Annotated in this window: 384 protein-coding genes, 5 tRNA genes and 1 riboswitch (1 of these 390 running past the window's edge); of the genes, 182 read left to right on the forward strand and 207 right to left on the reverse strand. The window is 58.2% G+C overall.

The genetic code is table 11. The features are described from left to right. From BCF46_RS06475 to BCF46_RS06485, 3 genes are all read right to left on the reverse strand, one after another. Window positions 1-235: the 5' portion of an ATP-binding cassette domain-containing protein gene (locus BCF46_RS06475; RefSeq protein ID WP_121022899.1), read on the reverse strand. The gene continues 542 nt to the left of window position 1, outside the view; the window shows 235 of its 777 coding nt (coding positions 1-235); the start codon lies at window positions 233-235; its stop codon lies off the left edge, out of view. Further along, window positions 235-1,296: an ABC transporter permease gene (locus tag BCF46_RS06480; RefSeq protein WP_121022900.1), complete on the reverse strand. Its 1,062-nt coding sequence runs from the start codon at window positions 1,294-1,296 to the stop codon at window positions 235-237. The genes BCF46_RS06475 and BCF46_RS06480 overlap by 1 nt, the downstream gene beginning before the upstream one ends. An 82-nt stretch (window positions 1,297-1,378) precedes the next feature. Beyond that, window positions 1,379-2,398, reverse strand: coding sequence for a sugar ABC transporter substrate-binding protein (locus BCF46_RS06485; protein WP_121022901.1), 1,020 nt, complete (start codon window positions 2,396-2,398; stop codon window positions 1,379-1,381). A 174-nt stretch (window positions 2,399-2,572) separates the two neighbouring features. Here BCF46_RS06485 and BCF46_RS06490 point away from each other — a divergent pair, with 174 nt between their 5' ends. From BCF46_RS06490 to BCF46_RS06505, 4 genes are all read left to right on the forward strand, one after another. Continuing rightward, window positions 2,573-3,766, forward strand: coding sequence for an ROK family transcriptional regulator (locus BCF46_RS06490; protein WP_121022902.1), 1,194 nt, complete (start codon window positions 2,573-2,575; stop codon window positions 3,764-3,766). Between the two features lie 91 nt (window positions 3,767-3,857). After that, window positions 3,858-4,625 carry a LamB/YcsF family protein gene (locus tag BCF46_RS06495; RefSeq protein WP_121022903.1) on the forward strand — a complete coding sequence of 256 codons (768 nt, stop codon included), beginning with the start codon at window positions 3,858-3,860 and terminating at the stop codon, window positions 4,623-4,625. Next, the gene (locus BCF46_RS06500; RefSeq protein ID WP_121022904.1) at window positions 4,622-5,284 is read left to right on the forward strand and encodes a 5-oxoprolinase subunit B family protein; all 663 of its coding nucleotides are present in this window, start codon (window positions 4,622-4,624) and stop codon (window positions 5,282-5,284) included. The genes BCF46_RS06495 and BCF46_RS06500 overlap by 4 nt, the downstream gene beginning before the upstream one ends. Continuing rightward, window positions 5,281-6,294, forward strand: coding sequence for a 5-oxoprolinase subunit C family protein (locus tag BCF46_RS06505; protein ID WP_121022905.1), 1,014 nt, complete (start codon window positions 5,281-5,283; stop codon window positions 6,292-6,294). The genes BCF46_RS06500 and BCF46_RS06505 overlap by 4 nt, the downstream gene beginning before the upstream one ends. 58 nt (window positions 6,295-6,352) lie before the next feature. Here BCF46_RS06505 and BCF46_RS06510 read toward each other — a convergent pair whose 3' ends face one another. From BCF46_RS06510 to BCF46_RS19745, 17 genes are all read right to left on the reverse strand, one after another. Continuing rightward, a complete protein-coding gene (locus BCF46_RS06510) occupies window positions 6,353-7,840 on the reverse strand; it encodes an inorganic phosphate transporter (RefSeq protein ID WP_121022906.1) in 1,488 nt (495 codons plus the stop codon). Between the two features lie 93 nt (window positions 7,841-7,933). Beyond that, window positions 7,934-8,392: an NUDIX hydrolase gene (locus tag BCF46_RS06515; RefSeq protein WP_121022907.1), complete on the reverse strand. Its 459-nt coding sequence runs from the start codon at window positions 8,390-8,392 to the stop codon at window positions 7,934-7,936. 154 nt (window positions 8,393-8,546) lie between these two features. Next, window positions 8,547-8,621 (reverse strand) — tRNA-Phe (locus BCF46_RS06520). A 113-nt stretch (window positions 8,622-8,734) separates the two neighbouring features. Further along, a complete protein-coding gene (locus BCF46_RS06525; RefSeq protein ID WP_121022908.1) occupies window positions 8,735-8,953 on the reverse strand; it encodes a DNA gyrase inhibitor YacG in 219 nt (72 codons plus the stop codon). Further along, window positions 8,950-9,978, reverse strand: coding sequence for a ribonuclease E/G (locus BCF46_RS06530; RefSeq protein ID WP_121022909.1), 1,029 nt, complete (start codon window positions 9,976-9,978; stop codon window positions 8,950-8,952). The genes BCF46_RS06525 and BCF46_RS06530 overlap by 4 nt, the downstream gene beginning before the upstream one ends. Further along, a complete protein-coding gene (locus BCF46_RS06535) occupies window positions 9,975-10,544 on the reverse strand; it encodes a Maf family protein (RefSeq protein WP_121023282.1) in 570 nt (189 codons plus the stop codon). Before BCF46_RS06535 ends, BCF46_RS06530 begins: the two co-directional genes overlap by 4 nt. A gap of 23 nt (window positions 10,545-10,567) precedes the next feature. After that, entirely contained in the window at window positions 10,568-10,786 is a 219-nt protein-coding gene (infA, locus tag BCF46_RS06540) for a translation initiation factor IF-1 (protein WP_008186030.1), read from the reverse strand. 179 nt (window positions 10,787-10,965) lie between these two features. Then, a complete protein-coding gene (locus BCF46_RS06545; RefSeq protein WP_170157876.1) occupies window positions 10,966-12,831 on the reverse strand; it encodes a GtrA family protein in 1,866 nt (621 codons plus the stop codon). After that, window positions 12,831-13,568 (reverse strand): class I SAM-dependent methyltransferase, encoded by a 738-nt coding sequence (locus BCF46_RS06550; RefSeq protein ID WP_121022911.1) that lies wholly within the window; start codon window positions 13,566-13,568, stop codon window positions 12,831-12,833. Before BCF46_RS06550 ends, BCF46_RS06545 begins: the two co-directional genes overlap by 1 nt. Further along, the gene (locus tag BCF46_RS06555) at window positions 13,561-14,571 is read right to left on the reverse strand and encodes a glycosyltransferase family 2 protein (protein ID WP_121022912.1); all 1,011 of its coding nucleotides are present in this window, start codon (window positions 14,569-14,571) and stop codon (window positions 13,561-13,563) included. Before BCF46_RS06555 ends, BCF46_RS06550 begins: the two co-directional genes overlap by 8 nt. Before the next feature lie 136 nt (window positions 14,572-14,707). After that, window positions 14,708-15,166 (reverse strand): arsenate-mycothiol transferase ArsC, encoded by a 459-nt coding sequence (locus tag BCF46_RS06560; protein ID WP_121022913.1) that lies wholly within the window; start codon window positions 15,164-15,166, stop codon window positions 14,708-14,710. Window positions 15,167-15,170: 4 nt separating this feature from the next. Continuing rightward, window positions 15,171-15,641 (reverse strand): UPF0262 family protein, encoded by a 471-nt coding sequence (locus BCF46_RS06565; protein ID WP_121022914.1) that lies wholly within the window; start codon window positions 15,639-15,641, stop codon window positions 15,171-15,173. Then, window positions 15,638-16,942, reverse strand: a complete 1,305-nt coding sequence (hisD, locus tag BCF46_RS06570) for a histidinol dehydrogenase (RefSeq protein WP_121022915.1) — start codon at window positions 16,940-16,942, stop codon at window positions 15,638-15,640. Before hisD ends, BCF46_RS06565 begins: the two co-directional genes overlap by 4 nt. Window positions 16,943-16,973: 31 nt before the next feature. Next, window positions 16,974-17,468 (reverse strand): GNAT family N-acetyltransferase, encoded by a 495-nt coding sequence (locus BCF46_RS06575; RefSeq protein WP_170157877.1) that lies wholly within the window; start codon window positions 17,466-17,468, stop codon window positions 16,974-16,976. After that, a complete protein-coding gene (locus tag BCF46_RS06580) occupies window positions 17,465-17,944 on the reverse strand; it encodes a DUF2948 family protein (protein WP_121022917.1) in 480 nt (159 codons plus the stop codon). Before BCF46_RS06580 ends, BCF46_RS06575 begins: the two co-directional genes overlap by 4 nt. Continuing rightward, complete coding sequence (murA, locus tag BCF46_RS06585; RefSeq protein WP_121022918.1) at window positions 17,941-19,206, reverse strand: UDP-N-acetylglucosamine 1-carboxyvinyltransferase; 1,266 nt, start codon at window positions 19,204-19,206, stop codon at window positions 17,941-17,943. Before murA ends, BCF46_RS06580 begins: the two co-directional genes overlap by 4 nt. A gap of 3 nt (window positions 19,207-19,209) precedes the next feature. Beyond that, window positions 19,210-19,380 (reverse strand): hypothetical protein, encoded by a 171-nt coding sequence (locus tag BCF46_RS19745; protein WP_170157878.1) that lies wholly within the window; start codon window positions 19,378-19,380, stop codon window positions 19,210-19,212. A 95-nt stretch (window positions 19,381-19,475) separates the two neighbouring features. Between BCF46_RS19745 and BCF46_RS06590 the strand changes: the two genes are divergently transcribed. Further along, window positions 19,476-19,550 (forward strand) — tRNA-Thr (locus BCF46_RS06590). A 112-nt stretch (window positions 19,551-19,662) separates the two neighbouring features. After that, complete coding sequence (hemN, locus tag BCF46_RS06595; RefSeq protein WP_121022919.1) at window positions 19,663-21,018, forward strand: oxygen-independent coproporphyrinogen III oxidase; 1,356 nt, start codon at window positions 19,663-19,665, stop codon at window positions 21,016-21,018. Here the strand turns inward: hemN and BCF46_RS06600 are convergent. The 8 genes from BCF46_RS06600 to BCF46_RS06635 are packed head-to-tail and all read right to left on the reverse strand — an operon-like array spanning window position 21,015 to window position 27,803. Then, window positions 21,015-21,683 (reverse strand): NnrU family protein, encoded by a 669-nt coding sequence (locus tag BCF46_RS06600; RefSeq protein WP_121022920.1) that lies wholly within the window; start codon window positions 21,681-21,683, stop codon window positions 21,015-21,017. The two genes, hemN and BCF46_RS06600, sit on opposite strands and share 4 nt — an antisense overlap. Before the next feature lie 3 nt (window positions 21,684-21,686). Continuing rightward, complete coding sequence (locus BCF46_RS06605) at window positions 21,687-22,877, reverse strand: NnrS family protein (protein ID WP_121022921.1); 1,191 nt, start codon at window positions 22,875-22,877, stop codon at window positions 21,687-21,689. A 10-nt stretch (window positions 22,878-22,887) separates the two neighbouring features. After that, window positions 22,888-23,127, reverse strand: coding sequence for an NnrT protein (locus BCF46_RS06610; protein WP_121022922.1), 240 nt, complete (start codon window positions 23,125-23,127; stop codon window positions 22,888-22,890). Continuing rightward, window positions 23,124-23,297, reverse strand: coding sequence for a protein NnrT (locus BCF46_RS06615; protein WP_121022923.1), 174 nt, complete (start codon window positions 23,295-23,297; stop codon window positions 23,124-23,126). The genes BCF46_RS06610 and BCF46_RS06615 overlap by 4 nt, the downstream gene beginning before the upstream one ends. Window position 23,298: 1 nt before the next feature. Beyond that, window positions 23,299-25,185, reverse strand: coding sequence for a nitric oxide reductase activation protein NorD (locus BCF46_RS06620; RefSeq protein ID WP_121022924.1), 1,887 nt, complete (start codon window positions 25,183-25,185; stop codon window positions 23,299-23,301). 5 nt (window positions 25,186-25,190) lie between these two features. Further along, window positions 25,191-25,985 (reverse strand): CbbQ/NirQ/NorQ/GpvN family protein, encoded by a 795-nt coding sequence (locus BCF46_RS06625; RefSeq protein WP_121022925.1) that lies wholly within the window; start codon window positions 25,983-25,985, stop codon window positions 25,191-25,193. Between the two features lie 3 nt (window positions 25,986-25,988). Then, a complete protein-coding gene (locus BCF46_RS06630; RefSeq protein ID WP_121022926.1) occupies window positions 25,989-27,338 on the reverse strand; it encodes a cbb3-type cytochrome c oxidase subunit I in 1,350 nt (449 codons plus the stop codon). A 12-nt stretch (window positions 27,339-27,350) separates the two neighbouring features. Next, window positions 27,351-27,803, reverse strand: coding sequence for a c-type cytochrome (locus tag BCF46_RS06635; RefSeq protein WP_121022927.1), 453 nt, complete (start codon window positions 27,801-27,803; stop codon window positions 27,351-27,353). A gap of 121 nt (window positions 27,804-27,924) precedes the next feature. Here BCF46_RS06635 and BCF46_RS06640 point away from each other — a divergent pair, with 121 nt between their 5' ends. Continuing rightward, the gene (locus tag BCF46_RS06640) at window positions 27,925-28,146 is read left to right on the forward strand and encodes a DUF1858 domain-containing protein (protein ID WP_121022928.1); all 222 of its coding nucleotides are present in this window, start codon (window positions 27,925-27,927) and stop codon (window positions 28,144-28,146) included. A 31-nt stretch (window positions 28,147-28,177) separates the two neighbouring features. Here the strand turns inward: BCF46_RS06640 and BCF46_RS06645 are convergent, their stop codons facing one another. Continuing rightward, on the reverse strand, window positions 28,178-28,894 hold the full coding sequence (locus BCF46_RS06645; protein ID WP_121023283.1) for a Crp/Fnr family transcriptional regulator: 717 nt from the start codon (window positions 28,892-28,894) through the stop codon (window positions 28,178-28,180). 157 nt (window positions 28,895-29,051) lie between these two features. Between BCF46_RS06645 and BCF46_RS06650 the strand changes: the two genes are divergently transcribed. The 3 genes from BCF46_RS06650 (at window position 29,052) to BCF46_RS06660 (ending at window position 31,531) form a co-directional block, all read left to right on the forward strand. Continuing rightward, window positions 29,052-29,483: a pseudoazurin gene (locus BCF46_RS06650; RefSeq protein ID WP_121022929.1), complete on the forward strand. Its 432-nt coding sequence runs from the start codon at window positions 29,052-29,054 to the stop codon at window positions 29,481-29,483. Between the two features lie 69 nt (window positions 29,484-29,552). Further along, window positions 29,553-30,770, forward strand: a complete 1,218-nt coding sequence (nirK, locus tag BCF46_RS06655; RefSeq protein WP_121022930.1) for a copper-containing nitrite reductase — start codon at window positions 29,553-29,555, stop codon at window positions 30,768-30,770. 17 nt (window positions 30,771-30,787) lie between these two features. After that, window positions 30,788-31,531 (forward strand): formylglycine-generating enzyme family protein, encoded by a 744-nt coding sequence (locus tag BCF46_RS06660; RefSeq protein ID WP_121022931.1) that lies wholly within the window; start codon window positions 30,788-30,790, stop codon window positions 31,529-31,531. A 5-nt stretch (window positions 31,532-31,536) separates the two neighbouring features. Here the strand turns inward: BCF46_RS06660 and BCF46_RS06665 are convergent, their stop codons facing one another. The 3 genes from BCF46_RS06665 to BCF46_RS06675 all read right to left on the reverse strand — a co-directional run bounded on the left by BCF46_RS06665 (window position 31,537) and on the right by BCF46_RS06675 (window position 35,219). Next, a complete protein-coding gene (locus BCF46_RS06665) occupies window positions 31,537-32,559 on the reverse strand; it encodes an OmpA family protein (RefSeq protein ID WP_245989882.1) in 1,023 nt (340 codons plus the stop codon). Between the two features lie 63 nt (window positions 32,560-32,622). Continuing rightward, entirely contained in the window at window positions 32,623-33,084 is a 462-nt protein-coding gene (locus tag BCF46_RS06670; protein WP_121022933.1) for a hypothetical protein, read from the reverse strand. Between the two features lie 254 nt (window positions 33,085-33,338). Then, window positions 33,339-35,219, reverse strand: coding sequence for an acyl-CoA synthetase (locus BCF46_RS06675; protein ID WP_121022934.1), 1,881 nt, complete (start codon window positions 35,217-35,219; stop codon window positions 33,339-33,341). Between the two features lie 224 nt (window positions 35,220-35,443). Here BCF46_RS06675 and BCF46_RS06680 point away from each other — a divergent pair, with 224 nt between their 5' ends. Both BCF46_RS06680 and BCF46_RS06685 read left to right on the forward strand, forming a co-directional pair. Further along, window positions 35,444-36,376, forward strand: a complete 933-nt coding sequence (locus tag BCF46_RS06680; RefSeq protein WP_121022935.1) for a LysR family transcriptional regulator — start codon at window positions 35,444-35,446, stop codon at window positions 36,374-36,376. 162 nt (window positions 36,377-36,538) lie between these two features. Continuing rightward, window positions 36,539-37,399 carry a DUF481 domain-containing protein gene (locus BCF46_RS06685; RefSeq protein WP_121022936.1) on the forward strand — a complete coding sequence of 287 codons (861 nt, stop codon included), beginning with the start codon at window positions 36,539-36,541 and terminating at the stop codon, window positions 37,397-37,399. 111 nt (window positions 37,400-37,510) lie between these two features. Here the strand turns inward: BCF46_RS06685 and lysM are convergent, their stop codons facing one another. The 3 genes from lysM to BCF46_RS06700 all read right to left on the reverse strand — a co-directional run bounded on the left by lysM (window position 37,511) and on the right by BCF46_RS06700 (window position 41,279). Beyond that, window positions 37,511-37,936, reverse strand: a complete 426-nt coding sequence (gene lysM, locus BCF46_RS06690; protein ID WP_121022937.1) for a peptidoglycan-binding protein LysM — start codon at window positions 37,934-37,936, stop codon at window positions 37,511-37,513. Window positions 37,937-38,366: 430 nt separating this feature from the next. After that, window positions 38,367-40,154: an ABC transporter transmembrane domain-containing protein gene (locus BCF46_RS06695; RefSeq protein WP_121022938.1), complete on the reverse strand. Its 1,788-nt coding sequence runs from the start codon at window positions 40,152-40,154 to the stop codon at window positions 38,367-38,369. An 84-nt stretch (window positions 40,155-40,238) separates the two neighbouring features. Next, a complete protein-coding gene (locus tag BCF46_RS06700) occupies window positions 40,239-41,279 on the reverse strand; it encodes a GlxA family transcriptional regulator (protein ID WP_121022939.1) in 1,041 nt (346 codons plus the stop codon). A 137-nt stretch (window positions 41,280-41,416) separates the two neighbouring features. Here BCF46_RS06700 and BCF46_RS06705 point away from each other — a divergent pair, with 137 nt between their 5' ends. Then, window positions 41,417-43,018, forward strand: coding sequence for a thiamine pyrophosphate-binding protein (locus BCF46_RS06705; protein ID WP_121022940.1), 1,602 nt, complete (start codon window positions 41,417-41,419; stop codon window positions 43,016-43,018). On the opposite strand, the gene BCF46_RS06710 is transcribed toward BCF46_RS06705, so the two are convergent. Beyond that, entirely contained in the window at window positions 43,015-43,842 is an 828-nt protein-coding gene (locus BCF46_RS06710; protein WP_121022941.1) for a nitroreductase family protein, read from the reverse strand. The genes BCF46_RS06705 and BCF46_RS06710 overlap by 4 nt on opposite strands. Beyond that, entirely contained in the window at window positions 43,835-44,449 is a 615-nt protein-coding gene (locus tag BCF46_RS06715; protein ID WP_121022942.1) for a glutathione S-transferase family protein, read from the reverse strand. Before BCF46_RS06715 ends, BCF46_RS06710 begins: the two co-directional genes overlap by 8 nt. 189 nt (window positions 44,450-44,638) lie before the next feature. Here BCF46_RS06715 and BCF46_RS06720 point away from each other — a divergent pair, with 189 nt between their 5' ends. From BCF46_RS06720 to BCF46_RS06750, 7 genes are read left to right on the forward strand one after another with little or no spacing between them, the layout of a single operon-like run. Then, window positions 44,639-45,343 carry a succinate dehydrogenase/fumarate reductase iron-sulfur subunit gene (locus BCF46_RS06720; protein ID WP_121022943.1) on the forward strand — a complete coding sequence of 235 codons (705 nt, stop codon included), beginning with the start codon at window positions 44,639-44,641 and terminating at the stop codon, window positions 45,341-45,343. Continuing rightward, entirely contained in the window at window positions 45,340-45,669 is a 330-nt protein-coding gene (locus BCF46_RS06725) for a succinate dehydrogenase (RefSeq protein ID WP_121022944.1), read from the forward strand. The genes BCF46_RS06720 and BCF46_RS06725 overlap by 4 nt, the downstream gene beginning before the upstream one ends. Continuing rightward, window positions 45,666-46,007, forward strand: coding sequence for a succinate dehydrogenase, cytochrome b556 subunit (gene sdhC / locus BCF46_RS06730; RefSeq protein WP_121022945.1), 342 nt, complete (start codon window positions 45,666-45,668; stop codon window positions 46,005-46,007). Before BCF46_RS06725 ends, sdhC (BCF46_RS06730) begins: the two co-directional genes overlap by 4 nt. Next, window positions 46,007-47,761 (forward strand): L-aspartate oxidase, encoded by a 1,755-nt coding sequence (locus BCF46_RS06735; protein ID WP_121022946.1) that lies wholly within the window; start codon window positions 46,007-46,009, stop codon window positions 47,759-47,761. Before sdhC (BCF46_RS06730) ends, BCF46_RS06735 begins: the two co-directional genes overlap by 1 nt. After that, window positions 47,758-48,717: a fumarate hydratase gene (locus tag BCF46_RS06740; protein WP_121022947.1), complete on the forward strand. Its 960-nt coding sequence runs from the start codon at window positions 47,758-47,760 to the stop codon at window positions 48,715-48,717. Before BCF46_RS06735 ends, BCF46_RS06740 begins: the two co-directional genes overlap by 4 nt. Beyond that, window positions 48,714-49,844: a CaiB/BaiF CoA transferase family protein gene (locus tag BCF46_RS06745; RefSeq protein WP_170157879.1), complete on the forward strand. Its 1,131-nt coding sequence runs from the start codon at window positions 48,714-48,716 to the stop codon at window positions 49,842-49,844. Before BCF46_RS06740 ends, BCF46_RS06745 begins: the two co-directional genes overlap by 4 nt. After that, window positions 49,841-50,506: a fumarate hydratase C-terminal domain-containing protein gene (locus BCF46_RS06750; RefSeq protein WP_121022949.1), complete on the forward strand. Its 666-nt coding sequence runs from the start codon at window positions 49,841-49,843 to the stop codon at window positions 50,504-50,506. The genes BCF46_RS06745 and BCF46_RS06750 overlap by 4 nt, the downstream gene beginning before the upstream one ends. Here the strand turns inward: BCF46_RS06750 and BCF46_RS06755 are convergent. Genes BCF46_RS06755 through BCF46_RS06765 form a run of 3 tightly spaced genes read right to left on the reverse strand, consistent with a single transcriptional unit; the run spans window position 50,503 to window position 53,278 of the window. Then, on the reverse strand, window positions 50,503-51,636 hold the full coding sequence (locus BCF46_RS06755) for a mandelate racemase/muconate lactonizing enzyme family protein (RefSeq protein ID WP_121022950.1): 1,134 nt from the start codon (window positions 51,634-51,636) through the stop codon (window positions 50,503-50,505). The genes BCF46_RS06750 and BCF46_RS06755 overlap by 4 nt on opposite strands. Beyond that, on the reverse strand, window positions 51,637-52,380 hold the full coding sequence (locus BCF46_RS06760; RefSeq protein WP_121022951.1) for a sulfite exporter TauE/SafE family protein: 744 nt from the start codon (window positions 52,378-52,380) through the stop codon (window positions 51,637-51,639). It lies immediately after the preceding gene. 4 nt (window positions 52,381-52,384) lie between these two features. Continuing rightward, window positions 52,385-53,278, reverse strand: a complete 894-nt coding sequence (locus BCF46_RS06765) for a LysR family transcriptional regulator (RefSeq protein ID WP_342768416.1) — start codon at window positions 53,276-53,278, stop codon at window positions 52,385-52,387. A gap of 175 nt (window positions 53,279-53,453) precedes the next feature. On the opposite strand from BCF46_RS06765, the gene BCF46_RS06770 reads away from it, so the two are divergent. From BCF46_RS06770 to BCF46_RS06780, 3 genes are all read left to right on the forward strand, one after another. Further along, the gene (locus tag BCF46_RS06770) at window positions 53,454-54,431 is read left to right on the forward strand and encodes a Bug family tripartite tricarboxylate transporter substrate binding protein (RefSeq protein WP_121022953.1); all 978 of its coding nucleotides are present in this window, start codon (window positions 53,454-53,456) and stop codon (window positions 54,429-54,431) included. 70 nt (window positions 54,432-54,501) lie between these two features. Beyond that, a complete protein-coding gene (locus BCF46_RS06775; RefSeq protein ID WP_121022954.1) occupies window positions 54,502-54,984 on the forward strand; it encodes a tripartite tricarboxylate transporter TctB family protein in 483 nt (160 codons plus the stop codon). Next, window positions 54,981-56,480, forward strand: coding sequence for a tripartite tricarboxylate transporter permease (locus BCF46_RS06780; protein WP_121022955.1), 1,500 nt, complete (start codon window positions 54,981-54,983; stop codon window positions 56,478-56,480). Before BCF46_RS06775 ends, BCF46_RS06780 begins: the two co-directional genes overlap by 4 nt. Here the strand turns inward: BCF46_RS06780 and BCF46_RS06785 are convergent. Further along, window positions 56,477-57,340: a LysR family transcriptional regulator gene (locus BCF46_RS06785; RefSeq protein ID WP_121022956.1), complete on the reverse strand. Its 864-nt coding sequence runs from the start codon at window positions 57,338-57,340 to the stop codon at window positions 56,477-56,479. The two genes, BCF46_RS06780 and BCF46_RS06785, sit on opposite strands and share 4 nt — an antisense overlap. 75 nt (window positions 57,341-57,415) lie before the next feature. On the opposite strand from BCF46_RS06785, the gene acdA reads away from it, so the two are divergent. Beyond that, a complete protein-coding gene (acdA, locus tag BCF46_RS06790; protein WP_121022957.1) occupies window positions 57,416-58,612 on the forward strand; it encodes a 3-sulfinopropanoyl-CoA desulfinase in 1,197 nt (398 codons plus the stop codon). Here the strand turns inward: acdA and xylB are convergent. Further along, the gene (xylB, locus tag BCF46_RS06795) at window positions 58,606-60,051 is read right to left on the reverse strand and encodes a xylulokinase (RefSeq protein ID WP_121023284.1); all 1,446 of its coding nucleotides are present in this window, start codon (window positions 60,049-60,051) and stop codon (window positions 58,606-58,608) included. The genes acdA and xylB overlap by 7 nt on opposite strands. Window positions 60,052-60,205: 154 nt before the next feature. Next, window positions 60,206-60,280 (reverse strand) — tRNA-Gly (locus BCF46_RS06800). A 325-nt stretch (window positions 60,281-60,605) separates the two neighbouring features. Here BCF46_RS06800 and BCF46_RS06805 point away from each other — a divergent pair. Continuing rightward, window positions 60,606-60,860, forward strand: a complete 255-nt coding sequence (locus BCF46_RS06805) for a hypothetical protein (protein WP_121022958.1) — start codon at window positions 60,606-60,608, stop codon at window positions 60,858-60,860. Window positions 60,861-60,871: 11 nt separating this feature from the next. Here the strand turns inward: BCF46_RS06805 and BCF46_RS06810 are convergent, their stop codons facing one another. Then, window positions 60,872-62,320 carry a caspase family protein gene (locus BCF46_RS06810; protein WP_170157880.1) on the reverse strand — a complete coding sequence of 483 codons (1,449 nt, stop codon included), beginning with the start codon at window positions 62,318-62,320 and terminating at the stop codon, window positions 60,872-60,874. A gap of 335 nt (window positions 62,321-62,655) precedes the next feature. Between BCF46_RS06810 and BCF46_RS06815 the strand changes: the two genes are divergently transcribed. Then, window positions 62,656-63,660, forward strand: coding sequence for a nuclear transport factor 2 family protein (locus BCF46_RS06815; protein WP_121022960.1), 1,005 nt, complete (start codon window positions 62,656-62,658; stop codon window positions 63,658-63,660). Between the two features lie 106 nt (window positions 63,661-63,766). Here BCF46_RS06815 and BCF46_RS06820 read toward each other — a convergent pair whose 3' ends face one another. The 4 genes from BCF46_RS06820 to BCF46_RS06835 are packed head-to-tail and all read right to left on the reverse strand — an operon-like array spanning window position 63,767 to window position 68,942. Continuing rightward, window positions 63,767-65,461: a dipeptide ABC transporter ATP-binding protein gene (locus BCF46_RS06820; RefSeq protein ID WP_121022961.1), complete on the reverse strand. Its 1,695-nt coding sequence runs from the start codon at window positions 65,459-65,461 to the stop codon at window positions 63,767-63,769. Then, complete coding sequence (locus BCF46_RS06825; protein ID WP_121022962.1) at window positions 65,461-66,366, reverse strand: ABC transporter permease; 906 nt, start codon at window positions 66,364-66,366, stop codon at window positions 65,461-65,463. Before BCF46_RS06825 ends, BCF46_RS06820 begins: the two co-directional genes overlap by 1 nt. Next, window positions 66,366-67,340 carry an ABC transporter permease gene (locus BCF46_RS06830; protein ID WP_121022963.1) on the reverse strand — a complete coding sequence of 325 codons (975 nt, stop codon included), beginning with the start codon at window positions 67,338-67,340 and terminating at the stop codon, window positions 66,366-66,368. Before BCF46_RS06830 ends, BCF46_RS06825 begins: the two co-directional genes overlap by 1 nt. A gap of 24 nt (window positions 67,341-67,364) precedes the next feature. Then, window positions 67,365-68,942 carry an ABC transporter substrate-binding protein gene (locus tag BCF46_RS06835; protein WP_121022964.1) on the reverse strand — a complete coding sequence of 526 codons (1,578 nt, stop codon included), beginning with the start codon at window positions 68,940-68,942 and terminating at the stop codon, window positions 67,365-67,367. Window positions 68,943-69,263: 321 nt separating this feature from the next. Between BCF46_RS06835 and BCF46_RS06840 the strand changes: the two genes are divergently transcribed. Genes BCF46_RS06840 through BCF46_RS06855 form a run of 4 tightly spaced genes read left to right on the forward strand, consistent with a single transcriptional unit; the run spans window position 69,264 to window position 72,466 of the window. Continuing rightward, a complete protein-coding gene (locus tag BCF46_RS06840; RefSeq protein WP_121022965.1) occupies window positions 69,264-70,070 on the forward strand; it encodes a transporter substrate-binding domain-containing protein in 807 nt (268 codons plus the stop codon). 59 nt (window positions 70,071-70,129) lie between these two features. Next, window positions 70,130-70,873, forward strand: coding sequence for an amino acid ABC transporter permease (locus BCF46_RS06845; protein WP_121022966.1), 744 nt, complete (start codon window positions 70,130-70,132; stop codon window positions 70,871-70,873). Further along, complete coding sequence (locus tag BCF46_RS06850) at window positions 70,874-71,710, forward strand: amino acid ABC transporter permease (protein WP_121022967.1); 837 nt, start codon at window positions 70,874-70,876, stop codon at window positions 71,708-71,710. 9 nt (window positions 71,711-71,719) lie between these two features. Further along, a complete protein-coding gene (locus BCF46_RS06855; RefSeq protein WP_121022968.1) occupies window positions 71,720-72,466 on the forward strand; it encodes an amino acid ABC transporter ATP-binding protein in 747 nt (248 codons plus the stop codon). Window positions 72,467-72,503: 37 nt separating this feature from the next. Here BCF46_RS06855 and BCF46_RS06860 read toward each other — a convergent pair whose 3' ends face one another. Continuing rightward, a complete protein-coding gene (locus tag BCF46_RS06860; RefSeq protein ID WP_121022969.1) occupies window positions 72,504-73,643 on the reverse strand; it encodes a hypothetical protein in 1,140 nt (379 codons plus the stop codon). 791 nt (window positions 73,644-74,434) lie between these two features. Here BCF46_RS06860 and BCF46_RS06865 point away from each other — a divergent pair. Further along, window positions 74,435-78,274, forward strand: a complete 3,840-nt coding sequence (locus BCF46_RS06865; RefSeq protein WP_211332787.1) for a hypothetical protein — start codon at window positions 74,435-74,437, stop codon at window positions 78,272-78,274. Between the two features lie 14 nt (window positions 78,275-78,288). Further along, window positions 78,289-82,986 (forward strand): hypothetical protein, encoded by a 4,698-nt coding sequence (locus BCF46_RS06870; protein ID WP_121022970.1) that lies wholly within the window; start codon window positions 78,289-78,291, stop codon window positions 82,984-82,986. 34 nt (window positions 82,987-83,020) lie between these two features. Here the strand turns inward: BCF46_RS06870 and BCF46_RS06875 are convergent, their stop codons facing one another. The 13 genes from BCF46_RS06875 to BCF46_RS06935 all read right to left on the reverse strand — a co-directional run bounded on the left by BCF46_RS06875 (window position 83,021) and on the right by BCF46_RS06935 (window position 97,294). Next, window positions 83,021-84,046, reverse strand: coding sequence for a Gfo/Idh/MocA family protein (locus BCF46_RS06875; RefSeq protein WP_121022971.1), 1,026 nt, complete (start codon window positions 84,044-84,046; stop codon window positions 83,021-83,023). Continuing rightward, a complete protein-coding gene (locus BCF46_RS06880) occupies window positions 84,039-85,028 on the reverse strand; it encodes a Gfo/Idh/MocA family protein (RefSeq protein ID WP_121022972.1) in 990 nt (329 codons plus the stop codon). The genes BCF46_RS06875 and BCF46_RS06880 overlap by 8 nt, the downstream gene beginning before the upstream one ends. Next, entirely contained in the window at window positions 85,021-86,037 is a 1,017-nt protein-coding gene (locus BCF46_RS06885) for a Gfo/Idh/MocA family protein (protein WP_121022973.1), read from the reverse strand. The genes BCF46_RS06880 and BCF46_RS06885 overlap by 8 nt, the downstream gene beginning before the upstream one ends. A 338-nt stretch (window positions 86,038-86,375) precedes the next feature. Continuing rightward, entirely contained in the window at window positions 86,376-87,290 is a 915-nt protein-coding gene (locus BCF46_RS06890; protein ID WP_121022974.1) for a DMT family transporter, read from the reverse strand. A 3-nt stretch (window positions 87,291-87,293) separates the two neighbouring features. After that, window positions 87,294-88,175, reverse strand: a complete 882-nt coding sequence (locus tag BCF46_RS06895) for an NAD(P)-dependent oxidoreductase (RefSeq protein WP_121022975.1) — start codon at window positions 88,173-88,175, stop codon at window positions 87,294-87,296. Continuing rightward, window positions 88,172-89,281, reverse strand: a complete 1,110-nt coding sequence (locus tag BCF46_RS06900) for an NAD(P)/FAD-dependent oxidoreductase (protein ID WP_121022976.1) — start codon at window positions 89,279-89,281, stop codon at window positions 88,172-88,174. The genes BCF46_RS06895 and BCF46_RS06900 overlap by 4 nt, the downstream gene beginning before the upstream one ends. Next, window positions 89,278-90,162, reverse strand: coding sequence for a phytanoyl-CoA dioxygenase family protein (locus BCF46_RS06905; protein ID WP_121022977.1), 885 nt, complete (start codon window positions 90,160-90,162; stop codon window positions 89,278-89,280). Before BCF46_RS06905 ends, BCF46_RS06900 begins: the two co-directional genes overlap by 4 nt. A gap of 71 nt (window positions 90,163-90,233) precedes the next feature. Next, on the reverse strand, window positions 90,234-91,244 hold the full coding sequence (locus BCF46_RS06910; RefSeq protein WP_121022978.1) for a Gfo/Idh/MocA family protein: 1,011 nt from the start codon (window positions 91,242-91,244) through the stop codon (window positions 90,234-90,236). Continuing rightward, window positions 91,220-92,722: a UxaA family hydrolase gene (locus tag BCF46_RS06915; protein ID WP_121022979.1), complete on the reverse strand. Its 1,503-nt coding sequence runs from the start codon at window positions 92,720-92,722 to the stop codon at window positions 91,220-91,222. The genes BCF46_RS06910 and BCF46_RS06915 overlap by 25 nt, the downstream gene beginning before the upstream one ends. 11 nt (window positions 92,723-92,733) lie before the next feature. Beyond that, entirely contained in the window at window positions 92,734-93,663 is a 930-nt protein-coding gene (locus tag BCF46_RS06920; RefSeq protein WP_121022980.1) for a phytanoyl-CoA dioxygenase family protein, read from the reverse strand. Between the two features lie 9 nt (window positions 93,664-93,672). After that, entirely contained in the window at window positions 93,673-95,304 is a 1,632-nt protein-coding gene (locus BCF46_RS06925; protein WP_121022981.1) for a TRAP transporter large permease, read from the reverse strand. Next, complete coding sequence (locus BCF46_RS06930; protein ID WP_245989883.1) at window positions 95,304-96,134, reverse strand: TRAP transporter small permease subunit; 831 nt, start codon at window positions 96,132-96,134, stop codon at window positions 95,304-95,306. The genes BCF46_RS06925 and BCF46_RS06930 overlap by 1 nt, the downstream gene beginning before the upstream one ends. Before the next feature lie 137 nt (window positions 96,135-96,271). Next, on the reverse strand, window positions 96,272-97,294 hold the full coding sequence (locus BCF46_RS06935) for a TRAP transporter substrate-binding protein (protein WP_121022982.1): 1,023 nt from the start codon (window positions 97,292-97,294) through the stop codon (window positions 96,272-96,274). A 254-nt stretch (window positions 97,295-97,548) separates the two neighbouring features. Between BCF46_RS06935 and BCF46_RS06940 the strand changes: the two genes are divergently transcribed. Continuing rightward, window positions 97,549-98,208: a GntR family transcriptional regulator gene (locus BCF46_RS06940; protein ID WP_121022983.1), complete on the forward strand. Its 660-nt coding sequence runs from the start codon at window positions 97,549-97,551 to the stop codon at window positions 98,206-98,208. Window positions 98,209-98,220: 12 nt separating this feature from the next. On the opposite strand, the gene denD is transcribed toward BCF46_RS06940, so the two are convergent. Both denD and BCF46_RS06950 read right to left on the reverse strand, forming a co-directional pair. Continuing rightward, a complete protein-coding gene (gene denD / locus BCF46_RS06945) occupies window positions 98,221-99,192 on the reverse strand; it encodes a D-erythronate dehydrogenase (protein WP_121022984.1) in 972 nt (323 codons plus the stop codon). After that, window positions 99,189-100,073: an NAD(P)-dependent oxidoreductase gene (locus BCF46_RS06950; RefSeq protein WP_121022985.1), complete on the reverse strand. Its 885-nt coding sequence runs from the start codon at window positions 100,071-100,073 to the stop codon at window positions 99,189-99,191. The genes denD and BCF46_RS06950 overlap by 4 nt, the downstream gene beginning before the upstream one ends. 169 nt (window positions 100,074-100,242) lie before the next feature. Here BCF46_RS06950 and BCF46_RS06955 point away from each other — a divergent pair, with 169 nt between their 5' ends. The 5 genes from BCF46_RS06955 to BCF46_RS06975 all read left to right on the forward strand — a co-directional run bounded on the left by BCF46_RS06955 (window position 100,243) and on the right by BCF46_RS06975 (window position 105,545). Continuing rightward, window positions 100,243-100,992, forward strand: coding sequence for an SDR family oxidoreductase (locus BCF46_RS06955; protein WP_121022986.1), 750 nt, complete (start codon window positions 100,243-100,245; stop codon window positions 100,990-100,992). A gap of 83 nt (window positions 100,993-101,075) precedes the next feature. Continuing rightward, complete coding sequence (locus tag BCF46_RS06960; protein ID WP_121022987.1) at window positions 101,076-102,863, forward strand: IlvD/Edd family dehydratase; 1,788 nt, start codon at window positions 101,076-101,078, stop codon at window positions 102,861-102,863. Window positions 102,864-102,874: 11 nt separating this feature from the next. Next, complete coding sequence (locus BCF46_RS06965) at window positions 102,875-103,723, forward strand: fumarylacetoacetate hydrolase family protein (RefSeq protein ID WP_121022988.1); 849 nt, start codon at window positions 102,875-102,877, stop codon at window positions 103,721-103,723. Further along, window positions 103,720-104,676 (forward strand): 2-hydroxyacid dehydrogenase, encoded by a 957-nt coding sequence (locus BCF46_RS06970; RefSeq protein ID WP_121022989.1) that lies wholly within the window; start codon window positions 103,720-103,722, stop codon window positions 104,674-104,676. The genes BCF46_RS06965 and BCF46_RS06970 overlap by 4 nt, the downstream gene beginning before the upstream one ends. A 443-nt stretch (window positions 104,677-105,119) precedes the next feature. Then, window positions 105,120-105,545: a cupredoxin domain-containing protein gene (locus BCF46_RS06975; RefSeq protein ID WP_147435969.1), complete on the forward strand. Its 426-nt coding sequence runs from the start codon at window positions 105,120-105,122 to the stop codon at window positions 105,543-105,545. A gap of 169 nt (window positions 105,546-105,714) precedes the next feature. Here BCF46_RS06975 and BCF46_RS06980 read toward each other — a convergent pair whose 3' ends face one another. After that, complete coding sequence (locus tag BCF46_RS06980; protein ID WP_121022991.1) at window positions 105,715-107,289, reverse strand: bifunctional metallophosphatase/5'-nucleotidase; 1,575 nt, start codon at window positions 107,287-107,289, stop codon at window positions 105,715-105,717. 144 nt (window positions 107,290-107,433) lie between these two features. Here BCF46_RS06980 and BCF46_RS06985 point away from each other — a divergent pair, with 144 nt between their 5' ends. Beyond that, complete coding sequence (locus BCF46_RS06985; protein ID WP_121022992.1) at window positions 107,434-107,769, forward strand: DUF952 domain-containing protein; 336 nt, start codon at window positions 107,434-107,436, stop codon at window positions 107,767-107,769. After that, window positions 107,766-108,824 (forward strand): quinone-dependent dihydroorotate dehydrogenase, encoded by a 1,059-nt coding sequence (locus BCF46_RS06990; RefSeq protein ID WP_121022993.1) that lies wholly within the window; start codon window positions 107,766-107,768, stop codon window positions 108,822-108,824. Before BCF46_RS06985 ends, BCF46_RS06990 begins: the two co-directional genes overlap by 4 nt. Here BCF46_RS06990 and BCF46_RS06995 read toward each other — a convergent pair. From BCF46_RS06995 to BCF46_RS07005, 3 genes are read right to left on the reverse strand one after another with little or no spacing between them, the layout of a single operon-like run. After that, window positions 108,821-110,128: an MATE family efflux transporter gene (locus BCF46_RS06995; RefSeq protein ID WP_121022994.1), complete on the reverse strand. Its 1,308-nt coding sequence runs from the start codon at window positions 110,126-110,128 to the stop codon at window positions 108,821-108,823. The genes BCF46_RS06990 and BCF46_RS06995 overlap by 4 nt on opposite strands. Next, entirely contained in the window at window positions 110,121-110,612 is a 492-nt protein-coding gene (locus BCF46_RS07000; RefSeq protein ID WP_121022995.1) for a PaaI family thioesterase, read from the reverse strand. The genes BCF46_RS06995 and BCF46_RS07000 overlap by 8 nt, the downstream gene beginning before the upstream one ends. Window positions 110,613-110,615: 3 nt before the next feature. Continuing rightward, window positions 110,616-111,053 (reverse strand): PaaI family thioesterase, encoded by a 438-nt coding sequence (locus tag BCF46_RS07005; RefSeq protein WP_121022996.1) that lies wholly within the window; start codon window positions 111,051-111,053, stop codon window positions 110,616-110,618. A 150-nt stretch (window positions 111,054-111,203) separates the two neighbouring features. Here BCF46_RS07005 and BCF46_RS07010 point away from each other — a divergent pair, with 150 nt between their 5' ends. From BCF46_RS07010 to BCF46_RS07055, 10 genes are all read left to right on the forward strand, one after another. Next, window positions 111,204-111,575, forward strand: a complete 372-nt coding sequence (locus BCF46_RS07010) for a MerR family transcriptional regulator (protein WP_121022997.1) — start codon at window positions 111,204-111,206, stop codon at window positions 111,573-111,575. 309 nt (window positions 111,576-111,884) lie between these two features. Further along, window positions 111,885-112,286, forward strand: a complete 402-nt coding sequence (locus BCF46_RS07015; protein ID WP_121022998.1) for a MerR family transcriptional regulator — start codon at window positions 111,885-111,887, stop codon at window positions 112,284-112,286. Between the two features lie 31 nt (window positions 112,287-112,317). After that, window positions 112,318-114,096: an acyl-CoA dehydrogenase C-terminal domain-containing protein gene (locus BCF46_RS07020; RefSeq protein ID WP_121022999.1), complete on the forward strand. Its 1,779-nt coding sequence runs from the start codon at window positions 112,318-112,320 to the stop codon at window positions 114,094-114,096. A 47-nt stretch (window positions 114,097-114,143) separates the two neighbouring features. Next, window positions 114,144-114,356: a hypothetical protein gene (locus tag BCF46_RS07025; protein WP_073143546.1), complete on the forward strand. Its 213-nt coding sequence runs from the start codon at window positions 114,144-114,146 to the stop codon at window positions 114,354-114,356. Between the two features lie 84 nt (window positions 114,357-114,440). Continuing rightward, window positions 114,441-115,067, forward strand: coding sequence for a glutathione S-transferase family protein (locus BCF46_RS07030; protein WP_121023000.1), 627 nt, complete (start codon window positions 114,441-114,443; stop codon window positions 115,065-115,067). A gap of 73 nt (window positions 115,068-115,140) precedes the next feature. Next, complete coding sequence (gene yidD / locus BCF46_RS07035; protein ID WP_121023001.1) at window positions 115,141-115,626, forward strand: membrane protein insertion efficiency factor YidD; 486 nt, start codon at window positions 115,141-115,143, stop codon at window positions 115,624-115,626. Between the two features lie 9 nt (window positions 115,627-115,635). Beyond that, a complete protein-coding gene (locus BCF46_RS07040) occupies window positions 115,636-115,977 on the forward strand; it encodes a hypothetical protein (RefSeq protein ID WP_121023002.1) in 342 nt (113 codons plus the stop codon). Further along, window positions 115,970-117,181: an acetyl-CoA C-acetyltransferase gene (locus BCF46_RS07045; RefSeq protein WP_121023003.1), complete on the forward strand. Its 1,212-nt coding sequence runs from the start codon at window positions 115,970-115,972 to the stop codon at window positions 117,179-117,181. The genes BCF46_RS07040 and BCF46_RS07045 overlap by 8 nt, the downstream gene beginning before the upstream one ends. An 11-nt stretch (window positions 117,182-117,192) precedes the next feature. Next, complete coding sequence (locus tag BCF46_RS07050) at window positions 117,193-119,382, forward strand: 3-hydroxyacyl-CoA dehydrogenase NAD-binding domain-containing protein (RefSeq protein WP_121023004.1); 2,190 nt, start codon at window positions 117,193-117,195, stop codon at window positions 119,380-119,382. Window positions 119,383-119,454: 72 nt separating this feature from the next. Continuing rightward, entirely contained in the window at window positions 119,455-119,811 is a 357-nt protein-coding gene (locus tag BCF46_RS07055; RefSeq protein ID WP_121023005.1) for a hypothetical protein, read from the forward strand. A 7-nt stretch (window positions 119,812-119,818) separates the two neighbouring features. On the opposite strand, the gene BCF46_RS07060 is transcribed toward BCF46_RS07055, so the two are convergent. The 3 genes from BCF46_RS07060 to BCF46_RS07070 form a co-directional block, all read right to left on the reverse strand. Then, window positions 119,819-120,433, reverse strand: a complete 615-nt coding sequence (locus BCF46_RS07060; protein WP_121023006.1) for a Hint domain-containing protein — start codon at window positions 120,431-120,433, stop codon at window positions 119,819-119,821. A gap of 114 nt (window positions 120,434-120,547) precedes the next feature. After that, window positions 120,548-121,192, reverse strand: a complete 645-nt coding sequence (locus tag BCF46_RS07065; RefSeq protein ID WP_121023007.1) for a sulfotransferase family 2 domain-containing protein — start codon at window positions 121,190-121,192, stop codon at window positions 120,548-120,550. Next, window positions 121,189-122,115, reverse strand: coding sequence for a DMT family transporter (locus BCF46_RS07070; RefSeq protein WP_121023008.1), 927 nt, complete (start codon window positions 122,113-122,115; stop codon window positions 121,189-121,191). The genes BCF46_RS07065 and BCF46_RS07070 overlap by 4 nt, the downstream gene beginning before the upstream one ends. Before the next feature lie 95 nt (window positions 122,116-122,210). Here BCF46_RS07070 and BCF46_RS07075 point away from each other — a divergent pair, with 95 nt between their 5' ends. After that, the gene (locus tag BCF46_RS07075; RefSeq protein ID WP_121023009.1) at window positions 122,211-123,836 is read left to right on the forward strand and encodes an AMP-binding protein; all 1,626 of its coding nucleotides are present in this window, start codon (window positions 122,211-122,213) and stop codon (window positions 123,834-123,836) included. 73 nt (window positions 123,837-123,909) lie between these two features. Here BCF46_RS07075 and BCF46_RS07080 read toward each other — a convergent pair whose 3' ends face one another. Beyond that, a complete protein-coding gene (locus BCF46_RS07080; protein ID WP_121023010.1) occupies window positions 123,910-124,764 on the reverse strand; it encodes a DUF6544 family protein in 855 nt (284 codons plus the stop codon). 163 nt (window positions 124,765-124,927) lie between these two features. Between BCF46_RS07080 and BCF46_RS07085 the strand changes: the two genes are divergently transcribed. Then, window positions 124,928-125,944, forward strand: coding sequence for a hypothetical protein (locus BCF46_RS07085; protein ID WP_121023011.1), 1,017 nt, complete (start codon window positions 124,928-124,930; stop codon window positions 125,942-125,944). 13 nt (window positions 125,945-125,957) lie between these two features. Here BCF46_RS07085 and BCF46_RS07090 read toward each other — a convergent pair whose 3' ends face one another. The 6 genes from BCF46_RS07090 to BCF46_RS07115 form a co-directional block, all read right to left on the reverse strand. After that, window positions 125,958-126,824, reverse strand: coding sequence for a hypothetical protein (locus BCF46_RS07090; RefSeq protein WP_121023012.1), 867 nt, complete (start codon window positions 126,822-126,824; stop codon window positions 125,958-125,960). A 68-nt stretch (window positions 126,825-126,892) separates the two neighbouring features. Next, entirely contained in the window at window positions 126,893-127,531 is a 639-nt protein-coding gene (gene upp, locus BCF46_RS07095; RefSeq protein WP_121023013.1) for a uracil phosphoribosyltransferase, read from the reverse strand. After that, a complete protein-coding gene (locus BCF46_RS07100) occupies window positions 127,528-128,499 on the reverse strand; it encodes an adenosine deaminase (RefSeq protein ID WP_121023014.1) in 972 nt (323 codons plus the stop codon). Before BCF46_RS07100 ends, upp begins: the two co-directional genes overlap by 4 nt. Continuing rightward, window positions 128,496-129,635: a phosphopentomutase gene (locus BCF46_RS07105; RefSeq protein ID WP_121023015.1), complete on the reverse strand. Its 1,140-nt coding sequence runs from the start codon at window positions 129,633-129,635 to the stop codon at window positions 128,496-128,498. The genes BCF46_RS07100 and BCF46_RS07105 overlap by 4 nt, the downstream gene beginning before the upstream one ends. Further along, window positions 129,632-130,945 carry a thymidine phosphorylase gene (locus BCF46_RS07110; RefSeq protein ID WP_121023016.1) on the reverse strand — a complete coding sequence of 438 codons (1,314 nt, stop codon included), beginning with the start codon at window positions 130,943-130,945 and terminating at the stop codon, window positions 129,632-129,634. Before BCF46_RS07110 ends, BCF46_RS07105 begins: the two co-directional genes overlap by 4 nt. A 2-nt stretch (window positions 130,946-130,947) precedes the next feature. After that, window positions 130,948-131,337, reverse strand: a complete 390-nt coding sequence (locus tag BCF46_RS07115; RefSeq protein WP_121023017.1) for a cytidine deaminase — start codon at window positions 131,335-131,337, stop codon at window positions 130,948-130,950. Between the two features lie 208 nt (window positions 131,338-131,545). On the opposite strand from BCF46_RS07115, the gene BCF46_RS19620 reads away from it, so the two are divergent. Further along, window positions 131,546-131,842, forward strand: coding sequence for a hypothetical protein (locus tag BCF46_RS19620; protein ID WP_170157881.1), 297 nt, complete (start codon window positions 131,546-131,548; stop codon window positions 131,840-131,842). Between the two features lie 34 nt (window positions 131,843-131,876). Here the strand turns inward: BCF46_RS19620 and prpE are convergent, their stop codons facing one another. From prpE to BCF46_RS07130, 3 genes are all read right to left on the reverse strand, one after another. Then, window positions 131,877-133,772 carry a propionate-CoA ligase PrpE gene (prpE, locus tag BCF46_RS07120; protein ID WP_121023018.1) on the reverse strand — a complete coding sequence of 632 codons (1,896 nt, stop codon included), beginning with the start codon at window positions 133,770-133,772 and terminating at the stop codon, window positions 131,877-131,879. A gap of 81 nt (window positions 133,773-133,853) precedes the next feature. After that, complete coding sequence (locus tag BCF46_RS07125; protein WP_121023019.1) at window positions 133,854-134,606, reverse strand: DUF533 domain-containing protein; 753 nt, start codon at window positions 134,604-134,606, stop codon at window positions 133,854-133,856. A 92-nt stretch (window positions 134,607-134,698) separates the two neighbouring features. Further along, complete coding sequence (locus BCF46_RS07130) at window positions 134,699-135,961, reverse strand: cation:proton antiporter (RefSeq protein WP_121023020.1); 1,263 nt, start codon at window positions 135,959-135,961, stop codon at window positions 134,699-134,701. Window positions 135,962-136,156: 195 nt separating this feature from the next. Here BCF46_RS07130 and BCF46_RS07135 point away from each other — a divergent pair, with 195 nt between their 5' ends. Further along, entirely contained in the window at window positions 136,157-137,044 is an 888-nt protein-coding gene (locus BCF46_RS07135) for a DMT family transporter (RefSeq protein ID WP_121023021.1), read from the forward strand. Here the strand turns inward: BCF46_RS07135 and BCF46_RS07140 are convergent. From BCF46_RS07140 to BCF46_RS07150, 3 genes are read right to left on the reverse strand one after another with little or no spacing between them, the layout of a single operon-like run. After that, on the reverse strand, window positions 137,041-138,456 hold the full coding sequence (locus tag BCF46_RS07140) for a protein adenylyltransferase SelO (protein WP_425454413.1): 1,416 nt from the start codon (window positions 138,454-138,456) through the stop codon (window positions 137,041-137,043). The two genes, BCF46_RS07135 and BCF46_RS07140, sit on opposite strands and share 4 nt — an antisense overlap. Continuing rightward, window positions 138,453-139,397, reverse strand: coding sequence for a nucleoside hydrolase (locus BCF46_RS07145; protein WP_121023022.1), 945 nt, complete (start codon window positions 139,395-139,397; stop codon window positions 138,453-138,455). Before BCF46_RS07145 ends, BCF46_RS07140 begins: the two co-directional genes overlap by 4 nt. Next, window positions 139,394-140,701, reverse strand: coding sequence for an HlyC/CorC family transporter (locus BCF46_RS07150; RefSeq protein WP_121023023.1), 1,308 nt, complete (start codon window positions 140,699-140,701; stop codon window positions 139,394-139,396). The genes BCF46_RS07145 and BCF46_RS07150 overlap by 4 nt, the downstream gene beginning before the upstream one ends. A 79-nt stretch (window positions 140,702-140,780) precedes the next feature. On the opposite strand from BCF46_RS07150, the gene BCF46_RS07155 reads away from it, so the two are divergent. Beyond that, on the forward strand, window positions 140,781-141,584 hold the full coding sequence (locus BCF46_RS07155) for a metallophosphoesterase family protein (RefSeq protein WP_121023024.1): 804 nt from the start codon (window positions 140,781-140,783) through the stop codon (window positions 141,582-141,584). Window position 141,585: 1 nt separating this feature from the next. Here the strand turns inward: BCF46_RS07155 and BCF46_RS07160 are convergent, their stop codons facing one another. The 3 genes from BCF46_RS07160 to BCF46_RS20075 all read right to left on the reverse strand — a co-directional run bounded on the left by BCF46_RS07160 (window position 141,586) and on the right by BCF46_RS20075 (window position 144,222). After that, window positions 141,586-142,524: a site-specific tyrosine recombinase XerD gene (locus tag BCF46_RS07160; RefSeq protein ID WP_425454414.1), complete on the reverse strand. Its 939-nt coding sequence runs from the start codon at window positions 142,522-142,524 to the stop codon at window positions 141,586-141,588. After that, the gene (locus BCF46_RS07165) at window positions 142,521-143,777 is read right to left on the reverse strand and encodes a hypothetical protein (RefSeq protein ID WP_121023026.1); all 1,257 of its coding nucleotides are present in this window, start codon (window positions 143,775-143,777) and stop codon (window positions 142,521-142,523) included. Before BCF46_RS07165 ends, BCF46_RS07160 begins: the two co-directional genes overlap by 4 nt. A 310-nt stretch (window positions 143,778-144,087) precedes the next feature. Further along, on the reverse strand, window positions 144,088-144,222 hold the full coding sequence (locus BCF46_RS20075; protein WP_281272088.1) for a hypothetical protein: 135 nt from the start codon (window positions 144,220-144,222) through the stop codon (window positions 144,088-144,090). 126 nt (window positions 144,223-144,348) lie between these two features. Here BCF46_RS20075 and BCF46_RS07170 point away from each other — a divergent pair, with 126 nt between their 5' ends. Both BCF46_RS07170 and aroB read left to right on the forward strand, forming a co-directional pair. Then, entirely contained in the window at window positions 144,349-144,906 is a 558-nt protein-coding gene (locus tag BCF46_RS07170) for a shikimate kinase (RefSeq protein ID WP_121023027.1), read from the forward strand. Next, a complete protein-coding gene (aroB, locus tag BCF46_RS07175; protein WP_121023028.1) occupies window positions 144,903-146,018 on the forward strand; it encodes a 3-dehydroquinate synthase in 1,116 nt (371 codons plus the stop codon). The genes BCF46_RS07170 and aroB overlap by 4 nt, the downstream gene beginning before the upstream one ends. Before the next feature lie 3 nt (window positions 146,019-146,021). Here the strand turns inward: aroB and BCF46_RS07180 are convergent, their stop codons facing one another. Then, window positions 146,022-146,633: a lytic transglycosylase domain-containing protein gene (locus BCF46_RS07180; RefSeq protein WP_121023029.1), complete on the reverse strand. Its 612-nt coding sequence runs from the start codon at window positions 146,631-146,633 to the stop codon at window positions 146,022-146,024. 171 nt (window positions 146,634-146,804) lie between these two features. Here BCF46_RS07180 and ssb point away from each other — a divergent pair, with 171 nt between their 5' ends. Next, entirely contained in the window at window positions 146,805-147,317 is a 513-nt protein-coding gene (gene ssb, locus BCF46_RS07185; protein ID WP_121023030.1) for a single-stranded DNA-binding protein, read from the forward strand. Between the two features lie 70 nt (window positions 147,318-147,387). On the opposite strand, the gene BCF46_RS07190 is transcribed toward ssb, so the two are convergent. After that, the gene (locus tag BCF46_RS07190; RefSeq protein WP_147435972.1) at window positions 147,388-147,630 is read right to left on the reverse strand and encodes a methionine synthase; all 243 of its coding nucleotides are present in this window, start codon (window positions 147,628-147,630) and stop codon (window positions 147,388-147,390) included. A 6-nt stretch (window positions 147,631-147,636) separates the two neighbouring features. Next, window positions 147,637-148,959 carry a DEAD/DEAH box helicase gene (locus BCF46_RS07195; protein WP_121023032.1) on the reverse strand — a complete coding sequence of 441 codons (1,323 nt, stop codon included), beginning with the start codon at window positions 148,957-148,959 and terminating at the stop codon, window positions 147,637-147,639. A gap of 297 nt (window positions 148,960-149,256) precedes the next feature. Between BCF46_RS07195 and BCF46_RS07200 the strand changes: the two genes are divergently transcribed. Both BCF46_RS07200 and eno read left to right on the forward strand, forming a co-directional pair. Next, window positions 149,257-149,664 carry a Fur family transcriptional regulator gene (locus BCF46_RS07200; protein WP_121023288.1) on the forward strand — a complete coding sequence of 136 codons (408 nt, stop codon included), beginning with the start codon at window positions 149,257-149,259 and terminating at the stop codon, window positions 149,662-149,664. Window positions 149,665-149,803: 139 nt separating this feature from the next. Then, window positions 149,804-151,081, forward strand: a complete 1,278-nt coding sequence (eno, locus tag BCF46_RS07205; protein ID WP_121023033.1) for a phosphopyruvate hydratase — start codon at window positions 149,804-149,806, stop codon at window positions 151,079-151,081. 199 nt (window positions 151,082-151,280) lie between these two features. Here eno and BCF46_RS07210 read toward each other — a convergent pair whose 3' ends face one another. Then, the gene (locus BCF46_RS07210) at window positions 151,281-151,904 is read right to left on the reverse strand and encodes a hypothetical protein (protein ID WP_121023289.1); all 624 of its coding nucleotides are present in this window, start codon (window positions 151,902-151,904) and stop codon (window positions 151,281-151,283) included. A 148-nt stretch (window positions 151,905-152,052) separates the two neighbouring features. Between BCF46_RS07210 and BCF46_RS07215 the strand changes: the two genes are divergently transcribed. Next, window positions 152,053-152,478, forward strand: coding sequence for a cupin domain-containing protein (locus BCF46_RS07215; RefSeq protein ID WP_121023034.1), 426 nt, complete (start codon window positions 152,053-152,055; stop codon window positions 152,476-152,478). On the opposite strand, the gene BCF46_RS07220 is transcribed toward BCF46_RS07215, so the two are convergent. After that, window positions 152,465-153,541: an anhydro-N-acetylmuramic acid kinase gene (locus tag BCF46_RS07220; protein ID WP_245989913.1), complete on the reverse strand. Its 1,077-nt coding sequence runs from the start codon at window positions 153,539-153,541 to the stop codon at window positions 152,465-152,467. The genes BCF46_RS07215 and BCF46_RS07220 overlap by 14 nt on opposite strands. A gap of 103 nt (window positions 153,542-153,644) precedes the next feature. On the opposite strand from BCF46_RS07220, the gene tyrS reads away from it, so the two are divergent. Beyond that, window positions 153,645-154,895, forward strand: a complete 1,251-nt coding sequence (gene tyrS, locus BCF46_RS07225) for a tyrosine--tRNA ligase (RefSeq protein ID WP_121023036.1) — start codon at window positions 153,645-153,647, stop codon at window positions 154,893-154,895. 69 nt (window positions 154,896-154,964) lie between these two features. Here the strand turns inward: tyrS and BCF46_RS07230 are convergent, their stop codons facing one another. Next, window positions 154,965-157,259, reverse strand: a complete 2,295-nt coding sequence (locus BCF46_RS07230; protein WP_121023037.1) for an NADP-dependent malic enzyme — start codon at window positions 157,257-157,259, stop codon at window positions 154,965-154,967. Between the two features lie 137 nt (window positions 157,260-157,396). On the opposite strand from BCF46_RS07230, the gene BCF46_RS07235 reads away from it, so the two are divergent. Beyond that, window positions 157,397-158,473, forward strand: coding sequence for a cupin domain-containing protein (locus BCF46_RS07235; protein ID WP_121023038.1), 1,077 nt, complete (start codon window positions 157,397-157,399; stop codon window positions 158,471-158,473). On the opposite strand, the gene BCF46_RS19750 is transcribed toward BCF46_RS07235, so the two are convergent. Both BCF46_RS19750 and BCF46_RS07240 read right to left on the reverse strand, forming a co-directional pair. Then, entirely contained in the window at window positions 158,474-158,644 is a 171-nt protein-coding gene (locus tag BCF46_RS19750; protein WP_170157882.1) for a hypothetical protein, read from the reverse strand. A gap of 65 nt (window positions 158,645-158,709) precedes the next feature. After that, window positions 158,710-159,477, reverse strand: coding sequence for an NAD kinase (locus tag BCF46_RS07240; protein WP_121023039.1), 768 nt, complete (start codon window positions 159,475-159,477; stop codon window positions 158,710-158,712). A 184-nt stretch (window positions 159,478-159,661) separates the two neighbouring features. Here BCF46_RS07240 and glyA point away from each other — a divergent pair, with 184 nt between their 5' ends. After that, window positions 159,662-160,957, forward strand: coding sequence for a serine hydroxymethyltransferase (gene glyA, locus BCF46_RS07245; protein ID WP_121023040.1), 1,296 nt, complete (start codon window positions 159,662-159,664; stop codon window positions 160,955-160,957). Between the two features lie 194 nt (window positions 160,958-161,151). Here glyA and BCF46_RS07250 read toward each other — a convergent pair whose 3' ends face one another. After that, the gene (locus tag BCF46_RS07250; RefSeq protein ID WP_170157883.1) at window positions 161,152-161,715 is read right to left on the reverse strand and encodes a VPLPA-CTERM sorting domain-containing protein; all 564 of its coding nucleotides are present in this window, start codon (window positions 161,713-161,715) and stop codon (window positions 161,152-161,154) included. Between the two features lie 280 nt (window positions 161,716-161,995). Next, on the reverse strand, window positions 161,996-162,634 hold the full coding sequence (locus BCF46_RS07255) for a TetR/AcrR family transcriptional regulator (RefSeq protein ID WP_121023042.1): 639 nt from the start codon (window positions 162,632-162,634) through the stop codon (window positions 161,996-161,998). 109 nt (window positions 162,635-162,743) lie between these two features. Here BCF46_RS07255 and BCF46_RS07260 point away from each other — a divergent pair, with 109 nt between their 5' ends. The 5 genes from BCF46_RS07260 (at window position 162,744) to BCF46_RS07280 (ending at window position 167,379) form a co-directional block, all read left to right on the forward strand. Continuing rightward, complete coding sequence (locus tag BCF46_RS07260) at window positions 162,744-163,043, forward strand: hypothetical protein (RefSeq protein ID WP_147435973.1); 300 nt, start codon at window positions 162,744-162,746, stop codon at window positions 163,041-163,043. A 72-nt stretch (window positions 163,044-163,115) separates the two neighbouring features. Continuing rightward, window positions 163,116-164,399 (forward strand): homoserine dehydrogenase, encoded by a 1,284-nt coding sequence (locus BCF46_RS07265; protein WP_121023044.1) that lies wholly within the window; start codon window positions 163,116-163,118, stop codon window positions 164,397-164,399. Window positions 164,400-164,478: 79 nt separating this feature from the next. Next, on the forward strand, window positions 164,479-165,447 hold the full coding sequence (gene glpX, locus BCF46_RS07270) for a class II fructose-bisphosphatase (RefSeq protein ID WP_121023290.1): 969 nt from the start codon (window positions 164,479-164,481) through the stop codon (window positions 165,445-165,447). Further along, window positions 165,447-167,201 (forward strand): single-stranded-DNA-specific exonuclease RecJ, encoded by a 1,755-nt coding sequence (gene recJ, locus BCF46_RS07275; protein ID WP_121023045.1) that lies wholly within the window; start codon window positions 165,447-165,449, stop codon window positions 167,199-167,201. The genes glpX and recJ overlap by 1 nt, the downstream gene beginning before the upstream one ends. A gap of 103 nt (window positions 167,202-167,304) precedes the next feature. Further along, window positions 167,305-167,379: transfer RNA gene (locus BCF46_RS07280), tRNA-Glu, on the forward strand. 54 nt (window positions 167,380-167,433) lie between these two features. Here BCF46_RS07280 and BCF46_RS07285 read toward each other — a convergent pair. From BCF46_RS07285 to BCF46_RS07300, 4 genes are all read right to left on the reverse strand, one after another. Continuing rightward, window positions 167,434-168,543: a diguanylate cyclase gene (locus BCF46_RS07285; RefSeq protein WP_121023046.1), complete on the reverse strand. Its 1,110-nt coding sequence runs from the start codon at window positions 168,541-168,543 to the stop codon at window positions 167,434-167,436. Beyond that, window positions 168,540-169,142 (reverse strand): heme NO-binding domain-containing protein, encoded by a 603-nt coding sequence (locus tag BCF46_RS07290; RefSeq protein ID WP_121023047.1) that lies wholly within the window; start codon window positions 169,140-169,142, stop codon window positions 168,540-168,542. The genes BCF46_RS07285 and BCF46_RS07290 overlap by 4 nt, the downstream gene beginning before the upstream one ends. A 242-nt stretch (window positions 169,143-169,384) precedes the next feature. Next, complete coding sequence (locus tag BCF46_RS07295) at window positions 169,385-170,941, reverse strand: trimethylamine methyltransferase family protein (protein ID WP_121023048.1); 1,557 nt, start codon at window positions 170,939-170,941, stop codon at window positions 169,385-169,387. 100 nt (window positions 170,942-171,041) lie between these two features. Further along, window positions 171,042-171,740: an HAD family hydrolase gene (locus BCF46_RS07300; protein WP_121023049.1), complete on the reverse strand. Its 699-nt coding sequence runs from the start codon at window positions 171,738-171,740 to the stop codon at window positions 171,042-171,044. A gap of 114 nt (window positions 171,741-171,854) precedes the next feature. On the opposite strand from BCF46_RS07300, the gene BCF46_RS07305 reads away from it, so the two are divergent. After that, entirely contained in the window at window positions 171,855-175,037 is a 3,183-nt protein-coding gene (locus BCF46_RS07305) for a reductive dehalogenase (protein ID WP_121023050.1), read from the forward strand. Then, window positions 175,034-175,579, forward strand: a complete 546-nt coding sequence (locus tag BCF46_RS07310) for an SRPBCC family protein (RefSeq protein WP_121023051.1) — start codon at window positions 175,034-175,036, stop codon at window positions 175,577-175,579. The genes BCF46_RS07305 and BCF46_RS07310 overlap by 4 nt, the downstream gene beginning before the upstream one ends. Here the strand turns inward: BCF46_RS07310 and BCF46_RS07315 are convergent. From BCF46_RS07315 to BCF46_RS07325, 3 genes are read right to left on the reverse strand one after another with little or no spacing between them, the layout of a single operon-like run. After that, window positions 175,560-176,348 (reverse strand): metal ABC transporter permease, encoded by a 789-nt coding sequence (locus tag BCF46_RS07315; protein ID WP_121023052.1) that lies wholly within the window; start codon window positions 176,346-176,348, stop codon window positions 175,560-175,562. The genes BCF46_RS07310 and BCF46_RS07315 overlap by 20 nt on opposite strands. Continuing rightward, on the reverse strand, window positions 176,348-177,100 hold the full coding sequence (locus BCF46_RS07320) for an ATP-binding cassette domain-containing protein (RefSeq protein WP_121023053.1): 753 nt from the start codon (window positions 177,098-177,100) through the stop codon (window positions 176,348-176,350). The genes BCF46_RS07315 and BCF46_RS07320 overlap by 1 nt, the downstream gene beginning before the upstream one ends. Further along, window positions 177,097-177,576 (reverse strand): transcriptional repressor, encoded by a 480-nt coding sequence (locus BCF46_RS07325; protein WP_121023054.1) that lies wholly within the window; start codon window positions 177,574-177,576, stop codon window positions 177,097-177,099. The genes BCF46_RS07320 and BCF46_RS07325 overlap by 4 nt, the downstream gene beginning before the upstream one ends. Before the next feature lie 86 nt (window positions 177,577-177,662). Between BCF46_RS07325 and BCF46_RS07330 the strand changes: the two genes are divergently transcribed. The 5 genes from BCF46_RS07330 to BCF46_RS07350 all read left to right on the forward strand — a co-directional run bounded on the left by BCF46_RS07330 (window position 177,663) and on the right by BCF46_RS07350 (window position 184,367). Then, window positions 177,663-178,583 carry a zinc ABC transporter substrate-binding protein gene (locus tag BCF46_RS07330; protein ID WP_121023055.1) on the forward strand — a complete coding sequence of 307 codons (921 nt, stop codon included), beginning with the start codon at window positions 177,663-177,665 and terminating at the stop codon, window positions 178,581-178,583. A gap of 9 nt (window positions 178,584-178,592) precedes the next feature. Then, window positions 178,593-179,525 (forward strand): LysR family transcriptional regulator, encoded by a 933-nt coding sequence (locus BCF46_RS07335; RefSeq protein WP_121023056.1) that lies wholly within the window; start codon window positions 178,593-178,595, stop codon window positions 179,523-179,525. Between the two features lie 82 nt (window positions 179,526-179,607). Continuing rightward, on the forward strand, window positions 179,608-181,692 hold the full coding sequence (locus BCF46_RS07340; protein WP_121023057.1) for a hydantoinase/oxoprolinase family protein: 2,085 nt from the start codon (window positions 179,608-179,610) through the stop codon (window positions 181,690-181,692). A gap of 5 nt (window positions 181,693-181,697) precedes the next feature. Beyond that, window positions 181,698-183,407, forward strand: a complete 1,710-nt coding sequence (locus BCF46_RS07345) for a hydantoinase B/oxoprolinase family protein (RefSeq protein WP_121023058.1) — start codon at window positions 181,698-181,700, stop codon at window positions 183,405-183,407. 123 nt (window positions 183,408-183,530) lie between these two features. Then, window positions 183,531-184,367 carry a 3-oxoadipate:acetyl-CoA acetyltransferase gene (locus BCF46_RS07350; protein WP_121023059.1) on the forward strand — a complete coding sequence of 279 codons (837 nt, stop codon included), beginning with the start codon at window positions 183,531-183,533 and terminating at the stop codon, window positions 184,365-184,367. A 26-nt stretch (window positions 184,368-184,393) separates the two neighbouring features. Here BCF46_RS07350 and BCF46_RS07355 read toward each other — a convergent pair whose 3' ends face one another. Further along, window positions 184,394-185,161 (reverse strand): SDR family NAD(P)-dependent oxidoreductase, encoded by a 768-nt coding sequence (locus tag BCF46_RS07355; protein WP_121023060.1) that lies wholly within the window; start codon window positions 185,159-185,161, stop codon window positions 184,394-184,396. Window positions 185,162-185,325: 164 nt separating this feature from the next. On the opposite strand from BCF46_RS07355, the gene BCF46_RS07360 reads away from it, so the two are divergent. Both BCF46_RS07360 and BCF46_RS07365 read left to right on the forward strand, forming a co-directional pair. Beyond that, complete coding sequence (locus BCF46_RS07360) at window positions 185,326-186,489, forward strand: acyl-CoA dehydrogenase family protein (RefSeq protein ID WP_121023061.1); 1,164 nt, start codon at window positions 185,326-185,328, stop codon at window positions 186,487-186,489. Continuing rightward, on the forward strand, window positions 186,489-187,595 hold the full coding sequence (locus BCF46_RS07365) for a CaiB/BaiF CoA transferase family protein (protein WP_121023062.1): 1,107 nt from the start codon (window positions 186,489-186,491) through the stop codon (window positions 187,593-187,595). Before BCF46_RS07360 ends, BCF46_RS07365 begins: the two co-directional genes overlap by 1 nt. Window positions 187,596-187,621: 26 nt before the next feature. On the opposite strand, the gene BCF46_RS07370 is transcribed toward BCF46_RS07365, so the two are convergent. Continuing rightward, window positions 187,622-189,895: an adenosylcobalamin-dependent ribonucleoside-diphosphate reductase gene (locus tag BCF46_RS07370; protein WP_121023063.1), complete on the reverse strand. Its 2,274-nt coding sequence runs from the start codon at window positions 189,893-189,895 to the stop codon at window positions 187,622-187,624. Window positions 189,896-189,958: 63 nt separating this feature from the next. On the opposite strand from BCF46_RS07370, the gene BCF46_RS07375 reads away from it, so the two are divergent. Next, window positions 189,959-190,381 carry a DUF1489 family protein gene (locus tag BCF46_RS07375; RefSeq protein ID WP_121023064.1) on the forward strand — a complete coding sequence of 141 codons (423 nt, stop codon included), beginning with the start codon at window positions 189,959-189,961 and terminating at the stop codon, window positions 190,379-190,381. On the opposite strand, the gene hisG is transcribed toward BCF46_RS07375, so the two are convergent. From hisG to hisS, 3 genes are read right to left on the reverse strand one after another with little or no spacing between them, the layout of a single operon-like run. Then, a complete protein-coding gene (hisG, locus tag BCF46_RS07380) occupies window positions 190,358-191,056 on the reverse strand; it encodes an ATP phosphoribosyltransferase (RefSeq protein WP_121023065.1) in 699 nt (232 codons plus the stop codon). The two genes, BCF46_RS07375 and hisG, sit on opposite strands and share 24 nt — an antisense overlap. Continuing rightward, window positions 191,053-192,084 carry an ATP phosphoribosyltransferase regulatory subunit gene (locus BCF46_RS07385; protein ID WP_121023066.1) on the reverse strand — a complete coding sequence of 344 codons (1,032 nt, stop codon included), beginning with the start codon at window positions 192,082-192,084 and terminating at the stop codon, window positions 191,053-191,055. The genes hisG and BCF46_RS07385 overlap by 4 nt, the downstream gene beginning before the upstream one ends. A gap of 1 nt (window position 192,085) precedes the next feature. Beyond that, entirely contained in the window at window positions 192,086-193,573 is a 1,488-nt protein-coding gene (gene hisS, locus BCF46_RS07390) for a histidine--tRNA ligase (RefSeq protein ID WP_121023067.1), read from the reverse strand. A gap of 102 nt (window positions 193,574-193,675) precedes the next feature. On the opposite strand from hisS, the gene BCF46_RS07395 reads away from it, so the two are divergent. After that, on the forward strand, window positions 193,676-193,879 hold the full coding sequence (locus BCF46_RS07395; protein ID WP_121023068.1) for a SlyX family protein: 204 nt from the start codon (window positions 193,676-193,678) through the stop codon (window positions 193,877-193,879). Between the two features lie 6 nt (window positions 193,880-193,885). Here the strand turns inward: BCF46_RS07395 and dnaE are convergent, their stop codons facing one another. After that, window positions 193,886-197,383 carry a DNA polymerase III subunit alpha gene (gene dnaE / locus BCF46_RS07400; RefSeq protein ID WP_121023069.1) on the reverse strand — a complete coding sequence of 1,166 codons (3,498 nt, stop codon included), beginning with the start codon at window positions 197,381-197,383 and terminating at the stop codon, window positions 193,886-193,888. A 131-nt stretch (window positions 197,384-197,514) separates the two neighbouring features. On the opposite strand from dnaE, the gene BCF46_RS07405 reads away from it, so the two are divergent. The 10 genes from BCF46_RS07405 to BCF46_RS07450 all read left to right on the forward strand — a co-directional run bounded on the left by BCF46_RS07405 (window position 197,515) and on the right by BCF46_RS07450 (window position 207,865). Then, window positions 197,515-197,832, forward strand: coding sequence for a hypothetical protein (locus BCF46_RS07405; protein ID WP_121023070.1), 318 nt, complete (start codon window positions 197,515-197,517; stop codon window positions 197,830-197,832). An 80-nt stretch (window positions 197,833-197,912) separates the two neighbouring features. Continuing rightward, on the forward strand, window positions 197,913-198,215 hold the full coding sequence (locus tag BCF46_RS07410) for an ArsR/SmtB family transcription factor (RefSeq protein WP_121023071.1): 303 nt from the start codon (window positions 197,913-197,915) through the stop codon (window positions 198,213-198,215). Window positions 198,216-198,341: 126 nt separating this feature from the next. Beyond that, window positions 198,342-199,697 (forward strand): xanthine dehydrogenase small subunit, encoded by a 1,356-nt coding sequence (locus BCF46_RS07415; RefSeq protein WP_121023072.1) that lies wholly within the window; start codon window positions 198,342-198,344, stop codon window positions 199,695-199,697. After that, window positions 199,694-201,973 carry a xanthine dehydrogenase molybdopterin binding subunit gene (gene xdhB, locus BCF46_RS07420; RefSeq protein WP_121023073.1) on the forward strand — a complete coding sequence of 760 codons (2,280 nt, stop codon included), beginning with the start codon at window positions 199,694-199,696 and terminating at the stop codon, window positions 201,971-201,973. The genes BCF46_RS07415 and xdhB overlap by 4 nt, the downstream gene beginning before the upstream one ends. After that, window positions 201,970-202,899 (forward strand): xanthine dehydrogenase accessory protein XdhC, encoded by a 930-nt coding sequence (gene xdhC / locus BCF46_RS07425; RefSeq protein ID WP_121023074.1) that lies wholly within the window; start codon window positions 201,970-201,972, stop codon window positions 202,897-202,899. Before xdhB ends, xdhC begins: the two co-directional genes overlap by 4 nt. Beyond that, a complete protein-coding gene (locus BCF46_RS07430; protein ID WP_121023075.1) occupies window positions 202,899-204,446 on the forward strand; it encodes an ABC transporter ATP-binding protein in 1,548 nt (515 codons plus the stop codon). The genes xdhC and BCF46_RS07430 overlap by 1 nt, the downstream gene beginning before the upstream one ends. Next, entirely contained in the window at window positions 204,443-205,528 is a 1,086-nt protein-coding gene (locus BCF46_RS07435) for an ABC transporter permease (protein WP_121023076.1), read from the forward strand. The genes BCF46_RS07430 and BCF46_RS07435 overlap by 4 nt, the downstream gene beginning before the upstream one ends. Continuing rightward, window positions 205,528-205,818, forward strand: coding sequence for a hypothetical protein (locus tag BCF46_RS07440; RefSeq protein ID WP_121023077.1), 291 nt, complete (start codon window positions 205,528-205,530; stop codon window positions 205,816-205,818). The genes BCF46_RS07435 and BCF46_RS07440 overlap by 1 nt, the downstream gene beginning before the upstream one ends. Further along, on the forward strand, window positions 205,809-206,753 hold the full coding sequence (locus tag BCF46_RS07445) for an ABC transporter permease (protein ID WP_121023078.1): 945 nt from the start codon (window positions 205,809-205,811) through the stop codon (window positions 206,751-206,753). The genes BCF46_RS07440 and BCF46_RS07445 overlap by 10 nt, the downstream gene beginning before the upstream one ends. Window positions 206,754-206,791: 38 nt before the next feature. Continuing rightward, complete coding sequence (locus BCF46_RS07450) at window positions 206,792-207,865, forward strand: BMP family ABC transporter substrate-binding protein (RefSeq protein ID WP_121023079.1); 1,074 nt, start codon at window positions 206,792-206,794, stop codon at window positions 207,863-207,865. 59 nt (window positions 207,866-207,924) lie between these two features. On the opposite strand, the gene BCF46_RS07455 is transcribed toward BCF46_RS07450, so the two are convergent. Both BCF46_RS07455 and BCF46_RS07460 read right to left on the reverse strand, forming a co-directional pair. Next, complete coding sequence (locus BCF46_RS07455; protein ID WP_121023080.1) at window positions 207,925-208,194, reverse strand: cytochrome C oxidase subunit IV family protein; 270 nt, start codon at window positions 208,192-208,194, stop codon at window positions 207,925-207,927. Between the two features lie 2 nt (window positions 208,195-208,196). After that, on the reverse strand, window positions 208,197-208,754 hold the full coding sequence (locus tag BCF46_RS07460; RefSeq protein WP_245989884.1) for a cytochrome c oxidase subunit 3: 558 nt from the start codon (window positions 208,752-208,754) through the stop codon (window positions 208,197-208,199). Between the two features lie 127 nt (window positions 208,755-208,881). On the opposite strand from BCF46_RS07460, the gene BCF46_RS07465 reads away from it, so the two are divergent. The 4 genes from BCF46_RS07465 (at window position 208,882) to BCF46_RS07480 (ending at window position 212,098) form a co-directional block, all read left to right on the forward strand. After that, on the forward strand, window positions 208,882-209,817 hold the full coding sequence (locus tag BCF46_RS07465; protein ID WP_121023081.1) for an aldo/keto reductase: 936 nt from the start codon (window positions 208,882-208,884) through the stop codon (window positions 209,815-209,817). Next, window positions 209,814-210,890 carry an NAD(P)/FAD-dependent oxidoreductase gene (locus tag BCF46_RS07470; protein ID WP_121023082.1) on the forward strand — a complete coding sequence of 359 codons (1,077 nt, stop codon included), beginning with the start codon at window positions 209,814-209,816 and terminating at the stop codon, window positions 210,888-210,890. The genes BCF46_RS07465 and BCF46_RS07470 overlap by 4 nt, the downstream gene beginning before the upstream one ends. Before the next feature lie 35 nt (window positions 210,891-210,925). Continuing rightward, entirely contained in the window at window positions 210,926-211,240 is a 315-nt protein-coding gene (locus tag BCF46_RS07475; RefSeq protein WP_245989887.1) for a hypothetical protein, read from the forward strand. Between the two features lie 99 nt (window positions 211,241-211,339). After that, on the forward strand, window positions 211,340-212,098 hold the full coding sequence (locus BCF46_RS07480; protein ID WP_121023084.1) for a hypothetical protein: 759 nt from the start codon (window positions 211,340-211,342) through the stop codon (window positions 212,096-212,098). A 3-nt stretch (window positions 212,099-212,101) separates the two neighbouring features. On the opposite strand, the gene BCF46_RS07485 is transcribed toward BCF46_RS07480, so the two are convergent. Then, entirely contained in the window at window positions 212,102-214,588 is a 2,487-nt protein-coding gene (locus BCF46_RS07485) for a GcvT family protein (RefSeq protein ID WP_121023085.1), read from the reverse strand. A 177-nt stretch (window positions 214,589-214,765) separates the two neighbouring features. Between BCF46_RS07485 and BCF46_RS07490 the strand changes: the two genes are divergently transcribed. Continuing rightward, on the forward strand, window positions 214,766-215,557 hold the full coding sequence (locus BCF46_RS07490; RefSeq protein ID WP_121023086.1) for a lytic murein transglycosylase: 792 nt from the start codon (window positions 214,766-214,768) through the stop codon (window positions 215,555-215,557). Window positions 215,558-215,617: 60 nt separating this feature from the next. On the opposite strand, the gene BCF46_RS07495 is transcribed toward BCF46_RS07490, so the two are convergent. The 3 genes from BCF46_RS07495 to BCF46_RS07505 form a co-directional block, all read right to left on the reverse strand. Then, window positions 215,618-216,127, reverse strand: coding sequence for a pyridoxamine 5'-phosphate oxidase family protein (locus BCF46_RS07495; protein ID WP_121023087.1), 510 nt, complete (start codon window positions 216,125-216,127; stop codon window positions 215,618-215,620). Window positions 216,128-216,129: 2 nt separating this feature from the next. Then, the gene (locus BCF46_RS07500) at window positions 216,130-216,324 is read right to left on the reverse strand and encodes a CsbD family protein (protein ID WP_121023088.1); all 195 of its coding nucleotides are present in this window, start codon (window positions 216,322-216,324) and stop codon (window positions 216,130-216,132) included. A 105-nt stretch (window positions 216,325-216,429) separates the two neighbouring features. Continuing rightward, entirely contained in the window at window positions 216,430-217,416 is a 987-nt protein-coding gene (locus BCF46_RS07505) for a 2-hydroxyacid dehydrogenase (RefSeq protein WP_121023089.1), read from the reverse strand. Between the two features lie 115 nt (window positions 217,417-217,531). On the opposite strand from BCF46_RS07505, the gene BCF46_RS07510 reads away from it, so the two are divergent. The 3 genes from BCF46_RS07510 (at window position 217,532) to BCF46_RS07520 (ending at window position 219,691) form a co-directional block, all read left to right on the forward strand. After that, window positions 217,532-218,032, forward strand: coding sequence for an SH3 domain-containing protein (locus BCF46_RS07510; protein WP_121023090.1), 501 nt, complete (start codon window positions 217,532-217,534; stop codon window positions 218,030-218,032). Window positions 218,033-218,134: 102 nt separating this feature from the next. Next, window positions 218,135-218,482: a YciI family protein gene (locus BCF46_RS07515; RefSeq protein ID WP_121023091.1), complete on the forward strand. Its 348-nt coding sequence runs from the start codon at window positions 218,135-218,137 to the stop codon at window positions 218,480-218,482. A gap of 3 nt (window positions 218,483-218,485) precedes the next feature. Then, on the forward strand, window positions 218,486-219,691 hold the full coding sequence (locus BCF46_RS07520) for an RNA polymerase sigma factor (protein ID WP_121023092.1): 1,206 nt from the start codon (window positions 218,486-218,488) through the stop codon (window positions 219,689-219,691). Here BCF46_RS07520 and BCF46_RS07525 read toward each other — a convergent pair. From BCF46_RS07525 to BCF46_RS07540, 4 genes are read right to left on the reverse strand one after another with little or no spacing between them, the layout of a single operon-like run. Continuing rightward, window positions 219,688-220,515: an inositol monophosphatase family protein gene (locus BCF46_RS07525; protein ID WP_121023093.1), complete on the reverse strand. Its 828-nt coding sequence runs from the start codon at window positions 220,513-220,515 to the stop codon at window positions 219,688-219,690. The two genes, BCF46_RS07520 and BCF46_RS07525, sit on opposite strands and share 4 nt — an antisense overlap. After that, window positions 220,512-222,539 (reverse strand): M3 family metallopeptidase, encoded by a 2,028-nt coding sequence (locus tag BCF46_RS07530; protein WP_121023094.1) that lies wholly within the window; start codon window positions 222,537-222,539, stop codon window positions 220,512-220,514. The genes BCF46_RS07525 and BCF46_RS07530 overlap by 4 nt, the downstream gene beginning before the upstream one ends. Window positions 222,540-222,586: 47 nt before the next feature. After that, a complete protein-coding gene (locus BCF46_RS07535; RefSeq protein ID WP_425454415.1) occupies window positions 222,587-223,384 on the reverse strand; it encodes an amino acid ABC transporter permease in 798 nt (265 codons plus the stop codon). Between the two features lie 7 nt (window positions 223,385-223,391). Continuing rightward, window positions 223,392-224,180, reverse strand: a complete 789-nt coding sequence (locus BCF46_RS07540; RefSeq protein WP_121023095.1) for a transporter substrate-binding domain-containing protein — start codon at window positions 224,178-224,180, stop codon at window positions 223,392-223,394. A gap of 123 nt (window positions 224,181-224,303) precedes the next feature. On the opposite strand from BCF46_RS07540, the gene BCF46_RS07545 reads away from it, so the two are divergent. Further along, window positions 224,304-225,464: an iron-containing alcohol dehydrogenase gene (locus BCF46_RS07545; RefSeq protein WP_121023096.1), complete on the forward strand. Its 1,161-nt coding sequence runs from the start codon at window positions 224,304-224,306 to the stop codon at window positions 225,462-225,464. An 11-nt stretch (window positions 225,465-225,475) separates the two neighbouring features. Here the strand turns inward: BCF46_RS07545 and BCF46_RS07550 are convergent, their stop codons facing one another. Continuing rightward, window positions 225,476-225,739 (reverse strand): accessory factor UbiK family protein, encoded by a 264-nt coding sequence (locus BCF46_RS07550; RefSeq protein ID WP_121023097.1) that lies wholly within the window; start codon window positions 225,737-225,739, stop codon window positions 225,476-225,478. A gap of 92 nt (window positions 225,740-225,831) precedes the next feature. Here BCF46_RS07550 and lgt point away from each other — a divergent pair, with 92 nt between their 5' ends. The 4 genes from lgt to BCF46_RS07570 all read left to right on the forward strand — a co-directional run bounded on the left by lgt (window position 225,832) and on the right by BCF46_RS07570 (window position 229,065). Then, window positions 225,832-226,716, forward strand: coding sequence for a prolipoprotein diacylglyceryl transferase (gene lgt, locus BCF46_RS07555; protein WP_121023293.1), 885 nt, complete (start codon window positions 225,832-225,834; stop codon window positions 226,714-226,716). Further along, complete coding sequence (locus tag BCF46_RS07560) at window positions 226,713-227,777, forward strand: class I SAM-dependent methyltransferase (RefSeq protein ID WP_121023098.1); 1,065 nt, start codon at window positions 226,713-226,715, stop codon at window positions 227,775-227,777. Before lgt ends, BCF46_RS07560 begins: the two co-directional genes overlap by 4 nt. Then, window positions 227,774-228,526 carry a peptidoglycan editing factor PgeF gene (gene pgeF / locus BCF46_RS07565; RefSeq protein ID WP_121023099.1) on the forward strand — a complete coding sequence of 251 codons (753 nt, stop codon included), beginning with the start codon at window positions 227,774-227,776 and terminating at the stop codon, window positions 228,524-228,526. The genes BCF46_RS07560 and pgeF overlap by 4 nt, the downstream gene beginning before the upstream one ends. Before the next feature lie 203 nt (window positions 228,527-228,729). Further along, complete coding sequence (locus BCF46_RS07570; protein ID WP_170157884.1) at window positions 228,730-229,065, forward strand: hypothetical protein; 336 nt, start codon at window positions 228,730-228,732, stop codon at window positions 229,063-229,065. 95 nt (window positions 229,066-229,160) lie between these two features. On the opposite strand, the gene BCF46_RS07575 is transcribed toward BCF46_RS07570, so the two are convergent. After that, entirely contained in the window at window positions 229,161-230,837 is a 1,677-nt protein-coding gene (locus tag BCF46_RS07575; RefSeq protein ID WP_121023101.1) for a tetratricopeptide repeat-containing sulfotransferase family protein, read from the reverse strand. A gap of 431 nt (window positions 230,838-231,268) precedes the next feature. On the opposite strand from BCF46_RS07575, the gene BCF46_RS07580 reads away from it, so the two are divergent. Beyond that, complete coding sequence (locus BCF46_RS07580; protein ID WP_121023102.1) at window positions 231,269-232,057, forward strand: Hint domain-containing protein; 789 nt, start codon at window positions 231,269-231,271, stop codon at window positions 232,055-232,057. On the opposite strand, the gene BCF46_RS07585 is transcribed toward BCF46_RS07580, so the two are convergent. Continuing rightward, a complete protein-coding gene (locus tag BCF46_RS07585; protein ID WP_121023103.1) occupies window positions 232,054-232,554 on the reverse strand; it encodes an Lrp/AsnC family transcriptional regulator in 501 nt (166 codons plus the stop codon). The genes BCF46_RS07580 and BCF46_RS07585 overlap by 4 nt on opposite strands. A gap of 171 nt (window positions 232,555-232,725) precedes the next feature. Here BCF46_RS07585 and trxB point away from each other — a divergent pair, with 171 nt between their 5' ends. Next, a complete protein-coding gene (gene trxB / locus BCF46_RS07590) occupies window positions 232,726-233,667 on the forward strand; it encodes a thioredoxin-disulfide reductase (RefSeq protein ID WP_121023104.1) in 942 nt (313 codons plus the stop codon). 132 nt (window positions 233,668-233,799) lie between these two features. Beyond that, window positions 233,800-235,512, forward strand: a complete 1,713-nt coding sequence (locus BCF46_RS07595; protein ID WP_121023105.1) for a bifunctional sulfate adenylyltransferase/adenylylsulfate kinase — start codon at window positions 233,800-233,802, stop codon at window positions 235,510-235,512. Between the two features lie 73 nt (window positions 235,513-235,585). Here the strand turns inward: BCF46_RS07595 and BCF46_RS07600 are convergent, their stop codons facing one another. Then, window positions 235,586-235,816 carry a DUF1150 family protein gene (locus tag BCF46_RS07600; RefSeq protein WP_121023106.1) on the reverse strand — a complete coding sequence of 77 codons (231 nt, stop codon included), beginning with the start codon at window positions 235,814-235,816 and terminating at the stop codon, window positions 235,586-235,588. 5 nt (window positions 235,817-235,821) lie between these two features. Continuing rightward, window positions 235,822-236,232, reverse strand: a complete 411-nt coding sequence (locus tag BCF46_RS07605) for an Hsp20 family protein (RefSeq protein WP_121023107.1) — start codon at window positions 236,230-236,232, stop codon at window positions 235,822-235,824. Window positions 236,233-236,422: 190 nt separating this feature from the next. Between BCF46_RS07605 and BCF46_RS07610 the strand changes: the two genes are divergently transcribed. From BCF46_RS07610 to BCF46_RS07620, 3 genes are read left to right on the forward strand one after another with little or no spacing between them, the layout of a single operon-like run. Beyond that, window positions 236,423-236,623: a YdcH family protein gene (locus BCF46_RS07610; RefSeq protein WP_090214336.1), complete on the forward strand. Its 201-nt coding sequence runs from the start codon at window positions 236,423-236,425 to the stop codon at window positions 236,621-236,623. Window positions 236,624-236,680: 57 nt separating this feature from the next. Beyond that, window positions 236,681-237,175, forward strand: a complete 495-nt coding sequence (purE, locus tag BCF46_RS07615; RefSeq protein ID WP_121023108.1) for a 5-(carboxyamino)imidazole ribonucleotide mutase — start codon at window positions 236,681-236,683, stop codon at window positions 237,173-237,175. Continuing rightward, complete coding sequence (locus BCF46_RS07620; RefSeq protein WP_121023109.1) at window positions 237,168-238,241, forward strand: 5-(carboxyamino)imidazole ribonucleotide synthase; 1,074 nt, start codon at window positions 237,168-237,170, stop codon at window positions 238,239-238,241. The genes purE and BCF46_RS07620 overlap by 8 nt, the downstream gene beginning before the upstream one ends. Here the strand turns inward: BCF46_RS07620 and BCF46_RS07625 are convergent. Beyond that, window positions 238,238-239,089 (reverse strand): alpha/beta fold hydrolase, encoded by an 852-nt coding sequence (locus BCF46_RS07625; protein WP_121023294.1) that lies wholly within the window; start codon window positions 239,087-239,089, stop codon window positions 238,238-238,240. The two genes, BCF46_RS07620 and BCF46_RS07625, sit on opposite strands and share 4 nt — an antisense overlap. Before the next feature lie 207 nt (window positions 239,090-239,296). Here BCF46_RS07625 and topA point away from each other — a divergent pair, with 207 nt between their 5' ends. From topA to BCF46_RS07640, 4 genes are read left to right on the forward strand one after another with little or no spacing between them, the layout of a single operon-like run. Beyond that, entirely contained in the window at window positions 239,297-241,897 is a 2,601-nt protein-coding gene (gene topA / locus BCF46_RS07630; protein WP_121023110.1) for a type I DNA topoisomerase, read from the forward strand. Next, the gene (locus BCF46_RS19755) at window positions 241,894-242,058 is read left to right on the forward strand and encodes a hypothetical protein (protein WP_170157885.1); all 165 of its coding nucleotides are present in this window, start codon (window positions 241,894-241,896) and stop codon (window positions 242,056-242,058) included. Before topA ends, BCF46_RS19755 begins: the two co-directional genes overlap by 4 nt. A 27-nt stretch (window positions 242,059-242,085) precedes the next feature. Further along, window positions 242,086-242,664, forward strand: coding sequence for a nitroreductase family protein (locus BCF46_RS07635; protein WP_121023111.1), 579 nt, complete (start codon window positions 242,086-242,088; stop codon window positions 242,662-242,664). Continuing rightward, complete coding sequence (locus tag BCF46_RS07640) at window positions 242,661-243,347, forward strand: EI24 domain-containing protein (protein WP_073143275.1); 687 nt, start codon at window positions 242,661-242,663, stop codon at window positions 243,345-243,347. Before BCF46_RS07635 ends, BCF46_RS07640 begins: the two co-directional genes overlap by 4 nt. A 7-nt stretch (window positions 243,348-243,354) precedes the next feature. Here the strand turns inward: BCF46_RS07640 and BCF46_RS07645 are convergent, their stop codons facing one another. Next, entirely contained in the window at window positions 243,355-243,630 is a 276-nt protein-coding gene (locus tag BCF46_RS07645; RefSeq protein ID WP_121023112.1) for a DUF1467 family protein, read from the reverse strand. Then, window positions 243,630-244,034 (reverse strand): methylmalonyl-CoA epimerase, encoded by a 405-nt coding sequence (mce, locus tag BCF46_RS07650; protein ID WP_073143270.1) that lies wholly within the window; start codon window positions 244,032-244,034, stop codon window positions 243,630-243,632. Before mce ends, BCF46_RS07645 begins: the two co-directional genes overlap by 1 nt. A gap of 171 nt (window positions 244,035-244,205) precedes the next feature. Between mce and BCF46_RS07655 the strand changes: the two genes are divergently transcribed. Beyond that, a complete protein-coding gene (locus tag BCF46_RS07655) occupies window positions 244,206-244,928 on the forward strand; it encodes a response regulator (RefSeq protein WP_121023113.1) in 723 nt (240 codons plus the stop codon). Here BCF46_RS07655 and BCF46_RS07660 read toward each other — a convergent pair. Continuing rightward, on the reverse strand, window positions 244,925-245,638 hold the full coding sequence (locus BCF46_RS07660) for a GNAT family N-acetyltransferase (RefSeq protein ID WP_121023114.1): 714 nt from the start codon (window positions 245,636-245,638) through the stop codon (window positions 244,925-244,927). The genes BCF46_RS07655 and BCF46_RS07660 overlap by 4 nt on opposite strands. A 211-nt stretch (window positions 245,639-245,849) precedes the next feature. On the opposite strand from BCF46_RS07660, the gene BCF46_RS07665 reads away from it, so the two are divergent. Continuing rightward, window positions 245,850-246,038, forward strand: coding sequence for a pilus assembly protein (locus tag BCF46_RS07665; RefSeq protein ID WP_121023115.1), 189 nt, complete (start codon window positions 245,850-245,852; stop codon window positions 246,036-246,038). Between the two features lie 7 nt (window positions 246,039-246,045). Here the strand turns inward: BCF46_RS07665 and BCF46_RS07670 are convergent, their stop codons facing one another. From BCF46_RS07670 to aspS, 3 genes are all read right to left on the reverse strand, one after another. Further along, window positions 246,046-247,275 carry a DUF1501 domain-containing protein gene (locus BCF46_RS07670; protein WP_121023116.1) on the reverse strand — a complete coding sequence of 410 codons (1,230 nt, stop codon included), beginning with the start codon at window positions 247,273-247,275 and terminating at the stop codon, window positions 246,046-246,048. 3 nt (window positions 247,276-247,278) lie between these two features. Further along, window positions 247,279-248,655 (reverse strand): DUF1800 domain-containing protein, encoded by a 1,377-nt coding sequence (locus BCF46_RS07675; RefSeq protein ID WP_121023117.1) that lies wholly within the window; start codon window positions 248,653-248,655, stop codon window positions 247,279-247,281. Window positions 248,656-248,757: 102 nt separating this feature from the next. Then, the gene (gene aspS / locus BCF46_RS07680; protein WP_121023118.1) at window positions 248,758-250,533 is read right to left on the reverse strand and encodes an aspartate--tRNA ligase; all 1,776 of its coding nucleotides are present in this window, start codon (window positions 250,531-250,533) and stop codon (window positions 248,758-248,760) included. A gap of 187 nt (window positions 250,534-250,720) precedes the next feature. Between aspS and BCF46_RS07685 the strand changes: the two genes are divergently transcribed. From BCF46_RS07685 to BCF46_RS07705, 5 genes are all read left to right on the forward strand, one after another. Next, the gene (locus BCF46_RS07685; RefSeq protein ID WP_121023119.1) at window positions 250,721-251,974 is read left to right on the forward strand and encodes an SAM-dependent methyltransferase; all 1,254 of its coding nucleotides are present in this window, start codon (window positions 250,721-250,723) and stop codon (window positions 251,972-251,974) included. Between the two features lie 196 nt (window positions 251,975-252,170). Beyond that, window positions 252,171-255,482, forward strand: a complete 3,312-nt coding sequence (gene carB, locus BCF46_RS07690) for a carbamoyl-phosphate synthase large subunit (protein ID WP_121023120.1) — start codon at window positions 252,171-252,173, stop codon at window positions 255,480-255,482. A gap of 33 nt (window positions 255,483-255,515) precedes the next feature. Beyond that, the gene (locus tag BCF46_RS07695) at window positions 255,516-256,643 is read left to right on the forward strand and encodes an ImmA/IrrE family metallo-endopeptidase (protein WP_121023121.1); all 1,128 of its coding nucleotides are present in this window, start codon (window positions 255,516-255,518) and stop codon (window positions 256,641-256,643) included. After that, the gene (locus BCF46_RS07700) at window positions 256,643-257,104 is read left to right on the forward strand and encodes a DUF4411 family protein (RefSeq protein WP_121023122.1); all 462 of its coding nucleotides are present in this window, start codon (window positions 256,643-256,645) and stop codon (window positions 257,102-257,104) included. The genes BCF46_RS07695 and BCF46_RS07700 overlap by 1 nt, the downstream gene beginning before the upstream one ends. A gap of 32 nt (window positions 257,105-257,136) precedes the next feature. Further along, complete coding sequence (locus BCF46_RS07705; protein ID WP_121023123.1) at window positions 257,137-257,418, forward strand: hypothetical protein; 282 nt, start codon at window positions 257,137-257,139, stop codon at window positions 257,416-257,418. Between the two features lie 79 nt (window positions 257,419-257,497). On the opposite strand, the gene BCF46_RS07710 is transcribed toward BCF46_RS07705, so the two are convergent. Then, complete coding sequence (locus tag BCF46_RS07710) at window positions 257,498-257,950, reverse strand: hypothetical protein (RefSeq protein WP_121023124.1); 453 nt, start codon at window positions 257,948-257,950, stop codon at window positions 257,498-257,500. A gap of 261 nt (window positions 257,951-258,211) precedes the next feature. Here BCF46_RS07710 and BCF46_RS07715 point away from each other — a divergent pair, with 261 nt between their 5' ends. Continuing rightward, window positions 258,212-258,793: a thymidine kinase gene (locus tag BCF46_RS07715; protein ID WP_121023125.1), complete on the forward strand. Its 582-nt coding sequence runs from the start codon at window positions 258,212-258,214 to the stop codon at window positions 258,791-258,793. On the opposite strand, the gene BCF46_RS07720 is transcribed toward BCF46_RS07715, so the two are convergent. The 9 genes from BCF46_RS07720 to BCF46_RS07760 all read right to left on the reverse strand — a co-directional run bounded on the left by BCF46_RS07720 (window position 258,790) and on the right by BCF46_RS07760 (window position 266,043). After that, on the reverse strand, window positions 258,790-259,734 hold the full coding sequence (locus BCF46_RS07720; protein WP_121023126.1) for a 2-hydroxyacid dehydrogenase: 945 nt from the start codon (window positions 259,732-259,734) through the stop codon (window positions 258,790-258,792). The genes BCF46_RS07715 and BCF46_RS07720 overlap by 4 nt on opposite strands. Beyond that, entirely contained in the window at window positions 259,734-260,072 is a 339-nt protein-coding gene (locus BCF46_RS07725; protein WP_121023127.1) for a tRNA-binding protein, read from the reverse strand. Before BCF46_RS07725 ends, BCF46_RS07720 begins: the two co-directional genes overlap by 1 nt. Before the next feature lie 3 nt (window positions 260,073-260,075). After that, window positions 260,076-260,888: a pyrroline-5-carboxylate reductase gene (proC, locus tag BCF46_RS07730; RefSeq protein ID WP_121023128.1), complete on the reverse strand. Its 813-nt coding sequence runs from the start codon at window positions 260,886-260,888 to the stop codon at window positions 260,076-260,078. Between the two features lie 30 nt (window positions 260,889-260,918). Beyond that, a complete protein-coding gene (locus BCF46_RS07735) occupies window positions 260,919-261,422 on the reverse strand; it encodes a type III secretion system chaperone family protein (protein ID WP_121023129.1) in 504 nt (167 codons plus the stop codon). Window positions 261,423-261,604: 182 nt separating this feature from the next. Beyond that, a complete protein-coding gene (locus BCF46_RS07740) occupies window positions 261,605-262,642 on the reverse strand; it encodes a HesA/MoeB/ThiF family protein (RefSeq protein ID WP_121023130.1) in 1,038 nt (345 codons plus the stop codon). A 1-nt stretch (window position 262,643) separates the two neighbouring features. Continuing rightward, window positions 262,644-263,111: a dUTP diphosphatase gene (gene dut / locus BCF46_RS07745; RefSeq protein ID WP_121023131.1), complete on the reverse strand. Its 468-nt coding sequence runs from the start codon at window positions 263,109-263,111 to the stop codon at window positions 262,644-262,646. Continuing rightward, window positions 263,108-264,304, reverse strand: coding sequence for a bifunctional phosphopantothenoylcysteine decarboxylase/phosphopantothenate--cysteine ligase CoaBC (gene coaBC / locus BCF46_RS07750; RefSeq protein WP_121023132.1), 1,197 nt, complete (start codon window positions 264,302-264,304; stop codon window positions 263,108-263,110). Before coaBC ends, dut begins: the two co-directional genes overlap by 4 nt. A gap of 55 nt (window positions 264,305-264,359) precedes the next feature. Continuing rightward, window positions 264,360-265,154, reverse strand: coding sequence for a ChaN family lipoprotein (locus BCF46_RS07755; protein WP_245989892.1), 795 nt, complete (start codon window positions 265,152-265,154; stop codon window positions 264,360-264,362). 4 nt (window positions 265,155-265,158) lie between these two features. Further along, window positions 265,159-266,043 carry an RNA polymerase factor sigma-32 gene (locus BCF46_RS07760; protein ID WP_121023134.1) on the reverse strand — a complete coding sequence of 295 codons (885 nt, stop codon included), beginning with the start codon at window positions 266,041-266,043 and terminating at the stop codon, window positions 265,159-265,161. A 104-nt stretch (window positions 266,044-266,147) separates the two neighbouring features. On the opposite strand from BCF46_RS07760, the gene cobU reads away from it, so the two are divergent. The 4 genes from cobU (at window position 266,148) to BCF46_RS07780 (ending at window position 269,583) form a co-directional block, all read left to right on the forward strand. After that, on the forward strand, window positions 266,148-266,696 hold the full coding sequence (gene cobU / locus BCF46_RS07765) for a bifunctional adenosylcobinamide kinase/adenosylcobinamide-phosphate guanylyltransferase (RefSeq protein ID WP_121023135.1): 549 nt from the start codon (window positions 266,148-266,150) through the stop codon (window positions 266,694-266,696). Then, window positions 266,693-267,274, forward strand: a complete 582-nt coding sequence (locus BCF46_RS07770; RefSeq protein WP_121023136.1) for a histidine phosphatase family protein — start codon at window positions 266,693-266,695, stop codon at window positions 267,272-267,274. The genes cobU and BCF46_RS07770 overlap by 4 nt, the downstream gene beginning before the upstream one ends. A 61-nt stretch (window positions 267,275-267,335) precedes the next feature. Continuing rightward, window positions 267,336-268,016, forward strand: coding sequence for a glutathione S-transferase (locus BCF46_RS07775; protein WP_121023137.1), 681 nt, complete (start codon window positions 267,336-267,338; stop codon window positions 268,014-268,016). Window positions 268,017-268,080: 64 nt separating this feature from the next. Beyond that, window positions 268,081-269,583: a YifB family Mg chelatase-like AAA ATPase gene (locus tag BCF46_RS07780; protein ID WP_121023138.1), complete on the forward strand. Its 1,503-nt coding sequence runs from the start codon at window positions 268,081-268,083 to the stop codon at window positions 269,581-269,583. On the opposite strand, the gene gshB is transcribed toward BCF46_RS07780, so the two are convergent. The 3 genes from gshB to rsmI all read right to left on the reverse strand — a co-directional run bounded on the left by gshB (window position 269,584) and on the right by rsmI (window position 271,874). Further along, the gene (gene gshB, locus BCF46_RS07785; RefSeq protein ID WP_121023139.1) at window positions 269,584-270,525 is read right to left on the reverse strand and encodes a glutathione synthase; all 942 of its coding nucleotides are present in this window, start codon (window positions 270,523-270,525) and stop codon (window positions 269,584-269,586) included. It abuts the gene before it with no gap. A gap of 114 nt (window positions 270,526-270,639) precedes the next feature. After that, window positions 270,640-271,005 carry a YraN family protein gene (locus BCF46_RS07790; protein ID WP_121023140.1) on the reverse strand — a complete coding sequence of 122 codons (366 nt, stop codon included), beginning with the start codon at window positions 271,003-271,005 and terminating at the stop codon, window positions 270,640-270,642. Between the two features lie 2 nt (window positions 271,006-271,007). Beyond that, window positions 271,008-271,874, reverse strand: a complete 867-nt coding sequence (rsmI, locus tag BCF46_RS07795; RefSeq protein ID WP_121023141.1) for a 16S rRNA (cytidine(1402)-2'-O)-methyltransferase — start codon at window positions 271,872-271,874, stop codon at window positions 271,008-271,010. A gap of 112 nt (window positions 271,875-271,986) precedes the next feature. On the opposite strand from rsmI, the gene BCF46_RS07800 reads away from it, so the two are divergent. From BCF46_RS07800 to murJ, 3 genes are read left to right on the forward strand one after another with little or no spacing between them, the layout of a single operon-like run. Further along, on the forward strand, window positions 271,987-273,165 hold the full coding sequence (locus BCF46_RS07800) for an ABC transporter substrate-binding protein (RefSeq protein WP_121023142.1): 1,179 nt from the start codon (window positions 271,987-271,989) through the stop codon (window positions 273,163-273,165). A gap of 16 nt (window positions 273,166-273,181) precedes the next feature. Then, complete coding sequence (locus BCF46_RS07805) at window positions 273,182-275,944, forward strand: [protein-PII] uridylyltransferase (protein WP_121023143.1); 2,763 nt, start codon at window positions 273,182-273,184, stop codon at window positions 275,942-275,944. Then, window positions 275,941-277,482 carry a murein biosynthesis integral membrane protein MurJ gene (murJ, locus tag BCF46_RS07810; protein ID WP_121023144.1) on the forward strand — a complete coding sequence of 514 codons (1,542 nt, stop codon included), beginning with the start codon at window positions 275,941-275,943 and terminating at the stop codon, window positions 277,480-277,482. Before BCF46_RS07805 ends, murJ begins: the two co-directional genes overlap by 4 nt. Here the strand turns inward: murJ and BCF46_RS07815 are convergent. After that, window positions 277,479-278,168 (reverse strand): rhomboid family intramembrane serine protease, encoded by a 690-nt coding sequence (locus BCF46_RS07815; RefSeq protein WP_121023145.1) that lies wholly within the window; start codon window positions 278,166-278,168, stop codon window positions 277,479-277,481. The genes murJ and BCF46_RS07815 overlap by 4 nt on opposite strands. A gap of 78 nt (window positions 278,169-278,246) precedes the next feature. Between BCF46_RS07815 and trpS the strand changes: the two genes are divergently transcribed. The 14 genes from trpS to BCF46_RS07885 all read left to right on the forward strand — a co-directional run bounded on the left by trpS (window position 278,247) and on the right by BCF46_RS07885 (window position 290,055). Continuing rightward, on the forward strand, window positions 278,247-279,266 hold the full coding sequence (gene trpS / locus BCF46_RS07820) for a tryptophan--tRNA ligase (protein ID WP_121023146.1): 1,020 nt from the start codon (window positions 278,247-278,249) through the stop codon (window positions 279,264-279,266). Between the two features lie 215 nt (window positions 279,267-279,481). Beyond that, entirely contained in the window at window positions 279,482-279,970 is a 489-nt protein-coding gene (locus BCF46_RS07825) for a VOC family protein (protein WP_121023147.1), read from the forward strand. Window positions 279,971-280,012: 42 nt separating this feature from the next. Further along, window positions 280,013-280,873, forward strand: a complete 861-nt coding sequence (locus BCF46_RS07830) for a branched-chain amino acid aminotransferase (protein ID WP_121023148.1) — start codon at window positions 280,013-280,015, stop codon at window positions 280,871-280,873. A gap of 66 nt (window positions 280,874-280,939) precedes the next feature. Further along, entirely contained in the window at window positions 280,940-281,395 is a 456-nt protein-coding gene (locus BCF46_RS07835; RefSeq protein ID WP_121023149.1) for a universal stress protein, read from the forward strand. A 92-nt stretch (window positions 281,396-281,487) separates the two neighbouring features. Next, window positions 281,488-282,051, forward strand: a complete 564-nt coding sequence (locus BCF46_RS07840; protein ID WP_121023150.1) for a NifU family protein — start codon at window positions 281,488-281,490, stop codon at window positions 282,049-282,051. A gap of 9 nt (window positions 282,052-282,060) precedes the next feature. Then, window positions 282,061-282,723, forward strand: coding sequence for a tRNA (adenosine(37)-N6)-threonylcarbamoyltransferase complex dimerization subunit type 1 TsaB (gene tsaB / locus BCF46_RS07845; protein WP_121023151.1), 663 nt, complete (start codon window positions 282,061-282,063; stop codon window positions 282,721-282,723). Further along, complete coding sequence (locus BCF46_RS07850) at window positions 282,720-283,133, forward strand: GNAT family N-acetyltransferase (protein ID WP_121023152.1); 414 nt, start codon at window positions 282,720-282,722, stop codon at window positions 283,131-283,133. The genes tsaB and BCF46_RS07850 overlap by 4 nt, the downstream gene beginning before the upstream one ends. A 179-nt stretch (window positions 283,134-283,312) precedes the next feature. Further along, on the forward strand, window positions 283,313-284,308 hold the full coding sequence (locus BCF46_RS07855) for a BMP family lipoprotein (protein WP_121023153.1): 996 nt from the start codon (window positions 283,313-283,315) through the stop codon (window positions 284,306-284,308). A gap of 17 nt (window positions 284,309-284,325) precedes the next feature. Further along, complete coding sequence (locus BCF46_RS07860) at window positions 284,326-284,679, forward strand: nuclear transport factor 2 family protein (protein ID WP_121023154.1); 354 nt, start codon at window positions 284,326-284,328, stop codon at window positions 284,677-284,679. Further along, entirely contained in the window at window positions 284,676-286,208 is a 1,533-nt protein-coding gene (locus BCF46_RS07865; RefSeq protein WP_211332788.1) for an ABC transporter ATP-binding protein, read from the forward strand. Before BCF46_RS07860 ends, BCF46_RS07865 begins: the two co-directional genes overlap by 4 nt. A 1-nt stretch (window position 286,209) precedes the next feature. Continuing rightward, the gene (locus BCF46_RS07870) at window positions 286,210-287,304 is read left to right on the forward strand and encodes an ABC transporter permease (RefSeq protein ID WP_121023155.1); all 1,095 of its coding nucleotides are present in this window, start codon (window positions 286,210-286,212) and stop codon (window positions 287,302-287,304) included. Window positions 287,305-287,307: 3 nt separating this feature from the next. Continuing rightward, window positions 287,308-288,273 (forward strand): ABC transporter permease, encoded by a 966-nt coding sequence (locus BCF46_RS07875; RefSeq protein WP_121023156.1) that lies wholly within the window; start codon window positions 287,308-287,310, stop codon window positions 288,271-288,273. Window positions 288,274-288,385: 112 nt separating this feature from the next. Beyond that, a complete protein-coding gene (locus BCF46_RS07880) occupies window positions 288,386-289,303 on the forward strand; it encodes a sulfite exporter TauE/SafE family protein (RefSeq protein ID WP_121023157.1) in 918 nt (305 codons plus the stop codon). After that, window positions 289,300-290,055, forward strand: a complete 756-nt coding sequence (locus BCF46_RS07885; protein WP_211332789.1) for a TIGR02186 family protein — start codon at window positions 289,300-289,302, stop codon at window positions 290,053-290,055. The genes BCF46_RS07880 and BCF46_RS07885 overlap by 4 nt, the downstream gene beginning before the upstream one ends. A gap of 6 nt (window positions 290,056-290,061) precedes the next feature. Here the strand turns inward: BCF46_RS07885 and BCF46_RS07890 are convergent, their stop codons facing one another. From BCF46_RS07890 to BCF46_RS07920, 7 genes are all read right to left on the reverse strand, one after another. Beyond that, on the reverse strand, window positions 290,062-291,600 hold the full coding sequence (locus BCF46_RS07890; RefSeq protein WP_211332790.1) for an ATP-dependent DNA helicase: 1,539 nt from the start codon (window positions 291,598-291,600) through the stop codon (window positions 290,062-290,064). A gap of 42 nt (window positions 291,601-291,642) precedes the next feature. Continuing rightward, window positions 291,643-292,275 (reverse strand): acyl-homoserine-lactone synthase, encoded by a 633-nt coding sequence (locus BCF46_RS07895; RefSeq protein ID WP_121023158.1) that lies wholly within the window; start codon window positions 292,273-292,275, stop codon window positions 291,643-291,645. Between the two features lie 97 nt (window positions 292,276-292,372). Further along, complete coding sequence (locus BCF46_RS07900; protein ID WP_245989895.1) at window positions 292,373-293,065, reverse strand: helix-turn-helix transcriptional regulator; 693 nt, start codon at window positions 293,063-293,065, stop codon at window positions 292,373-292,375. Beyond that, entirely contained in the window at window positions 293,031-293,243 is a 213-nt protein-coding gene (locus BCF46_RS07905) for a hypothetical protein (protein ID WP_147435975.1), read from the reverse strand. Before BCF46_RS07905 ends, BCF46_RS07900 begins: the two co-directional genes overlap by 35 nt. A 209-nt stretch (window positions 293,244-293,452) precedes the next feature. Next, window positions 293,453-294,745, reverse strand: coding sequence for a crotonyl-CoA carboxylase/reductase (ccrA, locus tag BCF46_RS07910; RefSeq protein WP_121023161.1), 1,293 nt, complete (start codon window positions 294,743-294,745; stop codon window positions 293,453-293,455). Between the two features lie 120 nt (window positions 294,746-294,865). Further along, window positions 294,866-296,248 (reverse strand): 1-acyl-sn-glycerol-3-phosphate acyltransferase, encoded by a 1,383-nt coding sequence (locus tag BCF46_RS07915; RefSeq protein WP_121023162.1) that lies wholly within the window; start codon window positions 296,246-296,248, stop codon window positions 294,866-294,868. Window positions 296,249-296,258: 10 nt separating this feature from the next. Next, window positions 296,259-297,056, reverse strand: coding sequence for a bestrophin-like domain (locus tag BCF46_RS07920; protein WP_121023163.1), 798 nt, complete (start codon window positions 297,054-297,056; stop codon window positions 296,259-296,261). A gap of 199 nt (window positions 297,057-297,255) precedes the next feature. Here BCF46_RS07920 and BCF46_RS07925 point away from each other — a divergent pair, with 199 nt between their 5' ends. From BCF46_RS07925 to BCF46_RS07950, 6 genes are all read left to right on the forward strand, one after another. Next, window positions 297,256-299,235 carry a protein meaA gene (locus BCF46_RS07925; RefSeq protein ID WP_121023298.1) on the forward strand — a complete coding sequence of 660 codons (1,980 nt, stop codon included), beginning with the start codon at window positions 297,256-297,258 and terminating at the stop codon, window positions 299,233-299,235. A 73-nt stretch (window positions 299,236-299,308) separates the two neighbouring features. Further along, a complete protein-coding gene (locus BCF46_RS07930) occupies window positions 299,309-300,355 on the forward strand; it encodes a fatty acid desaturase family protein (RefSeq protein ID WP_121023164.1) in 1,047 nt (348 codons plus the stop codon). 44 nt (window positions 300,356-300,399) lie between these two features. Then, window positions 300,400-301,104: a purine-nucleoside phosphorylase gene (gene deoD / locus BCF46_RS07935; protein WP_121023165.1), complete on the forward strand. Its 705-nt coding sequence runs from the start codon at window positions 300,400-300,402 to the stop codon at window positions 301,102-301,104. Next, a complete protein-coding gene (locus tag BCF46_RS07940) occupies window positions 301,101-302,087 on the forward strand; it encodes an aldo/keto reductase (RefSeq protein WP_121023166.1) in 987 nt (328 codons plus the stop codon). The genes deoD and BCF46_RS07940 overlap by 4 nt, the downstream gene beginning before the upstream one ends. A 62-nt stretch (window positions 302,088-302,149) precedes the next feature. Further along, on the forward strand, window positions 302,150-303,265 hold the full coding sequence (locus BCF46_RS07945; RefSeq protein ID WP_121023167.1) for an acyltransferase family protein: 1,116 nt from the start codon (window positions 302,150-302,152) through the stop codon (window positions 303,263-303,265). A 144-nt stretch (window positions 303,266-303,409) separates the two neighbouring features. Continuing rightward, window positions 303,410-304,168 (forward strand): DUF1194 domain-containing protein, encoded by a 759-nt coding sequence (locus BCF46_RS07950; RefSeq protein WP_121023168.1) that lies wholly within the window; start codon window positions 303,410-303,412, stop codon window positions 304,166-304,168. 69 nt (window positions 304,169-304,237) lie between these two features. Here BCF46_RS07950 and BCF46_RS07955 read toward each other — a convergent pair whose 3' ends face one another. From BCF46_RS07955 to BCF46_RS08020, 15 genes are all read right to left on the reverse strand, one after another. Next, window positions 304,238-305,017: a succinate dehydrogenase iron-sulfur subunit gene (locus BCF46_RS07955; protein WP_121023169.1), complete on the reverse strand. Its 780-nt coding sequence runs from the start codon at window positions 305,015-305,017 to the stop codon at window positions 304,238-304,240. A 1-nt stretch (window position 305,018) separates the two neighbouring features. Beyond that, window positions 305,019-305,444, reverse strand: coding sequence for a hypothetical protein (locus BCF46_RS07960; protein WP_245989897.1), 426 nt, complete (start codon window positions 305,442-305,444; stop codon window positions 305,019-305,021). Between the two features lie 19 nt (window positions 305,445-305,463). Continuing rightward, entirely contained in the window at window positions 305,464-305,787 is a 324-nt protein-coding gene (locus BCF46_RS07965; protein WP_121023170.1) for a succinate dehydrogenase, read from the reverse strand. Next, a complete protein-coding gene (locus tag BCF46_RS19760; RefSeq protein ID WP_170157886.1) occupies window positions 305,784-306,374 on the reverse strand; it encodes an FkbM family methyltransferase in 591 nt (196 codons plus the stop codon). Before BCF46_RS19760 ends, BCF46_RS07965 begins: the two co-directional genes overlap by 4 nt. Before the next feature lie 107 nt (window positions 306,375-306,481). Then, window positions 306,482-306,778 (reverse strand): hypothetical protein, encoded by a 297-nt coding sequence (locus BCF46_RS19765; protein WP_170157887.1) that lies wholly within the window; start codon window positions 306,776-306,778, stop codon window positions 306,482-306,484. After that, on the reverse strand, window positions 306,775-307,068 hold the full coding sequence (locus tag BCF46_RS07975; RefSeq protein ID WP_121023172.1) for a hypothetical protein: 294 nt from the start codon (window positions 307,066-307,068) through the stop codon (window positions 306,775-306,777). Before BCF46_RS07975 ends, BCF46_RS19765 begins: the two co-directional genes overlap by 4 nt. Further along, entirely contained in the window at window positions 307,068-308,873 is a 1,806-nt protein-coding gene (gene sdhA, locus BCF46_RS07980) for a succinate dehydrogenase flavoprotein subunit (RefSeq protein ID WP_121023173.1), read from the reverse strand. The genes BCF46_RS07975 and sdhA overlap by 1 nt, the downstream gene beginning before the upstream one ends. 18 nt (window positions 308,874-308,891) lie before the next feature. Next, window positions 308,892-309,263 (reverse strand): succinate dehydrogenase, hydrophobic membrane anchor protein, encoded by a 372-nt coding sequence (gene sdhD, locus BCF46_RS07985; protein WP_121023174.1) that lies wholly within the window; start codon window positions 309,261-309,263, stop codon window positions 308,892-308,894. Window positions 309,264-309,273: 10 nt separating this feature from the next. Continuing rightward, window positions 309,274-309,657 (reverse strand): succinate dehydrogenase, cytochrome b556 subunit, encoded by a 384-nt coding sequence (gene sdhC / locus BCF46_RS07990; protein ID WP_121023175.1) that lies wholly within the window; start codon window positions 309,655-309,657, stop codon window positions 309,274-309,276. Window positions 309,658-309,827: 170 nt separating this feature from the next. Continuing rightward, entirely contained in the window at window positions 309,828-310,472 is a 645-nt protein-coding gene (locus tag BCF46_RS07995) for a DUF1194 domain-containing protein (protein ID WP_245989905.1), read from the reverse strand. 82 nt (window positions 310,473-310,554) lie between these two features. Further along, window positions 310,555-311,586 (reverse strand): MaoC family dehydratase, encoded by a 1,032-nt coding sequence (locus BCF46_RS08000; RefSeq protein WP_121023176.1) that lies wholly within the window; start codon window positions 311,584-311,586, stop codon window positions 310,555-310,557. After that, complete coding sequence (locus tag BCF46_RS08005; protein ID WP_121023177.1) at window positions 311,586-311,789, reverse strand: DUF1737 domain-containing protein; 204 nt, start codon at window positions 311,787-311,789, stop codon at window positions 311,586-311,588. The genes BCF46_RS08000 and BCF46_RS08005 overlap by 1 nt, the downstream gene beginning before the upstream one ends. Beyond that, a complete protein-coding gene (locus BCF46_RS08010; RefSeq protein WP_121023178.1) occupies window positions 311,789-312,361 on the reverse strand; it encodes an NnrU family protein in 573 nt (190 codons plus the stop codon). The genes BCF46_RS08005 and BCF46_RS08010 overlap by 1 nt, the downstream gene beginning before the upstream one ends. Beyond that, window positions 312,358-313,209: an HpcH/HpaI aldolase/citrate lyase family protein gene (locus BCF46_RS08015; protein WP_211332791.1), complete on the reverse strand. Its 852-nt coding sequence runs from the start codon at window positions 313,207-313,209 to the stop codon at window positions 312,358-312,360. Before BCF46_RS08015 ends, BCF46_RS08010 begins: the two co-directional genes overlap by 4 nt. 97 nt (window positions 313,210-313,306) lie before the next feature. Then, window positions 313,307-314,059, reverse strand: coding sequence for a sulfite exporter TauE/SafE family protein (locus BCF46_RS08020; RefSeq protein ID WP_121023180.1), 753 nt, complete (start codon window positions 314,057-314,059; stop codon window positions 313,307-313,309). Between the two features lie 165 nt (window positions 314,060-314,224). Here BCF46_RS08020 and mdh point away from each other — a divergent pair, with 165 nt between their 5' ends. Beyond that, window positions 314,225-315,187 carry a malate dehydrogenase gene (gene mdh, locus BCF46_RS08025; protein ID WP_121023181.1) on the forward strand — a complete coding sequence of 321 codons (963 nt, stop codon included), beginning with the start codon at window positions 314,225-314,227 and terminating at the stop codon, window positions 315,185-315,187. Between the two features lie 127 nt (window positions 315,188-315,314). Here the strand turns inward: mdh and BCF46_RS08030 are convergent, their stop codons facing one another. The 3 genes from BCF46_RS08030 to BCF46_RS08040 form a co-directional block, all read right to left on the reverse strand. Beyond that, window positions 315,315-315,689 (reverse strand): YbaN family protein, encoded by a 375-nt coding sequence (locus BCF46_RS08030; RefSeq protein ID WP_245989907.1) that lies wholly within the window; start codon window positions 315,687-315,689, stop codon window positions 315,315-315,317. Window positions 315,690-315,907: 218 nt separating this feature from the next. After that, window positions 315,908-316,483, reverse strand: coding sequence for an SRPBCC family protein (locus BCF46_RS08035; protein ID WP_121023182.1), 576 nt, complete (start codon window positions 316,481-316,483; stop codon window positions 315,908-315,910). Between the two features lie 56 nt (window positions 316,484-316,539). Further along, window positions 316,540-317,448 (reverse strand): aldo/keto reductase, encoded by a 909-nt coding sequence (locus tag BCF46_RS08040; RefSeq protein ID WP_121023183.1) that lies wholly within the window; start codon window positions 317,446-317,448, stop codon window positions 316,540-316,542. 159 nt (window positions 317,449-317,607) lie between these two features. Between BCF46_RS08040 and BCF46_RS08045 the strand changes: the two genes are divergently transcribed. Further along, window positions 317,608-318,480 (forward strand): AraC family transcriptional regulator, encoded by an 873-nt coding sequence (locus tag BCF46_RS08045; RefSeq protein WP_121023184.1) that lies wholly within the window; start codon window positions 317,608-317,610, stop codon window positions 318,478-318,480. Window positions 318,481-318,789: 309 nt separating this feature from the next. Here BCF46_RS08045 and BCF46_RS08050 read toward each other — a convergent pair whose 3' ends face one another. After that, window positions 318,790-319,056 carry a hypothetical protein gene (locus tag BCF46_RS08050; RefSeq protein ID WP_121023185.1) on the reverse strand — a complete coding sequence of 89 codons (267 nt, stop codon included), beginning with the start codon at window positions 319,054-319,056 and terminating at the stop codon, window positions 318,790-318,792. A gap of 146 nt (window positions 319,057-319,202) precedes the next feature. Further along, window positions 319,203-320,096 (reverse strand): sulfotransferase domain-containing protein, encoded by an 894-nt coding sequence (locus tag BCF46_RS08055; protein WP_121023186.1) that lies wholly within the window; start codon window positions 320,094-320,096, stop codon window positions 319,203-319,205. 126 nt (window positions 320,097-320,222) lie between these two features. Here BCF46_RS08055 and BCF46_RS08060 point away from each other — a divergent pair, with 126 nt between their 5' ends. Then, the gene (locus BCF46_RS08060; RefSeq protein WP_121023187.1) at window positions 320,223-321,125 is read left to right on the forward strand and encodes a LysR family transcriptional regulator; all 903 of its coding nucleotides are present in this window, start codon (window positions 320,223-320,225) and stop codon (window positions 321,123-321,125) included. Window positions 321,126-321,256: 131 nt separating this feature from the next. On the opposite strand, the gene BCF46_RS08065 is transcribed toward BCF46_RS08060, so the two are convergent. From BCF46_RS08065 to BCF46_RS19770, 3 genes are all read right to left on the reverse strand, one after another. Beyond that, entirely contained in the window at window positions 321,257-322,393 is a 1,137-nt protein-coding gene (locus tag BCF46_RS08065; protein WP_121023188.1) for a glycosyltransferase family 2 protein, read from the reverse strand. A gap of 42 nt (window positions 322,394-322,435) precedes the next feature. Next, the gene (locus tag BCF46_RS08070; RefSeq protein ID WP_121023189.1) at window positions 322,436-323,083 is read right to left on the reverse strand and encodes a VPLPA-CTERM sorting domain-containing protein; all 648 of its coding nucleotides are present in this window, start codon (window positions 323,081-323,083) and stop codon (window positions 322,436-322,438) included. A 109-nt stretch (window positions 323,084-323,192) separates the two neighbouring features. After that, window positions 323,193-323,423 (reverse strand): hypothetical protein, encoded by a 231-nt coding sequence (locus BCF46_RS19770; RefSeq protein ID WP_121023190.1) that lies wholly within the window; start codon window positions 323,421-323,423, stop codon window positions 323,193-323,195. On the opposite strand from BCF46_RS19770, the gene sucC reads away from it, so the two are divergent. The 8 genes from sucC to lpdA all read left to right on the forward strand — a co-directional run bounded on the left by sucC (window position 323,416) and on the right by lpdA (window position 333,647). After that, the gene (gene sucC, locus BCF46_RS08080) at window positions 323,416-324,609 is read left to right on the forward strand and encodes an ADP-forming succinate--CoA ligase subunit beta (protein ID WP_121023191.1); all 1,194 of its coding nucleotides are present in this window, start codon (window positions 323,416-323,418) and stop codon (window positions 324,607-324,609) included. The genes BCF46_RS19770 and sucC overlap by 8 nt on opposite strands. Before the next feature lie 85 nt (window positions 324,610-324,694). Then, window positions 324,695-325,579, forward strand: a complete 885-nt coding sequence (gene sucD / locus BCF46_RS08085) for a succinate--CoA ligase subunit alpha (protein ID WP_073143094.1) — start codon at window positions 324,695-324,697, stop codon at window positions 325,577-325,579. After that, entirely contained in the window at window positions 325,576-326,211 is a 636-nt protein-coding gene (locus BCF46_RS08090; RefSeq protein WP_121023192.1) for a hypothetical protein, read from the forward strand. Before sucD ends, BCF46_RS08090 begins: the two co-directional genes overlap by 4 nt. 432 nt (window positions 326,212-326,643) lie before the next feature. Beyond that, window positions 326,644-329,601 (forward strand): 2-oxoglutarate dehydrogenase E1 component, encoded by a 2,958-nt coding sequence (locus tag BCF46_RS08100; RefSeq protein WP_121023194.1) that lies wholly within the window; start codon window positions 326,644-326,646, stop codon window positions 329,599-329,601. After that, the gene (gene odhB, locus BCF46_RS08105) at window positions 329,598-331,118 is read left to right on the forward strand and encodes a 2-oxoglutarate dehydrogenase complex dihydrolipoyllysine-residue succinyltransferase (protein ID WP_121023195.1); all 1,521 of its coding nucleotides are present in this window, start codon (window positions 329,598-329,600) and stop codon (window positions 331,116-331,118) included. Before BCF46_RS08100 ends, odhB begins: the two co-directional genes overlap by 4 nt. Before the next feature lie 103 nt (window positions 331,119-331,221). Continuing rightward, window positions 331,222-331,662: a hypothetical protein gene (locus BCF46_RS08110; protein WP_121023196.1), complete on the forward strand. Its 441-nt coding sequence runs from the start codon at window positions 331,222-331,224 to the stop codon at window positions 331,660-331,662. 122 nt (window positions 331,663-331,784) lie between these two features. Then, window positions 331,785-332,174: an MAPEG family protein gene (locus BCF46_RS08115; RefSeq protein ID WP_121023197.1), complete on the forward strand. Its 390-nt coding sequence runs from the start codon at window positions 331,785-331,787 to the stop codon at window positions 332,172-332,174. Window positions 332,175-332,258: 84 nt separating this feature from the next. Next, entirely contained in the window at window positions 332,259-333,647 is a 1,389-nt protein-coding gene (gene lpdA, locus BCF46_RS08120) for a dihydrolipoyl dehydrogenase (RefSeq protein WP_121023198.1), read from the forward strand. Window positions 333,648-333,731: 84 nt separating this feature from the next. Here lpdA and BCF46_RS08125 read toward each other — a convergent pair whose 3' ends face one another. Genes BCF46_RS08125 through BCF46_RS08150 form a run of 6 tightly spaced genes read right to left on the reverse strand, consistent with a single transcriptional unit; the run spans window position 333,732 to window position 339,031 of the window. After that, window positions 333,732-334,382 carry a GntR family transcriptional regulator gene (locus tag BCF46_RS08125; protein ID WP_121023199.1) on the reverse strand — a complete coding sequence of 217 codons (651 nt, stop codon included), beginning with the start codon at window positions 334,380-334,382 and terminating at the stop codon, window positions 333,732-333,734. Window positions 334,383-334,422: 40 nt separating this feature from the next. Further along, on the reverse strand, window positions 334,423-334,722 hold the full coding sequence (locus BCF46_RS08130; protein ID WP_121023200.1) for a DUF4387 family protein: 300 nt from the start codon (window positions 334,720-334,722) through the stop codon (window positions 334,423-334,425). Next, window positions 334,719-336,068 carry an acyclic terpene utilization AtuA family protein gene (locus BCF46_RS08135; protein ID WP_121023201.1) on the reverse strand — a complete coding sequence of 450 codons (1,350 nt, stop codon included), beginning with the start codon at window positions 336,066-336,068 and terminating at the stop codon, window positions 334,719-334,721. The genes BCF46_RS08130 and BCF46_RS08135 overlap by 4 nt, the downstream gene beginning before the upstream one ends. Continuing rightward, the gene (locus tag BCF46_RS08140; protein ID WP_121023202.1) at window positions 336,068-337,573 is read right to left on the reverse strand and encodes a tripartite tricarboxylate transporter permease; all 1,506 of its coding nucleotides are present in this window, start codon (window positions 337,571-337,573) and stop codon (window positions 336,068-336,070) included. The genes BCF46_RS08135 and BCF46_RS08140 overlap by 1 nt, the downstream gene beginning before the upstream one ends. Before the next feature lies 1 nt (window position 337,574). Next, complete coding sequence (locus tag BCF46_RS08145) at window positions 337,575-338,063, reverse strand: tripartite tricarboxylate transporter TctB family protein (protein ID WP_121023203.1); 489 nt, start codon at window positions 338,061-338,063, stop codon at window positions 337,575-337,577. Then, a complete protein-coding gene (locus BCF46_RS08150) occupies window positions 338,063-339,031 on the reverse strand; it encodes a Bug family tripartite tricarboxylate transporter substrate binding protein (RefSeq protein WP_121023204.1) in 969 nt (322 codons plus the stop codon). Before BCF46_RS08150 ends, BCF46_RS08145 begins: the two co-directional genes overlap by 1 nt. A 102-nt stretch (window positions 339,032-339,133) precedes the next feature. On the opposite strand from BCF46_RS08150, the gene BCF46_RS08155 reads away from it, so the two are divergent. From BCF46_RS08155 to BCF46_RS08165, 3 genes are read left to right on the forward strand one after another with little or no spacing between them, the layout of a single operon-like run. Then, complete coding sequence (locus BCF46_RS08155; RefSeq protein ID WP_121023302.1) at window positions 339,134-339,799, forward strand: response regulator transcription factor; 666 nt, start codon at window positions 339,134-339,136, stop codon at window positions 339,797-339,799. Continuing rightward, window positions 339,796-341,169 (forward strand): sensor histidine kinase, encoded by a 1,374-nt coding sequence (locus tag BCF46_RS08160; protein WP_121023205.1) that lies wholly within the window; start codon window positions 339,796-339,798, stop codon window positions 341,167-341,169. The genes BCF46_RS08155 and BCF46_RS08160 overlap by 4 nt, the downstream gene beginning before the upstream one ends. Beyond that, on the forward strand, window positions 341,139-342,185 hold the full coding sequence (locus tag BCF46_RS08165; protein ID WP_121023206.1) for an ABC transporter substrate-binding protein: 1,047 nt from the start codon (window positions 341,139-341,141) through the stop codon (window positions 342,183-342,185). Before BCF46_RS08160 ends, BCF46_RS08165 begins: the two co-directional genes overlap by 31 nt. On the opposite strand, the gene BCF46_RS08170 is transcribed toward BCF46_RS08165, so the two are convergent. After that, the gene (locus BCF46_RS08170; protein ID WP_121023207.1) at window positions 342,182-342,964 is read right to left on the reverse strand and encodes an aspartate dehydrogenase; all 783 of its coding nucleotides are present in this window, start codon (window positions 342,962-342,964) and stop codon (window positions 342,182-342,184) included. The two genes, BCF46_RS08165 and BCF46_RS08170, sit on opposite strands and share 4 nt — an antisense overlap. Before the next feature lie 127 nt (window positions 342,965-343,091). Here BCF46_RS08170 and BCF46_RS08175 point away from each other — a divergent pair, with 127 nt between their 5' ends. Next, window positions 343,092-345,212 carry a xanthine dehydrogenase family protein molybdopterin-binding subunit gene (locus BCF46_RS08175; RefSeq protein WP_121023208.1) on the forward strand — a complete coding sequence of 707 codons (2,121 nt, stop codon included), beginning with the start codon at window positions 343,092-343,094 and terminating at the stop codon, window positions 345,210-345,212. Continuing rightward, window positions 345,209-346,162 (forward strand): dihydrodipicolinate synthase family protein, encoded by a 954-nt coding sequence (locus tag BCF46_RS08180; protein WP_121023209.1) that lies wholly within the window; start codon window positions 345,209-345,211, stop codon window positions 346,160-346,162. Before BCF46_RS08175 ends, BCF46_RS08180 begins: the two co-directional genes overlap by 4 nt. A gap of 314 nt (window positions 346,163-346,476) precedes the next feature. Here BCF46_RS08180 and BCF46_RS08185 read toward each other — a convergent pair. Both BCF46_RS08185 and BCF46_RS08190 read right to left on the reverse strand, forming a co-directional pair. Then, a tRNA-Ala gene (locus BCF46_RS08185) sits at window positions 346,477-346,552 on the reverse strand. Between the two features lie 84 nt (window positions 346,553-346,636). Next, complete coding sequence (locus tag BCF46_RS08190) at window positions 346,637-346,972, reverse strand: TIGR02300 family protein (protein ID WP_121023210.1); 336 nt, start codon at window positions 346,970-346,972, stop codon at window positions 346,637-346,639. A 177-nt stretch (window positions 346,973-347,149) separates the two neighbouring features. Here BCF46_RS08190 and BCF46_RS08195 point away from each other — a divergent pair, with 177 nt between their 5' ends. Next, window positions 347,150-347,836, forward strand: coding sequence for a M48 family metallopeptidase (locus tag BCF46_RS08195; RefSeq protein ID WP_121023211.1), 687 nt, complete (start codon window positions 347,150-347,152; stop codon window positions 347,834-347,836). Between the two features lie 155 nt (window positions 347,837-347,991). On the opposite strand, the gene BCF46_RS08200 is transcribed toward BCF46_RS08195, so the two are convergent. The 3 genes from BCF46_RS08200 to BCF46_RS08210 are packed head-to-tail and all read right to left on the reverse strand — an operon-like array spanning window position 347,992 to window position 352,881. Then, on the reverse strand, window positions 347,992-350,124 hold the full coding sequence (locus BCF46_RS08200) for a S8/S53 family peptidase (protein WP_147435976.1): 2,133 nt from the start codon (window positions 350,122-350,124) through the stop codon (window positions 347,992-347,994). After that, entirely contained in the window at window positions 350,125-351,249 is a 1,125-nt protein-coding gene (locus tag BCF46_RS08205; protein ID WP_121023213.1) for a phosphatase PAP2 family protein, read from the reverse strand. Window positions 351,250-351,264: 15 nt separating this feature from the next. Further along, window positions 351,265-352,881 (reverse strand): hypothetical protein, encoded by a 1,617-nt coding sequence (locus BCF46_RS08210; protein WP_170157888.1) that lies wholly within the window; start codon window positions 352,879-352,881, stop codon window positions 351,265-351,267. 170 nt (window positions 352,882-353,051) lie between these two features. On the opposite strand from BCF46_RS08210, the gene BCF46_RS08215 reads away from it, so the two are divergent. Beyond that, window positions 353,052-353,237: a hypothetical protein gene (locus tag BCF46_RS08215; protein WP_211332792.1), complete on the forward strand. Its 186-nt coding sequence runs from the start codon at window positions 353,052-353,054 to the stop codon at window positions 353,235-353,237. A gap of 479 nt (window positions 353,238-353,716) precedes the next feature. On the opposite strand, the gene BCF46_RS08220 is transcribed toward BCF46_RS08215, so the two are convergent. From BCF46_RS08220 to BCF46_RS08230, 3 genes are read right to left on the reverse strand one after another with little or no spacing between them, the layout of a single operon-like run. Next, the gene (locus tag BCF46_RS08220) at window positions 353,717-354,049 is read right to left on the reverse strand and encodes a carboxymuconolactone decarboxylase family protein (RefSeq protein WP_121023216.1); all 333 of its coding nucleotides are present in this window, start codon (window positions 354,047-354,049) and stop codon (window positions 353,717-353,719) included. A 5-nt stretch (window positions 354,050-354,054) separates the two neighbouring features. Beyond that, window positions 354,055-354,813: an amino acid ABC transporter permease gene (locus tag BCF46_RS08225; RefSeq protein WP_121023217.1), complete on the reverse strand. Its 759-nt coding sequence runs from the start codon at window positions 354,811-354,813 to the stop codon at window positions 354,055-354,057. 1 nt (window position 354,814) lies between these two features. Continuing rightward, window positions 354,815-355,555: an amino acid ABC transporter ATP-binding protein gene (locus BCF46_RS08230; protein WP_121023218.1), complete on the reverse strand. Its 741-nt coding sequence runs from the start codon at window positions 355,553-355,555 to the stop codon at window positions 354,815-354,817. Window positions 355,556-355,692: 137 nt separating this feature from the next. On the opposite strand from BCF46_RS08230, the gene BCF46_RS08235 reads away from it, so the two are divergent. Further along, entirely contained in the window at window positions 355,693-356,463 is a 771-nt protein-coding gene (locus tag BCF46_RS08235) for a transporter substrate-binding domain-containing protein (protein ID WP_121023303.1), read from the forward strand. 52 nt (window positions 356,464-356,515) lie between these two features. Here BCF46_RS08235 and BCF46_RS08240 read toward each other — a convergent pair whose 3' ends face one another. From BCF46_RS08240 to BCF46_RS08265, 6 genes are all read right to left on the reverse strand, one after another. After that, the gene (locus BCF46_RS08240) at window positions 356,516-357,553 is read right to left on the reverse strand and encodes a flavin monoamine oxidase family protein (RefSeq protein WP_121023219.1); all 1,038 of its coding nucleotides are present in this window, start codon (window positions 357,551-357,553) and stop codon (window positions 356,516-356,518) included. After that, window positions 357,543-358,187, reverse strand: coding sequence for a phosphoglycolate phosphatase (gph, locus tag BCF46_RS08245; protein ID WP_121023220.1), 645 nt, complete (start codon window positions 358,185-358,187; stop codon window positions 357,543-357,545). The genes BCF46_RS08240 and gph overlap by 11 nt, the downstream gene beginning before the upstream one ends. Continuing rightward, the gene (locus BCF46_RS08250) at window positions 358,184-359,215 is read right to left on the reverse strand and encodes an L-idonate 5-dehydrogenase (protein WP_121023221.1); all 1,032 of its coding nucleotides are present in this window, start codon (window positions 359,213-359,215) and stop codon (window positions 358,184-358,186) included. The genes gph and BCF46_RS08250 overlap by 4 nt, the downstream gene beginning before the upstream one ends. A gap of 65 nt (window positions 359,216-359,280) precedes the next feature. Further along, entirely contained in the window at window positions 359,281-360,657 is a 1,377-nt protein-coding gene (locus BCF46_RS08255; RefSeq protein ID WP_121023222.1) for a TRAP transporter large permease, read from the reverse strand. Between the two features lie 3 nt (window positions 360,658-360,660). Then, entirely contained in the window at window positions 360,661-361,338 is a 678-nt protein-coding gene (locus tag BCF46_RS08260) for a TRAP transporter small permease (RefSeq protein ID WP_121023304.1), read from the reverse strand. Window positions 361,339-361,416: 78 nt separating this feature from the next. After that, entirely contained in the window at window positions 361,417-362,421 is a 1,005-nt protein-coding gene (locus BCF46_RS08265) for a DctP family TRAP transporter solute-binding subunit (RefSeq protein ID WP_121023223.1), read from the reverse strand. Between the two features lie 243 nt (window positions 362,422-362,664). Here BCF46_RS08265 and BCF46_RS08270 point away from each other — a divergent pair, with 243 nt between their 5' ends. The 3 genes from BCF46_RS08270 to BCF46_RS08280 all read left to right on the forward strand — a co-directional run bounded on the left by BCF46_RS08270 (window position 362,665) and on the right by BCF46_RS08280 (window position 366,568). After that, window positions 362,665-364,419 (forward strand): ATP-binding protein, encoded by a 1,755-nt coding sequence (locus BCF46_RS08270; RefSeq protein WP_121023224.1) that lies wholly within the window; start codon window positions 362,665-362,667, stop codon window positions 364,417-364,419. Continuing rightward, on the forward strand, window positions 364,416-365,654 hold the full coding sequence (locus tag BCF46_RS08275) for a sigma-54-dependent transcriptional regulator (protein ID WP_121023225.1): 1,239 nt from the start codon (window positions 364,416-364,418) through the stop codon (window positions 365,652-365,654). Before BCF46_RS08270 ends, BCF46_RS08275 begins: the two co-directional genes overlap by 4 nt. 107 nt (window positions 365,655-365,761) lie before the next feature. Further along, complete coding sequence (locus BCF46_RS08280; RefSeq protein ID WP_121023226.1) at window positions 365,762-366,568, forward strand: ABC transporter substrate-binding protein; 807 nt, start codon at window positions 365,762-365,764, stop codon at window positions 366,566-366,568. A 46-nt stretch (window positions 366,569-366,614) separates the two neighbouring features. Here the strand turns inward: BCF46_RS08280 and BCF46_RS08285 are convergent, their stop codons facing one another. The 7 genes from BCF46_RS08285 to gcvT all read right to left on the reverse strand — a co-directional run bounded on the left by BCF46_RS08285 (window position 366,615) and on the right by gcvT (window position 375,469). Continuing rightward, entirely contained in the window at window positions 366,615-367,163 is a 549-nt protein-coding gene (locus tag BCF46_RS08285; protein WP_121023227.1) for an NADPH-dependent FMN reductase, read from the reverse strand. A gap of 115 nt (window positions 367,164-367,278) precedes the next feature. Next, complete coding sequence (gene kduD / locus BCF46_RS08290) at window positions 367,279-368,010, reverse strand: 2-dehydro-3-deoxy-D-gluconate 5-dehydrogenase KduD (RefSeq protein ID WP_121023228.1); 732 nt, start codon at window positions 368,008-368,010, stop codon at window positions 367,279-367,281. Next, entirely contained in the window at window positions 368,007-368,831 is an 825-nt protein-coding gene (gene kduI / locus BCF46_RS08295; RefSeq protein ID WP_121023229.1) for a 5-dehydro-4-deoxy-D-glucuronate isomerase, read from the reverse strand. The genes kduD and kduI overlap by 4 nt, the downstream gene beginning before the upstream one ends. A gap of 149 nt (window positions 368,832-368,980) precedes the next feature. Further along, window positions 368,981-371,026 carry an NADH:flavin oxidoreductase gene (locus tag BCF46_RS08300; RefSeq protein ID WP_121023230.1) on the reverse strand — a complete coding sequence of 682 codons (2,046 nt, stop codon included), beginning with the start codon at window positions 371,024-371,026 and terminating at the stop codon, window positions 368,981-368,983. Window positions 371,027-371,116: 90 nt separating this feature from the next. Beyond that, a complete protein-coding gene (gcvP, locus tag BCF46_RS08305; RefSeq protein WP_121023231.1) occupies window positions 371,117-373,963 on the reverse strand; it encodes an aminomethyl-transferring glycine dehydrogenase in 2,847 nt (948 codons plus the stop codon). A gap of 13 nt (window positions 373,964-373,976) precedes the next feature. Next, window positions 373,977-374,336 (reverse strand): glycine cleavage system protein GcvH, encoded by a 360-nt coding sequence (gene gcvH / locus BCF46_RS08310; protein ID WP_121023232.1) that lies wholly within the window; start codon window positions 374,334-374,336, stop codon window positions 373,977-373,979. Window positions 374,337-374,353: 17 nt separating this feature from the next. Further along, the gene (gene gcvT, locus BCF46_RS08315) at window positions 374,354-375,469 is read right to left on the reverse strand and encodes a glycine cleavage system aminomethyltransferase GcvT (RefSeq protein ID WP_121023233.1); all 1,116 of its coding nucleotides are present in this window, start codon (window positions 375,467-375,469) and stop codon (window positions 374,354-374,356) included. 157 nt (window positions 375,470-375,626) lie between these two features. After that, window positions 375,627-375,713, reverse strand: a riboswitch (glycine riboswitch). 397 nt (window positions 375,714-376,110) lie between these two features. Between gcvT and BCF46_RS08320 the strand changes: the two genes are divergently transcribed. From BCF46_RS08320 to BCF46_RS08355, 8 genes are all read left to right on the forward strand, one after another. After that, entirely contained in the window at window positions 376,111-377,478 is a 1,368-nt protein-coding gene (locus BCF46_RS08320) for a nucleotide sugar dehydrogenase (protein ID WP_245989908.1), read from the forward strand. A 30-nt stretch (window positions 377,479-377,508) separates the two neighbouring features. Beyond that, a complete protein-coding gene (locus BCF46_RS08325; RefSeq protein ID WP_147435978.1) occupies window positions 377,509-379,533 on the forward strand; it encodes a hypothetical protein in 2,025 nt (674 codons plus the stop codon). 3 nt (window positions 379,534-379,536) lie between these two features. Beyond that, window positions 379,537-381,486: a glycosyltransferase gene (locus BCF46_RS08330; protein WP_121023235.1), complete on the forward strand. Its 1,950-nt coding sequence runs from the start codon at window positions 379,537-379,539 to the stop codon at window positions 381,484-381,486. Then, complete coding sequence (locus BCF46_RS08335) at window positions 381,487-382,500, forward strand: SDR family NAD(P)-dependent oxidoreductase (RefSeq protein ID WP_121023236.1); 1,014 nt, start codon at window positions 381,487-381,489, stop codon at window positions 382,498-382,500. Window positions 382,501-382,560: 60 nt separating this feature from the next. Beyond that, a complete protein-coding gene (locus BCF46_RS08340; RefSeq protein ID WP_170157889.1) occupies window positions 382,561-383,298 on the forward strand; it encodes an ABC transporter permease in 738 nt (245 codons plus the stop codon). Continuing rightward, window positions 383,295-383,987 (forward strand): ATP-binding cassette domain-containing protein, encoded by a 693-nt coding sequence (locus BCF46_RS08345; protein ID WP_170157890.1) that lies wholly within the window; start codon window positions 383,295-383,297, stop codon window positions 383,985-383,987. The genes BCF46_RS08340 and BCF46_RS08345 overlap by 4 nt, the downstream gene beginning before the upstream one ends. Beyond that, complete coding sequence (locus BCF46_RS08350) at window positions 383,980-385,317, forward strand: KpsE/RkpR family capsule polysaccharide export protein (RefSeq protein ID WP_121023239.1); 1,338 nt, start codon at window positions 383,980-383,982, stop codon at window positions 385,315-385,317. The genes BCF46_RS08345 and BCF46_RS08350 overlap by 8 nt, the downstream gene beginning before the upstream one ends. A gap of 335 nt (window positions 385,318-385,652) precedes the next feature. Next, entirely contained in the window at window positions 385,653-387,776 is a 2,124-nt protein-coding gene (locus BCF46_RS08355; RefSeq protein WP_121023240.1) for a beta strand repeat-containing protein, read from the forward strand. Window positions 387,777-387,843: 67 nt separating this feature from the next. On the opposite strand, the gene BCF46_RS08360 is transcribed toward BCF46_RS08355, so the two are convergent. The 3 genes from BCF46_RS08360 to BCF46_RS08370 are packed head-to-tail and all read right to left on the reverse strand — an operon-like array spanning window position 387,844 to window position 391,667. Next, window positions 387,844-389,412 (reverse strand): ATP-binding protein, encoded by a 1,569-nt coding sequence (locus BCF46_RS08360; RefSeq protein WP_121023241.1) that lies wholly within the window; start codon window positions 389,410-389,412, stop codon window positions 387,844-387,846. After that, the gene (locus BCF46_RS08365) at window positions 389,400-390,083 is read right to left on the reverse strand and encodes a response regulator transcription factor (RefSeq protein ID WP_121023242.1); all 684 of its coding nucleotides are present in this window, start codon (window positions 390,081-390,083) and stop codon (window positions 389,400-389,402) included. Before BCF46_RS08365 ends, BCF46_RS08360 begins: the two co-directional genes overlap by 13 nt. Before the next feature lie 12 nt (window positions 390,084-390,095). Beyond that, the gene (locus BCF46_RS08370) at window positions 390,096-391,667 is read right to left on the reverse strand and encodes a DUF4153 domain-containing protein (RefSeq protein WP_121023243.1); all 1,572 of its coding nucleotides are present in this window, start codon (window positions 391,665-391,667) and stop codon (window positions 390,096-390,098) included. Between the two features lie 422 nt (window positions 391,668-392,089). Between BCF46_RS08370 and BCF46_RS08375 the strand changes: the two genes are divergently transcribed. From BCF46_RS08375 to BCF46_RS08390, 4 genes are read left to right on the forward strand one after another with little or no spacing between them, the layout of a single operon-like run. After that, window positions 392,090-394,108, forward strand: coding sequence for a zinc metalloprotease (locus BCF46_RS08375; RefSeq protein ID WP_147435979.1), 2,019 nt, complete (start codon window positions 392,090-392,092; stop codon window positions 394,106-394,108). Window positions 394,109-394,147: 39 nt separating this feature from the next. Beyond that, window positions 394,148-394,903 (forward strand): SapC family protein, encoded by a 756-nt coding sequence (locus tag BCF46_RS08380; RefSeq protein ID WP_121023245.1) that lies wholly within the window; start codon window positions 394,148-394,150, stop codon window positions 394,901-394,903. 2 nt (window positions 394,904-394,905) lie between these two features. Further along, a complete protein-coding gene (locus BCF46_RS08385; protein ID WP_121023246.1) occupies window positions 394,906-395,691 on the forward strand; it encodes an efflux RND transporter periplasmic adaptor subunit in 786 nt (261 codons plus the stop codon). A gap of 3 nt (window positions 395,692-395,694) precedes the next feature. Next, window positions 395,695-396,105 (forward strand): hypothetical protein, encoded by a 411-nt coding sequence (locus tag BCF46_RS08390; protein ID WP_121023247.1) that lies wholly within the window; start codon window positions 395,695-395,697, stop codon window positions 396,103-396,105. The last annotated feature ends 56 nt before the right edge of the window (window positions 396,106-396,161 follow it).

The following is a 396,161-nucleotide window of genomic DNA, read 5'->3' on the forward strand; positions in this document are numbered from 1 at the left end:
CCTCACGGGCTTGGATCGGCGAGGTGAAGTGGATTTTCTTGCCTTCAAGAAAAACCTCGCCTTCATCCGGTATAACTGCACCAGAGACTGCTTTGATCAGCGAGGACTTACCCGCCCCGTTGTCACCAATCACCGCCAGAATTTCACCCGGCATCAGGTCGAAGTCACAGTGGTCCAGAGCAGTTACTTTGCCGTAGCGTTTAACAAGCCCGCGTCCTTTGAGAATAGGTTCCATTATACCGATACCTTTCTGATCCACTGGTCAACTGCAACGGCGCCGATAATCAGCGCGCCAATCAACAAGTAAGTCCATTGCGCGTCCGCACCCAGCAGACGCAGGCCAAGGGTGAATACACCCACGATAAGCGCGCCAAAAAGCATACCCAAAATGGAGCCGCGCCCACCAAACAGCGAGATGCCGCCAATCACCACGGCCGTGATGCTTTCGATATTGGCCAACTGGCCCGAGGTTGGCGAGACGGAGCCGATCCGCCCGATCAACGCCCAGCCCGCAAACGCGCAGATCAGGCCGGAGAGCATATAGACGGAAATCAATGTGCCTTTGACGTTAACCCCTGACAGTTCTGCCGCTTCGGGATCATCGCCAACAGCGTAGACGTGCCGTCCCCAAGCCGTTTGCTTCAGGACATAGGCCAGCACCACAACAAGCATCACCATGAAGATGACGCCGATTGTGAAATTGGCCCCACCGCGCCCGGCCTCGTCTGCACCAATGGTGAATTTTTCGCCAAACACTTGAAGCAAGGGAGCCTCTGTGGAGATCACCTGACTACGAATAGTCTCGTTCGCGGAGTAAAGGAAATTGGTCGCCAAAGCGATCTGCCACATACCCAGCGTCACAATGAACGGTGGCAGTTTCATTACGGCGATCAGCCAGCCATTCAAAAAGCCAACGAATGTGCCGCAGAGCAGGCCACACACGATGGCTATCTCGACCGGAATTCCATAACGGAATGTAAACTGCCCCATGACGACCGAACTGAGCACCATGATTGCCCCCACGCTCAGGTCGATGCCGGCAGTTAGGATAACGAGGCTTTGCGCCGCACCCACGATCCCCACAATGGCGGTCTGCTGAAGGATCAACGTCAACGCAAAGGGAGAGAAGAATTTGGAGCCAAGAAGCAGCCCGAAGACAAGGACTGACATCAGCAGTACAATCAGCGGGACCAGCGCCGGGTTCACATGCAACCAATGCTGGATCGTGCCAAGTGCACCGCGATCAGGCACCTCGAATTTGGCTACTCCGTCATTCGTGTTTTCAGCGCTCGACATGGACACCCTCCCACAGTTGGCTTGTGATTAAGTTTAAGGGGCGGACCAGGCCGCCCCTTAAATGTTGGTCTATCTTAGAGGATTAACCCCAGCAGAGGTTAGTACCTTCTGTTGTGTCGATGCTTTCGACACCTTCGGCAGGTTCGTCCGTGACCAAAGCCACGCCAGTGTCAAAGAAATCTTTGCCTGGAGTTACTGCTGGTTTGGTGCCGTCTTTGGCCCAAGCAGCAATTGCTTCGATACCTTTGGACGCCATCAGCAGCGGGTATTGCTGCGATGTCGCACCGATTACACCGTCTTTAATGTTCTCGATACCAGGGCAGCCGCCATCTACAGACACGATCAGCACGTCGCCCTCACGACCGATAGATTTCAGCGCTTCATAAGCACCGGCAGCGGCTGGCTCGTTAATGGTGTAGACCACGTTGATTTCCGGATCTTTGGCCAGAAGGTTTTCCATCGCCTTGCGACCACCCTCTTCGTTACCCGCGGTGATGTCGTTGCCAACGATACGTGGATCAGTTTCGTCGCCCCATTTGTTCGGATCGCCCAAATCAATGCCAAATCCTTGCAGGAAGCCTTGGTCGCGCAGAACGCCAACGGTTGGTTGGGATACGGCAAGATCAAGCATTGCGATCTTGGCGTTCGCAGCATCTGCACCAAGTTTGGCCGCTGCCCATTTGCCGATCAACTCACCAGCAAGGAAGTTGTCTGTCGCGAAGGTAGCGTCCGCAGCGTCAATAGGAGACAGCGGAGTATCGAGAGCAATCACTACAAGGCCAGCATCACGCGCTTGCTGAACAGATGACACGATAGATGATGTGTCGGAAGCAGTTAGCAGGATGCCTTTGGCACCGTCTGCGATACAGGTTTCGATCGCTGCGACTTGTGTTTCGTGGTCACCGTCAACCTTGCCAGCGAAAGACTTCAGCGTCATGCCAAGCTCTGCCGCTTTGGCCTCAGCGCCTTCCTTCATCTTGACGAAGAACGGGTTGGTGTCGGTTTTCGTGATCAGGCAAGCCGTGATCGCGTGGCCATCTGCAAATGCAGCACCGGACAGGGCTGTCAGCGCGACAGCTGAGGTTGCGAGTAATTTCTTCATGAAGTCCTCCCAGACATGTTGTGGTCCGCAATGCGGATCAGAACCCCGCCCTACCGGCGGAACTGGCGCTAAGAAACGCGATTCGTGACGTGGGGTCAATAAATAAATAAACTTGATTTATTAATTCGACATGCCATTGTTTCCGTTAGAGGTGCTGCGTATAGGATCGCACGTATGGATGGATCGAAAGTCAGATCACTCAGTGGCGGCGCAAACCAAAGTGGTTTGCGTAATCATAATGAACGCCTGCTGCTTTCCATGTTGCAGCGTGGTGGCGCGATGCCCGGAAGCGACCTCGCACGCATTGCGGGCCTATCCCCACAGACTGTTTCAGTCATTTTGCGCAAACTGGAGAACGATGGACTCCTGACACGTGGCGCTCCCGTCCGCGGAAAGGTTGGCAAGCCCTCGGTACCTATGACGCTAAACCCCGACGGGGTCTTTTCGCTCGGCGTCAGCATTGGCAGGCGCAGCGCCAAGATTGTACTAATGGACTTCACAGGTGTTATTCGCGCCGAAGTCGCCACCACATTTCCTTACCCCCTGCCCGCCCAAATCTTCGCGTTCATGAAAGACGGGTTCGCAGAGCTAACCGCCAAACTTCCGCTCGCACAGCAGCAGCGACTTTGCGGCATTGGGGTCGCCGCACCGTTTGAGCTATGGAACTGGCACGAGATGGTCGGCGCTACCGCTGAGGAGTTTGCCTTGTGGAAAGGCATCAACTTTCAAGACGAGGTTGCCGAATTTAGTGACCTTCCAGTGCATGTGGTCAACGACGCCACCGCCGCTTGCCGCGCGGAACATGTTTTTGGGCGTGGTAAGGAATTTCGAGACTATGCATACTTCTTCGTCGCCGCATTTGTCGGGGGCGGAATCGTGCTTAACCACTCTGTCTATGAGGGTCACCAACACAACGCCGGCGCTTTGGGCTCCTTGCGCAGTGTTGGACCAAACGGGGAAAGTCGTCAGTTAATTGACATCGCATCCATCCACTTGCTTGAAGCACGCCTTTCAGAGGTAGGGCTGGACCCCAGCGGATTATGGAACAGCGACGACTGGAGCCCCTATGCCCGCTATGTTGAACCCTGGATTCGCCAAACCGCCCAGGAGCTTGCCAAGGCCGCCCTGTCAACATGTGCGGTTATCGACTTTGAGGCGATCCTGATCGACGGCGGCCTCCCTCTGGACGTCAAAGAGACGTTGGTTGCACGGACGCGTCGCTACCTTTTGAACCAAGACACGCGTGGGCTCATTCCACCGCAGGTCGAAACTGGCAAGATTGGCCGACAGGCACGCGAAATCGGGGCCGCCTGTAGTCCAATTTTCTCGCAATTTCTGCTGAATACCAACGCGGGATTAGCGCTGTAACCTCTGCTGTTTCCTGAATTAGGTAGCCCCTTACATCGCGCGTCAAACTCTCTATTCTGACAGTGACTTTGTACGATCCAAGGATGACTTCATGTCACGCAGAATCGACCTCAATTCCGATCTGGGCGAGAGCTTTGGCCCATGGAACATGGGCGACGACGCGGCAATGTTGTCGATCGTCTCCAGCGCCAATATTGCCTGCGGCGGTCATGCGAGTGATCCTGAAACCATGTACCAAACCTTGCGTCTCGCCCATGAAAACGGCGTGAGGGTGGGGGCGCATCCCGGCTACAATGACCGTGAGGGGTTTGGGCGAAGGATCATCCCCATGCTTCCTGTAGAGATTGGTCGGATGGTTGCCGCCCAGATCGGTGCATTGCAAGCCATGTCAGCCATGGCGGGGACCAAGGTCAGATACGTGAAGCCCCACGGCGCGCTTGGAAATTTGGCAGCAGCGGATCGAGATGTTGCCAATGCCATCATCGCGGCAGTCCAAAAAATTGATCCACAGCTGTCGATTCTAGCCATTTCCGGAATGCAGTTGGAGCAGGCGGCGCGCGTTGCCGGTATGCAAGTCTACTCGGAAGTTTTTGCCGATCGTGGCTATCTGTCGAACGGGCAATTGGTGCCACGTGGGCAGGAGGGCGCGATGATCCACGACCCATGCGAAGCCGCCGAGCGGTTACTCGCGTTTCTGGAGACAGGTTTGATGCCGGTTATTGATGGTGACCCGATCAAGTTAGACGCACAGTCCATTTGCGTACACGGCGACAGTCCCGATGCGGTTGCAATGGCGCACGCAATTCGCGAGCGCCTGACCGCCGCGGGCATATTGATTTCCGGCTTCGCGCAAGAATGAGTGTCCCGAGCTTCAAAGCGGTCGCAGACCATGCATTGCTGGTTGAGTACGCCACCGAGATTAGCGACGAGGTGAACCGAACCGTCATCGCGTTGGATCACGCCATCGCAGAAGCTCAGATCAACGGAGTGCAGGAGGTTGTCCCCGCGCTGGTCAATCTGCTCGCTCTATTCGATCCTACGCAAACCACCCACCGAGAGGTGGAAGCTGCCATCCGCGCGTTGCTTCCCGTTGTTCCGGCGGACGATGCGAAAGCCGACCATCACGTTCTCGACATATGCTATGACGAAGGCATGTCCCCCGACCTCGAAGCCGTCGCAAAGGCCCGCGGCATGAGCCAAGAAGCAATCATCAAAGCCCACGTTTCTGCGCGTTACCGTGTCGGCATGTACGGTTTTGCACCAGGTTATGCGTATTTGTCCGGAGTGCCAGACGCCATCCAAGTGCCGCGAAAGACCACGCCCGTCCGCGACATTCCGGCAGGTAGTGTAATGATCGCAGGACCTCAATGTCTTGCTACCACCATCATCATGCCAACCGGGTGGTCAATCATCGGCCATACGCCCGCGAAAATCATGACCGGAGATCCAGCACGGCCCTTCTTGTTTGACGTTGGTGATACGGTCTCGTTCAACCGTATCCGCCGCGAGGCATTATGAGTAGCGCGCAACTTCGTGTCGTCCATGCGGGGCCTTTGGTCACCATCCAAGACGCCGGGCGTTTCGGGCACATGCGTTTCGGCGTTTCGGCTTCCGGCCCCATGGATCGCAGCAGCTTTGCCATCGCGAATGCCGCCCTCGGACTGACGGAGGCGAAGACCGGCATAGAAGTCTCACTTGGTGGACTGGTATTGGAGTGCCGGCAAGGAGCGGTAAGCTTCGCGGTTGCCGGTGGTGGGTTCTCTGTAGATTGCGCTGGCGTTAAGTCGTCATCTTGGACGGTGCAGACCCTCTTTGAAGGTCAGAAACTGATCATCAGGGGGGGCGCATGGGGGAGTTGGACTTACCTCGTTTTTTCGGGCCGCCAGATTGCCAGAACTTGGCTAGGGTCTACTGCGACACAATCCATGTCAGGCTTCGGGGGCGGCGCGTTGCGCTCGGGCCAAGATATCGAAATTGAAGATGCACACGTCCGCGATGACCGCATTGGAGACATCCCCTGCCCCGCTTTTGCCCAACCCGATGGCACGGCGCACGTGGTTGTCGGCCCGCAGGATCAACATTTTCTGCCTATCTCGGTCGAGGCATTTTTGAGCACGCCCTACAAGCTCACTGACGCCTTCGACCGAATGGGCGTGCGTTTGAGTGGCCCGAAGCTAGAGCTGAGCGAAGCGCTCTCAATCCCATCAGAACCAATCTTGCGCGGCTCGGTACAGGTTTCGGGGGATGGCGTTCCGACAGTTTTGCTTGCGGACCACCAAACCACTGGGGGCTATCCAAAAATCGCGACTGTCATTTCATCTGATCTTGACCGATTGTCACAAATGCGCGCGCAGGACCGTATCAAGTTTACTGCAGTAACTGCTGAACAGGCCGTAGAAATAGTACGCTCCGAGGCAGACGCAAGGCGCACCTACATCAATGAACTCGCCAAGCCCCGACCAAGCTTGAACGAGCGGCTGCTGCGTGAAAACCTAATTGGCGGCGTGGTAAGTGGAAACGACGACTAGCCACAAAAAAGGGCGCGGAGCCATCGCCTCGCGCCCAATCATTGCCGTTGGTCGTTGATCAGACCATGATCGTGTAGATCCCCAAGAATATAATGGCGGAAAGGATCGCCGCTGCGGGCACCGTAATGATCCAAGCCGCGATAATGGTCATGAAGTGGGATCGGCGGACAAGTTTGCGACGGCGGCGTTCTTCGGTCGCCATGACAGGACGATCCGGCATAGCCATCCGCGCTTTCTTGATCCGGCGTTCCGCATCCCATTCGCGGAAGAAGCCCACGCCGAACACGCCGCCAACCGCGATATGTGTCGAACTAACCGGAAGGCCCAGCCAACTGGCCACGATCACAGTAATCGCCGCCGACAACGCCACGCAATAAGCGCGCATCGGGTTCAGCTTGGTGATCTGGCTGCCTACCATCTTGATCAGCTTGGGACCGAATAAAAACAGACCAAAGGAGATACCGAATGCGCCGATAACCATGACCCAGATCGGAATGCTGACTGCATGGGTGAAGTCACCTGATTCCGACGCCTGCACGATTGCCGCCAATGGGCCAACTGCGTTGGCTACATCGTTCGCGCCATGTGCGAAGCTCAGCAGTGCCGCAGAGACCACTAACGGGATGCCAAACAGAACCTTCAGAGACTTGTTGCGGTTCTCCAGACCCTCGGATTGTTTGCGGATCGTGGGAATCATGATGGCCCAAGTAACAACGCCAATTGCAGCCCCGATCATCAATGCGGTGGGCATGTCGATCTTGATGATTTTTTTCAGACCCTTGAGCGCCAAATACGCAGCGAACGCACCCGCCATAATACCGACCAAAACTGGTACCCACTTGCGCGCCGCGGCAATTTTATCATCCTGATAAATGATGCGGGATTTGATTAGCCAAAGGAACCCCGCTGCCACAAGCCCGCCCAGAACCGGCGAGATCACCCAACTGGCCGCGATTGCACCCATGGTTGACCAACTCACTGCAGCAAGCCCCGCCGAGGCGATGCCTGCGCCCATCACGCCGCCAACGACAGAGTGTGTGGTCGAGACGGGCGCGCCGACCCATGTGGCAAGGTTCACCCAAAGTGCCGCCGATAGCAGTGCGGCAAGCATCGCCCACATAAAGGTTTGCGCGTCGCCCATGCTCTCGGGCGCAATGATGCCTTTGGCGATGGTTGAAACCACGTCGCCACCAGCGATAAGCGCACCGGCACTCTCAAAAACTACGGCGATTGCGATGGCACCGCCCATAGTCAACGCATTTGCGCCGACAGCCGGCCCCATATTGTTGGCTACATCATTGGCGCCGATATTCAGCGCCATATAAGCCCCGAAACACGCAGCGATTATCACGATAAGCGAGTTGTTAGCTTGACCAAAGATCATTGCCGCCGCCAAGCCAGCCAAAACGATGAACACAAGCGCAATACTTGGGCCGACAATAGGCCGCGACACGTAGCTGGTCGCCATCTCTAAGTTGGAGTAACGCGCTAGGTCACGATCCAGCGTTTCTAGGTGGCGTGGATCGCCTTGTGGTTGTTCAGACATGAATCGTTCCCCAGATTTGTCGGGGGAGTAATCTCTTAAGTCAGTGCCGAAATCAACCGCCCGAATGCGCGCATGACGGAACTGCTAAAATAGTCACAAAGCACGAAATATAGACTTGAGTTCATGTTCACGCACGAGACCGGCTGCGTCGGACGGGCTGACCCATTTGCGGCGGCGTTCCCGAGACTCCGGAAAGTCCTCTTTCAGGTTCTCAACCTCGAAGGAATATACCAGCGTTTCGACAGCAACTGGCAGGCCACTGCTCAGGGTTTTGTCATATGTATAGGTTCCGATAGATTTAGCGGCCATTTGTCCTTCGGAAACTCCGGCCTCTTCCCACGCTTCTTGTCTGGCAGACTCGGGGGAGCTTAAACCGCGAATGGGCCACCCTTTGGGGATAATCCAACGACCGGTATCACGGCTGGTCACGAGCAGCACCTGACGATCATCGCCCTCGTCGCGGTAGCATAATGCTGCGACCTGCAATCGCTTTGGACGTTGCAACATCGGGGACAGAAAACTGTCCCAGACCCCGCGAAATAGTTTGATCATCAGTGAAACCGCTCAAGTTATTTTTATTGTTGTTGCAGCCAACATATTGACTCGAAGCGAAAATTGCAAATCTGGGCCGCTCAGAGAGCCTTGGAGGTCGACAGATTTGTCGACCAGCCATGGTCTGCAACTACTGATACACGGGGGGCAAAAGTGGTGCCCAGGGGCGGATTTGAACCACCGACACGAGGATTTTCAATCCACTGCTCTACCCCTGAGCTACCCGGGCACCGGGTGTTCGCATAGGGTGTTTACCTGCGAACGTGGGCCTATTTAGGCTAGTGATTTGGTGCTGTCCATAGCGTAGTTCACGAAAAGTACAAACTCCGGCGCATCAGGCCGTTAGTGAGGCTTCGAGCCATCACCGGCTGGGCCACCTGAAGCGATCTCACCCAGTTTTTTCTCCAGCTCTTCCATCAACTCTTCATCATCGACCGGGTCTTCGCTGGGAAGCGCATAAGCACCCGTCATCCAGCGACCCAGATCAATATCAGCGCAGCGCTTCGAGCAAAACGGGCGGAATTTCTCGACTGTTTCTTTGGAACAAATGGGACAGCTCATTGGGCCAGTCCTTTCGGTATCGGCAGACGTTCGCGTTTGCGCTGCAACTCGTAATGCCCCAGCGGCGTCCAGCCAACCAACGAGGTTTCAATGGGGTCACTACGGAACGCACTGCGCAAGGCGGTTTCAAATTGCTTGCGGTCTTTTTTCGCCATAGGCGCCAGATCAAGGGTGATCTGCCCCCCCAACCCGCGCAGCCGCAACATCCGCGGCAAAGCCTTCGCCACGGCTAAATTGGCCTTCAAACCTGCAGCCGGTGAAAAATCGCCGCCCGTGTTCACGTCCACGGCGACCAGTGCGCGGGTCGGCTCTATGAACATGGATGCTTGGCCAAGTGGCACCTCTTCACGGTGAAGCAACGCCAAGTCGTCCAGCACGCCATGGGCCTCGAAGCCCTCCACGGTCTCATCCGAATGCGGCCAGTCACGCCATGCCAGATCATGCGGCCCCTGTGCGTCGACGAGAAGTTCGGGTTCACCCTCGATATCCGCCAAAACCGCATCCGCAAGATCTAGCAGGCTGTCGGCTTCCTCGGCGATATCATCGGCATCAAGACCAACCGCGCCCGTGCGCAGAATAACCCCATGCCCTGCCTCAGGTGCCCGCGAGCGGTGCAAAGCCTCCAAAAGCGTCTCGCGCAATTCTTCGTCGCGGACTTGGCGTGAGACGTTCAACCCTTTCGCACCCGGTGTCACGATCACGCTGCGACCTTTGAAAATCAGCCGGTCGGTGACTGGCACCGCCTTGTGAGGCTCGGCGTAGGAGGTCACTTGCACAAGCATTGTTGTGCCGGGCTTCAAGCCCTGCGCGCCGCGAAACAAAGCGGTCTGTCCGTCGGGCAAGGTCATCATCATGCCGCCCTGCCCTTTAAGCGGGCGGTCGGCCACAGCGCGGTAAATCGCACCCGGTGCAGGTGGAGCATCCTCATCCGGCGCGATCAGCAGATCATCCAGAACGCCGTCCACCATGCGTGCGGCGGCTTCACGGCCAGCCAGCTCGCCTAAGACAATCAAAGCCCCCTTCATCGCGCGGCCTCATATCCTGCGGTTTTCAACAATTGCGCGGCTTCGGCCACGGGAAGCCCCATGACCCCTGTGTACGAGCCTTGTATCCACGGGATGAACGCACCAGCGGGGCCTTGGATGGCGTAACCCCCTGCCTTTCCCTGCCAATCATCAGTGGCAAGATAGGCGTTCAACTCTTCATCCGAGAGGTTCTTCATTTTGACCGCGGTGACCACGTCAGCTGTCCAAATCCGGTCGCCACGTTTCACCGCCATTGCGGTAATCACGCGATGTCTGCGCCCTGACAGCGACAGCAGAAACTGCGCGGCCTCGCCCGCATCGGCGGGTTTGCCCAAGATACGGCGGCCCAACGCGACTGTCGTGTCCGCGCATAAGGCCACCTCGTTATCCGCAAGCACCAAAGCCTCTGCCTTGCTGCGCGCAATCCGCCGGCAATAGTCGCGCGGCTTCTCGGCGGGCAGCGGGTCTTCGTCTATATCAGGGGGGCGAATGTCGTCCGGGGTGATCCCCAGAGTCGCCAAAAGCTCCAGCCGCCTTGGCGAGCCGGAGCCGAGCACGAGCCTCAACCCGGCTTCCCGGGTCAGAGCGGTCACTTGAAGCGGTAGTTGATCCGACCCTTGGTCAGATCATAGGGGGTCATCTCGACCTGCACCTTGTCGCCTGCCAGAACGCGGATGCGGTTCTTGCGCATCTTGCCTGCCGTATGCGCGATGATCGTATGGCCGTTTTCCAGCTCGACCAGGAACGTCGCGTTAGGCAGGAGTTCCTTCACGACGCCGGGGAATTCGAGCAGTTCTTCCTTGGCCATGTTCACTCCGTTGTTATGCCCACCAAACTGCGGGCGTGGCACTAAATGCGCCGGGACTTGAGGGTTTTCAAGGGTTAACTGGGCCTGCGCAGGGCGACATGACGGTTTTGTGGGTGTTTTGACGCCAGAGATAGGGTTTCAGGTCAGTTCTGACGATCGCCTGTGCCTACAACGCCAACTTACGGGGATTTTTTCCGGTAAATCTCGAATCCGCTTTTGACGTCAATCAGCTCGTACTGCTGAAAGTGCGGCAAGAACCTCGGATCTTCACTAAAGAACTCAACATAGGAGAAATCGGGGTCGTCGATATAGAATGGGTTCTTGTCGACGAGCAACAAGTCGGCCGCCCCGCCCACAAAATCGGTCACCACGTCCGCGCGCGTTTGAGCCAAGACACCCTCAACTGCTAAACAATCCGCAGGCTTGGATTTGCACGCGGTACTTTGGAGCCGGTTCAGTGCGCCGGGGATCAACCACAATGCGGGGTAACGGCTTGTCCACTCACCACCGGAATCCAGAACCAACGGGAAGCTAGGCCAAAGGCTGGAGGAGAACACCGCAAGGCGACGCTCGGCCCCGGCGCTTTCGAGATAGGGCTGAAACAACGTTGTGGCTGGACTGCGGTACAAGCCTATCCGAGCACTGTTCACGCAAATCAGTCCGAGACAGGCCAACGCCAAAACGCGGACTACAACTGAGCTAGCCGGTCGCGACAAAACCCAAAAGCTTGCGATGGCAATAAGGGAAAAAGCAGGTGTGATTTGATAGCCGTAACCTGTCCATTGGGCAATGTAGATGATCAGACAGGCAGCGGTTGCAGCAAAGACGACATCGAACCCGCGGGGCGCACTATCTCGGACAGCAGCTAAAGCCAAAAGCGCAAAGGCGACAATCAACGCCGGTGAGGCAGTTTCAATCACGCTCCGCATTGAAAACCCATAGGCACCATAAACCTTGGCCGCCATCGGAACGATGACATCCAAATACTCCGGGTGCCACAGCTTAACCAACACAACATAGCCAAGTCCCATGGTAAGCAAAACAAGGTTGGATACCGAAGTCATCGGCCGTACTGAACGCGTTCGCGCACAAAGCGCCACGGTGTTTGCGATGGGGATCAGCATGAAATGCGGCTTCAGGCATAAACCAATACCTGCAAATACCGCTCGCGCCGCCTCACCCGAACGCGTCGAGTTTACAACGCTGCCACTCAAGGCCAGACCAAAAACATAAGGCAATAGCACGATTACCAACGTGTGTTCCCGCTGCGCAAAGTCCTGCACAAACGGGACCGTCAAGGCAAAGCAAGCGCCCGCCAGTAACCCGAGTTTGTGACGCTGCGTCATCTCATCCGTTCGGTGCAATAGCTCCCAAACCCACAACAGGCTTAGCGTAAGCACACCGCAGGTTAATAGGATTTGCGCCCGAATATCTGCCACGCCCAAGCTATCTGCCACCCATATGGCTGGGGCCGTCAGGTAGAAGTTCAACGGTGGATTCACTTCAACCAGATCAACGTACAGGCGCGCGCCTTCCAACCATTTTCGGGTGGCGACCAAATACCAAGCGGTGTCGTGGTTGATAAGTCGGCCCTGTAACACCGCGAAGCACAATAACCCGAACCCCATCGCTGCAAACACACCGTGCCAGTATCCTGACTTGCGCGGCACGACCTCAGCAAAGGTCCACATTTTCGAGACGACATAGGTTAATACGGGAACACATATCCCGACAGCGATCATGGCAACTGCAAAGGGCGCACCTAAGCTGGTGTGGACGAGATGCGTAATCCCAGCGCTCGACGCCAGCCCAGCCAATGAGACAAAAAGGAACCGCTGTGCGTGGATGTCGTGATTGCCCACGACCTGAAAGGTGAACCTTGCATGGCCTGCGTAAGACAACCCGAAAGCCGTGCAAAAACCCAATAGGTTGGCCAATTGAGCGGGCATATCAAGAAGCGACTGAGCTGCTATCGCCGCCAGCAAATGGGCCAGTGTCGCCAGAACTCCTACGCTGAGGAAACGGTGGACTCGCGCGGTGATCACTAGGCAGGCTTTCGTTTCCGCAAGATTGCCATAACCGACAGTCCTGCGGGCATACGCACGCGCCCCAGTAAATGCCGCTCGCTGGAAAAGACATTGTAGAGCGCACGGTTCAATCCCGGCGCCGGCATGGTGTCATCGGGCGCTTCGCTACCAACCAACTTTTTGAGCGCACGCATCCCTACCGCCACGGGCAGCAGAAAACTATTAAAGTAGCCGCATTGCACGACCTCGAGGCCAGCGTCCTTTGCTGTTCTGCTTAGGCTAGCTTTGCAATAGCGGCGGAAATGGTGGTGAGAGACATCATGCTTGGACCATAGCCACTGGAAAGCTGGCACCGTGACGAAGATCACCCCGTCATCGGTGAGATGATCGCCAAGCGCGCGCAGTGAGCCGCAATCATCCTCGACATGTTCCAACACATCAAAAAGCCCTACAAGATCATAGCGCTTGCCCTCGAAAGGGATACCTGTTGGCAACGCTCCAAATGGGATTGTGACGCCAGACTTGGCCTCAGCAGTTGCGCGGGCGTCGTCGTCAAACTCGAACGCATCCACCTCGCCAAATTCAGACAACATTTGCAAATTGCCACCTGTGCCGCACCCAGCCTCAAGAATGGCGGCGTGCTCTGGCAACGGAATGATCCGCTGCATGGCGGACCGAATGATGTCCCGTCGTGCCTTGAACCACCAATGCTCTGCCTCTTGTTCGTTCATGCGGGCGTAAACTGATCTATCCATTGTGTGCTGTGTCCTCAAAATCACTAGTCGAGCGGACCACGTATATGGGCCGTCCCCGGACCTCCGCGTAAATTCGACCGATATACTCACCAAGGATGCCGACGGCGAACAGGTTCAAGCCGCCAAACATCAAGATCAGGATCACGGTCGACGCATAGCCGGGCGTGTCGGCGCCGAATACCACTGTGTAGAAAAAGACGAACGCCGCGTAGATAAACGACGCGATGGACAGAAGGAAACCGACATAGCTCCAGACCCGCAACGGCATTGTTGAAGCGGATAAGATGCCATCCAAAGCAAAATTCCATAGCTTCCAATATGTCCAAGTTGTTTCCCCGGCGCGCCGGTTGGGACGCTCGAACGTCACCTCTTGCGCATCGAAACCGACCCAGCTGAAAAGGGCTTTGTTAAATCGGGCGCGCTCGCCCATTTGGCGCAGAACATCCACTACCTGGCGATCCAGAAGGCGATAATCGCCGACATTCATTGGGATCTTTTGCTCCGCTAATAGATTGAAAATCTTATAGAAAGAGTTAGCAGTTAGTCGTTTTAACCACGTGTCATGACTTCGATCAATGCGGCGCGCGTTGACGACCTTGGCTCCGCCTTGCCACTTCTCCACCATCTCAGGGATCAATTCGGGCGGGTCTTGTAGGTCAACGTCCATCGGGATCGCTGCATCGCCATGGGCGTGCTCCAACCCTGCGCACAAAGCAGCGTCTTTGCCAAAATTTCGTGAGAGGTTGACCAATCTTACCCGAGGGTCCGCCGCTTGCGCCAGCTCTACAGCAGGCTCGGTCGCATCGGAACTGCCGTCATTGATAAACAAAACCTCATAGTCGATCTCTGGGCAACTTGTTCCCATGACCTTGGCGATCGTTGCGGTGAATGGGGCAATGCTGTCCTGTTCGTTGTAAACGGGAACGATCAGCGACACCAATAGTCGCTTGGTCTGCGCCACGCGGCCCTCTTTTACTTGTTTGGGAAATTTCTCGTACCCCATAGTCAAACCTCAGCCCTTGTGCTGCGCACGCACAGCGCAACATTTCACCTAGAGCTGATTATCATCACCTAGTTTGGTGCAATTGAGTTTGATAGTGGGTATTTTTGCGGCAACGGAAACAGTCCAAGCGGCAAGATCAGCTCGCAGTTGGCGCGCCAAAGCGGCCCAAAATCCGCTCTTTGATCTGTTCCCGTGCCATCCTGTAGGAGTTCAGTTTTTCCTCGCGCCCTTCGCCCAGACCTGTTGGGTCCAGAATTGGCCAATATTCAACATCCAGATGGTAAACGCGTGTCAATTCAAGGGCTTGCCGCTGCGATGCCGGGCTTAGCGCAACGATCAAGTCAAACCCCGACAGGTCATCGCCCCATTCCTGCATTTCCTCGAAAGACCTTGTCCGATGACGGGACAGCTCAACCCCCATTTCTTTGCAAACAGCAACAGTGAAGCCATCGATGTCGAGATCATTCTTTACGCCCGCAGACTGAACATAAATGTCTGTACCGTAGAATTCTTTCATCAACCCTTCAGCCATAGGCGAGCGCACGGCGTTGTGGTCGCAGCAGAACAGAACCGACTGTGGTTGGTCCGCCCCCATCCCCTCAGCCCCCGAAATGCAGAACGCAAATGAGGGTAAACAGGCGGCGGGCCGTATCGCTGTCGACTTCCGCCTTGCCCTCCAAGCGCTCTTCTAAAACGCGCGCACCTTCGTTGTGGATACCACGTCTCGCCATGTCGATGGTCTCGATCTGGCTGGGCGGTAGCTTCTTCACAGCGTCGAAATAGCTTTCGCAAATTTGGAAATAGTCCTTAACAACCTGCCGAAATGGCCCCAATGATAGATGAAACTCAGCCGCCTTGTTGCCGCCATCCGTGTGCAGGTCAAAGACCAAACGGCGTTCGCGAATGGACAGGTCTAGTTTATACGGCCCATCTGGCGCGCCGTCTTGCGGCAGCTCAAACGTGTTGTCCTCAATCAGGTCAAAAATAGCGACTTTGCGTTCCTGCTCGATCTCTGGAGTTGGGATCGGCAGACCGCTGTCGTCAATGGTGACTTCGCATAGTTTACTCATTCTTCATTCAACCTATTCAATCGCGCCCGAACCGACAATCCATGCGCTTCCAACCCTTCAGCCTTTGCCAGTGTCTCGGCAGCAGGGCCGATGGCTTTCAGCGCTTCGGGGGTCATTCGCGCAAGTGTCGTGCGTTTCACAAAATCCATCACCGACAGCCCGGACGAGAACCGCGCCGAGCGTGCCGTGGGCAGTACGTGGTTCGGTCCGCCAATGTAGTCACCAATCGCTTCTGGAGTGTACGCGCCAATGAAGATTGCGCCAGCGTGGCGCACACGCGCTGCTAATTCGTTTGCATTTTCACAAGCAATTTCAAGATGTTCTGGTGCAATTCTATCAGACAACATTAACGCTTCATCCATATCTTTCACGACAATCACTGCACCAAAGTCACGCCAGCTTGGCCCCGCAATCGAGCGGCGCTCCAGCGTTTCCAAGCGGATTTCAACTGACTTTGTAACCGCTGCTCCAAACGCTGCATCGTCGGTAATCAAAAGGCTCTGCGCGCTTTCGTCATGCTCCGCTTGCGACAGTAAATCCACCGCGACCCAATCAGGGTCATTGTCTTTGTCCGCGATGACCAATATCTCGGACGGCCCTGCTATCATATCTATGCCAACGCGCCCAAACACGCGGCGCTTGGCGGCAGCAACGAAGGCATTTCCCGGTCCGGTTATCTTGTCGACCGCTGCGATGGTTTCCGTTCCATAAGCCAGCGCAGCAATCGCCTGCGCGCCGCCAATTCGGTAAACAGTTTCGACGCCCGACAGACGGGCGGCCAGCAGCACCAACGGGTTGGCGACACCGTCAGGTGTGGGCGCGCAAATCACCAGCCGCTCCACCCCCGCGACTTGCGCGGGTATGGCGTTCATCAGCACAGAAGAGGGGTAGCTTGCCAACCCGCCCGGCACGTATAGCCCCGCGGCCTCAACGGGGGTCCAGCGCCAGCCAAGCATCTCGCCATGGGGGCCGTCCCACGCTTCGTCTTGGGGTAGTTGGCGGTCGTGATAGGCGCGGATGCGCTCGGCGGCCAGCGCTAGTGCTGCGCGCTCTTCAGCCGGAACTTTCGCGATTTCCGCGTCCATTTCCTCGCGCGAAAACGCCAGCGTCTCGGGTGTCAAATCCATCCGGTCAAATTTGGAGGTTAACTCGATCACCGCCGCGTCACCGCGTGATTGCACATCGGCAATTATCCCTGCAACGACAGCGTCCACATCGGGGCTGTCTTCACGCTTCATCGTCAGAAGCCGGGCAAATTGAGTGTCGAAGTCAGCGTCAGCGCTGTTGAGAAACATAGGCATGCCGCCTCCATACCGCGCAGGCGCGGAAGGCTCAACGATCCAAAGCGCGTACCATCAATAAATCGTCGCACTCTTCACCGTCGATGATCACGGATCGTGGAATTCGGCCCACTTGTTCGAAGCCGTTGCGGATGTAGAACCGCTGGGCGCGCGGGTTTTTTGCCCAGACGTAGAGCTCCAGTTGCAGCACACCCATCTGTCTGGCCTTCTCCGCCAGCGCATCCATCAGCGCTTGCGCTGCACCCTGCCCCTGACTGGCGGTGCTCACATAGAACGGCCCGATCATCGCGCGATGCCGTGCCGAGGCAAAGCCGTTCTGCGCCAGCCCCGCAAGGCCGATCAACGTCTCGCCCGCAAAGGCGCCCATTATCTTGCCGCTATCAAGAACCCGCGCAACCTCATCCGGACTCGTATCCCGAACCTCATCGAGCGACCTCAGAAACGCGGTCGGGTAGTTGGTAACCCCTTCAATGTGCAGCGCTTGAAACGCCTCTGCATCCGCACTGGTGAGCGTCCGGACTTTCACTCCGGGTGCTTCGGGGCCTTGCGGGAAGGGGCGATGTAGGGGCGCGTGACGTCTTGCAGCGTGATGTTCACGCATTCCGCTTCCAGTGCAATTGCGCCGTCGCCTGCGAGTGTCAGCTCGAAGCGCCCTGCCCCATCCTCACCCGCTTTCCACGTGATGGACAACAACGACAACACCATTTCGGGGTCGGACCGGTCCAAGCCGCTAGACGACACCTTGGTCACGTCGTCAAATGCCAGCACCGCACGAACACGTTCGAAATCCCGCCCGCGCCGCTCGGCGGCAGGCAAATCTTCCCAACGGAAGCGGTTCAACAACAACGCAAAGCGACGTTGCGCGGGTTTCCACGCCATCTCGCTCACCGGAAATACCGCGTCCTGCGCAAGCGACGAGATCACCGTGACGTCATCAGCATCCTCTGCCGTCAGACGAAGGGAGCGCGCGGCGCCGTCCTCGAAACTCGCGTCCTGGCTCATTCAGGCACCCGTTTGATCAATGCGCCGACGCCACCCAACTTCTGTTCAATCCGCTCATATCCGCGGTCAAGGTGGTAAACACGGCCGACGGTCGTCTCTCCTTCGGCGGCGAGGCCCGCCAGAATGAGGGAAACCGAAGCTCGGAGGTCGGTCGCCATCACCGGCGCACCGTTCATTTTCTGAACGCCCGTCACCGTGGCATGGCCACCCTGAACGTCGATTTTAGCGCCCATCCGGATCAGTTCCGGCGCGTGCATAAAGCGGTTCTCGAAGATCGTCTCGTGCAGTTTCGACGTGCCGTCGGCAAGGCACAGCGCCGCCATCATCTGCGCTTGCAGGTCGGTCGGGAAGCCCGGGAACGGCTCTGTCTCGACATCGACGGGCTTCAGCCGGTCGCCATTGTGGGACACTTTCAAACCACGCTCGGTTTCGATGATCACAACGCCCGTTGCTTCCAGCTTGTTGCAAAACGCATCCACCAGATCACGACGGCCGCCGATCAATTCGACCTCGCCCCCCGCAATGGCAGGCGCGATCATGAACGTGCCCAACTCAATGCGGTCGGCGATCACTTCGTGGGTCGCGCCGTGCAGCCGGTCGACGCCTTCAATGGTAATCTCGGACGTACCAGCACCGGAAATCTTCGCCCCCATAGCGCTCAGGCATTTGCACAAATCAACAGTATCCGGCTCGCGCGCCGCGTTCTTGATGACGGTCGTGCCTTTCGCCAGTGTCGCGGCGGTGATCGCGTTCTCGGTCCCGCCCACCGTGACGAACGGGAATTCGATCACTGCGCCCGTCAAACCGTTCGGGGCGGAGCAATGCACGTAGCCTTCGTCCAGCGTAATCGTGGCCCCCAGCTTTTCCAGCGCCATCAGGTGTAAATCCACCTTGCGCGCGCCAATGGCGCAACCGCCGGGCAGCGACACCGTTGCCTCGCCTTCGCGGGCAACCAGCGGCCCCAGCACATTGAACGACGCGCGCAGCTTGCGCACCATTTCGTATTCAGCTTTGCGGTTGGTGATTTCTCCGGCAGACAACACCATGACGTTGCCCCCGTTCAGCAGCGCCACTTCGCACCCAAGGGATTCCAGCAGTTCCGACAATGTCCCGATATCGGAGAGGCGCGGCACATTGGTCAGCGTCAGCGGCTCGTCACTCAAAAGCGCGGCAGTCATCAGTTTCAGGCAAGTATTCTTTGCTCCGGAGATCGTAATCTCCCCCTTCAGCGGACCATTGCCCGTGACGACGATCTTATCCATGGTTTACTGCCCTTTTGTCTCGTTATCGCCCGTATTTCCGGGGGTTTTTCTGGCGCGCGCCTGCTGCTTACGACGTCCCATATTCGCCTTCAATGCCGCCTTCAACCGCGCCTCGCGTATTTGTGCGTGATGCTGGGGTTTGGGGGTGTCTTTGTGGGATGTCCGGTCACTCATGAAACCGTCTTAACCCAGGGCGCTCAAAGGGTCCAGATTAGGGTTGCGCCGAGAAGAGTTTCACCCTAATACCCCGCCCACACGCAAGTGTAGATGCTGTGGTAGCTCAGTGGCAGAGCACACCCTTGGTAAGGGTGAGGTCGAGAGTTCAATCCTCTCTCACAGCACCATCTCCCCAATTCCTACTTTCAGTGCCCTCAGATGACCGCGGGTGCGCAAACTTTTCTACAAAGTTTGATATCGCGCAAAAACAACCGCGTCGATTTCCGTCATTGCAGGGTCATGGAACATATAGACACCCTCAAGGCTCACGGCCTCTTCGATGCGCGCGTGCCGCGCTACACTTCGTATCCGACGGCTGCGGTCTTCACCACGGATGTGCGCGATGATTTCCAAGCGCAATCGCTTGGCTCCCTTGATCCCGATGTGCCGGTCTCTGTCTATCTCCACATCCCGTTTTGCGAGCGGCTCTGCTGGTTTTGCGCCTGCCACACACAAGGCACCGTGACCCTCAGCCCTGTCGAAAGCTATGTCGGGACGCTGGAAGCCGAGCTGGAGTTGCTGCGCGCAACCTTGCCCAAGGGCATACGCATGGGGCGGCTGCACTGGGGTGGCGGGACGCCCACCATTTTGCCACCGCACCTGATCCACCGCTTGGCCAAGGCCGTGCGCGATGTCTTCCCACCTGCTGAGGACTTTGAATTCTCGGTCGAGATTGATCCGACCATGGTGGACCGCGCCAAGATCGACGCGCTGGCCGCCGAAGGGATGACCCGCGCCTCTATTGGCATTCAGGATTTCGACCCGCTGGTCCAAGCCGCCATCGGACGCGAGCAACCGTTCGAGGTTACCCGCGCCTGTGTCGAAGATTTGCGTGCGGCGGGGATCACCTCGCTCAACACAGATCTGGTCTACGGCCTTCCGCACCAAACCGAGGCGCGCATTTCCGACACCATCGACAAGGTCCTGACCTTCGCGCCGGACCGCGTGGCGCTGTTCGGCTATGCCCATGTTCCTTGGGTGTCGAAGCGGCAAAAGCTCATCGACGAGGACGCGTTGCCCGACGATCTGGCCCGCTATCATCTGGCGCAACTCGCCGCGGAGCGGTTCGAGGCCGCAGGACTTCCCGCCGTCGGCATCGACCACTTCGCCCGCCCCGGTGACGAGCTGGACACCGCGCGCCGCACAGGCCGTTTGCGTCGCAACTTCCAAGGCTACACCGCCGATACCTGCCAGACGCTGATCGGGCTTGGCGCGTCGTCCATATCGCGGTTCCCTAACGGCTATATCCAGAACGCCCCCGCTACGGCGGCCTATATCCAGCGCATCACGGCAGGCCAGCTAGCGGGCTCACGCGGATACGAGATGAATTTCGACGACCAGATCCGCGCCCGTGCAATCGAGCGCGTGATGTGTGATTTCAGGTTGGACATTGCGGACCTGCAAGAAGAGTTCCGCGCACAGGCGGCGAATATAGCATCGCTTTTACCGCAGGTCGCCGCCAAGTTTGACGGGCTGGTATCGCTGCAAAACCAATGTCTCGAGATCAAGTCCGAGGGCCGCGCGCTGACCCGCATTATCGCAAGTTGCTTTGATGCGCATGTTCCAGAAGGGGTGCGCTACTCCCGCGCGTCCTAGAGCGCGGACACGCCGATCACCACAGGATGCAGCCACAATAGTGTCGCGAAAGCCGCGACGCCAGCGGCGAGGCGCATCACCAGTTCCAGCCAAGAGCGCGGGCGGTAGAACCGCGGAGCCGTGCGGGTCGCATCGCGCAACGCCTGCCACCGATCCACGCCCATGACGCGCTGTTTGCGCCTGTCGATCAACAGGCGTCCGATGACGGCAAAGCCTCCAAGCGTGCCAAACAGGATCACATGGGCAAGGTCACCGTTTGGCAGCAAATGCAGCCCCGCCCAAAGGGCCAGCGCCAGCAAAACCGGATGGCGGGACCATCTGACAACGCCCGCCCTGGCCGGATCAAAATCGTCGTTCCGCGCCCCGCCAAAAGAAAACGGGTTAGGCCGCCCAAGCGACAACGCTAGGAGCAAACACACCGCCAGCATGCCCAGATGAACCGCGTTGCGATGCCACGGCATTTGGGGCCACAACACTTCGAACGGCGCCTGCCCTGCGGCCCAGACCAGCAAGGCCAGCATGGCAATGGACAGCGCTGAATAGGCCATCCCGAACCCCGCCGCGCCAATCCGCCCGACGATCCGCGACTTCACAGCGGGGCGCACGGGGATTGAATGGGTCACGAAGAAAGCCACAAAAACAGCTGCAAAGGCAGACCAACTCATGGCTCAGGCACCGTCTTTGCGGCGCAGCAACAGCGGCCCGTAGGCCACGGCGAAGCCGCCAAAGGCAACGATCCACAGCAAGCCCGAGATATGATAGAACACCGGCTCCCCTCCGGCGAACACTCGCGCGGCGACAGACCCGAACAGCGCCAGGTAGATAACCAGCGTCCCACCGCCCGCATGCAAATTTTGCCCCGTATGCCCCAGCGTCGCACGGGTCATCACCGCCAAGGTCATGGCCCCAATCGCGCCCGCCATCCACAGATGCTGCGCCGATTGCGTCAGCTCAAGGTCAGGCAGCACAATCGCCAGCCCGATGACAATCGCGCCCAGCGGAATGAAGGCATAAGCGACGTGTAGCACCCAGACCAAGGCCTCGCCGCCTGTGTGATGCCCTTTCCAGCGCACCACCCGCACCAGATGCAACGCACCCAACACCAGAAGCGCCAAACCAGTAACGCTGCTTTCCGGACGCAAAACCCATAGGAGCAATCCCGCGATACTGGCCAGCAAGACCCCTTTGTCGAACACCTGCATCGGCGGGGTCGGGCGTGCGTCTTTGCCCTCTCGGGCCAACCAGTTGCGAGTGAAGGACGGCACGATACGCCCGCCGATCACAGCAATCATCATCACCCCTGTGCCAACGCCCAGCCTCAGCCCGACGCCCTGCGCGGCAACTTCGCCTTGCGCGGCTTCGATGTGAAACAGCAGGTTCGCCAAGGTAAAGACCGCGAGCAGGCCCAGCACCATCAGGTTACGCCAGTTCTTTCCGGCGACAATCTCGCGCAGGATCACCGCGCCAAGGATAACGGGGAATGCCAGATCAATCGCAGGGGCGACGCCAGACGGTAGCAACTCCGAGAACAACACCGCCACACGTCCCGCCAGCCATATCCCGAACATCGCCGCCAGCGGCCAGCCAACCAAGGGCAGGCGTCCGGTCCAGTTCGGAACCGCCGTCAGCAGGAAGCCCGCCAGAACAGCGCTCAGATAGCCGAACAGGAACGCATGCGCGTGCCATGAGACGGAATCGAACCGTGTCGGTAGTGTCACCGCGCCCGATAGCGCCGGTATCCAGAGCAGCATCGCAAAACAGGCCCAAACCGCCCCGAACAAAAAGAACGGGCGGAAGCCGAAGCTGAACAGCGCCGGCCCTTGCCACGCGCGCATCTGCTCTGCGGATGAAGTTGCCATGCCGTGTTCCTTAGTCTGCGCTGCGGGCGTCTGCCGTATCCATAAGATTGCGGATGTGGCGGGCGAAATACCATGTGGCGGGAATGCCAATCACACAACCAATCGAGATTGACCAGAAGGCCGTCAGAACAGGCCCGCCGATCCAGCTGAAGATCAGGGAGGCGAAAAACACGTTCACCGCCATGGCCCCTGCCCCGAACGGGTAAAGGACCACCGCGATACGCGCAACGGACCAGCCCCGATCCGTCATTTGCGAGAGACCAGTCTATGCACCAGATACAGCGCCGCGATTAAGCCCAAACTGCCCATGGCGAACCAGAACTCTGCCGTGGCAGATTGCGCCTGAGGCATCGGGCGGTCAAATGAGCTGGCCCAAACGGGCATGGCCAACAGAGAAAAGAGAGGGGCAAGGATACGCATGTCAAACCTCCTGCGTGAGTGTGCGGTAAATGTCGGGCAAGGCCCGCGTAAGACGTTCAGGGTTGGGCAATAGCGCAAAGCCGCCGCGCCCGAAGATGCGTGCGAACCAGTCCTGCCCGTCCTCGTCGATGATGACGCCGAACAGGTTCTGCCCCGCGCGACGGGCTTCCTTGACGGCCATATGGCTGTCTTCGATACCATGCTGGCCTTCGTAGTGGTCAAGGTCGTTCGGCTTGCCATCGGTCAGTACGATCAGCAGTTTACGCGCGCTCGGCTCCTCGGCCAATTGCGCGCTGACATGGCGGATGGCCGCCCCCAGACGCGTATAGTGGCCGGGTTTCAACGCACCGATATTGTTGGTCACCTCGGCGTTCATCGGGGTATCGAACCCTTTGCAACGGGTCAGGAAAACACGGTCGCGGCGCAGGGAGGAAAAGCCCCAAACGCCCAGCCGGTCCCCCGCCGCGTCGATGCCAGCGGCCAGCGACGCCATGGCCTCACGGGCAACCTCGATCACCGAGGTGTCGCCAATCGCGGCTTCAGTCGAGCGCGACGTGTCGATAAGAAACGCCACGGACAGGTCGCGTTCAACCTGCCGCGCGCTTTGCCATATCCGGTCGGACCCGCGCCCTGTGGCCATCAGGTCCGCGCGTGCGGTTAGCAACGCGTCAAGGTCCAGCTCTGTGCCATCCACCTGACGCGGCTGCAGAATGCGGCGCGGGCGCAAGGCTTCGAACTGGCGGCGCACCTCGCGGATGCGGCGTTCGTTGGGACGGTAGCTGAAGGCCGGATCGGGCTGCGCAGGCGCATCCAACACGCGGCAATGACCGTCCATATAGCTGCGGCTGCGGTGGTTCCATTCGGGGTATGTGTGTTTCCCCGCCAGCGCCTCGTGATCTGCGTCAGACGGCGACAGGTCCAGATGCAACCGCAAGCGCGTTGCGGCCTTGCGGTCATGCTTCGACAGGACGATCTCGTCCTGATCGTCCGCCGCCTTTTGGGCGTTCTCGTCGTCATCATCATCCACGCTGCGGTTGATGTTCATCGACTCGACCCATGACAGGATCGACTCGAACCGGTGAATGATGAAGCTGTCTTTGCGGTTTTGCTGCTCCTGATCCTTGCGGCTCCCCAGTTTGCGAGTCGTCGTCGCGGCGTTGGGCGGCGGGGCGGCGGGGTCGGCGTGTTCCTCGCCCGCAGCAGCCCCCGAGCCGGCGGGCGCATAGCGCAGCCAGATCGGGACCGGCGCGAACGGCATGTAGCCGCGCGGTGTGTCGTGGGTCACCATGACAGGCGTCCCGCCGCAGAGCTGGTCGCGCAAGGCAGTCTCGATAACGCCTTCTTGTGCCGGACGCATCACGTCAGGTCGGTTGGCGGCGCAAAACCGCGCCATTTCCGTGTAGGCGGCGCACAAGCCGGGACATTTGGCATAGGCGCGGTCGGCGGCCTCTGCGTTGGCCCGTATCTGGGCGCAATCCAGCGCGGCCCCCTCGCCCGTCAAATCAAGCTCCGACACATCGGTCACGGCGGCCAGTGCAGTGAGCCAGAAATAGGCGGCGCGATTCAGTCGAGCCTCTGGAAACGCCGCGATCACAGGCGGCAGGGACAGCCGCTCTCCATCAAATCCCGCGACCCATTGGCGGTCGCGTTCGGCCCCCAGCTTGCGGCGCAGCGGCCGGCGGTGACGGGCAAGCGTCGCGGGCGCTTCACCCAGTTCGACACCCGCGTTGCCACCCAACGCGCGAAACAATACCGCAAGGCTGGGCCGGACCGAGGCGAGCGTGACGCCCGCCTCGGGATACATAACGTCAGCCCCGATCCCGCTGGCCATGTCATGCCACAGGTTGCCCACCGTTTCTTCGGGTTCCATGAGATCGAGGAGTTTCATCGCAATTATCCGTAGATGGTAGAGATCAGGTCGCGCAGCGCCTGACCAACGTCCGGCTCGTCGCTGAGCGGTTCGATAATCGCTGCCTCAAGAGCCTGATCAACCCCCATACCGCCCGCCATAAGCGTCGCCGCATAGATCAACAGACGGGTCGAGACACCCTCCTCCAAATCCATGCCCGATAGCGCACGGATGTGACCTGCAAGCCGGACCAGCGGCGCGACACGCCCCGCCTCCAACCCGCTTTCCTGCGAAACGACTGCAATCTCGATCTCGGGGGTCGGAAAGTCGAACGATACCGACAGGAACCGTTGCCGCGTAGACGGTTTCAGCCGCTTGAGCACGTTTTGATAGCCGGGGTTGTAAGATGCGACCAGCATGAAGCCCTTGGGGGCCACCAGCTCCTCGCCCGTCCGGTCGATCATCAGCGTGCGCCGTGTGTCGGTCAAAGGGTGCAGCACCACGGTGACGTCCTTGCGGGCCTCCACGACCTCGTCGAGATAGCAGATGCCGCCTTCACGCACCGCGCGGGTCAGCGGGCCGTCGACCCAGACGGTTTCGCCGCCTTTCAGCAGGTAGCGCCCGATCAGGTCGGCGGCGGACAAATCGTCATGGCACGCCACCGTGTAAAGCGGCTTGCCCAGCTTGGCTGCCATGTGCTCGACAAAGCGGGTTTTGCCGCAGCCGGTCGGCCCCTTCAAAAGAAGGGGCAAACCATTTTCATAAGCCGTCTCGAACAGGTCACACTCGCGAGCGGTCGCCTGATAGAACGGCAGTTGCGGGGTTGCTTGCATGTTCATCGCCTACTCTCCTGCAACGGGGTTCGCCGCGCCGGGTGTGATAACCTCGCTCTTACGGACAACTAACACGGAGTAGATGAACAGGATGGCACCAACAACAACCGCTATCCCTGCGCCAAAACGCATCAGATAGAAGATTGACAGCGCGTCCTGCACGTCCATGTAGTAGTCGCCCACCACCCGCTGCATGTGGGTCTGGATGGTGCCCGCAAAGGTTAGCACGAAGGTCATGAACGCCATGCCGCCCGTCATCAGCCAGAACGAAACCATATTTAGCACTTGGTTATACGGTTCGCGGTTGCGCAGCATCGGCATTGCGTAGGTAAACACCGCCAGGTTCAAGGCCACATAGGCACCATAGAACGACAGGTGACCATGTGCTGCGGTGATCTGCGTGCCGTGGGAGTAGAAGTTCACGCCATGCAAAGTGTGCAGGAAGCCCCAGACACCAGCGCCGAAGAAGGCCACGGTGCTGGACCCCAGCGACCAAAGCAGGGCCGCTTTGTTGGGGTGGTTCTTGCGCCCCTTCCAGACCATGACGAAGGCAAAGGTCATCATCAGGAAGAACGGAACTACCTCGAAGGTCGAGAAGATCGAACCAACCCACTGCCAGTATCCCGGAAGACCGATCCAGTAGAAGTGGTGACCTGTGCCAAGGATACCGGAAAATAGGGCGGTAGCCACGATAACATAGAGCCATTTCTCCACGACCTCACGGTCCACACCTGTCAGCTTCAGAAGCAGGAAGGCGAGGATTGCGGCCATGACCAGTTCCCACGTGGCTTCCACCCAGAGGTGAACCACGAACCACCAGTACATCTTGTCCAAGGACAGGTTGTCGGGGTTGATAAAGGCGAACACCCACAGAAGCGATAGCAGCCACAGGCCCATCAACAGCACGTTGGTGATGGCGGTTTTCTTACCCGCCAGCACCGTCATCGAGATGTTGAACAGGAAGATCAGCGCCGCGACGAGGATGCCGAACTTGACCCAGAGCGGTTGCTCCAGAAATTCGCGCCCGCCGTGGATACCCACGAGGTAGGAGCCGACCGCGCCCAGCGTGCCGATCATCAGGATCGCCAGTTGGATATAGGCCAGTTTGGTCGAGTAGATTTCTCGCTCCGACTCTTCCGGCACAAGGAAATAGGCTGCGCCGAAGAAGCCCAGCAGCAGCCAGACGATAAGCGCGTTGGTGTGGATCATGCGGATGATGTTGAACGGCAACAGCTCCGACAGGAAGTTGGGCGAGACGTAAATCCAGCCCGCGAGAAGGCCGCCGATAACCTGTATTCCGAACAGCGCCATGGCACAGACGAAATAGGCTAATGCGACTTTTTGAGATTGATATTTCATGATGTTGTCTCCTTAACCCGCGTCATTGGGCGGCCAGCCCTGCGTGTCGGTCTGATCTGCCCAGCGAAGGAACTCGGCCAAGCCGCGCATCTCTTCCTCGGTGATCTCGAAATATGGCATCTGGCGTCTGCCTTCGATGCCCGACGGTTGGGAACTCATCCAACCTTCCAGCGTCTCGTAAGCTGCTTCCGGGTCGTCTTGCACGTCCCAGCGGGTCATGACGTTACCAAGCTCGGGTGCGAAATAGGCACCTTCGCCATGCAACGTATGGCAGTTAATGCAGGAGTGCCGTTCCCACACGTGTTTGCCAAGAACCACTTCTTCGCTCAGTGGCATTCCGGCGGTTGATACTTGCACCACGTATTTGTGGCTGTGAACGGACATCGCAACAAAAACGACTACGAAGAACAATGAGCCTCCGTAGAAGATGTTGCGCGCCCGCGACTTGGTCAGGAATTCAGCCATTCTCGGGCCTCCTCTAGGTTCGGGATGATCAGGGCTTAACGCGCGCCGCGAACATCGAGTTTGCGCCAGCACAACGTTCCACGCGGAAAGGCCCGTAAAGTTGAGGAGGAAAGGACATGCGATGCCGAATAAGACGTTTGACGACCCGGATCTAACGCTTAAGGATTTGATGGCCAGATGGCCGCAAACGATCGAGGTCTTTATGCGTCACCGCATGGTATGTGTGGGATGTTTGATAAACCCGTTTCACGCGGTCATAGATGCCTGCGATGAATACCACATGGATTACGACGCATTCATCGAAGAATTACGAATCGCAATCGATTCAGGGGCAACATCGTAAACACGATAAACGGCGCAACGCGCGCCCTTTCCTAGAGCTGGCTCAAGATAACCAGCGCGTGAGGATCACACACCTTGATCCGCTTGCGTTGGCTTTCCACAAGCCCCTGTTTTTCCCACGCACTCAAAAGGCGGCTGACCGTATGCAGCGTTGTTCCGGTCAGTTCCGAAAAGTCCTGTCGTGTAATCGGGAAGTCGATCTCTATCCCGTCCGCTACTTTTCTGCCGGTTTGGCTAATTAACCTGAGCAGGGCATTGGCGACCCTCTGCTCTACATGCTGCGTTGCAAGCTCCATTATCCGCGTGTTCATCTCACCCACGCGCTGACCAACGATCTTATAGGTCTCGGTCGAGAAGCCTTCATAGTCAGTCACGAAGACATCCCACAAACGCATAGGCCAGCTGAGTGCGATGGATTCCGTCGCCGTTATTGCGGTGGCAGGATAGGTGTCGTGCCCCAACGCACGCGCCATACCAAAGAGCTGACCCGATGGGATATGAAGGGCAGTGACGCGTTCGCCAGTCGGCGAGATACGCACCACCCGAATGTAGCCGTCTAGAAGCAGGTAGAACCGCTCGGCAGGCGCACCTTCGTCGAACACGGCGACGCCCTCATCGAACCTCCGAGATACGGCTTGATCCAGAATTGCACGAATCTCACCTCTCTCCAGCTTGGAAAACGGCGGCAGGTGCGTCAGCAGGCTTTCGTCAAGCCGCGGCAGTGTTTTCTTGGGCGCAGAATCTGGCATGACGCCGTTCATGCCACAGCCTTCGCACGGCTACCACTCATATCAACCATTTTGTCGCAGGGTTACTCAAGCGGAAGTTTGCGCAAGCACAACTTCTGCACTGCAGAAACGGTTCACTATTAGGTCAAGCAATCACGCAGATCGAAAGGACAAGACAATGATCCGCAAACTGGCAACTGGCCTCGCACTCGCCGCTCTGATGGGGGGCGCTGCGCTTGCCGAAACCTTTGAAATTCAGATGCTGAACAAGGGTGCTGACGGCGCGCGGATGGTGTTTGAGCCTGCGTTCGTACAGGCGGCCCCCGGCGACACAATAAAGTTCATAGCTTCAAGCAAAGGCCACAATGCAGAGACCGCCAAAGGCATGTTCCCTGAGGGTGCCGAAGGATTCAAGGGCAAAGTCAACGAAGAACTTGAAATCACGCTGGAGACCGAAGGCGTCTACGCGGTGATCTGCAAACCCCACTACGCCATGGGCATGGTTATGACCATTGCCGTCGGCGATGTGGACGCACCCGAAGGCTTCCTAGAAGGCCGCGTTCCGAAAAAAGCTAAGAAGCGCTTTGAGACGCAACTCGGCAATCTGTGATCACCACCGATACCCGCGGCTAGGTCGGTACGGCTCTACCCGCAAAACCAGAACCCCATGGAGGGAAACATGACCAAATTTATCAACCCAGGCCTCAAGAAGACAAGCCGTCGCAATGTTCTGCGCGGATCGGTACTTGCTGGTGCCGCCGCACTGACAGGCGGGGCTGCAATAGCTGCGCGGCGTGGCCCACAGATGACCAAAGCCAACGAAACCTCGGCCAAGCTTTACAAGGCCGCCGCTGAAGTCAAAGTGAAAAGCACCGCAAGTGTGGCCGATCTTTCCGGCTACACCCGCGTCAAACAAGAATTGGTCGCCCCTCCTTTTGCGCCAGAACATGAACAAGTCGCTAAAGGTGGCCCAAAAATCGTTGAGATCACGATGGACACCACAGAACGTCTGATGGTCGTGGACGAAGATACCGGCGCTGAAGTCTGGGCACTGACCTATAACGGCTCGGTCCCTGGCCCGCTGATCATCGTACACGAAGGCGATATGGTCGAGCTGACCCTGCGCAATCCCGAAGACAGCCAAATGGAGCACAACATTGACTTCCACGCGTCCACTGGCGCGCTTGGCGGCGGCGGTCTGACCCACGTCTTCCCAGGCGAAGAAACAGTGCTGCGCTGGAAAGCCACGAAGCCCGGTTGCTTTACCTATCACTGCGCGCCGGGCGGGGCGATGATCCCCTACCACGTAACCCATGGCATGAACGGCGCCGTGATGGTGCTGCCGCGCGATGGCCTGAAAGACAAAGACGGCAATGCGCTTAAATACGACAAAATCGCCTATATCGGGGAGCAGGATTACTACCTGCCAAAAGACGAAGACGGCGAATTCAAGACCTATGAACTTGCTGGTGACGACTATGCCGACAGCCTCGATGCTATGCGGACACTGACACCCACGCACAGTGTTTTCAACGGCGCTGTTGGGGCGCTAACCGGAGAGAATGCGCTGAAGTTCAAAGTCGGCGAGACGGTCCTGATGATCCACAATCAGGCGAACCGGGACTCACGACCTCACCTGATTGGGGGGCACGGCAACTTTGTTTGGGAAACGTCCTTCAGCGACGCACCAATGACTGGTCTCGAGACTTGGTTTGTCAGAGGCGGCACCGCGATGGCTTCGATGTACACGTTCGAGCAACCCGGCGTGTATGCCTACGTGAACCACAACTTGATCGAGGCCGCCTTGCTGGGTGCCACTGCTCACTTCGTGGTGGAAGGCGACTGGAACAATGACCTGATGGAACAGGTTGTCGCCCCTCGACCCTTTGCAACCTGAGATCAGGAGTAAACGAAATGGCCATCGCTACCAAAAAATTGCATCTGCCCGCGTCGCTAAGACCGGCCCTTGCAGTGGTGGCGGTGGCCTTGATCGGGGCCGCGCTCATTCCTCGCGGCCCCGATCCCACTCTTCCGATGCCTGTCATGGCCAAAACACCGATTGTCATGCCTGACGGCAACACCTTCTATGCGCAACAATTCGAAGTCACCGTGGCGGAATGGAACGCATGTTTCGACGCCGGAAGCTGCGCTATCCAGTTGCGCGTGCGCAAGGGTTTCGACGCTTCAAATACACCCGCCACCGGACTAAGCTACGTGGACGTGAACCAGTACCTGACATGGATTAACGAGGGTACGGCGCATGAATTTCGCCTACCGACAGTTGACGAATGGAACCACATGGCGCACTCGGTTCTCCCTGAAGAGCCGGACCCGATTTTCACCGACCCATCCCTGACTTGGGCTGCCAGCTACCTGACCGAAGGCAACGCCCCGCGCGGGCTCAAAACCCAAGGAAGCTTCAGCACAAGCCCAGAGGGCGTCGCAGATCTTGATGGCAGTGTCTGGGAATGGACGCAGGAGTGCTACGCAGGTGCTGCCGACGGCCTAAGCGCTGACCGGTGCCCCGCGTTCTTTGTCGCAGGCGAGCACGTCGCAGCCATGTCCTACCTAATCCGCGATCCGGCCCGTGGTGGATGCGCAGTTGGCACCCCGCCTGCGCATCTTGGTATGCGGTTGGTCTCTGACTATCCTGCCTGACGCCCCTACTCCGCTGCGACCGGAGCAAACTCAATGCGACGGTTTTTCTGACGCCCTTCGGCAGTTGTATTCGGGGCAATTGGCTTGGTTTCACCGTAGCCCAATGACTGTACTCGTGACGCGGTAATACCCTTCGCCGCAAGGAAGGCGACCACCGAGGCAGCCCGCCGCTCGGACAGCGATTGATTTGCGCGGGCGGACCCGTAGCTATCTGTGTGACCGATGACTTGAACCTTCAGGTCAGGGCACCGACTAACAATATCAACAACATTGGCCAGCAACGGTACGCTTTCATTGCTCAATTGCGCCGAGGACGTTGCAAAATAGATGTTCCCCGTTCGCGACAGAATCTCAAAGCGACCGACGCAGGCCTCCTTGCTAAAGTCACCCTCTGGCTCCAAAGCCGCAGATGCGACGGGCACGGGCTCTGACGTTGGTGCTGGCGCAGAACTATCTAACGCTGCAAACACGATGTCAAAATTGACCGATGTGGAAGGTATGATTGTAACGCCAGCCGCCTCTTCCAGTTTTTTTAGACCACCCATCAAATCAAATGCCGCCAGATCAATGCTGATCGGCTCATAAGTTGCAACGGACACTCTCGTGTCATCCAGCAGGGTCAGCGCAAGCTGCGCTTCGATGGATTTTGTCACGCCGTGCAAATCAAGTGTGACCGGCAGGGTGATGACTTTGCGGCGCTCAGCACGCAATTCGTCAACCAAACGGGGCGACAATCGCGCTTTGACGATAGCTTCTGGATATTTGAACGACTCGAAGAACAAAAACCTCATTCGGACGTTACGCAGGTCAACCTTGGTATCAACGCTGTCCAGCGCTATGCGAATTTCCGCGGAGCCGTTGCCGTCGATTGCGCCTGTCAGGGTGGCAAAGCTAGATTGCTCAACCTTGGTCTGGTTTTTGATTGATTGAAATCCAATACGAGAATTCTCGGCATCCAACTGCCACCCTGCCCCGAACGGGCCGTCTGATTGCGCCAATGCTGGGGCGCACAACAAGCTCATTATCATGAAGGCAATATGGACGGGTCTTAGGCAATTGATGGTCATCGCAGGCTCCAATCATCGTAAAAATTATAGGCATCCACCTTCGGCCCAAGCTCGTAGTGCTTCTTTAAAAGGCCGGCCCAGTGGATGTTGAATGTTCAAACGGTGGACGTTTTCATCTTTGGTGTAATGCGTGGCTTGCGTACAAAGCGTAGCTTGTGTCCATTCATGGCACGTACTGCAGGTCTTATTTTTCCAGTATTCCTCTGGCAGTCCTTCAATTGGTGGAAAGACCGGCGAAGTCTTTAAGAGCGTGCTAAGACTGTAGCGCTCTAGAGTTTCCCCGAAACCCGAAAGCGGCTCGATGAAGGTGACCGCTCCGGACGCTGGTGCGTCACCGGTATCTGTTTGGGTGATTAGGGCTGCCAATATCACCAAGGCATCTAGATCAAATGGACTTCCCGGGAAATCCTCGCGAAACTGGGCAATCAACGCAGCATCGCCGGAATCCTTGATAACGTTCCAGCGATCCGCAGCCTCATCAGCCATGGCCGGAAAGCTCATGATAAGGGCGCAAACCAACGCGCAGCCCCATAGGGTAGTGAGACGAAAACGAGTGGGCATATCCGGCAGTCACTCCTGTAAAGAACTTAAGGCTAACGCACTCTGGGGCCAAACGGGCAACTATTCTACAAGATTTTAAAAAGCCTACCGGAACTCGCAACAGATTGCGCAGTTTTTTACGCCCGCCCAGAGGCATACTCTGGACGGGCATATTGTTTAGATCTGGGTTCTAGCGAGCGCTAATCCACCCACTCCCATGGACGGGTGAAGCTGCCAAGCACGTGATTAACGGCATCTTTTGTCACGTCTCCACGTTTGGCGACCTTCGCCACCAACCCGCGCTTCTTGTCTTCGGCAACTGAGACAACTTCGGCTGCAACGTCGGCCTTTTTGAGAGCTTGGTTATAGATCCGCGTGATCGCCATCTTGCGAAGCTCCGGCTTGAATATCTTGCCGACCGCGGTCTTTGGCAGTTCGTCCATCAACTCAATATATCTCGGATGCGCCGCGCGCTCATGAACCTTCTCTTTGGCAAAAGCCATCAATTCGTCGATGGTAGCCGTGCCGCCGTCGACAAGCTCCACATAAACGCATGGAATTTCGCCAGCATGGGCGTCGGGTTGCCCGATTGCCCCTGCGAAGCCGACATCGGGATGTCCGGCCAAGGCTTCTTCGATCTCGGCAGGGTCGATGTTGTGGCCACCACGAATGATCAAATCCTTGGCGCGGCCTGTGATCCACAAATAGCCGTCTGCATCCAGACGCCCCAAGTCACCGGTGCGCAGATACTTGTCGTCATAATACAGGTCCACGTTTTTGTCGGCCTCGGTATAGGTGTGGCCTTCGTAAACGCCGGGGTTGTGCAAGCAAATCTCGCCGATCTCGTCCACGTCACAGACCGATCCGTCGGCGACGCGGCGGATGGTGACATCTGTATACGGGAACGGAATACCGATCGAGCCGACCTTCTTCTCGCCCGACGGCGGGTTGATCGACACAAGGCAGGTCGCTTCGGTCAGCCCGTAGCCTTCAACGATGGTCACGCCGCAGGCTTTCTCGAACCGGTTATACAGCTCAACCGGCAGCGGGGACGAGCCGGAAAACGCGATATTCAGGCTGGAGATATCCGCATCAACAGGACGCTGCATCAACGCGGAAATCGCGGTCGGCACGGTGATCATGAAGGTCACTTTGTACCGCTCGATCAGCTTCCAGAAATTGTCGAACACCCCATCGCCGCGATAGCCTTGCGGGGTCGGGAAGATCACATGCGCGCCGGACGCGATCACCGACATCAGCACCACATGCGATGCGAACACGTGGAACAAGGGCAGCGGGCACATCAGCACGTCTTCTTCGGTGAACAGAAGCTTGCGCCCCAGCCAGCCGTTATAGACGACGCCGGAATACTTGTGCTGCGCCACTTTCGGCATGCCTGTCGTCCCGCCGGTGTGGAAGTAGAAGGCCACACGGTCGCCTGCGCTGTCTTCAAAAGCAAGCGAAGTGGGTTGCTTGTTCAGCTCGGCGCAAAAGTCGAGCACCTTGGCATGGTGAACTGCATGAACTTTTGGCCGGATAAACGGCACGATGAATTTCTTCAGGCCCGTCAGATAGCGCAGCAGGTCGATTTCCAGCACATGCTTCACATTCGGTGCATGTCCGACCGCTTCGGCGACTTTCTGGGCAAGGTCCGTTTTCGGGAACGCCTTCAGCGTTACTACGACCTTGGCGCCGGTTTCGCGCAGGATGGCGCTAATTTGTTCAGGTTCCAGCAGTGGGTTGATCGGATTCACGATCCCCGCGATGGAGCCACCCAGCAGCGTATATGCGGTCTCCGACGCGTTGGGCAACACATAGGCCACCACGTCATCCTCGCCGACGCCCAAGGAGCGGAACAGGTTGGCCGCCTGACAACATTTGCCGTGCAGCTCGTCCCATGTGAGCGTTTCGTTTTTGTCCGTTGGCCCCGATGTCAGCTGATAGGAGAACGCGTTGCGCTTTCCGAACTTGTCCTTCGTAGTGGTCAGGAACTGATACATCGTGCGTGGCAGGTTACGATCTTCCCAAGCACTTTCCGCTTGAATCGCGTCCCGATCCGCCTTGGTGGCGAAGTTTCCCATATTTTCCTCCCTTAGCGGCTCGTTATCGCGCCGTTCTTGTATTGAGCTTAAACGTAAAGGGAATAAGGCGTCGCGCAAGCCTAACGCGGCGAAACCGTGCATTTTTTGCCCCTAGTCTCTTCAGCACCTTCCAAGCGCGAGCGTTGAAGCGACGCAATCTACATTTTGCAGACCAAGGTTTAGCACCCTATAACATGAGATCATCTTATAGTTGGAGCGTATCAATGGACCTCACCTTAATCCGATCCTTTTTGGAGGTCGCAGCCACTGGTTCCTTCGTTGCCGCCTCGGAGCGGCTGTTCGTGACACAATCGGCGGTTTCATTGCGCATCCAGCGGCTTGAGGATTCGCTGGGCCGCCCGCTCTTTACGCGATCCAAGGCAGGCGCGGAGCTAACGCAAGCTGGCATAGAGTTCGAACGCTATGCGACGTCTCTTCTGCGTGTATGGGAAGAGGCCCGCCAGCAGGTGGCGATTCCAGAAGGGTTCACGCGCCGCTTGTTTATCGGCGCACAGTACTCGCTATGGCCACGCTTGGGATTTCGTTGGATCGACGCCCTACGCAACGCAATGCCCGACCTCAACATTCGTGCGGAATTGGGCTTGCCTGATCGAATGACCCGTGCGCTTTCTGAGGGCAGCATTCAGGCGGCGCTGCTGTATACTCCGCAATTGCGCCCGGGCCTTGTCGCCAGCAAAATCACTGAAGAAAAGCTGGTGTTGGTGGCGGGGTACCCGAACCCTACCCTAGATTTGGCCGACCGTTATGTCTTTGTCGATTGGGGCCCTGAATTCCTGCATGCCCACGCCGCCGCCCTACCGCATCTGACAAATACTGGGCTGACACTCGCACTTGGGGCGCTGTCAGCGGAATTCATCAAGCGGCGCGGACTAGCTGCTTACCAACCGGCCCGCTACGTCAAACGCGATCTGGATGCAGGAAATCTATGGTTGGTGCCTGACGCACCAAGCTTTCCCTATCCGGTCTACGCCGTCTGGCGCGAGGATGTGGAAGAAGGATTACGCGCGGAAGCAACCACCGCGCTAGAAGCGGTACTGGAAGAACTTTCCGGTGAGCATGACGAAGTTATGGAGGCATTGGATCATCTGTCCGACCACCACATAGACCACATGCCAACAGGGCTGGATGAAACGTAGATGCGAAGCAACTAGATTCATAACCAATACTCGTTTCATCTATGATTATTTTGAATTTTCCTTATCCGTAGCTATTCCCTATCTCCCTCCTCAGCAGAGATGCTCCCGATCCAAGGCTATGTTGCCAAAGGACGGGTCACCTTCTCAGGATAGGATTGATCCATGAACAACACACTGAAACTGGCTTCCGTCTCGTTGGTTGCCCTCATGCTGGCCGCGCCTGTCGTGGCACAAGGCACTTTGGTCGGAACCAAGGCATTGGACGACCGCATCGACGACATCACCGATGACGTCAACGAAGACATCGCACGCGGCACCGACGCGGAACGCTTTGGTGAAAACGGCGTAGCACAAGGCTTTCGCGGCTCTGTCGCGCTGACTGCATCCGGCACGTCCGGCAACACCGACACTGGTGAGCTTTCTGGCGCAGGCCGTTTGTCCTATGGCATCGGTGACTGGAACCACTCCGCAGGCTTCGCGATTGAATACGGCGAAGCAAACGGCCTGAAAAACGAAGAGAAGTTCTTCGCGACCTATGAAGCGAGCCGTTACTTTACACCCAAATTCTATGTATTTGGAATCGGCCGCTATGAATATGACGGCTTCTCGGCTCCTGTTGTGGCCGGTGGTGCTCCTGTAGCGGGTAACGCAACTGATGCGTTCATCGGTTTTGGTCCCGGTTACCGTGTCCTCAACTCCGAGCAGCAAGCTTGGCGCGTTCAAGCAGGCCCCGGGGTTCGCTACACGAAAGACTTCGCCGGCGTGACGGAAACCGAAGTGGGCTTCATCGCGTCATCTCGTTACTACCTCAAGCTGACCGACACCATGTCGCTGACCAATGACACCGACGTTCTCGGCTCATCCGCGAACACCGTGGTGTCCAACGACCTTGGCGTGAACTTCAAGATGACGGACGCACTGTCGACCCGGGTTTCCTACCGGACCGACTATAACTCCGACCCGGCAGTCGGTCGTAAATCGACTGACAACACTCTGGGCTTGTCGCTCGTACTGGGTTTCTAGAACCGCGCGTATGGTTCCCTCGGCGGTTTGTGCACCTCACCGACCGAGGGCGTCCAAACGGAAAGGGACGGCCAATGGCCGTCCCTTTTTTCATGTCTCGCTTGGCTGATATTACCCTTGAGGAATCCGGAGAACTTGACCTGGGTAAATCTTGTCCGGATGGGTCAGCATCGGCTTGTTGGCCTCGAAGATTTCCTCGTAGCGCGCGCCGTTACCCAATGCCTTGGCAGAGATGCCCCAAAGGGTATCGCCCTTCTTGACAGTGTGGAACACTGGGTCGCCGCCGGCCACCTCGTCTTCAACCTCGGCCACGCCTTCGACGTTGCCCACCGCCAGAATGATTTTTTCCTTAATCTCTTGGCTCACTGCGTCGCCGGTCACTTTAACCTTGTCGCCCTCCACCGAGATGTCCAACCCGGACGCGTCCAGTCCCAGATCGGCGATTTCTTTTTGCAGAGTCGCTGCATCCGGCTCAGCCGCTTCAGCGGCCCCGAACAGCGATTTACCAGCGTCTTTTACAAAGCTCCAAAGCCCCATGTCGTATCTCCCTTTTGTGACATAATAGGTTGGCAAAGACGATGAGCCGCCCGGAGCCATTTGGCAAGCCACCAGTTGCGGGGAATTATTCTGCGACAGGCGCTATTTGCCTACGAGTAGCTATCCGTGAGTAAACCGTGAAATGCCTATTTGGGGCGGGACTCCCGAGGTGATCTCGTTAATCTTCTTTATCAATAAGTTAACGAACAGAAGAGATTAGAGATGAAAAAAGTTGTTTTCATAGTCGTGACGATGCTCGCCTCGGCCACTGCACACGCTGACCAAATAGCCACGCCCACAGGTGTCAGTGGTTCCGAAATTGTGAGCCATGGTGGCGGTTGCCGTAAGGACTCACCACGAGGACAGTGCTGTCACGCGGGCTCAAAGCCCTATCACTGCCACTAACCGATCACTACGGGATAGCGTCGATTTACTCCGCCGCGATCCCAGCCGTGAATTGGAGCTTTGCCAAACGGGCGTACAGCCCTTCCTGCGCGACCAAAGTGTCATGAGTACCGGTGGCAACGATGCGACCATCCTCGAACACCACGATCCGGTCGGCTTTCTTAACCGTCGCCAGACGGTGTGCCACAACCAGCGTCGTGCGATCGCGGCTCAAACGCTCAACCGCTTGCTGCACCAAGGCTTCGCTCTCCGCGTCCAGCGCCGAGGTGGCCTCGTCCAGCAAAAGGATCGGCGCGTCCCGCAATATGGCGCGGGCAATGGCAATACGCTGCTTTTGCCCGCCCGACAGCATCACGCCCCGCTCGCCCACATATGAATCATAGCCGTCCGGTAGCCTGCTCAGGAAGTCATGCGCGGCGGCGGCCTTAGCGGCCTCTTCCACCTCGGCGTCCGTTGCGTCGGGGCGGCCAAAGCGGATGTTCTCGCGGGCGGACGCAGCGAAGATCACCGGATCTTGAGGCACCAGCGCGATATGGCGGCGGAAATCTTCGCGCGCCATGTCCCGCAGGTCGCGCCCGTCCAGCCGGATCGTACCGCTTGTCGGGTCATAAAAGCGCAACAGCAACTGGATAATGGTGGTCTTGCCCGCGCCCGATGGTCCGACAAGGGCAATGGTCTCGCCAGGTGCGACGTCCAGTGACACGCCATCCAATGCGGCAATGTCGGGCCGCGCAGGGTAGCGGAAGGTGACGTTCTCGAACTGCACCGCGCCGGTCAGGTGGTCCACGGCGGCAGGGGCCTGCGGGTCTTTCACCGTGTCTTCAGCAGACAGCAATTCGACCAAGCGCTCGGTCGCTCCGGCGGCGCGTTGAAGCTCGCTCCAGATTTCGGACAGGGCGGCCACGCCGCCTGCCACCATGATCGCGTAGATCAGGAACTGCACCAGTTCACCGGCCGTCATAATGCCCTCGCGCACGTCGCGCGCGCCGATCCACAGCACACCAACGACGCCAGTGAACACGAGGAAGATCACGATCACCGTCATCACGGCACGGGTGCCGATCCGCTTGCGCGCCGCCTCGAACGCCGCTTCGGTGAAGCCTGCGAACTTGACGCGTGACGGGGCCTCGTTGGTGAAGGCCTGCACGGTTTGCACCGATAAAAGCGCCTCGGACGCGTTGCCGGATGACGCGGCAATCTGGTCCTGGTTTTCGCGCGACAACACGCGCAGACGGCGACCCAGCACGATGATCGGGACGATCACCGCAGGCACGATAAGCAGAACAAGTGACGTCAGCTTGGCGGATGTCAGTAGCATCAACACCAAACCGCCGATTAAGATCAACAGGTTACGCAGCGCAATCGATACGGACGAGCCGATAACCGACAAGATCAGCGTCGTGTCCGTGGTAATCCGTGACAGTACCTCGCCGGTCATCACGCGCTCGAAAAACTCCGGCCCCATGCCGATGGTCTTGTCAAATACGGCGCGGCGGATGTCGGCCACCACACGCTCGCCCAATCGGGTCACCAGATAGTAGCGAAATCCGGTCCCGACCGCGAGTAGCGCTGCAACAGCCAAGGCCGCGCCGAAGTATTGGTCCAGCAGTGCTGCCTCGTCGGTGCCGAAACCGTCGACCACGCGGCGCACAGCCATTGGCAAGACCAACGACACGCAAGCCGTAAGGGTAAGGGCCATGGCGGCAGCGATCATCAGGGGCAGATACGGTTTCATGAAGGGCCACAAGGCCCCCAGCGCGCCAATCCGCTTGGACTTTTCGCGCTCCGCTTCGCTGCCAAGTGCCTTTGCCATGATGCCTCCGTTTATCGTCGGCATGGCTTACCGGAGGGGCGCGGGGGCCGCAAGCGCCCAGAGGCCGCACCTCCTACAAGGCTTTCAGCCTCGGGCGTTCGTATCTGGTTTTGGTTCTTCGTCAAACGCCAGCAGGGTGATCTTGCGTCGCGCCCGCATCTTGGACGGCGTCATGCCGTATTCATCCTTCACGGCCTTGGACAGCGTGTTGACCGAGCCGAAGCCCGTCGCCACTGCAATATCTACCATAGGCATCAGGGTTTCCTCGATCATCGTCCGCGCCCGTTTGGCCCGCAGCTTTTTGTAGAACCTCGCGGGGCTGTCATTGAACACCTTGCGAAACACTCGCTCCAGATGGCGGGTCGACAAGCCGACCTGCGCGGTCAGCTCCGCCATGGGCATGGGCTCGGCAATGGTATCCTCCATCAGCCGGATCGCTTGCGTCACATGGATGTCGAACAGACCCTCATTGTCGGCAATATCTTTGGGTTGCTCCGCATCGCTTTTGCGGATCGTGTGCAACAGCAGCCGGTTGCCAAGCTCCGCCACATGCGGGGCCTGTAGCTGCGACGCGATCAGGCCGATGACAAGTTCCGCCGTCGCCCCGACCCCCGCGGCTGTGATGATGCCGTCGCTGTTTTCGGAAAACCGCGTGGTCAGGTTCGGGTGGTAGCCGCTTTCTTCCAACGCGGCGATGTCGCGCCAATGGGTCGTTACCCCGCCCGCGGGCTGGGTGGTGGATTTGATATAGACCGTGGCCGCATCCGACAACAAAACCACCAGCCGCGCCTGACGCTGCATGGCCCGCGCCCGCGCCAGCCAAGCGGGCTTGTCGTCCTGACGCCCGCCCACGACGATCATCACGTCGGAAAAGCCGTAATTCACAATCGCGGGTTCCGCCCGCACCATCATGCCAGACGCCCCCTTCACCAGCCCCGGCGCGTCCGAAACATAGCGCCACGAGAACCAGTCTTCCGCCAGCGTGTCGTTGGCCTGCGCCAGCGTGTGGGTGATCGCTGACAGCTCCAACTCGGAAAATCCTGCCGTCACGTACAGCTCGAACATGCGTCGCGCGGAGGTCCCCGCGGCGTTCGGTGCCGGATCTGTGGGCAGGTGGCCTCCCATGGCGTCCTTCTTCTAACAGGTTGGAAACTATGTAGGACGTTTCGCGCCTTATCGGCAACCGCGCTCAAGCTGGCGCTGGACGGCGGGGCGCAGTTGGGGTCAGATGGCGGTCGCAGAGACAACAAGGAACCGGTAGAATGAGAGGCGCAGATCTTTTAGTGCAAACGCTGGCAGCCGCAGGCGTCACCCGCATCTTTTCGCTGTCGGGCAACCAGATCATGCCGGTCTATGACGCCTGCTTTGACGCTGGCATCGAGATCATCCACACCCGCCATGAGGCCGCCGCCGTGTTCATGGCCGAAGCCTATGCCCAACTCACTGGCACCGTCGGCGTCGCCATGGTCACCGCTGGCGCAGGGGCCGCAAACGCTTTAGGGCCACTGTTCACAGCGTCCGAGTCGGAAACCCCTGTACTGCTGCTCACCGGCGACTCGCCCCTTGGCCAAGACGGCAGGGGCGCGTTTCAGGAACTCGACCAAGTGCCGATGACCACCCCCGTCACCAAGCTGTCCTTCCGCCCGACCCGTGCGACCGATTTCGGCATCGACACCGCCTGCGCGTTGCGTGCAGCGCTGTCGGGCAGGTCCGGCCCCGTGCATATGGCCCTGCCCTTTGATCTGGTCGACGCGGACGCAACGGGCGGCGTGATCCCTACTGCGCTCGGAAAAGAACCGATGCCCCTGTCCGATGCCGACCTCCAAACCCTCACGCAGGCCATCTCCAAGGCCCAGCGCCCGCTGATCCTGTGCGGCCCCGCGATGAACGACGCCCGCAACCCCGGCAAACTCGCCGCGTTGCAGGACGCCCTCGGCGCGCCCGTGATCGCCATGGAAAGCCCGCGCGGGCTGAAAGACCCGGCGTTGGGTGATGTCGGCATAGCCTTGGCGCAGGCCGATTTGATCGTCACCTTGGGCAAGCGCATCGACTTTACCCTCGGGTTCGGTGGCACAAATGTCGTCGATGCAGCCTGCGACTGGATCGTCGTCCAACCCTGCGCGACCGAGCGCGACCGCGCCCACCGAAACCTCGGCACTCGCCTTCAAGCCTGCTTCGCAGCCGACCCGCGCGACAGTATCGACGCGCTTGTCGGCGCGGGCCAAGGCGGCCACGACACATGGCGCAAAGAGGTCGCAAACCACATCGCCGCCCGCAGCTTCAGCGAGCGCGACACCGTGCTGTCCGGCAAAATCACACCCGCCCAGCTCTGCGCCGCCGTGCAGCGGCAACTCGACAAGGCCGAGCACTCGATCATGATCTGCGACGGCGGCGAGTTCGGCCAATGGGCGCAAGCCGCCACGAATGCCGACCTGCGGGTGACCAACGGCATCTCCGGTGCCATTGGTGGCGGGCTGTGCTACGGGGTCGGTGCCAAATGCGCCCACCCCAACGCCACTGTTTTCGCCCTGATGGGCGACGGCACGGTCGGCTTTCACTTCGCCGAGTTCGAGACCGCCGTCCGCGCGGGCCTCCCCTACGTCGTCGTCATCGGCAATGACGAGCGCTGGAACGCAGAGCACCAAATCCAGCTGCGCGACTACGGCCCCGACCGCCTGATCGGCTGCCAACTCAGCGGCGCTCGCTACGACGAGGCGGCGATAGGCTTGGGCGCGCATGGCGAACACGTCACGGACGTGGCCGAGCTCGACGCCGCCCTCGACCGCGCGGTGCAAAGCGGCAAACCCGCCTGCGTCAATGTCCAGATCGAGGGCCTGCCCGCCCCCAGCGGGGCCGCGCATTAGTCAAGTGTGAAGCCTTTGGCCTTGATGAAAGCGCCAAAATCCGCCCGCTCCGGCAGGCTGTATTGCCGCGCCTTATCCATCGACCACGTGTAAGCGTCACTGGTGCCATAACGCTCCGCACTACGCTGCGTACGGTAGGGCTGCACCTGCGCGCGATGGGCATCGTACGCTGCTACATCCGTCGCAACATCCTCGCTGAACCGGTCCACATGCACTGTCGCCCGTAACGGCAATCTCGGGCTGATCTGCCCCTTACCTGAGGGATACCCCAACGCCAAAGCCGCCACCGGAAACACATGCTCCGGCAAGCCCAACAACTCGCTCGCCTCCTGCGCATGGTTGCGGATGGTGCTGATCGGGCAGCAGCCCAGCCCCGCCGCCTCCGCCGCGATCACAAAGCTCGCCAAGGCAATCCCCGCATCCACGCTGGCATTGAAAAACGCGTCCAGATGGTCGTTGGCGAACGCGAGCCCCTGCATCTTGTGCACCTGCCGCTGGCGGCGGTTGTTGGCGCAAATGACCACCAAAGACGGCACCTCCGCAATCCACGCCTGCGGCGAGACCAACTCCACTAACCGCTCTTTCAACGCCGCATCCTCGACGATCACGATGTCGCGCTGTTGCAGGTCGCTTTTCGATGGCGACGACAGGGCCACAGCACTGAGCGCCCTGAGCACCTCCAACGGAACCGGCTCGGGCAGAAACGCCCGACACGACGCCCGCCCCGCGATGCCTTGTAACACAGGGTTGTCCTGCAATTCCTCTGGCACTTCAGGGGCATCCATGAACCGCGCGGCCAGAGCGTCGGACAGCCCGTTAGTCATGGTGCTTCAAAACCGCCTGCACCGCTGGTCGCGCTTCCATTCTTGCGCGATGCGCCAAAATCTTCGGAAACGCGCTGTCATCCACGCCATCGCCCTTCAGCCACCGCGCCACCAAGAACAGATACGGATCACAAACCGTATATTGCTCGCCCATCACCCACGGCCCTTGCAGATAGCGCGCCTCGATCAGAGCCGCACACTCCGTCATGTTCTGCGTCACCTTTGCCCGCATCGCCTCCTGCGAGGCCGCATCATCCGACCACCGCGCCCCACGGTGCTTATGCGCGTGGGCCACATGTACCGTCGCCGCCAGATACAGGTTGAACTCTTGCGCCTGAGCGAAGCCGAACGGCGTGTCGGGGATCAACTTAGCTGCCCCGAACACCTGCCCGATATAGGCCAGCAGCGCAGGGGTTTCGGTCAACACGCCGTCCGGCGTGACCAGCGCGGGCACGCGGCCCTTGGGGTTAATCGCCAGATACCCCGGCTGCAAATGGTCCTTGTTAGCGAACTCCAGCAGGTGCAAATCGTACCCTGCCCCCGCCTCTTCCAATGCGATATGGACCGGCAAAGCCGCGGTCCCCTTGGCGTAATACAGCGTCAACATTGGCGTCCCTTCCCCAAATTATCACCCGACAATAGCGTCAGGGCCGCATTTGGAAAGGTGTATGGGTTGTAATTATAACTTACAGAATGGGTAAGTCTTTATTCCTTTATGTTAGTAAAACCTGCACCTATATTCTGAGACGCGTCGGTCAATCCAAGGGGGAGCAACGCTTTGCCAAAAGAGCAGCAGATGTCCGTATCCGTCTGGCGCGGCGGGGCCACAGGCGCATTCCAGTCCTTCGACGTGAAGATGGAGGACAACCAGACCGTCCTCGACGTCGTCGCATGGATCCAGCAATACGCCGACCCGACGCTCAGCTACCGCTATGCGTGCCGTGTAGGCATGTGCGGCTCTTGCGCGATGATGGTGAACGGTGTGCCGCGCTGGACTTGCCGCACCCACGTGAACAAGGTGCTGAAAGACGGCCACATGGAAATTGGCCCTTTGCGCAACCTGCCGGTGATCAAGGACTTGGCCACCGACATGGACCCGTTTTTCGACAAATGGATCGCTGCCGAAGGCCTGCACCACCCGACCCAGACCCGCGACGACCCGATCGAGACCATCGACCCCGCAAACGCAGCCCGCGTCGAGATCAACGCAGGCATCGAGTGCATCAACTGCTCCGTCTGCTACGCCGCCTGTGACACGGTCGCGGGCAATCCCGACTACCTCGGCCCAGCCGCCCTGCAACGGGCGTGGAGCGTTTATAATGACAGCAAAGACGCCAACAAGCAGGCGATCCTTGACGCCGTCTCCGGCGTGGGCGGCTGCCACAACTGCCACAGTCAGGGCAGTTGTGCCGTGCATTGCCCCAACGATCTGAACCCAATGAACGCCATCGCGGGGCTGAAGCGCGAGACCGCCCGCAACTTCTTCAAGAGGCGCACATGACGCTCCGGCTCTACATGGCGCAACGCATCACGGCGCTGGTCATGGCGCCGCTGGTGTTGATGCATATCGCGGTGATGATCTACGCGATACAAGGCGGGCTGTCGTCGGCGGAAATCCTTGGCCGCACCCAAGGCAGCATCCTGTGGTTCGCGTTCTACGGCACCTTCGTTGTCGCCGTGTCGATCCACGCGGCCATCGGGTTGCGCACTGTGCTGTCCGAATGGGCGGGCCTACGCGGCACCGCATTGAACGCGGTCGCATGGGCCATCCTTGCCCTGCTCCTGATCCTCGGGATGCAGGCCGTCTACGGGGTCACCGCGACATGAGACACGGCCACCGCACCCACACGCTTTGGATCGCGTACCTTTTGCACCGCATCTCCGGCGTGGCGCTGGCCTTGTTCCTGCCCGCCCATTTCTGGGTGCTGTCCTACGCGCTCAACGCGCCGCAAAAGCTGGACGGGTTCCTGCACTGGGCGGAAACACCCATCGTCAAACTCGCCGAATTCGGCCTCGTCTTCCTGCTCTCCGTCCACATGCTCGGGGGCCTGCGCCTTATGGCGCTGGAGTTCCTGCCATGGACCTCCGGTCAAAAAACCGCTGCCGCAAGCGCCGTAGCCGCCTCGACATTCCTTGCGGGCATTTTCCTTCTGAGGGCCATCTGATGCAGATCGAGAGACACGACACCGACATCCTGATCCTCGGCACTGGCGGGGCTGGCATGTTCGCTGCACTCCATGCGCAACAAAGTGCACCGGCTGGCACCAAGATCACCATCGCCGTCAAAGGCCTGATCGGCAAATGCGGCTGCACGCGCATGGTTCAAGGCGGCTACAACGTCGCCCTTGGCGGCGGCGACACGGTCGAACGGCATTTCATGGACACCATCCAAGGCGGCAAATGGCTGCCCAACCAAGACATGGCTTGGAAGCTGTGCGAGCAGGCCGTGGTGCGTATCCGCGAGCTGGAAAACGAAATCGGCTGCTTTTTCGACCGCAACCCGGATGGCTCCCTTCACCAAAAGGCCTTCGCGGGCCAGACCGCTGACCGCACGGTGCACAAGGGCGACCTCACGGGCATTGAGATCATCAACCGCCTGATGGAGCAGGTCCTGTCCCGCCCCGTCGAAAAGCTGCAAGAACACCGCGCCATCGGGCTGATCCCGACCAAGGACGGTATCGCTTTGGCGGGTGTTCTGATGATCGACATGCGCACCGGAAAATTCCGCTTCGTGCGCGCCAAAACCGTACTGATGGGCACCGGCGGCGGGCCGACCATGTATAAGTATCATACGCCTTCCGGCGACAAGACGATGGACGGGCTGGCAATGGCCCTGCGTGTGGGTCTGCCCCTGCGCGACATGGAAATGGTGCAGTTTCACCCGACCGGATTGTTGGCGGGTGATCACACCAAGATGACCGGAACCGTGCTGGAAGAAGGCCTGCGCGGCGCAGGCGGGCAGCTGCTCAACGGCGCGGAAAACCGCTTCATGTTCGACTACGACGCCAAGGGCGAGCGCGCCACCCGCGACGTGGTCAGCCGTGGCATCTTCGCCGAGATGCGCAAGTCCAACACCACCGAAAACGGCGGTGTCTATATCTCAATGTCCCACCTCGGCCCCGACAATGTCCGCGCCAAATTCCCCGGAATGGTCAAGCGCTGCGCCGATAGCGGCTTTGATTTGGCCGCAGGCAAGGTGGAGGTGGTCCCAACCGCGCATTACTTCATGGGCGGCGTCGTGGTCGACCCCGACACCCGCACCGCTCTGGAGGGCCTCTATGTGGCCGGCGAGGACGCGGGCGGTGCCCACGGTTCCAACCGCTTGGGCGGCAATGGCGTGGCAAACTCCACCGTCTATGGCGGCGTCGCGGGCGACGTGATGGGCATGGATATTCGCAACATGGGCGCGTTGCGCGATCCCGACGAGGCCGTTCTGGATGCCGAAATCGCCCGCGCCCTCCGTCCGCTGCAAAACAAGATCGCCCCGATCCAGCCCTTACGTGACAAGCTGCAAGAGGCCATGTGGGAAGACGTGGGCGTGATGCGTACCGAAACGGGGATGGAGCGCGGCCTGACCCGCATCGCCGATATTCAGGCGGAACTGCTGGAGGCTGGCGTCGCAGGTGACAACCTCGCCTTCAACCTGACATGGCATGATTGGCTGAACCTCGCCTCGCTGTGCGAAGTCTCCGAGGTCATCACCAAGGCAGGCCTCGCCCGCGAAAACTCCCGAGGCGCTCATTTCCGCGAGGACTTCCCCGAGAGCGGCTCCATGGAAAGCAGCTATTTCACCGTCGCCCGCCAAACAGGCGACACCCTCGACGTCACCCGCGAGGACGTCCAGTTCACCATCGTCAAACCGGGCGAAACCATCCTGCCCGAAGGCGAACCCGTCTCATTAGTGGAGGCCGCAGAATGATCCCCATCGACATCATCCAGAAAACCGCCGAGACCTTGATGGACAAAGCGGCCATCGAAATCCCGCAGGACTATCTCGACGGACTGCAAGCCGCCGCTGACGTCGAGGATGGCGACCTGTCCTCCTTCGTGTTGCAGGCCATGCTGGAAAACTACGAGGCGGCCAAGGAAGACCGCCGCGCCATGTGTGGCGACACCGGCACCCCGCGTTGGTACGTCAAAATGGGCAACGAGACGCAGATCGAAGGCGGCCCCATCGCGCTGGAAGCTGCCCTGCGCCGCGCAACGGCAAACGCCACCAACGGCGTGCCTCTGCGCCCCAACCGGGTGCATCCTTTGTGGCGCACCGACCACGACAACAACGTGGGCATCGGCGCGCCGGAGATCGAGTATGGCTACGAGCCGGGGGGCGAATGGATCGACCTGATTACCGTGCACAAGGGCGGGTTGTTCGGCACCGACTACCGGATGCTGTTCCCGTCCGATGGGATCGAGGGGATCAAGCGGTTCTACCTCGACAGCCTCGTTGCGTTCGGCAAACGCGGCCTCGCCTGCCAGCCTGCCATCATCGGCATCGGGCTTGGTGGCTGCAAGGACACGTGCATGGTCTTGGGCAAACGCGCCGCCTGCCTGCGCACGGTGGGCTCGGAAAATTCCGACCCGAAAATCGCAGCACTTGAGCGGGAATTCAAGGAGATCGGCAACTCTATCGGCATGGGTGCCATGGGCTTCGTCGGCAAATCCATGGTCGTCGATTGCAACATCGAAGTGGGCTACTGCCACACTGGCGGCATGCAAATGTCCGTCCACGCCTTCTGCCTGTCCTCGCGCCGCGCGGTGGCGCGGGTGTTCGCGGATGGGCGGGTGGAATACCGCACCGACCCCAACTGGTTCACCGACTACCAACGCCGCGAAACCGTCGAATGGGACGCCCCCGCGATGGAGGCGGCGGAATGACCCAGCCCCTGTCGGGCATAAGAATTCTCGACCTCACCCATGTGCTGGCGGGACCGTACGCCACGGGCCAACTGGCGCTGATGGGGGCCGAGGTGATCCGCATAGAACGCCCCGGCGGCGACGACTTCGTGCGCGGCCATGGAGGCACGCAAGCGATGCGCGACGCGGGGCTTGGCGCATCGTTCCTAAGCCAGAACTCCGGCAAGAAATCCGTGGTGCTGGACCTGAAAAGCAAAGCCGGACTGGACGCCGCTTTGTCCTTGGTGGCCGAGGCAGACATACTGGTGCAGAACTTCCGCCCCGGCGTGGCGAACCGCCTTGGCCTAGGCTTTGACGCCACCACCATGCGCAAGCCCGACCTGATCTATGCCAGCCTGTCGGGCTACGGCCCCGACGGCCCGCTCGCCTCCCGCCCCGCTTATGACCACATTCTGCAAGGCGTCAGCGGTTTAATGGCGATGACAGGAAGCCCTGAAAGCGGCCCCCTGCGCGTCGGCATCCCGATTGTGGATTACGTCGCGGGGCAGTCCCTTGTCGCCGCCATTCTCGCGGCTCTTCTGCAACGCGCCAGACAACCGCTGAAGCCGCAGGAGTTGCATGTCTCGATGCTCGACGCGATGACCAATCTGATGGGCGCTTACGCGGTAAACCACCAGACCACTGGCGCGTTGCGAGGCCTCGACGGCAACCGCGCGTTCTCGGACTCGCCCTTCTCCGGTCGGTTCGATTGCGCCGAAGGCCAGCTTGTCATCACCGCCAACACCCCTGCGCAAACCAACCGGTTGTGCCTCGCTCTTGGTCACCCCGAACTGGCGCAGGCCGATGCCGAGACGGTCGCGAATACCCTCGCGGAGATTTTCGCCACCCACCCCGCCAGCCACTGGGACACCGTGCTGGCGGAGGCCGATGTCCCCGCCGGCCCCGTCCTTACTTTGGGCGAAGCACTCGCGCATCCGCAGATGCAAAACTCCCCCTGCTGGCACGACCTGCCGGTGCCGGAACTGGACCAAACCGTCCGCGTCCCCGGACTGAGTTTTCGCGCCCCATGGGCACCCAAAACACTCGATCCCGCGCCCACATTCGGGCGCGATACGGATGAAATCACATCACCGGAGGCCGCCCAATGAGCCCGCGTAAAATCCGCCTGAGCACCACGCCCACGCAAGGGGCCCTCGATGATCTGCAACTTGGCGACATCGTCTATCTGGACGGGTTGATGTATACCGCCCGCGAAGGCGTCTACAAGCGCGCGCTGGAGGAAAAAGCCAACATTCCCATGGAATTGCCCCGAGATTCAGCCGCCAACTTCCATTGCTCCCCCGCCGCGCGGATCAACCCTGACGGCTCGTTCGAGATGGGGGCCGTCACCGCCACCGCCTCCTTCCGCTTCGCCAAATGGCTGCCGGAATGGATGGAGAAATCCGGCGCGAAACTTATCATCGGCAAGGGCGGCATGACGTCGAAGGACTACAAGTCCTTCTTCGTCCCCAACGGCGCGATTTATCTGTCCACCGTTGGCTACGGCACCGGCGCGTTGCTGGGCCGCGGGGTCGAGAAAGTGGAGGCCGTTCACTGGAACGAGGAACTGGGCCTCGCCCAAGCTATGTGGGTCATCAAGTGCAACAATATGGGGCCGTTCATTGTGGCCTCTGACAAAAACGGCGACTGCCTGTTCGAGCGTGAAAACGCCAAAATCGCCGAGAACCTGCACCGCGTCTATGAAGGCACCCGTCCCGCGACGCTCAAGCGATACGGCGAGACCGACGACCGCAGCGACGAGGTGATCTAGGCGCGCACTTCCAGCGCCAGCGTCTGGAAGCGCGCCAGCTCCTCCGGCACCTTTTCGACGCCCAACCCCGGCGTGTCCGTGATGGCGAACGCACCGCTCTCCACCAGCGCCCCGTCAAACGCGTCACGCAGAGGGTTGGGATTCACATCGACCTCCAAAAGCCCGTCGCCACCGATGGCCGCCAGCAAATGCCCCGACGCGATCAGCCCGATACCGCCACCAAGGAAGTGCGGGCAGTAGCGCAGGCCCGCGTCACGGGTCTTGCGGGCCACGGCGGCACAGCCGCTCAACCCGCCCCATTTGACGATATCTGGCTGTATCACCGACAGATGCCGCGCGGTGATCGCCGTGTCGAAATCCGTGTGGCCGGTGATGTTTTCGCCGCCTGCCAGCGGGGTCTTGAAAGTGTCCGCCAAAGTCGCCCAGTCCTCTACGGGAAGGTCCGCACGGATAGGCTCTTCCAGCCAACCCAGCCCAACGGCGTCGATCCGGCCTGCAAAAGCCAACGCGTCCGCCACCGACCACGCCTGATTGACGTCGGCCATGAGCGCTTCGCCACCCTGCAAACTGCCAGACAGGTCGCGCAACTGGTCCATGTCACCCGCGCCGAAACCGATCTTCACCTTGAACGCATCATGTCCCGCCGCACGGGCTTGGGCGATAAGTTCCGGTGCAGCACTTATGGCGATGCCGCTGGCGTAGGTCGGGACCCAGTTCGCTGCGTCCGCATTCAGGAACCGCGCCACCGACACCCCCGCCGCGCGGGCGAACATATCGTGCAGCGCAATATCCAGCCCCGCGATGACTTGCCGGAATGGCCCCCATTCGCCCGATTGCAATGCGCGGATGTGGGTCTGCGCGGTCAGGCGCTCGAACAAATCGCCCGCCTGCGCCACTTCCGCCCCCACCACCAAATCGCAAATGTCGCGCACCAATAGCTGCGCGCGATGCTCGGCGGCGGCGGCAGGCCAGTTGGCGAATATCTCGCCCCAGCCGAAGCAGCCGTCCTGATCGGTCAGCTTCACGAATACCGCCGGACGGTCCCGCATGACGCCGAACGACGTGGCCACCGGCACCTTCACCGGCACGCGGTAGCAAAACACCTCGACCCGTTCGATCACATGCGCCATCTAAAACACCTCCCGCGCCAACAAGATCAGCCCCGAGACCAGCATCATAGCGATCAGCAAACGGCGGAACTGGTCGTCGGTCAGCCGTTTGAACACGGATATCCCGATTTGCGCGAAGATCATCGTCACCGGCAGGGCCACCGCAATGTAGGTCAGCGTTTGCGTCGTGTAGGCCCCTTTGAAGGCGAATACCAAGGCGGTCACCCCTAGCACTACGACGTTGAAGGGTTGCAGGACCGCTCGCGTCTCGGATTTGGGCCACGGACGCATGGCGCACCACATGGTTGGCAAAGCCCCCGACAGGGAGGCCGCCCCGCCCAGAATGCCGCCTGCGAAGCCGATCAAACCGTCGACCACGGGCGTCGGGCGTTCCAGCTTTGGCAGGGAAGAGCGCAGCGTGAAAAATCCACCATAAAGGATCAGAAACCCCGCGATGATCAGCTTCAGCATGACCGGCTCCAGCACGGACAGGGCCGCCACGCCCAAAGGCACACCGACCAGTGCGGGCAGCAGAAAACGCGCCAGCCTGCGCGGCTGGTCAAGGATCGAACGGCGCACCAGCCACACCCCTTGCAGGCCGGAGATGACCGACATGATCACCACGACCGACACCGCCTGCGCGGGGGGCATGATCTGCAACCAAAACCCCAAGGCGAACAGCGCCGTGCCGAACCCCGCCAGCCCGTTGATAAAGCCGCCGGATGCCGCCCCAAGGGCGAGGATGACGAAGAAATCCAAAGTCATGGCCCTATCCCGCCCCTTGCGGAAACGGATCGAACCGGCCCACCGCAACCGCGTTTAACAACTCTGCCTCAACCTCTTGCAGCACGCGCAATTTCACCGTGTTGGCCAGCGACATCAGTCCCAATTCCCGCACCGGCGCGTCATCACCCAACGGGATGTGTTTCAACGGCAGCGGGTTCGGCGGCTCCACGCTCCGGCGCGGCACAATCGAGACGCCCAGATCGGCATGCACCATGCTGGAGATGATCTCTAGGTTTTCCAGCTCCATCGTGTCCTTCACCGTGATGTTCTTTTCTTGTAGCCAGTTGTCGATGAAGTCGCTCAGCAACGCCTTGCGGGTGAAGCGGATGTAGGGATGTGTGGCCAGTATCTCGAACGGATCCTTCGAGGTGACATTCAGTGAGGTCAACAGCTCCATCGGCTCCTGACTGATCGGCGCCCAGCGCATATTATGCGGGACCACATGCGGCTTGGTGATCACGGCGGCGTCCAGGACTCCGCGTTCCAGATCAATCAACAGCTCTTTGGTCTGGCCCGGCGTGACGCCAATATGAAGATCGGGAAAGCGCGCCTTGATCGAGGTGATGGCGAAAGGGATCAGGCTGGTCAGCCCCGTCGGCACGCTGCCCAGCGACAGGTTGCCCCGCAACCCGTCATCGCCCAGAACCGAGGGCAGCAGGTTATCATAGGCGGCCACAATCTCGCGGGCGCGTGTGACGATGGCGCGCCCGACCGGTGTCAGCTCCGGCGTGCGGCGCGTGCGATCAAACAGGGTGACGCCCCACCCCGCCTCCAGCGCTTTCATCTGTTGGCTGACGGCGGCATGGGTGACGAACACCGCTTCGCCAGCCGCGCTGAAGGTGCCGTTTTCCTCGACGGCAATTAACGTGCGGAGCATTCGGATGGACATGGATGACGGGCTTTATGTTAGCTTGGCTTTCGGTAATTGTAATCAATTGCCGCTTTATACAAGAATGACTTACCAATAACATTTGTCAAGGATCGACGCTGCCCCTAGCATGTCGATAACATAGGCTGCACACTCATCAGCCAGAAGTTTTTGGGAGGAAACTATGAAATTTGCGAAATTCAGCGCTGTCAGCGCAATGGTAATCGGCCTTGCCACGGCCGCATCCGCCGCGGACTACCCTGAGCGGCCAATCAATATGGTCATTCCTTACGGCGCAGGCGGGGCCACCGATATCTCGGCGCGCACGATTGCGGAGCCTTTGGGCAAAGCCGTCGGCCAGTCGCTGATCATGGCGAACGTCACCGGTGCTGGCGGCGCGACAGGTTCCGTCGCGGTCAAGAACGCCAAGTCGGACGGCTACACCATGCTGTTCGCCCGTGTTGGCTCGCACTCGGTCAACCCGGCGATGAAGGCGACCCTGCCTTATACACTGGACGATTTCCGCTTCGTGACGGTCTACGAAATCAACCCGTTTGCCTGCGCAGTCGAGGCCAATTCCGACATCAATTCTATGGATGACCTGATCGCCAAGGTGGCCGAAGGTGGCGTCAGCTACTCCTCCTCCGGCGTGGGGTCCGGCCTGCACTTGGCGGGCGCTATGGTGCTGGACGAGTTTGGCGTCGAAGACCCGCTCAACGCGGCGACACACATCCCGCAAAAAGGCGGTGGCGCGGCTGTCACAGCGGTGTTGAACGGTACGGCCACCTTCTTGTGCACCAACTCCTCGGCCCTCGCCAGCTTCGTGGCCAACGGCCAGATGAAGCCGTTGATGGTCACCACCAAAGAACCCGTGGTCGGCTTCGACGCGCCAACAGCGGCTGATCTGGGCAAGCCTGCGCTGCACCAGCTTGTCGGCTGGACCGGTATCGCGGGCCCGGCAGATATCTCGGACGAGGTCGCCGGAAAATGGGGCGAGTGGATGGCCGCCGCCGCGGGTGACGAGGAATTCGTCAGCTCGATGGAAGCCCGTGGCTCGATCATCGACGTGATGAGCCCTGAGGACGCCAATGCGTTCATTCAGGAGCAATACACCACATTCCGCGCGCTGGTCGACAAACTGGGTATGCGGATCGAAGGCTAAGGCCTAACGTATGAACGGCGCGCGGGGCTGATGCTCTGTGCGCCGTTTCTTTATTCAGCGAGGCCCGGACATGCAAAACCTCCACCGGCAAACGCTCATCGGATTGTTCGCGGTCGTCGCGGGCCTGTTCCTGATGATCGTGGCGATACCGAACTGGGTGTCCTCGCCCAGCAATGTGCGCAACATCATCCTGTCGCCGGTGTTCTGGCCCTATACCTTGTCCGCCCTCACCATCGTTATCGGTTTGGGGCTGACGATTACGGGGCATTTCTCGTCCGAAGACATGTCCCAAGAGAAAGCCGAAATCCCCGGCGGATATGGCCGCCTAGTCATCATGGCCGTGGTCATGGTGATCTACATGTTCGGCCTGCCGCGCCTTGGTATGGTCTGGACCTCCATGCTGGCCTTCGTCGCCACCGCGTTTCTGGTCCGCACCTCGCATCCCAAAACCGCCGTGATTTGCGCGCTGTGTGTGCCGCTGATCCTCTACGGGTTCTTCGCCCATGTCGCCAGCGTCGCCATCCCGCAAGGTAATTTCGTGAGACTGCCATGAGCCTGATGGACAGCATCCTTGCCGGCCTGTCGCTGGTCGGCAATTTCGAGGCATTCTTTGCCCTGTTCGCAGGTGTCGCCATCGGCACCATCGCAGGCGCAATTCCGGGCATGTCGGCCACCATGGCCGTGGCCCTGACCCTGCCATTCACATTTTCCATGCAGCCGATCATCGCGATCCTGCTGCTGTTGGGCGTCTACAAAGGCGGCATCTTCGGCGGCTCCATTCCCGCGATCCTGATCAAGACACCCGGAACACCCGCTTCCAGCGCCACGGTGCTGGACGGCTACCCGCTGGCCGAAAAAGGTCAGGCGGGCAAGGCGCTTGGCATGGCGCTGTGGGCGTCCTGCACCGCCGATCTGATCTCCAACCTCGCGCTGATCCTTTTCGCGGGCTGGCTCGCCTCCTTCGCGCTGAACTTCGGCCCGCCAGAGTTCTTCACCCTGATCCTGTTCTCGCTGACCATCATCGCCGGTGTGTCCGGTGCCAGCCTTTTGCGCGGCGCGCTCTCAGCAATGCTGGGGCTGTTGCTGGCAACCGTTGGCCTTGATCTGGTCTACGGCACCAACCGCTTCACCTTCGGCGATCCCAGCATGATGGGCGGTCTCAACTTCATCGCGGTCCTGATCGGGCTGTTCGCTATCCCGGAGGTGCTGGCCATGGTCTGGGACCCCAAGCCGCACAAGGGTCAGACCCGCAGTCTGGGCGACAACAAGGTCACGTTCGGGGAATACAAGCGTTGCTTCAAATCCATCGTGCGCGGCAGCTTTATCGGGGTGTTCCTCGGCTCCATCCCCGGCATCGGCGCGGCCCCTTCGGCCTTCCTGTCCTATAGCGAGGCGCGGCGCAAATCGCCCAACCGCGACAATTTCGGCAAGGGCGAGCTGGAAGGTGTCGCCGCCTCCGAGGCGGGCAATAACGGCGTCGCAGGCGCGACCTTGATCCCGCTTCTGGCGCTTGGCGTGCCGGGCGACGTGATCACCGCTATCATCATCGGCGCGTTCATGGTGCACGGGCTGCAACCCGGACCGATGATGTTCATCCTCAACGTGGATATCATATACGGGCTGTTCATCGGCCTGATCGTCAGCTCTGTCTTTCTGTTCTTCATCGGCTCCGTCGCCATTCGCGGCTTCAAATACGTGGCCGACATCCCGCGCGGGGTTCTCTTTCCCGGCGTGCTGGTGCTGTGCGTGTATGGCGTGTTCGCGGTGAACAACAACATCTTCGATGTGGGCGTGATGTTCGTCATGGGCTGGGTCGGCTTCGTGATGCTGCGCAACGACATTCCTGCCGCCCCGTTCCTGATCGCCTTCATCCTCGGACCACTGCTGGAGGACAACTTCCGCCAAGCCATGCTGATGTCCGGCAGCTCCCCCACGATCCTGTTCCGCGGCCCGATCACGTGGTTCTTCTGGGGCCTGACGGTGCTGACCGTCATCGCCATCATCCGCGCAGGCATCCGCGCCACACGCACCTTGAAACGGCGGGCCTAGGCGGCAGACCTTACAAGCGACAGCAATCGGGGCCGCCAGCGCTGTGCCTGACTGTCGTCGCGGGTCAGCATGACCAGATCGCGCGTCAGGCCTTCGAGCGCGTCTTCAACCACATGCACCCGCGCATCGGCATAGCGGCGAATGTCGGGCAGTGGCAAAACGGTGTAGCCGACGCCTTCCTTCACGCATTCCATGCAGGCTTCGATGCTGTCCAGAACCAGCGTATTTTTCGGCGACACCCCTGCCCCCAATGAGGCCGCGATCAGTTTGCCAATACCGGTGCTAGGCCGGAAATGGATGAACGGCATGTCCTGCGACAGATGTTCCACGCGCATATGCGACCGGCCCACAGGCACCGCCAAGCCCATCGGCTCGGACGCGATCAGGTCAGCATGCAGCCCCTGCGCCGCCCCTTCCACCCGCGTGACAATGGCGGCGTCCAACTGGCCTTGCACGACTTGCTCCGTCAACACCTCCGACAGGTTGGAACGGTAGCGGAACGTCGCCCGCGGTTCCCGCTCCCCGGCCAGTGTCACGAATTTCGGCAGGATGCGGGCGCTGGCGGACTGGATGAAGCCCAGCTTGAATGCCCCGCTCAACCCCGCACCCGCAGTGCTGAGATCATGCAAGGCGTCAACGGCACTGATGACCCCCTTCGCCTGTTCCGCCACCTGCCGTCCCAAGGGCGTCAGCCGTGGCGGGCGGAAACTGCGGTCGAACAGCTCCGCGTCCAGCTCGGCTTCCAGCGCTTTCATCTGCATGCTCAGCGCGGACAGCGTCATATTCTGCAACTGCGCCGCCTCGCTGAAGGACTGCACCTGCAAAATTCTGACAAGGGTTTCGAGGGCGCGGGTTTGCATTAATTCAACCTAACTGAACTTACACTTCATTCTTATTCGATTGTTCTGGAGAAGAATAGCCCGCACACTCGCGTTATGAAACATGCATCCTCCTCCGATTCCTATCGTGCCATCGCGCAGGATCTAGCCGCCAAATTCGCGCCGCGCGCCGCGAAGTGGGATCAGGAGCGGATCTATTGCTGGGATAACATCACCGATCTGACCAATGCGGGCCTGATGGGCATGTCCCTGCCCACGCGGTATGGCGGCCAAGGCGCGTCATGGCTGGACACTGTGATCGTTGTCGAAGAACTGGCGAAGGCTTGCACCCTGACCGCCCGTATCGTGGTCGAGGCAAATATGGGCGGGATCAGCGCGATCATGGCCTACGGGACCGAGGCGCAAAAGGAATTCGTCGCGCCTTACGTGCTTGCAGGCGACAAGCCCGCCATCTGCATCAGCGAGCCGGACGCAGGTAGTGCCGCCACCCAGATGACCACCACCGCGCAGCGCGTTGATGGGGGTTATGTGCTGAACGGCACCAAGCACTGGATCACCGGCGGCGGGGTGTCGAAGCTGCATCTGGTCTTTGCCCGCGTGCTGGACGAAGCAGGCGAGGAGCAGGGCATCGGTGGCTTCATCCTGTGCCAAGACCCTGACAACGGGATGGACCACACCGGCTTCACCGTCGTGTCGCGCGAACGCACCATGGGGCTGTGCGGCATGCCGGAAACCACGCTTGCGTTCAAAGACGTGTTCATCAAGGACGCCCATGTGTTGCGCCCGCCGTCGGGTTTCAAACGCGGTTTTGCCGACCTGATGAACGCATATAACAGCCAGCGCGTGGGCGCGGGCACCATCGCCATGGGCGTCGCGGCGGGGGCTTTGGAACACGCCAAGCGCTACCTGCTGGAGCGCGAGCAGTTCGGTCGCCCGCTGGCGGAGTTCCAAGGGCTGCAATGGATGCTGGCGGATATGGACACGTCCGTCCACGCGTCGCGGTTGATGCTGCACGAGGCGGCGCAATCGCGTGGCCCGAACGGGTCGAGCTTTCCCGACATCGCCATGGCCGCGCGGGCCAAACTGTTCGCTTCCGAGGCGGCGATCAAGGTGGTCAACGACGCGTTGCAAATGTTCGGCGCACGGGGCTACGGCAGCGAGGAGCCGCTGGAGCGGATGTATCGCGACGTGCGCATGTTCACCATCGGCGGCGGCACTGCACAGATCCTGCGCACGCAGGTGGCGGGCAGCATCTTGGGCATCCGCACGCCGCAAACGCGCGGCGGTTACTGAGCCTTTTTGATAACCGGATAGGCGGCGCGAAACTTCTCGTAGGCCGCGTCATACTCCGTCTGCAACGCACGGTCCGGCTGGATCACTTCGCTGATTTCCGGCGTGGTCATGATCTGGTCCAGCGGCATCCCTGTCGCCGCCATCCCCAATCGTGCGGCCCCCAGCGCCGCCCCGAACTCGCCGCCCGCTGGCAGCGCCAACGGCACGCCCAGCACGGTCGCGATCAGGTGCAACCAATAGCGCGAGCCGGTGCCGCCGCCGATGGCGATCAGTTGTTCCAGATTAGCCCCCGTGGATTTCAACGCCTCGAAACTGTCACGCAGCCCGAACGCCACGCCTTCCAGCACCGCGCGGGTCATGTCATCGCGCGTGGTTCCTGCGGACAGCCCTGTAAAGCTGCCGCGAATGTTGGCGTCGTTATGCGGCGTGCGCTCGCCGGACAGATACGGCAGGAAGCGCACGGAACCGGGCCTTTGCAAGTCCTCACCCAAACCCGCCGTCAACTCTTTTGGAGAAGTTCCGGTGATCCGCGCCAGCCAGTTCAGGCTGTCGGTGGCCGACAACATCACCCCCATCTGATACCAACGATCCGGCACAGCATGGCAGAACGTATGCAACGCGGTGTCCGGCGCGGAGCGGTAGCCGGCCCGCGCGGCGAGCACCACGCCGGAGGTGCCAAGGGATACAAACCCCTGCCCCTCGTCCATCGCCCCGATCCCGCAAGCGGCAGCGGCGTTGTCGCCCGCGCCGCCCGCAATGGTCACGTCCGACACGCCCCATTTCGCTGAAAGATCGCCGCGCAGCAGTCCTGCCGCCTCCGACCCTTCGACAAGCCTTGGCATCTGGTCGCGGCGCATGTGGCCGACCTTCAGCAGGTGATCCGACCAGTCGCGTTTGCCCACATCCAGCCACGCGGTGCCCGCGCTGTCTGACATGTCGGCCACGTAGTCTCCGGTCAGGTAGTAGTTGAGGTAGGCCGCGGGCAGCAGCACGCGGGCGGTCTTGGCGAAGACCTCCGGCTCACGGATGCGGACCCAGTCGAGCTTAGGGGCGGTAAAGCCCGGAAAGACGATATTGCCCGACAACTCGCGCACCTTGCCGGTGCCATCCAGCCGCGCGGCCTCCGCCGACGCGCGAGTGTCGTTCCACAAGATGCACGGGCGCAGCACGGAGCCCGCATCGTCCAGCAAGGTCGCGCCATGCATATGCCCCGCCACGCCAATGCCTTTAAGGTTCGCAAATTCCGGGTGCGCTGCGCGCATGTCCTCTACAGCGCCTTCAAGGGCTCTGACCCAGTCGGCGGGATCCTGTTCGGACCAGCCGGATTGCGGATGGGACACGTCGTAGTGACGCTCGGTCGCTCCGATGACATGCCCGTCCGCATCGACAAGCAAAGCACGCAGGCCGGATGTCCCTAGGTCAATTCCAAGAAACGTCATGTCGTCACCTTTCATATGCCCATTGCAGGCATCGCTTAGACGTCTTTTGTAGATGATCCTTGAAATCATTCAACGACTGAAAAAACAGCGCAATAGCCCCGATTGGGTGTCGATAGTTCAACAAAATAAGTACTTGCGTCACGTTCGGGAGGTTTGGAGCGGGCGGCGGGAATCGAACCCGCATCTTCAGTTTGGAAAACTGAGGTCTTAACCATTACACAACGCCCGCACTCAACACTCGAAATAGGCGATAGCGAATGGATGGTCAAGAAGCCACCCGTGCGCTGTTCGAAGTTTTGGGCAGGAGGCAGAAGAGCAAATCACCGACTTCGACCAGCCTCGCTACGGCCTATAGACATAATCCGCGTTGACACATCTCGGGGGCATGGGAGTTCGGCATATATCCGCTGCCCACAAGCAGCCGCCCGCTCAAAATTTTGGCGATGAAAATCTTCCTATCGGCAAGGCAATTTTGCCCTTTTAACAAGCAGAAGACGACAAAATTTTAACATATTTTGCCACCATAAATCTGCCTCTACTAGGAGATCGCCATTATGGTTACGAAGACTGAAGCAATTTCTGCATTAACAAATGAACTGTCTGTCAGCTCGTATTCCGGCCAGGCCTTCGAGAACAACATCGACACCATCGAGTTTGGAAGCTTCGAGTATCTGTCAACGCCATCCGATGCATTGGCATACGCCACAGCATCGGGCAACGGTGTCTTATTTGATTTTGGCAATGACGATACCTTACTGGTGCAAAACGTCACGAAGGTCCAATTGACTAACGATATCGACATCATGTGATCTGAGGCAACTTAGTTGCAGCGCTGAGCATACACCGAGCAAAATTTACAGCCTCGGGTTTTGCGCCAAAACTCGCCGCTGTCGCCAATTCTACATTGTGAGGTTGCACACTGCTTATTGGCCTCACAGAACTGCGACTGTTTAGCTGCTGGCTTTGAAGGCGACTTGGGTTTCGCGGCAGTCGGCTTGGGTGCAGCAACCTTGGGTCGCGCAACAGCTTTGGTTCTGGTTGGTGTCGCATTTTTGCGCGATGCGCGGGCGGTCTGTTTGGAGCGCCAAGTCGTCAAGTCAGCATCTGTTACTTGGTCTCGCAACGCGGACAGCACGGCCCGAGTGGCCTGCCCTGTTACCGGCAGTTTCTTGGCCTTTTCGTAATCGCGGATTGCGGCTTCGGTGCGCCGGCCAGCAATGCCATCTGCTGGCCCCAATGCGTGTCCAAGTGCCGACAGGCGTTCTTGTAGTTCGACCATTTCACTGCGGGTAAACCCATCTTCAATATCTGGTTCTGAAACGGTGTTGTCACGAGCGACCTTGGCGGGAGGGTCCCGCAGTTGCGGTACAGTCCCACCTGCCTGTTTGATCCGTGCGCGGGCCAGTTCAGCAAAGAACCCGTCGGGGTATATCTCCAGATAAGTTTGCAAATCCGATGTCTGAAAACTATCTGAAATGGACTTCCAAAAGACGATTTCGCCGGCACTTGCATTTGGAACGTCTTCTATAGCGCGGTCGGTCACAATAAATTCAGGCGCAACGGGTGAAAGGCTGCGGGTGTCGTTCAGGAAAATCTGTTCCGCCGGCAAAGCCCCGTATACGGCTGGCTCTTGTAGACCACCGGTTAACTGAAGGACATCCTCGCGGACCTTACGCATCATCAAGCCAACTTCGAGATTGGGCTGGCCTAGAGCCGCGACAAGGGCGTTGGCGTAGGGGCTGTTTCGACCCGTTCCGTCGGCAGCAGTCGTGCCTTCCTTTGCCGCAAAGGCGACAAGCGTATTTTTTGTTGGTTCGACGGATGATAATCCGTGGCCAATTGACCGACTTGCGGTGCTCCTGCTCATAGACGCGGCAAATGGATTATTGCGACAAGCATCAACGATGACCATGCTCAGTTGCTTTGCGCCGCTGGCAGAAAATATCATAGTTTCAAGCTTCACAGCTTCGAAATTGACGTCCGAGTCTGTTTCCAGCACAGCATCCACCGGAAGGAGATAATTCTGGCGATCAATCTCGATGCCGTGGCCCGCGAAGTAAACGAGGGCAATCTCGGCTCTGCTGGCGCGGCGCCGGAAATCACGCAGCGTATTGAGCATTGATCCTTGTGTTTGATCAGTATGAAGCAATACCTCAAACCCCACCGCGGTGAGCGCGGCTGCCAAGTCTGCCGAGTCATTGGGAGGGTTTTTAAGTTCTGCTACATTTTCATAAGCCCCGTTTCCAATGACCAGTGCAACGCGTTCCACCCCGCTCTCCTGCGCTTGGAGCGGGGACATCAATAGCAGTGTCGAAGTAGCGATCAGAAGCACCCGGGCGAACAAGTTCCAAATGTTGGCAGGCGACGTCGCTTCCAATCTCAGGGCTAAACTGTTCATCATCCGCTTGTAACATGTCGACCCTTACGTAAACAACCACCTGCACTTGAGGATTCGACCTCACAAGCCCCCTGCAGTTTCCCGTGCTTTGTGCAGTCCCATGAATATCCTTGCTAACCGTTGGTTTTTTATAGACACGTCTTGGCAAGTTGCTTTTGCAAGCGTATGCAGAAATGATGTAGACAGCTACTACTACGGGTAAAATTATGAATAACTTCCAAAGCGAGAAGGCTGCTGTGCTAGCATATCACGCTGCGATCGACGGTGACCAAGACGGTTTATCTGCGGCCCTAACGCGCCATACAAGCGATGATTACCAATGGCGCGGTTATCACCCATTTGGTGAACTCAGCGGAGCAGATGCGGTCGCCAGCACCTTCTGGAAGCCTCTGCGCAAAGCCTTAATGTCTATGCAACGACGCGAGGATGTTTTCTTTGCAGGCGCAAACCACGTTGATGGAAAGCAAGGAGTTTGGGTCGTTTCCATGGGGCACCTGATGGGGCTTTTCGATGCGCCGTGGCTGGGGATCAGGCCCACCGGAAAAATGGCGTTCTTACGCTATTGCGAATTCAATCGCGTCGAAGACGGGAAAGTGGCCGAGACTGCGATGTATTTCGATATCCCTCACTTGATGGTGCAAGCGGGCCAGAACCCCTTCCCTCCGCAGACTGCGGCGCATCTGGTGCAACCCGGACCGATGACACATGACGGGTTGCTTCGCGACCAGCAGCCCGCTGAAGATGGTCAGGCGACCATCGATCTTATTCACCGAATGATCAACGACATAGGGCAATGGAACAGCGGCCTGCCCCTTGTCGACGAAATACGCCAAACTTGGGCGGAGGATATGATCTGGTGGGGGCCAGAAGGCATCGGCGCGACCTACACTATTGAGCGGTACGCCAAGCAGCACTCCGCACCTTTTCGGGCAAGCTTCGCTGACCGGTCCAAAACAAACCACATCGCACGGGTGGCAGAAGGAAATTACGGTGGCTTCTTTGGGTGGCCCAATTTCTCTGCACGCCCCACCGGTGGATTTATGGGAATGCCGGCAACTGGAGTTTCCGGTGAGTTCCGTGTGATCGACATATATCGCCGGTCTGGTGACAAGCTCGCAGAGAACTGGATTTTCATTGATCTGCTGCATTTTTGGAAATGCCAAGGTGTAGATATTTTAGCGCGCATACAGGAAAATGTTTGTGATAGCTGATCCTGTTTTGCGGATCAGCCGTCAAAACACAAAATGGGTGATACTTTAGCTTCCTAAGTTCTTGTGTTTGTCATCGCCGCAACCGGGCAATCTGACCGAACCGCAATCACAGTGACCAATCGTGAGGCATGACTGGCGTCAGTGAGAGCAATTTCTTGGTGTAGTCTGCCTCTGGGGTTTCGAAGACTTGTTCCGACGCGCCCTTTTCCTGAATTCTTCCATTTCGCAAAACAACGATATCATCGGCCATTTGCCGTACAACCGACAGGTTGTGGCTAATAAACAGGACAGTCAGCCCAAACGCCGCTTGCAGATCCTTTAGCAGGTTCAAAAGCTGGGCTTGAATTGAAACATCAAGAGCAGATGTCGGCTCGTCGCAGATCAAAATCGTGGGGCGTGCCAGTAACGCGCGCGCGACAGCTATCCGCTGGCGCTGGCCGCCCGAAAACTGATGCGGGTACTTATCGATAGCATCAGGGTCCATACCAACGAGGCTCAGCATATCAATGCACAAGTCGCGCCGTTCGTCGCTGTCATTGACCAGACCGTAAAGCCACAGCGGCTCCGCGAGGATAGTGCCGATGCGGTGGCGTGAGTTAAGCGACGAGAACGGATCCTGAAACACCATCTGGATCAACTGTCGTGATGGGTGGTGGCGTGACCGGGTCTTCCCCCCTGGAAGAGGCGAGCCACCCAAGGTCATTCCGCCGCTGGAAGGCGTGATCAGCCCTGTCAGCGTTTTGGCGAGCGTCGATTTCCCTGAACCGCTCTCCCCGACGATGCCCATGACTGAGCCCGGCTGAACGTCGAAACTGATGTCATCAAGCGCAACAAATGGCTTGGGTTTGTGCCAGATTGACGTGCGGGTGCCGGGGAATTCTACGGTGATGTTTTGCAACGAGAGGCCAACCGCCTGTTGTCGAACGCCTTCCAGCAGCCACGCCTCCGCGGCATCACCTTTGCCCGGACCTGACGCCGCCAGCCCGTCGTCTTCTTCGGGCACGCGAAAGCGGGTGATTTTGCGGTCCAAGGGAGGCACCGCATCCATCAATTGTTTGGTATAGGCATGTTTAGGGTGCCCCAAGACCTGCGCAGTTGCACCGCTTTCGATCAGCTTGCCGTATCGCATTACGGTAACTGTGTCGGCAATTTGCGCGATTACACCAATGTCATGAGTGATCAGGATAAAACCAACCTTGCGTATATCTGCCAGTCGCCTGATCAGATCCAATACCTGTGATTGCACCGCCACATCCAGCGCGGTGGTAGGCTCGTCTGCGATGATCAGCTCGGGGTTCGTACATAGAGCCAAAGCGATCACGACGCGTTGGCGCATGCCACCCGAAAACTGATGTGGGTAGGCTTGCATGCGCGATGCAGCATCTTCGATCCCCATTTCTTCCAGCAGATCAATAGCGCGCTTCTTTGCGTCGTTTGACGGAATATCTTCATGCGCCAAAATCGTCTCAACCAGCTGATCCTCAATTTTCATCAAAGGATTGAGGCTGGTTTGCGGGTCTTGAAAAATCATAGAAATACGCTTGCCGCGCAGCGCATGTGCCTCAAAGCGGTCAAGGGCGCGCAGGTCGGTGTCACCCAGCATTAAGTCACCGTTGGCAATATAGCCCGGCTGTTGCAGCAGCCCAATGATTGCAGCCCCCACGGTGGACTTCCCCGCGCCACTTTCACCTACCAAGCCGTGGATTTCTCCGGGCGCAATACTCAGCGACATATCCTCGACCGCCGTCACATCGCCAAAGCGCGACGGGAATTTAACGGTGAGGTGTTCGACCCGCAACATCAACGCAACCTCGGGTTGAAGACATCGCGCAGGAAGTCACCAAGGACGTTGATCGACACCACGAGCGCCACGAGGAACAGCGTCGGAATCCACAATATCCACCATTCCCCCGACAGCAGAAACTGCATGCCGATCCGGATCAGCGTGCCCAAGGATGGACTATCCGCCGGCAGCCCTATCCCAAGGAAAGACAGCGTGGCTTCCAGTAAAATTGCGGAGGCCAAATCAACTGTCATGATCACCAATAGTGGCCCAAGGATGTTGGGCAAGATATGCACGAACATCACCCGCAACGGGTGTTGGCCTTGCATGACGGCGGCTTGTACGTATTCCTTGTTCATCTGCACAAATGTTGACGCACGCGCGGTGCGGGCAAAATTCACCCAAAGCGACAGTGCAATCGCAACTATCAATACCGTAACGCGCAGATTTTGCTGCATGTCAGGCGGCAAAATCCCTCGCGCGATGCCATCAATAAGAAGTGCAGTCAGAATTGCGGGTAAGGCGAGCTGGATATCGGCAATACGCATGATCACAGCATCAAACCTGCCACCAAAATATCCGGCAACGAGACCCAATCCTACCCCTAGAAATGTAGCGATCGTCATGGCCGAAATGCCAATGATCAACGACAGGCGCGCGCCATAAAGGATCGACGAGATCATGTCCCGCCCTTGATCATCTGTCCCTAGTAGAAACTTCTCGTTTCCAAACTCCTCCCACACGGGCGGCAGTAGCCCGTCCATCAAAGAGAACGACGCCAAATCATATGGGTTCACCAACGCGATCCACGGCGCAAATACCGCCCCTAGAATGATCGCGACCGCCACGATAGCTGCTAGCATGACAAAAGGAGAACGGGTGAATAGCCAAAGCCCCTCGTGCCGCTTTATGAATGCCAGCATTACGAAACGTCCCTTATGCGTAGCCGCGGATCAATGGCGACGTAAAGAAGGTCCACAATAAGGTTCACGACGACGAAAAAGAACGCGATCACTACCAGATAAACGCCCATAACGGGGATATCGACAAACCGGATCGATTCCAGAAACAGCAGCCCCATTCCGGGCCACTGAAAGACGCTTTCCGTGACGATGGAAAAGGCGATCACGCCGCCAAATTGTAGCCCGATGATCGTAATCACAGGCACCATAGTGTTCGCAAGCGCGTGCCTAAAATACAGTCGACGCATAGGTACGCCGCGTGCCGTGGCAAAGCGGATATAATCCGACCGCATCACTTCCATCATCTCCGCACGCACCAGCCGCATGGTCAGCGTCAACTGATACACGCCCAACGTAAACGCAGGCAGGATCAGTGCACGCCAACCGTCGACCGTTAGAAAGGATGTCTCCCAACCGCCCAATTTCACGGTGCCGCCGCGCCCAAAGGTGGGCAGCCAGCCTAGCTGCACGCCAAAGAAGAAAATCAACATGATACCAATGACAAATGTAGGGATAGAAACGCCTACCAATGTCGCCATCAAGATCGCTTGTGTTGCGAACCCACGCGGGCGAAGCGCGGTATAGACACCCGCTGGAATACCCACGAAGAGCGAGATCAAAAGCGCTACCACGCCAAGCTCCAGCGTTGCCGGAATACGCGTGGCAATCATTTCGGCCACGGGTTGGCGTGTGCGGTAAGAGAAGCCGAAATCGCCCTTCAACATGTCGCCGGTGAAGCGTGCGAATTGCAGGGCGAAGGAGTCGTTTAGACCCAATTCCTCGCGCAGACGTTCTTGATCTGCCACCGACGTCTCAACGCCCGTCATCTGCGTAATAGGGTCGCCTACAAAGCGGAACAAGGAGAAGGCCAGAAAGGCAACGGCCAGCATAACAAAGACCGACTGAACCAGCCGCTTTGCGATGAAATATGCCACTGCCTTTCTACTTTTCTTTTGCCCCTAGTTCACAGTGACCCAGCGAAGCATGAAGAAGTTATCTGCCCGTTGTGTCAGGTCGATATTGTCCTTTGCAGCCCAGATAAGCGGTTGGGTGTAGAGCGGAATATAAGCCACCTCATCCTGAGTGATGGACACAACCTCATCGACCAAAGCTTGGCGCGCCTCAGGATCAATCTCTTGTTGGATCATCGGCAATAGTTCATCCACACGCGCGTTGGAGTAGTTGCCGAAATTCCATGACCCCAACTTCCGCTCGTCATCCTGACTGTGCATCAAGAAGCGGATCGGATGCTCCATGTCAAAGGTGCCCGGCGACCAACCAAGCAAGTACATGTCAAAATCATCTTCGCGCAATTGTGGCCAGTAGTCGCGAACGGGACCGGTCGACAGCTCTGCCTTGAGACCCACAGCGGCGAACATCGACGCTGCAGCACGGCACAGCGCCTCATCGTTGATGTAGCGGTCGTTGGTGCATTTCAGCCCGAAGCTGAAGCCATCGGGGTATCCAGCCTCGGCCAGTAGCGCCTTGGCTTTGGCCGGATCAAATTCCGGTCGGTCCGAATTGGCTTCCGAATACCCGGAGATGCCAGCGGGAACCAACTGGCTCGCCGCTTCGATTTTGCCGCGAAACAGAACCCGATCAATGGACGCCATATCAATTGCATGGGCCGCCGCCAGACGGACACGCGGGTCGGTGAACGGGTTCACGTCGGTGACGTCTGAAGAGTACAGCAGCTTGTCATGCTCATGTCCGAAGCCGAACATGATGACGCGGGTCTCCTCGCCTTCGAGCACCTTAAAGCCGTCACGGCTCTCGACTTGGGCCACGTCTTGCAACGGGATCGGCTGGATGAAGTCGATTTCACCCGACAAAAGTGCGGCCAGACCGGTGGCCGCGTTGCCGATTGGGGTGAACGTCGCCTCGGTCACGTTATGGGCTGCCTCATCCCACCATCCGGCATGCGGTGCCAGCACGGTTTTCACGCCCGGATCTCGGGTGGCCACGGTAAACGGGCCGGTGCCGTTAACATTCAGCGTAGCGAAGTTCTCCGCATCACGAGCGGGCAAAGCAGCATCGTTAGATGTCGCCCAGTCTTTGTCGAGGATCATGAAGTTCGCGATTGAAGACGGGAATAAAGGGTTTGGCGCAGAGGTCACAAAATCAATGGTAAACTCATCAACGACACGGACTTGGGTCACAGGAGCAAACCACGAGCGCACGTCCGCTGCCTCGTTAGAGGCGCGCTCATACGAGAACATCACATCCTCGGCGGTAAACGCCGAGCCATCTTGAAAGGTTACACCTTGGCGCAAGTTAAACCGCCAACCGTTTTCCCCGCCGAGTGGCTCCCAAGATGTGGCCAGCGATGGCTCAATCGACATATCCCGGCCTCGGCGCACGAGGCCCTCATAGATGTTGTTCAAGAACGATAGTACCGGCGCCGAGTTAACCGCATGAGGGTCCATCGTTTGCGGATCGGTGGTGGAGGCCCACTTGAAGGCTTCGGCTTGCGCACTCAGCGCGGTCAGCGACAATGCCCCGCCAAGCAATAGTGATTTCCCTATGGTACTTCTCATAACGCTCTCCTGAATGATAATAGCGCGCAAGCCTGCGCTTTATCTACAATACGTCAAGGACGATTAGGATTCTGACGATAAGTTGAAGTGATCAAATTCTGAAATTTGGCCACGGCTCTGCCAGTTAACAGACGCGGCCTCGGTGATCGAAACACCGCGCAAAGCTAGGCTGTCATGACATCGGACGTGATTAGCCCGCGATTTGGCGCTGTGCCTTCATGCTGATTGAACAAACTGAAGGAACCCGTAGACTAACCTTCATACGGAGAGTTCAACTCGCCGCGAAAATTGCACAACAGCAATGCTACAAGGGAGAAAACTATGACACTCAAAACGATCAAGATGCTGGCGACAGTGGTTGTCGCCTCGACAATTGGACTGGCCTCCGCATCGGCCGACGTCCTCGATACGATCAAGGAGCGCGGCAAACTGATTGTCGGCGTCAAAGCCGACTATAAACCCTACGGCTTCTTGGACACGTCCGGAGCCGTTATCGGCATCGAGCCTGACCTTGCCTCAGATGTCGCCGCCAAGCTTGGAGTGGAGGTTGAGTTCGTACCTGTGGTCAGCTCAAACCGGATGCAATTTCTGGAGCAGGGCAAAATTGACCTGATGATTGCCACGATGACCGACAAGCCGGACCGTCGCGATGTCGTTTTGATCCCCGACCCTAACTACTACTCCTCCGGAACCAATATTCTATCGCTGAAAAGCCTTGGTCTGAAAGAATGGGAAGACCTCCGTGGCAAACCGGTCTGCGGCATTCAGGGCGCATTTTACAATAAAGCAACGTCGCAAAACTACGGCGCTGAAATCGTGGCCTTCAAAGGCACTGCCGAAGCCTATTCCGCGTTGAAAGCAGGCAACTGCGCGGCGTTCGTTTACGATGACAGCGCAATTGTTGCGAAAACCAATGATCCGGAATGGGCAGACTACGAAATGCCGTTGCCAACAATTGACGACGCGCCATGGGGGCTGGCCGTCCAGCTGGGTGAAGGCAATTTCGCCGCGTTGATGAGCGAGATGATCGTCGACTGGCACAAGTCCGGGCGCATCCTTGAGTTGGAAACAAAATGGGGTGTCGCTAATACGCCGTTCGCCAAAGCAATGAATGAAAAGTATAAGTAAGCGATCTGATTGGCGGGGCTTTTGCCCCGCCGTCTACATGATCATCGGAGCATCCTTGAATGGAATTTTTCTTTGACTGGTTCCGCGTTCTCAATCAGGAGACGGGGGTCAATCTGCCTTTTCTCTATGACAGCTACGACCGCAACCGGATATTCAATGGCTTTCTGACGACGATCTGGCTGTCGCTTGTCTGCCTGTTTTTTTCGGTCATCATCGGAGTGATTGGTGCTTGGTTACAGGCGTCTTCGTTCAAAATAACCCGGCGCATCGTCAACGGTTACATCCAGCTGTTTCGCAATACGCCGCCGCTGGTACAGCTATATTTTTTCTATTTCGCCATCGGAACAATGCTACCCCGTGTGGAGAATGACTGGGGTGGTCAATCGCCACTTCTGGGCAGCTTTGCCTGGGCGGCCATATCCTTGTCGTTCTTTGCAGGCGCGTTCAACGTCGAAATCTTCCGCTCAGGTATTGAAGCCGTACCGAAATCCACCGTCGAGGCCGCCGAGGCCTTGGGCTTTTCAAAACTCCAGATTTACAAAGACATTACGCTCCCGCTGGCCTTCCGTGTGGTTCTGCCTGCGCTCAACAACAATTTGGTCAATTTGGTCAAGACAACCACGCTGGCCTACGCCATCGCCGTGCCTGAATTGCTGTACGAGGCCAATCAGATTTGGTCGGATAATGTGAATGTCACCGAAATGATGATCTTCCTGTTACTTGCCTATTTCGTACTTGTCGGCGTCCTCGTAGGCGGCATGAACCGCTGGGAACGGTCGATGAAAATTCCGGGGTATGGCTAAATGACGTTCAAGACTGACCTTCCGGTTATGATGCCGGTCAAACCCCATGAGCCGGAGCCGTTTTTGCGTCTCAAGTTGTGGCATGTTGTGCCGATTGCGTTGCTGTGCATCGTCGGCACTACCCTGGCATTTGCAGCGGACGGGGACGCGAAGCAATCGCCGCTCGCCGTTTTGATGAACTGGGCACCGCTGTTGTTACGTGGGTTCATCTTTAACTTGGTGATCTCGGTCAGTGCGATGGCCTTGGGCACCGCTGTCGGCGCCTTACTTGGCTTGGGGCAAATCTCTCCGAACCGTATCATGAGCGGGGGCTCTTGGTTTGTGACGCAATTCTTTCGCAACGCACCGTGGCTTGTCTTGCTCTTTTTTGCGATGTTCTTACTCCCGTTTGAGCTGTCGATTTTAGGTCTGAAAATACCCTTTCCTGATTGGTTCAAAGCCATCCTTGGGTTGTCTTTGCCCGTGATGGCCAACGTGTCAGAGATCGTTCGTGGCGCGGTTAAATCATTGCCAAGCGGTCAGTGGGAAGCCGCAGAAAGTCTCGCCTACACCCGCCGCCAGACGCTTTGGCTCATCATCTTGCCGCAATGCGTCAAACGGATGTTGCCACCTTGGATGAACTTGTACTCCATCCTGACAATGGCGACTGTTCTCGCTTCCATAGTTGGGGTCTCTGAAGTCATGACGTTGACAGGTCGCGCCTTGTCAGCCGAAGGGGGGCGTCCTGAACTGTTGGCACCATTCTATGGCTTCGTGTTGTTGCTGTTCTTCGTCTATTGCTATCCGATCGCGCGGTACACTGTGCGGCTGGAAAAGAAATTCGCCGTGATCAACTAAGGAAATGATATGAGTTGGACCCCTGCCGATCCGATGGTGTCTATCAAGGATGTGCACAAGTCTTTTGGTGACCTGAAAGTCCTGAACGGTGTGTCTCTTGATGTGATGAAGGGCGATGTGATCTGCATAATTGGCCCCTCGGGGTCAGGCAAATCTACCCTTATTCGCTGTGTAAACGCATTGAACGACATTCAGCAAGGTTCGATCCTTGTCGAGGGTCAGGAGGTTAATGATCCCGCCCTCGACAAGCTGGAACTGCGCAAGAAGGTCGGGATGGTGTTTCAGCAATACAATCTATTTCCACACAAGACTGCTTTGCAAAACGTCATGATGGCCCCGGTCAGAGTTCTAAAGCGAGATAAGGTTGAGGCAGAAAAGCAAGCGCGGGACTTGTTGGCCAAGGTTCGCCTGCAAGGAAAAGAAGACGCGTTCCCCGGAGAATTGTCCGGTGGACAACAACAACGTGTCGCCATCGCACGCTCTCTTGCGATGCAACCAGATGTGATCCTGTTCGACGAAGTCACTGCGGCGCTGGATCCCGAAACCGTCGGCGAAGTTTTGCAGACGATCAAAGACCTCGCAGAAGACGGCATGACCTGCATCCTTGTCACACACGAGATGGGCTTTGCCCGCGAAGTGGCCGACCACATTTATTTCACCGACCGAGGCGTCATCGTAGAGCACGGCCCGCCCGCTATCTTCTTTGACAACGCTACAGATCCAAGAACCAAGGAATTCCTGAGCCAAATTTTGTAGCGCGGCAGCTTGGTGTCATCGCTGTTCCATCGCAGCTTTACTGAAACGTTTCAGGGAAAAAGAACGTCTGGGCCGGGACGCTCAATCCTGGTTGGCCGCTGGGGGTGTCGGCTGCAAGAACGATACCGGCGTCCGCGTCAGTTGAGAACCAGAAATGGAGATCCCAAAGGCGTGGATGCCAAACAGCTGGGAGCACCGACACGGGGTTATCAACTTGGGGTGCAGGATCCGGCTGATAGGGCGGGCTTCCGGGGATTTGGGCCGGTGTGTTCGGCCCGCCGGGCAATGCGATAGGCGTTTGCCCCGGCACGCTCTCGTTTGGTGCTGTGCGGTGAAACCCGCCGTCTCGCAGATGATAGCCTGCTTCGTGCAAAAACCAGTTCTCCGACGGGATACACCCCATTCGTGGACGGCGTTGGGCATTGATGTGAAGCGCGCCATATGCGGCACCAATCAACGTGTAAGGCTCATCGGAGGTCGCGTCGGTGATATCGACCACATCATTTGATTGCGGCGAATATAGCAGCAAGGCAGGTACACCCGGCTGGATATTATTGTAGCGGGCGTCATGAACTTTCAACGCGGTCTGAGCAACAGTCGCCGTGTGTGAATAGGGAACCCCCTGCCCTTCCAACGAAACCGGCCCCAAATGCGCAGGAGAAAGCGCGTAAGCGGGATGGATGTTTTGGCCGCTTTGTTGCCGTAGCAACGTCATGGTCTGAAACACTTGGGCCAACGTCGCCTCGATTGACGCGTCCGAGCAAGCCACGATGCGCCTGTGCGGCTCGCGCGTGTTTGGGACAGAATAGGCAGTACGGGTCTCATCACTACCTTGCTTGCGATACTTTACGCCCCAGACATAGAACAGTGAATCTGCTTTCCAGAAAGTCGGTGCCTCCGTTACCAAAGCCCGCCAAGCCCCAGCTTGTGATCCGGCTTCAACCTGCTCTGCCTCAACGCGATTGGCAGCCGTCATATCGGGCCAATAATGTCGCGCGTAGCTTACCCAGACCTCCTCGATGATAAAGTCGTCATCCACGACAAGTGTCGCGTTAAAATACTGCGTATTGTCTTCCCAATTCTGTGTTTCGTCAGCAACAAGAACGGGGGCAGAACACCCTGAGACAAAAATAACCACAGCACAGATTAAAAAGTGAAAAACTTGGAACTTTGACATGAATTGGCTCCTCAAATATTCAAGTAGCATATCACGTTTGGCGCTCCGCGTTTCAGAGTTCTCAAAAACGTCAATCTTCAAAATAATGGCGCCGCAGCTCACCAAATTCTGGAGAAGACTCGACCGAAAGGATCATTTAATCTCGCTGTCGCTTCATAGATTTAGCGCAAGGCCAAGACTTTGCTTGCTAATCCAAGGCATCAGCGGAAAATGGCTTACCTAGCGTAAACCATTAGCTGGAATCGGCTCACCCGTGTATTCTAATCCCTATATTAAAAACAATTTTATGGGTGCTTGCTATGGCAATAAGACCCACCTTCCGCTCGCTTTCCGGGCTGTCTATTGGTTCAGAATTACCGATCCGTGCCGTCACGTCGACAGGTGCAATAATTGCAGCAGCGGAAGCAAATTTTGGCGACCTTTTCAAATTCCCATTTAAACCAGACGTGATCAAAAATATTTTCGAACCTTCACGACTGGGCGACTCCGTGTTGCGCGTGGATGATCTTTTGGCGATCCGAATAGAGTTACGGAATTGCGATATTAATCCCGGACCGCCGCCGGTAATTCGCAAGAATGCCCGCGGTGCCGGTCGGTTAATTTTACACTTTCCTCCGCAAGCAATTACCGAAGAAACATTTTTTGAAAGGCCACCGCCGGGGATAAGTGACCCTAAAGAGGGGGATCCGGACCATCCTGCTCATAGGGGGGAAGACAAACCCGAACCGGGAAGCGGGGATGATAATCTGCGCGAACCCCCAATCCGAGCCCGGATTGCCGATGAATCGCGCTTGGTCTTCGACGTACCTGCAGACCTCGATATTGAGTACTCTCTGAAAGGCGTTCTAACGGCGGTTCAGGATTTGAAACCCGTGGTCGCGGCCAATGCCAAGGCGAATGTGAAGCCTGGAAAATTCATCAAAGTCAAAGATTTGCTGAATGTCGCGGCACTAAATGCGATGTCGATAAAATCCAGAGCGGCCTTGTCATCGCATGTTGCTTCGTCTGTGCGGCTGGCCGCTCAAGGCAACCGGATGTCCACGATCCGAATGCGTCAGTCGACCAGCAATACCAAAGCGCTAAACCGCATTACTGACCGATCCATATTGGATGCCGGGATCAGCATTCGAACAGGGCCAAAGCCGCGCAACCCGTCGCAAACACAAACAGCAATTGAAATCCCGTGGCGGCTGATCCTGTCACCTCATACCGGCGCGCGCTGGCGGCACGCGACCGATCCGGCGCACTCCACGGCCACCAATCACACGGAACTGTGGCATACCCGCATGGTCACACCCCATAGCGACGGCACCGAAGTTATGCCCCCCTATGAGGACCCCAATCGCACGGTACGGGCGATCTGGGCAAAGAGCGGAAGCGGCTTGGAGCAGGCCAATCCGGTAATGACGAGCGATATGCCGGGCAGTTCCGACGACTTGCCAGCGCCAAATACGGTGCCGTTCCGCCAACCGCTCGATGATTTTGACCGCTTCCAGATCGCGCATCTGTCGTCAAATTTCTCGGTGAGCAATTACAAACCGGAGCCGATCGACACGAAGACCCTGATGCTATCGTCTCTGGGGGGGTGGTTGGACAGCCGCGGCTCATGGGATCCACTTGGCATCTCGGTGGAGGAATGGGTGCATCGCGCGTCCATGGCTCGCGACCACTACGTCAAAGTAGTCTATCGCGGCTTTCTGGCACCGTTCGGTCATCGCGTTTCATTGGTCAAAGTGTCCGAACGAAAATTCCACAAAGACACCGACGGCAAATCGCCCGATCTAAGCCAACACGCCTATATCCGTCAGCGGTTCTTTATCGTGATCCGCGAACATCGCCGCGCGTTTGACGATGATGCGTTTCAGGCCACCAGCAGCGTTGATGGAAGCGTCAACTACGCGCGGCAATTCCCATTTGCCGAAGTCGAGATACTGACCGACAAAACGCCTGACCTAGACCTGCCAAGCGATACTGAGATTAACGGCAAAGGACAGCTGTTTTTCTGGCCACATGTCGGCGATCAGCCGTTCATGTTCCAATGCGCCGCAACCGATCTGGACGGGCGGAGAGTCCAGTTCGAGCTGCCGATGATCTTTATGGACAACTCAATGGCCTGTCCGCGTACATTAAGCGGTGACAAGTTGATACCCGCTTGGGATTTGGCGCAAAACAACGCCGCCGATGCGGCCACCGAATACAACGCCAATGGCGCGTTCAATTCGGTTGATTTCGGGTTTCAGAAGCTGTCGATGGCGACCACGTCCAAGCCCGGCGACACTGCAGTCGACGCCAAGGAAGTTATCTTTAACGTCGAGGCGCCAGAACGTCCAAGCCCGGGAAGTGATGCGACCAATAACCCGACGCTGCGCAGTTATAGCGCCGATCTGACCCGACCACTTTTCGTCCCCAAGCTGTTTCAGGTAGAGGCCAAACTCGGGCCTGTCGCTCACCTCACTGGGTCGGCAAAGACCAACAAGTTACAATGGAACGGTCAGTACCTTCGTGTCGGGTTTAACACCGATATGGGCGCACCAGAAAACGACCGCAATATTGGCGAGGTGTTTGCGGATATCATTCAGACCGGCAGCACGATGGGAAAAATGGATTTCTCCTCTCAGGGGGACAAGTCCGGCGGGTTCATGCAACCGAACTTACGCCCGCTGGCATTGTCGCGGATGGCAGGGCCGGTCATGTCCGACGTCACCGAATTTGCCAAAGGCAAGCTTGAGGAAGGGGCGGGTTTCCCGACCTCACCCAGCGATCTGCCTTTGCCACTGCTGTTTGGCTGTATCCCGCTTGGTGATTTGATCGAAGCTGTGAGCAACATTGCCGGTGACGGCGAAAAAGTTCCGAAATTTGTGTCAGAAGCAGGTACGCAGGTCGAGACGTTCGTATCTACGCTGCTGCGCTTGTTTACCTTGGCGATTGACCTGCCCAAGGCCCCGCTCAGCACTGCGCAAGGTGCGCTGGAGCAGGTATTTGCGACGGTCGAGGACCTGGTTCAACAGGCTGGCGTCGTTGCCGATACCGCGCAGGATCTGATCGACCGGCTGAACGAGCTGAAAGCGCTGGTGCAATCGATCAAAGCCAAGATCGAAGCCGCCGCCAATGTGGATGTCGGGTCCATCGACACATCACCTGATTTCGCCGCCGCATTGGCCGAAATACCGGCTATTCAGACCAAGATCACTGAAGTCATCAACGTCCTTAATGGCCCCCTAGGCCAGCAGCTTCCAGCCAATATCCGCCAGCAAGTCATTGCCCTGCTGAACGGGTTGAAAACACTTTTGGAAGCCGTGACAGACAGTGTGACGGTGTTCAATACCGGCAAGGACGTTTTTGCCAAACTTGATGCCATTGTCGGCGATCCCGCGGTCTTGGCTGAACTGTTCGAAAATCCGGGCGATTTTGGCCAGAAACTGACGGAACTGGAAGCCACAATCGGGCCCTTCCGCACCGCCATAGGTGACTTCGATTTGTTGCCCGACGGCGTGCGCGCGCCAATTGTATCCGCACTTGCGGACTTTGAGGACGTGCTGGATATCGCCGCAGATTTAGCAAAGCTGTTGGAAATGCTGACCGGTGACGAGCTGACGATCCGGTTCGATTGGAATCCGGATATCGCCAGCTGGCCCAGTTCTGACCCGTTATTCCGTGCGAATGACAAGAAGGGACTTGTTGTTGCAGTCGAAGGCAAGGTCAAGAAAAACGGATCATCCAGCCCGCAAATCTCGGTCACCTGTTCGCTGCGCTCGTTTGATCTGGTCCTGATTGCGCCTGCGTCATTTATCGAGCTGAATTTTGACAAGATCAGCTTTTCCATCGACAGCAAAGCCAAGATGGATGTTGATGTCATGCTCAATGACATCAAGTTCGTCGGCCCGCTTAGTTTCGTCGAATCCCTGCGCGATTTGATCCCGCTGGATGGGTTCTCGGATCCGCCATATCTCGACATCACCACCGAAGGCATCCACGCCGGATTCGACGTGTCGTTGCCAACAATTGCAGTGGGTGTTCTGAACATTTCCAACCTCAGCCTTGGGGCCGGATTCACGGTGCCGTTCATTGGCCAGCCGCTATCGGTGTCGTTCAATTTCTGCACCCGTGAACAGCCGTTCTGCCTGACTGTCTACATGTTCGGTGGTGGCGGTTTCTTTGGCATCACCATTGACCCGCACGGCGTGCAAATACTCGAAGCAGCGCTGGAATTTGGCGCGTCACTGTCGGTTGATTTTGGCGTTGCGTCAGGCGGCGTGGAAGTCATGGCGGGAATTTATTTCCGCATGGAACAGGACGAGGCCAGCCTAACCGGATATTTCCGCTTGGGGGGGCACGTTTCGGTTCTGGGGCTGATCTCAGCGTCGATCGAATTGTATCTGGAGCTGGAATACGAGTTTTCTTCCGGCAAATGTACAGGCCGCGCATCGCTGACCATTGAAGTGTCGGTTCTGTTCTTCTCCGGTTCTGTGACCATCGAATGTGAAAAGAAATTCGCAGGATCGAATGGCGATCCAAGCTTGCGCCAGATGATGGGGCTGAATTCCGAAATACCACTTGAGGACGAGTTGGCTGCGATCAACAGCCCCGATGTGGATTACGCGTGGCGCGACTACGTCGAGGCCTTCGGCTAACGAAAGGACGGACAATGACAAAACAACTTCTGGTCTGGACCGTCCTACCTTACGGACGTGTGACCGAGGGCGATCATCGCGGCAAATGGCGCGTGTCGATTGTGGTTTCACCACGACTGACACCGGAAGCGGCGGACGAACAACAGCTGGGTGCATTTGGCGAATGGCTGTCGTGGCCAGACACGTTGACACAAGCAAGTTTCGGGTTGCGCGTCGGAGCGCGGACAGGCGCGCTAACGGTAATTTCCAAGCCTGATCCAAATATCTGGTCACGCTTTTTCACGGATCAAACGCCAGTCGCGGGTTTCGTCTACAAGGACATGAGCAAGGTTAATCTGCATTCCTATGCGGTCCGTAACGTGCTTGCCTTCGCGCGGACGAACTATGCCAATCTGGCGGTGCAGTCCGGCGATGAACATCCCAAACTGTTGCCGTGGAAAGAGGCCGATACCGGCCTGCGCGGAATGCTGAGCGATATTGGCACCGCAACAGACAAATTTACAGTGAGCGACCGCGAAATCGAAGTCATGCGCCCGGGCTTTTCACGGTTTCACGATGACGAGCGCAGGCTCAGTATCGAACGCAGCGTCTTTGGTGATAAATCGGTCTATGAAATGGATGTGGTGGCCCCCGGGGTCGAACGCGACGGGGTAGCGCCTAGCACCGTCGCGCGCGCGCCGCTGCGGGCGATGCCGCCGGATTGGAACGATCCGGCAGGTGGCGGTCCAGATGCTGCGTTGATGGGCCAGTTCAACTCCGAAGACGAGTATACCTTTTATCAGGCGGACCGGTTTTACCGGCGCAAACAGGCCAGCAAGGCCGAAAAGAAAAAGCTGCGCCCTGATTTCAAAGACATCCGACCATCACCTAAAGCACCGGACTATGATTTCCACCGCATTGTTGCGTCCTTGGGCGACTATGGCGCGTTGATGCGGCAACTGGGATTGGTGATCGATTGCGTGATCGAAGACGACGCCCTGATCGAGGATATGATTGCCCCGGGCAGTGGCAATGGTGTTGGTCAGATGCAATTGCAAATCAAGTGGCGTGGCGCCGCCCCTGGGGATGACGCGACCCCGCGCACGGCTTGGTACGCAGAGCAAGATCGCTTCGTTCCGCAGCCGCGCACAATGGAGCATGCCGCAGGCATGTTGCGGCTGGAAGAAAGCGATGATGGCTGGCATTTGGCCAAGCAAAAAGACGGCGGCGGGCTGTTTGATATGTATCAGGTGGACCCTGATGGCGCGGCACTTAAAACGGTGAATTACACGCTCACGGCGCAAAACCTTGTCGGAAAAAGCCTGTCGCTTATGCAAGAACATGGCGAGGTAACCTACACCACGCCCGACCGCCAACCTGTCGCGGCACTACGCAGCTGTGGCATAGGGGTCTCGCAACACGGGCGGGCGCAGGAACTTGCAAAGCTCGCGGCGGCCGCGGATCTAAAAAATACTGAAATCGTCAACGGAAATGCCGAAAATGTCGTGCTGTTTGCCGAAGATATTCATCGCGGCTATCGCGTCGATATCGCGGATGTTCCGGACCAGATACAGCCCGGAAAATGGCAAACGCTTTGCGCGCGCGACGGGGATTACCGGCTGATTGAAACCGATGAAGCGCTCAAATTTGAAGCGGATGAAGGGTATGTTTCGGGGTCTTCACTGGCTGGCGATCCAGACGACGCCGATACGCACTACATGCATGAAAGCCTGTTTCGCTGGAACGGTTGGAGCCTTGTGGCCCCCCGCCCCGGCAAGACGATCAAGTCTGAAACCAACGAGGACAATAACCTTCAGGCAGAGGGTCCGGCAGATGTTACCGACACGGCAGAAAACGGCAACGGGCTGGCGGTTACATTTCGAGCCGTCAAAGGCTCCCTGCCACGGCTTCGCTTCGGACACTTTTTTCGCGTAAGGGCGCGGATTGTCGATCTGGCCGGGAACTCTCTGGCGCTGGATGATGCATCTATCGAGCCGCTTGAGCACGCCAGTGAGCCCGTCGGCTATTGGCGGTTTGAGCCGGTTGACCCACCAGCCGTGTTGCAACGCGAACGCCTCAGCGAAGGCGAACAGCTGGAGCGCATGGTGATCCGCTCGAACTTCAAACTTAAATCTGCCGACTATCTGCAAACACCGGACTTTGTCGCGGCGTCAAACGAAGACGCATCTCAGGACTTTGCCTACACAGAGGTCAACGAGCGGCATTTCGTTCCCCCCAAATCGTCTCAGCAGCAATGTGAAACCCACGGTCTTTTTGACCCGTTCTTTGGCGGTGATTGGGCTGACGCCAAGAAAGCCTATGAAATTGCGGCGCGTGAGGCCGGATCTTTGTATGACCATGTTCCCGGATCACAGATCAAACTGATCACGCCGACAGCGGTCAAAGATGCCGCGACAACGAGCATAGTGCCACCAGAACTGCCAAGTGAGACCAACCCGGTCGGCGACCGAATGGTTGGCGGGCAATATATTATCCACGCCGAAGCACATGTCGCTACGCCCTACCTGCCCGACGGGGCGGCTGGTGGGGTCGCTATTCGCGCCGTTCGAGGACACAAATTGCCCGGTGCTTTGCCGGGGATGATTTTAGGCGATCACTGCCGCGTGGTTGAACTGGACGATGAGCTTGTTCTGATGGTGCGCCATGGCGATGAATGGCCGCACAGCAAGGGTTTCCGGCTGATTTTGGCTGAGCGCGATGAGACCAATATCGACCTGCCTTGCAATGTGTCCTTCGACGATGGTGGTGAACCGGAATGGGACGAAGGTCGCCGCGAATTGACGCTGTTCCTTCCAAAGGGCCAGATTTTGCACTTGCGCTATGCCAGTTTTGTGCACCCCGAATTTGCCCATCATTTCGGAATTCCGCGCTGGAGCAACTCGGCGATGGCGGCGGATGCGGTGATGAAGTCATCAACCGTCGGCGCCCATTGGATGATCACGCCTTACCGCGGATTGACACTAGTGCATGCGACCCAGCAACCGGTCTGTTTGCCGAACATGACCAAGATGACTCCGCAGCGGGGAAAAGGCGACCAGAACGTGCGGTTAAGTTGCCGAGAAGTCGAGTTGCATGGCCCTTCAACCGGCAAGTTCGAGGTCGAAGCCACTTGGCGCGAATGGGTCGACGATATCAACAGTGACCGTCCAGAACGCGTCGAGTTCAAAGGGCAGCTTGGTGAGGTCCGGCTTGCCGATAACCACATCAACCGTTTCCCACTATCGACTGCGGTGGACGACCAATTGGCCGACCCCGAAGCCGTGCGTGGCGACATCCATGAACTGGGCGACACCCGGTTCCGGCTGATCGAATACCGTATCCGCGCAACAACGCGGTTTCGCGAATATCTGCCACCGGCCATGTATGACAAAACCGAACTAATATCGAGATTGGGTCCGGTCGCCATAGGCGAAAAATTTGCGCTACCCGCCGAGGATGATCCGGGCGCGCCGGTGTTGCGTGACGCAAACGGCTCGCGAAAGCAGTCGCTGGTCAAATCATCCGCAGCCCCGCGTGAACCGCGACTGCTGTATGTCCTGCCGACATTCCGGTGGACCCGCAACAACACCAGCACCAAACATGATGCCACGCGGGTCGGAAACGGGCTGCGCATCTGGCTTGACCGACCTTGGTTCTCGTCCGGTGACGGCGAGTTACTGGGAATTATACTCCATAAAGAAGGTGGCAATCTCGCCAATATCCCCGAAGACATGGAACAACTCGTGACCCAGTGGGGCACCGACCCGTTATGGGAAACAGCCACGCCCAAAAAGTCCATTCGGGAAAGCGATTTCGGTGCGAGTGTCGTCTCGGAAGACGTCAAGTTGCAAGAAAAACCCGACGCCCCAAAAGTGCGGATTGTGGGGCATCGCGTCCATTGGGATGACGACCGAAAGCTCTGGTATTGCGATGTCGAGTTGAACCCCGGGGCTACTTATATGCCGTTCGTGCGGCTGGCACTTGTCCGCTATCAACCCAACTCCATCGGGGGAACCAAAATCTCCAAGGTCGTGCTGGCAGAATTCGCGCAAGTCCTACCACGCAGACGCATCGTCGCGACCCCCAAAAACGCTACGCTAAAAGTGGCGTTGCATGGCCCCAATCCGATACGCGGACCGATCGAATTTACCCGAGACTCGTCGTTTCAGAACGTATCCTTCGTCAATGGCCCCTTCGAGACGGGGCGCAATCGGGTCGAGATCGTACTGCAACAGCGTGATGACGGGATCGACAGTGATCTGGGGTGGAAGGACGTCAAAGTCCTGCACCAGCATGTGGTCGGTGAAGACCCTGACGATGATGATGGGCCAACGATCAGACCCGTCGCGCGCGACCCCGGGCGGGTTGTATTGCGTCGCAGCGGCGGGAGTATCCGTTTGCCCAACATGGTCAACCGCGGCAATACCCCGACATTGCGCACCACGTCCAACCTGACGCGCGCGGGAGCCGCAGCGGTAAACTCGCTGGTCAAACGCGGCACCGGACTGACGGTGGGGGATATCGGTGCGTTGGATCCGTTTGTTACCGATCCATCTTTCTGGGACGCCGATGTCAAAATTCCATCAGGCAGCGGTGCACGACGCATCGTCGTGCGAGAGTTCGAGCGATACTATTCGGACAACACCGCATCGGAACAGGTCGGGACCACGACCTTCCCACGCCGGATCATTGAGGAACGGCTGGTGTTTGCAGATACGGTAACGATTGACTGAGGTTGAAGATCTGCGCTGATATCATGCCAAGCGCTTACGGCTGCCAGCCTTCATACAGAGCGTGGGTGCGTAACAGCGGCAACTGCTCTGGCCTGCCGGTCCGTTCCGAAGCATATAGGGCGGTTACAAGTTCCACCGACGCACGGCCCTGCGCGAGGGTGACTGCATCTTCCCCTGTGGCAATGGCTTGCAAAAATCCCTGAAATCCCATGCGTGGCGCGGTAACTTCAGCCAGCGCTGACGTAATCGCTTCCGCTGAACTTGCGCGCGGCGTGATCGTCCATTCTGAAGCGGCAGGTGCGTAGGGCGACAGCCCGCTTTCGGCAGTGAACCCCTCGAACATCAACCGGATGCGCGAAGTGTCATCCCCTGCCCCTAGCGTGGCCGACGACGTAACCAACGCGCCGCTTTGCATTGTGAAGGTAATCGCCGCGCAATCTTCGGTTTCAATGTCGTTCACCCGCGTCGCTAGCTGCGCGCTGACCTGTGCCAAGGGACCAAGCAGCAGGCAGATCAGATCGTGAGCATGAATGGCATGACCAAGGATCACGCCGCCCTGCTCCCCTGCCCAAGTACCGCGCCACGGGGCCGCGTAGTAGTCTGCATCACGCCGCCAATGTGTCTCAACCGAAGCAGCGAAAGCCTCGCCTGCCAGACCGCTCCGGATCAAGTGCAGAACCTGCGCGACACCCACGCCAAAGCGGTATTGGAACACAGGATATACCGCGCGACCCGTCTTGGCAGCCACCTTTTCCAGCTTGTCGACGTCTGCAAGCGAGGTGGCGACTGGCTTTTCGCAGATCACGTCCTTGCCCGCCTCCATTGCGGCGATGGCTGTGGAGACATGCAAATGCGGTGGCAAACAAACGTCAATGATATCCACGTTGGAAGACAGGACTTTGGCCAAATCGGTTTCAACTGGAATACCGCCCGCGATGTCTTCCGCCCGCACGCGGTCCAGATCACAGATAGCGGCGACTTCAAAATGTTCAGGCAAAGCGCGGTAAGCACTTAGATGTTCGCGGCCAATGCCTGCGCCGATGATCGCGACTTTACGCATCCGCCATCTCTTGTGCGCGCAGCGCCAACTCCATCACCTTGAAAGCGTGCGATTGCGGCATCGCGGTTTCAGAACGGTCGCGAATGTCGACCACCAGCCGGGCGAAATAGGGTAACCCCGCGTCGCGCGCGTCTATCTTTTCGCAGCGCGTACCAGTGGTCAGAAGTAAGTGATCGGTGCCGTCCGCTCCGCCCACATCCACATATTTGCGCAACTCAATAGTGCCTTCAGTACCGAGGATGGTAAGCCGCCCGTCGCCCCAAGTTGGCAACGCATCAGGGGTGAACCAGTCAACACGAATATAGCCGTGACCTTCTGGCGCGCGCAGGGCGATCTCCCCGAAATCCTGAAAGTCACCACCGATGGAGATCGCAGTGGCCAACGTCACCTCTGCGTCTGAGGCCCCTGTAAAATATAAAAACTGATCGATCTGATGCGATGCAATATCTGTCAGAATTCCGCCATTACGGGCAGGATCGAAGAACCAGTCGGGGCGCGTGGGGCGATTTAAACGGTGAGGGCCGAGGCCCACGGTTTGCACCACACGACCAATCGCGCCCGCCTGCACCAATTCGGCGGCGCGGGTAACGCAGGGCACTTCGAACCGCTCGGAGAAGTCGACCGACCAGATACGACCGGTACGGGCAACACAGTCTTTGACTGCATCAAGTTGAGCCAGTGTCGTGCAGCCCGGTTTATCGCTCATCACGTCTATTCCTGCATCCATCGCGCGGATCGCCAACGCGGCCCGGTCGCAAGGAATGGCCGAGATAATCACCATGTCCGGCTTGGCCTCTAGCACCGCATCAACAGTAGGAAACCTTGGCACATCGGGAAAGCGTTTGACGAAGCCGTCCAGTGGCTCCGGCGTTCCCTCCGTCCACCAACCGACACACTCCGCGCCTTGATCCTGCATATTGCCAAGCATCCCGTAGGCATGGCGGTGGTCGATGCCAAGGACGGCAATTCTCAGGTTAGACATTTGGGACTTTCATTCTTTTGCCCTCCAGGGATGATTCCATTAACGCTTCGATAAGTGCATGTGTCTTGAGCGCGGCACGGCCCGTGACGAGTGGGGGGCGCCCCGTCTCAATTGCTTGCACAAAATCATCCAGCACGCCTTGGTGCCACGCGTGAGTAAACGCCATAGGATCCGCACCACCGCCGGTTGCCGCGTTTGCGCCATGGGTCTCCGTGCGTCCATCTTGCCAGTGGATGTGCAGTTCCCCAGATTTCAACCGCGCGGAGGCGTTGGTGCAATGCAGGGTTATGCTTTCCGCCCCACCGGGGAAACTGGCGGTGGTGGCAGTCAGTGTACCGACCGCGCCATTCGCAAAATCAAGCCCAGCGGCAACCGTATCCTCGGCCTCCATCCGGTGCAGCTTGGTGGTGCGCGCCATAGCCTGCACTTGTGTCACGGGGCCGGTTAGTGACAGGGCCAGATCAAGCGTGTGGATCGCCTGCGTGATCAACACGCCACCGCCGTCTTGTGCAATCGTGCCGCGTCCAGGAGTGTCGTAATACCCTTGGTCGCGCCACCACGGGACATTGATTTCGGCAAGCGCCAACTGCCCCAAGGTACCGTCAGCAATAAACTCAGCCAGCTTTCGCGATGCCTCCCGCATGCGGTGCTGGAAGACGATGCCTAGCGGCAGGCTCGCCCCTTCACAGTGCTCCACGATGGCGGTGGCCGCGGCAAGGCTACGCTCTACAGGTTTTTCCATCAGGATCGGTTTACCCGCCTGCACCAAAGCGTTGATAATCTCGGTGCGAGCATTTGGCGGCGTGGCGACAATGGCGAAGTCCAGATCGGGATCGGCGCAAGCTTCGGCCAAACTGACCGCGCTTATGCCATGCTCTTCGGCATAGGCGACGGCGCGCTCCGGCCTGCGCGCGCAAACGGCGGTCAAGCGCGCGTGCGAGGACGCCTCCAGCGCCAGACGATGTGTGTCCGACACCATGCCCACCCCGAACAATACGGCGTTTTTCATGCGATCCTCCCAGTCAGGTGGACCGTGCGCCAATCGTCGGGGAGGGTCAACGCCACAAGCCCCCGGGCTGGTGTGAAACCATCGAGGGTGGGCAAAAATGCTCTATTCGGAAGTAGTAAGGGTGGCGGCGCCGCCGAAGCGTGGTGTGCCCCCGGACAGGGTTTTACCCCCGCATCCCGTCCGGCTTTTGGCCGGATACGTATCGCGCGATTTGATCGGGTGCCCCGCTGCCCATGCTGGTCGCGACCGGCTGGCGGGATCCTGATTAACCACTCTTGTGACGTCGAGAGGTGTTCTACGCCCCAGCCGTTGAGGCCGCGTTAACCAAGCGTGCGGTGCTACACGCCGGGCGGCGTGCGCAGAATCGCGCGCTTGCGCGTGCGCACCCAGATCAGCAGGCCGGAGCCGATAATGATCGCCGCCCCGATCAGCGTCGCCGCGTCAGGGATGTGGCCCCAGATCAGGTAGCTGGAAATCGACAAGAACAGCAGGAAGAAATACGCGTAAGGCATCAGCGTGTTGGCCGTAGCAAAGCGATGTGCACGGGTCAGCAGCTCGTGACCTGCCCAGCCGAAAACGCCCAGCAGGACCAACAACACCCAGTCTAGCGCGGTGGTCGGATTGGTCCATGTCCAGATCGCCGTGGGCAACAAGACCACCGTGCCGAACAGCCCCATGTAGAACTGCATGATCTCGGTCGAGACCACCCCCGACAGCTTGCGGGTCAGGGTCGAATAGAGCGCCATCGCCACGGCGTTGTGGAATGATAATAGCATCGCCCAATGGAACTCCGCCCCGAAAGGCCGCATCACCACCAACACACCGACAAAGCCCAGAAGGATGCCGAAGATGCGCCATGGCCCCGCCCGTTCGCCCAGCAACGGCCAACCCAGCAGGCACACCAATATCGGCGAGGTGAACATGATCGACGCGGTCACCGTCAGCGGCAGATAAATCAGGGCAATGAAGTTGAGGGCAGTCGACGAGGTCAGCAGATAGGCCCGCAATAGCACCAACCCGAGCCGGTCTGTCTTGAACCGCTCCGCGTCCATGCCGCCGCGTGCCACCAGCCATGTGGAGATGACGAAATGCCCGACATAGCGCATGAAGGCCAGCTGCAACGCGGGCAGCCCCGCCAGCACCAACCACTTCACCGAGGTGTCGATCATCGAGAAAAACAGCCACGCCGCCAGCATCATCCCGATGCCAAGGGTTGCGCGATCTTCCAGCGCTGGAACGGCGACGCGGCTCATGTATTACGGCTTCAGCTTGGCGGCGTAGAAGTCCACCATCTGGGAGACCATATCGTCTCCACGGCCCTCGTCGCGGGCGGTCTGCAACGCGCTCAAGGTGCTCTTCGACATGATCGAATTCACCCCTGCGTCATCCGCCATCTTGGCATAATACCCCACATCCTTGGCCGCGTTCTTGATCGCGAAGGCCAGCTGGTTCGGGTCACCATCCACGCCGTAGCCCTTGACGAAATCCATCATGCCGGACTGCAACGGCCCCGCGCTCATTACGTCATAAAGCGCCTTGCGGTCCACGCCCTGCACATCCGCCATAGCGAACGCCTCGGCCATGGCATTGGCCACGGTCATGCCGAAGAAGTTGTTGATCAGCTTGATCGTGTGGCCCGAGCCAAGCGCGCCCAGATGGAAGACGTTCTCGCCCAGATCGTCCAGCACGGGTTTGACCTTGTCGAACGCCGCCTTGTCGCCGGCGCACATGATATTGAGCAACCCGTCCTTGGCATGCGACGGCGTGCGGCCCAGGGGCGCGTCCAGATAGGCACCACCTGCGGCCGCGACCTCCACGCCCAAGGCTTTGGTCGAGGCGGGCAGCGAGGTGCCGAAATCAAGCACCACCGCACCGGGTTTCAGCCCCGCGATCACACCGTCCGCCCCGTGCATCCGGCCCTCGACCTGATCCGACGTGCCCATGCACAGCATCACGATATCGCAGGCTTCCGCCACCTCCCGCGCGGTGCTCGCCTCGGTCGCACCACGGGCCATGGCCTGATCCACATAAGTGCGGTCGCGGTTGCCCAAGACGACCAGATCATGGCCCTTGTCCTGCAAACGACCGACCATAGCGCCGCCCATAAGGCCAAGCCCGATAAATCCAATTTTACTCATGCTGTCTCTCCTGTCTTTTCCAGTATTAGTGCCGCGCCAAGGCGGCCAATTTCGTCACTACATTTCGCCCCTGCCCCATTGCCGCCCGTGCACAGAGCAATCCGGTCGGACAGGCGAGCTATCTCCGGCAGGCGGTCCTTGGTCCAAGACGTGACGCAGGCTTCCATGCTTACCGCGCGAATATCCAGATCGGGCATCAGCTCGCGGATCATTCCGTGCAGGTGGTCGCGGACCTTCGCGTTGCCGCCCGAGCGGAACCACTCTCCGATGGCCTGCTGGCCGACCAGAGGCACATCTTCCGGATCGCCCCCCAGTTTGATGTAGAGCTTCCCGTCAGGGTAACGGATCGGCGGCAGTAAATACGGATCTTCCGGCGTGTCATAAACCAGCGTCGGCATGGTGTTCAACCGTGCGGCCTCCGCCTCGCTCACCTCGAAGAACGCGACTGTACGCGTGTAGACCTCCAGCTTTGGCGGGCGCGCCAGAACCGTATCGGTGTTGTAGCCAGCGGCGACCAGAACTTGGTCGAAGCGGTGGCGGCCTTCGTCGGTGGTCACCTTCACATGATCGCCGCGCTCGTCCAGTCCCTCTACCGTTTTCTCCACTAACGTCGCGCCAAAAGAGTGTGCCGCCTTGGTCTGGGCCGCGACCAGATTGCGCGGGCTGACATGGCCCGCCCGCGTTGGTTCATGGTAGCCGGTGAAATGTTCGGGAAAGCGAAAGAACGGGAACCGTTGCGCCAGCTCTTGGTGGTCCATCGCGTCGCAAGGCACGTCATGCTTCAGCCGCCCCACGTCCACACGAGCCATGAACGCCTTGCCCCCCGCCATCACCGCGCCAGTTTCGGTGTAAAACTGGATGCCGCTTTGCCGCTCAATCTCGGCATACCGGTCAATCGCCGCTGTCGAGACTCCGACCCAGTATTCATCCAGCGCATTTTTGCGTGTGATCCGCCCCTCGTCGTAATGCGAGCCGAACACGCCTGCGTGGCTGCGCTTGTCGCGCGGCTCGGGCGGACCAATCAGGGTCACGTCCTGCCCCGCCATCGCCAGATGCCGCGCTGCCGCCGCACCCCAAAGCCCCCGACCGATGACGGCTATGCTCACTTGGCCACCTCGAAGGACCGTGCGCCAAGGCGCTTCTGGATTTCGTAAATGGTGAAATTGTCGGTGGGCAGCGGCGCAGGAATACGCGCGCCGATGCTTTGCACTCGCGGCTCCAGCGTTGGATCACCGCACAGCATCCGGTCGTTGTAGTCCTTGATGTCGCTCCAGCGGGTCAGCGAGCCCATGATCGGGAACGCATCCGCCGCCATCATTTCATAAAACAGCAACCGGCGGTCGCGGGTCGACTGGTTGAGCGCCGAGCCATGCACGATCCGCCCGTGATGGATCGACACCGAGCCGGCTGGTCCCTTCAACTCCACCGCGTCCTTCATGTCGAAACCGCAGGCCGCAAGGTCCATGGCTCCTGCAAATACCCCGTCGACATGGTGGTCATAGATTGGATGTTTGTGCGAGCCGGGGAACACCATCAGCGGGCCGTTCTCACTTTCCATGTCGTCAAGGATCACCGCGATGGCCAGCACGTCGTCATTGGTATGCGGATAAAACGCGAAGTCCTGGTGCCACTCCACCGCCGCGCCGAAGCCTGCGGATTTCATGTTCAGCTTGGTCGTGTGCAACCGCAGGTCCGGCCCCACCAGATCACGCGCAGGGGCAAGGATCAGGTCGGAATACATCAGGTCGCGCATCACCTTGTTATGGGTATGCGGCAGTTTGATACGCCGCACGCGCGGGGTTTCCGGCGTGTGGCTGTCTTCCAGATCGATCTCGTCGGTACTCTCGGTCAGGCTCTTGGCCTGCTCCTGATACTTGGCAATCTCGGCGCGCAGGCTAGCCAGCACATCTTCGGGGATGCGCTTTTCCAGAATGAGATAGCCGTTCTCGTCATAGAAGTCTTTTTGTGTTTGCGTCAGCGTTTCCATAGTCAATTGTCCTCCAGTTTACGCCCCATGACGGGATTGCGCGGGTGGGTGGGCCGAGGCCGCAGGCGAGGTCAGCCGCCCGTGCTCGGGGCCACCGCCGCCTCAATCTTCAACGTCGTCTCCAAAGTTTTTCGCCCCTCACGGGCAGATAACAGCGGCGCGACTTCGCCCGCGCAGACCCGCGCAAAATGCTCCAACTGCGCTACCAGTGGCACGTTGAGAGCGACGGCATGCTCCTCGCGGTGTGGGCGTTGAGACCAGTCTGCCGCCCCCGACCAGACGGTCAGCGACGGAAAAGCCACAGCCCCTTCGGTGCCGCAAATGCGCAGGTAGTCCTCGCCCGTGGTGGCGATGTTCGGGTTCTCACCCGTCCCCGCCTCAAAGCTGTAGGGCGACGCGGTGGTGTCGGCAAAACTGATGCTCGTCGCCAACCCGCCGTCGAACCCCAGCAGCGCCACGCCGCTTTCCACTCGTGCAGCACCTCGCTGTGCGTTGGAGCCGAGGCCCTGCACAGAAGCGACCTCGCCGAACAGGTGCCGCAGCAGATCGACCTCATGCACCAGATTTATCAGAACGGGTGAGCCGTCCGGCCCTGCCCGCCATGGCACCTCGAAATAGGGATCAGGCTTTTTCAGCGCCCAGATCATCGACGCCAGAACTGGCGTCCCGATAGCGCCATTGTCCAGTAACTCTTTCAGCTTTGCCACCGCCGCGTGGTGGCGGCGGTGATGGCCCACAAGCGTCTGCACGCCTGCCCGCTCGGCTGCTGCAATGATCCGGTCAGCAGCCTCCAACGAGTGGGCCACGGGCTTCTCGATCAGCATGTGCCAGCCGCGCACCGCCGCAGCCTCGGCGTGGTCTGCGTGCAGATGCGAGGGCGTGGCGATCAGGATCGCGTCGGCCTCTACATCTACTGCGTCGATGCTATCGAAATGCGGCACATGGGTCTGCGTCAGTTGCGGGTCAATGACGCCAACCACGTCGACCTGTGGCATCTCCAGCGCATGCGCCAGATGCCGCGCGCCGATCAGACCTATGCCCGCAACCAGCAGCCGCACTACATCACCGCGCCGATTTGCCATGGGACGAATTCGAAATCGCCCAAACCCTGCGCCTCGGACTTGGAGACCTCACCGGACGCCACGCGCAGGATCAGATCGTAAATCTCGCGGCCCTTTTCTTCCAACGACACACCCGCTGTCAGCATGTCGCCTGCGTTCACGTCCATGTCGTCGGTCATGCGGGTATACATCTCGGTGTTGGTGGACACTTTGATGGTCGGGCTGGGCTTCGACCCGAAGGCCGAGCCGCGCCCCGTGGTGAACACCACCACCTGACAGCCGCCCGCGATCTGGCCGGTGACGGAGGCCGGATCGTAGCCGGGGCTGTCCATGAAGGTGAAGCCCTTGGCGGTCACGGGCTCCGCGTATTTATAGACGCCCGTCAGCGGCGAGGTGCCGCCCTTGGCTGCGGCCCCCAGCGACTTCTCCAAGATCGTGGTCAACCCGCCCTTCTTGTTGCCGGGCGACGGGTTGTTGTCCATCGAGCCGCGATTGCGCTCGGTATAATCCTTCCACCACTCGATCATGCCGATGAGTTTTTGGCCCACTTCGGACGACACCGCGCGACGGGTGAGCAGGTGTTCGGCACCGTAAATCTCGGGCGTTTCGGCCAGCACGCCCGTGCCGCCTTGGGCGGCGAGCAGGTCGCAAGCGTAGCCCAAAGCCGGGTTGGCCGTGACACCGGACCACGCGTCAGAGCCGCCACATTGCAGGGCGACTTTCAACTCGGACACCGGACATTCGCTGCGGGTCGCCTGATTGGCGATCGGTAGCATGGCCTCGACCTTTTTGATGCCCAGATCAATGGTCTTTTGCAGGCCCGCCACGCCTTGGATGTTCATCACCTGAAAGGACTCGTCCTGTTTCAGGCCATACGCGTCCAGCAGCCAGTCGATCTGGTTCATCTCGCAGCCCAAGCCCACCATCAGCACGCCCGCGTGGTTCGGGTGCTTGGCATAACCCCACATGACGCGCTGCAAAGCCTCGAACCCGTCGCCGTCCCCCGCCATGCCGCAGCCGGTGCCGTGGACGAAGGCGCAGACGCCGTCGACATTGGGGAAGTCTTTCAGGCGTTCCGGAGTGAAGTGGTCCGAGATACGCCGTGCGGCCGTCGCGGAGCAGTTTACCGAGGTGACGATGGCGATGTAATTGCGCGTGCCCACCGAACCGTTCTCGCGGCGGTAGCCCATGAAAGCGTCACCTGTGGCAGGGGTAACGGGGCGCATGTCGGTGCCGAATTCGTAGTCCTGCGCGGTCGGCACGAAGTCGCAGTTTTGCGTGTGGACGTGATCTCCCGCCGCGATATCGGTCGAGGCCACACCGATCATCTGCGCGTATTTGCGGATCTGCTCACCCTTCCCGATGGCGCGGGTGGCGATCTTGTGGCCGGAGGGGATCAGTCCGGTGGTGGCGACGTCTTCAATGGACGTCCCCGCTTCCAAGGCACGGGTGGCGGTGACGACATTGTCGTCTGCATCTAGGCGAATGGTGTCTTTCATGGGGTCTACTTTCAGGCGCAATAAGGCGCGTCGGAGGTCCAGCGGTGAATGTCGATATGAGGCTCGGCGGCGAGGCGTGCGCGGGCGTCTTGCCACATGCTGCGCCATGCTTTCCAGTCGTGCAACTCGGAATCCGGCTTGGCGCTAGATCGGGCTACGAAGTCTGGGAAATGGCTGCGGCCCGTAGGCTGGCCGGTTTTGTTGAAGCGCAGGTCGAACGACCAGCGGATGCCTTGCGAGATGTTCGGCAGGGACGCGTGCGGGACCAGCGGGTGGAACAAAACCGCACCACCAGACGGAACAGGTAAAGGCACCGCGCCGTCCTCATCAATGAACGCGTCCGCGATGGCGGTTTGCTTTTTCGGGCAATGGGGCAGGATGTCTTGCGGGCCGTTGAAGGGCTGCACCTTCAGGCAGCCGTTCTCGATGGTGGCGTCAGTGACGGCGAGCCAAACGGTGACCATGTCAGTCTCGTCCGCTTCCTCCAATGCCACTGCGCGGTCTTGATGCCAGTCGGTGGAGGTGATGTGCGCGCGCGCCTCGTCCGCATTCAACTCGGTCGCAGGGGGCTTGATGCGCACATGCTGGATGGGGTTGGAGGTGATCTCTGGCCCGATCAGATCCTCGACCATGTCCAGCAAGCGCGGATGCGTGACCATCTCGAACACGGCGGGGCCGAAATGCATCGGCGTGTCGGCAGCAATGCGGTCGCCCGGCAGGGAGATATCCATGGGTTGGAACCAGTCACGCCCCGCGCGGTAGGCGGTGACGAGCTTGTCTTCGAAGCTGTGCGCCTCAGGCAAACCCCACTTCGCATAGAGCCTATCCAGCAGGTCCGCATATTCCTCGCGCACCCGCTGGAGTGTCTCTTGCGGCACCACGTCAGGGACGACCAGATAGCCGTCTCGATTAAACGCAGCTATCTGGTCGGTGTTGAGCATTATGCCCTCCTACGGAAGCAGGAGCGAGACGATGGGCGGATAGATCAGCAGCACCGACAGCGCACACAGCTGGATACAGATGAACGGCAAGAAGCCTTTGAAAATATCCGTCAGCGAGATATGCGCAGGCGCCACCGACTTGAGGTAGAACGCGGCAGGACCAAAGGGCGGCGATAGGAAGCTGACCTGCATGTTCATACAGAACACCACCCCGAACCAGATTGCCACGTGGCGCGGGTTTAGTTCGCCGAACATGCCGATTTCCTCGATCGGCAAGCGCTGTACGATGGGCAGAAACACCGGAATGATCAGCAACACGATGCCCACCCAATCCATGAACGCGCCCATGAACAGGAGGATCAGCATCATAGCCAGAATGATCCCCATGGTCGGCAAATCAGAGCCAACAATGAAATCGGCCACGTATGTCGGGCCACCAGCGATGGTGTAGGCACCGGCCAAAGCCGCCGCCCCGATGGTCACCCAAATGATCGTGCCGGTAGATTTGAGCGTGCGCATCAGCGAATCCCAAACCAGATCGCTGGAGGCTTCGCCGCGCAAGACCGCGATGACGAACACAGCGAAGGCGCCCATACCAGCAGCCTCGGTGATGCCGGTGATGCCGCCGTAGATGGACCCCAGAACAACGCCGATGACGACGATGGGCGGCACAAGGCCCTTGCCCATGTCCCAGCCGATTTTGGTGCGCTCGCGACCGAAGGCAAAGAAGATCAGCAGCAGCGCAATCGCGACCAATCCGGCGAACCAAGGCACATAGTCGGCAGTGCCCCAGAAGATCGGATCAACACCGTCACCTTTGTCGACGTTCTCACCCGTCATGGTGAAGAACAAGGCCCGGAAGAACAGCACCACGGAGAAGCCTGCAACCAGCACCGACATGAACGCCCCAAACAGAGCCAGCTTTGCCAAGCCGCGTGGCTCGCCCTCTACCGGGTCGGGCAGCGGTGCATCTTCCGGGCGCAACTGTGTGCGCACGATGATGTAGATGATGATGAAAGAGGCCAGCATGAAGCCCGGAAGGAAGGACGCGGTAAACAGCGCCTTGATCGAAGTCTCGGTGATCAGGCCGTAGATAATCAACACGATAGATGGCGGGATCATCGTACCAAGGCTGCCGGACGCACAGATCGTGCCGATGGCAAGGTTCTGATTATACCCCAGCCGCAGCATTTGCGGCAGCGCGATGAGCCCGAGAAGAACAACCTCGCCACCGATGATGCCGGACATGGCGGCCATGATAACGGCCATGATCGAGGTCACGATGGCGATGCCGCCACGGGTACGGCTCAACCAGACGTTAAGCGAGGAATACATATCTTTAGCAATGCCGGAGCGTTCCAGCAGAGACGCCATGAAGATAAATAGCGGAATTGATATGAGCACATAGTCCGTTAAGAGCCCGTATATTTTCTGCGCCAGAATATTGAGCGGCCCTGACCCCGGCCTGCCGGTCAGTATCCCGTCCCCGAAGGTCCAAGGAGCGGAAAGAAGTGCAGGCTCGAATTTCATGACAAGTACCAGCACCGCCAAAATGGCCGAGGCCATGCCCAGCGGCATACCGATCGCCAGCAGCACCAGCAGGCCCATCATCAAGACGAGCGAGATTGTTCCAATATCCATTATTCTGCCCCTACAGCTTTTTTCAGCCGTTCGATTTCATCTTCGTCAATATCATCCGCAGCAGTGTGCTTGACGGGCTCGGCGTTCCAATCAGAGATCAGATTGACCACTGACTGAACAGCGACCAGCGCCACGACAATCAGCACCATGGGTTTGACCGTAGCCGGGATGGGTGGGTTGAAAGCGGAGCCGAACAATTCCCAGCGCGCGAATTTCGCAAATGCCTCGCCGTAGCCCCCGTAGCACAAGAAGAAGGCGAACAACACGATCAGCGAGGTCGAAATGATATCGCAGACCCGCTGAATGGGCCGAGGGAACATGTCGTAGAGGATAAATATCCGAATATGGCTACGTTGCTGCATGGCATAGAGACCCGCGCACAGAAAGACGAAGCAGGCCAACCAAAGTGACAGCTCGTTGGCCCACAGTGTCCCGGCGCTCAGCACGTAGCGCACGAATACCTCGTAGAGCATGACCGACGTTAGCAAGACGATCAGCAGCATGGTAACGCGGCCGATGAAGACCGACAGGCGATCCAGCGGTCCCCATGCCTCAAATTCCATTGCGGCGCGGCGCACTGTCATCACACCCCAAATGGCCGTGAGCGGAATGCCGATAAAAGCCAGAATATCGATGATGTCGATATATTGCCCCATGACAACGGGCATGCCCGGCGCAACATCGGTGCGTTCAAAATGGGCCGCAAGCTGATCGCCGTGACCGCCCCAATCAAGGATGAAGGCTGGCATGTGCCAAGTCACCCATCCTGTGCATAGAATAAATGCCAAAGGCGCAAGCCACTCGACAAGCGTGCCAGATTTCTGATCCACGGAAGTCCTCCCCCAAAACAATCAGACGCTATCGCGCCGATCTGCCCTGTCCCTGTTATATCTTAAACGGACAATTTCAGTGTCATTAAGACCTAATGAGAAGGGCGGCCGCCTTGGACCGCCCTTCCTTTTAGATCTTACTTAACCAGACCCAATTGAGTGAGGTACTCAATGTGCGACGCAACCAGAGCTTCTGCTTCTGGAGTGTCGGCGAATTCAGGCCATGTCGCTTGTGCGGCATTGCGGAACTCTTGCAGGTCTTCTGGAGCCCACTGGGACAAGGTCACGCCCTGCTCACGCAGCTGCGACGCAGCTTCGGCGTTTTTCTTCTCGAAGGTCAGCGCGGTACGCAGCGCCAGCGCTTCCATGCCAACTTTCATGATGCGCTGGTGCGCAGCTGGCATTGCGTCGAAGACAGCCTTGTTACACGCAAGGTGGTCGGACGGCATCGAGTGGAAGCCAGGGAAGTTGGCGTATTTAACGATGTCATAGAGACCCAGGCCAACATTGTTGGCCAGACCCGACGCATCCGCGCCGTCGATGATACCGGTTTCAAGCGCTGTAAAGATTTCGGTGAAATCCATCACGATCGGCTTGGCGCCCAGCTTTTCGAAGATTTTGGTTTCCATGCCGGGGGGGGAGCGGAACTTCCAGTCTTTGAAGTCAGCCACTTTTTCGATTGGCTTGCCGGATGCGAAAGATTCCTGGCCGTAGATCCACCAGCCGATCAGCTCCATATCGTATTTGTTGTACAAGGGCGCTGCAGCATCAAGACCGCCACCGTAGTACAACCAGCTTAGCTGCTGGTAAGGCGTGTCGTAGCCGCCCATGATGTCGCCCACAAACTGGAATGCGGAGTTTTTACCGGTCTGGTAGCCACCACCGGTCATGTCGCAGTCGATGATACCCGACGCCGCGGCGTCAAATGTCTCAACCGACTTCACCACGGAAGACGAGTAGAACATCTCCACCTCGATGCCGCCGCCGGACATGGTTTGAATATCGTCGATATACTGTGCAGCCAGCTTGCCGGAAACGGTTTCTGGTGCGTAGTGAGTTTGGATGCGCAGCTTGCTGACGGCGTGGCCATCGGCCAGTACACCGGTAGCAAGGAGTGCTACGGCCGCGACTGAGCTCGCGGCGGTTTTCATAAACTTCATAGTGTCCTCCCAGACGAATTTTATTGTTTTCGCAGATCGGGTCCCGTGGAGGTCGCCCCCAGCTTGACCCTGCGTCCGGAGACCCTAGCAACCGAATCTGGCGCTGCCAACAAAAATTCTATTTTTTCGTGAATCTTGATATTTTGATGCAATTTCAAAATTTTGTATGCTAACTAGTCCGATAACACATATTGTGCTCCGGCTGGACGCGACCCACGACCGCGACAGATCGGACTCCATGGAGGAGACCATCGATGGCAAAAATCACAACCGCGACTAAGTTGGACACGCCTGCGATCTATGACGACCTTCACAGAAAACTGGTTACCGCGCAATTCAATCACGGCGAAAAGCTGAAGTCTGAGGAATTGCGCCAGATCTACGGCTGCTCGGCGAACACAATCCGGGAGGTTTTGTTCCGCCTGTCGACCGCCGGTCTGGTGGCCTTCGAAGAGCAACGTGGGTTTCGCGCACGTCGCACTTCCCGCGAACGCCAGCACGACCTGACCCAGTTCCGAATCTTGCTAGAGCAGGAGGGTGCAAGTCTGTCGATGCAACATGGTGACATCGAGTGGGAGGCGCGCTTGTCGGCCGCTCACCACAAACTGAGCCATATCGAGGGCGAGGTCCGACGGAGCGGCACGGTCCAACACGTTCTGCCCCTATGGTCCAACGCAGAATGGGAATTCCACGACACGCTGATTTCGGCCTGCAGATCGCCCTTGCTGCGCGAAACCTACAAAATGATCTACGATCAATTCCGCCAGCAACTTGTGTCGCGTGAAAGCAATTATGGCTACTTCGTCGACAACGTCGAGGAGCATCGCGCCATCCTTGAGGCCGCGCTGGCTCGCGACGAAGCTCTGTGCCGCCAACACATCCACGACCACCTTGCGCGCAACATGATCAGCTAGGGCTGGCCGCGCCTAGGTTGGTCGTTTCAGCTCGTCATCGAGATAGACCTGGATGATCTCCTTGAAGCTGCCCTCCGCCTTGAAGCCCAAGGCAAGCGCGCGCTCCGGCGCGAAATTGCGAGGCCAGCCTTCGACGATCTTCTGGATCACCGGATCGGGCTGATGCTTGATCAGTTTCACTACGTCGTTGCCAACAAGGTCGCGCAACGCCTCGATCTGCTCGGCCACCGTGCAGCTGACGCCCGGCAGGTTCAGGGCGCGGCGGTTTTGCAGACGGTCGGTATCCAGCGTTGCGGCATGGGTCAGGAACCCCGTGGCGGAGCGCGGGCTGGCGTGCCAATGGCGTGTGGTGTCGGCCACCGGCAGAATGGCCTCCTGCCCGTTCAACGGCTCACGGATGATGCCCGAGAAGAAGGACGACGCGGCGGCGTTGGGCTTGCCCGGCCGCACACAGATGGTGGGAAGGCGGATGGAGATGCCGTCGATGAAGCCCTTGCGGGAAAAGTCGGAAATCAGCATCTCGCAGATCGCCTTCTGCGCGCCGTAGCTGGTTTGCGGCGCGGACAGGAATTCGTCGCTGATCTTGTCGGGATACGGCCCGCCGAACACCGCGATGGACGAGGTGAAGACGACACGCGGGCGGTAGCTCGGGTCCGCCTCATGCTCCGCACGCAGCGCTTCTAGCAGCGCCCATGTGGGGTGCATGTTGATGGCCCAGCCTTTGGCGAAATCGGCCTCTGCCTCCCCCGACACAATCGAGGCGAGGTGGAATATTACATCCGGCTTGGTCTTGGCCAGAGTTTCGGGCGTGCCTGCATCAGCGATGGAGCCTTTGATCTGCGTGGCACCAGTGATTTCAGTCGACGGAAAGGCGATGTCATGCAGGGTGATGTCGACCTGTTCGCCGTTCAAGCCATTTGCCGCAATGTGGCGGGCCAGTTTCTGGCCGACCATACCGCCGCCACCGAGGATGAGGGCCCTCATGCTGCCACCTCGTTGCGCTGTAACAGTTCAAGATAAAGGCCGGAGTGATCCTTGTCGGCGCCATCCATGTTCTCGACGAAATCAGCAAACCGGTCGCGGGTCATCTGGGCTGTGGGGAGGCTCAGGCCCAACTGGCCGCTTTCGTTGAGCAGGTTGTCGAGGTCTTTAAGCTGGAATTTGGACAGGCCGCCGGGGACGAAATTGCCTTCCGTCATCCGCTCGCCATGCTGTTGCAGGATGGTGCTGTCGGCGAAACCGCCTTTCAGCGCGGCGCGCACGGCGGCGGGATCAGCGCCGCCTTTTTGGACCAGCAACATCGCCTCGGCGACGGCGGCGATGGTGACAGCAACGATCGCCTGATTGGCGAGCTTGGACAGCTGGCCAGAGCCAGTGGGTCCGACATGAACGGGGCGGCCCATTGCGTTGAGGACCGGCGCGGCGCGGGTGAAGGCGTCCGCATCACCGCCCGCCATGATCGCCAGCGTGCCTGCTTCCGCGCCTTTGGTGCCGCCGGAGACGGGCGCGTCGAGATGCTGGAACCCCAAATCGGCCAGATGTGCGGCCTGCGCGCGCGCCTCCTCGGGTTTGGTGGAGGACATGTCGATCCAGAGCGCGCCCGGCTTCATCGCAGCGGTCACGGTGGCGTCGGTGACGAGACTGCCGACCGCAATCCCGTCCGATAGCATGGTGATGACGACATCCGCACCGGCCACCGCGTCGACCACCGTATCGTGCACGGTAGCCCCCGCCTCTGCGAGCGGCTCCGCCTTGTTGCGGGAGCGGTTCCAGACGGCCAGCGGGAAGCCCGCTTTTGCGATATTGCGCGCCATGGGAGCACCCATCAGTCCGGTGCCAAGTAGCGCGATTTCGTGGTCTTGCATTGAGTTCCCCGTTCAGGCTTTGGATGGCTGTTTGCGGTAACACTAAGCCAAGGCTTCGCGCGTGAAAAGCATTGAAGCGGGCTAGAATTAATTCTAGGCATTGGCGAGTCGTGCCGCCCGCCTGCTCTGGGCGCTGCATCACAACCTATCATTTCAGAAGGGATGTTCCGTGTCACATCAAAGACTTACCGGAAAGCGGGCAATTATAACGGCCGCAGCGCAAGGTATCGGTCGCGCCTCGGCTTTGGCCATGGCCGATGAAGGTGCGAAAGTTTTTGCCACCGATGTGAACGCTGAAGCATTAGCCGATTTGACCCACGAGAACATCGAGACCTTTGTGATGGATGTGCGGGATACGGCCTCGGTGAAGGAGGGAATCAAGCTTGCGCAGCCGGACGTGTTGTTCAACTGCGCCGGCGTAGTTCATAACGGCTCGATCCTCGAATGCTCGGATGCGGATTGGGACTTTGCGTTTGATTTGAACGTCCGCTCGATGTTTCGCACGATACAGGCCTGCCTACCGGGCATGTTGGAGCGCGGGAGCGGCTCGATCATCAATATGTCGTCGGCCCTGTCCTCCATCATCGGAGCGCCGAACCGCTTTGTTTACGGCACAACCAAAGCAGCCGTCATCGGCATGACCAAATCCGTGGCAGTTGAGTATATCAAACAAGGCGTTCGCTGTAATTGCATCTGTCCGGGCACGGTGGAAAGCCCCAGTTGGCACGACCGCGTGACCGCCTTGGGAGAGAAACTTGGCAGCTATGACGCGGCGATGGAGCAATTTGTATCGCGCCAGCCCATGGGACGCGTGGCGACGGCAGAGGAAATTGCCGCCTTGGTGGTTTATCTGGCGAGCGATGAGAGCGGGTTCACGACAGGCCAGCCGCATATCATTGACGGCGGTTGGTCGGGCTGACGTCGGAGTTTGAGTATTTTTGACCAAATGGAAACAAGGGTGCTGCTCGGGGCGGCGCTCGTTAACCTTAACGGGATGTGAAGATGACCGAGAAACCGAAGCTGAGATCGCAACAATGGTTCAACAACCCTGACAATCAGGAAATGACCGCTTTGTATTTGGAGCGGTATCTGAACTACGGGCTGACCCGCGAGGAGCTGCAATCGGGCAAGCCGATCATCGGGATTGCGCAGACGGGGTCTGATTTGAGCCCGTGTAACAGGCACCATATCGAGCTGACCAAGCGAGTGCGCGACGGGATTATTTCCGCGGGCGGGACCGTGATTGAAATCCCCGTGCATCCCATTCAGGAAACCGGCAAACGGCCCACCGCGATGCTGGACCGGAACCTGGCGTATCTGTCCTTGGTGGAGACGTTGTTCGGCTACCCGATCGACGGCGTGGTGCTGAATATCGGCTGTGACAAGACCACACCCGCGCTGCTGATGGCGGCTGCGACGGTGAACATTCCGGCGATTGCCTTGAGCGTGGGGCCGATGCTGAACGGCTGGTTCAACGGCGAGCGCACGGGCTCCGGCACCATCGTATGGAAGGCCCGCGAGATGCAGGCGGCGGGCGAGATCGACGATGATGGGTTTATGGATCTGGTGGCGTCCTCGACGCCGTCGGTTGGCTATTGCAACACCATGGGGACGGCCACGACGATGAACTCCTTGGCGGAGGCATTGGGAATGCAATTGCCGGGCTCTGCCGCGATCCCTGCACCCTACCGCGAGCGGGGGCAGATCAGCTACCACACCGGTCAGCGCATCGTGGAAATGGTGCATGAGGACTTAAGGCCATCTGACATCATGACGCGTCAAGCGTTTGAAAACGCTATTGTTATCAACTCGGCCATTGGCGGGTCGACCAATGCGCCGATCCACTTGAACGGGGTTGCGAAACACTTAGGCATTGAGCTAACCAATGATGACTGGCAAGGGATAGGCCATAAGGTGCCTTTGCTGGTGAACCTGCAACCGGCGGGCAAGTATTTGGGTGAGGATTACCACCGTGCGGGCGGCGTGCCCGCGGTGATTGGCGAACTGCTGAAGGCGGGGCTGCTGCCCTACCCTGACGCGGTGACTGCCAACGGCAAAACCATGGCAGAGAATTGCGGTGATGTGCTGACCGGCAATGATGACGTGATCTATTCGATTGATGCGCCGATGTTGAAGGACGCAGGCTTTATCAACTTGAAAGGCAACTTGTTCGATTCAGCTATCATGAAGACCAGCGTAATTTCCGAGGAATTCCGCACGCGGTATTTGTCTGACCCTGATGATCCTGACGCCTTCGAAGGCCGCGCGATTGTGTTCGACGGGCCGGAGGACTTCCACCACAAGATCGACGACGAGAGCCTTGCGATTGACGAGCATTGCATCCTGATCATGCGCGGCGCGGGACCGAAAGGGTATCCGGGTGGCGCGGAGGTGGTGAATATGCGCCCGCCTTCCTACCTGCTGAAGAAGGGCATTCACGCCCTGCCCTGCGTCGGTGACGGGCGGCAATCTGGAACGTCCGGGTCTCCGTCAATCTTGAACGCCTCGCCGGAGGCTGCTGATGGCGGCGGGCTGGCGTTGGTGCAGACCGGAGATCGGGTGCGGATCGACTTGCTGAAATGCACCGCCGACATGCTGGTTGACGACGCTGAACTCAAGGCGCGCGCTGAGAAACTGGTGAACGGCTCTATCGAGGTGCCGGACAGCCAGACCCCTTGGCAGGAGATTTTCCGCGCCATGGTGCGTCCGTTCTCGGAAGGGATGACGTTGGAAGGTGCGACGAAATACCAAGACATTGCGCGCAAATACATGCCGCGTGACAACCACTAGGGAGATTTGAGATGAAACTTGTACGCTACGGAGACGTGGGCGCAGAGAAGCCCGGGATGATTGACGCGGACGGCGTGCTGCGGGACCTGAGCGCGCATGTGAAGGATATTGACGGCGCGCATTTGGGGGATGCCGTCTTGACCACGTTAAAAGGCGTGGACGCGACCTCTCTGCCTGCGGTTGACGGATCGCCGCGTATTGGCGCCTGCGTCGGCAGCATCGGCAAGTTCCTGTGTATCGGTTTAAACTACTCGGATCACGCGGCGGAAACAGGCGCGGCTATTCCAGAGCATCCGATCCTGTTCTTCAAGGCGAACTCCGCGGTTGTGGGGCCTTATGATGATGTGATGATGCCGCGTGGCTCTACCCATACGGACTGGGAAGTCGAACTGGGCGTGGTGATCGGCAAGGAGTGCAAATACGTCTCCGAAGCCGACGCACTGGACTATGTGGCGGGCTATTGCGTGATTAACGACGTGTCCGAGCGACATTTCCAGACGCAGCTGACGGGTCAGTGGACCAAGGGCAAATCCTGCGACACATTCGGACCGACCGGCCCGTGGCTGGTGACCAAGGACGAGGTCGGCGACGTGCAGAACCTTGCCATGTCTCTGGACGTGAATGGCAAACGCATGCAGACCGGCAACACCAACACCATGATCTTCACCGTGGCACAGATCATCGAGCATTTGTCGGGGCTGATGACCCTGCATCCGGGTGATGTGATCACCACCGGCACTCCTCCGGGTGTGGGGATGGGGATCAAGCCAGAGCCGGTCTACCTGAAAAAGGGTGACGTGATGGAGCTGGCGATTGAGGGGCTCGGCACACAGCGCCAGACTGTTGGGCAGGACGCATGAGCAATCCTGGTCTGTTGAAAATTGGCGGTGCGACGGAAGAGATGATGTCGCGCCTGACGCCTGAATTCACCATCCACGAGCTTTCCGAGATTTCGGATTTGGATACTTGGGCAAGTGAATACGGCGCCTCGGTCGAGGCGGTGATGACAAACGGCCATGACGGGGTTCCACCTGCGGTTATGGCGGCGTTGCCGAACCTCAAGGCGGTGTCCGGTTATGGCGTCGGCTATGACGCGGTGGACACCGATGCCTGCGTGGCGCGGGGCATCAAAGTCTCGCACACGCCGAATGTGCTGAATGGTGAGGTGGCGAATACCACCCTGCTGCTGCTGCTCGCGGGTCTGCGCAACTTCCGTCACGACGAGGCATGGGCGCGGTCGGGGGATTGGGAAGCCAAGGGCAACGCGCCTTTGGCCAACTCACCCGATGGCAAGACTATCGGGATTTTGGGGCTCGGCCGCATTGGTCAGGAGATTGCCGACCGCTTGTCGGTGTTCAACCCGACCATCGTGTATCACACACGGTCCAAGAAAGACGTGCCGTACAAGTATTACGGCGATCTGGTGGAGATGGCGAAAGCTTGCGACGTGTTGGTCTGCATCACGCCGGGCGGACCTTCTACGAATAAGATCGTGAACAAAGATGTGCTGGAGGCTTTGGGTCCGAAGGGCATGTTGATCAACGTCTCGCGCGGCTCCGTCGTGGATGAGGACGCGTTGATTGCGGCTTTGGACAGCGGCAAGCTGGGACTGGCTGGCTTGGACGTGTTCGAGCGGGAACCGCATATTCCTGACGCGTTGAAAGCGTCGGAGCGCACGGTGTTGTTGCCGCATGTCGGCTCTGCCACGCATGAGACGCGCGCGGCCATGGGGGCGTTGACGGTGGAGAACTTGCTGCAATGGAAAGCAGACGGCTCATTGAAGACGCCAGTGCCGGAATGCGCACATCTATGAAAATCGCTGCGGTTTAGGCACGGCTCTGTAATGTGCCACTGGACGAGGTTTTGGTCGGTCATAACGCGGCTGCCACCGGTGTACCGTCGGCAGTTGGGGGAATTCTGCACGCCGTAGATGAGTTAAATCTGCGGCGCCGGTGCCAAGCTGATCTATCCGCGGCCTGACACATCAAAGGGAGCCGATGAAATATGCGGCCGGGATCAATTGGCAGGTTTTGAGCAAGACTGAATCCCAGCAAGTGAAGCCGTGTAGGGATTGTGTCCGCACCTCGAAGCAGCCGCTAACAACCCAGCAATCAAAGCCTTTGTCCCTGAATTGGCAACGTGCTGTTTCCAAATCAGGGTTCTAATGCCCCAGAATTGCCCAAATCCTTCGCCATTAACTATTCCCAGATATTTGGCGTGTAATCCGCCACTCAGTAACCCGTGAGGACTTGAAAGATGCGTAAATTTGTAATGACCTGCGCCGCATGTGCAGTTGCCTTGACTGCCGGTGTCGCCGGAGCCACCGGAGTAGAAGAAGACGAAACTCTTGGTGTTAACGACCCGCTGACCGAGCGTCGCGTCGACATCAAAGGTGGTGTTTTCTTTCCTCCGATGATTTTGGCAAGCGCTGGCGAGACGATCTACATTCGCAATGAAGAAGAAACAACGCACGACGTCACTGCCATTGACGACAGCTGGACAACCGGCCCAATCCAACCTGGTGAAGTGGTTGAAGTGGTTGTCGGTGCCGACATGGTCCACTGCTTCAAATCGTCTTACAACGACGAATACAAAGGTGCCTTCGGCTCCGTTGAGACTGGCGCTGCTCCTGACTGCTTCGAGCTGTCCGGCGCTGGCGACGGCGAGGCAAATGTGCAGTAAACGCACACAGACCTAGTTTTGCGAAGGCCCTGCTGGAAACGGCGGGGCTTTTTGCTGTTTGGTAGTGGAGTGATGGGATATTTGGTCCGATTGGACCCCGTCGCTTCTAGATCACGGCAGACAAATTGGTGGGCCGCGCGCTACTTCACGCACGGCCCATGTGGTTTGATTACTTCTTAACGATACGCCCGTCTGTATAGGCTTTCACCGGGCCGTTCCCAGCCATGTATTCAGCCAGAACGTCAGCCACATCGGGTCCAAAGTCGTATGCGTTTTCAGCGTCGGTGAACATTTTAAAGCCGTCACCCCCGCCGCGCACGAAGTTGTTGGAGACCAGTTTGTAGGTCGCCGCAGGATCAATCGCGACCCAAGCGTCACCATCCTTGACCGCAACATCCTGAATTCGGCCCTCGTTTGGTGCAACTGACGCATCCCAGCTGAATTGCAGCCCCGCCACTTGTGGGAAGCGGCCTTTGACCTCTTCCACCTGACTCACGCCATTCTCAAGTGCGTCGATGACCGTTTGGCCGGAAACCTCAAATGTCGACAGCGTGTTCTGGAACGGAAGTACGGTAAGCACCTCGCCCATGGTCACTTCACCTGCGTCGATCGAGGAACGGATACCGCCAGAGTTGGCAATTGCGATGGTCACACCTTGATCCTTCACACGATCCAGCATGGCATCTGCGATCAGGTTGCCCATCGAGCATTCCTCGACACGACACACGTCGCGGTCGCCAACAAGCGTATCGGCAGCCTCGGCAACGACCTTGTTGCGGATCTCATCCAGCGGCGCGGCCAATTCACCGATGCGCGACACGATTGCCGCATCTTCGACGACCTGGCCGTCAATCAAGATCGGCTCGCCTTTGGCTTCGGTGATTTTGCCGTCATCATCGAAGGAGACGTTCAACTCGCCCAAGAATTTTCCGTAAGCGTAAGCCTGCACAATGGCTGTGTCGTTCACCATCACAGGATAGACATCCACCGCACGCTCCTGCGTGTTGGACAGCAGCGTGTTGGAGTGGCCGCCGACGATGACGTCAACGCCGGTGGTGTTTGCTGCGACCAGCTTGTCGACAACGAAGCCGGAGTGGCTGAGTACGATGATCTTGTTCACGCCCTCCGCGGTCAGCTTGTCGACCTCACCCTGCACCGCTTCGGATGGGTCGGTGAAGATGATATTCTTGCCGGGAGACGCCAGATCGGGCGTGTCCTGCGGTGTCAGGCCAATCAGGCCGATTTTCTCGCCGCCACGCTCGATGGTGGTGGATTTCATCAGCTTGTCGGCCAGCGCAGGCTCTCCCGAGACGTCCGCGTTGGACATCAGAACCGGGAAGCCCACCGAATCCATGAAGCCGGCCAGCACTTCGGGGCCGTCGTCGAATTCGTGGTTGCCGACGGTCATACCGTCATATTCGAGGCCGTTCATCATCTCGGCCGCAACCTTGCCTTTATAGTAGGTATAAAACAGCGTGCCTTGGAACTGGTCGCCGCCATCCACAAGGATGGAATTGTTGGAGCGCGACCGCGCGTCCTTCACGGCATTGACCAGACGGGCCCAGCCGCCGAAGCACTTGCCTTCGGTATTGTCCTCGGCAGAGCAGCCTGAATCGTATTTGCTGATCGGCTCGAACCGCGCGTGGAAATCGTTGGTGTGCAGGATGGTCAGCGAGTAGTCGGCTGCAGCAATCCCTGAGGTCAGGGTCAGGGCCGCAGCGCTGGTGAGAAGGGTCTTAAGCATTTGTATGGTCCCCCAATTGGATATCTGCCGATAGAGTGGCGCTATTAATTGCCGGAGTCAAAGCCCCGTCGCGAGTTGGCGTAACGTCACCTTGTGACAGGTCTATGACTTGACCAAAACTTGGGCAGCGGGCATGTGAACCGCATGCTTATTTACAAGATCATGACCGCCGACGCGTGGTCCGAGTTTCAGGCCAAAGGCCGCTTTACCGGCGCGCCGATTGACCTGACGGACGGCTACATCCATTTCTCCACCGCCCAACAGGCGCAAGAGACCGCCGCGAAGCATTTTGCAGGGCAGACGGATTTATGGCTGGTGTGGGGGGAGGCCCCCGCCGACGCCACGTTGAAATGGGAAGTGTCGCGAGGCGGGGCGGAGTTCCCGCATTTATATCGCGACTGGTTGTTGTCCGAGGTTTCCGGCGGTGCCGCCCTTCGGTGGGACGGTGCTGCGCATAGCTTCCCCGCGAGCATGTCATGAAACTTCTGGAGAGAATTGCCCTTGCAGGCATGCATTGCGTAGACCCCGAGCGGGCGCATGGCTTGGCCGTGCAATCCTTGAAGTTGGGCCTTGGGTTCGGGCATGGTCCGGTCTCCTCGCCTCGCTTGCACACAACACTGGCTGGACTGGATCTGGCGAACCCCGTCGGCCTCGCCGCCGGTTTCGACAAGAACGCCGAAGTGGTCGGCCCGCTCGCGCAGGCGGGCTTCGGCTTTCTGGAAGTCGGCGCCGCGACCCCGCGCCCGCAACCGGGCAACCCCAAGCCGCGTCTGTTCCGGCTGACCGAGGACCAAGCGGCCATTAACCGCTTTGGCTTCAATAATGAGGGCATGGACGTGATCGCGGAGCGACTTGCGTCGCGTGTTGTCGGTGTGCCTGTGGGCTTGAACCTCGGGGCCAACAAGGACAGTGAGGATCGCGCGCGCGATTTCGCCACAGTGCTGCGCCGCTGCGGGCCGCATGTGGATTTCGCCACGGTCAACGTGTCGTCGCCCAACACCGAGAAGCTGCGCGATCTGCAAGGGCGTGCGGCGCTGTCGGCGTTGCTGGCGGGTGTGATGGAGGCGCGGGCCGAGCTGCGCACCCCCATTCCGGTGTTCCTGAAGATCGCGCCTGATCTGGACGACGACGCCCTGAGTGAGATCGCCGAGGTTGCCGTTGAGACGGGCCTCGCGGGGATCATCGCCACCAACACCACCTTGTCGCGTGACGGGCTGAAGTCACCTCATAAAAACGAGGCGGGCGGGCTGTCAGGCCAGCCGGTGTTCGAGAAAAGCACCCGTGTTCTGGCGCGTTTGTCGGAGTTGCTAGACGGTGCGATGCCGTTGGTCGGCGTGGGTGGTGTCGGTTCTGCCGAGCAAGCCTATGCCAAGATCCGCGCAGGCGCATCGGCGGTGCAAATCTATACCGCCATGGTTTATGGCGGGCTGTCTTTGGCGGGCGATATTGCGCAAGGCTTGGATCAATTGCTGGAACGCGACGGCTTCGCGCATGTTGCGGACGCGGTTGGCACTGGGCGCAGCGACTGGATTTAGGCCGCCTCGGCCTCCAGCGCGGGATAACGCAGGCCAAGAGTGACGGCGCGCGCAACGAACAGAACAAGCAAGCTCATCCACAAGCCATGATTGCCGAAGGCGGGCATCAGCATCGTCAGCGCCGCGCAATAGATCGCGAAGGAGATCGCCATCATGTTGCGCATGTCGCGGGTGCGTGTGGCCCCGATGAAGATGCCGTCCAGCATATAGGCCCCCACCCCCAGCACCGGAGCCACGATCATGTAGGAAAGATAGCTGCGTGCTTCGGCCTGCACCTCGGGGGCGGTGGTCATGATATCGATAACCTGCGGGCCGAACAGGGCGAAAGAAACGCTTAGAAACACCGTAACAATCACTCCCCAAAACGAGGTCAGATAGGCGCTGCGCCGCAAGCGTGACCGATTGCGCGCACCCAGCGCTTGACCGACCAACGCCTCCGCCGCGAAGGCGAAACCGTCTAGCGCATAGGCTGTGATGTGAAGGAACTGCAGCAAAATTTGGTTGGCCGCCAGCGTGATGTCGCCAAAATCCGCGCCGAAGAACAGGAATGAGATGAACGCAGCCTGTAGCAGAACAGAGCGCAACAGGATGTCGGAGTTCACCAAGGCCATGCGCCTCAGTCGCACGCGGTCGAACACGCGGGGCCAGTCTTTCCACGCAGGGGTTTGGAACGCATCACGGCAAAGCCACAGGCCAAGGCCCAGACCTGTCCATTCCGCAATGAACGTCGCTAAGGCCACGCCTTCGACGCCCCAATTCAGGTGCAGAACGAAGACTAGATCAAGTGCGATGTTCAGCCCGTTCATCCAAAGCTGCATGACCAGCACCGCGCGGGTGCGCTCCAACGCGATGAGCCATCCGGTTATGCCGAAAAGCGCAATGGCAGCGGGGGCGGAAAAAACGCGGATCGCCATGTAGTCGCGAGCGAGGCTCTCGACCTCGGCGCTGGCGGGGGAAAGTTGGAACGCGCCCCAGAACAGCGGGATTTGCAACGCCATGATGGCAAGGCCTGCCGCGATGCCGACCATCAAGGAGCGCGACAGCATGGCCGAAACCTCGCCCGTCTGTCCTGCCCCCTGCGCCTGCGCGGTAAGCCCCGCCGTTCCCATGCGCAAAAATCCGAAGAGCCAGTACAGCCCCGACAGGATAACTGCGCCAATGCCAACCGCCCCGATGGGTGCAGCAAGACCCATCTGGCCCACAACGCCAGTGTCCACCGCGCCCAAAATGGGCACGGTCGCGTTGGAGATCACGATGGGAAGGGCGATTTTGAGAACGCGCCCGTGGGTAAGACTGTCAGCCATCGTCGCGGGTGGGCATCAGGAAATGCCCAGTAGCCTGTGCGAAGATGCGGTCGTGGTTGTCCTGCCATGCCTCGACATGCACCGAGGCGTAGCGCCTGCCGGAGCGGTTGACCCGCGCCCGCGCATAGGCGTCGCGCGGGAGGCCCGTGCGCAAATAGTCCACCGTGAAGTCGATGGTTTTGGGCATCGGCGGCAGGGCGTCGCCGGCCAGTTTGCCCTCCTCCATGTCCGCCCATTGCGACGACCATGTCAGCTCGATGATCGAGGTGATTTCCAGAAATGCCGCAGTGACGCCGCCATGGATCGCGGGCAGCAGCGGGTTGCCGATCAGATCTTCGCGATATGGCAGAACGGCCGTCAGCTCGTCACCGCGACGGTCGAACTGGACGCCGAGATACTGGATATAAGGCACGCTTTCGACGAGACCGCGCAGGGCGGCATCGCGGCGGGTTTTGATGACCTGAACGGGTTCGGGTTTCCGCATGGCTCAGGCTCCTTTCGCGCGCTGGAAGGTGAACGCACCTGTCGCCGAAGCCACAGGGTTGTCGTCATCGTCGTCCAGCGCTGTGGCCCGCACAAAGGCGACCGAACGCGTGACGTGGTAGCATTCGGCGCGGGCGCGGATGCGTTGGCCGGGCGTCGCGGCCCGCATGTAGTCGATGCGCAGATCGATCGTTGCCGTGCCGACCGGCGCATCCCCGTGCGACATCACCGCAGCCCCGCCGCAGGTGTCCATCAGCGCAGAGACCGCTCCGCCATGGATCACGCCGGTTGCGGGATTGCCGACGAACCGCGTGTCGTAAGGCATCGAGATAATCGCCACGCCATCACCGATTTCATCCAGACTCATCCCGAGGGCGCGGGAATGGGGGATGGCCTCGATAAACTGGCGGGCAAGCTTTGTGCGGTCATTTTCTGTACTCATGGGGCTATCTGTGGCAGCTTTCACAGGGATGTCCAAGATGTGCGCTGTAAGCTGTGACTAATTATCTCTCACATCAGCGGCTGGATTGGCGACGGCACCTATGCGAAGATGCGACTAGCACAACTTGTTTGACCAGACAGGGTATACTCAATGACGTTAGACAAACGCCTCACCTTTAAAGAAATGTGTGCCGAGTTTGACGTGACGCCCCGCACGTTGCGCTACTACGAATATATCGAACTACTGAGCCCGGAGCGCGACGGGCGCGCCCGCTTCTATCACCCGCGCGAAGTGGCTCGGATGAAGCTGATCATGCGTGGTCGCAAATTTGGCTTCTCGCTGGAGGAAATCCGGCAGTGGCTGGACATGTACAATTCAGATCACCAAAACCGCGCGCAGATGGAAGCGGTGATCGAGTTTGCGGACAAGCAAATGGGCGAATTGCAAAGCCGCCTCCAGCAGATCGAGGAGTCGATTTCGGAACTGCAGGCGCTTCGGGATCAGGTTGCCAAAGACCTATAAGGCCAACCGCATCGTTTTCACGGATAAGTGACGGGCTACGCGTTGCCGTTGCGGCAGTTCCGGGGAGGAAATCGCACTAATTCCCCTTATTTATATAGAATTTACGGGGAAATATCAGGGCCGCTCGTCACAATTCAAAGCGCTTTGATTTTTCGAAAGTTGCGCAAAAACGTGCCTTACCTTTCCTGACATTACGTCAACCCAGTTCTGACGCCACGTTACATTTACGTTAACGTCAACAATGCTTGTAAGGTGGCCTCACGTTCAACATGTCCTACACATCGAAATTGTATTGTGGAGGACGTAAAGATGTCTGAGGAAACTATGACTATTCGGGAAATGTGCGATGCATACGGGGTCACCCCCCGCACCCTGCGTTTCTACGAAGCCAAAGAACTGCTGTTCCCGATCCGTGAGGGCCAACGCCGCCTTTTCACCAAAAGTGACCGTGCCCGCCTGAAGCTGATCCTGCGCGGCAAGCGCTTCGGCTTCTCGCTTGAAGAGATCCGCCAGCTTCTGGACCTCTATAATATTGGCGATCAGCAGGCGACTCAGTTGGCCCTGACTTACGAGATTGGCCAGAAACGTCTGTCAGACATGATCAAACAGCGCGACGAGTTGAACGAAGCCATTGAAGACCTGACCGCCCAGTTGAACTGGGGCGAAAAGATGATCGCCTCGCTTCACATGCCAAAGGTGGCCAACAGCTAACCCCGATTTTCAATTTCGCAGAGAGACTCACATGCCCAGCTACACCGCTCCAGTAAAAGACATGCAATTCGTCCTGCACGATGTCCTGAAAGTAACCGAACAGGACATCCCCGGATATGACGAATTGGAGGCCGACTTCACCTCCGCCATTCTGGAAGAGGCGGGCAAGATCTCGTCCGAAGTGTTGCAACCGCTGAACGTGGTCGGTGACAAAGAGGGCTGCGTGTTGGAGAACGGGGTGGTTCGCACCCCGAAAGGCTTCAAGGAAGCCTTTGAGCAGATGAAAGAAGGCGGCTGGACCGCGCTGGATTGCGATCCTGAATATGGTGGCCAAGGCATGCCCTACATTATGGGGACAGCGGTGGGCGAGATGATGGTTTCGGCCAACATGGCCTTCAACATGTATCAGGGTCTGACCCACGGGGCCTACTCCGCCATTCACGCCCATGGCACGGATGAGCAGAAATCGACATATCTGCCCAAAATGGTCAGCTGCGAATGGACCGGCACCATGAACCTGACGGAGCCCCATTGCGGCACCGACCTGGGTCTGATGCGCACTAAAGCCGCCCCGCAGGGCGACGGAAGCTATAAGATCACCGGCCAGAAGATTTTTATCTCGGCGGGCGAGCATGATCTGGCCGACAACATCATCCATCTGGTGCTGGCCAAGATCGAAGGCGGGCCGGAAGGCATCAAAGGCGTGTCGCTGTTTATCGTGCCGAAGTTCCTTGTGAACGAAGACGGCTCGCTTGGCGCACGCAATGGCGTCGCCGTCGGCTCCATCGAAGAAAAGATGGGCATCCACGGCAATTCCACCTGCGTGATGAACTATGACGAGGCCACGGGCTATCTGCTGGGCACCGAGCACAAAGGCATGCGCGCCATGTTCACCATGATGAACGAGGCACGCATGGGCGTGGGCCTGCAAGGCTACGCACAAGCCGCCGTGGCATATGAAAACGCCGTGATCTACGCAAATGACCGCCTGCAAGGGCGTGCCGTGACGGGTGCGGAAAACCCCGACGGCCCTGCTGATCCGCTGATCGTGCACCCTGACATTCGTCGCAACCTGATGGACCAGAAGTCCTTTGTGGAAGGCGCACGGGCGTTCACCTTTTGGGGCGCGCATTTGATCGACCGCCATGTGCGTGGCGGCGACGAGGCGGCTGACGGCCTGATCTCGCTGCTGACACCTGTCATCAAAGGCTTCCAAACCGATAAGGGTTTTGAATACGCCACCGCGGCGCAGCAAGTTTATGGTGGCCATGGCTATATCGAGGAATGGGGCATGTCCCAGTTCGCGCGTGATGCGCGGATTGCGATGATCTACGAAGGTGCCAACGGCGTTCAGGCGCTGGACCTTGTGGGCCGCAAGCTGGCGCAGGACGGCGGCAAGCACGTGATGGCGTTCTTTGACTTGGTGAAGAGTTTCATCAAGGAAAACGGCGGCAATGAAGAGTTTGACAAAGCCTTCCTTGAGCCGCTGAAAACCGCGTCCAAGGATTTGCAAGCCGCAGGTATGTATTTCATGCAAAACGGCATGAAGAACCCGAACCATGCCTTGGCTGGGTCGTATGATTTCATGCACATGTTCGGCCATGTCTGCCTTGGCTTGATGTGGGCGAAGATGGGCAAAGCCGCGATGGAAGCACTCGAAGGAGGCGCATCGGACAAGGCGTTCTACGAGACCAAGATCGCGACCGGCAAATACTATATGGCCCGCCAATTGCCCGCGACCGGCATGCATCTGGCCCGTATTGAGAGCGGAGCCGATACGGTTATGGCGCTCGACGCGGCGAATTTCTAAGGTGGTGGCGGGGTAAACCCCGCCCTACCCTTTTTTCGGAGACGCCAATGCCCAAACGCCTGAAACTGACCCGCCGAGTGAACCTTGCCATGACCGAAGACGCATGGCGCAAGCTGAAGAAATTCAGCGCAGAGGCGGGCTTGGATGAGGGCGAGGCGCTATCGTTTCTGTTCGAGAATTTCAGTAGCGTGACGGATGAAAGCAACCTCACCCATCGCCTGCGGATTTTCAATTCCGAGCTGGAGGCGCGGAAAAAGTAACGACACGCAGTTTGCGAGGCTGGATGCCTCCGGCGGGAATATTTCTGCCAAGATGAAATCACAAGGGTTAAGGGAGATCCGGCGATGACAGCGAAACTTTACTGCTTTGGCGAAAGCGGCAATGCCTACAAGGCGGCGCTGACTATGGAGCTGGCCGGGTTCGAATACGAGCAGGTCTTTGTGGACTTCTTCAAGGGCGAGGCCCGCACCGACGCGTTTAAGGCGATCAACCCTATGGGCGAAGTTCCCGTGTTGGTTGATGGCGACCTGACGCTGACGCAATCCGGCGTGATCCAGCAATATGTCGTCGATCAAACCGGCAAGCTGGGCGGCACTGCGGCGGACACATACGAAGTGCTGCGTTGGGTTTTGTGGGACAACCACAAGCTGTCCTCGCAAGTGGGAATGACACGATTTTTGATGAATTTCCTGCCCGAGGATAAGCGCCCGCATGACGTCATCGCCTTCATGCAGGGCCGCCTGAAAGCTGCATACAGCGTGCTCGACACCCACTTGGCGGGGCGCGACTGGCTGGCGGGTGACTGCCTGACCGTCGCGGACCTGTCATGCTGCAGCTACCTGTTCTACGAAGAGCCGTTCGGGTTCGAGCGCGCCGACTGGCCTAATATTGATGCTTGGTTGACGCGTATCAGTGAAACGCCGGGTTGGAAGCACCCGTATGACTTGATGCAACGGGCGTTGCCTGCATGATCGCACGTGCCAACATTTTGCTGGATATCTGCCGTCTTGACCGCAATTATGCGCGTCAAGAAACGGAGAAGTCATGTTCAGCAAAATGGCCCTTGGTGGCATCTGGGCCTACCAGCAATACCTGTCGCCGAGCAAAGGGTTTCGCTGCGCATACGCGGTGCGCCATGGCGGCACGGGCTGTTCCGGCTACGCCAAACACGCGATCCGCGATCTTGGGCTGTGGCGGGCGTTGCCAGCCATCTGCGAGCGTTTTCGGGACTGCCGCACGGCCCATCTGGCCATCAAGGCAGATTGCGTCTGCAATCAGGCACCCTTGGACGAAGACGAACGCGCCGAGTTGGAGCGCCGCCGCCGCGACGACAAATGGTACAACAAATGCGACTGCTGTAGCGCCGGTGCCTGTGAGTGCGGCTCCGCCCCGCTTGGCTGTTTGGGGCGAACGGGCGCAAGCAAAGCTGCGGCCAGCAAAGGGTGCGATGTCAACCCGTGTGACGGGGATATCGGGTTCGGCGGCTGCGACTGCGCGTCCTGCGACTGCGGGGGCTGCTCCTGCGGCTAGGGCCGCGCCATGATCCTCGCGGCGTTCCTTATCGGCATGGCCCTGTGTGGCGTCACACTCGCGTTGATCCGCGCAGAAGACACCTTCGACAAGTTAGGCTCTGCCGCCGCGATGTTTTGCGCGTGGTGCGCCTTTGGCATGTTGCTGATGGCAGGCGTTTACGGATTGGGGCTGGTTTTGCCCGCAATCGCAGGCGGCATCGTGCTGGCGCTGCGATCCACTGACACATTCGGTCAACGGCTTGGTGCCTTGGCCTCGTATAAACTCCCGTTCGGAGTTGGGGCGCTGGTTTGCAGCGTTCTGGCCTGGATCGGGGTCCTGAACTTAATGGAGGAAATTCCCTATGGCTGAAGCCTATATCTATGACGCCGTGCGCTCGCCCCGCGGCAAGGGCCGCAAAGACGGCAGCTTGCATGAGGTGACTGCGGCGCGTTTGTCTGCGAATATCCTGAACGCGATAAAAGACCGCAACGGCCTTGAGGGCCACGCTGTTGAAGACGTGATCTGGGGCAACGCAACGCAAGTGATGGAGCAAGGCGGCTGCCTTGCGCGCACCGCCGTGCTGGCCTCCGAGCTGGACCAACGCATCCCCGGCCTGTCGATCAACCGCTTTTGTGCCTCGGGCATGGAAGCCGTGAACATCGCGGCCAACCAGATCAAAGGCGGCGCAGGCGATGGCTACATCGCGGGCGGCGTGGAGATGATGGGCCGCGTGGCCATGGGCTCTGACGGGGCGGCGATTGCCGTGGATCCAAGCATTGCCATGGACACCTATTTCGTGCCGCAAGGCATTTCGGCGGATATCATCGCAACCGAATACGGCTTCACCCGCGAGCAGGCCGACGCTTTGGGTGTCGAAAGCCAGCGCCGTGCCAAAGCCGCGTGGGACGACAATCGTTTTGCCAAGTCGATCATCACGATCCGCGACCAGAACGGGTTGGAAATTCTCAGCACTGACGAATACATGCGGCCCCAGACCGACATGCAAAGCCTTGGCGGGTTGAACCCTGCGTTCCAAGCCATGGGCGAAGTGATGCCCGGCTTCGACAAGGTCGCGCTGATGAAGTACCCGCATCTGGAGAAGATCAACCACATCCATCACGCGGGCAATTCGTCGGGCATCGTGGACGGCTCTGCCGCTGTGCTGATCGGCTCCAAGGAATTCGGCGAGGCACATGGGTTGAAGCCACGTGCACGCATCCGTGCGACCGCCAAGATCGGCACCGACCCGACCATCATGCTGACAGGTCCGGTTCCGGTAACCGAGCACATCATGAAGCAATCGGGCATGAGCATTTCCGATATCGACCTGTTCGAGGTCAATGAGGCCTTCGCATCCGTTGTGCTGCGCTTCATGCAGGCGTTTGACGTGGATAACAGCAAGGTCAATGTGAACGGTGGTTCAATTGCCATGGGCCACCCGCTGGGTGCCACCGGCGCGATCATCATCGGCACGCTGCTGGACGAGTTGGAACGCTCTGACAAAGAGGTGGGTCTTGCCACGCTTTGCGTCGCCTCCGGCATGGGTGCCGCCACCATCATCGAACGCGTTTGAGGATTAGGGATATGACTGATTTCACCATGAAAACAGACGCTGAGGGCGTCGCGACAATCACTTGGGACACCGTTGGCAAGTCCATGAACGTGATGAACCAACAAGGATTTTACGACCTTGATGCGCTGGTTGACGAGGCGCTGGCGGATGATGCCGTCAAGGGCATCATCATCACATCCGGCAAGCCGGACAGCTTTGCGGGCGGGATGGACCTCAACATCATCGCCAAGATGAAGGAAAGCGCGGGCGACGACCCTGCCCGCGGCTTGATGGACGGGTTGATGGCGACCCATGCAGTCCTGCGCAAGATCGAGCGTGGCGGCATGGACGACAAGAACAAGGGCGGCAAGCCGATTGCCTGCGCCATGCAGGGCACGGGTCTTGGCATCGGGTTCGAGATTCCGCTGGCGTGTCACCGCATCTTTGTAGCTGACAATCCGAAGGCCAAGATTGGCCTGCCGGAAATCATGGTCGGCATCTTCCCCGGCATGGGCGGCACCACCCGTGTGACCCGTATGCTGGGCGCGATGGGCGCCTCGCCGTTCCTGCTGGAAGGCAAGCTGTCCAACCCGCAGAAAGCCAAGGCCGCTGGTCTGGTGCACGAGGTTGTGCCAGCAGACGAACTACTCTCTGCCGCGAAAGAGTGGGTTCTGTCCGAGCCGAAGATCGTGAAACCATGGGACGAAAAGGGCTACAAAATGCCCGGCGGCGCGCCGTATCATCCCGCAGGTTTCATGACCTTCGTGGGCGCATCCGCCATGGTCAACGGCAACACCAAGGGCGTCTATCCCGCCGCCAAAGCGTTGCTGTCTGCGGTCTATGAAGGCGCGATGGTGCCGTTTGACACCGCCCTGAAGATCGAGGCGCGCTGGTTCACCAATGTACTGCTGAACCCGTCGAGCGCGAACATGATCCGCTCGTTGTTCATCAACAAAGAGGCGCTGGAAAAAGGCGCTGTGCGCCCCGACGTACCTGACGAGACCGTCAAGAAGGTCGGCATCATCGGTGCGGGCATGATGGGGGCTGGCATCGCGCTAGTGTCTGCCATGGCTGGGATCGAAGTGGTGTTGATCGACGCGAAGCAGGAGTCGGCAGACAAAGGCAAAGCCTACACCGCTGACTACATGGACAAGGGTATCGCGCGCAAGAAAGCGACGCCCGAGAAGAAAGAGGCCGCGCTGGCACTGATCACCGCGACCACCGATTACGCCGCGCTGAAAGGTTGCGATTTGATCGTGGAAGCCGTGTTCGAGGATGTGGGCGTCAAGGCCGAGGTGACCAAGAAGGTGCAAGCCGTTGTTGGCCCCGACTGCATCTTCGCGACCAACACCTCGACCTTGCCGATCACCGAGTTGGCGAAGGCGTCCGAGAGTGCGGAGAACTTCATCGGCATCCACTTCTTCTCGCCCGTCGAGAAGATGATGCTGGTCGAGATCATCAAGGGCAAAGGTACGGGCGACCGCGCGGTGGCCAAGGCGCTCGACTTCACCCGCCAGATCCGCAAGACCCCCATCGTGGTCAACGACGCGCGGTTCTTCTACGCCAACCGCTGCATCATCCCCTACATCAACGAGGGCATCCGCATGGTCAAAGAGGGCGTAAACCCTGCCTTGATCGAGAACGCGGCGAAGCTGGTCGGCATGCCTTTGGGGCCGCTGCAACTGGTGGACGAGACCTCAATCGACTTGGGTGTGAAGATTGCCAAAGCGACCAAGGCGGCAATGGGCGACGCCTATGACGACGCGGTGGACGAGTTGCTGTTCTGGATGGCCGATGAGGGCCGCTTGGGTCGCAAGACCAATGCGGGCTTTTACGAGTATGATGCCAAAGGCAAACGCCAGTTGCTGTGGGAGGGCCTTGAAGCCAAATACCCCGTGGCAGATGAACAGCCTGACCTGACCGAGGTCCAAAACCGACTTTTGTTCGCGCAAGTGCTGGAAGCCGTTCGCGCCATCGAAGAGGACGTGCTGATGGATATCCGCGAAGGCGACGTAGGCGCGATCCTCGGTTGGGGCTTCGCGCCTTGGTCCGGCGGGCCACTTTCATGGCTCGATATGGTCGGCACGCCTTGGGCGGCGGAAACCACGAACGCGCTAGCCGACAAATTCGGCGAGCGGTTCAAGGCCCCCGATCTGTTGGAAGACATGGCCAAGAAAAACCAGAGCTTCTACGGCAGGTTTGATCCGGCCAAGGCGGCTTAGGTCTGAGAGCTTGCGACATGAAACACGCAGAACTACGATCCGACCACAGTAATTAGTGAAAGGATCGGGTTCATGCGTGTTTTTGTGGCGTCTTTGATAGCTATGAGTGTGTTGGCCACAGGGGCCAGCGCCGATGGCTTCAAGCGGATCATGACCGAGGCAGAGTATCTCAGCATCGTTGCTGGAAAGAATTATTGCAACGAGACCGGTTGTTGGAAGGCCAGAAAGAACGGTCGGATGACCGGCAAATTTGGCAAGGCCAAGTTCAAAGCCAAGTGGAAATGGCACAAAGGGTTCGGATGTCGTTCAGGTACGCTTGGCGGAAAAAAAGTTCCCGACGATTGCCAGTTGTTTGAGGTGAGCGGTAAGAAACTGCGCGTTACCCGCAACCAAGGCCGCGGCAAGCAAGTTGTTTATTCGCACAACTAGCTGGCGATTAAGTCCAGGCAGCGGCTACGGGGCGTGCGCGCTCCATACGATCGGACCCGCCCATGTTGCGTGCCAGAAGACGTGACTGGCGGTCGTTGAGTGGTGCAAACCGCAGCACGCCGTTTGGTGCCGGGATGTCAATGAATACGCCGCCTTCGACGACCAATGTTTCTGCGCCTTCAAAGCGGATCGTGACATGTATCAAATCATTTTTGACGCGCGCCCGAGATATCCCGCAATATCCAATTAGATTTTCAGCACGAACCGTCACGCAGGCCTCGCCGAACAGCGCGCCAACAGCGTCGTCTTCAATAACAAGGCGCGTATCAGGAGAAACCAGCATAGAGTGCTCGTTGCCGATCGCACCCTTGGGCACCAATAGCGGCCATTGGCCTGCATTTGCCTTTGCCGAAGCCAATGACAAGGTCGAGACCTCGATCTCTAAGATGACTTGCTCGCCGTTTTCTGCGGTCAACACCTTGTCGCCTATTTGAAGTTCTTCAACAGGGGTCCAGCGATGACGAGTTGCAACCTTGGTACCTGCAAAAATGCCCGCACTTGGAGCTGTCGTCAGGACAAGGGGATTAACTTTGGCGGTTTTACGGATGGATTTGAAAAACATGTCTCACACCTGTCAGTTCGTTTTTTGATTGAGGTGAGAATGCGCATCGCTCGAGTCAGAGACTGGGCGGCATAAAGGTCATTTTGGGGCGAATTGTGTTCAAATTCGGAACAATCAGAACCGGTAGTTAAATCGCGCAATGTCAGGGGCGGCGATGTCGGCCATCAGGGCACGGTCGGCAGAACTGTAAGCATCCCTGTAGCTTCCACGATCCGAACGATTGTCGTGCGGGAACGCGCCAAGCTTGCAACCGATAAGAGCCTCCAACTTTGGCAAGTCATCGTCTAGGTACTCCAGTCGCACGAACAGAGCACACTGCTCGCGCCCCTGCGCCGTGGTGACATAGGTGCTATAATGCGAGGCCTTTAGCGAAGCTGTGGTCAGAGGGTGGTTCAGGAACGAGCTGAATTTCGAGTCTTGCGCAAGATGCACCGCCGGATGATGAAACGACTGCGCCCGAAGCCAGTGGTAGTAGCTCACCACACGATCCCAGGGGTTGCGCACCATTGTGAACACCTGGGCGGCATCAATCTGACTTTGCGGCACTAAGCCAACGATATCGCGCAGGGTCGAGTGCTTCCAAAGCCGCCCCGCCGCCTGCACATTTTTCAATTTTCGGCGTCGCTTTAGCGCTTTGGGAGTATCGCCCAGCATAATGTCATCGGCCTTGGCCTTGGCCTCCAAGGCCAGTGCCATCGAGGTGCCCCCCGTCTTGGGAATATGCACAAAGATGTAGTTGCGACCTGATGAAATGATCATGCGGCCCCGCTGCGTTTGATAATGACGACACCTGCGCAGATGATACAGACCATGCCAATCAGCGCCAACGCATCTGGCACCTGCCCCCACAACACGTAGCCCCACATGCCCGCAGCGATGAGGAATGAGTACTCGAACACCGCCACATGGCTCGCCTCGGCCAACAAATAGGCGCGAAATAACGCGGCGATACCGACAAGCGACACAAGCGCCTGACCGAATGTCCAGAACAACGCGCCTTTTGTCCAAGGCTGCAAGCCCGTTCCGAAAAAGCCGTTGATCGCTGGATCTGATACCGTCTCGCTTAGCACCAAAAGCCCTAGCGCCCCCCAGATACCCAGAGCTGCAAAGAACGCCGCCACCAGCACTGCTTCGCTTTCCTCAGCGCAGTATTGCCGCGTCGCCACTGCGCCCATCGCGTATAGAAGCCCCGCGCCGACCGGTATGACGTTCAGCGCGGTCGCGTCGCCACCCGTGGGGCGCAACACCAACATCACCCCTACGAACCCTAGCAAGACCGCCAACACGCGCCAACGTCCGATACGCGCGCCGTAGAAACCCCACGTAATCAGCAGAACGAAGATAGGAGCGGTTAGGAGCCCCGCCGCGACTTGGGCAACCGGTAGGCTCGCCACTGCGCCAAAGTACAAGATCATTGCAGACGAGATGCAAAACGAACGCCACGCCACCGCCCACCAGTTGCGCACTTGCAACCGCCAGCCCATAATCAAGGCCATTGGCAATAACGCAGCCAAGACGATGGCAGAGCGAGTTGCGTGAAACTGCCAAATTCCGATGTCATGCGCGATTATGGGAACAAAACTGTCGATGAACGACAGGCTGACCATACCGAACACCGCCAAACAAGCAGCCTGACGTGGATCATGACGGGCCAATATGGGACTTGTGGCGTCAATTGTCATACAATTCGCCCTTCCCCGGCAAAAATTCACTTCCCAAGCTCATTCCGCTTGGGCACTCTTACGGTGCAGAATTGCCTGCAACGGGGGGAATGACAATGGGCTGGATGGCTGACGAAACCGGACTGGAGAAGCGTGCGGCGAACTATGTGCCGTTAACACCATTGTCCCATCTCAACCGTGCGCGCGACGTGTTCCCTGATCGCGAGGCCGTGGTCTATGGCACCGCCCGTTTCAGCTATGCGGAGTATCATGCGCGGGTTTCCCGTCTGGCCTCAGCCTTGGCCAAACGCGGCGTCGCCCCGGGCGATGTTGTCGCCACCTTGATCCCCAACCTGCCAGCGCAAGCAGAGGCACATTTCGGCGTACCTGCATGCGGCGCGGTGCTTAACACGATCAACACCCGTCTCGACACCGGAACAGTTGCCTACATCTTCGACCACGGCGCCGCGAAGGTCGTACTTTGCGACACGCAATTCCTGCCGCTGGCCGAGGCCGCCAAGGCGGCCTGTGGCGGCGCAGGCCCCGATATTATCGAAGTTCCGGACGACCAAGCGGGCTTCCCGGCTACTGCTCGCCACACCACCTATGAAGAACTGTTAGCCACGGGAAACCCAAACGCCAAGTGGCACATGCCCGAAGACGAGTGGGAGAGTCTCGCACTGAACTACACCTCCGGCACAACCGGGCGACCCAAGGGTGTAGTTTACCACCATCGCGGTGCGTATCTAATGACCATGGGTACGGTGATTTCTTGGCGGATGCAGCTTTTCCCGAAATTCCTGGCTATTGTGCCGCTGTTTCATTGCAACGGGTGGAACCACACGTGGATGATGCCAGTCTTAGGCGGCACGGTGCATTGCTGTCGCGATGTCACGCCCGAGGCCATCTACGCCGCAGTCGCGGATGAAGGCGTTACCCATTTTGGCGGCGCGCCCATCGTGTTGAACATGGTCGTCAACGCCCCAGCCGAAGCCCGCAAGGCGTTCGAACACCGCGTCGAGGTTTTCACAGCTGGCGCTCCCCCTGCTCCGGCAACCCTCGCGGCTATTGAGGCGCTTGGCTTCAACGTCACACATGTCTACGGCCTGACAGAGACCTACGGCCACGTCACCGAATGCCTGTGGAATCCTGACTGGGACGGGCAGGCCGACAATGAGAAAGCCGCGTTAAAGTCCCGCCAAGGCATTGCCATGCCGATGATGGAGTATGTCACAGTCGTCGACGAACGGAACCAGCAAGTGCCTATGGACAAGAGTACGCAGGGCGAAATCGTGATGCGCGGCAACTCGGTTATGAAAGGCTACTTCAAAAACCCCCAAGCCACAGAAGAGGCATTTCAGGGTGGCCACTTCCACTCTGGCGATATCGCGGTTCAACACCCTGACACCCACATCCAAATCGCTGATCGCGCGAAAGACATCATCATCTCGGGCGGCGAAAACGTCTCGTCGGTGGAGGTCGAAGGCGTACTCATGTCTCACCCTGCTGTGTCGCTTTGCGCTGTGGTGGCCAAACCAGATGACAAATGGGGGGAAGTCCCATGCGCTTTTGTTGAGCTAAAGTCAGGCTCGGAGGTCAGCGAAGCCGAACTTGTAGCTCACGCTCGTGCTCAGCTGGCGGGGTTTAAAACCCCTAAAACCGTGGTCTTCCAAGAGCTCCCAAAGACTTCGACAGGTAAGATCCAAAAGTTTGAACTGCGCACACTGGCGAAGAGCATCTAGTTCCTAGCGGTAGTGAACGTATCAACGACGCAAATCCCGGTCACTTTTTGCCCTGATTTCAGGCTACCCAGCGTCACGGGTGTACGCGCGGGAAGCTAAGCTTCGTGACGTCAATTACATAAAACGGGAAATACCCGTCGGTGCCAAACTGGTTGCCTGCTTCCACATGCGTCGGTAGCCGAAAGCCCTCTACATCTTGGAACTTGGAGAGGTATCCCCCGAATGGCTGGATACGATAGGTTCTTTCGGCGTTCGCATCGCTCCAGCGGGAAAAGGCCACCCAGATAGGACGGCCATCTTCACCCACGCAAATATCGACGGCTTGCTCAAGCCCGTCATGTCTGACAATCACGCGAGCCTTGTTTTCTCCCGCGTCCTGCCACTCGACCCCATCACGCGGCAACAACGCGGCCGGAGTCCAGAACACTGCCTCTGCGATATACCGACCAAAGGCGGCCCGTCTATGGTTTGGATTGCCTCCAAATCGCGCCACGGGAAGAAGTCCCGCGAGCCAGAATCGCGTCCACTTTGCGCTGTCCGATCCTGACATGCGCATCACGCCAGACCCGCCAGCCATTTTCCACACAAAGCCTTCAGGGGCGGCAATTACCTGCTCGGCGCGCATATCCATGTAGTTCGGTGCCTCTTTCGAACCGAGACTGAATTGCCCTTCCGTATCAACCTTCGCCACCGTGACCAACGGCGTGCCGTCCGCAATGGTAAACGAGAAAAAGCGTCGCGCAGGTTCGGGCAACTCTGCCACCAGATCCATCGAGAAAACGCGTGGAGCGGTGGGTTGAAGCCGCAAGAGGCGTCTCATCTCCACCCTGTCCGAGTGATGGTCAAGCTGCCGCCAAACCAACAAATAGCAAATGCCGATCGCCAGCAGGATGAGACCAACATCGAGAAATATCTTCACATAATCCATATCGACCGCGCTCAGGGAACATCTTGGGTACCTATACCTGAAAATCCGCCCCACTCACACTCCCCTGTGAAAACACCGGACGCGGCGCTCAAACACGTTGAGCCAATTCAGGTTTCAAGTTATCGTCGTCCCACCTAATAAAAAGAGCAGGCAGCCGCACAAAATGACGGCGTTGAAAGAGTATGATCGTCTGGAGTCGACCGGAATTTGGCGCGAAAGCCCGGATGCCCAGCGTCGTGACGTTCTTATTTCCTTCGGTGATGCCACCCTGATAATCCGCGACAAGTCTGACACGGCGTTGGCCCATTGGTCCTTGCCCGCGATTGAACGTCTTAATCCCGGCGCGCGTCCCGCGTTGTTTCGTCCTGGCCCCGATGCCGGCGAGGAGTTGGAACTGGATGACGGCACGCTGATTGATGCTATCGAAAAAATACGCAGGACGGTGGCGCGGCGGCGTCCACATCGCGGTCGCCTGCGGCTCTATATCTTCACCGGACTGCTCGCCGCTATTGGCGCATTGGGCTATTTTTGGCTACCCGGCGCACTGGTTCGTCATACCGTCACAGTGGTTCCTGAAAGCAAGCGCCTTGCCATCGGCACCGCACTTCTGGGCCATATGACCCGTCTGACGGGCGATACTTGCCGCTCTAACCTCGGGGCCGCTGCTTTGGCACGGCTGAAGGCGCGCGTTCTGGGCGACGGGTTGCGCAAGGCATATGTAGTCCCATCTGGACCAGAGGGCGCATTGTCCTTGCCGGGCGGACTGCTTTTGTTGAACCGCACGGTTGTCGAAGATCACGATGCCGCAGATGTAGCCGCTGGCTATATGCTGGTCGCTGCAGAGCAGGCCCGCAATGCTGATCCGATGGAGCTTCTGTTGAAAGAAGCGGGCGGGGCCGCGACACTGCATCTGCTGACCACAGGTCAGATCGAAGATGATGTGTTGCGCGACTATGCCGAGACGCTGCTCGCCGCGCCAATGCCTGCCCCAAACACCGATCTGTTGCTGGACCGTTTCGCTACCGCCAAGGTTGCTGCAAGCCCTTACGCCTATGCGGTCGATGTCACTGGCGAAAGCACGCTAGAGCTGATCGAGGCCGATCCCTATCGCGGCATCGAAGCGCCGCGGCTGATATCGGACGGGGATTGGATCAGCCTCCAGGAAATTTGCGCCGAGTAGGCAAGCGGACGTCTCAGAAGATGCCCAGCACACGCCTTTGCTTGGCCGTCGCACGTTTTCCTGTTGCAGGATCAATCAGATAACGCGGCACCGTGTTCGACCACACCAACTGCATCTGCGCCTTTCCAGACGTGGTGCCCACGCCTCGCAAGGGGTTCAAACGGCCATCATCCCACGCCTTTTTGTAGCCCTTTGGAACAGGCAACCGAGACTCAACGATCTTGCGGTTCGCCTCTTTCGGCCCAACCAACTGGCCTTGGGTTTTCTGATTGCGGCTTTGCGGCGAGACCCCTTTACGGATCACCGTAGGTGAAACACCGTCTTGAGGCCCGCAGCGCGCGCCGTTGTTGATAAATTGCGAGCTGAACTCGCTGGCGCCGCAACGATAGACTACGCGTGGTTGCGCGGTTCCCCGTTTTGAATTGACCTGTTTGCGTACCACGCGAGTTTGCACTTTTGGCGTTGGTACGGCTTTGCGCACAACACGTCTTGTCGTTTTGGGTGTTGGTGCGGCAACCTTGGTGGTTCTCTTCACGACCTTTGTTCGCGCAGGGGTACGCTGTGTCTTTGCCTTGCGGACAACTTTTTTCGGGGCGGCCTTAGGTGCCGCTTTCGCTGTTTGGGTTGAAGTGCCAAGGCTGGGTCGTTGCCCGCAAATTACTTTGCGCGCACGCGTGACGCGCGGAACCCACTTCACGTCTCCACTAAAGCCAGCACGAATATAGACGCAGCCGCGGCTGTCTACATATTGCTTACCCTTGAAGGAGGCAGGCGGGTTTTCCGCTGGACCATTATCGCGGCGCAAACTTTGTGCATCTGCACCGAAGAGCCCCATGCTTAGCGCCAAGATTGAAACGGACAGCAGTCGCAGAAGTCGCATATTAGTCCCCACTAAATATAGTGGTGACAATGCAACAGTGACACAATCAAGTAAAGCTAGAAACTACCTTATTTTGTGCCGAACATGCGGTCGCCCGCATCCCCTAGGCCCGGAACAATATATCCATTGTCATTCAAGTGACTATCTACCGAAGCTGTTACGATCGGCACGTCTGGATGAGCCTCTTTCATCCGCGCGACGCCCTCTGGCGCGGCCAAGAGACACAAGAATCGGATGTTTGTTGCTCCGGCTTTCTTCAGTAAATCAATCGCTGCGACGGATGAATTGCCGGTCGCCAACATCGGATCTACAGCGATGACCATGCGCTCGTTCAGATGCTCGGGTACCTTGAAGTAATACTGAACCGGCTGCAGCGTTTCCTCGTCGCGGTAGAGCCCTACGAAGCCCACGCGGGCGCTCGGTATCAGCTCCAGCATCCCGTCAAGCAACCCGTTACCTGCCCGCAAAATGGAGATGAGTGCCAACTTTCGCCCCGCAAGGGTCGGCGCATCCATCTCCTCCATCGGGGTCTCGATGCGTTTGGTCTCCATCTCCAGATTGCGCGTGACCTCATAGGCCAGAAACTGGCTGATCTCGCGTAACAACTGCCGGAACACCGCAGTGGAGGTGTCCTTCTCACGCATGAGCGTCAACTTGTGTTGTACGAGCGGATGATCGACGACGGTTAGGTGAGGAATATCGCTCATGAGGCAGGCTCCAGTTTCTTTAGTAAGTTTTTGCGGGTTGCGTCATCGCAAAACGCGGCGTTTGCGGCTGTGATGTTTACGTCGCGCACGATCTCGTCGTCCCAGCCAAAATGATGGCCCAGAAGATCATATTCCGCACCAAGATTGGTGTGAAAGAACGGCGGATCGTCGGTTGATACTGTCACCTTCACCCCACGCTCGCGCAGTTTTTCGATCGGGTGAGAATGCCAGTCAGGATAGACCGCAAGTGCCACATTCGAGCCTGGGCAAACTTCCAGAACGATTTCGTGTTCAGCCAGATGATCGACGAGCCTCGGATCGTCGATGGACTGCACACCGTGACCAATACGCTCGACCCCCAGATCGCGCACTGCCTGCCACACGGACTCGGCACCGCCCCATTCTCCTGCATGGGTGGTCAGGCGCAGTCCCGCCTCACGCGCCATGTCAAAACTGTAGGCAAAGTCGCCCTGCTTGCCCCTCATCTCGTCGCCGCCCATGCCGAATCCGGTGATGAAATCGCCAGCGGTTTCAGCCGCGCATTTGGCGGCGGTCTTGGCCTGATCGGGGCCGAAATGGCGGATGCATGTAATAATACCCCGCATTTCAATCTGCGGCAGTTTGGCCGAGGCTTCTTGCATCGCGTGCATGTACTCACGCCACGCCCCGACATCGCCGCCGCCGCAAAAGTCCGGCGACAGGAACGCCTCGGTGTAAATCACACCCTGTTCTATCGATTGCTCCAGCACTGCGGTGGTCAGGCGTCCGAACTCTTCTGGGCCGGTCAGGACGGTGCATGCCGCCTCATAAACGCTCAGGAACTGGTTGAAACTCTCAAACCGGTAAGAGCCGTCTTCGTTGAATACACCATCCAAGCTAACGCCCTTCTCCTGCGCCAATCCTCGGATGAACGCAGGCGGCGCTGCACCTTCGATATGCAGATGAAGCTCTATCTTGGGGATATTCATAGGAAACTCCGCCCGGGGCCACGTTCAGACAGGCCCAAATGATCCGCAACCGAAGCCGCGACGTCGACAAACATGATCTGCCCGATGTCCTTTGCGCCAACGCCCGCAGCGACCACCGGCACTTGTTCGCGAGTGTGCTCGGTGCCGACCCATGTTGGGTCATTGCCGTGGTCGGCCGTAAACAGCATAAGATCCCCGTCACGCAGCTTGTCCAAGATAGGCCCGATGGCCTGATCGAACCATTCCAGATGTGCCGCGTATCCTTCAGGGTCGCGGCGGTGGCCATACAGGCTATCGAACTCCACGAAATTCGCAAAGACCAACGCACCGTCAGAAGCCTCGTCCACTAGGTCTGACAGATGGCCCATTAGGACATCGTCAAAGCCTTTGCGGTTTTCGTCGAGGCCACGCCCCGAAAAGATGTCACCGATTTTTCCGATGCCGTAGGTCGCGCGACCGTCCGCCTTGGCCCAATCCAATAGGGTCGGTGATGGCACTTCCATTGCATAATCATGACGATTCTTGGTGCGCAGAAAACTTGCAGCATCCGTTCCAACGAAAGGCCGCGCGATGACACGCCCAACGTTCATGGCGTGCAGGATTGGGGCCATGTGCTGGCAAAGCTGCTGCAGTCGCTCCAATCCAAAGCTTTCCTCATGAGCGGCAATCTGGAACACGCTGTCGGCCGACGTGTAGCAAATCGGCTTGCCTGTCCGCATGTGCTCTGCTCCCAACCGCTGTATGATTGCAGTGCCGGAGGCATGACAATCGCCTAAAATGCCGTCAGTCCCGCTGAACTTGGCAACTTCCGCACTGATCTCAGGGGGAAAGCTGGGAGTTTTATCGGGAAAGTAATGCCAGTCCCACGGCACCGGAACACCCGATAGTTCCCAGTGACCAGACGGCGTATCTTTGCCCAGAGAGATTTCCCGGGCGACGCCGTGCAGGCCCTCGGCTGACGCATCAGGCAGACCAATTGTCTGCCCCAGGCCAAGCCGCATCAGGTTCGGCATTTTCAGGCCAACACGCTCGTGAATATGCAGCAATGTGTTGGAACCTTCATCGCCGAAATCGGCCGCATCGGGCGCACCACCGCACCCTACGGAATCGAGGACGATTAGGAAGGCACGGCTCATATCGCCACCCGATCAACAAATAGCTCGGGCGGCGTTACTGCCGCGGCCCCGATCTGGAATGCCTTGCGCACTGCGCGCTCTGCCTTGGCTGCGCCTTCCTCGGTTGCGGCATGAACCATCGCCAGCGGCGTAGTTTTGTTGACGGCATCGCCTATTCGCCTGAAGCCGGACAACCCAACCGAGGGATCGATCTTGTCGGTCTCGCGACGGCGACCGCCGCCCAATTCGACCACCGCGAGCCCTAAGGCCCGCGTGTCGATTGCGCGGATGTGCCCTGTGGCAAGCGGCAGAACTTCGCGCACGATATTGGCCTCGGGCAAACAAAACCGCCAGCTTTGGTCGAAGTCCGTGGGGCCACCCATGTAAGCTACCATCCGGCAAAACCGTTCCATGGCGGCACCAGAGGTAATGGCATTGTTGAGCATGTTCCACGCACCCTCGGCATCGACGCTCATCTGCTTGTTGTTGCCCAAAACCTCGGCCCCTAAGGCCAGTGCTACCTCGCGCAAGCGCTTCTGGCCGGTGCCACTGAGGGCTTCCATCACGGCGCGGATTTCCACCGCGTTGCCCGCTGCTGTTGCCAAAGGTTGGGACATATCCGTGATTAATGCCGTTGTGGGGCAGCCTGCCCCCGATGCAACTTCAACCAGTGAGTAGGCCAAGCGTTTGGCCTGTGCCGCATCCTGCAAAATCGCGCCGTTGCCCGTCTTCACATCAAGCACCAGCCCCTGCAAGCCCGCTGCCAGTTTCTTGGCTAGGATCGACGCGGTAATCAGGTCGATACTGTCTACCGTAGCGGTCACATCGCGGATCGCGTAGAGACGACGGTCAGCGGGCGCAACCTGCCCTGATGCTCCAACAATGGCACATCCAACCTCACGGACCACGTGTTGCAATTTCGAGGTCGGTACACTGCTATTGTAGCCCGGAATGGCCTCCAGTTTGTCGAGCGTGCCGCCTGTGTGGCCCAAGCCGCGCCCTGACACCATCGGCACGTATGCCCCACACACCGCCAATGCTGGAGCCAATACCATGGAAACGGGATCTCCGACCCCGCCGGTTGAATGCTTGTCAAGCACCGGACCCGGCAGTTGCCATCGTAAAACCTCGCCACTATCACGCATGCCTTCAGTCAGGCCCACGCGCCCGTCCGCGCCGAGCCCTTCCATTGCCACGGCCATAGCGAACGCGCCTGCTTGCGCATCGCTTACGCCGGATTGCTCGGCCAACGCCTTTCCGAACCAACGGCACTCGGCAGCACTTACAGCTTGGCGGGTGCGTATTTTTCCTATGATTTGTGCTGCGTCCATCTTTACGCCATGTGCCCCGCGTCGAATGCGCCCGGAAGCAGCGCCGCAACGGTGGTTTTCTCCAGCGCGCCGCCAATGGTGGCCAGCGTTACCGGAACGTCGCCTTTGGCAAATTCGGCCAATTTTTGGCGGCAGCCACCGCAGGGCGGAACAGGAGTTGGTGATCCGGCCACGACGCACACTTCCGCAATCTCGCGCTCGCCTGCGGCAACCATGGCGGCTATCGCGCCCGCCTCTGCACAAGTTCCTTCGGGATAGGCCACGTTTTCCACATTACAGCCAACAAAGACAGTGCCGGACTTTGTGCGCAATGCGGCCCCGACCTGAAATTTGGAATATGGCGCGTGCGCATTCTCGCGAACGGACAGCGCGTGCGGCAGCAGATCAGACATCAATGTCCCCCAAGACGTTTCGCGCGATAGTGAAGTGCGCGGCGCAGAGTTTCAATGCCTTGCCATCGGGAAAAGTCGAGGGACTGCGCATTTTCGCGGCTAGGAACTTATTCCGTGTAGCGCTGTATCAAGAAGGACTGTCCCATGCGCGCCAGCGCCAAAGCGGCAAGTCCGCAGCACTTGTAAAACACCCGCGGAGTTCGCCATCTTGAAATACGTCCCTGCGAAGGATGCTCAGGTCATGCCCGTTCACTTGATCCAGCTCCTGCGTATCGACAGCGTGACAGTTTGTGTAAAACGCTTGCGTGACTTTATCGAGCTTTGCCAATGCACGTCGCTTTGGATGAACCCCCTCGATAATCAGGCACCCGCTGCGCAGCACGGCGCACTACATCGGCTGCATAACATACCCGTCGCAAGGCGACCTTACTCGCGTTTCCAGCGGATGCCACAAAGCCGGACGATGGATACCATCGCCTGCTCTGCCACCGCGACCTCACTTTAGGCGGGCCAGCAAATCTGTCGGAGACGCCGCCCGATCAGGCGCCCTGAGGGTAGCCTAAGCCCTTGAGCGCATCCGCAATCTCGTCAAGGATCGCGGGATCGTCGATCGTCGCGGGCATCTTGAAATCCTTGCCATCAGCAATGGACACCATGGTCGCGCGCAGAATTTTACCTGATCGCGTTTTGGGGAGGCGGTCTACAACGCAGGCCAGTTTGAAAGCCGCCACGGGACCGATCTGGTCGCGCACCCGTTTGACGATCTCTTTGACGATCTCCTCATTTGGACGATCCACGCCGTTGTTGAGGCATACAAAGCCCATAGGCATCTGGCCTTTCAGCGCGTCACTAACACCAATAACCGCGCATTCAGCTACGTCCGGGTGGCCTGCGAGAACTTCTTCCATCGCGCCTGTAGACAAGCGGTGGCCTGCCACGTTGATCACATCATCTGTACGGGCCATGATATAGAGATAGCCATCTTCGTCGATCATGCCCGCATCACCGGTCTCGTAATATCCGGGAAAGGCTGTGAGATAACTTTTGATGAATCGCGCTTCAGCGTTCCACAGATTTGGCATGGTACCCGGCGGCAGCGGCAACTTGATCGCAATCGCGCCCAGCTCTCCTGCCTTCATCGGGTGACCGCCCTCGTCCAGAACTTGAACATCGTAACCGGGCATGGCCACCGTTGGCGATCCGATTTTAACGGGCAACGGTTCGATCCCCATGGGATTGGCCACAATCGCGAAGCCCGTTTCGGTTTGCCACCAATGGTCGATGATCGGCTTGCCAAGGTGGGTTTGCATCCACTCGATTGTGTCTGGGTCGGCGCGTTCGCCCGCCAGATAAACGGTCTTCAGGCAAGACAGGTCGTAGTTTTTGATCAACTCGCCATTGGGATCTTCGCGCTTCACGGCACGGAACGCCGTTGGGGCAGAGAAAAAGCTTTTGACTTTATGTTCCGCAACAACGCGCCAGAATGTGCCCGCGTCGGGGGTGCCGATGGGCTTGCCTTCGAACACCACTGTCGTGTTCCCGTGGATCAGAGGGCCATAGCAGATATAGCTGTGCCCCACGACCCAGCCCACGTCGGACGCCGCCCAGAACACATCGCCACTGTCGACGTCATAGAGGTTCTTCATAGTCCAGTTCAGGGCAACCAAATGGCCTGCCGTTGGGCGCATGACACCCTTGGGCTGACCAGTTGTGCCGGAGGTGTAGAGAATGTAGGCGGGGTGGTCCCCGGACACCGGAACACATTCGGCAGGCTCAACCCCGTATTGGAAGCCGTGCCAGTCGTAGTCACGACCTTCGATCAGCTTCGCCACCTCCTGCTCGCGCTGGAAAATCACGCAGAAATCAGGCTTGTGCGTCGCCATCTCGATAGCGCCGTCCAGCAGCGGTTTGTAATGCACCACGCGTCCCGGCTCGATTCCGCAGGAACTTGCGATGATCGCTTTTGGCGTCGCGTCATCAATACGCACGGCCAACTCATTGGCGGCGAAACCACCAAACACTACCGAATGCACCGCCCCAATGCGGGTGCACGCCAACATGGCTTCCAGTGCTTCTGGCACCATGGGCATGTAGATGATGACGCGGTCGCCTTTCTCAATGCCCTTGGCGCGCAATGCACCCGCGAGAGAGGCCACCCGCGTTTGCAACTCGGCGTAAGTGATTTCGTGTTTGGTATGAGTAACCGGGCTGTCATAAATGATGGCCACACGGTCACCATTGCCCGCTTCGACGTGGCGGTCCACTGCATTATAGCAGGTGTTGACCTGTGCGTCCTTGTACCACTCATAGAGGGGTGCATTGTCAGAGAAGAGCGCCTTGGTCGGTGGCTTCACCCAATCGATAGCTTCCGCCTGCTCCATCCAAAACCCTTCGGGGTCGTCAAGCGAGCGCTTATATATATCGGCATATGTCATTGGGGTCCCTCCTCATTCCTGACGCGATTAAACCGTCACGATGAGGAGGGTGCAAGGCACAGGATGCCACAGTTTGCGCTATCAGCTGTAGAGGCGTTGTACACCAAAGCTGTCGTGGATCTCGTTCGCAGTCGCCGGACCAATACCCAATGCGGTCGCCAACTCGTGTAGATACTTGGCTTCCTCGCGGTTGTCCGGCTCTATTGACATCACCGACATGGAGTAGACCTGCGTCTCCAACCCTTTGGGCGTGTCGTTGGCAAGTGATGCCGCATCAACAGGCTCTCCCATCGCGTTCCGCACGAATGCCATATCGGCCTCGGTAGCGTCTTGGCCGATGGTGGCCATCAGGGTTTCCCGCTCGGTTTGGTCGATTTCGCCGTCGCACCGCGCGGCCATGACCATAGCGCGGATCATCAAACCTGCGGTGTCTTCTTCGGCTGGTTCTTCTACGGGATTGTCTTGGCTCAGCAGGTCTTCCAGCGATCCGCCAGACCCACCACGGGCCGTGGCCAAGCCACCTAGCAGGCCACCGATACCACCAAGTCCACCGGCCAATCCGCCGGTACCGCCAGAACCAGATTTGCCCCCGGTCAAACTGCCCATAATGTCACCTAAACCACCGGAGCCACCTGCCCCGCCGGCCAAACCGCCAAGTAGCCCACCAAGACCGCCAGTACTGCCTGCACCGCCGGTGCCAGCGGCCGTCGTGCCGCCTCCACCTTTCAAGCTATCCATAACCTTCCCGAGGCCGCCCGATTGCTGGACCTTTTGCATCCCCTTGGCGACAGCAAAACCGATGGCGACTTTGGTAACCATATTCATCAATGACATAGTGTGTTCTCCGTATCAGGCAGCAGACCACCGCAGCGGGGCCCTTCCCGTAAGAGAATGGCGACGGCACGGTCAGCCGTCTAGGGGGAAAGTCAGACCAGTTCCGGCTCTCGGCCCAAACGGTTGGCCAACGAAGCAACAGTGAGCCCCTGCACGATGATCGAGAAAATTACGACCATATAGGTCGCGGTCAAGATCAGCGGCTTCCACTCGTTCTCGGGCAGCGACAGAACAAGCGCTACCGAGATCCCGCCCTTCAATCCCCCCCAGGTCATGATTGGGATTACACCCTTGGAGAATTCACGGAACGGGCGCAGCAGCAAGATCGGGACGGCCACCGCCACAAGTCTGGCGACCAAAGCCAAAGCAATCGCAAACACACCAGCCAGTATTCCGTCCATCGAGAAAGCAACCGCAAATACCTCGAACCCAATCAGCAAGAACAAGACCGCGTTGAGAATCTCGTCAATTAATTTCCAAAAGCCATCGACATAGCTGCGGGTGAGCTCGGACATGCCGTGTTTCGCACCGATATCACCAATCAAAAGCCCTGCGCAAACTGCCATCACCGGGCCGGAAACATGCAGATACACCGCCAGAGAATACCCGCCAAACGCCAGTGCAAGTGTGATCAGAACCTCCAGAGAGAAGTCATCGATATGGCGCATCACACGGAAAGTGAGCCAGCCCAGAACAACACCAAGCAGTGCGCCGCCTACGGCTTCTTGCAAGAACAGCTTGGCCGCACCCATGAGCCCGCCGTCGCCGTGAGCCTCACCGTGAGCGTCAACAGCAGGAAACGCTATGCCGACCAACACCAAAAAGACCACGTAGCCTACGCCATCGTTGAACAGGCTTTCGCCCGCGATCTTGGTTTCCATACTCTTCTTCAGATTAGCTTCGCGCAATACGCCCAACACAGCGACCGGATCCGTTGGAGAGATCAGTGCGCCAAACACGAGCGCGATCATGATCGGCATGCCAGTCAGCCAAGAAAACCCGAAGCCGGCGATAACAGTCGACAATCCGACACCCAGCGTCGCCATAAGGGCAACCACCCGCCATTCGCTACGCAAATCCGTCAGCTTCACATGCAACGCACCTGCGAACAGGAGCAGTCCCAGCATACCTTCCAGCAGTGTCTCAGGGAAGTCGATGGACTTCACCGTCGAGCGCACCTGATCCGCCACCCCCAGTTGCGGTGCCAGAAAGTCGACGCCCATCACCCCCAGCGAGGCCAGCAACGCCACGATCAAAATACCAATCGACGAGGGCAGTTTGAGGACCAGATAATTTACGGTGCCAAAAACCGCCGCCAGTACCAGCAGCAGCGATGCGATTTGCAAAAGGTCCATGTGCGGGCTCCGCTTTACTGTTCGATTCCATGCCCTCTCGCGGGGCGATTTCGGCCAACTTATCCCATTCGGCCCTTCAAGCCAGCCGCAATCGCGCGCTGCGTGCTTTAGGTGCAACGCATCCGCATGCTCAGCGCGATTGACACCCACTGCGCAAACCTCTTAGGGCGGCATACACATCCAACCGGAGCCCCTATGCCACCTAAAAGCCAAATCGACACGTTCGGCGTAATCTCGTTGTTGGGCCTAGCCCTGTTATTGGCGTTTAATCAGGTGGTCATTAAGGTCACCAACAACGCCTTCCAACCCGTATTCTTCGCAGGTATGCGCTCTGCCGGAGCAGTGGTGTGCATTTTGCTCTGGATGAAATGGCGGGGGCTAAAACTGACCCTACCCCGCGCGGTGGTCCCATCTGCGCTGATGATCGGTGTCGTGTTTTCGATCGAGTTCATAATGCTTTTTACGGCGCTGGACCTGACGACCGTGTCCCGCGCCTCGGTGATTTTCTACTCCATGCCTGTCTGGTTGGCATTGTCGGCACATTTTCTGATCCCCGGTGACAGGCTCACCCCGCGTAAATCGCTGGGGCTGGTCATTGCGTTCGCAGGGGTTGCTTGGGCCATTCTTGACCGCAGCGACGGAGGCGAGGCGTCCTTGCTGGGCGATCTATGCGCCTTGGGCGCAGCGATAGGTTGGGCGGCAACGGCACTTCTGGTCAAAGCCACTCCGTTGAAAACGGTGCGCCCCGAGATGCAACTGTTCTATCAAGTGGCGATTTCCGCCCTAGTGCTATTGGCGGTCGCACCCTTGTTCGGGCCACTTATCCGTGACCCGCAGCCCATCCACTACGCCGCATTGGCCTTTCAGATCGTGGTTGTAGTGACCTTCGGCTTTATCTTCTGGCTCTGGTTGATGTCGATCTATCCGGCCTCTGGCGTGGCCAGCTTTTCGTTCCTGTCGCCGGTCTTATCAGTCCTGATGGGGTGGCTGTTGCTTGGAGAACAGATCGGCGTATCCATCCTTGGCGCGCTGACCTTGGTGGCAGTCGGCATCGTGCTGATCAACCGCGCCCCGAAGACTTAGGTACCGCAGAACGTCTGACGCACCATTTGTTGCTCTGTGGGCGCGGTTTCCAAATCTGCAAACTCTGCGCGGTCCTCGTAGGGCAGTGCCAGCGCCGCGTTCAGCCGAAGAAACGGCGCGTAGTCGCCCTGCATACCTGCTTGGATCGCCTCTTCAACGCGGTGATTGCGCGGGATGATCGCGGGGTTCGCGGCGCGCATGAGCGCGGCGTCCCCGCCGCCCCACTCTGTTTCCCATTCATCAAAACTGGTCGGGTCCACAAATTCATCCCGCGCGGCCCGCCCACGTGCCATGGCGCGGAACACCCGTGTGAAGTCAGCTTGGTTATTCGCCATCCGCGTCAACAGGTCTTGCACCTGCGCGACTTGCGCATCGCCGCCCACCGAGTATCCGATCTTGGCGAAGAAAATCCGTTTCCAAGCGACCGTGTAGAAATCGCCGAACGTGCCGAGTGCTTCTTTTGCCGCCGAGATCGCCTCGTCGCGATCTGCGTCGATAAGGGGCAGCAAGCTTGTTGCGAGTTGCGCGAGGTTCCAGACCAAAATCTCGGGCTGGCCCTGATAGACATAACGCCCCTGCTGGTCGATGGAGGAGAACACTGTGGCCGGATGATACGCGTCCATGAAAGCACAAGGACCGTAGTCGATGGTCAACCCGCCCACATGCGTGTTGTCGGTATTCATTACGCCATGGATAAAGCCCAGTCCCATCCACTTGGCGACCAGTTCTGCCTGCGCCTCGATCACGGCGTTCAGAAACCCCAAGGTATCGCCTTGGTCCAAATGCGGGTAGTGGCGGGCAATTGCGTGGTTCAGCAGGATTTCGACTGCTTCTTCATCCTGACGTGCCGCAAAATACTGGAATGTCCCCACCCGAATGTGCGACCGCGCCACGCGCGTCAGAATAGCGCCGGGCAGTCCGGTTTCCCGCTGAACCCGCTCGCCTGTGCTCACAGCCGCTAAAGCCCGCGTTGTCGGCACGCCAAACGCATGCATCGCCTCGCTGACGATGTACTCGCGCATCACCGGTCCAAGCCCTGCACGCCCGTCGCCCATCCGTGAATAGGGCGTCGGGCCAGAGCCCTTGAGCTGGATATCCCAGCGTGCGCCGTCAGGGCCAACGACCTCGCCCAGCACATTGGCGCGCCCGTCGCCCAGTTGTGGCGACCACCCGCCAAACTGATGTCCTGCGTAGACTTGCGCCAATGGGTCCGCGCCGTCGGGCATGGCGTTGCCCGCCAGCATCGCGAGACCCGCATCCGAGCGTAGCCATTCAGCGTCCAACCCCATTTGATCTGCGAGATCATCGTTCAGGGTAATCAATGCAGGTGCCGCGACAGGCGACGGGTTCAGCTTGGTATAAAACCGGTCCGGTAAGCGCGCGTAAGAATTGTCAAACTTGGGCGCGATCACAGCCGTGCAATCCGCTCGTTCAGCAGTGCAAAGAAGCCGTCCGCATCCAAGCCCCCCATGAACATCGCGTTCGGCGTGCGGTCGGTCACGCCCCACCAATCCGCGACGGTCATACCAAGGGTCAGCTCTGATCCGGTCTCGATCTCGACGTTCACGTGACGGCCCGAGAATAATTCGGGCTTCAGCAGATAGGCAATCACGCAAGGATCATGTAGCGGCGCACCTTCAGAGCCGTATTTCTCCTTGTCGAAGCGCTCGAAAAAGTCGGTCCATTCCGCCACCATGCGCCCCGCTTCATTGCCAAGGTTTCGAAACGCCTCGACCCGCGCGCGGTTGGTCAGGGCCTTGTGGGTCACGTCCAGCGGCATCACCACTATTGGCACGCCAGAGGCGAAGACGATCTTGGCGGCCTCGGGGTCTACGTAGATGTTGAACTCGGCAGCGGGCGTGATGTTGCCGACCTGAAAATAGGCCCCGCCCATCAACACGATTTCCTGCACCCGTTCCACGATGTCGGGGGCGCGGTTGAATGCGGTGGCGATGTTGGTCAGCGGACCAAGCGGGCACAGCGAAACTGAGCCGGCAGGCTCGGCACGCAGAGTTTCGATGATAAAGTCCACCGCGTGCTGATCCTGCAAAGCCATGGTCGGATCAGGCATCACAGGCCCGTCGAGGCCCGTTTTACCATGCACGTGTTCGGCAGTGACCAGTTTGCGCGTCAGCGGCGCGTCACATCCCGAGTATACCTTGGTGTCTGGCAGCCCAGCCAACTCACACACGATACAAGCATTTTTCTGCGTCAAAGGCAGCGGCACGTTACCCGCCACCACAGTGACGCCCAGCACATCCAGCTCCTCCGGCGAGGCCAACGCCAGCAAGATAGCAACGGCGTCATCCTGCCCCGGATCGGTGTCGATAATAATCTTGCGCGGGGTGTTCACAGTGGTCTCACTTTCAGCTTTGCCAATCTATTTTTCTGACGTTCGACCACCTCAAACCGGAATCCGTGGAACGAGAAAACCTGCCCGATGGTCGGGATGGATTGTGCTTCGTGGATCACAAGGCCAGCGACCGTGTTGGCTTCTTCGTCAGGAAGCGACCAATCCGCCATGCGGTTCAGGTCGCGAATGGTCATACCTCCCTCTACCAAATAGCTGCCATCGGATTCAGGTCTGAGTGCATCGGCCTCGGCTACGTCGAATTCGTCGGTAATCTCGCCCACGATTTCTTCGAGGATATCCTCAAGGGTTATCAATCCCTGCAACGCGCCATATTCGTCTACCACCAGCGCGAAATGCGTGTGCAGGCGCAAGAATTGACGCATCTGGTCGTCCAGCGCGGTCGTTTCAGGCACAAAATACGGCTTGCGTACGACATCCATGATGTCGAACTCGCTGAGGTTGCGGGCCGCCTTGTCTTCCCCACGCAAGGTCTTGTCCACCGCGCGCAGCAAGTCCTTGGCGTGCATAACCCCTACGATATTTTCCTGCTCCCCGCTAAAGACCGGCAGGCGCGTGTGAGGGCTGCTCAGGCATTGGCTGATAATTGCTTCCGGCGGGTCCTCGGCATTGATCATCTCGATGTCCGAGCGGTGGAGCATGATCTCCTCCACATCCCGTTCGTTCAAGTCTAGCGCGCCCAGAAGGCGGTCGCGTTGCTCCTTATGAACAACACCTTCCTCATGGCCCAACGCCAATGCACCAGCGATTTCCTCGTGCACCGATAGAATATGGCTATCGGGGTCGGTTTCAACGCCGAACAGTTTCAGCATCCACCGCACCAAGGCACGCACTGCAGTCACAATGGGCGCAAAAACAAGCACAACAATTGCAATTGGCCCCGACACTTTCGCGGCGGCCGTCTCGGAATTTGTAATGGCGTATGTTTTCGGTAGCACTTCCGCAAAGATCAGTACCAGCAATGTCATAACCAGCGTCGCCCACGCCACGCCGCTTTCACCAAACACCTTGGTAAACAGCGCGGTCGCCAATGACGCCGCAAGGATGTTCACAAGGTTGTTGCCCAGCAGGACCGAACCGATCAGCCGCTCGGTATCCTCTGTGATCCGCAAAGCTCGCACAGCGCCGGGGGATCCTTTGTCCGCTTGGCTGCGCAGTTTGCCACGTGACGCCGCAGTCAGCGCCGTCTCCGAGCCGGAGAAGAACGCCGATAGCAGCAAGAGCACCACAATGCCGCCCGCGGTCATCCAGAAAGCAGTGTCAAAGATTGTTGATGCGTCGTCCATCCGGGTTTTCGGTCCTCTAAAAGAAAGCTAAGTGAGAGTTATGGGGTGCCAAGCCCCCTGCTTCAAGGGAAACCGCCACATGACCTCTATCCGCGATCTGGGAGAATTAAGCGGTGAGGTGCTGTTGTTTGGTGGCGCGTACTCCAACGTGCAGGCTTTGGATGCGGTGATCATGACTGCAAGCGCACGGGGCATTCCTGCCTCACGCTGCATCTTTACCGGCGACGTGGTCGCCTATTGCGCAGATGCGCTGGCCTGCGCCGAGCGTTTGGCAGGCATGGGATGCCACACCATCTTGGGCAATTGCGAGCAACAGCTTTTGAACGGGGCTGCCGATTGCGGATGCGGGTTTGAAGAAGGAAGCGCCTGCGATGTAGCCTCGCAGACGTGGTTCGAGCACGCTTCCAGGCAGATCGGCCCGCGTGCATCAGATTTCTGGGGTGACACACCTGATTGGCTGACATTCACCCATTCCGGCCAACGATATGCGGTGATCCATGGCGGCGCGCTGGATGTGGCGCAGTTTATCTGGCCATCCGACACGGGTGCGGTTTTTGAAGCTGAGTTTGCAGAGATCGAAGCCAAGACGGGAATAATTGACGCCGTGATTTGCGGCCATTCTGGCATTCCGTTCGAGCGCGTCATTGGCGCACGGCGCTGGATTAATGCTGGCGTCATCGGAATGCCGCCCCACGATGGCAGGCCCGCGACCCGTTACGCGATCTTGTCGGGCGACGGGGTCCGGTTCCATTCATTGAACTACGATACCGATGCCGCCGCGCGTGCTATGGAAAACGCAGGTTTGGTCCAAGGCTACGAAGCAGGGATCAGATCGGGCCTATGGCCAAGTGAGGATGTTTTGCCTAGCGCGTTGCGACGCTAACCTAGTCTTTCGCCAGCGGATGATGCTCTAGCACCAGCTCCTTAAGGCGCTCGTCAAGAACATGGGTATAGATTTCGGTCGTTGAGATGTCGGCATGCCCGAGCAATGTTTGAATGGCGCGCAGGTCCGCCCCGTTGGCCAGAAGATGGGTCGCAAATGCGTGGCGCAACGTGTGCGGTGTCACCTTGGACGGGTCCACGCCGCCTGCCACGGCCAGTTCTTTGATCAACACATAGAACCTGTGGCGCGTCAGATGGCCACTTTTTCCGCGCGACGGGAACAGAAATCTCGACATCGGCTTGCCCTTGGCCTGAGCAGCAGCATCTGTTTCGTCACGCGTCTCTATCCAAACCGCCACCGCATCGCGTGCAGACGCCGCAAGCGGCACCATACGTTCCTTGCCCCCCTTGCCCCTGACCAGCAACATGCGCGGATCACCTCGCGCAGCGGCCACAGGCAAGGTCACCAGTTCCGTCACCCGCATACCGGTGGCATAAAGTAGCTCCATCAGACATGTGTTACGCAGCCGGTCCTCGACGCTGCGTGCGGAAGTTTGCGCCGCACCAAGCAAGCGATCGACCTCTTCGACGCTGAGGGTTTTCGGTAGCGACTTCTTGCGCCCCGGCCCCTTGATCTGGATAGCGGGATTATCCTCGCGCCAACCCTCTTCATAGGCGAAACGATAGATTTGCTTAACAGCAGACAGCCGCCGGGCGCGGGTAGATTGAGCCAGCCCCTGATTATCGCAATGGATGAGGTAATCTTCTACGTCTGCGCGCGAGGCGGTCTCAAATGTCGGACCACGATCAGCGAGCCAACCCGCAAAGTCGATCAGATCGCGCCCATAGGCCAGCAAGGTATTTTCGGAGGCGTCCAATTCGGCAGCCTGAGCGTCCAGAAACGTCTCGATCCAGCGCGACATGGTAGCCGGAGGGCTCAACTGCGTGGCCTTGTTATTAACGTATAAAGCGCCATGCGGCGCGCGATATCGGCAAACCCCAAATTACGAAGCGTGCGCAATCCATTTTCCAACGCCAGAGGATCGGCACTCGCGCCGTCTTCCATCAATTTGACAGCCTTCAGCGTAGCCAGCCCCAAGTTGCCTTCTTCGATCACGGGCTTCAGATCAGGTGCCGGACCGGCAGCGGTAAACGCCGCAGCGACCGCCCCTTCCAGCGCATCAAGACTTCCAGATTGCGCCACCTCAGCAATGGCGGCCACGTCACCCCGCGCAACGGATCGCCAAAGCGCGGGGGTATTTGCCGCGATCGCATCAGAGTTGGCGGCGGCTTCGTAGGCTGGTGACAACAATGCCAAACGTGTCGCGTCCTCGCGCACCTCATCTATCAATGGCAGGCCCAACAGGGTTTCTCCGAACATGCTGGCCAAGGCAGGCTCCAACCCGGCGCGGCGCATTGCCCGAACTGCCTCAGGAAGCTGCGTTGCTACGGCATTAGGATCACGGGCTTTCAGCGCGGTCTCAAAGGCCTGCACCGCATCCACACGGTCCCAAACGCCACCAGACGCGGCAGGCTGGCGTTCCGTATATATCGCCAACAGTCGTGACGGCAGGATGGCGCCAGTGCGCGCCAACCTTTCGGCAGCAGTAATTCGTGGCTTCCAGCCGCCGTTTTCCGACAGCGCAGCAAAAGCAAAAGCGTTTGGCAAGGTCGACAGAGATAGTGGTTCGCCAATCGCTTCGTGCATTCGAAAGACCAGTGGCGTTACACGCGTGGGAATTGGTAGCGGGGCCTCACGCTCAAATAATTCAGGATCTAGAAAACGTGCCATCAAGGCATCTTCGGCCGGCGTCATCGCATTGAGGGCCTTCGCAGTGCTGAGCGTCAGGTTTGCCGCGTCCCAATCCCCCGCCCGCGCCATGCAGAAAATGCGCGCAGGATAGGTTGGCGACAAGTCGGGCTGGCGCAGCATGCGCGTGCAAGCCACGTCTTCTTCACCCGTCAGAAGGCTGACATCGAACCACCGCTGAAACAGCGGCGCTGTGCCCGGATCTGCGCGGTCCAACAACGCCTTGGCCTGCTCCAGCGCCCCCAAAGACAACAGCTCGTCCACGCGGGCCTGGAACAGGATTTCCGCATCGCTGCTGTCGATTGGCGGAGCCAGCTCGGCCAGCAGCACCCGCCGCATCAACTCGGCCAACGGGGGTGGGAGGTCGGGGCGCAGATTGCTCATTGCAGCGGCGAGCGTCGTGGAACTCGTCGTCCCCCAAAAAACCGCCGGAATTCCTGTGACGGAACTGGGCAAAAGTCCTACTGCATCGCGGCTTGGCGCGCCGAGGGTCGTTGTTACTACGGAGGCAGGCGTGGCGGACCGGGCCACGTCATCGACTGGCTTAGCTTGTGGCAACTTTGGCGGTGCAACGATTCGCGGAGCTTCTACAACATTCGACAACCAGTCGATTGCAGAAAGCGGCTCTTCTGCGCGGGCCTGACCATTGGGCCCCGCAAGAACGTTCAAAACAAGAAGTGTTACGACAAAGTTTCTAGTTCGCATCCAAAGTGACCGGTTGATTCACCTCGACCCGACTTGGCGTCAGGTCGCCCAAATAGGCATAGCCGACAATACCGACAATTCCCATCACGATTAGGAAAATCAAAGCTTTTAGAAGCCGTATCACGCTGAATCTGCCTTTTATCTGGGGCAACTTTTGTTGCCGCCCTTTGCGCCTGTCGGTTGATTCATATATGGCTTTTTCGGCAAGTTCACTCCATTCAGAGCAGAAATAAGTAAATTGAGCGAGAGAATGCCACCCAAAGCCATGACCCTGACCCGCCCCTTGGTCCTCGTGGGCATGATGGGCGCTGGAAAAACAGCCATTGGCGGGGCCGTGGCGCGTAAACTGAACGTAAATTTTCTGGACAGTGACGAAGAACTGGTACGTGCGGCCGACCGCTCGATCGCAGAAATATTCGACCGCGATGGCGAGGCGTTCTTCCGGGCTCGCGAAACAGAAGTGATCTCACGCTTGCTGGACGGGAAACCCGCAGTGCTGTCCACCGGGGGCGGCGCGTTCCTGAGTGAGACAAACCGTGCGTTGATCGACGACAAGGCGGTCTCTGTCTGGCTGAAAGCCGACCTGCCGCTGCTCTGGTCGCGCGTGCGCCACAAGACAACCCGCCCTTTGCTGCGCACGGATGATCCATTGGCCACGCTCACCGAGATTTACGAGGCGCGCACGCCGATCTATGCCCAAGCCCAGCTGAATGTCGAAGCCCGCGCCGAGTATTCCATCGACGACATGGCCGACCAGGTCATCGCAACCCTGAGCAACGCCAATTTACTGAAAGAAGCCGACACGTGACACATCCGCATGAAACCGTCCGAGTCGCATTGGGCGACCGCAGCTACCGCATTGAAATTGGCCACGGGCTGTTAATCAATGCAAGCGACTGGGTGTCGCCGTTGCTCAGCCGCCCACGCGTGGCAGTGGTTACCGACGACACGGTCGGCCCGCTGCATCTGGATGCTCTTCGCGATGGTTTGGCGGCAGGCGGAATTGAGATGGCTCATCTCACCCTACCCTCGGGCGAGGCGACCAAATGCTGGCGCTACCTGACCGAAACGGTCGAGTGGTTGCTGGAGCAAAAGGTGGAGCGCGGCGATATGGTCGTGGCCTTTGGCGGCGGTGTGATTGGCGATCTGGTTGGATTTGCCGCCGCTATTTTGCGGCGCGGCGTTCGGTTTGTGCAGATTCCAACGTCTCTTTTGGCACAGGTCGATAGCTCGGTGGGTGGCAAGACAGCCATCAACTCGCCCCATGGCAAGAACCTGATTGGCGCGTTTCACCAGCCATCTTTGGTTTTGGCCGATGTCGCTGTCCTCGGCACCCTGACCGAGCGCGATTTCCTCGCTGGCTACGGCGAAGTGGTGAAATACGGGCTTCTGGGCGATGCGGCATTTTTCGACTGGCTTGAAATCAACGCCCCCGATCTGGCAGCCGGAGACATCACCAAACGTATCGAAGCCGTTCGTTGGTCGTGCCAGATGAAAGCCGACATCGTAGAGCGCGACGAGACAGAACAAGGCGACCGTGCGCTGCTCAACCTTGGCCATACATTTGGCCACGCATTAGAAGCCGCTACTGGATATTCCGACCGATTGCTTCACGGTGAAGGGGTTGCCATAGGCTGCGCACTGGCGTTCGAAGTCTCCTCACGCCTTGGCCTGTGTTCTCAAGAAGACCCAAGCCGCGTTCGAGCGCATCTCAAGGCGATGGGGATGAAAACGGACTTGCACGATATTGCAGGCGATTTGCCCGATGCCGACGCGCTGATGGCGCTGATGGGGCAGGACAAGAAGGTCACTCAAGGCACGTTGAATTACATTATGACGCGCGGCATTGGTGAGGCATATGTCACCTCGAATGTCGACCCGAAGGTCGTCAAATCCGTGCTCGTAGACGCGCTGGCTTAATAGCTAGCTGCCGAGGATCTTACGCACGTAGTTCCGTGTCTCGCGGTAAGGCGGCACGCCCCCGTGCTTTTCAACAGCACCCGGCCCGGCGTTATACGCGGCAAGCGCAAGACGCCAGCTGCCAAACTTGCGGTACATTTGCTTGAGATAGCGCGCGCCGCCCTCAAGGTTTTGCTTCGGGTCACGCGGGTTCACCCGCAGCTTACGCGCCGTCCCAGGCATCAACTGGGCCAACCCGATAGCCCCTGCGTGGGACACGGCGTGGGGTTTCCAGCCACTTTCCTGCTGCACGAGGCGCAAGAATAAATCTGTAGGAATTCCGTGCTTGCGTGCCGCGCTTTTGGCGTCTGCCAAATAGACGCCCTTATAAGAGCCGCGATAGCGCGGGATCGCGGTCGAGACTCCGAAAGCAGCCTTTTTGGTGCCTGGCTGCAATTTTGTGGACGCTTTGTATTGTGACGACAGGCGCCCGTCGAGCAGGCGGGCCTGCGAGCTAAATATCTTGGAGCGGTTGCTGGTCGAACCCGAAGAAACCAGCCCTTCGGCCAGTGACGAATGCGGGAATGACGGGGCCATCAAAGCAAATGCCGTCAATGCTACCAAGAACTTACGCATGAACACTGGTCCCACTCGCCCCATCAAACTTCGCGCAATATAGTTGATTTGCGGGGTTCCGCCACCCCCTGAGCAAATTTGCGCCTACCACAGAGTGTGGTTGTAAGTCTCCCATTAACCAAATACCGACGATATAAGAGCACCAAAGCAAGATTCGGGAGACGCACGCACATGGCCGGTTCAGTTAACAAAGTCATTCTTATCGGCAACCTCGGGCGCGACCCAGAGGTCCGTACGTTCCAAAACGGCGGCAAGGTCTGCAACCTGCGTATCGCCACGTCAGAGACTTGGAAAGACAAGAACACCGGCGAGCGCCGCGAGAAAACCGAATGGCATTCGGTCGCGATCTTTCAGGAAGGTTTGGTTCGTATTGCGGAGCAGTATCTGAAGAAGGGCTCCAAAGTTTACATCGAGGGCGCGCTGCAAACCCGCAAATGGCAAGATCAAAGCGGTGCTGACAAATATAGCACCGAAGTGGTGTTGCAAGGATATGGCGGCACCCTGACCATGCTCGACGGCCCAAGTGGCGGCGGCGGTGGTGGCGGTGGCAACTACGGCGGTGGCGGTGGTGGCGGAAGCTACGGCGGCGATCCGATGGGTGGCGGCTATGACAGCGGTCCGTCTGGCGGCGGTGGCGGTCAATCCAGCCCGTCGAGCGACATCGATGACGAAATCCCGTTCTAAGTCAGTTAGAACGACCAAAAATTAAGGGGCCCTCGCGGCCCCTTTTTCGTATCGTTAGTGGGTTACTTGGCTATTTCCGCCAAAGCAGCACAGACAAAATAGCCATCATCAGGAATATGGCTCCGGGGATTAGCACCATGAACTGCAAATCCTCACCGGACAATTGCCATGGCATGCTCACGCCGCAATTCGCGTTGTTTGAAAACGCGCAGGCCATGCCAGAAATGTAGAGGTAGACGAACGCCCACAGCCCGGCAAAGCAGACTGTGAGCATCGTCATCGTGATTGCCATTACGCGTTGGAAACGGCTCATTTTAGATTACGCCGCAGCAGATGCTGGACCTTGACCCCGACGGCGACGGTTACGTTTGCGCTTGGGCGCTCCGCCCGATGGGGCCTCGCCGCCAGCCGCTTTGGGTTTGCCTTGGCCCCGACGGCCACCGCCGCTTGGACGACCACCGCCACGATTTCCGCCACCGCCGCGTGCAGGCTTCTTTTCTTCCTCGGACGGGGACCAGCGACGGCCACCCGCGACAGGAATGGTGATCTTCAACATCTTCTCGATGTCTTTCAACTCGCCCATCTCGTCGGGTGCACAGAAAGCAATCGCCTCCCCTTCGCGGCCCGCGCGTGCGGTCCGGCCAATGCGGTGCACGTAGCTTTCAGGAACGTTTGGCAGATCGTAGTTATAGACGAACCCAACACCCGGAATGTCGATCCCACGTGCAGCCACATCGGTAGCAACCAGAATTTTCAGATCCCCGGACTTGAACGCCGCTAGAGAGCGGTCGCGGTGGTTTTGCGATTTGTTGCCGTGGATAGAGCCAGCCGCAAAACCCTTTTTATCCAAGAGCTTCATCAACTTTTCCGCACCATGTTTGGTGCGGCAGAACACCAGCGCAAGATCGTCGCGGTGCTTGTCCATCAGCTCGATCAGCAGATCGTTTTTCGCGGCTTTGGCAATGTAGTGAACCGATTGCGTGATCTTGTCCGCAGTCTTGCCGGGTGCCGCAACTTGTACGCGACGCGGGTGATCCAGATAGGTCGCAGCCAATTCTTCCATGAGTTTCGGCATGGTGGCTGAGAACAGCAAAGTCTGACGGTCTTTAGGCAGTAAGGGTGCGATTTGGCGCAGCGCGTGGATAAAGCCCATGTCGAGCATTTGGTCAGCTTCATCAAGCACCAGATACTTCGCATCGCCCAGCACAACAGATTTCTGCTGCAACAAGTCAATCAGACGGCCCGGAGTGGCAACCAGAATGTCAGTGCCGCGCTCCAGCGCCTTTTTTTGCGGGTTAATCGACACGCCGCCGACAACCATGTTGATTTTTAGATGGCCGCCGCCCTGAAACATTCTCAGGTTGTCGCAGATTTGCTTGGCCAGTTCACGTGTCGGCGCAAGGATCAGGCCGCGCACGGTGCGTGGCGCGGGTTTGGTGCCAAGCTTTACCAGATTGTGGATGATCGGCAGCCCGAAGGCGGCAGTTTTGCCGGTGCCGGTTTGGGCCAAGCCCATAACGTCGCGGCCGGTCAGGATGATCGGGATGGCTTCTTCCTGGATAGGGGTCGGGTTTGTAATCCCGTTTTCAGTGAGTTTCTCGGCAATTTTCGGGGAGATCCCCAAAGCTTCAAACTTGTTCAAGTCATGTCCTCTCGTGACATGTGGGCCCCACGCCTGAATCGGCGGTGAGGTCGCGTTAAATTGGTCGTGGAGGCGGTTCCTCCACCGGACCCATTCGCGTGAATATCGGGAACGTGTGTGCTGCGGCGGTGCAGTGCCTTGCTGATTTTGCAAAGCTCACGCGGCACCATAAGTGCGCAGACTTGCAGGGCAGATGCGCCCTGAGAGAAGATAAGTCAAGCCTTGGGCGCTATTTGGGGTGGAGGCTTGGCGATGCCGCGCCTAAAATACATCGCAATGACGAAGGGGGCACGCCATATGGGAAAATCCATTATCAGCCGCTCGGCCGAACGCGGGCTGCGCATGACCGGCCAACGCCGCGTGATTGCGCAAGTGTTGGAAGAGGCGGACGATCACCCTGATGTCGAAGAATTACACGCCCGTGCGTCAGCGCTGGATGCCGGCATTTCTATTGCCACAGTCTACCGCACGGTGAAATTATTTGAAGAAGCCGGGCTTCTGGAGCGGTTGGAGTTCGGAGATGGACGTTCGCGCTATGAGGACGCCGAGCGCGATCACCACGACCACCTAATTGACATGCAAACCGGCGAAGTGATCGAATTTGTCGACCCCGAGATCGAAGAACTTCAAGAGCGGATCGCCAAACGGCTTGGGTACAAGCTGAAAGGACACCGATTGGAATTGTATGGGGTAAAAGATAGCTGAGTGCTTTCCCAAGCTCGACCATAATAATTGGGTCTCTCTAGAGTCTCTTGTTATCGCTAACAGTCCTTGGCTTGCCCTTGTCACGCTGCCCCTTTATACCCTGCCGTAACGGTAACCTGACCCTAAGGACTCCCCTGATATGAGCGCTATTATTGACATTCACGCCCGTGAAATCCTCGACAGCCGGGGGAACCCGACAGTTGAGGTCGACGTTATGCTGGAAGACGGCACCATGGGTCGAGCGGCGGTTCCCTCGGGGGCGTCTACCGGCGCGTATGAAGCTGTCGAAAAGCGCGATGGCGACAAAAAGCGCTACATGGGCAAGGGCGTGTTGGACGCGGTCGCTGCGGTGAATGGTGAACTGGCGGAAAACCTGCTGGGCGAAGACGCGCTGGACCAAGTTGGCATCGACGAAATGATGATCGAGTTGGACGGCACCGAGAACAAAAGCCGTTTCGGCGCGAACGCAATTTTGGGTATTTCCCTGGCGACTGCAAAAGCCGCCGCTGACTACACATCGCAACCGCTGTTCCGCTATGTCGGTGGCACCTCGGCCCGCGTGCTGCCAGTGCCGATGATGAACATCATCAACGGCGGCGAGCACGCAGATAACCCGATCGACATCCAAGAATTCATGATCATGCCAGTCGCTGCAGAGAATATCCGCGAGGCCGTGCGCATGGGCTCCGAAGTATTCCACACGTTGAAAAAAGAGCTGTCCGCAGGCGGTTATTCCACCGGTATCGGCGATGAGGGTGGATTTGCACCAGCGATTTCGTCGTCTCGTGAAGCGTTGGATTTCATTTTGAAAGCTGTTGAAAAGGCCGGTTACAAACCGGGCGAAGACATCTATCTGGCGCTGGATTGCGCCGCGACGGAATACTACCGCGACGGCCACTACGACATGAAGGGGGAAGGCAAGGTCCTGACGTCGGACGAGAACGTGTCCTATCTGGCGGCGCTGGTGGACGACTACCCGATCATCTCGATCGAGGACGGCATGAGCGAGGACGACTGGGATGGCTGGGCCGCCCTGACCGCCGTTTTGGGCGACAAGGTGCAATTGGTGGGCGACGATCTGTTCGTGACCAACCCTGCCCGTCTGGCCCAAGGGATTGAGAAAGGCTCCGCCAACTCAATGCTGGTAAAGGTGAACCAGATCGGGACGCTGACCGAGACGTTGAAAGCCGTGGACATGGCGCATCGTGCAGGCTTCACCAATGTGATGTCGCACCGTTCCGGCGAGACCGAAGACGCGACGATTGCCGACTTGGCCGTAGCGACGAACTGTGGCCAGATCAAAACCGGATCGCTGTCGCGCTCTGACCGTTTGGCGAAGTATAACCAGCTGATCCGCATCGACGAGATGCTGGGCGAGACGGCGGAATATGCTGGGCGCTCGATCCTGAAAGGATAGAGTTACTGTCCGGCAGTAGCGGCGGCGGATTTAGCCGCCACGCACGACCGTTACCGGCTGTGTTGATTGAGCGGGCCACGGGGCCCGCTCGGAGGGCGTGATCAGCGGCATCACATTAAACCTAGCCGGCCGCGCCGGCGATGGTCTCAACGTGGGCGCACACATTGCCCCGCACGCTGATCGGTTTTAGCTGCCCCCCTTACTTTGCAAAACAGTAAAACAGCCCGTTGCCGCCAGTGCCCTGCAAGTCCGACTGAGAGCAGCCGCGCGATGGGTGCGCCGCGACCCAGCTGGTCGGGTCAGCCCCGCCACCGGTGCGGTCATGGTGACCGACAGTTGCAGCGCCCTCGCCGTTCGACGTCCAATTGGCGCAGTTTGCACCGGTGGACATGCCCGCAGCGTCCGAACCTGTCAGGATGTCGTGCATGTTCGGCTTGTCGCCGCGACCGTTGACAATGGCACCCGACTCGGAAACCGAGTTTTCCTTACTCAGAGCATTGGCCGCCGCGTCGTGGAGGTTCGCAACATCCGTAGCGACCGTGACCCCGTTGTGATTCACCCAAGGGCCCGAGCCGATGCGGTCGCGCGCGTTGGTGCTGTCGTCGGACAGGTAAGCGGCCCATGTGCTCCCTGTGATGCCAGCGGTTTCAGCCAGCGCCGTGCAATGGGCATCTGCCCCTGCCAATCCACCCAAATTTGCCCCGTCGCCCAAGCCAATAGACGTCAGGAAGAAGCTTGCCCCCTCATGACCATCCGCACTGGCACCCATTGGTGGCATCGCGACAACGACTGCCAGCGCGGCGCATTTACAAAATAAGTTCATTTGGAATTTCCCTTCGAATTGGTTCAAACCAGCGCAACATAGCGTGGAATCCATAGGTCACCGGTCAAGTTCCCGTGTATGTGCTGCCCCTCCACTGGCTAGACCAAATTCCATTGAGCCTTGGTAACCCCAGCGATAGGTTGTCGCCATGACCGCAGATGACTTGATTACCCGCCTCAACCTCGCGCCTCACCCCGAAGGGGGATGGTATCGCCAGACATGGGTGGCAGATGGTGACGGGAGGCCCTCCGGCACGTGCATATATTTCTTGCTCAAACAGGGCGAGCGGAGCCATTGGCATCGCGTGGATGCGGGCGAGATATGGCACTTTTACGCGGGCACTCCGCTGGTTTTGTCGATATCTCCAAGTGACACGGGACCGGCCACCGACCACATTTTAGGGCCGGATTTCGCGGCAGGGCAGCGACCTCAGATTGTGGTGGAGGCTGGTGAGTGGCAAGCGGCCTCTGCGCCTGACGGGTGGGCGCTTGTGGGCTGCACGGTGTCACCGGGGTTCACGTTTGACGGGTTCGAGCTGGCCGCTGCGGGTTTTGACATCCCTAGGGGTGACTGACCGTCCCGCCCCCGACATTGGCCCCTACGCCGGTGGTACTAGGGCAACTTGTGGGCAGGCCACGCGCCACGCGCACCGCGAGATACGCGAAGGCCTGCGCCTCCAGCATGTCCCCGTCGAGGCCGTGATCGTCGATGTTGTCAATTTGCGCGCCAGTGAGCATGCGCAGGCGGGCCATGATGTGCGGGTTATGACGACCGCCGCCGCAGACAAGGATGCGGGCGGGCGGCTTTGGCATATGTTCCATCGCGCGGGCGACGGCGGTGGCGCAACACTCGGCGAGGGTAGCAGCCGCATCGGCGTCGGAGAGGTCCGCGACTTGGGCGGAGAGTAGCGCAAAGTCGTCGCGATCCAGCGATTTAGGCGGGATTTTATGGAAGTACGCGTGGGTTAGGAATTTATCCACGATTTGCATGTTCACTGCGCCTTGCCCGGCAAAGGCTCCGTCGCGGTCATAAGGTTGGTTTAGGCGGGCCTGCATCAGGTCGTTGATCGGAGCATTGGCCGGGCCTGTATCAAAGGCAAGCAATGCGCCCTCGGCTTGGGGCTTGTCGTAGCTTGGGTCGACATAGGTGACGTTGCCCACGCCGCCTAGATTCAAGAACACCGACGGCGATGTCAAAGAGAGGTATTTGGCGCAGGCAAAATGGAAAAACGGTGCCAGTGGCGCGCCCTGCCCGCCCAGTTGCACATCGGCACTGCGGAAGTCCCAGACCACGGGGCATTGCAGAAGTTCGGCCAACAGCGCCCCATCACCCGTTTGGTGCGTACGCTGGTTGTCGGGGTCATGGGCAAGGGTTTGGCCGTGGAACCCGATGATCCTTGGCGTTTGGTCAGGGTCTGTCGTCATCATGCGTGACAGAAGGGCCGCGTGGACTGTTTCTACCGTCTCGGCGGCTCGGGCGACATCCGCGCCATCGTGCCATTGGCCAAGGGCCTTTGCGATGGATGCACGTTCATCAGCACTATACCCGCGATAGTCGCTGACACCGAACTCCGCGATGGTTTCGCCGTCGGTGCGCAGCAGCGCTGCATCCACCCCGTCAAGGGACGTGCCGGACATCGCGCCAAGCGCCCAAATTGGACCGTTGATCTTCAATGGCTTCCCCTCCGCGCCCCTCACGCCTATAAGGCGCGAAACACTGTTTTGCAGGGACGATACCCCAATGACCTACCATGCCAAATCCGAATTTCTGACCGTGATGATGGAGCGTGGCTTTCTGGCCGATTGCACCGACTATCAAGGGCTGGACGAGGCTTTGATCAAAGGCGTGGTTCCTGCCTATATCGGCTACGATGCCACGGCAAAATCACTGCATGTCGGTCACTTGATGAATATCATGGTGTTGCGCTGGTTCCAGAAAACCGGCGGCAAGCCGATCACCCTTATGGGCGGTGGCACAACGAAAGTCGGCGATCCGAGCTTCCGCTCGGATGAACGCCCATTGCTCGACGATACCGCGATTGCCGCCAATATTGATGGTATGCAGCGTGTTTTCGCCAAATATCTCGACTATGGCGAGGGCGAAACCGATGCCGTGATGCTCAACAATGCCGAGTGGCTGGACGACTTGAACTACCTTGAGTTCCTGCGCGATATCGGGCGACATTTTTCGGTCAACCGGATGCTGAGCTTCGAGAGTGTCAAGTCGCGGTTGGATCGGGAGCAATCTCTGTCTTTCCTCGAATTCAACTACATGATCTTGCAAGCCTATGATTTCCTTGAACTCAATCGCCGGTACGGCTGCCTGCTGCAAATGGGCGGCTCGGATCAGTGGGGCAATATCATCAACGGCATCGACCTGACGCGGCGGGTGTTGGACCACGAAATTTACGGTCTGACCACGCCCCTGTTGACCACATCCGACGGACGCAAGATGGGTAAATCGCAAGGCGGCGCGATCTGGCTGAACGGCGATATGCTTAGCCCTTACGAGTTCTGGCAATTCTGGCGCAACACAACCGACGCGGATACGGGTAAGTTCCTGAAACTGTTTACAGAACTTCCAGTGGCGGAATGCGAACGCTTGGGCGCACTCGAAGGCTCGGAGATCAACGCGGCCAAGGTGATCCTTGCCAATCAGGTCACCGCATTGATGCACGGCGAGGATGCGGCGAAGACTGCCGAAGCAACGGCGCACGACGTGTTTGAGAAGGGCGGCACTGGTGACGATTTACCAACGCTCACGTTGACCACGGAAGACTTGGGCGAGGGTATTTCCATCGTCCAGCTGATCGTGCGATCCGGCCTCGCTGGGTCAGGCAAAGAGGCGAAACGGCTGATCTCGGAGAACGGTGCCAAGATAAACGACGAGGCGTTGACCGACGCTGGATTGTTCATCACTGCCGACCAGCTTGCGCAGCCGATCAAATTGTCAGCGGGCAAAAAACGCCACGCCTTGGTAACCCTGAACTGACAGTTTCCACAAAACGGTCGGGAGGCCCCGACCCGAACAAAGTCGGGCCGAAGGCTCCGTTAGATCACGCTACCCGTAAAGGGCGACGGGCGTGCCAGCGATCGCCGACACATTCAGTAGACCGCGCGCGGTGATGGACGGCGTGACGATGTGGGCCTTGTTGCCCATGCCCATCAATATTGGCCCGACTTCCAGTCCACCGGCCTTCATTTTCAGAATGTTACGCACGCCCGACGCCGCATCTGTATTGGCGAAGACCAGCACGTTAGCGGCACCTTCCAACCGGCTATTGGGCATGATGCGCGTGCGCAACTCTTGGTCCAGCGCCGCATCCGCGTGCATTTCGCCCTCGTAGGTGAAGTTGCGCGGCTCCGCGTCCAAAATATCCAAGGCTCCACGCACCCGACGTCCCGTCGCGCTGTCCAGATTACCAAATTGTGAGTTGGAACACAGCGCAATTTTAGGCTCCACCCCAAAGCGCCGCACATGGCGCGCCGCGGATATAACCGTCTCTGCAATCTGTTCGGCAGTGGGTTCGGCATGCACATGAGTGTCGGCTACAAACAGCGGCCCGTCTTCCAAGATCATCAGCGACATGGCCCCGACGGGATGCAACTCTGTGCTGCCCAGAACCTGTTGGACATAGTTCAGATGCCATAAGAACTGGCCGAATGTGCCGCAAATCAGACTGTCTGCATCGCCACGGTGCACCATGACAGCGCCAATCGCGGTGGTATTGGTACGCAGAATGGCACGCGCAAGATCAGGGGTCACACCACGCCGCGCCATGATTGTGTGATAGGTCTGCCAATAGTCGCGATAACGAGGGTCATCGTTGGGGTTCACCAACTCAAAATCGCGACCGGGCTTTATTGACAGGCCCGCGCGTTCGGCGCGGCGCTCGATCACATCCGGGCGACCGATAAGAATCGGCTTGTCGGTCGTGTCCTCCAGCATCGCATTGGCGGCACGCAGGACGCGTTCGCTTTCGCCTTCGGTGAAGACGATCTTGCGGGTCGCGGTGCGCGCGGCCTCGAAGACAGGGCGCATAATGAGCGCAGATTTGAACACCGACCCGTCGAGTTCGGCCTTGTAGCTTTCGATATCTTCCAGCGGGCGCTTCGCGACACCACTTTCCATCGCAGCCTTGGCAACGGCGGTCGCCACCACGCCCATTAAGCGTGGATCGAAAGGTTTAGGGATCAGGTAATCCGCGCCAAAAGTCAGTTGCTCGCCCTGATACGCGGCGGCGGCCTCCGCAGATGTCGTCGCACGAGCGAGTGCTGCAATGCCCTCGACACAGCCAATCTTCATCTCGTCATTGATAGTTGTAGCGCCTACATCAAGTGCGCCACGGAAAATGAAGGGAAAGCAAAGGACGTTGTTTACCTGGTTCGGGTAATCACTACGTCCGGTAGCGATGATCGCGTCCGGCGCAACCTTGCGCGCCTCGTCCGGCATGATTTCCGGCGTTGGATTTGCCAGCGCGAAGATGATTGGGCGGGAGGCCATTTTGGCGACCATTTCAGACTTCAGCACGCCGGGGCCGGAGAGACCCAGGAACAGGTCCGCACCATCAATCACGTCGCCAAGACTACGGAGGTCGGATTTTTGGGCAAAGGCAGCCTTTTGCGGCGTCATTTCCTCGGTACGGCCTTCATAGACCAAACCAGCGATGTCGCAGAGCCAAACGTTTTCGCGCTTCACGCCCAACTTCAACAACATGTTCAGGCAGGCGATGCCCGCGGCACCACCGCCGGTGGAGACGATCTTGATGTCCTCGAATGCTTTGCCCGCGACCCGCAACGCATTGGTTGCCGCAGCGCCAACCACAATGGCAGTGCCGTGCTGATCGTCATGGAAGACCGGGATATCCATCCGCGCGCGGCAAATGTCTTCTACGATAAAGCAATCTGGCGCCTTGATGTCTTCAAGGTTAATCGCGCCAAAGGTCGGGCCTAAGGCGCAGACGATTTCAGCCAGTTTTTCGGGGTCTTTTTCATCCAACTCGATGTCGAAACAATCGATATTGGCGAATTTCTTGAACAGGACGGCTTTGCCCTCCATCACCGGTTTGGAGGCGAGTGCACCGATATTTCCAAGGCCAAGAACGGCTGTCCCGTTGGTAACCACTCCGACCAGATTGCCGCGCGAGGTGTAGTCGCGGGCCGTATCAGGTTCAGCCTTAATTTCTAAGCAGGCTTCGGCCACTCCGGGAGAATACGCACGAGACAGATCGCGACCATTGGCCAAAGGCTTGGTTGCGCGGATTTCCAACTTACCGGGCTTCGGGTAGCGGTGATAATCCAAAGCGGCCTGACGAAGCGCCTGTTGGCGATCCTCATCGGTGCGTTCATCTGCCATCGTGTTCCTCCCAAAATAAAGTAGTTTAACATTAAACTACTTTTTCGTAGCGCCTTCTATGTCGCGCAAAGTGCAGCGCAAGGCAAGTCTTGCATATTGCGGCGCCTGTACCCACTCTGCGTCAAAACGGAGGGGTCATGCCAGACATCATTGCGGAAATTCGCCTGCCCACACAAGAGTTGCGCAACGATATTCCTTTCTACACCAAAGTGCTCGGGATGCGGATGGATATGATTTACCCCGCCGATGACCCGACCGTAGCAGTGTTCTCCGGCTATGGCCTGCGGTTACGCATCGAAAAAGACGCGCCGGAGCCTGTGGGAACGATCCGCATCCTGACCGAAGATCCTGATGGGTTCGCAGATGGCAAGCGCGAGTTGATCGCACCGAACGGCACGCGCATCGAGATCGCGGACCGCAACCCGCCGTTAATCATGCCCGAAACGCAGCACGCTTTTGTCGTGCGCCGGCTGGCGGATCAAGCTCCGTGGATCATTGGTCGCGCGGGAATGCACTATCGTGATCTGATCCCCGACCGGCTTGGCGGCTCGATCATTGCGTCGCATATCCGCATCCCTGATGGCGGGCCGGTGCCGGACATGATGCATTATCATACGGTCGGGTTTCAGCTGATTTTCTGTTATCGTGGCTGGGTCGATTTGGTCTACGAGGATCAGGGCGAGCCCTTCCGACTACACGCAGGCAACTGCGTAATCCAGCCGCCGGAAATCCGGCATCGGGTATTATATGCGTCTGATAATATTGAAGTTATCGAGATTGGTGTCCCTGCTGAACATGTCACAACGATTGACCATGAGATGAAACTGCCAAACGGCCCTGCCAATCCTGATCGCGATTTTCAGGGGCAAAAATTCGTGCACCACAAAGCCGAAGACGCATCTTGGCAACCGTTTCGCATTGCCGGCTTCACCTGCCGCGATACCACGATTGCGCAAAACACCCGCAATGTCGCAGGCGTTCAGGTTGTGAAAAAAGACGGCGTGGCGGATTGGTCCAGCCACGACGCCGATATTCTGTTCACTTTTGTGATGGACGGCACGATGGTCCTTCAAGGCGAGGGCAAGGAGCCCTATGCGTTGGAAGCAGGCGATGCGTTTGTTATTCCTCCCAGCATGAAGACCAAATACGCCGACGCGTCCGACAATCTCGAGCTGTTGGAAGTGTCATTGCCGGGCGTCTTCGAAACGCACTAATCAAGCTTGGCTTGGCACTTCACGCGCGCGGAGTTCTTTCAACCGTTCCTCGGCCTCTTCCATCGTCAGATCGTCGCTAAACGGCATTTCGTGCAGAATCGCCAATTCACGCAATTCATAGCGCTGTGCATCGTTCATAAGGGCGGGGTCGGATGTTTTGTTCTGGGTCATGTGGAAGCCTCCTGATGGTATTGCATTCAGGGGTTAACGAATATCGAAGCGCGAAGTTCCCGAAATCAGGCAAATTGTTCGCGGATCAAGCGCTCTTCCAGCCCGTGACCGGGATCGAAAAGTATGCGGTGGGTCACATTCGGCTCGGACGTGATTTCAACCGACACGACATTTCCAGCAGACCGGCCGTCGGCGTCAGCCATGACAGGGCGTTTCTTAGGTTGCAGCACCTCAAAGCGCACCTTTGCCGCCTTTGGCAACAACGCACCGCGCCAGCGCCGAGGGCGGAATGCGGACATAGCCGTTAAGGCCAAAACCTCTGACCCGATGGGCAGGATCGGGCCGTGGGCCGAATAGTTATACGCAGTCGAGCCTGCGGGGGTGGAGACGAGCGCGCCGTCGCAAACCAGTTCTTCCAGCCGCTCGCGCCCGTCCACGAAAATACGCAACTTGGCCGCTTGGGATCCTGCACGCAGCAGCGACACCTCGTTGATGGCCAACGCTTCATGGACAGTCCCATCCTCGCGAATGGCCTTCATACGCAGCGGATTTATGTCTTCCTCAACCGCCTCGGCCAGACGATCCCGCAGCTTGGGCTCATGGTACTCGTTCATCAAAAACCCGACCGTGCCGCAGTTCATACCATAGACCGGCGTGTCGAGATGCTGGGTCGCATGCAGCGTTTGCAGCATAAAGCCGTCTCCGCCCAAGGCCACGATGACGCCTGCCTCTTCCAAAGGCGTATCGCCATAGCTGTCGACCATAGCGGCGCGGGCTTCACAGGCCACATCCGTGTCCGAAGCGAGAAAAGATATTTTGTTAACGTCGAGCATCTACGGGCAAGTTTCCAAGTCTTTCCAAGACCTTCGCGTGGGAAAGCAGGAAACACAAGTACATCATCGGCAACAGCAGGACGCAAGAGAGCGCAAGCGTGTCGCTTTGACCGCTTCCGATCCTGATAAAATCCCCTTAAAAGGCGCACAATTCTTGCGCTGCCTCTTAGGGAAGGAACCCCCAATGAACGCCACTCACCGTGATGACGGCTTTTTCACCGAAAGCCTAGAGACCCGCGACGCCGAACTGTTCGGCGCCATCACCAAAGAGCTGGGCCGCCAGCGCGACGAGATCGAGCTGATTGCCTCGGAAAACATCGTGAGCCGCGCGGTCATGGAAGCCCAAGGCTCCGTGCTGACCAACAAATACGCCGAAGGCTACCCTGGCCGTCGCTACTATGGCGGGTGCCAGTATGTTGATATCGCAGAAAATCTGGCGATTGATCGCGCGAAACAGCTGTTTGGCTGTGAGTTTGCCAACGTGCAGCCAAACTCCGGCTCGCAGGCGAACCAAGGCGTGTTTCAGGCGCTGATCAAACCGGGCGATACCATTCTGGGCATGTCGCTGGACGCAGGCGGCCACCTGACGCATGGCGCGAAGCCGAACCAGTCGGGCAAGTGGTTTAACCCGATCCAATACGGCGTTCGCGCTGACACGTTGGAGCTGGACTACGACCAAGTGGAAGCACTGGCACTGGAGCACAAACCACAGCTGATCATCGCCGGTGGCTCCGCCATTCCGCGCCAGATCAACTTCGCCAAAATGCGCGAGATTGCCGACAAGGTCGGCGCGTTTCTGCTGGTGGATATGGCACATTTCGCGGGCCTCGTGGCTGGCGGGCAGCACCCCTCCCCGTTCCCGCATGCGCATGTGGCAACGACGACGACACACAAAACCCTACGCGGGCCACGTGGCGGCATGATCCTGACCAATGACGAGGCAATCGCGAAGAAAGTGAACTCCGCGATTTTCCCCGGTATCCAAGGCGGGCCGCTGATGCATGTGATCGCGGGCAAGGCCGTGGCCTTCGGCGAGGCGCTGCGCCCGGAGTTCAAAGAGTACCAGAAGCAGGTTGTGCTCAACGCGCAAGCGATGGCGGATCAGTTGATCAAAGGCGGCTTGGACATCGTGACAGGCGGGACCGACACCCATGTGATGCTGGTCGACCTGCGCCCCAAAAACGTGAAGGGCAACGCGACCGAAAAAGCTTTGGGCCGCGCCTACATCACCTGCAACAAGAACGGCATCCCGTTCGATGACGAGAAGCCGACGATCACCTCCGGCATCCGCCTCGGCTCCCCTGCGGGAACCACGCGCGGGTTCATGGAGGCCGAATTCCGCCAGATCGCCGATCTGATTGTGGAAGTGGTCGACGGACTTGCGGCCAATGGCGAAGAAGGCAACGCCGCCGTGGAAGATGCAGTGAAAGCCAAGGTGCTGGATTTGTGCGGCAGGTTCCCGATCTACCCCGAGCTATGAGTTAGCGCACAACTCGAAGAAAAAGGCCCCCAGATGTCGGGGGCCTTTTTTGTATGGGTCTGTCAGGTGGGATGCGATAACAATAACCGACAACAATCGGTCAATCATCTACACGGAAAACTGCTGTTTCGCTTGAAGGTACAGCGCACGAGCACGATACTCAGCGCATTCGTATCTCTTGCGGTGCCTTTAGCTTAACGGCGGCGCTTTTTCGCCAGACCAAAGGCGCCCAAGGCGCTCAGTAGAAGCATGCCACCGGCAGGGAGCGGAACAGTTGGTATTTGACCGACCTGCACGTAGTGACTCAAACCACCTTGCGCACCGCTTGCCTTGTCATATGAAAATGTCAACGCACCGCCACTGTCGTTACGCAAAATGGTGTGAGACGGTGACTGGCCGATTTTTAGAATGACGTACAGAAAGCTGGTGACATAGTTTACGCCACTACTGGTGCTATCAACTTTGCTGCTATCGCCCAATCCATAACTCGTATTCAGTACAGAATTCATCCAAGTCAGTTCGTTCGATGGGTTGTTGCCATTGAACGGGAATTCAAACAACTCGCCCGGATCACCGAAACCAAACGATCCGCCTGCGTTTGTCAGTACGGAGCATGCAGCGCTACAATTGACGGTGCCCCGAATCCCGTTCGGACCGCCACTAGAGGCGGCAACGTCATTGAATACTTGAACTTGAGATGCTTGAACTGCACCAACAGGTAGCAGTGCGGCGACGATTAAAATCCCCAGACTTTTCATGCGCATTGTCGTCTCCACTAGTTAAAAAACACATTTAGTTAACGTAAAGTTAACAGAAATCTCATTTTTTCGCAAAAACTAACTTCTGCAACCCATTGTGGCCATAGTCTGTTGTTTGAACGCGACAAAGTCGAGCCGCGGGAAGGGGCTCAACGACAAATTCGCTGATCTCAAACGACAGTTAGCGGTCGAAAACGCGTTTTTTGTGCCGAATCGCTCACCAACCTCACTCCTCTTTGCTCAGATAATGAAACTTGGCATAGCCATCCGCAGACCGCCTCTATTCAGCCGCCCGCCCTGCCTCTAGTTTCCGTTGGCGTTCTTTCCAGCGGGGCATCCGGACAGCCTTGCCGGCCATGTCGGAGTAAATCGTCTCGACGCGGGAAAGTGACAGGCGACCGTCGGGTTTGTACCAACTCGTCACCCCATTGAGCATGGCAATCAAGGCCAAGGTGGTCAGCTTGGTATCGTCTACGTCAAACACGCCTTCGTCCTGACCGCGCTTCAGGATAGCCTCAAGCGAGTTTTCATACTGGCGGCGCATGTTTTCTAGCGCTTTGAAGTTGTCCTGCTCCAGATTGCGCAACTCCATGTAGGAGATGAACACCTGCTCTGGGCGCTCCAGATGGAAGCGGATGTGGAAACGGGTGAAGGTCTCCAGCTGGTTGATCGGCCCGTCGGGCTTCTCCTCCGCCGCCCATGCATCCAGCACCTCTTGCATGTGTTCGCGCAGCAAATCGAACAGCAAGGATTGCTTGTCAGGCGTATAAAGATAGAGCGCACCAGCCTGCACCCCGACCTCTGCCGCGATTTGGCGCATGGAGACGGCGGCAAAGCCGTGGGCCGCAAACAGCCTAAGCGCCGCGGCGCGAACGCGCGGGCCGGTGATGTCGGAATGTGAACCAGTTTTGCGTGCCATATGGTCATGCTATCTGAACACGCGTTCATATCAAGCCTATATGTGGCGCTGGACGGCCACGACCACGGCCCCTATTGTGCGCGACAGTATTTACACTCGGACTGGTTTTATGCGCTGCACCCTTCCCGCCCTGACCATTGTGCTGCTGTCCGCGTGCACCGCAAACCTGCCTGACATTGACAGCACCATCAGCAAGTCGGCCCGCAACGCGGACTATCCCGCTCTGCAACCTTTGCCCGACCTCATCGCCCGGTCCGAGGCCGGGAGTACCATCGTGGTGCAAACCGAAATCCTTGAGGGGCGGGTCGCACGGTTAAAGGCCCGCGCACGTGCTTTGAAAGGACGCAGCATCATTGACGGAGCCACCCGCTTGAGGCTGTTGAACGCTGTGAAAGACCGCCCTGTCTAAGCAGGTTGCATTGCGCCCCTGAGCGATACGCGCTAACGAGCGCGCAATACCTTTTTTGACGGAGCATCCCCCATGTCTGACCCCCTTCGCCTTGGCATCGCAGGACTGGGCACCGTCGGAGTGGGCGTCGTGCGCATCATCCGCCAGAAAGCCGCGCAGCTAGAAGCGCGCACCGGGCGAAAAATTGTGATTTCCGCCGTGTCCGCGCGATCAAAGAAAGATCGTGGCATTCCGTTGGACAGCTACGCGTGGGAGGATGATCCGGTAAAGCTGGCCACCCGCGATGACGTGGATGTGTTTGTGGAACTGATGGGCGGCGCTGATGGCCCCGCGAAAGCTGCTACCGAGGCGGCGTTGAAGGCGGGCAAAGATGTCGTGACCGCCAACAAGGCAATGCTCGCCGAGCATGGTCAGCAACTTGCGCTTCTGGCGGAAAGCGAAGATCGCGTCTTGCGTTTTGAGGCGGCGGTGGCAGGCGGCATCCCCGTCATCAAGGCGCTGACCGAGGGCCTTGCGGGCAACGATATTACCCGCGTGATGGGGGTGATGAACGGCTCTTGCAACTACATCCTGACCCGCATGGAAAATGCCAACCTCACCTATGAGGAGGCCTTTGCCGAAGCCGACGGCCTTGGCTACCTGGAAGCCGATCCAGAGCTGGACGTGGGCGGCATCGACGCCGCGCACAAGCTGGCACTGCTGGCGGCCATATCCTTTGGCACACAGGTGAAATTTGACGGCGTGCAACTGGAAGGCATTGGCCGTGTCACCATAGAGGACATCCACCAAGCCGCTGACATGGGCTACAAGATCAAGCTGCTGGGCACCGCCCAGATGACAGGCCGCGGACTAGTACAGTCAATGACGCCATGTCTGGTTCCCGCCACCTCGCCCCTTGGACAATTGGAAGGCGGCACCAATATGGTGGTGCTGGAAGGCGACCATGTCGGCCAGATCGTGCTGCGCGGCGCGGGTGCTGGTGAAGGCCCAACGGCCTCCGCGGTGCTGTCCGATATAATTGACATAGCGCGTGGGCTGCGGCTGCCGACCTTCGGCCAACCCGCCAGCACACTGAAAACCACGCCATCCGCCAATTCCGGCAGTCCCGCACCGTTTTATCTGCGCATGACGCTGCATGACAAACCCGGCGCGTTGGCTAAGGTCGCGACCTGTCTGGGCGATGCGGGCGTTTCGATTCACCGGATGCGCCAGTACGATCATCTGGACGACAAAGCGCCGGTGCTGATCGTGACACATATGACATCGCGCGATGCCTTGGACGAAGCGTTGACCAAGTTGCCGACGACCGGGGTGCTGGCCTCTGACCCTGTCGCTTTGCGGATCGAAGAAGTCTGAGACGGCGTGATACCGCCGTCCTTGAACCCTGAACCCGCCCCCGCTAAACGGAATGCAACTGCCATTTAAGGATTTCCACATGACCGTTTCCACCGATCAATTCCAAGACCGCATGTTGTCGCTGGGTCTTGCCCGCGTTTCCGAGGCCGCCGCGCTGGCCTCCGCAAAGCTGATCGGACGCGGCGACGAGAAGGCCGCCGACCAGGCCGCCGTGAACGCCATGCGCGAGCAGTTAAACCTGCTCGACATCGCAGGCGTCGTGGTCATCGGTGAGGGCGAGCGCGACGAAGCCCCGATGCTCTTCATCGGCGAGGAAGTCGGCACCGGTAACGGCCCCGGCGTGGATATCGCGCTGGACCCGCTGGAAGGCACCACGCTGACCGCCAAGGACATGCCCAATGCGCTGACCGTGATCGCGATGGGCCCGCGCGGCTCCATGCTGCACGCACCTGACGTCTATATGGACAAATTGGCGATCGGGCCGGGCTACGCAACCGACACCGTGACCATGGAAATGTCGGTGAAAGAGCGCGTGGCGGCACTGGCCAAGGCCAAAGGCTGCAAGGCCGATGACATCACCGTATGCGTTCTGGAACGCCCGCGCCACGAGCAGATCATCGAAGATATCCGCTCCACCGGCGCAGCCATCCGCTTGATTACCGACGGCGACGTCGCAGGCGTCATGCACTGCGCCGAGGCCGCCACGACAGGCATCGACATGTATATGGGCGAAGGCGGCGCACCCGAAGGGGTGCTGGCAGCGGCAGCACTGAAATGTATGGGCGGGCAGATGTATGGCCGCCTTGTGTTCCGCAACGACGACGAGCGCGGACGCGCCGCCAAGGCGGGCATCACCGATCTGGATAAGGTCTACAGCCGTGACGAGATGGTGACCAAGGACGTGATCTTTGCGGCAACCGGCGTCACCGACGGCTCCATCCTGAAGGGTATCCGCCGCGAGGTGGGTCACCTGACCACAGAGACGATCCTGATGCGCTCCAAGACCGGCTCGGTCCGTCGCATGACCTACCGCAACCCGGTCAGCTAATGACGCAAGCCTTCCTTGGTGTAGAGAATTCGCTGACAGGCCGCCGCTGGGTGGGCCTGTCAGTTGAACAGGAACGCCAAGCGGAGACTATGGCCCAACAAACAGAGCTTCCCCGTCCGCTCTGCGCGACACTGGCACGCCTTGGGGTGCCGGTTGAAGAGGCCGAGGGCTACTTGGCCCCTGCCCTGCGCGACCTGCTGCCGGACCCATCGATGTTGAAAGACATGGATACTGCGGCTGATCGCTTGGCTGTCGCAGTCCGCAATCACGAAAAGATCGCCGTATTTGCGGATTATGACGTGGACGGAGGGTCCTCCGCCGCGCTGTTGATCTGCTGGTTGCGTGAGATGGGTTTGCCCGCGACGCTCTATATTCCCGACCGCATCGACGAGGGCTACGGCCCCAACGCGCCCGCGATGGCCGGGTTGGCCGCAGATCACGATCTGATCCTATGCGTCGATTGCGGAACCTTGTCCCATGACGCCTTGGCGGCAGCAATCGGTGCGGACGTGATCGTTCTGGACCATCATTTGGGCGGCGAGACCCTTCCCCCAGCGCTGGCCGTGGTAAACCCGAACAGGCAGGACGAGGACGGCACGCTTGCGCATCTCTGCGCCGCTGGTGTGGTGTTCCTGCTGCTGGTCGCCGTGAACCGCGTGATGCGGGGCGAGCGTGATGTGCCAAACCTGATGGCGATGCTGGATCTGGTGGCACTTGCGACCGTCGCCGATGTCGCCCCGTTGGTCGGGGTGAACCGCGCCTTGGTGCGGCAGGGCCTGAAGGTAATGGCTGCGCGCCAGCGCGTGGGCCTTCGGGTGTTGTCTGACGTGGCGCGGATGGACACGGCGCCGACCTCGTATCATCTGGGCTTCCTGCTTGGACCACGGATTAACGCAGGCGGGCGCATTGGCGCGCCGGATCTTGGCGCGCGGCTTTTGTCGACAGATCAAGAGCACGAGGCGCAAGCCTTGGCTGAACGTCTGGACACCCTCAATACCGAACGCCGCGAAATCGAAGCAGCCGTGCGTGAGGCTGCTCTACTACAAGCCGAGGAGCGCGGGTTGGACGCACCGCTGGTCTGGGCTGCGGGCGAAGGCTGGCATCCTGGTGTCGTCGGCATCGTGGCGGCTCGTTTGAAGGAGGCCAGTAACCGACCCGCTGTCGTCATCGGGCTGGAGGGCGACGAAGGCAAAGGATCCGCACGTTCCGTGACCGGCATCGACCTCGGCGCGCAAATCCAGAAGCTGGCCGCCGAGGGCCTGCTGATCAAAGGCGGCGGGCACAAAATGGCTGCTGGCCTGACGGTCGCCCGTGACAAGTTGGAACCCGCGATGGCGCGGCTAACAGAGATGATGGAAAAACAAGGCGCCGGTTTGCTTGGACCGTCCGATCTACGGCTGGACGGGATCATTATGTCCGGCGCGGCATCGGTCGAGCTGATCGAATTGATCGAGCAAGCAGGCCCATTTGGCGCAGGCGCTGCGGGACCACGGTTTGTCTTCCCGGACCAACGCATTTTGTTCACCAAACCTGTCGGTGAGGGACATCTGAAAATCAGCTTTGGCGAGGGCGGGCCTGAGAAGATGGATGCGATCGCGTTCGGCGCGTTCAACTCCGATCTGGGACCGACTCTAGAGGCCCATGCAGGACGGCGATTCCATTTGGCTGGACGGGTCGAAATCAACAGCTGGCAGGGTCGGCGCTCGGCGCAGCTGCGTTTGGAAGATGCGGCACTGATACAAGCTCCGGCCTAACAGCCCCTGGTTTCAAGGCTTCGTGAAACTTTCCACACTGCGTCGACATTTTCCTCTTGCCAGCGCCCCGCGCCTTGCCTAAATAGCCCCTCACGATCCCGGTGCTCCCTTCGTCTATCGGTTAGGACGCCAGGTTTTCAACCTGGAAAGAGGGGTTCGATTCCCCTAGGGAGTACCACTTTCGTTTCCCCAAAACGGAACAACGCTGAATTCATGCGGTTAATTGCTTTGCTCAGTTAACAGCATCGAACAGTTCAGGGCTAAACACTGTATGGCGTGCCCGCCCCTGATCCTTTGATGTATAGAGCGCACGGTCAGCATCATTCAGCATGCGGTCCGCAGCGGGGGCGCTGTAAAAGCTCGACAATGTCGTCCCGATGCTGGCCGAGATTCGGCAGAGATCGCCGTCATATAAGATCGGCTCTTCAAGCCGGGAGATTATCCGCCACGCGATACCCTCCAAAACCGTTAAATCAATGGCGCCGTTAAAGATGAGGACGAATTCATCCCCGCCAACCCGCGCCACAAGATCGCTTGCGCGGGTCTCGTCTTGCAGCACACCGGCGACGACTTTTAAAACATGGTCCCCCGCCCCGTGCCCAAATGTGTCGTTGACCTGTTTGAAATGGTCCAAATCCAAATGCATCAGGCCGAACGGTTCCCCCGACGCTTCGAGGTGACGCAGCAAACTGTCCATGCTGCGCCGGTTCTGAAGCCCGGTAAGCGTATCCGTATAGGCTTGTTGTTCGGCCTCAACCCGCGCACCTTCCAGCCGCGAATTGAGCCGTTTTGACTCCTCTAAGGCAATTGATTTGGCCTCGATCAGGTAAAGCATGTCGACAGTAGGATCGGCGGGCGCGAAATCTGCGCTGCTCAGGTTATAGCGCTGAACAGCTTCAACGACATTGACCCCAAGGGACAGGTTTAGCAACGCACCTTGGGGGGCGTTCATCACGCCCGGCGCTATCGGCCGCAACACCGGCCATGCCTCACCCGTGACGCGCCTATCAGGCAGCAAAGGGTGACGCGCGGACAATGGGACGAATAGCCCCTTCATACCCAGCCTATGCCCATAGCGAAACTTGGTCCGAACCAAGCAACTTCCATGTTCCAGAAGGTCGCTGAATTCCAGAATATGAAGCGGTCGCTTTATCTCGAAGACTTCCAGCAGCCGTTTTCCGATCAGGGTTTCGTCCGGTCGCAGCTTGGCCAATGTGGGCCCTGCTGACATGATGTGGCCAGTGGATGAGACGTGCATATGCATCGGCATCAAGGCCCCGAGCGCATCAGGGGCAATCGGGACATACTGTGCAGGCACCGGATGCACGAAATCACCGCTCATGTTGCGGTGTCCTCCGTCACCAAGCCGAAGCCACGATCCGCAGCGAATTCCGCCTCGAACAACTCCACCATGACACGCTCAATCACCTCAACGCCCAATGCAGAGCGTTCGAGGTCCAGCACGACAAGTGCCCCATAGTCGTCGGCCATCGCCCGCAGAATGCCCAGAAGCACCGCCCCGAATCCCGGCCGGTCAAACTTCACCAATACGCTGAACGAGGTGCCGGAATGCGCCTCGACTTCCAGTTGGGGGAGACCCAGATCAGGCAGGGCCAGTTTGACCCGATCATGAAGATCATCAAGCGACAGGAGAAATTCTTCAAATGATGTGCCACCAAAGCGCAGCAACCTGCGCACCGTCTCCATACGTTTGTGGGTGACCAGATAGGCGCCTACATCCTCCAGCACCTGCGTCGGCGTCTTCTCAAGTTGATCCGAAAGCGCCAGAAGAACATCGTCTAGATGATCGTCAGGATAGGGTAGCATCGCTTCATATTCATATAGCTGGTGACCGGCCTCCGCGACCACCTTGTCCCAGAGCGCATCCCCATAGATGTCCTGCGCAAAACACTGCAACGCGCGATGAACCAAGCCGTACATGTGATGCCTTTTCTCAACCCTGAAAACACATCTGCCGCAAAACGGTTAAAGAAACGCCAAGAAAAGGTTTCGGGATATCTAAGGTTGGAGATGTTAGCAAACCTTGGACGCCTGCATAGAGCCCGTTCTAGAAACCTGATGTTCTTGCTGCAGCCGTTGCACCTAAATGCTGCGTCAACAGAAGCTGCGCCCGCACCAGTCCGCCTTGCTGACTTTGGCTGCCCCTAGCATAGCACCAAACGTCAAAAGTCCGTCGGCACCCCACCTTCGGATTTCCGGCGGGCCACGAAATCCGCCAGCTCATCGCGGATGGCAATGTCTATAGGCGGGGCCTCGAACTCTGCGATGATGCCCTTATACATCTCGTGCGCCCGCTCCGCCGTCCAAACGCCACCATTCAAATCCCACGCCTCGTAATTGGACCAGTCGGAAATCAGCGGCGAGTAGAACGCATCCTCATACCGGTCCTGCGTGTGCTGGCAGCCGAAGTAATGCCCGTTCGGGCCAACCTCGCGGATCGCGTCCAGTGCAATGTCGTCAGGCGTCGTAGCGTAGGTGGCAGGCTCCATATACCGTTGAATTTGCTGGATAACATCGCAATCCATGATGAACTTCTCGGGGCTGGCGATCAGACCGCCCTCCAGCCAGCCCGCCGCGTGGTAGACGACGTTTGTGCCAGACTGCACGGCGGCCCACAGGGAATTCGACGTCTCCCACATCGCCTGCCCGTCCGGAACGTTCGCGGCGCACACGCCGGACGAGCGGATCGGCAGCCCGTAAAACCGCCCCATCTGCCCCGTCATCTGCGTCGCGCGCATGTATTCGGGTGTGCCAAACGCGGGCGCGCCAGTCTTCATATCCACGTTCGACGTAAACGTCCCGATGGCACAAGGGGCACCCGGATTAACCACTTGCAGCAGCACAATCGCGGCCAGCCCTTCGGCCAGCGACAACGTCACCGCGCCCGACATGGTCACGGGCGCCATGGCCCCCGCCAAGGTAAACGGCGTCACGATCACCGGCTGGTTGCGCCGCGCATGGATCATAGCGCCTTCCAGCATCGGGAAATCGTGTTTCAATGGCGAGACCGAGTTGATGTTCGTATACATATGCGGCTTGGCATCGAACTCCTCGCGCGTCATGCCGCCCGCGATGCGCACCATCTCCATCACGTCCTCCACCCGCTCCTTACCCAGCGAGTAGGCATGCACGACCTTGTCCGTCAGGGTCAGCTTTTCATACAGGCAGTCGAGGTGACGTTCGCGCGCGTGGATGTCGATAGGCTCCACCGGATAGCCGCCCGCGAAATGGATGCAGTTGAAGAACTGGGTGAGCTTGATGAACTCCTTATACCCCTCGAAATCGCCGGTGCGCTTGCCGCGCTTCAGATCCCACATATTGGGTGGCGAGGAGACGTTGCCGAACAGGATATGCTTGCCCCCCATCGGGATAGCACGGTCGGGATTGCGCGGGGTGATGGTAAACTCCGCTGGCGCATGGTCGAGCATTTCCATCACGAAATCCTCGCCCATTCGCACGTTGGTGCCATCGACCTTGCAGCCCGCGCCTTTCAGAATCTTGCACGCGTCAGGGTTCAGAAATTCAATGCCGATCTCGGACAGAATGCGCATCGCACCTTTGTGGATGGCCTGAACGCCGTCTTCGTCCAAAGGCTCCGTCGGCTTGTCGGTGTTGACCGGAATGCGCCACGGCATCTGCTCCGGCAGCTTGGAGGTCGTGCGCCTGGCGTTCCCCGCACGGCCACCGCCGCGCTTACGTTTGATGGGTTCATCTGCCATGTCGCTGTGACCTCCGGTGTTAGCTGCCCACCCAGCTTGCACCGCGCCCCAAGGGCAGGTTTGGCGTTTACCGACGGGTTACGTCGCTTTTGGCGCAAGGCTACCGCGCGGCCAACCAGTGCGGGATGTCCGCGATGCTGTTCAAAACCACATCCGCATGCGGCTCCAGATCGGCGCGTCTCGCGGGGCCGGTCAGCACGCCCACGCAAATCATCCCCGCATTACGGCCCGCATGAAGGTCGTGCGTGCTGTCGCCCACCATCGCCACCTCGGACGGGGCAAATCCGCAATGGTCCGAGAACGCCAGAAGCATCTCCGGCGCGGGTTTTCCACCAAAGCCGGAATCGAAGCCCAATATGCGCGCGAACCGCGTCTCAACCCCCAACGTGCGCATATGTGCATGGGCGGAGCTTTCGGCGTCGTTCGTCGCAATCCCCAACGGCAGCCCCATGGCATCGAACCGGTCAAACAGTTCGGGCAGCGCACATGGGGTCACCAATTCGGCCTGCGCCGCTTTCTCGTTGCCATATTCCAGCAAGGCCTGCCGCTCCCAATGCGGAACGAAGGGCAGCAACAGATCAATCACCACATCCGCAGTATCGGCAATCACCGGACTGTCGGGGTGGAAGGTTCTGGATGCCGCATTGAACCCGGCCGCATCCGCCATGCGCGCGCTAAGTCCGGCGTCGCCCTGCGCCAGATCGTCAAAGAACCCGGCGGCCCATTGGCCCCACGTCGCGTCGAAATCCAGCAAGGTGCCGTCCTTGTCAAACAGCAAGCCTTTGATCTGCCCTGTCATATCCCGCCCGTTCCTCTCTTGACCCGCTATGAATGCTCCATGACAGTGACGAGTATGAGCAATGAGAACAAGCGCTATGCGCCGCGTGCCGGCAGAACCTTGAAGCAGCCCTGAATGACAAAACTCTTCTCCTACCGGAACCGCCCCGTCCATTTGGGACCTTACCCTTTGGAAAAATTGGAGCGGGTAGACAGCGCTGCATTGGATCATGTGCCCGCGATGGCGCATGTCAGCTTTCGACGGCCTGAAGACCCTTTGAGCATCGTCAACGCGATGCAGGAGTATCAGGCGATGCTCGACGCCACCCGCGACGGGTTGGTGAAAAAAGAAATCGCCGAAATCCCGTCAGACCTGACGGAGCGGGCCAATCACCTCAAGGCCTTCGGCTACTACTGCGATGCGTCGATGGTCGGCACCTGCGAGATACCGCGCGAGGCATGGCTGGACACCCCACTGGTCAACCCAGATGTAGACCGGCTGGCAGACAAACTGCGGACCTTGCAACCCAAAACCTTGGCCGCTGGCATCGACGTCATCATGGCTGGCCTGCGCGAAAGCATGCGCGCCCCGCCGCAAGCCTGCGACCACCACACTCACGCTCTGGTGTTCCTTTACGACATGCCCCGCGATCCAGAGCCGGACGAGGTCGGGTGCGACTGGATCACCGACGCCCAAGACCACCGCACCTGCCTGCGCGGGATGGAGACGGCGGTGACCCTCGCCTCCTACATCCGCACTTTGGGCTTCGATGCGCGGGCGCATTCGATGGCAGCGAGCGACGTGCATCTTGGCAAGCTTGCGGTGGCGTCGGGCCTGAACCATGCGGATGGCGCAAACCCGTTTCTGGGCAACCGCTACGGATTGGCCGTGGTGACCACGACTTTGGCGATGACGGCAGACCGTCCGTTGGCCCCAAATGCCAAGCCCGGGCTGTCTTGGGCCATCGGCCTTTCCGGCCATACGAAAAGCCGACGCTTTGCCGACGCTTTTCAGACACGCAAATTCCGCGACGGCCCGCACCCGTTCGAGACCCTCAAACGGGTCGAAAATCCGACCACCTATATCGATAAACCCAACGTCGCCCGCGTCCCGAAGCGCGCCAACCTGTTCGCGCGCGGGCTGTTCGGCGACATGGGAAAAACGGTGCAAGAGGCCACGAAAAACGGCAACTATGTCCGCAAATCGGCGGCGGCATTTGCCTTCCGCCCGTCGCTTGGCGCGTTCGTTTTGCTACAAGACGGGGAGGCTTCCGAGGTCCACGAGTCTACACAAGACCCCGACCGCAACGCCGCCAATATCAAGGCCGCGCTCTACTGGCTGGGCGTCGATGCGGCAGGCCTAAGCGCCTGCCCTGATTGGGTTTATTACAGTCACGACGCAGCAGGCCAGCCGATCATGCCCTACCATTCCAACGCGATTTCCATGATCATCGACCAAGGCCACGAGACCATGGAAGGTGCCTCCGGCGACGACTGGATCGCCTGCGCGCAGTCGATGCGCGCCTACCTGCGGTTCTCGCTTCTGGGCGGTGTGCTGGCCGAGCACCTGCGCCGCCTCGGCTACACCGCCCGCGTCCATTCTGTAATGGACGACGAGGTCCTGCACCCGCCCCTGCTGCTGCTCTCCGGTCTGGGCGAGGTTTCCCGCATCGGCGAAGTGATCCTCAACCCCTTCCTCGGCCCCCGTCTGAAGTCCGGTGTCGTCACCACCAACATGCCGCTAACCCACGATAAACCAATAGATTTTGGACTTCAAAAATTCTGCGAAGCCTGCAACAAATGCGCCCGCGAATGCCCCTCCGGTGCTATCACCGCTGGCCCGAAACTGATGTTCAACGGCTACGAGATCTGGAAATCCGATAGCCAGAAATGCACCACCTACCGCGTTGCCCAAAAGAACGGCGCGATGTGCGGGCGCTGCATGAAAACCTGCCCGTGGAACCTTGAAGGCTTGTTCGCCGAAGCCCCCTTCCGCAAGCTGGCCATGACCCTGCCGCAAGCTGCCAAGGCCTTGGCAAAGCTGGATGATTTGGCGGGGCAAGGCGAAATCAACCCCGTCAAAAAGTGGTGGTGGGATCTGGAAATGGTCGACGACGGGGCCTACCGCCCCTCGGCCCATCCGGTGAACGCACGCGGGCTGCAAAAGGGTTTGGACCTGCGCTACGAGGACCAGACGCTGGCCGTCTACCCCGCCCCCCTGGCCCCGCCGCCCTATGCCTATCCCTACCCGATGGACCGCGAGGCGGGCATCGCCGCCTACAAGGCGATGATCCCCGCACCCGAGCATAAAGCCCGCCGCGCCAAAGGGTTAGCGCCTGAGCATATCTACACCGCCGACCAGCAAGACAGCCCCGTCATGGGTGCGGTGATCTCGAAGGTTGAGCACATGACCGACACGATCACGAAATACGAGTTCGCAATGCCCGACGGCTCCGACATGCCCCCCGTGGCGGCTGGCGCGCATATCGACGTGGTCGTCGCCCCCGAATTCCTGCGACAATATTCGCTGTCCGGTGACCCCGCCGACCGCTCCCGCTACCAGATCGCCGTGCTGCGCGAGGATCACGGGCGCGGCGGTTCGCGCCTGATGCACCGCATTTTCGAGGAAGGACGGCGGGTGCATATCTCCAAGCCGATCAACCACTTTCCGCTGCATGAGGATGCCAGTTTCACCTACCTCATGGGCGGCGGCATCGGTGTCACGCCGATGATCGCGATGGCCCATAGACTACACGCCATCGGCGCGGATTTTGCGCTGCACTACTCCTGCTCGACGCGCAGCGGGGCGGGGTTCTTGGACGATCTGGCAAAGGTGCCATGGGCTGACAAGGTGCACCTGCATTTCTCCAACGAAGGCTCCCGCTGCGACCTCGCCAACACGCTGAAACACCGCACCGGCGCGCATGTCTACACCTGCGGGCCGGAGGTCTACATGGCCGCCGTCATGGACGCAGCGCAGGCGAACGGTTTCCCAGAAGAGGCACAGCATCTGGAGTTTTTCTCGGTCCCCGAGCAGCCCGACTACGTGAACCACGCCTTCACCCTGCGGCTTGCCAGCACCAGCATGGACATCGCCGTGAAGGCCGACGAAGCCGCGACCGACGCCCTTCTGCGAGCGGGAATTCATGTGGATGTGAAATGCTCGGACGGGCTGTGCGGGGTGTGCAAATGCGGCGTGGTCGCGGGCGATGTGGAACACCGCGACTTCGTGCTGTCAAACGCGGATCGCGCAAAGGCGATGATCCTGTGCCAGTCCCGCGCAGCTGAAAAGGATGGTCTGGTGGAGATCGACTTATGACCGTACTGACCGGCGAGGTTCACATTGCGCGACCCGTGGCGGAGGTCTACGACCTCTACACCGATGCGCGTCTGACGGCAGAGCATAGTTCGGGCCGCACCGAAGTGTCCTTTACAAATGTGGTCGAGGATGGCCCCGGCACGCAGGCGGTCTGGATGTTCATCTACCCCGAGTTGAAAACCGAGATGGTTGAGACCGTGGTCGAGGTCGACCGCCCGCACCGCATCACCAGCCACCTGCAAATCACCCGCGTTCTGCCACTGGCCCCGCATGAAGTGACGCCGGGCGTCATGCCCGCGTTGGCCTATAACATGCGTGACGATTACAGCCCGCTCTTCGGAAAGCTCCCCGCTGAGGGTGTGCAGGAAACGAGCTTCACCCCTGACGGCGACGGCACCGTTTTGCGGGTCACGACACAGATAGCCCTTGGCGGATGGTCGCGCATATCAGGCTGGTTCATGTCGCGCTCTAAACGCTCGCCTTTGCAACGTGATCTGGAGGCATTCCGCGACCGCCTTGAGGCTATGCGCGGGACAGGCTGACCACGCTGCTCAGTCCGAACAACACGGCAGCGACGCAGACCATTGTAGGTCCGGCGGGCGTGTCAAAGCGGTAGGCCAACTGCAAGCCCCCCAACGCCGATACCCCACCTATCACAGCCGCGATAGCGGCCATACGCTCAGGCGTCTGCGCCAGCGGACGGGCGGCAGCGGCGGGGATGACCAACAATGCTGCGATCAGCAGGACACCGACGACCTTGATTGCCACGGCGACGACCACGGCCAGTGCGATGGTCAGGATCAGCTGCTCGCGCTTCGGGTCGATGCCGCTGGCCTGCGCCAGATCGGGGCTAACGGTGGACAGCAGCAGTTGCTGCCAGCGCCAGCCAACAAGCGCCAGAACCAGCAAGGCTCCACCCCAGATCACCGCCAGATCGACACGGCCCACGGCCAGAATATCGCCGAACAGGTAGGCCATCAGGTCGATGCGCACCCCGTCAAGGAACGACACCGCCACCAGCCCGAAGGCAATGGCGGAATGGGCCATGACGCCCAGCAACGTGTCCATCGCGTAGCCACGCCCTGACAGGGTGGACACTGAGGTTGCCATCACCAAGGCCACGACAAGGACACCTGCGAAAACGGACATGTTGAAGCTGAGCGCCAGCGCCACACCAAGGATCGAGGCATGCGCGGTGGCGTCGCCGAAATAGGCCATGCGCCTCCAGACAACGAAGCAGCCCAAGGGGGCGGCGGCCAACGCAACGCCAAGCCCAGCGAGGGCGGCGCGAACGAGAAAACTGTCGAGCATTATTCTGCGGCCTCATGGGAGTGATCGTGATCGCACTCGTGGCCATGCACATGGTCATGATCGTGGCGATACAGCGCCAAGGCCCCGCCCGTGCCAGAACCAAACAAGGCGCGGTATTCGGGGGCGGAAGCGACGACGTCGGGCTTGCCCTCGCAGCACACATGGCCGTTGAGGCAGATCACACGGTCGGAGGCGCTCATCACAACGTGCAGCTCGTGGCTGATCATCAGGACGGCGCAGTTCAGCTCGTCCCGCACCTTCTCGATATGGTGGTAGAACGCGGCGGAGCCGGGTTGATCCAGCCCCTGTGTCGCCTCGTCCAACAGCAAAAGTTGTGGCTTATGCAGCAACGCACGGGCAAGCAAAACACGCTGGAATTGGCCCCCGGATAAATTTGACATTTGCCGCGAACCCAAATCGGGCACACCGGCTCGCCTCAACGCCTCAGATGCGTCGGTGTCGGAGATCTTTACGGGCAGACTCAGAAATCGCTTAACTGTCATAGGCAGGGTCGGGTCGATATGCAGTTTTTGCGGCACGTACCCTATCCGCAGACCCATTGCGCGGCTAATTTGGCCCGATGCAGGCTTCAAAGCGCCAATCAACGCGCGCAGTAACGAAGATTTACCAGATCCATTCGGGCCGACAATGGTAACAATTTCGCCTGGAGCTATGCTGATATTCACGTCCTCCAGCACCTTCTGCGCCCCATATTTGAGGTTCACGTTGTTGAAATCGACCAGCGCATTCATTCGGATTTACTCCGGCAGTTCGGGCAAACGCCCTCTGCCTCGAGAACGGTGCGCTCGATGGTGAACCCTGTTTCCTGAGCAGCCTTGCCAAGTCGCCCACCTGCCGCTGCCGTCACTGTTTCGGCAACAGCGTCGCAGCTGCGGCAAATCAGGAATGCTGGCGCATGCGTATCGCCGGGATGGGTACAGGCGATAAAGGCGTTCAGCCGCTCGATCTTGTGGGCGAAGCCGTGCTTCACCAGAAAGTCCAAAGCGCGGTAAACCACGGGGGGCTGTGAGCCTAGCCCCTCCTCGCGCAAGGTATCCAAAATTTCATATGCCCCAATGGCGCGGTGTCCCTGGAGCAGAATCTCCAGCACACGCTTGCGCACAGGGGTGAATTGCAACCCTTCCTCGGCGCAGGTTTGCACCACGGCAGCGACGCCGCCAGAAATGCAATTTGAATGATCGTGATGCTTGAAGCCGAGCGGGTTCATGGGAGGCTCCTGAAACTTTAGGGTTGATACGTTATGATATAACACTTATCAGAGAGCAATATGTTATACAATCACATAGGTGAAATATGCTGCGCCCCTTCCTGCTATTGTCCGTGCTTTCCGCCTCGCCCGCCCTTGCGGAGGTCCCACGTGTCGTGACCGACATCACCCCTGTCCACTCACTGGTCGCGCAGGTGATGGGCGATCTGGGAGAGCCGGAGGTTTTGGTCACCGCCAACGCCTCTCCACACAGCTTCGCGCTGCGCCCTTCGCAGGCAGGAGCGCTGGAACAGGCGCAGGCTGTGTTCTGGGTGGGAGAGAGCCTGACCCCGTGGCTGGAGCCGATGCTGGACCGCCTGTCAGCCGATGCCGTGCAGGTTGAACTGCTGCACCTGCCAGAGACGCAAACCCTAGGGTTTCGGGACGCGGACGGGTTCGAGGCACATGACCACGACGACGATCACGATGGTCACGACGACCACGGGCATGACGACCATGGCAATGTCGACCCGCACGCATGGCTGAATCCCGACAACGCGGTGGTGTGGCTGGACGCGATTGCGGCGGAGCTGTCGACGCTCGATCCGGATAACGCCGCGACCTATGCGGCCAATGCACAAGCCGCGAAAGATGGGCTGGCCGCGACGGTCGCGCAGATCGAAGCCACACTCGCCCCTGCACAAGGCAAGGCATTCGTCGTGTTCCATGACGCCTACCATTATTTCGAGGCCCGCTTCGGGATAGAGGCCGTTGCGGCAATCTCGCTCAGCGACGCCGCCACCCCCGGCCCTGCACGGGTAGAGCGCATCCAACAGACGGTGCGCGAGAACGGCGTGTCCTGTGCGTTCTCGGAGCCTCAGTTCTCGGATGGCTTGGTGGCCACGGTGCTAGACGGCACCGACGCGCGGGTCGCCGTGCTGGACCCGCTGGGCGCCGCATTGCCTGAAGGGCCGGAACTCTACAACGATTTGCTGCGCAACATGGCGGAGACCATCGCGGGGTGCTAAACGCGGCTCATGGTCGGTAACGTATTCACCCTCAAACAACTTGAAGCCCTTGTGTGGGTTGCCGACCTCGGCAGCTTTCGCAAGGCGGCGCAGCATCTGAACACGACTCAGCCCAACATCTCCTCACGCATCGCGGGTCTTGAACGCACGTTGGGCGTTGTGCTGATGCTGCGCGATTCTGGGTCGGTGAGTCTGACGGACAGGGGAGGTGAGATCCTTCAGGTTGCACGCAGTGTGCTGCGCCAGGCCGAAGAATTGATCGAAGTCGCGGCCCGCCCTGATCTTGTGCAGGATCGACTCCGTCTTGGTGTTACAGAGTTGATCGCGGCCACGTGGCTGCACGATTATTTGCGGCGACTCAAGAGTGCCTACCCCGAAGTCTCGGTCGAACTGACAGTGGATTTGTCACGCACGCTGGACCGCGCTTTAGCGCTCAACGAATTGGATATTGCGCTACAAAATGCTCCGTTTGCCTCCGAGATGTCGGGTGAAATCGAATTGGGGGATTACCCATACGTCTGGGTGGCCGACGCCGCTACGGCGGCGGAACTTCCGCCAGAAATTAATGTCAGCGATTTAATCCCGCATACCCTGTTAACCCATGCGCGTCATACGCAGGCCTTTGCTGAATTGTCGGACTATGCCGATAGCAACGCCTTGCCCAAAACACGCTTCGTTCCATCGAGTTCAATGTCCTCTTGCTTGCAGATGACGCTGGATGGAATGGGTGTTGCCCTGTTGCCGGAAGCAATGGTGGAGAAAGATGTAGCAGCTGGACGCTTGGTTCAACTAGCCGTGGATTGGGTTCCCAGTGCACTGCGTTTCACTGCACGCTTTCATGCGGAGAATGCGGCGCGGTTTGTAGTGCGGGCAGCCCAAATCGCGGAGGAGATCGCAGCCGATTACACACGGCTCAGAGATCAGCGACCTTCATCACAATAATCTATCACAAGAATACAAATAAATAATTGGAATATATCATATGACTTCGCCTACCTTTCCCTAAATTCCATAGGTGAGACACATGAAAACTTCTTCTGTTCGGCTGGGTGTGGATATCGGCGGCACGTTCACCGACGTGGTGCTGGAGGTGGACGGCGCGTCGTTCTCAACCAAGGTGCTGACAACCTACATCGCACCGGAGAACGCCATCATCGACGGGATGCAGCAGGTCTGCACCAAGGCGGGCATTACGCCTGCGGATATCGGGCAGATCATCCACGGGACGACCCTCGCCACCAACGCCCTGATCGAGCGGCGCGGGGCGAAGACCGCGCTGATCACCACCGAAGGTTTCCGCGACGTGATCGAGATGCGCACGGAATCGCGGTTCGAGCAATATGACCTGAACCTCAACATTCCCGAGCCACTGCTGCCCCGCCAATGCCGCTACACCGTGCCGGGGCGTATTGATGCCACGGGGGCGGAACTGATGCCGCTGACCGAGGCGGATATCGCGCCGGTGGTCGAGGCCATCGCGGAGGCCGGATATGACAGCGTCGCCATCGGGTTGATCCATTCGTATCTCAATGACAGCCACGAGAAGCTGGTGCGCGATGTGCTGGCGAAGCGCTTGCCGGACGTGATGATCTCGCTGTCGACCGAAGTCAGCCCCCAGATGCGCGAATACGAGCGGTTCAACACCGTTGTAGCGAACGCCTATATCAAGCCGCTGATGAAGTCGTATCTGGGTCGACTGGAAGGCCGCCTGCGCGACGAGGGCGTGGGTTGCAACATCTTTCTGATGCACTCCGGCGGCGGGATTATCTCGCTGGAGAACGCGGCGGAGTTCCCTGTGCGTCTGGTCGAATCCGGCCCTGCCGGTGGCGCGGTCTTCGCCGCCAACATCGCCGCGCGCTATGGGTTGGACAAGGTGCTGTCCTTCGACATGGGCGGCACCACGGCCAAGATTTGCCTGATCAAGGATCAGACGCCGAAGACCTCCCGCGTGTTCGAAGTGGCGCGGACGTACCGCTTCAAGAAGGGCTCCGGCATGCCCATTTCGATCCCTGTGATCGACATGGTAGAAATCGGTGCAGGCGGCGGCTCGCTGGCCCATGTTGATGCGATGCGCCAGATTCGCGTCGGGCCGGAAAGCGCGGGGTCCGAGCCGGGGCCGGCCTGCTACGGGCGCGGCGGCGACAAACCCGCCGTGACGGATGCGGACCTGGTGCTGGGCAAGCTGGACCCTGACAACTTCGCGGGCGGCTCGATCAAGCTGGAAACCGCCGCGTCGGAGACCGCGTTGCGTGCCGTTCTGGGCGATATGCTGGACATGGACGCCGCAACCTCCGCCTTTGGCTTGGCCGAAGTAGTGGACGAAAACATGGCCAACGCGGCACGGGTTCATGCGGTGGAAAACGGCGAGGATTTGAGCGAATACACCATGATCGCCTTCGGCGGCGCAGCCCCGCTGCATGCGGGCCGCTTGTGCGAAAAGCTGGGGGTGGAGCGCCTGCTGGTGCCACCGGGCGCGGGCGTCGGTTCCGCCATCGGCTTCCTGCGCGCGCCTTTCAGCTTCGAGGCCAACCGTTCCGTCTATATGAAGCTGTCCGACTTTGACGCGGACAAGATCAAGGCGTTGCTTGGTGATTTGAAGGCCGAGGCAACGGGTTTTGTGCGCAACTGCGACGCGGACAGCGATATCCTGTCGGAGTTCAAGGTCTACATGCGCTACACAGGGCAAGGCTGGGAAATCCCGATCACCCTGACCGAAGCGCAGGCGATGACCCCAAATGCCGCCACTTTCGAGGCGCGGTTTGTCGAGGATTATACCAAGCTGTTTGGCCGCGCAGTCACGGGTATGGATATCGAAATCACCGTCTGGTCGGTGAATGCGACAACCCCACCCGAAAAGGTCACGGAGATCGACGCCGCCAAGCCCAGCGGGGACGCTCCGATCCACGGCTCCCGCTCGCTATTCGATCCGGCCACAGCGGAGTTCGCGGAAGCCTCTGTCGTGTTGCGTGACGATATGATTGAGGGCGCAGAGGTCACAGGCCCTGCCGCGATCACCGAGGACGAGACGACAATCATCGTTCCATCGTCCCGCAAAGCCATCCGTCAGCCGGACGGCTGCATCGACATCACCACCAAGAAGGGGGCCTGAGTCACATGGCACAGTCACAGTCCAACGTCGCCTATCAGGTCATGTGGAACCGCCTTATCTCGGTCGTCGAAGAGCAGGCGCAAGCCCTAGTGCGCACGGCGTTCTCGACCTCCGTGCGCGAAGCGGGCGATTTGTCTGCGGGGGTCTACGACACCCATGGCCGGATGCTGGCGCAGGCGGTCACCGGCACGCCGGGGCATGTGAACGCCATGGCCGACGCGGTGGCGCATTTCATCCGTCGCATCGGGCGGCAGAACATCTTTGAAGGCGACGTCTACCTGACCAACGACCCGTGGGAAGGCACCGGCCACCTGCACGACATCACCATGGTGACACCGTCTTTTTACAAAGGCGTTCTGGTCGGCTTCTTTGCCTGCACCGCGCATATCGTGGACATTGGCGGGCGCGGTTTCGGGGCTGATGCGGCCAGCGTTTATGAAGAAGGGCTGTACATCCCCATCATGAAATTCGCCGAGCGTGGCGACGTGGACGACACCTTAGTGCGCATCGTGCGCGGCAATGTGCGCGAGCCGGACCAGCTGATCGGTGACATGTACGCGCTGGCGACGTGTAACGAAATTGGCCATCGCCGCCTGATCGAAATGATGGACGAGTTCGGGCTGGACGATCTGGACGGCATCGCCGCGTTCATCTTGGACAACTCCCGCCGCGCCACGTTGGAGCGCATCGCCGCCCTGCCCCGCACCAGCGCCGAGGGAGAGATGACGGTGGACGGTTTCGCGACGCCGATTACCTTGAAGGTCAAGCTGACCATTGAGGAAGACCGGATCGTGTCGGACTTCACTGGCACCTCGGGCGTCGACAAGAAGGGCATCAACTGCCCGCTGGTCTACGCAAAGGCCTATGCCTGCTACGCGTTGAAATGCGCGATTGCTCCGGAGATCCCGAACAACGCGGCCTCACTCGCCCCGTTCGAGATCGAAGCGCCGGTGAATACCATCGTCAACGCAGTACACCCTGCCCCCGTGGCCCTGCGCCATATCGTCGGGCATTTTGTGCCGGACACCGTCTATGACGCTTTGGACAAAATCCTGCCCGGTGTTGTGCCTGCCGAAGGTGCAGGCTGTCTGTGCAACTTCCAAGTTTCCTTGCGTCCGCGCACCGACGCGCCTGCACCACCGGACGCTGTGCGCTCCGAGGTGCTGACGTTCAACTCCGGCGGCTCCGGCGCGCGTCCCGAGCACGACGGGCTGAATGCCACGGCGTTCCCGTCTGGCGTTATGACCATGCCGATTGAGGCCACGGAACACGCGGGTCCGGTGATCATCTGGCGCAAGGAATTGCGCCCCGATTCAGGTGGCGCGGGCAAGCAGCGCGGCGGGTTGGGGCAATACATGGAGGTCGGCGCACGCGAGGGGCATGAGTTCGACTTTCAGGCGATGTTCGACCGTGTGGACCACCCTGCCCGCGGACGTCGTGGCGGGAAGGCGGGCGCGTGCACCACGATCGCGCAGGACGATGGCAGCGAAATGTTCGGTAAGGGCAAGCAATTCGTGCCACACGGCCGGAAGGTGATGCTCGCCCTGCCCGGCGGTGCGGGCTATGGCGATCCGGCGGAACGGTCGCTTGATCTGGTCAAACGCGATCTTCTGCGAGGATACATCGCCTTTGAAGCGGCCAAACGTGACTATGTGTTAAGCGATGCGGACATCGCGGATGTGCAAGAAAAGATGCGCAAGGGCGACACGGTATAGGCGACCGTTTGGAGGATCGCCGCGTGACGTGAATTGCATCACGAGATGCCCTCCCCTATCGTTTCTTCAATCGGCCAAGCCGAGTGCAAAGCCCCGCTGTTCGGCACCTAGAGGAACACCACAATGTCTAAACCCTGCATCATCTGCGTGGCCATTACAGGATCCGTCCCAACTCAAGCCGACAACCCTGCGGTGCCCGTCACATTCACCGAACAGATCGAAAGCACGCATGCGTCTTTCGAGGCAGGTGCCTCCATCGCGCATTGTCATGTTCGCGACGATCAAGGCAAACCTACCTCGGACGCGGAGCGGTTCGCGCGGCTGAAAGAAGGTATAGAAAAACACTGCCTCGGCATGGTTATCCAACTCTCTACCGGCGGGCGCTCTGGCTCGGGGCGTGACCGCGGTGGGATGCTGCCCTTGGCGCCAGATATGGCCTCGCTATCCGTGGGGTCCAACAACTTCCCGACCCGCGTCTACGAAAACAGCCCCGATCTGGTGAATTGGCTGGCAGCCGAGATGCTGAAATATGATGTGAAACCAGAGATTGAGGCCTTTGACCTCAGCCATATTGTTCAGGCCACGCGCATGGCCGCGGACGGACGGCTAAAGGGGCCTCTATATGTACAGTTCGTGATGGGTGTGAAAAATGCCATGCCTGCGGACAAGCGAATTTTCGACTTCTACATTGAAACGCTAAACCGTCTCGCCCCTAACGCAGAGTGGTGTGCGGCAGGTGTTGGTCCGGCGCAGGTTCAGGTCAATGAATGGTCAATCGCCCAAGGTGGACATACGCGAACGGGCTTGGAGGACAACATCCGTTGGGACCGCGACACCCTCGCCCCGTCGAACGCAGCCTTGGTGCAACGCGCCGTCGGGCTGTGCGAAAAATATGAGCGCCCTGTCGCGACATGGCAGCAAGCGCGCGAGATTCTAGGGCTTCGACAGGTCGCCGCTTAGACCGTTTGACGGTCAAAGATGCGCTGTCACTTAGGACCCATGCGGATTGCGCCATCCAGCCGGATGACTTCGCCGTTCATCATCACATTCTCGCAGATGGAGCATACGAGCGCCGCAAACTCCGCCGGGTCGCCTAGCCGTTGAGGAAAGGGTGTTTGCCCGCCTAAAGAGTCTTGCACGTCTTGCGGCAGCCCTTTCATCATCGGCGTCATGAACAGGCCGGGCGCGATGGCCATGACGCGAATACCGGAGCGGCTCAGATCGCGCGCCATCGGCAGAGTCATCCCCACGATACCTGCTTTTGACGCCGCATAGGCAATCTGCCCGACCTGCCCGTCAAAGGCCGCGATTGAGGCTGTGTTGATGATCACCCCCCGCTCGCCATCGTCATTCAAAGCATCTGCTTCGGACATGCCAGCGGCAGCCAAGGACGACGCCAGAAAAACGCCATACAGGTTCACATCCAACGCCGTGCGAAATAGATGCGCGTCATGCGGTTGACCTTTCGAGGCGGTTTTCGCCCCCGGTGCGATGCCCGCACAAGAAACCAATACACGTTCCTGCCCATGGGCATGACGCGCGGCCTCGAAAGCTGCGACCATGCTTTCATTATCGGTGACGTCGGCGTTACAAAACAGGCCGCCAATATCAGAGGCGACAGCCTGTCCAGCCTCCGCATTGCGGTCAAAGATTGCGACCTTCAAACCCTTGGCCGCCAATGCGCGTGCCGTCGCTTCGCCCAAACCTGATCCGCCACCGGTCACAACCGCTGACATGCCTGTTTTCAATTCCATGATCGCTCTCCTTGTCGGGTGGATTTTATATGCCGTCAGCCGATAGCGCAAAGCCATAACGCTGTGATGGCTTTATATGTTTGCAGTATCAGAAAGGTGGGGGCCATAGTGATCCCCATACGCAAGCCTTGCGAATTTCAGCCCCCTTGTCGACGAGAGTGACTATGCTTCAACACACCAATGACGAATTTGAAGATATCCGCGATGCGATACGGGCACTTTGTGCTGAATTTCCCGACGAGTACCACCGCAAGATCGACGAACAGCGCGGCTACCCCGAAGCATTCGTCGATGCGCTAACCAAGGCGGGCTGGATGGCCGCCCTGATCCCCGAGGAATATGGCGGCTCCGGCCTTGGACTGACGGAAGCCTCTGTCATCATGGAAGAAATAAACCGCGCGGGTGGGAATTCCGGTGCGTGCCATGGCCAGATGTATAATATGAACACCTTGGTGCGGCATGGCTCGGAAGAGCAACGCCAGAAATACCTGCCCCGCATCGCCTCCGGCGAATTGCGCTTGCAATCCATGGGCGTGACCGAGCCCACAACCGGCACCGACACAACGCAGCTGAAGACCACCGCTGTCAAGAAGGGCGACCGCTATGTGATCAACGGTCAGAAGGTCTGGATCAGCCGGGTACAACACTCCGATCTGATGATCCTACTGGCCCGAACGACACCATTGTCAGAGGTGAAGAAGAAATCCGAAGGCCTGTCGATCTTCCTCGTCGACATCAAGGAGGCGATGCAAAACGGCATGACCGTGCGGCCCATCCTGAACATGGTGAACCATGAGACCAACGAGCTGTTCTTCGACAATCTGGAAATACCCGAGGAAAACCTGATCGGCGAGGAAGGCAAGGGCTTCAAATATATCCTGACCGGCCTGAACGCTGAACGCACATTGATCGCAGCAGAATGCATCGGGGACGGGTATTGGTTCACCGACCGCGTGACCAAATATGTCAGCGAGCGCACCGTTTTCGGACGCCCCATCGGTCAGAACCAAGGCGTGCAATTCCCCATCGCAGAAGCCTTCATAGAGATCGAAGCAGCCAACCTGATGCGCTACGACGCCTGCCGCCGCTATGACGCGGGCCAGGACTGCGGCGCGCAAGCCAACATGGCGAAATACCTCGCTGCCAAAGCATCATGGGAGGCCGCCAATGCTTGCCTTCAGTTCCACGGCGGCTTCGGCTTTGCCTGCGAATATGACATCGAGCGCAAATTCCGCGAAACCCGCCTGTATCAAGTCGCACCCATCTCGACCAACCTGATCCTGTCCTATGTCGCCGAGCACGTGCTTGGCCTGCCAAGGTCGTTCTGATGACGCAGGAACTACCGCTGTCAGGTCTCAAGGTCGTCGCGATCGAACAAGCGGTGGCGGCCCCGTTCGCCTCTGCCCGCCTCGCAGATGCGGGGGCGGAAGTGATCAAAATCGAACGTCCCGGCGGTGACTTTGCGCGGGGGTATGACACCGCTGCGGCAGGCCAGTCGAGCTATTTCGTCTGGCTCAACCGTGGCAAGACCTCGCTGGTTTGCGACTTGGCGACAGACGCAGGCAAGGCCGCCCTTGAAGAGCTTCTTGGAACGGCAGACGTCTTGATCCAGAACTTGAAGCACAACGCTCTGAACCGGCTGGGCTTCGGCACGGAGCGATTGACACAGGCCTACCCCCGCCTGATTTCCTGCGCAATCAACGGCTATGGCGAAAGCGGGCCAATGGCGGAGCGCAAGGCCTACGATCTGCTCATACAAGCTGAATCGGGGCTCTGCTCCATCACTGGCGGCCCGTCAGAGCCGTCCCGCGTGGGTCTTTCCGTCGTCGATATCGCCACTGGCGCCACCGCCCATGCCGCCATCCTTGAGGCGCTGATCCAGCGTGGCATCACCGGCAACGGCGCCAGCATTTCCGTGTCGATGTTCGACGTGATTGCCGAATGGTTAACTGTGCCCTTGCTCAATCACGAAGGCGGCAACAGCCCGACGCGGCAGGGCATGATGCATCCGTCAATTGCCCCCTACGGCGTGTTTGAGACCAAGGACGGAAAGCTCGTCCTGATCTCCGTGCAAAGTGACAGGGAATGGCGACGCCTGTGTCGCGAATTCATAGGCGACGAGCGCTTGGGCATTGATCCTTTATTTGCAACCAATGTGGCGCGGGTGCAAAACCGCACGAAAACCGACGCGCTCATAGCGGCCAAATTCTCCGAGATGACCGTCGATGAGGTAACGCAGGCTTTGCTGCGCTCGGATGTCGCATTGGCCAACGTGAACGATATGGCGGACCTGTCCTCGCATCCACATCTGCGGCGGATCACCGTGCAAACACCCAACGGACCTGTCTCGATCCCCGCTCCCGCACCAATTACCCACGGCGAGCCCCGCACCTACGGCACAGTTCCCGAGCTTGGGAATATTTCCGCCACCTAAGCGCAACGGTTTTGGATGTCAGCCCGTTAACCGCATTTAGAGTGGCCGCAGGATCCGCAAGTCATACACCCTTCGACCATACGCAAATCATACTGGCCGCAGCTTGGGCAGGCCGGGCCGCGATTGCCGCTGAGATTCACAACTTGCGCGTGGGGGTCGACTTTGAGGCCCATCCCCTCGCCCGCGATAAAGCCTGTGGCGATCATGTGTTTCTCGATCACGCCCCCAATCGCCGCCAGAATGGAGGGGATGTATTTGCCGTTCATCCACGCACCACCGCGCGGGTCGAACACGGCCTTCAGCTCTTCCACCACAAAGGACACGTCCCCCCCGCGCCGGAACACAGCCGAGATCATGCGGGTCAACGCCACAGTCCACGCGAAATGTTCCATGTTCTTGGAGTTGATGAACACCTCGAACGGGCGACGGTGGCCGTTCAGCACGATGTCGTTGATGGTGATGTAAATCGCGTGCTCGCTGTCCGGCCACTTCACCTTGTAGGTCTGGCCTTCTAGTTCTGCGGGGCGGTCCAGCGGCTCTGACATGTAGATCACGTCGCCATCCGTGGCCGTTTCCGGATTTTCGGACGGGGTCGTGTCAGCGCTCTCCGAGACGCTCAAAACTGACCCTGTCACCGCATTGGGCCGATAGGTCGTGCAGCCTTTGCAGCCGGTGTCCCACGCTTCCATGTAGACATCTTTGAAATCATTAAAGCTGATGTCTTCCGGGCAGTTGATAGTTTTAGAGATCGACGAGTCCACCCATTTCTGCGCCGCCGCTTGCATCCGCACATGGTCCAACGGGGCAAGCGTTTGGGCGTTGACGAAATACTCCGGTAACTCGGCATCGCCGAACTTGTCGCGCCACATCTGCACTGCGTAATCGACCACCTCTTCCTCGGTGCGGGAGCCGTCTTTCTGCAAGACCTTGCGGGTGTAGGCGTAGGCAAACACCGGCTCGATCCCCGACGACACGTTGCCCGCATAAAGCGAGATGGTCCCCGTCGGCGCGATTGACGTCAGCAACGCATTGCGAATGCCGTGGTCTCGGATGGCGTCGCGCACGTCCTCGTCCATCGCTTGCATCGTGCCTGACGCCAGATAGGCGTCCGCGTCGAACAGGGGAAACGCGCCTTTTTCCTTCGCCAAATCCACCGAAGCCAGATATGCGGCGCGGGCGACCGCGTGCAGCCAGCGCTCGGTCAGACGCGCCGCCTCCTCGGAGCCATAGCGCGAGCCCACCATCAGCAGGGCATCGGCCAAGCCAGTAACCCCCAACCCGATACGGCGCTTCGCGTGGGCTTCACGCGCCTGATCCTCCAGCGGAAACTTGGACGCGTCCACCACGTTGTCCATCATCCGCACTGCGACGGACACCAATTCGGTCAGCTTTGCTTCATCCAGATCTGCGCCGTCCTCAAACGGGCGATCCACCAGACGCGCCAGATTGATCGAGCCAAGAAGACACGCGCCATAGGGCGGCAAAGGTTGCTCGCCGCAAGGATTGGTCGCCGCAATCTGCTCCACGTAAGACAGGTTGTTCGCGGCGTTGATCCGGTCGATGAAGATCACGCCCGGCTCCGCGTAGTCATACGTGCCGCGCATGATCTTGTTCCACAGATCCAGCGCCTGCACCGTTTTGTAGACCTTGCCGTCAAACACCAAATCCCACGGACCATCCGCTTTAACCGCTTCCATAAACGGGTCGGTGATCAGAACAGACAGGTTGAACATACGAAGACGCGCGGCGTCTTGCTTGGCTGCGATGAACTGCTCCACGTCGGGGTGGTCGCAGCGCATGGTGGCCATCATCGCCCCGCGGCGCGAGCCTGCGGACATGATCGTGCGGCACATCGCATCCCACACATCCATAAATGACAACGGGCCGGAGGCATCCGCAGCCACACCCTTCACATCCGCTCCCTTGGGCCGGATGGTGGAGAAGTCGTAGCCGATCCCGCCACCCTGCTGCATCGTCAGCGCAGCCTCTTTCAGCATCTGGAAGATGCCTCCCATGTCATCGGGAATCGTGCCCATCACGAAGCAGTTGAACAGCGTCACAGACCGCTTGGTGCCAGCCCCCGCGATGATGCGTCCGGCGGGCAGGTATTTGAAGTCAGCAAGCGCGTCGTAGAATGTCTCTTCCCACTGCGCAGGGTTATCCTCGACCTTCGCCAGATCACGGGCGATCCGCCGCCACGTGTCCTCGACGGTTTCATCCACCGGAGTGCCGTCTGCATCTTTGAAACGGTACTTCATATCCCAGATTTGCTCGGCAATGGGGGCGGCGAAAGCGGTCATATCGGCATCCTAGGGGTTGGAATCGCATTGAAGTCGGGAGCGGGAAGCATACAATATATAGATATGATCAATCTCATCAAGCTAAGCGTTGGCACAGAATCGGTAGAAAGCCTGCAAGCGTGGCACAATTCGCCGCGTCCCAAAGGCCCCGATGGCTTGCCCCGTCACATCACCCGCATGTGGCCCAAGCGGGAAGCTGAACTTCTGGACGGCGGCTCCATCTATTGGGTCATCAAAGGCGTCGTGCAAGCCCGCCAGAAATTGCTGCGATTGGATGAGGTTATCGGCCAAGACGGTATCCGCCGCTGCGCGTTGGTGTTCGAGCCGGAGCTGATCCGAACTGCCCCGGTTCTGAAAAAACCGTTCCAAGGCTGGCGCTACCTCAAACCCGAGGACGCGCCGCCCGACATCTCCGCCCGCCGCGCCACGGAAGACGCCCTGCCGCCGGAGCTGTCCGCGGCCCTAGCCGATATCGGGATTCTCTAGGCCCAGCACCCGCGTCAAACCGGCCAGATCGCATCCGGTCCAGTCCGCCGCCTTGCTCGCGAACAACGTCGCCTGAGACGCTAGGATCGGTCCGTCCGACAACATCCGTAAATGGTTGGCCTCCAAGGTCGCTCCGGTTGAGGTGATGTCCGCCACAGCCTCCGCCGTCAGGTTCGCCACAGTGCCTTCCGTCGCCCCTTGGCTGTCGACCAACTGGTAATCCGCCACCCCATGCGCTTGCAGGTATTCCCGCACCAGCCGGTGGTATTTTGTGGCGATACGCAACCGAAACCCGTGTTCCTTGCGAAATGCGGCGGCGGCGGCGTCGAGGTCGTCGACGGTCTCCACATCCACCCAGAAGTTCGGCACCGCGATGATCAGATCGGCGTGGCCAAAGCCCATTTCCGCCAAAGGGGTGATTTTCTCGGACCACAGCGGGATCTTCTCACGCACCATGTCGGTGCCCGTCACGCCCAAATGAATGCGCCCCGCCGCCATCTCGCGCGGGATTTCGCCCGCAGACAACAGCACCAGCGACACCCCTTCCACGCCCGACACTTCTGCCGCGTATTCGCGATCAGAGCCGGTGCGGGCGAGCGTAACACCGCGCGCAGAAAACCATGCGAACGTGTCCTCCATCAGACGCCCTTTGGAGGGAATGCCAAGCTTGATCATGTCAGCGCCTCCAGCAATTCGGGCCGGATCACGCCGCCGACCGCAGGGATTTCGCGCCCCTGCCCCAGCACGCGGGTCAGCGCGTCGTAGCGCCCGCCTGTGGCGACCGGCACCGGATTGTCCGCATGAAAACCGAAGACGAAACCGTCGTAATATTCCATCGTGGTGCGCCCGTAGGTGCCGGAAAATGGCAAAGCGTCCACGTCCACGCCGCGCTTGGCCAGTGCAGACAAGCGGGCCTCGAACTGGTCCAACGCAGGCGTGATCGCAGGTAGGTCCTGCGCAATCTTGCGCAGCTCTGCCAAAGCGGTCGGGGCCATGTCGGACACCTCCAGAATTGCCTGCAATGCCCGCAACTCCACCGCATCCAGCGGGGCCGTTTGCGCGTCCTCGCGCAAAGCCTCCAGCCGCGCTCCGACCTCGGCGATGGAGCGCATGCCGATCTCCGGAACCTCCGCCCGCATGTCAGGGATAACGCGGGTCGCAGGCACGCTGAACCGCTCCAAAAGCGCACGGAACCGACCGGGCCGCCACAAGTGGCGCAGCAAGGCCGCTCGCCGTCGCTCGGTCGTCGACAGCCCTGCAACGGCTGCGATCAGAACGCCAATGTCGCCTGTTTCCGCCTGCACCGGAGCGCCCTGCAATGCCTCCGCAAACAAGGCGAACACCTCCGCATCCGCGCCCGCGGGATCGCTACGGTCAAACACTTCGTAGCCCACTTGCAGATATTCCGAGGCACGGCCCGTCCCTGCCTCCTGCTTTCGAAAAACCAGCCCCTGATAAGTATACCGCGCAGGCTCCGCGCCTTCTTCCATATGGCGTTGCACCACGGGAACGGTAAAATCGGGCCGCAGCATCTGCTCGCCCAGAACAGGGTCTGAGGTCACATAAGCCCGTGCGCGGATGTCTTCGCCGTAAAGGTCCAACAAGGTGTCCGCAGGTTGCAGCACCGACGTTTCCACAGGCACAGCACCTGCGTCACGAAAGAGGCGCGACAGCCGCTCTGTTTGTTGGCGAACGCGGTCCATATCAGCCCAGCATCTTCTTGATCACAGCGACCAACTCGCTGCGCTTCACTTCACTTTGTGCAGGCTGGCCTTTCCATTCCTCAAGCGACGCGGTCTTGGCAATCTCTGCGCCCAGTACAAGGTCCTTGACCTGTACGACGCCGCGCTCCGCCTCGTCCGAGCCTTCGATGATCGCCAGCGGCGCATTGCGCTTGTCGGCGTATTTCAACTGGTTACCGAAGTTCTTCGGGTTGCCCAGATAGACCTCCGCGCGGATGCCGGCTGCCCGCAATTCACCAACTATACTTTGGTAATGCGCCATGCGGTCGCGGTCCATGACCGTGACGATCACGGGGCCAACGGTTTCTTTGGTCATCCGGCCTTTCGCCTGCAGCGCGGCCAGCAAGCGGTCGACGCCGATGGAGACCCCCGTTGCGGGCACTTCCTGACCGGTGAAGCGCTTGACCAGATCGTCATATCGCCCACCGCCTGCGACCGAGCCGAACTGCCGCGGGCGGCCTTTTTCGTCTTTGATCTCGAAGGTCAGCTCCGCTTCATAGACGGGGCCGGTATAGTAGCCGAGGCCACGGACCACGCTTGGGTCGATCTCGATGCGATCTGAGTTATAGCCCTGAGCCGCCATCAACTCTGCTATGGTTTCCAGTTCTTGCACACCAGAAGCACCTGTCTCGGAACCAGTTACCAGCTCATTGAGCCGTGCCACCGTCGCAGCACCGCTGTCGCGTTTAGCTTGCATGAAGCCCATCACAATCTCGGCTTGCTCGTCGCTTAGGCCAGCGCCCTTTGTAAAGTCGCCGCTATCATCTTCACGACCAGCACCCAGCAAGGCGCGCACGCCGTCTGCGCCAAGCCGGTCCAGCTTGTCGATGGCGCGTAGCACAATGCCGCGCTCGGTCACGAATTTGTCCGGGTCGGACGGGTCCAACACCCCAGCCACTTCCATGACACCGTTCAAAACCTTGCGGTTATTCACGCGCACAATGTAGTCGCGGCGCTCAATCCCGACCGCCTCCAACGTATCAGCCAGCATCGCGCAAATCTCGGCATCTGCTGCCACTGAAGACGCCCCGACCGTGTCCGCATCACACTGATAGAACTGGCGAAACCGTCCCGGACCGGGCTTCTCGTTGCGCCAGACCGGACCCATCGCGTAGCGGCGATAGGGCGTCGGCAGATCATTGCGGAACTGCGCATAGACGCGGGCCAGAGGGGCCGTCAGATCGTAGCGCAAGGCCAGCCAATCGGCGTCGTCATCCTCTTGCCACGCAAACACACCCTCGTTGGGGCGATCCACGTCAGGCAGGAACTTGCCAAGCGCCTCCACGGTCTCGACCGCGCTGCTTTCCAGCGCCTCAAACCCGTAGAGCTGGTAGACCTCGGAAATCTTGTCCAGCATCGCCTTGCGCTGCGTGACCTCCGCGCCGAAGTAGTCGCGAAACCCTTTCGGGGTGACGGCCTTGGGGCGCGGCTGCTTTTTTACTTTGGCCATGACGAGACGTCCTGCTTGCGTTGTTTGGCCCAGCCTTTACCCCGCAGCCCTTGCGGGGGCAAGCAAAGCGCCATATCTGCGACATGAAAACCGGAGGTTCCCATGACTGACACGACGAAGCTGGAAGAGAAAATCGCCCATCTGACCCGCTCGGTCGAAGATATGTCCGACATCGTGGCCCGTCAGGAAACCGAGATCGCCACCCTGACCCGCCGCGTGGAAATGCTGATGCAACGCTCGGCGGAGGCGGAACTAGACGTGGGAGGCAGCGCCGTTTTGGCCGACCAACGCCCGCCGCATTGGTAGGCCGGCCTAAACCTCTTCCACCATCACCACGCCACTGAGCGACTTGATCGCGCCCTTGACTTGCGGGTTCACGGCGAAGCGGTCGCCAAGTGACACCTCCACCTCCCCCGGCAAGCCCGGCGACATCAGGCACAAGGACACCGGCCCGCGCGCGCGGATTTTCGGGTCTTGGCCGGAGCGTTCCAGCACCGACGCAATCGCGGTGATTGCGCTGTCGTTCTCGACGAAAATCTTCAAGCCGATAGATCCGGCATCCGCCACCGCGCCATCCACTGGCTGCGCCCCACGGCACAGCAGTTTCAGCTGCTCGGCCTCCAAAGTGGCCTCAACGGTCAGTACGACGTTAGCTCCAGTCACCAAGTGATCACCGGATTTCTCAAGTGTGTCAGAGAACACCGTGACCTCGAACTGCCCCGTCGGGTCAGACCCCTGCACAAAAGCAAACCGATTGCCGCGTGCAGACTTTCGATCCTGACGCCCAGCGATATTTGCCCCAAGCATCGCCACGAACGGCCCACCTTGGGCGCGCAGTGCGATTTCGGTCAGGGTCATGGCTCCCTTGCGCTTCAAGATCAGCATGTAATCGTCGAGCGGGTGGCCGGACAGGTAGAAGCCGATGGCCTTGAATTCCTCCATCAGGCGCTCGGCTGGCAACCAGTCTTCGACCGGCGACAGGCGCGGCTCCGGCAGGTCATCCCCCGCCTCACCAAACAGGGACACTTGGTTCGAATTGCGTTGCTCGTGAATAGCGGCGGAATAATTTACCAAGCCGTCCAGCGACGCGAAGACACGGTGGCGGTTGGGGTCGAGCTGATCAAACGCGCCCGAGCGCGCCAGCATTTCCAGCGGCCGCTTGCCCACGCGTTTCAAATCCACGCGACGCGCCACATCGTAGAGCGTGGTGAACGGGGTATCGCCGCGCCCTTCGGTCACCAGTTTCATCGCCTCCACACCCACGTTTTTCAGCCCGCCAAGCGCGTAGATGACCTTGCCGTCGCCCACGGTAAACATCGCCTCGGAGCGGTTCACACAGGGCGGCACCACCTCCAAATCCATCTTCTTGGTGATTTCATTGAAATAGTCGGCCAGCTTGTCGGTCAGGTGCAAATCGCAATTCATCACCCCCGCCATGAACTCGACAGGGTGGTTCGCCTTGAGCCACGCGGTTTGGTAGCTGACCACCGCATAGGCCGCCGCGTGGGATTTGTTGAAGCCGTAGTTGGCGAATTTCTCCAGAAGGTCGAACACCTCGCGGGCCTTCTTAGCGTCGACGCCGTTTTCCTTGGCACCTTTCTCGAATTTGGGCCGCTCGGCGTCCATGGCCTCTTTGATCTTCTTACCCATCGCGCGGCGCAGCAGATCAGCGCCGCCGAGCGAGTAGCCCGCCATGACCTGCGCGATCTGCATAACCTGTTCTTGGTAGACGATAATGCCTTGGGTTTCGGCCAAGATATGGTCGATGGAGGGGTGGACGGACTCCAGCTCCTTTGTGCCGTTCTTCACCTCGCAATAGGTCGGGATATTCTCCATCGGACCGGGGCGATACAGCGCCACCAAAGCCACAATGTCCTCAATACAAGTGGGTTTCATGCGCCGCAGCGCATCCATCATGCCGGAGCTTTCCACCTGGAACACCGCAACGGTCTTGGCGGCGGAATAGAGGTCGTAAGACTTCTTGTCGTCCAGCGGGATCGCCCCGATGTCGTTCTCTGCACCTGCGGGCGGCTCGAACAATGTGTTGCCGTCGGCATCCACATGAAGTGGCCGCGATGGGATAATCAGGTCGATGGCGTTCTGGATAACGGTCAGGGTTTTCAGGCCCAGAAAGTCGAATTTGACCAGCCCCGCCTGCTCCACCCACTTCATGTTGAACTGGGTGGCAGGCATGTCGGAGCGCGGGTCTTGGTAGAGAGGCACCAACTGGTCCAGTGGGCGGTCGCCAATCACCACGCCCGCCGCGTGGGTCGAGGCGTTGCGCAGCAGGCCTTCGACCTGTTGGCCGTAGTCCAGAAGCCGCGCTACGACCTCTTCGTTCTTCGCCTCTTCGCGCAGTTTCGGCTCGTCCGCCAAGGCTTTTTCAATCGACACAGGCTTCACGCCCTCGACCGGGATCATCTTCGACAGGCGGTCCACCTGCCCGTAAGGCATCTGCAAAACGCGGCCTACGTCGCGCACGGCGGCCTTGGACAACAGCGCCCCGAAGGTGATGATCTGCCCCACCTTGTCACGGCCGTATTTCTCTTGGACGTAGCGGATCACCTCTTCGCGGCGATCCATGCAGAAGTCGATATCGAAGTCGGGCATGGAGACCCGCTCAGGGTTCAGGAACCGCTCAAACAGCAGGGAATAGCGCAGCGGGTCAAGGTCGGTGACCGTCAGCGCGTAGGCCACCAGCGAGCCCGCACCGGAGCCGCGACCGGGGCCTACAGGTATGTCGTGATCCTTGGCCCATTTGATGAAGTCGGCCACGATCAGGAAGTAACCGGGAAAGCCCATGCCTTCGATGATGCCCAGCTCGAATTCCAGCCGTGCCTCGTATTCCTCCACGGGTGCCGCATGCGGGATCACCGCCAGCCGAGCCTTTAGCCCCTCTTGGGCCTGACGGCGCAACTCTACGACCTCATCATCCGCAAATTTCGGCAAGATCGGGTCGCGTTTGTAGACCTTAAACGCGCAGCGCTGTGCGATTTCGACTGTATTCTCCAGCGCCTCGGGCAGGTCGGCAAACAAAGTTGCCATCTCTTGCGGCGACTTGAAGTAGTGCTGCGGCGTCAGACGACGGCGGCCTTCTTGTTGGTCAACGTAAGCCCCTTCCGAGATACATATCAACGCATCATGCGCTTCGTACATATCCGGCTTGGGGAAGTAAGCGTCGTTGGTTGCCACCAAGGGCAACCCCATCGCATAGGCCATTTCAACATGGCCGCGCTCCGACTTTTGTTCGGCTTCGGGCAAGCCTCCGTCCACCGGATGCCGTTGCAATTCCACGTAGAGACGGTTGGGATAAATTCGCGCCAGATCGCGCATCAATGCGTCCGCTTTCGGAGTTTGTCCTGCTCTCAGCAGTCGCCCGATTGGGCCATCCGGTCCGCCCGTCAGGCAGATCAGGCCATCGTTATAAATATCGAGTTCTTCGACGGAAACCTGCGGCAACGCCCCGCCCGCATCAATATACAGACAGGAGTTTAGCTTCATCAGGTTTTCATAACCGCGTTCGCTTTGGGCCAATAGCACGATTGGAGCCGGATCGCGGGGGCGTTCGCCTTGAGCCGCTTTTTCGTAGGTCAGGTCTACCTGACACCCGATGATCGGCTGGACACCCGCCTCTGACGCGTATTCGGAAAACTCCAGCGCCGCGAACATATTATTGGTGTCGGTCAGAGCAACAGCAGGCATTCCCACGGCGGCGCAAAGTCCCGGCAATTTCTTCAGGCGTAAAGCCCCTTCCAGCAGTGAGTACTCGGAATGGACGCGAAGGTGGATGAATCGGGGGGAGCTGCTCATGGCACCACACTAGGGTCACGCCGACCGATCGAAAACCCCGAAAACAGGTATCAACACGTGGCAAAAAAGGCCGCTTGTATAATTCTGAGTGTTTTAATAAGAAATGTATATCTTACAAAAGGACTCAGAATATGAAACGCCTATCACTCATCTCTCTACTCTCGATAACTCTGGCCACATCAGCACTTGCATCTGGCGCAGATGACAAAGCCCATTCTGGCGACACGACCTTCCTTCCCGACGGCGCATTTACCTATGAAGTCTTTGAGGCTTCGGTCGAGCATGCAGACCTAGAAGGTTGCCCTAAGCAGTTCGACACCGACGTTGTATTCTGCCGCATCACACTGGCCAGCGATCAAGCACACATCTTTGTCTTCTCCTACGAGGGCGACCAACCCCTCATGGCGGTGAAACCTTACGACCTGACTGACGGCTTCTTGCCGTTCTAGAAATCCTTCCACGGCAGAATCTCTTTGCACTCTAAAGAGATTCTGCTTGCTGGATCTGCACGCCCTTGTAACTTAGGCGCATGGCTAACCATTCGCTCGACATCTTATTTGCGACCCTCGGCGATCCGACCCGACGTGCCATCATCGAACGGCTCGCCCATGGGCCCGCCGCGGTCAAAGAACTGGCCGCGCCACATGACATGGCACTCCCGTCATTCTTACAACATATCAAGATAATGGAAGCGGGTGGCATCATCGTCACCCGCAAGGAAGGCCGTCAGCGCATTTGCTGGATGGAGCCCAACGCGCTCATTCCCTTGCAGGGATGGTTGGAATGGCAACGGCAAGCTTGGGAAGCGCAAACCAGCGAGCCCAGAAACTGAAATGCTTGCCAAAAGGGTTTTCTTGCGCTTTCCTTGTCAGCATCAAAATCCCGCCTGCCTTCTACGTCGCATCGAAGGCACGCTACTGGGGACACCCAACAGGTAACGCGGCAGGAATAATTCCATATGCTAACGTTTCTTCTGAACGGAGAGACCGTGGAGGCCGAGGTCGGCCCCACCGAGACGTTGCTTGATTTTTTGCGCGAACGACGTGGGATGACGGGGACCAAAGAAGGTTGCAACGAAGGCGACTGCGGAGCGTGCTCCGTTATTGTGACCAATGAAGACGGCGTGGCGCAGGCGATGAATGCCTGCATCTTGTTCATGCCCCAACTATCCGGCCGTGCAGTGCGGACGGTTGAAGGGATTGCCGGACCAAACGGCAACCTGCACCCGGTGCAACGCGCAATGGTCGAGCACCACGGATCCCAATGCGGCTTTTGCACATCGGGTTTTGTCACCACCATGGCGGCGGCTCACAAAAATGGGGCCACTGATTACAACGACCAACTGGCCGGCAACCTGTGCCGCTGCACGGGCTACGCGCCAATTATTCGCGCGGCAGAAGCTGCATCCACCGAAGATGTACCAGACTGGATGAACGACAGTGCCATCGGAGCTGATGCCCCCTATCCGATGCCCGATAGTTCGGACGAGTTGGCGACATGGTATGAGGCAAACCCCGACGGGACATTGATAGGCGGGGCAACAGATGTGGGCCTTTGGATCACCAAGCAGCTGCGCGAGTTGGACAAAGTGGCCTTCACCGGACGCTGCGCCGACCTGCAACAGATTGAAGAGACCGAAGACGGCCTGCGCATCGGCGCGGCCTGTACGATTACTCAAGTTCTAGAAGCGGTTAAACCGCTCTACCCGTCCTTTGCCGAAATGCTACGCCGTTACGGCTCCACACAAGTGCGCAACGCGGCCACCATCGGCGGCAATATCGCCAACGGCTCCCCCATCGGGGATGGCCCGCCCGCACTTATAGCCCTTGGGGCAACGCTGCATTTGCGCAAGGGCGACACACGGCGCGAGATGCCGCTAGAAGATTTCTTCATTGAATACGGCAAGCAAGACCGCCAAGACGGTGAATTCGTAGAATTTGTCACCATCCCCAAGCAACGTGACACGTTAAAATGCTACAAGTTATCCAAACGTTTTGATCAAGACATCTCGGCGGTTTGCGGATGTTTCAACGTTGTGGTCGCGGGCGGCTCCGTCGCAAAGGCACGCATTGCATTTGGCGGCATGGCCGGAACCCCCAAACGCGCCTTCAATGTCGAGAAGGCGTTGATCGGGAAAGCATGGTCCGAAGAAAACATGGAGGTCGCTCTGGATGGCTTCGGCAAAGACTACACCCCGATGAGTGACATGCGCGCATCCGCCGAATACCGCATGCAAGCCGCGCAAAACATGCTACGTCGCGTCTATGTAGAAAGCCTCGGTATTCCCGCCTCCGTGCTGGAGGTGCGCCCATGAGCGTCGGCAAGAACACGGCCCATGATGCTGGCCCGCTGCATGTCACAGGCGCCGCGCGCTATACGGACGACATTCCGACGCCGCGCGGTACGCTGTATCTAGCCTCTGGTCTGAGTTCCATTGCCAAAGGGGCAATCACCGCGGTTAATCTCGACGCCGTGCGAGTTGCCGACGGCGTCGTAGATGTCCTTGTGGCAGGCGATCTGCTTCATGACAACGATGTCAGCCCCTCGAACCACGACGAACCATTGCTGGCCACGGGCGACGTTCACTACCTTGGCCAGCCAATCTTCCTTGTTGTTGCGACCTCCCACCTTGCTGCCCGCAAAGCCGCTCGGCTGGCTAAAGTCGCATACAACGAGCAGACGCCAATCCTGACGATTGATGAGGCGATGGCCGCCAACTCCCGCTTCGAGGACGGCCCGCGCATCTACACCAAAGGCGATGCCGAGGCGCAGCTGGGCAAGGCCACCAACCGCGTTCAAGGCAGCTTCGAGATCGGCGGCCAAGAGCACTTTTATCTGGAGGGCCACGCAGCCCTCGCCGTCCCGCAAGAAGGCAGCGACATGGTGGTTCATGCCTCGTCTCAACACCCAACGGAAATCCAACACAAAGTGGCCGAAGCCCTAGGTCGTCCGATGAATGCGGTCCGTGTTGAAGTGCGCCGGATGGGTGGCGGCTTTGGGGGTAAAGAAAGCCAAGGCAACGCACTGTGTGTGGCATGCGCAGTGGTCGCGCAGAAGCATCACGTACCGGTCAAAATGCGCTATGACCGCGACGACGACATGATCGTCACGGGCAAGCGCCACGAGTTTCGCATTGACTATGACGTGGGTTTTGATGCCCGCGGACGCATACAGGCGGTGGACTTTGTGCATTATGCCCGCTGCGGCTGGGCGCAGGACCTGTCCTTGCCTGTAGCAGATCGCGCCATGCTGCATGCCGACAATGCGTATAATCTGGATCATGCACGGATCACCTCGCACCGGTTAAAGACCAACACCCAAAGCAACACGGCTTTCCGAGGTTTTGGCGGGCCGCAAGGAGTTGTCGGGATCGAGCGGGTCATGGACCATATCGCGCATCATTTAGGATTGGATGCGTTGCAGGTGCGCCGCGAAAATTTTTATGCCTCCGGCGGGAATATTTCTGCCAAGATGAAATCCCAGACCACGCCTTACGGGATGGAGGTCACCGACAGCATCGTCCGCGAGATGGTGGATGCTTTAGAGGTGTCATCTGACTACCAAGCGCGGCGTCGATCCGTGTCTGAATGGAACGACAAAAATCCCGTGTTGAAACGCGGGATTTCTTTGACGCCCGTAAAGTTCGGCATCTCGTTCACGCTCACCCACCTCAACCAAGCGGGTGCTTTGGTGCATGTGTACCAAGACGGCTCGATCCATCTGAACCATGGCGGCACAGAGATGGGGCAAGGGTTGTTTACCAAGGTGGCGCAAGTGGCCGCGCAGTGCTTTGGAGTGCCATTGGACGTCGTGAAAATCACGGCGACCGACACCGGTAAAGTGCCCAATACATCCGCGACAGCAGCCTCATCAGGCTCCGATCTAAACGGCATGGCCGTGTTGAATGCCTGCGAAAAAATCAAAGCGCGCGTGGCCAAGTTCCTGTCGAACTCAGAGGTCGTTTTTGAGGGCGGCCTGGTCCGTTTTGACAAGCAAGAGTTGAGCTTCGCCGAGGCCGTCTCCAAAGCCTACCAGAACCGTATTTCCCTGTCGGCCACCGGTTTTTACGCCACACCCGATGTGCAATGGGACCGCATCAAAGGCCATGGTCGCCCATTCTTCTATTTCGCATACGGCGCAGCCGTCACTGAAGTGGTGATCGATACACTCACTGGCGAAAACCGTATCCTGAGGGCTGATATTCTGCATGACTGCGGGCGCTCCCTAAACCCAGCTTTGGATATCGGCCAAATTGAGGGCGGCTATGTGCAGGGCGCAGGCTGGTTGACGACCGAAGAATTGATCTGGGACGCCAGAGGTAACTTAAAAACCCACGCCCCTTCGACATACAAAATTCCCGCCACCTCAGACCGCCCCGAAGTTTTCAACGTAGCACTTTGGGACGGAGAAAACCGCGCAGAGACTGTGTTCAAATCCAAAGCCGTCGGAGAGCCACCACTTATGCACGGCATCTCAGCGTGGTCCGCATTGTCCAACGCGATAGCGGCCTGTGGCGACGCCTATCCCGACCTTGATGCTCCTGCCACCGCAGAGCGAGTCTTGATGGCCTGCCAGAGGTTACGCGGATGAGCTTCGATGCGGCTGGATTGCGCGATGCGCTGGCGGAACATGGCCACGTAGCACGCGTAGTGATTGTGGCGCATCAAGGCTCCAGTCCACGCGAGACCGGCGCATCCATGCTGGTCTGGGAGGGCGGGCAATCTGGAACCATCGGCGGTGGCGCACTTGAACTGGAAGCCGCGCGACTAGCGTTAAAGAGAACGACCCCGACTATCACCCGTGTCCCCCTTGGGCCATCATTAGGACAATGCTGCGGTGGAGCCGTGACCTTAGCCACTGAAGTTTTTACAAAGATGCCCGATATCGAAACCAGCTTCGCCCGACGTGTTGACGGCGATGCAGCACAACCGATGGCGATAGCGCGCGCTATAGCAAACACCCGCAATGGATCGGGCGAAGGTTTGGTGTTCGAGAACGGGTGGCTTTTTGAACCTGTTCAACCGGCGCGTACGCCCCTTTGGGTCTGGGGCGCGGGTCATGTCGGGCGTGCAATCGTGAGCACCCTTGCCCCCACGCAAGCCTTCGACATCACGTGGATTGATAGCGGGCCGCATCGCTTCCCCGAAAATCAGGACATCCAATCGTCCGTCACAGAGTTGACAGCCATCAACATTCCAGACGCCGCGCATTGTGCCCCGCTAGAAGCCCACCACCTAATTCTGACCTACTCGCATGCGTTTGACCTCGAGCTTTGCCATCGGCTTCTATCACATGGCTTCGCGACCGCTGGATTGATTGGATCGGCCACCAAATGGACCCGTTTCAGGTCAAGACTTCAGGCGCTTGGCCATACGGACGCCCAAATCGCGCGCATACGATGTCCAATCGGTCAACCGGTTCTTGGGAAACACCCCCAGGCCATTGCGGTGGGCGTTGCATCTGAGCTACTGATGTCTATGCAGACGGAGACCTTGGGGAAGGATGTCGCGGTTTGATGGATGAGCGCTTGACTAGCGCGGGTGAAGACCTGCTGACAATTGAGGGTCTCACCAAGGCCTATCCCGGCGTTGTCGCCAATGACAATGTTTCGTTTTCCATCCGCCCCGGTGAAGTGCACGCCCTGCTGGGTGAGAACGGTGCTGGTAAATCTACACTCGTGAAAATGATCTACGGCTTGGTGAAACCCGACGCTGGCAGCATGACCTTTAAGGGAACGCCATACGCCCCATCCGAACCGCGCGCAGCACGCGCGTCCGGCGTTGCCATGGTATTCCAGCATTTCTCGCTGTTCGAGGCCTTGGATGTGGCCGAAAACATCGCGTTAGGAATGGAACATCCGCCCAAGATGCGCGATCTTGCAACCCGCATCCGCGAGGTATCGCATAACTATGGCCTGCCCTTGGACCCCGACCAGTTGGTTGGCGATCTGTCCGCGGGCGAACGCCAACGCGTCGAGATCATCCGCTGCCTGCTGCAAAACCCCAAACTGCTGATCATGGATGAGCCGACCTCGGTGCTGACACCACAAGAGGTCGCCATCCTGTTCCAAACCCTCGAAAAACTGCGGGGCGAGGGCTGCTCGATCCTCTACATTTCCCACAAGCTCGAAGAAATTCGCGCGCTTTGTGACCATGCCACGGTTCTGCGGTTGGGCAAGAAAGTTGCCACCTGCAATCCGCGCCAAGAAACCGCGCGCGCTATGGCTGAAATGATGGTGGGCGAAACGCTGCATGTGCCGCAGAAAGCCCTTCGCGTTCCGCAAGATGTCGCCCTTGAAATCGAAGCGCTTGATGTTCCCGCCCGCACAGCGTTCGGAACATCGCTGAAGGGCATCAACATGTCCGTTCAGAAAGGTGAAATTCTTGGCATAGGTGGTGTCGCGGGTAACGGCCAAGAGGAGCTTTGCGCCGTGATCGCGGGCGAAATCCTGGTGGAAAATGCCAAACTCCGCCTTGCCGGTATCCCGATCGGCGACCAAGGTCCAAACCCGCGCCGAGCATTGGGCTTGCTCTCTGCGCCCGAAGAGCGATTGGGACACGCCGCAGCCCCTGATATGTCGCTGACCGAGAACGCACTTTTGTCCGGCTCGGCCCGGCAAGAATTAGAACACAAAGGTATGATCGACTGGGGTAAGACCCGCGACTTTGCCAAACATATCATCAGAGAATTCGACGTACGCACCCCCTCGCCAAATACTGCAGCACGAGCCTTATCGGGTGGCAACTTGCAGAAGTTCGTGATTGGGCGCGAGATTCTTCAAAAACCCGCAGTGTTGGTGGTCAACCAGCCCACATGGGGCGTTGATGCGTCTGCTGCGGCATCCATCCGGCAAGCCCTGTTGGACCTTGCAGCTGAAGATGCCGCGATCGTTGTTATTAGCCAAGATCTCGACGAGTTAATGGAAATTTCCGACCGCTTTGCTGCGCTGAACGAGGGACGTCTGAGCCCGCCCGTCGAAGCAGCCGGGCTGACCGTCGACCAAATTGGCCTAATGATGGGCGGCGCTCATGATCTTGAGCCTGCAGCCGAGGTGACAGCATGATCACTCTTGAAAAACGCCCGCAACCGTCGAAGCTGTGGACTGCCATCACGCCAGTCTTAGCGGTGATTGCAACTATGATCGCCGGTGGCTTCATGTTCGCCATCCTCGGCAAAGACCCGTTCGAGGCCATTCGCACGATCTTTTGGGACCCGCTGTTCAATGAGCAATTCGCGGCGTTCTCACGCCCTCAACTTCTGGTCAAAGCCGCGCCGTTGATCCTGATTGCGATTGGTCTGTCCGTCGGCTTTCGCGCAGGCGTGTGGAATATCGGGGCAGAGGGGCAATACATCATCGGCGCCATCTGCGGCGCGGCAGTCGGCCTGGCCTTCTATCCGACCGAGAGCTTTTTTATCTTTCCGCTGATGGTCATTGCAGGCGCTTTGGGTGGTTTGGCTTGGGCGATGATCCCCGGCATCCTGAAGGTCAAGTTCCACACTAACGAAATTTTGGTGTCCTTGTTGCTGGTCTACGTGGCGGAGTTCATCCTTGCTTCCATGGCGCTTGGGACCTTGCGCAACCCTGAAGGCAACGGCTTCCCCGGATCGCGCAATCTGAAGGAATATCCTTCGGCTTTTAACGCTGAATTGCTTCCCGGCTCCGGCGCGCATTGGGGGGTTGTTGCGGCCATCGTGGCAGTGATCTTCGCCTATGTACTGTTCTCCAAACACATGATGGGATTCCACATTCGCCTTGCCGGCCAAGCCCCCAAGGCCGCGCGCTTTGGCGGGGTGGAGCCTGCGCGCCTAATCCTGTTCTGCCTTGGCGTTTCAGGTATGCTCGCAGGTATGGCCGGATTGTTCGAAGTTTCGGGTCCAGCAGGTCAAATCAGTATCGATTTCAACGTCGGCTATGGTTTCACGGCAATCATTGTGGCTTTCCTTGGTCGCCTGAACCCATTTGGCATTTTGTTGGCTGGGCTGCTGATGGCGCTGACATATATCGGCGGGGAATTGGCGAGCTTTATGCTGGGTGTCCCAACAGCCGCTATTCAGGCGTTTCAGGGAATGCTGCTGTTTTTCTTGTTGGCGGTCGACGTGCTGACGAACTACCGGATCAGATTTGGCAAAAGAGGGATTGCATAATGCGAGTTCATAAAGCTCCATTGCTGATGGGTGGTATGATGGGACTCATGTTGCCGTGGATGATGCATATGGAAAACGGCGGGAGCGCGGGGTTTGTTTTTGTGCTTTCCCACATTGCGCTGATTGTTGGTATTGCCGCGTTGGCGTTGTTTGTCCCATCGGTAAGGCACAAGTTGCGCAATGTTAAAGGTCATATGGCTCATGTCCGACTAATGGGTATCGGCTTGATCTCAGGATTAGCTGCAACCTGTGCAATTTGCCTCGCGATTGGCGGTGTTCATTGGACCTAAGTGCAATCTCCCCAACCCTGCTCCTCGCCTCCCTCATGGTCGCCGCGACGCCAATCCTCTTGGCCGCACTTGGCGAGCTCGTCGTCGAGAAATCCGGCGTCCTGAACCTCGGGGTCGAGGGGATGATGATCACCGGTGCCATCTGCGGGTTCGCCATCGCAGTCGAAACAGGGTCTCCGGTGCTGGGCTTCATCGCTGCGGCGATCGGCGGCGCGCTGTTGTCGCTAATCTTCGGCATCCTGACGCAGTATTTGCTCTCGAACCAAGTTGCCACAGGCCTTGCCCTGACTCTGTTCGGTCTCGGGCTATCATCGCTAATCGGTCAAGGCTACGTGGGTATTCGCCCCCCGGCCGTAGAAAAGCTGAACCTCGGCCCGCTTTCCGACATCCCTTTCTTTGGGCCGGTACTCTTTAACCACGACCTTATGGTTTACCTGACATTGGCACTCTGTGTGGCGATATGGGCCGTTCTAAAATACTCCCGCGCCGGACTGATCCTACGCGCGGTCGGAGAAAACCACGACGCGGCGCACGCGCTTGGCTACAAAGTCATCCACGTGCGGCTGCTTGCGATCAGTTTCGGTGGGGCCTGCGCAGGCTTGGGTGGGGCGTATCTGAGCCTTATCCGCGTGCCACAATGGACCGAGGGCATGACGGCGGGTGCAGGCTGGATCGCATTGGCCATTGTGGTGTTCGCAAGCTGGCGGCCGCTACGTGTTCTGCTAGGTGCCTACCTTTTCGGCGGGGTGACCGTATTGCAGCTCAATTTGCAGGCCGCGGGCTTCTCAATTCCTGTCGAATACTTGTCCATGTCGCCATATCTGATAACCATCGCAGTGCTGGTCATCATGTCCGCGCCACGTAAAGGCAAAAAGGGTCGCGCGTCACTCGCCGCGCCCGCCTGTCTTGGTCGTGCATTCCATGCCTCACAGTGAGGCCACTAATTAGTTTTAACCCTGGGGAGATACCATAAATGAAACGCAGAACAATTCTGGCAGGGGCCGTTGCAGCTCTAGCATTAAGCGGCGCAGCCTACGCGCAAGATAAAACCAAGGTTGGCTTCATCTTCGTCGGCCCCGTCGGCGATGGCGGCTGGACTTATGAACACAATCAAGGCCGTTTGGCCGTCGAAGCCGAGTTCGGCGACAAGGTCGAAACCATCTTCCAAGAAAGCGTCCCTGAAGGGGCCGACGCTGAGCGCGTGATTACCCAAATGGCGCTGTCGGGCGCTGACCTGATCTTCACCACCTCGTTTGGCTACATGGACCCGACCAACGCGGTCGCAGCGAAATTCCCGAACGTGAAGTTCGAGCACGCCACCGGTTACAAACGCGCCGACAACGTCTCGACATACTCTGCCCGTTTTTATGAAGGCCGCGCAGTTCAGGGCCACATCGCGGGCAAAATGACCAAGACCAACAAGGTCGGCTACATCGCGTCCTTCCCAATCCCGGAAGTTATCCGTGGCATCAACTCCGCCTATATCCACGCCAAGAAGGTGAACCCTGACGTCGAATTCAGCGTCGTATGGGCCTACACATGGTTTGACCCTGCGAAAGAGGCCGACGCCGCAACTGCATTGATCGAGCAAGGCGCAGACGTGATCTTGCAGCACACCGACTCCACGGCCCCACAAGCTGCGGCACAAAAGGCCGGCAACGTGATCACTTTTGGTCAGGCGTCCGACATGTCGGAATACGCCCCGCTGCCACGTGTGTCCTCGATCATCGACGATTGGGCCCCCTACTACATTGCGCGCGTAAAAGCCGTGATGGATGGCACATGGGAAAGCACCGACACTTGGGACGGTATTGGCCCGGGCATGGTTGGTATCGGCGAAATCTCGGACGCTGTTCCAGCCGACGTGAAGGCCGAGGCCCTCGCACTGAAAGACAGCCTTGCCGACGGCTCCTACCACCCGTTCACCGGCCCGCTAAAGAAACAGGACGGTTCCGATTGGTTGGCTGAAGGCGAGACCGCTGACGACGGCACGCTTGCTGGCATGAACTTCTATGTCGAAGGCATTACAGGCGACATTCCTAACTAAGGTCAGACCTAGAAAAGCTACAAAGGCCCGTGAGCAATCGCGGGCCTTTTTTGTGGGCTTCAGAGTTGCGGAAACAGATACAGCCCAAGCAACAACAGGCAAAACAGCGTCAGCGTCAGATTGAAGCCCCTGCGCCACGACGGGGCGTCGGCAAGGCCAAGATAACGCGACAGAATAATGCGCGCTTTCATCAACGCCAAAGCCAATACAACGCTGCCCATGATGCGCGTATCAAAACCGCGATCCATCATTGTCGATACCACTGCGGAAAGGCCGCTCAGCGCAATCAGAACAACCCACGCACGGGTGAGGGCATCAGATTTAATCATGCTCAGGCCAGCAAATAAATAACGGGAAAAAGCAGGACCCAGACCAGATCGACCATATGCCAAAAGGCGGCCCCCATCTCGATGTTCTCAGGCGTATCGCGCCATGCGACAAGCAACAGAACCAAAACCCCTGCAATCACATGCGCCGCATGGAACCCCGTGAGAAGGTAGTAAAACATGAAGAACGGGTGTGTGTCATAGGTGATCCCCTGCGCGGCCTTGTCGGCGTATTCGGCCAATTTGATGATAAGAAACACTACGCCCAAAGCCGCCGCCGCAATCAGAGCCAGCCGCGCCGCCCCGCGTTGGGCCGCCAAATTTAGACGCAAACCTATCGCGGCCAGATAGCCGCTTGTGATCAAAATGATGGTATTGAGGGCCGCGCCAGTGCGATGAAGCTGCGACTGTGCCTCGGCAAAGCCCGCAGGGTCACTTATGCGCAGCGACAAAAACACCACGAGACCAGCACCGAAGATCAAAAGCTCGCTGATGATCAATACCCACATCATCAGGTCGCCCGGCAACTCCTCAAGCAAATTTTGTGATGTTTGTTCTGTCATGGGTGGCCCTTGCGCCTCTCTTTGTCCGAGCATGCTTGACCTAATCCGACGCAGGCAAGGTTGTTCTACGACAACCTTGAACGGATTGATCTTTATACATTGTATTTTCTCTGCCAGTCTCGCCTGCATGATACACTTGACCACGGCCAACGGGGCCCCCGCTTCCAAGCATTGTTTTGGCACCATGCAGTTTGGTGGCAAGGCAGACATCGTCGCCAGCCAATCAATGTATGAGGATTGCCGCACCGCTGGCATCAACTTTTTCGACACGGCCTATGTCTATACGGGCGGACAGTCCGAGACGATGCTCGGACGTTTTATTCAGTCAGAACGCGATGACGTCCTCGTCGCCACTAAAATCGCCTATGACAAACCTCAGACCAAGGCGAACGTCTTGCAATCCTTCGAGGAAAGCCGCGCGCGGATGAAGGTCGACATGATTGATCTGCTGTATCTGCATCGGTTTGACCCCACCACACCCCTAGAAGAGAGCTTTGAAGCTCTGGCCGAATTGCGCGAAGATGGATTAATCCGCTACATCGGCATCTCCAATTTCGCAGCGTGGCAGGTGATGAAGGCTGCTCAGGTGGCGCGTGGGTTCGGCACGACGGTGGATGTGCTTCAACCGATGTACAACCTTGTGAAGCGTCAAGCTGAGGTTGAAATCCTTCCCGCCTGCGCGGATCAAGGGATCGCGGTGGTTCCTTACTCTCCACTGGGCGGCGGCTTGCTGACAGGAAAATACGCAACGGATAAAGCGGCGGGCCGTCTCATCGATAGCGCACAATACAACGCCCGTTATAACGTCACGTGGATGCACGAGGCCGCAGCAAAACTGCCTGCTATCGCACTGGAGCATCGCACGGATGCCGCAACGCTCGCCGTCGCATGGGTTGCCAAAAACCCCTTTGTTGCCGCTCCAATCATTTCCGCCCGATCGTCAGAGCAACTGGCGCCATCTTTGGCAGCATTGGATTTTGAGATGAGCGACTCATTGTACGATCAGCTAACTGCGTTGTCCCAGCCTCCGGCCCCAGCAACCGATCGACTTGAAGAGGTATGATCGATTTTCTGGTAATAGGTGGCGGCATAGCCGGAGCTTCCGCCGCAGCGCGTCTGTCAGAGCTAGGTAGCGTCACACTTTTGGAGCGTGAGCACGCATTGGCCTATCATGCCTCCGGCAGGTCTGCTGCGATGTTTGAGGAGACTTATGGCAAGCCCTCCACCATTGCCCTGAACCGCGCCAGCAAAGAGTGGCATCTTGAGATCAACCGGTCCTGTGACCTTCCGCGTGGGCTTATGTTGCTTGGCCATGAGGACAACAAGATCGCCTTTGGAACTGACATAGTTTCAATGCAGCTGCGACGATTAACGATAGAGGAGGCGTTGGAAATTTTTCCAATTCTCGATCCTGATCGTGTCACTCAAGTGGGCTATCACGAAAGCGCATGGGACATAGACACGGACGCCGCGATACAGCGTTTTATCCGGCACATGCGCAGCAACGGTGGCACTGTAGTGACCCGCGCCGAGGTGTCAGCTATCGAGAGAACAAAGCGCGGATGGCGCGTGTCTGCCGGAGAAGACTACGAGGCGCGCCAGATCGTCAATGCGGCGGGCGCTTGGGCTGATCAGATTGCACATATGGCCAGCATCGCGCCATTGGGATTGCAGCCAATGCGCCGGTCAATCGCGCGGGTTGCGGCGCCCAGTGGATATGATGTCAGCCGGTGGCCCCTACTATTTGGACCCGGCGAAAACTGGTACGCGAAGCCTGATGCAGGTGCGCTGTTGATTTCGCCTGCAGATGAAGAGCCTGTGCTGCCAGTGGACGCTTGGGCAGTCGACATGGTGCTTGCAGAAGGCATCGCCCGCTACGAGGAGCACGTCACCGCGCCGGTGCAACGGATGATCGCCAACTGGGCGGGCTTGCGCACTTTCGCACCGGACCGTTGCCTTGTGATCGGCGCGTCGGAGCAGGACGGGTTCTGGTGGTGCGCGGGGCAAGGGGGCTACGGCTTCCAGACCGCGCCCGCGGCGAGCCAGCTTCTGGCCGATCTGATAGGTGGTCGCACGTCGGAGCTGGACGCAGGCGCCATTGCGGCGCTTTCACCCGCGCGGTTTGGCAGCGATTGAATAGCGCCCGAACGCCGCTTATGTGAAAGCGCATGATGGCAACCGACCCTCGCAGACAAGACCGCGCAAGCCGCCGCTTCGAGCGGCAGTTTCGACTGTTCGAGCGCAAGGTTCCCGCCTTGCGTCGCCCGCTGAACGCCATTCGCGCCAAGGGGTGGTGGATCGTTCGGGTGCCGGTTGCGCTCGTGTTCATCATCGGCGGGTTTCTGGCGATTTTGCCGGTTTTCGGCATGTGGATGCTGCCGATCGGGTTGCTGCTTCTGGCCGTGGATATCACCGCTCTGCGCGGGCCGTTGGCGGATATGATTGTGCGCGCAAGGCGGCGGATCGAGCTTTGGCGAAGGCGCTAGGGCGGCATACCTTCCTGTTCAAAAACAGGCGTCACGCTTGACTCAAACGTCAATTCCGCGAAGGCTGACCTCATTAATTCAATAAATTGTGAGGTTAGGATGAAAATCCCTTTAGTGCTTTTTGCGGCATCTATTGCTGTTTTTTCCGGATGCGAAAAATCTGCGACCATTAGTTTGAACTACGCCACCACCGGCATCGGGGTGCATAACGCGGCCAAATATGACGTTGGAAAAGTGTTCGTCTGGCAACCCGCCAACAACCTTGTGCGCGATCTGGCGGATGTGGACGCGCGGGCGTCCGGCTACTCGGAAACGCCTGTTCAGGCGACGACCGACACCGCCCGCGAGGTGCGTGGTTTCGTGACCAGCAACAATTTTCAGGCCACCCCGGCGCAGCGGGCCAGCATGGAATTGAAGGCCAGCAACGCCACCAACATCGCCTATTCCAACTACAAGATCAGCACGTCAGACGACACGCGCGGGGCCATGGCGGCCTATATCAACGCCCGCCCCGAGGCCGTTGCGGCGGATTGGGCGCTTGACGAGGCCATCGCAAGCGGCGGCACCTATTACGTCACCGTATTCAAAACCATCGAGACGGAAACGGCGTCGCTCGAAGTCGGGCGGGAGCTGTCAGGCTCCGCCTCCGTCAATGTGCCTTCGGTCGAGGGGGATGTGAATATCTCGCTCTCCGACACCTCGGCAATCCAGTGCAACGGGCGGCAACGTTGCTTCTTCGACGTGCGCATCTACCAGCCCTACAGGAACGGTTCCGGCAACTACGATTTCCGCCGGCCGCTCAGTAAAGGCGTCGACCGGCGGGCCTTTGTCGAGGATTTACGCGGCTCGATCCGCTAAGCCCTACCCGTCCATGCGGATGGTTGCGTTTTTCGGATCGTAGGGGCTGTCTTCGACCACGGTGGCGTCCCAAAGCTCGCGCTGCATACGGACTTTCAGCTTGGTGCCAACCTCCGCCAGTTCCGGTTTGACGTAGCCCATGCCGATGCTTTTTCCGAACGCGACGGAGTAGCCGCCCGACGTCAGGCGGCCCACTTTGGTGTCGCCGGAATAGAGCGCCTCGCGGCCCCACGGGTCGGCGTCCTCCGGCCCGTCGATCAGCAGCGTCACGCATTTGGAGCGGATACCGATGGCCTCCATCGCGTCCTTGCCACGGAAGTCTTTTTCCAGATCGACGAAGCGCGGCAGATCGGCCTCCAACGGGGTCGCATCGCGGCCAAGTTCGGTGCCGAACGCGCGGTACGATTTTTCCATGCGCAGCCAGTTTTGGGCGCGTGCACCGACCAGTTTCATGCCGTGCGGCTCACCTGCTTTTTCCAGCAGGTCGAACAGGTAGTTCTGCATCTCGATGGGGTGGTGCAATTCCCAACCCAGCTCGCCTGTGTAGGCCACGCGGATGGCGTTGACGGGGCACATGCCCAGCTCGATCTGCTTGGCCGACAGCCACGGGAAGCGCTTGTTGGACAGCGCGGTAGCGGGGTCGGCGTCCTTGATGACGGCGTTCAGAACGTCGCGAGATTTGGGGCCTGCGATGGCAAAGACGCCCCATTGGGTGGTGACGTCCTGACATTCGATGCGGCCAAACTCCGGCTCTTTGTCCTCGATGGCCTTGCGCAGGTAGTCGGCGTCGTAGGCCGTCCATGCGCCTGCGGAGACCAGATAGAACTCGTCCTCAGCCAGCCGCACGATGGTGTATTCGGTACGCGTTGTGCCTGCATCGGTCAGCGCGTAGGTCAGGTTGATGCGGCCCACGCGGGGCAGTTTGTTGGTGGTGAACCAGTCGAGGAAGGCCGCAGCGCCTGCCCCTTTGACGATGTGCTTGGTGAAGGCGGTGGCATCCACAAGGCCCACGCCTTCACGGATGGCTTTGGCTTCTTCGACCGCGTATTTCCACCAGCCGCCACGGCGGAAGCTGCGGGCGTCGTGGTCGTTGAATCCTTCGGGGGCGTAGTAGTTGGGGCGTTCCCACCCGTTGACCCAGCCAAATTGCGCGCCGCGAGCGGCTTGGCGATCATAGGCTGGCGAGGTGCGGAGCGGGCGGGCCGCGGGGCGTTCCTCGTCCGGGTGATGCAGGATGTAGACGTGGTCGTAGCATTCCTCGTTCTTGCGGGCGGCGAACTCTGTCGTCATCCACGAGCCGTAGCGTTTGGGGTCGAGAGAGGCCATGTCAATCTCCGCCTCGCCCTCGACCATCATTTGGGCAAGGTAGTAGCCGGTGCCACCAGCGGCGGTGATGCCGAACGAAAAACCCTCAGCCAGCCACATGTTGCGCATGCCCGGCGCGGGGCCGACCAGCGGGTTGCCGTCAGGGGTGTAGCAGATCGGGCCGTTGAAATCGTCCTTCAGGCCGCATTCCTCGCAGGACGGAATGCGGTGGATCATTTCCATATATTGCTGCTCGATACGCTCCAGATCGAGCTGGAACAGGTCGGCGCGGAAACTGTCGGGGACGCCGTATTCAAAGCGGGCGGGGGCGTTCTTCTCGTAGACGCCCAATATCCAGCCGCCGCGTTCCTCGCGGACATAGCTTTGCGCGTCGGCGTCGCGGATGACGGGGTGTTCGGGGTTGGTCTTGCGCCATTCGACCAGCGCGGGATCCTGCTCCATCACGATGAACTGGTGTTCGACCGGGATGGCGGGAATTTTAATTTTGAGCAACTCGGCGGTGCGCTGCGCGTGGTTGCCCGTGGCGGTGACGACGTGCTCGGCGGTGATGACGGTCTGCTCGTCCGAGGCGACCAGATTGCCGCCCTTTTCCACCATCTTGGTGACAGTCACGCGCCATTCGGAGCCGGTCCACTCATAGCCATCGACCTGCCACTTGCGCTCGATCGTGACGCCGTGCTGGCGGGCGCCCTTGGCCATCGCCATGGTGACGTCGGCGGGGTTAATGTAGCCGTCAGTGTTGTGATAAATCGCGCCCTTCAGGTCGTCGGTCCGGATCAGCGGCCAGCGGGCTTTGATCTCGGACGGGGTTAGCCATTCATGTGGCACACCGACTGTTTCGGCGGTGGAAGAATAGAGCGCGTATTCGTCCATACGGTCCTGCGTGCGGGCCATGCGCAGGTTGCCGCAGACCGAGAAGCCGGCGTTCAGGCCGGTTTCCGCCTCAAGCTGCTTGTAGAACTTGATCGAGTAGTCGTGGATATGGGTCGTGGCGAACGACATGTTGAAATAGGGCAAAAGCCCCGCCGCGTGCCATGTGGAGCCTGACGTCAGCTCGTCGCGCTCCAGCAGCATGGTGTCCCAACCGGCCTTGCCCAGATGGTAGGCGATCGAGGTTCCGACGGCACCGCCGCCGACCACCAGTGCTTTGACATGCGTTTTCATTTGTACCGACTCCCCTTGGGCTTACTTGGCTTCTGTCTAGCAAGGCGTGCGGCAATCCCCGAGCGCCTTTCGACCCAAAATCTACCGTTTCCGACAAGCAAGCGCTCAGCCAGTTGCACCGGGTTCGCTGCGTGGCTAGTCTTTGCAGATCAGAATTCTTTCAAATGGATTTACACCATGCTTCGTTCCGCCGTTCTTATTGCCGCTATTACGCTGGCGTCCCCTTCTTTCGCCGCGCAGTGCGGCAACAACGCCAACGGGTTCAACGCCTGGAAAGCGTCCTTCGCGGGTGAAGCTGCGCAAGCCGGCGTCGGCAAGCGCGGCTTGGCCGCATTGGCAGGCACGAGCTACGCCAAGCGGACTATCGCCGCCGATCGAAACCAGAAGAGCTTCAAATACTCATTGGACAAATTTCTGAAAGTTCGCGGCGCTGACACGATTGTGGCGCAAGGCCGCAAGCGCAAAGCCAAGGATGCCGGTTTCTACGGATCACTGGAAAAGAAATATGGCGTGCCAGCCGGTGTCATCATCGCAATTCACGGCATGGAAACCGGCTTTGGACGGTTTATGGGCGATAGCAATGTGGTCTCCTCCATCGCGACCTTGGCCTATGATTGCCGCCGCTCCGAGTTTTTTACCGGCCATACGCTGGCGGCACTGAAGCTGGTAGATCGCGGCATCATCTCACCCAACTCAATCGGCGCTAAACACGGCGAATTGGGCCACACGCAATTCCTGCCGGGCAACGTGTTGAAATACGGCCAAGATGGTAATGGCGACGGCCGCATTGATCTCAACAACATGGCGGACGCTTTGGCGTCGACGGCAAATTTTCTGAAGGGCAAGGGCTGGAAGCGCGGCGCAGGCTACCAAGAAGGGCAGACGAACTTTGCGGTGATCAAGCAATGGAATGCAGCTGGGGTTTACCAGAAGGCGATTGCTATCATGGCGGGTAAGATCGACCGGTAAGTATCGTGCAGTCTTGAAGTCACAAAATGGCCCCGCCGTAACAGGCGGGGCTTTCTTTTGTTAGGCAGCAGACGCGAAGTTGATCACCTTGTGGGTGCCCGTCTGGGCGGTTCCGTCGGTCATGTTGGCGCGGAGCACCTCTATGCCGAACGCGAACGGGTTGCCTGAGGACGACCAGATCGCCGCTTCGTGCAGGGGCATGTGCAGCAGGCACACATCCCGGTCCTCGCGACCGCCCTCAAAGTAGGCGGCGGCGACGGCAGACCAGATTTCGTCCAGCTTGGCCTCGTCCTGACTTTGGCGGATCGGGCCGGACAGGCAGGCGTAGTAATCCTGCGATGTGCTTTGGACGCAAAAATGCGCCGTGTTGCCCTGTCCTATGCCACGAACCAAGTCGGTGTCGCGGGAGGTGATGAACCACAACTCGCCGGTATCTCGGTCAAAATAGTGGGTCATCGGCTGCATGTGTTGCCCGGAGCCTTCGACCCCCAACATGCCCGCACGGACATCGTCGAGTTGGTCGAAAAGTTGACCCCGCGCGTCTGTTTCAGTTCGGTCAGTGTCAGCCATGGTTAGCTCGCCATGAAGCTGTCGACTTCTTCGCGCGCTTCTTCTTTGGTCTTGCCATATTTTTGCTGGATCAGGCCCTCGATTTTTTCGCGATTGCCTTCAGCCTGGTCAAGCTCGTCATTGGTCAGCTCGCCCCATTTAGCTTGGGCTTTGCCCTTCCATTCTTTCCAGTTGCCTTCGATTTGGTCCCAGTTCATCTCGTATTCCTTTCATTCGGTTACGGTATGACTAAACAACGGATGACGCAGACGAATGTTCCGCCACGAGACCTAATAATTTTGTGTTAGTGGCTTCGGCGACGCCTACAGCATCCCCGGCACGACCTGATCCGGTGGTCGATGACCGTCTGCGAACGTCTTGATATTCAACAAAACCTTCTCACCCATCTCCGACCGCCCCTCGCGGGTGGCGGATCCCATATGGGGAAGCAGCACCACATTGTTGAGCTCGCGCAGGCGCGGGTTGATCTGAATACCGTGTTCGAACACGTCCAATCCTGCCCCCGCCAATTCTCCGGCACGCAACATGCGGGTCAGAGCATTCTCGTCGATCACCTCGCCACGTGACGTGTTCACGATCACAGCGTCGGGCTTCATCAATTTCAGGCGTCGGGCATTCATCAAGTGATAGGTCGATGGCGTATGCGGGCAGTTGATAGAAACCACGTCCATACGGGCAATCATCTGGTCAAGGCTTTCCCAATAGGTGGCCTCCAACTCGTCAGAGATGCCTTCGTGAACCTTTTTGCGATTGTGATAGTGCACCTGCATACCAAAAGCCCGCGCCCGACGCGCGACGGCTTGTCCAATGCGCCCCATGCCAAGAATGCCAAGGCGGCGGCCAGAAATGCGCCCTCCCATCAGGGCAGTGGGGGACCAGCCTTGCCAATCGCCGGATTGCATAACGGCAAGCCCTTCTGGAATGCGGCGTGTGACGGCAAGAATTAGCGCCATCGTCATATCGGCGGTGTCTTCGGCGGCCGCCCCGGGCGTGTTTGACACCAATATGCCCCGCTGTCGTGCAGTATGGACGTCGATATGATCAACCCCTGCGCCATAATTGGCGATCAGTTTCAGCTTCTCGCCCGCCTGCCCCAATAGCCCTGCATCGATCCGGTCCGTCAGCGTTGGCACCAGCACATCTGCGGTTTTGACAGCGTCAACCAACTCCTCGCGTGTCATCGGAATATCGTCAGATCGGAGTGAGGCGTCGAACAATTCGCTGATTCTGGTTTCAACATGTTCGGGCAACCGTCGCGTCACGACAACACTCAGCTTCTGGTTTGGCATTGGCGCTCATCCTTGAGTGGAAATTCTTCGTCTATAGTGACAAGATCATGGTCAAAGGGGCAAGACAAGAAATGCTCCAAATAGAACAAGTGCAGCAGTGCAATCAGGACGGTCAATGAAACGGGTTATCAAGATTGCGGCTTTGGTCGCATGTTTGCTGTGGTCTCCAGTGCTGGCCCTCGCGGCGGAGCGCGGCCCAGTCACGAATCTTCCTCTTCCACGTTTCGTTTCTCTAAAGGCCGCCGAGGGCAACGTGCGCCGCGGCCCGTCCCTATCCCATCGCATTGATTGGGTGTTCAAACATCGCAATATGCCACTGCAGATCGTGGCGGAACACGGGCATTGGCGACGCGTAGTTGATCGCGATGGCGCCGGAGGATGGGTCCACTACACGCTTCTGTCCGGCTCGCGCTTTAGCTTGATCGAAGAGGACATGACACCGATTTACAAGGTGGCCGATACCGGATCGAACGTCGTCGCCCATGCCGAGTTGGGTGTCGTCGCGCGTTTGGGCAAATGCGACCAGTATTGGTGTCGTGTTACAGTCGAGGGCACCAAAGGTTGGATGCCCCGTGAAAAGCTGTGGGGCCTGTTGCCCGGCGAGATTCGCGAATAATTTTGGTTTTTCCAAAAAAGATTTGACCACCTGTCGAAATGGCTGATCCTCATTCGTCATGTTTATGAGAGCAGTTTCGCTTTTTTACAGGAGACACAGATCATGAGATACACATTTTTGCTCTACACTGATCCAGCTGACCTCGCCCATATGACGCCCGAAGACTGGGTAGGAGAGAAAGAAGCATACGGCACCTATATTGATGCCTTGAAAGACGCTGGTGTGTTTTTGGATACCGACAGGCTGGCGGCAATACACACAGCAACCACGCTGAGCGAACGAGGCGGTGAGTTGCGCGTGCAAGACGGTCCATTTGCGGACACAAAAGAGACGCTTGGCGGCTTTTTCGTCGTCGATGTGCCTGACTTGGATACGGCTATGGCATGGGCGCAAAAATGCCCCGCTGCGAGACGCGGCAAGGTCGAAATTCGTGCCTCGGCTATGGTCTAACCCGTGAAAGGATCCACCAAGGCGCGCGCAGAGGAAGTCGCGCGCGCCTCTTATGGACGATTGCTAGCCATCTTGGCGTCGCATGATCATGACATTGCCGCCGCTGAAGATGCGTTGGCAGAGGCGTTCGCGAAAGCCCTTGAGCACTGGCCCCTGCGCGGCATCCCTAATAACCCTGAAGGCTGGTTAATCACCGCTGCGCGGCGTGGGCGCATTGATGCAGCCCGTAAACACGCCCGCACCAAACCCCTGGAGCAGCATGCCGACTACATGGCGCGTTCCGATCAACATGATGAAATACCTGATGAACGCCTTAGCCTCATGCTGGTCTGCGCACATCCCGCCTTGTCGTCGGCAATCCACGCCCCGCTCATGCTGCAATGCGTCCTTGGTTTAAGTTCCGAACGCATTGCGTTGGCATTTCAAACGCGACCGTCAACGATGGCGCAACGCTTGGTACGCGCGAAGTCCAAAATTCGAGATGCCGGGATCACATTTGAGCGGCCCGATCGTGACGCGTTGCCAGACCGGATTTCGACTGTTCTAGAAGCAACGTACGCCGCCTACTCGATTGACTGGATGCTTTTTCCTGATGGGCGGGATTTGAGCCGCGAGGCGCTGTTCCTTGCGGATCTTGTGGCGCACTTGAGCCCCGAAACACCTGAAGCTTTGGGTCTCAGCGCGTTGATCAGCTTCCTAAGTGCCCGCCAAGATGCTCGACTGAAGGACGGGATGCTCGTGCCGTTAGATGAGCAGAATATTGGCCTTTGGGACCATCGCATGATCGACCATGCCAACCGCATCTTGGCCAATGCCTCAGTGGCGCGCCAGCTTGGGCGATTTCAGTTGGAGGCTTCAATACAAGCGGTACATGCAGCCCGCGCCACAACTGGGACGACCGATTGGGAGGCCGTGGCTCAGCTTTATACGGGCCTGAATGCGTTGTTTCCAACGCTGGGAAGTCGCATCGGACAGGCCGCAGCTATAGCGCAAGCACGGTGCGCGAAGGACGGCTTGGCTCTGTTGGACCAATTGCCCACGAGGCAGGTTGCCAATTTCCAACCCTACTGGGCTACCCGCGCCCAGCTTCTGCGCGATGATGCGCCTCAACAGGCTAAGCCATGCTATGATAAGGCCATTGCACTGTGCACAGAGCCACCTTTGCGTCGATGGCTAGAGGCGCAAGCGGCAACTCTAAAACTACACTAGGCAAGGAAGGCGAAGCGCTTTGCCAGTTCTGACCACAATTCTTCAGACGCCGCGGTCAACAACCTGCCTTCGCGCATGGTTGGGTGATAGTCGCGTCCGTCAAGAAGCCGAACCACACCGCCCGCTTCTTGATAAACTAAGACCCCTGCCGCATGGTCCCAAACGTTGAGCATCCCGGTCAGGTAAAACTGCGACGCTCCGCCCGCAAGCAGGCGGTATTCGTGACAAGCACAGCGCAAGGACTGCGTACGGCGGAAAGCGGAAAGCTGTGCCGCGATCCGGGCCTGTTCGGGTTTTGCGAAGAGGTACATCCCGACATAACCGAAGCAGTCGGACAGTTCCGGTGGCGTATCAAGAGTAAGACGCCGGCGCTTTCCGTTGGCGCCGCAAAACCACGCTCCTCGCCCCTCGGTAGCGACTATCCAGTCATCATAGCTGGGGTCATAGAGCAGACCGAACACGATTTTTCCGTCCTCGATAACAGACAAGATGACGCCGTAAGTTGCTATTCCGTTGGCAAAATTCCATGTTCCGTCGATCGGATCGATCACCACCACTTGGCCCTGCCCCACGCGGTCGAGAATTGACTTATCGGCAGAAACAGCTTCTTCCCCCACAATCGCGGCGTTGGGCAAAAGCTCACGAACGGCGGCAGTGATAGCCAACTCCGCTGCGCGGTCGGCCACCGTCACAAGATCGTCTGGCGCAGACTTGCTGTCGATATCCGAGACATCAAGGTTACGGAAAAGCGGCCTGATTTCTTTGGCGGCAACATCGCGGACGATTTGGATCAGGGCGTCCGACTGTTCAGAGGTGAGGTTCATGCGACGTTGTCCAATCCACGACCTTTTAACAGCGCATCCACGCCCGGAAGGCGGCCACGAAACTCGGTATAAAGCACGTCCGCGTCACGAAGACCGCCAACTGAGAGAATGTGATCTTCCAATTTGCGCGCTGTCGCCTCATGAAACGCGCCACCCGCTTCCTCGAACGCAGCGAAGGCGTCCGCATCCATCACCTCTGACCACATGTAGCTGTAATAGGCGGATGAATAGCCGTCGCCTGCAAAAACATGGGCGAAATGGGGCGTTGCGTGGCGCATGCGAATAGCGGGCGGCATCCCCATGCTTTCAAGGATTTCGGCCTGCATAGCCATCGGGTCTTCGGGCGCATCGCCGGTATGGAATTCGATATCGACCATCGCGGAAGCCACATATTCAACCGTCGAAAATCCCTGATCATAATTCGCCGCATCCAGCATGCGTTGCAGCATGTCGGCAGGCATCGGTTTGCCGGTTTTTGCGTGGGTTGCGTATTTTTGCAAGACCTCCGGCACTTCGAGCCAATGCTCGAACAGCTGGCTGGGCAGCTCCACAAAATCGCGCGCGACGGAGGTGCCAGAGATGGATTCATAAGTCACATTTGACAGCATCTGATGCAGCGCGTGGCCGAACTCGTGGAACAAGGTCCGCGCATCATCATAGCTCAGCAGCGCAGGGCTGCCCTTGGCGGGCTTTGCGAAGTTGCACACGTTAATAACATGGGGCCGGATGTCGCCGCGCAGCTTTTGCTGGGAGCGTAGCGCCGAGCACCAAGCGCCGGAGCGTTTGCCACCACGGGCGAAGTAGTCGCCGATAAACACGGCGATGTGCTCGCCGTTGCGGGTGACCTCCCACGCGCGGGCGTCGGGGTGGTGTAGCTTGACGTCGAGCGGTTTGAACTCAAGGCCAAACAGGCGGGTGGCGCAGTCAAACGCGGCCTCGATCATGCGGTCGAGTTGCAGGTAGGGTTTTAGCTCCGCCTCATCCAGATCATGCTCGGCGGCGCGGCGTTTCTCGGAATAGTAGCGCCAGTCCCACGGCTCCAGCGCATCGTTCACGCCGTCATTATGCATCATCGCCGCAAGGCTTTGCGCGTCCAGATCGGCTTGCGCACGGGCGGGCTCCCAGACCTCCATCAGCAGCTTGCGCACCGCGTCGGGGGTCTTGGCCATCTCGGTTTCGAGCTTGTAGGTAGCGAAATCATCGTAGCCCAGCAGGTGCGCGCGTTCCTCGCGCAGTGTCAGGATTTCCGTGGCAATGGCGCGGTTGTCGGTCTCGCCGCCATTGGCACCACGCGACGTCCACGCCTCGTAGGCGCGTTCGCGCAGGTCGCGGCGGGAGGAGAATTGCAGGAACGGCACGATGAGTGAGCGGGACAGGGTCACGACATGGCCCTCCGCGCCTTGTTCCTCTGCCGCCGCTTTTGCGGTCGCGAGGACGAAATCGGGCAGGCCTTCCAAGTCCACCGCATCCAGTTCCATGTACCAAGCGCGTTCATCCGCCAGCAGGTTCTGGGTAAACCGCGTGCCAAGCACAGCGAGGCGTTCCTTGACCTGTTTCAGGCGATCGAACGCAAAGCCTTCCAACTGCGCACCGGCGCGGACCAGATTGCGGCGGGTGAGTTCCAGCACGCGCAGTTGCTCGGCGGTCAGGTCAAGATTGTCGCGGTCCTGCCAAAGCGCATCGACGCGGGCAAAGAGGTGGGGGTTCATCGACACCTCGGACCCCCACGCGGCCAGCTTGGGCGAAAACTCCCGCTGGAGCGCCTCTCGCGCGGGGTTACTGTCGACGCCTGCCAGCGTGTAGAATGGCGACAGAACCTTGTGCAGCCCCTCGCCCATCAATTCCAACGCGTCGATGGTGTTGGCGAATGTGGGTGGGTCGGAATTCTCGATGATGGCGGCAAGTTCCGCACGGGCCTCGGTCAGGGCGGCCTCGAACCCCGGGGCAAAATCCTCGTCGGAAATGTCAGCGAAGGGTGGCAGGCCGAAGGATGTTTTCCAGTCAGCGAGAAGTGGGTTGGTCATTCATGGCTCCTTTGCGCCTAACCTATGCGCTTGGGAGCAGGATGCAATCAATCGTGGGTGGGTTGGCGCATGTGCCGCTCGAACCGGCGTAAAAGCAGGGACAGGGACACGGTCAATGTCAGGTAGATCAGGGCGACGACGTTGTAGGTCTCGAAATAGCGGAAATTGCCGGCGGCGGTGACCTTGCCCAACTGGGTTATGTCGCCCACTCCCAGAACCGAAACGAGGCTGGAGTCCTTTACCATCGCAACGAAATCGTTCCCTAAAGGGGGTAGGATCGTGCGGATCGCTTGTGGAAATACGATATACCGGAAGCGCTGCCAGCGGTTAAGGCCCAACGTATGCGCGGCCTCGATCTGGCCATGGTCGACGGATTGCAAACCGGCGCGAAACACCTCGGCGATGAAGGCGGAATAGCCGATGGCGAGCGCCAGTGTGGCGCGCCAGAGCAGTGGGAAGTGACGGGTGCGCATCAGCTCTGCGTCGAAGAAGGCTAGCACCCAGTTTGCCAACGCCACCAGCGCGGGGGCGACGACGAAGGCCGTATAGAGCAACAGGACGATGATTGGAATGCCGCGCACGACCTCGATATAGAGGCGTGCGATTTGACGGATAATGATGCTGCGCGAGGTCGACATCAGCGCCAGCAGCAGTCCCAGCGCGGAGGCAAGCGCGAAGCCGACCAGCGTCACGATCACGGTGATCTTGATGCCCTTGGACAACGTGCCGAGCACCTGCGCATAGAGATCGTCGGCCACCACCTGATAGCCGAGATAAGCGACGACGCCCCCTAGCAGCACCAGCCAATAGGGGAAGTCGTCGGATTGCTTTACTGGCCCCAGCACGACCGTTTTAGCCGCCGAGTTTGTAGTCCAGGAACCACTTCTTGTTCAGGGCTTCGAGCGTGCCGTCCTTGTCCATATCCGCAATGGCGGCGTTGATCGGTTCGACCAGGTCGGAGCCTTTGGGGAAGATGAAACCGAAATCCTCGGTGCCGAGTTTTTCGCCGACGATCTTCAACTTTCCCTCGGACGCGGAAGCGTAGCCATAGCCTGCGGTGCTGTCGGTCAGCACCAGATCAACGTCGCCCGTGCGCAGGGCTTGAACGCCTGCCCCGAAGGTCTCGAACTTGATGATGCGCGGGTTTTCCTCGTTGCCGTCAAGCACGTCATAGACGCCCACATAGAAGGGTGTCGTGCCGGGTTGCGCCGCCATCAGCAGGTCTTCGTCCGCCGCGAAAGAGGCCGCGTCACTGAACCGCTCCTCATCGCCGCGCACCAGCATAAGCATGGCGGAGGTCATGTATTTGTCGGAAAAGTCGACCTTTTCCTTGCGGTCGTCGCGGATGGTGATGCCGGTCATGCCAAGGTCGTACTGGCCTTGCGACACGGCAGGGATCATCGCGTCCCAGCTGCTGTTTTCATAAACGACGGTGATGTTGATGCGCTTGGCGATCTCCGCCATGGCGTCATATTCCCACCCGATGGGATTGCCGGTGCCCGGCTCGATGAATTGCAACGGCGGGTAGGCGTTTTCGGTCACGACGACGACTTCCTTGCCGTTCAGATCAGGCAGATGCCCGTCGGCGATGGCGGCAGTGGCGGTGAAGGCGGCGAGCGCCGCGGCGGCAAAACGAAGCATGGGTCAGGTTCCCTGTTTGGTTGGACCTCGTGACCCTAAGTGACCCGCGCGGGGAATGGCAAGGCGGCTTGCATCTTTACGTGTGGCAGGACACGTTTCATTCAGGCTTTGGAGGAAACCTAGATGACCATAGGACGCGTTCAATCCCCCCGCATCATTCGGATCGGTGGCGGCGTCGCGGCTGAGACTGCCGAAGTGCTCATTCAACTTGGGTTGTCAAAGCCGTTGATCGTGACGGATCAAAATTTGGTCGAGATAGGACACGTCGCCAAGGTGACCAATGTCTTGGATACGGCTGGCATCGCTTATGGAGTTTTCGACGGCGTGATTGAAGACCCTACAGACGCTTGTTTGGACGAAGGCTTGGCGGTCCTGCGCGCCGGCGACTACGATTGTGTGATAGGACTGGGCGGCGGCTCCCCGATGGATACGGCGAAGGCCATATCGTTCATGTCGGTCAATCCCGGTCACGTGCGAGACTACAAGGCCCCGACGCAGATCGACAGATGCGGGCCACCGACGATTTTAATCCCGACCACTGGCGGCACAGGCTCGGAATTGACGCGCTGGTGTGTGATCACCGACACGGTGAAGACCGAGAAATATAACCTGTCTGGGTTGGCGGCGGTCGCCACAGCAGCGATCATTGATTGGGAATTCACAATCACAAAACCGTGGCGGATTACGGCGGATACGGCGGTCGACAGCCTCACACACGCGATGGAGGCCTACGTCTCGCGCCGTGCCTTCGCCTATACCGACGCCTTCGCCCTGTCGGCGATGCCACTGATCGCCAAGCATGTACGGGCAGCGTGTATGGACGGCTCCAACACCAAGGCGCGCGAGGGATTGATGTTGGCGGCGTCTCAGGCGGGGATGGCGTTCTCGAACGCGTCAGTTGCGTTGGTTCACGGGATGAGCCGCCCCATCGGGGCGCATTTCCATGTGGCGCACGGCTTGTCCAATGCGATGCTTCTGCCCGCAGTCACGGAATTCTCTGTTACTCACGCGCAATCGCGATATGCCGATTGCGCACGGGTGATGGAGATGGCCACGAGCAGCGACAGTGATGCAGTGGCTTGCGGCAAGCTGGTCGAAGGATTGCGTCGGCTGAACGATGATTTGCGCGTTCCCGCGCCATCAAAGCAAGGGCTGGACGAGCAGCGATACTTCGACACTCTGCAGATCATGGCCGAGCAGGCCTTGGCCTCCGGCTCGCCGCAAAACAACCCCCGCGTTCCGACGGCTGAGGAAATAGTGCGGTTGTATCAAGACATCTGGTAACGCGGGCGGCCTCAGGATTTCTTGGCGGCAGGCTTCTTCTTCGTCTCAAGCGCATCGAGGCGCGCTTTTAAAGCTTCGTTCTCTTCGCGGGCTTTCTGCGCCATGAGGCGGACTGCCTCGAATTCGTCACGGGTCACGAAATCACGATCCGCCAGCCAACGGTCCATCATGCCTTTGATAGCATTGTCGGCCTCGCCCTTGGCGCCCTGCGCGACGCCCATTGCATTGGTCATCAGTTGCGACATGTCGTCAAAAAACTTGTTGCGGGTCTGCATCTGGTCACTCCTTCGTCATTGGCCTCTATATGGGTCGGGTTGCAGCCGCGCACAAGGTTGACTTCGTCGCAGCCTCAGCGCACCAAACGGCCATGACAATATTTGCCCTGCCCTTCCCCGAGATCGCGCCCGAGATTTTTACGATCGAATTGGGCGATTTTGCCTTCTCGCTGCGCTGGTATGCGCTGGCCTACATCGCCGGTCTGGTCATAGCGTGGCGCATCGTGGTCGGGTTGGTGAAACGCCCCGCTCTTTGGGGGGCAGATGGCGCGCCGATGACCAAAGAGCAACCCGAAGACTTGTTGACATGGATTATCCTCGGTGTCGTTCTGGGTGGTCGATTGGGCTATGTGATTTTCTACAGTCCCGGTTACTACCTCTCCAATCCAGCCGAGATCCTGAAAGTTTGGGAGGGCGGCATGTCCTTCCACGGCGGCTTCCTTGGCGTGGTCGCCGCAGGATTGCTCTATTGCTGGAAACACAAGCTGTCTGCGATGCGCGTCGGCGATGCCGTAGCTGTATCCGCCCCCATCGGATTGATGTTGGGGCGGATCGCGAACTTCATCAACGCAGAGCTTTGGGGCCGCCCGACCGATGTGCCGTGGGCCTTCGCGTTCCCCGGTCAAGCGGCGCAAGATTGTCCCGATGTTGTAGGGATATGTGCCCGTCACCCGTCGCAATTGTATGAAGCCGGTCTAGAAGGCTTGGTCCTTGCGGTGGTGATGCTGTGGCTCGCCTACCGTCGCGGCTGGCTCATGCGACCGGGTGCCATGATCGGCGTATTTCTTACCGGGTATGGCTTGGCGCGCGGCTTCGTCGAATTCTTCCGCCAGCCGGACGCGCAATTCGTCAGCGACGGCAACCCGCTGGGGCTGGCGTGGCATATCGGTGGCTACGGACTAACGATGGGACAGCTTCTGTCTATCCCGATGATCTTGCTGGGTGTGGCCCTGATCGCGCGGGCAAAACGCCCGTGAGTCCCTTGCGCGACCTGCTGGCGCGGCAAATCGCGACAGACGGCCCGATGAGTTTGGCCGACTACATGCAGACCTGCTTGCTGCACCCCGACCACGGATACTACGCAACGCGAGACCCCTTTGGTGTCTCTGGCGACTTCATCACGGCCCCTGAAGTCAGCCAGATGTTTGGCGAGCTGCTTGGGCTATGCCTCGCACAAGCTTGGATGGATCAAGGGCAACCCGATGCCTATCTGGCGGAGCTTGGTCCGGGCCGTGGAACACTGATGAAAGACGTCTTGCGTGCCACCGCCCGCATTCCGAACTTCCCGCGCAAAGTTGTATTGGTCGAGGCAAGCGCACATCTGCGCAGCGTCCAAGCAGAGGCACTGGCAGGGATGGATGTAGACTGGGTCGATCACGCCTCCGCATTGCCGGATGGTCCGGTCCTGCTCATCGCCAACGAATTTTTCGACGCGCTTCCTATCCGCCAATTCGTGCGTGACCACAAAGGCTGGTCCGAACGCCGTGTCGGGCTGCTAAACGAAGCGTTGGCATTCGGGTTGACCGAAGACACCCGCGTCGATGCCCTGTCCGATCGGCTCGCAGATACCGGCGTCGGGGATGTTGTGGAGGTTTGCCCCTCCGCCGCACCCATCATGACCGAAATCGCCGCAAGAATTTCGGATGGCGGCGCAGGGATCATAATCGACTATGGCGACTGGCGCTCGTTGGGCGACACCTTCCAAGCGTTGGAGGATCATGCGCCCGTAGACCCGCTGGCCAACCCCGGACAATCTGACCTGACGGCCCATGTTGACTTCGAGGCCCTGTCCAGCGCCGCCGCGTCCTGCCAAGTCAGCCCGATGACGCCGCAGGGGGTGCTGTTGGAACGCTTGGGCATCACCACACGCGCACAAGCCTTGGGGCAACATCTGCAAGGTGAGGCGCTCGACCAACACATCGCTGCGCATCGGCGCTTGACGCATCCCGCAGAAATGGGGACGCTGTTCAAGGCAATCGCGATTACCCCACGCGGTGCGGCCCTACCCCCAGGTTTTGACCTTGCGAGTTCGACATGACACTGGAGATTCTCACAGCAGACAGCCTTGCCCCGTTGCGGCACGGCTTTTTCACACGCAAAGGCGGCGCCTCCTCTGGTGTATTTGAGGGGCTGAACTGCGGGCAAGGATCGTCTGACCAAACCGAAGCCGTGCTGACCAACCGCAGACGCGTGGCGCAGGCGATGCAAGTCGAACCCGACCAATTGGTGTCGGTCCATCAATGCCACTCGGCTGATGTCGTGGTGGTTGACGGGCCACTCGCCGAAAAACCTAAAGCCGACGGAATGGTGTGCGCGACCGAAGGCATTGCGCTTGGAATACTGACTGCCGACTGCCAGCCTGTGCTATTTTGTGATGCACAAGCGGGAGTGATTGGCGCGGCTCATGCCGGTTGGGGTGGGGCCATCGGTGGCGTTTTGGAAAACACCATTGACGCGATGGTGGAGTTGGGTGCTACGCGCGAAAATATTCAAGCGGTCATCGGGCCATGCATAAGCCAAGCAGCTTACGAGGTTGGACCAGAATACTTTGATCGCTTCTATGACGAGAACCCAGACAACGCGCGCTTCTTCGCCAACGGCAATGGCGATAAGATGCAATTTGATTTGCCGGGCTATGGGCTACACCGGTTACGTTCTGCAGGGGTACACGCGGAATGGATACGGCATTGCTCATATTCAGATCCGACGCGGTTCTATTCCTATCGGCGCAGCGTTCATCAAAAAGAAGCAGACTATGGGCGCCTAATCTCGACAATCCGGCTTTAGATCGTCGTTTGTTTCGTCAATCCTGACGATGGCAAGGCAAAGCATCGCCTTAATCACGCCTTAAACTTCGGCTGCTACGACTCAGGTCATGCAGCTGCTTATCTCAATTTCCTTTGAACTATTGGCCTTCGCCGTGCTTTGCTTTGCCGTCGTGTTACGCCACAATTATCTCCAACGAAATCTTAGAAAACTTGCTGCACGACATGCTGATGCCCCATTGGCATGGTGAATTGCTCCTGTCCCTCACCGGGACACGAATTCATCTGATGGGGCCGGAAAGCAGCGATCACGCCGCGGTGCCCCGACAAACCGAGACGGAGCAAGACATGGGCAAGAACAACCGCTGGATGACTTGGGTGCTGGCAGACAGCGCGCGTACTGATGTCACACTACCGTGGGCGCGTGGAACGCGACCAAACTGGAAGTCACGTTTGACAAACGAAACTCCCGATTTGGCGACAATTTTGCATGACGCGATGCCGGAGACCCGAGTTGTTTCTCGCAGCGCGCGTTTGCCTCGTCGGATTGCTGTGTCTTAATCTTACCAAATTTAGGGTCGTGCAACTCAGCTGAATTCATGGGCGCACGAACCCCTTCCACCCGAATATCGAAATCAATTGCGCCGCATATATTGCTATGCGTCGCCCGATTTTGTGGCCTCGTAAGCGTTTAAAAAAGGCTCCATATCCCTTTCAAACTTTTTCCAAGCACCGACCGACGACGAATACATCGGCTGGCGCACCTGTGTGGCGGAGAGTGTGCGGACTTCTCGCTTGGTTTCGTAGAACGACAAACACGCATCCTCCCACTCCAGCCCGACGGCTTCGACAAGCCCACGTGATTGTGCTTCTGGATCAGCAATCAAGCCTTCGTACTTAATCTCATGGAATGATCCTGGCAACTGGACCCGCCAAAACTCCACCATTTCCTCAAATTGCCCAAGGAAAACGGCAATATGCTCTAAGTTGTTTGCATACCGATGCAGGCCATCGCGAAACTGGTTCTTGTAGATCGACAAGGCGTTGTCGCGAGGATCCCGACGCACCACCACGAAACGCGCCTTTGGCATCACCTTGGCCAAGAACCCCATGGTCGCGTAACTGGAAATCGACTTGTCAGTCACCATCGGCGCATCAGGGAAAAGTTCTTTCAATTCTGCTTCAAATTCATCAGCGGCGGCCGCGCATTTGGTTAAAAGCTCAAGGCCGTCGTCTTTCCATTCGCTCTCCGGCGTAACAATGAGGTCCGCGAATTTCGGTTGCACGATACCCAGTTCGCCACCGCCTTGAACCATCGAATGAGACGCCAATATCTGTTCGACCAACGTGGTGCCCGAGCGTGGCGCACCTGTGACGAATATCGGCGACGCATCACTGACAGGGCCGTCTAGATCCTTGAAGCGCTCAAACAAGTCGCGAATGCGCGCAGCACTCGCTTTGACGCTTGGGACATCATAGGGATAAGCCTTGGCAAGTGCGGCATTTGCCTGGTTGAGATAGCCAAACACACGGCCAAACTGGCCGCAGTCTTCCATTGCCTTAGCCAGTGCATATCCAAGCGCAGGAATGTCCTTGTCGCCGACACGCTTCGACTTCAATGCCGTCTTCATCTTCGGAATATTGGGATCATCAGCCTTCATTTTGGTCACAGACGCGTATAGCGCGTAGTGCCTTCCCACATTTGGGGCGATGTCTATTGCACGTTGCACGATGGCACGCGCCTCGTCGATCCGCCCCATGGACTGCAACAAACCCGCCTTACGAAATAGAATTGTCTCGTTGTTAGGGGCCAGTGCGAGGCCCTTATCAAACTGCTCCATCGCAAGGTCGAACTGCATCAGGCTGACTAGCGCGGCACCATATTCAGCAAAAACACGAACCTGCCGGAACCCGCCATCTATTGCTGACCGGAAAAACGCCGCCGCATCCTTCCATTTCTCATCGCGAATTGCCGCAAGTCCCTCAAAGAATGCGAAAACAGGAGTTTTTCCCAGCACCGGCTGAGCGCGCTTGCGCAGCAGGTCAAAATTCTTTGGGTTTGGGTGGTTGCTCGCCATGTTGAGATAACTCACCCAAATCGCAGGCTCAGTTGGGCGCAGCTTCAACGCCGCTTCGAAGCGGGCCGCCGCCTCGGCAACTTTCCCACGACGGGCGTATATCTCTGCAAGGTTGAAACTGACCTCGGCCAATTGTGGCGCACTCTTCAACAGCCGCTTGTAGCCCTTCTCGGCCTCATCCAGCCGGCCTTTTTCCTGAGCGTGCCGTGCCTTCGCAAAAAGATCTTTGATCTGGTGGTTGCTTAGTGTTGCCATGACTTCAAGTCTTCCTGCTCAATCCAATGATCTGCTAGCATCAGCCACCTCATATATCCAGTCTCGCCAAGCAACACCTTGCATCAAACCCGGCGTTACGCCTGCACTTTGGAGGGGCCGTTAGGGCGTGATCCTTGCCGGTTAGCTGACCTGTGCACGTCGGCAGGATTATACTCGAGTTTTGCTCGTAACGACCAAATTATTGCGATCCGATTCGGCCATGTTGAAATTTGAATTGTGGCAAACGTCGCGGCACCGACGGAAACGGTGAAGCAGTATGCCCCGGCATTGTCTTTAGTGGTGCAACGACTAGGTGCAAAAAATTGACTTTGAGGCACGAAGACGGCCATTGTTGGCATAATGTTAACCAGCAATTCTGCGCGCCGGTGGGGACCGACGCAGTCACGCCCAGACCTGAACAGGGACGACGCATGACCTATTCACCCAATGTCCCCTCGCATCTTGTGCCGTCGCAACTTGGTGCAGGACAGTCTGTAGCCTATCGCACTGCCGCCAGACCGCGCACCCGCGCTATGGCACGTCCCTACAACATCGCGTGGCTTACCCCTGACGGCGAAGAACGGTACGACACCGTCGTCGCTCCCGCCCTTCCGGTAATTGAAAGCGCCTGCGCCAGCATGGCGCGCGGTGCCATTGTCAGCACCGCGAACGGCCCCGTCGCAGTGGAAGATCTCTCGCCCGGCATGATGATTTCGACGTCGGAATACGGCCCCATTCCACTTCAATGGATCGGGTCCTACGAGATGTCCCTTAGAGAAGCGCAAACCGCAGATCGTGGGGCTTTGTTTCGCGTAACATCGGATGCCTTTGGCTTGGCAAAGCCATCGCCGGATCTTCTGCTAGCGCCGCGTGCCCACATTCTGTTCCGGCACGCAAAATGCCGAGCATTGTTTGGCGTGGACTTGGCCTTTGCCCCCGTGCGCGCATTCGAGGATGGAGAGACCATATTTTCCGTGCAACCGGCGTCACCTATTGCGGTTTTCAACCTTGGCTTCGATCGTCAGGCGACCATCAAGGTAAATGGGATTGAGTTGGAGAGCTTTCACCCCGGCCCACATACCGAGGCCTTGATAGACGAGGAGATGAAATATTCTCTGCTGCGCCTGTTCCCGCAAGCACGGGGATTGGATTTCTTCGGCCCGCAATTGATCAATCGGTTAACGACATTTGAAGTGCGTGCCCTGCGCGAGGGCAGTTAGGAAATCTGCGACAACCGCTCTTCGACAACCTCGAACGGCACTCCGGGATCATCCTTTGCGACCCGAATGACCAAAGATGTCTTCACGCTCGCCACGTTTTCAGCTGACGTCAATTCTTCGGTCAAGAAGCTCTGGAAGCTGCTCAAATCCGGTGCCACGCATTTCAGAATGAAGTCCACTTCACCATTCAGCATGTGGCATTCGCGGACCAGCGGCCAGTTTCGGCAGCGCTGTTCGAAAGCCGATAGGTCCGCCTCCGCTTGGCTTTGCAGTCCCACCATCGCGAAGACTTTGACTTCAAATCCTAAGGCCCGACCTTCCACGTCTGCATGGTAACCTCGAATATATCCCGACTCTTCCAGAGTGCGCACACGGCGTAAACAGGGCGGCGCGGATATCCCCACGCGCTTTGCCAATTCGACATTGGTCATACGGCCATCAGCCTGAAGTTCGGCCAGAATCTTGCGATCTATTTCGTCGAGTTTCGAAACGGCCATGACCGACTCCCTTGTTTTGATTTGTCTTACCCCTCAGACACCTCACGCGCAATAATATTTCAAGCTTGCGCAACATATTAAATGATCTGCAAATGCAAGTTCCCCCCCTTTCGCTTGCTGCCCACCGCAATTATATCGGGCTGACCACAATATTTGCCGAAGGATTCTGCAATGTCTGCCACGCGCCACACCAAAGCTTTGATCATTGGCTCCGGCCCAGCAGGGTACACGGCGGGTGTTTACGCATCTCGCGCGATGTTGGAGCCCATCCTGGTGCAGGGCATCGAACCTGGCGGCCAGCTCACAACAACCACAGAAGTTGAAAACTGGCCCGGCGACACCGAAGTTCAGGGTCCAGACTTGATGGTTCGGATGCAGGACCACGCCAAGGCGATGGGCTGCGAAGTCATCAGCGACATCATCACTAATCTCGATACAACGTCGCGCCCCTTCAAGGCGACAGGCGACAGCGGAACGCTCTATACGGCGGATGCTGTAATCCTCGCGACCGGCGCACGGGCGAAGTGGCTTGGGCTAGAAAGCGAAGAAAAATTCAAGGGGTTCGGCGTTTCAGCCTGCGCCACATGCGACGGCTTCTTTTATCGCGGGCAGGAGATTGTGGTAATCGGGGGTGGGAACACCGCAGTCGAGGAAGCTCTGTTCCTAACCAATTTTGCGTCCAAGGTAACGCTGATCCACCGCCGCGACGAGCTGCGCGCCGAGAAAATTCTAATCAACCGGCTGGAAAAAAACCCCAAGATTGAACCGCTATGGTTCCATGAGCTAGTTGAAGTGACAGGCACCGAGGCGCCGCTCAGCGTTGAAGGTGTCAAAGTCAAACACACCAAGACCGGCGAGATTTCCGAAATCCCCTGCAAAGGCGTGTTCGTCGCCATTGGCCACGCGCCGTCGAACGAGTTGGTCAAAGATGTTCTGGAAACCCATATGGGTGGCTACGTCGTCACCAAGCCTGACAGCACCGAGACGTCAATTCCGGGAATATTTGCGGCAGGCGACTTAACCGACCACAAATACCGCCAAGCTGTCACCAGCGCAGGTATGGGCTGCATGGCCGCCTTGGAAGCCGAGCGTTTTCTAGCCGAGAACGAATAGCGCGGCTTTTCTGCCGCGTTTCCCCTGTGATTTACTATAACACTTGATAGTGGTCGGACATGAGCGCTAAACGCACTTCCATTGACGTTTGGTGGGGGGACGTCACTTGTGAGTTAAAAGAGAGTTTAAGACATGCAACCTACCAACTTGGCACCAATCCCTGAGCTATTCGTATCATATGACAGCGCTCAAAAACTAAAGCATGAGGCCGGCGCGTTGGTGTCATGGGACCTGACGCCCCGCCAGATTTGCGACCTCGAGTTGTTGATGAATGGCGGCTTCAATCCGCTAAAGGGCTTCTTGACCGAAGACGACTATAACGGCGTCGTCGAAAACATGCGCCTGTCCTCGGGCGAACTCTGGCCAATGCCGATCACTCTGGACGTGGGCGATGATTTCGCAAACTCCATCGAAGTGGGGCAGGACATCGCACTGCGCGACCAAGAGGGCGTGATCCTTGCCATGATGTCGGTCACCGACAAATGGGAACCAAACAAAGCGCGCGAAGCTGAGAAGGTCTTTGGCGCTGACGACAGCGCGCACCCTGCCGTCAACTACCTGCATAACCAAGCTGGCAAAATCTACCTCGGCGGCCCGATCACCGGCATCCAGCAACCCGTACACTATGATTTCCGTGCACGCCGCGATACGCCCAACGAATTACGCGCATATTTCCGCAAAATGGGCTGGCGCAAGGTTGTGGCCTTCCAGACTCGCAATCCACTGCACCGTGCGCATCAGGAACTGACCTTCCGCGCCGCTAAAGAGGCACAAGCCAACCTGCTGATTCACCCGGTTGTGGGCCTGACCAAACCCGGTGACATTGATCACTTTACGCGCGTTCGTTGCTACGAGGCCGTGTTGGATCAATATCCGGCATCTACGACCTCTATGAGCTTGCTGAACCTCGCCATGCGTATGGCTGGCCCACGCGAAGCAGTTTGGCATGGCCTGATCCGCAAGAACCACGGCTGCACACATTTCATTGTTGGCCGCGACCACGCGGGGCCCGGATCAAACTCTGCCGGCGAAGATTTCTATGGCCCCTACGACGCACAAGACCTGTTCCGCGAACATCAAGAAGAGATGGGCATCGAAATGGTCGACTTTAAGCACATGGTCTATGTGCAAGAACGCGCCCAGTACGAGCCCAACGACGAGATTGCTGACAAAGAGAACGTGACGGTTCTAAACATCTCGGGCACCGAGTTGCGGCGCCGTTTGGCAGAAGGCCTGGAAATCCCGGAATGGTTCTCCTTCCCACAAGTTGTCGAAGAGCTTCGCAAGTCTCGCCCGCCACGCGCGAACCAGGGCTTCACCGTGTTCTTCACCGGTTTCTCCGGCTCCGGGAAATCTACCATTGCGAATGCGTTGATGGTCAAACTGATGGAAATGGGTGGCCGCCCGGTCACGCTGCTGGATGGCGATATCGTTCGTAAGAACCTGTCATCCGAGTTGGGCTTCTCGAAAGAGCACCGCGACCTCAACATCCGCCGCATCGGCTACGTGGCCTCCGAGATCACCAAGAACGGCGGCATCGCAATCTGTGCGCCAATCGCGCCTTATGCTACGACACGTCGTGCCGTGCGCGAGGACATTGAAGCCTTCGGGGCCTTCATCGAAGTCCACGTCGCGACTTCTATCGAAGAATGCGAACGCCGTGACCGCAAGGGGCTCTACAAGCTGGCGCGCGAAGGCAAGATCAAGGAATTCACCGGTATCTCTGATCCATATGACGTTCCCGTAGACCCAGAACTGAGCGTTGAAACCGAGAATGTCGATGTCGACAACTGCGCGCATCAGGTGATCCTGAAGCTGGAGTCGATGGGCCTGATCAAAGGCTAATCTGCATAGTTCACAATTGAAACGGGCTCCCGATTGGGAGCCCTTTTTAGTTTCGACTTGGGAATACTCATACTCAGTGAACGGTCACCGGCGAAAAGTCATTTTGGCGCGCCAGCATGAAGGCCATTTCGCGATCCTTCACCAAAGCAAGGCGCTCCCCGTCTGGCGCATGAACCGCATAAAGCTGATCAACGCCCGACATCTCGGATTGCACTTCTTCCGGCAAATCCGCGAAATCGACAGGGCGTACGTAAACGATCCGGTCGGTGCCGCCCAAAGTTTTCAGGTCAACTTGTGTGTCCATGACGATTATCCTTTATTGATCTTGATGGTTTGCACGATTGTATCGGGCACGGCCCGTTTCAGATCGACGTGAAGCAGCCCATTCTCGGTTGCGGCGCCAGCAACTTCGACACCATCTGCCAGCACGAATGCCTTTTGAAATTGTCGTGCAGCAATCCCGCGATGCAGGAAAATTCGCTCATCATCTGCATCAGCCTGCCTGCCCCGCACGATCAGCTGGCGGTCTTCGACGGTGATCGACAGGTCATCTTCGCCGAACCCGGCGACCGCAAGCGTAATGCGGTAAGCGTTGTCTGCGGATTGTTCGATATTGAACGGCGGATAGCCGTTCTCGGATTTGGCGGTGCGTTCTACCAGCCGTTCCAACTGGTCAAAGCCCAGCAAAAAAGGGTACGACCCCAAGGTCAATTTCGTCATGGCACAGTCCTAGATGTTTAAGCGACTTTGCGAAGTATGGCCCCCGAAAGCAGCCATAAGAATAAAATGGGGGCTGTTTGTCGATGAATCAAGAGCGATATGCGCGAAACACTGGACAGCAAGCGCGCACACCCCCACATTGCAGATGACCTCAGCAAAGAGCACTAAGCCCGTGAAATCATCCGAAAACATGAGCAAGAACGATGTTCTTCGCGTGAAGCTCGAAGTCCTCAAACGAGAGCATCGTGATCTGGACGAGGCTATTGCAGCATTGCAGGAAAAGTCGGCGCCCGATCAGCTGACACTTCGTCGGCTGAAAAAGCAAAAACTGTCGCTGAAGGACCGCATCGCGGCCCTCGACGACGAGCTTACCCCAGATATTATTGCGTGAGCAGCGCCAGCCGTTATAAGGGCGGCTTCCATCCGGCATCCTGAGAGCGGTCCCATCATGACACAAGCACCCATCCCCGTTGGTATTATCATGGGCAGCCAGTCCGACTGGCCCACCATGAAGGAAGCCGCCGATATGCTTGATGCGCTTGGTATCCCTTACGAAGCCAAAATCGTATCCGCCCATCGCACACCCGACCGGCTCTGGGACTACGGCAAAACCGCCGTTGATCGGGGTTTCCAGGTGATTATTGCAGGCGCTGGTGGTGCCGCGCACTTGCCCGGAATGATGGCGTCCAAGACCCGCATTCCGGTGATCGGCGTTCCGGTTCAAACCAAAGCCCTCTCTGGCGTAGACAGCCTTTACTCAATCCTGCAAATGCCGCGCGGCTATCCTGTGGCGACAATGGCCATCGGCGCTGCCGGAGCTGCAAATGCGGGCCTGATGGCCGCTGGTATTCTGGCTCTACAAGACAGCGATCTGGCCGCGCGTTTGGACAAATGGCGCGCTGACCTGTCGGCCTCCATACCGCAGGAGCCTAGCAATGACTAAGCCCCTGCCCACAGGCGCAACCATCGGAATTCTGGGCGGTGGCCAGTTGGGCCGGATGCTGTCGGTTGCCGCGTCGCGGCTTGGGTTCAAAACCTGCGTTTTCGAGCCGGGCGGCGACTGTCCTGCCTCACATGTGGCGAACTACCATTTCCAAGCGTCCTATGATGACACCGAAGCCCTGCGCAAATTTGGCGAAGCGGTCGATGTCATCACATACGAATTCGAGAACATCCCCACCTCAGCACTCGATCAGCTAGAGGCCCTGTGCGAAGTCCGCCCGAACCGGCGCGCCTTGACGATTAGCCAAGACCGCATGAACGAGAAGGCTTTCCTGCAAGAGATCGGCCTGAACGTCGCGCCCTTCATGGCCGTCGATACGCTCGAAGATATGCACAAAGCGGTGGCCGAAGTTGGCGCGCCGTCAATCCTGAAGACCCGCACCTTGGGCTATGACGGAAAAGGCCAAGCACGCTTGCGTGACGCGGGCGATGCGGATGCAGCGTTCGCGGCCATGAACGGGGCCAGCGCGGTGTTGGAAGGCTTCGTAGATTTCTCCTGCGAGATTTCCGTCATTGGTGCGCGCGCTGCGGACGGTCAGGTCGCCTGTTTCGACCCGGGCGAAAACGTGCATCGCGACGGCATACTCGACACAACCACGGTTCCCGCATCCGTGCCCGCTGCCTTGCGCACTGACGCGGTTCTAATGGCGGGACGCATATTGAATGCGTTGGATTACGTGGGCGTTTTGGGGGTCGAGCTATTCGTCACCCCAGCGGGCCTGATCGTCAACGAGATCGCCCCTCGCGTGCACAATTCCGGACACTGGACGCAAAACGGATGCGTCATTGACCAGTTCGAGCAGCATATACGCGCCGTCGCGGGCTGGCCGCTGGGTGATGGCAGCAGACATGCAGATGTTGTGATGGAAAACCTGATCGGCGCGGATATGGACAAAGTGCCGGAGCTTTCCGCCGACCCAGCCGTCGCCTTGCACCTCTACGGCAAAGCCGACGCCAAGACGGGGCGCAAGATGGGCCATATCAACCGGATCAGCCCGAAAACCTAGTTGTCCGAGCTTTCGGTCCCAAGGGTCTGCTCAACGGTCTCTGTCACCGCGTCTCCGACATCGCTGGCCGCGTCGACCACGGCATCGCCAACCTCCTCGGCGACCTGTGAAACGGTCTCTCCGACGCCTTCAGCAACGCCGGTGACCACATCGGTCAAAGTCAGGTCTCTGTCGAATTTACCTTCTTCCAAGAACTTGATGGTTTCCGCCACAACCATCGGGGCATTCATCATGAAAGTATGTGTGACAGGGAAAACCATGTGGTCACTCATCCCCTCGATCTTGGTGCTTTCGACCGATACTTTGCCATCATCAGGCCCGTCGATCAGAACTGAATAAAACGGGTTAAGCGTTTGCGTCCCCGCAATAACACCCAACGGAAAATCAACCGGCCCCAGTGTATTTGGCAACGAATCCGGCCCCGTATGAAGCTGCGCGCCCGCAGGGCCGTTCACCCATTCAAACGGCTCCCACGAACTCAACTGGTCCACAAGCTCGGACCCTTTGTTTGGCGGGGCAAGCATGACCACCCGCCCCAAACTGGGCAGATCGTTCTCCTTGAGCCATGCTCGAACAAGGATACCGCCCATGGAATGCGTAACAAAATGAACCGGAGTATTACTGTCACATTCAGCAATCGCCGCCGGAATCGTCTCGTTCGCCAGATCCTTGATCGTTTCGGTCGTGGATGGATAGGACGGGTTAACCGTTTGGAAGCCGCTTGCCTGAAGGCTTTGCTCCATTACCGACAGTGAGAAGTTGCTTCGCGCAAGCCCGTGCAACAGCACAACACAATCTGCCATAGCGGCAGACGGAAACAGCAGACAAAGGAGGGCGAGCGATCTCATGAGTGTCATATAGTCCTTTGCATATCCCGATACACCAAGGCTTTGTTACAATGTTGCGTCATTTGAGCACGAGATAGGAATTTTCCCCGTATTTGAGGCGTGAAACCCGCCAAGACAACCGCCAATCGAACATGCTCCTGTTGACAAGCCTTACGTCGCGACCACATGTAACCGCTGATCGAAGTAGTCGTTTAAGGAGAGGCAGATATGCCCGTAGTTGTCGTCGAGTCGCCCGCAAAGGCTAAGACAATCAACAAATATCTCGGCCCCGACTACACGGTGCTTGCCTCTTACGGCCACGTCCGTGACCTTCCGCCAAAGGACGGCTCCGTCGATCCCGACAATGATTTCGACATGTTGTGGGAAGTCGCCAGCGATTCCAAAAAACACGTCAAAGCCATCGCCGACGCGCTGAAAGACGACAACAACCTGATTCTCGCAACCGACCCCGACCGCGAAGGCGAAGCGATTTCGTGGCACCTTGAAGAGACCCTGCGCAAGCGCAAGGTGATCAAAAAGGACACCCCCGTCAGCCGCGTCGTTTTCAACGCCATCACCAAAACCGCCGTCACCGAGGCGATGAAAAACCCGCGCAAGGTGGACCAGCCTTTGGTGGACGCCTATCTGGCCCGCCGCGCGCTGGACTATCTGGTGGGCTTCAAACTATCGCCCGTATTGTGGCGCCGCCTGCCGGGTGCGAAATCCGCGGGCCGCGTGCAATCGGTGTGCCTGCGCCTGATCGTCGACCGCGAGATGGAGATCGAGAAGTTCAACGCTCAGGAATACTGGACCGTTAAAGCTATGCTCGCCAATTCGCGCGGGCAGGAATATGAGGCCCGCCTGACCGTGCTCGCAGGCAAAAAGCTCGACAAGTTCGACATCGCCAACGACACCGCCGCCGAGCTGGCCGTCGCCGCCGTAAATTCGCGTGATCTGAAGGTCACCAGCGTCGAGGCCAAGCCCGGCTCGCGCAACCCGTCCGCGCCGTTCATGACCTCCACCTTGCAGCAGGAAGCCAGCCGCAAGTTCGGCATGGGCGCACGGCAAACCATGAGCGCAGCACAGCGTCTCTATGAGGCCGGCCACATCACCTATATGCGGACCGATGGCATCGACATGGCGCCAGAAGCGGTCCACGCCGCCCGCGACGCGATCAAGGACAAGTTTGGCGACAAATACGTCCCGTCAGAGCCGCGCATGTACAAAAACAAAGCCAAGAACGCGCAAGAGGCCCACGAATGTATCCGCCCGACCGTGTTGTCGGCGGATACCGAGAGCTTGAAGATCATGGATGCGGATCAGCGCAAGCTCTATGACCTGATCTACAAGCGCACCATCGCCTCGCAAATGGCCGCCGCCAAACTGGAACGGACGACCGTCCTGATCGGCTCTGGCGACGGTCAGGTTGAATTGCGCGCGTCCGGTCAGGTGATGATTTTCGACGGCTTCCTCAAGGTCTACGAAGAAGGCCGCGACGACGCTGTCATCGACGATGACGACAAGTCGCTGCCGCAGATCAGCGAAGGCGAAGCGGCACCCAAGAAGTCGGTCACACCAGAGCAACACTTCACCCAACCGCCCCCCCGCTACACAGAGGCGACCTTGGTCAAGCGCATGGAAGAACTGGGCATTGGCCGCCCGTCGACCTACGCGTCGATTGTGACCACGATCCAAGACCGCGATTACGTGGTCAAAGAGAAGAACCGCCTGATCCCCGAGGATAAGGGGCGTTTGGTGACGGTCTTCCTGTCCAACTTCTTCAGCAAATATGTGGAATACGATTTCACCGCAGCACTTGAGGAAGAACTCGACGACGTCTCCGCAGGCGAGCGGAACTACAAGAACGTGCTTGAACGCTTCTGGCGCGACTTCTCGGTCGCGATTGCCGAGGCGCTGGACCTGTCCATCACCGAAGTGCTGGAAAAGATCAACGACGTGCTGGCCCCGCACATCTTCCCACCGAACGAGGAAGGCACCGATCCGCGCCTATGCCCGAACTGCGGCGAAGGTCGTTTGTCAATGCGCACCGCGCGTTCCGGCGGCGCATTCATCGGCTGCTCCAGATACCCCGAGTGCAAATACACCCGCCCCTTCGGCCCGCCCAATGCGGAGCTGGAAGCCAGCGCCATTCCCCCCGAAGGCAAGTTGCTGGGCGAGGATGACGGCGACAAGATCTGGATTCACAAAGGCCGCTTTGGCCCCTACGCCCAGCGTGGCGAGGTAACCGAAGAGAACAAAAAGCCAAACCGCCAGTCGATCCCCAAAGAATGGCCGCCAGAAGACATCGACCTTGCGCAGGCCGTGCGCTTGCTGTCCCTGCCGCGCCTGATCGGGCCGCACCCTGAAGACGGGGTGAATGTCTGGGCCAATATTGGCCGCTATGGGCCGTATATCAAACACGCTGAAAGCACGTCAGATCGCGGTGGCACCAACGCCAATCTCGAAAGCCTCGAAGAAGTCTTCGATGTCGGCATGAACCGCGCGGTGCAATTGCTGGCCGAAAAAGTCGCCTCTCGTGGCGGTCGCGGTGCGGCAGCCAAAACCCTTCGCGATATGGGTGAACACCCTGACGAGGGCGGTGCAATTTCCATCATGGAAGGCAAATACGGGCCTTACGTGAAATGGGAAAAAGTGAATGCCACCGTCCCTAAAGACATTGCTCCAGACGATCTGACTGTGGATCAAGCGATCCAGTTGATCGTCGAGAAGCAGTCCAAGGGCGGCAAAAAGCGCAAGGCGCCAGCCAAGAAGAAGGCCCCTGCGAAGAAGAAAGCCGCTGCGAAGAAAAAACCGGCCGCGAAAAAATGACCAAGGGGCTGCTGCTTTTGCTGGCAGTCTTTTGCGTGCTGGTCGGGTTGCTGGTTTGGGCGAAATCACGCCCTGCCCCGCACACTGCCTTGTTAGAGCGCCCCACGATGGACGCTATCGCCCCGCAGACCTTGAATTTGCGCCACGTGTGGCCGACATAGGGTCCAATCAACGGGGACCAATTCCATATGCCAACGCCAAACCCAGACGCTCTCGCGTTCTTGCTGACCCGCCGCTCGCGTCCGCATAAAACGCTCACCGGCCCTGCCCCCGACCGCGACGCGCTGCTCCCCTTGCTGACCGCAGCGGCCCGCACACCGGATCACGGCAAGCTGGAGCCATGGCGCTTCATCGTGCTGGAGCAACCAGCCCTGCACCGGCTTGCCGCTTTGACCCGCAAACGCGGGGCCGACTTGCAGCTGGACCCTGATCAAATCGAGAAAATTTCTGGAATGTTCGAGACCGCCCCGCTGTCGGTTGCCGTCGTCGCCTCCCCGAAAGCATCCGAGAAAATTCCCGAAATTGAACAAACGCTTAGCGCAGGAGCGGTGTGCCTCGCCCTTTTGAACGCAGCACTTGCCGCAGGGTGGGGCGCAAACTGGCTGACCGGCTGGACCGCCTTCGACCGTCCGTTTCTGAACGAGGGGCTCGATCTAAACGAGCCGGAATATGTCGCTGGCTTCATTCACATGGGCACCGAGACATCCACGCCACCTGACCGCCCCCGCCCGGACATAACCGCCATCACAACGTGGACCCGCACATGATTTTCTCCGACTTCGTCAAAGCTCTGGGCCAAATCGGCGACGGGCGCTTCTTGAAGGTGCTGCTCACGGGCGTCGGCCTGACGCTGGCGCTGCTCTTTGCGTTCACAGTGGCCTTCGCGTGGACCGTCGGGCTCGTGGTGCCAGACAGCTTCTCGCTGCCGTGGATCGGCGAGATCACATGGATCGACAATGTCCTGTCATGGGCCGTCGTGCCTGTCATGCTCGGGGCGTCGGTGTTCTTGATGGTGCCGGTCGCATCCGCGTTTACAGGGTTGTTTCTGGATCAAGTCGTGGACGCCGTCGAAGCGGAGCACTACCCGAACCAACCCGCCGTATCCCCTTTACCCTTAGGCGAAGCACTCACCGAAAGCGCAAAGTTCCTCGGCGTCCTTATCGCGGTGAACATCGCCGCACTGGTGCTTTATGTGATCTTCCCGCCCTTCGCGCCGCTAATCTTCTGGGGTGTGAACGGGCTGCTCCTTGGCCGCGAGTACGCCACGCTCGTAGCTCAACGCAGGCTGGGTACGGCTGGCGCGCGCGAATTCCGCAAACGCAATGGGTGGCAAATCTGGATGGCAGGAACGCTCATGGCCATTCCTTTGACCATCCCCTTCGTGAACCTGCTGATCCCAATCCTAGGCGTTGCCAGCTTCACGCATCTGTTCCACCGGCTGTCGCGCTAAGGCAGGCCTAGCTGTCTGGGCCGAACCGTTTGTAAAGGTTCATCGTGTCCGCATTGATGTAGCCATAAATGATCGCCAGACACAGCGGCGCCCAAATCACGATCGTGATCAATGTGGTGATCGCAAATTTGCGCTTCATCCGCGGGTTCGCCGGTGCCGAGCGCGGCGTTCCGGGTGAAACCTCTCCCATCTCGCTTTGGCTGGGTGTGCCGAAGGGCAGGACGCAAAACAGCACCAGAAACCAGACGACGGCGAACACCACGATGGCGGAGGTTATGGCCATCAGGCTTGCTCCAGCTCGACCAGGGTTCCGGTGAAGTCCTTGGGATGCAGGAATAACACGGGTTTGCCGTGCGCCCCGATCTTCGGCTCGCCATTGCCCAACACGCGGGCACCGCTGTCTTTCAGGCGGTCACGTGCTTCAATGATGTCATCGACTTCGTAGCAGATATGGTGAATGCCGCCAGACGGGTTTTTGTCGAGGAAACCCTGAATGGGGCTGTTTTCACCCAGCGGATAAAGAAGCTCGATCTTGGTGTTCGGGAGTTCGATAAAGACGACCGTCACACCGTGATCAGGCTCGTCCTGAGGGGCGCCAACATTTGCACCCAATGTGTCTTTGTACTGCGCGCAGGCCGCATCAAGGTCCGGCACTGCAATTGCCACATGGTTCAGTCTGCCGATCATAGCACTCTCCGTCAGATGTCAGTTTAATTCGAGTGGTTATGGCCGTGGGATCGCGGCACCGCAAGCATCTACGGGTGCGTAAAATCCGCGCTGTTCACCTTCTGTTAGCCACCGCGGGTCAAGCATGGGTGTACACGCCGACTCACCCTCTCGCTACCGGAGGCCAAAAAAATGCCAGATGACTACGCCTACATGACCCTAACAACCCATCCGACCGCCCAACGCCCGCTTCTGGGCCTCACGGTTCTTGTGGTCGAGGATAGCCGCTTTGCCTCGGAGGCCGTTCGACTACTGTGCATTCGCTCCGGCGCGCGTATCCGCAGGGCCGATAGCTTGACCGCCGCGCATCGGCATCTGCGGGTCTACCGACCCTCGGTTGTTATCGTGGATTTGGGGCTACCCGATGGCTCTGGCGTCGATCTGATCGCGGAACTGGCACAAGAAGACAAGGCAGCGCGTCCCGTCATGATCGCGACCAGTGGTGCAGATGGTGATGGCTTGGCAGAGGCTGCGCTTGCAGCCGGTGCCCACGAGTTTTTGCCCAAGCCCATTGCGTCTGTCTGCGCATTTCAGCAGACAATTCTCAAGCATCTACCACAGAACATGCATCCAACGGGCCCGCGCCAGCTCAACCACGAAATCGTCGCCCCCGACCCGATCGCATTGAACGAAGATCTGTCCCATTTGGACGAACTGCTCGGAAGTGGTTTGGATGCGTTGCCCTATGTCGCACCGTTTCTTCAAGGTCTCTCCCGGCTTACCAACGACGCGGAACTGGCGGGCGTATCTAAAAAGCTTACACAGGCGCAAACCAGTGCCATAGGTCGGCGGGATGCCATTCAGGCCACCCGCGACCTTATTCAGAGGCGCCTTAAAGTCCGCGAACTGGTCTAGACGTCTGGATCACTCGCCGCGCGGACAAGCGCTGTCAACGCACCCAGCCCTTCGATTTGCCGTCCATCCGCGTCGAAGTTCGACGGGGCCAGCCACGCCGTAAAGGCCTCCTTTAACGCGGGCCATTCGGCATCAATGCACGCAAACCAGGCGGTGTCGCGATTGCGGCCTTTCACGATAGACGCCTGCCGGAACACACCTTCGTAGCTGAACCCGTAGCGCTGTGCCGCGCGGCGTGAGCCCAAGTTCGCCGCATCGCATTTCCATTCAAACCGGCGATACCCGGCTTCAAAGGCCCATTGCATCATCAGAAAAATTGCCTCGGTGGCGGCCACGGTGCGTTGCAACTCGGATGAGAAGTTAATGTGCCCCACTTCGATAGAGCCGACCTCCGGCGAAATCCTCAAATAGCTGGCAACGCCGCTGAAACGGCCTGTGGCATGGGGATTTATCGCATAGAAGAACGGGTCATCGCCTCGCGTAACGTCGCGCGCCCATCTGTGATAGGCTGCTGCCGAAGCGAATGGGCCGTAAGGCAGATAATCCCAAATCGCGTCATTGGCTGAGTTCGCCCGATGTAAATCCGCCGCATGGCGGTCCGGCGCAAACCTCTCCAGCCGGACATACTGTCCTTCCAGCACACTTGCATCTGGTCGCTGAGGAGCGACCCAACTTGCAAGCGGGCGATCGCCAATGCTACTTTTCTTCATATGTTAGACCCCGGTAATTCCCGTACATGAACCTATTCAGCATCAATCCCCACCTGTAAGGGTCTATTATGCTTCATTTTACTCCGAATTCACCTCCGTGAAACCCAGATCGAGACGCAATACTGCCACGATTGGGCGGCACTACTAGTCGAAAGTACAACTGGCCCGAAACTATCTTCGGAAACCAAACTAGGAACTATGGAGTAGATTTATGATTAAGTCGTTCACCACATTTTTGCACAGCGAAGACGGTGCTGCCGTCGTAGACATGACAATGCTTATGGCCGCGCTGGTCGGACTGGCCCTCGCCGTCTCGGCAACTGTTTCCAACGGCATGGAAGACCTGAGTGGCGATCTGTCCACGACAATGATCGACCACGACGTCAATCCCGCCTTCTGAATCGGCCTCAGGCCAGCAGGCCGGGGTCTCGCCCGAGTTGAAGACCTGGGAACACCACCGTTTCCAGAGTCCTTCTCTCCAGCCCGTACATCCCGTGCATGAGCCACGCTAGGTATGATCTGACATCAGAGGTCGGCATCAGATCGCGCCGCGCATAGAGCGCCGCTTCGTTCAGCCCCGGCCACTTGCCGTACACGTGTCCACCACGTATGGCACCACCCGCCAAAATCATCGCACCACCGGTTCCGTGGTCCGTTCCTCGTGTGCCGTTTTCGCGGGCAGTGCGACCAAATTCGGTCACAGCTACAACGGCCGTTTTGTCCCAACGTGGTCCGAGTTCACTTTTTAACCTGAGGATCGCATCCTGCAAGTTGCCCAAAGCTCTGGAAATCCCCCGTGTCTGTGCGCGATGCGTGTCCCAACCGCTCAAGGAAAACGCCGCAATACGTGCCTCTTCATTCAGGCGGCGTGCGGCAAAACTTGCCAACACTGATGCATCCCCCGCGGTGCTCGCCTCTTGCACGGCGGCGCGCATGTCCTTACTCGAAAGTCCGAAGCTATCGTCGCTCGCAAGACCCAAGCTCTCCGCAATCGCGATCGCATCCATGCTGGTGTCGTGAAACAACGGGTCGTCATGATAGATTTCTTCGAGCAGTAAACGCGCTTGCGGCGACATATCCAAGCGTCCTTCCGGCGACCAGCTAGAAACCGGCGCACGTCCGGACACCAATTTCATATCAGCGCGCCCAATCGCAAAAGCAGTCTCTGACCCAGCGCCGGGCAACACCTGCAACATCCGGTTGAGCCAACCATCCCGCGCCTGCGCCCCGCTAACATCTGCGCCGGTTCCAGCCTCCAACAGGTCTTGCCCGTCGAAATGGCTTCGTTTGTCGCGATAAGGCGTCGAAACGGCATGCGCGGCGGCAAGGTCTCCTTGCTTCCACAGCGGCATTAGTCCAGCCAATGCGGGATGCAGCGCGAAATAGCCATCCAAATCCGTGGCAGCGCTTTCCCGCGGCACCCCCAAACCAGGCCGGTAGCGATGCAACAATGGGTCGGCAATCGGGCGCACCACGTCCAGCCCGTCCATCGCACCGCGCAGAATAATAACCACAAGCCTGTTGTCGCCCGGCGCCTGTGCAAAGGTCATCGGCGTCATCAACGGACTAGCCGCCGCCGAACATCCCAACACCGAGGCGCGTAACAAGAACCCGCGCCGAGACACTGCGTCAGACATGCGCTACCTCCTTTGAAACGCGGGTGAGGCAAGGATCAACCCCACACCCTCGCGTCGCGTTTCTGCCGCGCGTGCGGCGAAAATAACCCTGTCGTCCGCGACACTGCCAAGCGCCGCACCAACAAAGTCGCGCGGATCGGGAAGGCCACGAAAAAACGCAGAAGGCGCGGCCATCGCCCACTGGATACGTGCCGCCAACCCTTGTGGCGTCACCCACGCCTCAGCCTCCTCTGGCCATCCATCGGGGCCCGTTGGCCTGTACAATTGCTGCCCCATCGCAGCCAATGGACTAATCAGATAAGCACTCCGCTTCGAGCGGTTGAGCTTTTTCAAAGACGCGGGCGGTATTTCCAACACCCGCATCGCGGAGGCGATGAAATCTATCGGCTGCTTCACCTTTTGACCAAAGCTTTCCCACGAGAAGGGATGGCGCAGCAGTACTTCGTAAACTGCTTTCAACTCGCCGCCGGTTGCTGCATAGGCATCTGCCATATCCGCAATCATGCCCTCGTCCGGCGTGTCTGAAGTAAAATGCACCGCCAGCTTGTGCGAAATATGTCGAACAGTGTCAGGATGACGCGCCACATCGTCCAGAAACGCCATAACGTCGTCAACCGCAGGCGATCCGCCGCCATAGCTCTGCCCCAGCACAATCTCCGCCCCGGGTTCCACTATCCTTGGGCGAAACACAAAGCCGCTGCTGATCTCTGTGGTCATGCCGGTCAATAGCTCGGCCAATTGTCGTACATCACTCTGCGCATATGCGCCTCCAACACCCAAGGTGTGCAGTTCCAACAACTCACGAGCGAGGTTTTCATTCAGGCCGCGCCTACCCTTCGCAGCCCGCGAATTCGGCCCGACGGACATGTTCTGATCCAGATAATCCAACATCATCGGACTGGTCATGACAGCTTTCAACATGTCGGAAAATCGACCGGAAATATGCGGTCGGATCGCGTCCTCGACATAGGCAGGCACCGCGTTGCGCGTTAGATTGTTTCTCCCGACAACGGTGAAATGATCGGCCCAAAAGCGGGTCAGGCGTTCTCGGAAGGGTTGGTGAGTTGTGATGGAGCGCGACAATACAGGCGCAATCTCCCCCTGCAGACGAAAGTTCAACTTCCGGCGCGCGCGTTTGTAGGCGTTCAAAAGCTCATCGGCGTCAGGACCATTCCGCCCGCGCCGCGATGCGACTTGAAGTGTACGAACCTCGGCAAACTCACCATGCAGGTCAGCCAACGGCGTCACCGGAAACTCTTGTGCCGCCAAATCAGGCCCGCTCAGTTGTTCCAAGACATCTTCAACCGACGAGGGCGGTGCGACTTTAGCTGCCAGCCCTTCGCCGAAGCGAATGGCGGCAATGTCGGGTGTGAACGCCATGGGGCGGCTCTTTCCTCAAATCGGTTGCCTCAGTTTAACGTATCACTGAGGCAAATCCGTTGAAAAAAGATTGACTGCCACCCCGCCTAGCAAAAAATCGCCTTAGTCCTGTGGAATGACCCGCAGGCCCAGTTCCATCAGCTGATCCGACATCGGCTCGGATGGCGCGTTCATCATCAGATCTTCGGCGCGTTGGTTCATCGGGAACAGGATCACTTCGCGAATGTTCGCCTCGTCCGCCAGCAGCATCACGATGCGGTCGATCCCCGCCGCACAGCCGCCGTGGGGCGGTGCGCCGTATTTGAACGCGTTGACCATGCCGCCGAAGCGCTTGCGCACTTCCTCTTCGCCGTAGCCCGCCAACTCAAACGCCTTGAACATGATCTCCGGCTTGTGGTTCCGGATCGCGCCCGAAATCAGCTCGTAGCCGTTGCAGGCCAAGTCGTACTGGTAGCCCAACACCTCCAACGGATCACCGTCCAGCGCCGCCATGCCACCTTGTGGCATCGAAAACGGGTTGTGCGAAAAGTCGATCTTGCCGGTTTCTTCGTGTGCTTCATACATCGGGAAGTCCACGATCCACGCGAAGGCAAAGCGGTCCAGATCGGTCAGTTTCAGCTCGTTGCCAATCTCGACACGCGCACGGCCTGCGACGGCTTCAAACGAGGACGGCTTGCCACCCAAGAAGAACGCCGCATCGCCGACGCCAAGGCCAAGCTGCTGGCGGATCGCTTCGGTGCGTTCTGGGCCGATGTTTTTGGCCAAAGGTCCGGCAGCTTCCATGCCTTCGCCTTGGTCGCGCCAGAAGATATACCCCATCCCCGGCAACCCTTCCTTCTGCGCAAACGCATTCATCCGGTCGCAGAACTTGCGCGAGCCACCTTTCGGCGCAGGAATGGCGCGAATTTCGGTGCCGTCTTGCTCCAAAATCTTCGCAAAGATCGCAAAGCCGGAGCCTTTGAAATGCTCCGACACCACCTGCATCTTGATCGGGTTGCGCAGGTCGGGCTTGTCGGTGCCATACCACAATGCCGCGTCCTTGTAGGAAATCTGCTCCCACTCGCTATCCACCTTGCGGCCTCCGCCGAACTCTTCAAATACGCCCTGAACAACCGGCTGGATCGTGTCGAACACGTCCTGCTGCTCCACAAAGCTCATCTCAAGGTCAAGCTGGTAGAAATCGGTGGGGGAGCGGTCGGCGCGCGGGTCTTCATCACGGAAACACGGGGCGATCTGGAAATACTTGTCGAAGCCCGACACCATCAACAGCTGTTTGAACTGCTGCGGCGCTTGCGGCAGCGCATAGAACTTGCCCGGATGCAGGCGCGACGGCACCAAAAAGTCGCGCGCACCTTCTGGGCTGGAAGCTGTAATGATCGGCGTCTGGAATTCCTTGAAGTCCAAGTCCCACATCCGCTTGCGCATTGAGGACACAACGTCCGAACGCAAGATCATGTTGCGCTGCAACTTCTCGCGGCGCAGGTCCAGAAAGCGGTATTTCAGCCGCGTCTCTTCTGGGTATTCCTGATCGCCAAACACCATCAACGGCAACTCGTCCGACGCCCCCAGAACTTCGATGTCGCGAATGAAAACTTCGACCTCGCCGGTCGGCAGTTTCGAGTTCACCAACTCCGGCGCACGGGCCATGACGTTACCATCAATGCGAATACACCACTCAGAGCGTACTTTCTCCACGTCCTTGAACACAGGGCTGTCGGGATCGGCCAGCACTTGCGTCACGCCATAATGGTCGCGCAGGTCGATAAAGAGGATGCCGCCATGGTCGCGCACCCGATGCACCCACCCCGAAAGACGAACAGTGTCGCCCACATTAGCGGCGGTCAGGTCGGCACAGGTGTGGCTGCGGTAAGCATGCATGATAGGGGCCCTCTTTGGCGTAAATCAGTATCGGCCCGATACACATGCCCGCGCCTGTAAAGTCAAGCAAACGAGGCGCAAATAAGCTGTGCAATCGAATTAATTGACAACCGGACGGGAATCCGGCCCTTTGCGCGCTAACTTGCCGACAGCACTCGGTCAAAAACAAATAATGGGAAAGCAATATATGTGGGACAGACTACTTGGCACCTTGCTCAAGCAGCTCATTAAAGAAGGCCACCTGACCGTCCACCTCAACTCCGGTGCAACCATAACTGCCGGCAATGGCGCGCGCCCCGATGTGACCGTTCGCTTTTCTGACGATGCCCTCCCGGGCAAGCTGATCCGCAACCCCGAGCTTGCCATGGGGGAGGCCTACATGGACGGAACCCTCACCATCGACAACGACGATGTGCGTGGTTTCCTGACGCTCGTTGTACGCAACTTTCAGCAGGGAAATTTGCCTTGGGTTCAGACCGTTGCGCGCAATTTACGAATTGCCAAGCGCAAATGGGATCAATGGATTCCGCACGCGATCGCCAAGAAAAATGCCGAACACCACTACGACATTTCCACCCCGTTCTATTACCTGTTTCTGGACGAAGACCGGCAATACACCTGCGCATATTACAAGGATCCGTCCTTCACGCTAGAGCAGGCTCAGGTCGCAAAAAAGGCGCATCTCGCGGGCAAATTGCTGATCAAACCGGGCATGAAAATCCTCGACATCGGCTCCGGTTGGGGCGGTCTCGCGATTACCTTGGCGAAAGAATACGGCGCACAAGTTGTCGGTGTGACGCTGTCTGACGAGCAACGAAAGGCCGCTATTCAACGTGCGGAAGAAGCTGGCGTCTCGCATTTGGTCGAATTTCGGCTGCAAGATTACCGTGACGTTACGGAACAATTCGACCGGATTGTTTCCGTAGGGATGCTGGAACATGTCGGCCAGCCGCAATACCCGACCTATTTCCGCCAGATCGAAAAGAATCTGAAGGAAGACGGTGTCGCGCTGATCCACTTCATCGGGCGCACAGGTCCTCCCGGCAACCTGTCACCATGGTTCCAGAAATACATTTTCCCCGGCGGCTACACACCATCGCTGTCCGAAGTGGTCAGCGTCGTCGAGAAAACGGAGCTGGAAGCGGCAGATATCGAGGTCTGGCGCACCCATTATGACCGCACGCTGTATGACTGGCTGATCCGCTTCGAGGATCGCTTGGACGAGGTCCGCGCCATGGGCTACGACGCGCGCTTCATCCGCATGTGGCGATACTACCTGATCGCGTCGGAGCTCAGCCTGTCAGACATGCCCCATGTTTTGTACCATGTGCAGTTGCACAAACATCAGACCACAGTGCCGATCACGCGGGATTATCTCTATGTGGACGGTGCGCCAGAGCCGCATTCCGCATTTCCGGACGGGTTTGTGCCAGAAAAATAATGCGCCACGGGCAGCCAGACTTTCATGGAAAGTCTGGCCCCAATTTCTCATCGAGAAATTGCCCGGCACCGACCATATGTTCCGCCACTCCGTTCGAAGCAGGCAAAGATTCTCAAATCCCTTTCCTACATGCCCTTGCGCCCACTTGGTGGACTCCTTAAACCCACGATAATTTGCGCAATCTGGGGTCCGTGACATGCCGAAAAGAACCGATATCAAATCCATCATGATCATCGGCGCAGGCCCCATCGTTATCGGGCAGGCTTGCGAGTTCGACTATTCCGGCGCTCAGGCCTGCAAGGCCCTGCGCGAAGAAGGCTACCGCGTCATTCTGGTGAACTCGAACCCCGCCACGATCATGACCGACCCCGACATGGCCGACGCCACCTATATCGAGCCGATCACCCCCGAGGTCGTCGCCAAGATCATCGAAAAAGAACGCCCCGACGCGTTGCTGCCCACCATGGGCGGCCAGACCGGCCTGAACACCTCGCTTGCGCTCGAAGAAATGGGCGTACTGAAGAAATACAACGTCGAGATGATCGGCGCAAAGCGCGAGGCCATCGAGATGGCCGAGGATCGCAAACTGTTCCGCGAAGCCATGGATCGCCTTGGCCTCGAAAACCCCAAAGCCACTATCGCCAACACCATGCAAGAATGCATGGACGCGATCGAATATGTCGGCCTGCCCGCCATCATCCGCCCCGCCTTCACCCTTGGCGGCACCGGCGGCGGCGTGGCGTATAACCGCGACGACTACGAACACTTCTGTAAAACCGGTCTCGACGCCTCCCCCGTTAACCAAATCCTGATCGACGAGTCGCTGCTGGGCTGGAAAGAGTTCGAGATGGAGGTCGTGCGCGACCATGCCGATAACGCGATCATCGTCTGCGCCATCGAAAACGTCGACCCGATGGGCGTCCACACTGGCGACAGTATCACCGTGGCCCCCGCCCTGACGCTGACCGACAAAGAATACCAAGCCATGCGCAACGCCTCCATCGCCGTTCTGCGCGAGATCGGCGTCGAAACTGGCGGCTCCAACGTGCAATGGGCCGTGAACCCCGCCGACGGCCGCATGGTGGTGATCGAAATGAACCCCCGCGTGTCGCGCTCCTCCGCGTTGGCCTCCAAGGCGACCGGTTTCCCGATCGCCAAGATCGCGGCGAAACTGGCGGTAGGCTTCACGCTGGACGAGCTGGACAACGACATCACTGGCGTGACACCCGCCAGCTTCGAGCCGACAATCGACTATGTCGTCACCAAAATCCCGCGCTTCGCCTTTGAGAAATTCCCCGGCTCCGAGCCTTACCTGACCACCGCAATGAAATCCGTGGGCGAGGTCATGGCGATTGGCCGGACCATCCACGAGTCCATGCAAAAGGCGCTCGCCTCCATGGAAACCGGCCTCACCGGATTTGACGAGCCAAAGGTCCCCGGCATGCCAGCGCCCGACGCGCAGGTGTATAAGGATCAGGACGGCACCCGTTTCCTTGTCGGAAAAGACGCCGCCGCGCAGGAAGCCATAGACAAGGCCATCACCCGCGAGCTGGCCAAGCAAACCCCCGACCGCATCCGCGTCATCGCCCACGCCATGCGCTACGGCTTCTCGGATGACGAGATCAACCAGATCACCGCCTACGATCCGTGGTTCCTCGCCCGCATTCGAGAAATCATCGAGGCCGAGGACATCGTCCGCAAGGACGGCCTGCCCGCGTCCGACGACGGCCTCCGCTCCCTCAAAATGCTCGGCTTCTCCGACGCCCGCCTTGCCATCCTGACAGGTCAAACCGAAAAAGACGTCCGCCGCGCCCGCCAGAACCTCGGCGTCGTCGCCTGCTTCAAGCGCATCGACACCTGCGCCGCGGAGTTCGAGGCGCAGACCCCCTACATGTATTCTACCTACGAGAGCCCAATGATGGGCGAGGTCGAATGCGAGGCCCGCCCCTCCGACGCCAAGAAAGTCGTCATCCTCGGCGGTGGCCCCAACCGTATCGGCCAGGGGATCGAGTTCGACTATTGCTGCGTCCACGCCTGCTACGCGCTGACCGCGCAGGGCTACGAGACCATCATGATCAACTGCAATCCGGAAACCGTCTCCACCGATTACGACACCTCCGACCGCCTCTATTTCGAGCCGCTCACCTTCGAGCACGTTATGGAAATCCTCCGCGTGGAGCTTGAAAACGGCACCCTCCACGGCGTCATCGTGCAGTTCGGCGGCCAAACCCCGCTGAAAATCGCGCAAGCCTTGGCCGACGAGGGCATCCCGATCCTCGGCACCTCGCCAGACGCCATCGACCTCGCCGAAGACCGCGAACGCTTCCAGCAGCTTGTCCAGAAACTCGGCCTCAAGCAGCCCCATAACGGCCTCGCCCATTCCGACGAGGAGGCCTTCGAGAAGGCCAAGGAAATCGGCTTCCCGCTGGTGATCCGCCCCTCCTACGTCCTCGGCGGTCGCGCCATGGAAATCGTCCGCGATCAGGCGCAACTCGAACGCTATATCTCGGAGGCCGTTGTGGTCTCCGGCGACAGCCCCGTGCTGCTCGACAGCTACCTGTCCGGCGCGGTGGAGGTCGATGTCGACGCGCTCTGCGATGGGGAAACCGTCCATGTCGCGGGCATCATGCAGCATATCGAGGAGGCCGGCGTGCATTCCGGCGACAGCGCCTGCTCCCTGCCCCCCTACTCGCTGTCCGACGACATCATCCAGCAGCTTCGCGACCAGACCAAGGCGCTGGCATTGGCGCTCAACGTGGTCGGCCTGATGAACGTCCAATTCGCCATCAAAAACAACGAGATATACCTGATCGAGGTTAACCCCCGCGCCTCGCGCACCGTGCCTTTCGTCGCCAAGGCCATCGGCTCCCCCATCGCGTCTATCGCGGCGCAGGTCATGGCCGGTGCCAAGCTGGGCGACTTCAACCTGATCGACCCGATCATCGACACTTACGCGGTGAAAGAGGCCGTCCTCCCCTTCGCCCGCTTCCCCGGCGTCGACACGATCCTCGGCCCCGAAATGCGCTCGACCGGAGAGGTCATGGGCTCCGACAAGACCTTCCACATGGCCTTCCTCAAGGCGCAAATGGGCGCAGGCACCGACCTGCCGCTGAACGGCAAAGGCAAGGTTTTCATCTCCATCCGCAACGAGGACAAGACCCCCGACATGCTGGAGGCCGCGCGCGAGCTATCCGCCCTCGGCCACCCCCTCGTCGCCACCCGCGGCACGGCGGCGTGGCTGGTGGAGCAAGGTTTGGAATGCGAGACGGTCAACAAGGTCTATGAAGGCCGCCCGAACGTCGTCGACCAGATGAAGGACAAGATGATCTCGCTGGTGCTGAACACGACCGAGGGTTCTCAGGCCGTCGAAGACAGCCGCGAAATCCGCAGCATCGCCCTTTATGACAAAATCCCCTACTTCACCACCGCCGCCGCCGCCCATGCCTGTGCGCTGGCGATGAAAGCACGGGTTGAGGGGGAGATTGAGGTGAGGGCGTTGCAGGGGTAGCAATTGTAAGCCTTATGAGACTAGTCTGACAGTATGGCCCGAACAACAATCTCAATCAGCACTAATGCGCTTGAATGGGCGATGAAGCGCATGGGCCAAAGCCCCCGCGACTTGGAGAATGATTTTCCGAAGATCGAGGAATGGCTACTAGGAGACACCTCCCCAACTTTTCCTCAGGTTGAGGCTCTAGCGCAGGCTCTCGGCCTTCCTTCCGCCGTTCTTTTCGCGAGATCGCCACCTGATTTACCTGACCCGACCAAGTCTTTTCGAAGTCTACCAATGAGCTATCGGAGAAAACTACCTAGGCATCTAATGAAACGGATCATTGCCGCGCAAAGTTACCAAATTAGCACCCAAGAGGTTTTTGGCCCCGAAAATCAAAGGCTAAATCGGAAGGTGCTTGATGCAATTAGGAAAGGTAAAAATGCGAGACATGCCGCTGCCGCAGCGAGATCAATATTTGGCGTCAGCTTTGAAGAACAAAGGTCTTGGAATGGTGACGCTGGCGAGGCACTCGCAAAGTGGCGCACCATGTTTTTTGAGGCTGGCATATTTGTCTTCCTAGACGCACTTAAATCAAATGATGTCAGTGGGTTTTGCCTCTATGACAAAAATTTTCCAATTATTGTGCTAAACAATTCTCATGCCAAAAGCAGACAGATTTTCACTCTATTTCACGAGCTCGCGCATATTGGCAAAGAAGTCGGTGGAATCGATAGTTTGAAAGTCGATCCAGACAGGCTTGATGAAAAACACTCGGGGATTGAGAGATATTGTGATAATTTTGCCGCTGAATTTCTAGCTCCAATTTCAGAACTTAAACGACTGGTACACAATCGCCCAGACGCGAAAGATATTGAGGAAATCGCTAGATCTCTAAAAATTAGTCGTCTCGTCGTTCTGAGAAGTTTTTTCTCCGAAGGACTCGTAGATAGGCAAGATTATTCCAAGTTGATGCAACTCTGGATTAAATCAGGAAGCAATTCAGGCTCAGGGGGAAACTACTACAATACAAAGCGTGCATATCTCGGAAACGAATTCCTAAGCCGTGTATTTCAACTCTACAACAGTGCCAGAATTGACAATGAAGACGCATCTCGTCTCTTAGATGTAGCACCCAAGAATTTAGAGGGTCTTCGCCCGCGGGGCTTGGGCATCTGATGTATGTATTCGACACAAATTCTCTGATCAAACTGAACGGCTTCAGCAAGGACGTGTTTGTATCACTGTGGGATGAGATTGCTACACTGGTCGAAGACGGTGACCTAACATCCACTCGGGAAGTTCTACGCGAAGTCGCTGACCGAGACGATGAGGTGCATTTGTGGTGCAAATCAAACAAGGACCTGTTTGTGACGCCTGACGATAGCGAAGTTGCCATTGTAGGCGAAATAATGTCGATGTCTAAATTCGTTGCTCACATGCCGAAACAAACATTTCTTTCGTCCCGTCCGTTCGCTGACCCATATGTAATTGCACGAGCCGAATGCCTGAATTGGACGGTGGTGTCGGAAGAAAAAGAAAAGAAAAGCTCAGCAAAGATTCCTAATATCTGCCAGCATTTTGGCGTCCAATGCGTCAATCTAGATGATTTTATGAAATCTCAGGGCTGGCAGTTCTAAGTCTCCCCATTCCCCACCAAAGGAGTTCCAACATGCGCCACATCACCCTCGCCGCCACGGCCCTCGCCCTCACCGCCTGCTCCCCGTTCCCCGAGACCACCCTGCCGTTTTTCGGTGACGGCTACCGCGCCGAGGGGGACCTGTGCCGCCGGATTGGCGAGGACGATTTCACCAACCAGTTCCTCGACGATGCCGCCGATCTGGTGGGCTGTCCGGCGGATATGGAAAATCTCGGAGTGTTCGTGACGGAAACCGGCGCCAAAGAGGTGGCCCTGATTGATGGTTACCGGCTCTATTCGGTGCCGAGACGCTAAAGCCGCGGCCCGAAAACCTGCCATACACATTGCCGACGCTTTGCCGACACGTTGCAGACGCCGGTTTTTAAGCGGAAAATCAGGTAACTTCTTCTTCCAGATGCAGCTTCATTTCGACCAGAACTTTTTGTAGCTCCAAGGTCTCCGACAGCATCCGCTTGGCCTCGGTCACCGTGATAATTCCGTCCGAGATGGACAGGTTGTACTCGCCCATCAGCATCGCAAAGCGCTGCGCCAGGGCCACCACGTTGCTGTTCACCGACTCCGCATTGCCCTTGCGGCCGGTATCAACTTCGAGCGTGTTCCCGTTGATCTCGGCCAAGGCCTGCGTCACATGCGGAAAGCTCGCCGCAGCTTCCAGAGAGGCCACCGCATCCAACGGCATATAGCGATCCGCGTGCTCCTCGGACTCGGAATAATACCGCCCAAGCGTCGCTTTGGAGCGCCCGGTCAGCTTGCAAGCCGCCTCCACGCCCACATCTTTCACCAACGCTTCGGTGTGTTTCTTAAGATACCGGTTCATCTTGGTCATAGTCGTGTCTTTCCCTTAGCCGCATGGCTCTATCGGGGAATAGCCCAAAGCCTTTCCCCTGCGCAATTGTTTTCCCCCACGGTAGGTCTGAGTTGTCCCTTGGGTATAGGGACACACGGGGGTGTGTTGTGCTGAACACGACCTCTTAGGTGAGGGGCGTCGATGTATGCGCTGCCGGGTAATCAGCGCATGCCTTGATAGCTTTCCCTAGCACGTCCCTCACCGCCTTGCTCCTTACAAGCGGCTTTGCTACGAGACGACATGGCAAAACTGTATTTTCACTATTCCACAATGAACGCGGGTAAGTCGACGCTCCTTTTACAAGCGGCGCACAACTATCAGGAAATGGGGATGGAGACCTACCTTCTGACCGCAGATTTTGATGACCGCTCCGGCACGGGGCAGATCGGGTCACGGATTGGCTTAGCGAAAGACGCGGATATTTACGGCAAGGCGGATGACTTGTTTGAGATGATTTCCGCCCGTTTGGGCAAAGGGCCAATTGCCTGCGTCATGGTCGACGAGGCCCAATGGCTCTCCAAAGCACAGGTTTGGCAACTTGCCCGCGCCGTCGACGACCTAAAAGTACCGGTGATGAGTTATGGACTGCGTGTCGATTTTAGAGGCGAGCTTTTCCCCGGATCCGCCACACTGTTGGCTCTTGCTGACGAGTTACGTGAGGTCCGGACCATCTGCCATTGCGGCAAGAAGGCCACCATGGTGATCCGCAAGGGCGCTGACGGGAAAGCCTTGGTGGATGGCGACCAGGTTCAGGTCGGCGGGAACGAGACCTACGTTTCCCTGTGCCGGAAGCATTTCCGCGAGGCCATCGGGGACCGCTAGACAGGGTTCGGCAAATTCTTGCCCGCCGCAAAGGCGATTAAGTTGTCGAGCGCCATCATCCCCATGCCAGTGCGCACCTCCAGCGTGTTCGTCCCGAGATGGGGTAGCAGAACGACATTTTCCATAGCGAGCAGCTCGTCAGGCACCTTGGGCTCGTTTTCATAGACGTCCAGACCCGCGCCGCCTAGCGCGCCTGCTTGCAGCGCAGCGATCAGCGCTGCTTCGTCCACCACATCGCCACGGGATATGTTGACGAAAATCGCATGCGGCTGCATCGTCTCGAAAACGGATTTGCCAATCAGGTGCCGCGTGGCAGGCCCACCCGGCGTGGCTGCAACGACCACGTCTGCGGCCTGCGCGACAGCCTCCATGCTGTCCAATTGATCCGCGCCGTCCACATCTTTGCGCGACCTGTTGGCGTAAACAATCTTGCAGCCGAACCCGTTACGGCAACGGTTCGCAATCGCTTGGCCGATCCGCCCCATCCCGATAATACCGACTGTCTTGCCGGTCAGGTGTAGCCCCAACATTTGCGTGGGCTGCCAGCCTGTCCACTTGCCAGAGCGCACCATCCGCTCCCCCTCGCCCGCGCGCCGTGCGGCCATCAGCATCAGCGTCATGGCGATGTCGGCGGTGGCATCCGTCACAGCGCCCGGCGTGTTGGTGACTTCGATGCCCTGCGCCTTTGCCGCGTCCACGTCGATATGGTTGAAGCCGACACCGAAATTGGCCAGCAGCTTGGTGCGCGGCGTCGCGGCAGAGATCGCGGCGGCAGTGAATTGGTCGCCCAAGGTCGGCAGGATCAGATCGTAGGTCTCCAACGCCTCGGTCACCTCTGCTTCGGTCATCGGGTCGGAGGTCTCGCGCAAAGTCACGTCGAACTCGGCACGAGCCTTGTCCAAGACGGCATCCGGCAGCAATCGGGAGACAAGGAGTTTCATCAGTAAAGCCTTCCGCCAATCGGCACGTCTTTGTCTGGGGTCAGGAGCACGACCTCATCGTCCTCGTCAGGCACGCCAAGAACCAGAATTTCGGACATAAATTTTCCAATCTGGCGCGGTGGGAAGTTGACGACCGCCATCACCTTTTTGCCGGGCAACTCCTCTACACTGTAGTGCTTGGTGATCTGTGCAGAGCTTTTCCGCTCACCAAGTTCAGGCCCGAAATCCACCCAGAGTTTGATCGCGGGCTTGCGCGCTTCGGGATAGGGTTCGGCCTTGGTGACGACACCCACGCGGATGTCGACCTTCATGAAGTCGTCGAATGAAATCTCTGCCACCGCTTACTTCCCCAACTCGCGCCCGCGCTCGGTCGCGGCCTTCACGGCATCGCCCAGCAGTTTGGGGAAGCCCTTTTCCTCGTCCATCAACACGTTCAAAGCCGCCGCTGTGGTGCCGTTAGGGCTGGTGACGTTGACCCGTAGCTGTGCGGGGCTTTCCTCGGCGGCTTCCGCCAATGCGCCTGCACCGGCCACTGTCGCCTTTGCCAGTTGCATCGCCAGTTCAGGTGCCAACCCTTGCGCCTCGCCTGCTGCGGCCATGGTTTCAATCAAGTGAAACACATAAGCGGGGCCGGAGCCGGAGACGCCGGTCACCGCATCAATCTGGGCTTCGGTTTCCAGCCGCACGACCTGACCCACGGCCTTCAACAACCCTTCAGCTAAATCCAGATCTGCCGCAGTTGCGTGAGTGTTGCCAATGATCGCGGTGATACCCCGACCGACCGCAGCGGGCGTATTCGGCATGGAGCGCACGATGGGTGTCTGCCCCCCGAGTGCTTCTTCGAAATGCGCAATCGACGTGCCGGCGGCAATAGACAAAAACAGTGTGGTTCCGTTGCCCAGAGCCGCCATGCTTGGCAGTGCGTCGCCCATCATCTGCGGCTTTACTGCCAGCAGGGCGATGGCCGGATCGTCGGGCAAATCTTCGTTGATATGAACGCCGTGCGCCTTCACCCAATCCGACGGGTTCGGGTCCAGCACGTAGACGGCACCTGCGTCAATGCCACCTTTCAGCCAGCCCTCTAGCAGGGCCGAGCCCATCTTTCCGCAGCCCAGCAATACCAGCCCGCGCGTGTTGATCTCGGTAAAATCCATGAAGCCCCCGTCTGTCGTCAGAGGCAAATGTTAGGCGCGCCCGTAGGCTTCCGCAATGGCAACATTCATCGCATCTTGCGGGGTCCGGTCGCCCCAGCACACCAGCTGGAACGCGGGATAGAACCGCTCCGACGCCATAATCGCTGCCGACAGCATTCGATCGACCTGATCTGCGCCCGCGTCACGGCCGCCTGACAGGATTAGCCCGTAGCGGTACACCATGAGGCGTTGTGCATGCCAGTAGGTGAAGGCGCCTGTCCAACACGTATCATTCGCGCGGTTCATCATGTCGTACAGAGCTGGAAGCTTGTCTTCCGGTGGCTCCATCTCGAAGGTCGAGACCAGCCGAAGCGTCTCGTCATGGTGCGACCAAGCCAGCGTGATGGAATAGGTCCGCCATTGCCCCTCGATCGCCATGGCGATTTGGTCTTCCGCGATGCGGTCAAATTCCCACTCGTGATGGGCTGCTAAGGTTTCCACCAAGTCAATTGGGTGCAAATCCTCAGTCTCAAGATAGTGTTCTAAGCTCGACATGCTCGGTCCCTCTTTCGGAGCGCACGTTGGGGAGATGCCTGCGCCCCAATAGGCTGCGTTCCTTACTACAGGTCGCTTGTTGTCCACGGCCCTTACCTAGATGTTGTGATGTATGGGACTCGCTGTAAAGACTTTATTTAGTCTTACCCACAACACATTGTGGTCCCTGTGGGTGAATGCCACTATCTGGCGGGTTGTCCACAGACCGTGCAAGCAGGGTCTTTCTTGAGGTTGATCAGGCGTGTCTCGGCATAGAGCGCATCATAAATCAGCATTTGCCCCCGCAGCGGCGCGCCTGCGCCCGTGACGTGCTTGATCGCCTCTACCGCCATCATTGAGCCGACCACGCCGGGCAACGCGCCGACCACGCCTGCCTCGGAGCAAGACGGCGCCAACCCCGCCGCCGCCGCGCTCGGGAAAACACAGGCGTAACAGGGGCCATCACTTGCGGGATGGAACAGGCTCAATTGGCCTTCCCATTGCGTAATCGCTCCGGAAATCAACGGCTTGCCCAGTTGAACGGCAGCTCGGTTCACCAGATAGCGAGTATCGGCATTGTCGCAACCGTCAAGGATCAGATCATAGTCTGCGAACAAGTCGGCGGCCATATCCTCGGTCAGGCGACGGTTATAGGGCCGTATCATCACGAACGGATTTTGCGCCTGCATCGCTTCTTGGGCCGAGAACACCTTGGGCATCCCCACCCGCGCGTCGGTATGGATCACCTGACGTTGCAGGTTGGAGCTGTCGACGACGTCATCATCAATCACGCCGATGGTCCCGACCCCCGCCGCCGCCAGGTATTGCAGCGCCGGAGCGCCAAGACCGCCAGCTCCCACGACCAACACGCGGGCTTTCTTCATTTTCTTCTGCCCCGGTCCGCCGATCTCCCGCAAAACAATGTGGCGGGCGTAGCGGTTCAACTCCGCTTCGGTGAACTTGTCGGGATTTGCGGGTTCGGGCACATCCTCGACCGAACGTCGCCGCAAGCGGGTTAGCAGTGCGCGGTAGCCCACGAAGATCACGGCAACGCCAGCGAAAATCGCCCAGCCCTGCAACGATCCCGTGGCGTCCTTTACGGGGTTGCCGGCAGGCAGGGTCAACTGAAAAAACAGAACCAATGCGAAGAGCGCGACCAGCGCCATGATTTGTAACCGCTTGGGCAATCCAAAGCGCCCCGCCAGCAAAATCGTTGCGGCAAGGACCAGCACCAACACCATCTCAGCCGCGCCCTGTAGATCCGAAACCGCCAATGCCGCGCGCGGTATCAGACAGGCCGTGCGCCAGCTCGAAGCGGCCTTGCACCACGGGGGCAACGACCATCTGCGCAATGCGGTCGCCATGGGCGACGGTGAACTGTTCCGTGCCAAGGTTGATCAGGATCACGCCCAACGGCCCGCGATAGTCGCTGTCGATCGTACCCGGCGTGTTCGGCAGGCTGATCCCGTGTTTCAGCGCAAGGCCGGAGCGCGGACGGATTTGCACCTCGAATCCTTCGGGTATTTCGACCCGCAAGCCGGTCGGCACTAACGCACGGCCCATCGGAAGCAAGGTCAGGCCCGTTGATCGGTCTGGCTGCGCCAAGTTGGCTCGTAGGTCAGCGCCCGCCGCGCCGTCGGTTTCATACGCGGGCAGGCCCAATGCGGGGTCTGCCTCGTCCGTCCACGTGAATCGCAAAACGGGTGTCACGCCAGCGCCCCGGCAATCTTCGCAGCAATCTTCGCGGCCACCTGATCTTTGGTCAGACGCGGCCAGCTTTCGGCGCCCTCGTCTGAGATGATGGTCACCGCGTTCTCACTCCCGCCCATGATCCCCGTCTCGGGACTCACGTCATTTGCCACGATCCAGTCGCAGCCTTTGCGTTTGCGCTTGGCCGTGGCGTTGGCCTGCACATCGTCGGTTTCCGCTGCGAAGCCCACGACCAGTTTGGGGCGGTCTTTCTTCATCTGGGAAACACCTGCCAGAATGTCGGGATTCTCGGTAAATTCCAACGCAGGGGCGTTTCCGGAGCCGTCTTTTTTCATCTTAGAGCCCGACGCATTCGCCACGCGCCAGTCCGCCACGGCCGCGGCAAACACCGCCGCATCCGCTGGCAACGCCGCATCGACCGCTTCTTTCATCTCGCTTGCGGTCTGCACTTTCACCACCTTCACGCCCAAGGGCGGGGGCACATCCGCAGGCCCCGTCACGAAGGTCACGTTGGCCCCCAACGCGGCCAAGCTACGGGCAATCGCAGTGCCTTGCGCACCCGATGAGCGGTTCGCGATGTAACGCACCGGATCAATTGGTTCGTGCGTTGGGCCAGACGTCACCAGCACATGCTTGCCTTTCAACGGGCCATCCAGCAGCGCGGCCTCAACCGCATCGACGATAGCCAATGGCTCGGACATGCGACCCGGACCATGCTCACCGCAGGCCATGTCGCCCACATCGGGGCCGACGGTCAGCACACCGTCGCCTTTCAAGGTCGCCAGATTGCGCTGCGTCGCAGGATGCTCCCACATACGCACATTCATTGCGGGAGCGATCAGCACGCGTTTGTCGGTCGCCATCAACAGCGTGGAGGCCAGATCATTTGCCAAGCCACCCGCCATCTTGCCCATCAGGTCGGCCGTTGCGGGGGCAACAACCACCAGATCAGCGGCGCGGGACAACTCGATATGGCCCATCTCGGCCTCATCCGTCAGGTCGAATAGATCGCGGTAGACCTTCTGCCCTGCGAGGGCAGAGGTGCTAAGCGGCGTCACAAATTCCTCAGCCGCACGGGTCAATACAGGCGTCACCGTCGCCCCGCGTTCGCGCAAGCGGCGGATCAGGTCCAGCGACTTGAACGCCGCGATCCCTCCGCCCACGATCAGAAGTATCCGTTTACCTGCAAGCATGTTGCACCCCGCTTTCTTGCGAACAAGTGTTAGGACAGCGCGGCGCAGGGGGCAATCAGTTGCTTGAAAAGACCTCGCAGGGATCGCCTTTGCCGGCATCGAAGAATCTGGTCATAATCCAGCGATCATAGGGCGGTGAAATTTCGCCGGTGACCAACTGACCAACTGAAATCGAGGCGGCATCCGGCGCGACCCGGCGCAGATAGGTCGGAATTCCCCAATCCGTGCGCGCATGACCGTTGCCAGTGATAACTAAGACCGGTCCACCTGTTTCTTTCAACGCCTGCAAGGTCACTTTTGCGAAGCTGGCGTCACGCAATCGCTGTGCCTCGACCATTCCCGACACCGTATCAGTGGGCAACATGTTGCAGTGCGCGGCGGCCTGCATTGCTTCACGCGCAGATTGTTCCCCAGTCGTCAACGCCATATCCAACCCATATTTGGCAGCGCTCTCAAACTGAGACGCGGCCCCGTCAGCTATCGCCGCACGAACTTGGTCGCGCGGGACTGCCGCGCCATAGATACGCGCCTGCGGAGCCGCCGCAAAAATTGGGTAATACATATGGAAAGACGGCCATTCACCTCGCGCCGACCACTCCAAGGCTGCGTCGAGCTCCGCGATAGTCGACGATCCGGCAGCTTGTCCGGCCTCGGCCTGCTCGGCTGTTAGCATCTCAAAAACCACCGCGGAGGGGTAGATTGCGCGGGCAATCGCCGCTTGGTTGGCATGATGTATCGGGTTGTCGTGCTGTTCGCCCACAATTACTACATCTGCTGCACCCAAGGTTTCAAATGCCGAATTTGTAAGAGCTTCGGCGTTCACAGAGGTACAAATCGAAAGAGCTGCCACTCCCCTAGTGAGCCAGGAAATGCAGCACTTCCGTATTTTGCGATTCAAGTGATTTGCGCATCTTGGCAAAGGCGGCAGCCTCCAGTTGGCGCACGCGTTCTTTGGACAGGCCAAGCTCATTACCCAGACTTTCCAGAGTCCGAGGCCGGTCCAGTAACTTGCGTTCACGCACGATGAATTGCTCACGATCGTTCAACTCTGTCATAGCGTCGACCAGCCATCCACGCAATGTATCGTTGTCGTGCGAATGCTCTACTGTTTCAGCAGCTTGCGGGCCATCATCCTCAAGTGCATCAATCCATTCGCGCCCCTCGTCCTCGGTTGATTGCGTGGCATTCAACGAGAAGTCCGAGCCGGACAAGCGGCCCTCCATCATCTCTACGTCGTGCAGCGGCACACCTACCTCAGTCGAGATTTTTTGCCGCAGCTGATGGCGGTCAATCGGTTCTCCGCGCGCGGCGGCCTCGCGCTCCAGTCGAGCTTGAACACGGCGTAGATTGAAAAACAGTGACTTTTGCGACGAGGTTGACCCCGTGCGCACCATCGACCAGTTGCGCATCACATGATCTTGGATCGACGCCTTGATCCACCACACTGCATAGGTCGAGAAGCGCACCCCGCGGTCGGGATCAAACTTGTCGGCGGCCTTCATCAGGCCAAGCCCTGCCTCTTGGATCAGGTCGTTCATCGGCGCACCATAACGGCGAAACTTGGAGGCCATGGAAATCGCAAGGCGCATGTAGGCTGTGATCAACCGATGCAACGCGGCTTCATCCCGCTCGTCACGCCACGCATAGGCCAAACGCAACTCCGTCTCAGCGTCCAAAAGCTCTGCCTTCATCGCCGTGCGCGAAAGCACATTGTCAGATGGTCTTGTGTCTAGTGCCATAAGTCTCACCCCCATAAGTCGATTTGGCTTGGCTCTGGTCTGGCCTTTTGTGATGAATACGCGGCAAATGCGCATACGGATCAAAACGAGTTGGAGGAATTAAGATGGCCGGACTACCCTCCCTGACGATGATGCTTGGTGGTGCCGCGTCCGGAAAATCAGCTTTTGCGGAGCGGGCGATTGCCGAAACCAGTTCAGACAAGGCGAAGATCTACATAGCGACGGCTCAGGCTTTCGACGATGAAATGCGGGCCAAGATATCGGATCACAGGCAAGCCCGTGCCGCCGATGGGTGGAACACCGTCGAGGAACCCTTGCTCGCGACCGCAGCGCTGGAACGCGCGGCAAAGGATCAGGTGATCCTTCTGGATTGCGCCACGCTTTGGCTAACCAACCAACTTCTGGCGGGGGCTGATTTATACGCCGAATCTGACAAACTTGTACGGGCGCTTGTCGCTTCGCCTGCGCAGGTCGTCGTGGTCACCAACGAGGTCGGCCAGGGCATCGTGCCGGAACACGCCATGTCACGTCAGTTTCGTGAGGCACAGGGCAAGCTTAATCAGGGTATCGCCCGTGAGGCGCAACTTGTCGTGCAAGTCATCGCGGGCCTGCCTTTAGTGTTGAAAGGCGCACTGCCCGAGGGGGTGTCGTGAAAACCACCCGCCTTTGGTGGGTTCGCCACGGCCCGACACATGAAAAGGCCTTTACCGGATGGCGGGACGTTCCCGCCGATTTGTCCGATACGGACAAGATTGCCCGCCTGCATGCCTATCTGCCAAGTAACGCGGCCTTGGTGTCTTCCGACCTGACCCGCGCCCGCTCAACCGCCGATGTGATCGGTCTTGGCCGCACGCGCCTGCCGCATGATCCCGACTTGAGAGAGCTTGATTTCGGCGTCTGGGACGGCCTCCACTTCTCGAAGGTCGCAGATATGCACCCCGAGCTGTCCCGCGCCTATTGGGAAACGCCGGGCGACGTGAAGCCACCGGAGGGCGAAAGCTGGAACGATCTGCACGCGCGCCTTACCCCCAAAGTTGAGGCCCTTCACGACAGCGAGCATGTTGATGTCGTGATCGTGGCTCATATGGGGGTCATCATGTCCCAGATCGAACGCGCCCTTGGGGTCACGCCCTACGCTGCGATGTCGCACCAGATTGAGCCGCTCTCGGTGACCCGCATAGATATCGGCCCCAATGGCTGGCGAGCAGACGTGATCAATCATCAACCGTGATGGGCCTGCCCCACAATTCTTTATTTCCGTAGCGCGCCGACCTCAGGCTAACCTCTCTATCATGACTTATGATCTTCTTATCGGCGACCGCTCCTATTCCAGCTGGTCGCTCCGGGGTTGGCTTCTGTTCGCGAAGTTCAATGTCGACGTGACCATACATGACACGCGGTTCTATATTCCTCAGTTTCAGGAAGACCTGAAACCGTTCGCCCCCGCCCGCACGGTGCCGGTGATGCGACTGCCCGAAGGCGGTGTTGTGATGGATAGCCTCGGGATGGCCGAAACATTGGCGGAGCGGCATCCGGATAAGGGCTACTGGCCCGAAAACACGCAAGCGCGCGCCTTGGCACGTGGCATGGTCGCCGAGATGCACAGCGGCTACGGCGCTTTGCGTTCTGCCTGTCCGATGAATTTGCGGCAGAGCTTCATTGATTTTCCTGTCTCCGAGGAGGTGGCAGCCGACCTTGCCCGCATCGAACAGCTATGGGCAGCCGCCCGCAACCTTGCGACTGATGGGCCTTGGTTGTTCGGGCAATACTCGATCGCGGATGCGTTCTTCGCCCCGGTCGCGGCGCGCATGGCGGGATATGGGTTGCCAATCGGTGAAGCCTCGAAACCTTATGTCGTGGAAACGATTTCCGATCCGGTCTTCCTAGAGTGGCGCAGGCGCGGACTTCAAGATGCGCCTCAGTCCAATTACGATCTGCCTTACTCGGCGGGTAAATGGCCCGGTCCGGACTGAGATAAACCTCGCGTTAACCAAACACCCGCCACTGTGTGCCCAAGGGTTTAGCACCGAGGGTTAATTGGTTACGCGCACATACACAGTCGCCTTCGAGGGCATCGAAGCCCGGCTGGTCGAGGTGCAATGCGCCGTGACCGCCGGACTTCCGTCGTTTTCAATCGTGGGCCTCGCGGACAAAGCCGTCAGCGAGGCCCGTGACAGGGTCCGCGCAGCCCTCACCGCAATGTCCATTGCCATGCCGTCCAAGCGCGTGACGGTAAATTTATCCCCTGCCGACATGCCAAAAGAAGGGTCGCATTTCGACCTGCCCATCGCACTTGCCCTGCTCGCCGCTCTGGACATCCTTCCCGCCGAAGACGTGCAAAACACCGTCGCCTTGGGCGAGCTGTCGCTGGATGGGTCGTTGGTCCCTGTCATCGGAACTCTGCCGGCAGCACTGACAGCAGCGGAACAGGAGTGCAGCTTGCTATGCCCCGAGCAATGCGGGGCGGAGGCCGCGTGGGTTGATGCGGCGCGTGTATTCGGTGCTGCGTCATTGTTGGAGGTGGTGCAGCACTATACCGGTCAAAAACCCCTTGCCGTCGCAACGCCCGGCGAGGTCACCCGCCCCAAACACAGCAAGGACCTGCGGGACGTCAAAGGGCAGGAACGCGCCAAACGGGCGCTGGAGATTGCCGCTGCGGGTCGCCATCACCTGCTTTTGGTCGGCACTCCGGGGTCTGGCAAATCCATGTTGGCGGCACGCCTGCCGGGAATACTACCACCCCTATCACCCGAAGAGGCGTTGGAGACCTCAATGATCCACTCTCTCGCGGGGCTGTTGGAGGATGGCGGCATATCGCGTGAACGCCCGTTCAGAACTCCGCATCACACAGCCTCCATGGCCGCAATCGTCGGAGGTGGGCGCGGCGCGAAACCCGGGGAAATCTCGTTGGCGCATAACGGTGTGCTGTTTATGGACGAGTTTCCCGAGTACCCCCGTGCAGTGCTCGAAACCCTGCGCCAACCCATCGAGACGGGCGATGTGGTCGTCGCCCGTGCAAATGCCCATGTGCGTTACCCCTGCAAATTCATGCTGGTCGCCGCTGCGAACCCGTGCAAATGCGGCTACATGACCGACGCGGCACAGGCATGCTCCCGCGCGCCGTTATGTGGGGAGGATTATCTGGGCCGCATATCGGGGCCGTTGATGGACCGGTTTGACCTGCGACTGGACGTCCCGCCGGTTGCCTTCACGGATTTGGACCTGCCTGCATCTGGGGATACCTCAGCGCAAGTCGCCGCGCGTGTAGAAACCGCGCGAGAAGTACAGCGCGCACGGTTTGACGCTTATCCGGGTGTCAGGGTGAACGCCGACGCAGAAGGCGAATTGTTAAAGGAAATCGCGACGCCCGACGCAGAGGGGGCTGCGTTGCTAACACGGGCTGCCGAACATTACCGACTGTCTGCCCGCAGCTACCACCGCGTGCTGCGCGTGGCGCGCACAATTGCAGATTTGGAGGCAAGCGCGGACGTTGCTTCTCGCCATATTGCGGAAGCCGTCAGCTACCGCGTCGCGTCCTGATCAGTCGCGTTTTGCCTCTATCACCTCCCAAATCTTCGCTGTGATATTCACATCGTCAAACCGTTCCAGTTCCTGAATGCCAGTGGGCGAGGTCACGTTGATCTCGGTCAGCCATCCCCCGATCACGTCGATGCCTACGAACACCTGACCGTGGCTTTTCAAATCAGCCCCGATCCGCGCGCATATTTCGCGGTCCCGCTCGGTCAGACCAACTTTTTCAGGGCGCCCGCCAACATGCATGTTTGAACGCGTCTCGCCCTTGGCAGGGACACGGTTGATCGCACCAACCGGCTCCCCATCAATCAGGATGATGCGCTTGTCGCCCTTGGCCACATCGGGCAGGAACTTCTGCATGATCAACGGCTCTCGGTTGATCCCCACAAACAGTTCGTGCAGCGAGTTCAGGTTGCGATCATCTGGTGTCAGGCGGAACACGCCTGCCCCGCCATTTCCATAAAGCGGCTTGAGAATAACATCGCCATGGCGCTCTTTGAATGCCTTCAAGGTCGTCAAGTCACGTGCAATTGCAGTCGGAGGGGTCAGGTCAGGATAATCCAGAACCTTCAGCTTTTCCGGCCAGTTGCGTACCCAAGTCGGATCATTCACCACCAGCGTGCCGGGATGGATACGGTCCAGCATATGCGTGGTTGTGATATAGCCCATATCAAACGGCGGGTCTTGGCGCAGCCAGACCACGTCCCAATCAGCAAGATTGATCCGTTGTCTTTCACCAAGCTCGAAATGGTCGCCTTTGACGCGGCGCACGGTCAATGGCCAGCCAACCGCATAAACCTCGCCCTCCTCATAGGACAGGGCATCCGGTGTATAGTAAAACAGCTCATGCCCGCGTGCTTGCGCTTCCTCGGCGATACGGAAACTGGAATCTCCGTCGATATCAATGTTATCAATCGGATCCATTTGAATGGCGACCTTCAGGCCCATGCGCTGTCCTTCCGTGGTTTAGGGCCGATAAAAGCCCGCACCCGTTAAATGCGGCAGGCAGGTCAGGCTTTCAATCCATTATCTGCGAACACCCATCGGCATTCTTGCGCACATTCAGGTTACGAGCGCATTTTCGATGATCTCGACGCGGCCAGTCCCGTCGACCAACGCCACATCGAAGCGCATATCGGTATCTTGTCCTGCGGGCTCATTGGAAACGAACTCGCTCGCCGCTTGAAATAGTCGCGTCATTTGTCCGGCCAGCAATCTTTCAGCGGCTCTCGAATGGGTGCGGCTTTGTTTGACCTCAATGAAAACAACTTTGCCGCCCCAGCGCATCACAAGGTCGATCTCTCCACCACGCGCTCGAAACCTATGTGCGGCGAATTTGTATCCGCGCCTTAAATAATCACGCGCCACGCTCCGCTCGGCCTCAATCCCTGCGTGGTATCCCATTCGGCCACGCGCAGATCGCGACATCGCTATTTTCCTTCTTTTTCCAATCTAAGCGCGGCTTGGTAAACCTGCCTGCGCGGCTGGCCGGTTGTCGTCACGACCTGCGCCACTGCGTCTTTCAGAGATCCCGCGGCCATCGCCTCTTTCAGCAAGATGTCGGTGTCCTTTTCATCGAACGAACTGACCTCGCCACGGGCGACCAAAACAACCACTTCACCTTTTAGCGTGACTCCATCAAGTTCATCCACCAATGCTGCCAAGGTGCCGCGCCGGACTTCTTCGAACTTTTTAGTCAACTCACGTGCGACGACAGCATCACGTGTCTCGCCATAAACTTCGACCAGATCAGCTAACATTTTATGAACCCGCTTCGGGCTTTCGTAAAAAACAAGCGTTCCGGGTACTTCTGCCAGTGACCTCAGAAAGCTCTGCCGTTGGCCCTTTGAGGTGGGTGCGAACCCTGCGAAAAAGAAGGCGTCGGTCGCGAGGCCGCTGACTGATAGCGCCGCTAAAACTGCAGATGGCCCCGGCGCGGCGGTGACCAAGTACCCTTCTGCGGTTACGGCGCGACCCAATTGATAACCGGGATCAGCAACAAGTGGCGTGCCCGCCTCGGACGCATAAGCCACCGACTTTCCCTCTGCCAGTGCCCTGAGCAATTTGGGCCGCGCAGATGCGCCGTTGTGGTCGTGATAGGCCACCATCGGACGCCCCTCCAAAGCGATTCCATGAATATCCATCAATCGGCGCAAAGTTCGGGTGTCTTCAGCGGCCAAAACATCAGCCGACGCCAAAATATCAAGCGCGCGCAGCGTGATGTCACGTGCGGTGCCGATCGGAGTGGCTATGAAATACAGGCCAGACGCCAGATTTACGCGATTTGCAGCCGTCATCAGCCCTACCCTTCGTCTTCACGTTTACTTGACACTCCATACCTCGTATTCAGTTTGCCACAAGTGTGGCTGTGCCGGCGGCCATTTGGTGGGGACTTATGGAGTGATTAACATGTTCAACCTTTTGGGAAGCGCCCGCAAGGGCGCGCGTGCCGTTTTGGCGATTGCCGCAGCCGTCGCGCTGTCGGCCTGCGATGTCGACCTGCGCGACGTCGGTGGCGGTGGTGGTGGCACCAAGTCTGACGGCAACGCAGTCGACGTGGCGCTTCTGGTGCCTTACGGCTCTGCCACTCCGGGCGACGAGGGCTTGGCACGTGCGCTGGAAAACGCAGCACGGTTGGCCATTGCTGATTTGGGTTCCGGAAAGATTAATTTAACAGTCTACAACACCGCCGGTCAGGCAGGGACGGCGGCATCCGCGGCGTCTCAGGCCGTCGCGGCTGGCGCTGATATCATCCTCGGGCCGCTCCGCTCTGACGCGGCGAACGCCGCTGCAGTTGCGGTGTCAGGATCCAAGGTCAACGTCATTTCCTTCTCCAACAATACCTCGATCGCAGGGGGTAACCTCTTCGTTCTGGGCAACACCTTTGACAGCATTGCGTCGCGCCTTATGACGTATGCTGGCTCGCAAGGTCGCAACCGTGTCGTCGTGGTCTATCCGCGCACACCGGTTGGTCAGATCGCGCGCTCGGCCATCGTGAAAGCCACTGCAGGCACCAACGTGCAAGTGGTTGGCGATGGTTCGTTCGAATTCAGCGAGCAAGGTATCGTATCCGCGATCCCGACCATCGCGAATACAATCAAGGAGTCGGGCGCAACTGCGGTGATGCTGACCTCGAACAGCACGGGCGCGCTACCGTTGCTGGCGCAATTGCTTCCCGAAAAAGGCGTTAGCCCCGCAGTGACGAAATATATCGGGTTGACCCGTTGGGATGTGCCCGCCCAAACCCTGTCATTGCCCGGAGTTCAAGGCGGTTGGTTCGCCCTTCCTGACCCTGCCCCGGTGGCTCAGTTCAACAGCCGTTATGCCAGCGCATATGGCGATAACGCACATCCATTGTCGGGCTTGGCATATGATGGCATTGCCGCTGTAGGGGCTCTGGCCGCCAAAAAGCTTGCAATGACCAAGGGAAACCTGACGCAATCCTCTGGCTTCAAGGGCGTGAACGGGGTATTCCGCTTCAAAGCCGACGGCACAAATCAACGTGCTATGGCGGTTGCCCAAGTGACGAACAATCAGGTCCAGATTATTGATCCCGCACCAAAATCCTTCGGCTTCGGCGGTTTCTAAGCCCGGCCAATCTGATATGAAACTTTCTGCGCCGGGCGAATTGATCCGCCCGGCGCACGAAATTCTGGACGTGGATGCCTTGTTCGCAAGGCTAGACGCGGATCTTTCCGACTGCACAGATGCCAAAGCGATGCGGGCAGCAACTGTTGCGGCATTGTCCGACGTGCAGATCGCGGGACGTGAAATCATTGCAGACGCCTTTTCACAGTCTCCGTTGGCCGCTCGACGGGTTTGCCGATCCTACAGTTATCTGACAGACGGTTTGGTGCGTGGTGCGTTTCATGTTGCCTGTAAGCATCTGCACCCGATCTCCAACCCGACCGAATCCGAACGGCTTGCGGTGGTGGCTGTGGGTGGCTACGGACGCGGCGAGATGGCCCCGTTCTCGGATGTGGATTTGCTGTTTCTGACTCCGTACAAAATCACGCCTTGGGCCGAGAGTATCATCGAGTCGATGCTGTATATCCTGTGGGACCTGAAGCTGAAGGTCGGCCACGCTTCGCGAACGGTGAAAGACTGCCTGCGGCTAGGCCGCGAGGATTTCACTATCCGCACCGCACTTCTGGAGCACCGCCTTGTCGACGGCCACACTCCTTTGGCCGAGGAGTTGGACGCTCAGCTTTGGGGCAAACTTTTCAAAAACACGGGTGCGGAATTCGTCGAAGCGAAGCTTGAAGAACGCGAAGCACGCCTGAAAAAGCACGGCGGTCAGCGCTACATCGTGGAGCCCAACGTCAAAGAAGGCAAAGGCGGCTTGCGCGACCTGCAATCACTTTACTGGATTGCCAAATACGTCAAGCGGGTGAAAAAAGTTTCCACGCTGGTACGCTTGAAGGTTTTCACGCAAGACGAGTTGGACAATTTTCGCTTCGCCGACCGCTTCCTCTGGGCCACGCGATCCCACATGCACTTGATCGCCAACCGCGCGACCGAACAGCTGACTTTTGATCTGCAAGTAGAAGTGGCGGAGCGCATGGGCTACGTGGACACAGGCGGGCGCCGCGCGGTCGAGCATTTCATGCAAGACTACTTTCGCCACGCCACTCGCGTAGGGGAGCTTACACGTATTCTGCTAACCGATTTGGAAGCCCGCCACGTCAAACAAGAACCCGCCATCATCGGCTTCCTACGCAATGCCCGCCGCAAGCGGTTGAAACCAGGCTACAAACTCCGGCAAAACCGCATCTCCGTGGTCAATAGACGCAATTTCCTGAAGGATCCCCGCAACTTGCTGCGCGTCTTCGAGGAAGCACTGCGCACCGGCTATCTGATCCACCCGGATCTAATGCGCCTGATTGCCTCCAACTTGGACATGATCCGCGGTCTTGAAGGGGACAAAGACGCTTCGCGCATCTTTCTCGACACATTGCTCAAACATGGCAATCCGGAACGCGCCCTGCGCCGGATGAACGAGCTTGGAGTTTTGGGCGCGTTCATCCCAGATTTTCAGACCATCGTCGCGATGATGCAGTTCAACATGTATCATTCCTACACGGTGGATGAGCACATCATTCAGACGATCTCTCACCTTGCGCAGATAGAGCGTGAGGAGTTGATCGAGGAGCTTCCCGTCGCCTCTTCCATCCTGAAACGGGGAGTAAATCGCAAAGTCATCTACGTTGCGCTGCTTCTCCATGACATTGGCAAAGGCCGTGCCGAAGATCATTCCATCCTTGGTGCCAAAATGGCCCGCTACATTGCGCCAAGGCTCGGGCTGAACAAAGAGGAATGTGACACTGTTGAATGGCTGGTCCGCTACCATCTGGTCATGTCTGACATGGCCCAGAAACGAGACATTGCCGACCCACGAACGGTTCGTGATTTTGCCAAGGCCGTGAAGTCAGTCAAGCGGCTCGACCTGCTATGCGTTCTGACGGTTTGCGATATTCGCGGTGTTGGTCCAGACGTTTGGAACAACTGGAAAGCGTCCTTAATCCGCGCTCTGTATCGCCAAACGAAGCGCGGGCTGGAAGACGGGATGGAGGCATTGAACCGCGAGGAACGTGGCTCGGAAGCCAAGAAAAACCTTCGAGCAGCTTTGCCAGATTGGGAAAAGAAAGACCTCACCCGCGAAATCGCGCGCCATTACCCGCCTTACTGGCAAGGGCTACATGTTACTGCGCATGTCGATTTCGCCAAGCTGCTCCGCGATATTCCGACCGACGAAATTCGCATCGAACTGACCCCTGACGACGATCGCGACGCCACCCGAGCCTGTTTCGCCATGGCTGACCACCCGGGCATCTTCGCTCGTATGTGTGGTGCGCTGGCTCTCGTGGGCGCAAACGTCGTCGATGCACGCACCTATACCTCGAAAGACGGCTTTGCGACGGCAGTGTTCTGGATACAGGACGGCGACGGGCATCCTTATGACATAACGCGACTGCCGCGCATGAAGACGATGATTCACAAAACTCTGATGGGCGAGGTACTGGCCCGCGAGGCTTTGGCGCCGCGCGACAAAATCAAGAAGCGGGAGCGCCCCTTCGTGGTGCCAACCTCGGTGACCTTCGACAACGAAGGTTCGGAGATTTACACCATCATCGAGGTCGACACCCGCGACCGTCCCGGTCTGCTTTATGACCTCAGCCGTACTTTGTCCGAATCCAACATCCAAATAGCGTCGGCGGTGATCGCGACCTACGGCGCGCAAGTGGTGGATACGTTCTACGTGAAAGATATGTTTGGCTTGAAATTCCACTCTGCGTCCAAGCAAGCAGCCATTGAACGCAAGTTGCGTGAAGCCATCACCCGCGGCTCCAAGCGGGCACGGGAATGAGCCAGCCTAATCGCCTTTTGCGCGGCTTTGCGACAGTCGGCATGTGGACTTTGCTGTCACGCATCTTGGGTTTTGTGCGCGATGTGCTGATAGCAGGCTTTCTTGGTGCCGGTCCTGTGGCAGAAGCCTTCCTGATCGCCTTCTCCCTGCCCAACATGTTCCGCCGTTTCTTCGCCGAAGGGGCCTTCAACATGGCCTTCGTGCCGATGTTCTCCAAAAAGGTGGAATCCGGTGATGACCCGCTGACGTTCGCCCGCGATGCATTCACCGGTTTAGGTACGCTGCTGATCGTTTTCACCGTCATCGCGCAGATATTCATGCCCGCTTTGGTACTACTCATGGCGTCCGGTTTCGTCGCGGACGAGCGGTTCGAACTCGCCACACTTTTTGGCCGCATTGCCTTCCCATATATCCTGTTTATTTCGCTCGCAGCTCTTCTTTCGGGGGTCCTGAACGCAACAGGCCGCTTCGTGGCCGCGGCCGCTGCTCCGGTATTGCTGAACGTGCTTTTTATCACTGCGTTAAGTGCGGCTTGGGCTATGGATGCCGACATCGGACTCACCCTTGCATGGACCGTCCCTATCGCGGGGATCGCGCAACTCGCACTTGTCTGGTGGGCCGCTGCGCGCGCAGGCTATCGCCTGATCCCCCGTCGCCCGCGCCTGACACCGGAACTCAAACGCCTCGCCATCATCGCCGCCCCCGCCGCCCTTGCGGGGGGCGTGGTGCAGGTCAACTTGCTCGTGGGCCGCAACGTGGCAAGCTGGACGGAGGGCGCAATCGCGTGGGTCAACTACGCCGACCGCCTGTATCAACTCCCCTTGGGCGTGGTCGCCATCGCCATCGGCGTCGTGCTGTTGCCGGAACTGTCACGCCGCTTGCAAGCCGACGACGTGGCAGGCGGGCAAGACGCCTTCAGCCGTGCGGGCGAAGTCGCCCTTGCCCTAACCGTTCCGTGCTCGGTCGCGCTCATGGTCATCCCGTCGCCCATGATTTCCGTTCTATTCGAACGAGGCCGTTTCACCGCTGAGGATACCGCCGCCACCGCGCTGGCCGTCGCCATCTACGGCATGGGGCTGCCTGCGTTCGTGTTGCAAAAGATTTTCCAGCCGCTCTACTTCGCCCGCGAAGACACCAAACGACCGTTCTACTTCGCCGTGGCGTCCATGGTCATCAACGTCGTCGTCGCCGTGGGCCTTTGGGCGTGGCTCGACTACCTCGCCGCCGCGCTTGCCACCTCGCTGGCGGGTTGGGGCATGGCGTGGCTGCTATGGCGCTATTCCCGCGACTTCGGGCAAGCCGCCGCGTTCGATGCCCGCTTCCGCACCCGCGCGCCGCGCATCATTGCGGCGTCCGTGCTGATGGGGGCGTTTTTGTACGGAGCGCATATCCTGCTTGAGCCCCTCTTCGAGATGGGCGCATGGCGCTATCTGGCGTTGGCAATCCTGTTGGTCACCGGCGGACTGTTCTACGCGACCGCTGGTCGCCTCCTCGGCGCGTTCACACCGTCCGATCTGAAGCGCAGCCTCAAACGCTAACGCTGGCGCATTTTCGTGAGAACGCGCGCCCAGCCACCGGGGCTGACTAAAAAGGACATTAGGAACCCAACGACAAAGCCGGCAACGTCAGCCACCCAATCGTAGCCGCCACCAAACAGCAGGCCGAACACCAGCTGGAACGCCATCAGAAATCCAATTAGTGTAAATGCCCGCATCGAGTTTGCGCCGACCGCCGCGAGGTTCACCCAAAGCAGAAACGTAAACGCGCCAATTAGCCCATATGCGCCGGGATACGCCCCGAACAATGGCCGCTGCGTATTGGTTACCAAAGCGAAAATCAGCGCTGCAAAGATGGAGCTGACCATAAACACGGCGATAAATGACAGCGTAGAGAAGACCTCTCCCACCGCCTTGCCGATCGCCAGAACGATGACCACCGCGAACGCCGCATGGGTGAAGTTTCCGTGGATAAACGGATAGGTCACGAAGCGCTGCATATGCTCGATCGGGAAGTAGCGCTTCTCCAGCATCGCCTCCCAGATCGGACCGAAGAATGAGTAGTCCTCGAGGGCGGTCAACCGCCACCCGACCGCTTGCGCGCCGCCGATAAGGCCACTGCCTCCTGCTTGGAAGATGACCTCTATGAAGGCAATGACCGCCGCCAAAGCAATCACCACTGGTGGCAAGGCATTAAACGGGGATGCGTCTGCGTTTTCGTTATACATGGGACCTGCTCTGGTTGACCTCTTGTTGGCCCATGGGTAAGCGACAAGGACCCAGAAATCCAGACGGAGATACAGACCATGGCAGACACCGCCTTCCAACCGCGAGTGTTCTCGGGCATCCAGCCGTCCGGCGGCCTGACCCTTGGCAACTACCTTGGCGCATTGAAACGCTTTGTTGATATGCAAGACGAGGGGAATTTCGAGACGATCTACTGCATGGTGGATTTGCACGCGATCACCGTCTGGCAAGACCCCGAAACCCTGAAACGGAACACGCGGGAGCTGTGCGCGGGCTTTATCGCTTCCGGCGTGGACCCTGAAAAGTCGATCCTGTTCAACCAAAGCCAAGTGCCGGAACACGCACAACTGGCCTGGATTTTCAACACCGTCGCCCGCATGGGCTGGTTGAACCGGATGACGCAGTTCAAGGACAAGGCGGGCAAGAACCGCGAAAACGCCTCCGTAGGCCTGTTTGCCTACCCGTCGCTGATGGCGGCTGACATTCTGATCTATCACGCGACGCATGTTCCGGTGGGCGACGATCAGAAACAGCATCTGGAACTGACCCGCGACATTGCCGCCAAGTTCAACCATGACTACGGCGTGGACTTCTTCCCGATTACCGAGCCTGTGATCGAAGGGGCCGCCACCCGCGTGATGTCCTTGCGTGACGGATCCAAGAAGATGTCGAAATCCGACCCGTCCGACATGAGCCGGATCAACATGACCGACGATGCGGACACGATCGCAGCCAAGCTGCGGAAGGCGCGCACCGATCCCGATGCTTTGCCGTCAGAGGTTAAAGGCCTCGAAGACCGCCCCGAAGCCCGCAACCTGATCAACATCTACGCGGCTTTCGCCGACATGACGCCAGAGCAGGTTCTGGCCGACGTCGGCGGCAAGCAGTTCTCCGAATTCAAGCCGATGCTGGCGGAACTGGCGGTGGCCAAGCTGTCCCCCATCTCGGCGGAAATGTCGCGATTGATGCAGGATCAGGACGAGATCGACAAAATCCTGCGTCGCGGTGCCGAGCGGGCGCGGGAGATCACGGCGCCCATCCTTGCCAAGACCTATGACATCGTCGGGATGGTGCGATAGCGAACTGTCACAAAGTCGATTCAGAATCGCCCCATAACGCTATCAGAAGCCCTGCGCCCTCATCTCGTCCCGATTGCAGCGCGCGGACTTTCTCCTTTGCCCCCGATCCCTCCCCGTGGTCGGGGGCATTCTTTATCTGACGCACATAATCCGCGCGCCAATGCGCCTGTCGCTGAACGTGTTAATGCATATGTTGGCAGGGAAAGGATATTTCCATGTCTAAATCCGCGCCCAAACTTGGCCACGTGCATCTTCAGGTCTCTGATCTGGAACGCTCAATCGCCTTCTACCGCGACGTCGTCGGGCTGGAGGTCCAGCAAAGCGATGACCGTGCCGCATTTTTGTCTTTCGGTGGCTATCACCACCATCTTGCTCTCAACACATGGCGCTCCAAAGGTGCGAACCCCGCACCGCGCGGCCATCCGGGCCTGTTCCACAGCGCATTTTTGTATCCCGACCGCGCGTCACTTGGCCAAGCCATAATCCGCGCCGTGGATAACGGGTATCAACTCGATGGGGCGGCAGATCATGGCGTCAGCGAGGCGGTTTACATGTCCGATCCCGACGGTAACGGGGTCGAGCTGTACCGCGATCGTGCCGAAACCGACTGGCCCCGCGACGCTGGCGGCAAACTTGCCATGACCAACGACCCGCTCGATGTAGACGCGCTCGTGCGTGAAGGTCAAAAAGGTCTGGACGCCTGACCTAACTCATCCTAGCCTACCCACGACACGAGGGAGAACACTATGGCGACCGGCACCAATATCCGCACCTATTTCAACGGCACGTGGCACGCGGGCGACGTTCCTGTCATGCGGGCGGCGGACCATGCGATGTGGTTGGGGACCTCTGTTTTTGACGGTGCACGGTATTTCGAGGGTGTTTCGCCCGACCTCTATGCGCATTGCGAGCGCGTCAACCGCTCCGCCAAGGCGCTAATGATCACGCCGACGCATACCGCCGAGCAGATGGTCGAGATCGTGCAAGAAGGTCTCGCCGCCTATCCCAAGACCGCCGCCGTCTACATTCGGCCAATGTATTGGGCCATCGCGGGCGACGAGCTGGGCATCGTTCCGAAACCTGATGAGACCGGCTTCGCCATCTGTCTCGAGGAAATCCCGATGGCCCCGCAAGGCGCTGCAACGACACTGACCACAACGCAATTTTGCCGCCCGACCCTGTCGTCGAGCGTGGTTAACGCAAAGGCCGGCTGCCTTTACCCGAACAACGCCCGCATGTTGTCGGAGGCTCGCGCCAAAGGCTTCGGTAACGCTCTGGTCGCCGACGCTTTAGGCAATGTCGCCGAAACTGCGACCGCCAACGTCTTCATGGTGCGCGACGGTGAGATATTCACGCCCGTTCCTAACGGCACTTTCCTCGCGGGGATTACCCGCGCGCGTCATATCTCGAACTTGGCCAAGGACGGCACCAAGGTGCACGAAACGGTGCTCAGCTTCCAAGACTTCCGCGAGGCGGATGAAGTTTTCCTGTCCGGCAACATGATGAAAGTCACGCCCGTCAAGGAATTCGACGGCACGCATTACCAGTCCGGCCCTGTCACCAAGAAGGTCCGCGAGATGTATTGGGACTGGGCGCTGTCCGAATGACGCTAAAGCATGTATTGCGCGACGCCTGCGCTTGCAGCATGATCTGCACCGTGGAGGGCCTTGGCCATGCGTAAGTTTCTTGTTGTGCTCGATGACAGTCGCGAATGTCTGAACGCTATGCGTTTCGCAGCTATGCGCGCCGCCCGAACTGGCGGTGGGGTCGAAATCTTAGCGGTGATTCCACCGGACGAATTCAACCACTGGGTTGGCGTCGGCGAGATCATGCGCCAAGAGGCCCGCGACCGGATCATTGCCCATTTCGAAGTCTTCGCCAAATGGATGCGCGACAAGCAAGGGGTCGACCCCGAACTGGTCATCCGTGAGGGCGAGGCAGTGCCAGAGATTTTAGCGCAGGTAACCGATGATCCCGATGTGGGCGTTTTGGTGTTAGGTGCTGGGACGGGCAACAAAGGTCCGGGCCCGCTTGTCACCGAGCTGACACGAAGGTCGGGCACGTTGCCGATGCCTGTTACTATTGTTCCGGGCGAGATGACAAAAGAGCAATTGGAAGCGGTCAGCTAGGCCTACCCTTGGCTACTTTAGAATAATTCCAATCTATTGACTTCGCGCTAATGGAGTCTCATATCTACAGTCTACATCAAAGAGGCCCAGCCATGTTCATCCAGACAGAATCCACTCCGAACCCAGCTACTTTGAAGTTTCTTCCGGGTCAGACCGTGTTGGAAATGGGAACTGCTGATTTTCCGTCTGCCGACACTGCTGGAAAATCACCTCTCGCCAACCGCATTTTCGCGGTCGAAGGGGTTACCGGCGTTTTCCTTGGCAATGACTTCGTAACTGTGACCAAATCCGACGCGACGGAATGGGACCACGTCAAACCCGCCATTCTTGGCGCGGTGATGGAGCATTTCCAATCCGGCCAACCTGCCCTTGAGGGCGACAGCGACGCCTCCGGCGGCCACGCGGAACATACCGGTGAAGACGGCGCGATTGTGGACCAGATCAAAGAGCTGCTCGACACCCGCGTGCGCCCTGCCGTGGCGCAAGATGGCGGCGACATCACCTTCCACGGGTTCGAGCGCGGCGTGGTCTACCTGCACATGCAAGGTGCCTGCGCCGGCTGCCCCTCGTCCACGTTGACCCTGAAAATGGGTATCGAAAACCTGCTGCGCCACTACATCCCCGAAGTGGTTGAGGTTCGCCCCGTCGCGGCCTAAAGCAGGCTCATGGCTGACCAACTGACATTGGCATTCGACACATCGGCCGCGCATTGCGCGGCCGCTTTGCTATCGGGCGATACCGTTCTGGTGTCGCGCGTCGAGGAGATGCAAAAAGGCCAAGCCGAGCGCCTCATGCCGCTACTGGAAGAGGTCCTGTCAGAGGCGGGCAAAAAATGGTCCGACCTTGATCGCATTGGCGTGGGCATTGGCCCCGGCAACTTCACTGGCATCCGTATTTCGGTTAGTGCTGCACGCGGGCTGGCTCTGTCCCTAGGCATCCCTGCAATTGGCGTCAGCGCGCTGGAGGCGATGGCGTTCACGCCTGCCCAAAACCGTCAGACGCTTGCCGTTCTGGATGCACGTCAAGGCAATGTCTATACACAGCTTTTCGCCGAAGGCGGGCAAGCGCTCGACACCCCGATGCTGCGTACCGAGGATGAAATCCGCTTAGGTTCCCCGCAGGGAACTTCTTATATTGTGGGTCATAACAGCACCTCACTGGCCGCGCGGCTTGGGGCCGACGCGGTCGAGGCCCGCGCCAAAGACCTCATCACCGCCATCGCCCGCATCGGTGCCGCGCGCGCGCCGGACGACACCCGCCCCGCCCCGCTTTATTTGAGGCCCGCCGATGCGGCTCCGCCCAAAGATCCCGCGCCGGTCATTTTATGACCCCGGAAGAACTGGCCACTCTGCATGCCAAATGCTTCACCACCCCGCGGCCGTGGTCAGCGTCAGAATTCGCCGGCTTGCAAAACAGCACGTTCGTGCTGACCGCCTCGCACGGCTTCCTGATGGGCCGCGTCATTGCGGATGAGGCGGAGTTACTCACACTCGCCGTTGACCCGACCGCGCGGCGGCAAGGCGTGGGGCGCTATTTGGTCGAGGCGTTCAAGTCTCGCGCAGGGCAAGACGGCGCAGTGACTGCTTTTCTCGAAGTTGCCGCCGACAATGCCGCCGCTATAAGTCTATACCAGGCCACAGGCTTCAACGGCGCGGGCGTCAGAAGAGGCTATTATCGACGCGCCGATAGCACGACGCTGGACGCTTTGGTAATGCGTTGCGAGTTAGGTGACCGCTAACCTAGCGTAAGCGCCTGAAATCACGCCATTTGCCGGTAATAATGTTAAGAATCGGTTGACCCCTAGCCAAGGCATGGGCGTTAATATGCGATGATCTGCGGGCGACACTCGCCCGATCACTGCTTTACGCAACCGGGGGGACGGCCCCGGACGAACCAAAAAACATCTGGGAGACCACCATGACAATTATGCAAAAATTCCTCGGGGCGGCCGCGACTATGGCGCTAAGCGCTGGCGCAGCTTTGGCTGATCCGGCGATCATTTTCGATCTGGGCGGCAAGTTCGACAAATCGTTCAACGAGGCGGCCTTCAACGGCGCGACACGTTGGGCAGAAGAAACCGGCAACAAATTCGCCGAAGTTGAACTGCAATCCGACGCCCAACGCGAGCAGGCCCTGCGCCGCTTTGCGGAAGCAGGCTCCAACCCGATCGTGATGGCAGGCTTTGCCTTCGGTAACGCTCTGGGCGAAGTCGCTGGCGACTATCCTGACACATCCTTCGTGATCATCGACATGGTCGTCGACGCGCCGAACGTCCGCTCGGTCGTATTCAACGAGCATGAGGGCTCGTATCTGGTCGGTTACATGGCGGCGCAAACCTCCAAGACCAACACCGTTGGCTTCATCGGCGGCATGGACATTCCGTTGATCCGCAAATTCGCCTGCGGGTATGCCCAAGGCGCGAAAGCTGCGAACCCTGACACCAAGGTGATTTCTAACATGACCGGCACCACTGGTGCTGCTTGGAACGATCCGGTCAAAGGCGGCGAGCTGACGCGTGCCCAAATCTCCCAAGGCGCTGACGTTGTATACGCTGCCGCTGGTGGTACTGGTCTGGGTGTTCTGCAAACTGCGGCTGACGAGGGCATCTTGTCCATCGGCGTCGACAGCAACCAGAACTTCCTGCACCCCGGCAAGGTTCTGACATCCATGATGAAGCGTGTCGACAACGCCGTGTACAACGCAATGAAAGACGGCCCGGGTCTGGAAACTGGCTTCAATGTCATGGGCTTGGCCAATGACGGCGTGGGCTACGCCATGGACGAGCACAATGCCGATCTGGTGTCCGACGAGATGAAAGCGACCGTTGACGCGGTGGCAGCCAAGATCATCTCCGGCGACATCACGGTCCACGACTACATGTCCGACGAGTCCTGCCCGTCCCTGACATTCTAAGTTAGGAGCCCCAAGCCATGGCTGATTGCATCCATACTTTCTTCTCGGCTTGGGGCGACCCATCGGCCGAGAGCCGCGCGGCGAAAACCGACGCGGCTCTTGCCACCAAATTCTACTACGCAGACCCGAACGCACCCGAGCCGATCACGGATCGTGAAGCCTATCTGGCCTATGTGAAGATTTACGGCGACATGATGCCTAACGGCTCGGCCAAGGTAGTCCATATCTCGGAACACAATGGTCACGCCCGCGCGACAGTCGCCTTTTGCAAGGATGGCATCGCGATGCAGCATGGTCAGTATTTCGCAGATATCACAGGCGGAAAGATCGCCCGCCTCGTTGGATTTGCCGGCATGGGAGAACCCGAGTGAGCACTGCCCCAGCAATCGAACTTAAGGGCATCTCGAAAGCCTTCGGGCCTGTCCAGGCCAACAAAGATATCTCGATCCGCGTTATGCCGGGAACGATCCACGGCATCATCGGCGAAAACGGCGCGGGGAAATCCACGCTCATGTCGATCCTCTATGGCTTCTACAAAGCCGATAAGGGCGACATCTACATTTCCGGGGAAAAAGTATCGATCCCCGACAGCCAAGCGGCCATTGCCGCGGGCATCGGCATGGTGTTCCAGCACTTCAAACTGGTCGAAAACTTCACCGTTTTGGAGAATGTCATTCTGGGTGCGGAAGACGGCGCCCTTCTGGCCCCATCGCTGCGCAAGGCGCGCAAAGATTTGGCCGCCTTGGCCGCCGAGTACGAGTTAAACGTCAACCCAGACGCCTTGATCCAAGACATCGGCGTGGGCATGCAACAGCGGGTCGAAATTCTGAAAGCGCTGTACCGGCACGCCGACATTCTGATTCTAGATGAGCCGACTGGCGTGCTGACGCCCGCCGAGGCCGATCAGTTGTTCCGCATCCTTCACCGCCTCAAAGATGAGGGCAAAACTATCATCCTGATTACGCACAAGCTGCGCGAGATCATGGAAGCGACAGACACCGTCTCCGTCATGCGGCGTGGCGAGATGACCGCGACGGTCAAGACATCCGAGACCTCGCCCGAGCATCTGGCAGAGCTGATGGTGGGCCGTAAGGTCTTGCTACGTGTCGATAAAGAACCGGCCAAGCCGGGGGCGTTGGTGCTGGAAGTCGAGAACTTGCGCGTCGTGGATGCGGCAGGGGTGGAGCGCGTCAAAGGCATCTCGCTGGAAGTACGTGCCGGGGAAATTCTGGGCATCGCAGGTGTGGCTGGCAACGGTCAATCCGAATTGCTGGAAGTCCTTGGCGGGATGGAAAACGGCACCGGCAGCATTCGGGTTAACGGGGAAGAGCTGGACTTGACCGGCAAACACTCCGACGCGCGGTCCCGCCGGAAACGTGGCATTGCACATGTGCCTGAGGACCGCCAGCGCGAAGGGCTGATCATGGACTTCAAGGCGTGGGAAAACACCGCCTTCGGGTATGATGACGACGACGCCTACCAATCCGGTTTATTGATGAACAACGTGGCGATCCGCGAGGATGCCGAGGGCAAGATCGAACGCTTTGACGTACGCCCTGCCAATTGTGACTTGGAGGCCAAAAGCTTCTCTGGCGGCAACCAACAAAAGATCGTTTTGGCCCGCGAAATCGAGCGTGACCCTGATTTGCTGCTGGTCGGGCAACCAACCCGTGGGGTTGACATCGGGGCTATCGAGTTCATTCACCAGCAAATCGTCGCGTTGCGCGACAAGGGCAAAGCGATCCTGCTGGTGTCGGTCGAGCTGGAGGAAATCCTGTCGCTGTCGGACCGTATCGCTGTGATCTTCGACGGTCACCTTATGGGTGAACGGCTACCCGCTGAAACTGACGAAAAAGAGCTGGGCTTGATGATGGCTGGCATGACCGGGGAGGACACCTGAGATGGAGCAATTGCCAAAGTGGGCTGACCTCGTTGTCGTGCCATTGGTCGGGCTGATCCTTGCCTTCATCTTATCCATGTTAATGGTTTTTGCGACTGGCCATGATCCCATGGAAGCGCTGAAGCTGATGGTGTCCGGCGCGCTTGGGTCCACCTATGGCTGGGGCTACACGCTGTATTATGCCACAAACTTTATCTTCACCGGACTGGCCGTGGCCGTGGCGTTTCACGCGTCCTTGTTCAACATCGGCGGTGAGGGTCAAGCGGCGATTGGCGGGCTTGGCGTTGCACTTGTATGCTTGTTCATTCCCTGGCCGCACTGGACCATTGCCTTGCTGGCTGCAACTGCTGCTGCGGGCCTGTTCGGCGCGCTTTGGGCCTTGATCCCAGCCTATCTGCAAGCCAAGCGCGGCAGCCACATCGTGATCACCACGATCATGTTCAACTTCATCGCGGCATCCTTGCTGAACTATGTGCTGGTCAACCAGTTGCGCCCGAAAGGGGCGATGGACCCCGCAACCGCGAAGTTCCCCGAGCCATCGCATTTGCCCTCACTGGGTGAAATCCTGAACAGCGTCGGGATACCATTCGCGAAAGGCACGCCGGCCAATGTCACGCTGCTTGTCGCCCTTGCGGCTTGTGTCTTCGTCTATTTCCTAATCTGGCGCACGCGCCTTGGCTACCAGCTACGCGCCTTCGGTAAATCGCAACCCGCGGCAGTTTATGCGGGAATAAACCCCGTCAAAATTACGATTATCACCATGATGATCTCGGGCGCGTTGGCGGGCCTAATGGCGATCAACAACGTCATGGGCGAGGCTGAACGCCTGATCCTTGGCTCTGTCGAGGGCGCGGGCTTTATCGGTATTGCCGTGGCGTTGATGGGGCGGTCCCACCCCATCGGCATCCTGTTCTCGGCGTTGCTTTTCGGTGCGCTCTACCAAGGCGGAGCAGAGCTTGGCCTCTGGACCTCGATCCCACGTGAGCTGGTGATCGTCATCCAGGCGCTGGTCATCCTGTTCACCGGCGCGTTGGACAATATGGTGCGCCTGATGGTGGCCAAGGTCTTGATACGACCCAAGCGGGCGGAGGCATAAGCGATGGATTATCTGACAATCCTGCAAATCCTCGACAGCGCCCTGCGGCTTGCCACACCGCTGCTGTTCGCCTGCCTAGCGGGCCTGTTCTCGGAACGCGCGGGCATCTTCGACATCGGCCTAGAGGGCAAAATGCTGATGGCGGCCTTCTTCTCGGCGGCCACGGCCTATTCAACCGGCTCCGTCTGGTTGGGGCTGTTGGCAGGTATCGCGGGATCACTGGTGCTGTCGGGCATCCACGGGCTGGCGTCGATCACCTTTCGTGGCAATCAGCTTATTTCCGGCGTTGCGATTAACTTCCTCGCGTCCGGCCTCACGGTTCTTATCGGACTAAGCTGGTTCAAACTGGGCGGGCAGACGCCGGCCTTGCAGGGGGACGCCCGCTTTCAGGGTCTCGATCTTCCCTTTGCCGAAGCCTTGTCCGGGGTACCAGTATTCGGCCCTTTGTATTCCGAGGTCCTGTCCGGCCACACGATCCTTGTATACGTGGCGCTGCTTTGTGTTCCGCTAACCTGGTATGTGCTGTTCCGCACCCGCTTCGGGCTTCGCCTGCGCGCTGTTGGGGAAAACCCCGCAGCCGTTGATACCGCCGGTATCTCCGTCGTTGGCCTACGTTACGCTGCGGTCGCAATCTGTGGCGTGTTGTGCGGGTTAGCAGGGGCTTATCTAGCAACGGGTTTGGGGGCCAGTTTTGTCAAAGAGATGACTGCCGGGCGGGGTTATATCGCGCTGGCAGCACTGATCTTTGCGAAGTGGCGGCCATGGTATGCGCTTTATGCGACGTTCCTATTCGGGCTACTGGAGGCGATTTCCAACCGCTACCCAAGCCTTGATCTGGGCTTTGTCACCTTGCCCTCGCAATTCATGCAAGCATTGCCCTATATTCTGACCGTAGTGATCTTGGCGGGATTTGTCGGCAAAGCGACACCCCCGCGCGCAGGTGGGGAGCCTTACGTCAAAGAGCGATGACGAACGGGGCGAGTCCCAATAAGGCGTATACGGGCGTGTCTTAGCCAGTTTTCTTAACTGGACTTATCATTTTGGATTGCTCAGTCCAGTTGACGGGGTCTAAGGAACGTCCATGCAAATCTATCTTCCCATCGCCGAGGTTTCGGTCAACGCCTTCCTTCTTCTGGGATTGGGTGGGATCGTGGGTATACTATCGGGCATGTTCGGCGTCGGGGGTGGTTTCCTAATGACGCCACTCTTGTTCTTCATCGGCATCCCACCAGCCGTTGCCGTGGCAACCGAGGCCAACCAAATCGTTGCGTCGTCGTTTTCCGGCGTGCTGGCGCACTTCAAACGGCGAACCGTCGACCTAAAGATGGGCCTTGTCCTGCTGATAGGCGGCCTTATCGGGGCGGCGATCGGCGTTCAGGTCTTCGCGATCTTGCGTGAAATGGGCCAAGTCGATCTGCTGGTCAAACTTTGCTACGTTGTTTTCCTTGGTATCATCGGCGGCTTGATGTTTTTCGAAAGCCTAAGGGCTATTCGCCGTTCCAAGCGTCCGTCGGCGGTTCCAGAACGCAAAAAACACGGGCTTGTCCATGCACTGCCCTTCAAGATGAAATTCCGCACATCGGGCCTGTATATCTCTGTCATTCCACCGATTGTCGTTGGTCTGTTTGTTGGTGTCCTTGCGGCAATCATGGGCGTGGGCGGTGGCTTTATCATGGTTCCTGCCATGATCTACGTTTTGGGAATGCCGACGAAAGTTGTGATCGGGACGTCGCTGTTCCAGATCATTTTTGTTACCGCATTTACCACCCTTCTGCATGCAACCACCAACTACACCGTTGACATGGCGCTGGCTGTTTTGTTGCTGGTGGGTGGCGTGATTGGCGCGCAGATCGGCACGCGGATTGGCGTCAAGCTGAAAGCCGAGCAACTGCGTATTCTGCTCTCAATCATGGTTATCGCCGTGTGCGCCAAACTGGCCTTGGACTTGCTGATCGAACCGTCCGAGCTGTTCTCTTTGGGTAGCGGAGGTCACTCGTGATCCGGGCCCTTGCATTCCTCTTTTGCCTTGTCACCATGCCCTTGGCTGCCGAAGAAGTGGTTGCTGGCCTGTCGCGCGACGAGGTCCAGATCACGGCAAATTTCGACGGCTCCGACATCCTGATCTACGGCGCTGTCAAGCGCGAGTCTCCTGCTGCTTCCGAGCCAATGGAGGTGATCATCACCGTGTCCGGCCCAGAGCAGGCAGTCAATGTCCGCAAGAAAGCCTGGCGTTTTGGGATTTGGGTGAACGCAAGTGCGGTGGAAGTTGACGAAGCGCCAAGTTTTTACGCCGTCGCATCTAGCGGTGCGCTTAGGCAGGTGCTGACCCGAACCGAGGATCTACGCCACAGCATCTCCATCCCACGTGCAATCCGATCAGTCGGTGCGCCGTCTACTGTTGCCAACGCGGCAGAATTCACCGAGGCGCTCATCCGAATTCGGACAGCGAACAACCTATATCAACAGCTCGATCACTCTGTGAAACTCTACGATCAGACATTGTTCTCTACGACAATCGACCTGCCTGCGAACCTCGTCGAAGGTCCTTACGACACCCGCATCTTTCTTGTGCGAGGCGGCATCGTCGTTGACGACTACGAGACTGTCATCAACGTGAACAAAGTCGGGTTAGAGCGCTGGATCTACGACCTCGCGCACCAGCAACCACTGGTTTACGGGCTCTTGTCGCTGTTTATCGCGATTGCCGCTGGCTGGATGGCCTCTGCGGTTTTCCGCTACATTCGTTTTTAGTCTGACCTAGTCTTCCGCGTCAGGCGATTTCAGTTCCAAACGCGCTGGCCCGTTCGGCAAATCATCCGTTCGCAGCACACCCGTCGGGCGCGCCAGCATGCTACGCGTAATCCACATCAGACGGTTTTCAGCCCGCGTAATGGCGACGTAAGCTAGGCGTTTCCACAAGGGTTGCCCCGCCTCCTCACGCCCTGCTCGTGCGGCTGCGTAAAGGTCAGGCGCAAACACCTGTACTGTGTCCCATTGTGATCCTTGCGCCTTGTGGATTGTCACCGCCGCCCCGTGCAGGAAAGCTGCGCCCATGCGTGCCGCGAACGGGATAAACGGTTCTTCCTCACCGGGGGCTTCGATCTTGATGATCGACGCGGCAGAAACCTGTGGATCCTCCGCCCCGATTACATGCAGCCGCGAGAACCCCGGCTTGTTCCCCGGCCCCATGTACACTACCTGCGCCCCTTTGATCAGGCCGCGTGCTTCCAGATCAATGCGTTTTTTTCGGTGTTTCATGGGCAATTCAATGCCATCGCAAATCAGCGGTTCACCCGGAAGCAGTGTATCCACAGTCGCGCCATAGGCCCCACGGAACGCTTGGATCAGCCGGATACGCGTCGCATTGCGCCAGACCAAAACTGGCGATCTGGCCATCAGATCCGCTTCCACACGCTCGGCATAAACGACGCGATCATCTTTCGCCGCTGCGTCGCGCACCAATTGCTCAAAATCGCCGAAGTTAACGGTCGGATCGGCCAATGCATGTGCCAAATCCAAAATCGGGTTGTCTTGGGTTTGCCGGTGCACACGGGAAAGTTCCAGCTTGCGCCCGTCCTTCAACTTATCAAAAACCATCGCGCCGGATTGTCCAACTGGGGCCAGTTGCGCGGGGTCACCAAACAGGATCAGCGTCGGGAAAATCTCGCGCAAGTCTTCATATTGCTTCTCATCCAGCATGGAGGATTCATCAATAAACCCGATATCAAGCGGGTCTTCGCGACGTTTCCAGCCTTGTATGAAGTCAGAGCCTTTCAACCCAGCGGCAGCCAACGCACCCGGGATGGATTTGTTCGCCTCATAGAACAGACGCGCGCGCTCAAGGTTGGTCTCGGTCAGGCCCTCGACCTCCGGCTTGTCGCCTTGTCCGGCCAGCCATTCAGCGATCCGCTCGTATTCGGGGTCATACATTGGGGTGTAGAGAATACGGTGAATAGTTGTCGCGGGTACGCCCCTATTGCGCAAGACACTCGCCGCCTTGTTGGTCGGAGCCAGCACCGCGATGGTTCGGCGGTCTTTGCGCGGTTTTCCGTCATAGTCGCCCGAGATCAGATCGACGCCCGCTTCCTGTACCGCTTCCACCATCTTGGCGAGCAATAGTGTTTTGCCGGAACCCGCCTTACCAACGATCGCCATAACTTGGCTTTTCGCCTCGTTTAGCGGTGTCGTATGGCCTTCCAACATGTCCACGCCCGCGTTCGCCATCACTTCCGCAATGGCGTCATAGGCTTCGGCCTGATCTTCGGAAAACGTGACGGTGATGGGGGCTCTCGACATGCGGCGAACCCTACCCCGCGCCCCTCGGGTTTGCCAGAGAGATCAAGCCGCAAAAGCTACCTTGTCTTGTCCGAAAGCGCGCGCGAACCAATGCTCTGAAACGTCCGTGCTAACCCCTGCTTTTGAGGCAAGCCCACTCAGCAAATCAGGACGAAACTCCCAAAGCCCAGCACTGATGGCCTCACGACCATGCCCGTCCGTGCCTAGAACTTCCGGCAACCATCCAAGCTTGCGGTAAATTCGGATCATCCGCGCATCAAACACCCCGATTGCGTGGCTTAGCCCAAAGCCAACACCAAGCTGCGCCCCTGCCAACATCAACAGAGCGGCGATACGCCCCCCGTCTTGTGCTGAGGGTGACACGCAAAATCGGGTAGTTTCCCAAACCCGCTGGTCAGCAATTACCTTGCCTGTCAAATGGGAAAAGAAGTCGTTCACCATCGTCGCACCGGTTGACGGCAAAAACCGCATTGAGCCGCCGTGCAGACCTTCGGGAGTCTCCCAAATGACATATAGAGGATTCAGCGAGTCATATTGGTCCCTTTCAAACCCGTTTGCATCGACCGACACCTCCCATTTCAGCCTTTTGTGAAATTGGAGCGCCCGGTCTTTCAACATACTTGCTTGTAGTTTCGGGTGGACGCTTAGTTGGTCTGCGTAAACGTATCTGATCATGTGGAACTCCATCCGCTTCGGGATGGTGGAGTTCGCACAATCGGATTAAGATCACGTCAGTGGTGCGCTCGCATATCAGCGAGCCACTGCAACGCTGTCAGACGACGATAAGCCCGTGTGTCAATGCCATAGCAACCGCGTGGGTTGTGTTCGTAGCGCCAAGTTTAAATCGCGCGCTTTCGATATAAACTCTAAGGGTACTTTCGGAAATCTTCAGGGTCTCCGCAATGTTGGCGCGGTTGGAGCCTGCCGCCAGCAATGTCAGCGTGTCCTTCTCCCGGGGGGAAAGTGACCGTATTGGCCCCCGATTAGGATTGCCCTCGATTTGCAAAGCTTTTTCGTTTAGGTAGTGAGAAATTAACAGCAGGTCAGCGACCCGCTCCGATGTAAAGCTTGACCAAGAGTCGTCATTGCATTTCTGGTTGACGGAAACCAAAGCGAATTGGCCACTGGGTCCGCGAATGGGAACGCTAAAGCCCTGATTTCCCAAGCCGGCATCGCCCGCTTCACCCAGAAACGCTCGCGAGGGTTTGGCGGACCAATCTAGGGCTTTCCAATCAATCGGCTGAAACTGGCGGTAGCAGCCCTGAACAACAGGATCGATGCGGGCATAGTCTTGTTCAATATAGCGCTCCACCCACCCCGGATCATAAGTCAGCGCCGCATACTGGGCACCGGTGCTGTTGACGGAATGATAGACAAGATGTTCGAGATCGTAGACAGCTCTCAGATCTTGGACAAAGGTTTGAACCTCTTCAAGCGTTGTCGCCTGTGAAAGCGCGTCCTGCATATTGACCAGTCTGTTCATACTCACCTATCAAACGGCGTTTTGTCTCGACCGGTAACGCGAGTTCGGTTGTGGCAACCAAAATCGTGTCGTCTAGGTGTTCTGCCAGATGGTTAAGTTTGTTTCTGGCGGAGAACTTCTTGAGGTCCATCAATACGTCGATAATCCAGTCGTTCTTCATCATCACTATCCTCTCGAAAGTGTTAATCATCCGTTAACAAGAGCCTAACAGCGGAAAATTGCCGACCATATTCACCAATTGGCCCTCCCCCAAAATAGCGAGAGAGCTTTTTATAAGTGCTTGTTTTTCATGGGGCTGATCATTGTTCCGTAAAAAAGCCCGCGAACCGAAGTGATTCGCGGGCATTCCTAAGTGCTATTTCGTGTCGGTCAAGCTTGACGGCTTGCTTCTACTGTATCTTCAAAAGTAGTCAGCCCCGTTCGCGGTGCGCACACCAGAACGGCCATGTTCCCGGGCTTGTGCTCGTTGCGAAGCATTTTGGTGTGTGCCTGAGGGATCTCATTCCAAGGGAACACTTCGGACATACATGGGTCCAGACGACGCTCGCACATCAGCTTGTTAGCCGCGGAGGCTTGCTTCAGATGCGCAAAGTGGGATCCTTGAACGCGCTTTTGATGCATCCACAGGTAGCGGGCGTCCATCGTCAGGTTGTACCCTGTCGTGCCAGCGCAGATGACGACCATACCACCCTTTTTCACGACAAACACAGAGACCGGCATAGTGGCTTCGCCCGGATGCTCGAACACCATGTCGACATTGTTGCCCTTGCCGGTGATGTCCCAAATCGCCTTGCCGAATTTACGAACTTCGCCGAACCACTCTTTGTATTCCGGGGTATTCACGGTGGGCATTTGTCCCCAGCAGTTAAAATCTTTTCGGTTCAACACGCCTTTGGCGCCCAACCCCATCACGAAGTCACGCTTGTCCTCATCCGAGATCACGCCGATGGCGTTTGCGCCAGCCGTGTTGGCCAATTGCACCGCGAAAGAGCCAAGGCCGCCAGATGCGCCCCAGATCAATACGTTTTGGCCGGGCTTCAGCTCATGCGGGTGGTGGCCGAACAGCATACGGTATGCAGTAGCCAGCGTCAGCGTGTAGCACGCGCTTTCTTCCCAGCTCAGGTGTGCGGGACGTGGCATAAGCTGTTGCGCTTGGACACGGGTAAACTGTGCGAAAGAGCCGTCCGGCGTCTCGTAGCCCCAAATCCTTTGACTTGAGGAGAACATCGGATCGCCGCCGTTACATTCTTCGTCGTCACCATCGTCTTGGTTGCAATGCACGACAACTTCGTCGCCCACTTTCCAGCGCTTAACCTTGTCACCGACGGCCCAGATAATACCCGCAGCATCAGACCCTGCGATGTGGTAGTCGGCTTTGTGCACGTCGAACGGGCTGATCGGAACACCTAACCCCGCCCAAACGCCGTTGTAGTTCACGCCTGCGGCCATGACCAAGACCAGGACTTCGCGGTCGCCAATGGTTGGCGTCTCGACTACTTCGTTCTGAAAGCTGTCTTCGGGTTCACCATGACGCTCGCGACGAATGGCCCACGCATACATCTGAGACGGGACGTGGCCCATCGGGGGAATCTCACCCAGCTCGTAAAGATCTTTTTTCTCGGCGCTGTAGTCCATCATATCGTCCTGCGTATCTAGAGCCATAACCGGCGCTCCTCATCTTAGTCAGTGCCGCGACGCAGAATCAAATGCTGCGCCGCCAATAAGGCAGAGATACAAACACGAAAGTAACAATACAACCCGAAAGTTGTCTTTTTTGTAATTTTATGTCGCGACTAAATGCTGAAGGGAGGCGGCATAGTAGGCAATGACCTCGGGGGCCTTGTCGCTTACTTCAACAAATCCTCCTGACAGATGAATCAGTCCACGAACTTCCAACATCCGCAAAGCCTCCTTTACCGCACGTGTGCAGGTCGCCTCGCCAGTTTCACTCGGCATGCAGACCTCCCTACGCGCCGCGCGGAACCGCTCGAGATCTTCCTCGAAAAGCAGTTCAAGTTTCGCGCGTTCAATTTTGCCACCAGCCGCTTGAATATGGCGACACACCAGTGGCACAGGCAAAATTGGAACCACGGCGCTGACACGCTTCATTAGCTCGACCCCTAACAACTCCGTAGTTTGCTTGGGGTTACTGGCTATAAACTCCCTCAGCGAAACTGGGCTGCCAAACGCAACTGCAGCAAAACCCAAGCGATGGAATTTTCCCGTGAGCCGTTGCCACAAATGCCGTCCAATGTATCGCGCCACATGGCTGATCCGGAACCTGAACTTCGCCGTTTTGTCACCAGCCGCAGCCACCAATACTCGGTCTTCGAGCACACGGTCGTAGTTCATCCCGACCGGCACAAACACGACGTCCCGAGTGCTGTCGGGCTTAAATCCATCGACGATATAGCTGATCAACCCAAGCTTGGGCTTCCCCAACGCACCCGTCCTAGACAGGCCACCCTCGGGGAACACCGCCTGCGCGACGCCTTCTTTGGTCGAGAGCTGGACATAACGCGCCAAGACACGCCGGTAGAGTGGGTTCAGTGATTTGCGCCGGATAAAGTAGCCACCCATCATCTTGATCAAAGGGCGCAGCGGCCAAGCCCGCGCCCATTCGCCAACGGCATAGGATAAGGCGCTGTCGCGGGCGGCCAGATAGGTCACCAGTATATAGTCCATGTTGGAGCGATGGTTCATGATATAGACAACCGTCGCCTCCGGATCGATTGCGGCCATCGCACCACTGCGCGGGTTGACCACCCTAACGCGGTAGAGCGTCCGCGACATCCATTTGGCGACCCGTGTGCCCAGCCCAAAATACACCGTGGCACTGAAGGACGGCACAATCTCGCGGGCATATCGCTCCGCAGTCTCGAACGCCACGTTGTCTGGTACGCCCATCTCGTCGGCATAATCATTGACCGCCCGAATGACGTCTGGATCATACAACACGTTCTGGATCATGTCGTGACGCCGCGCCAGTTTGAACGGCTGGATTGGCCGCGCCAATTTGGAGTTCAGCCGTGCAACAACCCGTTCGGCCCGACGCCGGAAGAACCAGCGAACAGAGGGAAACAAGAGATGCGAGGCTGCGGTTACTGCAGCCAGCAAACCGATCAAGACCAAAGCCCAGACGGGCAACTCCACAGTGGTGAACATTATGATAGCCTCAATTCACCGCCTCGGACATGCTTTCGGACACCATGCGCAGTGGATCCTGATTGACGGCTATTATACCCCGACGCGGCCTGTCGAGGTCGATGATCACGAAAACCAGCGCTACAATCAAAAACATCATTGCATATATGGGGAAGCCCGCCTTCACCAATGTCAGCCCCGAACTGTAGCCCAGAATACTTCCCAGCAAAACAAAAGTGGCAAACATCAAGAACAAAACGGGCTCCGGCACATGGCGCTCGATTGCGGCGTCACGAGAGCCAAGAGAGTCGATCATATCGTTCAACGAACCGGCGAAGCTGACAGCCGCAGGGCCACCCACTTCTTGAACTTCAATGCCGGCGATGGTCCAAAGCTTGGCAAATATCTCTTCTGCGGCACTTACTAACCCATCACGGCGCTCCAAGTCGCTCGCTGGCACCCGCCCTGCCTCGAAGCGGGTTAGGCCATAGCGACTCAACAGGGCTTTGGCTTCGTTTTGCCGTGACTCACTTAAAAAATCTGCACGCAGCCAAGCCGTGCCGATGGCATTGGCCTCGTCCACGACAGCCCGAGACCGATCATCATAGCGCTTCAACGCCAGAGAAAATGTGAAACCAAGCAACAAGGCCAAAAGACCCAGAAGTGACCCCTGCACCGCCCCGACTTGAGACTTGCTTTCATCATTGTGGTGCAAGCTACCGCTCTTGCCGATGATGCGCCCAACACGCATCGCGACACCCATCGCCACCAAAAGCACCACAGCAATAACAAACGAATTAACGTCATACATGATTTCACTCGACCCCATTATGCGTGGCTCCTTGCTCTCGTCAGAGCTGCGTCCAGCCCTTATGTCACAGATCACGACACCGATAGATGAAAAGCGTGGTAAGGCAACAGATTTGGCTATAAATTCTGCATTGCAGCGAATTGACATTGGTATAAAGTTCCAAGTATCAATCCTTCAACGCAAGAATATTACCGCACGCGATTCACACGAGGCCCCTATGTCCGACCTGCCCAACACGCCGCAAAAAGACCGCCCATGGTTGTTCCGCACCTATGCGGGCCACTCGACCGCCAAGGCGTCCAACGCGCTTTATCGCGGCAATTTGGCGAAGGGTCAGACCGGGCTTTCGGTGGCCTTCGATCTGCCCACGCAGACCGGCTACGATAGCGACCACATTCTGGCGAAAGGTGAAGTCGGCAAGGTTGGCGTGCCGGTGGCCCATTTGGGCGATATGCGCACCTTGTTCAACGACATCCCGCTGGACCAGATGAACACCTCCATGACGATCAACGCGACGGCCCCTTGGTTGCTGGCGCTTTATATCGCAGCGGCCGAGGAGCAAGGCGCGGATATATCCGCCCTGCAAGGCACGGTGCAAAACGACATCATCAAGGAATACCTGTCGCGCGGCACTTACATTTGCCCGCCGAAACCCTCGTTGCGGATGATCACCGACGTCGCCGCCTACACCCGCCAGCACCTGCCCAAGTGGAACCCGATGAACGTCTGTTCCTATCACTTGCAAGAAGCCGGCGCGACGCCGGAGCAGGAGTTGGCCTTCGCTTTGGCCACCGCCACGGCCGTGTTGGACGACCTGCAAGGCAAAGTCCCTGCCGAGCATTTCCCCGCTATGGTCGGCCGCATCTCCTTCTTCGTGAACGCAGGCATCCGCTTCGTCACCGAGATGTGCAAAATGCGCGCTTTCGTGGACCTCTGGGACGAAATCACCCGTGATCGCTACGGCGTCGAAGACCCCAAGTTTCGCCGCTTCCGCTACGGCGTGCAGGTGAACTCGCTGGGTTTGACGGAGCAGCAGCCTGAAAACAACGTCTACCGCATCCTGATCGAGATGCTGGCCGTCACACTGTCGAAAAACGCCCGCGCCCGCGCCGTTCAGCTTCCCGCTTGGAACGAAGCCCTTGGCCTGCCCCGCCCTTGGGACCAGCAATGGTCCTTGCGGATGCAGCAGATCATGGCGTTCGAGACCGACCTGCTGGAATACGATGACCTGTTCGACGGCAACCCAGCCGTGGACCGCAAAGTCGAAGCCCTGAAAGAAGGCGCGCGCGCGGAGTTGGCGACCATCGACAGCATGGGCGGGGCCAACGAGACGATTGAATACATGAAGTCCCGATTGGTCGAGGCCAATGCCGAGCGCTTGGGCGGCATCGAATCCGGCGAGACCACAGTTGTTGGCGTGAACAAGTTTCAACAGCACGAGGAAAGCCCGCTGACCGCAGGTGACGAAGCCATAATGGTCGCCGATAAAGACGCCGAAGCCGACCAGATCGCACGTCTGGACGCTTGGCGCTCCACTCGGGACAACACTGACGTTGAGACCGCCTTGGCGAAGGTGCGAACTGCGGCACAGGACGGCACCAACATTATGATCCCGACCATCGAGGCTGCCAAGGCTGGTGCCACGACGGGCGAATGGGGCGACGTGATCCGTCAGGCATTTGGCCAATATCGCGGCCCCACAGGCGTCTCGCGCAACCCATCCAACCGCACCGAAGGGCTGGACGAAATCCGCGAGCAGGTGGACGTGGTGTCCACCAAGCTGGGCCGCCGCCTCAAGTTCCTTGTGGGCAAGCCGGGCCTTGACGGTCACTCCAACGGCGCCGAGCAAATCGCCGCCCGCGCCCGCGATTGCGGCATGGACATCAGCTATGAAGGCATCCGCCTGACGCCTGACGAGATCGTTGAGGCGGCACTAAAGGACGAGGCGCATGTGGTGGGCCTGTCGATCCTGTCCGGCTCCCACATTCCGCTGATCGAAGACCTCATGGGTAAAATGCACGCCGCTGGCCTTGGGCATATTCCCGTCGTCGTTGGCGGCATTATCCCAGAGGATGACGCGCAGCGCCTGCGCGCGATGGGCGTGGCCAAGGTCTACACCCCGAAAGACTTCGAGCTGAATCGCATCATGGTTGATCTGGTCGCCTTGGTGGATCCGGCGGGCATCGCAGCGGAGTAATCCCCTACTTGAACATGGCAGCGGGCTAGGCCAAAGTCCGCTTTCGAGAAATTGCGACCAAAGGTATTTGGCAATGAGCGATACTGCTGTGAACCCGCGCCGTCCTGCGCGCGAGTGGGTCCCTATTCTTAAAGAGTATCGCGAGCCGTCGCTCGCCCGGTCCATTTGGGAACTGACAACGACTTTTGTCCCCTATGTCACCTTATGGACCATCGCTTGGTGGTCCTTGGCCGCCGGGCTGTACTGGGTCACCGTCCCTGCGGTCATCCTGACCGGCATGTTGATGATGCGCATGTTCGCGATCCAGCATGACACGGGGCATGGCGCGATCTTCAAGTCTTGGGCCGCCAACCGCTGGCTGGGCCGTTGCCTTGGGGTGATCTGCATCGCCCCCGCCGCCGTCTGGGCCAAGAAACACGATGTCCACCACGCCACCCACGGCAATCTAGACCGCCGCGAGATGGGCGATCTGCTGACACTGACTGTGGCCGAATACAACGCCAAAGGGCCGTTCGCAAAGTCGCTCTACCGGTTGTATCGCAACCCGTATTTCCTGCTCGCTTTCGGGCCGTTCTATTCCTTCTTTCTGGAATACCGCCTGCCCGTGCGCCTTATGAAGCACCGCGAGTATTGGATCAGCGCCATGGGCACCAACCTGTCCATCGCGATCGTGCTTAGCACAATCTACTATTTCGGCGGCTGGGGTCCGATCCTGTATATCTTCGTGCCCTCCACCTTGATCGGGGCGTTCTGCGGCGTCTGGGTGTTCTACATCCAGCACCAATTTGAAGGCGTCGAATGGGATCACCAAGGCAACTGGTCGGTGCACGATTCCGCGCTCTATGGCTCCAGCTACTACGTGCTGCCGGGCTGGCTGAACTGGTTCAGCTGCAACGTTGGCATTCACCATGTCCACCACCTCTACTCCCGTATCGCCTTCTATCGCCTGCCCGAGGTCCTGCGCGACCACCCGGAACTGGCCGGAACCAACCGCGTGACGTTCCGCGACAGTCTCAAATGCATGAAACTGAAGCTCTGGGACGAGGATACCCGCCGCATGGTTGGTTTCGCAGAGGCGGATGCGAAAGCCGTGCAAGGGGCGCTCGCGCCGGCGGAATAGGGCTGATATACGGGACGGGAACAAGCCTCAAAGGAGCCCGCCCCATGACCATCCATATCGGAGCCAAATCTGGCGACATCGCCGAAACCGTTCTGCTTCCGGGTGATCCCTACCGTGCCAAATGGGCGGCGGAGACGTTCCTAGAAGACGCCAAACTAATCAACGAAGTGCGTGGCATGTTGGGCTTCACCGGCATGTGGAAAGGCAACCGCGTCACCATCCAAGGCTCCGGCATGGGGATGCCGTCCCTGTCGATTTACGCCAACGAGTTGATCAAGGACTACAATGCGCAAACGCTGATCCGCATCGGATCATGCGGCGGGATGCAGGACAAAGTCGCCGTGCGTGATGTAATTTTGGCCACGACGTCCTCGACCCTGTCGACCCCATCGCGCGGCATTTTCAAAGAGCTGCAATTCGCCCCAACTTGCGACTGGGGCTTGCTCCACCGCGCCTTCCATGCTGCCGAAAGTCGCGGCGTGCCGACCCATGTGGGCGGCATCTATTCAGCGGATGTGTTCTATGACGAACGCCCCGATCTGAATGAACAAATGACCCGCCACGGCATCCTTGCCGTCGAGATGGAAGCCGCCGAGCTTTACACTCTGGCGTCTCGCTACGACCGCCGTGCGTTGGCCGTTCTGACCGTATCAGATCACCTAATTACCGGCGAAGCACTGCCAGCAGAAGACCGCGAAAAGAGCTTCGGTGATATGGTGGAAATCGCGTTGGAAGCTGCGTTCGCATGAAGGCCCGCCAACTTGGAAAAGGCGGCCCAATGGTCGGTGCCGTCGGCCTTGGCTGCATGAGCTTTGCCGGATTTTACGGCGAAACGGATCTCGCAACGTCCCATGACACACTAGACGCCGCCCGCGATCACGGCGTCGACTTCCTCGACACGGCCCTGCTTTACGGGATGGGCAAGTCGGAGGAGGTCATCGGTAGCTATCTGAAAGCCAACCCCGAACACGGCTTCAAAATCGCTACAAAAGGCGGGATTGAAACCAAACCAACCCGTCATTTTGATAATTCAGAACCCAGCTTGCGCCGCGCGTTGGAGAGTTCCCTCAAACGTCTCGGGGTTGACTACGTTGACCTGTATTACATCCATCGCCGCGAAGCGGATCGCCCGATTGAGGACGTCACCCAAACACTGGCGAAGTTCATCAAGGAGGGTAAAATTGGTGGTATCGGCTATTCCGAAATTGCACCAAATTCCTTGCGCCGCGCCCATGCGGTGCATCCCGTCATGGCGGTACAAAGTGAATACTCGCTTTGGACTCGTCAGCCGGAAATGGGTATGATTCAAACCTGCGCAGAGCTTGACGTGGCCTTCGTTCCTTTTTCCCCGGTCGCGCGTGGCATGTTTGCTGACACCTTCCCAGAACCTGAAACGTTTGCCGACACCGATTTCCGCAAAGCACAACCGCGATTCATGGGCGAAAACTTCACCGCCAACTGCGCCAAACTCGACCGTTTCCGCGATTTTTGCACGTCCCGTGGATGGAGCCCAGCTGGTGCCGCAATCGCTTGGACGCTAGATCAAGGCGACCACCTGATCCCTATTCCCGGCACCCGCAGTCGCGCGCATTTGGAGCAGCTTGTGGATGGCGACGCTATCGAGTTCACCGATGAGGACCGCGCCGAGATCGACCGCATCCTGCCCATCGGCTGGGCGCATGGGGATCGGTATTCAGACGCGCAAATCGTCGGAGTGGAGCGGTATTGCTGAACAATCGCCTAATTTTTGGCTGATTTGGCTGATTTAACACGCTCCGAAAGGGGCGAAAGACCATGCGGATTACCTATCTCGACCATTTGCGCGCCGTTTGCATGGTGTTCGTCGTGGTTCTGCATGCCTATTACCTGATCGACTACACCCCCGCTGCGCCCTTTGCCGTGTTCATTTACAACTTCTGCATGGGCACTTTCTTCATCATTTCCGGTTACGTGATGGCGGCAACGCTGCCCCACGGGCCAATCTGGCCGCATCTCAAGGACCGGTTGCGCCGTCTTGCTTGGCCGCTGGCGACTGGTTTGCTTTTGGTCAACCCACTGACATTAGCCATAATCCACAAAGGATTTTCCGCGGACTGGGCACAAGACGTCCTAACACGAACCATTTCAGGACGATTATTCGTACACCTGTGGTTCCTGTTCAGTCTAATGGGTTTCATCATTGCGGTGCCTTTAATCCTGCGTGCCCTGCGCTCCGCCGCGTGGCTGCGCGTTACAAGCGTCCACGTTCCACCTGCCTATATTGCGACGTCAATCACTCTTGTCGTGGTCGCCGTACAAATGCTTGTCGCGGCGACAGTTGGTCTTGATTTACCCGTACCTTTCGACGGCTTCACGAAATACGCGTGGGCTTACGTCGCGGGTCTCGCGCTGTTCCAGCACCCTAAAGCGTGGGCGGCCGTTCACAATCCTGGCCCCCTGCCTTTCGCAATCGCCGGGCTTTTCTGGCTTGCCATGGTCGACGGATGGTCCACGCCGGGCACGACGCTGCACCATGCGCTTCACGCCGCGCGTATCGCCTCCAGCACTGCTGCAATCAGTTTCGCCCTGCTTTGGGCCTTCCGTAGGTTTTTCAATCGCACAACGCCCATTTGGTCATTCATCTCCCAAGGGGCGTTGACGACCTACATCCTGCAATGGCTAACCCTTCATGCACTGTTGTTCCCCCTGACGGCGCTAGGGCTGCAAGGTGGTGCATTGTTTACCGCACTCATCGTGTGCACGTTGGCGATCAAGCTCCCACTGCATCATTTTCTCGTGATGCGCGTGCCGATTCTCTCGCTGTTATTGAACGGGAATCCGGTTAAATCCGCTAAGAATTGCCGCATTGTAGCGAAACCCGCCCGCGGAACGTTTTTTTCACGCCCCGCCTCTTCGCGGCACCAAAGTTGAAAAACCCCAACGAGAACAGCGGCTAAGCCACAAAACACGCCAAAAACCCCGCATTTTTACCTGTTGCCCAGATTTTGCCACACATTGCTTTTGATTAACATAACGTTAATCTGGCGGGGTTTGGTATGTTTGGAAGGATTACCTATGTTTAAATACCTATCTACGGCTGCAGTCATTCTAGCGACTTCAACAGCCGCCAACGCTGTTCCCGTTGACCTAGAGCTATCACTTTTGGTTGATGTATCGGGCAGCGTAAACACCTCCGAGTTCAATCTCCAACGCGATGGTTATGTCAACGCATTCAACAACTCCGCTCTCTTTAATGATGCGATCTCCAAAGGCGCCATCGGCTCTATTGCCGTGAACTTGGTGTACTGGTCGACTACTGCAGTTGAGAGTGTCGCTTGGACGCTGATCGATAGCGTAGCCTCGTCACAGGCCTTTGCTTCGGCCATCAGCGCAGTGTCTCGCCCTAGCTTGGGTGGCAGCACAGGTATCGGCAATGCGATTGCATTTGCGGATCCGCTCTTTGACGGCAATGGCTTTGAGGCCACACGCAACGTCATGGACGTCTCGGGTGACGGCGGCAACAACACCGGCACTCTGCCAGGGACCGCAAGTGCTGCGTTCTGTGGCTCCGCAGGTGACAATGCCATCAATGGCATTACCATCGGCACCGACGCAGGTGTTGTAGCTGAATACGCGAATAACGTAGTCTGCGGGACGGGAAGCTTCGCTATCGCAGCGACCTCGTTTGACACCTTCGGCGCAGCTATTAACAAAAAGCTGATTGCTGAAATCACCAACAATCCACCTACCGTTCCAGTTCCAGCAGCCGGTTGGCTCCTGATCGCAGGTCTGGGTGGTCTGGGTGCTATGAAGCGCCGTAAAAAATCCGCTTAAGCTCAGCTTAAGTGCAAAGAAGGCCCCATGCTTACGCGTGGGGCCTTTTCTTTTTTCAAATGCTAAGCATTAAACCCGACGCTCGACCATCATATGCTTGATCTCGGCAATCGCCTTCGCAGGGTTCAATCCCTTAGGGCAGGTCTTTGCACAGTTCATGATCGTGTGGCAGCGGTATAGCTTGAACGGATCTTCCAACTCGTCCAAACGCTCACCCGTGGCCTCGTCACGGCTGTCGATGATCCAGCGATACGCATGCAGCAACGCTGCTGGCCCAAGGTAGCGGTCGCCGTTCCACCAGTAAGACGGGCACGACGTCGAGCAACACGCGCACATCACACATTCATACAAACCGTCCAACTTGGTGCGGTCTTCGATAGACTGACGCCATTCTTTCTTGGGGCGGTTAGTCTTGGTCTCAAGCCACGGCATAATTGACGCGTGCTGCGCGTAGAAATGCGTCAGGTCTGGGATCAAATCCTTCACTACCGGCAGGTGCGGCAGCGGATAGATTTTCACATCACCGGTAATCTCGTCCATGCCGTAGATACAGGCCAGCGTATTGATCCCGTCAATGTTCATCGCGCAGGAACCGCAGATGCCTTCCCGACAAGAGCGGCGGAAGGTCAGCGTCGGATCAATCTCGTTCTTGATTTTGATCAGCGCATCCAGAACCATCGGCCCGCATTTGTCCATGTCGACAAAGTAAGTATCGACCGAAGGGTTCTTCCCGTCATCGGGGTTCCAGCGGTAAATCTGGAACTTGCGCACGTTGTTCGCGCCCTCGGGCTTCGGCCACGTCTTGCCGCCCATAATTTTCGAGTTCTTGGGAAGGGTCAGTTGAACCATGTCATGCCTCCTTCGGCGCAGAGAAGTTTTCGAGTGTCCCGCCCGCGACAAAGTGGTCAAGCAGGCGCGCACGCGTTGCTGGTGAGCTGGAGTTGATCGTAGCCACCTCTTGTTTGGTGAGGACTCGGCGTTGATATCCCAGCCTGCGTAAGCATCGGTCCACCCCCCCTGCCTCACCGCTATATCGAATGTTTCGTTCATTTGACGCGACGATGATGGGGCCGACTAGGATTCCACCCAACAAAACACCCGCAACATAGCTGCCCACCACCGCATTCTGCCCACCTTGCGGTGCGTTCGGCAAGCAGGTTGCAAACGCATTTCGGGCGGAAGCGAGGTTCTTGCCCGATTGCGCGGGAACAGCCGGGCCCTTGGCACCTGCACACGCGCTAAGCGTCATAACGGCCAAAATTGCTAGTTTTTTCATCCACAATCTCTCTATTCGTCTATTTTAATAACGGCGCGAGGCCGTCCTTCAAAAGGCATTCTACAGTTTCAGGTCGGGTAGCGATTTCGATCACCAGTTGGGTTTCTTCAGGGCCAAGCCCTGTAACGCCAGCGCGCGCCAGCTTGATAATCTCGCCTGCTGAGGCGTTGTCAATCACACAGTCCGTTGCGGGCTCCAACGGAACACCAGGAAAACGCTGCGCCAAAACAGGGCGCACGGTGTCCTTGGCTTCCTTGCGGGCCAACTGATCCGCGAGGCCGTCTTCACCGCATGCGCTTAGGCCGATAAGCGCGGCCAGTGCCGGTATAAGAATTAGTTTCATGCGTCCCACCTTGTGAACAATACATCCATATGGCGCGGCTGGGCCTTCTTGCCCGCATGTGCCGCCATTGCCAGCACATCGCGGAACTCAAGGCCCGCTTTGGCTAGTTCCGCAATCACCGCGGATGGAGGCGCCACACCTTTGAAGCGGTGCGTCACCGACATCTCCAGAATAACGAAATCGCAGCGCGTCAAGGTCTCTGTGCCGCCTTTCAGCACTTCAAACTCGAACCCTTCGGTGTCGATCTTCAAACCCAAACGACCGGGCAAATCCGCCGCCAGCATGTCGAGCGTGATCACCGGCACCTCGCGCTTGGCCACGTCAGAAAAGCTGCATGCCAGTTTATCCGTGCGTTCTTTCAGGCTGGCCATAGCCCCGCCTTTGCCAGGTTCGGTCTCTGGCACGGACAGCAGGGCTTTGCCTTGCTCCGCCCCCAACGCAACAGCGCGGAAATCGAAACTTTTGGGCGACACGCCTGCCTTCACCGCCGCCTCGCATTCCGCTTGCGGATCTACCAGTACAAAATGCGCATCGGGGAAGCTGCGGTAGAGCCATGGCGTGCCGTCATGCACACCCACGTCGATCACGAAGTCCGGTGTAAACTCGTAGGCCTTCAGGTAAGGCGGGCGCGTTTTGATCGGGTGAAGGGTAAACCCCTCGTCCCTTGCCGCGCGGCGTATGTCGGCAAAATTGCTCAGAGCGACACCCCGTTCGCCGTCATGCAGGCCAACGTGCCATCGCGCGTCATGATCTCGGAGATCAGGCCAGTGCTTGCGGCGTCCAACGCATCCAGTTCGGACAACAGTTGCAGCTCTTCGGTGGTGGTGTTCAGCGCACCGCAATTTGTAGCCGCCGCTTGGGCCGCTGGCGAAAGCTCCGGTGAAACATCTGCCACAAACCGTGCGATGCTTTGCTCTTGTGCTTGGGTCGGCGCATCCAAAACAGGCGCACCACAGGCCGCGAGGGCCATCAAAATTGCGAATTTCTTCATGTCTTCGCCCCGATTGTGATCCCGAATGTCGTGGGCTCAGGTTTCCCGTTCACCTTGCGGTCAACACATGCGGCAAACGCAGCATCCGCCGATTGCGGGCGGAACACCTTGTCCGTCACGGTGATCGACCCACGGGCCTTGCCGCCACCGGTCCCGACACCCACGCCGATATTGCCCTGAACGCCGTCAGCCAGCCCCACCTCTTTACGGCACATCTCAGCCGCCCGTTCCGGCGAAACCGGAACAGGGGCACAAGCTGCCAACATCACAAAGGGGACCAGCCAGCGCATTAGTAGACGCGGGCTTTCGGTGCGATTTTTTTCAGATCGATACCGCCTTCGTCCTTGGTGGTCAGTGGGTCCAGATGCACGCCGCGCGTGCTTAGCTTCACCTTATTGCCGTCGACATGGGCCAGCGAGTGCACACGCCATTTCTTGTCGTCACGATCCGGATAATCCTCATGGGCATGCGCCCCGCGGCTTTCCTTACGCGCTTCGGCCGCGACGATGGTGGCCATCGCGTTTGGCATCAGGTTCGCCAGTTCCAGCGTTTCCATCAAGTCCGAGTTCCAAACCAGCGAGCGGTCGGTGACGTTCAAATCATCCATCTTCGCTGCAACAGCCGTCATCTTCTTGACGCCTTCTGCCAGCGTTTTGTCAGTGCGGAACACGGCGGCGTCTTCCTGCATGGTCTTTTGCATCTCCAGGCGAAGCTCGGCTGTCGAGGTTGACCCTTTCGCATTGCGGAAGCTGTCGAACCGGTCAATGGCGGCGTCGATGGACTTCTGCGGCATTTCGGGGTTCGGCGCCCCCGGTGTGACGATCTCGGCAGCGCGGATCGCAGCCGCACGGCCAAACACTACAAGGTCGATCAACGAATTCGAGCCAAGACGGTTCGCCCCGTGAACAGACGCACAACCCGCCTCGCCCACGGCCATCAGGCCCGGTGCAATAGCTTCGGAGTCGCCCTTCGTCGGGTTCAGCACCTCGCCCCAATAGTTCGTCGGGATGCCACCCATGTTGTAGTGCACGGTCGGCAGAACCGGAATTGGCTCTTTGTGCAGGTCAACGCCCGCAAAGATACGTGCACTTTCCGAGATACCCGGCAGACGCAGCGCCAAAGTCTCTGGCGGCAAGTGGTTGAGGTGCAGGTGGATGTGGTCTTTGTTCTCGCCTACACCACGGCCTTCGCGGATTTCCATGGTCATGCAACGCGACACCACATCGCGCGACGCAAGGTCTTTATAGGTCGGCGCATAGCGCTCCATGAACCGCTCGCCCTCGGAGTTGGTCAGATAGCCACCTTCCCCGCGTGCGCCCTCGGTGATCAGGCAGCCTGCGCCGTAGATGCCGGTTGGGTGAAATTGTACGAACTCCATGTCCTGCAAAGGCAGGCCCGCGCGGGCCACCATGCCACCACCGTCACCCGTACAGGTGTGGGCAGACGTGGCCGAGAAGTATGCGCGGCCATAGCCGCCCGTGGCCAACACAACCATCTTAGCGCTGAACAGGTGCAGCGTGCCGTCGTCCAGCTTCCAGCACATAACGCCGGTGCAGACACCTTCGTCGTTCATGATCAGGTCGGTGGCGAAGTATTCGATGTAGAATTCCGCGTTATTCTTCAGCGACTGGCCATAAAGCGTGTGCAAAATGGCGTGGCCGGTCCGGTCAGCCGCCGCGCAGGTGCGCTGCACGGGCGGGCCTTCGCCAAACTCAGTCGTGTGACCACCAAACGGCCGCTGGTAAATCTTGCCCTCTTCGGTGCGCGAGAACGGAACGCCGTAATGCTCCAACTCGTAGACCGCTTTGGGGGCCTCACGCGCCAGATATTCCATCGCATCGGTGTCGCCCAGCCAGTCAGAGCCTTTGACAGTGTCATACATATGCCACTGCCAGTTATCCGGCCCCATATTCGACAGCGACGCGGCGATGCCGCCCTGTGCTGCGACCGTGTGGGAGCGTGTCGGGAAAACCTTGGTTACACAAGCGGTGCGCAGGCCTTGCTCGGCCATGCCCAAAGTCGCGCGCAGACCAGCGCCACCGGCACCAACCACAACAACGTCATATTCGTGAGTTTCGTATTCGTAAGCAGCCATGTCTTTGGGGCCTTCCGATTAAAGAGCGATGCGGGCGATGGCAAAAAGGCCAACCCCGGCGAGGGCGTAACAAAGGCAGATCGACAGGATAATCGCGACCTTGCGCGCCGTACCCTGCATGTAGTCCTCGATCGTTGCCTGCACGCCGTTTTTGAAATGCATCATACCCGCTGCGATAGTCAAAGCTGCCACAATGGCGGGGAATGGGCGGCTGTAATGGGCGATCACCTCTTCATAAGGTGCGCCCAGAATGCGACCAAACGTGAAGATGAACAGCGGCACCAAAATCGCCATTGCAACAGCGGATACCATCATCGACCAATGATGCTCGGTGCCGGATTTGGCGGAGCCTAAGCCTTCGGCGCGTTTACGGTCTGTCAAATAAGCCATGTCGCGCCCCTCACAAAATCACTGCGGTGATGATCGTCAGCACGAAGCTGCCAATCACGACGCCGTAAGCCAGCTTCTTTGCGGCCTCCAGCTCGAAGCCGCGGCCACTGTCCCAATACAGGTGACGCAAGCCGGCAAGGAAATGGTACCAAATCGCCCAGAGCGAGGCGAACATGATCAGATCACCAAACCAGCTGGTTACAAAGCCGTTGGCCGTGTTGAAGTAGTCTTCGCCGTAGCTGGCGGCGAGGAACCACCAGACAATCAGAACCGACGCGAGCATCAGTGAAATGCCGGTTAGCCGTGTCAGGATTGACGTCATCGACGTCCATTGTGGGCGGTAGATCGAGATATGGGGGGAAAGTGGTCTGTTTCCCCGATTGACGTCAGCCATGGCGCGTCCTTCGTTTGCTACGATGTTTGGTGTTATCTTTAGACTATTAGAAGACCGAGTCACGCCCCAACCGCGCCGAAATGCGCGGTGTTTTGTAGCAAAACTGTGGATTATTTGCCTTTGTGATCACGCAAATCGAGCGCGTGATCACAAATGGCGACTCGAAATACTCAATTCAGTGATGCCACCTGTTTTGTGATCTCACGCAACAGCTTCTGGCGAATGCGTGTCGGATAGTCTTCGAAAGTCAACGCTTCCATAGCAAAGCTTCCTGGCCCCACGATCAGGTTGTCGCGATAATACTCCACCAACTCGATTTCGGACGCCGCTATTGCCAAGCCATTGATCGTCACGCCTCTGTGCAGCGCGGCGGCCTTCATCCGCTCTGGTGGCACGCCTTCGTTGGAAACCCCATCCCCCGAGACGTCAATCACCCGACGCTTGCACTCGGGCACCGCGTCGAATTGCGTCAAAGCACTGCCGACCGCTTCTCCGATCGCTGTAGAAAAACTTCGCCATTCGCGCGGAGCATCGTGGACACGCGCGGCCAGCGCATCTGCGGTCTCGAAATCAGTCACATGCGTCCACGGCACCGACACCTTTTGGCGTGAGACACCCGTCCATTGCAGCAACATGACCTTGGCCTGTGCAACCACCAATGCCTCTGTCACTGCGCTGTCACCCAGCGCCGCGCCTAAGCCTTCCATCTGCAAGCGGTACTCGCTCGGATCAACCGACCCCGATACATCCACTGCCAGCACCAAGGCCAGTTCACACGCCCGCGCCGAGGCGCAGCCGATCCATGTTGCCGCCATGAAGGAACATATCTGCATGCGCACACGATGCCCCATATCAGGCGCGCATTACATCACGTTTTCCCGTTCAGGTGAGCCGGTTCTAGACCGGCATCAACGCCCAGTAGTCCAGATCAAGCAGAACGCCGGGCAGATATTTACCATCGTCACCTTTCAACGAGAACGGCTCGGCCTCCGCCTTTTGCGCCACCAGACGCAACCGGATTGCACCAATACCAGGCGCGTCGGTCTCGGCCACGTCCAGCACTTCCGACCATGCCTTAATCGTATCCCCAGCTCCGCAAGGGTTCGCATGAGCACCGGAATTCAGCCCGACGATGATCTGCGCATTGGCCAACCCGTTAAACGACAGCGCACGCGCCAGCGAGATGACATGCCCGCCATAGATCAACCGCCCGCCATCTCGCGCCGTCGCGTCGAAATGCACCTTGGCGGTGTTCTGCCACATGCGGGTGGCCAGCATATGCTCGGCCTCCTCGATCGTGACGCCGTCCACATGGTCGATTTTCTCGCCCACATTGTAGTCACTCAGGCGATGCGGCTCCCCCGCTTGCGCGAAGTTGTAGCCCTCGAAGCTAAGCCCCTCCGGCACCACCAAGTCACTGGCCGCAACGGACCCCGCCAAATCCGGCACCACCGTCTCAGGTGCGGGCGCGTCGACATTGCCCTTACGCACCATCACCCAGCGTACATAGCTCAGAACGTCTTCGCCCAAATGGTTGCTTCCCGTGGTCCGCACCCACACAACGCCAGTCTTGCCGTTCGAATTCTGCTTTACCCCGATCACTTCAGACCGCGAGCTGATCGTGTCGCCCATATGCACAGGCTTCAAAAACCGCCCTTCCGCATAACCCAGATTGGCCACCGCGTTCAGCGAAATATCAGGAACCGTTTTGCCGAACACCGTGTGAAACGCGATCAGATCGTCCAGAGGCGCTTCGTGCAAACCGCAATCGCGGGCAAACTCGTCCGACGAATAAAACGCATGCCGCGCCGGATAAAGCGCGTGATACATCGCCCGCTCGCCCCCCGACAGGGTGCGCGGCACCGCGTGTTCGATCACTTCGCCAACGGAATAATCCTCGAAAAACCGCCCCGCGTTGGTCTTGCTCATTATTGCGCCCCTAGTTTCATGTCGGGGCTGTAGCTGCCCTCTATCTCTTTGGTCACGGCCTGCCCGCAGCGCATCACGCCGTTGGAGGCGTCAAACGCGTAGGTCGGGTCGCCATACAGTTCCCAGCCTTTCGACAGCGCGTCCGACACTTTGTGGCAAAACGCCGAAGTGTCGTCTTCGGTCAGCAAACGATAAATCTTCATCACACGCCCCCAAACGGGTTCACGCCCAGCCACGCATGGAGTCCTGCCGTGATACTGAAGGTCACCAAGGTGATGACTACCAACACGATTTCCTTTTTCATCGGAGCTTGCGCCGGCGGCGTCCAAGGTCCCTCAGCGCGGTTGATCATGATCATCGAGATCACCGCCCATGCCAACAGGCCCCCAAACAGAATGATCGACGCCAGGTCACCATTCGCGAGTAGGTGCGCGAAGGCCCAAACCTTAACTGCGCCCAACATCGGGTGCCGGATTTTCGTCCCAAGCCAGACTTTGGCGGGCTTGGCCGCGGACGCGCCAAACAGGTAGAACGCCAGCAACATCAGAAGGTTATTGATATGCCCAAAGAAGCTTGGTGGCGACCAGACGGGGATGAAGTCTGCTCGACCATAGCCGACCACCATCAACACAATCGACAAGACCAGCAGGACGGCTATGGCACCCTTGGATCCCTCGCCCATTTTGTCGGTCATCGCTTGACGCAGATCAGGGGCAAGCCGTTTGATCCAGTGGACAAAGGCCCACATCAGAACCCCGAGTATAAGTAACGTCATGCGCCCTCCAGCAGTTTGATTGCGTCCGCCTTCGCCAAAAGCCGCGTCGCTGTCTCAACATGCAGGTTTTCCACGATTTTACCATCGACAACCGCAACGCCCTGACCGTCGGCCATCGCCTGCTCGAACGCGGCGATCTGGCGGCGCGCGAGGTCAAGCTCGTCCGCAGATGGTCCGAACACCGCGTTCGTGACGGCAACCTGCGCCGGATGAATCAAGGTCTTGCCATCGAAACCCATGTCGCGCCCCTCGACGCATTCCGCGCGCAGCCCGTCTTCATCCTTGAACGCGTTGTAAACCCCGTCCACGCAAACCAGCCCTTCCGCACGCGAGGCCAGCAGGCACATCTGCAAGCTGGTCGTCATGGCGGCCCGCCCACGAGAGCCGAGATCCTTGGCAAGATCGTTGGTCCCCATCACGAAGCCCTCCATCTTCGGAGCAGCGGCGATTGCGGCGGCATTCAGAATGCCCCGCGGCGTTTCCATCATCGCCCAGATCGTCGTGTCGCCTTTCAGCAGCCCCGACAAGGCGGCAATCATTACCGGGTCTTCTACCTTTGGCAGCAAGATCGCGTCGGGAGCCACGTCGATGAACGTCGCCAAATCGTCTGCGCCCCACTCGGTATCCCCCCCATTCACCCGCACAATGCGTTTGCGAGGGCCGTAATCCGTTGTCCGCAAGGTCTCGGCCAGCAAATCGCGTGCGGCGACCTTCTCATCCGGCGACACGGCATCTTCGAGGTCGAAGATGATCGCATCCACAGGAAGGCTCTGCGCTTTCTCCAGCGCGCGGGTCTTGGACCCGGGGATATAGAGCACCGAACGGTAAGGCTGCGCGACGTTTTGCATCGAATCCATCTCCTGTTTTGTTATTTTATTACTCACCATACAGCCGGACAGGCTGCAACACCTGATTTGCCGCAGTGCGGCAATAAAGCAGTGCGCCCTAGGTTAGCCCGTCAAACACCAGCTTGGCACCGGCCCCCAGCAGCAACGCATAGGTGAGGAGGAAGAAGTACCTCTCCGGCATCGCCCGATGGGCGTAAACTCCAAGGGCCACACCAATCAGCACAAACGGTAGCATATACAAGTCCGCCCGCAGCGTATCCCAGCTGAAGACACCCAAAAAGGCGTAAGGCACGGCTTTCATCGCGTTGATCACCCAAAAGGTGATTACGGTGGTCGCTTGGTAGGTCGTCTTCCCCATGCCCTGCGCAAGCAGGAAAATCGCGGTAGGCGGTCCACCCGCATGACTAACAAAGCTGGTAAATCCTGAAACGACGCCTGCAATCAGCCCGTTTCGCTGGTTGAACCCCGTTTGCTCAACCGACAGCCAGCCCCGGGCGCGTGAAATCTGAAAGGCCACAAACCCCAAGGAAATCGCCCCGATCAGGACGCGCAACACATCCGGATTGGTCGCCTTGTATAACGCTGCACCCAATAAAACCCCGGGGACTCCACCAATGATCAACGCCTTAGCGCTTGGCCAATGCCACTTGCCCCAGAACGGTCGCAAAGTCGCAACATCGGCGATCATCAGCAGCGGTAACATGATGCCCAAGGCCGTCGCCGGCGGCAGGAACAACGCTAGAATCGCCGTTGCCACAAACGCCGCCCCGCCGCCAAAGCCGCCTTTCGCCACCCCCGAGATAAAGGCTGCCGGAAGTGCGAGCGCGAAAAAGGTGGGGTCAAAGTCCATATTACGCAGCTAGAGCAAAAAATCCCGTCAGTTCAACACCTAACCGCGTGAACGCTGCACCGATCCCGTTCACAATCGACATTTCTGCACTGCGGCACACTTGCGCGACTCCCCCGCAAGCGCTACCCATCGCCCCCAACATCAACCGCACCAAGGACCAGTCACATGGCCAGACCCAAAATAGCCCTGATCGGCGCCGGACAAATCGGCGGCACGCTTGCTCACCTCGTAGCGCTGAAAGAGCTGGGCGACGTCGTCCTGTTCGACATCGCGGACGGCACGCCGCAGGGCAAGGCGCTCGACATCGCAGAAGCTGGCCCCGCTGGCCCGTTTGACGCGACCCTAAAAGGCACCACGGATTACGCCGATATCGCTGGCGCAGACGTCTGCATCGTCACCGCCGGTGTGCCCCGCAAGCCGGGCATGAGCCGTGATGACCTGCTGGGCATCAACCTCAAGGTGATGAAATCCGTCGGCGAAGGCATCGCTGCCAACGCGCCGAATGCGTTCGTGATCTGCATCACCAACCCGCTGGACGCGATGGTCTGGGCTCTGCGCGAGTTCTCCGGCCTGCCGCATGAAAAAGTCTGCGGCATGGCTGGCGTGCTGGATTCCGCACGCTTCCGCCACTTCCTCGCGACAGAATTCGAAGTCTCCATGAAGGACGTCACTGCCTTCGTTCTGGGAGGTCACGGCGACACCATGGTGCCGCTGACACGTTACTCCACCGTCGCAGGCATTCCGCTGCCGGATCTGGTAGCGATGGGCTGGACCACGCAAGAGAAACTGGACGCAATCGTTCAGCGCACCCGCGATGGCGGTGCAGAGATTGTTGGCCTTCTGGGCAACGGCTCCGCGTTCTACGCCCCCGCGACCTCCGCCATTGAGATGGCCGAAAGCTACCTGAAAGACCAAAAACGCGTGCTGCCCTGTGCAGCCTATGTTGAGGGCGCATACGGTCTCGACGGCTTCTACGTGGGCGTGCCCACCGTGATCGGCAAAGACGGCATCGAGCGTGTGGTCAACATCAAGCTGGCCAAAGACGAGCAAGCGATGTTCGACAAATCCGTCGACGCCGTGAAGGGCCTCGTCAAAGCCTGTAAGGAAATCGACGGCTCGCTGGCGTAAGCCACTCGTTCCGATTGAATAGAAGGCCCGCCCTTAATTGGGCGGGCTTTTTACTTTTCTGGGTATGCTCCACGACTTAGCATCCCAAAAGGCACCTCAAACCATCTGGTCATCTGGAATGACTTTCTTAGCTCGCTCCGTCAGGGCGAGTTAAGATGTAGCTGGCAGCACACAGCAGGCATATTGCCTGAATAACCAGAACCTTAAAGGCCACTCCCAATACCAAGCTTGAACCAAGGGTGAGGACCATCATTCCAACGGCTATTGCTTTGTATTTCGGTGCAATCGCCCCCTTGGCTCTCCACTCTGCGATAATCGGCCCGAAGGTGCCGTGGTTTTCAAGCCTCTCAGCCAATCGCGGCGATCCCTTAGCGAAGGCAAACGCTGCTAGAATAATAAACGGAGTCGTAGGAAGCACAGGAAGCAAGACGCCAATTGCGCCCAGAGCCAGTGCCAACAGGCCCAGTACGGTCCAAAGGGATTTAGCCAAAACGATACTCACAACTGTTGAGGTCTCTCACGTCCAATATGCCGCGCTCTAACGCAGTCAGTTCTTTTTGCCAGCATAGCGATTTAGATCGGTAACATACAAACCGATCAAATCACGAAATGTCTGCTTTGAGCCCAGAGTTACTGATGCTGCGTCGTGTATGAATGTCAGCTTTGGCCGAAGTGGCGCGACAACTTTTCTGACAGTATCGCGCCACCAAACTCCCGTGCCTAGTTCTCAACGACGGCTTTTAGCTCCGCATTGAACGTTTGATACATGGGCAGCAACTGGGTCACGAAGTTCGCAGCATAGGGGTTGTCGACAACTTCGTCTGATTGGACGAAAAGAGTCTGATCACCACAGGCTTCAACGCGATAAACATGGTTGTCGTGACCGCCGCCGTTGTCTTCGGGGAAAGGATCGGACCAACCGAAAGAGCGGCCCTCTTCATAGATAAGCGTATGAGGGATCTCCATCAAATTGGGCTCACCGTTCTCATCGGTGCCAAAGATAAAGGTGATGGTCACGCTGCCGCCATCTTGGATGTCGCCTATCATGCCCTGCAATGTGCCGGTGCTCCAACTTGCCATGTTGTCGAAGTCGGTCAGGGTTGCCCACACGTCGATCGCGTTGGCGTTGATAAGCACCGATGTATCAACAGTTGCATGGGTCGGGCTGAGTTGGGCGATGCTGCCGCTCATCAAACGCGCATCGCAGGATGTATCTGCCGCCAAAGGTGTACTGAACGCGATTGCAAGCAACGGGGCGGCAAGTGCGGTTGAAGTGAACGGGAAAGAACGGTTCATAGTGACTCCAATAGAGTTGGTGTTTCGATGTATTGAAAGGTTGGATGAAGGCGCGGCTACTTGCTGGGATCGCCGGATGCCCAGGCCACACCATCACCGCGGTCCATGGTCGCCATCTGCGCCATGTCTGCGTCGTCGATCGTGAAAGAGAACAGATCCAAGTTCTGAGCCAACCGTTCCGGGTTCAGGCTTTTGGGCAGAACGGCATAGCCATTCTGTACGCCCCATCGCAGCAAGAGCTGGGCCTCAGAGACGCCGTACTTCTGAGCCATGCCTTTGAAGGCCGCGCCGTCCGCCTTCATGTCATCAGTCTTGGCGCTGTCCTGACCGGGCTCTGTGCGCCACGTGGAGAGTGGGACAAGGCTGCTGTAGGCAATCGGTGCGATGTTGTGCGCGGCCATATGGGCAAGCAGGCCGGGTTTCTGGGACCAAGGATGCAATTCGATCTGGTTGGCGTCGGGCATCGGCAGGCCAGCGGCGCTGATCTCGTCAAGATGGCTTTCGTTGAAGTTGCTCACGCCGATGGAACGGGCCTTGCCACTGGCTTGCAAGTCCAGCAAGGCGCGCCATTGCTCCAGACGCATATCACCGCCGTAAGGCGCGTGGATCAGATAAAGGTCCACATACTCCAACCCCAGACGCGACAGGCTTGCGTCGCATTCCTCAAGGGTTTGTGCACCGGTTTTGGGCGCGTCGCCCCAAGCGGGGTTTCCGGGCCAAAGTTTGGCCGTTACGAACAGATCAGCACGGGGTAGCCCTTCGGCCTGCAACCCTTTCCTGATCCCGGCCCCAACCGTTTCCTCGTTGCCATAACCAGAAGCGGTGTCGATGTGCCTATAGCCTGCGGCGATTGCCGAACTGATTGCGGTTTCAGCATCGTCATTCGAGATAAGATAAGTGCCAAACCCGATTGCGGGGATTGAGGTGTCAGAGTTGAGGGCGAAGGTGGTTTGTGGTCCGGACATGCAGTGCTCCATTCATGCGTCTTGTTGATTGGAAGCTATGTGCGTGGCGGCGATCCGTCCTGCCAAATTCTCCGGTATGTCTGCCAATTCCTCCGAATGGTTGGGAAATTACGTGATCTTACGGAACACTCCTGATAGAGATCGGCAAAGGAGATGCCGATGACGTTTGAGAGAGTACAGCACCTGTCAGCAGAGCTTTCAGTCCGCGAAACAGCACGTTCGGGCAGAATCCTGCCTGCTGCGCATATATTTCAACGAGAGGATGTCACGGCGTTTGAGGCTGTTGTTTATAACCCTGTGATCTGTCTGATCCTACAGGGGCGAAAAGAAATGAACATCGGTGATCAATTGGTTTCTCTGGCTGAGGGGGATGCGCTGTTGGTCAGCCACGACTTGCCCGTGACGTCCAAAATAACGCAAGCCAGTTCCGATGCCCCGTACCGCGCACTTATCCTGTCATTGGATTTAGGTATTTTGCGCAGCCTTTATGAACAGGTCGGCGAAACGGTGTCGGACACGCAGGGCGCGAAATCCCTCTCGGCGAGTGTCGCTGATCCCGCATGGGTCGGTCCAATCGTGCGCTATCTGGAATTGATGGATGCCCCCCTTGATATACAGGTCCTCGGTCCGATGATCCTGAAAGAAATCCACTACCGTCTCTTGTTGTCGCCGATTGGCGGTATGTTGCGGAACCTGTTGTCGGTCGACAGCCATGCCAGCCGTATCGCCAAATCCATCCAACAGATCAGGACCAGTTTTCGAGAGCCGTTGGCGGTGGGCGAACTGGCCGAAGTGGCCGGGATGAGCCCGTCGTCGTTTCATGAGCACTTCAAGTCTGTGACTGGCACGACACCACTGCAGTATCAAAAAGATCTCCGAATGATCGAGGCGCGCGCGCTTTTGGAGCGCGGTGTCCCTTCTGTATCCGTTGCAGGATTTGAAGTCGGTTATGAGAGCTCCACGCATTTCAGCCGCGACTACTCCCGCAAATTTGGTTGCTCGCCCAAACACCACCTCGCGCGGGCATCATAGTTTGCTTCTGCGGTAAAAAAGCAAACATTTAGACAGAATAGGAAAACGGAAGCCTTGTCCCGCGGCATGTGAGTTCCTGCACCGTGCGGCGAAAGGTCTGTGTTGAGATCCAGCTCGCTTGACCCGCTTGAATGGCTGCATTGGTGAACTACACTGCACTGCCATAAGTTCATCGCCTCGGTTGCGAACAAATGCTGCGTCAGCAAAGGAATAGAAACGAATGTCGGGAAGGTCCCGCGTCATACCAGTTCGTGCGCGGTGCCGCGAAGGGCGGCTTGATACCATTGTTTATGCCGGTCGGTAGTCGCTTCAATATCCTTCAAATCGGTAGAATGTAAATTCTGGCACCGATATGACGCCTGCGGCGCGCATACCGTTTTTTAGTGCCGGGTCCGCGGCAAATGCCCTTGCGCGATCAAGCGTATCCCACTCGAAGATGACAGTTACTGAATTGGGGTCTGCCGGGTTCTGTAAGATTTCGAATGCTGTCTCCCCGACGCTTTGTCTGGTTGAAAGTGCTCCGTCAAAAACGGACTTCCATGCCGCAAAATCGGCGACTTGGTGCTGGACGATCATGACAGCATCTTGGGCAGCGGCGCTCTGACATATTCCTAATGTCAGAGCGGTCGAGAGTGTTAATGAGCGAAAAGTTGAATGTGACATCTGCAAAAATACCCAAACTAAATAGACGTTAGATCGTGACGATTGCGCTCAATAGGCGCTCAGGATGCGCCGCTTTTGAGCCAATCTGCGCAGGCCTCACCAAGTTCGGCGATGGCAGTTTTTTCATATCGCTCACTCAACGCTTGCGGCAGCTCATCATTCCAACGGCCATTTTTGCCTTTGTGGATGAAGGTCTTTGCGCCGCCTTCCCAGAATGCACCACCCAGCGGCACAGTTTGCGCAGCATTTTCTTTCATGTAGTCGAATGAGCAATGCTTAAGCACGCGGTCCATGATTGCTTGCTCAGCTGGTACATCGATAAACTCAGCAATGCGGCGAATTTGACCTTCCATGTCTGACTTGAGGTCCGCAAAATGCACGAGCATCACGTTTGGAAGATCGCGAATAGCCCACCAAGAACGGACGTTTTCCCAGAAAGGCCAGAACGGCGCGCCATCATTGTCGAGCCAATTCTCAAAGTACTCTTGCGTGGTGCCAACAGGCAGCTCGATAGGAGGGCCAACACGTCCAGGCGTGTTGTTCAGCGCGTCATACCACGCGTCATTGGCGTTGAGGTGGTGGTTGTGGAGAGACCAAGCAATGTCACGCCCATCGCGTGCGACGTAAACGTATTTTGCCTTATCTGAGAAAACGAGCGCATCGACCGGAAGATGCGTTTTTAGAAAGCGGCGATGAGTTTGGGCTTCAATCATGGGCAATTTCACCTCTTTGGGTGGAATGCGTAAGTCGACCCAATGCCCCATCTCCGAGACTGGCAGGTTTTCTTCACCGTCAAAGATAAGTTGGCTGATGATTTGCTGCATCCACGTCGTTCCAGTTTTTCCATATGTTCCGATGATAATGTCATCGTCGCGAAACTGAATGTCGTCCCAGATCGTGCTGTCAAAATGATGGCTGTGTATGTCGCGGGTTTTTGTTGGCAAACTAGGCATCGTAAATTCCTTTATCATTGAAATATCTTGCCCATAGGCTATCCCCCTCTGCCTTTTGCACAAATACACAATAGTAGCCTGCGGCTCTGCATTCGTGCACAGTGCGCCTCAGGACGGGAGGCCACTATGTTCAACTGGAATGATATTCGGGTGTTTCTGACGGTCGCTGAAGAGGGGTCGTCGCTCGCTGCTGCTAGTATCATCGGAATGAACCACACCACAGTTGCGCGCCGCATCGACGCATTAGAACATGCGCTAAATCTAGAACTATTTGAACGTACAAACCGTGGGTACAATTTGACGGCACAAGGATTGGTTCTTTTAGACGTCGCGAAAACAATGCGCGCTTCTGCGGCATCTGTCCTTACCACAGCCGAACAGTTGGCCCGCGATGATGATGGCGTGATCCGATTTGCAGGAAATGCTGAAGCAATGCAGCGATTTGGTGTCAAACTCACCTCAAAGTTCAAAGAGAAGAACCCTCAAATTTCTTTCGATCTGTTGATTGATGTTGCATGGGACAAAAACCAATCACCGCTGGAGTCCGGAAAGGCTGATTTGGTGCTGCGCCCAATTGACGAGATTTCCGGAGATACGCTGATAGCCAAAAAGTTGGCGCGGTTTCCTCTCGGTGTCTATTGCAGCAAGGCATATCACCAAAAATACGGTGCGCCACGATCACTCGACGAGGCGCAAGGTCGAAAGTTTGTGATTTATTCAGACGAGGTCGCACGCGTCATGAAAGCGGTGGACTGGCTTAACCATCAACTTGACGCTGCTGATATTCTGTATCAAGTCAACGCTGTCACCAGCATGGCTGCAGCCCTTCAATCTGGAGCGGGATTGGGATTATTGCCCTGTGTCACCGGCGATGCAACCCCGGACTTAGTGTCCTGCTTCCGCCATGAAGAGCTTCAACACACGCTCTGGCTGGTCGCATCAAAGGAAAGCTATACGCGCCCTGCTGTTCGCAAGTTCATGGCCTTTGCAGGAGAGCATTTTAAGTCAGGTAATCGGGCTGGCGCATAGCCGAAGTTGTTTCAGAGGTGAGTTGTTCAAACCCTCATTTGAAGTGAGGTCCATCCGAAAGCGGCCATTGAGATAAAAACGTTGAATGTCCGGAAAGTCCGCAAAGCAGCCACTCTCCGAATTTTCTCTATCTATCCAAGGCCGTCGAAAAACTCCGCCTTCTCCGCCCTTAACCACGCGTCAAATCCCGCCGCTGACAAATCCAGCGTCTCGTGCGGTAGCAGTGCCTTCAGCCCGCGGGTCACGTCAAACGGCACTTCCAACAGCAGGTCTTCCTCTCGAAGAGAGTCGACCATAACCCCCAGCACCTTGACCCGGTCATGCAAGGCATTCGCCGCCGCCATGTCGCCGCCGCCCGCCTCAATGGCATCGATCTGCGCCTGCATCTGCTCGGTAATCGGCTGGCCCACCTGCGTCTCGCGAAACTGCGCCTTGCGAAGGCGTTTATAAACCCAGTGCAGCCGCGTCATCCCGTCGAAATGCAAGATCACCGATGACCGAGACCGCTTCACCCCCGGAAAAGTCCAAGGCCGCTCGGTGTCATGGTGGGGCCGATGAATACCCAGCACGTAGTCGTATCCCGTGGGCGAGCACGCCTTGCCCTCGCTATGTCCCGTCAGCCCGAACCGCGTCAGCCCCTCGCCGTCCAACACCAGCCGCGAGAAATCTCCTTCCAGCCGCTTGGTGGACGCGCGGAAATTACCGCTGAACATGTCATCTTGCGCCTCCCCCTCCAGCCAGACCCGTTCCAGATTGGGAATGTTCAGGTAGTCGCCGGGCCGCATCGTTTGCAGCCGCGCCAGCTCTTTCTCCAATGGCTCGACCTGATGGATGAATTCGTCCGCATCCAGATGCACCAGATAGTCCACATCCGTGCGCCTATATGCCAAAGTCGCGTTCAAGGTCTGCCGCCGCTGGTGCGTTTTCGGCACCTTGATATCAAGCTCCGCACGCCAGTAGGCCTCATCTGCAACCGTGACATGCACCGCGTCCAGCGGCGCCAGCAACGCTCGCGTGCGCAGGTTGTCGCGGTCCAGATATATGTGCACCGCCGAGGCGCCAGCCCACAGATGATGCGCGGCATAAGCGGCCACAAGCTCCGGCGGCTCGTCCATGGTGCCCACAACGCCCCAAGTCGGCAGTTTCACAGGTTTGCCCCATTCTTGATTGATCTCATTTGAACAGGGAATGCCGGATTTCCGTGCAACGTCAATGTCGAACCCCGATAATGCAGCCAATTCGACATGGAAAAAGCGGCCCGCTTTCACGGGCCGCCTCTCTGATCTTAGCAAATACCTAAATCGTTAGGCTTAAGCCTTGCGACGCTTACGACGTGCCGCCCCTACTCCCAGTAGACCAAAGCCGGCAGCCAGCATCGGCATAGCGGCCGGAAGCGGTACTGCGGCCACGTATTCCACGGTCGCACCACCAAGGTAGAACTGGTCAGCTGACGTGCCGCCATACGCAAAGGTGATCGAGGTGAGCGAGCCACTGACGCCGTTGTAGGTCGCGAACGTCCGCTCTGACAGCACCGAACCGTTATACCCTATGTCAAAGGTGCTGGAACTGGTCGACAACGAGTTGTGATTTCCATCATAGAAGATGAAGTTGGTCATGGACGTTACATTCTGCCCAAAGGTCAGCGTTACGCTTTCCCCTGTCGTAATGTTGTCGTCGTTAGACGGATCACACTGGTTGCTGATACCACCGACAACACCAATCGTACCACAAACACCCAAGCCAGCGGGCTTGCCGTTAGACAAGTCATCCAGATACGCGTTGTGGGACGAGGTCAGTGTGACATCGAGTCCGCCAAAGGTGAAGGTTTGCCCTTCAACGCCACCACGGTCACCGGGCGTACCCGCTGCAAGTGCGACGAAATCCAAGCTGACCGTTGCGGCGGAGGCGCTTCCGCCTATCACCAATAAAGCAGCGGTCGCCGCTAATAGTCTTTTCATGAGTTTTCTCCAGACTGGTTACAAAAAACACCATTTATGAAATTGAGAATTGCATGCACAGATAGATGCCAGAATCATTTCCCCAAATGGCGGCTCTTAATAGTTAACATTATTTAAGGTTTTGGTCAAAATGACGCATCGTGGTCTGGATTTCTTCGCCGCGATTCCCTGCGAGCACCCCTTTGAATGCACATCCTCGCCATTTTGTGATCACGGCATTTAGGCGTGTGATCACAAATGTCGCTTTTATGGCCCTTAGGTCAATTTCAGCGTTTGCGCTGAGGTTATCCCATGTATCAAAGGCAAGAACCCCCTGACTCAAGGAGAGAGTTTTGAACATCCATGAATACCAAGCGAAGGCGCTCCTTCGCTCCTACGGTGCCCCCGTCTCGGACGGTCGCGTCGTCCTCGCCGCCGAAAACGCAAAATCCGCAGCAGGTGAATTGGACGGCCCGCTCTGGGTTGTCAAAGCTCAAATCCACGCAGGTGGCCGCGGCAAAGGCTCCTTCAAGGAAGCCGATGCAGGCGAAGCTGGCGGTGTGCGTCTGTGCAAATCCGTTGAAGAAGCCGCCAACGAGGCTAAAAAGATGTTGGGCCGCACATTGGTCACGCACCAGTCCGGCCCCGCGGGCAAGCAAGTGAACCGCATCTATATCGAAGACGGCTCCGGCATCGAAACCGAACTCTACCTCGCCCTGCTCGTCGACCGCCAAACCAGCCAAGTCAGCTTCGTCTGCTCGACCGAAGGCGGCATGGACATCGAAGAGGTCGCCGCCTCCACACCAGAGAAAATCCTGTCCTTCTCCGTCGATCCGGCCACCGGTTACCAAGCCTTCCACGGCCGCCGCATCGCGTTCGAGCTGGGCCTCAAGGGCGCACAGATCAAACAATGCGTCGCCTTGATGGGCACGCTCTACAAACTCTTCATTGAGAAAGACATGGAGATGCTGGAAATCAACCCGCTGATCGTGTCCGACAAGGGCGATCTGAAATGCCTCGACGCCAAGATGGGCTTTGACGGCAACGCCATGTACCGCCACGCCGACATCGCGGAGTTGCGCGACGAAACCGAAGAAGACCCCAAAGAGCTGGCAGCGTCGAAATACGACCTCAACTACATCGCGCTGGACGGCGAAATCGGCTGCATGGTCAACGGCGCGGGCCTTGCCATGGCGACGATGGACATCATCAAGCTCTACGGCGCGGAGCCTGCCAACTTCCTCGACGTGGGCGGCGGCGCGACCAAAGAGAAGGTTACCGAGGCGTTCAAGATCATCACATCTGATCCGAACGTCAAAGGCATCCTCGTCAATATCTTCGGCGGCATCATGCGCTGCGACGTCATCGCCGAAGGCGTTGTCGCCGCGGTGAAAGAAGTGGGCCTGCAGGTGCCGCTGGTTGTCCGCCTCGAAGGGACCAATGTTGAAGAGGGCAAAGCCATCATCAACGGCTCCGACGTCGACATCATCGCAGCCGACGATCTGAAAGACGGCGCCGAGAAGATCGTGAAAGCGGTTAAGGGTTAACTTGTAGGGCGGGGTTTACCCCGCCGTGCTTATCCATCGGCGGGGTGAACCCCGCCCTACACTCAAGATTTCAAGAGGAGCCCACATGGCCATTCTCATCGACGAAAACACCAAGGTAATCTGTCAGGGCTTCACCGGCTCGCAAGGCACCTTCCACTCCGAACAGGCCATCGCCTACGGCACCAAAATGGTCGGCGGCGTAACGCCCGGCAAGGGCGGCATGACCCATCTGGACCTGCCAGTGTTCGACAGCTGCCACGAGGCGGTCGAGCGCACCGGCGCGGATGCAACCGTGATCTACGTCCCGCCCCCCTTCGCAGCGGACAGCATCCTTGAGGCCATCGACGCCGAAATCCCCTTCATCTGCTGCATAACCGAGGGCATCCCGGTGCTCGACATGATGAAGGTGAAGCGCGCGCTGGAAGGCTCCAAGTCCCGCCTGATCGGCCCCAACTGCCCCGGTGTCATCACGCCGGATGCGTGCAAGATCGGCATCATGCCCGGCCACATCCACAAGCGCGGCTCCGTCGGCGTGGTCTCCCGCTCCGGCACGCTGACCTATGAGGCGGTGAAGCAAACCACCGATAGCGGTCTTGGCCAGTCCACAGCCGTCGGCATCGGCGGCGACCCGATCAAAGGGACCGAGCATATCGACGTGCTGGAAATGTTCCTCGCCGATCCAGAGACCCAATCGATCATCATGATCGGCGAAATCGGCGGCTCGGCGGAAGAAGAAGCCGCCCAGTTCTTGGCCGACGAGAAGAAAGCAGGCCGTTGGAAACCAACCGCGGGCTTCATCGCTGGTCGCACCGCCCCTCCCGGCCGCCGCATGGGCCACGCTGGCGCTATCGTCGCCGGTGGTAAAGGCGACGCGGAGTCGAAGATCGAAGCGATGAAAGCCGCAGGCATCGTGGTGGCCGAAAGCCCCGCAGGTCTGGGCGAGGCCGTTCTGGCAGCCATCGCAAAATGATCAAAGTGGTCGCCATAGCAGCGTGCGCAAGCACCGCTTTGGCGGCCACTTCCTATATGGCCAGCGCCCTGACGCTCACCGAGATGTCCGCCTCCATCGACGCGTGCCACCAGCCACACGCCAATGTGGACGACACTATCGGCGCTTTGGCGCAGCAAGGCTGGATTTTGGCCCCCGAAGGCGACCTCTCCCCCGAAATCATCGAGTTGCTGATCTGGCCCCAAGTGGCCTTCTACGCCACCGGCGACACAGGCGGCGAGCAGATCAAGGCCATCGCGGACCTGCAACGCAAAACCGTCGCAGGCTTCGCCAAGAAAAAAGACATCCCCCAAAGCAAAACCCGCATCCTGACCCGCCAGATTGGCGCGGATACCGAGGCCGCTTTGGTGTTCTGGCTGCAACCCGACCCCGCGCAGACCAACATCATCTGCCGCTTCGCGCTGTCGCCCCATTCGCTCATCGGCCACACCGCCAGCGATTTCGCCGCCCCGCAGGTTGTCGAGACCACGCCCACCCAACGCTTCGCCATCACGCCCATGAACGCCGGTAGTCTTGCGGCAAAGATCGGCGCCCCCGTCACAGTCTCCGGCACGCTAGAGACGCAAACCAGTTTCCCGTCGGGGGGCAACTGATGGGGCCGGTTGAAGCTATCGCTACTTGCTTGCGGAAATTTATAACGTTCTCCGGCAGAGCATCAAACCATGAATTCTGGTGGTTTTATATTCCTGCCTCACTCCTAATTTGGCTTGTCTTAGTCATTGAACCTATTCCAGGACTACTTCTCAAAGCACTTCTACTCGTGCCGTTACACGCCGTCGCGGCTCGAAGGATGCGCGACCAAGACAAACGCATTTGGCCTGTCATGGTGCTAAGCCCAATTGTTGCGATTTTCAGCGGCCTGACTGTCATATCGTTGGAAGTCATGGAATTCCCCAAAGACGTAGTTTCCTTTTTGGCTGTCGCATTACTCTGGGCCACCTCTACAATCACCGCATTTTGGCTTTTATCAGGGCCAAGTTCTTCTAATTTCGCAAATCTTTCTGATCCCACTCGGAGGTGATCCAATGACCGAACACTCCCCCAACGACCAGTTCCACGCCTCCAGCTTCATGCAAGGCCACAACGCCGAGTATCTGGAGCAGCTTTATGCGCGCTATGCCAAAGACCCGAACGCGGTCGATGAAGGCTGGCGGGATTTCTTCAAGGCCTTGGGCGACGCCGACACCGATGTGACCGCCGAGGCCGCTGGCCCAAGCTGGGCGCGCGCTGACTGGCCGCCGCAGCCCAATGACGACCTGACGCAGGCGCTGGACGGCCAATGGGCCGAGCCGGAAAAAGCCGCTGACAAGATCAAGTCCAAGGCCGCCGAGAAAGGCGTTCCTGTCTCCGACGACCAGATCAAACAAGCCGTGCTGGATTCCATCCGCGCCATCATGATTATCCGCGCCTACCGCATCCGTGGCCACCTTGCCGCCGATCTGGACCCGTTGGCGATGAAGGAGCCGGAGCCCCACCCCGAGCTGGACCCAAAGAACTACGGCTTCTCCGAGACGGACTTGGATCGCCCGATCTTCATCGACAACGTGCTGGGGCTGGAAACCGCCTCCATGCGCGAAATCGTGGCGATCCTGAAGCGCACCTATTGCGGCACCTTCGCGCTGCAATACATGCACATCTCCAACCCCCAAGAAGCGGGCTGGCTGAAAGAACGCATCGAGGGCTGGGACAAGGAAATCACCTTCACCCGCGAAGGCCGCAAGGCGATCCTCAACAAGCTGGTCGAGGCCGAGGGCTTCGAGAAGTTCCTGCACGTCAAATACATGGGCACCAAGCGCTTCGGCCTTGATGGTGGCGAAAGCCTTGTTCCCGCGATGGAGCAGATCATCAAGCGCGGCGGCTCTTTGGGTGTCAAAGACGTCGTCATCGGCATGCCCCACCGTGGCCGCCTGTCGGTTTTGGCGAACGTGATGAGCAAGCCTTACAAAGCCATTTTCAACGAATTCCAAGGCGGCTCGTTCAAGCCAGAAGACGTCGACGGCTCGGGTGACGTGAAGTACCACCTTGGCGCATCGTCCGACCGCGAGTTTGACGGCAATTCCGTCCACCTGTCCCTGACCGCCAACCCATCGCATCTGGAGGCGGTGAACCCGGTCGTGCTGGGCAAAGCCCGTGCCAAGCAGGACCAGAACAACGATGACACGCGCATTTCTTGCATGCCGATCCTGCTGCACGGCGATGCGGCCTTTGCGGGCCAAGGCGTTGTGGCCGAAGGCTTCGGGCTGTCGGGCCTCAAGGGCCATAAGACCGGCGGCACCATGCATATCGTGGTGAACAACCAGATCGGCTTCACAACCGCGCCGCACTTCTCGCGTTCCTCACCCTACCCGACTGATATCGCACTGATGGTGGAAGCTCCGATTTTCCACGTAAACGGCGACGATCCGGAAGCCGTGGTCCATGCCGCCCGCGTCGCCACCGAGTTCCGCCAGAAGTTCCATAAAGACGTGGTGATCGACATCATCTGCTACCGCCGGTTTGGCCACAACGAGGGCGACGAGCCCATGTTCACCAACCCGTTGATGTACAAGAAGATCAAAAAGCAAAAGACCACGCTAACGCTCTACACCGAACGCCTTGTGCGTGACGGGCTGATCCCAGAGGGCGAGATCGAGGATATGAAGGCGTCCTTCCAGTCGTATCTCAACGACGAGTTCGAGGCTGGCAAAGACTACAAGCCGAACAAGGCCGACTGGCTGGACGGCAAGTGGTCCCATCTGGATCGCCGCGACGAGGAAGATTACCAACGCGGCCAAACATCCATCTCGAAAGAGACCTTCGACGAGGTTGGCAAGTCCTTGGTCAAAGCCCCGGACGGCTTCCCGCTGCACAAAACCGTGGGCCGCCTGCTGGAAACCAAGGCCGAAATGTTCAAGTCCGGCGAGGGCTTCGACTGGGCAACGGGCGAGGCGCTGGCCTTTGGCTCGCTGCTGACCGAGGGCTATCCCGTGCGCTTGTCCGGTCAGGATTGCACACGCGGCACATTCAGCCACCGCCACTCCGGCCTGATCAATCAGGACACTGAGGAGCGGTACTACCCCCTCAACAATATCCGCGAGGGCCAGTCCCAGTACGAGGTTATCGACAGCATGTTGTCGGAATACGCGGTGCTGGGTTTCGAATACGGCTACAGCCTCGCCGAACCCAACGCGCTAACCCTCTGGGAAGCCCAGTTCGGCGACTTCGCCAATGGCGCGCAGATCATGTTTGACCAGTTTATCTCGTCGGGTGAGTCCAAATGGCTGCGCATGTCCGGCCTCGTCTGCCTGCTGCCCCACGGCTATGAAGGTCAAGGGCCGGAACACTCCTCCGCACGCCTTGAACGCTTCCTGACCATGTGCGGCGGCGACAACTGGATCGTGGCGAACTGCACCACGCCGGCCAACTACTTCCACATCCTGCGCCGCCAGATCCACCGCGACTTCCGCAAGCCGCTGATCCTGATGACGCCGAAATCCCTGCTGCGCCACAAGCTGGCCGTATCCAAGGCCGAGGAATTCCAGACCGGCTCCTCTTTCCACCGCGTGTTGTGGGACGACGCCCAGCACGGCAACTCCGACACCAAGCTGGTGGCGGATGACAAAATCAAGCGGGTGGTGATGTGTTCCGGCAAGGTCTACTTTGACCTGTTGGAGGAACGCGACGCCCGTGGCATCGACGACGTCTACATCATGCGGTTCGAGCAGTTTTACCCCTTCCCCGCCATCTCCGCGGTGGGCGAGCTGGAGCGCTTCAAGAATGCCGAAATGGTCTGGTGTCAGGAAGAGCCGAAGAACCAAGGCGCGTGGTCCTTTATGGAGCCCAACATCGAATGGGTGCTGACTCGCATCAAAGCCAAACATTCGCGTCCGGCCTATGCCGGTCGCGCCGCCGCTGCCTCGCCCGCCACGGGTCTGGCCAGCCAGCACAAAGCACAACAAGCAGCACTCGTAGACGATGCGCTTACTGTTAAAGGAACGAAATAATGTCTGAGATCCGCGTCCCAACCCTTGGCGAAAGCGTCACCGAGGCCACCGTGGCCACTTGGTTCAAAAAACCCGGCGATACCGTCGCCGTCGACGAAATGCTGTGCGAGCTGGAAACCGACAAGGTCACCGTCGAGGTTCCGTCCCCTGTTGCAGGCACCCTGTCCGAGATCGTCGCCCAAGAGGGCGAAACCGTGGGCGTTGACGCCCTGCTGGCGCAGGTCAGCGAAGGTGATGCGGCCAAGCCAAAACAGGACGATCCGACTGCCGAGCCGGACAAGGCCATCAATGCAGGCCCGACAGACGTGAAACCGCGCGAAGGCGGCGACAGCATCGACGTGATGGTCCCCACCTTGGGCGAGTCGGTCAGCGAGGCCACCGTCTCCACATGGTTCAAGAAGGTCGGCGACACCGTCGCGCAGGACGAAATGCTGTGCGAATTGGAAACTGACAAGGTCTCCGTCGAGGTTCCCGCCCCTGCTGCTGGCACGATCACCGAAATTCTGGCCGCTGAAGGCACAACCGTGGATGCTTCTGCCAAACTGGCCGTCCTGTCCTCTAGTGGTGGTGCGGCTGCGGCCGCTGCGCCTTCGGAGTCGGAGGCCAGCGCCCCTGCGCCCGCATCCAGCGGCAGCAAGGACGTCGAGAACGCCCCCTCCGCCAACAAGATCATGGCCGAAAAAGGCATCGACCCCGCCACCGTGCAAGGCTCCGGCCGCGACGGGCGGATCATGAAGGAAGACGTGCAGAACGCCGCGGCCTCCGCTCCTGTCCCTGCCGCGCAGGCCCCCCGCGCACCGGTTTCCGCCGATGACGACAGCCGCGAAGAACGGGTCAAGATGACCCGCCTGCGCCAGACCATCGCGCGCCGCCTGAAGGAAAGCCAGAACACCGCCGCCATGCTGACCACCTATAACGAGGTGGACATGGGCGCGGTCATGGACCTGCGCAACGAATACAAGGATCTGTTCGCGAAGAAACACGGCGTGAAGCTCGGCTTCATGTCCTTCTTCACAAAGGCCTGCGTCCACGCGCTGAAGGAAGTCCCTGAGGTCAACGCCGAGATCGACGGCACCGATGTGGTCTACAAAAACTACGTCCATATGGGCATCGCCGCTGGCACCCCCACCGGCCTCGTCGTCCCCGTGATCCGCGACGCGGACTCCATGAGCTTCGCCGAGATCGAGAAAGCCATCGCCGAAAAAGGCGCCAAAGCCCGCGACGGCAAGCTGTCGATGGCGGAAATGCAGGGCGGCAGCTTCACCATCTCCAACGGTGGTGTCTACGGCTCGCTCATGTCCTCCCCGATCCTCAATCCGCCCCAATCCGGCATCCTCGGCATGCACAAAATCCAGGACCGGCCCATGGCCATCAACGGAGAGGTCGTCATCCGCCCGATGATGTATCTGGCCCTGTCCTATGACCACCGCATCGTCGACGGCAAAGGTGCCGTGACGTTCTTGGTGCGCGTGAAAGAGGCGCTTGAGGATCCACGGCGGTTGCTGATGGACCTCTAATGTCTCGCATTAACATAGGGCAGCGCCCGACCCTGGGGGGCGTGAAGAGCCCTCCCGAGGGGAGGGTCGGGCGCTGCCCGTGCAAGCAGGGGCCAAATAAGAAATGAGCCACTATGACGAAACTGTCTTCGAGATTTGGCGAATGGCCGAAAAGCGTTGCTATTACCTGATGAGTGCGGCGGGGGCAGGCATAGGATATTCAATAGCGACGATCGATGCCGATATCGACGTGTTCCAGTCTCGGATTCTGCTGGCTTCTCTACTTTGCTGGGCAATAAGCTTCTTTTCGGGCTTGGCAACAATCGCCAACCTTAAGATTGTGATAGGCGGTTTCGCCGTCACACCTAACAACCTTGCTGAAGCTAAATCAAAGGGTAGCGAAGAAGTCGAAAAACTGATTCAGGGTATCAACCAGTTTTCGAGCCACCTCGGAGCGAGAAGCAAACTTCATCACTCAACTCAGATCGCGTTTTTATCATTCGGGGCTTTGCTACTAGTAATGACAAAAATCGATATCTCAAAGGCTTTGGGATTAGCATCATGACCCCCGAACTCACAGTAAACCGTAGGGTGTGTGGTTCTTCGCCAACGGCGAATGGTTCACCCACCACCCCGTAGGGCGGGGTTCCCCCCGCCACACCACCCCCCCACGAAAGCCACACGCCCATGACCACCGAACTCACCGTCCTGATCCTCGCAGCCCTGCTGCAAGTCGCCCAATTCGCCCTCATGGCCGTGCCGCTCAACATACAACTCGGCCCCGAAGCCACCTCCGGCCCGCGCGACGAGCCACTGCAACCCTCCGGCACACCTGCCCGCCTGAAACGCGCCTTCGATAACCATTTCGAAGGCCTGATCCTGTTCACCATCGCCGCCGTCGTGATTTCGGTCAGCGGCCAGTCCACCCCCGTCACCGCAGCCTGCGCCTGGCTCTATCTGAGCGCGCGGGTGCTCTACATTCCCGCCTACGCGTTTGGCTTGACCCCTTGGCGCTCCGTCATTTGGGCCGTAGGGTTCTTCGCAACAATCACCATGCTTGTCGCGGCGCTGCTCTAAAAAGGTGCCCGACAGAAGTCCGACGCTTTGCCGACGGATCGCAGACACAGAAAACACGCCTATTTAAGGTAAGGAGATACCTCAATGTCCAGCTATGACGTCATCATCATCGGTTCCGGCCCCGGCGGCTACGTCTGCGCCATCCGCTGCGCGCAACTCGGCCTGAAAGTGGCCTGCGTGGAGGGCCGCGAAACCCTTGGCGGCACCTGCCTGAACGTCGGCTGCATCCCGTCCAAGGCCCTGCTGCACGCGTCGCACCAATTGCACGAGGCAGAGCATAATTTCGCCAAGATGGGCCTGAAGGGCAAGGCCCCCTCGGTCGACTGGAAACAGATGCTGTCCTACAAGGACGAGGTTATTTCCGGCAACACATCCGGTATCGAATTCTTGTTCAAAAAGAACAAGATAGGCTGGATCAAAGGCTGGGCCTCCATCCCCGAAGCCGGCAAGGTCAAGGTCGGTGACGACGTGCATGAGGCGAAGAATATCGTCATCGCTTCCGGCTCCGAAGTCTCCACTTTGCCGGGCGTCGAGATCGACGAAAAGGTCGTCGTGTCGTCCACTGGCGCGCTGCAATTGGGCAAGATCCCGAAGAAGCTGGTCGTCATCGGCGCAGGCGTGATCGGGCTGGAGCTGGGCTCCGTCTACAAGCGTTTGGGCGCAGAAGTGAAGGTGATCGAGTTCCTCGACGCCATCACCCCCGGCATGGACGCGGAAGTGGCCAAAACTTTCCAACGAACGCTTAAAAAGCAACGGCTTGGATTCCAACTCGGCGCCGCTGTGCAAGGCGTCGAAGTCAAGAACAACAAGGCCAAAGTCACCTACAAACTGCGTAAAGACGACAGCGAACACACCGAAGACGCCGATTGCGTGTTGGTCGCGACAGGCCGCAAACCCTTCACCGACGGGCTGGGCCTAAGCGAGCTGGGCGTCGAGATGGAAGAGCGCGGCCAGATCAAGACCGACGCCCATTGGGCCACCTCCGTGAAAGGCATCTATGCCATCGGCGACGCGATCACCGGCCCGATGCTGGCCCACAAGGCCGAAGACGAAGGCATGGGCGTGGCAGAGGTCCTCGCAGGCAAAAAAGGCCATGTAAATTATGACGTTATCCCCGGCGTGATCTACACCCACCCCGAGGTCGCCAGCGTCGGTGCCACCGAAGAACAGCTGAAACAAGCAGGGCGCAACTACAAAGTCGGCAAGTTCTCCTTCATGGGCAACGGCCGCGCGAAGGCCAATTTCGCAGGCGACGGTTTCGTCAAAATCCTTGCCGATAAGGACACTGACCGCATCCTTGGCGCGCATATCATCGGTCCCATGGCGGGTGATCTGATCCACGAAATCTGCGTCGCCATGGAGTTCGGTGCGGCCGCGGAGGACCTCGCCCGCACCTGCCACGCACATCCGACCTATTCGGAAGCCGTGCGCGAGGCAGCACTTGCCTGCGGCGACGGCCCAATCCACAGCTAACCGCCCATCATTGCTTCATAAATACCTCGGGGTGTGGGGCAGCGCCCCACTATAATCGGAGGTCCGAAAGGACCTCCGAAACTCCTACTGCGCCAACATCCTAAGCCCTTGCGTCACATCCGCCCGCACAGCCAGCCGTAACCCTGGCTCATCGCCTGCTTTTAGTGCCGCGACGATCAAGCGATGGTGTTGTGGCAACTCAGAGCGCCTTAGCTTCTCGTACAAGCTGCGCATCGTCGGCCCCATTTGCAGCCACACCGTTTCCGCCATGGCCAGCATCGCAGGTGCCTGCGCACGCAGGTACAGCGTGCGGTGAAACTCCAGATTGGTGCGGATGTAGCCCACAGGGTCTTGTCGTGCGATGGCCTGCCCGATGGTGCCATTGATGGATTGCAGCCGGTCGATCAGCGCCAGATGTGCCCGCGGCAAGGCCCGCGCCGCCAGTTCCGGCTCCAGCAGCGCGCGTAGGGCTGCCAGCTCCTCGATCCGGTCTCTGGACAATTCCGGCGTGGAGATGCGGCCAGAGGACGACAGCGTAAATGCCCCCTCCGCCACCAACCGCCGCATGGCTTCGCGCGCAGGCGTCATAGACACGCCAAATTCCTTGCCAATCCCGCGTAGGGTCTTGGCAGAGCCGGGCAAGATTTCCCCATGCATGACCTGCGACCGCAAGCGGCGGTACACCAATTCATTGGCGGCACCTGTCGGTTCGGGTTTTGAGGAGCTCAGCAACATGGGCCCGACTGTGATCACATCGCCCCATCGGGTCAAGCCGTCAGACGTCCAGCTCGGCCACCAAAGCGGCGAAAGACGCGCCGTGCATGTCGCGATCTTCGCGTGTGCCTTGGATCGCAGGGCGCGGAAGGCTCAGCTTCAACACGTTCAGCGATGCCATCTCATACCGGTCGACAACTGCCGGATCCGCCTTGAGCACCTCCGCTATCCGCGCGGATGTCACCGACGCGCAAACCTGCGAAAACACTTCGGGTGTGCCGCAGAAAATATCCACGGTCAGCCAGAACGGCCCTGCGTTTTTCGACCGAACTTTGACGGCAATATCGCTTAACTTGCTCATGCGCCCAACTCCTCGACCGTCAGCGCAAACGCGTCCATCGGGTCATCCAATTCCAGCACATGGTTCAGGCAGAACTCGTAAACAGCCCCTCGGTTCACTTCCGGTGGCGAGAACGGGAAGGCGAAGGTCGGCATTTCCTCTTCTTCCGTCAGCGGGTGGTGCAGCAAATAGGGGTTCAACACCTTCGCCACTTCGCGCGACAAGGCTTCCGTCGGGGCCGTGACCATGCCCAGTACGCCGACCTCGGTTCCTGATTTAGCGGCGGTGTCCAGCTCCCCCAACGTGGCGTCCAAACCGATCAAGCGCAGCTCGATCTCGAAGCCTTCACCGACGCGGGTGCGGGCTTTCTCGGTTGCTTTTTCCACAATATCATCACACCACGCGCGAATGTTGGCCACGTAACGCGGGTCGCGCACGGTCACCAGTGACACGGTTTGGAACCCCGCCAATCGCGCGCCTTCCAGTTTCACGGTATAGCGGTCGGAGACCACCCATTCGCTGCCGACAACACGGACGCGCCTGTCGTCCAGCGCCACATATTTGGCGCCGGTTACGTCCAGATGTCCGCCCGGTTCATACAAGATGTCAGGGTTGGAATTTTCGTAAAGCATATGCGCCGACACGGTGTGCGGCGTCGCGCGGGCCTCAGCACCCATGGGAGTGATGGTGAAGCCGTCCGCGTCAAATTCGATCAGAATCGTGCCGGAGTTCGGGGCCGTGGTCGCCAGCGCGCCGCATTCCCCGATCTTGGCCCCATGCCACACGCCGCCCGCGTGGCAGCCCCGCGCCAATGGCAGGGCGGAAATAATGGCCGTGTCTGTGGTCCGCCCCGCAATCACAATATCCGCGCCGGTGTCGAGGGCGGCTTGGATTTGCTCTGCCCCTGCCAAAGCGACGATGTTGGAGCACGACGCCAAAACGTCCTCGGAAATTTCTGGCGCAGGGTTTAGGTGCGTGATCTTTCCCTGCGCCAACGCATCAATCAAAGCATCAGGACGTTGCCCGCTTTTTAGCACCGCCAGTTTGACATTCATCCCCAGCTCAGCAGCAATCTCACGCGTGATCTCCACCAGCCAATCCACCGCGCTATCCGCGCCGCAGGTCCCTGCGGTGCCGATGATCAACGGCACACCGGCCTCGGCACGCGCCTCCATCAACTCGCGCCACTCCGCCTTGGTGGAGCCGCGCGCGTATTTGGACGTGCCGGTGCCAAGGTAATGGGGCCCACTGTCAGTGGACCCCCCGTCGATAGCGATAATGTCAGGGTTCTCTGATATCCCCCGCGCTAAAGCCGCGCGATCATAACCGAGCCCTAGGGCTCCTGACGGGATGAGAACTTTGACCATTAATCGGTAACCGCCTGTGGTTTCTTCAAGATGTTGCGCAGGAACATGGGAGCCACGAACCCTGCAATTGCTGCCACCCACAACCCGATCGCGATCGGGCTGGAGAACAGATATGTCACATCGCCATCCGACAGCGTCATGGCGCGGCGCAATGCGTCTTCCATGTTGCCGCCCAACAAGATGCCAAGGATCACCGGCACCGTCGGGATGTCGAGCTTACGCAGGATATACCCGAGTGCGCCGAAGCCCACCATCATCAGCAAGTCAAAGTAGCTGCCGGACAGCGAATAGATGCCGACGAAGGAGACCATCGTCACGCCGGGCAACAATATCCATGCGGGCACCATCAGAATTTTGACGAAGATTTTCACCATCGGCACGTTCATCAACAGCAGCACAATGTTGGCGATCAGTAGCGATGCGATCAGGCCCCAAACCACTTCGGGGCGGTCGGTGAACAGCGTCGGGCCAGGGGTGATGTTTAGCGTCATCAGCAGGGCCAGAAGCACCGCCGTGGTACCAGAGCCGGGAACACCAAGCGTCAGCATTGGCACCAGCGCCCCACCTGCGGCGGCGTTATTGCCCGCCTCCGGAGCCGCGACACCTTTGGGAACGCCCGTGCCAAATCCGCCCTTTTCACCGGCAATGGATTTCTCGGTCATATAGGCCATGAACGACCCCAACGACGCGCCCGCACCGGGCAAGATGCCCGCGATGAACCCCACGGCGGAGGAGCGCAGCATCGTCCATTTGGTTTCCCAAATGTCGGCCCATGGAATGCGGACCTTATCGAGCTTCACGCCGACAGCAGAGCCTTTGCCGTGACTTTCAATGAAGAAGAACACTTCGGCGATAGCGAACAGCCCGACGATGGCTACAAGAAAATCAACCCCGTCATAGAGGTGCAGATTGCCGCCTGTCAGGCGCGGCAAGCCAGAGGACGAGTCCACGCCAATCGTTGCAATGCCAAGACCGATACAGGCCGCCAGTGCCGACTTGGCTTGGTTGTTGGAGGCCATGCCACCAAGGGTGCAGAACGCCAGAAGGTAGAGTGCAAAGTACTCGGCGGGGCCGAACAGAAATGCCACCCGCGCCAGCGACGGGGCCAGCAGCATCAAGCCGATGGTGGCCAGAAACGCGCCCACAAACGACGCCACTCCGGACAACACCAGCGCATCGCCTGCGCGGCCTTGTTTGGCCATGGGATAGCCGTCTAGCGTGGTCATCAGCGCGGGCTCGTCGCCCGGGATGTTCAGCAAGATCGACGATATCCGCCCGCCATACATCGCGCCGTAATAGACGGAGGTCATCAGCACTAAAGCGCTGGTGGCATCAAGGCCAAGGGTAAAGGTGATTGGGATCAGGATCGCCACGCCGTTCGACGGGCCTAGGCCCGGAAGCGCACCAATGATAGTGCCAAGGAAGCAGCCACAGACCGCCAAAAACAGGGTGTAGGGCGACAAGGCTACACCAAAGCCAAGCGCGAGGTTGGATAGAATGTCCATATCAGTGCCCCACGAATGGAATAAGAATTGAGATCGCGTCCCACAGTTTCGCGGGCGTTGGGATGCGGTAGGCCACGATGTTGCCCAGTCCCAGCGCGAACTTGAACAGCACGAACAGACCCAGCGACAGGCCGATGCCAGCCAACATGGCAGGTTTGGCGCGCGGCGAGATTTGGTAGCTCAGGATGCCCGCGGCGAAGATGGTCGGCAGAATGAACCCCAGCGGTTTTAGCAACACGGCGTAGATCGACAGCACAATCACGGCGACGCCCATGGATATCCACGACCCTGCGGCGGGCCAGTCAGGCTCCGGGTCCGGCTTGAACACCATGAACAGCGAGGATATCGCCGCGACCGCCCCGATCAGCATCGGAAACAGTTTGGGCAAAAATTCACCCGAGAAAAAATTCGTCTGAATCTGAGTGGCGGCCGCGAGATACGCGACCGCCGTGATCAGAGTGACCAGACCAAATATCCGGTCAGAAGCCATTACTGGATAACTCCCAGTTCTTTGGACATCGCGTTAATGTCGGCAACAAGCCCATCAACATAGCCTTGGAAATCGCCACCAACTTTGGTGAACGGTGCCAAGCCATTGTCCTTCATCGCCTGCGCCCACTCAGGGCTGTCAGCGACTTGCTGCAGCTTGCCGGCCCATTCGTCGAACTTCGCGTCGGAGATGCCTTTTGGCACGTAGAGACCACGCCAGTTCACTGCGACCACATCGTAGCCCTGCTCTTTCGCAGTTGGGATGTCGTCAAAGCCCGGCACACGCTCTTCGGTCAGAACCGCGATGACGCGGATGTCGCCATTGGACAGGAACGACACGACTTCCGACATATCGCCGGTCATCGCTTGGGTGAAGCCACCAACGGTTTGCGTGATCGCATCTGCGCCGCCGTCAACACCGATGTATTTCACCTTGGTGATGTCGGTGAAGCCGCCCTCTTTGAGGATCATCAGTGGTTTCAGGTGGTCAAACCCGCCCACGGCAGAGCCGCCAGCGAACGCCACAGAACCCGGATCGGCTTTGATTGCTTCGACCAGATCGCCCAGCGATTGGAACGGGCTGTCCGCTGCCACAACGATAACGCCCGGATCGGCACCAATGGCACCGACAAAGCGTACTTGATCAGCGGTCATGCCAGCGTAGGCGTTTTGCGCCAGACGTGTGGTTGTGGCGGAAGATGCGGCAACAATCAGGTCGCCATCATCTGCCCGCTCGGACACCACGTGGTTGTAGGCGAGACCGCCGCCAGCACCCGGCATGTTGGTCACCTGAACAGGTGTGTCAACAGCCTTGATGTCATACATGATCTTGCCGATTTGACGGCAGGTGAAGTCCCAGCCACCGCCCGGATTTGCTGGCGCGATACATTCAGCAGCAGAGATTGCGGTCGTGGCCGTAAGGCCCAGAACGGCGCTCGTCATGAGCGCCTTAAAAAGACGATTTGTCATAGATTCCTCCCATTTGACATGGCGGGTTTCCCCGCACATGGTCCCAGACAAACGCTGAAACCTGACACGAACCTGTCACGCCGCCCAAAAGGCATCAACCCCATGCGCTATCTGCTGATCGAGGATAACCTGAAGCTTGCCGGTGCCGTGGTGGAGCGGTTGCAGCTGGACGGCCATGCCGTGGATCACGCTGACCGACTGGACGCTGCGACTGCGTGCATGGATGTCGCTGATTACGACTTGATATTACTGGACATTATGCTGCCTGACGGGGATGGGCGTGACTTTTTGCAACGCCAGCGCCGCGCCGAAAAACGCACACCGGTGATCGTGATCACCGCGCGGTCAGCCGTGTCTGATCGCATCTCCTTGCTGGATTTAGGCGCGGACGATTATATTACCAAGCCTTTCGATTTTGCAGAGCTTGAGGCCCGCTGTCGCGCCGTGTTGCGCCGCCAGGGGGGGGCTGCCGATAACCAAAAAACGTTTGAGGGGACGATTTTGAACCTGACCACCGGCGAGTTGCAGTTCGGTGATTCTTCCACCAACTTGCGCAACCGGGAGCTGCGCTTGCTGGAAGTATTTTTCGCGGCCCCCGGTCAGGTCTTTTCCAAATCCCACCTGATTGACCGGATGTTTTCCTTCTCGGATGAGGCATCGGAAAACGCCATCGAGGTCTATGTTGCACGGCTGCGCAAACGGCTCGAAGGCTCTGGCGCGCGCATCGAAACTGTACGCGGCCTTGGCTACCGCATGATCGCCGCATGAGGCAGCCCACCTCCATTCGCAAACGTCTGTTTTACCAGCTCGCCGCCGTGGCCGCGGTGTTATCGCTGGCCTTCGTTCTGGTGGTGCGCGGGGTCGCCTCGCAGGCCGCAGAGGGAACGCAGGACGATATTCTCGCGGCCTCTGCAACGGCCATCGCGGACAGCCTCAGCTCCGAGCAGGGAGAAGTCACGTTGGAGCTGCCCTACTCCGCCCTGTCTATGCTGGGTACGATCAACGAAGATCGCGTGTTCTATCGCGTGACGGTCAACAATGAGACCTTGACGGGATACGCGGACCTGCCTGTCACCAACGCACCGACCCGCCTTGATACCCCCGCCTTTTCGACAGAAATTTATCGCGGCGACGAGGTGCGTCTTACGTCCATTCTGCGCCGCGTCAGCAACTCCGCCACGGGATCAAAAGTGGTGGTTACAGTCGCACAAACGCGCTCTGGCCTCGCGGCGATTACGCAACGCATCACGGTCACGGCCACGGGGGTTGGTTTGCTGTTCTTCCTGCTGGCCACCACGCTATCGCTGCTTGCTGCAACCTCCGCCTTGCGCCCGCTGAGCCGGATGACGGGCGCCGTGACGCGGCGTGGACCTTCCGACCTGCGACCGGTGACCGAGGATACCCCTGCAGAATTGGCACCTTTGGTGGGCGCACTCAATTCCTTCATGGCGCGACTACGGTCGTCCCTGACACGCACGGAAGATTTAATCACCGAGGCCGCCCACCGCGTACGCACGCCGCTGGCCACCGTGCGCACGCAAGCAGAAGTCACCCACCGCAAGCTCAATAAGCCGGAGCACAAACAAGCGATCCGTGACATGATCCGCGCGATTGACGAAAGCTCGCGATCTGCGGGGCAAATTCTGGATCACGCGATGGTTACTTTTCGCGCGGACAGTCTGGCGCTGGATCCGCTAGATTTGGCCGCGTTGATTACCGAAACCTGCGACCGCCTCGCCCCTACAGCGGACCTGAAGGATATCGCCCTGCTGCGCAAGTTGCCCGACGGTCCCGTGCCCTTCAAAGGTGACGGCATCATGTTACAGGCGGCGCTGCACAACATTCTGGACAATGCGATAAAGTATTCCCCTGAGGACAGCGACATCACCGTGCGCATCGAAGTCAATTCGGCCCTGCATCTGTCCATCACAGACCAGGGACGCGGCTTTGGGGATATGGATTTTGAAAGCCTCACCACACGCTACGCGCGCGGGGCAAATGTGGGGGATGTTGTGGGGTCCGGCCTTGGGCTGACCATCGCGGACGAAGTGGCCCGCGCCCATGGCGGGCGACTGGAATTGTCCCATAACAAGGAAGGACAAGGCGCATGCGTGTCGCTTATTTTGCCCTACGTCTGATCACCGCGCTGTCGATGTGGGCGGGAGCCGCGTCTGGCTTCGAAATTGAGGATCGCCAAATCTATAATGCGGCATCCGAGAGTTCGGTACTGCGCATCATCTCCACCGCAGACCGCGCGGTGTTCGAACCCATCATCTTTGCATTTCAGCAGGCCAATCCGGGCATCTCGGTCGACTACACAATCACCGGCACCACTGACTTGATGAAAGCCATCTACGAAGAAAATGCGGCGTTTGATCTTGCGATATCCTCGGCGATGGATTTGCAGACCAAACTTGCCAATGACGGGTTCGCGCGGAGCTATTTACCGACAAACGCGGCCAGTTTGCCTGATTGGGCCATTTGGCGTGACCAACTGTTCGCCTTCACACAGGAACCAGCCGTGATGGTGGTTTCCGACACCTATTTCAGCCAAGGCGCGGCCCCGCAAACCCGCGATGCATTGATCGCCTTGCTGCGCGCAAACCCCGAGAAATTCCGCGGGCGCATCGGCACCTACGACGTACGGCGGTCGGGCTTCGGGTATTTGATGGCCACCCAAGACAGCCGCACCTCCGAGACCTTCTGGCGCCTGATGGAGGTCATGGGTCGCCTTGATGCACAGCTCTACTGCTGTTCTGGCGAGATGATCGCAGATGTGGCCTCCGGCAAGCTGGCACTGGCCTATAACGTGCTGGGCAGCTACGCCGCGTCGGAACTGGCGACGACAGACGGTTTCCAGATTGTCGAGCTGACCGACTTCGTCAACGTCATGCTGCGCACGGTACTGATCCCCTCAAATGCTACGAATGTGGACGACGCGCAGGCGATGGTCGATTTCTTGACCGCATTGCGAACGCGGCCCGATCTGGTGGCGGCGTCGGGCCTGCCGCCTGTGGATGCCACCGCGCTGCAAGATAACCCCGCGCTGCGTCCGATCCGGTTCGGTCCGGGATTACTGGTGTTCCTTGATCAGTTGAAAGAAAGCAAATTCCTGCGCAGCTGGGAGAACTCGATCGTGCAGGAAACGCCCTAGGCGAAGCGGATCGTTGAAGACCGTTCGCGCACCGCCGCCACCACGCTCATTGCTGCAAGCGCCGAGCTGCGCGGGTTCGTGGGCAGGCCCTTACCGGTGATCGTAAAGGTCAACTCTCCGAATGCGCCTTGGGCGGTAATCTCATGCGTGTTCCCTTTTGCCTCGGGGTCCGCAATCAGCGACACACTGGTGTCGTCCAAACCAACCCCAGCCAAGGCCACCGCCGCTGCCACGTTGGCGTTTTTGGGATACTGCAACGCCGCCTGCCGCGCGGAACCGGTGAAATGCGCGACGGCCTCGGTCAACGGATTGGACAGATCCACGACCTCCTCCGCCGGAGAGCCGCGCCAGCCTTCGGGTGGCTTACGGCCGGTGTAGGTCACGCGTTCCAGTTCACCTACGCGCGCGCCGCGCAGGGCATCGAGCGCCCCGATCGCGCCGTTTGCTAAATGCAGTTTGCTACCGCCCTGTGCAGCCGCATCTGTTAGCTTTTTGGCAATGTCGTCGTCGGCCAATGCGCCAATCGACACAGTCAGAACGTCTATACCCCGCGCCAGTGCGGTCGGGCCGTGTTCTGCCAATCCGGCATGCCCCGAACAGTCGATCAGCAAGGTTGTGCCATCGGGCAAGTCTTGGGCAGAACCGACACAAGCCAACCCCGTCTCGGCCTGTACCTCCGTCAGCCGTGCGGGGCGTGTCAGGATTGTGGTGATCTGGCCGTCGGTGTGCGCCCTCACGTAGTTGCCGATCGCTCCCGTGCCCAAAATTGCTATGCTCATGACAGTCCCCATTTGTTTATTTCGCTCACGATAGCGGGCCAGTCGCCGCGCCGCCAGTTTCTGTTTGGCAGGTCGGGTCAGACATGGTGAAATGCCGTGAGCTAATCATTCAGGACACCCACGTTTCATGCCATCCCGCCCCACCTATATCGGTCGCCCCCAGCAAGACCGACGCGCTGACAGCGCGCTGAAAGGCAAGCGGACTTATGTGGCGGACGTCGCGTTGCCGGATGGGCTGGACATAGCGTTCGTTCGCAGTCCGGTGGCGTTCGGGAGCATTACCGAGTTGGACATATCCGAGGCATTGGGCATCGACGGTGTTGTTGCGGCGCATACCGGCGCGGACGTGGCGGCCTTGGGCAAGTTATCCGTCAATCCGGTGATCGAAATACTCGCCTCCATGCCCTACCCGATCCTTGCCCAAGGGGAGGTGCAGGCGGTTGGCCAACCGGTTGCCGCAGTTTTGGCGTCCGGCGCGTCTCAAGCGTTAGACGGCTGCGAGTCGATCGTTCTGGATATTGACGACAGCGGCCAGCCGCCCGTACCCAAGACTGTGGCAAAGCAGGTCTGGAGCACCGGTGACGCTACTGGTGTTTTTGCCGATGCCGACATCATTGTGGAGTGCCAGTTGCAGCACCCGCGCCTTGCCCCGTCGCCTATGGAGCCGCGCGGGATTGCAGTACGTTATGAGCCTGAGACAGGCTGCGTGACCATTTGGCACTCCACGCAGACGCCGCATCGGACGCGCACTGAGCTGGCGTCGATTTTGAGCATCTCACCAGAACGTATCCGCGTCATTGCGGACTGTGTTGGCGGGGCGTTTGGGATGAAAGCGTCGCTCTATCCCGAGGAGGTGTTCACCGTATGGGCCGCGTTCGAACACAAACGCAGCACGCGGTGGATTGCATCGAGGTCAGAGGATTTTCTGTCGGCCACGCACGGGCGAGGTGTGGCCAGTTTTGGGCGATTAGCACTGTCGAAAGATGGCGACTTCTTAGCGTTAGAGGCCAACACGCAAGCCCCTGTCGGGCGGTGGCTGCCCAATAGCGGATTGATCACGGCGTGGAACGCCGCGCGGGTATTGCCCAGTGGATATTTGGTGCCAACCGTGGAGATCGAGACGCAAGCCATCGCGCAGAATCTTGGCCCCACGGGCATCTATCGCGGAGCTGGACGACCGGAGGCCAATTGCTTGATGGAGCGGTTGGTGGATAAAGCCGCGCGCGCCTTGGAGGTTGATCCTTTGGAGCTACGCCAGCGCAATTTGATCCCAACAAGCGCCCTCCCGATGGCAACCGCGACGGGTAATCTTCTGGACTCGGGAGATTATGCCCATGCGTTGGAGTTACTTCGAGAGCATGGGGACTATGATGCGGCCTTGAGGACGCGCGAGGCCCGCAGAGCGGACGGTGTGTTAGCAGGCGTGGGCGTGGCATTCTATTTGGAACCGTCCGGCAACGGCTGGGAGACTGCCGATGTGACGATGCACGTGGACGGCAAGGTCGAGGTTGCCAGCGGGAGCTCCAGCCAAGGACACGGGCGGGAAACCGCGCTGGCCCAGATCGCGGCGGATGTGCTGGGGATGGAGTTGGCTAATATCGACGTGCGTTGCGGAGATACTGCGACCTGTCCCGCTGGCATCGGGGCGCTGGCATCTCGCAGTACGGCCATCGGTGGCAGCGCGGTGATGCGTGCCTGTGAGGAGGCGCGCATGCGACAAGACGCGGGCGAGGCCCTGCCTATCACAGCGTCTTGCCGCTATGAGAACGACGGACAAGCGTGGGGCTATGGCTGCTACATGATCACGTTGGAAATTGATCGCGACACGGGCGTCATCACGCTGGGGCGCAGCACCTGCGTCGACGATGCGGGGCGGATCATCAACCCCGCACAAGTCCACGGCCAGATCAGGGGTGGATTTGCGCAGGGGGTAGGCGAGGCGTTGATGGAGCAAGTGGTCTATGACGAAGACGGTCAGCTGCTGACAGGATCATTCATGGACTACACCATGCCGCGCGCCGCTGATATTCCTGCATTGGGCATACATACCACCGAAACCCCTAGCCCGCTGAATGCGCTTGGTGCCAAGGGCGTGGGTGAAGCGGGCACAATTGGCGCGCCGCCTGCGATCCTGAATGCTGTGCTGGACGCGCTGTCGCCTCTGGGGATCGAAGACATGGACATGCCGCTCACGCCGTCTAAACTCTGGCACGCAATTGCCGCCGCCGAACAGGAGCCCCCCCGATGAACTACAGCAAGCTCGACGCCAAAGATTACGCCCGAGAACACATGCGTGGGATATGGGCGGCGGCGTTGAACCCTTTCCATGAGGACAGGTCGTTCAACGAGGACGGGTTGCGCTCGAACATCCGCCATTGGGTGGATGATCTGGATATTCAGGGGCTGTTTATTGCTGGCAAACAGGGGGAATTCTTCTCCATGTCGCTGGAAGAACGCAAACGCAATTTCGAGATCGCGGTCGAGGAATGCGACGGCAAGGCCGCGACGATCATGTCCGCGTCTGACCAGAATTTCGATACGGTAGTGGAGCTGGCCAAGCACGCCCAAGACTGCGGCGCGGATTACGTGGTGGTCCATGCGCCGATCTTGCATTTCGTTACCGATCAGGACGACACGGTGTTCAACTACTACAAGGAACTTTGTGACCGCGTGGATATCGGCATCGCCATGTGGTCCCACCCCGACAGCGGCTATTTGATGAGCCCCGAGCTATGCGCGCGCATAGCGGAGTTGCCCAATATCGTGGCGATCAAATACTCCGTCCCGCGCAAGATGTATGTGAAGCTGACGCATATGGTCGGCGACAAAATCCACGTCTCGACGGCCGCGGAAGGCGAGTGGCTGGACAATATCGAGGAATTGGGCTGGAAGCTCTACCTGTGCTCCTCCCCGCCCTACCAACTGCAATCCAAGGCGGACCAGCGGATGAACGAATACACCCGGTTAGCCTTTGCGGGGAAATTTGCGGAGGCGCGCAAAGTGCGTGACAGCCTTGATCCGGTACGCGACGCCATCAAACGCACCAAGCCAGGCGGAAAACCGCAGGCACATGGCAAATACTGGCAGGAATTGCTGGGTCAGGTGGGCGGGCCGGTACGGTCGCCTTTGTTGCAATTAACTGAGACCGAGAAGGCGCGCACGCGAGAAGCCTTTGAGGCCTGCGGGTTAAAATTGTGAGGCACAAAAAGTTCCACGCTGGCCGATAGCGTTCCAGCTCACCTTCAAAGCACGAATGTCAGTCTCATATTTTCCTTAAACTGAAACCGGACACCACGGCGTCGAATAACTTGCTCCGCGATCTTAGAGTGACGTGTCTTCAATGAGAGCTAAACGGCAGTTCGTTTGGCATTTTTGAATGCTTTGGCACGGGCGTGCTGATGTAGGTTATTCAATATCGTAAATGGAATAAGTCAGCGTCAAGATGAATGACGTGCCTCACGCGCGTGGCAAAACCATCAATTTCTTCTCTATGTTTTCGACTAAAGAAAGTTTGGTGGAGCCTAGCGGGATCGAACCGCTGACCTCCTGCATGCCATGCAGGCGCTCTCCCAGCTGAGCTAAGGCCCCAAACTGCAACCTTGCGGTTGCGAGGTGGTGTCTAGAAGGGCGCGGGGATCAGTTCAAGTGAAAAATCCAACCGCGCCCTACTAATTAGCTGTCGTCGTCGTCGGCGGCCACGTCTGCCAGCTCATCCAGGCTGACAGTGTCGTCGTCATCGTCATCTTCCAGAACGTCGTCGCCCAGATCGGCGTCTACTTCGTCCTCATCATCCTCGAGGACGACCTCATCGGCATCGTCCTTGTCGTTGTCTTTGTTTTGCGCGTCAGGCTTGTCAGCCTGCATCGTGCGTGACTTGTTGCCAGTCAGACTCTCGAGCGAAAATTCGTGCTCGCACGACGGGCAAGTCAGTGGATCTTTTTGCAGGTCGTAGAAACGAACCTGGCAGCTTGGGCAAACGCGTTTAACGCCCCATTCTTCCTTGGGCATAATCGTCCTCTTTCGTCGGTGCAGCAGTTAGAGCGCACATGCAGTTGAATATCTGAATTGCAGCCAGTTGCCACATGGGGAAAGGCGTGTCAAAGGCTTTCCCGCCATTGACGCTTCCCATGACCTATTGGCCGCGCTACGTTCCGACATAAGCAGCAAAATGCAGGCACACAAGCAATGGCAGGGACAATTCAGCTGGGGGAGCCCCCGATTGACGTGACGTTGAAGCATTCAGCAAGGGCAAGACGGCTTTCGTTGCGGGTGTCTGGCGTGGATGGGCGCGTGTCTCTGACAATGCCCCATCGTGCGTCACTTCGTGAGGCGCAAGCGTTCCTGCGCTCCAAGGAGGACTGGATTCGCAACCATCTGGATCGCCAGCCGGATGCCACGGCTATCGCGCCCGGCGCTGTGATTCCCGTCGAGGGACATCCGCGCCTGATCGCCGAGACCCGAACGCGGGCTGTTAGGCTAATGGACGACCATATTCTGATCCCACCGGGTGATGACCAAGCCGGCGCGCGAGTGCGAGCCTTCCTCAAAACACTGGCGCGTGATCGTCTGGCCGAAGCCAGCGCGCGCTACTCGACACAGTTGGGTCGTCCGTTTGGCAAGATCAGCCTGCGCGATACACGCTCCCGCTGGGGATCATGCACGTCAGAGGGAAACCTGATGTATTCTTGGCGCCTGATTTTGGCCCCTGCGCAGGTGCTGGATTACGTGGCCGCCCATGAGGTAGCGCACTTGGCCGAGATGAACCACAGCGCAGCGTTCTGGGATGAGGTGGCACGACTGATGCCGGACTATCAGGCCCCACGCAAATGGCTGCGCAACGAGGGCGGCGCGCTGCATCGCTATCATTTTTAAGGAAAAAGGAACGCCTGAGACCGCACTAGAATACGCGCGCAACCTCGCCAAAAGCTGTCGCTTACTGGGTAATCGACCCCAGACGCTCTTCCCTCACGCGTGCAAAATGGCACGCATGATCCAATTGATGAAAGGCCAGAGCTGGCCGGTCACCGTTACCCGCCCGCCCATAGTGGCGGCGTCTTGTAGTCGCCCAAACGTGCCTTGAGCTGCACATTCTTAATTGGGTTATCGTAGTCGTAAACTTGTGGGGTCATGCCAGACATCGGGTCCACGCCATCCGCAAGCGCTCGCACTATAGACCGGGCCACTTGTGGCGCGGCGCCACTCGTTCCGATCAAAATCGACCGCGCTCCCGAATAGACCCCTTGCGCCACTGTTCCCGGAAGAACCGGGCTGCGATCCGCAACGGCACACATATCCACATGTTGGCCCCATGTTGTGGGTACTGCGCCGTCGGTATTCAGCAAACCGCCTGCCGAGGAATATGAGGCCGGATGGTCCGTGCTTTGCACATACCCACCGACGCGCGTGACCCATGCTGCGTTGGCAACGCCGTTCATGCTGCCAAATCCGCGCACCAAGCTCAGGGGTTGTTTGTATTCAGGCAAAGCGGGCTTTTGGGTCGGAGCTTTGTCCAACTCCACCAGATAGCTTTGGCGTCCCCCGGTTCTAAGCTCTGACGGATCATCGTCGCGTTGTGCCCAGATATTAACGTAGCCGCCCTCCGGCAGGCAGGGTGATGTCGGTTTGCGCTTCAACGTAAGCGTCCACCGGCCCGACGGAGCCCAACGCGCCGGATCGTCGTCGGGCATCTTGAGGGGCATGCTGGGGGCCAAGGCAACCATCGCTCGCCACCTTGTTCCGCGATTTTTATCAACGGACATTTGTCCCACCACCGCACCACCCACGCGAAGATTCACGAAATTTCGCGGATCTCCACGGGGGAAGCGCGGGGCACCCCGCAAAGCCAGGGAAGGCGCAGCGTCAAATACGACGCCGCGTGGCGGGGTAACCTCGAATGTGTAGCCCTCTGGATCCAGATCTTCAGGCAGCCACATTTCTACATAGCTGGAGGTGCGGTCGTCGGGCTGCACCTGCCAGCCGATGCTGATTTCATCGTCCACGAATTTGCTCTCTTGGAAATTCGCATGCATCTTGTCGAGATAGGTATTGCCGCTGGGCATGACCAGATAGGTCGGTGCCAGCGCGCGGCGGGACTCGAGCAGCTCCTGAATAGCGGTATCCATCTCGGACTGCCCGTCATGGCGCCCGGCAGACCAGCCATAGGAGAAGTTGACCACCAAGGGCAGCTCGTCCACTCCGTGCTCTTCTGCTATGCGCTTTGCGCGCTCGAACACGTAATGAAGGGCCGAGAGCATATACATCTCCTTGCCGAACCCCGACGTGTCCCAAGCAATTGTGTTGGGCAGTTGGACGGCGATAATTTCGATGTCATCTTGAGATGGCTCTTGGGCCTTTCCAAGAATTTTCCCCGCTGCCGTCGACATAATATGCGCACCGTGGGTGGTTTCTCGCAAAAGGTAGTTGCCCATCTCCGGCAGGTCCGCGTCGATAGCGCCCGCGGCGTAGTAGATCGCCTTCTCGTCACGGCCATGTTCAGCGCGTAAGGCGTCGATCTGTCCGTTGCTCAACTCGCGCCCGAACGGCACAGCACCGGGTCCTGTGCTGCGTGCGGCTTGCAGCCAGCAATGGCTGATGCGGGTTTTGCCCGCATCGTTCAGATAGGTACGGTTGGCGAATGGGATGCCATCGTCGATTACCGCAACGATCGCCTTCGGAGCCGCAGCTTGTGGAACGAACTCGTCCACCGAGCGCGTTGGATCGTAGTCCTGCGTCCAAGACAATGGATTGATTGGAAAATTAACGCGGTAGCGGGCCCGCCTCGGCTTGCCAGTGCTTTCGTCTAGGCCATTGGTGTATTGGTCAAACAGCTCAAGAAGCATGTCGATCCAATCTTCGATACTTGTGGACGCAGGCTCCTCTTCGGCAATGGGATCGTAGAAACAGAAGGGGCGGACGCTCAGCCCCTGCCCGTTGTTCCAAAGAGGTGGATAGCGCACATTAACACGCTCGACTTCTGCGCCCGGCTCGGCGCGGAATTTCACCTTGGAAACATCCGGCAGCGCTACGGGGCTGTCCATCAGCGCCGCAAAATAGCGCGAACTCCAGTTACGGATTGCTGGAAAACTGAACGGTCGGCCCAAGTTTTTACCAAAGACCCAACGCTCGTAAGGTCCGGTATACTGCCTTACACGCTGCGCCATTTAGACCATCGCCCCGTCATCGCCAGTATGAGCCTCTTTCAGCGCTTTGTGCCACAACCAATGGAACATATCCGATTGCGATGACTGGACATTTGCCCCGATCTGAACGCCGTAATCAGTGCTGACGGGATCACCTGCAACTAGCGCATCGAATTCGTGACCAAAGAAGTCAGTGTTGTTGGGCGTGTAGGTGATCGATTTGGCACTTTGGGCTGCCCCACAGCGACCCAAAATGGCCCCGCCTATGGCTTGGCCCAGCGACGCCCCTGCCCAGCTGTCCATTGGGTAATGCACGCCGGCAACCGTGCGGTTGACCGCAATACGGTTGGCAAGTTGCTTGAGCAACGCGCGGCGGTCCGGGTTGTCTGCGAAGCTTTGCCATGCGTCCATCAACCCCAGCATCACGGTAGAAACGCCGTAAGCCTCGGTCGCATGCGCCGACGGAAAACTGCCATGCCCGGGGGTCGCGATCATCGGCATGATGCGGGTGTCCACCTGATCGGGACGCCGGATTGCCAGCGCGTACTTGGCCATCATCGCCATATGCGCGCACATCAGTTGCGTGACCGTAATCAGTTCAAGCGTATAGCGATTATGGGCCGGATGCAGCGCGAGAATCATTGCGAAATATTCGGTCGGGAAGCCCAACTGGCTGGTGATCTCGGCCGCGCGATCTGCTCTGAGGTCGGAATATTCGCGTACAAATTTGGCCTGCTCCGCCATCAAATCCGCCGAGGGGCGATTGATGGAAACAAGGTTGTGCCCCTCAAAGCTGAGCGACACCTGACTGCCAACGACGGTGCTGCCAACGTCTTTGACAAAATCGGTTAGATAGAGAGAACCGCGCACCCAATCCGCCGAACGGGCGAGGTTGGCCGTGGAGTTTTCCGGCAATTGCGTCGGAACCGGAGCCGGGCCGTCACCCGCGACATGCTCAATCCCTTCAGCGGCGGTTTGCAGCCCCACCGTCAGAGCGGGGTTATATGGGCCAACCGCCCCGGCACCCAGAAAATCGCCAAGGCCTGTACCGCCAACACCTCCGACGCCGCCTACGCCACCGACACCGCCAACACCTCCCACTCCACCGACACCACCAACACCGCCTACGCCACCATATCGTGCCATTACTCTAAACCTTCTCTATGAAATTCCTGCAGCCTCTAGTGCTGCAATGACCTTTTGACCCAATGCGGCTTTCGCGACCGGATGGGCGTTCTTGTATGTGTCTAGATTAAAGGCCGGTGCCCTACGCAACAGCTCACCCGCAGCGACACGGGCCTCTTCCCCGCGATCCAAGAAATGCAGCGCTGTGATTTTTGCACGCAAGGTGGATAGATGGCGGTCGTTGAATGCTAACGACCGATCTGCAAGTTCCAGAGCGCGACCGTAGTTCGCAGCCGCCAAATAGGCCGTGCTGGACAGGCTGTCATAATAGTATCCGAACGGATCAATTGGTGAAAGGTTGCGCGCCTGCTCGGCCGCCGCGATAGCGTCGACTCCCTCGTCCTGGAATGCCAGAAGTGCACCGCGCAAAAGCCATGACAGACTTTCATTGGGATTGATGTCGATGGCCGTGTCATAGCGTTGACTGGCCACGTCCATGCGCTGCATTAGATTGTTGTGCGCAAAGCCGTCGATCACCAGTGAAAACGAACTATCCGGGTTAATATCCAGCGCCCGCGATGACGCGTCCAGCGCCTTCTGGGTGTCGCCGTTTCTGTCGGTTGTCCAGCCATTGAACACGCTCAGAACATACCACTTGGCCAACCATGCGTGGGTTTCGGCGACCATCGGCGCGCGTGACACGGCCTCTTCCAGCAATGTGCGCGACTTGGCAAAGTCACGGAATGTCGGGCGGTGCATCAGCGACACGCCCCCGATGACAAGGTGGTGGTCCTCAAGCTCCGGCACAGGTCTGTCGTTGACATATGCAATCGCCTCATCCGCAATGGTGCGGCCAATCGCACGCACCACCCCATCCAGCCCCGTAGTTATTTCATCCCAAAACTTCGCTTCTGGCCCAGCAATCTGACGCGTCCACATAATGTTACCGTCACGCGCGTCGACGAAGTCCATATCCACAACAAGCCGACCACCCATGTCGCGAATTGAGCCGGTCACGAAGTAGTCGACATCCAGCTCACGGCGAACATCCAGAGTGTCAGTGGTGCGGGTCGCCAACGCGCGGCTCGACAGGTGGGAAATAACTGAAAGCAGGTTTGAACGCGACAGGGAGCGGCAAACTTCCTCCGCCAGCCAGTCCCCAAGAACACGTAAGTTTTCTCCCCCCATGACCCGTTGAAATGGCAATGCGGTGATGCGAGGCAACGGACGTCCAAGCTCGGTGCGTGGCGTGGTTCGGTACAGCGCTGCGATCTGGCTATCATCCGCGCGCATCGACGCGACCCATTCCTCAAAACCACGGTCGCGGATGCCGATACCTTCCATAAACGCTCCCGTTCCTGGGGCACCCAGAAAGTTGATCAAGGAAAGATCCAACTCAACGTCGCTGTTGGTACATTTGATGAAATAATCGAAATCTTCACCCAGAAGACTGCGCAAATCGGACAAGGCGCGACGCAGGTTCTGGCGCCCGCCATCATAGCAGGATGACCCCCATAACGTACGCTGCAGATAAGACCGGGTACGACGACCAAGAGGTGCGGTCGCCAACAGGGCAAACAATGCCCTGTGCTTGGCACCCTTCACCTCAACGCCGTCTGCGCCGTCCACGCGCACGACGCATGAACCAAACAATGATATGTTTAACTTTTTAGCCACAATGAACTCACTGCCTTCCCTAAGGGTAAGCCTAACAAGTTAATTCGAATGTTACCAAGACCTTCACACTTTTTTCACATGTGGCAAGTCTCATGCGTTGATAGCGTGGGGACACTTACTCAGTTCGTTTACCGGAGCCACGCATGATGCCACTTAAAAAGGGGCCCGAGCCTATCACCGACCTACTCGACTTTTATGACCGCTGGCCGTCATTGCGTGGATCAATGCACGCGCTGAGCGAGGACAGTTCATTAAGCGAAGAAGAGCGCGAGACTCTGTCTTGGCTGATCTTGCTGGCCGACCGTGTAGGGCCTGCTGACTTGCGGGACTGATCCATCTCGTTGTTGGACCTGCGCGCTAGGGCTCGCTCATAATCACCACGCGCTCCGACACGTTGATCGCAGTCACAGAATCCTGCACCTCGTCGCCAGACATCGGTGGGCTGGCTCTCTCTCAAACTACCCTTAGGCAGCCGACTTATAGGGCCAAACCAGCGTCATTAACGAAAATCGCGAAAGCTTGAAGCTATCAGCACGTGATCGAGTAAATAGCCCAAGGCACTGTGCAAGTGTTCGAGAACGCCTCGGCGGCAGATAAAATGGCCGCGATGGTGTCCAAATATGAAAGCGACAACATCAAGACTATGGTGATCACTATGGATTCCATTGTGATCCGCGACCGATTTTATAAAACCAGTCGCTGCGTAGAAAGCATAACCGTTCCATCATTGCTTCAAAAATACCTCGGAGGGGTCCGGGGAGGCAGCGCCTCCCCGGCGTGGCGTCGCGGCGAAGCCGCGGCGCAAACTCTCTCAGGTAAATTCCTCAAACGCTTTCAGCGCCTTCGCCGAATACGCATAGGACGGCCCGCCGCCCATATAGGTCGCCATCGCCAGAGCCTCGACCAGCTCGTCACGGGTGATCCCCAGCCGGATCAGCGACTTCACATGAAACCCGATGCAGCTGTCGCACCGCGTTGCAATGGCAATACCCAGCGCCATAAGCTCCTTGGTCTTCTCATCCAGCGCACCGGATTTTTTTGCGAATGTTCCCATCGTGTTGAAGGCTTTCGCAGTCTCCGGCATCTCTTTGGCCAAGACGCCGATATTCTCAACGGTCTCATCCATAAACTTCGTCCAATCCATCTCACTCATCCTCTCTCGTCCGATCCCATTTTGCGCTCCAGCCACCGCACACCGGCGCTGATGATCAGCACCAGCACAAGGTATTCGACGATCAGCAGCGAGTAGATTTCCAGCGGTCTGTATTCCGTCACCACCAGCTCATTCGCGCGGCGCGTCAGTTCCTGCATCCCGATGACAGAGGCGAATGCCGACATCTTCACAATGTATATAAACTGGTTCGCCAAAGGCGGCAGGATGCGCCGGATTGCTTGCGGCAGAACCACATACCGCATGGTCTGAAAATAGTTGAGGCCCACGGTCTTCGCGGCTTCCGCCTGCCCTTTGGCGATACTTTGTATACCCGCGCGGTATATCTCTGCAGTGAACGCACTGTCCGACAGGGCCAGCGTGATGATCGCGCCCCAAAACGGGTCGATCTGGATGCTTAGCCCCATGGACTTGAAGACAATCGGCAGGCCGTAGAAGACCCAGAACAGCATCGGTAGCAAAGGGACCGCGCGGACAATTTCGACATAGAAGCGATTAATCGCTCGGATGCCGCGCCGCTCTGACAAGCTGGGCAAGGCCACGAGTAACCCCAAGACAATGGAAATGGACGCCGCGATCACCGACAGAAGAATGGTTGCCCCCATGCCGTTCACCAGGAACTTGATGTTGGTCCAACCCGAGGCCGTCATCGGGTTGACGACATACCACCCCCAAATGTCGGATGATCCGCAACCGGATAGCGCCAAGAGCGCAGCAAGCGATAAAATTATCCGCATCTCAGTGCTGCAAAATCTGTTTGAGGAACGCTTGGGTGCGCTCCGATTTCGGCGCGTTGAAGAAATCCTCCGGCGTGCCAGTTTCCACGATCTCGCCTTCATCCATGAAGACCATCTGATCGGCTACTTTGCGCGCGAACCCCATCTCGTGAGTGACCACGACCATGGTCATGCCTTCCTCGGCCAGTTCCACAATAACGTCGAGCACTTCGGAAATCATTTCGGGGTCCAGCGCCGAGGTCGGCTCGTCGAACAGCATCACCTTCGGCTCCATGCACAGGCTGCGGGCAATCGCCACGCGCTGTTGCTGACCACCCGAAAGCTGGCTTGGGCGCTTGAGGGCCTGTTCAGGAATACGCACACGCTCAAGGTATTTCATCGCGCGCTCTTCAGCGTCCTTGCGCGTCATGCCGCGGGCCTTCATCGGACCCAGTACAAGGTTTTCCATGACACTCAGATGCGGGAACAAATTGAACTGTTGGAACACCATCCCGACTTCCGATCGGATAGCCTCCAACGCCGCCGCACTGCCGTCTTGCACCACGCCGCCGATCTTGATCACGCCCTTTTGATGCGCCTCCAATCGATTGATGCAACGCACAACCGTTGATTTTCCCGACCCGGACGGCCCGCAGATCACCACCCGGTCACCGGGTTTCACGTTAAGATTAATGCCTTTGAGAACCTGAAAGTCGCCAAACCACTTGTCCACATCGATCATTTCGATCGCGTCTTGTGTCACACTCGCGCCCTTCCGGCCTTGTCATCTATCACCTTGAGGTTATGTGGCAAGTGACCGAAACTTCAAGTCACGATCAACCGTGGCCTTGCAAACGTAACGACGAGGTCACCTATCCAACACCGGAGAACTTCCCTGATATGAAACAATTTGCAAACGCCCTCGCGGCGCTGGCCTTTGGCGCTGTGATGAGCACCGCTGCCGTGGCCCAGTCTGCCCTGAACGAAATCCTTGACGGCGGCGTCATGAAAGTCGGCACAACCGGCGACTGGAACCCGATGTCCGTGCGCGACCCCGCGACCAATAGCTACAAAGGCTATGACATCGACATTATGACAGAACTGGCGAAAGACCTCGGCGTCGAGGTAGAGTTCGTCCCGACCGACTGGAAGACTCTTGTGAACGGCGTGACTGCTGGCAGCTACCACATGACCGGATCCGCCTCCATCTCACCTGCACGCATGAAAGTTGCGGGCTTCTCGGAAAGCTACATCGCAGTTGAAATCTTCCCCTTCACGTTGAAGGAAAACGCCGACAAATTTGACGGCTATGACAGCATCAACAAACCCGAAGTGACCGTGGCCACCACCCTTGGCACGACGTTCGAGAGCCTCGCAAAAGAATGGTTCCCGAACGCCACCATCAAGGTCGTGGAAGCGCCAGCGCGTGGGTATCAAGAAGTCATCGCGGGCCGTGCGGATGTGTTCATCACGTCCAACATCGAAGGCTCCACCTTGGACGACAAGTTCCCTGTCGTACGTGTGCCGGGCACAGAGCCGCGTGCGCCATCGCCCATCGCGATGCTGCTGCCACAGGCGGACCAAGTCTGGATCAACTACGTCAACAACTGGGTCAAAGTGAAAAAGGCTGGCGGGTTCTTCGACGCCACAGCCGAGAAGTGGGGGCTGTAAAGCCCTTTCCACCGAGAAATCAGATCAGGCCGCGCGACATGCGCGGCCTGTTTCACTTGATAACCATCGCGGCGACTTCTTCCGCGCGCTCCAACGCGCCTTCCAGAAAGCCGCCTTGCGTGGCGGCAAATTCAGTCGAGCCAAAGATCAACGTCCCATCCCAAAGACCGTGCAACCCCGGCGGACATCCATAGCTTGGGTGCGGGCCGTTGAAATCCCAGTCAGGTCGCGTTGCGGTGAACGGCTCTTGCGCCCAATCCTTTAGCACTAGCATTTCCGGCTTTGCCGCTTTCGGACCAAACATACGTTCCAACTGAGCCAACCCCGCCGCGCGAATGGCCTCAGCTTGCCCGTTGCGTTGCGGCGCGGGCACTCCGATGAAGCCAAAAATCGCACCCTTCCCGCTGACAGCGTCCGACGCGTCGTGCATCTCGACCATTGGGCCTATCTGACTGACGGCATCGCCAGACAACCCGTCTTCGCGCCAGAACGGTGTCGGATAGGTTGCCACCAATTTGGCCTGTCCCGCCATCCAGCCGGGAATATCACCCAGCGGCTGACGTGCGGCCACGGGCAGCGATGGCGAGAACGCCAATTCAGCTGCAACACGCGGGGGCAACGCCAACACAACATGGCAGGCCGCGTGATCCGTACCATCGCTAGTCGTCACAATCACACTGTCTTCGCGGGTAATCGTCTGCACCTTGGCGTTCAGATGAAGGCACGACGCATCCAGCTTCGCCACCAGCGCATCAATCAAGGCGGACATGCCGCCGGAAATCCGGTAAGTACCCGCCATGGAGGCAAATCCCTGCCCGCGCTGGATTGCCGAATGGTCTTCGTAGAGCGCATCGCCCGTGCTCCATTGCTCGAATACCCCAACGCCCAGCTTTTTCGCCAAGACCGCCATACGCGGGTGGCCGGGCCAGAACCATGACGGGCCGAGGTCCACGCCATCTACGCCGTCAATGCGTCCTCCGAAGCGGTCACGTGCTTCGATCAGTCGATAAGACAACCCGCGCGATTGGGCGATGCGTGCGAGGGCCAGTCCAGACAGACCACCGCCCAGGATAATAAGGTCAAGCGGCATGAAACCGCGACAGATCGAGGCCGTGCCAACTGTCGAAACACTCCTCCGCGCGCAGCCCTTCCACGGGCGTTGGTTGATAGCCTCCGGTGAAATAAGCGAACGCCATCTCGGCAGCACGGGCTGTTCGGAAATCGGTCACGCTGTCGCCGACATAGAGGCATTCTTCAACCGTGAGACCCAAAGCAACCGCAGTATGGACCAAGGGCAGTGGGTCCGGCTTTTTGGCAAGTGTGCTGTCACCGCCGGTGATCACCGTGAAATAGCGCGTTAGATCCAGCTGATCACACAAGTCACGCGCCGGAATTTCCGGCTTGTTGGTGCACAGCGCCATGGGGAGCTCGATTGCGTCCAAGGTCTCGCGCACTCCGTCGAACAAGCGTGTCAGCGTAGTCAGGTCTTTGGCATAAGCTCGGTTCATCTCAGCATAATGCGGCGTCAGGTCGCTCGGCACGCCGCCCGTCGCGCGCATGCAGCGCTCCACCAGCTTCTCGATGCCATTACCGATGAAGCCGATCACCTGATCCAGCGTAACCGGATCACGGCCCGCATGAGCCAGCATAACGTTTGCTGCGGCATGGATGTCTGGGGCGGAGTGAACCAGCGTTCCGTCGAGGTCAAAGATAATGGCCTTCATGCGAATTCGATCTGTGTTTTCATGGCACGGGTGCGATCGGAGGCGAGTTCGAACGCCTCTACTGCATCTTTCATTGGCAAGGTCTGGGTGATGTATGGTTTCACGTCGATCAGCCCCTTTTGCATGAGGGAGACGCCGGTGAAGAATTCCTCGTGGAAACGGAATGACCCTTTCAGGTTCAACTCTTTCGCAGTGAGTGCCATCATCGGTAAAGACATGTCCCCGCTCAGGCCAAGCTGCACAATCGTGCCGCCCGGACACATGGCGTGGATGCCTGCGGTTAGGGCAGAGACGGCGCCGGAGCATTCAAAGTGCACATCGAATTGCCCTTTGTCGGCCATATAGGGCTGCAGAGGTTTGTCCACTTTGGTGACGTTGAAAGTGACATCCGCGCCAGCCTCACGGGCTTTCTCGAGCGTGAAATCGGACATATCGGTCGCCACGATATGATCCGCCCCCGCCCGTCTTGCGGCAAGGATGCAGAGCACTCCGATGGGACCGCAGCCGGTGACGAGGACCGTTTTGCCAAGCAGTGGGCCCGCTTGGCGCACCGCGTGCAGACACACAGCTAGCGGTTCGGCCATTGCGGCCTCGCCAGCGGTTAACCCGTCGGCCACAGCGCATTGCGCGGCAGTGGCGTTCAACACCTGGCTGAACGCGCCTTGGATATGCGGGAAGGGCATGGCGGAGCCGTAAAAGCGCATATTCAGGCACTGGTTGGGCTGACCTGACAGGCAGAACTTGCACTTCGCGCAGGGCCGCGACGGGGAAACAGCGACCAACTGGCCGACCTTCAAAGTGGTGACGCCCTCGCCCAAGGCGGTGATATGGCCAGACACCTCGTGCCCCAACACCATCGGTTCGCGCAGCTTGATCGCGCCAAAACCGCCGTGTTGGTAATAATGGAGATCCGAGCCGCAGATACCGCCTGCGGCCATGGCGATTTGCACTTCGCCCGCTGCAGGGGGCGTAACGGGATGATCCTCTATACGAAGATCGCGCGGGGCGTGGATGACGAGGGATTTCATAGCTTGCGCCTTTCCGGTCGGGAAATGTTAGCGCAAGCTATGCCTGTTTATGGAAGGCTGCCAGCCTAATTCGTGATCAGCTCCGGCCCCATAACCATGTTCGGCAACCAAGTGGACAGGAACGGGATGTAGGTAACCATGATCAGGAAGACCACGAGGATCATCAGGAATGGAAACGCCGCACGAACCACTGCCATCATCGGCATACCAGCCACACCAGAGGTCACGAAGAGGTTCAAGCCGACAGGTGGCGTGATCATCCCGATCTCCATGTTGACCACCATGATGATGCCCAGATGGATAGGATCAATGCCCAGCTCAATCGCGATGGGGAACACCAAGGGCGCCACAATAACCAGCAAGCCCGACGGCTCCATGAACTGGCCACCGATGAGGAGGATCACGTTCACGATCACAAGAAACATCACCGGACCAAAGCCAGCGTCCAGCATGGCTGCGGTGATTTGCTGCGGAATTTGCTCGTCTGTCAGCACATGCTTCAGGATCAGCGCGTTGGCAATCACGAACATCAGCGTGATCGTCAGCTTACCAGCGTCAAACAGAGTACGCTGCGTGTCCTTATGGAAAAATGCGGTCACGATAGCATAGGGCTTGTCGAGCAAGGTCAGGTTGCTCTCGCCGTCCTTGGTGGCAAGTGGCCCCATATCACGGTAAACAAAGCAAGCTACGACCCATGCGTAGACGGCTGCAACGGCAGCGGCCTCGGTCGGCGTGAACGCCCCGCCATAGATACCACCCAAGATAATGACGATCAGGAACAAGCCCCAGAAGGCCTCTTTGCCGGTAGACATAATCGTTGCCCAGCCTGCCCAGTCGCCTTTGGGCAGGTTCTTGACCCGCGCCATAACGTAAATGCCGATCATCAGCATGCCACCAGCCATCAGACCAGGGATCACACCCGCAAGGAACATGCGCCCGACCGAAACTTCGACGGCGGCCGCATAGACCACCATTACGATGGAGGGCGGAATAAGAATGCCCAGTGTACCTGCGTTACAGATAACGCCTGCGGCGAATTCTTTGGTGTAGCCCACTTGGCGCATCGCAGCGATCACGATGGACCCGATGGCGACAACCGTGGCAGGTGACGAGCCGGACAAGGCGGCAAACATCATGCAGGCAAACACCGATGCGATGGCCATGCCGCCGCGAAGATGACCCACGCACGCAATCGAGAAGTTGATAATCCTGCGTGCTACGCCGCCAGTGGACATGAAGCTGGACGCGAGGATGAAGAACGGGATTGCAAGCAAAGTATAGTGGCCTGCAAAAGCCTCGAACAAGGTGCCCGCAACGGAGGCCAGAGAGGCGTCCGAGAACCACAGCAAGAACAGTACGGAGGAGAAGCCCAGCGACACAGCGATTGGTACGCCGATCAGCATAAGGCCGACGACCATCCCAAAGAGAAGGATAATTTCCATGACTTAAGTGTCCTTCAAATCAGCTGCGAGGCGCGCGGCGGCCTCTTCTACATCATCTTCGGCCTCATGGCTGACGATGAGCATATCAATCTTGCCTGTCACCAGCGCAAAGAACGCCTGAACAGAGCGCAGAAAAAACAACGCCATAGAAACAGGCAACACAAGATAAGGGATCAGACGCGGGAGCTTCTCGTACTCGTCACCGTCGTTGAACATGTCTTCCAAGAACTTGAGCACGCCCGGCACGGGGATGTCATTGGTCTCATACCAGCCCTTGCCGCGGAATTTGTCCTCAAACCCGGTTGGGAACCAGCGCCCTTCGGTTGCCGGAAGGTTGGCGAAGTTGGCCCAGTAGTCCCAAGCGCCTTTCAACAGCAGGAAAGCAAACGCCACGCAAGCCAGCCCGGCGATGATGCCAAGCACCTTCTTCACGCCCGGCGACACGATGTTCAGGATGGCATCGACGCCAAGATGGGCGCCTTTCTTGACTGCATAGGACGCCCCCAACAAGACCAGCCATGCGAACATGAATACGGTCAACTCCAACGCCCAAAGAATGTTGGCATTGAAGACGTATCGGGCAATTACGTTGGCAAAGGTTAGCAATGTCATCAAGCCCAATAGGACGGCGATGAATGTCTCTTCGATACTGTCTAAGAATGAGCGTGCGGCATGTGCCATCTGCATCCCTCCCCCAAGTGCAGAGTGTGGTGGCGCGGCGACATCATAGCCGCCGCGCCTTGATTTTAAACGAAGGGCTTAGGAGCCGCTCTCGTTGAACTTCTGTGCAGCTTCGATCGCTTCAGCACCAATGTCGCCTTCGAATTTAGCCCAAACAGGCTTCATCGCGTCAACCCAGGCCTGACGTTGCTCTGGTGTCAACTCACGGATGACACCGCCTGCAGCCAGAATGTCGGCACGTGCCTTCTGGTTCGTTGCAAAGGACTCACCGTTACGCGCCGTGCTCACTTCGCTCAGAATGGTCATGAACTGGTCGCGCACATCAGCGTCGAGGCTGTCCAGCCAGTCAACCGAAGCTACGACAAGGTAGTCGATCACACCGTGGTTGGTTTCAGTGATGCCGTCTTGGACTTCGAAGAACTTCTTACCGAAGATGTTGGACCAAGTGTTTTCCTGACCGTCGACAACGCCCTGTTGCAGCGCGCCATATACTTCGGAAAACGCCATTTTCTGGGGCGAACCACCGATGGCTTCCATTTGTGCCACAAGCACATCAGATGGCTGAACGCGGAACTTCAGGCCGTTGGCGTCGGTTGGCGAGATCAGCGGCTTGCTGGCGGACATTTGCTTCATGCCGTTGTGCCAAAACGCAAGGCCTTGCAGGCCGCGCTTTTGCATGGAGTCTTTCATCGCCTGACCGGTATCGGATGCCTGGAACGCATCAACCGCGTTGATGTCCTTAAACATGAACGGCAGATCGAAAATCCGGAACTTCTTGGTGAATGTTTCGAACTTGGACAACGATGGAGCGGCCAGTTGAACGTCGCCCTGCAGCATCGCTTCGAGCACTTTGTCATCGTTATAAAGTGTGGAGTTGCCGAACACTTCCATGCAGGCTTTGCCGTTCATCTCGTCGTTCACGCGCTGCTCTAGCAGGGATGCGGCTACACCCTTTGGGTGCTTGTCGGTGTTGGTAACGTGGCTGAACTTGATAACCACTTCGCCTTCGTCACAAGCTGCTGCTGCAACCGAAGGGACAAGGGCAACTGCGGCTACGCAAGCCGCTTTCAATAGAGTTTTCATGATTTCCTCCCAATGGAACTTCAATCGGACAGGTTACCCTGCCGGATGCGCAAAGCATTGCAAGAAGCTCCTAGAGGGTGCAAGTCGATCTATTGATTTCTATTTTATATATATTTTACAGTATCTTAAAATAAATCCACATTGCGTAACGCTCAATATGTGCGAAATATCGGACATTTCTGGATAACGTCATCGCAAAAATTGCGATAATCCGCACAAATGTGACTAGCGAATCGAGGGAACATGGGCAGCGCCCTAGATAATCAAAGACTGCGAGCTTTCTCCATCGCCTATGTCGTGCTGTCACTAGTGCTGGTGGCAACCACATATCAGTTGAGCCTACGGGCGGGACTGGATCGTTTGACACGCTCGGGGAAAGTCGTGGTCGAACAGTCCGCAGACCGCCTTATTGCCCAACTCGAAAGCTATCGAGAGCTTACTGATCTGATGGCGCGGCACCCGCAAATCTCTGCTCTGATCGAAGGCCGGTCCACATCCGCACGCACATCAGAATTTTTGCTGCGCATCTCGCTTATTACCGGTGCGAAGGAAGTACATACTTTAGACTCCGCAGGCCGGGTTCTCGCGTCCTCTGCCTTTGAAGATCATCCACAAGTGATAGGCACCGATTGGTCTGACCGCCCGGACGTCATCGCAGCGAAAACACGACGCATGGGCGTGTTTCATTCAGCGGATCGGAATGGTCAACGCAGCTATTATTTCGCCCGCAGCGTGCTGCGTGATGATGGCAGCCCGCAAGGCTATGTCGTCGTCAAAGTGAACATGGACGAGTTGGAAGCGGAGTGGCGGATCGACGAAACTGTTGTAACCTTTTTCGACGCGGCAGGTGTCGGCTTCGTATCGAACCGTCTGGGTTTAGCGCTAAGGCGCGACGAAACCCTCGAACGTGTCCCGCCTGCCACATTCAACTACCCAGAGAGAGTGCTTTCGCCACTGCCCGGCTACACGCTTGTGACGACCGGTGGAAAAACGCTGTGGCAGTTCCAAAGCGAGACCGAAATGCCAAATCGCGCGCTGGTGACGTCGCAAGACATCCCCCTCATCGAGATGACGGCCCGCGCCTTCGTGGATGCCCGCCCAGCACTTAGCCAAGCACGCCTCCTTGCCGCCCTTGCAGCCGCCCTATTGTCGCTGTTCGGCTTGGCCTACGCTGTTTTCGTGCAAAGCCGAGCACGTCTGGCAGACCAGCTTCGACTTGAGGCTGAGGCAAATTCCCAGCTCGAAGCGCGCGTCGCCAAGCGCAATACGCAGCTTCAGCAGGCACAAGACAACCTAGTTCAAGCCAGCAAACTCACCGCGCTTGGCCAGATGTCCGCAGGCATCAGTCACGAATTAAACCAACCCATAGCAGCCATTCAAAACTACGCCGCCAATGCCAAAAAGCTGATCGAACGCGGGCGCGAGCCTGAAGCCAGCGAGAACCTGACCCTGATTTCTGAGCAAACACAGCGCATGGCCCGTATCATCCACAATCTACGCGGCTTCTCCCGCAAAGAAACTGAGCCGCTAGAAAGGGTAAATGTTGCGTCCGTCTTGAACGCTTCGATCGGATTGGCCGCGCAAAGGGCAAAATCGGAAGGGATTTCGCTAAAGGTCGACGCTGCTCCTGAGGTGTGGGTCGATGCGGGTCAGGTTCGTCTACAGCAGGTGATCGTCAACCTATTTTCCAATGCTATGGACGCGATGACCGACAGCCCGCGCAAGGAAATCACTGTTTCGTTGAGTCAGAGACGCGATCAGGTTCAGTTGGTGGTCTCTGACACTGGTCCGGGTCTTTCGGATATCGGACGTGCATTTGAGCCGTTCTACACAACTAAGGAAATAGGCGCGTCCAAAGGGCTGGGGCTTGGCCTGTCCATTTCCTACGGCATCATTGGAAGTTTTGGCGGATTACTGAGTGTCGAGAACTTAGATGGTGGCGGCGCAGCATTTACCATCACTCTGCCCGCACTTTCGACACAGGAGGCCGCACAATGACCCCTACTTTGCTTTTGATAGAGGACGATGCAGCACTTCGGAGATCGTTGGCGCAAAGCTTCGAGTTGGAGGACATCGCGGTGATCGCAGCATCAAGCTTCGTTATGGCCAAGCCTCATATCGTGCGCGATTTTGAAGGGGTCATCCTGTCGGATATTCGCATGCCGGGGAAAGACGGGTTTGATGTTCTCGCCCACGCCCACAAGATTGATCCGGACCTACCTGTAGTGCTGCTAACTGGACAGGCCGATGTTCCCATGGCCGTGCGCGCAATGGCCGAAGGAGCCTATGATTTTCGCCAAAAGCCCTGCCCTCCAGAGCAACTGATAGAAGTCGTGAATCGCGCCATGGAGCTGCGCCACCTCGTTCTGCGATCACGCAATATGGAGCGTCAACTGCAAGCGGGCGACGCCGCTGCAACGAACTTTCCCGGAACCTCGGCAGCAATCGAGCGGCTGCGCGCGGCGCTTCGTCAGGCCGCGGGTTTGCCGGTTCATGTCTATCTGCACGGCCCTGCGGGCGCGGGCAAACGACTTGCTGCGCATACGATCCATACGTTGGCTGCAGACAGGCAACGCTTCACCTCACTGTCTCTGCGCGACACCAGTGTGGATGCGTTAAAGGCACTGGATTTGACGTCTCAACCTACGGATTTGTCAATCAAGTCGCTGGACCTCGCGACCTCTGCCCAGCAAACCGCGCTGTTGGAGTTGATGGAACAATTTCCCGACCTTCGGGTCATCGCATCATCACCGCATTCCCTTGAGAAACTGCGAGAAATGGGACTTGGCGATGATTTGTTCTATGCGTTGGACATGATGCAAGTCGAGGTTCCGTCTTTGGCACAACGGCGAAAAGATCTGGCAATCATATTTGAGGCGCTGGTGCGCCAGACGGTGCGCGCAATGAACGGCGACATGCCGGACATACCCGAAAGCCTTTACGCGCAAGTGATCGCCCGTGACTGGCCGGACAACCTTCCAGAGTTGCGCAATTTCGCCCGAAGTTTCGCACTAGGATTGAATGTGAAAACCGATGCAGCTAGCTTCGCAGAACTAAGTCTGGCGGATCAAATGGGTGCGTTTGAGAAACTGGTTCTGACAGACACCCTGCGCAGATTTGGTGGCAAATCAGCTGCTGTTGCGGATGCCTTGAGCCTACCGCGAAAGACGCTGTACGACAAGTTGTCCAAGCATGAGTTGAAGGCCAAAGATTTCCGAAACACACCATCTTGATCCCACACGATTGTCGTTGCACTAATTAGCGCACACTCGGCTGCGCCGCGTGTGTGTTCCGCCCAGTAAATGGACGACCCCATCTCATTATCCACAGGAGAAATTGTATGATCCGCACGTTAATCCTTGCCACTGCAACCGCCGTGATCATGCCGCTTGGTGCCATGGCTGACACCTTGAAAATGGCCGTCACTACATCGTTTCATAACTCAGGTCTGTCCGACGTTCTTATACCGGCGATCAAGCAGGACACCGGCATAGACGTGCAACTTCTGGTTGTGGGCACAGGTCAGGCGCTGCGGCTTGGGGAAGCAGGTGACGTCGACGCCATATTGGTACACTCGCGTACGGCCGAGCAGAAGTTCCTTGAAGGCGGCTTCGGCACTCACCGCCAGGAAATTATGTACAATGATTTCGTTATCATAGGTCCGAAGACTGATCCTGCGGGTCTTGGTAAAGTCACAGGCATCACAGACGCCATGACGAAAATCGCAGAGGCGAAAGTGACGTTTGTAAGTCGTGGCGATGATAGTGGCACCCATAAGAAGGAGTTGTCCTTGTGGAGTGGCGCGGATCTCGACCCAGAGGGTTTTGGCAAGTGGTACAACGCCGTTGGTGCTGGTATGGGGGCGGCACTGAATACGGCCGCCGGACTGAACGGGCACATCATGTCCGACCGCGCAAGTTGGCTAAACTTCGGCAACAAAGCGGAATTAGCGATCTTGTTCGAGGGTGCTCCGCAGTTGTTCAACCAATACGCCTACATCCCGGTGAACCCAGAGATGCACACACATGTGAAGAACGACTTGGCCCGCCAGCTAGAAAGCTGGCTGGTGAGTGACACTGCAAAGATGCTGATCAACGCATACAAGATCAACGGCGAGACACTCTTTACGTTTAACGCCGCGAGGTAACTTAGGAACGTCGCGCGGCGGCCTATTTCGCCGCCGCGCATGACTTTTAGATTGCTGCGTTCAAATCCTTCAAAGATTGCTTCAACGTAGCGACAGTTTCAGGATCGATCAGGTGACCGGCATCTGTATCGAACTTTTGACCGAACGGTCCGACTGAGAAACTCCCTTTCAGATCAGCACCGAAAAACGAGGCGGAGTTTTTCGCCGTTGCCAGCACACTTGCCCCGCCGCTAGCACCCGGAGAAGCCGACATCGCAACCATAGGTTTATTTTGGAATACCTTCGCGTCGATGCGAGATGCCCAATCAAAGATGTTTTTCCATGCGGCGGTGTAGTTCCCGTTATGCTCAGCGTAGGAAACCAATACCGCATCAGCTTCACCAATCTTGGCGAATATCTTCCGGGCCTCAGCTGGGATGCCGCCCTCAGCTTCGCGGTCGGCGCTGTAGATCGGCATTTCGTAATCATTAAGGTCCAGAATTTCGACCTCAGCCTGTGGGGCAACGTCTTTCTGGAAGACCTCTGTGGCATGGGTTACTAGGCGTTTGTTAATCGACGTGCGGCTGTTTGATGCGGCGAATGCAAGTAGCTTCATTGTGTGATCTCTCTGCGGAAAGTAAATTACACACCCTACCTGCACTATCACATTTATTCACACAACACCGCCAAGCGCGCAGATTCTGTGCGAAAAAGCGAGAAATCGGTCGGTCTTAACGTGCAAGCCAGCCGCCATCGACGTTGAGTACTGTACCATGGATGTAATTCGCCGCTGGGGACGCCAGAAACACCGCCGCCCCGCCGATGTCGGAAGCCTTGCCCCATAAACCCGCTGGAATGCGTTCCAGTATGGCATTGTTCCGGTCTGGGTCAGCGCGCAATGCTTCGGTGTTGTTCGTCTCGATGTAGCCCGGAGCCAAGGCGTTCACATTGATACCCTTTGCCGCCCACTCATTCGCCAACAGCTTGGTCAGTCCAGCGACACCATGTTTTGACGCGGTGTAGGACGGCACCCTGATCCCCCCCTGAAATGACAATAGCGAAGCAATGTTGACGATGCGCCCACGCCCCTCACGCGCAAACGCTGCGCGGGCGAAGGCCTGACAGGTGAAGAACACGGCCTTCAGGTTCACATCCATCACGTCGTCCCAATCGGCCTCAGTGAAATCAGTGCTGTCCTCTCGACGGATTATACCCGCGTTGTTCACCAGTATGTCCACGTGCTGCTCCAAAAACACATCACTTGCCGCCATCGGGTCGGCAAAATCCAACTTCAGTGCCAAGCTGTTCGGCACCATTTCAAGTGTCTCGTCCATGGAGGACCGACCGGCGCAGATCACCTCCGCCCCAGCGTTTCCCAAGGACATCGCGATTGCCTGTCCTATGCCGGTATTGGCACCGGTGACCAACGCGCGCTGGCCGTCCAGTCGGAATGGATCGCTCATCTCAAATCCCCCATGGCGGCCATATCCATATCGGTGAAGTCAACATTGTCTCCGGCCATGGCCCAACAGAAGGAATAGGACGCGGTGCCTGCACCGCTATGAATTGACCAAGGCGGTGAGATTACGGCGTCCTCATTCCCCATGACGAGGTGGCGGGTTTGCGACGGCTCGCCCATTAGGTGAAACACCTTCTCGTCATCAGACAGATCGAAGTACAAATACGCCTCCATGCGGCGGTCATGCGTATGCGCTGGCATTGTATTCCAGACCGAACCGGATGCAAGTTGCGTATAGCCCATCACCAACTGGCAGCTTTCGACGACATCGGGGTGGATGAACTGATAAATAACCCGCTCGTTGGCCTGCTCCTTGGAGCCCAGCGGCACCATTTTCGCGTCCTCAAGGCGGATCAGGCGTGTCGGGCAAGCGCGATGCGCCGGAGCGGATAGAATGTAGAAACGGCCAGATCCGGAGAACTCAACCACACCACTCCCCATGCCGATGTACAAAATTTCACCACCGTCTAGTGAGTAACTTTTGTCGCCAACTTTGACTTTACCTGTGTCACCGATGTTCAGCACACCCATTTCGCGACGCTCTAGGAACATTGAGGTTCCAGTTTCTGGCACTTGGTCGAGGGTCAGCGTTCCATCCCCAGGAACAGCCCCACCAATGATTAGGCGGTCATAGTGGCTATAAACCAAAGCGATGTTGCCCTCGGCAAAAAGGTTGCCAATGTGAAAATGGCTGCGCAGTTGCTCGGTGTCGAGTGTTTTGGCGGTAACGGGGTCGATCGCGTAGCGGGTTTCGGCTTCGTGCATCAGTTGGGTTTCCTTGATGTAGGTCGGAGGTTCTCGGCACAAGGCCAGCAATCTCAGCCCTCTTAAAGAGTGTTGAAAAACTGGTATACTAATATTCCAGATTGATCTAGGCGTCAAATACCGGACACCCCACATCAGTGCTCTGAGTGCTAGACCACTCGCACCAAGCGTAAAGCGTCATAAATCGCGGCGTGGGTATTCCGCGCAGACACCGCATCCCCGATCCGGAACAATTGAAACTTTCCATCAGGGTTGCGCACAGTGGTTTGGGGTGTGCAAGCTATGAGCGCATCATGGTCCAATGCACCCTCGTTAGAGCTATGAGGTCTTAGCTCATGGTAAAGCTCGTCCATTGGCAGGGTTCCGTAGTTGACCACCACCTGATCGTAATCGGCCTTATGCGAATGGTCGCTGTAATCCGTGCCAATCGTAGCAGTCAGCTTATTGCCTGACTTTTCTACTCCCAGAAGGCGACGCGTCACGGTGAACGTCACGTCCTTATCCTGCAGGGATCGCATATAGGGCACGAGGCTCATTGCCATGATATCTGGCGCAAAGACGCGGTCCGGCGTCATGACTTCGACCTTAGATCCGGCATTGGCAGCAAACTCGGCGGCTTGCAGACCCGGGTGGTCACCGCTTTCGTCATAAATCAACACGTTCTCGGCAGGCTTCACGTCACCGGAAATGATATCCCACGCCGTGACGACGTGATCCGCCTCGCGACCGGTCTCGAAGAGCTCAGTATTGGGCATGCCGCCAGTCGCGACGATCACCACGTCAGGTTCAAGCGCCATGACATCATCAGCCTCGGCCCACGTGTTGAACTGAAAGCTCACGTCGCGGGCCGCGCACTGGGCCATACGCCAGTCGATGATCGAGATCATCTCTTTGCGGCGCGGACTTTGCGCGGTCAGCCTGATTTGACCACCGGGATCGGGCTGCGCTTCGAACACCATGACGTCATGGCCACGCTCTGCCGCGACGCGGGCTGCCTCAAGCCCTGCGGGGCCAGCGCCGACAATCACAACCTTGCGCCTCGTCGCCGCAGGCTCGATCTTATGCGGCATCGTCAGCTCGCGCCCTGTGGAGGGGTTGTGGATGCACAAAGCCTCCCCCGCCTGATAGATGCGATCCAGGCAATAGGTCGCCCCGACGCAAGGGCGAATGTCCTCTTCGCGTCCCTCCACGATTTTTTGCACGATATACGGGTCAGCCATGTGGGCGCGGGTCATCCCGACCATATCCAGTAGCCCCGCAGCAATGGCATGGCGTGCAGTTGCCACGTCCGGAATACGCGCCGCGTGGAATGTTGGCATGCCGGTGGCCTTGCGCACCTCACCGGCGAAATCCAGATGCGGGGCGCTCTTCATCCCTTGCACGGGGATCACATCGGTCATGGCAGGGTCGGTCTGGATGCGCCCGCGAATGACGTTCAGAAAATCCAGTTGACCTGATGCCGCCAGCTTCTTGGATATTTCGATTCCTTCCTCCGCCGTGATGCCGCCTTTCTGCGCCTCGTCGGCCGTGTAGCGGAAACCCACAATGAAATCGTCGCCCACCCGCTTACGCACGGCAGCGAGCACATCCATCGGGAACCGCATGCGGTTTTCCAACGTGTCCGCCCCGTATGGCCCCACCAAGTCATTGGTCAGCGGCGACCAGAACTGGTCCAGCAAATGGCCGTAGACCTGTAACTCGATCCCGTCCATGCCGCCCGCTTTCATCCGCTCGGCGGCGTCGGCAAAGTCGGTTATGATCCGCTCGATGTCCCAATCCTCGATCAGTTTCGGGAAAGCACGATGCGCAGGCTCGCGGTGTTTGGAAGATGACACGGACGGCAGCCAGTCGCCATTGTTCCATGTGGTGCGGCGTCCCAGATGCGTTAGCTGGATCATCATCGCGCAGCCGTGTTCATGGCAGCTGTCGGTCAGCTCCTTGATCCACGGAACCACCTCGTCTTTGTAAACCAGCACATTGTTGAATACCGGCGGGCTGTCCTTGGAAACCGCAGCCGATCCCGCCGTCATCGCCATGGCAACCCCCGCCTTGGCGCGTTCCTCATGATAGGCGCGGTAGCGTTCCTTGGGCATCCCGTCTTCGGGATAGGCCGGTTCGTGACTGGTCGTCATGATCCGGTTTTTCAGCGTCAGATGTTTGAGCTGATACGGCTGCAACAGAGGGTCGGTGGACATGGCGTCATCCTTTGCACGAGGTGGCTTGTGCTGACGCTGGCCAAAAAGAAACCCGCTGTCAATTTTCAAGATGACAGCGGGCTTTGGTACTTACTCCGCCGCGTCGGCGTAGTCTTCCATGGGCGGGCAGGTGCAGGTCAAGTTGCGGTCGCCCCAGACGTTGTCCACCCGGTTGACCGGAGGCCAGTATTTGTCCACACGGAACGCCCCCCGCGGGAAGCAACCGACTTCGCGGGTGTAGGGGCGATCCCACTCTTTCACCAAGTCTTCCATGGTGTGTGGCGCGTGGCGAAGCGGACTTTTTTCGATCTCCATCTCACCCTTCTCAATCGCCGCAATCTCCTCGCGGATAGCGAGCATAGCGTCGCAGAAGCGGTCCAGTTCTGCCTTGGTCTCGGACTCCGTCGGCTCGATCATCAACGTGCCTGCCACAGGCCAGCTCATCGTTGGCGCGTGGAAGCCGCAGTCGATCAGGCGCTTGGCGATGTCGTCCACCGTCACATGGGCGCTGTCGGCAAAGGGGCGCGTGTCGATGATGCATTCATGTGCCACGCGACCTGTCGGACCTTTGTAGAGAACGTCGAACGCGCCCTCCAATCGCTTGGCGATGTAGTTGGCGTTCAGGATCGCCACACGCGTCGCCTGCGTCAGCCCGTCGCCACCCATCATCAGGCAGTAGGCCCAAGAGATCGGCAGCAGCGAAGGCGAGCCAAACGCCGCAGCCGAAACCGCGCCGCCCTCGCCGGTGGCAGGATCAGACGGCAGGTGCTTGATCAGGTGCTCCTTCACACCAATCGGCCCCATGCCCGGCCCGCCGCCGCCATGCGGAATGCAGAACGTCTTGTGCAGGTTCAGGTGGCTGACGTCGCCGCCCAGATCGCCCGGACGGGACAGCCCGACCATCGCGTTCATATTGGCCCCGTCGATATAGACCTGTCCGCCATTGTCGTGGGTGATCTTGCAAATCTCGGTCACGGTTTCCTCGAACACGCCATGCGTGGACGGATAAGTGATCATGCAACCCGCCAGATTGTCGGCGTGCTTCTCCACCTTGGCGCGGAAATCGTCGAGGTCGATATCGCCGTTGGCCGCCGATTTCACTGGCACGACTTTCCACCCGACCATCTGCGCCGAGGCCGGATTGGTCCCATGCGCCGACATCGGGATCAGGCAGATGTTCCGATGTCCCTGCCCGTTGGCGCGATGGTAAGCAGCAATGCTCAGCAGTCCTGCCAATTCCCCCTGCGCTCCGGAGTTCGGCTGCATGGACAACCCGTCATAACCGGTGATCTCGCACAGCTTGGCAGACAGATCGTCGATCATTTCACGGTAGCCTGCTGCTTGGTCGGCTGGAACATACGGGTGCAGCAGTGAGAACTCGTCCCAGGTCACCGGCATCATCTCGGCGGCGGAGTTCAACTTCATCGTACATGACCCCAGCGGGATCATCGCGCGGTCCAGCGCCAGGTCACGGTCCGCCAGACGACGCATGTAGCGCATCATTTCCGTCTCGGCGCGGTTCATGTGGAACACCGGATGCGTCAGGTAATCGGACGTCCGCAGAAGCGCATCAGGAATGCGGTATTCCGCGTCCAGATCTGTGTCGCGATCCGCGATCCCGAAAGCGCGCCAAACGGCGCGGATGGTGGCGGGACGCGTACGCTCGTCCACAGTGATACCTACGCGGGTATCCCCGACGCGGCGCAGGTTGATACCTTCGTCCACGGCGGATTTCAGCACCGCCTCTTGCAGTGATCCGACGTCTACCGTGATGGTATCAAAGAACGTCTCGGGATCGATCTTGAAGCCTTTTTCCTCCAGCCCGCGCGCCAGACGCACGGTCTTGCGGTGGATGCGCTGTGCAATGGCTTTCAGCCCTTCCGGTCCGTGGAACACGGCATAAAAACCCGCCATAACGGCCAACAAAGCCTGCGCAGTGCAGACGTTCGAGGTCGCCTTCTCGCGGCGGATATGCTGCTCGCGGGTTTGTAGCGAGAGGCGGTAGGCACGGTTTCCGTGGCTGTCGATGGACACGCCGATAATGCGCCCCGGCATGGCACGAACATGCGCCTGCTTGGTCGCCATATAAGCTGCGTGCGGGCCGCCATAGCCGACCGGCACGCCAAACCGCTGGGTGCTGCCGACGGCAATGTCGGCTCCCATCGCGCCCGGTTCCTTGAGCAAGGTCAGCGACAAAGGATCAGCAGAGATGATGCCGATGGAGGATTGCTCGTGCAGCCTTGCGATCTCGTCTGTGAAGTCGCGCAGATGGCCGTGAGTGCCGGGATATTGGAAAATCGCGCCAAACACAGCACTCGCATCTAGGTCATCAGGGCTACCGACGATGATCTCGATATCCAAAGGCGCGGCGCGGGTTTTCATCACTGCGATGTTCTGCGGATGGCAGTTCTCGTCGACGAAAAAGCTCTTGGCTTTCGATTTGGCCACACGTTGCGCCATTGTCATGGCCTCCGCACACGCAGTTGCCTCATCAAGCAAAGACCCATTTGCCATCTCCAAGCCAGTTAGGTCTGAAATCATCGTCTGGAAATTCAACAACGCTTCCAGCCGCCCTTGGCTAATTTCCGGCTGATATGGTGTGTAGGCCGTGTACCACGCCGGGTTTTCCAGAATGTTGCGCTGGATAGCGGGCGGCGTCACGGTGCCGTGGTAGCCCTGCCCGATCAACGAGGTCAGGACTTTGTTCTTGCCCGCCACCTGCTTCATGTGGTGCAACAATTCACGCTCGGACTTGGGCTTGCCAAAGTCCAGCGGAGCTTTCTGCCGGATCTCGGGCGGAAGCGTGTCGTCAATCAACGCCTCAAGGTCTTTCGCCCCCACAACCTTCAACATCTGCTCCATCTCAGCCGGCGACGGGCCGATATGGCGGCGGTTTGCGAAGTCGTAAGGCAGGTAGTCTGTGGGGGTGAAAGTCATGAGTGCGCTCCGCTTATTCAATCATTGCTTTGTAGGCAGCTTCGTCCATGTAGTCGTCCATCTGGGACGGGTCCGACGGCTTGATTTTGAAGAACCAGCCGTCACCGATCGCATCTTCGTTTGTCAGGCTTGGGTTGTCGGTCAGCGCGTCGTTTACTTCGACAATTTCGCCGTCGATTGGCGCCAGAATGTCGGACGCCGCCTTCACGGATTCGATCACGACAACTTCGTCATCCTTGCTCACGGTGCCGCCGACATCTGGCAGTTCGACAAAAACAATGTCGCCCAATTGGGTAGTCGCGTGCTCGGTAATTCCTACGACGACAACGTCGCCCTCAACGCGGAGCCATTCGTGCTCTTCGGTGTATTTCATGTGGTCTTCTCCCTTAGTTAGCGTTTGAAATTGGCCGGTGTGAACGGCATTTTTGTGATGGTGAGCGGCAATCTTTTGCCTCTTAGTTCACCGTAAACAACGGTATCGGGTTTGGCCAAGTCAGCGGTGACATAGCCCATGGCGACGGGCCCCTCGACGGTGGGGCCAAAGCCGCCAGATGTAATTGCGCCGATTTGCGCGCCACCTTCATCGGTTGCGAACAATGGAACGCCTTCACGCATCGGCGCCCGACCTTCAGGACGAAGCCCGACGCGCTTACGCGCAGCACCGGACGCCATTTCAGCAAAAATAATATCTGCACCAGGGAAGCCACCTTCGCGGTCACCCCCTGTGCGACGCACCTTCTGGATGGCCCACGTCAGCGCGGCTTGAACCGGAGTGGTTTCTGTGTCGATGTCATGACCATAAAGGCATAAGCCACCTTCTAGGCGCAGCGAGTCCCGCGCGCCCAAACCGATAGGCTCAACGTCTTCATGATCTAATAGAACCTGTGCCAAGGCTGCTGCCTGACCATTAGGCACGGAAACCTCATACCCATCTTCGCCGGTGTAGCCAGACCGCGAAACCCAACATTCCGCGCCGTTCAGTGACAGTGTCGCTACATCCATAAAGTTCATTTCTGCGGCAGCCGGATCAAGGGTGCTTAACACTGCCTCCGCAGCGGGTCCTTGCAATGCCAGCAGCGCGCGGTCGGTGATCGGGGTGATTTGAACTGCAGGCTCCAGGTGGGCCTTCATGTGTGCAATGTCGGCGTCCTTACAGGCCGCATTCACCACCACAAAAATGTGGTCGCCACGATTGGCCAGCATCAAGTCGTCATTGATGCCGCCAGCCTCGTTGGTGAAGAACCCATAACGCTGGCGGTCTTCGGCCAGCCCTACAATATCGACAGGGATCAACGCTTCTAGCGCCAAGGCAGGATTATCTCCGGTGACAATCACCTGCCCCATGTGGCTTACATCAAACAATCCCGCTTTGGCGCGGGTGTGAAGATGTTCCTTCATCACGCCAAGGCCATATTGAACCGGCATGGAATAACCAGCAAAGGGCACCATTTTGGCCCCAAGGCGAACATGCAAATCGTGGAGGGGGGTCTGCAACAGGTCTGACATCTTCCGGCCCTTTTCCGTAGCGAGCCGATGATCTGTATAAACAGCATGCGGCACCAATGGACGCACGGTTACCCATGCGCATGATGCCCACTCTGTCCTTTTGCCTGAGATCGCTATCCCTTCGGCGGGTGATCTAACACCTCTCTCCAGATTCTTGCCAGCAACGTCGGTCCATGTGGCCTGAGAGTTTCCGGGGCGGTTGCTCCTTCGGCACCAGCTTGGCTGGTTCTCCCGACGTGACTGCACTTGACCACAGACAATCCTGTCCGACCCAAGTTGCGACAGATGATATTTGAATTGTTTAGGAGTCAAGAGGAAGGACTCTGTTTTCTGGCGAGGCTCGATACACGACCGCGTTTAATGGCCGAACATACCAACTTGGGGGCGGGATATTGCGTGCTGACGAAAGTCGATGCAAGCGCCAGTGAATAAAGGCAGAGAATAAGGAAATTTGACGTTTTCACCTCCCTTCAAGCCAAAATTACTTATCTAGAATCAGATTTTAACGCAATAAAACAATAGGTTAATAAATACTTAACTAACTGGCATTTTATCCAACATCCACCAAGTTTAGCACAAATTGGAGCCATAATTCGACTGTAGTTTTGATCCCAAGACGTGCTGGAGAAGGGGCCAAGACTATGAATGTTATGTTGAACACTGCGCTAAAAGTTCGGAAGGTTGAAAGACCTGATGCTCCGATCCGTTTGGTACTGGACAATGCTAAGACCAAGGCGATGTTTGAGAACATCGCGGTTGTTGGACTGGGTTATGTTGGCCTTCCACTCGCAGTTTGCCTTGCCGATCAATTCAACTCTGTCACGGGCTTTGACATTTCAGAACAACGCGTTGCCGAAATCAATCACGGCTACGACGCGACGAACGAACTCGACACCGACGCGCTGTTGAACTCCGGTCTCGACGCCAGCACCAACGCCTCCAGCATGGCAAATGCGTCATTTTTCATCGTTACGGTTCCCACGCCAATCAATGACGCGCACCAACCGGATTTGTCGCCGCTTGAGTCAGCTTGCAACATGATTGGCCCCCACCTGAAAAAGGGTGATGTGGTTGTGTTTGAATCCACTGTCTACCCGGGCGTGACGGAAGACTACTGCGCGCCGATCCTCGAAAGAATGTCGGGTCTGACTGCCAGCAAGGATTTCGGCTTGGGCTACAGCCCAGAACGGATCAATCCTGGCGACAAGGTCAACACGGTAGAAAACACCATCAAGGTTGTGTCCGGCGATAGCCCCGAGACCCTTGAGCGCGTTAAAGCCGTTTATAACATGGTAATCAAAGCCGGACTGCATGTCGCCCCGACGATCAAGGTAGCAGAAGCCTCGAAAGTTCTGGAGAACACGCAGCGCGACATCAACATTGCTCTGATGAACGAGATGTCGCAGATTTGTGACAAGGTCGGCATTAGCACGAGCGATGTGATTGAGGCCGCTGGCACCAAATGGAACTTCCTGAAGTTCACACCTGGTCTTGTTGGTGGTCACTGCATCGGTGTCGATCCCTACTATCTTGCATCCCTTGCCGAAAAAGTTGGTCACAACCCACAGGTTATCCTTGCGGGTCGTCGCACCAATGACGGCATGGTGCGCCATGTCGCCGACGCGACGCTGAAGTTGTTGATCGAAAGAGGCGGCGACATTCGCGGCATGCGCGTTGGCGTTTGCGGGATTAGCTTCAAAGAGAACGTGCCAGACATTCGTAATTCCAAATCAGTGGAACTGGTCGAGGCGTTGCGGGGCTACGGCATCACACCATTGGTGCATGACACGCATTGTTCACACGAAGTGGCGAAAGCCGCTGGCGTCGAGCTGTGCAGCGCGGAGGAGATGAGCAATCTCGACGCGATGGTCTTAGCGACGCCACATAGTGACTATACCAGCGACCCGTACTTCCTTCGGAAAATCCAGAATGACGGCATTCTTGTCGATGTTCGGGGCGTCTTCCGCAGCACTGAAGAAGCAAAGGCGCTGCGTTACTGGTCACTATAAATTTAACAACTCGCGAAAGGGGCTCGCGCAATGTTTACAATTACACCTATTGGGTCGTGCCGTATCACGACACCGCTACGTCGTGGCCAATCTGTCCACGGGTTCAATCTGAATATGGACCGTTGCTACGGATATTGTCATTCACCTGCCGAGGCAGTCCAGATGGTCCGCTTCATGCAAGGGTCAGCCGATATTCCTCATGATGTTTGGCCACTTGTGTCGCGGAAACATAAACTGGCGACTATCGCCGCCAACGATCACGCCGCATCAGACCTATATGTCGTCGAACTTGCTTCTGCCAAACAGGTCACCATTGATGGTGTGTCAATACAGCTGAACTATCTGAACGCCACCTTCCCTGACTTCTTCGCGGACACCGAGCGCGCGCAATCGTTTTGGGCGCTTGCGGAAACTGGTGATCTTGCTGACATGGCAGCGTTTCTGGAGCAGGAATGGTCAGCAACGCCGCAACAACAATCGGAAGCATTAACGCTCGCCAAGTTGCAGTTGCGGTTCGTCACCCGTGAAGGGTTGCGGCAGGATATCAAAACGCTCACCGAGATGTTGCCGGACGTGCTGTTTGTCTCGCATGTAGATGCCTGCAAAAATGACGGGCAACCCATCCGCTCGCGGTCGAACTTCATTCAACTGGTCGCGGAAGAAGTCCAAAACGCTGGATGCAAATTTTACAACCCGACTGACCTGATGGCAGAGTTCGGACAGGCCGCCGCAATTGAAGACGAGAGCGCCGGGCTTGCACATTTTACCGATACATTTGCGCATGGGCTGATGGACGACTGGATGCGTCGGGTCATCGCCCCCAAGACGGACCATGCAATCAAAGCAGGTGCGCTTGAAGTCATCGACCGTCATCTGCACCCACAGATTTTGACCGCCTGCGAAAATGGTCAGCTTGCCAGCGCCACCACTCGTTTGCACGAGCTGTCAAAAGACGGGGTCAACGTAGACACGCTATTGGATACAGCAATAGAGGCACGCGCACGCGCGCAAACAGACTTCATAAATGCCACCTTGCCAAACGCCTATAAGATGAGCGCCGACGAGCGCGTCCAGCTTGTGCTTGAAGCCAGCGAACTTGGCCTATTTGACGAGGCCATTAAATTGGCGGAAGCGCTGGAAAACGGGCTTTCAGCTCTGCCTCTCCACGTTCTGATGCGGGTCGGCGATCTTGCAAATCAAACTGGAAACATCAACGCGGCGATCCAATCCTACCTCGCGGCAGCAAAACACGGCCAAAGCCGCGCGTGCGACGAGTTGGCGGACCTGTCGATTTCGCAAGAAATTGACGTTCTGGCCGACATGACAACTGACCAACGGGCAGATTTTCTGTCGCAAACGTCCCCCGCTGCCAGACTTCAAATCCTGCAGCTGAATGGCGCTTCGTTTACCGAAGCCGTATCACTGTCAACTTCCTCGAAAGATGCCGAAGAGACTATTGCTCATTTGGCGGGCACTCACGGGATTGGTTATGCGGCCGAGGTTCTTGCCTGCTGGCGCGAGCATCAGGGCACAGATCGCGTCACCGATGCGGCCCTCGTCTCTACGTTGAACGACTGGGTCTCAACCGCGCTTAACTTCGAAGAGCGCATTGATCAAATCCACGGTTTGAACGCAGTTTTGTATGCCGCACCGCGCCATCAGCCTGCCCGCGTTGCGATGCAGAGTTTGCGTAAGGAGCTTGCGCTGCTTATCCGTGCAGCGGGTAAAGAGGGTGACATCGACGCTCTGGATGCGCTGTCAATCGACGCCGCGGCCCTTACAACCGAGTTGCCGGAGCTTGACCTGTGGCGAGCCAGACTGCGCTTTGGTCTTGGCGAATACAAGACCGCCATTCAACTTGGGAAAGCTGCGGCGGCATTCCTGCCAGAAAAGATCAATGTGTGGGTCTTGTTGATGCGTGCTGCGACCAAGGCACAGTACTCTGTAGAAGCCGTTGAGTTCGCAAGGAAAGTTATTGACCTCACATGCTCTGAAACGGAAGCATTGAAGTCAGAGGCAGAAGCCGTCCTGCATTCCAATTTGGCTGGAGCTTAAGCAATGCAACAGCTATCTCAAATACTCAACTTCGCAGCAGATGCACCGGCATTTCCAAGGGCTTTTTCGGAAGAAGTGAATGAAGTGAGCCGGTCTATGATTAGCCCGGAGACCGCCAAGAAAGTCTATCAGAAGCTAAAGCCGCTGCTCAAAGATTATCGCGCAAATCAGAACATCGCAATTGCCTGCGGTTTGTTGCTGGAAAAACAACGCCATGAAAGTGGAATGCGCGGCATGTGGGACGAGCTTCGCAACTTGTATCCCGATGACCTGACCGCACTGCGAATGCTGATGCGTTGGTATCGTCGTGAACAAAACACGGCAGCGGGTATCGAGCAAATCCACAAAATGTTCCCCGAGAGTTGGCACAGCCTAGAGCAGGCCAACAAAGCCATTCTTGGATTGGGCGAGCTTAAGGCCTGGGATGAAATCGACCGGATCATGTCGACAATTCTGGTTCTGCATTCCGAAGACCGGGCAGTCCGGATGAAATACGTCAAAATTCTCAAGGAACAGTCTCGGTTTGTTGACGCGACGCATGTCGCTTTAAATGTCGAGGATCAGGACAAAATGGGGCAAGCGTCCCAAGAGCTTCTTGGTTCGGTTGCCCGGTGCGCCGACACATTGGAAAAGCACAACCGCACCGACGCGGTCGACGCGATCACTGACATCATCGCTTTGGCCGATGCGCCGCGCGCGTTTACCAAGTCAGATCGCGTTGTCTTCTTTACCGGCCAGCTTGGCACTGGCGGCGCGGAGCGTCAAATGACCCGCATCGCCTGCGCCTACCAAGATCGTAACGACAAGGCACAGCCACTCGGCATTGCACCGAAGGTTTGGGTTAAACATGCCACCGCGTCCAGCGGCGCGGACTTTTACCTGCCGCAACTGAACGAAGCAGGTGTCTCTACAAGCGTGCTATCTGAAATGGCAGAGATTCCGGTGGGAGCCCTTGAAGGCCTTTCCAACGACTTGAAAGAACTTCTGGAATTGTTGTCCCCTGACGTTCTGCGTCACACATGCTTGCTGTACTCGATGTTTCGTGACGATCAGACTGATGTCGCCTACCTGTGGCAAGATGGCGGGATCGTTCAATCCGCGATAGCAGCCGTTCTGGCCGGTGTCCCGCGCATTGTGACATCCTTCCGTGGGCTTCCGCCTAACCTAAGGCCGAACCTGTTCAGGGACGAATTGCCGATCCTTTACGCAGCGCTTGCCCGCCTGCCCCATGTCACGTTTACAGCCAACAGCCAAAAAGCGGCCACGGCCTATGAAGAATGGCTTTCCCTAGCGCAAGGCACGGTTATCGTGGTGCCGAATGCCATTCCCGCAGTTCTGCCCGATGGTGACGACACCGATCACGTGTATTGGTCCGAGATCGTCGACGCATCCGACGCATGCACAAAGACCGTTCTGGGCGTGTTCCGGTTCGACCAAAATAAACGCCCGCTCGAATGGATCACCGCTGCGGCGCGCTCCATCGAGAAACGTGATGACACTCGGTTTGTCATGCTCGGCAGTGGTGCGCTTTTTGGCGACTGCGCTGCGCTAATCGAAGAACTGGGTCTTTCAAACCGCATCTTCCTTGCTGGCATTCGCAGCAAGGTTGGGTTTTACATGCACCGCGCCGACTTGCTGGTGCATCTTGCAAAAATGGAAGGCCTGCCAAACGTACTGATCGAGGCCCAACTTGCAGGGACCCCAGTGCTGGCGACCCCAGCCGGCGGCACGGACGAGGTCGTTTCTGACGGTGTCACAGGACACATATTGTCAGCATCTGACATTTTGCCAGAGGCCGAACTAGACGAAACACTTGAACATCTGTTAGCCGATGATGACGAGCTCGCGCGACTTGGTGCCGCCGCAATGGCGCAATCCGGCGATCGCTTTTCTGTCGAAACAATTCTCGGTCGTACCACCGAGATCTTTAACGCCCTAAGTCTGGATAGCTAAATGAGAACCGTTTTCGTAACCGGCACTGCTGGCTTCATTGGCTTTCACCTCGCCAAACACTTGTTGGACGAGGGCTTCGCCGTTGTAGGCTTTGACGGCCTGACTGACTACTATGATGTGGAGTTAAAGAAAAAGCGCCACGCAATCCTTGAGAAGAACCCGAACTTCCGCGCCCATATTGGCATGCTGGAAGACAACGCCTTTCTGTCACGGGTCGTAGCCGAAGCCAAGCCGGACGTGATCGTCCACCTCGCCGCACAAGCTGGCGTGCGCTACAGCCTGGAAAACCCTCGCGCCTATATTGACACCAACCTGACAGGCACCTTCAATTTGATGGAAGCCGCGCGCGAATTGGAAGTGGGGCATCTTCTTATGGCTTCGACCTCTTCGGTTTATGGCGGCAACACACAAATGCCGTTCGAGGAAACCCAGAAAACCGAATTGCCTTTGACGTTGTACGCCGCGACCAAAAAGGCAAACGAAGGAATGGCCCATTCCTATTCGCATCTGTGGCACATCCCGACGACGATGTTCCGGTTCTTCACAGTCTATGGCCCCTATGGTCGTCCCGATTTGGCGTTGTTCAAATTCGTTCGCGCGGCGCTCGCTGACGAACCTATTGACGTCTACAACCACGGCAAAATGGCGCGTGACTTCACCTATGTCGACGACCTTGTCCACTCCATCCGTTTGCTGATCGATGCTGTTCCACCAAAACCTGACGCGGGCGAGGAGACCATTCCCGGCGATAGCCTAAGCCCCGTCGCGCCATTTCGGACGATGAATATCGGCAACGGAACACGTGTTCCGCTGATGGAGTTCATTTCCGAAATCGAAGACGCGCTTGGTCAGCCAATCAAGAAGAATATGATGGAAATGCAAAAGGGCGACGTGCCGGGCACGTGGGCCAATACTGATCTTCTGGAAACACTGACTGGTTACCGTCCCAACACCTCGACGAAAGAAGGCATCCGCCGGTTCGTTGAGTGGTATCGCGAATACTATTCCGTCTAACCCATGACTTTAACCCAACATATCACTCCACCAAGCGCGTTCACGAGGATTGCAGTTTTGATGGAACGGGAACGCAAAACGCGTTTTTCCGGAGGTAAGTTGGGCTATCTTTGGGCTTATATTACGCCGGTTGTCTGGATCGCGCTGATTGTGGCGTTGTTTTGGGTTCTTCAACGAACCCCGCCCATCCACGTCAGGGCAGAAATTTTCATTGCGACGGGCATTTTACCCTATTTGATTTTTCGACAAACTGTGACGTCGCTTAGCCGCACATTGGCCGCAAGCCGTTACATGCGGTATCTTCGTCCGGTTTCGAACAACGACATCATGCTGGCCACCATGCTGCTGGAGGTGCTTCATATGTTGACCTCTGCCGCGTTGATCTTCGGAGGCGTTACACTGCTGTTTGGCGACCCGCCGCCAGAGTCTGTGCAGGGTGTCGTCTTTAGTCTGGCCCTTGCTTGGGGTATCGGTTGTGGTGTTGGACGGTTCGTCGCGGCGGCGGGGCTGCTTAGCGATGCGTTCTCGCGCGCGGTTCCATTGATATTGCGGCCTCTTTTCTGGCTGTCAGGCATTTTCTACACCGCGACAGATCTGTCTAAAGAAGTACAAGACATCCTTTGGTACAGCCCTTTCCTTCACATCACGGAACTGGTCCGTGAGTCATATTTCTTGGGCTACACGTCCCCAATTGCATCAGTTTGGTATCCCATTGCCGTGGCTGCGGGCTTCTTTCTCGCATCCGTCCCTCTGGAGATGTTTGCAACGCGGAGGCGCATCATGCGTGGCCGGTTGTGATCACGCTGGAAAACGTCAGCCTGCTGAAGCCCGGCTTCCGCAAGCGCGAGACTATTTTGCAAGACGCAAACACGGTTTTTGAATCCGGCGAACGCGTAGGGATACTCGCGGCGCCCGGGACCGGAAAGTCGTCGCTCGCGCGGTTGTTTGCCGGCATTGACAAACCAGACCGCGGCGCGGTGCGCCAAATTGGCAGGGTCAGTTGGCCGATTGGATTTGCGGGCTTCCTTCATCCGAACCTGACCGTGCCAGAAAACATCAACAACTTCGCGAGACTTGTGGGGATAGCTCCCGATGCGGTGATTGCGTTTTGTCGCGATGTGTTCGGGCTTGAATATGGCCCGAAGAAGATGATGCACGATTTATCTCCAACCCAGCGCGCGCTGTTGGCATATGCGTGTGCCTTGTCGGTCGAAGGTCCGGCAACGTGGATCGCGGATGAGACGATCACCATTGGTGAACCCGGTGACCGTAAGGTTTGTGACGAGGTGCTGGCAGAACGGCTCAAGATCGGCGGGCTGGTGTTTTTGTCACGCAACGCACGCCAACTGACAAAGTACTGCGATAGATTTCTTGTTCTCATCAACCAGCAGCTGGTACCATGTAATGACCTTGCAGTTGCGCAAGAGGCACTCAACTTGTCAAAATTGACGCCTCAGGAGCTGGAAATGAGGTGCGGGCATGTCTAACTCTAAACCAATCGGCGAGACTGAAGACGAGCGCATAAAGGCCTGGCGGGCCGAGCGTGCACGTATCGCCGAAGCTGACAAAGCACAGCGCATCGCTCAAAAACAGACCGAACAGGTGCAATCTACTCAGGCGATAAAGCAAGATCAGAGAACCGAGGCATTAGCCCTGTTGTCATCCGTGCAGCCAGATACAATCTACGGCCCCGCTGCCACTAGTAATACCGCGCACAAACCCGGCCTCTTCGCCGGGCTCGGAAATCGGGCGCTGTTTCTCGCTATGGTTGTTGCGCCGGTACTCCTTGTGGCCTTCTACCTTATTGCTGTGGCAACCCCGCTTTACGAAGCACGGTCTGTCATCGCGATTACCAAACCGGCAGAATCCGGGAACGCGTCCCGTTCCGGCTTGCTGGGCGGCGTCCAAGGGCCATCGAATTTGTCCGAAGTCTTCCGAGCCCACTCCTATGTTCAGAGTCAGGCTTTGATGGACGCCCTGGAATCCGAATTGGGTCTTATCACAGAATTTAGTGGCCCCGCTATCGACCCTTTAAAACGCCTGCGCACTATCCCTGCTCTATCGATGAGCAAGAGCGCGCAGTTTGGGCGGTATGTGGAGTCGTCAGTCGACATCCAGAGCGGGCTTTTGACCCTCTATGTGCGCGCGCCGAGCGATGCTCAGGCGATTTCCGTTTCGCAGGCGGTTCTGCAGAACACCGAGGAACAGGTGAATTCTTTAGGGCAGCAGGTGTTTAATCAGCGCCAAGCGCATGCGACCAGCGTGCGCGAGGCCGCTGAACAACAAGTCGCCGAAGCACAAGCCGCGCTTGTTGCGCTGCAGATCAAGTACCAAGAGGTCGATCCCCGAAATCGCGTCGAAAGCATTTATACGACAATTCGGGATTTGGAGGCCGAAGCCCTCAAGCTGAACAACGAGGTTCAGAAAGCCGAAATTGCAGGTATCGGCGACAGCCAGCAAACGCAGCAAACCGTGGCGCTGGAGGCTCGTATCAGACAGCAGATTATCGACGAGCGCGCGCGTCTCGTTGCTCCGGATGACGCACCAACAGGATCGCTCAACACGCTGCTGATGGAATACGAACTGGCCACCTTGGAATTGGGCCTTGCACGTGACGCAGTTCAGACCGCGCTGAAATCGCAAGCCGAAGCCGGACGCGAAGCCGCCCTCAACCGGAGCCTGTTTCAAGTCGTTGTCCCCCCGAGAACAGCCCAGACCGCAGTTTACCCTAGGATACCCGGAACTCTCGCTTTGGTACTGATCATTTGTCTTGCTCTGTTCTCAGCGGTAACAATGTTCCGCGCTGCGAGAACCTGATCTAAAATCGAGCGGAAGAATTTTTGGGAAACTCTTGCATTACACAATAAAATCAACACTCTAACTTCGCTCTGTCAAAAAATTGCAAGCTGCATAGCGTCGTGACTTTGCCTGTATAAACCGGGTCAAGATTTCAATCGCAGTTCACCCAACAGATGCCGCGTTCATGCCCAGAATTGAACGCATTTGCAGTTAATAACTCCTTAACAATCGACTCATTCGAAGGCAGCTGCTGGCCCAAGATTGCGCATAGGATTGGATCGAGACTGTCTCGACCGCGCGCTTGATTTGCATGGCAACGTACCTTGGAAACCAAAAAATAAGGTGTACGACACATGCCGAGATTTAGCTTCGGAAACTACAATTGGTCCAACTTCAATTGGTCAAATTGGGCCTCGTCATATTTGTCCAACTTCAACTGGTCGAAGTCGTCAAGCTGGTCAAACAATAACTGGACCAGTTCGCGCGCGAAAAAAGCGCCAGAGCTCATTGTCACAAACGTTCCGACTGACATTACGGTGGATGACAGCGCTGGATCTTTCGTCGATCTCTCCGCGATGAAGCTGCGCTACAAGGGTGCAAGTAAAGAGATCATCACGATTACTCTAACAACGGACGCCGGCACATTTGAAAGCGTCGGGAACCGGAGAGTTGACGTGACTGGATCCGGCACTGACACGATCACTTTCACGGGACGAGCTGGGCAGATCGACAGGTTCCTCAACAACGTCAATGCGTTGACCTATAATGTGGATCCGAATACGCCAAACGCTGGCACAGCAAGTTTCACTATGAGTGCGCAATACGGCAACACGAATACAACGATTGCGACGATCGCCGCAACTGTGCCCGAAGTCACGGTGCCCGTCACCGAAATGAGCGGTACATCTGGTGACGACGAACTCACAGGTACCGATAACTCAGAAACCATTCTTGGTCTCGCCGGGGACGATGATCTTGACGGTCTTGGCGGCGACGACACAGTCGAGGGCAATGCCGGGAATGACGTTATTCGTGGCGGAGCCGGTGCAGACATCCTTGTCGGTGGAGCAGGTGAGGATACCCTTCAATATGTGGGCTCGGCGGCGGGCGTGAATGTTGATCTGAACGCCAGTGGAATTGGGCAGCAGTCGGCTTCGGGTGGCGACGCTCAGGGCGACCAGATTTCTGAATTCGAAAACGTATACGGCACTGAATTTGCCGACGTTTTGACAGGCAACAGCGACGACAACGTCTTGTTTGGGTATGGCGGCAGTGATGTGATCGACGGCGGCGCCGGTGATGATGTCATTCGCGGCGGCGCGGACGCGGACACGCTAACTGGTGGTACTGGTACGGACTGGCTGCGTTATCTAGGCTCAACCTCCGGCGTAACTGTTGATTTGAATCTAGACACAGCTGGCTTCCATCAAACTTCTGGTGGAGACGCCGAGGGTGACATCGCCTCAGGATTTGAAAACATCTATGGTTCAGACTTTGACGATGTTCTGACCGGCGACGGTGGTGCCAACTACATTATCGGCTTCGGCGGCGACGACACCATTGACGGCGGGGCGGGCAACGATCTTGTTCGCGGCGGCGCGGGTGGCGACACCATGATCGGCGGCGCAGGTACCGATACATTGCAGTATGACGACTCGGCAACTGGTGTGACCGTTGACCTGAGCCTGAATGGAACAGGAATCCAACAGACCTCCGCTGGCGATGCTTCGGGCGACATCATCTCCGAGTTCGAAAATCTGACTGGCTCCGACTTCGGCGACGTCCTGACAGGCGATAGCGGCCGCAATATCATTCTCGGCCTCGACGGTGATGACACTATTGATGGCGGCGACGGATACGACGTTATCCGTGGTGGTGCCGGCGCTGACACCATGATCGGCGGCGCGGGATCCGATGTTCTACAATATGCTGGGTCTTCAGCTGGCGTGACCGTGAACCTGACTGCCGATGCCGCTGGATTTCAGAGCGCATCCGGTGGCGACGCCGCAGGAGACATCATTTCCGAGTTCGAGAGCGTCTACGGCTCGAATTTTGGTGATGTACTGACAGGCAATGCCTCCCGTAACATTCTGTATGGCTATAGTGGCGACGACACCATTGATGGTGGCGCAGGCAACGACGTGCTTCGTGGTCTTGCCGGAAATGATACATTCGTATTCAGCACTGCTCTTGGCGATGGCAACGTCGACCGCATTGTTGACTTCAGCTCAGCCGACGACACGATCCATCTAGACAGCAATGTCTTTGCAGGCTTGACGCTCGGCCCGTTGGACGCGGCGGAATTCCTTTCCAATGGCACCGGGCTTGCGGAAACAGCGGCGCAACGCGTGATCTACGATAGCGCGACCGGAAACTTGAACTTTGATAGCGACGGGACCGGCTCTGCAGAGGGCGTCTTGTTCGCCACTCTGGCCACAGGCTTGACCATCGACGAGAGTGACTTCTTCGTCATCTAGACGCCAACGGAAAACCCCACTGCCGTATGTATATCAGGCGGTGGGGATTTTGCCTAAATGGACGGAGTTATCGAGACGCATCATCCTTGAAGCTGAGGACGATTAGCGCCCCGGAAGCGGTGTTACTGGCATCAATCCGCCCCCCGAACTGAGCCAATATCTCGGCGCTGATGCTCAACCCCATCCCGGTTCCGCCTTGTTCACGTTTGGTCGTGAAAAACGGGCCCACAATCTTGTGAATATTTGCCTCGGATATGCCGGTGCCGTTGTCCTGAACGCGAATTTCAGATGTCTTGTCGTCAAAATCTACAACTACCCTTGTTGCTCCGTGTTCTTGCGCGTTTTGTAAAATATGGGTGAGGCAAATTTCAGCAGCTTCCTCTGGAAGCGGAAGCAATGCATCTCGTGCCCCATTGGCCTCGATCACGAGCCCTTCAAATCGCTTGGTTAGGCGCGCGGCAATCTCGCTTAATCGTGTTGGCTGCGTACCGAACTCAGCCTGCCCACGTGCCATGTCGCGCATGCGCATTAACAACCGGTCCATCCGGGTTGCATCTTTACTTATAGTGGCCGCCAGCGCATTCCGTCGATCATCCGTGACGTTGGAGCCTTGCAGCAACTCTGCGGCTCCCGCGATAGATGTCACAGGGGACTTCAACTCATGGGTTGCGTGCTTGGTGTAGGTATTCAGCGCAGCAGATTTTGCCCGCAATGCATTCCCCATATCCATCAGACTCTGACCGAGGCTCGCAAGTTCCTTCAACCCGTAGCTTGGCAGGCTGGTCCCTAGTTCACCTTTTGCAATGTGACGGGCCTGATCTTGAAGTTGAGTCAACGGGCGGGTCAAAAAACGCCAAACGGAAAATCCGATGACTGCAGCTGAGACAGCAACCGTCGCAAGAAGCCACAATAGAGCGTTTTTCTGCTGCAATAGATATTTATTCAAATTCGACGGCGTCCTTGACAGATAGACAACGCCAATCACCTTGCCGGCCACATTAACCGGATGCGCCACATAAACGCGAAACTTGGTGTCGCGGCTAACGGATCGCAGCGAGTGTCGTCTATACTCTTCCTCGCGCCAACGCGCGGCGGAGACGATCTCACCTTTCAACGCGCGCGCCACCTCTGCAACATGGCTGAAACTGCCAGTATCCGTTCCTGACCCTGCAATAACCTGCCCTTGGTGATCCAACGCCAGAAAGCCGACCAAAGTGGATTTCTGAGCCTTCTTCGCCAACCGAGAGAGATCGGCCGACAGCGCTAGATAAACATCTTCCGGCATCAAAGCCGTTGGCAGAGGATCAGGCCTCGGCGGCAGAATTGAGCGACTACCTGAAACCAAAACTGCGTCAACCGGATGCCAGGTTTCCTGCAATCGTTCGATTTGTTCGGGTGCCAAAACTGCGCCAAACGAGGGCTCTGGTAGCAAGGCCAGAAACTCTTGCGCATAGATCGCGCTGTAGATGGCGGCCTGTGCATGCAGGTTGGCCTCGGTCTCGCGTACAAATTGGTTACTGGTAATTCGCGCCGCCGTCAGCGCCACGAACGGCAACAACACAAGAACGCCAACCACCAAAGCAATCAGCATTGCCAATGACGGCCGCCACTTCTTAGGCACCTTCACTGCGTGCATGTACCAAGCCGCAATCCCACCCCGTGTATGGTACGAATGATATCCACATACCCGACTTTGCGGGCCTTCTGGCGCAAATTGCGTACATGGCTGTCGACGGTGCGGTCAGACAAAGTGACGTTGTGCCCGTAAACGGCAGTGATCAATTGGTCGCGCGTGAAGACCTGATCCGGTCGGGAAACCAAGGCCGTCAGAACGGAAAACTCGATAGATGTCAGTTCCAACTCCTGACTGCCTAAGATCGCCTCGTGAGCATTGTGCTTGAGCACCAAATCGCCATGCTTTGATTGCGATAGCTCATCGTCTGCACGGACTCGGCTTAGGATGGCTTTAATCCGCAGTACCAACTCGCGTGGACTAAATGGTTTGGTCACATAGTCATCACCGCCAAGCTGAAAACCCAGAACACGGTCGATTTCGTCGTCCCGCGCGGTCAGAAACAGAACCGGTACCTTGCTAAACTTTCGCAAGGCTTGGCAGGTCTCGAACCCGTCAAGTTCTGGCATCCCAATATCAAGCACTATTAAATCGGCGGGGTTTCGGCGCTGCGCGATCAATGCCGCAGCCCCATTTGTCGCTTCGCTAACCTGCATCTCGGCATCTTCAAGTGCCATGCTGATAACCGATCTGATACTGGCATCATCATCGACGACTAAAATATCTGCCTTCATACCCGCCCCTCCTCAATTGTAGTCGTAGCGGTTGCGCGACGCAGTGTCATCAGCCGGTGCCGATGCGTTGGGCGTTGCAAACTGCTTATATTCTCGGGTGACATCATCCAAACGAGCCTGCCGAAAGCTCCAGCTGCGCCAGTCCTCAATTTGAACCGATCGGTTGCTATAGTAAAAGGAACAAAGTTTCAGACCTCTGCGTTTTGACTCAGCCAAAACCACCGCAATACCACCGGGAGTTTCGTCGCACAGGTACCGGATATCCAATCGACGCTCAGGATGCGCAACATTACTCTTCGCGATGACATATCCGAAGTTTACAAAGCAGCAAATGTAGAGCGTCAATACTGTGACCGCGGCAAACACATTGGTCACCCAAGCGTTCGATTTTGAACGCCACAGCTGCCATATCAACAACACCATCCCCACAAGGACCAGCGCCATCCCAATGCCCGCACGCATCCGTAAGAATGTCAGGCCATATGCGTCTACATACAAATCCAGCCGCGTTAGTGCAGAGCCAACCAGAAATATATTTTGGGCAATCCAAACCGCCAACAAGCCTTTCAGCATTGCTGATGCCTTGAGGTAACGTCGCGACATCACCGCAAACACCCCCGCCAACACAGACGTGGCCATCAGCGGGTAAGCACCCTTATGCGCGTAGGTCGCGTAATTCATACCATCTGGAAGAGCGCTTCCGCCCCATAAAAACGCAATATCCGTCGCATTTTGAAACAAGAACATCACGTTGAATACGAGCAGTGAGTTCGTGATTGACTTGGCATTGAGCAAATGACCTTCAACGTCGAGTTGGCTCTCAAGATGGAACTCACTGTCTGAAAACGCCTTTGCAAAATGCCGAAACACAGCAAATGGCAGCACAACCACTGCAACAACAATCCCAAATGCCACTCGCCTTAGTGTGTTTTGCGACAGATCCATGTCGAACAACCTATCGGCCCAGTTTTCCAGCACTGGATTTGCCAATAAGAACAGCAATAGAAATACACCGCCCACGCCGATGGGAACAATCCAACCCGACAGCGCTTCACGCTGTATTTTGAAGTGCTGCCGCGCGGCAACCGAGCGCCCGATTGATGGCCATGAACTCCACAAGAATTCCGGGACGATGTAGGACAAGCGCGCGAGGTTACGTGCGATGCCAGCTAGCGGTGATCGTGTGGCCATCCAGATCAACACGCCAAAATGGCCCGCACTCAAAAATGACAGCGAAGCTAGCTGAACATACTCTAGGACAGGCAGCGCGCATGCGACCCAAATAACTGCCAATATGGTCAGCTCCTGACGCTTCATAACTGGTCGCAGGTTCAGATATGCAGCACCACTCAAGGCTGCGCTGTATATGATAAGAGAGACGCCGAGCGAGTGTTCCCAAAACAAGAAATCCGCCAGAAGAACCAAGCCGATCAATACCGCAACACTCTTCGCATCCAACACAGAGCTGCTTGTGCCATGGCGATCAACTTCGGCGCCTAATGCCGGATCACCGCCGCCCTTCACCCCCCTCGATGCATCTTGTTGCGCTGCGGCGTGCGCATCTCGAATTCTAGCTTCGTCCATATCTGTACCCCCTATCTCCAAGTTGGGCAGAGATTGGACGACCGAGGTGCAGAAGAACTGCCAAGCTTGTGCAGATATTTATTAGACCTTTGCGACCAGTACTCTGGTGAAATGTCGGCTAGCAATTGGTAAAGGGGATCGAGATTGGCCCACGTAATGATCGCCTCTTAAGGCTCACGCTGCACTACTCAGCCGTAAGCGAGAAAACCCACAATCCGGGCGGCGCTTGAAGCAACCCTCCGCGCTGCGGACGACTGAAAGCACTTGGCAGGACGGATGTACTACCACCATTGCCTGCCAAGACTCTGCAATTTCTGACCTAGTTAAGCGCGTCAGAATTTCGGGGGTGCCGAAAGGTATTCCCCGTATTCTCTCCAGATAACTAGCGTATAGTGAGTCACACATCGAAGATTTTCCGCACGATGGGGCACGACATGAGAAACGCTGAGGCCGGTCAGTCCACTGATGACACGCAATATGCGCGGCTGGTCGCTCCGGGCTTTGTGACGTTCACAGATGTGACCCCTGTTGGCGCAGATGAACTGGAATTTGTCATCTCCAATGAAGCGACGGGTAAGTTCTTTTTGGCCAATCGCTCTACCGTTCAGTTTTTCAGCCTTGTGAAAGAAACTGGCTCGGTTCCTCATGCTCTGGCCAAAGCAGGTATTCCCTCGCAGCAAGGGGATGCTTTAGTCAAACGGCTCGTTCAATCGGGCCTTCTCGTGCGCAGCGGTGAAACTCAAAGCGAAGCTGATCTGAAAGCCGCTCCGATTGAAAGTAAGCTTATTTCAATGCGGTGGGATTTGGTGGATGCGAGCCGTATCACCGATATACTCGGCTGGTTGGGGAGGCTCTTATATTCGCCGGTTGGATACTTGGCATGGTGCGGTGCGATGATTGCAATGGTCCAAGCACTGCTCGCCAATACTGAAAAACTGACCCTTGGACTCCGCCAGGTCTTCGAAGCCGATTGGCGACAATTTTTGATTTTCGGCATACTCTATGTGGCGTTGAAAATTGTGCACGAAATGGGTCATGCGCTTGCCTATCGAACGATGTGCTTGCAGGAAGGCTTGAACCCCGGACCGATCCGGATGGGGATTAGCATTTTCGCCTTCACCCCCTTCCCTTTCACCGACGTCACAGGCGCTTGGCGCCTTCGCTCTGTATTTCGGCGGGTCATGATTGGCGCAGGCGGCATCTACTTCGAGACATGGATTATTGCGCTACTGGCTATCATATGGTCCCAGACCCAAACCGGCATGCTGCAAACGGTCATCTTGCAAGTCGCTGTATTTGCCGGTGCGCTTGCGTTGTTATTCAACCTTAATCCGGCCATCAAGTTGGATGGCTACTACATGCTGACGGACTACTTCCGTCGCCCCAACCTAGCTGGCCGTGCAAGTCAAGCAGCCCGCAATTTTATGGCACGGGCATTGGGTGCGCAAACCTCCGCCATACCCGCCTCTGACTTCGCATACTGGGTTCTTTCCTATACTTACCGGTGGACAATATTTGGGGGCATTTTCTGGCTGATCTACCAGTTCGACAAACGCCTTGCCCCGGTGGCGATCGCCATCATTCTCATGACCCTTGTCGCAAGACCCCTATTCAATTCACTCAAATATTCGGTCAAGCTTGGCATTCGTCCAGTGCGCAGTGCCGCAGTTCTTTTCTTCTGCGCCGCACTCACTGCGATAGTATTCGTGCCGTTTCCTGATCGTATACTACTTCCCGGTCAGTTGCGCACCTTCGAGACGCGCTTCATCGAAAGCAGCGAAAGCGGGCATTTACACGTGGCCGATGATAACGCCTTCACCTTGGAGAACCCCATCCTCGAGCAGCGGATCATTGATGTGGAATTACGGCGGAAAATGCTTGAAAACCTCAGCCGGTCGGCACAAAGCACCGCTGCTGAAAGGTCAAGCCTGACCGCTGAAATTGACAGCTTCAGTCAGACGGGCGACGAGTTAAGGGCGCAGCTTGCTGCCGCACAGTTCTCTGCGCATCAAACCGGTATTTGGACGCCTCTTGCCTCAGAACAATATGACGCGGCGTGGATAACACCAGCATCGACGGATAGGTTGGGAGCGTATTCCATTCCCGTCACACCGCACCTGAGGCTTCGCTTGGACCAATCGCTGCTAGAGCGTGACATCCCTTTAACTCAACACACTGTTTTGCGCGTGAGGGCTGTGCACAATCCCCGTTGCGAATTTGAAGCCTTGCTCGAAAGTGAGCTCGCCAACAACATCGCGATCGACGGTCAACTGACACTTCGCGCCAATCTTGCTCATGATCACGCTCAATGTGCGTCTGAATTGGCAAATGGCGGTGCGGTCGTTGCCCGCCTTGATACCAAGTCACGATCTTTGCTACAGCGCCTACAATTTGCAGGCGCACGCTTGCTACAAAACAGGCTAGAGCTTAACCCGCAATGAGTCCTCCAACGGGGCCAACAACACCGAGAGAGTATCGCCATGGTTCAGAGACGCGCCGTAAACCGAGCAGATAAAGAACTTCAGCCGGAAAACCTTCCGACGCTTTATAAGACGTTGATCCCGCTGACTGCAGAGCGCCACGCCGGCTATTTCCTTTCTCAGGAACGGTCATACGAATATGCCGCAGACACGAATGCAATTCCGATCACCGCAGATGAATTCCCGCAGGCGATGCGCAACTACCCGATTGTTCTGGCAGGATCAGACGCCCCAACGCCCGTCGCCTTGGTCGGGTTCTCTGCTGGCAAGAATGACTATGTTCAAAAGGACGGCAGCTGGGCCAAAGACGCATACGTTCCGGCATATTTGCGGCGCTACCCGTTTGCATATGTCCGCGAGGCCAAGGACGTCGAGCGCAACATTCTTTGCGCCGATCTGTCCTCTATGATTTTCTCAACACATGGCGAAGAAGATCGCGCGCTATTCAAAGACGGCAAGCCTTCACAAGTTCTGACTAACGTAATGGACTTTTCAAACCGCTATGAAATGGCTCTTCAGCGCACGCGTGCGGCTATGGAAGAAGCAAAGACATTGGACCTGATCGATGCATCATCCGTGACGATCACACGGAATGGCAAGACGTTGAAAGTAGAGGGGTTTCACATCATCTCGGAAGAGAAGTTGCGCAAATTGCCCGATGACGTTCTAGCGGGCTTGGCGCGGCGCGGTATCTTAAACCTATTCGCTGCACATCACCTATCCTTGACCAATTTCACTTCCTTCGGCGAGATGTAATAATGCTAAGAACTCTGCTGGTCGTCACTGCCCTGTGCTTGCCTTTCGCTTCCGTGGCGCAGTCCGTGTCAGCGATCCTAGAGCCGGTCAACAGCGTGGAAATCCGTCCGTCGGTGAATGGACGGCTGGACAAAATTCTCGTGCAGGAAGGTGCTGTTGTGACCAAAGGTACGGTTCTCGCGTCAATTGACGCGCGCGTGCAGAGAGCACGTGTTGCGCTGGCAAGTATCGCCGCTCAAGCAGATGGTGCAGTGATCCGTGCGGAAATTGTTATTGAACAAGCCAAAGCTCTGCGCGACCGCGTTGCCCGCGCGCGCAGCAAAGGGGCCGCGCAGAAATGGGAAGTGATCCAGTCCGAGCAAGCCGTGCAACTGGCTGAGGCAGATTTGAAAGTCGCACGGGAAGGCGTCAGCCAAAGCCAAAGACAGCTTGAACTGGACGAAGCCGTTCTGGAGGAGTTTTCAATGATCGCGCCGTTTGACGGAACCATTCTGGAAATCCAAACGCAACGCGGTGAAATCGTGGAAACAGAGACCACCGTTCTCGAAATTGGCAACTTGAAGCGCTTGCGTGCCACCGCGTTCGTGCCGCTTGACTGGTTGAATGGCCTAGACGTCGGCACCGAGATCGTCGCGCAACTGCCCACAGGTGCTACCGCAACTGGCGTTGTGTCCTCAATTGACCCTCGCGTTGATCCAGCAAGCCTTAGCGTGCGGGTGAGAATGGCGTTCGACAACACCGATTTGAAACTGTTGGCAGGCACGGCCATCACGATATCCAGTCCCTAAGCAATGAACGCACCCCGCCCCCAGCCAGAGCAGGCTAAACCTGCGCAAAACGGCCGCGATCTGAACTCGGCTATTGTTGCGTGCTTCTCCTCAGGAACGGAGACGCCGCCGTTCCCTGAACGGTTTGTCGAGCTAACCGTAGCGCTGACAAGCCAACAAAACGTGTCGCTCTGGTGCCTGTCCCAAACCGACGAGCCGCCCCAGATGATTGCGGCATATAAGTCCGCCGAGCTTGCAGACACACTTCAGGACTTGGCCGCCAGTCTTCTGGATCAAACGTCAGAAAGCTCGACGACGCAGGTTCAAGTCGTCGACCGGTATATCACCGCCAGCGTTGCCCTTCCCGCTGACCGTACCGCAGTCCTGTTGATGGAGTGTCCGTCGTCAGAGTTTTTGGAACCAAGAGCTGCTTAATCTAAGAGAGAGTTTGGCTCATCTGGTTGCTGTGATTATGCGGCGTGCTGGCAGTG

This window comes from Litoreibacter meonggei (assembly GCF_003663885.1).
Classification (GTDB): domain Bacteria; phylum Pseudomonadota; class Alphaproteobacteria; order Rhodobacterales; family Rhodobacteraceae; genus Litoreibacter; species Litoreibacter meonggei.

Coding starts and splice junctions, on each gene's coding strand:
- BCF46_RS07385 (WP_121023066.1), bottom strand. CDS start 192,084: ATGGACCGCGTTCGCCAACAAACAGAGCGGCTGTCGCGCCTCTTTCGT.
- gshB (WP_121023139.1), bottom strand. CDS start 270,525: ATGGGCCTGAAGGTCGCCATTCAAATGGATCCGATTGATAACATTGAT.
- BCF46_RS07365 (WP_121023062.1), top strand. CDS start 186,489: ATGACGCAGGAACTACCGCTGTCAGGTCTCAAGGTCGTCGCGATCGAA.
- BCF46_RS06965 (WP_121022988.1), top strand. CDS start 102,875: ATGAAACTTGTACGCTACGGAGACGTGGGCGCAGAGAAGCCCGGGATG.
- tsaB (WP_121023151.1), top strand. CDS start 282,061: ATGGCTGACCAACTGACATTGGCATTCGACACATCGGCCGCGCATTGC.
- BCF46_RS07130 (WP_121023020.1), bottom strand. CDS start 135,961: ATGGACCTTTTGCAAATCGCATCGCTGCTGCTGGTACTGGCGGCGGTT.
- xdhC (WP_121023074.1), top strand. CDS start 201,970: ATGAGCTTCGATGCGGCTGGATTGCGCGATGCGCTGGCGGAACATGGC.
- BCF46_RS06490 (WP_121022902.1), top strand. CDS start 2,573: ATGGATGGATCGAAAGTCAGATCACTCAGTGGCGGCGCAAACCAAAGT.
- BCF46_RS08060 (WP_121023187.1), top strand. CDS start 320,223: ATGTTCAACTGGAATGATATTCGGGTGTTTCTGACGGTCGCTGAAGAG.
- BCF46_RS07125 (WP_121023019.1), bottom strand. CDS start 134,606: ATGTCATTGATGAATATGGTTACCAAAGTCGCCATCGGTTTTGCTGTC.
- BCF46_RS06845 (WP_121022966.1), top strand. CDS start 70,130: ATGGAATTTTTCTTTGACTGGTTCCGCGTTCTCAATCAGGAGACGGGG.
- BCF46_RS06600 (WP_121022920.1), bottom strand. CDS start 21,683: ATGAGTTGGTCTGCCTTTGCAGCTGTTTTTGTGGCTTTCTTCGTGACC.
- BCF46_RS06920 (WP_121022980.1), bottom strand. CDS start 93,663: ATGCTCAACACCGACCAGATAGCTGCGTTTAATCGAGACGGCTATCTG.
- BCF46_RS08265 (WP_121023223.1), bottom strand. CDS start 362,421: ATGAAAACTCTATTGAAAGCGGCTTGCGTAGCCGCAGTTGCCCTTGTC.
- BCF46_RS07505 (WP_121023089.1), bottom strand. CDS start 217,416: ATGCCAAACCAGAAGCTGAGTGTTGTCGTGACGCGACGGTTGCCCGAA.
- BCF46_RS07040 (WP_121023002.1), top strand. CDS start 115,636: ATGATCCTCGCGGCGTTCCTTATCGGCATGGCCCTGTGTGGCGTCACA.
- hisG (WP_121023065.1), bottom strand. CDS start 191,056: ATGATCAAGCTTGGCATTCCCTCCAAAGGGCGTCTGATGGAGGACACG.
- yidD (WP_121023001.1), top strand. CDS start 115,141: ATGTTCAGCAAAATGGCCCTTGGTGGCATCTGGGCCTACCAGCAATAC.
- BCF46_RS07605 (WP_121023107.1), bottom strand. CDS start 236,232: ATGACGAAATTGACCTTGGGGTCGTACCCTTTTTTGCTGGGCTTTGAC.
- BCF46_RS06990 (WP_121022993.1), top strand. CDS start 107,766: ATGAAACTTCTGGAGAGAATTGCCCTTGCAGGCATGCATTGCGTAGAC.
- BCF46_RS06815 (WP_121022960.1), top strand. CDS start 62,656: ATGAATAACTTCCAAAGCGAGAAGGCTGCTGTGCTAGCATATCACGCT.
- BCF46_RS07110 (WP_121023016.1), bottom strand. CDS start 130,945: ATGGACGCAGCACAAATCATAGGAAAAATACGCACCCGCCAAGCTGTA.
- BCF46_RS08090 (WP_121023192.1), top strand. CDS start 325,576: ATGATCAAAGTGGTCGCCATAGCAGCGTGCGCAAGCACCGCTTTGGCG.
- BCF46_RS07890 (WP_211332790.1), bottom strand. CDS start 291,600: ATGTCGAGAGCCCCCATCACCGTCACGTTTTCCGAAGATCAGGCCGAA.
- BCF46_RS07585 (WP_121023103.1), bottom strand. CDS start 232,554: ATGGCCGTTTCGAAACTCGACGAAATAGATCGCAAGATTCTGGCCGAA.
- BCF46_RS07660 (WP_121023114.1), bottom strand. CDS start 245,638: ATGAAGAAAAGTAGCATTGGCGATCGCCCGCTTGCAAGTTGGGTCGCT.
- BCF46_RS07640 (WP_073143275.1), top strand. CDS start 242,661: ATGATTTTCTCCGACTTCGTCAAAGCTCTGGGCCAAATCGGCGACGGG.
- BCF46_RS08000 (WP_121023176.1), bottom strand. CDS start 311,586: ATGAGCAAGACCAACGCGGGGCGGTTTTTCGAGGATTATTCCGTTGGC.
- BCF46_RS07945 (WP_121023167.1), top strand. CDS start 302,150: ATGCGGATTACCTATCTCGACCATTTGCGCGCCGTTTGCATGGTGTTC.
- deoD (WP_121023165.1), top strand. CDS start 300,400: ATGACCATCCATATCGGAGCCAAATCTGGCGACATCGCCGAAACCGTT.
- BCF46_RS08125 (WP_121023199.1), bottom strand. CDS start 334,382: ATGTTGCTGAGCTCCTCAAAACCCGAACCGACAGGTGCCGCCAATGAA.
- infA (WP_008186030.1), bottom strand. CDS start 10,786: ATGGCCAAGGAAGAACTGCTCGAATTCCCCGGCGTCGTGAAGGAACTC.
- BCF46_RS07670 (WP_121023116.1), bottom strand. CDS start 247,275: ATGTCTGACGCAGTGTCTCGGCGCGGGTTCTTGTTACGCGCCTCGGTG.
- BCF46_RS08100 (WP_121023194.1), top strand. CDS start 326,644: ATGACCGAACACTCCCCCAACGACCAGTTCCACGCCTCCAGCTTCATG.
- BCF46_RS07705 (WP_121023123.1), top strand. CDS start 257,137: ATGCGCCACATCACCCTCGCCGCCACGGCCCTCGCCCTCACCGCCTGC.
- BCF46_RS07260 (WP_147435973.1), top strand. CDS start 162,744: ATGCGCTGCACCCTTCCCGCCCTGACCATTGTGCTGCTGTCCGCGTGC.
- BCF46_RS06645 (WP_121023283.1), bottom strand. CDS start 28,894: ATGCCAGATTCTGCGCCCAAGAAAACACTGCCGCGGCTTGACGAAAGC.
- aspS (WP_121023118.1), bottom strand. CDS start 250,533: ATGCATGCTTACCGCAGCCACACCTGTGCCGACCTGACCGCCGCTAAT.
- BCF46_RS07580 (WP_121023102.1), top strand. CDS start 231,269: ATGACCTATTCACCCAATGTCCCCTCGCATCTTGTGCCGTCGCAACTT.
- BCF46_RS06745 (WP_170157879.1), top strand. CDS start 48,714: ATGACCCAGCCCCTGTCGGGCATAAGAATTCTCGACCTCACCCATGTG.
- BCF46_RS08180 (WP_121023209.1), top strand. CDS start 345,209: ATGAACTACAGCAAGCTCGACGCCAAAGATTACGCCCGAGAACACATG.
- BCF46_RS07480 (WP_121023084.1), top strand. CDS start 211,340: ATGAAAATCCCTTTAGTGCTTTTTGCGGCATCTATTGCTGTTTTTTCC.
- BCF46_RS08070 (WP_121023189.1), bottom strand. CDS start 323,083: ATGAAAAGACTATTAGCGGCGACCGCTGCTTTATTGGTGATAGGCGGA.
- BCF46_RS06680 (WP_121022935.1), top strand. CDS start 35,444: ATGGACCTCACCTTAATCCGATCCTTTTTGGAGGTCGCAGCCACTGGT.
- BCF46_RS08320 (WP_245989908.1), top strand. CDS start 376,111: ATGAATGTTATGTTGAACACTGCGCTAAAAGTTCGGAAGGTTGAAAGA.
- BCF46_RS08370 (WP_121023243.1), bottom strand. CDS start 391,667: ATGGACGAAGCTAGAATTCGAGATGCGCACGCCGCAGCGCAACAAGAT.
- BCF46_RS06805 (WP_121022958.1), top strand. CDS start 60,606: ATGGTTACGAAGACTGAAGCAATTTCTGCATTAACAAATGAACTGTCT.
- acdA (WP_121022957.1), top strand. CDS start 57,416: ATGAAACATGCATCCTCCTCCGATTCCTATCGTGCCATCGCGCAGGAT.
- BCF46_RS06670 (WP_121022933.1), bottom strand. CDS start 33,084: ATGGCTGATGAGGCTGCGGATCGCTGGAACGTTATCAAGGATTCCGGC.
- BCF46_RS07250 (WP_170157883.1), bottom strand. CDS start 161,715: ATGAAAAGTCTGGGGATTTTAATCGTCGCCGCACTGCTACCTGTTGGT.
- BCF46_RS07005 (WP_121022996.1), bottom strand. CDS start 111,053: ATGAGTACAGAAAATGACCGCACAAAGCTTGCCCGCCAGTTTATCGAG.
- BCF46_RS07880 (WP_121023157.1), top strand. CDS start 288,386: ATGCAAATCTATCTTCCCATCGCCGAGGTTTCGGTCAACGCCTTCCTT.
- BCF46_RS07455 (WP_121023080.1), bottom strand. CDS start 208,194: ATGATTAAATCTGATGCCCTCACCCGTGCGTGGGTTGTTCTGATTGCG.
- BCF46_RS07235 (WP_121023038.1), top strand. CDS start 157,397: ATGCCAGACATCATTGCGGAAATTCGCCTGCCCACACAAGAGTTGCGC.
- BCF46_RS07295 (WP_121023048.1), bottom strand. CDS start 170,941: ATGGCAGATGAACCCATCAAACGTAAGCGCGGCGGTGGCCGTGCGGGG.
- BCF46_RS07135 (WP_121023021.1), top strand. CDS start 136,157: ATGCCACCTAAAAGCCAAATCGACACGTTCGGCGTAATCTCGTTGTTG.
- BCF46_RS06950 (WP_121022985.1), bottom strand. CDS start 100,073: ATGCAAGACCACGAAATCGCGCTACTTGGCACCGGACTGATGGGTGCT.
- BCF46_RS06665 (WP_245989882.1), bottom strand. CDS start 32,559: ATGATAATGAGCTTGTTGTGCGCCCCAGCATTGGCGCAATCAGACGGC.
- BCF46_RS06980 (WP_121022991.1), bottom strand. CDS start 107,289: ATGCTTAAGACCCTTCTCACCAGCGCTGCGGCCCTGACCCTGACCTCA.
- BCF46_RS07065 (WP_121023007.1), bottom strand. CDS start 121,192: ATGATCATTTCATCAGGTCGCAACTACATCTTTGTGCATATTCCCAAG.
- glpX (WP_121023290.1), top strand. CDS start 164,479: ATGACCGTTTCCACCGATCAATTCCAAGACCGCATGTTGTCGCTGGGT.
- BCF46_RS07960 (WP_245989897.1), bottom strand. CDS start 305,444: ATGAAAAAACTAGCAATTTTGGCCGTTATGACGCTTAGCGCGTGTGCA.
- xylB (WP_121023284.1), bottom strand. CDS start 60,051: ATGACGTTTCTTGGAATTGACCTAGGGACATCCGGCCTGCGTGCTTTG.
- BCF46_RS06500 (WP_121022904.1), top strand. CDS start 4,622: ATGAGTGTCCCGAGCTTCAAAGCGGTCGCAGACCATGCATTGCTGGTT.
- BCF46_RS06825 (WP_121022962.1), bottom strand. CDS start 66,366: ATGCTGGCATTCATAAAGCGGCACGAGGGGCTTTGGCTATTCACCCGT.
- BCF46_RS08190 (WP_121023210.1), bottom strand. CDS start 346,972: ATGCCCAAGGAAGAATGGGGCGTTAAACGCGTTTGCCCAAGCTGCCAG.
- BCF46_RS07050 (WP_121023004.1), top strand. CDS start 117,193: ATGACTGATTTCACCATGAAAACAGACGCTGAGGGCGTCGCGACAATC.
- BCF46_RS06895 (WP_121022975.1), bottom strand. CDS start 88,175: ATGAGTAAAATTGGATTTATCGGGCTTGGCCTTATGGGCGGCGCTATG.
- BCF46_RS07165 (WP_121023026.1), bottom strand. CDS start 143,777: ATGAGCAATCTGCGCCCCGACCTCCCACCCCCGTTGGCCGAGTTGATG.
- BCF46_RS19745 (WP_170157878.1), bottom strand. CDS start 19,380: ATGAGTGACCGGACATCCCACAAAGACACCCCCAAACCCCAGCATCAC.
- BCF46_RS07070 (WP_121023008.1), bottom strand. CDS start 122,115: ATGACAATTGACGCCACAAGTCCCATATTGGCCCGTCATGATCCACGT.
- BCF46_RS07290 (WP_121023047.1), bottom strand. CDS start 169,142: ATGTACGGCTTGGTTCATCGCGCGTTGCAGTGTTTTGCGCAGGACATC.
- BCF46_RS08240 (WP_121023219.1), bottom strand. CDS start 357,553: ATGCCGCTTGACCTTATTATCCTGGGCGGTGGTCTGTCTGGACTGGCC.
- recJ (WP_121023045.1), top strand. CDS start 165,447: ATGACGCAAGCCTTCCTTGGTGTAGAGAATTCGCTGACAGGCCGCCGC.
- BCF46_RS07025 (WP_073143546.1), top strand. CDS start 114,144: ATGCCCAAACGCCTGAAACTGACCCGCCGAGTGAACCTTGCCATGACC.
- dnaE (WP_121023069.1), bottom strand. CDS start 197,383: ATGAGCAGCTCCCCCCGATTCATCCACCTTCGCGTCCATTCCGAGTAC.
- BCF46_RS07805 (WP_121023143.1), top strand. CDS start 273,182: ATGAAACTTTCTGCGCCGGGCGAATTGATCCGCCCGGCGCACGAAATT.
- BCF46_RS08285 (WP_121023227.1), bottom strand. CDS start 367,163: ATGAAGCTACTTGCATTCGCCGCATCAAACAGCCGCACGTCGATTAAC.
- BCF46_RS08150 (WP_121023204.1), bottom strand. CDS start 339,031: ATGACAAATCGTCTTTTTAAGGCGCTCATGACGAGCGCCGTTCTGGGC.
- BCF46_RS06505 (WP_121022905.1), top strand. CDS start 5,281: ATGAGTAGCGCGCAACTTCGTGTCGTCCATGCGGGGCCTTTGGTCACC.
- BCF46_RS07870 (WP_121023155.1), top strand. CDS start 286,210: ATGGAGCAATTGCCAAAGTGGGCTGACCTCGTTGTCGTGCCATTGGTC.
- BCF46_RS08270 (WP_121023224.1), top strand. CDS start 362,665: ATGGGCAGCGCCCTAGATAATCAAAGACTGCGAGCTTTCTCCATCGCC.
- sucD (WP_073143094.1), top strand. CDS start 324,695: ATGGCCATTCTCATCGACGAAAACACCAAGGTAATCTGTCAGGGCTTC.
- BCF46_RS06850 (WP_121022967.1), top strand. CDS start 70,874: ATGACGTTCAAGACTGACCTTCCGGTTATGATGCCGGTCAAACCCCAT.
- BCF46_RS08115 (WP_121023197.1), top strand. CDS start 331,785: ATGACCACCGAACTCACCGTCCTGATCCTCGCAGCCCTGCTGCAAGTC.
- BCF46_RS08055 (WP_121023186.1), bottom strand. CDS start 320,096: ATGCCTAGTTTGCCAACAAAAACCCGCGACATACACAGCCATCATTTT.
- BCF46_RS07545 (WP_121023096.1), top strand. CDS start 224,304: ATGACCATAGGACGCGTTCAATCCCCCCGCATCATTCGGATCGGTGGC.
- BCF46_RS07955 (WP_121023169.1), bottom strand. CDS start 305,017: ATGGTTCAACTGACCCTTCCCAAGAACTCGAAAATTATGGGCGGCAAG.
- BCF46_RS07495 (WP_121023087.1), bottom strand. CDS start 216,127: ATGGCTGACACTGACCGAACTGAAACAGACGCGCGGGGTCAACTTTTC.
- BCF46_RS07355 (WP_121023060.1), bottom strand. CDS start 185,161: ATGGAATTGAAAACAGGCATGTCAGCGGTTGTGACCGGTGGCGGATCA.
- BCF46_RS07115 (WP_121023017.1), bottom strand. CDS start 131,337: ATGTCTGATCTGCTGCCGCACGCGCTGTCCGTTCGCGAGAATGCGCAC.
- BCF46_RS08380 (WP_121023245.1), top strand. CDS start 394,148: ATGGTTCAGAGACGCGCCGTAAACCGAGCAGATAAAGAACTTCAGCCG.
- BCF46_RS07155 (WP_121023024.1), top strand. CDS start 140,781: ATGACCTCTATCCGCGATCTGGGAGAATTAAGCGGTGAGGTGCTGTTG.
- BCF46_RS07060 (WP_121023006.1), bottom strand. CDS start 120,433: ATGTTTTTCAAATCCATCCGTAAAACCGCCAAAGTTAATCCCCTTGTC.
- BCF46_RS06610 (WP_121022922.1), bottom strand. CDS start 23,127: ATGACGGATCGGGGCTGGTCCGTTGCGCGTATCGCGGTGGTCCTTTAC.
- sdhA (WP_121023173.1), bottom strand. CDS start 308,873: ATGGCTGCTTACGAATACGAAACTCACGAATATGACGTTGTTGTGGTT.
- BCF46_RS06925 (WP_121022981.1), bottom strand. CDS start 95,304: ATGGATATTGGAACAATCTCGCTCGTCTTGATGATGGGCCTGCTGGTG.
- BCF46_RS07860 (WP_121023154.1), top strand. CDS start 284,326: ATGGCTGATTGCATCCATACTTTCTTCTCGGCTTGGGGCGACCCATCG.
- proC (WP_121023128.1), bottom strand. CDS start 260,888: ATGGATTTTACCGAGATCAACACGCGCGGGCTGGTATTGCTGGGCTGC.
- BCF46_RS07685 (WP_121023119.1), top strand. CDS start 250,721: ATGTGGGACAGACTACTTGGCACCTTGCTCAAGCAGCTCATTAAAGAA.
- BCF46_RS07180 (WP_121023029.1), bottom strand. CDS start 146,633: ATGCGTAAGTTCTTGGTAGCATTGACGGCATTTGCTTTGATGGCCCCG.
- BCF46_RS07800 (WP_121023142.1), top strand. CDS start 271,987: ATGTTCAACCTTTTGGGAAGCGCCCGCAAGGGCGCGCGTGCCGTTTTG.
- BCF46_RS08360 (WP_121023241.1), bottom strand. CDS start 389,412: ATGCACGCAGTGAAGGTGCCTAAGAAGTGGCGGCCGTCATTGGCAATG.
- BCF46_RS06705 (WP_121022940.1), top strand. CDS start 41,417: ATGAGAGGCGCAGATCTTTTAGTGCAAACGCTGGCAGCCGCAGGCGTC.
- BCF46_RS06725 (WP_121022944.1), top strand. CDS start 45,340: ATGACGCTCCGGCTCTACATGGCGCAACGCATCACGGCGCTGGTCATG.
- BCF46_RS06985 (WP_121022992.1), top strand. CDS start 107,434: ATGCTTATTTACAAGATCATGACCGCCGACGCGTGGTCCGAGTTTCAG.
- BCF46_RS08045 (WP_121023184.1), top strand. CDS start 317,608: ATGACGTTTGAGAGAGTACAGCACCTGTCAGCAGAGCTTTCAGTCCGC.
- BCF46_RS07300 (WP_121023049.1), bottom strand. CDS start 171,740: ATGACAGGGCAGATCAAAGGCTTGCTGTTTGACAAGGACGGCACCTTG.
- mce (WP_073143270.1), bottom strand. CDS start 244,034: ATGATCGGCAGACTGAACCATGTGGCAATTGCAGTGCCGGACCTTGAT.
- BCF46_RS06510 (WP_121022906.1), bottom strand. CDS start 7,840: ATGTCTGAACAACCACAAGGCGATCCACGCCACCTAGAAACGCTGGAT.
- BCF46_RS06715 (WP_121022942.1), bottom strand. CDS start 44,449: ATGTTGACGCTGTATTACGCCAAGGGGACCGCGGCTTTGCCGGTCCAT.
- BCF46_RS07550 (WP_121023097.1), bottom strand. CDS start 225,739: ATGCAGACCCGCAACAAGTTTTTTGACGACATGTCGCAACTGATGACC.
- BCF46_RS07085 (WP_121023011.1), top strand. CDS start 124,928: ATGACGGCGTTGAAAGAGTATGATCGTCTGGAGTCGACCGGAATTTGG.
- BCF46_RS07470 (WP_121023082.1), top strand. CDS start 209,814: ATGATCGATTTTCTGGTAATAGGTGGCGGCATAGCCGGAGCTTCCGCC.
- BCF46_RS07835 (WP_121023149.1), top strand. CDS start 280,940: ATGCGTAAGTTTCTTGTTGTGCTCGATGACAGTCGCGAATGTCTGAAC.
- BCF46_RS07515 (WP_121023091.1), top strand. CDS start 218,135: ATGAGATACACATTTTTGCTCTACACTGATCCAGCTGACCTCGCCCAT.
- BCF46_RS07150 (WP_121023023.1), bottom strand. CDS start 140,701: ATGGACGACGCATCAACAATCTTTGACACTGCTTTCTGGATGACCGCG.
- BCF46_RS07665 (WP_121023115.1), top strand. CDS start 245,850: ATGATTAAGTCGTTCACCACATTTTTGCACAGCGAAGACGGTGCTGCC.
- BCF46_RS08170 (WP_121023207.1), bottom strand. CDS start 342,964: ATGAGCATAGCAATTTTGGGCACGGGAGCGATCGGCAACTACGTGAGG.
- BCF46_RS07405 (WP_121023070.1), top strand. CDS start 197,515: ATGAAACGCCTATCACTCATCTCTCTACTCTCGATAACTCTGGCCACA.
- BCF46_RS07655 (WP_121023113.1), top strand. CDS start 244,206: ATGCCAGATGACTACGCCTACATGACCCTAACAACCCATCCGACCGCC.
- BCF46_RS07510 (WP_121023090.1), top strand. CDS start 217,532: ATGAAACGGGTTATCAAGATTGCGGCTTTGGTCGCATGTTTGCTGTGG.
- gcvT (WP_121023233.1), bottom strand. CDS start 375,469: ATGTCAGACCTGTTGCAGACCCCCCTCCACGATTTGCATGTTCGCCTT.
- BCF46_RS06700 (WP_121022939.1), bottom strand. CDS start 41,279: ATGGGAGGCCACCTGCCCACAGATCCGGCACCGAACGCCGCGGGGACC.
- BCF46_RS07335 (WP_121023056.1), top strand. CDS start 178,593: ATGGTCGGTAACGTATTCACCCTCAAACAACTTGAAGCCCTTGTGTGG.
- BCF46_RS07460 (WP_245989884.1), bottom strand. CDS start 208,754: ATGACAGAACAAACATCACAAAATTTGCTTGAGGAGTTGCCGGGCGAC.
- BCF46_RS08175 (WP_121023208.1), top strand. CDS start 343,092: ATGCCATCCCGCCCCACCTATATCGGTCGCCCCCAGCAAGACCGACGC.
- BCF46_RS08250 (WP_121023221.1), bottom strand. CDS start 359,215: ATGAAATCCCTCGTCATCCACGCCCCGCGCGATCTTCGTATAGAGGAT.
- BCF46_RS06995 (WP_121022994.1), bottom strand. CDS start 110,128: ATGGCTGACAGTCTTACCCACGGGCGCGTTCTCAAAATCGCCCTTCCC.
- BCF46_RS07210 (WP_121023289.1), bottom strand. CDS start 151,904: ATGAACTTATTTTGTAAATGCGCCGCGCTGGCAGTCGTTGTCGCGATG.
- coaBC (WP_121023132.1), bottom strand. CDS start 264,304: ATGCTTGCAGGTAAACGGATACTTCTGATCGTGGGCGGAGGGATCGCG.
- BCF46_RS06780 (WP_121022955.1), top strand. CDS start 54,981: ATGAGCCTGATGGACAGCATCCTTGCCGGCCTGTCGCTGGTCGGCAAT.
- BCF46_RS06495 (WP_121022903.1), top strand. CDS start 3,858: ATGTCACGCAGAATCGACCTCAATTCCGATCTGGGCGAGAGCTTTGGC.
- BCF46_RS07610 (WP_090214336.1), top strand. CDS start 236,423: ATGAGCAAGAACGATGTTCTTCGCGTGAAGCTCGAAGTCCTCAAACGA.
- BCF46_RS07030 (WP_121023000.1), top strand. CDS start 114,441: ATGACAGCGAAACTTTACTGCTTTGGCGAAAGCGGCAATGCCTACAAG.
- BCF46_RS07790 (WP_121023140.1), bottom strand. CDS start 271,005: ATGTCGCGATCTGCGCGTGGCCGAATGGGATACCACGCAGGGATTGAG.
- BCF46_RS07850 (WP_121023152.1), top strand. CDS start 282,720: ATGACCCCGGAAGAACTGGCCACTCTGCATGCCAAATGCTTCACCACC.
- BCF46_RS08300 (WP_121023230.1), bottom strand. CDS start 371,026: ATGTCCACCGACCCTCTGTTGCAGCCGTATCAGCTCAAACATCTGACG.
- BCF46_RS07215 (WP_121023034.1), top strand. CDS start 152,053: ATGACCGCAGATGACTTGATTACCCGCCTCAACCTCGCGCCTCACCCC.
- BCF46_RS19765 (WP_170157887.1), bottom strand. CDS start 306,778: ATGAAGAAATTCGCAATTTTGATGGCCCTCGCGGCCTGTGGTGCGCCT.
- cobU (WP_121023135.1), top strand. CDS start 266,148: ATGGCCGGACTACCCTCCCTGACGATGATGCTTGGTGGTGCCGCGTCC.
- lysM (WP_121022937.1), bottom strand. CDS start 37,936: ATGGGGCTTTGGAGCTTTGTAAAAGACGCTGGTAAATCGCTGTTCGGG.
- BCF46_RS07710 (WP_121023124.1), bottom strand. CDS start 257,950: ATGACCAAGATGAACCGGTATCTTAAGAAACACACCGAAGCGTTGGTG.
- BCF46_RS06650 (WP_121022929.1), top strand. CDS start 29,052: ATGATCCGCAAACTGGCAACTGGCCTCGCACTCGCCGCTCTGATGGGG.
- BCF46_RS06855 (WP_121022968.1), top strand. CDS start 71,720: ATGAGTTGGACCCCTGCCGATCCGATGGTGTCTATCAAGGATGTGCAC.
- BCF46_RS06625 (WP_121022925.1), bottom strand. CDS start 25,985: ATGAACATGCAAGCAACCCCGCAACTGCCGTTCTATCAGGCGACCGCT.
- BCF46_RS07240 (WP_121023039.1), bottom strand. CDS start 159,477: ATGCTCGACGTTAACAAAATATCTTTTCTCGCTTCGGACACGGATGTG.
- BCF46_RS07760 (WP_121023134.1), bottom strand. CDS start 266,043: ATGGCACTAGACACAAGACCATCTGACAATGTGCTTTCGCGCACGGCG.
- BCF46_RS07190 (WP_147435972.1), bottom strand. CDS start 147,630: ATGAGCCGTTTCCAACGCGTAATGGCAATCACGATGACGATGCTCACA.
- BCF46_RS06630 (WP_121022926.1), bottom strand. CDS start 27,338: ATGAAATATCAATCTCAAAAAGTCGCATTAGCCTATTTCGTCTGTGCC.
- BCF46_RS07395 (WP_121023068.1), top strand. CDS start 193,676: ATGACTGACACGACGAAGCTGGAAGAGAAAATCGCCCATCTGACCCGC.
- BCF46_RS07310 (WP_121023051.1), top strand. CDS start 175,034: ATGACCGTACTGACCGGCGAGGTTCACATTGCGCGACCCGTGGCGGAG.
- BCF46_RS07815 (WP_121023145.1), bottom strand. CDS start 278,168: ATGTATAACGAAAACGCAGACGCATCCCCGTTTAATGCCTTGCCACCA.
- BCF46_RS07995 (WP_245989905.1), bottom strand. CDS start 310,472: ATGGCGGCAACATGGATCGGCTGCGCCTCGGCGCGGGCGTGTGAACTG.
- BCF46_RS07465 (WP_121023081.1), top strand. CDS start 208,882: ATGATACACTTGACCACGGCCAACGGGGCCCCCGCTTCCAAGCATTGT.
- BCF46_RS07600 (WP_121023106.1), bottom strand. CDS start 235,816: ATGGACACACAAGTTGACCTGAAAACTTTGGGCGGCACCGACCGGATC.
- ccrA (WP_121023161.1), bottom strand. CDS start 294,745: ATGGCTCTAGATACGCAGGACGATATGATGGACTACAGCGCCGAGAAA.
- BCF46_RS07930 (WP_121023164.1), top strand. CDS start 299,309: ATGAGCGATACTGCTGTGAACCCGCGCCGTCCTGCGCGCGAGTGGGTC.
- BCF46_RS07840 (WP_121023150.1), top strand. CDS start 281,488: ATGTTCATCCAGACAGAATCCACTCCGAACCCAGCTACTTTGAAGTTT.
- BCF46_RS07500 (WP_121023088.1), bottom strand. CDS start 216,324: ATGAACTGGGACCAAATCGAAGGCAACTGGAAAGAATGGAAGGGCAAA.
- BCF46_RS06970 (WP_121022989.1), top strand. CDS start 103,720: ATGAGCAATCCTGGTCTGTTGAAAATTGGCGGTGCGACGGAAGAGATG.
- BCF46_RS07255 (WP_121023042.1), bottom strand. CDS start 162,634: ATGGCACGCAAAACTGGTTCACATTCCGACATCACCGGCCCGCGCGTT.
- BCF46_RS07635 (WP_121023111.1), top strand. CDS start 242,086: ATGCCAACGCCAAACCCAGACGCTCTCGCGTTCTTGCTGACCCGCCGC.
- BCF46_RS08260 (WP_121023304.1), bottom strand. CDS start 361,338: ATGGCACATGCCGCACGCTCATTCTTAGACAGTATCGAAGAGACATTC.
- BCF46_RS06515 (WP_121022907.1), bottom strand. CDS start 8,392: ATGATCAAACTATTTCGCGGGGTCTGGGACAGTTTTCTGTCCCCGATG.
- kduI (WP_121023229.1), bottom strand. CDS start 368,831: ATGCACGAAGCCGAAACCCGCTACGCGATCGACCCCGTTACCGCCAAA.
- BCF46_RS07105 (WP_121023015.1), bottom strand. CDS start 129,635: ATGAGCCGTGCCTTCCTAATCGTCCTCGATTCCGTAGGGTGCGGTGGT.
- BCF46_RS06555 (WP_121022912.1), bottom strand. CDS start 14,571: ATGGGGTACGAGAAATTTCCCAAACAAGTAAAAGAGGGCCGCGTGGCG.
- glyA (WP_121023040.1), top strand. CDS start 159,662: ATGAACGCCACTCACCGTGATGACGGCTTTTTCACCGAAAGCCTAGAG.
- ssb (WP_121023030.1), top strand. CDS start 146,805: ATGGCCGGTTCAGTTAACAAAGTCATTCTTATCGGCAACCTCGGGCGC.
- BCF46_RS06620 (WP_121022924.1), bottom strand. CDS start 25,185: ATGAAACTCCTCGATCTCATGGAACCCGAAGAAACGGTGGGCAACCTG.
- BCF46_RS07375 (WP_121023064.1), top strand. CDS start 189,959: ATGATCAATCTCATCAAGCTAAGCGTTGGCACAGAATCGGTAGAAAGC.
- BCF46_RS07895 (WP_121023158.1), bottom strand. CDS start 292,275: ATGATCAGATACGTTTACGCAGACCAACTAAGCGTCCACCCGAAACTA.
- hemN (WP_121022919.1), top strand. CDS start 19,663: ATGGAACATATAGACACCCTCAAGGCTCACGGCCTCTTCGATGCGCGC.
- hisD (WP_121022915.1), bottom strand. CDS start 16,942: ATGCCTATGTTTCTCAACAGCGCTGACGCTGACTTCGACACTCAATTT.
- BCF46_RS07325 (WP_121023054.1), bottom strand. CDS start 177,576: ATGAACCCGCTCGGCTTCAAGCATCACGATCATTCAAATTGCATTTCT.
- BCF46_RS07090 (WP_121023012.1), bottom strand. CDS start 126,824: ATGCGACTTCTGCGACTGCTGTCCGTTTCAATCTTGGCGCTAAGCATG.
- gcvP (WP_121023231.1), bottom strand. CDS start 373,963: ATGACTTTCACCCCCACAGACTACCTGCCTTACGACTTCGCAAACCGC.
- BCF46_RS19750 (WP_170157882.1), bottom strand. CDS start 158,644: ATGACCCAGAACAAAACATCCGACCCCGCCCTTATGAACGATGCACAG.
- BCF46_RS07350 (WP_121023059.1), top strand. CDS start 183,531: ATGTCTAAACCCTGCATCATCTGCGTGGCCATTACAGGATCCGTCCCA.
- lgt (WP_121023293.1), top strand. CDS start 225,832: ATGACAATATTTGCCCTGCCCTTCCCCGAGATCGCGCCCGAGATTTTT.
- BCF46_RS07410 (WP_121023071.1), top strand. CDS start 197,913: ATGGCTAACCATTCGCTCGACATCTTATTTGCGACCCTCGGCGATCCG.
- BCF46_RS07435 (WP_121023076.1), top strand. CDS start 204,443: ATGATCACTCTTGAAAAACGCCCGCAACCGTCGAAGCTGTGGACTGCC.
- BCF46_RS19770 (WP_121023190.1), bottom strand. CDS start 323,423: ATGTTCAAAACTCTCTCCTTGAGTCAGGGGGTTCTTGCCTTTGATACA.
- BCF46_RS06820 (WP_121022961.1), bottom strand. CDS start 65,461: ATGTTGCGGGTCGAACACCTCACCGTTAAATTCCCGTCGCGCTTTGGC.
- BCF46_RS07575 (WP_121023101.1), bottom strand. CDS start 230,837: ATGGCAACACTAAGCAACCACCAGATCAAAGATCTTTTTGCGAAGGCA.
- trpS (WP_121023146.1), top strand. CDS start 278,247: ATGGCAGACACCGCCTTCCAACCGCGAGTGTTCTCGGGCATCCAGCCG.
- BCF46_RS06775 (WP_121022954.1), top strand. CDS start 54,502: ATGCAAAACCTCCACCGGCAAACGCTCATCGGATTGTTCGCGGTCGTC.
- sdhC (WP_121022945.1), top strand. CDS start 45,666: ATGAGACACGGCCACCGCACCCACACGCTTTGGATCGCGTACCTTTTG.
- BCF46_RS07915 (WP_121023162.1), bottom strand. CDS start 296,248: ATGTTCACCACTGTGGAGTTGCCCGTCTGGGCTTTGGTCTTGATCGGT.
- BCF46_RS07975 (WP_121023172.1), bottom strand. CDS start 307,068: ATGCGCTGGCTGGTCCCCTTTGTGATGTTGGCAGCTTGTGCCCCTGTT.
- BCF46_RS07920 (WP_121023163.1), bottom strand. CDS start 297,056: ATGGGGTCGAGTGAAATCATGTATGACGTTAATTCGTTTGTTATTGCT.
- BCF46_RS07525 (WP_121023093.1), bottom strand. CDS start 220,515: ATGAACCTCACCTCTGAACAGTCGGACGCCCTGATCCAAATCGTCCGC.
- BCF46_RS07315 (WP_121023052.1), bottom strand. CDS start 176,348: ATGCTCGACAGTTTTCTCGTTCGCGCCGCCCTCGCTGGGCTTGGCGTT.
- BCF46_RS07230 (WP_121023037.1), bottom strand. CDS start 157,259: ATGGCAGATGAACGCACCGATGAGGATCGCCAACAGGCGCTTCGTCAG.
- BCF46_RS07345 (WP_121023058.1), top strand. CDS start 181,698: ATGGCACAGTCACAGTCCAACGTCGCCTATCAGGTCATGTGGAACCGC.
- BCF46_RS07475 (WP_245989887.1), top strand. CDS start 210,926: ATGGCAACCGACCCTCGCAGACAAGACCGCGCAAGCCGCCGCTTCGAG.
- BCF46_RS06905 (WP_121022977.1), bottom strand. CDS start 90,162: ATGGAAACGCTGACGCAAACACAAAAAGACTTCTATGACGAGAACGGC.
- BCF46_RS06890 (WP_121022974.1), bottom strand. CDS start 87,290: ATGAGCCGCGTCGCCGTTCCAGCGCTGGAAGATCGCGCAACCCTTGGC.
- BCF46_RS08390 (WP_121023247.1), top strand. CDS start 395,695: ATGAACGCACCCCGCCCCCAGCCAGAGCAGGCTAAACCTGCGCAAAAC.
- BCF46_RS07540 (WP_121023095.1), bottom strand. CDS start 224,180: ATGCTTCGTTTTGCCGCCGCGGCGCTCGCCGCCTTCACCGCCACTGCC.
- BCF46_RS08255 (WP_121023222.1), bottom strand. CDS start 360,657: ATGGAAATTATCCTTCTCTTTGGGATGGTCGTCGGCCTTATGCTGATC.
- BCF46_RS07595 (WP_121023105.1), top strand. CDS start 233,800: ATGCAACCTACCAACTTGGCACCAATCCCTGAGCTATTCGTATCATAT.
- rsmI (WP_121023141.1), bottom strand. CDS start 271,874: ATGACGGCTGCAAATCGCGTAAATCTGGCGTCTGGCCTGTATTTCATA.
- BCF46_RS07530 (WP_121023094.1), bottom strand. CDS start 222,539: ATGACCAACCCACTTCTCGCTGACTGGAAAACATCCTTCGGCCTGCCA.
- trxB (WP_121023104.1), top strand. CDS start 232,726: ATGTCTGCCACGCGCCACACCAAAGCTTTGATCATTGGCTCCGGCCCA.
- BCF46_RS08330 (WP_121023235.1), top strand. CDS start 379,537: ATGCAACAGCTATCTCAAATACTCAACTTCGCAGCAGATGCACCGGCA.
- BCF46_RS06615 (WP_121022923.1), bottom strand. CDS start 23,297: ATGCGTATCCTTGCCCCTCTCTTTTCTCTGTTGGCCATGCCCGTTTGG.
- BCF46_RS08010 (WP_121023178.1), bottom strand. CDS start 312,361: ATGACGTTACTTATACTCGGGGTTCTGATGTGGGCCTTTGTCCACTGG.
- BCF46_RS08355 (WP_121023240.1), top strand. CDS start 385,653: ATGCCGAGATTTAGCTTCGGAAACTACAATTGGTCCAACTTCAATTGG.
- murJ (WP_121023144.1), top strand. CDS start 275,941: ATGAGCCAGCCTAATCGCCTTTTGCGCGGCTTTGCGACAGTCGGCATG.
- BCF46_RS07340 (WP_121023057.1), top strand. CDS start 179,608: ATGAAAACTTCTTCTGTTCGGCTGGGTGTGGATATCGGCGGCACGTTC.
- BCF46_RS07305 (WP_121023050.1), top strand. CDS start 171,855: ATGACAAAACTCTTCTCCTACCGGAACCGCCCCGTCCATTTGGGACCT.
- BCF46_RS07735 (WP_121023129.1), bottom strand. CDS start 261,422: ATGTCGAGCTTAGAACACTATCTTGAGACTGAGGATTTGCACCCAATT.
- kduD (WP_121023228.1), bottom strand. CDS start 368,010: ATGAGCGATCCATTCCGACTGGACGGCCAGCGCGCGTTGGTCACCGGT.
- BCF46_RS07045 (WP_121023003.1), top strand. CDS start 115,970: ATGGCTGAAGCCTATATCTATGACGCCGTGCGCTCGCCCCGCGGCAAG.
- BCF46_RS06910 (WP_121022978.1), bottom strand. CDS start 91,244: ATGGCAAATCGGCGCGGTGATGTAGTGCGGCTGCTGGTTGCGGGCATA.
- BCF46_RS08350 (WP_121023239.1), top strand. CDS start 383,980: ATGTCTAACTCTAAACCAATCGGCGAGACTGAAGACGAGCGCATAAAG.
- BCF46_RS07200 (WP_121023288.1), top strand. CDS start 149,257: ATGGGAAAATCCATTATCAGCCGCTCGGCCGAACGCGGGCTGCGCATG.
- BCF46_RS08015 (WP_211332791.1), bottom strand. CDS start 313,209: ATGCAAAACGTCGCGCAGCCTTACCGTTCGGTGCTCTATATCCCCGGG.
- BCF46_RS08235 (WP_121023303.1), top strand. CDS start 355,693: ATGAAACAATTTGCAAACGCCCTCGCGGCGCTGGCCTTTGGCGCTGTG.
- BCF46_RS07715 (WP_121023125.1), top strand. CDS start 258,212: ATGGCAAAACTGTATTTTCACTATTCCACAATGAACGCGGGTAAGTCG.
- BCF46_RS07485 (WP_121023085.1), bottom strand. CDS start 214,588: ATGAAAACGCATGTCAAAGCACTGGTGGTCGGCGGCGGTGCCGTCGGA.
- BCF46_RS07645 (WP_121023112.1), bottom strand. CDS start 243,630: ATGGCCATAACCTCCGCCATCGTGGTGTTCGCCGTCGTCTGGTTTCTG.
- BCF46_RS07010 (WP_121022997.1), top strand. CDS start 111,204: ATGACGTTAGACAAACGCCTCACCTTTAAAGAAATGTGTGCCGAGTTT.
- BCF46_RS08155 (WP_121023302.1), top strand. CDS start 339,134: ATGCGCTATCTGCTGATCGAGGATAACCTGAAGCTTGCCGGTGCCGTG.
- BCF46_RS07020 (WP_121022999.1), top strand. CDS start 112,318: ATGCCCAGCTACACCGCTCCAGTAAAAGACATGCAATTCGTCCTGCAC.
- purE (WP_121023108.1), top strand. CDS start 236,681: ATGACACAAGCACCCATCCCCGTTGGTATTATCATGGGCAGCCAGTCC.
- BCF46_RS07220 (WP_245989913.1), bottom strand. CDS start 153,541: ATGTCCGGCACGTCCCTTGACGGGGTGGATGCAGCGCTGCTGCGCACC.
- BCF46_RS08050 (WP_121023185.1), bottom strand. CDS start 319,056: ATGATCGTCCAGCACCAAGTCGCCGATTTTGCGGCATGGAAGTCCGTT.
- BCF46_RS06580 (WP_121022917.1), bottom strand. CDS start 17,944: ATGAGCCAGGACGCGAGTTTCGAGGACGGCGCCGCGCGCTCCCTTCGT.
- sdhC (WP_121023175.1), bottom strand. CDS start 309,657: ATGGCTGACGTCAATCGGGGAAACAGACCACTTTCCCCCCATATCTCG.
- BCF46_RS06870 (WP_121022970.1), top strand. CDS start 78,289: ATGACAAAACAACTTCTGGTCTGGACCGTCCTACCTTACGGACGTGTG.
- BCF46_RS06835 (WP_121022964.1), bottom strand. CDS start 68,942: ATGAGAAGTACCATAGGGAAATCACTATTGCTTGGCGGGGCATTGTCG.
- BCF46_RS07370 (WP_121023063.1), bottom strand. CDS start 189,895: ATGACCGCTTTCGCCGCCCCCATTGCCGAGCAAATCTGGGATATGAAG.
- BCF46_RS08140 (WP_121023202.1), bottom strand. CDS start 337,573: ATGGACATTCTATCCAACCTCGCGCTTGGCTTTGGTGTAGCCTTGTCG.
- BCF46_RS06530 (WP_121022909.1), bottom strand. CDS start 9,978: ATGAAGGGGGCTTTGATTGTCTTAGGCGAGCTGGCTGGCCGTGAAGCC.
- BCF46_RS06525 (WP_121022908.1), bottom strand. CDS start 8,953: ATGAGCTGTCCCATTTGTTCCAAAGAAACAGTCGAGAAATTCCGCCCG.
- BCF46_RS07000 (WP_121022995.1), bottom strand. CDS start 110,612: ATGCGGAAACCCGAACCCGTTCAGGTCATCAAAACCCGCCGCGATGCC.
- gph (WP_121023220.1), bottom strand. CDS start 358,187: ATGAAGGCCATTATCTTTGACCTCGACGGAACGCTGGTTCACTCCGCC.
- BCF46_RS06685 (WP_121022936.1), top strand. CDS start 36,539: ATGAACAACACACTGAAACTGGCTTCCGTCTCGTTGGTTGCCCTCATG.
- BCF46_RS07285 (WP_121023046.1), bottom strand. CDS start 168,543: ATGAGCGGTGATTTCGTGCATCCGGTGCCTGCACAGTATGTCCCGATT.
- nirK (WP_121022930.1), top strand. CDS start 29,553: ATGACCAAATTTATCAACCCAGGCCTCAAGAAGACAAGCCGTCGCAAT.
- BCF46_RS07830 (WP_121023148.1), top strand. CDS start 280,013: ATGGCGACCGGCACCAATATCCGCACCTATTTCAACGGCACGTGGCAC.
- BCF46_RS06605 (WP_121022921.1), bottom strand. CDS start 22,877: ATGGCAACTTCATCCGCAGAGCAGATGCGCGCGTGGCAAGGGCCGGCG.
- upp (WP_121023013.1), bottom strand. CDS start 127,531: ATGAGCGATATTCCTCACCTAACCGTCGTCGATCATCCGCTCGTACAA.
- BCF46_RS08375 (WP_147435979.1), top strand. CDS start 392,090: ATGGGGCACGACATGAGAAACGCTGAGGCCGGTCAGTCCACTGATGAC.
- BCF46_RS07740 (WP_121023130.1), bottom strand. CDS start 262,642: ATGGTGTTGGTGCTGGTCCTTGCCGCAACGATTTTGCTGGCGGGGCGC.
- BCF46_RS07855 (WP_121023153.1), top strand. CDS start 283,313: ATGACAATTATGCAAAAATTCCTCGGGGCGGCCGCGACTATGGCGCTA.
- BCF46_RS06720 (WP_121022943.1), top strand. CDS start 44,639: ATGTCCGTATCCGTCTGGCGCGGCGGGGCCACAGGCGCATTCCAGTCC.
- BCF46_RS06785 (WP_121022956.1), bottom strand. CDS start 57,340: ATGCAAACCCGCGCCCTCGAAACCCTTGTCAGAATTTTGCAGGTGCAG.
- BCF46_RS08365 (WP_121023242.1), bottom strand. CDS start 390,083: ATGAAGGCAGATATTTTAGTCGTCGATGATGATGCCAGTATCAGATCG.
- BCF46_RS07320 (WP_121023053.1), bottom strand. CDS start 177,100: ATGAATGCGCTGGTCGATTTCAACAACGTGAACCTCAAATATGGGGCG.
- gcvH (WP_121023232.1), bottom strand. CDS start 374,336: ATGAAATACACCGAAGAGCACGAATGGCTCCGCGTTGAGGGCGACGTT.
- BCF46_RS08005 (WP_121023177.1), bottom strand. CDS start 311,789: ATGAAGATTTATCGTTTGCTGACCGAAGACGACACTTCGGCGTTTTGC.
- BCF46_RS06840 (WP_121022965.1), top strand. CDS start 69,264: ATGACACTCAAAACGATCAAGATGCTGGCGACAGTGGTTGTCGCCTCG.
- BCF46_RS08130 (WP_121023200.1), bottom strand. CDS start 334,722: ATGAGCAAGTTAAGCGATATTGCCGTCAAAGTTCGGTCGAAAAACGCA.
- BCF46_RS07825 (WP_121023147.1), top strand. CDS start 279,482: ATGTCTAAATCCGCGCCCAAACTTGGCCACGTGCATCTTCAGGTCTCT.
- BCF46_RS08160 (WP_121023205.1), top strand. CDS start 339,796: ATGAGGCAGCCCACCTCCATTCGCAAACGTCTGTTTTACCAGCTCGCC.
- BCF46_RS07170 (WP_121023027.1), top strand. CDS start 144,349: ATGCCACCCAAAGCCATGACCCTGACCCGCCCCTTGGTCCTCGTGGGC.
- hisS (WP_121023067.1), bottom strand. CDS start 193,573: ATGGCCAAAGTAAAAAAGCAGCCGCGCCCCAAGGCCGTCACCCCGAAA.
- BCF46_RS07415 (WP_121023072.1), top strand. CDS start 198,342: ATGCTAACGTTTCTTCTGAACGGAGAGACCGTGGAGGCCGAGGTCGGC.
- tyrS (WP_121023036.1), top strand. CDS start 153,645: ATGACCTACCATGCCAAATCCGAATTTCTGACCGTGATGATGGAGCGT.
- BCF46_RS06875 (WP_121022971.1), bottom strand. CDS start 84,046: ATGCGTAAAGTCGCGATCATCGGCGCAGGCATTGGCCGCGAACATCTA.
- BCF46_RS07100 (WP_121023014.1), bottom strand. CDS start 128,499: ATGAATATCCCCAAGATAGAGCTTCATCTGCATATCGAAGGTGCAGCG.
- BCF46_RS06640 (WP_121022928.1), top strand. CDS start 27,925: ATGCCGAATAAGACGTTTGACGACCCGGATCTAACGCTTAAGGATTTG.
- BCF46_RS08325 (WP_147435978.1), top strand. CDS start 377,509: ATGTTTACAATTACACCTATTGGGTCGTGCCGTATCACGACACCGCTA.
- BCF46_RS07360 (WP_121023061.1), top strand. CDS start 185,326: ATGCTTCAACACACCAATGACGAATTTGAAGATATCCGCGATGCGATA.
- BCF46_RS07925 (WP_121023298.1), top strand. CDS start 297,256: ATGTCCGACCTGCCCAACACGCCGCAAAAAGACCGCCCATGGTTGTTC.
- BCF46_RS06740 (WP_121022947.1), top strand. CDS start 47,758: ATGATCCCCATCGACATCATCCAGAAAACCGCCGAGACCTTGATGGAC.
- murA (WP_121022918.1), bottom strand. CDS start 19,206: ATGGATAAGATCGTCGTCACGGGCAATGGTCCGCTGAAGGGGGAGATT.
- BCF46_RS06710 (WP_121022941.1), bottom strand. CDS start 43,842: ATGACTAACGGGCTGTCCGACGCTCTGGCCGCGCGGTTCATGGATGCC.
- BCF46_RS07965 (WP_121023170.1), bottom strand. CDS start 305,787: ATGAAACTAATTCTTATACCGGCACTGGCCGCGCTTATCGGCCTAAGC.
- BCF46_RS08165 (WP_121023206.1), top strand. CDS start 341,139: ATGCGTGTCGCTTATTTTGCCCTACGTCTGATCACCGCGCTGTCGATG.
- BCF46_RS06485 (WP_121022901.1), bottom strand. CDS start 2,398: ATGAAGAAATTACTCGCAACCTCAGCTGTCGCGCTGACAGCCCTGTCC.
- BCF46_RS08040 (WP_121023183.1), bottom strand. CDS start 317,448: ATGTCCGGACCACAAACCACCTTCGCCCTCAACTCTGACACCTCAATC.
- BCF46_RS07950 (WP_121023168.1), top strand. CDS start 303,410: ATGTTTAAATACCTATCTACGGCTGCAGTCATTCTAGCGACTTCAACA.
- BCF46_RS07720 (WP_121023126.1), bottom strand. CDS start 259,734: ATGAAACTCCTTGTCTCCCGATTGCTGCCGGATGCCGTCTTGGACAAG.
- BCF46_RS07905 (WP_147435975.1), bottom strand. CDS start 293,243: ATGAAGAACGACTGGATTATCGACGTATTGATGGACCTCAAGAAGTTC.
- BCF46_RS07695 (WP_121023121.1), top strand. CDS start 255,516: ATGGCCCGAACAACAATCTCAATCAGCACTAATGCGCTTGAATGGGCG.
- BCF46_RS08195 (WP_121023211.1), top strand. CDS start 347,150: ATGGCAGGGACAATTCAGCTGGGGGAGCCCCCGATTGACGTGACGTTG.
- BCF46_RS06770 (WP_121022953.1), top strand. CDS start 53,454: ATGAAATTTGCGAAATTCAGCGCTGTCAGCGCAATGGTAATCGGCCTT.
- BCF46_RS06885 (WP_121022973.1), bottom strand. CDS start 86,037: ATGAAAAACGCCGTATTGTTCGGGGTGGGCATGGTGTCGGACACACAT.
- BCF46_RS07625 (WP_121023294.1), bottom strand. CDS start 239,089: ATGAGATCGCTCGCCCTCCTTTGTCTGCTGTTTCCGTCTGCCGCTATG.
- carB (WP_121023120.1), top strand. CDS start 252,171: ATGCCGAAAAGAACCGATATCAAATCCATCATGATCATCGGCGCAGGC.
- BCF46_RS06735 (WP_121022946.1), top strand. CDS start 46,007: ATGCAGATCGAGAGACACGACACCGACATCCTGATCCTCGGCACTGGC.
- prpE (WP_121023018.1), bottom strand. CDS start 133,772: ATGACATATGCCGATATATATAAGCGCTCGCTTGACGACCCCGAAGGG.
- BCF46_RS08145 (WP_121023203.1), bottom strand. CDS start 338,063: ATGGCTTCTGACCGGATATTTGGTCTGGTCACTCTGATCACGGCGGTC.
- BCF46_RS07330 (WP_121023055.1), top strand. CDS start 177,663: ATGCTGCGCCCCTTCCTGCTATTGTCCGTGCTTTCCGCCTCGCCCGCC.
- BCF46_RS06675 (WP_121022934.1), bottom strand. CDS start 35,219: ATGGGAAACTTCGCCACCAAGGCGGATCGGGACGCGATTCAAGCGGAA.
- BCF46_RS06755 (WP_121022950.1), bottom strand. CDS start 51,636: ATGGCGCATGTGATCGAACGGGTCGAGGTGTTTTGCTACCGCGTGCCG.
- BCF46_RS07075 (WP_121023009.1), top strand. CDS start 122,211: ATGGGCTGGATGGCTGACGAAACCGGACTGGAGAAGCGTGCGGCGAAC.
- BCF46_RS08035 (WP_121023182.1), bottom strand. CDS start 316,483: ATGAACCGTTCTTTCCCGTTCACTTCAACCGCACTTGCCGCCCCGTTG.
- BCF46_RS08110 (WP_121023196.1), top strand. CDS start 331,222: ATGAGCCACTATGACGAAACTGTCTTCGAGATTTGGCGAATGGCCGAA.
- BCF46_RS07055 (WP_121023005.1), top strand. CDS start 119,455: ATGCGTGTTTTTGTGGCGTCTTTGATAGCTATGAGTGTGTTGGCCACA.
- BCF46_RS06915 (WP_121022979.1), bottom strand. CDS start 92,722: ATGAAAGACACCATTCGCCTAGATGCAGACGACAATGTCGTCACCGCC.
- BCF46_RS07440 (WP_121023077.1), top strand. CDS start 205,528: ATGCGAGTTCATAAAGCTCCATTGCTGATGGGTGGTATGATGGGACTC.
- BCF46_RS08275 (WP_121023225.1), top strand. CDS start 364,416: ATGACCCCTACTTTGCTTTTGATAGAGGACGATGCAGCACTTCGGAGA.
- BCF46_RS06760 (WP_121022951.1), bottom strand. CDS start 52,380: ATGACTTTGGATTTCTTCGTCATCCTCGCCCTTGGGGCGGCATCCGGC.
- BCF46_RS08200 (WP_147435976.1), bottom strand. CDS start 350,124: ATGGCGCAGCGTGTAAGGCAGTATACCGGACCTTACGAGCGTTGGGTC.
- BCF46_RS06975 (WP_147435969.1), top strand. CDS start 105,120: ATGCGTAAATTTGTAATGACCTGCGCCGCATGTGCAGTTGCCTTGACT.
- eno (WP_121023033.1), top strand. CDS start 149,804: ATGAGCGCTATTATTGACATTCACGCCCGTGAAATCCTCGACAGCCGG.
- sdhD (WP_121023174.1), bottom strand. CDS start 309,263: ATGGCTTATTTGACAGACCGTAAACGCGCCGAAGGCTTAGGCTCCGCC.
- BCF46_RS07620 (WP_121023109.1), top strand. CDS start 237,168: ATGACTAAGCCCCTGCCCACAGGCGCAACCATCGGAATTCTGGGCGGT.
- BCF46_RS06560 (WP_121022913.1), bottom strand. CDS start 15,166: ATGGGGGCGGACCAACCACAGTCGGTTCTGTTCTGCTGCGACCACAAC.
- topA (WP_121023110.1), top strand. CDS start 239,297: ATGCCCGTAGTTGTCGTCGAGTCGCCCGCAAAGGCTAAGACAATCAAC.
- BCF46_RS07875 (WP_121023156.1), top strand. CDS start 287,308: ATGGATTATCTGACAATCCTGCAAATCCTCGACAGCGCCCTGCGGCTT.
- BCF46_RS07675 (WP_121023117.1), bottom strand. CDS start 248,655: ATGGCGTTCACACCCGACATTGCCGCCATTCGCTTCGGCGAAGGGCTG.
- BCF46_RS08205 (WP_121023213.1), bottom strand. CDS start 351,249: ATGGCACGATATGGTGGCGTAGGCGGTGTTGGTGGTGTCGGTGGAGTG.
- lpdA (WP_121023198.1), top strand. CDS start 332,259: ATGTCCAGCTATGACGTCATCATCATCGGTTCCGGCCCCGGCGGCTAC.
- BCF46_RS07265 (WP_121023044.1), top strand. CDS start 163,116: ATGTCTGACCCCCTTCGCCTTGGCATCGCAGGACTGGGCACCGTCGGA.
- BCF46_RS07900 (WP_245989895.1), bottom strand. CDS start 293,065: ATGCAGGACGCGCTTTCACAGGCGACAACGCTTGAAGAGGTTCAAACC.
- BCF46_RS06940 (WP_121022983.1), top strand. CDS start 97,549: ATGGCAAAAATCACAACCGCGACTAAGTTGGACACGCCTGCGATCTAT.
- BCF46_RS06660 (WP_121022931.1), top strand. CDS start 30,788: ATGGCCATCGCTACCAAAAAATTGCATCTGCCCGCGTCGCTAAGACCG.
- BCF46_RS07450 (WP_121023079.1), top strand. CDS start 206,792: ATGAAACGCAGAACAATTCTGGCAGGGGCCGTTGCAGCTCTAGCATTA.
- BCF46_RS08020 (WP_121023180.1), bottom strand. CDS start 314,059: ATGGACTTTGACCCCACCTTTTTCGCGCTCGCACTTCCGGCAGCCTTT.
- BCF46_RS08225 (WP_121023217.1), bottom strand. CDS start 354,813: ATGCGGATAATTTTATCGCTTGCTGCGCTCTTGGCGCTATCCGGTTGC.
- xdhB (WP_121023073.1), top strand. CDS start 199,694: ATGAGCGTCGGCAAGAACACGGCCCATGATGCTGGCCCGCTGCATGTC.
- BCF46_RS07940 (WP_121023166.1), top strand. CDS start 301,101: ATGAAGGCCCGCCAACTTGGAAAAGGCGGCCCAATGGTCGGTGCCGTC.
- BCF46_RS07430 (WP_121023075.1), top strand. CDS start 202,899: ATGGATGAGCGCTTGACTAGCGCGGGTGAAGACCTGCTGACAATTGAG.
- BCF46_RS06880 (WP_121022972.1), bottom strand. CDS start 85,028: ATGTCTAACCTGAGAATTGCCGTCCTTGGCATCGACCACCGCCATGCC.
- BCF46_RS06565 (WP_121022914.1), bottom strand. CDS start 15,641: ATGAGTAAACTATGCGAAGTCACCATTGACGACAGCGGTCTGCCGATC.
- BCF46_RS08280 (WP_121023226.1), top strand. CDS start 365,762: ATGATCCGCACGTTAATCCTTGCCACTGCAACCGCCGTGATCATGCCG.
- BCF46_RS07490 (WP_121023086.1), top strand. CDS start 214,766: ATGCTTCGTTCCGCCGTTCTTATTGCCGCTATTACGCTGGCGTCCCCT.
- denD (WP_121022984.1), bottom strand. CDS start 99,192: ATGAGGGCCCTCATCCTCGGTGGCGGCGGTATGGTCGGCCAGAAACTG.
- BCF46_RS07015 (WP_121022998.1), top strand. CDS start 111,885: ATGTCTGAGGAAACTATGACTATTCGGGAAATGTGCGATGCATACGGG.
- BCF46_RS06635 (WP_121022927.1), bottom strand. CDS start 27,803: ATGGCTGAATTCCTGACCAAGTCGCGGGCGCGCAACATCTTCTACGGA.
- pgeF (WP_121023099.1), top strand. CDS start 227,774: ATGACACTGGAGATTCTCACAGCAGACAGCCTTGCCCCGTTGCGGCAC.
- mdh (WP_121023181.1), top strand. CDS start 314,225: ATGGCCAGACCCAAAATAGCCCTGATCGGCGCCGGACAAATCGGCGGC.
- BCF46_RS06765 (WP_342768416.1), bottom strand. CDS start 53,278: ATGCTCCGCACGTTAATTGCCGTCGAGGAAAACGGCACCTTCAGCGCG.
- BCF46_RS07570 (WP_170157884.1), top strand. CDS start 228,730: ATGCTGATGCCCCATTGGCATGGTGAATTGCTCCTGTCCCTCACCGGG.
- BCF46_RS08135 (WP_121023201.1), bottom strand. CDS start 336,068: ATGGTCAAAGTTCTCATCCCGTCAGGAGCCCTAGGGCTCGGTTATGAT.
- BCF46_RS08340 (WP_170157889.1), top strand. CDS start 382,561: ATGGAACGGGAACGCAAAACGCGTTTTTCCGGAGGTAAGTTGGGCTAT.
- BCF46_RS06935 (WP_121022982.1), bottom strand. CDS start 97,294: ATGAAGTTTATGAAAACCGCCGCGAGCTCAGTCGCGGCCGTAGCACTC.
- BCF46_RS08215 (WP_211332792.1), top strand. CDS start 353,052: ATGCCACTTAAAAAGGGGCCCGAGCCTATCACCGACCTACTCGACTTT.
- BCF46_RS08220 (WP_121023216.1), bottom strand. CDS start 354,049: ATGGATTGGACGAAGTTTATGGATGAGACCGTTGAGAATATCGGCGTC.
- BCF46_RS06550 (WP_121022911.1), bottom strand. CDS start 13,568: ATGGATAGATCAGTTTACGCCCGCATGAACGAACAAGAGGCAGAGCAT.
- BCF46_RS06695 (WP_121022938.1), bottom strand. CDS start 40,154: ATGGCAAAGGCACTTGGCAGCGAAGCGGAGCGCGAAAAGTCCAAGCGG.
- BCF46_RS06960 (WP_121022987.1), top strand. CDS start 101,076: ATGACCGAGAAACCGAAGCTGAGATCGCAACAATGGTTCAACAACCCT.
- BCF46_RS07080 (WP_121023010.1), bottom strand. CDS start 124,764: ATGGATTATGTGAAGATATTTCTCGATGTTGGTCTCATCCTGCTGGCG.
- BCF46_RS19755 (WP_170157885.1), top strand. CDS start 241,894: ATGACCAAGGGGCTGCTGCTTTTGCTGGCAGTCTTTTGCGTGCTGGTC.
- BCF46_RS07775 (WP_121023137.1), top strand. CDS start 267,336: ATGACTTATGATCTTCTTATCGGCGACCGCTCCTATTCCAGCTGGTCG.
- BCF46_RS07700 (WP_121023122.1), top strand. CDS start 256,643: ATGTATGTATTCGACACAAATTCTCTGATCAAACTGAACGGCTTCAGC.
- BCF46_RS06750 (WP_121022949.1), top strand. CDS start 49,841: ATGAGCCCGCGTAAAATCCGCCTGAGCACCACGCCCACGCAAGGGGCC.
- BCF46_RS08335 (WP_121023236.1), top strand. CDS start 381,487: ATGAGAACCGTTTTCGTAACCGGCACTGCTGGCTTCATTGGCTTTCAC.
- BCF46_RS06480 (WP_121022900.1), bottom strand. CDS start 1,296: ATGTCGAGCGCTGAAAACACGAATGACGGAGTAGCCAAATTCGAGGTG.
- BCF46_RS08385 (WP_121023246.1), top strand. CDS start 394,906: ATGCTAAGAACTCTGCTGGTCGTCACTGCCCTGTGCTTGCCTTTCGCT.
- BCF46_RS06860 (WP_121022969.1), bottom strand. CDS start 73,643: ATGTCAAAGTTCCAAGTTTTTCACTTTTTAATCTGTGCTGTGGTTATT.